This is a genomic window from Pseudomonas sp. ASL7 (assembly GCF_056680375.1).
Map to the genome: position 1 here is coordinate 5,635,515 of NZ_CM155279.1, position 454,943 is coordinate 6,090,457.

418 protein-coding genes, 3 tRNA genes and 6 pseudogenes (2 of these 427 cut by a window edge) are annotated in these 454,943 nt (G+C 59.0%); 235 read left to right on the plus strand and 192 right to left on the minus strand.

Annotated features, from left to right (window positions below; all coding sequences use genetic code 11):
- The 3 genes from AC1MDT_RS25965 to AC1MDT_RS25975 form a co-directional block, all read left to right on the plus strand.
- On the plus strand, positions 1-544 hold the 3' portion of the coding sequence (locus tag AC1MDT_RS25965; protein WP_480419569.1) for an MFS transporter. Its footprint begins 830 nt before the window's first position; 544 of the gene's 1,374 nt are visible here — the last part of the coding sequence; its start codon lies off the left edge, out of view; the stop codon is at positions 542-544.
- Positions 545-555: 11 nt separating this feature from the next.
- Complete coding sequence (gene garD / locus AC1MDT_RS25970; RefSeq protein WP_480419570.1) at positions 556-2,109, plus strand: galactarate dehydratase; 1,554 nt, start codon at positions 556-558, stop codon at positions 2,107-2,109.
- A gap of 187 nt (positions 2,110-2,296) precedes the next feature.
- Positions 2,297-3,238 (plus strand): AEC family transporter, encoded by a 942-nt coding sequence (locus AC1MDT_RS25975; RefSeq protein ID WP_480419571.1) that lies wholly within the window; start codon positions 2,297-2,299, stop codon positions 3,236-3,238.
- A gap of 129 nt (positions 3,239-3,367) precedes the next feature.
- Here AC1MDT_RS25975 and AC1MDT_RS25980 read toward each other — a convergent pair whose 3' ends face one another.
- The 6 genes from AC1MDT_RS25980 to gatC all read right to left on the minus strand — a co-directional run bounded on the left by AC1MDT_RS25980 (position 3,368) and on the right by gatC (position 8,585).
- The gene (locus tag AC1MDT_RS25980) at positions 3,368-3,748 is read right to left on the minus strand and encodes a carboxymuconolactone decarboxylase family protein (RefSeq protein ID WP_095129461.1); all 381 of its coding nucleotides are present in this window, start codon (positions 3,746-3,748) and stop codon (positions 3,368-3,370) included.
- Positions 3,745-4,806: a calcium/sodium antiporter gene (locus tag AC1MDT_RS25985; RefSeq protein ID WP_480419572.1), complete on the minus strand. Its 1,062-nt coding sequence runs from the start codon at positions 4,804-4,806 to the stop codon at positions 3,745-3,747. The genes AC1MDT_RS25980 and AC1MDT_RS25985 overlap by 4 nt, the downstream gene beginning before the upstream one ends.
- Positions 4,807-4,856: 50 nt before the next feature.
- Complete coding sequence (locus AC1MDT_RS25990) at positions 4,857-5,231, minus strand: septal ring lytic transglycosylase RlpA family protein (RefSeq protein ID WP_480419573.1); 375 nt, start codon at positions 5,229-5,231, stop codon at positions 4,857-4,859.
- A gap of 142 nt (positions 5,232-5,373) precedes the next feature.
- Positions 5,374-6,819, minus strand: coding sequence for an Asp-tRNA(Asn)/Glu-tRNA(Gln) amidotransferase subunit GatB (gene gatB / locus AC1MDT_RS25995; protein ID WP_201114888.1), 1,446 nt, complete (start codon positions 6,817-6,819; stop codon positions 5,374-5,376).
- 10 nt (positions 6,820-6,829) lie between these two features.
- Positions 6,830-8,281, minus strand: coding sequence for an Asp-tRNA(Asn)/Glu-tRNA(Gln) amidotransferase subunit GatA (gene gatA, locus AC1MDT_RS26000; protein WP_480419574.1), 1,452 nt, complete (start codon positions 8,279-8,281; stop codon positions 6,830-6,832).
- 16 nt (positions 8,282-8,297) lie between these two features.
- The gene (gene gatC / locus AC1MDT_RS26005) at positions 8,298-8,585 is read right to left on the minus strand and encodes an Asp-tRNA(Asn)/Glu-tRNA(Gln) amidotransferase subunit GatC (protein WP_480419575.1); all 288 of its coding nucleotides are present in this window, start codon (positions 8,583-8,585) and stop codon (positions 8,298-8,300) included.
- 210 nt (positions 8,586-8,795) lie between these two features.
- Between gatC and mreB the strand changes: the two genes are divergently transcribed.
- From mreB to tldD, 8 genes are all read left to right on the plus strand, one after another.
- Positions 8,796-9,833 carry a rod shape-determining protein MreB gene (mreB, locus tag AC1MDT_RS26010; protein ID WP_002555108.1) on the plus strand — a complete coding sequence of 346 codons (1,038 nt, stop codon included), beginning with the start codon at positions 8,796-8,798 and terminating at the stop codon, positions 9,831-9,833.
- A gap of 191 nt (positions 9,834-10,024) precedes the next feature.
- Positions 10,025-11,128, plus strand: coding sequence for a rod shape-determining protein MreC (mreC, locus tag AC1MDT_RS26015; RefSeq protein WP_480422868.1), 1,104 nt, complete (start codon positions 10,025-10,027; stop codon positions 11,126-11,128).
- Positions 11,128-11,619: a rod shape-determining protein MreD gene (gene mreD, locus AC1MDT_RS26020; RefSeq protein WP_414909289.1), complete on the plus strand. Its 492-nt coding sequence runs from the start codon at positions 11,128-11,130 to the stop codon at positions 11,617-11,619. The genes mreC and mreD overlap by 1 nt, the downstream gene beginning before the upstream one ends.
- A 201-nt stretch (positions 11,620-11,820) precedes the next feature.
- On the plus strand, positions 11,821-12,417 hold the full coding sequence (locus tag AC1MDT_RS26025; RefSeq protein WP_480419576.1) for a Maf family protein: 597 nt from the start codon (positions 11,821-11,823) through the stop codon (positions 12,415-12,417).
- 57 nt (positions 12,418-12,474) lie between these two features.
- Positions 12,475-13,932 carry a ribonuclease G gene (rng, locus tag AC1MDT_RS26030; RefSeq protein WP_480419577.1) on the plus strand — a complete coding sequence of 486 codons (1,458 nt, stop codon included), beginning with the start codon at positions 12,475-12,477 and terminating at the stop codon, positions 13,930-13,932.
- Between the two features lie 75 nt (positions 13,933-14,007).
- Positions 14,008-17,811: a YhdP family protein gene (locus AC1MDT_RS26035; protein ID WP_480419578.1), complete on the plus strand. Its 3,804-nt coding sequence runs from the start codon at positions 14,008-14,010 to the stop codon at positions 17,809-17,811.
- A gap of 231 nt (positions 17,812-18,042) precedes the next feature.
- Positions 18,043-18,891 carry a carbon-nitrogen hydrolase family protein gene (locus AC1MDT_RS26040; RefSeq protein ID WP_414908831.1) on the plus strand — a complete coding sequence of 283 codons (849 nt, stop codon included), beginning with the start codon at positions 18,043-18,045 and terminating at the stop codon, positions 18,889-18,891.
- Between the two features lie 18 nt (positions 18,892-18,909).
- Complete coding sequence (gene tldD / locus AC1MDT_RS26045; protein ID WP_480419579.1) at positions 18,910-20,352, plus strand: metalloprotease TldD; 1,443 nt, start codon at positions 18,910-18,912, stop codon at positions 20,350-20,352.
- A 48-nt stretch (positions 20,353-20,400) separates the two neighbouring features.
- On the opposite strand, the gene yjgA is transcribed toward tldD, so the two are convergent.
- Positions 20,401-20,925, minus strand: a complete 525-nt coding sequence (gene yjgA, locus AC1MDT_RS26050) for a ribosome biogenesis factor YjgA (protein WP_201114880.1) — start codon at positions 20,923-20,925, stop codon at positions 20,401-20,403.
- 108 nt (positions 20,926-21,033) lie between these two features.
- Here yjgA and pmbA point away from each other — a divergent pair, with 108 nt between their 5' ends.
- Positions 21,034-22,380 (plus strand): metalloprotease PmbA, encoded by a 1,347-nt coding sequence (gene pmbA, locus AC1MDT_RS26055; protein WP_480419580.1) that lies wholly within the window; start codon positions 21,034-21,036, stop codon positions 22,378-22,380.
- Between the two features lie 128 nt (positions 22,381-22,508).
- On the opposite strand, the gene AC1MDT_RS26060 is transcribed toward pmbA, so the two are convergent.
- The 10 genes from AC1MDT_RS26060 to AC1MDT_RS26105 all read right to left on the minus strand — a co-directional run bounded on the left by AC1MDT_RS26060 (position 22,509) and on the right by AC1MDT_RS26105 (position 29,534).
- Positions 22,509-22,781, minus strand: coding sequence for an HPr family phosphocarrier protein (locus tag AC1MDT_RS26060; protein WP_480419581.1), 273 nt, complete (start codon positions 22,779-22,781; stop codon positions 22,509-22,511).
- 15 nt (positions 22,782-22,796) lie between these two features.
- Entirely contained in the window at positions 22,797-23,654 is an 858-nt protein-coding gene (rapZ, locus tag AC1MDT_RS26065; RefSeq protein WP_480419582.1) for an RNase adapter RapZ, read from the minus strand.
- 2 nt (positions 23,655-23,656) lie between these two features.
- Positions 23,657-24,121, minus strand: a complete 465-nt coding sequence (gene ptsN, locus AC1MDT_RS26070; protein WP_480419583.1) for a PTS IIA-like nitrogen regulatory protein PtsN — start codon at positions 24,119-24,121, stop codon at positions 23,657-23,659.
- Positions 24,122-24,133: 12 nt separating this feature from the next.
- Positions 24,134-24,442: a ribosome hibernation-promoting factor, HPF/YfiA family gene (hpf, locus tag AC1MDT_RS26075; RefSeq protein ID WP_480419584.1), complete on the minus strand. Its 309-nt coding sequence runs from the start codon at positions 24,440-24,442 to the stop codon at positions 24,134-24,136.
- 75 nt (positions 24,443-24,517) lie between these two features.
- Positions 24,518-26,011 carry an RNA polymerase factor sigma-54 gene (locus AC1MDT_RS26080; RefSeq protein WP_201114876.1) on the minus strand — a complete coding sequence of 498 codons (1,494 nt, stop codon included), beginning with the start codon at positions 26,009-26,011 and terminating at the stop codon, positions 24,518-24,520.
- Between the two features lie 184 nt (positions 26,012-26,195).
- A complete protein-coding gene (gene lptB, locus AC1MDT_RS26085) occupies positions 26,196-26,921 on the minus strand; it encodes an LPS export ABC transporter ATP-binding protein (protein ID WP_480419585.1) in 726 nt (241 codons plus the stop codon).
- A complete protein-coding gene (gene lptA / locus AC1MDT_RS26090; protein WP_480419586.1) occupies positions 26,921-27,469 on the minus strand; it encodes a lipopolysaccharide transport periplasmic protein LptA in 549 nt (182 codons plus the stop codon). Before lptA ends, lptB begins: the two co-directional genes overlap by 1 nt.
- On the minus strand, positions 27,456-28,028 hold the full coding sequence (gene lptC, locus AC1MDT_RS26095) for an LPS export ABC transporter periplasmic protein LptC (RefSeq protein WP_480419587.1): 573 nt from the start codon (positions 28,026-28,028) through the stop codon (positions 27,456-27,458). The genes lptA and lptC overlap by 14 nt, the downstream gene beginning before the upstream one ends.
- Positions 28,029-28,035: 7 nt before the next feature.
- Positions 28,036-28,560, minus strand: a complete 525-nt coding sequence (locus AC1MDT_RS26100) for a KdsC family phosphatase (protein WP_414908822.1) — start codon at positions 28,558-28,560, stop codon at positions 28,036-28,038.
- Positions 28,560-29,534, minus strand: a complete 975-nt coding sequence (locus tag AC1MDT_RS26105; protein ID WP_480419589.1) for a KpsF/GutQ family sugar-phosphate isomerase — start codon at positions 29,532-29,534, stop codon at positions 28,560-28,562. Before AC1MDT_RS26105 ends, AC1MDT_RS26100 begins: the two co-directional genes overlap by 1 nt.
- Positions 29,535-29,809: 275 nt before the next feature.
- Between AC1MDT_RS26105 and AC1MDT_RS26110 the strand changes: the two genes are divergently transcribed.
- The 10 genes from AC1MDT_RS26110 to hisC all read left to right on the plus strand — a co-directional run bounded on the left by AC1MDT_RS26110 (position 29,810) and on the right by hisC (position 37,772).
- Positions 29,810-30,619, plus strand: a complete 810-nt coding sequence (locus AC1MDT_RS26110) for an ATP-binding cassette domain-containing protein (RefSeq protein WP_480419590.1) — start codon at positions 29,810-29,812, stop codon at positions 30,617-30,619.
- On the plus strand, positions 30,619-31,416 hold the full coding sequence (mlaE, locus tag AC1MDT_RS26115; RefSeq protein WP_480419592.1) for a lipid asymmetry maintenance ABC transporter permease subunit MlaE: 798 nt from the start codon (positions 30,619-30,621) through the stop codon (positions 31,414-31,416). Before AC1MDT_RS26110 ends, mlaE begins: the two co-directional genes overlap by 1 nt.
- Positions 31,416-31,883 (plus strand): outer membrane lipid asymmetry maintenance protein MlaD, encoded by a 468-nt coding sequence (gene mlaD, locus AC1MDT_RS26120; protein ID WP_480419594.1) that lies wholly within the window; start codon positions 31,416-31,418, stop codon positions 31,881-31,883. Before mlaE ends, mlaD begins: the two co-directional genes overlap by 1 nt.
- An 11-nt stretch (positions 31,884-31,894) precedes the next feature.
- Positions 31,895-32,548: an MlaC/ttg2D family ABC transporter substrate-binding protein gene (locus tag AC1MDT_RS26125; RefSeq protein WP_480419596.1), complete on the plus strand. Its 654-nt coding sequence runs from the start codon at positions 31,895-31,897 to the stop codon at positions 32,546-32,548.
- Positions 32,545-32,850: an STAS domain-containing protein gene (locus AC1MDT_RS26130; protein ID WP_480419598.1), complete on the plus strand. Its 306-nt coding sequence runs from the start codon at positions 32,545-32,547 to the stop codon at positions 32,848-32,850. The genes AC1MDT_RS26125 and AC1MDT_RS26130 overlap by 4 nt, the downstream gene beginning before the upstream one ends.
- Before the next feature lie 113 nt (positions 32,851-32,963).
- A complete protein-coding gene (locus AC1MDT_RS26135; protein WP_007901566.1) occupies positions 32,964-33,203 on the plus strand; it encodes a BolA family protein in 240 nt (79 codons plus the stop codon).
- Between the two features lie 22 nt (positions 33,204-33,225).
- Positions 33,226-34,491, plus strand: coding sequence for a UDP-N-acetylglucosamine 1-carboxyvinyltransferase (gene murA / locus AC1MDT_RS26140; protein ID WP_480419600.1), 1,266 nt, complete (start codon positions 33,226-33,228; stop codon positions 34,489-34,491).
- 128 nt (positions 34,492-34,619) lie between these two features.
- Positions 34,620-35,255: an ATP phosphoribosyltransferase gene (hisG, locus tag AC1MDT_RS26145; RefSeq protein WP_007901570.1), complete on the plus strand. Its 636-nt coding sequence runs from the start codon at positions 34,620-34,622 to the stop codon at positions 35,253-35,255.
- 124 nt (positions 35,256-35,379) lie between these two features.
- Positions 35,380-36,717, plus strand: coding sequence for a histidinol dehydrogenase (hisD, locus tag AC1MDT_RS26150; protein WP_480419601.1), 1,338 nt, complete (start codon positions 35,380-35,382; stop codon positions 36,715-36,717).
- 2 nt (positions 36,718-36,719) lie between these two features.
- The gene (gene hisC, locus AC1MDT_RS26155) at positions 36,720-37,772 is read left to right on the plus strand and encodes a histidinol-phosphate transaminase (protein ID WP_480419602.1); all 1,053 of its coding nucleotides are present in this window, start codon (positions 36,720-36,722) and stop codon (positions 37,770-37,772) included.
- A 117-nt stretch (positions 37,773-37,889) separates the two neighbouring features.
- Here the strand turns inward: hisC and algW are convergent, their stop codons facing one another.
- Positions 37,890-39,044 carry a Do family serine endopeptidase AlgW gene (gene algW / locus AC1MDT_RS26160; RefSeq protein WP_480419603.1) on the minus strand — a complete coding sequence of 385 codons (1,155 nt, stop codon included), beginning with the start codon at positions 39,042-39,044 and terminating at the stop codon, positions 37,890-37,892.
- A 102-nt stretch (positions 39,045-39,146) separates the two neighbouring features.
- On the opposite strand from algW, the gene AC1MDT_RS26165 reads away from it, so the two are divergent.
- The 3 genes from AC1MDT_RS26165 to cysN all read left to right on the plus strand — a co-directional run bounded on the left by AC1MDT_RS26165 (position 39,147) and on the right by cysN (position 42,992).
- Positions 39,147-39,905 carry a Nif3-like dinuclear metal center hexameric protein gene (locus AC1MDT_RS26165; RefSeq protein WP_480419604.1) on the plus strand — a complete coding sequence of 253 codons (759 nt, stop codon included), beginning with the start codon at positions 39,147-39,149 and terminating at the stop codon, positions 39,903-39,905.
- A gap of 261 nt (positions 39,906-40,166) precedes the next feature.
- Complete coding sequence (gene cysD, locus AC1MDT_RS26170; RefSeq protein ID WP_201114859.1) at positions 40,167-41,084, plus strand: sulfate adenylyltransferase subunit CysD; 918 nt, start codon at positions 40,167-40,169, stop codon at positions 41,082-41,084.
- A 9-nt stretch (positions 41,085-41,093) separates the two neighbouring features.
- Complete coding sequence (cysN, locus tag AC1MDT_RS26175) at positions 41,094-42,992, plus strand: sulfate adenylyltransferase subunit CysN (RefSeq protein WP_480419605.1); 1,899 nt, start codon at positions 41,094-41,096, stop codon at positions 42,990-42,992.
- Positions 42,993-43,157: 165 nt separating this feature from the next.
- Here cysN and AC1MDT_RS26180 read toward each other — a convergent pair whose 3' ends face one another.
- Genes AC1MDT_RS26180 through AC1MDT_RS26190 form a run of 3 tightly spaced genes read right to left on the minus strand, consistent with a single transcriptional unit; the run spans position 43,158 to position 46,558 of the window.
- Complete coding sequence (locus AC1MDT_RS26180; protein WP_480419606.1) at positions 43,158-44,060, minus strand: acyltransferase; 903 nt, start codon at positions 44,058-44,060, stop codon at positions 43,158-43,160.
- Positions 44,061-46,160 carry a phosphate acetyltransferase gene (gene pta, locus AC1MDT_RS26185; protein WP_480419607.1) on the minus strand — a complete coding sequence of 700 codons (2,100 nt, stop codon included), beginning with the start codon at positions 46,158-46,160 and terminating at the stop codon, positions 44,061-44,063.
- A 59-nt stretch (positions 46,161-46,219) separates the two neighbouring features.
- Entirely contained in the window at positions 46,220-46,558 is a 339-nt protein-coding gene (locus AC1MDT_RS26190) for a DUF3565 domain-containing protein (RefSeq protein WP_480419608.1), read from the minus strand.
- Here AC1MDT_RS26190 and AC1MDT_RS26195 point away from each other — a divergent pair.
- The 3 genes from AC1MDT_RS26195 to AC1MDT_RS26205 all read left to right on the plus strand — a co-directional run bounded on the left by AC1MDT_RS26195 (position 46,527) and on the right by AC1MDT_RS26205 (position 48,937).
- Positions 46,527-47,012 (plus strand): FKBP-type peptidyl-prolyl cis-trans isomerase, encoded by a 486-nt coding sequence (locus AC1MDT_RS26195; protein WP_480419609.1) that lies wholly within the window; start codon positions 46,527-46,529, stop codon positions 47,010-47,012. The genes AC1MDT_RS26190 and AC1MDT_RS26195 overlap by 32 nt on opposite strands.
- 123 nt (positions 47,013-47,135) lie before the next feature.
- A complete protein-coding gene (locus AC1MDT_RS26200) occupies positions 47,136-47,618 on the plus strand; it encodes a glutathione peroxidase (RefSeq protein WP_480419610.1) in 483 nt (160 codons plus the stop codon).
- A gap of 215 nt (positions 47,619-47,833) precedes the next feature.
- Complete coding sequence (locus AC1MDT_RS26205; RefSeq protein WP_480419611.1) at positions 47,834-48,937, plus strand: NADH:flavin oxidoreductase; 1,104 nt, start codon at positions 47,834-47,836, stop codon at positions 48,935-48,937.
- Between the two features lie 127 nt (positions 48,938-49,064).
- Here the strand turns inward: AC1MDT_RS26205 and AC1MDT_RS26210 are convergent, their stop codons facing one another.
- Both AC1MDT_RS26210 and AC1MDT_RS26215 read right to left on the minus strand, forming a co-directional pair.
- Entirely contained in the window at positions 49,065-50,264 is a 1,200-nt protein-coding gene (locus AC1MDT_RS26210; protein WP_480419612.1) for a glycosyltransferase family 4 protein, read from the minus strand.
- 248 nt (positions 50,265-50,512) lie between these two features.
- Positions 50,513-50,734, minus strand: a pseudogene (locus AC1MDT_RS26215) (EI24 domain-containing protein); the annotation flags it as partial.
- A 121-nt stretch (positions 50,735-50,855) separates the two neighbouring features.
- Here AC1MDT_RS26215 and AC1MDT_RS26220 point away from each other — a divergent pair.
- Genes AC1MDT_RS26220 through AC1MDT_RS26255 form a run of 8 tightly spaced genes read left to right on the plus strand, consistent with a single transcriptional unit; the run spans position 50,856 to position 59,790 of the window.
- Positions 50,856-51,725, plus strand: coding sequence for a MurR/RpiR family transcriptional regulator (locus AC1MDT_RS26220; protein ID WP_480419613.1), 870 nt, complete (start codon positions 50,856-50,858; stop codon positions 51,723-51,725).
- Between the two features lie 41 nt (positions 51,726-51,766).
- Positions 51,767-53,356, plus strand: a complete 1,590-nt coding sequence (locus AC1MDT_RS26225; RefSeq protein ID WP_480419614.1) for an ABC transporter substrate-binding protein — start codon at positions 51,767-51,769, stop codon at positions 53,354-53,356.
- Positions 53,357-53,388: 32 nt separating this feature from the next.
- The gene (locus AC1MDT_RS26230; RefSeq protein ID WP_480419615.1) at positions 53,389-54,318 is read left to right on the plus strand and encodes an ABC transporter permease; all 930 of its coding nucleotides are present in this window, start codon (positions 53,389-53,391) and stop codon (positions 54,316-54,318) included.
- A complete protein-coding gene (locus AC1MDT_RS26235; protein ID WP_480419616.1) occupies positions 54,315-55,196 on the plus strand; it encodes an ABC transporter permease in 882 nt (293 codons plus the stop codon). The genes AC1MDT_RS26230 and AC1MDT_RS26235 overlap by 4 nt, the downstream gene beginning before the upstream one ends.
- A 4-nt stretch (positions 55,197-55,200) precedes the next feature.
- Positions 55,201-56,160 carry an ABC transporter ATP-binding protein gene (locus tag AC1MDT_RS26240; protein ID WP_480419617.1) on the plus strand — a complete coding sequence of 320 codons (960 nt, stop codon included), beginning with the start codon at positions 55,201-55,203 and terminating at the stop codon, positions 56,158-56,160.
- Complete coding sequence (locus AC1MDT_RS26245) at positions 56,157-57,134, plus strand: ABC transporter ATP-binding protein (RefSeq protein WP_480419618.1); 978 nt, start codon at positions 56,157-56,159, stop codon at positions 57,132-57,134. Before AC1MDT_RS26240 ends, AC1MDT_RS26245 begins: the two co-directional genes overlap by 4 nt.
- Positions 57,135-58,649, plus strand: a complete 1,515-nt coding sequence (locus AC1MDT_RS26250) for a M81 family metallopeptidase (protein ID WP_480419619.1) — start codon at positions 57,135-57,137, stop codon at positions 58,647-58,649. It abuts the gene before it with no gap.
- Position 58,650: 1 nt separating this feature from the next.
- Complete coding sequence (locus tag AC1MDT_RS26255; RefSeq protein ID WP_480419620.1) at positions 58,651-59,790, plus strand: NAD(P)/FAD-dependent oxidoreductase; 1,140 nt, start codon at positions 58,651-58,653, stop codon at positions 59,788-59,790.
- 816 nt (positions 59,791-60,606) lie between these two features.
- Here the strand turns inward: AC1MDT_RS26255 and AC1MDT_RS26260 are convergent.
- A complete protein-coding gene (locus AC1MDT_RS26260; RefSeq protein ID WP_480419621.1) occupies positions 60,607-60,993 on the minus strand; it encodes a DUF6538 domain-containing protein in 387 nt (128 codons plus the stop codon).
- A gap of 85 nt (positions 60,994-61,078) precedes the next feature.
- Positions 61,079-61,834, minus strand: a complete 756-nt coding sequence (gene cysZ, locus AC1MDT_RS26265) for a sulfate transporter CysZ (protein ID WP_480419622.1) — start codon at positions 61,832-61,834, stop codon at positions 61,079-61,081.
- Positions 61,835-62,148: 314 nt separating this feature from the next.
- Here cysZ and trxB point away from each other — a divergent pair, with 314 nt between their 5' ends.
- On the plus strand, positions 62,149-63,111 hold the full coding sequence (gene trxB / locus AC1MDT_RS26270; protein ID WP_480419623.1) for a thioredoxin-disulfide reductase: 963 nt from the start codon (positions 62,149-62,151) through the stop codon (positions 63,109-63,111).
- 227 nt (positions 63,112-63,338) lie between these two features.
- Here trxB and AC1MDT_RS26275 read toward each other — a convergent pair whose 3' ends face one another.
- From AC1MDT_RS26275 to folM, 10 genes are all read right to left on the minus strand, one after another.
- On the minus strand, positions 63,339-64,622 hold the full coding sequence (locus tag AC1MDT_RS26275) for an NAD(P)/FAD-dependent oxidoreductase (protein ID WP_480419624.1): 1,284 nt from the start codon (positions 64,620-64,622) through the stop codon (positions 63,339-63,341).
- Between the two features lie 163 nt (positions 64,623-64,785).
- Positions 64,786-65,619 carry a transporter substrate-binding domain-containing protein gene (locus tag AC1MDT_RS26280; protein ID WP_480419625.1) on the minus strand — a complete coding sequence of 278 codons (834 nt, stop codon included), beginning with the start codon at positions 65,617-65,619 and terminating at the stop codon, positions 64,786-64,788.
- Positions 65,620-65,665: 46 nt separating this feature from the next.
- A complete protein-coding gene (locus AC1MDT_RS26285) occupies positions 65,666-66,394 on the minus strand; it encodes an amino acid ABC transporter ATP-binding protein (protein WP_414908830.1) in 729 nt (242 codons plus the stop codon).
- A 69-nt stretch (positions 66,395-66,463) separates the two neighbouring features.
- A complete protein-coding gene (locus AC1MDT_RS26290; RefSeq protein ID WP_480419626.1) occupies positions 66,464-67,372 on the minus strand; it encodes an amino acid ABC transporter permease in 909 nt (302 codons plus the stop codon).
- 323 nt (positions 67,373-67,695) lie between these two features.
- Entirely contained in the window at positions 67,696-68,946 is a 1,251-nt protein-coding gene (locus AC1MDT_RS26295) for a 2-aminoadipate transaminase (protein WP_480419627.1), read from the minus strand.
- A gap of 226 nt (positions 68,947-69,172) precedes the next feature.
- Entirely contained in the window at positions 69,173-69,511 is a 339-nt protein-coding gene (locus AC1MDT_RS26300) for a HopJ type III effector protein (RefSeq protein ID WP_480419628.1), read from the minus strand.
- Positions 69,504-69,800: a DUF1244 domain-containing protein gene (locus AC1MDT_RS26305; RefSeq protein WP_480419629.1), complete on the minus strand. Its 297-nt coding sequence runs from the start codon at positions 69,798-69,800 to the stop codon at positions 69,504-69,506. Before AC1MDT_RS26305 ends, AC1MDT_RS26300 begins: the two co-directional genes overlap by 8 nt.
- 68 nt (positions 69,801-69,868) lie before the next feature.
- On the minus strand, positions 69,869-70,240 hold the full coding sequence (gene folX, locus AC1MDT_RS26310; protein ID WP_059403284.1) for a dihydroneopterin triphosphate 2'-epimerase: 372 nt from the start codon (positions 70,238-70,240) through the stop codon (positions 69,869-69,871).
- Between the two features lie 2 nt (positions 70,241-70,242).
- Complete coding sequence (folE, locus tag AC1MDT_RS26315) at positions 70,243-70,818, minus strand: GTP cyclohydrolase I FolE (RefSeq protein ID WP_480419630.1); 576 nt, start codon at positions 70,816-70,818, stop codon at positions 70,243-70,245.
- Between the two features lie 21 nt (positions 70,819-70,839).
- On the minus strand, positions 70,840-71,550 hold the full coding sequence (folM, locus tag AC1MDT_RS26320; RefSeq protein ID WP_480419631.1) for a dihydromonapterin reductase: 711 nt from the start codon (positions 71,548-71,550) through the stop codon (positions 70,840-70,842).
- 198 nt (positions 71,551-71,748) lie between these two features.
- On the opposite strand from folM, the gene AC1MDT_RS26325 reads away from it, so the two are divergent.
- Positions 71,749-72,708: a MerR family transcriptional regulator gene (locus AC1MDT_RS26325; protein ID WP_480419632.1), complete on the plus strand. Its 960-nt coding sequence runs from the start codon at positions 71,749-71,751 to the stop codon at positions 72,706-72,708.
- Between the two features lie 3 nt (positions 72,709-72,711).
- Here AC1MDT_RS26325 and AC1MDT_RS26330 read toward each other — a convergent pair whose 3' ends face one another.
- Positions 72,712-73,317 carry a hypothetical protein gene (locus AC1MDT_RS26330; protein ID WP_480419633.1) on the minus strand — a complete coding sequence of 202 codons (606 nt, stop codon included), beginning with the start codon at positions 73,315-73,317 and terminating at the stop codon, positions 72,712-72,714.
- A 54-nt stretch (positions 73,318-73,371) separates the two neighbouring features.
- The gene (locus tag AC1MDT_RS26335) at positions 73,372-73,848 is read right to left on the minus strand and encodes a PAS domain-containing protein (RefSeq protein ID WP_480419634.1); all 477 of its coding nucleotides are present in this window, start codon (positions 73,846-73,848) and stop codon (positions 73,372-73,374) included.
- 153 nt (positions 73,849-74,001) lie between these two features.
- Between AC1MDT_RS26335 and AC1MDT_RS26340 the strand changes: the two genes are divergently transcribed.
- From AC1MDT_RS26340 to AC1MDT_RS26355, 4 genes are all read left to right on the plus strand, one after another.
- Positions 74,002-74,457 carry a flavodoxin gene (locus tag AC1MDT_RS26340; RefSeq protein WP_480419635.1) on the plus strand — a complete coding sequence of 152 codons (456 nt, stop codon included), beginning with the start codon at positions 74,002-74,004 and terminating at the stop codon, positions 74,455-74,457.
- Between the two features lie 205 nt (positions 74,458-74,662).
- The gene (locus tag AC1MDT_RS26345; RefSeq protein ID WP_480419636.1) at positions 74,663-75,445 is read left to right on the plus strand and encodes a class II aldolase/adducin family protein; all 783 of its coding nucleotides are present in this window, start codon (positions 74,663-74,665) and stop codon (positions 75,443-75,445) included.
- A complete protein-coding gene (locus AC1MDT_RS26350) occupies positions 75,445-76,347 on the plus strand; it encodes an alpha/beta fold hydrolase (RefSeq protein ID WP_480419637.1) in 903 nt (300 codons plus the stop codon). The genes AC1MDT_RS26345 and AC1MDT_RS26350 overlap by 1 nt, the downstream gene beginning before the upstream one ends.
- A gap of 208 nt (positions 76,348-76,555) precedes the next feature.
- The gene (locus AC1MDT_RS26355; protein ID WP_480419638.1) at positions 76,556-77,467 is read left to right on the plus strand and encodes an SDR family oxidoreductase; all 912 of its coding nucleotides are present in this window, start codon (positions 76,556-76,558) and stop codon (positions 77,465-77,467) included.
- 76 nt (positions 77,468-77,543) lie between these two features.
- On the opposite strand, the gene AC1MDT_RS26360 is transcribed toward AC1MDT_RS26355, so the two are convergent.
- Entirely contained in the window at positions 77,544-78,311 is a 768-nt protein-coding gene (locus AC1MDT_RS26360) for an N-acetylmuramoyl-L-alanine amidase (RefSeq protein WP_480419639.1), read from the minus strand.
- A gap of 792 nt (positions 78,312-79,103) precedes the next feature.
- Between AC1MDT_RS26360 and AC1MDT_RS26365 the strand changes: the two genes are divergently transcribed.
- The 5 genes from AC1MDT_RS26365 to AC1MDT_RS26385 all read left to right on the plus strand — a co-directional run bounded on the left by AC1MDT_RS26365 (position 79,104) and on the right by AC1MDT_RS26385 (position 88,013).
- A complete protein-coding gene (locus AC1MDT_RS26365) occupies positions 79,104-80,897 on the plus strand; it encodes a DUF1302 domain-containing protein (protein ID WP_480419640.1) in 1,794 nt (597 codons plus the stop codon).
- 23 nt (positions 80,898-80,920) lie between these two features.
- The gene (locus AC1MDT_RS26370; protein WP_480419641.1) at positions 80,921-82,288 is read left to right on the plus strand and encodes a DUF1329 domain-containing protein; all 1,368 of its coding nucleotides are present in this window, start codon (positions 80,921-80,923) and stop codon (positions 82,286-82,288) included.
- 140 nt (positions 82,289-82,428) lie between these two features.
- Entirely contained in the window at positions 82,429-84,984 is a 2,556-nt protein-coding gene (locus AC1MDT_RS26375; protein ID WP_480419642.1) for a LuxR C-terminal-related transcriptional regulator, read from the plus strand.
- A 151-nt stretch (positions 84,985-85,135) separates the two neighbouring features.
- The gene (locus tag AC1MDT_RS26380) at positions 85,136-85,462 is read left to right on the plus strand and encodes a hypothetical protein (protein ID WP_480419643.1); all 327 of its coding nucleotides are present in this window, start codon (positions 85,136-85,138) and stop codon (positions 85,460-85,462) included.
- 91 nt (positions 85,463-85,553) lie between these two features.
- Complete coding sequence (locus AC1MDT_RS26385) at positions 85,554-88,013, plus strand: dermonecrotic toxin domain-containing protein (protein WP_480419644.1); 2,460 nt, start codon at positions 85,554-85,556, stop codon at positions 88,011-88,013.
- Positions 88,014-88,019: 6 nt separating this feature from the next.
- Here the strand turns inward: AC1MDT_RS26385 and AC1MDT_RS26390 are convergent, their stop codons facing one another.
- Positions 88,020-88,820: an IclR family transcriptional regulator gene (locus AC1MDT_RS26390; RefSeq protein WP_480419645.1), complete on the minus strand. Its 801-nt coding sequence runs from the start codon at positions 88,818-88,820 to the stop codon at positions 88,020-88,022.
- 165 nt (positions 88,821-88,985) lie between these two features.
- Here AC1MDT_RS26390 and hmgA point away from each other — a divergent pair, with 165 nt between their 5' ends.
- The 3 genes from hmgA to maiA are packed head-to-tail and all read left to right on the plus strand — an operon-like array spanning position 88,986 to position 92,246.
- Positions 88,986-90,290, plus strand: a complete 1,305-nt coding sequence (hmgA, locus tag AC1MDT_RS26395) for a homogentisate 1,2-dioxygenase (protein ID WP_480419646.1) — start codon at positions 88,986-88,988, stop codon at positions 90,288-90,290.
- Between the two features lie 3 nt (positions 90,291-90,293).
- Positions 90,294-91,598 carry a fumarylacetoacetase gene (gene fahA / locus AC1MDT_RS26400; protein ID WP_480419647.1) on the plus strand — a complete coding sequence of 435 codons (1,305 nt, stop codon included), beginning with the start codon at positions 90,294-90,296 and terminating at the stop codon, positions 91,596-91,598.
- 12 nt (positions 91,599-91,610) lie between these two features.
- Positions 91,611-92,246, plus strand: coding sequence for a maleylacetoacetate isomerase (gene maiA, locus AC1MDT_RS26405; RefSeq protein WP_480419648.1), 636 nt, complete (start codon positions 91,611-91,613; stop codon positions 92,244-92,246).
- A gap of 112 nt (positions 92,247-92,358) precedes the next feature.
- Here the strand turns inward: maiA and AC1MDT_RS26410 are convergent, their stop codons facing one another.
- The gene (locus AC1MDT_RS26410) at positions 92,359-93,162 is read right to left on the minus strand and encodes a SirB1 family protein (protein ID WP_480419649.1); all 804 of its coding nucleotides are present in this window, start codon (positions 93,160-93,162) and stop codon (positions 92,359-92,361) included.
- A gap of 183 nt (positions 93,163-93,345) precedes the next feature.
- Here AC1MDT_RS26410 and AC1MDT_RS26415 point away from each other — a divergent pair, with 183 nt between their 5' ends.
- The 4 genes from AC1MDT_RS26415 to AC1MDT_RS26430 all read left to right on the plus strand — a co-directional run bounded on the left by AC1MDT_RS26415 (position 93,346) and on the right by AC1MDT_RS26430 (position 97,667).
- Complete coding sequence (locus tag AC1MDT_RS26415; protein ID WP_480419650.1) at positions 93,346-94,365, plus strand: Glu/Leu/Phe/Val dehydrogenase family protein; 1,020 nt, start codon at positions 93,346-93,348, stop codon at positions 94,363-94,365.
- A 101-nt stretch (positions 94,366-94,466) separates the two neighbouring features.
- Positions 94,467-95,561: a pyruvate dehydrogenase (acetyl-transferring) E1 component subunit alpha gene (pdhA, locus tag AC1MDT_RS26420; protein ID WP_480419651.1), complete on the plus strand. Its 1,095-nt coding sequence runs from the start codon at positions 94,467-94,469 to the stop codon at positions 95,559-95,561.
- On the plus strand, positions 95,554-96,540 hold the full coding sequence (locus tag AC1MDT_RS26425; protein ID WP_480419652.1) for an alpha-ketoacid dehydrogenase subunit beta: 987 nt from the start codon (positions 95,554-95,556) through the stop codon (positions 96,538-96,540). Before pdhA ends, AC1MDT_RS26425 begins: the two co-directional genes overlap by 8 nt.
- 17 nt (positions 96,541-96,557) lie before the next feature.
- A complete protein-coding gene (locus tag AC1MDT_RS26430) occupies positions 96,558-97,667 on the plus strand; it encodes a dihydrolipoamide acetyltransferase family protein (RefSeq protein ID WP_480419653.1) in 1,110 nt (369 codons plus the stop codon).
- A gap of 199 nt (positions 97,668-97,866) precedes the next feature.
- On the opposite strand, the pseudogene AC1MDT_RS26435 reads toward AC1MDT_RS26430, so the two are convergent.
- Positions 97,867-98,121: pseudogene (locus AC1MDT_RS26435) on the minus strand (YebG family protein); the annotation flags it as partial.
- Between the two features lie 368 nt (positions 98,122-98,489).
- On the opposite strand from AC1MDT_RS26435, the gene AC1MDT_RS26440 reads away from it, so the two are divergent.
- On the plus strand, positions 98,490-98,990 hold the full coding sequence (locus tag AC1MDT_RS26440; protein WP_480419654.1) for a phosphate-starvation-inducible protein PsiE: 501 nt from the start codon (positions 98,490-98,492) through the stop codon (positions 98,988-98,990).
- Here AC1MDT_RS26440 and AC1MDT_RS26445 read toward each other — a convergent pair.
- Positions 98,987-99,301, minus strand: coding sequence for a DUF3509 domain-containing protein (locus tag AC1MDT_RS26445; RefSeq protein WP_480419655.1), 315 nt, complete (start codon positions 99,299-99,301; stop codon positions 98,987-98,989). The two genes, AC1MDT_RS26440 and AC1MDT_RS26445, sit on opposite strands and share 4 nt — an antisense overlap.
- A gap of 347 nt (positions 99,302-99,648) precedes the next feature.
- On the minus strand, positions 99,649-101,025 hold the full coding sequence (locus AC1MDT_RS26450; protein ID WP_480419656.1) for an L-serine ammonia-lyase: 1,377 nt from the start codon (positions 101,023-101,025) through the stop codon (positions 99,649-99,651).
- Between the two features lie 136 nt (positions 101,026-101,161).
- Between AC1MDT_RS26450 and AC1MDT_RS26455 the strand changes: the two genes are divergently transcribed.
- Together AC1MDT_RS26455 and AC1MDT_RS26460 are read left to right on the plus strand one after the other, a co-directional pair.
- Positions 101,162-102,109 (plus strand): LysR substrate-binding domain-containing protein, encoded by a 948-nt coding sequence (locus AC1MDT_RS26455; RefSeq protein ID WP_480419657.1) that lies wholly within the window; start codon positions 101,162-101,164, stop codon positions 102,107-102,109.
- Between the two features lie 214 nt (positions 102,110-102,323).
- Positions 102,324-102,731 (plus strand): HPF/RaiA family ribosome-associated protein, encoded by a 408-nt coding sequence (locus AC1MDT_RS26460; RefSeq protein WP_480419659.1) that lies wholly within the window; start codon positions 102,324-102,326, stop codon positions 102,729-102,731.
- A 226-nt stretch (positions 102,732-102,957) separates the two neighbouring features.
- Here AC1MDT_RS26460 and AC1MDT_RS26465 read toward each other — a convergent pair whose 3' ends face one another.
- The gene (locus AC1MDT_RS26465) at positions 102,958-103,833 is read right to left on the minus strand and encodes a helix-turn-helix domain-containing protein (RefSeq protein WP_480419660.1); all 876 of its coding nucleotides are present in this window, start codon (positions 103,831-103,833) and stop codon (positions 102,958-102,960) included.
- Between the two features lie 138 nt (positions 103,834-103,971).
- On the opposite strand from AC1MDT_RS26465, the gene AC1MDT_RS26470 reads away from it, so the two are divergent.
- Complete coding sequence (locus AC1MDT_RS26470; RefSeq protein WP_480419661.1) at positions 103,972-104,874, plus strand: DMT family transporter; 903 nt, start codon at positions 103,972-103,974, stop codon at positions 104,872-104,874.
- A gap of 61 nt (positions 104,875-104,935) precedes the next feature.
- Here the strand turns inward: AC1MDT_RS26470 and AC1MDT_RS26475 are convergent, their stop codons facing one another.
- Positions 104,936-105,910: a 2-hydroxyacid dehydrogenase gene (locus AC1MDT_RS26475; RefSeq protein ID WP_480419662.1), complete on the minus strand. Its 975-nt coding sequence runs from the start codon at positions 105,908-105,910 to the stop codon at positions 104,936-104,938.
- Between the two features lie 181 nt (positions 105,911-106,091).
- Here AC1MDT_RS26475 and AC1MDT_RS26480 point away from each other — a divergent pair, with 181 nt between their 5' ends.
- Complete coding sequence (locus AC1MDT_RS26480) at positions 106,092-106,340, plus strand: hypothetical protein (RefSeq protein ID WP_414908439.1); 249 nt, start codon at positions 106,092-106,094, stop codon at positions 106,338-106,340.
- Between the two features lie 170 nt (positions 106,341-106,510).
- On the opposite strand, the gene AC1MDT_RS26485 is transcribed toward AC1MDT_RS26480, so the two are convergent.
- Together AC1MDT_RS26485 and norR are read right to left on the minus strand one after the other, a co-directional pair.
- Positions 106,511-107,260 (minus strand): YkgJ family cysteine cluster protein, encoded by a 750-nt coding sequence (locus tag AC1MDT_RS26485; protein WP_480419663.1) that lies wholly within the window; start codon positions 107,258-107,260, stop codon positions 106,511-106,513.
- Between the two features lie 109 nt (positions 107,261-107,369).
- Entirely contained in the window at positions 107,370-108,926 is a 1,557-nt protein-coding gene (gene norR, locus AC1MDT_RS26490; RefSeq protein ID WP_480419664.1) for a nitric oxide reductase transcriptional regulator NorR, read from the minus strand.
- A 156-nt stretch (positions 108,927-109,082) separates the two neighbouring features.
- On the opposite strand from norR, the gene hmpA reads away from it, so the two are divergent.
- The gene (gene hmpA / locus AC1MDT_RS26495) at positions 109,083-110,264 is read left to right on the plus strand and encodes an NO-inducible flavohemoprotein (RefSeq protein ID WP_480419665.1); all 1,182 of its coding nucleotides are present in this window, start codon (positions 109,083-109,085) and stop codon (positions 110,262-110,264) included.
- 120 nt (positions 110,265-110,384) lie between these two features.
- On the opposite strand, the gene AC1MDT_RS26500 is transcribed toward hmpA, so the two are convergent.
- The 5 genes from AC1MDT_RS26500 to AC1MDT_RS26520 all read right to left on the minus strand — a co-directional run bounded on the left by AC1MDT_RS26500 (position 110,385) and on the right by AC1MDT_RS26520 (position 115,862).
- Positions 110,385-111,041 carry a helix-turn-helix transcriptional regulator gene (locus AC1MDT_RS26500; RefSeq protein WP_480419666.1) on the minus strand — a complete coding sequence of 219 codons (657 nt, stop codon included), beginning with the start codon at positions 111,039-111,041 and terminating at the stop codon, positions 110,385-110,387.
- A gap of 93 nt (positions 111,042-111,134) precedes the next feature.
- A complete protein-coding gene (locus AC1MDT_RS26505; RefSeq protein ID WP_480419667.1) occupies positions 111,135-112,262 on the minus strand; it encodes an NAD(P)/FAD-dependent oxidoreductase in 1,128 nt (375 codons plus the stop codon).
- 137 nt (positions 112,263-112,399) lie between these two features.
- Positions 112,400-113,347, minus strand: a complete 948-nt coding sequence (locus AC1MDT_RS26510) for an ornithine cyclodeaminase family protein (protein WP_480419668.1) — start codon at positions 113,345-113,347, stop codon at positions 112,400-112,402.
- A 272-nt stretch (positions 113,348-113,619) separates the two neighbouring features.
- Positions 113,620-115,107 carry an ATP-dependent RNA helicase RhlB gene (rhlB, locus tag AC1MDT_RS26515; RefSeq protein ID WP_480419669.1) on the minus strand — a complete coding sequence of 496 codons (1,488 nt, stop codon included), beginning with the start codon at positions 115,105-115,107 and terminating at the stop codon, positions 113,620-113,622.
- 98 nt (positions 115,108-115,205) lie between these two features.
- Positions 115,206-115,862 carry an alpha/beta hydrolase gene (locus tag AC1MDT_RS26520; protein ID WP_480419670.1) on the minus strand — a complete coding sequence of 219 codons (657 nt, stop codon included), beginning with the start codon at positions 115,860-115,862 and terminating at the stop codon, positions 115,206-115,208.
- A gap of 466 nt (positions 115,863-116,328) precedes the next feature.
- Here AC1MDT_RS26520 and AC1MDT_RS26525 point away from each other — a divergent pair, with 466 nt between their 5' ends.
- From AC1MDT_RS26525 to AC1MDT_RS26540, 4 genes are all read left to right on the plus strand, one after another.
- Positions 116,329-117,360, plus strand: a complete 1,032-nt coding sequence (locus AC1MDT_RS26525) for an amino acid ABC transporter substrate-binding protein (protein ID WP_201114801.1) — start codon at positions 116,329-116,331, stop codon at positions 117,358-117,360.
- 65 nt (positions 117,361-117,425) lie between these two features.
- Positions 117,426-118,607, plus strand: a complete 1,182-nt coding sequence (locus tag AC1MDT_RS26530; RefSeq protein WP_480419671.1) for an amino acid ABC transporter permease — start codon at positions 117,426-117,428, stop codon at positions 118,605-118,607.
- 10 nt (positions 118,608-118,617) lie between these two features.
- Entirely contained in the window at positions 118,618-119,715 is a 1,098-nt protein-coding gene (locus tag AC1MDT_RS26535; protein WP_480419672.1) for an amino acid ABC transporter permease, read from the plus strand.
- 10 nt (positions 119,716-119,725) lie between these two features.
- Positions 119,726-120,490: an amino acid ABC transporter ATP-binding protein gene (locus AC1MDT_RS26540; protein ID WP_010444394.1), complete on the plus strand. Its 765-nt coding sequence runs from the start codon at positions 119,726-119,728 to the stop codon at positions 120,488-120,490.
- Between the two features lie 695 nt (positions 120,491-121,185).
- Here AC1MDT_RS26540 and AC1MDT_RS26545 read toward each other — a convergent pair.
- Positions 121,186-122,154 (minus strand): LysR family transcriptional regulator, encoded by a 969-nt coding sequence (locus AC1MDT_RS26545; protein ID WP_480419673.1) that lies wholly within the window; start codon positions 122,152-122,154, stop codon positions 121,186-121,188.
- A 325-nt stretch (positions 122,155-122,479) separates the two neighbouring features.
- Between AC1MDT_RS26545 and AC1MDT_RS26550 the strand changes: the two genes are divergently transcribed.
- The 4 genes from AC1MDT_RS26550 (at position 122,480) to AC1MDT_RS26565 (ending at position 127,415) form a co-directional block, all read left to right on the plus strand.
- On the plus strand, positions 122,480-123,991 hold the full coding sequence (locus tag AC1MDT_RS26550) for an efflux transporter outer membrane subunit (protein WP_480419674.1): 1,512 nt from the start codon (positions 122,480-122,482) through the stop codon (positions 123,989-123,991).
- A 155-nt stretch (positions 123,992-124,146) separates the two neighbouring features.
- The gene (locus tag AC1MDT_RS26555) at positions 124,147-126,351 is read left to right on the plus strand and encodes an FUSC family protein (protein ID WP_480419675.1); all 2,205 of its coding nucleotides are present in this window, start codon (positions 124,147-124,149) and stop codon (positions 126,349-126,351) included.
- Positions 126,341-126,541 (plus strand): DUF1656 domain-containing protein, encoded by a 201-nt coding sequence (locus tag AC1MDT_RS26560; protein WP_201114793.1) that lies wholly within the window; start codon positions 126,341-126,343, stop codon positions 126,539-126,541. The genes AC1MDT_RS26555 and AC1MDT_RS26560 overlap by 11 nt, the downstream gene beginning before the upstream one ends.
- A 10-nt stretch (positions 126,542-126,551) precedes the next feature.
- Complete coding sequence (locus AC1MDT_RS26565) at positions 126,552-127,415, plus strand: efflux RND transporter periplasmic adaptor subunit (RefSeq protein ID WP_480419676.1); 864 nt, start codon at positions 126,552-126,554, stop codon at positions 127,413-127,415.
- A 109-nt stretch (positions 127,416-127,524) separates the two neighbouring features.
- Here the strand turns inward: AC1MDT_RS26565 and AC1MDT_RS26570 are convergent, their stop codons facing one another.
- From AC1MDT_RS26570 to yaaA, 15 genes are all read right to left on the minus strand, one after another.
- Entirely contained in the window at positions 127,525-128,349 is an 825-nt protein-coding gene (locus AC1MDT_RS26570; RefSeq protein WP_480419678.1) for an SDR family oxidoreductase, read from the minus strand.
- Positions 128,350-128,381: 32 nt separating this feature from the next.
- Entirely contained in the window at positions 128,382-128,846 is a 465-nt protein-coding gene (locus AC1MDT_RS26575; protein ID WP_414908421.1) for a multidrug transporter, read from the minus strand.
- 257 nt (positions 128,847-129,103) lie between these two features.
- Positions 129,104-130,555, minus strand: a complete 1,452-nt coding sequence (locus AC1MDT_RS26580) for a mannose-1-phosphate guanylyltransferase/mannose-6-phosphate isomerase (RefSeq protein WP_480419680.1) — start codon at positions 130,553-130,555, stop codon at positions 129,104-129,106.
- Between the two features lie 250 nt (positions 130,556-130,805).
- The gene (locus tag AC1MDT_RS26585; protein ID WP_480419682.1) at positions 130,806-131,474 is read right to left on the minus strand and encodes an alginate O-acetyltransferase AlgF; all 669 of its coding nucleotides are present in this window, start codon (positions 131,472-131,474) and stop codon (positions 130,806-130,808) included.
- Between the two features lie 17 nt (positions 131,475-131,491).
- Positions 131,492-132,667, minus strand: coding sequence for an alginate O-acetyltransferase (locus AC1MDT_RS26590; protein ID WP_480419684.1), 1,176 nt, complete (start codon positions 132,665-132,667; stop codon positions 131,492-131,494).
- An 11-nt stretch (positions 132,668-132,678) separates the two neighbouring features.
- Entirely contained in the window at positions 132,679-134,244 is a 1,566-nt protein-coding gene (locus AC1MDT_RS26595) for an MBOAT family O-acyltransferase (protein WP_480419685.1), read from the minus strand.
- A 210-nt stretch (positions 134,245-134,454) separates the two neighbouring features.
- Positions 134,455-135,588: a mannuronate-specific alginate lyase gene (locus tag AC1MDT_RS26600; protein ID WP_480419686.1), complete on the minus strand. Its 1,134-nt coding sequence runs from the start codon at positions 135,586-135,588 to the stop codon at positions 134,455-134,457.
- A gap of 11 nt (positions 135,589-135,599) precedes the next feature.
- The gene (locus AC1MDT_RS26605; RefSeq protein WP_480419687.1) at positions 135,600-137,048 is read right to left on the minus strand and encodes an alginate O-acetyltransferase; all 1,449 of its coding nucleotides are present in this window, start codon (positions 137,046-137,048) and stop codon (positions 135,600-135,602) included.
- Positions 137,049-137,058: 10 nt separating this feature from the next.
- Positions 137,059-138,633 (minus strand): mannuronan 5-epimerase AlgG, encoded by a 1,575-nt coding sequence (gene algG / locus AC1MDT_RS26610; protein ID WP_480419688.1) that lies wholly within the window; start codon positions 138,631-138,633, stop codon positions 137,059-137,061.
- Between the two features lie 26 nt (positions 138,634-138,659).
- Positions 138,660-140,147, minus strand: coding sequence for an alginate export family protein (locus AC1MDT_RS26615; RefSeq protein WP_480419690.1), 1,488 nt, complete (start codon positions 140,145-140,147; stop codon positions 138,660-138,662).
- A complete protein-coding gene (gene algK / locus AC1MDT_RS26620) occupies positions 140,144-141,652 on the minus strand; it encodes an alginate biosynthesis TPR repeat lipoprotein AlgK (RefSeq protein ID WP_480419691.1) in 1,509 nt (502 codons plus the stop codon). The genes AC1MDT_RS26615 and algK overlap by 4 nt, the downstream gene beginning before the upstream one ends.
- 9 nt (positions 141,653-141,661) lie before the next feature.
- Positions 141,662-142,831 (minus strand): PilZ domain-containing protein, encoded by a 1,170-nt coding sequence (locus AC1MDT_RS26625; protein ID WP_480419692.1) that lies wholly within the window; start codon positions 142,829-142,831, stop codon positions 141,662-141,664.
- Positions 142,832-142,866: 35 nt separating this feature from the next.
- A complete protein-coding gene (alg8, locus tag AC1MDT_RS26630; protein WP_480419693.1) occupies positions 142,867-144,348 on the minus strand; it encodes a mannuronan synthase in 1,482 nt (493 codons plus the stop codon).
- Positions 144,349-144,509: 161 nt separating this feature from the next.
- Positions 144,510-145,826, minus strand: coding sequence for a nucleotide sugar dehydrogenase (locus AC1MDT_RS26635; protein WP_480419694.1), 1,317 nt, complete (start codon positions 145,824-145,826; stop codon positions 144,510-144,512).
- Positions 145,827-146,636: 810 nt separating this feature from the next.
- Positions 146,637-147,416 carry a peroxide stress protein YaaA gene (gene yaaA / locus AC1MDT_RS26640; protein ID WP_480419695.1) on the minus strand — a complete coding sequence of 260 codons (780 nt, stop codon included), beginning with the start codon at positions 147,414-147,416 and terminating at the stop codon, positions 146,637-146,639.
- Positions 147,417-147,684: 268 nt separating this feature from the next.
- Here yaaA and AC1MDT_RS26645 point away from each other — a divergent pair, with 268 nt between their 5' ends.
- The 12 genes from AC1MDT_RS26645 to cyoE all read left to right on the plus strand — a co-directional run bounded on the left by AC1MDT_RS26645 (position 147,685) and on the right by cyoE (position 159,437).
- The gene (locus tag AC1MDT_RS26645) at positions 147,685-148,809 is read left to right on the plus strand and encodes a polysaccharide deacetylase family protein (protein ID WP_480419697.1); all 1,125 of its coding nucleotides are present in this window, start codon (positions 147,685-147,687) and stop codon (positions 148,807-148,809) included.
- Between the two features lie 335 nt (positions 148,810-149,144).
- Complete coding sequence (locus tag AC1MDT_RS26650; RefSeq protein ID WP_480419698.1) at positions 149,145-150,539, plus strand: PhoH family protein; 1,395 nt, start codon at positions 149,145-149,147, stop codon at positions 150,537-150,539.
- 235 nt (positions 150,540-150,774) lie between these two features.
- A complete protein-coding gene (gene moaC, locus AC1MDT_RS26655) occupies positions 150,775-151,248 on the plus strand; it encodes a cyclic pyranopterin monophosphate synthase MoaC (protein ID WP_027924850.1) in 474 nt (157 codons plus the stop codon).
- Positions 151,245-151,487 (plus strand): MoaD/ThiS family protein, encoded by a 243-nt coding sequence (locus tag AC1MDT_RS26660; protein ID WP_480419700.1) that lies wholly within the window; start codon positions 151,245-151,247, stop codon positions 151,485-151,487. Before moaC ends, AC1MDT_RS26660 begins: the two co-directional genes overlap by 4 nt.
- Before the next feature lie 3 nt (positions 151,488-151,490).
- Complete coding sequence (gene moaE, locus AC1MDT_RS26665) at positions 151,491-151,943, plus strand: molybdopterin synthase catalytic subunit MoaE (protein ID WP_480419701.1); 453 nt, start codon at positions 151,491-151,493, stop codon at positions 151,941-151,943.
- A gap of 277 nt (positions 151,944-152,220) precedes the next feature.
- The gene (locus AC1MDT_RS26670) at positions 152,221-152,997 is read left to right on the plus strand and encodes an ABC transporter substrate-binding protein (protein ID WP_480419703.1); all 777 of its coding nucleotides are present in this window, start codon (positions 152,221-152,223) and stop codon (positions 152,995-152,997) included.
- A gap of 246 nt (positions 152,998-153,243) precedes the next feature.
- The gene (locus tag AC1MDT_RS26675; protein WP_480419704.1) at positions 153,244-153,753 is read left to right on the plus strand and encodes a disulfide bond formation protein B; all 510 of its coding nucleotides are present in this window, start codon (positions 153,244-153,246) and stop codon (positions 153,751-153,753) included.
- Between the two features lie 829 nt (positions 153,754-154,582).
- A complete protein-coding gene (gene cyoA / locus AC1MDT_RS26680; protein ID WP_480419705.1) occupies positions 154,583-155,527 on the plus strand; it encodes a ubiquinol oxidase subunit II in 945 nt (314 codons plus the stop codon).
- A 3-nt stretch (positions 155,528-155,530) separates the two neighbouring features.
- Complete coding sequence (gene cyoB / locus AC1MDT_RS26685) at positions 155,531-157,561, plus strand: cytochrome o ubiquinol oxidase subunit I (protein WP_480419706.1); 2,031 nt, start codon at positions 155,531-155,533, stop codon at positions 157,559-157,561.
- A 3-nt stretch (positions 157,562-157,564) separates the two neighbouring features.
- The gene (locus tag AC1MDT_RS26690) at positions 157,565-158,191 is read left to right on the plus strand and encodes a cytochrome o ubiquinol oxidase subunit III (RefSeq protein WP_480419707.1); all 627 of its coding nucleotides are present in this window, start codon (positions 157,565-157,567) and stop codon (positions 158,189-158,191) included.
- Complete coding sequence (gene cyoD, locus AC1MDT_RS26695) at positions 158,191-158,538, plus strand: cytochrome o ubiquinol oxidase subunit IV (protein ID WP_480419709.1); 348 nt, start codon at positions 158,191-158,193, stop codon at positions 158,536-158,538. The genes AC1MDT_RS26690 and cyoD overlap by 1 nt, the downstream gene beginning before the upstream one ends.
- Before the next feature lie 11 nt (positions 158,539-158,549).
- Positions 158,550-159,437 carry a heme o synthase gene (gene cyoE / locus AC1MDT_RS26700; RefSeq protein WP_480419710.1) on the plus strand — a complete coding sequence of 296 codons (888 nt, stop codon included), beginning with the start codon at positions 158,550-158,552 and terminating at the stop codon, positions 159,435-159,437.
- Positions 159,438-159,732: 295 nt separating this feature from the next.
- Here cyoE and AC1MDT_RS26705 read toward each other — a convergent pair whose 3' ends face one another.
- A complete protein-coding gene (locus tag AC1MDT_RS26705) occupies positions 159,733-161,142 on the minus strand; it encodes an aminotransferase-like domain-containing protein (RefSeq protein ID WP_480419711.1) in 1,410 nt (469 codons plus the stop codon).
- A gap of 149 nt (positions 161,143-161,291) precedes the next feature.
- On the opposite strand from AC1MDT_RS26705, the gene AC1MDT_RS26710 reads away from it, so the two are divergent.
- From AC1MDT_RS26710 to AC1MDT_RS26755, 10 genes are all read left to right on the plus strand, one after another.
- Positions 161,292-162,392, plus strand: a complete 1,101-nt coding sequence (locus tag AC1MDT_RS26710; protein WP_480419712.1) for a hypothetical protein — start codon at positions 161,292-161,294, stop codon at positions 162,390-162,392.
- Between the two features lie 42 nt (positions 162,393-162,434).
- Positions 162,435-163,715 carry a biotin carboxylase gene (locus AC1MDT_RS26715; RefSeq protein ID WP_480419714.1) on the plus strand — a complete coding sequence of 427 codons (1,281 nt, stop codon included), beginning with the start codon at positions 162,435-162,437 and terminating at the stop codon, positions 163,713-163,715.
- Positions 163,716-163,764: 49 nt separating this feature from the next.
- The gene (locus AC1MDT_RS26720) at positions 163,765-164,259 is read left to right on the plus strand and encodes a RidA family protein (protein WP_480419715.1); all 495 of its coding nucleotides are present in this window, start codon (positions 163,765-163,767) and stop codon (positions 164,257-164,259) included.
- Between the two features lie 82 nt (positions 164,260-164,341).
- Positions 164,342-164,824 (plus strand): cupin domain-containing protein, encoded by a 483-nt coding sequence (locus tag AC1MDT_RS26725; protein WP_480419716.1) that lies wholly within the window; start codon positions 164,342-164,344, stop codon positions 164,822-164,824.
- A 211-nt stretch (positions 164,825-165,035) separates the two neighbouring features.
- Positions 165,036-165,680 carry a glutathione transferase gene (yfcF, locus tag AC1MDT_RS26730; protein WP_480419717.1) on the plus strand — a complete coding sequence of 215 codons (645 nt, stop codon included), beginning with the start codon at positions 165,036-165,038 and terminating at the stop codon, positions 165,678-165,680.
- 30 nt (positions 165,681-165,710) lie between these two features.
- On the plus strand, positions 165,711-167,051 hold the full coding sequence (locus tag AC1MDT_RS26735; RefSeq protein ID WP_480419718.1) for a KamA family radical SAM protein: 1,341 nt from the start codon (positions 165,711-165,713) through the stop codon (positions 167,049-167,051).
- Between the two features lie 24 nt (positions 167,052-167,075).
- Positions 167,076-167,948, plus strand: coding sequence for a branched-chain amino acid aminotransferase (locus AC1MDT_RS26740; protein WP_480419719.1), 873 nt, complete (start codon positions 167,076-167,078; stop codon positions 167,946-167,948).
- A gap of 21 nt (positions 167,949-167,969) precedes the next feature.
- Positions 167,970-168,728, plus strand: coding sequence for a TauD/TfdA family dioxygenase (locus AC1MDT_RS26745; protein ID WP_480419720.1), 759 nt, complete (start codon positions 167,970-167,972; stop codon positions 168,726-168,728).
- 66 nt (positions 168,729-168,794) lie between these two features.
- Positions 168,795-169,754 (plus strand): diiron oxygenase, encoded by a 960-nt coding sequence (locus AC1MDT_RS26750; protein ID WP_480419721.1) that lies wholly within the window; start codon positions 168,795-168,797, stop codon positions 169,752-169,754.
- Between the two features lie 13 nt (positions 169,755-169,767).
- Entirely contained in the window at positions 169,768-170,568 is an 801-nt protein-coding gene (locus AC1MDT_RS26755; RefSeq protein ID WP_480419722.1) for an N-acyl homoserine lactonase family protein, read from the plus strand.
- 126 nt (positions 170,569-170,694) lie between these two features.
- Here the strand turns inward: AC1MDT_RS26755 and AC1MDT_RS26760 are convergent, their stop codons facing one another.
- The 8 genes from AC1MDT_RS26760 to AC1MDT_RS26795 form a co-directional block, all read right to left on the minus strand.
- Positions 170,695-172,125, minus strand: coding sequence for an aminotransferase-like domain-containing protein (locus AC1MDT_RS26760; RefSeq protein WP_480419723.1), 1,431 nt, complete (start codon positions 172,123-172,125; stop codon positions 170,695-170,697).
- A gap of 984 nt (positions 172,126-173,109) precedes the next feature.
- Positions 173,110-173,814 carry a hypothetical protein gene (locus AC1MDT_RS26765; protein ID WP_480419724.1) on the minus strand — a complete coding sequence of 235 codons (705 nt, stop codon included), beginning with the start codon at positions 173,812-173,814 and terminating at the stop codon, positions 173,110-173,112.
- Between the two features lie 246 nt (positions 173,815-174,060).
- A complete protein-coding gene (locus tag AC1MDT_RS26770; protein ID WP_480419725.1) occupies positions 174,061-174,561 on the minus strand; it encodes a hypothetical protein in 501 nt (166 codons plus the stop codon).
- Positions 174,562-174,641: 80 nt separating this feature from the next.
- Entirely contained in the window at positions 174,642-175,469 is an 828-nt protein-coding gene (locus AC1MDT_RS26775; RefSeq protein ID WP_480419726.1) for an ABC transporter permease, read from the minus strand.
- Positions 175,470-175,477: 8 nt separating this feature from the next.
- Positions 175,478-176,350: an ABC transporter permease gene (locus tag AC1MDT_RS26780; RefSeq protein WP_480419727.1), complete on the minus strand. Its 873-nt coding sequence runs from the start codon at positions 176,348-176,350 to the stop codon at positions 175,478-175,480.
- 10 nt (positions 176,351-176,360) lie between these two features.
- Positions 176,361-177,473: an ABC transporter substrate-binding protein gene (locus tag AC1MDT_RS26785; RefSeq protein WP_480419728.1), complete on the minus strand. Its 1,113-nt coding sequence runs from the start codon at positions 177,471-177,473 to the stop codon at positions 176,361-176,363.
- Between the two features lie 90 nt (positions 177,474-177,563).
- Complete coding sequence (locus tag AC1MDT_RS26790) at positions 177,564-178,655, minus strand: ABC transporter ATP-binding protein (RefSeq protein WP_480419729.1); 1,092 nt, start codon at positions 178,653-178,655, stop codon at positions 177,564-177,566.
- A gap of 269 nt (positions 178,656-178,924) precedes the next feature.
- Entirely contained in the window at positions 178,925-179,830 is a 906-nt protein-coding gene (locus AC1MDT_RS26795; protein ID WP_480419730.1) for a LysR substrate-binding domain-containing protein, read from the minus strand.
- Positions 179,831-180,168: 338 nt separating this feature from the next.
- On the opposite strand from AC1MDT_RS26795, the gene AC1MDT_RS26800 reads away from it, so the two are divergent.
- The 4 genes from AC1MDT_RS26800 (at position 180,169) to AC1MDT_RS26815 (ending at position 185,321) form a co-directional block, all read left to right on the plus strand.
- The gene (locus AC1MDT_RS26800) at positions 180,169-181,773 is read left to right on the plus strand and encodes a 5-guanidino-2-oxopentanoate decarboxylase (RefSeq protein WP_480419731.1); all 1,605 of its coding nucleotides are present in this window, start codon (positions 180,169-180,171) and stop codon (positions 181,771-181,773) included.
- Between the two features lie 100 nt (positions 181,774-181,873).
- Positions 181,874-183,622 carry an amidohydrolase gene (locus tag AC1MDT_RS26805; protein WP_480419732.1) on the plus strand — a complete coding sequence of 583 codons (1,749 nt, stop codon included), beginning with the start codon at positions 181,874-181,876 and terminating at the stop codon, positions 183,620-183,622.
- The gene (locus tag AC1MDT_RS26810; protein WP_480419733.1) at positions 183,619-184,569 is read left to right on the plus strand and encodes a CobW family GTP-binding protein; all 951 of its coding nucleotides are present in this window, start codon (positions 183,619-183,621) and stop codon (positions 184,567-184,569) included. The genes AC1MDT_RS26805 and AC1MDT_RS26810 overlap by 4 nt, the downstream gene beginning before the upstream one ends.
- Positions 184,566-185,321, plus strand: a complete 756-nt coding sequence (locus AC1MDT_RS26815; protein WP_480419734.1) for a class II aldolase/adducin family protein — start codon at positions 184,566-184,568, stop codon at positions 185,319-185,321. The genes AC1MDT_RS26810 and AC1MDT_RS26815 overlap by 4 nt, the downstream gene beginning before the upstream one ends.
- A gap of 139 nt (positions 185,322-185,460) precedes the next feature.
- Here AC1MDT_RS26815 and AC1MDT_RS26820 read toward each other — a convergent pair whose 3' ends face one another.
- Together AC1MDT_RS26820 and AC1MDT_RS26825 are read right to left on the minus strand one after the other, a co-directional pair.
- Complete coding sequence (locus AC1MDT_RS26820; RefSeq protein WP_480419735.1) at positions 185,461-186,981, minus strand: sensor histidine kinase; 1,521 nt, start codon at positions 186,979-186,981, stop codon at positions 185,461-185,463.
- The gene (locus AC1MDT_RS26825) at positions 186,978-187,694 is read right to left on the minus strand and encodes a response regulator transcription factor (protein WP_201114723.1); all 717 of its coding nucleotides are present in this window, start codon (positions 187,692-187,694) and stop codon (positions 186,978-186,980) included. Before AC1MDT_RS26825 ends, AC1MDT_RS26820 begins: the two co-directional genes overlap by 4 nt.
- A 151-nt stretch (positions 187,695-187,845) precedes the next feature.
- Here AC1MDT_RS26825 and msrB point away from each other — a divergent pair, with 151 nt between their 5' ends.
- From msrB to msrA, 3 genes are read left to right on the plus strand one after another with little or no spacing between them, the layout of a single operon-like run.
- Positions 187,846-188,364 carry a peptide-methionine (R)-S-oxide reductase MsrB gene (gene msrB, locus AC1MDT_RS26830; protein ID WP_480419736.1) on the plus strand — a complete coding sequence of 173 codons (519 nt, stop codon included), beginning with the start codon at positions 187,846-187,848 and terminating at the stop codon, positions 188,362-188,364.
- Between the two features lie 32 nt (positions 188,365-188,396).
- Positions 188,397-190,172 (plus strand): cytochrome c biogenesis protein DipZ, encoded by a 1,776-nt coding sequence (locus tag AC1MDT_RS26835; protein WP_480419737.1) that lies wholly within the window; start codon positions 188,397-188,399, stop codon positions 190,170-190,172.
- Between the two features lie 31 nt (positions 190,173-190,203).
- Positions 190,204-190,914 (plus strand): peptide-methionine (S)-S-oxide reductase MsrA, encoded by a 711-nt coding sequence (msrA, locus tag AC1MDT_RS26840; RefSeq protein WP_480419738.1) that lies wholly within the window; start codon positions 190,204-190,206, stop codon positions 190,912-190,914.
- Positions 190,915-190,936: 22 nt separating this feature from the next.
- On the opposite strand, the gene AC1MDT_RS26845 is transcribed toward msrA, so the two are convergent.
- Positions 190,937-191,950, minus strand: a complete 1,014-nt coding sequence (locus tag AC1MDT_RS26845; RefSeq protein WP_480419739.1) for a sensor domain-containing diguanylate cyclase — start codon at positions 191,948-191,950, stop codon at positions 190,937-190,939.
- A 74-nt stretch (positions 191,951-192,024) separates the two neighbouring features.
- Positions 192,025-192,930, minus strand: coding sequence for a LysR family transcriptional regulator (locus tag AC1MDT_RS26850; RefSeq protein WP_480419740.1), 906 nt, complete (start codon positions 192,928-192,930; stop codon positions 192,025-192,027).
- A gap of 102 nt (positions 192,931-193,032) precedes the next feature.
- Here AC1MDT_RS26850 and AC1MDT_RS26855 point away from each other — a divergent pair, with 102 nt between their 5' ends.
- Complete coding sequence (locus AC1MDT_RS26855; RefSeq protein WP_480419741.1) at positions 193,033-194,208, plus strand: acetylornithine/succinylornithine family transaminase; 1,176 nt, start codon at positions 193,033-193,035, stop codon at positions 194,206-194,208.
- An 8-nt stretch (positions 194,209-194,216) separates the two neighbouring features.
- Here AC1MDT_RS26855 and AC1MDT_RS26860 read toward each other — a convergent pair whose 3' ends face one another.
- The 10 genes from AC1MDT_RS26860 to AC1MDT_RS26905 form a co-directional block, all read right to left on the minus strand.
- Entirely contained in the window at positions 194,217-194,471 is a 255-nt protein-coding gene (locus tag AC1MDT_RS26860; protein ID WP_480419742.1) for a Txe/YoeB family addiction module toxin, read from the minus strand.
- Entirely contained in the window at positions 194,468-194,722 is a 255-nt protein-coding gene (locus tag AC1MDT_RS26865) for a type II toxin-antitoxin system prevent-host-death family antitoxin (protein WP_157710487.1), read from the minus strand. Before AC1MDT_RS26865 ends, AC1MDT_RS26860 begins: the two co-directional genes overlap by 4 nt.
- Before the next feature lie 293 nt (positions 194,723-195,015).
- Entirely contained in the window at positions 195,016-195,597 is a 582-nt protein-coding gene (locus tag AC1MDT_RS26870; RefSeq protein ID WP_480419744.1) for a DedA family protein, read from the minus strand.
- Between the two features lie 234 nt (positions 195,598-195,831).
- Positions 195,832-195,975, minus strand: coding sequence for a hypothetical protein (locus AC1MDT_RS26875; protein ID WP_480419745.1), 144 nt, complete (start codon positions 195,973-195,975; stop codon positions 195,832-195,834).
- Between the two features lie 19 nt (positions 195,976-195,994).
- Positions 195,995-196,495, minus strand: coding sequence for a P-loop NTPase family protein (locus AC1MDT_RS26880; protein ID WP_480419746.1), 501 nt, complete (start codon positions 196,493-196,495; stop codon positions 195,995-195,997).
- Between the two features lie 427 nt (positions 196,496-196,922).
- Complete coding sequence (locus AC1MDT_RS26885; RefSeq protein ID WP_480419747.1) at positions 196,923-197,141, minus strand: formate dehydrogenase subunit delta; 219 nt, start codon at positions 197,139-197,141, stop codon at positions 196,923-196,925.
- Positions 197,138-200,020, minus strand: a complete 2,883-nt coding sequence (gene fdhF / locus AC1MDT_RS26890) for a formate dehydrogenase subunit alpha (RefSeq protein ID WP_480419748.1) — start codon at positions 200,018-200,020, stop codon at positions 197,138-197,140. The genes AC1MDT_RS26885 and fdhF overlap by 4 nt, the downstream gene beginning before the upstream one ends.
- Positions 200,017-201,573 (minus strand): formate dehydrogenase beta subunit, encoded by a 1,557-nt coding sequence (locus AC1MDT_RS26895; RefSeq protein WP_480419749.1) that lies wholly within the window; start codon positions 201,571-201,573, stop codon positions 200,017-200,019. The genes fdhF and AC1MDT_RS26895 overlap by 4 nt, the downstream gene beginning before the upstream one ends.
- Positions 201,570-202,046, minus strand: coding sequence for a formate dehydrogenase subunit gamma (locus AC1MDT_RS26900; protein WP_480419750.1), 477 nt, complete (start codon positions 202,044-202,046; stop codon positions 201,570-201,572). Before AC1MDT_RS26900 ends, AC1MDT_RS26895 begins: the two co-directional genes overlap by 4 nt.
- A 328-nt stretch (positions 202,047-202,374) precedes the next feature.
- Positions 202,375-202,599 (minus strand): DUF7683 domain-containing protein, encoded by a 225-nt coding sequence (locus AC1MDT_RS26905; RefSeq protein WP_480419751.1) that lies wholly within the window; start codon positions 202,597-202,599, stop codon positions 202,375-202,377.
- A 257-nt stretch (positions 202,600-202,856) separates the two neighbouring features.
- On the opposite strand from AC1MDT_RS26905, the gene AC1MDT_RS26910 reads away from it, so the two are divergent.
- The gene (locus AC1MDT_RS26910; RefSeq protein ID WP_480419752.1) at positions 202,857-204,071 is read left to right on the plus strand and encodes an aldose 1-epimerase family protein; all 1,215 of its coding nucleotides are present in this window, start codon (positions 202,857-202,859) and stop codon (positions 204,069-204,071) included.
- 6 nt (positions 204,072-204,077) lie between these two features.
- On the opposite strand, the pseudogene AC1MDT_RS26915 reads toward AC1MDT_RS26910, so the two are convergent.
- The 3 genes and pseudogenes from AC1MDT_RS26915 to AC1MDT_RS26925 all read right to left on the minus strand — a co-directional run.
- Positions 204,078-204,263: pseudogene (locus tag AC1MDT_RS26915) on the minus strand (magnesium chelatase subunit ChlI family protein); the annotation flags it as partial.
- A 118-nt stretch (positions 204,264-204,381) separates the two neighbouring features.
- A complete protein-coding gene (locus AC1MDT_RS26920) occupies positions 204,382-204,711 on the minus strand; it encodes a hypothetical protein (RefSeq protein ID WP_480419753.1) in 330 nt (109 codons plus the stop codon).
- A 150-nt stretch (positions 204,712-204,861) separates the two neighbouring features.
- A tRNA-Leu gene (locus AC1MDT_RS26925) sits at positions 204,862-204,946 on the minus strand.
- Between the two features lie 105 nt (positions 204,947-205,051).
- Here AC1MDT_RS26925 and queA point away from each other — a divergent pair.
- The 6 genes from queA (at position 205,052) to AC1MDT_RS26955 (ending at position 211,137) form a co-directional block, all read left to right on the plus strand.
- A complete protein-coding gene (gene queA, locus AC1MDT_RS26930) occupies positions 205,052-206,101 on the plus strand; it encodes a tRNA preQ1(34) S-adenosylmethionine ribosyltransferase-isomerase QueA (protein ID WP_027922739.1) in 1,050 nt (349 codons plus the stop codon).
- A 14-nt stretch (positions 206,102-206,115) separates the two neighbouring features.
- A complete protein-coding gene (gene tgt / locus AC1MDT_RS26935) occupies positions 206,116-207,231 on the plus strand; it encodes a tRNA guanosine(34) transglycosylase Tgt (protein ID WP_128870527.1) in 1,116 nt (371 codons plus the stop codon).
- A 43-nt stretch (positions 207,232-207,274) separates the two neighbouring features.
- The gene (gene yajC, locus AC1MDT_RS26940) at positions 207,275-207,610 is read left to right on the plus strand and encodes a preprotein translocase subunit YajC (protein ID WP_053214538.1); all 336 of its coding nucleotides are present in this window, start codon (positions 207,275-207,277) and stop codon (positions 207,608-207,610) included.
- 63 nt (positions 207,611-207,673) lie between these two features.
- On the plus strand, positions 207,674-209,542 hold the full coding sequence (gene secD / locus AC1MDT_RS26945) for a protein translocase subunit SecD (protein WP_480419754.1): 1,869 nt from the start codon (positions 207,674-207,676) through the stop codon (positions 209,540-209,542).
- 9 nt (positions 209,543-209,551) lie between these two features.
- A complete protein-coding gene (gene secF, locus AC1MDT_RS26950) occupies positions 209,552-210,466 on the plus strand; it encodes a protein translocase subunit SecF (protein WP_480419755.1) in 915 nt (304 codons plus the stop codon).
- A gap of 119 nt (positions 210,467-210,585) precedes the next feature.
- A complete protein-coding gene (locus tag AC1MDT_RS26955; RefSeq protein ID WP_480419756.1) occupies positions 210,586-211,137 on the plus strand; it encodes a glycine zipper 2TM domain-containing protein in 552 nt (183 codons plus the stop codon).
- 248 nt (positions 211,138-211,385) lie between these two features.
- On the opposite strand, the gene suhB is transcribed toward AC1MDT_RS26955, so the two are convergent.
- The gene (gene suhB / locus AC1MDT_RS26960; RefSeq protein WP_137218382.1) at positions 211,386-212,204 is read right to left on the minus strand and encodes a type III secretion system regulator SuhB; all 819 of its coding nucleotides are present in this window, start codon (positions 212,202-212,204) and stop codon (positions 211,386-211,388) included.
- Positions 212,205-212,350: 146 nt separating this feature from the next.
- Here suhB and trmJ point away from each other — a divergent pair, with 146 nt between their 5' ends.
- The 21 genes from trmJ (at position 212,351) to AC1MDT_RS27065 (ending at position 231,279) form a co-directional block, all read left to right on the plus strand.
- Positions 212,351-213,121 (plus strand): tRNA (cytosine(32)/uridine(32)-2'-O)-methyltransferase TrmJ, encoded by a 771-nt coding sequence (gene trmJ, locus AC1MDT_RS26965; RefSeq protein WP_056743185.1) that lies wholly within the window; start codon positions 212,351-212,353, stop codon positions 213,119-213,121.
- Between the two features lie 2 nt (positions 213,122-213,123).
- Positions 213,124-213,900, plus strand: a complete 777-nt coding sequence (gene cysE / locus AC1MDT_RS26970; protein WP_259156655.1) for a serine O-acetyltransferase — start codon at positions 213,124-213,126, stop codon at positions 213,898-213,900.
- Between the two features lie 248 nt (positions 213,901-214,148).
- A complete protein-coding gene (gene iscR / locus AC1MDT_RS26975) occupies positions 214,149-214,640 on the plus strand; it encodes a Fe-S cluster assembly transcriptional regulator IscR (RefSeq protein WP_003227911.1) in 492 nt (163 codons plus the stop codon).
- A gap of 50 nt (positions 214,641-214,690) precedes the next feature.
- The gene (locus AC1MDT_RS26980; protein ID WP_414908614.1) at positions 214,691-215,905 is read left to right on the plus strand and encodes an IscS subfamily cysteine desulfurase; all 1,215 of its coding nucleotides are present in this window, start codon (positions 214,691-214,693) and stop codon (positions 215,903-215,905) included.
- 85 nt (positions 215,906-215,990) lie between these two features.
- Positions 215,991-216,377 (plus strand): Fe-S cluster assembly scaffold IscU, encoded by a 387-nt coding sequence (iscU, locus tag AC1MDT_RS26985; protein ID WP_003443374.1) that lies wholly within the window; start codon positions 215,991-215,993, stop codon positions 216,375-216,377.
- Between the two features lie 34 nt (positions 216,378-216,411).
- Entirely contained in the window at positions 216,412-216,735 is a 324-nt protein-coding gene (gene iscA / locus AC1MDT_RS26990) for an iron-sulfur cluster assembly protein IscA (RefSeq protein ID WP_007903589.1), read from the plus strand.
- 8 nt (positions 216,736-216,743) lie between these two features.
- On the plus strand, positions 216,744-217,265 hold the full coding sequence (hscB, locus tag AC1MDT_RS26995) for a co-chaperone HscB (protein WP_480422869.1): 522 nt from the start codon (positions 216,744-216,746) through the stop codon (positions 217,263-217,265).
- A 51-nt stretch (positions 217,266-217,316) separates the two neighbouring features.
- A complete protein-coding gene (gene hscA / locus AC1MDT_RS27000) occupies positions 217,317-219,182 on the plus strand; it encodes a Fe-S protein assembly chaperone HscA (protein WP_480419757.1) in 1,866 nt (621 codons plus the stop codon).
- A complete protein-coding gene (fdx, locus tag AC1MDT_RS27005; RefSeq protein WP_008014719.1) occupies positions 219,182-219,523 on the plus strand; it encodes an ISC system 2Fe-2S type ferredoxin in 342 nt (113 codons plus the stop codon). The genes hscA and fdx overlap by 1 nt, the downstream gene beginning before the upstream one ends.
- A gap of 14 nt (positions 219,524-219,537) precedes the next feature.
- On the plus strand, positions 219,538-219,738 hold the full coding sequence (iscX, locus tag AC1MDT_RS27010) for a Fe-S cluster assembly protein IscX (RefSeq protein ID WP_480419758.1): 201 nt from the start codon (positions 219,538-219,540) through the stop codon (positions 219,736-219,738).
- 88 nt (positions 219,739-219,826) lie between these two features.
- Positions 219,827-220,252, plus strand: a complete 426-nt coding sequence (gene ndk, locus AC1MDT_RS27015) for a nucleoside-diphosphate kinase (RefSeq protein ID WP_007903599.1) — start codon at positions 219,827-219,829, stop codon at positions 220,250-220,252.
- A 28-nt stretch (positions 220,253-220,280) separates the two neighbouring features.
- On the plus strand, positions 220,281-221,429 hold the full coding sequence (gene rlmN / locus AC1MDT_RS27020; protein ID WP_033061468.1) for a dual-specificity RNA methyltransferase RlmN: 1,149 nt from the start codon (positions 220,281-220,283) through the stop codon (positions 221,427-221,429).
- A 12-nt stretch (positions 221,430-221,441) separates the two neighbouring features.
- A complete protein-coding gene (pilW, locus tag AC1MDT_RS27025; protein ID WP_480419759.1) occupies positions 221,442-222,200 on the plus strand; it encodes a type IV pilus biogenesis/stability protein PilW in 759 nt (252 codons plus the stop codon).
- On the plus strand, positions 222,200-223,237 hold the full coding sequence (locus tag AC1MDT_RS27030) for a RodZ domain-containing protein (RefSeq protein ID WP_480419760.1): 1,038 nt from the start codon (positions 222,200-222,202) through the stop codon (positions 223,235-223,237). The genes pilW and AC1MDT_RS27030 overlap by 1 nt, the downstream gene beginning before the upstream one ends.
- A 3-nt stretch (positions 223,238-223,240) precedes the next feature.
- Positions 223,241-224,350 carry a flavodoxin-dependent (E)-4-hydroxy-3-methylbut-2-enyl-diphosphate synthase gene (gene ispG, locus AC1MDT_RS27035; protein WP_007944259.1) on the plus strand — a complete coding sequence of 370 codons (1,110 nt, stop codon included), beginning with the start codon at positions 223,241-223,243 and terminating at the stop codon, positions 224,348-224,350.
- Positions 224,351-224,373: 23 nt separating this feature from the next.
- Positions 224,374-225,663 carry a histidine--tRNA ligase gene (hisS, locus tag AC1MDT_RS27040; RefSeq protein ID WP_480419761.1) on the plus strand — a complete coding sequence of 430 codons (1,290 nt, stop codon included), beginning with the start codon at positions 224,374-224,376 and terminating at the stop codon, positions 225,661-225,663.
- A 41-nt stretch (positions 225,664-225,704) separates the two neighbouring features.
- A complete protein-coding gene (locus AC1MDT_RS27045; RefSeq protein ID WP_480419762.1) occupies positions 225,705-226,346 on the plus strand; it encodes a tetratricopeptide repeat protein in 642 nt (213 codons plus the stop codon).
- Positions 226,339-227,490 carry an outer membrane protein assembly factor BamB gene (gene bamB / locus AC1MDT_RS27050; protein ID WP_480419763.1) on the plus strand — a complete coding sequence of 384 codons (1,152 nt, stop codon included), beginning with the start codon at positions 226,339-226,341 and terminating at the stop codon, positions 227,488-227,490. The genes AC1MDT_RS27045 and bamB overlap by 8 nt, the downstream gene beginning before the upstream one ends.
- A gap of 250 nt (positions 227,491-227,740) precedes the next feature.
- Positions 227,741-229,210, plus strand: coding sequence for a ribosome biogenesis GTPase Der (der, locus tag AC1MDT_RS27055; protein WP_480419764.1), 1,470 nt, complete (start codon positions 227,741-227,743; stop codon positions 229,208-229,210).
- Between the two features lie 141 nt (positions 229,211-229,351).
- Entirely contained in the window at positions 229,352-230,500 is a 1,149-nt protein-coding gene (locus AC1MDT_RS27060; RefSeq protein WP_480419765.1) for a pyridoxal phosphate-dependent aminotransferase, read from the plus strand.
- On the plus strand, positions 230,488-231,279 hold the full coding sequence (locus tag AC1MDT_RS27065; protein ID WP_480419766.1) for an amidohydrolase: 792 nt from the start codon (positions 230,488-230,490) through the stop codon (positions 231,277-231,279). The genes AC1MDT_RS27060 and AC1MDT_RS27065 overlap by 13 nt, the downstream gene beginning before the upstream one ends.
- Positions 231,280-231,484: 205 nt before the next feature.
- Here the strand turns inward: AC1MDT_RS27065 and leuA are convergent, their stop codons facing one another.
- Positions 231,485-233,164 (minus strand): 2-isopropylmalate synthase, encoded by a 1,680-nt coding sequence (gene leuA, locus AC1MDT_RS27070; protein WP_480419767.1) that lies wholly within the window; start codon positions 233,162-233,164, stop codon positions 231,485-231,487.
- A gap of 397 nt (positions 233,165-233,561) precedes the next feature.
- Here leuA and AC1MDT_RS27075 point away from each other — a divergent pair, with 397 nt between their 5' ends.
- Positions 233,562-233,918, plus strand: coding sequence for a hypothetical protein (locus tag AC1MDT_RS27075; RefSeq protein ID WP_480419768.1), 357 nt, complete (start codon positions 233,562-233,564; stop codon positions 233,916-233,918).
- Positions 233,919-234,027: 109 nt separating this feature from the next.
- Here the strand turns inward: AC1MDT_RS27075 and AC1MDT_RS27080 are convergent, their stop codons facing one another.
- Together AC1MDT_RS27080 and xseA are read right to left on the minus strand one after the other, a co-directional pair.
- Positions 234,028-234,849, minus strand: coding sequence for a peptidoglycan DD-metalloendopeptidase family protein (locus AC1MDT_RS27080; RefSeq protein ID WP_480419769.1), 822 nt, complete (start codon positions 234,847-234,849; stop codon positions 234,028-234,030).
- A 3-nt stretch (positions 234,850-234,852) separates the two neighbouring features.
- Positions 234,853-236,232 carry an exodeoxyribonuclease VII large subunit gene (gene xseA, locus AC1MDT_RS27085; protein ID WP_480419770.1) on the minus strand — a complete coding sequence of 460 codons (1,380 nt, stop codon included), beginning with the start codon at positions 236,230-236,232 and terminating at the stop codon, positions 234,853-234,855.
- 199 nt (positions 236,233-236,431) lie between these two features.
- Here xseA and AC1MDT_RS27090 point away from each other — a divergent pair, with 199 nt between their 5' ends.
- The 4 genes from AC1MDT_RS27090 to guaA all read left to right on the plus strand — a co-directional run bounded on the left by AC1MDT_RS27090 (position 236,432) and on the right by guaA (position 241,288).
- The gene (locus AC1MDT_RS27090) at positions 236,432-237,199 is read left to right on the plus strand and encodes a sulfite exporter TauE/SafE family protein (RefSeq protein ID WP_480419771.1); all 768 of its coding nucleotides are present in this window, start codon (positions 236,432-236,434) and stop codon (positions 237,197-237,199) included.
- 164 nt (positions 237,200-237,363) lie between these two features.
- A complete protein-coding gene (locus tag AC1MDT_RS27095) occupies positions 237,364-237,912 on the plus strand; it encodes a sugar ABC transporter ATPase (protein WP_480419772.1) in 549 nt (182 codons plus the stop codon).
- Between the two features lie 245 nt (positions 237,913-238,157).
- Positions 238,158-239,627, plus strand: a complete 1,470-nt coding sequence (guaB, locus tag AC1MDT_RS27100) for an IMP dehydrogenase (RefSeq protein WP_480419773.1) — start codon at positions 238,158-238,160, stop codon at positions 239,625-239,627.
- Positions 239,628-239,710: 83 nt separating this feature from the next.
- Complete coding sequence (gene guaA, locus AC1MDT_RS27105) at positions 239,711-241,288, plus strand: glutamine-hydrolyzing GMP synthase (protein ID WP_480419774.1); 1,578 nt, start codon at positions 239,711-239,713, stop codon at positions 241,286-241,288.
- A 71-nt stretch (positions 241,289-241,359) separates the two neighbouring features.
- On the opposite strand, the gene AC1MDT_RS27110 is transcribed toward guaA, so the two are convergent.
- Positions 241,360-244,332, minus strand: a complete 2,973-nt coding sequence (locus AC1MDT_RS27110) for a membrane-targeted effector domain-containing toxin (RefSeq protein ID WP_480419775.1) — start codon at positions 244,330-244,332, stop codon at positions 241,360-241,362.
- Between the two features lie 234 nt (positions 244,333-244,566).
- Here AC1MDT_RS27110 and AC1MDT_RS27115 point away from each other — a divergent pair, with 234 nt between their 5' ends.
- Together AC1MDT_RS27115 and tadA are read left to right on the plus strand one after the other, a co-directional pair.
- A complete protein-coding gene (locus tag AC1MDT_RS27115) occupies positions 244,567-245,943 on the plus strand; it encodes a multicopper oxidase family protein (RefSeq protein ID WP_480419776.1) in 1,377 nt (458 codons plus the stop codon).
- Positions 245,943-246,440, plus strand: a complete 498-nt coding sequence (gene tadA, locus AC1MDT_RS27120; RefSeq protein WP_480422870.1) for a tRNA adenosine(34) deaminase TadA — start codon at positions 245,943-245,945, stop codon at positions 246,438-246,440. The genes AC1MDT_RS27115 and tadA overlap by 1 nt, the downstream gene beginning before the upstream one ends.
- Positions 246,441-246,565: 125 nt before the next feature.
- Here the strand turns inward: tadA and cmoB are convergent, their stop codons facing one another.
- The 7 genes from cmoB to AC1MDT_RS27155 all read right to left on the minus strand — a co-directional run bounded on the left by cmoB (position 246,566) and on the right by AC1MDT_RS27155 (position 253,593).
- On the minus strand, positions 246,566-247,522 hold the full coding sequence (gene cmoB, locus AC1MDT_RS27125) for a tRNA 5-methoxyuridine(34)/uridine 5-oxyacetic acid(34) synthase CmoB (RefSeq protein WP_480419777.1): 957 nt from the start codon (positions 247,520-247,522) through the stop codon (positions 246,566-246,568).
- Entirely contained in the window at positions 247,519-248,298 is a 780-nt protein-coding gene (cmoA, locus tag AC1MDT_RS27130) for a carboxy-S-adenosyl-L-methionine synthase CmoA (RefSeq protein WP_480419778.1), read from the minus strand. Before cmoA ends, cmoB begins: the two co-directional genes overlap by 4 nt.
- Before the next feature lie 154 nt (positions 248,299-248,452).
- On the minus strand, positions 248,453-249,088 hold the full coding sequence (locus AC1MDT_RS27135; protein ID WP_480419779.1) for a lysoplasmalogenase: 636 nt from the start codon (positions 249,086-249,088) through the stop codon (positions 248,453-248,455).
- A 2-nt stretch (positions 249,089-249,090) separates the two neighbouring features.
- Entirely contained in the window at positions 249,091-249,483 is a 393-nt protein-coding gene (locus tag AC1MDT_RS27140) for a protease inhibitor I42 family protein (RefSeq protein ID WP_480419780.1), read from the minus strand.
- 251 nt (positions 249,484-249,734) lie between these two features.
- Complete coding sequence (lon, locus tag AC1MDT_RS27145) at positions 249,735-252,152, minus strand: endopeptidase La (RefSeq protein WP_480419781.1); 2,418 nt, start codon at positions 252,150-252,152, stop codon at positions 249,735-249,737.
- Positions 252,153-252,430: 278 nt separating this feature from the next.
- A complete protein-coding gene (locus tag AC1MDT_RS27150; protein WP_480419782.1) occupies positions 252,431-252,934 on the minus strand; it encodes a L,D-transpeptidase family protein in 504 nt (167 codons plus the stop codon).
- A gap of 107 nt (positions 252,935-253,041) precedes the next feature.
- Positions 253,042-253,593 (minus strand): NUDIX hydrolase, encoded by a 552-nt coding sequence (locus tag AC1MDT_RS27155; RefSeq protein ID WP_480419783.1) that lies wholly within the window; start codon positions 253,591-253,593, stop codon positions 253,042-253,044.
- Positions 253,594-253,739: 146 nt separating this feature from the next.
- On the opposite strand from AC1MDT_RS27155, the gene AC1MDT_RS27160 reads away from it, so the two are divergent.
- From AC1MDT_RS27160 to purT, 4 genes are all read left to right on the plus strand, one after another.
- Entirely contained in the window at positions 253,740-254,339 is a 600-nt protein-coding gene (locus tag AC1MDT_RS27160) for a CoA pyrophosphatase (RefSeq protein ID WP_414908586.1), read from the plus strand.
- A 67-nt stretch (positions 254,340-254,406) separates the two neighbouring features.
- Positions 254,407-254,931 (plus strand): gamma carbonic anhydrase family protein, encoded by a 525-nt coding sequence (locus tag AC1MDT_RS27165; RefSeq protein ID WP_480419784.1) that lies wholly within the window; start codon positions 254,407-254,409, stop codon positions 254,929-254,931.
- Positions 254,928-255,143 carry a DUF1289 domain-containing protein gene (locus tag AC1MDT_RS27170; RefSeq protein WP_480419785.1) on the plus strand — a complete coding sequence of 72 codons (216 nt, stop codon included), beginning with the start codon at positions 254,928-254,930 and terminating at the stop codon, positions 255,141-255,143. The genes AC1MDT_RS27165 and AC1MDT_RS27170 overlap by 4 nt, the downstream gene beginning before the upstream one ends.
- 334 nt (positions 255,144-255,477) lie before the next feature.
- Entirely contained in the window at positions 255,478-256,659 is a 1,182-nt protein-coding gene (gene purT / locus AC1MDT_RS27175; protein ID WP_414908583.1) for a formate-dependent phosphoribosylglycinamide formyltransferase, read from the plus strand.
- Positions 256,660-256,746: 87 nt separating this feature from the next.
- On the opposite strand, the gene AC1MDT_RS27180 is transcribed toward purT, so the two are convergent.
- The 3 genes from AC1MDT_RS27180 to AC1MDT_RS27190 all read right to left on the minus strand — a co-directional run bounded on the left by AC1MDT_RS27180 (position 256,747) and on the right by AC1MDT_RS27190 (position 260,315).
- Positions 256,747-258,063, minus strand: a complete 1,317-nt coding sequence (locus tag AC1MDT_RS27180; RefSeq protein WP_480419786.1) for an MFS transporter — start codon at positions 258,061-258,063, stop codon at positions 256,747-256,749.
- Positions 258,064-258,254: 191 nt separating this feature from the next.
- The gene (locus AC1MDT_RS27185) at positions 258,255-259,490 is read right to left on the minus strand and encodes a transporter associated domain-containing protein (protein ID WP_480419787.1); all 1,236 of its coding nucleotides are present in this window, start codon (positions 259,488-259,490) and stop codon (positions 258,255-258,257) included.
- A 12-nt stretch (positions 259,491-259,502) separates the two neighbouring features.
- The gene (locus AC1MDT_RS27190; protein WP_414906338.1) at positions 259,503-260,315 is read right to left on the minus strand and encodes a cytochrome C assembly family protein; all 813 of its coding nucleotides are present in this window, start codon (positions 260,313-260,315) and stop codon (positions 259,503-259,505) included.
- A 195-nt stretch (positions 260,316-260,510) separates the two neighbouring features.
- Here AC1MDT_RS27190 and ffh point away from each other — a divergent pair, with 195 nt between their 5' ends.
- From ffh to AC1MDT_RS27240, 10 genes are all read left to right on the plus strand, one after another.
- Complete coding sequence (ffh, locus tag AC1MDT_RS27195) at positions 260,511-261,887, plus strand: signal recognition particle protein (protein ID WP_003209589.1); 1,377 nt, start codon at positions 260,511-260,513, stop codon at positions 261,885-261,887.
- Positions 261,888-262,137: 250 nt separating this feature from the next.
- Positions 262,138-262,389, plus strand: coding sequence for a 30S ribosomal protein S16 (rpsP, locus tag AC1MDT_RS27200; protein WP_007944872.1), 252 nt, complete (start codon positions 262,138-262,140; stop codon positions 262,387-262,389).
- Between the two features lie 5 nt (positions 262,390-262,394).
- Positions 262,395-262,931: a ribosome maturation factor RimM gene (gene rimM / locus AC1MDT_RS27205; RefSeq protein WP_007944873.1), complete on the plus strand. Its 537-nt coding sequence runs from the start codon at positions 262,395-262,397 to the stop codon at positions 262,929-262,931.
- Between the two features lie 2 nt (positions 262,932-262,933).
- Entirely contained in the window at positions 262,934-263,686 is a 753-nt protein-coding gene (gene trmD, locus AC1MDT_RS27210; RefSeq protein WP_010463006.1) for a tRNA (guanosine(37)-N1)-methyltransferase TrmD, read from the plus strand.
- 45 nt (positions 263,687-263,731) lie between these two features.
- Positions 263,732-264,082, plus strand: coding sequence for a 50S ribosomal protein L19 (gene rplS / locus AC1MDT_RS27215; RefSeq protein ID WP_003175895.1), 351 nt, complete (start codon positions 263,732-263,734; stop codon positions 264,080-264,082).
- A gap of 418 nt (positions 264,083-264,500) precedes the next feature.
- Positions 264,501-265,397, plus strand: coding sequence for a site-specific tyrosine recombinase XerD (xerD, locus tag AC1MDT_RS27220; protein ID WP_480419788.1), 897 nt, complete (start codon positions 264,501-264,503; stop codon positions 265,395-265,397).
- A gap of 237 nt (positions 265,398-265,634) precedes the next feature.
- On the plus strand, positions 265,635-266,366 hold the full coding sequence (gene dsbC / locus AC1MDT_RS27225; protein WP_480419789.1) for a bifunctional protein-disulfide isomerase/oxidoreductase DsbC: 732 nt from the start codon (positions 265,635-265,637) through the stop codon (positions 266,364-266,366).
- Positions 266,367-266,500: 134 nt separating this feature from the next.
- A complete protein-coding gene (locus AC1MDT_RS27230) occupies positions 266,501-267,805 on the plus strand; it encodes a homoserine dehydrogenase (protein ID WP_092281511.1) in 1,305 nt (434 codons plus the stop codon).
- A 66-nt stretch (positions 267,806-267,871) separates the two neighbouring features.
- Positions 267,872-269,281: a threonine synthase gene (gene thrC / locus AC1MDT_RS27235; protein WP_480419790.1), complete on the plus strand. Its 1,410-nt coding sequence runs from the start codon at positions 267,872-267,874 to the stop codon at positions 269,279-269,281.
- A gap of 390 nt (positions 269,282-269,671) precedes the next feature.
- Complete coding sequence (locus AC1MDT_RS27240; protein ID WP_480419791.1) at positions 269,672-269,959, plus strand: DUF3509 domain-containing protein; 288 nt, start codon at positions 269,672-269,674, stop codon at positions 269,957-269,959.
- Between the two features lie 169 nt (positions 269,960-270,128).
- Here AC1MDT_RS27240 and AC1MDT_RS27245 read toward each other — a convergent pair whose 3' ends face one another.
- Positions 270,129-271,055, minus strand: a complete 927-nt coding sequence (locus tag AC1MDT_RS27245; RefSeq protein ID WP_480419792.1) for a TIGR02285 family protein — start codon at positions 271,053-271,055, stop codon at positions 270,129-270,131.
- Positions 271,036-272,235, minus strand: a complete 1,200-nt coding sequence (locus AC1MDT_RS27250) for a CaiB/BaiF CoA transferase family protein (protein ID WP_480419793.1) — start codon at positions 272,233-272,235, stop codon at positions 271,036-271,038. The genes AC1MDT_RS27245 and AC1MDT_RS27250 overlap by 20 nt, the downstream gene beginning before the upstream one ends.
- A gap of 147 nt (positions 272,236-272,382) precedes the next feature.
- Here AC1MDT_RS27250 and AC1MDT_RS27255 point away from each other — a divergent pair, with 147 nt between their 5' ends.
- From AC1MDT_RS27255 to AC1MDT_RS27265, 3 genes are all read left to right on the plus strand, one after another.
- A complete protein-coding gene (locus AC1MDT_RS27255) occupies positions 272,383-272,925 on the plus strand; it encodes a YaeQ family protein (RefSeq protein ID WP_007897614.1) in 543 nt (180 codons plus the stop codon).
- Between the two features lie 66 nt (positions 272,926-272,991).
- Positions 272,992-274,701, plus strand: a complete 1,710-nt coding sequence (recJ, locus tag AC1MDT_RS27260; RefSeq protein ID WP_480419794.1) for a single-stranded-DNA-specific exonuclease RecJ — start codon at positions 272,992-272,994, stop codon at positions 274,699-274,701.
- Between the two features lie 268 nt (positions 274,702-274,969).
- Positions 274,970-276,076: an NADH:flavin oxidoreductase/NADH oxidase gene (locus AC1MDT_RS27265; protein ID WP_480419795.1), complete on the plus strand. Its 1,107-nt coding sequence runs from the start codon at positions 274,970-274,972 to the stop codon at positions 276,074-276,076.
- Positions 276,077-276,265: 189 nt separating this feature from the next.
- On the opposite strand, the gene AC1MDT_RS27270 is transcribed toward AC1MDT_RS27265, so the two are convergent.
- Positions 276,266-277,891: a glucan biosynthesis protein D gene (locus AC1MDT_RS27270; protein ID WP_480419796.1), complete on the minus strand. Its 1,626-nt coding sequence runs from the start codon at positions 277,889-277,891 to the stop codon at positions 276,266-276,268.
- Positions 277,892-278,283: 392 nt separating this feature from the next.
- Here AC1MDT_RS27270 and AC1MDT_RS27275 point away from each other — a divergent pair, with 392 nt between their 5' ends.
- A complete protein-coding gene (locus tag AC1MDT_RS27275; RefSeq protein ID WP_480419797.1) occupies positions 278,284-278,469 on the plus strand; it encodes a hypothetical protein in 186 nt (61 codons plus the stop codon).
- A 51-nt stretch (positions 278,470-278,520) separates the two neighbouring features.
- Here the strand turns inward: AC1MDT_RS27275 and AC1MDT_RS27280 are convergent, their stop codons facing one another.
- The 10 genes from AC1MDT_RS27280 to AC1MDT_RS27325 all read right to left on the minus strand — a co-directional run bounded on the left by AC1MDT_RS27280 (position 278,521) and on the right by AC1MDT_RS27325 (position 289,395).
- Positions 278,521-278,811, minus strand: coding sequence for a type II toxin-antitoxin system RelE/ParE family toxin (locus AC1MDT_RS27280; protein WP_201114526.1), 291 nt, complete (start codon positions 278,809-278,811; stop codon positions 278,521-278,523).
- Complete coding sequence (locus tag AC1MDT_RS27285) at positions 278,789-279,037, minus strand: CopG family ribbon-helix-helix protein (RefSeq protein ID WP_480419798.1); 249 nt, start codon at positions 279,035-279,037, stop codon at positions 278,789-278,791. Before AC1MDT_RS27285 ends, AC1MDT_RS27280 begins: the two co-directional genes overlap by 23 nt.
- 192 nt (positions 279,038-279,229) lie before the next feature.
- Positions 279,230-280,714: an APC family permease gene (locus tag AC1MDT_RS27290; protein WP_480419799.1), complete on the minus strand. Its 1,485-nt coding sequence runs from the start codon at positions 280,712-280,714 to the stop codon at positions 279,230-279,232.
- 225 nt (positions 280,715-280,939) lie between these two features.
- Positions 280,940-282,364 carry a gamma-aminobutyraldehyde dehydrogenase gene (locus AC1MDT_RS27295; protein WP_480419800.1) on the minus strand — a complete coding sequence of 475 codons (1,425 nt, stop codon included), beginning with the start codon at positions 282,362-282,364 and terminating at the stop codon, positions 280,940-280,942.
- Positions 282,365-282,538: 174 nt separating this feature from the next.
- Positions 282,539-283,348, minus strand: a complete 810-nt coding sequence (locus AC1MDT_RS27300; RefSeq protein WP_480419801.1) for an ABC transporter permease — start codon at positions 283,346-283,348, stop codon at positions 282,539-282,541.
- Positions 283,338-284,285 (minus strand): ABC transporter permease, encoded by a 948-nt coding sequence (locus AC1MDT_RS27305; RefSeq protein WP_480419802.1) that lies wholly within the window; start codon positions 284,283-284,285, stop codon positions 283,338-283,340. The genes AC1MDT_RS27300 and AC1MDT_RS27305 overlap by 11 nt, the downstream gene beginning before the upstream one ends.
- A 1-nt stretch (position 284,286) precedes the next feature.
- Positions 284,287-285,324, minus strand: coding sequence for an ABC transporter ATP-binding protein (locus AC1MDT_RS27310; RefSeq protein ID WP_480419803.1), 1,038 nt, complete (start codon positions 285,322-285,324; stop codon positions 284,287-284,289).
- A gap of 197 nt (positions 285,325-285,521) precedes the next feature.
- Positions 285,522-286,673 (minus strand): putative ABC transporter substrate-binding protein YdcS, encoded by a 1,152-nt coding sequence (gene ydcS / locus AC1MDT_RS27315; RefSeq protein ID WP_480419804.1) that lies wholly within the window; start codon positions 286,671-286,673, stop codon positions 285,522-285,524.
- A 217-nt stretch (positions 286,674-286,890) separates the two neighbouring features.
- Positions 286,891-288,348, minus strand: coding sequence for a gamma-aminobutyraldehyde dehydrogenase (locus AC1MDT_RS27320; RefSeq protein ID WP_480422872.1), 1,458 nt, complete (start codon positions 288,346-288,348; stop codon positions 286,891-286,893).
- Positions 288,349-288,480: 132 nt separating this feature from the next.
- A complete protein-coding gene (locus AC1MDT_RS27325; protein ID WP_480419805.1) occupies positions 288,481-289,395 on the minus strand; it encodes a LysR family transcriptional regulator in 915 nt (304 codons plus the stop codon).
- Between the two features lie 320 nt (positions 289,396-289,715).
- On the opposite strand from AC1MDT_RS27325, the gene AC1MDT_RS27330 reads away from it, so the two are divergent.
- The 14 genes from AC1MDT_RS27330 (at position 289,716) to AC1MDT_RS27395 (ending at position 305,356) form a co-directional block, all read left to right on the plus strand.
- Positions 289,716-291,338, plus strand: coding sequence for a methyl-accepting chemotaxis protein (locus AC1MDT_RS27330; RefSeq protein ID WP_480419806.1), 1,623 nt, complete (start codon positions 289,716-289,718; stop codon positions 291,336-291,338).
- Positions 291,338-291,874, plus strand: coding sequence for a chemotaxis protein CheW (locus AC1MDT_RS27335; RefSeq protein WP_480419807.1), 537 nt, complete (start codon positions 291,338-291,340; stop codon positions 291,872-291,874). The genes AC1MDT_RS27330 and AC1MDT_RS27335 overlap by 1 nt, the downstream gene beginning before the upstream one ends.
- Complete coding sequence (locus tag AC1MDT_RS27340; protein WP_480419808.1) at positions 291,871-293,136, plus strand: CheR family methyltransferase; 1,266 nt, start codon at positions 291,871-291,873, stop codon at positions 293,134-293,136. Before AC1MDT_RS27335 ends, AC1MDT_RS27340 begins: the two co-directional genes overlap by 4 nt.
- A complete protein-coding gene (locus AC1MDT_RS27345; RefSeq protein ID WP_480419809.1) occupies positions 293,133-293,816 on the plus strand; it encodes a chemotaxis protein CheW in 684 nt (227 codons plus the stop codon). Before AC1MDT_RS27340 ends, AC1MDT_RS27345 begins: the two co-directional genes overlap by 4 nt.
- Positions 293,813-296,104, plus strand: coding sequence for a response regulator (locus AC1MDT_RS27350; RefSeq protein ID WP_480419810.1), 2,292 nt, complete (start codon positions 293,813-293,815; stop codon positions 296,102-296,104). The genes AC1MDT_RS27345 and AC1MDT_RS27350 overlap by 4 nt, the downstream gene beginning before the upstream one ends.
- Positions 296,101-297,111 carry a chemotaxis-specific protein-glutamate methyltransferase CheB gene (cheB, locus tag AC1MDT_RS27355; RefSeq protein WP_480419811.1) on the plus strand — a complete coding sequence of 337 codons (1,011 nt, stop codon included), beginning with the start codon at positions 296,101-296,103 and terminating at the stop codon, positions 297,109-297,111. Before AC1MDT_RS27350 ends, cheB begins: the two co-directional genes overlap by 4 nt.
- 48 nt (positions 297,112-297,159) lie before the next feature.
- On the plus strand, positions 297,160-298,161 hold the full coding sequence (locus tag AC1MDT_RS27360) for a diguanylate cyclase domain-containing protein (protein ID WP_480419812.1): 1,002 nt from the start codon (positions 297,160-297,162) through the stop codon (positions 298,159-298,161).
- Between the two features lie 271 nt (positions 298,162-298,432).
- Positions 298,433-299,528 (plus strand): peptide chain release factor 2 gene (gene prfB, locus AC1MDT_RS27365; protein ID WP_095920368.1). Its coding sequence is split into 2 segments (ribosomal slippage): positions 298,433-298,504 and positions 298,506-299,528, totalling 1,095 coding nucleotides; the frame shifts between segments, so codons are not numbered across the junction.
- A 109-nt stretch (positions 299,529-299,637) separates the two neighbouring features.
- Positions 299,638-301,140, plus strand: coding sequence for a lysine--tRNA ligase (gene lysS, locus AC1MDT_RS27370; protein ID WP_480419813.1), 1,503 nt, complete (start codon positions 299,638-299,640; stop codon positions 301,138-301,140).
- A 99-nt stretch (positions 301,141-301,239) separates the two neighbouring features.
- The gene (locus AC1MDT_RS27375) at positions 301,240-301,956 is read left to right on the plus strand and encodes a TetR/AcrR family transcriptional regulator (protein WP_480419814.1); all 717 of its coding nucleotides are present in this window, start codon (positions 301,240-301,242) and stop codon (positions 301,954-301,956) included.
- Between the two features lie 146 nt (positions 301,957-302,102).
- A complete protein-coding gene (locus tag AC1MDT_RS27380; protein ID WP_480419815.1) occupies positions 302,103-302,654 on the plus strand; it encodes a hypothetical protein in 552 nt (183 codons plus the stop codon).
- A 35-nt stretch (positions 302,655-302,689) separates the two neighbouring features.
- Positions 302,690-303,967 carry a flavohemoglobin expression-modulating QEGLA motif protein gene (locus AC1MDT_RS27385; protein WP_480419816.1) on the plus strand — a complete coding sequence of 426 codons (1,278 nt, stop codon included), beginning with the start codon at positions 302,690-302,692 and terminating at the stop codon, positions 303,965-303,967.
- Positions 303,968-304,115: 148 nt separating this feature from the next.
- Positions 304,116-305,030, plus strand: coding sequence for an alpha/beta hydrolase (locus tag AC1MDT_RS27390; RefSeq protein WP_480419817.1), 915 nt, complete (start codon positions 304,116-304,118; stop codon positions 305,028-305,030).
- Positions 305,027-305,356 (plus strand): PA3694 family proteiin, encoded by a 330-nt coding sequence (locus AC1MDT_RS27395; protein ID WP_414906301.1) that lies wholly within the window; start codon positions 305,027-305,029, stop codon positions 305,354-305,356. The genes AC1MDT_RS27390 and AC1MDT_RS27395 overlap by 4 nt, the downstream gene beginning before the upstream one ends.
- Before the next feature lie 103 nt (positions 305,357-305,459).
- Here the strand turns inward: AC1MDT_RS27395 and lptF are convergent, their stop codons facing one another.
- The 3 genes from lptF to AC1MDT_RS27410 all read right to left on the minus strand — a co-directional run bounded on the left by lptF (position 305,460) and on the right by AC1MDT_RS27410 (position 307,443).
- The gene (gene lptF / locus AC1MDT_RS27400; RefSeq protein WP_480419818.1) at positions 305,460-306,248 is read right to left on the minus strand and encodes a lipotoxin F family OmpA-related lipoprotein LptF; all 789 of its coding nucleotides are present in this window, start codon (positions 306,246-306,248) and stop codon (positions 305,460-305,462) included.
- A 49-nt stretch (positions 306,249-306,297) separates the two neighbouring features.
- Entirely contained in the window at positions 306,298-306,711 is a 414-nt protein-coding gene (locus AC1MDT_RS27405) for a DUF4398 domain-containing protein (protein WP_480419819.1), read from the minus strand.
- A gap of 387 nt (positions 306,712-307,098) precedes the next feature.
- Positions 307,099-307,443, minus strand: coding sequence for a pilin assembly protein (locus AC1MDT_RS27410; protein WP_480419820.1), 345 nt, complete (start codon positions 307,441-307,443; stop codon positions 307,099-307,101).
- A 1,174-nt stretch (positions 307,444-308,617) separates the two neighbouring features.
- Here AC1MDT_RS27410 and ppc point away from each other — a divergent pair.
- The 6 genes from ppc (at position 308,618) to AC1MDT_RS27440 (ending at position 315,245) form a co-directional block, all read left to right on the plus strand.
- Positions 308,618-311,248: a phosphoenolpyruvate carboxylase gene (gene ppc, locus AC1MDT_RS27415; RefSeq protein WP_480419821.1), complete on the plus strand. Its 2,631-nt coding sequence runs from the start codon at positions 308,618-308,620 to the stop codon at positions 311,246-311,248.
- 289 nt (positions 311,249-311,537) lie between these two features.
- Complete coding sequence (gene adk / locus AC1MDT_RS27420; protein WP_480419822.1) at positions 311,538-312,185, plus strand: adenylate kinase; 648 nt, start codon at positions 311,538-311,540, stop codon at positions 312,183-312,185.
- Positions 312,186-312,271: 86 nt separating this feature from the next.
- Entirely contained in the window at positions 312,272-312,946 is a 675-nt protein-coding gene (gene tsaB / locus AC1MDT_RS27425) for a tRNA (adenosine(37)-N6)-threonylcarbamoyltransferase complex dimerization subunit type 1 TsaB (RefSeq protein WP_480419823.1), read from the plus strand.
- Between the two features lie 279 nt (positions 312,947-313,225).
- Positions 313,226-313,531 (plus strand): hypothetical protein, encoded by a 306-nt coding sequence (locus tag AC1MDT_RS27430; RefSeq protein ID WP_480419824.1) that lies wholly within the window; start codon positions 313,226-313,228, stop codon positions 313,529-313,531.
- On the plus strand, positions 313,531-314,391 hold the full coding sequence (locus AC1MDT_RS27435) for a DUF72 domain-containing protein (RefSeq protein WP_480419825.1): 861 nt from the start codon (positions 313,531-313,533) through the stop codon (positions 314,389-314,391). The genes AC1MDT_RS27430 and AC1MDT_RS27435 overlap by 1 nt, the downstream gene beginning before the upstream one ends.
- 32 nt (positions 314,392-314,423) lie before the next feature.
- Complete coding sequence (locus AC1MDT_RS27440; protein WP_480419826.1) at positions 314,424-315,245, plus strand: isocitrate lyase/PEP mutase family protein; 822 nt, start codon at positions 314,424-314,426, stop codon at positions 315,243-315,245.
- A gap of 35 nt (positions 315,246-315,280) precedes the next feature.
- Here the strand turns inward: AC1MDT_RS27440 and AC1MDT_RS27445 are convergent, their stop codons facing one another.
- Positions 315,281-315,901, minus strand: coding sequence for an energy transducer TonB (locus AC1MDT_RS27445; RefSeq protein ID WP_480419827.1), 621 nt, complete (start codon positions 315,899-315,901; stop codon positions 315,281-315,283).
- Positions 315,902-315,995: 94 nt separating this feature from the next.
- Between AC1MDT_RS27445 and AC1MDT_RS27450 the strand changes: the two genes are divergently transcribed.
- Entirely contained in the window at positions 315,996-316,778 is a 783-nt protein-coding gene (locus AC1MDT_RS27450; protein ID WP_480419828.1) for a class I SAM-dependent methyltransferase, read from the plus strand.
- Between the two features lie 288 nt (positions 316,779-317,066).
- Here AC1MDT_RS27450 and AC1MDT_RS27455 read toward each other — a convergent pair whose 3' ends face one another.
- The 3 genes and pseudogenes from AC1MDT_RS27455 to plsB all read right to left on the minus strand — a co-directional run bounded on the left by AC1MDT_RS27455 (position 317,067) and on the right by plsB (position 320,527).
- On the minus strand, positions 317,067-317,756 hold the full coding sequence (locus AC1MDT_RS27455) for a DUF4197 domain-containing protein (protein ID WP_480419829.1): 690 nt from the start codon (positions 317,754-317,756) through the stop codon (positions 317,067-317,069).
- 59 nt (positions 317,757-317,815) lie between these two features.
- Positions 317,816-317,983, minus strand: a pseudogene (locus AC1MDT_RS27460) (YbaY family lipoprotein); the annotation flags it as partial.
- Positions 317,984-318,025: 42 nt separating this feature from the next.
- Entirely contained in the window at positions 318,026-320,527 is a 2,502-nt protein-coding gene (plsB, locus tag AC1MDT_RS27465; RefSeq protein ID WP_480419830.1) for a glycerol-3-phosphate 1-O-acyltransferase PlsB, read from the minus strand.
- Positions 320,528-320,692: 165 nt separating this feature from the next.
- On the opposite strand from plsB, the gene AC1MDT_RS27470 reads away from it, so the two are divergent.
- A complete protein-coding gene (locus AC1MDT_RS27470) occupies positions 320,693-320,902 on the plus strand; it encodes a cold-shock protein (protein ID WP_480419831.1) in 210 nt (69 codons plus the stop codon).
- Between the two features lie 130 nt (positions 320,903-321,032).
- Here the strand turns inward: AC1MDT_RS27470 and AC1MDT_RS27475 are convergent, their stop codons facing one another.
- From AC1MDT_RS27475 to AC1MDT_RS27490, 4 genes are all read right to left on the minus strand, one after another.
- The gene (locus tag AC1MDT_RS27475; RefSeq protein WP_480419832.1) at positions 321,033-321,410 is read right to left on the minus strand and encodes a hypothetical protein; all 378 of its coding nucleotides are present in this window, start codon (positions 321,408-321,410) and stop codon (positions 321,033-321,035) included.
- Positions 321,411-321,485: 75 nt separating this feature from the next.
- Positions 321,486-322,295 (minus strand): putative RNA methyltransferase, encoded by an 810-nt coding sequence (locus AC1MDT_RS27480; protein WP_480419833.1) that lies wholly within the window; start codon positions 322,293-322,295, stop codon positions 321,486-321,488.
- Complete coding sequence (gene dapE / locus AC1MDT_RS27485; RefSeq protein ID WP_480419834.1) at positions 322,295-323,446, minus strand: succinyl-diaminopimelate desuccinylase; 1,152 nt, start codon at positions 323,444-323,446, stop codon at positions 322,295-322,297. The genes AC1MDT_RS27480 and dapE overlap by 1 nt, the downstream gene beginning before the upstream one ends.
- A 221-nt stretch (positions 323,447-323,667) precedes the next feature.
- A complete protein-coding gene (locus AC1MDT_RS27490; protein ID WP_480419835.1) occupies positions 323,668-326,259 on the minus strand; it encodes a glycosyltransferase in 2,592 nt (863 codons plus the stop codon).
- Positions 326,260-326,486: 227 nt separating this feature from the next.
- Here AC1MDT_RS27490 and tcdA point away from each other — a divergent pair, with 227 nt between their 5' ends.
- Positions 326,487-327,299, plus strand: coding sequence for a tRNA cyclic N6-threonylcarbamoyladenosine(37) synthase TcdA (gene tcdA / locus AC1MDT_RS27495; RefSeq protein WP_480419836.1), 813 nt, complete (start codon positions 326,487-326,489; stop codon positions 327,297-327,299).
- Positions 327,300-327,388: 89 nt separating this feature from the next.
- Here the strand turns inward: tcdA and AC1MDT_RS27500 are convergent, their stop codons facing one another.
- From AC1MDT_RS27500 to AC1MDT_RS27515, 4 genes are all read right to left on the minus strand, one after another.
- A complete protein-coding gene (locus AC1MDT_RS27500; RefSeq protein ID WP_480419837.1) occupies positions 327,389-327,793 on the minus strand; it encodes a SufE family protein in 405 nt (134 codons plus the stop codon).
- Complete coding sequence (locus AC1MDT_RS27505; RefSeq protein ID WP_480419838.1) at positions 327,790-328,995, minus strand: aminotransferase class V-fold PLP-dependent enzyme; 1,206 nt, start codon at positions 328,993-328,995, stop codon at positions 327,790-327,792. Before AC1MDT_RS27505 ends, AC1MDT_RS27500 begins: the two co-directional genes overlap by 4 nt.
- A gap of 163 nt (positions 328,996-329,158) precedes the next feature.
- On the minus strand, positions 329,159-330,193 hold the full coding sequence (dapD, locus tag AC1MDT_RS27510; RefSeq protein WP_480419839.1) for a 2,3,4,5-tetrahydropyridine-2,6-dicarboxylate N-succinyltransferase: 1,035 nt from the start codon (positions 330,191-330,193) through the stop codon (positions 329,159-329,161).
- Positions 330,194-330,226: 33 nt separating this feature from the next.
- Positions 330,227-330,589 (minus strand): ArsC family reductase, encoded by a 363-nt coding sequence (locus AC1MDT_RS27515; protein ID WP_480419840.1) that lies wholly within the window; start codon positions 330,587-330,589, stop codon positions 330,227-330,229.
- A gap of 279 nt (positions 330,590-330,868) precedes the next feature.
- On the opposite strand from AC1MDT_RS27515, the gene AC1MDT_RS27520 reads away from it, so the two are divergent.
- The gene (locus AC1MDT_RS27520) at positions 330,869-332,500 is read left to right on the plus strand and encodes a Na+/H+ antiporter (protein ID WP_480419841.1); all 1,632 of its coding nucleotides are present in this window, start codon (positions 330,869-330,871) and stop codon (positions 332,498-332,500) included.
- Positions 332,501-332,545: 45 nt separating this feature from the next.
- On the opposite strand, the gene AC1MDT_RS27525 is transcribed toward AC1MDT_RS27520, so the two are convergent.
- The 6 genes and pseudogenes from AC1MDT_RS27525 to map form a co-directional block, all read right to left on the minus strand.
- Positions 332,546-333,292: a zinc metalloprotease gene (locus AC1MDT_RS27525; RefSeq protein ID WP_480419842.1), complete on the minus strand. Its 747-nt coding sequence runs from the start codon at positions 333,290-333,292 to the stop codon at positions 332,546-332,548.
- A 169-nt stretch (positions 333,293-333,461) separates the two neighbouring features.
- Positions 333,462-333,776 (minus strand): annotated as a pseudogene (locus AC1MDT_RS27530) (aminotransferase class I/II-fold pyridoxal phosphate-dependent enzyme); the annotation flags it as partial.
- A 28-nt stretch (positions 333,777-333,804) separates the two neighbouring features.
- Complete coding sequence (locus AC1MDT_RS27535; protein ID WP_480419843.1) at positions 333,805-334,533, minus strand: M12 family metallopeptidase; 729 nt, start codon at positions 334,531-334,533, stop codon at positions 333,805-333,807.
- Between the two features lie 402 nt (positions 334,534-334,935).
- Positions 334,936-336,138 (minus strand): succinyldiaminopimelate transaminase, encoded by a 1,203-nt coding sequence (gene dapC, locus AC1MDT_RS27540; RefSeq protein WP_480419844.1) that lies wholly within the window; start codon positions 336,136-336,138, stop codon positions 334,936-334,938.
- A 158-nt stretch (positions 336,139-336,296) separates the two neighbouring features.
- Positions 336,297-338,999 (minus strand): [protein-PII] uridylyltransferase, encoded by a 2,703-nt coding sequence (locus AC1MDT_RS27545; protein WP_480419845.1) that lies wholly within the window; start codon positions 338,997-338,999, stop codon positions 336,297-336,299.
- A 45-nt stretch (positions 339,000-339,044) separates the two neighbouring features.
- Positions 339,045-339,827: a type I methionyl aminopeptidase gene (map, locus tag AC1MDT_RS27550; protein WP_480419846.1), complete on the minus strand. Its 783-nt coding sequence runs from the start codon at positions 339,825-339,827 to the stop codon at positions 339,045-339,047.
- Between the two features lie 372 nt (positions 339,828-340,199).
- Between map and rpsB the strand changes: the two genes are divergently transcribed.
- The 23 genes from rpsB to ispD all read left to right on the plus strand — a co-directional run bounded on the left by rpsB (position 340,200) and on the right by ispD (position 366,400).
- Complete coding sequence (gene rpsB / locus AC1MDT_RS27555; protein ID WP_007907989.1) at positions 340,200-340,937, plus strand: 30S ribosomal protein S2; 738 nt, start codon at positions 340,200-340,202, stop codon at positions 340,935-340,937.
- Positions 340,938-341,129: 192 nt separating this feature from the next.
- Positions 341,130-341,993 (plus strand): translation elongation factor Ts, encoded by an 864-nt coding sequence (gene tsf, locus AC1MDT_RS27560; protein WP_162440140.1) that lies wholly within the window; start codon positions 341,130-341,132, stop codon positions 341,991-341,993.
- A gap of 210 nt (positions 341,994-342,203) precedes the next feature.
- Positions 342,204-342,947, plus strand: a complete 744-nt coding sequence (pyrH, locus tag AC1MDT_RS27565; RefSeq protein ID WP_003172271.1) for a UMP kinase — start codon at positions 342,204-342,206, stop codon at positions 342,945-342,947.
- Positions 342,944-343,501 (plus strand): ribosome recycling factor, encoded by a 558-nt coding sequence (gene frr / locus AC1MDT_RS27570; RefSeq protein ID WP_008028968.1) that lies wholly within the window; start codon positions 342,944-342,946, stop codon positions 343,499-343,501. The genes pyrH and frr overlap by 4 nt, the downstream gene beginning before the upstream one ends.
- Before the next feature lie 13 nt (positions 343,502-343,514).
- Positions 343,515-344,270 carry a polyprenyl diphosphate synthase gene (uppS, locus tag AC1MDT_RS27575; RefSeq protein WP_480419847.1) on the plus strand — a complete coding sequence of 252 codons (756 nt, stop codon included), beginning with the start codon at positions 343,515-343,517 and terminating at the stop codon, positions 344,268-344,270.
- Positions 344,270-345,076, plus strand: coding sequence for a phosphatidate cytidylyltransferase (locus AC1MDT_RS27580; RefSeq protein ID WP_480419848.1), 807 nt, complete (start codon positions 344,270-344,272; stop codon positions 345,074-345,076). The genes uppS and AC1MDT_RS27580 overlap by 1 nt, the downstream gene beginning before the upstream one ends.
- The gene (gene ispC, locus AC1MDT_RS27585) at positions 345,073-346,263 is read left to right on the plus strand and encodes a 1-deoxy-D-xylulose-5-phosphate reductoisomerase (protein ID WP_480419849.1); all 1,191 of its coding nucleotides are present in this window, start codon (positions 345,073-345,075) and stop codon (positions 346,261-346,263) included. The genes AC1MDT_RS27580 and ispC overlap by 4 nt, the downstream gene beginning before the upstream one ends.
- A 33-nt stretch (positions 346,264-346,296) precedes the next feature.
- Positions 346,297-347,649: a sigma E protease regulator RseP gene (gene rseP, locus AC1MDT_RS27590; RefSeq protein ID WP_480419850.1), complete on the plus strand. Its 1,353-nt coding sequence runs from the start codon at positions 346,297-346,299 to the stop codon at positions 347,647-347,649.
- 76 nt (positions 347,650-347,725) lie between these two features.
- Complete coding sequence (gene bamA, locus AC1MDT_RS27595) at positions 347,726-350,113, plus strand: outer membrane protein assembly factor BamA (protein WP_480419851.1); 2,388 nt, start codon at positions 347,726-347,728, stop codon at positions 350,111-350,113.
- Between the two features lie 45 nt (positions 350,114-350,158).
- The gene (locus tag AC1MDT_RS27600) at positions 350,159-350,662 is read left to right on the plus strand and encodes an OmpH/Skp family outer membrane protein (protein WP_008028980.1); all 504 of its coding nucleotides are present in this window, start codon (positions 350,159-350,161) and stop codon (positions 350,660-350,662) included.
- Between the two features lie 3 nt (positions 350,663-350,665).
- A complete protein-coding gene (gene lpxD, locus AC1MDT_RS27605; protein ID WP_480419852.1) occupies positions 350,666-351,721 on the plus strand; it encodes a UDP-3-O-(3-hydroxymyristoyl)glucosamine N-acyltransferase in 1,056 nt (351 codons plus the stop codon).
- Between the two features lie 108 nt (positions 351,722-351,829).
- Positions 351,830-352,270 carry a 3-hydroxyacyl-ACP dehydratase FabZ gene (gene fabZ / locus AC1MDT_RS27610; RefSeq protein WP_007907157.1) on the plus strand — a complete coding sequence of 147 codons (441 nt, stop codon included), beginning with the start codon at positions 351,830-351,832 and terminating at the stop codon, positions 352,268-352,270.
- Positions 352,267-353,043: an acyl-ACP--UDP-N-acetylglucosamine O-acyltransferase gene (gene lpxA / locus AC1MDT_RS27615; RefSeq protein WP_401357413.1), complete on the plus strand. Its 777-nt coding sequence runs from the start codon at positions 352,267-352,269 to the stop codon at positions 353,041-353,043. The genes fabZ and lpxA overlap by 4 nt, the downstream gene beginning before the upstream one ends.
- 2 nt (positions 353,044-353,045) lie before the next feature.
- Positions 353,046-354,176, plus strand: a complete 1,131-nt coding sequence (gene lpxB / locus AC1MDT_RS27620) for a lipid-A-disaccharide synthase (RefSeq protein ID WP_480419853.1) — start codon at positions 353,046-353,048, stop codon at positions 354,174-354,176.
- Positions 354,177-354,187: 11 nt separating this feature from the next.
- Positions 354,188-354,814, plus strand: coding sequence for a ribonuclease HII (rnhB, locus tag AC1MDT_RS27625; RefSeq protein ID WP_480422873.1), 627 nt, complete (start codon positions 354,188-354,190; stop codon positions 354,812-354,814).
- 76 nt (positions 354,815-354,890) lie between these two features.
- Positions 354,891-358,412 carry a DNA polymerase III subunit alpha gene (gene dnaE, locus AC1MDT_RS27630; protein ID WP_480419854.1) on the plus strand — a complete coding sequence of 1,174 codons (3,522 nt, stop codon included), beginning with the start codon at positions 354,891-354,893 and terminating at the stop codon, positions 358,410-358,412.
- Between the two features lie 141 nt (positions 358,413-358,553).
- A complete protein-coding gene (locus AC1MDT_RS27635) occupies positions 358,554-359,501 on the plus strand; it encodes an acetyl-CoA carboxylase carboxyltransferase subunit alpha (RefSeq protein ID WP_480419855.1) in 948 nt (315 codons plus the stop codon).
- Between the two features lie 152 nt (positions 359,502-359,653).
- Positions 359,654-360,982 (plus strand): tRNA lysidine(34) synthetase TilS, encoded by a 1,329-nt coding sequence (gene tilS, locus AC1MDT_RS27640; RefSeq protein WP_480419856.1) that lies wholly within the window; start codon positions 359,654-359,656, stop codon positions 360,980-360,982.
- A 274-nt stretch (positions 360,983-361,256) separates the two neighbouring features.
- Positions 361,257-362,888, plus strand: a complete 1,632-nt coding sequence (locus tag AC1MDT_RS27645) for a CTP synthase (protein ID WP_480419857.1) — start codon at positions 361,257-361,259, stop codon at positions 362,886-362,888.
- Positions 362,889-362,893: 5 nt separating this feature from the next.
- A complete protein-coding gene (gene kdsA, locus AC1MDT_RS27650) occupies positions 362,894-363,739 on the plus strand; it encodes a 3-deoxy-8-phosphooctulonate synthase (protein WP_480419858.1) in 846 nt (281 codons plus the stop codon).
- A 149-nt stretch (positions 363,740-363,888) separates the two neighbouring features.
- Positions 363,889-365,178: a phosphopyruvate hydratase gene (eno, locus tag AC1MDT_RS27655; RefSeq protein ID WP_414906255.1), complete on the plus strand. Its 1,290-nt coding sequence runs from the start codon at positions 363,889-363,891 to the stop codon at positions 365,176-365,178.
- A gap of 239 nt (positions 365,179-365,417) precedes the next feature.
- Complete coding sequence (gene ftsB / locus AC1MDT_RS27660) at positions 365,418-365,696, plus strand: cell division protein FtsB (RefSeq protein ID WP_047526337.1); 279 nt, start codon at positions 365,418-365,420, stop codon at positions 365,694-365,696.
- Entirely contained in the window at positions 365,693-366,400 is a 708-nt protein-coding gene (gene ispD, locus AC1MDT_RS27665; protein WP_480419859.1) for a 2-C-methyl-D-erythritol 4-phosphate cytidylyltransferase, read from the plus strand. Before ftsB ends, ispD begins: the two co-directional genes overlap by 4 nt.
- A gap of 169 nt (positions 366,401-366,569) precedes the next feature.
- On the opposite strand, the gene AC1MDT_RS27670 is transcribed toward ispD, so the two are convergent.
- On the minus strand, positions 366,570-367,466 hold the full coding sequence (locus AC1MDT_RS27670; protein ID WP_480419860.1) for a LysR family transcriptional regulator: 897 nt from the start codon (positions 367,464-367,466) through the stop codon (positions 366,570-366,572).
- Between the two features lie 107 nt (positions 367,467-367,573).
- Here AC1MDT_RS27670 and AC1MDT_RS27675 point away from each other — a divergent pair, with 107 nt between their 5' ends.
- From AC1MDT_RS27675 to rpoS, 8 genes are all read left to right on the plus strand, one after another.
- Positions 367,574-368,686: an S-(hydroxymethyl)glutathione dehydrogenase/class III alcohol dehydrogenase gene (locus AC1MDT_RS27675; RefSeq protein ID WP_480419862.1), complete on the plus strand. Its 1,113-nt coding sequence runs from the start codon at positions 367,574-367,576 to the stop codon at positions 368,684-368,686.
- A gap of 8 nt (positions 368,687-368,694) precedes the next feature.
- Positions 368,695-369,540 (plus strand): S-formylglutathione hydrolase, encoded by an 846-nt coding sequence (fghA, locus tag AC1MDT_RS27680; RefSeq protein WP_480419863.1) that lies wholly within the window; start codon positions 368,695-368,697, stop codon positions 369,538-369,540.
- Between the two features lie 212 nt (positions 369,541-369,752).
- Entirely contained in the window at positions 369,753-370,226 is a 474-nt protein-coding gene (gene ispF / locus AC1MDT_RS27685) for a 2-C-methyl-D-erythritol 2,4-cyclodiphosphate synthase (RefSeq protein ID WP_059407834.1), read from the plus strand.
- Positions 370,223-371,281: a tRNA pseudouridine(13) synthase TruD gene (gene truD / locus AC1MDT_RS27690; RefSeq protein WP_480419864.1), complete on the plus strand. Its 1,059-nt coding sequence runs from the start codon at positions 370,223-370,225 to the stop codon at positions 371,279-371,281. The genes ispF and truD overlap by 4 nt, the downstream gene beginning before the upstream one ends.
- Positions 371,269-372,018, plus strand: a complete 750-nt coding sequence (gene surE / locus AC1MDT_RS27695) for a 5'/3'-nucleotidase SurE (RefSeq protein WP_480419865.1) — start codon at positions 371,269-371,271, stop codon at positions 372,016-372,018. The genes truD and surE overlap by 13 nt, the downstream gene beginning before the upstream one ends.
- Positions 372,019-372,059: 41 nt before the next feature.
- Positions 372,060-372,695 (plus strand): protein-L-isoaspartate(D-aspartate) O-methyltransferase, encoded by a 636-nt coding sequence (locus tag AC1MDT_RS27700; RefSeq protein WP_201116431.1) that lies wholly within the window; start codon positions 372,060-372,062, stop codon positions 372,693-372,695.
- Positions 372,696-372,897: 202 nt separating this feature from the next.
- On the plus strand, positions 372,898-373,764 hold the full coding sequence (locus AC1MDT_RS27705; protein WP_480422874.1) for a peptidoglycan DD-metalloendopeptidase family protein: 867 nt from the start codon (positions 372,898-372,900) through the stop codon (positions 373,762-373,764).
- Between the two features lie 105 nt (positions 373,765-373,869).
- The gene (gene rpoS, locus AC1MDT_RS27710) at positions 373,870-374,877 is read left to right on the plus strand and encodes an RNA polymerase sigma factor RpoS (RefSeq protein WP_480419866.1); all 1,008 of its coding nucleotides are present in this window, start codon (positions 373,870-373,872) and stop codon (positions 374,875-374,877) included.
- 469 nt (positions 374,878-375,346) lie between these two features.
- Here the strand turns inward: rpoS and fdxA are convergent, their stop codons facing one another.
- Both fdxA and mutS read right to left on the minus strand, forming a co-directional pair.
- Complete coding sequence (gene fdxA / locus AC1MDT_RS27715) at positions 375,347-375,670, minus strand: ferredoxin FdxA (protein ID WP_100938647.1); 324 nt, start codon at positions 375,668-375,670, stop codon at positions 375,347-375,349.
- A gap of 142 nt (positions 375,671-375,812) precedes the next feature.
- Positions 375,813-378,392, minus strand: a complete 2,580-nt coding sequence (gene mutS / locus AC1MDT_RS27720) for a DNA mismatch repair protein MutS (RefSeq protein ID WP_480419867.1) — start codon at positions 378,390-378,392, stop codon at positions 375,813-375,815.
- A 263-nt stretch (positions 378,393-378,655) separates the two neighbouring features.
- On the opposite strand from mutS, the gene AC1MDT_RS27725 reads away from it, so the two are divergent.
- The 3 genes from AC1MDT_RS27725 to recX all read left to right on the plus strand — a co-directional run bounded on the left by AC1MDT_RS27725 (position 378,656) and on the right by recX (position 380,768).
- Complete coding sequence (locus AC1MDT_RS27725) at positions 378,656-379,156, plus strand: CinA family protein (RefSeq protein ID WP_480419868.1); 501 nt, start codon at positions 378,656-378,658, stop codon at positions 379,154-379,156.
- An 83-nt stretch (positions 379,157-379,239) separates the two neighbouring features.
- Complete coding sequence (gene recA / locus AC1MDT_RS27730) at positions 379,240-380,292, plus strand: recombinase RecA (RefSeq protein ID WP_480419869.1); 1,053 nt, start codon at positions 379,240-379,242, stop codon at positions 380,290-380,292.
- 8 nt (positions 380,293-380,300) lie between these two features.
- Positions 380,301-380,768: a recombination regulator RecX gene (recX, locus tag AC1MDT_RS27735; RefSeq protein ID WP_480419870.1), complete on the plus strand. Its 468-nt coding sequence runs from the start codon at positions 380,301-380,303 to the stop codon at positions 380,766-380,768.
- A gap of 43 nt (positions 380,769-380,811) precedes the next feature.
- Here recX and AC1MDT_RS27740 read toward each other — a convergent pair whose 3' ends face one another.
- Positions 380,812-381,930 carry an LOG family protein gene (locus AC1MDT_RS27740; protein WP_480419871.1) on the minus strand — a complete coding sequence of 373 codons (1,119 nt, stop codon included), beginning with the start codon at positions 381,928-381,930 and terminating at the stop codon, positions 380,812-380,814.
- A gap of 373 nt (positions 381,931-382,303) precedes the next feature.
- Between AC1MDT_RS27740 and AC1MDT_RS27745 the strand changes: the two genes are divergently transcribed.
- A complete protein-coding gene (locus AC1MDT_RS27745) occupies positions 382,304-382,498 on the plus strand; it encodes a hypothetical protein (RefSeq protein WP_480419872.1) in 195 nt (64 codons plus the stop codon).
- Here AC1MDT_RS27745 and AC1MDT_RS27750 read toward each other — a convergent pair whose 3' ends face one another.
- On the minus strand, positions 382,499-382,924 hold the full coding sequence (locus AC1MDT_RS27750; RefSeq protein WP_480419873.1) for a quorum-sensing-regulated virulence factor family protein: 426 nt from the start codon (positions 382,922-382,924) through the stop codon (positions 382,499-382,501). It lies immediately after the preceding gene.
- Between the two features lie 189 nt (positions 382,925-383,113).
- On the opposite strand from AC1MDT_RS27750, the gene AC1MDT_RS27755 reads away from it, so the two are divergent.
- The 3 genes from AC1MDT_RS27755 to AC1MDT_RS27765 all read left to right on the plus strand — a co-directional run bounded on the left by AC1MDT_RS27755 (position 383,114) and on the right by AC1MDT_RS27765 (position 385,212).
- Complete coding sequence (locus AC1MDT_RS27755) at positions 383,114-383,872, plus strand: tRNA-uridine aminocarboxypropyltransferase (RefSeq protein WP_480419874.1); 759 nt, start codon at positions 383,114-383,116, stop codon at positions 383,870-383,872.
- A gap of 254 nt (positions 383,873-384,126) precedes the next feature.
- Positions 384,127-384,777, plus strand: coding sequence for a response regulator transcription factor ErdR (gene erdR / locus AC1MDT_RS27760; protein WP_030127959.1), 651 nt, complete (start codon positions 384,127-384,129; stop codon positions 384,775-384,777).
- 72 nt (positions 384,778-384,849) lie between these two features.
- Entirely contained in the window at positions 384,850-385,212 is a 363-nt protein-coding gene (locus AC1MDT_RS27765) for a diacylglycerol kinase (protein WP_480419875.1), read from the plus strand.
- On the opposite strand, the gene AC1MDT_RS27770 is transcribed toward AC1MDT_RS27765, so the two are convergent.
- Positions 385,209-386,135 carry a LysR family transcriptional regulator gene (locus tag AC1MDT_RS27770; protein WP_480419876.1) on the minus strand — a complete coding sequence of 309 codons (927 nt, stop codon included), beginning with the start codon at positions 386,133-386,135 and terminating at the stop codon, positions 385,209-385,211. The two genes, AC1MDT_RS27765 and AC1MDT_RS27770, sit on opposite strands and share 4 nt — an antisense overlap.
- Before the next feature lie 119 nt (positions 386,136-386,254).
- Between AC1MDT_RS27770 and fpr the strand changes: the two genes are divergently transcribed.
- Entirely contained in the window at positions 386,255-387,034 is a 780-nt protein-coding gene (fpr, locus tag AC1MDT_RS27775) for a ferredoxin-NADP reductase (RefSeq protein ID WP_003443014.1), read from the plus strand.
- A gap of 184 nt (positions 387,035-387,218) precedes the next feature.
- Here the strand turns inward: fpr and tsaA are convergent, their stop codons facing one another.
- The 6 genes from tsaA to rimO all read right to left on the minus strand — a co-directional run bounded on the left by tsaA (position 387,219) and on the right by rimO (position 392,386).
- Positions 387,219-387,917, minus strand: coding sequence for a tRNA (N6-threonylcarbamoyladenosine(37)-N6)-methyltransferase TrmO (tsaA, locus tag AC1MDT_RS27780; RefSeq protein ID WP_480419877.1), 699 nt, complete (start codon positions 387,915-387,917; stop codon positions 387,219-387,221).
- 185 nt (positions 387,918-388,102) lie between these two features.
- Positions 388,103-388,873 (minus strand): SDR family oxidoreductase, encoded by a 771-nt coding sequence (locus AC1MDT_RS27785; protein ID WP_480419878.1) that lies wholly within the window; start codon positions 388,871-388,873, stop codon positions 388,103-388,105.
- Positions 388,874-389,008: 135 nt separating this feature from the next.
- Positions 389,009-389,479, minus strand: a complete 471-nt coding sequence (locus tag AC1MDT_RS27790; protein WP_480419879.1) for a YehS family protein — start codon at positions 389,477-389,479, stop codon at positions 389,009-389,011.
- Between the two features lie 75 nt (positions 389,480-389,554).
- On the minus strand, positions 389,555-390,265 hold the full coding sequence (locus AC1MDT_RS27795) for an rRNA pseudouridine synthase (RefSeq protein ID WP_480419880.1): 711 nt from the start codon (positions 390,263-390,265) through the stop codon (positions 389,555-389,557).
- Positions 390,266-390,462: 197 nt separating this feature from the next.
- On the minus strand, positions 390,463-390,936 hold the full coding sequence (locus AC1MDT_RS27800; RefSeq protein ID WP_480419881.1) for a GNAT family N-acetyltransferase: 474 nt from the start codon (positions 390,934-390,936) through the stop codon (positions 390,463-390,465).
- A 112-nt stretch (positions 390,937-391,048) separates the two neighbouring features.
- Entirely contained in the window at positions 391,049-392,386 is a 1,338-nt protein-coding gene (gene rimO, locus AC1MDT_RS27805) for a 30S ribosomal protein S12 methylthiotransferase RimO (protein WP_223433013.1), read from the minus strand.
- Positions 392,387-392,675: 289 nt separating this feature from the next.
- On the opposite strand from rimO, the gene AC1MDT_RS27810 reads away from it, so the two are divergent.
- Positions 392,676-394,577, plus strand: coding sequence for a potassium transporter Kup (locus AC1MDT_RS27810; RefSeq protein ID WP_480419882.1), 1,902 nt, complete (start codon positions 392,676-392,678; stop codon positions 394,575-394,577).
- Positions 394,578-394,786: 209 nt separating this feature from the next.
- Here AC1MDT_RS27810 and AC1MDT_RS27815 read toward each other — a convergent pair whose 3' ends face one another.
- The 5 genes from AC1MDT_RS27815 to AC1MDT_RS27835 form a co-directional block, all read right to left on the minus strand.
- Complete coding sequence (locus tag AC1MDT_RS27815) at positions 394,787-395,092, minus strand: DUF3077 domain-containing protein (RefSeq protein WP_480419883.1); 306 nt, start codon at positions 395,090-395,092, stop codon at positions 394,787-394,789.
- 484 nt (positions 395,093-395,576) lie between these two features.
- Positions 395,577-396,869, minus strand: a complete 1,293-nt coding sequence (locus tag AC1MDT_RS27820) for a virulence factor family protein (protein WP_480419884.1) — start codon at positions 396,867-396,869, stop codon at positions 395,577-395,579.
- Entirely contained in the window at positions 396,869-399,511 is a 2,643-nt protein-coding gene (gene mprF, locus AC1MDT_RS27825; protein ID WP_480419885.1) for a bifunctional lysylphosphatidylglycerol flippase/synthetase MprF, read from the minus strand. The genes AC1MDT_RS27820 and mprF overlap by 1 nt, the downstream gene beginning before the upstream one ends.
- Before the next feature lie 277 nt (positions 399,512-399,788).
- Positions 399,789-399,865, minus strand: a tRNA-Met gene (locus AC1MDT_RS27830).
- 219 nt (positions 399,866-400,084) lie between these two features.
- Positions 400,085-400,161, minus strand: a tRNA-Met gene (locus AC1MDT_RS27835).
- A 301-nt stretch (positions 400,162-400,462) separates the two neighbouring features.
- On the opposite strand from AC1MDT_RS27835, the gene dinB reads away from it, so the two are divergent.
- Positions 400,463-401,524, plus strand: a complete 1,062-nt coding sequence (gene dinB / locus AC1MDT_RS27840) for a DNA polymerase IV (RefSeq protein WP_480419886.1) — start codon at positions 400,463-400,465, stop codon at positions 401,522-401,524.
- 116 nt (positions 401,525-401,640) lie between these two features.
- Here dinB and AC1MDT_RS27845 read toward each other — a convergent pair whose 3' ends face one another.
- From AC1MDT_RS27845 to AC1MDT_RS27860, 4 genes are all read right to left on the minus strand, one after another.
- Positions 401,641-402,594: a hypothetical protein gene (locus AC1MDT_RS27845; RefSeq protein WP_480419887.1), complete on the minus strand. Its 954-nt coding sequence runs from the start codon at positions 402,592-402,594 to the stop codon at positions 401,641-401,643.
- A 17-nt stretch (positions 402,595-402,611) separates the two neighbouring features.
- Positions 402,612-404,330 (minus strand): proline--tRNA ligase, encoded by a 1,719-nt coding sequence (locus AC1MDT_RS27850; RefSeq protein WP_480419888.1) that lies wholly within the window; start codon positions 404,328-404,330, stop codon positions 402,612-402,614.
- A 129-nt stretch (positions 404,331-404,459) separates the two neighbouring features.
- The gene (locus AC1MDT_RS27855) at positions 404,460-406,019 is read right to left on the minus strand and encodes an AmpG family muropeptide MFS transporter (protein WP_480419889.1); all 1,560 of its coding nucleotides are present in this window, start codon (positions 406,017-406,019) and stop codon (positions 404,460-404,462) included.
- A gap of 44 nt (positions 406,020-406,063) precedes the next feature.
- Positions 406,064-406,447 carry an MGMT family protein gene (locus AC1MDT_RS27860; RefSeq protein WP_480422875.1) on the minus strand — a complete coding sequence of 128 codons (384 nt, stop codon included), beginning with the start codon at positions 406,445-406,447 and terminating at the stop codon, positions 406,064-406,066.
- A 103-nt stretch (positions 406,448-406,550) separates the two neighbouring features.
- Here AC1MDT_RS27860 and AC1MDT_RS27865 point away from each other — a divergent pair.
- Positions 406,551-406,956: pseudogene (locus AC1MDT_RS27865) on the plus strand (DUF481 domain-containing protein); the annotation flags it as partial.
- Positions 406,957-407,146: 190 nt separating this feature from the next.
- Here AC1MDT_RS27865 and AC1MDT_RS27870 read toward each other — a convergent pair.
- Positions 407,147-407,356: a cold-shock protein gene (locus AC1MDT_RS27870; RefSeq protein ID WP_002554837.1), complete on the minus strand. Its 210-nt coding sequence runs from the start codon at positions 407,354-407,356 to the stop codon at positions 407,147-407,149.
- Between the two features lie 354 nt (positions 407,357-407,710).
- Here AC1MDT_RS27870 and dcd point away from each other — a divergent pair, with 354 nt between their 5' ends.
- Together dcd and AC1MDT_RS27880 are read left to right on the plus strand one after the other, a co-directional pair.
- Entirely contained in the window at positions 407,711-408,277 is a 567-nt protein-coding gene (gene dcd / locus AC1MDT_RS27875; RefSeq protein ID WP_414906368.1) for a dCTP deaminase, read from the plus strand.
- A gap of 106 nt (positions 408,278-408,383) precedes the next feature.
- Entirely contained in the window at positions 408,384-408,593 is a 210-nt protein-coding gene (locus AC1MDT_RS27880) for a hypothetical protein (protein WP_150718635.1), read from the plus strand.
- Positions 408,594-408,743: 150 nt separating this feature from the next.
- Here AC1MDT_RS27880 and AC1MDT_RS27885 read toward each other — a convergent pair whose 3' ends face one another.
- The 6 genes from AC1MDT_RS27885 to AC1MDT_RS27910 form a co-directional block, all read right to left on the minus strand.
- Entirely contained in the window at positions 408,744-409,508 is a 765-nt protein-coding gene (locus AC1MDT_RS27885; RefSeq protein ID WP_480419890.1) for an ABC transporter ATP-binding protein, read from the minus strand.
- A 13-nt stretch (positions 409,509-409,521) separates the two neighbouring features.
- A complete protein-coding gene (locus AC1MDT_RS27890) occupies positions 409,522-410,640 on the minus strand; it encodes a succinylglutamate desuccinylase/aspartoacylase family protein (protein WP_480419891.1) in 1,119 nt (372 codons plus the stop codon).
- A 24-nt stretch (positions 410,641-410,664) separates the two neighbouring features.
- Positions 410,665-411,375 carry an ABC transporter permease gene (locus AC1MDT_RS27895; protein ID WP_480419892.1) on the minus strand — a complete coding sequence of 237 codons (711 nt, stop codon included), beginning with the start codon at positions 411,373-411,375 and terminating at the stop codon, positions 410,665-410,667.
- Positions 411,372-412,100, minus strand: a complete 729-nt coding sequence (locus tag AC1MDT_RS27900; protein WP_480419893.1) for an ABC transporter permease — start codon at positions 412,098-412,100, stop codon at positions 411,372-411,374. Before AC1MDT_RS27900 ends, AC1MDT_RS27895 begins: the two co-directional genes overlap by 4 nt.
- Before the next feature lie 56 nt (positions 412,101-412,156).
- The gene (locus tag AC1MDT_RS27905; RefSeq protein ID WP_414906373.1) at positions 412,157-412,939 is read right to left on the minus strand and encodes a transporter substrate-binding domain-containing protein; all 783 of its coding nucleotides are present in this window, start codon (positions 412,937-412,939) and stop codon (positions 412,157-412,159) included.
- Positions 412,940-413,250: 311 nt separating this feature from the next.
- Entirely contained in the window at positions 413,251-415,701 is a 2,451-nt protein-coding gene (locus AC1MDT_RS27910; protein ID WP_480419894.1) for a penicillin acylase family protein, read from the minus strand.
- A 263-nt stretch (positions 415,702-415,964) separates the two neighbouring features.
- On the opposite strand from AC1MDT_RS27910, the gene AC1MDT_RS27915 reads away from it, so the two are divergent.
- Complete coding sequence (locus AC1MDT_RS27915) at positions 415,965-416,525, plus strand: cysteine hydrolase family protein (protein ID WP_480419895.1); 561 nt, start codon at positions 415,965-415,967, stop codon at positions 416,523-416,525.
- Positions 416,526-416,632: 107 nt separating this feature from the next.
- Here AC1MDT_RS27915 and AC1MDT_RS27920 read toward each other — a convergent pair whose 3' ends face one another.
- From AC1MDT_RS27920 to AC1MDT_RS27935, 4 genes are all read right to left on the minus strand, one after another.
- Positions 416,633-416,842, minus strand: a complete 210-nt coding sequence (locus AC1MDT_RS27920; protein WP_480419896.1) for an SEC-C metal-binding domain-containing protein — start codon at positions 416,840-416,842, stop codon at positions 416,633-416,635.
- A gap of 5 nt (positions 416,843-416,847) precedes the next feature.
- Positions 416,848-417,333, minus strand: a complete 486-nt coding sequence (locus tag AC1MDT_RS27925) for an LEA/WHy family protein (protein WP_480419897.1) — start codon at positions 417,331-417,333, stop codon at positions 416,848-416,850.
- A gap of 157 nt (positions 417,334-417,490) precedes the next feature.
- Positions 417,491-417,967 (minus strand): YchJ family protein, encoded by a 477-nt coding sequence (locus tag AC1MDT_RS27930; RefSeq protein WP_480419898.1) that lies wholly within the window; start codon positions 417,965-417,967, stop codon positions 417,491-417,493.
- Positions 417,968-417,971: 4 nt separating this feature from the next.
- Complete coding sequence (locus AC1MDT_RS27935; RefSeq protein ID WP_480419899.1) at positions 417,972-418,469, minus strand: DUF6231 family protein; 498 nt, start codon at positions 418,467-418,469, stop codon at positions 417,972-417,974.
- A gap of 190 nt (positions 418,470-418,659) precedes the next feature.
- Between AC1MDT_RS27935 and AC1MDT_RS27940 the strand changes: the two genes are divergently transcribed.
- The 4 genes from AC1MDT_RS27940 (at position 418,660) to AC1MDT_RS27955 (ending at position 421,335) form a co-directional block, all read left to right on the plus strand.
- A complete protein-coding gene (locus AC1MDT_RS27940) occupies positions 418,660-419,355 on the plus strand; it encodes a PA1041 family peptidoglycan-binding anchor lipoprotein (protein WP_480419900.1) in 696 nt (231 codons plus the stop codon).
- A gap of 88 nt (positions 419,356-419,443) precedes the next feature.
- Entirely contained in the window at positions 419,444-420,157 is a 714-nt protein-coding gene (locus AC1MDT_RS27945; protein ID WP_480419901.1) for a PA1041 family peptidoglycan-binding anchor lipoprotein, read from the plus strand.
- A gap of 148 nt (positions 420,158-420,305) precedes the next feature.
- Positions 420,306-420,584 carry a DUF1145 domain-containing protein gene (locus tag AC1MDT_RS27950; RefSeq protein WP_480419902.1) on the plus strand — a complete coding sequence of 93 codons (279 nt, stop codon included), beginning with the start codon at positions 420,306-420,308 and terminating at the stop codon, positions 420,582-420,584.
- Positions 420,577-421,335 carry a collagen-like protein gene (locus AC1MDT_RS27955; protein ID WP_480419903.1) on the plus strand — a complete coding sequence of 253 codons (759 nt, stop codon included), beginning with the start codon at positions 420,577-420,579 and terminating at the stop codon, positions 421,333-421,335. The genes AC1MDT_RS27950 and AC1MDT_RS27955 overlap by 8 nt, the downstream gene beginning before the upstream one ends.
- Before the next feature lie 104 nt (positions 421,336-421,439).
- Here AC1MDT_RS27955 and AC1MDT_RS27960 read toward each other — a convergent pair whose 3' ends face one another.
- A complete protein-coding gene (locus AC1MDT_RS27960; protein ID WP_480419904.1) occupies positions 421,440-421,904 on the minus strand; it encodes a CopD family protein in 465 nt (154 codons plus the stop codon).
- A 99-nt stretch (positions 421,905-422,003) separates the two neighbouring features.
- On the opposite strand from AC1MDT_RS27960, the gene dinG reads away from it, so the two are divergent.
- The 5 genes from dinG (at position 422,004) to pdxH (ending at position 430,023) form a co-directional block, all read left to right on the plus strand.
- Positions 422,004-424,148 (plus strand): ATP-dependent DNA helicase DinG, encoded by a 2,145-nt coding sequence (gene dinG, locus AC1MDT_RS27965; protein ID WP_480419905.1) that lies wholly within the window; start codon positions 422,004-422,006, stop codon positions 424,146-424,148.
- Positions 424,149-424,243: 95 nt separating this feature from the next.
- A complete protein-coding gene (locus AC1MDT_RS27970; RefSeq protein WP_480419906.1) occupies positions 424,244-426,754 on the plus strand; it encodes a beta-galactosidase in 2,511 nt (836 codons plus the stop codon).
- 236 nt (positions 426,755-426,990) lie between these two features.
- The gene (locus AC1MDT_RS27975; RefSeq protein ID WP_480419907.1) at positions 426,991-428,136 is read left to right on the plus strand and encodes a serine hydrolase domain-containing protein; all 1,146 of its coding nucleotides are present in this window, start codon (positions 426,991-426,993) and stop codon (positions 428,134-428,136) included.
- Between the two features lie 118 nt (positions 428,137-428,254).
- Entirely contained in the window at positions 428,255-429,349 is a 1,095-nt protein-coding gene (locus tag AC1MDT_RS27980) for an OmpA family protein (protein WP_480419908.1), read from the plus strand.
- A gap of 26 nt (positions 429,350-429,375) precedes the next feature.
- Positions 429,376-430,023, plus strand: a complete 648-nt coding sequence (gene pdxH / locus AC1MDT_RS27985) for a pyridoxamine 5'-phosphate oxidase (protein ID WP_480419909.1) — start codon at positions 429,376-429,378, stop codon at positions 430,021-430,023.
- A gap of 5 nt (positions 430,024-430,028) precedes the next feature.
- Here pdxH and AC1MDT_RS27990 read toward each other — a convergent pair whose 3' ends face one another.
- Positions 430,029-430,265: a hypothetical protein gene (locus tag AC1MDT_RS27990; RefSeq protein ID WP_480419910.1), complete on the minus strand. Its 237-nt coding sequence runs from the start codon at positions 430,263-430,265 to the stop codon at positions 430,029-430,031.
- A 167-nt stretch (positions 430,266-430,432) separates the two neighbouring features.
- Here AC1MDT_RS27990 and AC1MDT_RS27995 point away from each other — a divergent pair, with 167 nt between their 5' ends.
- Positions 430,433-430,897 (plus strand): outer membrane lipoprotein, encoded by a 465-nt coding sequence (locus AC1MDT_RS27995; RefSeq protein WP_480419911.1) that lies wholly within the window; start codon positions 430,433-430,435, stop codon positions 430,895-430,897.
- A gap of 87 nt (positions 430,898-430,984) precedes the next feature.
- On the opposite strand, the gene AC1MDT_RS28000 is transcribed toward AC1MDT_RS27995, so the two are convergent.
- From AC1MDT_RS28000 to nhaA, 3 genes are all read right to left on the minus strand, one after another.
- Complete coding sequence (locus tag AC1MDT_RS28000) at positions 430,985-431,233, minus strand: pyocin S6 family toxin immunity protein (protein ID WP_480419912.1); 249 nt, start codon at positions 431,231-431,233, stop codon at positions 430,985-430,987.
- 15 nt (positions 431,234-431,248) lie between these two features.
- Entirely contained in the window at positions 431,249-432,421 is a 1,173-nt protein-coding gene (locus AC1MDT_RS28005; protein ID WP_480419913.1) for an S-type pyocin domain-containing protein, read from the minus strand.
- A 122-nt stretch (positions 432,422-432,543) separates the two neighbouring features.
- Entirely contained in the window at positions 432,544-433,731 is a 1,188-nt protein-coding gene (gene nhaA / locus AC1MDT_RS28010; protein ID WP_480419914.1) for a Na+/H+ antiporter NhaA, read from the minus strand.
- A gap of 247 nt (positions 433,732-433,978) precedes the next feature.
- On the opposite strand from nhaA, the gene AC1MDT_RS28015 reads away from it, so the two are divergent.
- Positions 433,979-435,073, plus strand: coding sequence for a PLP-dependent cysteine synthase family protein (locus AC1MDT_RS28015; RefSeq protein WP_480419915.1), 1,095 nt, complete (start codon positions 433,979-433,981; stop codon positions 435,071-435,073).
- Positions 435,074-435,211: 138 nt separating this feature from the next.
- Here AC1MDT_RS28015 and AC1MDT_RS28020 read toward each other — a convergent pair whose 3' ends face one another.
- The 3 genes from AC1MDT_RS28020 to AC1MDT_RS28030 form a co-directional block, all read right to left on the minus strand.
- Positions 435,212-436,825: an NAD(P)/FAD-dependent oxidoreductase gene (locus AC1MDT_RS28020; RefSeq protein WP_480419916.1), complete on the minus strand. Its 1,614-nt coding sequence runs from the start codon at positions 436,823-436,825 to the stop codon at positions 435,212-435,214.
- A gap of 95 nt (positions 436,826-436,920) precedes the next feature.
- Positions 436,921-437,574, minus strand: a complete 654-nt coding sequence (locus AC1MDT_RS28025) for a COG3650 family protein (RefSeq protein ID WP_480419917.1) — start codon at positions 437,572-437,574, stop codon at positions 436,921-436,923.
- Between the two features lie 216 nt (positions 437,575-437,790).
- Positions 437,791-438,390 (minus strand): short chain dehydrogenase, encoded by a 600-nt coding sequence (locus AC1MDT_RS28030; RefSeq protein WP_480419918.1) that lies wholly within the window; start codon positions 438,388-438,390, stop codon positions 437,791-437,793.
- Between the two features lie 104 nt (positions 438,391-438,494).
- Here AC1MDT_RS28030 and AC1MDT_RS28035 point away from each other — a divergent pair, with 104 nt between their 5' ends.
- Positions 438,495-439,403 (plus strand): LysR family transcriptional regulator, encoded by a 909-nt coding sequence (locus AC1MDT_RS28035; RefSeq protein ID WP_480419919.1) that lies wholly within the window; start codon positions 438,495-438,497, stop codon positions 439,401-439,403.
- A gap of 197 nt (positions 439,404-439,600) precedes the next feature.
- On the opposite strand, the gene AC1MDT_RS28040 is transcribed toward AC1MDT_RS28035, so the two are convergent.
- From AC1MDT_RS28040 to AC1MDT_RS28060, 5 genes are all read right to left on the minus strand, one after another.
- On the minus strand, positions 439,601-440,302 hold the full coding sequence (locus AC1MDT_RS28040; RefSeq protein ID WP_201114164.1) for an ABC transporter ATP-binding protein: 702 nt from the start codon (positions 440,300-440,302) through the stop codon (positions 439,601-439,603).
- A complete protein-coding gene (livG, locus tag AC1MDT_RS28045) occupies positions 440,303-441,070 on the minus strand; it encodes a high-affinity branched-chain amino acid ABC transporter ATP-binding protein LivG (RefSeq protein WP_480419920.1) in 768 nt (255 codons plus the stop codon).
- Complete coding sequence (locus AC1MDT_RS28050; protein ID WP_480419921.1) at positions 441,067-442,323, minus strand: high-affinity branched-chain amino acid ABC transporter permease LivM; 1,257 nt, start codon at positions 442,321-442,323, stop codon at positions 441,067-441,069. Before AC1MDT_RS28050 ends, livG begins: the two co-directional genes overlap by 4 nt.
- A complete protein-coding gene (livH, locus tag AC1MDT_RS28055) occupies positions 442,320-443,243 on the minus strand; it encodes a high-affinity branched-chain amino acid ABC transporter permease LivH (RefSeq protein ID WP_201114158.1) in 924 nt (307 codons plus the stop codon). Before livH ends, AC1MDT_RS28050 begins: the two co-directional genes overlap by 4 nt.
- A 232-nt stretch (positions 443,244-443,475) precedes the next feature.
- Entirely contained in the window at positions 443,476-444,603 is a 1,128-nt protein-coding gene (locus tag AC1MDT_RS28060) for a branched-chain amino acid ABC transporter substrate-binding protein (RefSeq protein WP_480419922.1), read from the minus strand.
- 339 nt (positions 444,604-444,942) lie between these two features.
- On the opposite strand from AC1MDT_RS28060, the gene AC1MDT_RS28065 reads away from it, so the two are divergent.
- The gene (locus tag AC1MDT_RS28065; protein WP_480419923.1) at positions 444,943-445,248 is read left to right on the plus strand and encodes a DUF2288 domain-containing protein; all 306 of its coding nucleotides are present in this window, start codon (positions 444,943-444,945) and stop codon (positions 445,246-445,248) included.
- 280 nt (positions 445,249-445,528) lie between these two features.
- Here AC1MDT_RS28065 and AC1MDT_RS28070 read toward each other — a convergent pair whose 3' ends face one another.
- Positions 445,529-447,724 (minus strand): hypothetical protein, encoded by a 2,196-nt coding sequence (locus tag AC1MDT_RS28070; RefSeq protein ID WP_480419924.1) that lies wholly within the window; start codon positions 447,722-447,724, stop codon positions 445,529-445,531.
- A gap of 198 nt (positions 447,725-447,922) precedes the next feature.
- Between AC1MDT_RS28070 and AC1MDT_RS28075 the strand changes: the two genes are divergently transcribed.
- Positions 447,923-448,819 carry an NAD(P)-dependent oxidoreductase gene (locus AC1MDT_RS28075; RefSeq protein ID WP_480422876.1) on the plus strand — a complete coding sequence of 299 codons (897 nt, stop codon included), beginning with the start codon at positions 447,923-447,925 and terminating at the stop codon, positions 448,817-448,819.
- Here AC1MDT_RS28075 and AC1MDT_RS28080 read toward each other — a convergent pair.
- Both AC1MDT_RS28080 and AC1MDT_RS28085 read right to left on the minus strand, forming a co-directional pair.
- Positions 448,710-450,992, minus strand: a complete 2,283-nt coding sequence (locus tag AC1MDT_RS28080) for a putative bifunctional diguanylate cyclase/phosphodiesterase (RefSeq protein WP_480419925.1) — start codon at positions 450,990-450,992, stop codon at positions 448,710-448,712. The two genes, AC1MDT_RS28075 and AC1MDT_RS28080, sit on opposite strands and share 110 nt — an antisense overlap.
- Before the next feature lie 146 nt (positions 450,993-451,138).
- The gene (locus AC1MDT_RS28085; RefSeq protein ID WP_480419926.1) at positions 451,139-451,504 is read right to left on the minus strand and encodes a YkgJ family cysteine cluster protein; all 366 of its coding nucleotides are present in this window, start codon (positions 451,502-451,504) and stop codon (positions 451,139-451,141) included.
- A 325-nt stretch (positions 451,505-451,829) separates the two neighbouring features.
- On the opposite strand from AC1MDT_RS28085, the gene AC1MDT_RS28090 reads away from it, so the two are divergent.
- Entirely contained in the window at positions 451,830-453,179 is a 1,350-nt protein-coding gene (locus AC1MDT_RS28090; RefSeq protein WP_480419927.1) for a spinster family MFS transporter, read from the plus strand.
- A 155-nt stretch (positions 453,180-453,334) separates the two neighbouring features.
- On the opposite strand, the gene rapA is transcribed toward AC1MDT_RS28090, so the two are convergent.
- On the minus strand, positions 453,335-454,943 hold the 3' portion of the coding sequence (rapA, locus tag AC1MDT_RS28095; protein WP_480419928.1) for an RNA polymerase-associated protein RapA. The gene runs 1,238 nt beyond the window's last position; 1,609 of the gene's 2,847 nt are visible here — the last part of the coding sequence; its start codon lies beyond the right edge, outside the window; the stop codon is at positions 453,335-453,337.

Sequence of the window (454,943 nt, forward strand, 5' to 3'; positions counted from 1 at the left end):
CGGCATGACGATCCTCAAGGCGGGTTTCATCGCCTCGTTGCCGGCGATCTGCGGGTTCATCGGCGGGGTGCTCGGCGGCATCATTTCCGACTATTTACTGCGCAAGGGCCGCTCCCTGACGTTCGCCCGCAAAGCGCCAATCATCGGCGGTTTGTTACTGTCGACCACCATCGTTGCCTGCAACTACGTTGACGTTGAATGGGTGGTTGTCGGCTTCATGGCCCTGGCGTTCTTCGGTAAAGGCGTGGGCGCACTGGGCTGGGCGGTTGTCTCGGACACTTCACCGAAGCAGATTGCCGGTTTGAGTGGTGGCCTGTTCAACATGTTCGGCAATATCGCTTCGATCACCACCCCGATCGTCATCGGCTACATCATCAGCTCTACCGGCTCGTTCAAATGGGCGCTGGTGTTTGTCGGTTGCAACGCACTGGTCGCGGTGTTCAGCTACCTGGTGATCGTCGGCCCGATTAAACGTGTGGTACTCCAGGAACCGCCCATCAACGGTCCTGAAACAAATAACAAGTTATCTCAAGCGCATTCCTGAGGAGCGGCGTCATGCAATTGATTGAACATTCCGACTCGCCGCGCTACATCCGCCTGCACGAGCGGGACAACGTAGTGATCGTGGTCAATGACCAAGGCGTGCCGGCCGGCACCGAGTTTCCAGACGGGCTGGTCACCGTGGACTTCGTGCCGCAGAGCCACAAGGTCACCCTGGAAGACATTCCCGAGGGTGGCCAGGTGATTCGTTACGGCCAGACCATTGGCTACGCGCTGCAGCCGATTCCGCGCGGCAGCTGGGTCAAGGAAGATCAACTGCGCATGCCCACCGCGCCACCGCTGGACAGCCTGCCGCTGTCCACCGAAGTGCCGGCCGCGCAAGCACCGCTGGAAGGCTTTACGTTCGAGGGGTATCGCAACGCCGACGGCACCGTCGGCACGCGCAACATTCTTGGCATCACCACGACGGTTCAGTGCGTGACCGGTGTGCTTGCTCATGCGGTCAAGCGTATCAAGGATGAATTGCTGCCCAAGTACCCGAACGTCGATGACGTGGTCGCACTGACCCACAGTTACGGCTGTGGCGTGGCCATCACCGCCACCGACGCCTACATCCCGATCCGTACCGTGCGCAACCTGGCGCGCAACCCGAACCTGGGGGGCGAAGCGTTGGTGATCAGCCTGGGCTGCGAGAAATTGCAGGCCGGGCAAGTGATGCACGAAAACGACAGTTCAGTGGACTTGAGCGATCCATGGCTGTATCGCTTGCAGGATTCGAGTCATGGTTTCACCGAGATGATCGAGCAGATCATGGCGCTGGCCGAGACCCGTTTGAAGAAACTCGATCAGCGTCGTCGGGAAACCGTGCCGGCCTCCGAGCTGATCCTCGGCATGCAGTGCGGTGGCAGCGATGCGTTCTCCGGCATCACCGCCAACCCGGCGCTGGGTTTTGCTTCCGACCTGCTGCTACGGGCTGGCGCAACCGTGCTGTTTTCCGAAGTCACCGAAGTGCGTGACGCGATTTATCTGCTGACTTCCCGGGCGCAAACCAAAGAAGTCGCCCAGGAACTGGTGCGGGAAATGGACTGGTACGACCGTTACCTGGCCAAAGGCGAAGCGGATCGCAGCGCCAACACCACGCCGGGGAACAAGAAGGGCGGGTTGTCGAACATTGTCGAGAAGTCTCTCGGGTCGATCGTTAAATCCGGCAGCAGCGCCATCAACGGCGTGCTGGGCCCTGGCGAACGTTTCAAGCGCAAAGGGCTGATTTTCTGTGCGACCCCGGCCAGTGACTTTGTCTGCGGGACGTTGCAGTTGGCGGCAGGAATGAACCTGCATGTATTTACCACTGGGCGCGGCACGCCTTACGGTTTGGCGATGGCGCCGGTGGTGAAGGTATCGACCCGGACCGAGTTGGCGCAACGCTGGCCGGATTTGATCGACATTGATGCCGGGCGGATTGCGACCGGGCGGGCGTCTATTGAGGATCTCGGCTGGGAGTTGTTCCACTACTACCTGGACGTGGCCAGCGGCAAGAAGCAGACGTGGGCGGAGCAGCATAAGCTGCATAACGACATCACGCTGTTCAACCCGGCGCCGATCACGTAAGACCGAGTCGCCTGCATCGCGAGCAAGCTCGCTCCCACAGGGGAGCTTCTTTGTTGCACAAATTGTGTGAGCACCGAAGATCACTGTGGGAGCGAGCCTGCTCGCGAAGGCGGTCTACCAGACGCCAACGCCTCGGGTGGCTTATCATTAGCCCCCTAACGACGCTCACCCAAGGTTCCCCCCCTGCATGCTGGCTATCTTCCTCGAAACCCTGAACATCACCGCGCCGGTGTTTGCCATGCTGTTTCTGGGGGTGCTGCTCAAGCGCATCGATTGGATCAACGACAACTTCATCCACACAGCGTCGGCCCTGGTGTTCAACGTCACCATGCCGGCGTTGCTGTTTCTGGGCATCCTGCATGCCGACCTGCACGCCGCGTTGCAACCCGCGCTACTGATCTACTTCTCGGTCGCGACCCTGGTGTGTTTCGCCATTGCCTGGTGCTGGGCGATCTGGAAGTGCCCGCGAGAAGACCGGGGGATTTACACCCAGGGCGCCTTTCGCGGTAACAACGGCGTCATCGGTCTCGCGCTGGCCGCGAGCATGTACGGCGATTACGGGATTTCCCTCGGGGCGATTCTCGCTGCGCTGGTGATCCTGTTGTACAACACGCTGTCGACCATTGTGCTGGCGGTGTACAGCCCGGTGATCAAGTCCGACCCGTGGAGCATTTTCAAAAGTGTGATGATCAACCCGTTGATCATCAGCGTGATTGCGGCGGCGCCGTTTGCGTATTTCCAGATCGGCTTGCCGGGTTGGCTGGAAACGTCCGGCCAGTATCTGGCGCAAACCACGTTGCCGTTGGCGCTGATCTGCATCGGCGGCACGTTGTCGCTGGCGGCGTTGCGCGAAAGCGGCAACATGGCGCTGAGCTCAAGCCTGGTGAAGATGATCGGCCTGCCGGTGCTGGCAACCCTGGGGGCATGGCTGTGGGGCTTTCGTGGGGCGGAACTGGGGATTCTGTTTCTGTACTTCGGCAGCCCGACCGCCGCCGCCAGTTTTGTCATGGCCCGTCAGGCCAATGGCAATCATGAGCTGGCGGCAGCGATCATCGTGATCACCACATTGATGGCGGCGGTCACCACCAACATGGGGATCTTTTTGTTGCAGTGGGGCGGGTGGATCTGACTTCAGGATTTGCAGTGTTTTATCGGGCCTCTTCGCGAGCAGGCTCGCTCCCACATTTGGAATGCATTCCCCTGTGGGAGCGAGCCTGCTCGCGAAAGCAATCTTACAATCACTGCAATTGTCAGGTTGTTACTCCGGCTTCTGGTAGGTATCAATCACTTCCTGAGCCGCCCGAAATGCATCGATCGCTGCCGGTACGCCGGCGTACACCGCGCAATGCAGCAGCGCTTCGCGAATCTCTTCCACGGTGCAGCCATTGTTCAGCGCACCCCGCACGTGACCTTTCAATTCTTGCGGGCACTTCAGCGCAGTCAGTGCGGCGAGGGTGATCAGGCTGCGGGTTTTGAGTGGCAAGCCTTCGCGATTCCACACGCCGCCCCAGGCGTGTTCATTGACGAAGTCCTGCAATGGCTGGGTGAACTCGGTGGCATTGCCCAGTGCGCGGTCGACGAAGGCGTCACCCATCACTTGGCGGCGCACTTCAACGCCGGGCTTTTTATTGTCGGTCATGGCAATTCCTTCTTGTGGTGTTGGCGACGCCAGGCGCGCAGCGACGTGAACAGCAAAAACGCCACCAGCGCCGGCAGGACGAAAAACAGCATCAGGTGTTCAAGCTTGCCGGCCAGTGGCATGCCGGTGGTGAACGACACCACGTGCAGACCGTAAGCCAGGTACAACCCCAAAAACAGCAGGCCTTCGGCGCGAGTCACCCGGTACCCGGAATAGAACACCGGCAGGCACAGCGTCGCGACACCGAGCATCACCGGCAGGTCGAAATCCAGGGCGTTGGGCGATACCGATAGCGGCGACGGTGCGATCAGCGCGGTCACGCCGAGCACGCCCAAGAGATTGAACAGGTTGCTGCCGATCACGTTGCCCACGGCGATTTCCCGTTGACCGCGCAATGCCGCGATCAACGAAGTGGCCAACTCTGGCAGTGAGGTGCTGATGGCGACGATGGTCAAGCCGATGATCCGCTCCGATAGCCCCAGGTCGGTGGCGACCGAAACCGCCGCGCCCAGCAACAAGTGCCCGGCGTAGATCAGCATCGCCAATCCGCCGATGATCATCAGCAGGCTGCTGACCCAGGGCACTTGGTGGCCTTCCTGAGCACTGGATTGCGGGCGGGCCGAGTGCCGCGACTGGCGCAGCAACAAGCCCAGACACAGCGCCAGGGCGGCCAGCAGGATTATCCCGTCTGTCCGGGACAATTCTTCATTCCACGCCAGGACGAACACCAGCAGGCTGGCGCCGATCATCAGTGGAATATCCAGGCGCACCAATTGCCGTGAAACCCGTAGCGGAATGATCAGCGCCGAGAGCCCAAGGGTGACGAGGATGTTGAAAATGCTGCTGCCGATCACGCTGCCGACGGCGATGTCGGCGTTTTGCGCCAGGGTGGCTTGCAGGCTGACTGCCATTTGCGGCGCGCTGCTGCCGAGGGCGACAATCGTCAGGCCGATGATCAGCGGCCGCACATGCAGGCGCGCGGCGAGGCGCACGGCGGCGCGCACCATCAGCTCGGCGCCGGCGATCAATAGAAACAAGCCGCTGAGCAATTCAATCACGCTGAGCAGCGGTATATCGGCAAGTCCGAAAATAGTCGGGGCTCCGGCGTTCAGTTGTCGAGGGCTTGTACACGAACCCGTGCGGTGCCACTGCCCAGCATGCCCAACTTCTCGGCTGCCTCATGAGACAGGTCGATCAGCCGTCCACGAGTGTGAGGCCCGCGATCGTTGATACGGACGACGCAGGACTTGTCGTTGTTCAGATTGGTGACCTTCACCCGCGTACCGAATGGCAACTGGCGATGGGCGGCGGTCAGAGAATTCTTGTCGAAACGCTCGCCGCTGGCGGTGCGTTTACCTTGGTGTTTGGCCCCGTAATAGGACGCCATACCGGTCTTGTCATAGCCGTGCGGATCGACGGTTTCGTTACTCGCACAACCGGCCAGCAGCGAGAGCAGGGCGCAGGCGCCAAGTAGACGCTTCATAGTAGGCTTCCCCGAAACAACTGTAGGAGCAAGCTTGCTTGCGATGGTGTGTCAGCTAAGTTGATGTCGGCTGATACTCCATCGCGAGCAAGCTCGCTCCTACAAGGATTTGAGCCAGGCATTAAATCTGGCTCCATGCTCATCAGCCTTCGAGCTTGCTTTTCAGCAGTTCGTTAACCTGTTGCGGGTTCGCCTTGCCTTTTGAAGCTTTCATGGCCTGGCCGACGAAGAAGCCGAACATCTTGCCGCGTTTGGCTTCGTCTGCCGCGCGGTACTGTTCAACCTGTTCCGCGTTGGCCGCGAGCATTTCATCCAGCACCGCCGAGATCGCGCCCGTGTCGGTGACTTGCTTCAGGCCGCGCTTGTCGATGATCTCGTCCGCACTGCCTTCGCCGTTGGCCATGGCTTCAAACACCACTTTGGCGATTTTGCCGGAGATGGTGTTGTCGGTGATGCGCAGCAGCATGCCGCCCAGTTGCTCGGCCGAGACCGGTGACTGGTCGATGTCCAGGCCCTGTTTGTTCAACAGGCTGCCCAGCTCAACCATTACCCAGTTGGCCGCCAGTTTGGCATCACCGCCGATGCTCACGACTTTCTCGAAGTAATCGGCTTGCTCGCGACTGGTGGCCAGGACGCTGGCGTCGTAGACCGACAGGCCGAACTGCGCCTGGAAGCGCTCGCGTTTCTGCGGTGGCAGTTCCGGCAGGGTGGCGCGCACGTCGTTGAGGAACGAGTCTTCGATGACCACTGGCAGCAGGTCCGGATCCGGGAAGTAACGGTAGTCGTTGGCTTCCTCTTTGCTGCGCATCGGACGGGTTTCGTCCTTGTTCGGATCGTACAGGCGAGTCTGCTGGATCACTTTGCCGCCGTCTTCGATCAGTTCGATCTGACGCTGCACTTCGGTGTTGATCGCCTTCTCGATGAAACGGAACGAGTTGACGTTCTTGATCTCGCAGCGTGTGCCGAATTCGGCCTGGCCCTTTGGACGGATCGACACGTTGCAGTCGCAACGCAGCGAGCCTTCGGCCATGTTGCCATCGCAGATGCCGAGGTAGCGCACCAGCGCATGGACCGCCTTGACGTAAGCCACGGCTTCCTTGGCGCTGCGCATGTCCGGCTCGGAAACGATTTCCAGCAGCGGTGTGCCGGCACGGTTCAGGTCGATACCGGTGGCACCGGTGAATTCTTCGTGCAGGCTTTTACCGGCGTCTTCTTCCAGGTGCGCGCGGGTGATGCCGACGCGTTTGACCGTGCCGTCTTCCAAGGCGATGTCCAGGTGGCCCTTGCCGACGATCGGCAATTCCATCTGGCTGATCTGGTAGCCCTTCGGCAGGTCGGGGTAGAAATAGTTTTTACGGGCGAACACGTTGTGCTGGCCGATCTCGGCATCGATGGCGAGACCGAACATCACAGCCATGCGCACCGCTTCCTGGTTCAGCACCGGCAGTACGCCGGGCATGCCCAGGTCTACCAGGCTGGCCTGGGTGTTCGGCTCGGAACCGAACGTGGTGGAGCTACCGGAAAAGATTTTCGACCGGGTGGTGAGCTGGGTATGAATCTCCAGCCCGATCACGACTTCCCATTGCATGTGTTTCTCCTCAGAAGCCGGTTGGGGTGCGGGTGTGCCAGTCAGTGTTGAGCTGATACTGATGGGCAACGTTCAACAGGCGACCTTCCTGGAAATACGGGGCAAGCAGCTGCACGCCGACCGGCAGGCCGTCGACGAAACCGGCAGGCATGGATAAGCCCGGCAGACCCGCGAGGTTGGCGGTGATGGTGTAGACGTCTTCCAGGTACGCAGCGACCGGGTCGCTGTTTTTGGCACCGAGCTTCCAGGCCGGGTTCGGCGTGGTTGGGCCGAGGATGATATCGACCTCGTTAAACGCAGCCATGAAGTCGTTCTTGATCAGGCGGCGGATCTTCTGCGCCTTCAGGTAGTAGGCGTCGTAGTAACCGGCCGACAGCGCGTAGGCACCGACCATGATCCGGCGCTGTACTTCCGGGCCGAAACCTTCGCCACGGGAGCGTTTATACAGGTCGATCAGGTTTTTCGGGTCTTCGCAGCGGTAGCCGAAACGCACACCGTCGAAACGCGACAGGTTGGACGAGGCTTCCGCCGGGGCAATCACGTAGTACGCAGGAATGGCGTGCTGCATGTTCGGCAGGCTGATTTCCTTGGCCACGGCACCGAGCTTTTCCAGTTCCTTGACGCTGTTGTGGATCAGCTCGGCGATGCGCGGGTCAAGACCGGCGCTGAAATATTCCTTCGGTACGCCGATGCGCAGGCCTTGCAGCGAACCGTTGAGGCTGGCGCTGTAATCAGGCACTGGCTCGTCGATGCTGGTGGAGTCCTGTGGGTCGAAACCGGCCATGCCTTGCAGCAGGATGGCGCAGTCTTCGGCGGTGCGCGCCAATGGGCCGCCCTGATCGAGGCTGGAGGCGTAAGCGATCATGCCCCAGCGCGAAACGCGACCGTACGTCGGTTTCAGGCCCGTGAGGTTGGTCAGTGCGGCGGGCTGACGGATTGAACCGCCCGTGTCGGTGCCGGTCGCCGCCGGCAACAGACGAGCGGCAACGGCAGCCGCGGAGCCACCGGACGAACCGCCCGGAACGTGTTCGAGGTTCCACGGGTTTTTCACGGCGCCGTAGTAGCTCGACTCGTTGGCCGAACCCATGGCGAATTCGTCCATGTTGGTCTTGCCGAGCGTTACCGCGCCAGCAGCGGCCAGCTTGGCAACCACGGTGGCGTCGTACGGGGCTTTAAAGTTGTCGAGCATCTTCGAGCCACAGCTGGTGCGGATGCCTTGGGTGCAGAACAGGTCTTTGTGGGCGATCGGCGCGCCGAGCAGGGCACCGCTCTCACCCTTGGCCCGGCGTGCGTCAGCGGCTTTCGCCTGCTGGAGCGCCAGGTCTTCGGTGAGGCTGATGAAGCTGTTGAGCTGCGGATCGAGCTGGGCGATACGCGCCAGCAGGACCTTGGTCAGCTCTTCGGAAGAAAACTTTTTATCGGCGAGTCCGCGAGCGATCTCGGCCAGAGTCAATTGATGCATTGCAGGCTCTTTCCCTTTAGTCGATGACTTTCGGAACCAGGTACAGGCCGTTTTCGACCGATGGCGCGATGGATTGATAGGCCTCGCGATGATTGGTCTCGGTCACGACGTCTGCACGCAGGCGCTGGTTGGCTTCCAGTGGGTGGGCGAGCGGCTCGATACCGTCGGTATTGACCGCCTGCATTTCGTCGACTAGCCCGAGGATGCTGTTCAGGGCCGAAGTGATGTGTGGAAGATCGGCATCATTGAGGCCAAGGCAGGCCAGATGAGCGATTTTTTCCACGTCGGAGCGTTCAAGCGCCATGGGAATCTCCAGTGGAAAACAGAACGGACGGCGTCCGTGTGTTAGATTGTCGGAACACTACCGCATTTCTACGGTCATAAGGCCGCGATTGTGGGGGTTGGTGCACAGAAAAGCGGCCAATTTAACATATTGGCGCCTTGCCCAAAATCCCTGTCGTTGTTAGAGTTTGCCGCACTTTTTTACCCACGCGTTGCCTAGGGTCCCTTTCCCATGTTCAAGAAACTGCGTGGCATGTTTTCCAGCGATCTTTCCATTGACCTGGGCACTGCCAACACCCTTATTTACGTGCGCGAGCGCGGTATCGTCCTGAATGAGCCCTCCGTTGTGGCTATTCGGACACACGGTAACCAGAAAAGTGTCGTTGCTGTCGGCACCGAAGCCAAGCGCATGCTCGGCCGAACGCCAGGCAACATCGCTGCCATTCGTCCGATGAAAGACGGCGTGATCGCCGACTTCAGCGTCTGCGAAAAGATGCTGCAATATTTCATCAACAAGGTTCACGAAAACAGCTTCCTGCAGCCTAGCCCTCGCGTGCTGATCTGCGTTCCGTGCAAATCCACCCAGGTTGAGCGTCGTGCCATCCGTGAATCGGCCCTCGGTGCCGGTGCCCGCGAAGTATTCCTGATCGAAGAGCCGATGGCCGCTGCGATCGGTGCCGGCCTGCCGGTTGAAGAAGCGCGCGGTTCGATGGTTGTCGATATCGGTGGCGGTACCACTGAAATCGCACTGATCTCCCTGAACGGTGTGGTCTACGCCGAATCCGTACGGGTTGGCGGCGACCGTTTCGACGAAGCGATCATCACTTACGTGCGTCGCAACTACGGCAGCCTGATCGGCGAATCCACCGCCGAGCGCATCAAGCAGGAAATCGGTACGGCCTACCCGGGCGGCGAAGTTCGTGAAGTCGACGTGCGCGGCCGTAACCTGGCCGAAGGCGTTCCACGCGCATTCACCCTGAACTCCAATGAAGTGCTGGAAGCTCTGCAAGAGTCGCTGGCCACCATCGTTCAGGCTGTGAAAAGTGCCCTGGAGCAATCGCCTCCGGAACTGGCTTCCGATATCGCCGAGCGTGGTTTGGTACTGACCGGTGGTGGCGCCTTGCTGCGCGACCTCGACAAGCTGCTGGCCCAGGAAACCGGACTGCCGGTCATCGTTGCCGAAGACCCGCTGACCTGCGTCGCTCGCGGCGGTGGTCGTGCCTTGGAAATGATGGATAAGCACACCATGGACCTGCTATCGAGCGAGTGATCTCGCCCGATGCACCTATGCTGTTGAGCGCGCAGGCAGCACTTTGCAGTGCTGCCTGTTGGCGTTTATCTTCTGTCAGTCTGCATCCAGGCCGGTTTGATGCCGTATGAATAAAGAACACATTTGCCTGGGAGGAGCGGCTTATTAAACCGCTTTTCACCAAAGGCCCCTCATTGGGCGTGCGCGTATTAGTGCTGGTCGTGCTATCGGTCGCGCTGATGGTGGTCGATGCCCGCTTCACACTGCTCAAGCCAGTGCGTAGCCAGATGTCGCTGGTACTGATGCAGTCTTACTGGATCACCGACCTACCGCAGCGGCTGTGGCAAGGTGTGGCCAGCCAATTTGGCAGCCGTACCGAGCTCGTTGCCGAAAACGAAAAACTCAAAACCGAAAACCTGCTATTGCAGGGGCGCATGCAAAAGCTGGCCGCCCTCACCGAGCAGAACGTACGGCTGCGCGAGTTGCTCAACTCCTCCGCGCTGGTCAACGAGAAGGTCGAAGTGGCCGAATTGATCGGCATGGACCCCAATCCCTTTACCCACCGCATCATCATCAATAAAGGTGAGCGCGACGGTGTGGTCCTCGGCCAGCCGGTGCTCGATGCCCGTGGCCTGATGGGGCAGGTGGTCGAGTTGATGCCCTACACCTCCCGCGTACTGCTGCTGACCGACACCACTCACAGCATTCCGGTGCAGGTGAACCGCAACGGCCTGCGGGCGATTGCCAGCGGCACCGGGAACCCGGAACGTCTCGAACTGCGCCACGTGGCCGACACTGCCGATATCAAGGAAGGCGATCTGCTGGTCAGCTCTGGCTTGGGTCAGCGTTTCCCGGCGGGTTACCCGGTGGCAACGGTCAAGGAGGTGATCCACGATTCCGGTCAGCCGTTTGCCATTGTCCGCGCCGTGCCGACTGCAGCCCTTAACCGCAGCCGTTACCTGCTGCTGGTGTTCAGCGATGGTCGCACCGCCGAAGAGCGTGCCAACGACGCTGCCCAGGCCCAGGAAGCGCTGGACCAGCACGGCGGTGGGCCGATGATCCCGGCGACCGTGCCGAAACCGGCCCTCGTCCCGGCTGCCGTTGCGCCTGCAGCTCCTGCAGCAGGCGCACCTGCTGCACCTGCTGCACCTGCCGTTACCACTCCGGCCAAGCCGGCGGCCACTCATGGCGCTGCGAAACCTGCCGCGACCAAGCCACCTGCGTCGGCCAAGCCGCCAGCAGCTCAACCCGCTGCCGCCAAGCCCGCTGCCAAACCGCCTGTCACCGTGCCGGCGACCACTGGGGGACGAGAATAATGCCGGGTGCTACTTCATCCCGAAACGGCTGGATAGTCTGGCTGACGTTTGCCGTCGGTCTGCTACTCAGCGTTTCACCGCTGCCGCAATTCATGGAAATCCTCCGTCCGCTATGGCTGGCCTTGCTGCTGGCATTCTGGGCGTTGGCCTTGCCGCAGAAAGTCGGCATGGTCACCGCGTGGTGCCTGGGCCTGGCTGAAGACGTGCTCTACGGCACCCTACTGGGTCAGAACGCGTTGATCCTGACACTCATTACGTTTCTGGTGCTGTCGTTGCAGCAGCGCCTGCGCATGTTCCCGATGTGGCAACAGTGCCTGGTGATTCTGGTGATTTTCGGCCTCGCGCAGCTGGTTCAACTTTGGCTCAGCGCCTTGACCGGCAATCGTCAGCCGACGCTGGCACTGGTGCTTCCAGCATTGGTCAGTGCGCTGCTCTGGCCATGGATCAGCTTTGGTTTGCGTGGATTGCGCCGACGCTACAAAATTAATTAATTCGGTCAGGCATTTGCCCGCACCGGTGCCCTGTCTCGCAAATACGTTTCTTTTTGGCGAGCGGCTGTTGTTGCCAGACAAGGCGCCGCGACGAGTCATAGCTCGCTATGGCGAGGAGCGGCAACGCAGTATGGCAACAACAGACGTCGCCAAAAAGGAACAGTATTTGTGAGACAGGGCACTAGACAAGGAGATGTCTTGATGAAACAGCTGTACCTCGCCTCAGGCTCGCCGCGTCGGCGTGAACTGCTCACGCAGATCGGCGTGCCATTCTCCGTCATCAGCGCGGACATCGATGAAACCCCTTTGACTCAAGAATCCCCTGCGGCCTATGTCGAGCGCCTGGCGCGCGGCAAGGCCGAGGCCGGACGCGGCTCGGTCGTGTCCGATACAGACTTTTGCGTAATGGGCGCCGACACTGCAGTAGTACTGAATGGAAAAATTCTCGGCAAGCCGGTTGATGAAGCCGACGCATGCGCCATGCTGATGATGCTGTCCGGTCATGAACACGAAGTCCTGACGGCCATTGCAGTGCTCGACGGTGAGCGTTGCGAATCGCGGGTGGTGCGCAGTCTGGTGCGTTTTCGCCAGATCAGCGCCCAGCAAGCAGCGGCCTACTGGGCCAGCGGCGAACCACGAGACAAGGCCGGCGGCTATGGCATTCAAGGACTGGGCGCGGTGTTTGTCGCCGGGCTCAATGGCAGCTATTCGGCGGTGGTCGGATTGCCGCTGTGCGAAACCTTCGAGCTGCTCGGTCGTTTCGGCATACCCTGTTGGCAAACCCTTAACGCGCGCTAAGCGTCGTACTGACCAGATGCGGCCATTATCGTGAATATGCTTGAGCGAGACCCTGCCATGAGTGAAGAGATCCTGATCAACATCACGCCGATGGAATCGCGCGTGGCGGTGGTCGAAAACGGTGTCCTGCAAGAGGTCCATGTCGAGCGCACGCAAAAGCGCGGGATCGTTGGCAACATTTACAAAGGAAAGGTTGTACGGGTATTGCCGGGCATGCAGGCGGCGTTCGTCGACATCGGCCTGGACCGAGCTGCGTTCATTCATGCCTCGGAAATTTCCATGCGCGAAGGCCCTGCGGTAGAGAGCATCAGCGCGCTCGTTCACGAAGGCCAAAGCCTGGTGGTGCAAGTCACCAAGGACCCGATCGGCTCCAAAGGCGCGCGCCTGACGACTCAGCTGTCGATTCCGTCGCGTTATCTGGTGTACATGCCGCGCACCGCACATGTCGGCATTTCGCTGAAGATCGAAGACGAAGCCGAGCGTGAACGCCTCAAGCAAGTGGTCACTGACTGCGTGGCCAAAGAGGGCATCAAGGAAGCCGGTGGTTTCATCCTGCGTACCGCCGCCGAGGGTGCGGGAGCCGATGAGATCCTGATGGACATCCGCTACCTGCGCCGTCTGTGGGATCAGATCAATGCCCAGATCCTGACCATCAGTGCACCGAGTGTGATCTACGAGGATCTCGGCCTGGCACTGCGTACCTTGCGTGACCTGGTGAGCCCGAAAATCGAGAAGATACGGATCGACTCCCGGGAAACCTTTCAGAAAACCACGCAGTTCGTCGCCGAACTCATGCCGGAAATCGCCGATCGTCTTGAGCACTACCCGGGCGAGCGCCCGATTTTTGATTTGTACGGCGTCGAGGATGAAATCCAGAAAGCGCTGGAACGCAAAGTCCCGCTGAAGTCCGGCGGGTATCTGGTGGTCGATCCGGCAGAAGCCATGAGCACCATTGATGTCAACACCGGCGCGTTCGTCGGTCATCGCAACCTCGAAGAAACCATCTTCAAGACCAACCTCGAAGCCGCGACCGCCATCGCTCGGCAATTGCGCCTGCGTAACCTGGGCGGGATCATCATCATCGACTTCATCGACATGGAAGATGAAGAGCATCAACGCCAAGTGCTACGTACGCTCGAAAAGCAGCTGGAGCGCGATCACGCCAAGACCAACATCATCGGCATTACCGAGTTGGGCCTGGTGCAGATGACCCGCAAGCGCACCCGCGAAAGCCTTGAACAAGTGCTGTGCGAGCCCTGCAGCAGTTGCCAGGGGCGCGGAAAATTGAAGACGCCAGAAACCGTTTGCTACGAGATTTTCCGCGAAATCCTCCGCGAGGCTCGCGCCTATCAGGCGGAAGGCTATCGTGTATTGGCGAACCAGAAAGTTGTCGACCGTTTGCTCGATGAAGAATCAGGTAACGTCGCTGAGCTCGAAGGCTTTATCGGACGCACCATTCGGTTCCAGGTGGAAACCATGTATTCCCAGGAACAATACGACGTGGTGCTGCTCTGAATCGCTTGGTTTTAATCCGACTGAAACGGCTGGCTTCAGCTTTTTGCAGCATTTTTGCCATGGGGGCCACCTGACATGGACCGTCTGACACGCATTTTGGCCGCACTGACCCGCTGGGGTCTGGGCCTCTGCGCGTTGGCACTGGTGTTGATGGCGGTGTACGTCAGCCTTGGCAGGGAGCTGACGCCGCTGGTGGCCGAGTACCGTGCCGAAGTCGAAACAAAGGCCGCCTCAGCCCTGGGTATGCCGTTGCAAATCGGCAGGCTGGAAGGCAGCTGGAGCGGTTTTGCGCCGATTTTGCTGGCTCACGACGTAACGCTCGGCGAGGGGGCCAATGCGCTGCATCTGGATCAGGTGCGTGCGGTGCCCGATCTCTTGGCCAGCCTGCTGGCACGCGAAGTGCGCATTGCTCACCTGGAGCTCAACGGCCTGAAGATCAGCCTCAAGCAAGGCGAGGGTGGTCAGTGGGCGCTGGAAGGGTTGCCGGTGCAGCAGGATCAGCCGCTAGACCCGGAACAACTGCTCAATCAACTGCAAATGGTCCAGCAGCTGTCGGTGCTCGACAGCCAGGTCACCTTGCAGTCGTTGGGTCAGCCACCGTTGACGCTGACATACGTTGGCCTCAACCTGAAAATCGGCGCCACCCGTCAGCGTCTCGATGTTCGGTTGACGCTGCCCGACGGCCAACCGGTGGCGGCGAGCCTGCGGACCCGCATTAGCGCCAGCGAGTGGAAGGACGGTGAGGTCGATGCGTACCTGAGCCTGCCACAAAGCGACTGGGCGAAATGGTTGCCCGAGCGGCTCACTCAGCAATGGAATTTTTCCGAGATCAAGGCCGGCGGCGAGTTCTGGGTGAACTGGAGCAAGGGTGCCCTGCAAAGCGCCGCGATCCGCTTGAATGCGCCGCAACTCAAGGGTGCCTACGCCGAGCGCAAGCCGATCCAGATCGACAACCTGGCGCTCAACGGTTATTTCCAGCGCAGTTCCGAAGGGGTTCTGGTGACGCTGGATTCGTTGGCCATGAATTTCGGCGATACCCGTTGGGAATCGCATCTGCAATTCAAACAGAGCCTGGCCACCGACAAGGCAGACGAGCGTTGGCATCTGCAAGCCGATCGCCTCGATCTCACGCCGCTCACGCCTCTTTTGAATGCCTTGGGGCCGCTGCCCGCGGGTGTTGCCACCGCAGTCGAGCACTTGAAAGTGACGGGTGGTCTGCGCAATGTCCTGATCGACATCCGGCCCAATGCCAACGATGACAGCCAGTTCAGCTTTGCCGCCAATCTGGATCGGGTCGGTTTCGATGCCTATTACGGTGCACCGGCGGCCCGGAATGTCAGCGGCAGCATCAGCGGTGACCTTGGCAAGGGCGAGCTGCGCATGGACAGCAAAGACTTTGTCCTCCATCTGGAGCCGATCTTCGCCAAGCCATGGCAATACATTCAGGCCAATGCCCGATTGACCTGGAAGCTCGATAAAGAAGGCTTCACCCTGATCGCGCCGTACCTGAAGGTGCTGGGCGAGGAGGGCAAGATTGCCGGCGACTTCCTGATCCGTCTGCACTTCGATCACACCCGGGAAGACTACATGGACCTGCGGGTCGGTATGGTCGACGGCGATGGCCGTTACACCGCCAAGTACCTTCCGGCCGTTCTCAGCCCGGCATTGGATGAATGGTTGCGCACAGCGATCCTCAAAGGTGCGGTAGACGAAGGGTTCTTCCAGTACCAGGGTTCGCTGAACCATGGCGCTGCCGATACGGCCCGCAGCATCAGCCTGTTCTTCAAGGTTCACGATGCCGAACTGGCGTTTCAACCGGGCTGGCCGCATGTCAGCAAGGTCACGGGGGACGTGTTTGTCGAAGACAGTGGAGTGCGGATTCTGGCCAGCAAGGGCCAGTTGCTCGGCACCCAGGTTCGCGACATTTACGTCAACATTCCCCATGTTCCGGACGGGCAGAGCAGCCATCTGTTCCTCGACGGAACATTCGCTGGCGGCTTGGGGGATGGCCTGAAAATTCTGCAGGAAGCGCCGATCGGTACTGCCGATACGTTTGCCCGTTGGGAAGGCGACGGCGATCTGCAAGGCAAGCTGAAACTCGATATTCCATTGGCCAAAGGCGAGCAGCCGAAGATTCTCGTCGACTTCAAGACTGCCAAGGCGCGTTTGAAACTGGCCGAGCCACCGCTGGAGCTGACGCAACTCAAGGGCGATTTCCGTTTCGACAGCGCCAAGGGCTTGAGCGGGCAGAACATCAGCGCGCGCGCCTTTGACAAACCCGTCACTGCACAGATTTTCGCCGATGGCCGTGCGGGCAACATCAAGACCCGTGTCACGGCCTCCGGTCAGGTGGAGGTGAAGAAACTCACTGACTGGTTGAACGTCACTCAACCGTTGCCGGTTTCCGGTCTGATCCCGTATCAACTCCAGCTCAATCTGGATGGCGCCGACAGCCAGTTGATGGTCGCCTCCGACCTCAAAGGGGTGGTGGTCGATTTGCCAGCGCCCTTTGGCATGTCGGCCAATGCAGGGCGCAACACTACGTTTCGCATGACACTGCAAGGGCCGGAGCGGCGCTACTGGCTCAATTACGGCCAACTGGCGGACTTCACGTTTGCCGCCCCGACGAACAACTTCGCCGACGGTCGCGGCGAGTTGATCCTGGGGGGCGCAAGTGCCGTGCTGCCCGGGAGCAAAGGCTTGCGGGTGCGCGGCGTGCTGTCGGAGCTGGATGTCGGGCCGTGGAGCGACCTGGCGGACAAATACGCCGGTCAGGATGCTGGCGGCAGCGCCAGGCAGTTGCTCAGTGGTGCGGACTTCAAGGTCGGCAAGCTCACCGCTTTGGGCACTACGCTTGATCAGGCATCGGTTCTGTTGACCCGTAAACCGACCGCGTGGACGTTGCAGCTCGACAGCCAGCAAGCCAAGGGCAGTGTCGGCCTCCCCGATGCGAAGGGCGTGCCGATTACGATCAATCTGCAATACGTGCGCTTGCCTGCACCGGATCCAAAGGTCCTGGCCGATGAAAACTCGCCGGATCCACTGGCGTCAGTGGATCCGAGGAAGATCCCGGCGATGGACATCATCATCAATCAACTGTTTCAGGGGCAGGATCTCGTCGGCGCCTGGTCGCTCAAGGTTCGTCCGACCGGCAAGGGTATCGCCCTCAATACGCTGGACATGGGCCTCAAGGGTGTTCTCTTGCAGGGTAATGGCGGCTGGGAAGGCGTGCCTGGCAGTTCCAGCAGTTGGTACAAGGGCCGGATCAGCGGCAAGAACCTCGCTGATGTGCTGAAGGGCTGGGGATTTGCGCCGAGTGTTACCAGTGAAAGCTTTCGTATGGATGTCGACGGTCGCTGGCCCGGTTCGCCGGCCTGGTTGGCCAGCAAGCGTTTCTCCGGGACGCTCGATGCTTCTATGAATAAAGGCCAGTTTGTCGAAGTCGAAGGCAGCGCTCAGGCGTTGCGGGTGTTTGGCCTGCTTAACTTCAACTCCATCGGTCGTCGCCTGCGCCTGGATTTCTCCGACTTGTTTGGCAAAGGCCTGAGTTATGACCGCGTTAAAGGGCTGCTGGTCGGGACCAACGGGGTTTATGTGACCCGTGAGCCTATTCAGATGACGGGGCCTTCGAGCAATGTCGAACTCAACGGCACCCTGAACCTGGTCGGCGATCAGATCGATGCCAAGTTGGTGGTGACCTTGCCGGTCACCAATAACCTGCCGATTGCCGCGCTGATCGTTGGTGCGCCGGCTATCGGCGGGGCGCTGTTCCTGATGGACAAGCTGATTGGTGATCGCGTGGCGCGTTTCGCCAGCGTGAAGTACACCGTCAAAGGTCCGTGGAAAGAGCCGAAAATCACCTACGACAAGCCTTTTTGAAGAGCCACGTCTTTGGCCAATGGAGTAGCATGGCCAAAGACTTTTATTTGGCGACGCAGTCCCTTGTAGCAGCTGGCGAAGCCTGCGTCCGGCTGCGAAGCAGTCGTAAAATCAGACACCTCGACCTGTCAGGTAAACCGAGCATTCCGGATTTGCGACTGCTTCGCAGCCGGACGCAGGCTTCGCCAGCTGCTACAGGTTGTCGTACAGCTCAAAAATAAGGAAAAGGCCATGTCTGTAGCGGTGATTCAAATGGTCAGCCAGAGCGACGTGCTCGCCAATCTGGCCCAGGCCCGTCGGCTCCTTGAGCAAGCCGCGGCCAGTGGTGCTGTGCTTGCCGTGTTGCCGGAAAACTTCGCCGCCATGGGCCGTCGCGACATTGCCGACATCGGCCGCGCCGAGGCATTGGGCGAAGGTCCGATCCTGCCGTGGTTGAAACAGACCGCCCGCGACCTCAAGTTATGGATAGTGGCCGGCACATTGCCGCTGCCGCCGGTGGATCAACCGACGGCCAAAGTACATGCCTGCTCGTTGTTGGTGAACGATCAGGGCGAGACAGTGGCGCGCTACGACAAGCTGCACTTGTTTGATGTAGACGTGGCGGACAATCGTGGACGTTATCGCGAGTCCGATGACTATGCTTATGGCAGTGGCGTGGTGGTGGCAGACACACCTGTTGGGCGAGTCGGCCTGACGGTGTGTTACGACCTGCGCTTCCCGGAGTTGTACAGCGAATTACGGGCTGCCGGTGCGGAGTTGATTACCGCGCCCTCGGCCTTTACCGCGGTGACCGGCGCGGCGCATTGGGATGTGCTGATTCGCGCGCGAGCCATAGAGACTCAATGTTATGTGCTCGCGGCCGCCCAGGGCGGAACGCATCCCGGGCCACGAGAAACCTATGGTCATGCCGCGATCATTGACCCGTGGGGGCGTGTGCTGGCACAACAGGATCAAGGCGAGGCCGTGCTGCTGGCCGAACGCGATAGCAGCGAACAGGCGTCGATCAGGGCGCGGATGCCGGTGTCCAGTCACCGGCGCTTTTTCTCGCAGGGCGCACAGCGACCTGCCTCAGAACGATGAATTTAAGGCGTAAAGCATATGAGCGAGTTGTTGTCCTCAGTCAGTGAACACCTCCTGGCGCCCGGCGGCGTAACGATCGAGAGCCTGCAAGGTGTGCTCGGTGATCTGGCCGGCCCGGGCATCGATGCCGCCGATCTGTATTTCCAGGGGCAGATTTCTGAATCCTGGGCGCTGGAAGACGGCATCGTCAAGGAAGGCAGTTTCAACCTCGACCAAGGTGTCGGCGTGCGGGCGCAATCGGGTGAAAAAACCGGTTTTGCCTACAGCAATGCGATCACGCTCGAAGCCCTGGGTGCAGCGGCTCGCGCGGCGCGTTCGATCTCGCGGGCCGGTCAAAACGGCACCGTGCAGGCGTTCACCACGCAGGATGTTGCGCAGTTGTATGGGCCGGATAATCCGTTGGAGGTTATGACGCGCGCCGAGAAAGTCGAGCTGCTCAAGCGTATCGACGTGGCGACGCGGGCCCTTGACCCGCGAATCCAGCAAGTCACCGTGAGCATGGCTGGCGTCTGGGAACGCATCCTTGTTGCGTCTACCGATGGCGGCCTGGCAGCCGATGTGCGGCCGCTGGTACGTTTCAATGTCAGCGTGATCGTTGAGCAGAACGGTCGCCGTGAACGCGGTGGTCATGGCGGCGGCGGTCGTACCGATTATCGTTATTTCCTCAGCGACGACCGTGCCATGGGTTACGCCCGTGAAGCGTTGCGTCAGGCGCTGGTCAACCTCGAAGCCATTCCTGCGCCAGCCGGTACGCTGCCGGTGGTGTTAGGGTCCGGCTGGTCGGGCGTGCTGTTGCACGAAGCGGTTGGCCACGGTCTGGAAGGCGATTTCAACCGCAAGGGCAGTTCGGCCTACAGCGGACGGATGGGCGAGATGGTTGCGTCCAGGCTCTGCACCATCGTCGATGACGGCACCCTCGCCGGACGCCGTGGCTCGCTGAGCGTCGATGACGAAGGTACTCCGACCGAGTGCACTACGCTGATCGAAAACGGCGTGCTCAAAGGCTACATGCAGGACAAGCTCAATGCACGCCTGATGGGCGTGGCCCGCACCGGTAACGGTCGTCGCGAGTCCTACGCGCACCTGCCAATGCCGCGCATGACCAACACCTACATGCTCGCGGGCGAAAGTGATCCGGCGGAAATCATCGCCTCGGTAAAACGCGGCATCTACTGCGCCAACCTCGGCGGCGGTCAGGTGGACATTACCAGCGGCAAGTTCGTGTTCTCCACCAGCGAGGCGTATTTGATCGAAGACGGCAAGATTACAGCCCCGGTCAAAGGCGCGACGTTGATCGGCAACGGGCCGGAAGCCATGAGCAAGGTGTCGATGGTCGGTAACGATCTGGCGCTGGACAGTGGTGTGGGGACGTGTGGCAAGGATGGGCAATCGGTGCCGGTCGGTGTCGGCCAGCCAACCCTGAAAATTGATGCGATCACCGTGGGTGGTACGGGATCATAAGGAATGGAGCTTCGGGTGAACCGCTTGGCGGCTCACCCGACTCGAGATTTAACGCAGACCGCGTTGAGTCTCGTCCAGCTCACGGATGTACTTGAAGATTTTACGGCTCGATGCCGGTGGCTTGTTGGTCGCCAGTTCGTGCTGGGCCTGACGAATCAGGGAGCGCAATTGCTGACGATCGGCCTCCGGGTAGTCGACAACGAATTTTTCCAGGACGGCATCGTCGCCTGCGATCAAGCGATCGCGCCAGCGTTCCAGGCCGTGGAAACGTTCGTTGTACTGCCGAGTGGAAGCATCGAGTTGATCGAGCAGCGTGAGAATGGCGTCAGTGTCCTGATCGCGCATCAGTTTGCCGATGAACATGAGGTGCCGTTTACGCGCGATATTCGCGGTGTGCTTGGAAGCATCGGCCAGAGCCCGGCGCAAAGCGTCGGTCAATGGCAGTTTTGCCAGCAAGTCAGGCTTGAGTGTTGTCAGGCGCTCGCCGAGGTCAACCAGAGCATGTAGCTCGCGTTTAACCTGGGATTTGCTTTTTTCTCCCGTATCGAGGGAGTCGTCGTAAGAATCAACCATGGTGGCCGTCCGCAAAGAAACGCCGCCATGATAACCAGTCGGGGGCCGCTTGTCCGGCCCGGTCGCTCGATGACCTTTACCGAAAGCAGAATTTGAGTGGAGAACAGCATGAGTGCAGTTGAAAGCGTCGGCCCACAAGCGTTGCCGGCACTGCAAGAACAAGTCGAGCAAATCATCGCTGAAGCCAAACGCCAGGGTGCCAGCGCCTGCGAAGTGGCGGTGTCTCTGGAGCAGGGCCTGTCGACCTCGGTGCGTCAGCGTGAAGTCGAAACCGTCGAATTCAACCGTGATCAGGGCTTTGGCATCACCTTGTATGTCGGTCAGCGCAAAGGGTCGGCCAGCACGTCGGCCAGCGGCCCGGAGGCGATTCGCGAAACCGTCGCCGCCGCGCTGGCCATCGCCAGGCACACGTCTGAAGATGAAGCGTCGGGCCTGGCAGACTCCGCACTGATGGCCAAGGATCTACAGGATTTCGACCTGTTTCACCAATGGGACATCACTCCGGAACAAGCCATCGAGCAGGCTCTGGCGTGTGAAGCGGCGGCGTTCGCCACCGACAGCCGGATCAAAAATGCTGACGGCACCACGCTCAGCACCCATCAGGGCTGTCGCGTTTACGGTAACAGTCACGGTTTTATCGGCGGTTACGCGTCGACCCGTCACAGCCTCAGCTGCGTGATGATTGCTGAAGCCGACGGGCAGATGCAACGCGATTACTGGTATGACGTAAACCGTCAGGGCAACTTGTTGGCCGATCCGGTGAGCATCGGCCAGCGTGCCGCGCAACGGGCGGCGAGCCGTCTGGGCGCACGTCCGGTGCCCACCTGTGAAGTGCCGGTGCTGTTTTCGGCGGAGCTGGCCGGCGGTTTGTTTGGCAGTTTCCTCTCGGCGATCTCTGGCGGCAGTCTGTATCGAAAATCGTCGTTCCTTGAGGGCACTCTGGGGCAGAAGCTGTTTCCGGAATGGCTGACCATCGATGAGCGTCCGCACTTGATGCGCGCCATGGGCAGTTCGGCGTTCGATGGCGATGGTCTGGCGACGTACGCCAAACCGTTCGTCGAAAAGGGTGAGTTGGTGTCCTATATCCTTGGTACCTATTCCGGTCGCAAGCTTGGCATGCCGAGCACTGCAAACGCTGGTGGCGTACACAACCTGTTTGTTACCCATGGCGATGAAGACCAAGCCGCCTTGCTGCGTCGCATGGGGCGCGGTTTGCTGGTTACCGAACTGATGGGCCAGGGCCTGAACATGGTCACCGGCGATTATTCCCGTGGCGCGGCGGGTTACTGGGTCGAGAACGGCGAAATCCAGTTCGCGGTCCAGGAAGTGACCATTGCCGGCAACATGCGCGACATGTTCAAGCAGATCATTGCGGTGGGTAATGACCTGGAATTGCGCAGCAACATCCGCACCGGCTCGGTGTTGATCGAGCGCATGACAGTGGCGGGTAGCTGACGCTTACCGCAATATAAAAAGGCGCGTCATCCAATGGGGTGACGCGCCTTTTTTATGCACATTACATAGACCCCTTGCAGGCACGGGCTTGCTTGCGAAGGCGGCCTTTCAGTCAGCGCAGAGGGTACTTACTCGCCTTCGTCGAAGAAGTTGTTGATCAACGCCACCAGCGCTTTGAGTGCTTCCTCTTCCTGCTCACCTTCCGTGCTCAGATGGATTTTGGTGCCTTTGCCGGCGGCCAGCATCATCATGGCCATGATGCTTTTCCCATCGACCATGGATTCAGGCGTACGTCCGGCTCTGATCTGGCATGGGAACTGGCCCGCCACACCAACGAATTTTGCGGAAGCGCGGGCATGCAAGCCCAGTTTGTTGATGATTTCAATTTCCAGAGCAGGCATCGCGGTGTGAATCCTTTAGCTGAGGTCGCGGTGGCGGACCTGGACGTTCTTCAGGTTTTTTTGTAGCAGCTGGCCAAGGCGCTCGGTCAGGTAGACGGACCGGTGATGCCCGCCGGTACAGCCGATGGCAATGGTGACATACGCGCGGTTGCTGGCGGCAAAACGTGGCAGCCACTTGAGCAGATAAGTGGAAATGTCCTGGAACATCTCTTCGACATCCGGCTGTGCTGCCAGGTACTCGGCAACCGATTGATCAAGCCCGGACTGATCGCGCAGCTCCGGCTTCCAGTAGGGATTGGGCAGGCAACGCACGTCGAACACGAGGTCGGCATCCACTGGCATCCCACGCTTGAACCCGAATGACTCCACCAAAAACGCAGTACCGGGTTCTGGTTGGTTCAGCAGGCGCAGCTTGATGGTATCGCGCAGCTGATACAGGTTCAGGTTGGTGGTGTTTACCTTGAGGTCGGCAAGGTCGGCGATCGGCCCGAGCAAGTTGGTTTCGTCGTTGATCGCTTCGGCCAACGAGCGATTGGCGCTGCTCAGTGGGTGACGACGGCGGGTTTCCGAGAACCGTTTGAGCAAGGTTTCATCGTCGGCATCCAGGTACAAGACATCACACTGGATATGCCGGCTGCGGACTTCTTCCAGCAGTTCGGGAAACCGCGACAGATGGCTTGGCAAGTTACGCGCATCGATGGATACGGCAACCAGTGGTTGTACCAGTTCTGTGTGAATCAGTGCACGTTCAGCCAACTCCGGCAGCAGGCCGGCGGGCAGATTGTCGATGCAGTAGTAGCCGCTGTCCTCGAGAACATCGAGTGCGGTACTTTTACCTGAGCCGGAACGGCCGCTGACGATGATCAAGCGCATGATTACTGACCGTTTTGCTCGTTCAGGACAACCTGATACAAGGCTTCATTGCTCGAGGCGCCGCGCAGTTTTTCGCGCACTTCCTTGCGATCGAGCATGCTGGCGATCTGGCGCAGTAGCTCCAGGTGCGCATCGGTGGCGGCTTCCGGGACCAACAAAACGAACAGCAGGTCAACCGGGGCGCCGTCGATGGCGTCGAAATCGATAGGGGCATCCAGGTGCATCAAGGCACTGATGGGTGCGCCGCAACCCTTGAGGCGGCAGTGGGGAATAGCGATGCCGTTGCCAAAACCGGTAGAGCCGAGTTTTTCACGGGCGACCAGACTGTCGAAGACATCCTGCATCGCCAGATCCGGCACTTCGCGGTGGATAAGGTTGGCAATTTGCTCGAGGGCTTTCTTTTTGCTGCCGCCCGGCACGTTCACGAGGGAACGGCCGGGGGTCAGGATGCTTTCAAGTCGGATCATGGGTTGGGAGTGTTAACGACCGGTAGCGCCTTGGAGCTGGCTCTGGGTCTTTTCCTTATGCTTTTTGAGTTGGCGATCCAGCTTGTCGGTGAGTGAGTCGATCGCCGCATACATGTCGTCATGCTCGGCGTTGGCGACTACTTCACTGCCGGGAATATGCAGCGTGGCTTCAATTTTCTGCTTCAGCTTTTCGACCGTCATCGTGACCTGCACGTTGGTGATCTTGTCGAAATGTCGCTCCAGTCGTTCAAGTTTTTCGCTGATGTAGGTGCGAAGAGGTTCGGTCACTTCCAGTTGGTGTCCACTGATATTGACTTGCATACAGCTTCTCCTTCGTTGCCAGTGCATAAAGCGGCAGGCAGAAATGCCTGCCACTGGAACGCTGTGGCGTGGCCCTTACATCAACCGCTTGCGTTCGCTCGAAGGCGCGATCCCAAGGGATTCGCGGTACTTGGCGACGGTGCGGCGGGCCACCTGAATGCCTTGTGCCTCCAGTAAACCAGCGATCTTGCTGTCACTCAACGGCTTTTTCTGATTTTCCGCGGCAACCAGTTTTTTGATGATCGCGCGGATCGCTGTGGACGAGCATTCACCGCCTTCGGAAGTGCTGACGTGGCTGGAGAAAAAGTATTTCAGTTCATAGATGCCCCGTGGGGTATGCATGAACTTTTGCGTGGTCACCCGTGAAATCGTCGATTCGTGCATGCCCACTGCTTCGGCGATGTCATGCAGGACCAGCGGTTTCATGGCTTCGTCGCCGTACTCCAGAAAGCCGCGCTGATGCTCGACGATCTGGGTGGCAACTTTCATCAGCGTTTCGTTGCGGCTCTGCAGGCTCTTGATAAACCAGCGGGCCTCTTGCAACTGATTGCGCATGAAGGTGTTGTCGGCGCTGGTGTCGGCGCGGCGCACGAAACCGGCGTATTGGGCGTTGACCCGCAAGCGTGGCACGGACTCCTGATTCAGTTCCACCAGCCAGCGCTCGTTGTCCTTGCGCACGATCACGTCGGGAACGACGTATTCGGCTTCACTGGACTCGATCTGAGAGCCTGGGCGCGGGTTGAGGCTCTGAACCAGTTCGATGACCTGGCGCAGTTCATCTTCCTTGAGCTTCATGCGACGCATCAGCTGGCTGTAGTCGCGGCTGCCGAGCAGGTCGATGTAGTCGGTGACCAGGCGCTTGGCCTCGGCCAGCCAAGGCGTCTTCGCCGGCAACTGGCGCAGTTGCAGCAGCAGGCATTCACCCAGGTTGCGGGCGCCGATGCCAGCAGGTTCGAATTGCTGGATGCGGTGCAGGACGGCTTCGATTTCGTCCAGTTCGATGTCCAGCTCCGGATCGAAGGCTTCGAGGATTTCCTCGAGCGTTTCGTCCAGGTAGCCCTGATTATTGATGCAGTCGATCAGGGTGACGCCAATCAGGCGATCGGTGTCGGACATCGGTGCCAGATTCAATTGCCACAGCAAGTGGCTCTGCAGGCTTTCGCCGGCTGATGTGCGGGTGGTGAAATCCCACTCGTCGTCATCGTTGCTTGGCAGGCTGCTGGCGCTGGTCTGGTAAACGTCTTCCCATGCGGTATCGACGGGCAGTTCGTTGGGGATGCGCTCGTTCCAGTCACCTTCCTCGAGGTTGTCCACCGTCGGGGCAGTTTCCTGGTAGGAGGGTTCCGAAACATCGGCGTTGGGTTGCTGTTCGGCTTTATCGGCCAAAGGGTCGGCATTATCGAAGTCGTCGCCTTCTTCCTGGCGTTCGAGCATCGGATTGGACTCCAGGGCCTCCTGGATTTCCTGTTGCAGGTCCAGGGTCGACAATTGGAGCAGGCGGATGGCCTGTTGCAGCTGCGGTGTCATCGTCAGCTGCTGGCCCATTCTCAAGACTAGCGATGGTTTCATGGCAGGGGCTTAACACCTTATTCGCCGGCGCACATGCGCCATCCACTACAGGGCGCCGGAGCGCCAAACATAAGCAAATTATATGCCCGAAACTGCAGCCTTTGCCTAGAGCGCTGTAACAATAAAAAAATATTGATTTTTTATCGAGACAAGCGCTCTGCCGACTAGCCAGACACCTCAGTGCTTACAGGCGGAACTCATGGCCCAGATACACTTCCTTGACCAGGTCGTTGGCCAGGATGGTGGCGGAGTCACCTTCGGCGATCAGCTGGCCATCGTTGACGATGTAGGCGGTTTCGCAGATATCAAGGGTTTCGCGCACGTTGTGATCGGTGATCAGCACGCCAATGCCTTTGGCCTTGAGGTGGTAGATGATCTGCTTGATATCGCCCACCGAAATCGGATCCACGCCGGCGAAGGGTTCGTCGAGAAGGATGAATTTCGGGCTGGTGGCCAGTGCCCGGGCGATTTCCACGCGGCGGCGTTCGCCGCCCGACAGGCTCATGCCGAGGCTATCGCGGATGTGGCTGATGTGGAATTCCTGCAGCAGGCTTTCCAGTTCCTTGCGGCGCCCGGCCTTGTCGAGTTCCTTGCGGGTCTCGAGGATGGCCATGATGTTGTCGGCAACCGAGAGTTTGCGGAAGATCGACGCTTCTTGCGGAAGATAGCCGATACCCGCCTTGGCACGACCGTGCATGGGCTGGTGGCTGACGTCCAGATCGTCGATCAGTACGCGCCCCTGATCGGCCTGTACCAAGCCAACGATCATGTAGAAACAGGTGGTCTTGCCGGCGCCGTTGGGGCCCAGCAGGCCGACGATCTGACCGCTGTCGATGGACAGGCTGACGTCACGCACGACCTGGCGGCTCTTGTAACTCTTGGCCAGATGCTGAGCTTTCAGAGTTGCCATTATGGGGCCTTTTTCTCGTCGGTTTTCGGCTTCGGCTGGATCACCATGTCGATGCGCGGACGCACCTCGGTGACCTTGCTACCTGTGGCGCGACCGGCGCTGGCAAGCTTCTTGACTGTGTCGTAGACGATTTTCTCGCCTTGGGTGACGTTGTTGTCCTTGTCGATAACTTTTGCCTTATCGATCAGCACGACACGGTTTTGCGAGGCGTGGTACTGGATGGTCACACCCCAACCCTGAACGGGCTTGGGGTCGCCCTGGGTTTGCAGTTGCTCGAAGTAGGCGAGGTTGCCCACTGACGTCACCACGTCGATGTCGCCAGTGGGCGTGCGGGTGATGGTCACGGTGTTGCCGGTAACCTTCATCGAGCCCTGGGTAATGATCACGTCACCTTTATAGGTGGCAACGCCATTCTTGTCATCCAGTTGGGCATCGTCGGCCTGAACGCGGATAGGCTGCTCTTGGTCGTTCGGCAGGGCCCAGGCGCTCACGCTTCCCAGTGCTGCGCTCAGACAGAGCAAAATAGGGAGAGTTTTAACGAGCCTCATACTGTCCTCTTACGTTCGATAGCAGGTGTATCCTGCTTTCTTTCAAATAGGCTTTCATTCCCTTGCCAGTCGATACACCGTCAAAGCCGTCGATTCTAACGGGTTGCTCGGTCTGCGCATATTGCTGTTGCGGGAACACTGTCATGCGGGTGCTGGTAATCAGGGTCTTGCGGTTTTTCTCGTCGAAACGCGTGATGCGCACCGAATCAATCAGTTCGACCTGAGTGCCGTCGGGATTGACTTCGCCGCGCTCGCTCTGGACGTGCCACGGGAACTCGGTGCCACGGAACATGTTCAAGTCGGGGTTGGTCAGCAACGTCACCTCGGTTGCTTTCAGGTGTTCGACCTTGTCGGACGTCATTTCGTATTGCAGCTTGCCGTCCGGCAGGTACTGCAAGCTGTGGGCATTGGTCGCGTAGTAGTCGATCGCGCTTTCATCGACCTTTTCCACCGGCTTGTCGAGGAAACGTTCCGGACTGATGTTCCAGTAGCCGGCCGCCGCAAAGATCGCTGCGATGCAACTGAACACCAGGGTGTTGCGAAATTTCTTGCTCAGCATAGTTGGCTCACAGGTACGCAGCGTTGGCCGCATCGAGGCGGCCCTGGGCGCGCAGGATCAATTCGCAGAATTCGCGAGCGGCACCCTCACCGCCACGGGCCTGGGTGATGCCGTGGGCGTGTTCGCGTACAAAGGTGGCGGCATTGGCCACCGCCATGCCCAGGCCGACGCGGCGAATGACCGGCAGGTCTGGCAGGTCATCGCCGAGGTAGGCGACTTGTTCGTAGCTCAGGTTGAGTTGGGCCAGCAGTTCGTCGAGCACCACCAGTTTGTCTTCGCGGCCCTGATACAGGTGGGGAATGCCGAGGTTCTTCGCTCGCCGCTCGACTACCGGGGTCTTGCGACCGCTAATGATAGCGGTCTGCACGCCAGCAGCCATCAACATCTTGATGCCTTGGCCATCGAGGGTGTTGAACGTCTTGAATTCGCTGCCGTCTTCAAGGAAGTACAGGCGCCCGTCAGTCAGTACGCCGTCGACGTCGAACACCGCCAGTTTGATGTGTTTGCCGCGTTGTAGCAGATCCTGGCTCATTACATTACTCCTGCGCGCAGCAAATCGTGCATGTTCAAGGCGCCGACCGGGCGATCTTCGTTGTCGACCACGACCAGTGCGTTGATTTTGTGGTCTTCCATGATTTTCAGTGCCTCGGCGGCAAGCATCTCTGCACGAGCAGTCTTGCCGTGGGCGGTCATGACCTGGTCAATCGTTGCGCTGTGGATGTCGATGCTGCGGTCCAGCGTGCGACGCAAATCGCCGTCCGTGAAGATCCCGGCGAGTTTGCCGTCGGCTTCCAGGATGACAGTCATGCCCAGGCCCTTGCGGGTCATTTCCATCAGCGCGTCCTTGAGCAGGGTGCCACGCTGTACTTGCGGCAGCTCTTGCCCGGCGTGCATGACGTTTTCCACTTTCAGCAACAGGCGTCGGCCAAGTGCACCACCAGGGTGGGAGAAAGCGAAATCTTCTGCGGTAAAGCCGCGGGCTTCCAGCAGCGCCACGGCCAGGGCGTCGCCCATAACCAGTGCGGCGGTGGTCGACGAGGTCGGTGCGAGGTTCAGCGGACAAGCTTCGTGCTCGACGTGAACGTTCAGGTTGACCTCGGCAGCCTTGGCCAGCGCAGAGTCAGGATTGCCGGTCACGCTGATCAATTGAATGCCCAGGCGCTTGATCAGTGGTAGCAGGGTGATGATTTCATTGGTGGACCCGGAGTTCGACAGCGCGAGGATGATGTCGTCGCGGGTAATCATGCCCATGTCGCCGTGGCTGGCTTCGGCTGGATGCACGAAGAACGCCGTGGTGCCGGTGCTGGCCAGGGTCGCGGCGATCTTGTTGCCGATGTGCCCCGATTTGCCCATGCCAACCACAACCACTCGGCCTTTGCTGGCCAGAATCATCTCGCAAGCGCGTACGAAATCTGCGTCGATATGGCGTAGCAAGCCTTGCACGGCTTCCAGTTCGAGGCGGATGGTGCGTTGGGCGGATTGAATCAGGTCGCTGGATTGGCTCATGTCAGAAATCGTATAGCCTGATGAAAAGGCGGCGATTATAGCGGTAATGATGGAAACCCTCACGCAAGTTCGTCGCGCATTGTCATTCCCGGTTACCGAAACCCTCTAAATGAAGCGTTTTGTCTGTCGCGTTGCTGAATATGCCCCGGCTTGGGCCTTTGGCGCTTGGCCTGTGCAGTGATATAGTTCGCCGCCAGTTCGGCCCGCCCAGGAGGTATGTGCTTTCGCCAGAGAGTCAGGCGTCCGAGTGAGAGGCTGCATCGCAAGGAGTTTAGATGAGTGCCGATAACGCCTACGCGGTCGAGCTGAAGGGACTGACCTTCAAGCGCGGCGCGCGCAGCATTTTCAATAACGTCGATATCCGTATTCCGCGCGGCAAGGTCACCGGCATCATGGGGCCTTCCGGGTGTGGCAAGACCACGCTGTTGCGTTTGATGGGCGCACAGTTGCGTCCGACCAAGGGCGAAGTCTGGGTCAACGGTCAAAACCTTCCGAAACTGTCGCGCAGCGATTTGTTCGACGCGCGCAAGCACATGGGTGTGCTGTTTCAGAGTGGCGCACTATTTACCGATCTTGATGTGTTCGAGAACGTCGCCTTTCCACTGCGCGTTCATACCGAGCTTCCGGAAGAAATGATCCGGGATATTGTCCTGCTCAAATTACAGGCCGTGGGCCTGCGTGGTGCCATCGACTTGATGCCCGACGAACTGTCCGGCGGCATGAAGCGTCGCGTCGCGCTGGCGCGGGCGATTGCCCTCGATCCGCAGATTCTCATGTATGACGAGCCCTTTGTGGGCCAGGACCCCATCGCCATGGGCGTGTTGGTGCGCCTGATCCGCCTGCTCAACGATGCGTTGGGCATCACCAGCATCGTGGTCTCCCACGACCTGGCCGAAACCGCGAGCATTGCCGATTACATTTACGTGGTGGGGGACGGACAGGTGTTGGGGCAGGGCACGCCTGACCAACTGATGAACTCGGATGAGCCGCGTATCCGTCAATTCATGACAGGCGACCCCGATGGTCCGGTCCCCTATCACTTTCCAGCGACGGATTACCGCGCAGATCTTCTGGGGAAGCGCTGATGCGCAAGATTTCACTAATAGAACGAGTGCGCCGGCTCGGCCACACTGGCATCGAAACGATGGCGGTGTTCGGGCGTTCGGCGATTTTCCTGTTTCATGCCTTGTTCGGCCGGGGAGGCATCGGCGGCGGTTTTGGCCTGTTGATCAAACAGCTGCATTCGGTCGGCGTGATGTCGCTGGTGATCATCGTGGTCTCCGGGGTATTCATCGGGATGGTGCTGGCGCTGCAAGGGTTCAACATCCTGTCCAGCTACGGTTCCGAGCAGGCGGTCGGGCAGATGGTTGCGCTGACACTGCTGCGAGAATTGGGCCCCGTGGTCACCGCGTTGTTGTTTGCCGGGCGCGCGGGTTCCGCGCTGACCGCCGAAATCGGCAACATGAAGTCCACCGAGCAGTTGTCCAGTCTCGAAATGATTGGTGTCGACCCGCTCAAGTACATCATTGCCCCGCGCCTGTGGGCGGGCTTCATTTCCCTGCCAGTGCTGGCGATGATTTTCAGCGTGGTGGGTATCTGGGGCGGTTCCTGGGTGGCTGTCGACTGGCTGGGTGTCTATGAAGGTTCGTACTGGTCGAACATGCAAAACAGCGTGACGTTTTCTGACGATGTGCTCAACGGCATCATCAAAAGCATCGTTTTCGCCTTCGTCGTGACCTGGATTGCCGTATTCCAAGGCTATGACTGCGAACCCACTTCCGAGGGGATCAGTCGTGCCACTACCAAGACCGTGGTGTATGCCTCTTTGGCTGTACTCGGCCTGGACTTTATTTTGACCGCCTTGATGTTTGGAGATTTCTGATGCAAAACCGCACCCTGGAAATCGGTGTCGGCCTTTTCTTGCTGGCTGGCATCCTGGCTTTGCTGTTGCTGGCGTTGCGGGTAAGTGGCCTGTCCCCGAGCCCTACCACCGACACCTATAAACTTTATGCATACTTCGACAATATCGCCGGTTTGACGGTCAGAGCTAAAGTGACCATGGCCGGTGTGACCATCGGCAAGGTGACGGCGATCGATCTGGACCGCGACAGTTTCACTGGTCGAGTGACCATGCAGCTGGAAAAACGCGTCGATAATCTGCCGACGGACTCCACTGCATCTATCCTGACCGCAGGCCTGTTGGGCGAGAAGTACATCGGTCTCAGTGTGGGCGGGGAACAAGCCTTGCTCAAGGATGGCGGGACCATCCACGACACCCAGTCGTCGCTGGTGCTCGAAGACCTGATCGGTAAATTCTTGCTCAATACCGTTAGTAAAGACGCCAAATGAGGAGCTTTTGAATGATCTCTACCTTGCGACGTGGCCTGTTGGTGTTGCTCGCGGTCCTGCCGGTGATGGCTAACGCCGTGGCGGCGCCTTCCGCGCACGAAATCGTGCAGGACACCACCAATCGGATGCTGGCCGATCTGTCGGCCAATAAAGAGAAGTACAAGCAGGACCCACAAGACTTTTATACGGCGCTGAACACCATCGTCGGACCTGTGGTCGATGCCGAGGGCATTTCCAAAAGCATCATGACGGTCAAATACTCGCGCAAAGCCACCCCCGCGCAAATGAAGACCTTTGAAGAAAACTTCAAAAAAGGCCTGTTCCAGTTCTATGGCAATGCCTTGCTCGAGTACAACAACCAGGGCATCACTGTTGACCCTGCCAAGGATGAGTCCGGCGACCGTACCAGCGTTGGCATGACGGTCAAAGGCACCAACGGTGCGATCTATCCTGTTTCCTACACGCTCGAAAAGATCAATGGCGAGTGGAAGCTGCGCAACGTAATCATCAATGGCATCAACATTGGCAAGCTGTTCCGCGATCAGTTCGCTGATGCAATGCAACGCAATGGCAACGACCTGGACAAGACCATCAATGGTTGGGCCGGGGAAGTCGCCAAGGCCAAGGAAAAAGCCCCGGATGCCGCTGGGAAAGAAACACAATGAGTGTGTCAGCCATTCGCATGAGCGAATCCGGCGAACTGCGTCTTAGCGGCATGCTGGATTATCGCACCGGCCCAGGCCTGCGCAAGCAAGGGCAGGCGCTGATCAAGTCGAGCAAGGCTGGCGAAGTGGTCGTCGATTGTTCGGCGGTGTTGAAGTCCAGCAGCGTCGGCTTGTCGCTGCTGCTGTGCTTCATGCGAGATGCGCAAGAGGCCGGCAAGGCATTGAGTATCCGTGGGATGCCAGAAGACATGCGTGAAATTGCTCAGGTCAGCGAATTGACCGAGCTGTTGGCGCATCCCTAACCGCATCTATAAGGAAGCCCCCCGTCAGAGTCCTGCTTCGCGGGGTTCGCAGGCGCGGGGCTTTTTTGTATGATGTCCGACCCGCGCGCACAAGGCGCCGATTGAGGTTGAGCATGCAGGCCGTAGAAGTGAAGAGCTTCCTTGAAGGAAAGCTGCCAAATACAAAGGTGGAAGTTGAAGGCGAAGGCTGCAACTTCCAGCTGAACGTGATTAGCGATGAACTGGCGGCGTTGAGCCCGGTGAAGCGTCAGCAGCAGGTCTATGCCCATTTGAACCCATGGATCACCGATGGCAGCATCCATGCGGTCACTATGAAATTTTTCAGCAGCGCGGCCTGGGCCGAGCGCACCTGAGCCCAAGGGCGTCGAGATTCTTATGGATAAATTGATTATTACCGGTGGCGCTCGCCTTGATGGCGAGATCCGCATCTCCGGGGCAAAGAACTCTGCCCTGCCGATCCTGGCTGCCACCTTGCTGTGCGATGGCCCGGTTACGGTTGCCAACCTGCCGCACCTGCACGACATCACCACCATGATCGAGCTGTTCGGTCGCATGGGCATCGAGCCGGTGATCGACGAGAAACTCAGCGTCGAAATCGATCCGCGTACCATCAAGACCCTGATCGCTCCGTACGAACTGGTTAAAACCATGCGTGCGTCGATTCTGGTACTGGGCCCGATGGTCGCCCGTTTCGGCGAAGCCGAAGTCGCATTGCCTGGCGGTTGCGCCATCGGTTCGCGTCCTGTTGACCTGCACATCCGTGGCCTCGAAGCCATGGGCGCGGTCATCGACGTCGAGGGCGGCTACATCAAGGCCAAGGCGCCGGAAGGCGGCTTGCGCGGTGCGCATTTCTTCTTCGACACCGTCAGCGTGACCGGTACCGAAAACATCATGATGGCGGCCGCTCTGGCCAAGGGCCGCAGCGTGCTGCAAAACGCCGCTCGCGAACCTGAAGTCATCGACCTGGCGAACTTCCTGATCGCCATGGGCGCCAAGATTACCGGCGCCGGTACCGACACCATCACCATCGATGGCGTCGAGCGCCTGCACCCGACCACTTACAAAGTGATGCCTGACCGTATCGAAACCGGCACCTACCTGGTGGCGGCAGCCGTTACCGGCGGTCGTGTAAAGGTCAAGGACACCGATCCGACCATCCTCGAAGCCGTTCTGGAAAAACTCAAGGAAGCCGGTGCCGAAATCACCTGCGGTGACGACTGGATCGAGCTGAACATGCACGGCAAACGGCCAAAAGCCGTCAATATCCGTACCGCTCCGTACCCGGCGTTCCCGACCGACATGCAGGCGCAGTTCATCTCCCTCAACGCCATTGCCGAAGGCACCGGTGCCGTGATCGAGACGATCTTTGAAAACCGCTTCATGCACGTTTACGAACTGCACCGCATGGGCGCCAAGATCCAGGTCGAAGGCAACACCGCCATTGTGACCGGTACCGAAAAGCTCAAAGGCGCGCCAGTCATGGCCACCGACCTGCGTGCTTCGGCCAGCCTGGTCATCTCGGCCCTGATTGCTGAAGGCGACACGCTGATCGACCGCATCTACCACATCGACCGTGGTTACGAGTGCATCGAAGAGAAACTGCAGATGCTCGGCGCCAAGATTCGCCGCGTACCGGGCTAGTTTCTGCTTCATGGGCGCAGGGACGCGCCTGTTGAATTCGTTTCAAGTCGAGCCGGCCGCCGGCTCGATGTGTGTCCGGCGCCATTTGCGACCGGGCATCAGTAGCCTGATAAGGACTGAAGTTTCCCATGTTGACCATCGCACTGTCCAAGGGCCGCATCCTTGACGACACCCTGCCGCTTCTGGCTGAAGCGGGTATCGTGCCGACCGAGAATCCGGACAAGAGCCGCAAGCTGATCATCCCCACGACTCAGGCCGATGTGCGCCTGCTGATCGTGCGCGCTACCGATGTGCCGACTTACGTCGAGCATGGTGCCGCCGACCTGGGCGTCGCCGGTAAAGATGTGTTGATGGAATACGGTGGCCAGGGCTTGTACGAGCCTCTGGACCTGCGAATTGCGCTCTGCAAGCTGATGACCGCAGGTCGTGTCGGCGATGTCGAGCCCAAGGGCCGCCTGCGGGTGGCGACCAAGTTCGTCAACGTTGCCAAGCGCTACTACGCCGAGCAGGGCCGCCAGGTCGACATCATCAAGCTTTACGGCTCGATGGAACTGGCGCCGTTGATCGGTCTGGCCGACAAGATCATCGACGTGGTCGACACCGGCAATACCTTGCGCGCCAATGGCCTGGAGCCCCAGGATTTCATTGCAGACATCAGCTCCCGGCTGATCGTGAACAAAGCTTCGATGAAAATGCAGCACGCCCGTATCCAGGCGTTGATCGACACCCTGCGCAAGGCAGTGGAGTCTCGACACCGCGGCTGATTCACCTGCGCGACGTTAAGTCGCGCCCGTCTATCCGCCTCATAGCCAGAATTCTCGGGTGCCCAAGCGGATCGAACTGTAGCTTCGGGTACCTGAGTTTTTGCCAACCTATGAGGCTTTCGCTATGACCGCACTGACTGCAATTCGCCGACTCAACGCTGCTGACCCGGATTTCGCGCATCATCTGGATCATCTGCTGAGCTGGGAAAGTGTGTCTGACGAATCGGTCAATCAGCGGGTGCTGGACATCATCAAAGCCGTGCGCGAACGTGGCGATGCGGCGCTGGTGGAATTCACCCAGAAGTTCGACGGCCTGCAGGTCGCCTCGATGGCTGACCTGATTCTGCCGCGCGAACGCCTGGAACTGGCCTTGACGCGGATCACTGTGCCCCAGCGTGAAGCGCTGGAAAAAGCCGCCGCCCGCGTGCGCAGCTATCACGAGAAACAGAAGCAGGACTCCTGGAGCTACACCGAAGCCGACGGCACGGTGCTGGGCCAGAAGGTCACGCCACTGGATCGCGCCGGCCTTTACGTGCCGGGCGGCAAAGCGTCGTACCCGTCCTCGGTATTGATGAACGCGATTCCAGCGAAAGTGGCTGGCGTGACGGAAGTGGTCATGGTCGTGCCGACGCCACGCGGTGAAATCAACGAACTGGTGCTGGCAGCGGCCTGCATCGCCGGCGTTGATCGCGTATTCACCATTGGTGGCGCGCAGGCCGTTGCTGCATTGGCTTACGGTACCGAAAGCGTGCCGAAAGTCGACAAAGTGGTGGGGCCGGGCAACATCTATGTCGCCACCGCCAAGCGTCATGTATTTGGCCAGGTCGGCATCGACATGATTGCCGGCCCGTCGGAAATCCTCGTGGTGTGCGACGGCAAGACCGATCCGGACTGGATCGCCATGGACCTGTTCTCCCAGGCCGAGCACGACGAAGATGCCCAGGCGATTCTGGTGAGCCCCGACGCCGAATTCCTCGATAAGGTTGCGGCCAGCATCGCCAAACTGCTACCGACCATGGAGCGCGCCGACATCATCGAAACCTCGATTAATGGCCGTGGTGCGCTGATTCAAGTCCGCGACATGGAGCAAGCCATCGAAGTCGCCAACCGAATCGCCCCGGAACACCTGGAATTGTCGGTCGCCGATCCGCAAGCCTGGCTGCCGCAGATCCGCCACGCTGGCGCGATCTTCATGGGCCGCCACACGTCCGAAGCGCTGGGCGACTACTGCGCCGGCCCGAACCACGTGTTGCCGACGTCCGGCACCGCACGGTTCTCCTCGCCGCTGGGCGTGTACGACTTCCAAAAACGTTCGTCGATCATTTTCTGTTCTGAGCAGGGGGCGTCCGAACTGGGCAAGACCGCTTCCGTGCTGGCCCGTGGCGAGTCGCTGACTGCCCACGCCCGCAGCGCCGAATACCGCATCGTTGACGAAGACTTTCTACAAGGGCAGGGGAACTGAGCATGAGTAAATTCTGGAGCCCGTTCGTCAAGGATCTGGTGCCTTACGTGCCGGGTGAGCAGCCGAAGCTGACCAAGCTGGTGAAGCTTAACACCAACGAAAACCCCTACGGTCCCTCGCCAAAAGCCTTGGCGGCGATGCAGACCGAACTGAACGATAACCTGCGCCTGTACCCGGACCCGAACAGCGACCTGCTCAAGCAAGCGGTCGCCAAGTACTACAGCGTGCAGAGCAATCAGGTGTTTCTCGGCAACGGTTCCGATGAAGTCCTGGCGCACATCTTTCACGGTTTGCTGCAACACGATAAACCGCTGCTGTTCCCGGACATCAGCTACAGCTTCTACCCGGTGTACTGCGGGTTGTACGGCATCACCTTTGACGCGGTGCCGCTGGACGAACAGTTCCAGATCAACCCGGCGGACTACGCCAAGCCGAACGGCGGGATCATCTTCCCTAACCCGAACGCACCGACCGGTTGCCTGTTGGCGCTGGACGCCGTTGAGCAAATCCTCAAGGCCAGCCCGGACTCGGTGGTCGTGGTCGATGAGGCTTATATCGACTTCGGCGGTGAGACCGCGATCAGCCTGGTGGACCGTTATCCGAACCTGCTGGTGACCCAGACCCTGTCCAAGTCCCGTTCACTGGCCGGCCTGCGGGTTGGTTTGGCGGTGGGGCATCCGGACCTGATCGAGGCGCTGGAGCGGATCAAGAACAGCTTCAACTCTTATCCACTGGATCGCCTGGCGATTGTCGGTGCGGCGGCAGCGTTCGAGGATCGCGAGTACTTCGACAAGACCTGCCGGTTGGTCATCGAAAGTCGTGACAAGGTAGTCGGTCAGCTTGAGGCGAAGGGTTTTGAGGTGCTGCCGTCGGCGGCAAACTTCATCTTCGCCCGTCATCCCAAACACGATGCGGCAGGGCTGGCGGCGAAGTTACGCGAGCAGGGTGTTATCGTTCGGCACTTCAAGCAGGAGCGGATTGCCCAGTTCCTGCGAATTTCGATGGGTACACCAGAGCAGAATCAGGCGTTGATCGACGCCCTCGGCGACCTATAAACCCAGCACTGATCCTGTAGGAGCGAGCTTGCTCGCGATGGAGTGTCAGTCGACATCAATGTAGCTGAGACACCATCGCGAGCAAGCTCGCTCCTACAGTGGTTATGTGTGAGGCGCTTACTCTTCTTCTTTAACCGGCGCCGGTGGTGGGCGCAAACCGATTTCGGCGGTGAGCTTGAGCTCCTTGCCGTTGCGCATCACCTGGACCGTGACGTTGTCAGTTGGTTTGATCCGCGCGACCTGGTTCATCGAACGCCGACCATCACTGGCCGGTTCGCCATCAATGCTGAGGATCACGTCGCCCAGTTGCAGGCCGGCCTTCTGCGCCGGACCATCGCGGAAAATTCCCGCCACCACAATCCCCGGGCGCCCTGACAGACCGTAGGACTCCGCCAGTTCCTGAGTCAGCGGTTGCACTTCGATACCGAGCCAGCCGCGAATCACCTGGCCGTGCTCAATGATCGATTTCATGACTTCCATGGCCAGCTTGATCGGGATCGCGAAACCGATACCCTGTGAGCCACCGGATTTGGAGAAGATTGCGGTGTTGATACCGGTCAGGTTGCCATTGGCGTCCACCAGTGCGCCACCGGAGTTGCCGGGGTTGATCGCAGCGTCGGTCTGGATGAAGTCTTCGTAGTTGTTCAGGCCCAGCTGATTGCGCCCGGTCGCGCTGATAATGCCCATGGTGACGGTCTGGCCGACACCGAACGGGTTGCCGATGGCCAGCGCCACGTCGCCGATGCGGATGTTGTCGGAGCGGCCAACGGTGATCGATGGCAGGTTTTTCAGATCAATCTTCAGGACCGCCAGATCGGTCTCCGGATCGCTGCCGATCACTCGGGCCAGGGTTTCACGGCCGTCCTTGAGTGCGACCACGATCTGATCGGCGCCACTGGTGACGTGGTTGTTGGTCAGCAAGTAACCTTCCGGGCTCATGATCACACCGGAACCCAGGCTCGACTCCATGCGCTTCTGCTTGGGCGAGTTGTCGCCGAAGAAACGGCGGAACTGCGGATCTTCGAACAGCGGATGGTTCGGTTTGTTGATGACTTTGGTGGTGTACAGGTTGACCACCGCCGGCGCGGCGATGGTGACGGCATCGGCGTAGGACACGGGCCCCTGCTGCACGCTGGTGGTTTGCGGGGCTTGCTGCAGATTGACGTCGAGGTTCGGGAGCCCGACCCATTGCGGGTAACGCTGGATGATCAACAGAGCGATAAGCACGCCAGCCAACAGCGGCCAGCCGGAAAAACGCAGCGCTTTGAGCATTAAGCACGTCCTGAGAGGTTGCAGGCGGTATGAGACCGCCCATAATGTTGCGCATTATACGAGGCCGCGCGTGCCTCTGAACGGGATATTTAGGAGTCTTTTATGGCCGTCGCCCTGAGCACCCTGGTCGAAGAAGCCGACCGATACCTGAGTAGTGCAAAGATTGCCGATTATTGCCCCAACGGATTGCAGGTCGAAGGCGGGCCCCAGGTCATGCGCATCGTCAGCGGCGTAACCGCCAGCCAGGCCTTGCTCGACGCGGCGGTGGAAGCCAAGGCCGACCTGGTGCTGGTGCATCACGGCTACTTCTGGAAAGGCGAGAACCCATGCATCACCGGCATGAAGCAGCGTCGACTGAAAACCCTGCTCAAGCATGACATCAGCCTGCTGTCTTACCATTTACCACTGGATCTGCACCCGGAAGTCGGCAATAACGTGCAGCTGGCGCGTCAGCTGGACATCACCGTCGAAGGCCCGCTTGATCCGGACAATCTGAAGGTCGTTGGCCTGGTCGGCTCGCTGAGTGAACCGATGACGGCTCGGGATTTCGCCCGCCGCGTGCAGGAAGTCATGGGCCGCGAGCCCTTGCTGATCGAAGGCAGCAAGATGATTCGCCGGGTCGGCTGGTGCACCGGTGGCGGCCAGGGTTACATCGATCAGGCTGTGCTGGCCGGCGTCGACCTGTACCTCAGCGGTGAAGCTTCCGAGCAAACCTTCCACAGCGCCCGGGAAAACGACATCAGCTTCATCGCCGCCGGCCACCATGCCACCGAGCGCTACGGGGTCCAGGCCTTGGGCGATTACCTGGCGCGACGTTTCGCCCTGGAGCACATATTCATCGATTGCCCGAATCCTATCTGAATCAACCCATACCCACTGTGGGAGCGAGCCTGCTCGCGATGGTCGTCAACGATAACGCTGCAAATCTGACGCCCCGCGGTGTTCTCGGGTTTATCGCGAGCAAGCTCGCTCCTACAGAGGTCTTCGGTGCCCAAACGAGGCGGTATATTCATATGCCCTTTCGATCTAGCTGGTGGCCTGATTAGAAGAGGTCGCTGTGCTAGGATTCCTCGCTCGAACACGGCCCGCTGGCCGTCCATAAGATCGTTTTCGTGAGTAGCCATGGTCGACAAACTGACGCATCTGAAACAGCTGGAGGCCGAAAGCATCCACATCATCCGCGAGGTCGCCGCCGAGTTCGATAACCCGGTGATGCTGTACTCCGTCGGTAAAGACTCCGCCGTGATGCTGCACCTCGCGCGCAAGGCGTTCTTCCCGGGCAAACTGCCGTTCCCGGTAATGCACGTCGACACCCAGTGGAAGTTCAAGGAGATGTACACGTTCCGCGACCGCATGGTCGAAGAACTCGGCCTGGACCTGCTGGTACACGTCAACCCTGATGGCGTCGCGCAGGGTATCAACCCGCTGACCCACGGTAGCGCCAAGCACACCGATATCATGAAAACCGAAGGCCTCAAGCAGGCCCTCGACAAGTACGGCTTCGATGCCGCTTTCGGTGGTGCCCGTCGCGACGAAGAGAAATCCCGTGCCAAAGAGCGCGTGTATTCCTTCCGCGACACCAAGCACCGCTGGGACCCGAAGAACCAGCGTCCAGAGCTGTGGAACGTCTACAACGGCAACGTCAACAAGGGCGAATCGATCCGCGTATTCCCTTTGTCGAACTGGACCGAACTGGACATCTGGCAGTACATCTACCTCGAAGGCATCCCGATTGTGCCGCTGTACTTCGCCGCCGAGCGCGACGTCATCGAGATGAATGGCACCTGGATCATGATCGACGACGAACGCCTGCTCAATCACTTGAGCGATGAAGACAAGGCACGCATCGTCAAGAAAAAGGTCCGTTTCCGTACGCTCGGCGACTACCCGCTGACTGGTGCGGTCGAGTCCGAGGCCACCAGCCTGACCGACATCATTCAGGAAATGCTCCTGACGCGAACTTCCGAACGCCAGGGCCGGGTCATCGACCACGATGGCGCAGGCTCGATGGAAGAAAAGAAACGTCAGGGTTATTTCTAAGGGGTTGTCATGTCGCACGTATCTGATTTGATCAGCGAGGACATCCTCGCCTACCTGGGCCAGCACGAACGCAAGGAAATGCTGCGCTTTCTGACCTGTGGCAACGTCGATGACGGCAAGAGCACCCTGATCGGGCGCCTGCTGCACGACTCCAAAATGATCTACGAAGATCACCTGGAAGCCATTACCCGCGACTCGAAAAAAGTCGGCACCACCGGCGAAGACATCGATCTGGCGTTGCTGGTCGACGGCCTGCAGGCCGAGCGCGAGCAAGGCATCACCATCGATGTCGCGTACCGCTATTTCTCCACCGCCAAGCGTAAATTCATCATTGCCGACACCCCTGGCCATGAGCAGTACACCCGCAACATGGCCACCGGTGCGTCCACCTGTGACCTGGCGATCATCCTGGTCGACGCCCGCTATGGCGTGCAGACCCAGACCCGTCGCCACAGCTTCATCGCCTCGTTGCTGGGCATCAAACACATCGTGGTCGCCATCAACAAGATGGACCTCAACGGCTTCGACGAAACAGTGTTCGAGTCGATCAAGGCCGATTACCTGAAGTTCGCCGAAGGCATCGCGTTCAAGCCGACCACCATGGCTTTCGTGCCAATGTCGGCGCTGAAGGGCGACAACGTGGTGAACAAGTCCGAGCGCTCGCCGTGGTACACCGGCCAGTCGCTGATGGAAATTCTCGAGACCGTCGAGATCGCCAACGACCGCAACTACACCGACCTGCGGTTCCCGGTGCAGTACGTCAACCGTCCGAACCTGAACTTCCGTGGCTTCGCCGGTACGCTGGCCAGCGGCATCGTGCACAAAGGCGACGAAGTCGTTGTGCTGCCGTCGGGTAAAAGCAGCCGCGTGAAATCCATCGTCACCTTCGAGGGTGAGCTGGAGCACGCCGGTCCAGGTCAAGCGGTGACGCTGACCATGGAAGACGAGATCGACATCTCCCGCGGCGACTTGCTGGTGCACGCCGACAATCAGCCGCAGGTGACTGACGCCTTCGACGCCATGCTGGTGTGGATGGCCGAGGAACCGATGCTGCCGGGCAAAAAATACGACATCAAGCGCGCTACGACTTATGTGCCGGGTTCGATTACCAGCATCGTCAACCGCGTTGACGTGAACACCCTGGAAGAAGGTCCGGCCAGCTCCCTGCAGCTGAACGAGATCGGTCGGGTCAAGGTCAGCCTCGACGCGGCCATCGCTCTGGACGGTTACGACAGCAACCGCACCACTGGCTCGTTTATCGTCATCGACCGCTTGACCAACGGCACTGTCGCCGCCGGCATGATCATCGCCCAGCCATTAGCGCATGGCAGCAGCACGCACCACGGCAAACTGGCGCACGTTGCCACCGAAGAGCGCGCACAGCGCTTCGGCCAACAGCCGGCCACCGTGTTGTTCAGCGGCTTGTCGGGCGCGGGCAAAAGTACGCTGGCCTATGCCGTTGAACGCAAGCTGTTCGACATGGGCCGTGCGGTGTTCGTACTCGATGGCCAGAACCTGCGTCACGACCTGAACAAAGGTTTGCCACAGGATCGCGCCGGGCGTACCGAGAACTGGTCTCGTGCCGCGCACGTGGCGCGTCAGTTCAACGAAGCCGGTCTGCTGACGCTGGCAGCCTTCGTTGCGCCGAGTGCTGCAGGTCGTGAGCAGGCCAGGGAACTGATCGGCAAGGAGCGTCTGCTGACGGTCTACGTCCAGGCCTCGCCGACGGTCTGTGCCGAGCGTGATCCGCAAGGCTTGTACGCGGCAGCCGGGGATAACATCCCAGGCGAATCCTTCGCGTACGACGTGCCTCTGGATGCCGACCTCGTGGTCGACACCCAGTCGCTGTCGCTGGAAGAAAGCGTGAAGCAAGTGCTGGATCTGCTGCGTAGTCGCGGCGCGATCTAAGCGTTAGCCGCTAATGAAAAACCCGCCGATGAGTGATCATCGGCGGGTTTTTTTGTGTCCGTAAGATCGCCTTCGCGAGCAGGCTCGCCCCCACAGGTGATCTTCGGTGAACACTCAACTTGTGGGAGCGAGCCTGCTCGCGAAGAGGTCGGTACATTCACCGAACTACTTCGCGGGATACTCCCGATGCATCTGCCCCAGCAACGCATCCTTTTCTTCCCACAGCTGATTGATCCACCCCTGAAACTGCAATCGATACTCCCCATCCTGGTCGTAATTCTTGCCGATGAACTGCGATGGAATCTTCAGCTCTTGAAAATCCACCACAACGTCCTTCACGTTTCCACAGAGCAAATCCCAATACCCCGGACGCCAGCCGGGATAGTGAATGGTCACGTTAACGATGGATTCCAACTGCTCACCCATCGCATCCAGTACAAACGCAATGCCGCCAGCCTTGGGTTTCAGCAGATACCGGAACGGTGATTTCTGTTGCGCATGCTTGCCCTCGGTAAAACGCGTGCCCTCGACAAAGTTGAAAATTCCGACCGGGTTGTTGCGGAACTTGTCGCAGGTCTTGCGGGTGGTTTCCAGGTCCTTGCCTTTCTTCTCCGGGTGTCTTTCCAGGTAGGCCTTGGAGTAGCGCTTCATGAAGGGAAAGCCCAACGTCCACCAGGCCAGACCAATCACCGGCACCCAGATCAGCTCTTGCTTGAGAAAGAACTTCAGCGGCTGGATGCGACGGTTAAGCACGTATTGCAGCACCATGATGTCGACCCAGCTCTGGTGGTTGCTGGTAATCAGGTACGAGTGCTGATAGTCCAGCCCTTCAAGGCCGCTGAGGTGCCAGCGGGTGCGACAGACCAGGTTCATCCAGGCTTTGTTGTTGCTGATCCAGGCTTCATGGGTATGGCTCATCAGCCAGCGCGTGAAACGTTGGGCGAGGGCGAAGGGCAACACTTTGAAAATCGCCACACAGAACAGAAACGAGCAAAGCAAAATCGTATTCAATGCCAGCAACAACGATGCAATCACGCCACGCACGGCGGCGGGTAGAAAATCCAGCATTTAAAGATCCAATGGTCGGTTTGCAGCTTGAATCGCGGTCAATGCGATGGTGTACACGATGTCATCGACTTGCGCGCCGCGCGGCAGGTCGTTCACTGGTTTGCGCAGGCCTTGCAGCATCGGCCCAAGGCTCACGCAGTCGGCGCTGCGTTGCACGGCTTTGTGCGTGGTGTTGCCGGTGTTCAGGTCGGGGAACACGAACACCGTGGCGCGACCGGCGACCTGGCTGTTCGGCGCCAGTTGCCGGGCGACGGTTTCGTTGGCGGCGGCGTCGTACTGCAATGGGCCGTCGATCAGCAACGAATTTTGCTGTTCGTGGGCGAGCAACGTCGCTTCGCGCACTTTCTCGACTTCCTCGCCGCTGGCCGATTCGCCGCTCGAATAGCTGATCATTGCCACGCGTGGCGTGATGCCGAAGGCCGCTGCCGAATCAGCGCTTTGCAGGGCGATCTCGGCCAGTTCGCTGGCGCTCGGGTGCGGGTTCATCACGCAGTCGCCGTAGACCAGGACTTCTTCGGGAAACAGCATGAAGAACACCGACGACACCAATGTGCAGCCCGGCGCCGTTTTAATCAGCTGCAGGGCCGGGCGGATGGTGTTGGCGGTAGAGTGAATGACCCCGGACACCAGGCCGTCGACTTCATCCAGCGCGAGCATCATGGTGCCGATCACCACGGTGTCTTCCAGTTGCTGCTCGGCCATCGGTGCGTTGAGGCTTTTGCTTTTGCGCAGGGCGACCATCGGCTCGACGTAGCGTTCGCGGATCAGGTCCGGGTCGAGAATCTCCAGCCCCGGCGGCAACTCGATGCCTTGAGCGCGGGCGACCGCTTCAACGTCCGCAGGCTTTGCCAGCAACACGCAACGGGCAATGCCACGCGCTTGACAGATCGCCGCCGCTTGCACGGTCAGGGGCTCGCTGCCTTCGGGCAACACGATGCGCTTGTTGGCGGCCTGGGCGCGCTGGATCAATTGGTAGCGGAACACCGCGGGTGACAGGCGCATTTCCCGTGGCGTGCCGCAGCGCTGATGCAGCCAGTTGGCGTCCAGATGGCTGGCGACGAAGTCGGTGATGATCTCCGCGCGCTCGCGGTCATCGATCGGGATTTCCTTGTTCAGGCCGTTCAACTGGTTGGCGGTGTCGTAGGAGCCGGTGCTCACCGACAACACCGGCAAGCCAGCCTGCAAGGCGCCACGGCACAGGTCCATGATGCGCGGATCGGGCAGGGTGTCGCTGGTTAGCAGCAGGCCGGCCAATGGCACGCCATTCATGGCTGCAAGACTGACGGCGAGGATGATGTCGTCACGGTCGCCAGGGGTCACCACCAACACGCCGGGCTTGAGCAGCTCCACGGTGTTGCGCACGGTACGGGCGCAGATGATGATGCTGGTCATGCGCCGGGTTTCGTAATCCCCGGCATTGAGGATTTGCGCGCCCATCAGGTCGGCCACATCGCGGGTGCGCGGCGCGTTCAGTTCCGGCTGGAACGGGATGCAGCCCAACAGACGGAAATCGCCGCTGCGCAACAGCGGTGAGTGTTCCTTCAGGCGTGAAGCGAAGGCCGCCATGCTTTCGTCGGTCTTGACCTTGTTGAGGATCACACCGAGGACTTTCGGGTCTTTCGGACCGCCGAACAATTGCGCCTGCAACTCCACGCGGCCGGAGAGTTCGCTCAGCACTTCATTTTCCGGTGCCGAGACCAGTATCACGTCGGCGTCGAGACTCTTGGCCAAATGCAGATTGACCCGCGCGGCATAACTGGCGCTGCGGGTCGGGACCATGCCTTCGACGATCAGCACGTCCTTGCCGATGGCGGCTTGCTGATAAAGGGTGATGATTTCTTCGAGCAGTTCGTCGAGCTGGCCGTCACCGAGCATGCGCTCGACGTGGGCCAGTCCCAATGGCTTTGGCGGTTTCAAACCGTGGGTGCGGGCCACCAGTTCGGTGGAGCGTTCCGGCCCGGTATCACCCGGATGTGGCTGGGCAATCGGTTTGAAAAAGCCGACTTTAAGGCCGGCCCGCTCAAGGGTGCGCACCAGCCCGAGGCTGATGGAGGTCAGACCCACACCAAAATCGGTGGGGGCGATAAAAAAAGTTTGCATGCGGATTCTCTGGAGGTGCATGGCAATGGCGATCGTCTATATCTGACGATCTACCCAAATCAGTCGTTAAGGTTATCGCTAACCGAGCCCTGTGCGCACCAACCGCAATCAAAGGGCTGGCCTATTTTTTTAATACGTTGCGCGGGGTCCAGGACCCAGGCGCGTGATTGCCAGGGTGGCTGGTGACGCAGGTGCTGGGTGTGGCCGCAGGATAGCTCGGCCACCCAATGCCCATCCTCGTCCTGGTGAAAGCCTGTGACCGTCGCCCCTTTCGCTGCGATCCGTCTGTCCGGGTTGTGTTCGCTTTCGGGCGATGGCTTCGCTAAACTTGGTCTTTCTTCATTCTTATGCAAAAGGTCTCGCCCCATGCTGATCGCCGCCAATAAGGCTGTCTCCATCGACTATACCCTGACCAACGACGCTGGTGAGGTCATCGACAGCTCAGCCGGCGGCGCGCCGCTGGTCTACCTGCAAGGCGCAGGCAACATCATTCCGGGCCTGGAAAAGGCTCTGGAAGGCAAAACAGTCGGTGACGAACTGACGGTTGCCGTAGAACCTGAAGATGCTTACGGCGAATACGCTGCCGAACTGGTCAGCACTCTGAGCCGTAGCATGTTCGAAGGCGTCGACGAACTGGAAGTGGGCATGCAGTTCCACGCTTCCGCTCCGGACGGCCAGATGCAGATCGTCACCATCCGCGATCTGGACGGCGACGAAGTCACCGTCGACGGCAACCACCCGTTGGCCGGTCAGCGCCTGAATTTCCAGGTCAAGATCATCGACATCCGTGAAGCCAGCCAGGAAGAAGTCGCTCATGGTCACGTCCATGGCGAAGGTGGCCATCACCACTGATTTTCTGCGCTAAGCTTTCGAGAACTGGAGAGGCGCCCGAGGGCGCCTTTTTAGTCCGCGGCTGTCCCTGGCGGCACCGCCAAGAGGCTGTTTCGAGAAGAACACGGGAATTTGGAGTTCGTCATGAGTGCTTTTCACGACCTTAAATTGACAGGCCTGGATGGTCAGGAGCTACCTCTGGCGCCCTTCAAGGGGCACGTCGTGCTGGTGGTCAACGTCGCCTCCAAATGTGGCTTGACCCCACAGTACGCGGCGCTGGAAAACCTCTACCAGCAATACAAAGGCCAGGGCTTCAGCGTGCTGGGCTTGCCGTGCAACCAGTTTGCCGGGCAGGAACCAGGCACCGAGCAAGAGATTCAGGAATTCTGCAGCCTCAACTATGGCGTGACCTTTCCGTTGTCCAGCAAGCTGGAAGTCAACGGTCATGATCGTCATCAGTTGTACCGTCTGCTGGCGGGCGAGGGGGCTGAATTTCCGGGGGACATTACCTGGAACTTCGAAAAATTCCTGCTGGGTAAGGACGGGCGTGTGCTGGCCCGATTCTCCCCGCGCACGGCGCCGGACGATCCGACGGTGATTCACGCGATCGAAAAAGCGTTGAGCTGACCTCTCCCCCTGTAGGAGCGAGCTTGCTCGCGATGGACTTGAGAACGCCGCGGGGTATCAGGCTGGCAGCGTTATCGTTGACGACCATCGCGAGCAAGCTCGCTCCTACAGTACCCCTTATCTTTTAGATCTTAATCACTGCTATCAATAGTAGTGTTCAAAGCTTTCCGATCTCCATATTATGTTCGTCATAAAGTCATTTCGTGGAGCGTCCCATGCCCGTTAAAGCCCTATTCAAACCGTTCCATCTCGGCACCCTCGAATTGCCGACCCGCGTCGTCATGGCGCCGATGACCCGCTCCTTTTCGCCGGGTGGCGTACCCAATTCCAAAGTGATCGAGTACTACCGTCGTCGCGCAGCCGCTGGGGTTGGCTTGATCATCACCGAAGGCACCACCGTCGGGCACAAGGCTGCTAACGGTTACCCTGACGTGCCGCATTTCTACGGTGAGGCGGCGCTGGCCGGCTGGAAAAAAGTCGTCGATGCGGTGCACGCCGAAGGCGGCAAGATCGTTCCGCAACTGTGGCATGTCGGCAGCGTGCGTCGTATCGGCACCGAGCCGGATGCCAGTGTGCCGGGTTACGGACCGTCGGAAAAACTGAAGGACGGTCAGGTCGTGGTTCACGGCATGACCCGGCAAGATATTCAGGACGTCATCGCCGCGTTCGCCCAGGCCGCGAAAGATGCCCAGAGCATTGGCATGGACGGTGTGGAAATTCACGGTGCCCATGGCTATCTGGTCGATCAGTTCTTCTGGGAAGGTAGCAACCAGCGCACCGACGAATACGGCGGCAGCCTCGCCAACCGTTCGCGCTTCGCCATCGAATTGATTCAGGCCGTGCGTGCTGCGGTCGGCGAAGGCTTCCCGATCATCTTCCGTTTCTCCCAGTGGAAGCAACAGGACTACACCGCGCGCCTGGTGCAAACCCCGCAAGCCTTGGGCGAGTTCCTCAAGCCATTGTCCGACGCAGGCGTGGACATTTTCCACTGCTCGACTCGCCGTTTCTGGGAGCCGGAGTTCGACGGTTCCGAACTGAACCTGGCGGGTTGGACGCGCAAACTGACGGGCAAGCCGACCATCACCGTGGGGAGCGTTGGCCTCGATGGCGAGTTCCTGCAATTCATGGTCAACACCGACAAAATCGCACAGCCGGCCAGTCTGGAAAAACTGCTGGAGCGTTTGAACAACGATGAGTTCGATCTGGTAGCGGTGGGGCGTGCGCTGCTGGTAGACCCGGACTGGGCGCAGAAAGTGCGCGACGGTCGTGAGGAGGACATCCTGCCGTTTAGCCGTGAGGCGTTGATGACACTGGTTTAAGCGGCGCCTGAGCTGACCCTATCGCGAGCAAGCTCGCTCCCACAGGTGACCGAGTTCCTTCAAGGGAATGAGATCAAAATGTGGGAGCGAGCTTGCTCGCGATGGCTGACTTAAAGTCGACAAAAATTCAAGGCACGGTCGGTGCATTCGGCACCACCTGTTCCCCCACACAAGCCCCTCGCAACTGCCCTTCAAACTGGTCGATAATTGCCGCCCAACCCTGACGGCTCGCATGCTGTCGAGCATTGAGCCTGACGCAACGCAAGGTTTCGCGCTGCTCCAGCAGCCATGCAGCGGCATCACAGAACGCCTCTTCATCCCCCGGCATCGCCAGCACGCCATTGTAGCCATGGCGAATATGCTGAGCCGCCGCTGCCTGATCGTACGCCACCACGCCCAATCCCGACGCCAGCGCCTCAAGCACCACGTTGCCAAAGGTTTCGGTCATGCTTGGAAAAAAAAATACATCCCCCGACGCATAGTGGCTGGCCAAGGCTTCACCACGTTGTGATCCGCAAAAAATCGCCTCGGGCAGTTCCTTCTCCAGTGCCGCACGTTGCGGACCGTCGCCGACGATGATCAGTTTTAGATTTCGCTGTGGATAAGTCGCTTTCAGCGTGTCGAAACAGCGCTTGAGCAAACCAAGATTCTTCTCCGGCGCGAGGCGTCCTACGTGGATGACGGCAATGTCCTTCTCGGCCAGGCCCCATTGTTCGCGCAGTGATTGCAGGCGTTTGGCCGGATGAAACAATTGGCTGTCGACCCCGCGGGACAGCAACGCCAGACGCTCGAAATGCCGTCGCTCCAGTTCCATTCTTTGGCTCACGCTCGGCACCAAGGTCAGCGTCGAGTGATTGTGAAACCAACGCAGGTAATGAGTCAGCATGCGAGTCAGCAGTCCCAGCCCATACTGACGGGAGTACTGCTGAAAATTGGTGTGAAAACCGCTCACCACCGAAATCCCCAATCGCCGTGCCGCGCGCAACGCGGACAGTCCCAGCGGTCCTTCGGTGGCAATGTAGAGCACGTCCGGGCGATGACGCTTCCAGCGCCGCAGCAGCTTGTGCATCGACGACTGGCCCCATTGCAAACCGGGGTACCCCGGCAATGGCCAGCCCCGGCACAGCAGCAACGCGTCGTCGCTGCCCATTTGCTGGTCGCCCCCCTGACGTGGCCGCACTAACTCGACCTGATGTCCGCGCGCGCGCAAACCGTCACACAAGCGGCCGAGGGTATTGGCTACGCCGTTAATTTCCGGTGGGAAGGTTTCGGTGATCAGGGTGATATGCAGAGCTGTCGTCATGACCTCAGTGTCGGCTGAGGCCATGTCGCCGTTGTGACGGGGGGATGATGGATTTGTGACGATGTTTTTTTCGCCACGCTCTCAATTTTGCGAGGCTCAGGTCGTTGACCTTGGCTGAACACACTCCACAAGGAAGCGATCATGTTCGAAAATGTTTATGTGGGACTTTGAGCAGTGGCCGACCGTTTTCGTGGCGCTGCTTTGGGCAATGACTCTTTTCGGGATGTGGATTATCCACCATTGAAATAACCCACGATGGTGGAGGTCGCCTTTCAGCGCCTCTGCACCACGATGGCTTCTGCGCCACGCTCGCGCACCCAAAACAACGTTGCCCCCGCCACCGCCGCCGCCGGCATCATCAGAATGTTGACCACCGGGATCAGCAGCACCAGGTAAACGATGCCGCCGAAACTCATGCTCTGCCAACGCTTCTGGCGCAGCCAGGCGAGCATCTCGTTCCAGCCGAGTTTGTGATTGTTTGCCGGGTAATCGATGGGTAATCCCCCCTCCCGCAAATAGATTGCGAAAATAATTGGCAGCTGCAGAATGAGGTATGTTATAAAAATATTATTTGGTGAAGCTATGATACAAACATAACATTTTTTGGGTGTTTCAATGAATACCGTGAAGCAACGCTTGCTCGATAGCCTCGAAAAATCAACCGCCTCAGGGCGAGCTATCGCCAGTTATATGCTGGCCAATTTGAACGAGTTGCCATTCGAGACAGCCGCCAGCATCGCCACCAAAATCGGTGTCGGTGAGATGTCTGTGGGGCGGTTCTGTCGCTCTATCGGCTATATCCACTTCAAAGAACTGAAAGCTGATTTGAAAGGCAATATCGGTGACAGTCCCTGGTTGGTTGGTGATCGGTTGCGGGAGTTCGCAGCACGCGCCCAGTCGGGAAACGACCAGCTTGCCTCTAGTTTGGAGTGTGAAATCAGCACAATGGTGCGAGTTTACGAAATTGCTCAAAGCCCCGAGTTCGAGCGTTTCGTCAAGCGTCTGGCGACTTGGGAAAAGGTTTACTGCGTTGGATTTCAAACGGAACGGGGGGTCGCGGCAATCCTTGCGCATCAGTTGCAATATCTACGCGATGGCGTGCATTTGGTCGATCAGGCCGCCGGTAATTTCGTCGACGTACTGATCTCCGATCCCTCCAAAGCCATGTTGGTCATCATCGACACTCGCCGATATTCGCGCCAAAGCCTGTTATTGGCGACCTCGGCGCGAAATCTTGGCATACCGGTGACCATCATCACTGACACCTTTTGTGATTGGGGTCCGTCAGTTGCCAGCGAAGTTTTCGCCGTACCGACCGAACTCAATCACTTCTTGGATTCTCTGGGTCCGCTCGTATCTCTGGTGCAGTTGGCGATCAACGGTGTGTTCGGGCAATTAGGCGCGTCCGTCGAGGATCGCTTGAGCCAGATTTTTGCTTGCTACAACAAGTTCACCGGATACATAGGAATACCGCAGGACAACTGACAAAAAGCTCAAACAACAAAAACAAATAGAGGAGCTCCATCGTGAATGTAATCAAAGGCAAGTATTACGGGCCGCTGTTTGCTCTCAGTTTCATCTGCGCAGGAGGACTACTTTCAAATAGTGTTTTGGCGGCTACTGAAGCCACCTTTGTTTTGCCCTCTTCGCAAGCGGGCGCGCCCTCTCTGGACCCAATCCGTAGCACATTGGTGACGCTGGTTGATGGCGTGATCTACGACCGTCTGGTGGACCAGGGCGCGGATCAGAAATTTCATCCACACCTAGCGACAAGCTGGGAAACCACGGCAGATGGCATGAGTTGGACCTTCCACCTGCGCAAGGGTGTCTCGTTCCACGACGGCGAGCCCTTCAACGCTCAGACCATTGCCTGGTGGATACCGAAATTTGCTGGAACCGAAAACGCCTTTTTGGTCAGCGCCATCGACAAGGTCGAGGTTGTCGATGACTACACTGTGCATTTCGTGATGAAGCATCCCGACACCAACCTGCTCTACAACCTTTCAAGTGGATTCATGGGCATTCCAAGTCCCAAGGCCTATGACTCGGCGGGTGAAAAATACGGCGTGACGGTCGCCGTCGGCACGGGGCCGTACATGCTTGAAAGTTTTACTATCGGCTCAGAGGCTGTGCTGGCTCGTAATCCAAACTACAACTGGGGCGGTCCTCTATCTGCTAACAAAGGGCCGGCAAAGATAGACAAATTGACCATGCGCGAGATTGCTGATTCCTCTACGGCCTTTCTCGAATTCAAGACCGGCGGTGTTGATCTGGTGATTGATGTCCCGAGTGACATCCTGGCGCAATACAAGACACTGAACAACGCGACAATTGAAAGCAACTCAGGCTTCGGCATTTTCTACATGCCGATCAACACCACCATCGAACCTTTTACCGATTTAAAAGTGCGTAAGGCCACGGCCTTAGCCATTAACCAACAAGAAATTGTCGATAGTTTGTTCGCTGGCAAGGGACGTGCTGCGCACAACTTTCTGATTGCTTCACTGCCGGAATCCAAGGTCGATCCAAAACTCAACATTTCCTATGACCCTGCACAAGCCAAGGCCCTGCTCGAAGAGGCAGGCTGGAAGGTTGGATCTGACGGAGTCCGCATAAAAAATGGCAAGCCATTGAGCGTGACATTGGTGGCGCAAAGCGACACCGAGTTCAAACGCATGACAGAAGTCATCCAGGCACAGCTGAAAGCTGTGGGTATAAACGCAAAAATCTCGATTCTCGATAGCAGTTCAATTAAAGCCGAATACAAGAAGGGAACGCAGCAACTGGCGGTGCGCAGCTATGGCTGGAACAACGCAGACATCCTCGATTGGTTCTTCAGTGCTGAACGCCTCGGCTACCCCAACGTTTCGATGTGGAAGGATGCAAAGGCTGAGGAATTGCGGACCAAGGCTCTGACAGGTTCGCGGACACCGGAAGAGCGATCCGCCAATTTCCTTGCCTATCACGAATATGTGCTCAGCCAATACCCCTTTGCTCCGATCTATGAGCCGGAACAGAGCATGGTCTTCGACAAGAAACATCTGGAATTGCCCAGCAAAATCGACGGACCGCAATTTTCGGCCCAGAGCGTGCTTGACATTTCAATGAAGGAATAAGGGGCAGAATATGACGACCGGAGACGACTGACATGATGAGTTATTTTATTCGGAGGCTGCTGGCGATGATTCCAGTCTTTTTCGTCGTCTCTGGCGTTGTTTTTCTGATAGTCCATATGGTGCCAGGAGACCCGGTTGATAACATGATGAGCGTGGGCGCTTCGGTAACCCAGCGAGCGGAAATTGTGGCCCGCTATGGTCTGGACCGTAGTCTGATTGAACAGTATTTCGTTTGGCTAAACAGTATTGTTCACGGCGACTTAGGGACAGCAATTGTGATGCGCCGGCCGGTGGCCGATCTCATCATGAGCAATCTAGGCTATAGCCTGGCCCTCGGTGGCTGGGCATTAATGTTCTCGGCGGTCACCGGCCTGCTGGCCGGAGCGATTGCCGCGTCTTTTCAAAATCGCTTGATCGATCACAGCCTGATGGGGATGTCGTTGCTCGGCTCGACGGTCCCCACCTTCTGGCTTGGCCTTTTGCTGATCATGTTGTTTGCTGTCGAACTTGGTTGGGTACCGGTGTCCGGTGCACGTCACTGGACCTCGTTGATCCTGCCCGTAATTACCGTTGGATTGGGCGGTATGGCGCTGGTTGCCAAGGTGACACGCATCTCCATGATTGAAATTGCCCGCGAAGACTTCGTGATGCTGCTGCATGCCAAGGGGCTGTCTCGCTGGACGATCCAGCTACGCCACATCCTGCGTCACGCCCTCATTCCTGTGGTGACGATTCTAAGTTTGCGTATCGGTCTGATCGTCGGCGGCTCGGTGACAGTGGAGTATGTATTTGCCCGGCCGGGGCTGGGTTCGCTTTTAATCCGCGCCTTAGCGCAGCGCGACTATCCGCTGATACAGAGCTGCCTGCTGTTTCTGGCCATTGCAGTCATGCTCGGTACGCTGCTGGGGGATTTGCTGCAAGCCGCTATGGACCCGCGTCAACGTGAGGACTCTGCACAATGACCTCTCTTCCTTCTTCCATGACCTCTCTTCCTTCTTCCGTCTGCAGGAACATATCTGTGTTGATGCCGACGTTCAGTTCAGCTATCTCCGGCGTCGCTCTGCTGACTCTGATCTTCATTGCCTGCGCCGCACCCTGGCTGGCGCCTTACCCATACGACCTGCAAAATCTCTCCATCGCCGCCCAGTCTCCGTCTGTCGCGCATTGGTTCGGCACCGACGAGTTCGGTCGAGACGTGCTCTCGCGAGTCATTTTCGGCGCCCGAACTTCGCTCAGTGTCTCACTGGTAGCCATTAGTCTTTCAGTGACTACTGGCATTCTGATCGGCGCCATTTGCGGCTATGTCGGTGGTCGTTTGGACCGGATTGTGATGTCTATCGTCGACCTGACCTGGAGCTTCCCTGAAATTGTGCTGGCACTTTTGATCGTGGCAATCATTGGTCCCAGCTCGTCCAGTACGATTCTCGCGATCAGCATCGCCTACCTGGCGCAATTTACGCGTCTTACCCGCACCCAGATCAGAAGCTTGAAGCGTCAGACATTCGTGGAGGCAAGCCTGAGCCTGGGAGCAGGGCCAACACATATCGTCATGCGTCGACTGCTGCCGAATGTGGTGGCCCCGGTCATCGTCATCGCCATGATGAACACCGGCAACGCGATCCTCCTTGAGGCGACTCTTGGATTTTTCGGTATGGGTGTACAACCGCCGGTACCAAGCTGGGGAGCCATGATGAGCACCGGGTCAGCACAATTATTCAGTGCACCCTGGGTCATCCTGTTGCCAGGCGCACTCATTGCTCTTTCCGTCATTTTCATCAATCTTTTTGGAGAGGGTGTCCTGTATGCCTTGGATATCAAGGCTCAAGCGAGGAGTCGTTGAATCCATGTTATTGACCATTGAAAATTTGAAAGTCGGATTCGGACCGTTCGAGCCTTTGTCCGGGGTCGACTTGAGTCTCGACAAAGGTGAGATCCTTGGGCTTGTCGGTGAGTCCGGCTCTGGAAAATCGATGACTGCGATGAGCATCATGGGACTCTTGCCGCTAATGGGGGGACGGGTTAAGTCCGGCAGTATCCGGTTAGATGGCACGGACCTTACTACTCTGGACGAACGTAATTATCGCGCGTTACGCGGTGGGCGGATCGCACTCATCACGCAAAACCCCATGACGTCGCTCGACCCCGTGGTTCGCGTCGGCAGGCAAATAGATCAAGTGTCACAACTGCATTTACATCTGGATCGTCACGAAGCGAAAGCGCGCTCGGTCGAGTTGATGGAACGCATGCGCATTCCCGATCCGGCTCTTGCCTATGATCTGTTTCCACACCAACTGTCTGGCGGTATGCGCCAGAGAATCGTAATCGCCATGGCGTTAGCCGGTGATCCCGATCTGCTGATTGCCGATGAGCCGACCACAGCGCTGGATGTAACCGTCCAGGCCCAGATCATTCAGCTTCTAGTTCAGTTCGTTCGTGAACGCGGCCTTGGACTGGTGTTGATTACACATGATATGGGGGTCGTGGCCCAAACCTGTGATCGCGTCGCCGTAATGTATTGCGGGCAAGTGGTCGAATACGGCTCGGTGACGACGATTTTCGATAACCCACGACACCCTTATACCAGTGCGTTAATCGATTGTATCCCACGACCAGACATGCCCCCGGGAAGCCTGGCGGGAATCCCCGGAGTGGTGCCATCAGCCGGCAACATGCCTGATGGTTGTCGCTTCAATCCCCGCTGCAGCAGGGCGATAGATATATGCCGCCATTCGATGCCCCAGCCTAAGAGCGAGGCCGGACGCAGCGTTTCTTGTTTCCTGCAAACTGCCGGACAATTGCCATGAAGTCGATTTTATCAGTACGCGGCCTCGGACGAACTTTTACCAGTGGCGGCATCCTCAAGACTCGACGTCACTTTCGCGCCGTCAGCGATGTCTCCTTCGACGTGCAACGTGGCGAAGTGCTGGGCGTTGTCGGCGAGTCGGGCTGTGGAAAATCAACGCTTGCTCGACTCATCATGCGGCTTTTGACGCCCACGTCCGGCGAAGTGCTGTTTGACGGTACGGATATCGCCAGTCTTACGGCACGAGACTTGCGGCCACTTCGGCGTCATTTTCAGATGGTTTTCCAGGACCCTTACTCCTCAATCGACCCACGACAGAAGGTGCGCGATACGCTCCTTGAACCCTTTCAAGTGCAGGGCATCCATCTGTCGTCGACACAAGCTAGCGCCAAGGTCGATGCACTCTTGACGATGGTAGCCCTGCCGCTTCACCTGGCTGACAGCTACCAACATCAAATGTCAGGTGGACAGAAACAGCGGGTAGGCATCGCCCGGGCACTGGCGCTGGACCCTTCGCTAATCGTGCTTGACGAATCAACGGCCTCTCTCGACGTGTCAATCCAGGCGCAAGTCATTCGTCTGCTGCAGGACTTGCGTGATCGGCTCGACCTCACCTACATATTCATTTCCCACGATCTGGCGTTGGTGCAGTATTTCTGCGATCGAACGTTGGTGATGTACCTCGGTCGTGTGGTTGAAGTCCTCCCTCGAGGCGCCACGCCGATCCACCCCTATACCAAGGCGCTGATGGCCAGCGTTCTTGCTCCCGATCCGCACCAGCGACATGAGATTGTGCGGATCACCGGCGAAATTCCGAGTGGCTACGATGCGCCACTCGGTTGTGCCTTTGCCGGGCGCTGTCCAAAAGTACAACCACATTGTCGTGAAAGCCTGCCCATCCTCCTACCCCGTTCTGGCCAACATGCCGTGGCGTGCCACGTTCATGAATCGACGGTCCTTGCCCCGGAGTTCTAAATGTCATTCAAAGTCCTTACCGCCGAATTTTTGCACGAGTCGAACACCTTCAGTACCCGTAAGACCGGTCTACCAGAGTTCCGGAGCCAGACCCTGATGCTAGGCGAGGAAGCGGTGAAACAACGCAACGAATCCAATACCGGCCTGGCGGGTGCGCTTAGTTGCGCGACCGAATTCAATTGGGATATGCACCATGTCGTTAGCGCCTGGAGCGGGCCTTCGGGGCCGGTAACCGTCGAGGCCTACGAATACCTGACCGGTTTGATTGTCGAGGCAGCCAAAGCGCAAAACTTCGACGGCATTCTGCTGTGCGTGCATGGCGCCATGGTCGCCGAGCATACCGATGATGGCGAAGGTGAACTTCTGACGCGATTGCGTGCCGTAGTCGGCCCCAATCTGCCTATTGCTCTGACAATGGATTTACATGCCAATGTGACCGAACGCATGTGTGCGCTTGCACAGATCCTGGTTTCCTATAAGACCTACCCGCATATTGACCTGAAGGAGACCGCCTGCCACGCGGGTACCTTACTGCAGCGAACCATGAAAGGTGAAATCGAGCCGCGCACGTTGCGCATTCATCTGCCAATGCTCGAGGAAGCCAACGGTGGGCGTACCGATGTCGGGCCGATGATCGAGCGCATCGCAAAGGCTCGTGCCTGGGAGGCTGAACAGCCAGGCGCACTCGCCGTCAGCATCAATGGCGCATTCCCGGAAGCCGATATTGCCGAAGTCGGGCCTACAGTTCTCGTCACTTATGACGGTTGTGACCGCCTGCATCGCACCTTTGCCCAAAGTCTGGCAGATGACATCTGGAACCGCCGCGCCGAAGTGATGAATACCTATCATACAGTGGACGAAGTCGCGCAAATCGCCCGCACCTATCCCCTTAAAAACGGCCCTTTGATTATCGCTGATTACGCCGACAACCCTGGCGCTGGCGCTTATGGTGACGGCACTGAACTGTTACGGGCCCTGCTGGCTGCCGGAGTAGAGGATGCGTGCTTTGGCCCATTGGTCGACCCTGAGGTCGCTGCGATTCTGTGTCAAAAAGGTGTCGATACCACGGTGACAGTAGCCATCGGTGGCAAGAGCGATCCCCGCTTCGGCGGTGAACCGCTGACTGTAACCGGGCGTATTTTACTGGTTAGCAACGGTGATTTTATCGGTGATGGCCCCATGATTGGAGGCTTGAAACAGAGCTTCGGACCGACCGCAGTGCTGGTTGTCGATGGCATCGAAATCTTGGTGACCAGCGCTGCATTGCAAATGCTGGATCTCCAGCAATTTCGCGCCTTTGGCATCGACCCGGCCAAAAAACGTGTTGTTGCTCTGAAGTCGATGCAACATTTCCGTGCGGCCTTTGAACCGATTGCCAGCAGCGTATTGATCTGCGACAGCGGTGCACTTTGCACATTGGATTATGGACGTCTGCCCTTCAGCAAAATACCACGTCCGATCTACCCACTAGACCGCGAAATGATCCGCGCTACACCACCGAACTCTGGAGTTTAGTATGTCTCAGATTTTTGACGTCGCCGTCATTGGTGGCGGTATTGCAGGGGCTTCTTTTGCTTATAGAATCGCGGGACAACGCTCGCTAATTTTGCTCGAACGAGAAAGCCAAGTCGGTTATCACTCCACAGGCCGCTCGGCTGCAGAGTTTTCCAGCCAGTATCAAAGCCCATGGGTCGGCATCCTTGCCGAAGGCTCCTACGATTTTCTCGTTAATCCCCCTGCAGGGTTCACAGATGTCGATCTTCTAATTCCGCGTGGCAATCTGATCATTGCGTCGCGCGAGCGTGCACATTTGATCGAGTCGGCATTTAACCATGCACGGTCCACTTCGCCCGAGTCGCACATGCTGCATCCCCACGACGCCTTGGCGATGGTGCCGTTCCTGAAGGAGGACTATGTTGCCGCCGCTTTCTACGACCCGCTGAGTTGGGATATGGAGGTCGACAGCCTATTGCAGGGCTACCTTCGATTAGCTCGTCGAGCCGGAGCGCAGGTGCAGCTCGCAAGCCCAGTCACCTCGATCCATCGTGAATGCGGTGTTTATCATCTGCGAACCCCGGCAGGTGAGGTACGTTGCCGAAAAATAGTCAATGCCGCTGGTGCCTGGGCGGATGATTTCGCCGCGCTGGCCGGTCTCGAACGGCTCGGTATCGTGCCCTACCGCCGCACGGCAATCACGGTCGATGGCCCTGAAGGCATGGATATCTCCACCGTACCAGGCGTAAACGAAGTCGAAGAAGCGTTTTACTTCAAACCCGAATCTGGACGGATCATGGTCTCACCCGCCGATGCAACCCCGAGCGTGGCTTGCGACGCGCAGCCTGATGAACTGGACATCGCCTATGCAGCACACTTTCTGTCGGAATCGACGACGCTACCAATCGACCGAATCACTCACAAATGGGCGGGGCTGCGAAGCTTTGCCCCAGACAAACGGCAGGTGGTGGGTTTCAGTCCACAAGACGTGAATTTCTTTTGGCTGGCGGGGCAAGGTGGCAGTGGCATTCTAACCTCGCCAGCCCTTTCCGCGTGGGCTGCCGGTTTGTTTCTGGACGGTGCACCACCAATCAACTTGTGCAAAGCAGGGCTGCAACCAGATTTCTTTTCCCCCGCTCGCCTGCCAAGGCTCAAGCAATAGAAATATTAGGCTCAGACAGCGGGATATCTTCATTCCGCTATCATCCTCGCCTGATGATGTTCAGTTCAAGAAAATACCAGGCGCAGTCGCGCACGGCGGTAAAACTTCGCGGCCTCCCTTTTTATTGGTTCTTCCCGGGATTCCGTGAAGAACCTTTTTATTTGCCGGGGATTAGTCCAGCAGCCTTTGCAATGCCCGGAAGCTTCTGTATTTCCTCTGCCATTCTGGACAAAGGGTTCACCCCATACCGATCATCCTCATTCGAGCACGCATGACCGGTGATCCAATCGCTTACTTCTTCGGGAATTCCAACCTGTCAGGCTGTGGTCTTGAAGGTATGTCGGAAGCCGTGAAGGGGGTGACGTCCCTTTCGATATACGCTCCAACGAATAACCAATGGACGCCATACTTTGGAAACTTTGCCCGCAAAGCCATCGGATACCTTGATCAACGGTGGAAATAGACGAGATTCTTGGTCTTTCCCGTTCACCAGCTCCAAAATGCCGAGCTTCAGCAGGGCGTCATGCAATGGCACATCGCGTCGGCTTCCTTCGGTTTGGACGACCCTAAACGTTTGTGGATACGCGACGCACTCAGCGGGCTGAGTTCGATCAAACCCGCATCGACACCAAAAGAAAATACGGATGAAAGACGGGCGATGATCAGTCGAATCGGAGACGTTGCCAAGGGCGTATTGCCGTGTTTCACAACGGACTTAGTTAGCTTTTCGGCAAAATCCTGGATGTGCTTCTGTCCAATTTCCGTTATGCGGGGTCGCCCCTTAGGGTGGCGAATCGATCAACGGACCTCTTGTAGTCAACTGTATGGCGACGGACTACGTGTGCAGGTCACCAATGATTCCACGTACGGAAGAAACGTTTCTGAGAACCTGAGAGGGCTTTGGCTGGTTGAACTGGTGGTTTCACATGTGGGGGGTGCGTGCGTACAGCTCGCGATTGAGAAGGAATTAGAACGCGGTGCAGGGGTTAGGCCCGAATTGTCGCTGCGCACCTGTTGGAAAAAGCGCTCTGACTTCGCATAGGCGATGGCAAATGCGGCCTTGGCTTGGTGGTGGTTTCGTGTGTTCAGCGAACGGCGAATTTCAGTTTTGCCGATCACCTGTCGGATGTCATCCGGCACCCTGCGTCGTAGGTAATAGATACCCGAATCAGGGTGCCGGAACGGTTGTGCTATCAGTGCCATGTGTACCAGCCTTGTGTATCAGTTGGCTGGGAAAGGGCAGCTCAAGCTTGATTAGCGAGCGGGACTTCCTGTCAGTTCATGATGATCAGCGCCGCTCCACCACGAGGGCTTCTGCGCCGCGCTCACGCACCCAAAACAGCGTCGCCCCCGCCACAGCCGCTGGCATCATCAGAATGTTGACCACCGGAATCAGCAGCACCAAATAAACACTCCCGCCGAAACTCATGCTCTGCCAGCGCTTCTGCCGCAGCCAGGCGAGCATCTCGTTCCAGCCCAGTTTGTGGTTATCCGCCGGGTAGTCGATGTACTGGATCGCCATCATCCACACCCCGAACAGCAGCCACAGCGGCGCGGCAACGATGTTCACCACCGGAATGAACGAGAGGATGAACAGGCCGATGGCGCGAGGCAGGAAATAGCCGAGTTTGCGCATCTCCCGGCCCAGGGTGCGGGGAATCATGGCGATCAGCTCGCCCCAGCTGAAGGTCGGGAAGTCGTCGGTACCACGCACCACCACTTCGACTTTCTCCGCGAGGAAACCATTGAACGGCGCAGCAATGACGTTGGCGAGCATCGTGAAGGTGAAGAACACCATCAACACCACCAGCGCCACGAACAGCGGCCAAAGGACATAACTGAGGAAACTCAGCCACTGAGGCAGAGACGGCATCAGCGCATCGACCCACAAACTGAATTGGTGGCTGGCCAGATAGATCAATCCGACGAACAGCACCAGATTGATTGCCAGCGGTAACAGCACGAACAAACGCAGACCAGGACTCAGGACCAGTTTGAGGCCTTCGCGAAGGTATTGCGGGCCGGACAGAACGGGGGCGGGCATAACGTGCTCCGAGCAAAGGGAAAACGCGCCGACCTTACCGGCTTTGCCCGAGGTGCGAAAGCGCGGCAGCGGCATCGACATTAACTGTAACAAAGGCGTCTTTATATTCACTGTGTTGGGATAGAGACCACCTATGAGCTGGATTGTTAAACCGTATTTCCTTAATCTTCGCCCCCTCGATACGCTGCACCCATTCTTTTTACAGGACTGTCGGCTTCAAGCCTTCCTCAAGTGCTTTCAACGGTCCTTTTTATTCCCGCCGGCAACCCGGCGTTCCGCGCCCGGTGTTCAGGGCCGGTCAACAGGAGCAGGTCATGTCTGAAGTTCGTCATTCGCGAGTGATTATTCTCGGTTCCGGCCCTGCCGGTTACAGCGCTGCGGTCTATGCAGCCCGTGCCAACCTCAAGCCACTGCTGATCACCGGCATGCAGGCCGGCGGTCAACTGACCACCACCACCGAAGTCGACAACTGGCCGGGCGACGTCCATGGCCTGACCGGGCCGGCGTTGATGGAACGCATGAAAGAGCACGCCGAGCGCTTTGAAACCGAGATCGTTTTCGATCACATCAATGCCGTGGACTTCGCTGCCAAGCCATACACCCTGACCGGTGACAGCGCGACTTACACCTGCGACGCCTTGATCATCGCCACCGGCGCCAGCGCTCGTTACCTGGGCCTGCCATCGGAAGAAGCGTTCATGGGCAAAGGCGTGTCGGCCTGTGCGACCTGCGACGGTTTCTTCTATCGCAACAAGCCAGTGGCCGTGGTGGGTGGCGGTAACACCGCTGTCGAAGAAGCGCTGTACCTGGCCAACATCGCCAGCACCGTGACCCTGATTCACCGTCGCGAAACCTTCCGCGCCGAGAAAATCCTGATCGACAAGCTCAATGCCCGGGTTGCCGAAGGCAAGATCATCCTGAAGCTGAACTCGACGCTGGACGAAGTCCTGGGCGATAACATGGGCGTGACCGGTGCGCGTCTGAAAAACAACGACGGCAGCTTTGACGAGCTGACAGTCGACGGCGTATTCATTGCCATTGGCCACACCCCGAACACCTCGTTGTTCGAAGGTCAGCTGACATTGAAAGACGGCTACCTGGTGGTGCAGGGCGGTCGTGACGGCAACGCCACTGCGACCAACCTCGAAGGCATCTTCGCGGCCGGTGACGTGGCTGACCACGTTTACCGTCAGGCGATCACCTCGGCCGGCGCTGGCTGCATGGCCGCACTGGACGCCGAGCGTTACCTCGACGACTTGCAGAACGCCAAGTTCTGAGATCGCTGAAATAAGAAAACCGGCCTCGGCCGGTTTTTTTGTGCCCAAAGCAGAACTCTGTAGCAGCTGGCGAAGCCTGCGTTCGGCTGCGCAGCAGTCGTAAAATCAGAACTCGCGGTGCGTCAGGAAGACCATGCAAGCCGTATTTACGACTGCTGCGCAGCCGAACGCAGGCTTCGCCAGCTGCTACAGAGTTCGCCTTGCGGCTTAACCTTGGGTTGAACGGATTAACCGCGCAACCGCTCCTGGACGAAGTCCATCACCTTCAACGATTGATAAATGGCATTGGCGGCAACCCGTCCGAACGGTCCACCGTTCCAGTCCAGCAAGTACGGTTTGAACAGTTGATAACGCGCACTTTCCCCGCACACGGCTTCGGCGATCACCCGGCCGCCGATTGAACCGGTATTCAACCCGTGACCGCCAAATGAAGTGCAGGCCCATACACCGGGTTCCAGCAATCCCAGGTTGGGCATTTTGTTGGTGGAATAGCCCATCAGGCCGGACCAGGCCAGCTCGATTTTTACCGGCGCCAGTTGCGGGTAGACCGACACCATGTCGGCCTTGAGCATCGCCGCCAGGGCTTTTTCGTTCTGCTCGTTGCGGGTGGTGATGCGTCCGCCCCAGAGCAGACGGTCGCCCTCGACGATGCGGTAGTAGTCCGAAGCGCGGCGATCGTCGGAGAACGCCGCACTGGAATCGAGGACGCTTTTGATTGAGTCGCCCAGGTGTTCGGTCAACACCACATACGTGGCGATGGGCAGGTAGGCGCGGCTGAGTTTTTTCAGTTCCGGGCCGCCGTAACCTCCGGCGCAGAACACCAGGTCCTGACAGCGCACACTGCCATGAGCAGTCTTGACGATTTTGTCCGCGCCTTCGCGATGCCAGGCGAGCATTTTTGAGTGTTCAAAAATTCTTTCCCCAGCCGCTTCAATGGCCAGGGCCAGGCCCAGACAATAATTGAGTGGATGAAAATGCATGGCGTTCGGGTCTTCGACACCCTGGAAATAACGCTGGGTGTGCGCCCGCTCGCGGACCTGGGCGGTATCGAGAAAATTGAGCTCATAGCCGAAGTCGCGGCGCAGGGTGTCGATGTGGTTTTTCACGCCGACGCCGTCGTCGTAGCGTTTGACACGAATCGTGCCGGCAGTCGGTGCGCAACCGGACAGGGCCAGTTCGGTGATGTTGCGACGGACAATTTCCACACCCTCCACCGACATCTGGAATAACGCCTTGGCCTGTGTCAGCCCCAGTTTTTTGCGGATCGCCCCGGACCCTTCGGCCCAGCCGGGCGAGACCACGCCGCCATTGCGGCCGGACGCGCCCCAGGCCACCTGATTGGCCTCAAGGAGGATCACGCGTTTGCCGCGGCGGGTCAGTTCCAGCGCGGCAGTGAGGCCAGCGATGCCGGCACCGATGATGCAGACATCGCAGGTTTCGTCGGTGTTCAATTCGGACCTCGCCGCTCGGGGCAGCGAGGTTTGGGAATACCAGGTGGTGGGAAAGGACATGGTCAATCCTTGAGCAAATGGCCAATAAATTGACCGTACGCTAACCATTGTGGGAGCGAGCCTGCTCGCGAAAAATCGTAAGGACAATGGTGTGTATTCAGGCTGCACACGTCATCGTTAAAGTCCTTCGCGAGCAGGCTCGCTCCCACAGGTGGGGCGGTGGTTATTTGATGGTCGAGTAGTCGACGCCGTACCACTTGTCCGACAGTTTGGTCAGCGTCCCATCCTTGTGCATGGCCGCGATGATTTCACTGAGCTTGGCCTTGAGTTCCGGGTCACCCTTGTCGGTGGCCACGGCCAGCGGTTCGTAGAACACCACAGCGTTATCGACGGCCCGCAGCGGGTAACCCTTCTTGACGGCCGCGTCCAGTGTGCTGCGTTGAGTGAGGATGGCATCCATACGGGTACCGTCGCCCAGGCGCAGATCGTCCAGCGGTCCGACGGAACCGGAGTAAGTCTTCATTTTTGCGGTCTTTACGTCATACACGACCGGCGGAACGTCAGTCGTTTCAATCGCCAACGCCTGGCTGAAATAGTCCTCGGACGTGGTGCCGCCTTCGACGCCAATGGTTTTGCCATTAAGCGCTTTGTGGTCCGTGACCGAAGATTTGTTGTGTACGGCAAAAACGTAGGGAACGTAGTAATAGGTCCCTGGGAAATCGAGGATTCGCGCGCGGCTCTTGGTCGCGGTCATCGAGCCTACGGACACGTCCCAGGGGCCGTTCCACTTGCCGGCGGTAATCACATCCCAGTCGGGCGTAATGAACTTGGCCTCGACGCCAAGACGCTTGGCGATCTCTTTGGACACGTCGATATCGAAACCGTCGATTTCATTCTTGTCATTGATAAAACCCTGGGGTGGCCAGGTCGCCGAAGTGGCGACGGTCATCGTCTTGCTGCTCTGGATCTTGTCCAGCACTGCACCGGCATTGGCAGCACCGACGAACAACAGTGACAGTGCGGCGGCGAGGGTAATTGCGCTTTTTCTTCTGACCATGTCCATCTCCATGTCTCGTTATTGTTTTATGGGGGCAAAGCGGTCTTCAGTGACCGATGATTTGCGACAGGAATTTCTGCGCACGTTCGGTCTGTGGGTTGTTGAAAAACTCGGCTGGGGAGGCTTGTTCGATGACCTGGCCCTGGTCCATGAACAGCACGCGGTCAGCAACCTTGCTGGCAAAACCCATCTCGTGGGTCACGCAAATCATGGTCATGCCGTCGGTGGCCAATTCGCCCATTACGTCCAGCACTTCGTGGACCATTTCCGGGTCCAGCGCCGAGGTCGGCTCGTCGAACAGCATCACTTTTGGATTCATGCACAACGCCCGGGCTATCGCGACACGCTGCTGCTGGCCGCCGGACAATTGCGACGGGTACTTGTGCGCGTGCTCGGCGATTCGCACGCGTTCGAGGTAAACCTGGGCGCGTTTTTTGGCCTCGGCGGCCGACACGCCTTGCACCAGTTGTGGTGCCAGGGTCAGGTTGTCCATCACACTCAGATGCGGAAACAGGTTGAAGCTCTGGAACACCATGCCGATTTCGCTGCGCACGGCGCTGACACTTTCCGCTGCGCTGGTCAGCGTGATGCCGTTGACCTGGATGTGGCCTTTCTGAAAACTTTCCAGGTGGTTGATGCAGCGAATCATCGTCGATTTTCCCGAACCCGACGGTCCGCACACCACCAGGATTTCACCGCTGGCGACGTTCAGGTCGACATCGCGCAAGGCGTGAAAATTGCCGTACCACTTGTTCAGGCCGGTGATCGAAATCATCGAAGGGCTGACCTGCGCAGCAGGGGCCAGGTCGAGTCGTTCAGCTGTATTGGTCCGAGTCATCACGCATCAACCCCTTGCAGTGGGTCGGTTGACCCGTTTTTCGATTCGCGCCTGCCCCCGTTCGAGGATGAACGACAGGGCCCAGTAAATCATCGCGGCAGTGATCAGCATTTCCAGGTGGCGAAAGTCCGCGCGGCCCTGGGTCTTGGCCAGGTACATCAGTTCCCACACGCCGATCACCGACACCAATGAACTGTCCTTGAGCATGGCAATGAACTGATTGCCGGTGGGCGGGATGATCACCCGCAAGGCTTGGGGCATGATCACCCGGCTCAGGGTTTTGAACGGGCTGATATTCAGGGCCCGCGAAGCTTCCCACTGGCCGACCGGAATGCTCTGGATACCGGCACGGAAAATCTCGGTCATGTAGGCGCCGTAGCACAGTGACAGCGCGAGAATGCCGGCCGGCACTGCGTCGACCACATAGCCCAGTTGCGGCAGTCCCAGGTAAATCAGGTAGATCTGAATCAACAGCGGCACACCGCGAAAGAACGAGGTGTAGAACGAGGCGAGGGCATTGGCCAGACCGTTGTTCGACAACTTGGCCACTGCACCGATCAACGCCAGCACGAAGGCAAACACAATCACGACGGCGGAGATGTAGAGCGTGGTTGCAGCACCCTGGATGATGAGGAAGCCGATCTTGTCGAGAATGAAACTGTAGGAGAGGTCGAAGGTGTCGAAGAACGCCATAAACAGGATCAGCAGTTCGATCCACACCACCGTGGTCTGCACCTTGAACTTCAAGCGTCCGAGGATGTGAAAATTCAGCGTGCCCAGTACGGCGATTAACAGGCCAATGGCAATGTTGCGGGCGGTCAGGCTGTCCGGGGCATCGCCCAACAGTGGATGCAGGAAGTGACTGAGGGCGCTGTTACCCAGGTTCATCAGGTAGGCGCCGAGGAACAACACCACGGCTACGCCAAGCAGGAATTGAGGATCATTGGACTTTTTTTTATAAATTATATGTCGTGATACATGAAGGCCTCGGCTTGTAGGTGGTTACGATCTCGCTAAATGAAGTGGGTAATTGGCAGAATCTGTAGGAGCGAGCTTGCTCGCGATGGACTTCAGGGCAACGCATTTATCCAGAAAAGACGCGTTATCGTTAACGTCCATCGCGAGCAAGCTCGCTCCTACAAGGGGGCAGAGGGGTTTCGGTCAGTATTGCGGGGCAAAAACCGGGGCGACAAGCGAACATAATTCGCTATGTCAGTCCCGGATCGCGGTTTGCTTGTTCAGGAAAGCCTGGCCAGGCACGCCTCGAGAATATCCAGCCCTTCCTCCAACACTGCCGCTTCGGTGGTCAACGGTGCCAGGAGCCGAATGATGTGGCGCGATTTGCCGCTGGGCATCAGCAGCAAGCCCGCGTCTCGTGCCAGGGCCAACAGCTGTGTCAGCTGCGCCGAGGCCGGTGTGCCATCGGCGTTGATCAGTTCGATGCCGCGCATTGCACCGACGCCGGTCAGGCGCCCGAGACAGGGTGAAATCTTGCTGGCGCGCCAGGCTTCATAACGACTGACAATCGCTTCTTCCTGTTGCGCGCCCCAGGCTTGCAGGTTCGCGTCAGTCATTTCGTCCAGGGTCGCCAACGCTGCGGCGCAAGCGATGGGGTTGCCTGAATAAGTGCCGCCCAGGCCGCCCTTGGGCAGCGTGTCGAGCAGGGATTTGCGTCCTACAACCGCGCCCAGCGGCACGCCGCCGGCGATGCTTTTGCCCAGCAGGATCAGGTCCGGCTCGATGCCAAGTTGCGAAAAGGCAAAACGCTGCCCGGTGCGGCCAAAGCCGGACTGGATTTCATCGGCGATCAGCAGAATGTTTTTTTCATCGCAGAACTTACGCAGCGCCTGGGCGAACTCTACGTCCATCGCCAGGAAACCGGCTTCGCCCTGAACCGGTTCGACGATAAAACAGGCAACGTCATCGACGTCGATCTCGACGTTGAACAGTCGGTCCATGGCCTTTAGCGCCTCGGCGCAGGTTACGCCGTTGTCTTTACTGGGGAAGGGCAGGTGGTACACCGGTCCTGGCAGCACGCCGACTTTTTGTTTGTAGGGCGCGACTTTGCCGTTGAGGTTAAGGGTGGCGAGCGTGCGGCCGTGGAAGGCACCGTCAAAGGCGATGACAGCGGTGCGGCCGGTCGCGCCACGGACGATCTTCAACGCATTTTCCGCCGCTTCCGCGCCGCTGTTGGTGAGCATGCCGCTGACCGGGTAATCCACCGGAATGAACGCGCAGAGACGATCCATCAGTTCGATGTAGGGGGCATGCGGAGCGGCGTTGAACGCGTAGTGGGTCAGCCGGGTGGCTTGTTCGCGAATGGCGTCGACGATGCGCGGGTGGCAATGGCCGAGGTTCAACACCCCGATGCCGCCGACAAAGTCGATGTAGCGTTTGCCATCGGTGTCCCAGACCTCGGCATTTTTGCCGTGGCTGAGCGTAACGGGGTGCACGATGTTGATCGACCGACTGATGTTTTCGCTGCTCATAATGGCCTGACTCGGAAGAAGGGATGCTTCTTTTTATCTAAGCCGTGAGCAGAGGTGCCCGGCAAACGAAATAAAGTCGCCGGGTCAATCTTAAAAGTCGGGATGTGCGATTTCGGGTCTGTAGGAGCGAGCTTGCTCGCGAAAGACTTGAGCGCAAGGCGTTTATTTAGGACGAACGCGTTATCGTTAACGTCCATCGCGAGCAAGCTCGCTCCTACAGTTTTGACTAACGGCGGGTGAGAGGGAGCTGCGAGAACTTCACGCCGGCCAATCCATGGGCGATCAGCGCCCGGATGTTGCCGTGATCGCTGCCCTCTGGCGTGGCCACCACTGAGCGATAGTGCTCGCCGAACGCCAACAGCGCTTCTTCATTGCTCAGGCCTTCCAGCAGTGCCAGCCCCAACGTCTTGCACGAACCTTCGTTCTGCCCGGCGGCGTTTTCCACGCCGCCGTTGTTGAACGCCTGCGGCTGGTAGTCGTAACCGGCGGCGATGAAGGCCAGGGTGTCGGCGAAAGCGTGTTCGCCGCTGTTGAGGCTGGCGCGCAGGGTGTTCAAATCACTCATGGGGTTTTCCTTTGGCGAACGCCGCTTGTTGTTCGGCGCTGGCTTCTTGCTGATATTGGGCTTTCCACTCGGCGTACGGCATGCCGTAGACGACTTCGCGGGCGTCATCGAGGCTGACGTCGATATGGCGCTCGTCGGCGGCGGCCTTGTACCACTTGGACAGGCAGTTGCGGCAGAAACCCGAAAGGTTCATCAGGTCGATATTCTGCACATCCTTGCGGCTGTCCAGATGGGCGACCAGCCGGCGAAAAGCGGCGGCTTCGAGTTCCAGGCGTTGTTGATCGTTCATGGCGGGCTCTGTGCTTTTAAATCGTTGGCGGGATGATAAAAGCCTGGCGAACAATGCGCCAGACGCGGTCAGCGACTCGCGGCCAGGGTGATCGACACCGACTCGGCAAAGCGCAGGGCGTGGGGCTTGTCGACTTCGACTTCGGCGTACAACACCGACTCGTTGGCCATGACCAGATCGAGAATTTCCTGGGTCAGGCGTTCGAGCAGCGCGAAACGATTACCCTCCACGTGGGCGATGATCGCCTTGGTGATGGTTCGGTAATTCAGCGCGTGATCGATGTCGTTGTCACGCACCGCGTCCTGAGCCGCATACAGGATGGTCAGATTGATCAGCACATCCTGCTTGTTGAGAATTTCATCCTCGTTGATCCCGATGAAAGTGCGCAGGCACAGGTCCTTGACCCGGATGCGTGCCATTCCTGGTTGAAGTTGTGGCATTGCTACTTGCTCCGTCCAATCAATTGCAGGAACTCCTGGCGGGTGTTGCTCGACTCGCGGAAGGCGCCGAGCATCACCGAGGTGTTCATCGTTGAATTCTGTTTCTCGACGCCGCGCATCATCATGCACATGTGCCTGGCTTCGATGACGACCGCTACGCCAGCTGCGTCGGTCACCTGTTGCACCGCCTCGGCGATTTGCCGGGTGAGATTTTCCTGGATTTGCAGGCGGCGGGCGAACATGTCCACCAGTCGCGCAATCTTCGACAGGCCCAGCACCTTGCCCGTCGGAATATAAGCCACGTGGGCCTTGCCGATGAAGGGCAGCATGTGATGTTCGCAGAGCGAGTACAGCTCGATGTTGTCGACGATGATCATTTCATCGTTGTCGGAAGCGAACAGCGCACCGTTGACGATCTCTTCGACACTTTGTTCGTAACCATGACATAGATACTGCATGGCCTTGGCCGCGCGTGCGGGGGTGTCTTGCAGGCCTTCGCGGTCCGGGTTTTCACCGAGGCCGATGAGGATTTCGCGATAGCTCTGGGACAGTGAGTTCTGGGGCAGGAATAGCGTCATGAAACATCCTCGCGGGGCAACTTATTTAACGTGCCGTCCGCCGTTGACCGTCAGGGTCGTGCCGGTGACATAAGGGTTGTCGAGCAAATAACGCAGGCTTTGGTAGATCACTTCGCTGCCGGGCTCGATCCCCAGCGCGGACTTCGCCAGCGCCTTGGCGCGATACGCGGCGTTGTCGTCAGGCTTGAACAGTAGCAGGGCTGGCGCGATACCGTTGACCTTGATCGTCGGCGCATATTTTGCGGCAAAGGACAGGGTCAGGCTGTCGAGCCCGGCTTTGCTGGCGCAGTAGCCGATGTGCTGGCTGCTACCCTTGCGGGTCACGTCATCGCTGATGTGCACGATGTCGGCCGGGTTCGAGCGTTGCAGCAAGTCGGCGCAGTGCAAGTTGATCAGGTAAGGCGCCAGCATGTGCACATTGAACATGCGGATGAAGGCTGCGGCGTCGGTGTCCGGCGTTTCAGCCAGCCATTCGGAAGCGTTGTGAATGATCGCCCGCAGGTGATCGGTGTGGTTTTTCAGCTCGCTGATGAACGCGAAGATCCCTGCTTCGGTAGCGAAGTCCGCGAATATCGCAGTCGCCCCGAGGTCGCGCAGGGTCTGTACGCCGGGGCGTTCGCTGCGGTAACTGAAAATCACCGGATGGCCGTCTTCCAGCAATCGCTGCGCGCAGTGCAGGCCGACACGCTGGCCGGCACCGGTGATGAGAATCGGAGCGGAAGATGGGGTCATGAACGGCTCGCGTCACGGTAAGAGCAAAACTATACCAGCGCGTGACGGCATTCACCTATCGTGGGGCATCCTCTGTAGGAGCGAGCTTGCTCGCGATGGCGGTGTGTCAGTCAACAAACGTTGATCAATGGCTTGAATGGTCAGGGGACATGAGAGGTAGAATGGGATCCAATTGATCCCTGGACGTAGACAACCCTAATGCCTGTCCTGACTGACGTTGTCTCTGGTTTGTTGCCCGATCTTCCCCTCGAGCGGGAAGAGTTGTTTCCGATCCGAGAGGTGGCACGCCTGACCGGAGTCAACCCGGTCACACTCCGGGCGTGGGAGCGCCGCTATGGCCTGATCCAGCCCACGCGCACCGACAGTGGGCATCGTCTGTATTCGATGGCCGATATCGAGAAGGTCCGCAGCATCCTTGGCTGGATAGATCGCGGCGTTGCAGTGAGCAAAATTGGCAAGATATTGGCCAAAACCGAACCGCTCAAGGCGCTGGCGCCAATGATTCCCACTGAACTCGTACTCGCTGACTATGCCCAATGGCAACAGCAGGTTCAGGCGGCGGTGAGTGCGTTTGACGAGGTCAAGCTGGAGCAGGTCTATGGACAGATCTTTTCCAGTTACCCGCTGACCGTGGTATTTCAGGACATTCTGATTCCGCTCTGGAAGCAATTGATGCTGCGCCAGGAAGCGTTCGGTCAGACCAGCGAGTGGCTTTTCCTGGATGCTTTTCTGCGTTCTCGTGTGTTGCAACGCCTGCTGCTCGTGCGTGTCATGCAACCTCGGCGAGTGATTGTCTGCGCGTTGGCAGGTCAGTGTCATGAATTCGAGGTGCTGGTAACGGCGCTGTTTCTGAGCAGTGTCGATTCGGCGATTCAGGTGTTGGCGCTCAGTCAGCCATTCGACGAATTGACCCTCGTCTGCGAGCGGATAAAGCCCCAGGCGCTGGTGCTGTTATCCAATCATGCGCCTGCTACTGAACTGCCACGGCGTTTGAATCGCTTGGCGATGGGCCTTGATTGCCAGTTGTTTCTGGCAGGCGATGCGTCCGATCTGGCGCAGGCGAGCCTGGCCGGATCGTCGATTGGATGCTTGGGTAACGAAGCCGTGATGATGCGCCAGCGTCTGAAACAGTTCCTGGCAGGTAACCTGGATACTTGAGACTCAGAGATGCAGTGCGGGATGAGTCAACCGATGTTGCTGCAGGATGTACTGGCGCAGCCGCTCGGTTTCGTCGGTGTCACTCTGACTCAACTGGTAGGCGTAGAAACCATTCTCGGTTTCTTTCTCGAAAGTGCCGCGCAACGCGATCCGCTCATACCCTGATGGGCTGAACCACAAGGCGAAATGTTTTGGCGGTTTGGTCTTGTTGCGAACTTCCAGCAAAACCCCTTTGAACGACACTTCATGCACCCACATCGTGCCGGGATGGCCGCTGGCATTTTCCAGGGCTACCGGCTCTTCGAGTACCAGTCGCCATGGCCGGACCAACGGACCGTCTTCATAAATGCTGGGTACGCCGAGGCGTAAATGCAGGGCATGAAACTCGTCTTCCACCAGGTGCAGCGGAAAAGTCATTTGCTGGTTTTCGAAGTTGGCCTGGATGGTCACTTGCTCATGAGCCGCCAGGCGCGTGAGCAAATCACGGATCTGCGATCCACCGTTAACGAGCAGGCTCGACGTCGCATCCCGCACATTGAGCTGCGGGTTGTGCTGCATGGTCTGGATAAAATCCAGCTCATCCTGGGTCAGGAGTGCGTCGCGTTGCATGGCTTGCTCGAAAGGTTTAGTAACAAAGTCTTCGGTGATTGTAGTTAATGACCACTAATTCGAGGTTTTGTTTTTACCGTTCGTCGCTTTTATTGCGCAAAGTTCAGCCTGAAGGTCTGCCAATTGCGCTTCCAGTTGCGCCATTCGCTGCTGTGCCTTGACCTGAGCGGTGACGTCTTTCTGCACACCGACAAAATACGTCTGCCCATCGCTTGGGTTTTTCACTGTTGAAAGGGACAGTTCGTTCCAGAACGGCGTACCGTCCTTGCGATAATTTCTGAGGATTTCCCGGCAGGTGCCACCGTTGCTCAACGCCTCGCGAATCAATGCGAGCGCCTCTTGGTCCCGGTCTCCCGCCTGAAGAAAACGGCAATCCTGATAGAGGACTTCATCGCGGGTGTAACCGGTCAGGCGTTCGAACGCCGGGTTGACGTAAATCAGGATGTTGTCGTGTTCGCCTTCCTTTTCAGCAATCACGAAGCCGTCGTTGGAGGCGTTGATCACCATTTGCAGCAATTGGGCGTTGATCATGGGAGAGTCCTTTCCACATTGATTAAGGTCTGCAGTCTAGAAGAACACTGGGCAGTGTCTACTGGCCAGTGGCGCCAAATGAGAGCGGATCGCAGCTTTTTGGCTCTGGCTGTTAATATCCCCGTCCTTTAATGCAGCTTCAGGAACAGATTGATGAAAGTCGCCATCCTTTCCGGCTCGGTGTACGGCACCGCCGAAGAAGTCGCCCGCCACGCCGCGAACATTTTGAAAGCCGCTGGCTTTGAAACCTGGCACAACCCGCGTGCGAGTCTCGCCGATATTCAGGCTTTTGGCCCCGAAGCCTTGCTGGCGGTGACGTCGACCACCGGCATGGGCGAGTTGCCGGACAACTTGCAACCGCTGTATTCGATGATCCGCGATCAGTTGCCTGCTGCCTGGCGTGGCTTGCCGGGTGCAGTGATTGGCTTGGGCGACGCCAGTTATGGCGACACGTTCTGTGGTGGGGGCGAGATGATGCGTGAATTGTTCGGCGAGTTGGGCATTCGTGAGGTTCTGCCGATGCTGTGCCTGGACGCCAGCGAAAGCGTGACGCCTGAAACCGACGCCGAACCTTGGCTGGCAGAGCTGGTGACCGCGCTGCAGGGCTGACCGGCAGGGCGGCGCAGGTTTGTGACGGGGCGCCGGAAATGGCTCATGGAGGTATGTCTGGCGGCATAACTTTGACAGGGGGCACTCCCGTCCGCCCGCTGACTCGCACGGCCATCAAGCTGGCTGCCAATGCAACTACAACAACCTCGGGGGCTGACTAGACTGCTGTTACGTTAAAAACAATAAGAATCAGGAGGTCCTTGTCGTGAGCGTAACCCCCCTCCAATCCACCGACAATGTCAAAGACCGGGTCAGTGCCGCCGAGTGGCAGACCCGCGTCGATCTGGCGGCCTGCTATCGGCTGGTCGCCCTGCATGGCTGGGATGATCTGATTTTCACGCACATCTCGGCCAAGGTGCCGGGCACCGAAGACTTTCTGATCAACCCGTTCGGGCTGATGTTCCACGAGATGACTGCGTCGAGTCTGGTCAAGGTCGATCAGGCCGGCAACAAACTGATGGACAGCCCCTACGAGATCAATCCGGCGGGGTACACCATTCACAGCGCGGTGCACGAGGTTCGTCACGATGTCGCCTGTGTGGTGCACACGCATACGGCGGCCGGGGTCGCGGTGTCGGCGCAGAAGCAAGGCGTTTTGCCGATTAGCCAGCAGTCGTTGTTTGTTCTGTCCAGCCTGGCTTATCACGCTTACGAAGGCGTAGCGCTGAACCATGAAGAGAAGGCGCGCCTGCAAGCCGACCTTGGTGAAAACAATTTCCTGATGCTGCACAACCACGGTCTGCTGACCTGTGGCGCAACCATCGCGGATACGTTCCTGATGATGTTCACCTTTCAGCGCGCCTGCGATATCCAGGTGCTGGCGCAAAACGGTGGCGCCGAGCTGATCGCTATCGACCCGCAGATTCTGGCGGGCGCCAGGGCGATGATTGCCGGCGTCACCAAAAGTGCTCAAGGGATGGGTGGGGCACTGGCCTGGCCAGCGCTACTGCGCAAACTCGATAAACAAGACCCTGGGTATAAACTCTAATGCCACTCGCCGAGATCCCGCTGTGTGTCTGGCGCAAACGCGGCCAGACGTTCGTATTTCGTGGCCTGGCCATCCGTTACTGGACGGCGGGGCAGGGTGAGCCGCTATTGCTCATTCATGGTTTTCCGACGGCCAGTTGGGACTGGCATTACCTATGGCAGCCGCTGACGCAGCGCTATCGAGTCATCGCTTGTGACATGCTCGGCTTCGGTGATTCTGCCAAACCGATGAATCACGAGTACCGGCTGCTGGAGCAAGCCGATCTGCAACAGGCGCTGCTGGAACACTTGAAGGTCGAGCAACCGGTGCACGTGCTGGCCCATGATTATGGCGACAGCGTGGCGCAGGAGCTGTTGGCCCGGCATTACGAAGCGCGTATTCATATCGCCAGTTGCGTGTTCCTCAATGGCGGCCTGTTTCCCGAAACTCATCGCCCGATATTGATGCAAAAACTCTTGCTCAGCCCCTTGGGCTGGATGATCGGGCGAGCCTTTTCCCGTGACGCCCTGGTGAAGAGCTTTCAGCAGATTTTTGGTCCGGACAGCCGCCCCTCGGAAAGCGAGATGGACGATTTCTGGAGCCTGGTCGACAGCAATCACGGGCCCCGGATCTTGCACAAACTGATCGCCTACATCCCCGAGCGACGTGCCCAACGTGATCGCTGGGTCGCCGCCATGCAGCGCGGTGAGGTGGCGCTGCGGGTGATCGATGGCGAGGTTGATCCGATTTCCGGCGCACACATGGTCGAGCGCTATCGGCAGCTGATCCCGAACCCCGACACGGTGCTGTTACCCGGCATTGGCCATTACCCGCAGAGTGAGGCGCCGGGGCAGGTGCTCCAGCATTACCTGGAGTTTCGCGACCGGTTGATTTCAACGCCGCTCAAGATGGCCTGTTCTTGAGGCCTGAAAGATCGCAGACCTCGTTTCACTCTGTAGCAGCTGTCGAGTGAAACGAGGCTGCGATCTTTCCCCCATAACCTCAATCTAAAACGCCATCATCCCCTAGCCTTATCAAACACCATTCAGCCTCCGCCGTGTTCATTGTGACCCGCAGCGCCGTGCCTGACACTCGGACTCATTGTCCCCTTGGCCTGCTGGAGTCCCCCCAATGAACGAGTCTGTGCGCTTCGAAGATAAAGTCGTGATCATCACGGGTGCCGGTGGAGGACTTGGGCGGGCCCATGCCCTGCTGTTCGCCAGGCAGGGCGCCAAAGTCATCGTCAACGATCTCGGCGGTTCGGCGCAGGGTGAAGGCGCCAATGCTTCGGCGGCAGATCGCGTGGTGGCTGACATTCGCGAGGCGGGCGGCATCGCCGAAGCCAACCACGACTCCGTCACCGACGGCGAAAAAATCGTTCAACACGCCCTCGACGTCTTCGGCCGTGTTGACGTCGTGGTCAACAATGCCGGGATCCTGCGGGACAAGACCTTCCACAAAATGGAGGACGAGGACTGGGATCTGGTTTACCGCATTCATGTCGAAGGCGCCTACAAAGTGACACGCGCTGCCTGGCCGCACCTGCGTGAGCAAAACTATGGCCGCGTGATCTTCACCGCCTCGACCTCAGGCATCTACGGTAACTTTGGCCAGTCCAACTACGGCATGGCCAAGCTCGGCCTCTACGGCCTGACCCGCACCCTCGCCATCGAAGGGCGCAAGAACAACATCCTGGTCAACGCCATCGCCCCCACCGGCGGCACCCGCATGACCGAAGGCCTTATCCCGCCGCAAGTCTTCGAACAGCTCAAACCGGAGCTCGTCAGCCCATTGGTGGTGTACCTCGCCAGCGAGAACTGCCAGGAAACGTCAGGACTGTTCGAAGTCGGTGGCGGCTGGATGGGTAAAGTGCGCTGGGAACGCAGCCTGGGCGCCGGGTTTGATCCACGGGTCGGTTTCTCGCCGGAAGATGTCGCGGCGCATTGGCAGCAGATTTGCGATTTCGAGGGGGCGGCGCATCCAAAGGACAACATAGAGGCGCTCAAGGAAATGATGGGGAACTTGAAGAAATATTCGCTTTAAAAAAACCAGCAAGGTCAGTGTTCTCGACCTTGCTGCGCTTTGAAATCAGGACCTGAAGTCTGGTGTGCAACGGTCATCAAGGAAAATACTTGTGAACCAATGCCGCCAGACGCGCGGCCGTTTGCGTATCCATGATCCCGTCGTAAGTTTCCGGGCGAAAGTGCAATTGAAATGCTCGAACAAGTTGTGTGAAGCCTTGTTCGGTTGATGCGTCGGAAACGTCGTAACCGTAAGTCTTGAACAACGTCAGTAATTGGGTTCGGGTGGGAATACCGGTTTCATTGTATTGCTGCAGATAGGTATCCCGGGTGGCCTCGTCGAACCAGGCGCCGATACCTTTCATATGAAGTGCATGCCAGGGAAATTTCGGACCAGGGTCACTTTTCCGGCCTGCCGCAATATCGGAGTGCCCCAGAACACGGGTCGGGCTGATATCCGGGTAGCGTTCAAGGATGTTCAGCGCCAATTCTTCAATCGCGCAAATTTGCTCTGGCTGATAGGGCGGAAAGTTGAAAACCCCTTGGTTAAACGTTGCAAGGTTGACGATTTCAATGCCGATGGACGTGTCGTTCAGATTGCTGCGATTGCCCCACTGGCTGATGCCCGCATGCCATGCGCGATGGGTTTCGTCGACGAGATTGAAGACTTCCTGCCCGGTATAGCCTGCTTTGATATAGCTCGGGTCAGTGATGTCGGGAACCAGATAATGGGCGCTGACATTCGGCCCGGTCAGTGCATTGACCGAACTGGAGAAGTTACCGGCCGTGTAGTGAAAAATTAGAAAACGTATTCGATTGTTGAAACTTTTAGTGGCACGATGGTTGTTGTAATTAATAGGTTTCATGAGGGATTACTCACAATGAATTAGGTTGAAGTCCGCGTGCTAATACCAATAATGGCTGGCTTGCAATTAACCTTATTCGATGTGGCGCTTCGCGTGCTTACATAACCCTGTAGGCACTCTCTGCAGTGTGTGTAGGCAGTAGCTGGAGCAACTCCCTACAAAAACCATCGCCCATAAAAAAGGCCGCTGCAAACGCAGCGGCCAAAGTAAGACGTTAAATCAAGGAGCTACAAATCAACGTCTGTGTACACCGGGTGATGAGCTGAAAATCTTCAACGCATCTGAAATCTGTCGCTAACGGCGCGGGCGGATCACGCGCCATTGCTCCGTGCTTTCAGGCCGTTTGCCGTGAAAGCCCGGCAAGAATAAGCGTTTGAGTCAAAAGGAAAAATAGCGATTCCTGACATGCAGTGTTGCAATCTGGGCAACAGTCACGATGCGCACCTGTAGCAGCTGCCGCAGGCTGCGTTCGATGTAGGAGCGAGCTTGCTCGCGAAGGACGTTAACGATAACGCGTTCTTCCTGAATAAACGCGTTGCTCTCAAGTCCATCGCGAGCAAGCTCGCTCCTACATCGAACGCAGCCTGCGGCAGCTGCTACAAGTGCGTGTTTAGTGAGTTCATGCGCTGCACTGATGTTCCTCCATCCAGCCCATCCATACCCCGCGTTATCCTCCAATCCTGATGGCCATTCATCCTTTAGAGCGACACCACGAATACCTCCTTGGTGCGCTTATCGACCCCAACGGGCGGCAGTAGGGTGGGGCCTTCTGTCACTCACCGGGGAAGACGCATGACAAAAACAACAATGCGCGCCATCTTCACACCGCAAGCGTTGGCCGCTGCGGTTGCCTTGGGTTGCTGTGCCCAGGCACAGGCCGTTTCATTCAACATTGGGGAAATCGAGGGGACGTTTGATTCTTCGCTGTCCGTTGGCGCGAGCTGGGGCATGCGCGATGCCGACAAATCCCTGGTAGGGATCGTCAACGGCGGCACCGGCCAGGCGTCGACCGGTGACGACGGGCGATTGAACTTCAAGAAGGGCGAAACCTTCTCGAAGATCTTCAAGGGCATTCACGATCTCGAATTGAAGTACGGCGACACCGGCGTGTTCGTCCGTGGCAAGTACTGGTACGACTTCGAGTTGCAGGACGAAGACCGCCCTTTCAAACAGATCAGTGACCATGGCCGCCAGGAAGGCGCCAAGTCCTCCGGTGCGCAGATCCTCGACGCCTTCGTCTATCACAACTATTCCATCGCCGATCTGCCGGGCACGGTACGCGCCGGCAAGCAGGTGGTCAGCTGGGGCGAAAGTACCTTCATCGGCAACTCGATCAACAGCATCAACCCAGTCGACGTTTCAGCGTTCCGCCGTCCTGGCGCGGAGATCAAGGAAGGCCTGATTCCGGTGAACATGCTGTTCGCCTCCCAGGGGCTGACCGACAAGCTCACGGTGGAAGGGTTCTATCAACTGGAATGGGACCAGACCGTTCTCGACAACTGCGGCACGTTCTTTGGCAGCGACGTGGCGGCGGACGGTTGCAATAAGGGTTACACCGTTGGGAGCCCGGCCATTGCGCCGCTGCAACCGATCGCTGCGGCGTTTGGCCAGGGTTTTGAGGTCGGCAAGGAGGGCGTGATTGTCCCCCGTGGCGGGGACCGCGATGCCCGTGACTCCGGGCAATGGGGGACGGCGTTGCGCTGGCTCGGTGACGACACCGAGTACGGCCTGTATTTCATGAACTACCACAGCCGTACGCCAACGGTCGGCACCACCACTGCCGGACCGGGCACGCTGGCGAGTATTCCAGGGATCGTCGGCACCGCCAACGGTGTTGCACCCGGCACCGGCTCGGCCCTTGCGCAGAGTGTGATGCTCGGTCGCGGCCAGTATTACCTCGAATACCCGGAAGACATTCGCCTGTACGGCGCGAGCTTCTCCACTACGTTGCCGACCGGCACCGCGTGGACCGGTGAGATCAGCTATCGGCCCAATGCGCCGGTACAGATCAACAGCACCGACCTGACCCTGGCGATGCTCAACCCGATCGCGGGCGGTGCGGCGTCACCTATCGCGACGACCCCCGGTGCCGACAACAAAGGCTACCGGCGCAAGGAAATCACGCAGGTCCAGAGCACCCTGACGCACTTCATCGATCAGGTGGCGGGCGCCGACCGCCTGACACTCGTGGGCGAAGCAGCGGTTGTCCGGGTCGGTGGGCTGGAGTCGCGCAGCAAGCTGCGCTACGGCCGGGATTCGGTGTACGGCCAATACGGTTTTGGCGGTGACACCGACGGTTTCGTCACGTCGACCTCCTGGGGTTACCGCGCCCGCGCCATCCTCGACTACAACAACGTCATCGCCGGAATCAACTTCAAACCCAACCTGTCCTGGTCGCACGACGTGTCCGGTTACGGCCCCAACGGGTTGTTCAACGAAGGCGCCAAGGCCATCAGCGTCGGCGTCGATGCCGACTACCGCAACACCTATACCGCGAGTTTGAGTTACACCGATTTCTTCGGCGGTGACTACAACACCCTGGTAGATCGCGACTTCCTGGCGCTGAGTTTTGGCGTGAACTTCTGATCTGGCTGAGAAGGATGATTTCAATGCGCAAGATGATTCTGCAATGCGGCGTTGTGGCCCTGAGTCTGTTGGCCGCCGACGTGATGGCGGCGGTGTCGCCGGAAGAAGCAAACACGCTCGGCACCAGCCTGACGCCGTTGGGCGCCGAGAAGGCCGGCAACGCCGACGGCTCGATCCCGGCCTGGACCGGCGGCCTCCCGAAAAACGCGGGCGCGGTGGACAGCAAAGGTTTCCTGGCCGACCCGTTTGCCAATGAAAAGCCGCTGTTTATCATCACGGCAGCGACGGTCGATAAGTACAAGGACAAGCTCTCCGACGGGCAAATAGCGATGTTCAAACGCTACCCCGAGACCTACAGGATCCCGGTCTATCCGACCCATCGTACCGTGGCCGTACCACCGGAAATCAATGAATCGGCCAAGCGCAGCGCCCTGAATGTGACGCCGATCAACGACGGCAATGGCCTGGCCAATTTCACCGGCAATCGCTATTACGCCTTCCCGATTCCGAAGAATGGCGTCGAGGTGATCTGGAACCACATCACCCGCTACCACGGCGGTAATCTGCGTCGCACCATTACCCAGGCAACGCCGCAGTCCAATGGTGATTACACGGTTATCCGGTTCAAGGACGAAGTCGCTGTGCCCTCGTTGCTCGGTGATTTGAAACCGGGCAGTGATGAAAACGTCCTCAGCTATTTCAAGCAGGAAGTGACTGCGCCGGCGCGGCTCGCGGGTAACGTGTTGCTGGTGCATGAGACCCTCGATCAGGTCAAGGAACCGCGCAAGGCCTGGATTTACAACGCTGGTCAGCGCCGCGTGCGGCGAGCGCCGCAAGTGGCCTATGACGGGGTGGGCTCTTCGTCCGACGGGCTACGCACCACCGACAACTTCGACATGTTTTCCGGCGCACCGGATCGCTATGACTGGAAACTGATCGGCAAGAAAGAAATGTACATCCCGTACAACAGCTACAAACTCGACTCACCCAGCCTCACTTACAACGATGTCATCAAGGCCGGGCACATCAATCAGGACTTGACCCGCTATGAGTTGCATCGGGTCTGGGAGGTCGTCGCCACGGTCAAGCCCAACGAACGGCACGTGTATGCCAAGCGTCACATGTATCTCGACGAAGACAGTTGGCAAGTGGCGCTGGCCGATCACTACGACGGTCGCGGTCAACTCTGGCGTGTCGCCGAAGGGCACGCGCAGTTCTACTACGATCACCAGGTTCCGGCCTACACCGTTGAAGCGTTGTATGACCTGATCGCCGGTCGCTACATTGCCCTGGGGATGAAGAACGAGGAGAAGCACAGCTTCGAGTTTGGTATCGATGCCAAAGCAGGGGATTACACGCCGGCAGCCTTGCGGAGTACAGGTGTGAGGTAACCATTCCTACAGGCCCTACAGAAAAAGGTGACTTTACGGTCACCTTTTTTATAGGTGTCGATCAGTCTGTTGAATACTTCTTCAACAAGCTGTGTAGAGAGGGCTAGGGTGGCGCCACAATTATAAAAAGGCGCACCACTATGACTGCCAAGACACCCTGTCTGGACCGTCCTGGACTCCTGCCTCGTTTGTCTTTCCATCACCTGACTCGCGACCGGTTGATCGAGCCGTTGCTGGCATCGACCGCGCGAGTGAAATTGCTCTGCGCACCGCCCGGCAGCGGCAAGAGTGCACTGCTCACCGAATGCCTGTTGCAGGCGCCCGAACAGTGTCGGGTCTGTTGGCTGCCGTTGAACGGGGAGCCGCTGAGTGCGGCCGACTTTCGACAGCTGCTCGCGCAAGCACTGGGCCTTGGCGCGTTGGACGAAGCTGCTTTGCTTGAGTCCCTCGCTCGGTTGCAGACGCCGACCTGGTTGGCGCTTGATGACTACTGCCGTCTTCCCAACCCGGAACTGGATCTGTTGCTTGACCGACTGTTGTCCGTCAACAGTCCGATGGTCACCTGGTGGCTGAGTGGTCGCCGTCGGCCGCAATGTAATTGGCCACGATTGTTACTCGATGACGAACTGTATGACTGCGAGCGCTCCACGCTGGCGTTCAATCAAGACGAGATTGAACGCCTGTTGCATCACCTGGAACCGGCGCAGGCGCGCAAAGGGGCCAGCAGGATTTTCGAACGCAGTGGTGGCTGGTGCGCCGGCGTGCGGATGGCGCTACTGCAAAAATGCGACTGGTCACGCAATGACAAATCCGGCGGTCGAGCGGACACGCTGCACGATTACCTTGAGCATGAGTTGTTCGCCAGCCTGACCCCGGAACTTGCGGAAGCCTGGCGGGTACTGGCGCACTTGCCACGCTTCAATGCCCGCCTGTGCGATCACTTGTTCGGCGCGGGCGAGGGCGCCCAATGCCTGAGTGCCTTGCAGGCGTTGGGTTGTTTCATTGACCCCTGGCAAGACTCGACAGACTGGCAGCAGGTTTTCGCCCCACTCTCGCAGTTGATGCGCGAAGAAAAATGGCCCGCCGGACGCTCCTGGCACCGCCGCGCCTGCCAGTGGTTCGCGGCCGAACTGGACTGGAAAGCCGCGTTTGAGCAGGCCTTGCTGGCCGAAGAGTTCGAGGTTGCGGTCAGTCTGCTGCAGCATTTCAGTTTCGAGCAGCTGTTCGAGGAACAGACCGTGGTGCTCCTGTTGCGTTTACATGAGCAGCAAGGCGCCGACCTGATGCTCGGCTCGCCGCAACTGGTCGGGTTGATCACCGCAACCCTGTTGTTTGCCGGGCGATTCGAGCAGGCAGGCGAATGCATCGAACATTTGTCGCATTTCACCCCTCAGCCGTCGGCGCTCCTTCAACGGCAATTGATCGCGCGCTGGCAGGCACACCAGGGGTGGTTGCTGCATTTGCAGGGGCGGATGGACGGCTCGCGCGCGCACTTACTGGAGGCGCTCAGCGAACTCGGCCCCGAGCTCTGGACGGCCCGGCTGATGTGCCTGTCCGGTCTGACCCAACAAGCGTTGCTCAGAGGCGAACTCGACGTTGCGCAGGCGATTAACCGTGAAGCGTTGTGCCTGGCCCGTGCAAAAGGATCATTGGTGTTTGAGTGTCTGCTGGAGCTTGATCACGCGCAATTGCTTGAGCAGCGGGGGGCCGCCGGCCGGGCCGAGAGTTTGCTGGCCAACCTGCACGACTTGCTCGCGCAGCAACAACCTCTGGCCGAACCGCTGATGGGACGTATTGCCTTGCATCGGGGGCGTTTGAGCCTGTGTCAGGGCCAGGATACGCAGGCTGCCGCGTATTTCGAAAGCGGATTGCAGGCCTGCCTGCGCAACCATGACAAACGAGCGCTGTATGGGTTTCTCGGTCTGGCGCAACTCGCTGCCAATCGCCTGGATTACGCGCAAGCGTTCGTCCTTCTGCGTGATGCCGAACGGGTCATGCAGCAACGGCAAATTCCGGACACGGTGTATCGCAGTGTCCTGTTGCACCTGAGTTGCCATTTCTGGTTGCAACAGGGGCGGCCGGAGTTGGCACACGAAGCCCTGACCCGCGTCTTGCGCCACTATCACGGCCCTCATGCACGACAGGCGCCACCGGCGACGCTGGAGCTGATTCCTGGCCTGGAATATCTGCAGGTGCTGGCCGAGGTGAATCTGGGGCAGGCGCAAACGCCTTTGGCCCGGCTCGAAACCCGGTTGCAGTGGGCACGGCAGCGAGGGATGTTAAGGCTGCAAGCGCAATTGCACTTGGTATCAGCAGAAGTCGCCTGGCTGACGGGCGACGCTGTCACCGCCCGGCAGTCGTTGCAGGAAGGATTGGTCCTGGTCGAGCGCTGCAACCTTCAACAAACCTTGCGCGATCTTCAGTTGCGCCAGCCACGGTTGCCGGAGGCCATTGGAGGTAGCGAATCGGCCAGCTTTCCAGAGTCGATGGCCTCGGTCCAAAGCCGGCTAAGCCAGAGGGAAATAGAAGTCCTTAAATTAGTGGCTGAGGGAAACTCGAATCAACAAATAGCTGATCAGTTGTTTATATCGTTACATACAGTAAAAACCCATGCGCGACGGATCAATGGGAAGTTAGGGGTGGCGCGTAGAACTCAGGCCGTGGCTCAGGCGAAAATATTAGGGATAGTTGTTTGAAGTGCTGATAGGTTGTTTACGAATGCATACAAGTAGTGGGGTGTACTTCAGGTATTGAGGTGTTTATAAGTTGTGCGTCGGCCCGGTTAAAGGGTATTTGTCTTTTGAGTGTATGTTGGTCGACTCATAATTTATTGAAAGGATGCTATTTATGAAAACGGGTTTGCTCGAAGAAGTGAGTGCGAAACTCAACAAGATTTTTCAAAGTACGGGCTACACGATTAATGCGGATGATACCTACCTCAACTCGATGGTGATCAATGATCAGGGTGAGCAGGTCGTTGATTACTCGGAAAGTTTGAGTTGGGCAATCATGGAGAAAGTGCAGGCAGATGAATGGCCTGCCTTCGACGAAAATTATGCCGGTGTGTTTTCCGAGCAGTGGACATTTGACCCCGTTTATCGAGTTGTCGGTTTGGACGTGGAGCAAGTTAATTTGTTTGGCCGTGCGGTGGTCGAGTCTTACCGGAGCCTGTAACCGCCGATACATTTATCGGTCCGGCAATGCCGCCATGGTTGGCAGCGTTGCCAGGCTTTTTTTGTGGACAAGTGTGCATAAGGATTAGTGCATGAGTATTAAAGTTTCAAACCATACGATGGGCGACACGGTTCAGGAAGAACATCTACGGCCATCGAAACGACTCATGGCTGTACAACCGCAACAGATACCCGATTGGCTCCAGCGGGCCAGTGAAGAAGATCGCCAGTATTACTTCGACACGGAACAGGCATTGGCAAAAAATGAGCAAGCGGTGGATGAATTGCTTCAGGACGTCAGGTCGCTCAGAGAGTTTGCCCGTGTGTATGCCAGGGAGTTTGTCAAAATTCTCAGCGGCGAAGTCATCGATCCACAGCAGGTCTTCGTCAGTGCCCGGCATACGTTTTATGTCGGCAAGCAGAAAGTCGTCCAATGCAATCGCCTGACGCTTCCCGAGTTCATGTTGAACGGTCGGTATGACCCGGCGAGTGCTCCGCTGGAAATTGCCCTTGAAGGTGAAACGCTGCCATCCGGCGTGACCGGGCAAGACCTTCTGGACGTACTGGGCGACACCAGCCTGCGTTCGTTGTACTCAGTAAAATTTGAAGAGAAGTACAGCAGCGAAGAGGTTCTTCGCGCCTTGCAGGATCGTTTGGACAGTCGCACAGACTTGAGTTCGTTCAGCGCGAAACTGCAGGAACACATTGATGATAAAAGTCTGAAAATAGTTGATCTGGCCTCGCAGCAAGCCGAAGGCTATTCAGTGGCAGCAGTCTCGTTCGACGGCTGGGAAAAACCTTTCCATGACCTGATTGTTTACTGCGGACCGGACGGCGAAGCCGGCCGTTGTGTGCTGTATGTACCGCATGGGCCTGAAGGCAGGTCATGGCACGAATTTCCGTCCTTCAGGCAATTGAACCAGCGTGTGGCCGAATGGGTGGGATCGCCGGCAGGGCGCAGCTACCTGAGCCGACAGTGTCACGCCACTGAGCGAGAATTCATCGAATCGTACATGCGGCTTGTATTGGAGTTGCCAAGCCAGTGGCGCGATATCAAGCGCCGTGTCTGGTCTGCATCGGGAGGCAGTGTGCTCCAACAAGGGGTGTCGCTTAATATCGACTGGCTGCGGGGTGAGCTGGAAACGGTCACGCCCGCCGGTTATCGCTCCGCATCGTCCTATCACCGAAAATATTTCGCCCGGTTGAACACCGAACTCAAAGCGCTGACCCGGCTGGCCGGCCACGAAGCGGGACTGATCAGTTACGAAAAGTTTGCCTTCAATCTGGTGAAAAAGATGGCGGACGACCTGATGGCGGACAACGGGGAGGCGGTGTCGGTCAATCCTGATCTGATCATGGTGGAATTGGACGACTCACAATCGATGACGCTGACTCAGCTCATCATTAAAGAGCATCACATCACCGAAGAAAGCGGTCCGGTGCATAACCCCGGAATCTATCCGCGAATTCGTCTGTTACCGGGTCATCCGCCCATGTCGAACCTGCTGGATGACTACATCGCCAACTGGTCGAAAGCGCTTCGTCCGGGTGAAAAATACATCGATATGCTGCGTTCGGACTATCTGGATAAAGACGCGCCTGGGTATGAACTGAAACGCGATGTTTATGTAAACGTTCAACTGCATGAAATGCGCCGGGCCGCGTTGGCCGAGTGGTTCAGCGGTGCACTCCAGCGCGACCAGTACGATCGAATCGAACAAGCCATCGACCGGTTGTGCGAGCCGGAACCCACAGATCCCATCACAGTAGACTATCCCGACTCACCCAAGCGCGACGGTGTTTACCAGTTTCATGTTGAGCACCGCAGGATTCAGGGTGTTTATGTTTTCCGCATAATGGACAACGGCGACGCTCAGGATCTGTTGTATACCCCGCATGCGCCGGATGGCCGATGGTTCCGACCCTTGGCTGATTTTTCGAAGTCGATTAGACGATGCGGCTTGGGCGGTTATTACTGCAAGCGTGCCCGGTTCACTGACCAGCGAGTGATCAATACTTACGTTGAAGACGTCATGCGCAGCAGCGGCGATGTCGAACCGCCAGTGCTGCAGGTCAATAGCCGGGTTTTCGACTTCTCACTGTGTTATCGGGAAATGATCGGTCAGATCATTAACGGGGTGGATGCCCAGACCAGCAGTCTTGTCGAAATTGTTGCCATGTTGTCCTATGACGCTGCGGTGGCGGCAGTCGCCGTCATAGGATGCGTCTTCCCTCCCATCGGTCTCGGGTTGAGCGCCGTAGTGATGGCGAAATCGGTCTTTGAGGGGGCGCTGGCGTATCACGAAGGTGACAACGAAAAAGCGTTTTCCAGCTTTCTGGATTGCATGCTGGAACTGGCCACCTTGCGCATCGGTAAGCTGGGGTTTTCCCAGGCGCAGAAGTTGATCGCCAAGCGGTTGGGCGATGTGAATACCTGCATGAGTGTTGTCTCGGCATGCAGTGGGAAAACCGTAGATTTGGCGGTGATCACCGAACTCATGAAGGAGGCGCTGGCCGAGCCTGACTCCAGCGAGCTGACGCTGCTGGAATAAACCCGACTAACCGGATACGGCAGCCGGCTCATAGCCCATCCGCCAACTCACGGCCTGTGTCGTCGCCAGCAAGCGCTGCGCCGCCGGGCCGTTTTCGTCGGCGTGGAACAGCGACGCCGGGCCGACAATGGTCATGACCGCCGCCACGTTCCCGACGGCGTTGAACACCGGGGCCGACAACGCGTCGACTCCAGGCATCAACAAGCCATGCACATGATGCAGGCCGCGATCGCGGATCTGTTCGCACAACGTCGCATAGTGTTGATCGTCTGCCAGGGCATGGACACCGCCGGCTTGCAATTCCTGTTCACGCAGGCCGACGGTTTCGCGCTTGGGTAGAAACGCGCCGAACACCAGGCCTGTCGATGAACTGAGCAACGGCAACACCGACCCCAATTGCGTCACCACTGTCACGGCGCGCACCGCCGGTTCGATATGCACCACGGTTGCCCCCTGGTTGCCCCACACCGCGAGGAAGCAGGTCTCGTTCAACTCGTCGCGCAGTTCGGCCAGGGGCAGGGCGGCGACTTTCAACACGTCCATACTGTTGAGTGCGGCCAGCCCCACGCGCAGGGCTTCGCGGCCCAGACCGTAATGGTTGGTGGCGGCGTTTTGTTCAGCAAAGCCGCTGGCAATCAACGCCTGCAAATAGCGGTGAACCTTGCTCGCCGGCATCTGCACGTGCTCGGCCAGCCGCGACAACGAAGTCGATGGCGACAACTCGGCCAACGCCTTGAGGATGTCGGTGCCCACTTCGGCCGAGCGCACCTTCTGTTTGCCGTTGCTGTCGCTGGTAGGTTTTTCCATGGAGGCGGTGTGATCCCGGGATGAATGGGCGTCTTTATAGCTTGACGGTCAATACCAATCAAATTACGTTAAGCGTAATTGAATTACGATAAAAATAACCCGGGCATGCAAAGTCCTCTGCAACAGAGCGACGGGCCATTGCCTATCCCCTGTTCAGGAGGCTCCATGACCCTCGACTCAACGGCGCCCGCGCTGCTTTATCAGTCAGGCTTCGGTAACGAATTCAGCAGCGAAGCGTTGCCTGGTGCACTGCCCGTCGGCCAGAACTCCCCGCAAAAAGCCCCCTACGGCCTCTACACCGAATTGTTCTCCGGCACCGCATTCACCATGCCTCGCAGCGAAGCGCGGCGCACCTGGCTGTATCGGATTCAGCCGTCGGCCAATCACCCGGCGTTCGTTAAACTGGATCGGCAATTGGCCGGTGGGCCATTGGGTGAAGTCACCCCCAATCGGCTGCGTTGGAATCCGTTGGACATCCCGAGCGAGCCGACCGATTTCATCGACGGACTGGTGAGCATGGCCGCCAATTCAGGTGCGGAAAAACCCGCCGGGATCAGCATCTATAGCTACCGCGCCAACCGCTCCATGGAGCGCGTGTTCTTCAACGCCGACGGTGAACTGCTGCTGGTTCCTGAACTGGGACGGCTGCGCATCGTCACCGAGCTGGGCGTGCTGGAGCTTGAGCCGCTGGAAATCGCCGTACTGCCTCGCGGCCTGAAATTCCGTGTCGAATTGCTCGACCCACAAGCCCGCGGCTACATCGCCGAAAACCACGGCGCGCCGCTACGCCTGCCGGACCTCGGGCCTATCGGCAGCAATGGCCTGGCCAATGCGCGGGATTTCCTGACCCCGGTCGCGCACTACGAACATCTCAAGCAACCGACCACGCTGGTGCAGAAATTCCTCGGCCAGTTGTGGGGCTGCGAGCTCGATCATTCGCCGCTGAACGTGGTGGCCTGGCACGGCAATAACGTGCCGTACAAATACGACCTGCGCCGTTTCAACACCATCGGCACGGTCAGTTTCGATCACCCGGATCCGTCGATCTTCACCGTCCTGACTTCGCCGACCAGCGTTCACGGTCTGGCCAACCTCGACTTCGTGATCTTCCCGCCGCGCTGGATGGTGGCCGAGAAAACCTTCCGGCCACCGTGGTTCCACCGCAACCTGATGAACGAGTTCATGGGTCTGATCCAGGGCGCCTATGACGCCAAGGCCGAAGGTTTCGTGCCCGGTGGCGCGTCCTTGCACAGTTGCATGAGCGCGCACGGCCCCGACGGCGAAACCTGCACCAAGGCGATCAACGTCGAGCTGGCGCCGGCTAAAATCGACAACACGATGGCGTTCATGTTCGAGACCAGCCAAGTGCTGCGTCCGAGCCGTTTCGCCCTCGAATGCCCGCAACTGCAAAACAACTACGATGCTTGCTGGGCCTCACTGCCCGCCACTTTCGACCCGACCCGGAGATAACCCATGACTCAGACTTCCATCACTCGTAGCTGGGTTGCCTCCGCCAACGGCCACAGCGATTTCCCGCTGCAAAACCTGCCATTGGGGGTGTTCAGCATCGAGGGGGGCGCACCGCGCAGCGGCGTGGCGATCGGTGATCACATTTTTGATCTGCAAGCAGCGCTCGACGCCGGTCTGTTCGACGGCACCGCCCGCGCAGCCGTCGAAGCCACCCGTGGCGGTCAGCTGAATGCGTTCTTCGAACTGGGCCGTGAGGCTCGCGTCGCTCTGCGCGAACGCCTGCTGGAACTGTTTGCCGAAGGCAGCACCCTGCACGGCAAGATCGAAGCCCAAGGCGCGAAACTGCTGCCACTGGCGGCGAATTGCGAGATGCACCTGCCGGCGAAAATCAACGATTACACCGACTTCTATGTCGGCATCGAGCATGCGCAGAACGTCGGTAAATTGTTCCGTCCCGACAACCCGCTGCTACCGAACTACAAGTATGTGCCGATCGGTTATCACGGCCGCGCTTCGACCATTCGCCCGTCCGGCACCGACGTTCGCCGTCCGAAAGGCCAGACCTTGCCGGCCGGTCAGACCGAGCCGACGTTTGGTCCCTGTGCTCGTCTGGATTACGAGCTGGAACTGGGCATCTGGATCGGTCAGGGCAACGAGATGGGCGACTCCATCGCCATCGGGGACGCCGCCGATCATATCGCCGGTTTCTGCCTGCTCAACGACTGGTCAGCACGCGACATCCAGGCCTGGGAATACCAGCCACTGGGCCCGTTCCTGTCCAAGAGCTTTATTACCAGCATCTCGCCGTGGGTCGTGACCGCCGAAGCGCTGGAGCCGTTCCGTCGTGCCCAGCCGGCCCGTCCGGAAGGTGACCCGCAGCCGCTGTCGTACCTGTTCGACAAGCGCGATCAAGCCGCTGGCGCGTTCGATATCGAACTCGAAGTGTTGCTGCTCACCGAAGCCATGCGCGAGAAAAACCTGCCGGCCCACCGCCTGACCCTGAGCAACACACAACACATGTACTGGACCGTGGCGCAAATGGTCGCGCACCACAGCGTCAACGGCTGCCAGTTGCAGGCCGGTGACTTGTTCGGTTCGGGCACTTTGTCGGGCCCGCAAAGCGGTCAGTTCGGCAGCCTGCTGGAAATCACCGAGGGCGGTAAAAAGCCAATCGAGTTGGCGTCGGGCGAGGTGCGCAAGTTCCTTGAGGACGGCGACGAAATCATCCTGCGCGCCCGTTGCAGTCGCGATGGTTTTGCCTCCATCGGGTTTGGCGAGTGCCGCGGCAAAGTGCTGCCGGCACGCTAAGAGGAGCGGGTCATGGAACTCTATACCTACTACCGTTCGACTTCGTCCTATCGGGTGCGTATCGCGCTGGCGCTCAAGGGGCTGGATTACCAGGCGCTGCCGATCAACCTGATCGCGCCGCCAGGTGGCGAGCATCGCCAGCCACCGTACCTCGCCATTAACCCGCAAGGTCGAGTACCGGCACTGCGCACTGATGAAGGCGAGCTGCTGATCCAGTCACCGGCGATCATCGAGTACCTGGAGGAACGTTTTCCACAGGTGCCGCTGCTGTCCAAAGACCTTGCCGCTCGCGCCCATGAACGCGGGGTGGCGGCGGTGATTGGTTGCGACGTGCATCCGCTGCACAACGTCAGCGTGCTCAACAAACTTCGGCAGTTGGGCCACGATGAGACGCAGGTGATGGAGTGGATCGGGCACTGGATCAGTCAGGGCTTGGCGACCGTGGAGCAGCTGATCGGTGATCAGGGTTTTTGCTTTGGAGACGAACCCGGATTGGCGGATGTCTACCTGATCCCGCAGCTATATGCCGCTGAGCGCTTTAACATTGCCCTTGAGGCGTATCCACGGATTCGTCGGGTGGCGGCGCTGGCAGCCACACATCCGGCGTTCATCAAGGCCCATCCGGCGAATCAGCCTGATACCCCATAATGTAGGAGCGAGCTTGCTCGCGATGGACGTGAACGATCACGCGTACTGTCTGGAAAAGTGCGTCGCCTTCGAGTTCATCGCGAGCAGGCTCGCTCCCACAGAGTCTCTGTGATCAGTGAACGATGGAATTGGGCGGCAAATGCCCCAGCCGCTCCGTCAGCCGAATCCGCTGTATCGGATCATCGCTGAGCAGCAACGCATGTTCCAGGTCGAAACGCTCGGCGTTCGGGCAATCGAGCCGCTGATAGAGGCTGGCCCGCGCCAGGTAGTCGGACGCGCTGGCGTTACCCAGTTCCAGCACGCGTTCGGCGTCGATCAGGGCGCCGATGTAATCATCATTGGAAAGGTGCAACTGACGCAGGTTGCGCGACAGCCTTTGCAGCATCTGCACCGGTTCGGCGGTGACCAAGTGTTCGGCGCTGAGCTGGATGTTCGGGCCGTACTGGCGGTGTAGCAGTTCCCGGCAATCGTTGGGGTACAACCGGCGTCCGCCGCAAGGGTCGAGCAGGTGATCGGCACCCGGTACGCGCAGCAGGAAATGCCCGGGGAAGTTGACCCCGACCATGGGGATTTCCAGACCTTTGGCCAGCTCCAGCGCAATCAACCCCAGGGCCAGGGGCTGGCCACGCCGGCGTTGCAACACTTTATCGAGCAAGGCCACTTGCGGGCGCAGCGGGGTGAAATCGTCCTGGGCGAACCCCAGGTCATTCATGCGTCGCAACAAAGGCTGGGCCAGTTCACTCACCGGCAGCATCGGCAAGCCATGACTGACTCGCTGTTGCAGGTCCCTGAAGTTTTTCAGCACCACCTCGGGACTCACCTCGCTATCGTGTTCGGCCGCAATCCACAGCGCAGCCTCGAACAGCGCGGGCGGTGTTCGTTGCAGGCAGTCGAAAAAACGTTGGCGGGGAGTCATCAAAATCTCCGGGGAATGCCTCGTTTTAGCCCCGTCCCCGCCATTCGTCCAGTGCCGCGCACCGGTCGCAGCAGGTTATTTCCGAAAGCCAGCATTGCGACGTTGCTTATTCCGGTGCGCTTCTGCAATTTTTGGGCGCAAGCCTATACTGGCGACTACAAGAAGTGATTCGGGAGCCTTACGATGTTCGCTCTCATGCAAAGCACTCGCCTTGAATCGCTGCATCTGAGCGTCGACCCGGTTACCGGGTTGAAGGCGGTCATTGCCATTCATAACAGCCGTCTGGGGCCTGCCCTGGGCGGGTGTCGTTACCTTGCCTATCCCAGCGACGAGTCTGCCATCGAGGATGCCGTGCGCCTTGCCCAAGGCATGAGTTACAAGGCTGCGTTGGCCGGCCTGGCACAGGGCGGTGGCGTCGCGGTGATTGTTCGTCCGGTTCATGTGGAAAACCGCGCGGCGCTATTCGAAGCCTTCGGCCGCTGCATCAACCAGCTTGATGGCCGTTATATCACCGCGATCGACAGCGGCACCTCGGTGGCGGACATGGATTGCATCGCCCAACAAACTCAATACGTCACCAGCACCACTTCGGCGGGCGACCCTGCGCCTCACGCGGCGATGGGAGTGTTCACCGGCATTCGTGCCACCGCCATGGCCCGCCTGGGCAGCGACAATCTCGAAGGCTTGCGAGTGGCGATCCAAGGGTTGGGCAATGTCGGTTATGCCCTGGCCGAGCAACTGCACGCGGCGGGGGCCGAACTGCTGGTCAGTGACATCGACCACGGCAAGGTGCAACTGGCCATGGAACAACTCGGCGCACACCCGATTGCCAACGATGCATTGCTGAGCACCCCGTGTGACATTCTCGCGCCTTGCGGTCTCGGCGGTGTGCTCAACAGCCACAGCGTGACGCAACTGCGCTGTTCGGCAGTGGCCGGTTCGGCGAACAATCAACTGACTCATCTGGACGTCGCCGATCAACTGGAGCGGCGGGGCATTCTGTATGCGCCGGATTACGTGATCAATTCCGGCGGGCTGATCTATGTGTCGCTCAAACACCGCGGCGAAGCGCTCACGACCATCACCGCGCACCTGTCGAAAATCAGCTCACGGCTGACCGAGGTCTTTGCCCATGCCCAGGCGGAAAAACGCTCGCCGGCCCGGGTCGCGGACGAGTTGGCTGAGAAAGTGCTGTACCGATGAAGGAGTGAGGGCCTTATCCGGCCAGCTTGCTCCCAAGGCCTGGCGCCATAAGCGTCGGGCTTGACCACTGCATGCACACCCCGCGTGCCAGGAGCCCTGTAATGCCGCACAAGGTTGAGCTGCCTTACACCCGATTTTTATCCCCCGAAGGTCAATTACTCTGCGATCTTCCCCTCTGGGCCGACGACTTTAATTTGCTGGCGCGCCTTTACCGGCAAATGGTCTTGACGCGCCTCTTCGATCAGAAAGCCGTCGCCCTGCAACGCACCGGGCGCATCGGCACTTACGCGCCGACATTGGGCCAGGAAGCGATCGGCGTCGCCGTCGGCAGCGTGATGCATGCCGAAGACGTATTGGTGCCGTATTACCGCGACACCGCCGTGCAGTTGATGCGCGGTGTGCGTATGGAAGAAATCCTTCTGTATTGGGGCGGTGACGAGCGCGGCAGTGACTTTGCCGAACCAGCGGTGGCCGAGGACTTTCCGATCTGTGTTCCGATCGCCACCCAGGCCCTGCATGCATGCGGCGTCGCCAGCGCATTCAAGATTCGTGGCGAGCATCGGGTCGTGGTCACCACGTGCGGCGACGGCGCCACCAGCAAGGGCGACTTCCTTGAAGCCCTTAACGTCGCGGGTGCCTGGCAGTTGCCGGTGGTGTTTGTGGTCAACAACAACCAATGGGCAATCTCGGTGCCCCGGCGAATTCAGTGCGCAGCCCCGACGTTGGCGCAGAAAGCGATCGGCGCCGGATTTCACGGCGAACAGGTGGACGGCAATGACATGCTCGCCGTATACGACCGAGTGCACGTCGCACTGGAGCGGGCCCGCCACGGCAAAGGCCCGGTGCTGCTGGAGTGCCTGAGCTATCGCCTCGGCGATCACACCACCGCCGACGATGCCACGCGCTATCGGCCGGCGGACGAGGTCAAGCAGGCCTGGCTCGAAGAACCGGTCAAGCGCTTGCAACGCTTCATGGTCGGGCAGGGCGTGTGGAACGAAGGCCGCGAACAGGCGCTGATCAGTGAATGCCAGGGGTTGGTGCAGCGTGCTGTGGATAACTTCGAGGCGGCGGGCACTCAAGCGCCCGAGTCGGTGATCGATTGCGTTTACGCGAAGTGGCCGGCAGCCCTGGCCGAACAACGCGAATGGTTACTTGAGCGGGCCGCGCGCCGGGCGGGAGGTTCGGGCCATGAGTAACGGTAAAGTCACGTTGCTGGAGGCGGTGAACCTGGCGTTGCATCGGGCCATGAGCGAAGACGAAAACGTGATCGTCCTCGGTGAGGACGTCGGCGTGAACGGCGGCGTGTTCCGTGCCACCCAAGGGTTGCGTGACAGCTTCGGTTTCAAGCGGGTCATCGACTCGCCGCTGGCCGAAACCATGCTCGGCGGACTGGTAGTCGGCATGGCCGCCCAAGGCCTGAAACCGGTAGTGGAAATCCAGTTCATGGGCTTCATCTACGCGGCCATGGAACACCTGGTGTCCCACGCCAGCCGCCTGCGTAATCGCACTCGCGGGCGCATGACGTGCCCGATGGTCATGCGCACACCGATGGGCGCCGGCATTCGAGCGCCGGAGCATCACAGCGAAAGCACCGAAGCCCTGTTCGCGCACATTCCGGGGTTGCGAGTGGTCATTGCATCATCACCGGCCCGGGCCTATGGCTTGTTGCTGGCGGCCATCGACGACCCGGATCCGGTGGTGTTTCTCGAACCGACCCGACTCTATCGAATGAACCCGCAACCGCTGGTGGACGACGGCAAACGCCTGCCGCTGGACAGCTGTTTCACCCTGCGCGAGGGCAGCGACATCACGTTGATCAGCTGGGGTGCCAGCGTGATGGAAACCCTGCAAGCCGCGACGGCGCTGGCTGATCGAGGCGTCTCGGCGGAAGTGATCGACGTTGCGAGTATCAAGCCACTGGACCTCGACACCCTGGAAGCCTCGGTACGCAAGACTGGCCGCTGCGTGATCATCCACGAAGCGCCACGTTCCTGTGGTGTCGGCGCGGAGATCGCTGCCAGCCTGTACGAGCGAGTGTTTCTGATGTTGCAGGCGCCGATCCAACGAGTGACGGCGCCGGATATTCCGCCGCCGCTGTATCGACTGGAATCACTGTACATGCCCAACGTCGACGACATTCTTCAGGCCTGTGATTGCGCGTTGAACTACGCCTGAAACCCAAGGAGGCCGCCATGAAATATTTCAAACTGCCGGATCTGGGCGAAGGTTTGCAGGAAGCGGAAATCGTCCGCTGGCACGTCAAGTCTGGCGATACCGTCAAGGCCGATCAGCTATTGGTGTCGGTGGAAACCGCCAAAGCGTTAGTGGATATCCCGGCGCCCTACGACGGCGTAGTGGCGAAACTTTACGGTGGCGAGGGTGACATCATTCACGTCGGTGAACCGTTGCTCGGTTACGAAGGCGAAGCGGACGCGGGTACCGTGGTCGGACGCCTCGAAGGGGGCGGCAGCCATCAGGAAGATGCGTTTTTTATCGGCGCCGCACCCTCGACCCGCGAACACCTGGCGAACCGCGCCACCCCGGCCGTGCGTCAATTGGCCCGGCAACTCGGCGTCGAATTGAGCGGGCTGACCGGTTCCGGCCACGAAGGCCTGATCACTCGCAACGATGTGGAAAACGCCTCCCAGGCCGAACGTGAGCGCTTCGGTGGCGAGCGGTTGCGCGGTGTGCGGCGCAGCATGGCGTTGAACATGGCCAGGTCCCATGCCGAAGTGGTGCCGGTGACGATTTTTGGCGACGCCGATCTGCATCGCTGGGGCCAGGCACGGGAACCGCTGATTCGTTTGGCGAAGGCGATAGCGGTGGCGTGCGCCATAGAGCCGGTGCTCAACAGCGCTTTCGATGGCAAAACCCTCTCGCTTAAACAACACCAACGGCTCGACCTGGGCATTGCCGTGGACACCCCGGACGGTTTGTTTGTGCCGGTGCTGCGCGATGTCGGCCAGCGCACGGCGGCGGACCTGAAGGACGGTGTCATGCGCTTGCGCGCCGATGTGCAGGCGCGCTCGATTCCACCCACGGAAATGATGGGCGCGACCCTGACCCTGTCGAATTTCGGCACACTGTTCGGACGCTACGCCAACCCGGTGGTGGTGCCGCCGCAAGTGGCAATCCTCGCGGCCGGCGCGATTCGCGAAGAACCGGTGGCGGTCGATGGCACGGTGGTGGTGCATTCGATCTTGCCGCTGTCCCTGACCTTCGATCACCGGGTGGTGACGGGCGGTGAAGCAGCGCGATTCTTCAAGGCGCTAGTCGACGCATTGGAGCAACCCGAGGCCTAGGGGGCGTTCTCAATTAGTTTCCGCGCCGCGCCGGGTCTGCGGCCATGAAAAAGGCCCTGAGCCATATGACTCAGGGCCTATTCAATTCGGGCGTTGCTTACTTGGGTGTCTTGGCGGCTTTGGCGGGCTTGGTCGGCTCAGCGCTTTGCACCTCAACAGGAGCAACCACTTCTACAGGCTCAGGTTCTTCAGCGACTTCAGCAGGGGCATTGAGCAGTTCGGACAAAGCATCCGGCTGGCTCTTGAATGCCTTGGCGAACACATCGCGGTTCTTCGCCATGTAGATCCCGGCTTCTTCCACTTGCTGTTCGGTCAGGGACGGAACGGCTTTTTGCAACACTTCGGCCAGCAATTCGGCCAGTTCGAGCATTTTGTCATGACGGTCAGCTTCGGCTTTATCCATGAACAAGCGCTCCAGATCTCGGCTGCTGCGGTATACCACTTCGACGGCCATTCACCACCTCACATGCCTTCACATTAGTTGTCTGTTTCGACTACTGTATTTATATACAGCGAAAAGGATAAGCGAATCTCTGTGCTTTGGGTAGTGGCTTTTTAATGTAGACCGAAATCAGTGGTTGTCAGGTGAACCGAGTTGCACCCTTCGCGAGCAGGCTCGCTCCCACACTGGTTTGGTGAACGCCGCAGACCCCCCTGTGGGAGCGAGCCTGCTCGCGATTGGGGCCGCCAAATTCCACAAAAGTGTCCAGCAGCAACCCATGGCCATCTCACCCAACAGCCGCTGGCCTTTTTTCTGCATGCAGAACAATCGTCACGTCAAATCCGCATCATCCGGACGAACCGACCTAAGGAAGCATCATCGTGAAAATCAACTGGGCTGAAAACCTGCGGCAGAACGTGCATGAACTGGCCGAGTCTCTGGGCAACCTGTTCGTCGAGACCTTCCATTACATGGCACTGTTCGCCATCGGGGCGGTGACCGCATGGGCCGCGGTGATGGAATTTTTACAGATGATCGAGGCCGGTCATATCAAGATCGATGACATCTTGCTGCTGTTCATCTACCTGGAACTGGGCGCGATGGTCGGGATTTACTTCAAGACCAACCACATGCCGGTGCGTTTTTTGATCTACGTGGCGATCACCGCGCTGACGCGACTGCTGATTTCCAACGTGTCGCACCACAATCCGCCAGACATCGGGATTATCTACTTGTGCGGCGGGATTCTGCTGTTGGCGTTTTCGATCCTGGTGGTGCGTTACGCCTCGTCGCAGTTTCCCTCGTTGAAGATCGAACACCCGCAGCGCAAGATCGGCGCGGGTTCCGGTGAGCATCCCGAGGTTGAAAAAGGCGAGCTTTAAAGCCTGACGGCCGGCCGGGAATGGCCTTTGACGTGGGGGTGCCGCAGGGTGCGATTGTCGTCGGTCATGGCTTCGAGGATCGTCACGGCACTGTGGCCTTGCTCAATGGCGATGCCGAACTGAATGCTTTGCACCAGGCGTTTGAGTCGGGTGGGGTCATTGCGTTGTTCGGCGCTGATCATCCGTTTGGCGACCACGTGGCCACCGTTGGAGAGGGTCAGCATGATGCTGCCGTCCAGACCTTGAATGCTCAGGTTGATCTGATAGTCCGCTGCAAAGGCATCGGTAATGAGCTGGAAGGGATTGTCCATGATGCGTCACCGCTTGATTGAACGTGCAGTAGTTGACTGGCCGTGATCAGGATTAGTTCGCAACACCGGACCACCGGCCATTCCCTGGTCACATCGCCCTCATCGTTTACAAGAGGGTAGCAAGGGGCGTGCCGGAACGATTACGCACATACTTTGTAGCAGCTGGCGAAGCCTGCGTTCGGCTGCGCAGCAGTCGTAAAACCTGACGCACGAGATGGGCCTGATGCACAGCATTGTCTGATTTCACGACTGCTGCGCAGCCGAACGCAGGCTTTGCCAGCTGCTACAAGGCGTGGCGTTTCAGGGCATGTACGCGTCGATGATCGCAGGCGGTGCAAGCCGGCCGATCAGCACTCCACCCAGCTCACGGCCAGGCCACCCCGTGAGGTCTCTTTGTATTTGTCATGCATGTCGGCGCCGGTATCGCGCATGGTGCGGATCACCCGATCCAGGGAAATGAAGTGTTTGCCGTCCCCGCGCAGGGCCATTTGCGTGGCGTTGATCGCCTTTACGGCAGCAATCGCATTGCGCTCGATGCACGGCACCTGAACCAGGCCGCCGACGGGGTCGCAGGTCAGGCCAAGGTTGTGTTCCAGCCCGATTTCAGCCGCGTTTTCCAGTTGTTCCGGGGTGGCGCCGAGTACGTCTGCCAGGCCAGCGGCAGCCATGGCGCAGGCCGAACCGACTTCGCCCTGACAGCCGACTTCGGCGCCGGAGATCGAGGCGTTTTTCTTGCACAAAATGCCGACGGCCGCCGCGCCGAGGAAGAACGCGACCACGTCATCGTCCGACGCGTCCGGGTTGAATTTCATGTAGTAGTGCAGGACCGCGGGGATGATCCCGGCCGCGCCATTGGTCGGTGCCGTCACCATGCGTCCGCCGGCAGCGTTTTCCTCGTTCACGGCAAGGGCGAACAGGTTCACCCACTCCATGGCCGACAGCGTGGAGGTGATGACATTGGGTTTGCCGATTTCCAACAGGCTGCGGTGCAATTTCGCCGCACGGCGTGGAACATTCAGACCGCCCGGCAGAATGCCCTCGTGGCGCAGGCCTTGCTCGACGCACTCGCGCATCACCGACCAGATGTGCAGCAGCCTCTGACGGATTTCCGCTTCGCTGCGCCAGGCCAATTCATTGGCCATCATCAACTCGGAAACTCGCAGGCCGTGCTGGTTGCAGAGCTTGAGCAATTCGCCAGCGCTGGAGAAATCGTACGGCAGCACGACGTCGCAGGCTGGCGCGACACCGGATTCGGCTTCCGCCGCTTCGATGATGAAACCACCGCCGATTGAGTAGTACGTCTGCTCCGACAGCTCGCCGGTTTCACCGAAGGCTGTCAGGGACATGGCATTGGGGTGGTAGGGCAAACTCTCGTCGAGCAGCAGGAGGTCGCGCTGCCAGTTGAAAGCAATAGTCGTTTTGCCTGCCAGCGACAATTCACCGGTTTCGCGCAGCGTCTGGATGCGCCTGTCGATGCTGGTCGGATCGATGCTATCCGGCCATTCGCCCATCAAGCCCATGACGCAGGCGCGGTCGGTGGCATGGCCGACGCCGGTAGCTGAAAGCGAACCATAAAGGCGGATTTCTACCCGTCTTACGTCGTCCAGCAAACCCTGATCGGTGAGTGCCTGGGCGAAGGTCGCCGCGGCGCGCATCGGGCCGACGGTGTGGGAACTGGAGGGACCGATGCCGACTTTGAAAAGATCGAAAACACTGATAGCCATGCTAAAGCCTATACAAGCAATGGAGGAGGAATCGCTGCCATGTTTTGTAGGACAAGCGCAATGTCGGCGATACTGGCCCTCTCGGTCCACCGTGACCAACGAAACTTCCTAAGAAAGCCTTTAGCAGGACTAAACGATGAGTCGTCAATTGCATGCCCAGACTTACGTCTGGCTGCACGTGTTTTCCTGTGCCGCGCGGCACTTGTCGTTCACCCGATGCGCGGAAGAACTGCACATCACGCCGGGGGCGGTCAGCCAGCAAATCCGACAACTGGAAGAGCGACTGGGTTTTCGCTTATTCCACCGTCGTGCTCGCGGCGTGGAACTGAGCGCTGAAGGCCAGCGACTGGCCATTACGGTCAATGAGGCCTACGGCAGTATCGACGCGGAATTACGACGGCTGGACGCGGGCATCATCAGCGGCATATTGCGGGTGCGCTCGATTCCATCCTTCCTCAGCAAATGGCTGACCCCACGATTGCCGCGTTTGCAGCAGCGTTTTCCGGACATTCAATTACGCCTGGTGGCCGAGGACAGCAGCGTGCCGTTGCACGAGGGTGATTTCGACCTGGCGATCGATTTGAACGATGGCAGTTATCCGGGATTGTTATCCACAGCCTTGCTCGACGAGCAGATTTTCCCGGTCTGCGCCCCGAGCCTGTTGCGTGGCCGTCCGCCGCTGCATGGGCCGGCGGACCTGGTGCACTTTCCGTTGTTGCACGACATCACTGCCTGGCGCGGCAGCTATGAATATGCGGAATGGGAGTTCTATCTCAATGCCATCGGCTTCGAGGGCGCCGACGTGCGGCGCGGGCACACGTTCAATCGCAATCACCTGACCATCGAAGCGGCGATAGCCGGCATGGGCGTGGCGATTGCGCGGCGAACGTTGTTGAACGATGAGCTGGAGCGGGGGGCGTTGATCGTGCCGTTTGGCTTGGCGGTGCCCAATCACAAACGTTACATGCTGCTTTATGCGCCGGGTGCGCTGAGCCACCCGGGCGTGCGTGCGGTGCATGACTGGCTCGTAGAAGAAGCGGGGGTTTTTCGTAGCCTGCACCCGCTGGCGGAACAACGGATGTGAGCAGGTAGGGGCGTCAGGCCGACGCGAGCCGACTCCCGACCTTAACAGCGCTTTTGTTCGTTGTCCGGCTTTTTTTGCGAATAGAAATTTATCTTTTTTTAGGGGTTGAATTGTTCCTCGCACAGACCGATTGTGTAAGTAAGAGGTCACGGTGATGACGCCCAAGGGCTAGCCGGAGGGCCTCTAGCGAGCTAGCTGAAATAAGGGATGAACTATGCAAATCCAAGTCAACAGCGATAACCATATTCAAAGCAGCATCCGACTGGAGGAGTGGGTACGTACTACCATAGAGAGCACGCTCGAACGTTACGAAGAGGACCTGACCCGAGTTGAGGTTCACCTGCGGGACGAGAACGGCGACAAGCCGGGTCCCCACGATTTGCGCTGCCAACTGGAAGCGCGGCCAAAAGGCCATCAACCGATTTCTGTCACCCATAAAGCCGAAAACCTGGAACTGGCGATCGACGGGGCAGCCGAAAAACTCGAACATGCGCTGGATCATCTGTTCGGCAGACTGCGGGGCAAACCGCGAGCTTCTGTGGTGCCGTTCGAGAGACGCACTGCCGATGCGCTGCTGGAAGACGAGTTTCTCGAGAATGAACAGGCCGCACAAAACGGTTGAAGCCTGATTTACTATTTACCTTCCCACTGAAGACGGGCCTGCTGATGCAGGCCCGTTTTAGTTTGTGCATTCAATGATCTTCGCCGCGACGCCGCTCTTTTGTAGCAGCTGGCGCAGGCTAGGGCCGCTTTCGCGAGCAGGCTCGCTCCCACAGGGAAATGCATCCCCAAATGTGGGAGCGAGCCTGCTCGCGAAGGCGCCCTGAAAAGCACCGAAAATCCTGGGTCTAGCGCAAAAACGCCTGCCGATACTCCCCAGGCGTCCCACCCAGCGCCTGGCGAAACCGATTGGTGAAATGACTCGCGCTGGCAAATCCGCACGCCAAGGCAATTTCTCCTAATGGCCGTGACGTTGAGCGCAGCAAATCCCGCGCCCGGCTCAATCGCCGCGCCAACACGTACTGATGCGGCGGCAAACCGAAGCTCTCCCTGAACATCCGCGCAAAGTGATATTCCGACAGCGTACACAATCGCGCCAGTTGCCCAAGACTGATGGCTTCGGCCAACTGACTGTCGATGTACTCCACCAACTGCCGTCGCTGGTGCGCCGCCAGCCCACCCTTGAGCCGCAACCCTTCGCGCATCCCGACCTGGCAGAGCAACGCGTGGCTCAGCATTTCGTGGGCCAGACTGCTGGTGAGCAGGCGCTCGCCCGGTTCATCCCAATTGAGTGTGATCATCTGCCGAAAGCGCCGCGCTTGCTGCGGATCGTCGAGAAAGGTGCTTTCGCGCAATTGCAGTTCGCGAGGTTCGCGATCCAGCAGCGTGACGCAGCCGAGGGCAAATTGTTCGGGGCTGAAATACAGGTGGGCCAGGCGAATGTCGCCATTGATCACCCAGCCAGACTGATGCTCGGCCGGCAGAATGCACAGCTTGTCGGGACCGCCCTTGGTGCCGGGCTGGTCGCGGCGAAAGGTGCCGGTGCCGCCGGCGATGTAGCAAGAGAGGGTGTGGTGGCTCGGCGCTTCGTAATCCTGGGCGTCGTGATGGTTGCTCCACAAGGCTGCAGCCATGCCGTCACCGAGCTCGGCGCTGTGCTCGAGACGAGCATTGGGCGAGCGGTTGAGGGCTTGAAAGACTTGCAAGGTTTCCAGTGCGGCCATGATCGGTTCTCTCCAACGCCTTGCATCCTACTCCGTAGGCGTTCGCCTGCCAGCCCGCCGCCTGACAAAAGCGCAAGTTTATGCAAGTGCGTCAGGCGCTGGCGCAGGACACTGGGCCCCTATTGAGGAGCCTTTGCCATGAACCTGTCTTTGTACCTGTTGACCGTGCTGATCTGGGGCACCACCTGGATTGCCCTGAAATGGCAATTGGGCGTGGTGGCCATTCCGGTGTCGATCGTTTATCGCTTCGGCCTCGCCGCGCTGGTGCTGTTCGTGATGTTGCTGCTCAGCCGGCGCCTGCAAGTGATGAACCGCCGCGGACACTTGATCTGCCTGGCACAGGGGTTGTGCCTGTTCTGCGTCAACTTCATGTGCTTCCTCACCGCCAGCCAGTGGATCCCCAGCGGTCTGGTGGCCGTGGTGTTTTCCACCGCGACACTGTGGAACGCCCTCAATGCGCGGGTGTTCTTCGGCCAGAAAATCGCCCGTAACGTGCTGATGGGCGGCGCGCTGGGCTTGCTCGGGCTTGGCCTGTTGTTTTGGCCTGAGTTGGCCGGCCACGCTGCCAGCCCGCAAACATTGCTCGGTCTGGGCCTGGCGCTGTGCGGAACCCTCTGTTTCTCGGCGGGCAACATGCTTTCAAGCCTGCAACAGAAGGCCGGCCTCAAGCCGCTGACGACGAATGCCTGGGGCATGGCGTATGGCGCGGCGATGCTCTCGGTGTGGTGCCTGGTCAAGGGTATTCCATTCGATATCGAGTGGAATGCACGCTACCTCGGCTCGCTGCTGTACCTGGTGATTCCGGGTTCGGTGATCGGGTTCACCGCGTACCTGACGCTGGTCGGGCGCATGGGCCCGGAGCGCGCGGCCTACTGCACCGTGTTGTTCCCAGTGGTGGCGCTCAACGTGTCGGCGTTTGCCGAAGGTTACCAGTGGACCACGCCGGCGCTGGCGGGGCTGGTGATGGTGATGCTGGGGAACGTACTGGTGTTTCGCAAACCCAAGGCGTCGATGAACCTGGGGAATGGCAAGCTGGCGTGAGGGGTCGGCAAGATCAAAAGATCGTCCGAACGGGGCCCGATCTTTTGATTTGTTGTGGGGGTTAAGCTTTCCAGACCTGCGGGTTCACCAGGTCCTGTGGCCGCTCACCCAGCAAGGCGCTGCGCAAGTTGGCCAAGGCCCGGTTAGCCATGGCTTCGCGGGTTTCGTGAGTGGCCGAGCCGATGTGTGGCAAGGTCACGGCATTTTTCAGTTGGAACAGCGGCGATTCGGCCATTGGTTCTTTCTCGTAGACGTCCAGCCCGGCGCCGCGAATCCGGTTGTTTTGCAGTGCTTCGATCAATGCCGGTTCGTCGACCACCGGGCCCCGGGCGATGTTCACCAGGATGGCGCTCGGCTTCATCAATGCCAGTTCGCGGTGGCTGATCAGGTGTCGGGTCTTTTCGCTGAGCGGCACCACCAGGCAGACGAAATCGGCTTCGGCCAGCAGTTGATCGAGGCTGCGAAACTGTGCGCCGAGTTGTTGTTCCAGCGCGGTCTTGCGGCTGTTGCCGCTGTAGAGGATCGGCATGTTGAAGCCGAGCCGACCGCGACGGGCAATGGCTGCGCCGATGTTGCCCATGCCGACGATGCCCAATGTCTTACCGTGCACATCGCAACCGAACAACGGCGCGCCGACGGTGGCTTGCCATTGACCGGCCTTGGTCCAGGCGTCCAGCTCGGCCACGCGGCGGGCGCTGCTCATCAGCAGGGCGAAGGCCAGGTCGGCGGTGCTTTCGGTCAGCACGTCGGGGGTGTTGGTGAGCATGATCCCGCGTTCATTGAAATAGGCGACGTCATAGTTGTCGTAACCCACCGAGACGCTGGACACCACTTGCAGTTTCGCGGCGTTTTCCAGTTGGGCGCGACCGAGCTTGCGGCCGACACCAATCAAACCATGGGCGTGGGGCAGGGCTTCATTGAACTGGGCGTTGATGTCGCCGTTTTTCGGGTTCGGCACGATGACGTCGAAGTCTTGTTGCAGGCGTTCAACCATTTCAGGCGTGACGCGGCTGAAGGCGAGGACGGTCTTTTTCATGGGCGGGGGCTCGTCGGGCGGAGGTGAATGCTGAGCACGCTAACATTCTTCCCGTGATTTGTGCGAGTGGCCTGCATACCGCTCAACGGCAGTTGAGAGCTTTGAGCGTCATTTAGTTATACTGCCGCCTTTCGCGGCTCGCTGACCGGGCCCGACACTTTGCGCATTACCCGGAGCTTTCATGACTTCCCCGAAACAACCGCCGGTAGCGGACGCCTTGGGCGACGAGCTGCCAGACGGCGTCGACGCCGGCACCCAGAGCGAAATCAACGCTGCGATCCCGGCGTTCAAGTTCCCGTTCAAACCGGGTGAACTGCAGGCCGCCAAGGGCGCCAGCCAGCCCTGGTACAAGAATGGCGCCAAGAACGGCCACACCAAGACCCCTGGCGCAGCGCCTCCGGGGACTCGTCGTTCGATGGGCAAGCGTTAGGATTCGGAGATTTGCATTGCCGGGTCTGCCGTCTTCGTCGGAACGCCGCCCGGAGCCGGCTCGCTCCCACAGTGGACCGTCGTCGTACACAAATTCTGTGTTCACTGAAGATCCCTTGTGGGAGCGAGCCTGCTCGCGAAGAGGCCCTGACAGGCGCCAATCCCTTCGGATCAAGCCGCCCGCAACGAAATAAACGAATAATTTCCCGGCTCATCCGTCGCCAGTTGCGCGCCGGCCGCCAGTACTTGCCCGGCGATATCCTCACCCGACACATGGAACAGCCATTCGCTGTCCCACTGCGGCAATACCTGGTCGGTCAATTCGTCGATGATCGTGGCGAACGCGTTCATGTCCGGCAGATAAGCGGTAAATCCATCGCCCTTCAGCGCGGTCGTGCGGATTCCCAGCAACGCACAGATGGCATCCTTCATCTGAATGTCATCGCGATCCGCCTGGCGGGAGCGTTGAATCAGCGCTGACAATTCCCGGTCCATCAACTCACCGCCGACAATCAACTGCGGCCCTTTTTCCCACGACTCGGGCGGGCATTCCTTCACGGCGGTGTTCAGGGGGATGTGCGGATTGATTTCCATCGGGTAGATGCGGCACACCAACGGTCGGCGTTCGTAGATGCGACAGCGATTGTCTTCGTCAAGATGACGGCAGGCACCGACATTATAAGCGGCGAAGGTGATCGCGACATTGGCCTCTGCGTCGGCGCTGCGAACCACCGCTGAACGGCGTTCGGCGTGTTCGCGTTGCTGCGGCGGCAGGCCCAGGCCATTGCTCAGGAAGGCTTCCACCAGCACGATCACCTGACCGCCATCGGCGGCCCAGACCCGGGCTTCGGGCAGGGTCAGGGGCACATGGTGATCATTGCAGCATTTGCCGCAGCCTACGCAGGAAAACGTCGTATTCATTGAGCGGTCGGTCGCATCCGAGGGCAAAAAACAGCGACAGAATGCCGCCGCAGTGGCCGCTCTCGAAGCAAGTTATGCGCCACTCACCGCCGATTGAGGGGTTGATGACTCACTTCATGCCCAATCGCTTGGCCATTCGCCCTAGATTCGCCCGATCCAGGCCCAGTTCACGGGCGGCGCTTGCCCAGTTGTTGTGGTGGCGTTCCAGGCATGCACTGATCAATTGGCGCTGATAGTTTTCGGTAGCCTCGCGCAAATCGCCCGTCATCAATGCCACTGCGGCTTCGGCGGCGGCTGGTTGCTCGGCGCTGACTTTGACGCTGCCATTGAGCAGGTCCAGGTCGGCAGCGCTCAAACTGAGAATTTTCGGTCGTTCCTTACAGTTACCCAAGGCCTTCAAGGCACTGCGGCCGATCAAGTGTTCCAACTCCCGCACGTTACCGGGCCAACTGTAGGCCAGCAACGCAGCCTGGGCATCCGCGTTCAGGCGCAGGCTGTTGAGGCCCATGCGCGAGCGGTTCTGTTCCAGGAAGTAGCCGCTGAGCAGCAGCACGTCGCGTCCGCGATCCCGCAAGGCCGGCACCAGCAACGGGTAAACACTGAGTCGATGATAGAAGTCGGCGCGGTAACGGCCACTGCGTACTTCCTCCGCCAGGTCGCGGTTGGTCGCCGCGATCAGTCGCACGTCGACCTGATGTTCTTTATCCGAACCCAGCCGCTGCAATTGGCCGCTTTGCAGCACGCGCAGCAATTTGGCCTGCACCGTCAGCGACAACTCACCGACTTCATCGAGAAACAGCGTGCCGCCGTTGGCCAGTTCGAACTTGCCGCGCCGGTCATTCATGGCCCCGGTGAACGCGCCGCGCACGTGGCCGAACAGTTCGCTTTCCACCAGGGTGTCCGGCAATGCGGCGCAGTTGAGGCTGATGATCGGCTTGTCGGCTCGGGGTGATGCGGCGTGAATCGCCTGGGCCACCAGCTCTTTGCCGACCCCGGTTTCCCCGGTGATCAGCACGGTCAGATCGCTGCCGCCCACCAGATTGATTTCTTCCAACAGCCGTTTGTGGGTCTTGCTCTGGCCAATCATCTCGCGGTTCTGCTGGCCGCTGGCTTGACGGTAAACCTCGGCGCGCTGGTGTTCGTCTTCGACGCGATTGGCCAGGCGTTCGATGCGCTCGGCGGCGTTGACCGTGGCGGCGGCGAGGCTGGCGAACGCTTGCAGGGCGTCCAGTTCGATCGGTTCGAAGCGCTCCGGGTCGAGGGCGTCGAGCGTCAAAAGGCCCCACGGACGCTCGTCGATGAACAGCGGGCAACCCATGCAGTCGTGGACTTCCAGGTGATCGTCGAGGCCATCGACCAGCCCGTCGTAAGGGTCAGGCAAGTTGCTGTCGGCGGCGAAGCGGGTCGGGCCGGGACTGCTGAGCAACGCTTCGAAGCGCGGGTGCTCGCTGACTTTGAAGCGCCGGCCAAGGGTGTCGGTGCTCAACCCGTCAACGGCCAGGGGCACCAGCCATTCGCCGTCGAGGCGCAACAGGGCGGCGGCATCGCAGGGGAGCAGGGCGCGCATGGCTTCGAGCAGGCGTCGATAACGCTCGCCTTCGGGGAGTTCGCGGGAAAGGTCAGAGACCAGAGGTAGCAGCGTGGTCAGCAAGGCTTTTGCAGTCATAGTGACTCCGTGTAGTCGGTATGACTATAAATCAGCTGCTGTCGATATGACTATCTTGTTATTAACATATTGATTTATAAGGATTTAAATATTGGCATGGAAACTGATAAGCCTAGAGTCATCCGTTAGCAACCCATGTCACCCAGGAGTCGCCTTATGCTTAGCGTTCAAGACCGTGCCATCGTCAAATCTACTGTGCCATTGCTGGAAAGCGGTGGCGAAGCCTTGATCACTTACTTCTACCGCATGATGCTCTCCGAGTACCCGCAAGTTCGCCCGCTGTTCAACCAGGCGCATCAGGCCAGTGGTGATCAGCCGCGTGCGTTGGCCAATGGGGTGTTGATGTATGCGCGGCACATTGACCAGCTCGACCAACTGGGCGATCTGGTGGCCAAGATCATCAACAAACACGTTGCCCTGCAAATCCTCCCGGAACACTACCCGATTGTCGGCACCTGCCTGCTGCGGGCGATCTCTGAAGTATTGGGCGAAGAAATTGCCACGCCTGAAGTGATGAGCGCCTGGGGCGCGGCCTACGGTCAATTGGCCGAGATCCTGATCGGTGCCGAAACCAGTATCTACGACCAGAAAGAACAGGCACCCGGTGGCTGGCGCGGGGCGCGGGAATTCATCGTGGCGGCCAAGGTAGAAGAAAGCGCGGAAATTATCTCGTTCTACTTCGAACCGGCCGACAAAGGCCCGATTCTGGCGGCAGAGCCTGGCCAGTACATCGGCATGAAGCTGATCCTTGATGGCGAAGAGATTCGTCGTAACTACTCGCTGTCGGCCTTGCCCAACAAAGGCCTGTATCGCATCAGCGTCAAACGTGAAACCGGTGGCCGCGCCTCGAACCACTTGCACGATCAACTGCATGTGGGTTCGACCATTGAGCTGTTCCCGCCATCGGGCGAGTTCACCCTGAGCGACAGCGACAAACCGCTGGTGTTGATCAGCGGTGGCGTTGGCATCACGCCGACCCTGGCGATGCTTGAAGCGGCGTTGGCGACCGAGCGGCCGGTGCACTTTATCCACTGCGCACGTAATGGCAGCGTTCATGCCTTCCGCGACTGGATCGACGGCTTGGCCGAACGTCACCCACAGCTCAAGCGCTTCTATTGCTACGACGAAGATGACGGCGTCAGCCCGGCAGCGCACAAGGTGGGTTTGTTGACTCAGGAGCAGCTCGGCGAGTGGTTGCCGCAGCAGCGCGATCTGGACGCTTACTTCCTCGGGCCTAAAGGCTTTATGGTGGCGATCAAGCGCCACCTCAAAGCCCTGGGTGTTCCGGAGAAGCAGAGCCGTTACGAGTTCTTCGGGCCGGCTGCGGTATTGGAATAAGCACCGGATACCTGTAGGAGCGAGCTTGCTCGCGATGGACCTGAGAACACCTCGGGGTGTCAGGCAAATAGCGTTATCGTTGACGTTTTTCGCGAGCAGGCTCGCTCCCACAGGTGCGTGTTAGCCCTTCAATTCCTTCAAATGCTTGTACACCGTTGCCCGTCCCATGTTCAGCACATTGGCGACATAGTTGGAGGCGCTTTTGCCTTTGAAAGCGCCTTCGGCATGCAACGCCAGCACCAGCTCGCGTTTGTGGTCGCGGGTCAGCAGGTTCAGGCTCAGCTGGCGTTCGCGCAGCCAGGCATGGAGGAAGGTGTTGATCCGCTCCTGCCAGTCATCGCGAAACAGCGCGTCCGGTTGTGGAATCAGCTTGGTCGGCGACAGGAACAGATCCAGTGCCGCTTTCGCGTTTTCGAACAACGAAATATTCAGGTTAATGCACAGCACCGCCAGCGGATGACCTTCGTTGTCGCGCAGCACGCTGCTCAGGCTGCGAATCTTCTGACCATCCCAATTGAGTTTTTCGTACGGCCCGATGTTGCGTTCGCTGACATCGTCGCTGAGCATGTCCTCCAGTGCCGAATCATCACCAATTTCCCGTTTGGACAGGTTGTTGGCGATGTAGTCGACCTTCTGTGTGCGCAGATCGTGCAGCACCACCTCGGCGTGAGGAAAGAACAACGTGGCGATGGCGTCGGCGATCGCTCGATAGTTATCCAGGGGCGAGCGCTCCAATGGAGAGGCATCGAGGGCCGGATCGTGTTCTTGGGCGTTCATAAAGTGGAGCTCCAGGCAGCATCAACGCCCCATTAAAAGCGGGCGCTGGAAGTGTGCCGTAATCGTGTCAGGACGTCACCTGAGGACGAAAAATCAGTTCAGCCGAGTGGGGGAGAGCATCTGCGCGTCCAGGCCGAAGCGCGTCAGTTGTTCGGGCAGGGTTTCACCGCGTACCAGTGCGGCGCTGGCCTGGCCCATGGCCGGCGATGTTTGAATGCCATAGCCGCCTTGCGCCGCCACCCAAAACAACCCCGGCACCTGTGGATCGAAACCGGACAACAAGTCGCCATCGCTGACGAAGCTGCGCAGGCCGGCCCAGGTTCGGGTCGGACGGCGGATGGTCAGGGTCGTGGCTTCTTCGATCTGGTAAATGCCCATGGCGATGTCCAGTTCTTCCGGCTGCACATCATGCGGTTCCACCGGGTCGGCATTGGCCGGTGAGCCGAGGAACATCCCGGCGTCAGGTTTCATGTAGAAGGATTCGTCGAGGCTGACCAGCATCGGCCAGTGGTGGATGTCCACGCCCTCGGGCCCGGCGAAGATGAACGCCGCCCGGCGTTTCGGTTGCAGGCCCAGCGGCCTGGCGCCGGCCAGTTCGCCGATCTTGTCGGCCCAGGCGCCGGCCGCGTTGATGATGACCGGGGCGGTAAAGGTCTGGCCGTAGGTTTCTACGTGCCACATGCCCTCGGCATCGCGGGTCAGGCTCAGGACTTCACGGTCGGTATGGACCTCGCCGTTGTTGCGGCGGATACCGCGCAGGTAACCCTGGTGCAGGGCATCGGTGTCGATATCACTGGCCGTCGGGTCGTAGATCGCGCCATGGACTTTTTCCCGGCGCAGAATCGGCAGGCGCGCACAGGCCTCGTCGGGGCTGAGCAGTTGCATCTCCGGCACGGTGGCTTTGGCGCTCAGGTATTGATTGTTCAACTCGACCGGATCGCCAGTGAAGTCCACGGTCATCTCGCCGCGTGGGGTCAGCAGTGGGTGCTCGCAGAAGCCGGTCGGCGGGGTGTCGAAGAAATCGCGACTGGCCTGGGTCAATGCCCGAACCTGCGGAGTCCCGTAAGCGGCGGTGTACAACGCAGCGGAACGTCCGGTCGAGTGATAGGCCGGATGGGATTCGCGTTCGACCACGATCACGCGGGCCTGTTGCGACAGCCAGAAACCGGTGGAAGCGCCGGCTATCCCGCCGCCGATGATGATGAAATCTGCCTGGCTCATGAACGTCTCCTGTGGGGCGCAAATAAGGCTCCCTGTAGGAGCGAGCTTGCTCGCGATGGTGTGTCAGCTGCATTGATGTCGACTGACACTCCATCGCGAGCAAGCTCGCTCCTACAGGGATTGTGGTGTTTGTGGTGTTAGCGTTGTAGTTGGTAAATGGCATTGGCCACTGCGATGTCTTCCAGGCCCAGGCCAATCGAGCGGAAGAACACATGACGATCGTAGTCGGGGCGTTGCACTTTTTCGCTGAGCAGATCCGGCAGGTCGCCGACAATCGCGTTTTTGTCCCAACCATGTTGTTCGCCGGCAATCAGCATTTCACCGGCCGAGCCCGGGGTGGTCAGGCGATAGTCGCAGAACACCTGCATGTGATTGAGGCTCTGCGGCGGCACTTCGTGGGCACGCGGCGCGTTGGTGCTGATGGAGGTGATCAGCGCCGGTTTGCTTAAGCTCGAGGGGTCGATCACCGGGCCGGCGGAGGAGGTGCAGAGCATGATCACGTCAGCGTCTTGAATCGCCGTTTCCCGGCTGTCGACGAGGGTCAGGCGTGGATCGAGGCTTTTGAGCTGTGCCAGTGCTTCTGGACTCAGATCGTCCAGGCCAGGGGAGTAGAGGCTGATGGTCTGCCAGTCCCGCAGGTTTCTGACGTAATGCAGGTGCGCCTGGGCGACCTTGCCGCTGCCGATGATCGCCAGGCGCCGGGCCTGCAATGGGGCGAGGGCATCAACCGCCACGGCCGTGGTCGCGGCGGTGCGTGCGGTGGTCAACTCGCCGGCATCACAGAGCAGCAACGGCTGGCCGGTCTGCATCGACATCAGCAACGTCCACGCCGTCACCAGCGGACCTTGCTCGCGCACGATGTACGGCGAGGTCTTGACCCCGTAGACGCCCTCTTCTGCCAGTACCCCCAGGTAGTTGATGAAGTCGCCGGCGCCTTGTGGAAACTCCACCAGTTGCTGCGCCGGTTGCACCGCTTGCCCGGCGGCCAGGTCGCGGAACAGTTTGCGCAGGATTTTCGGCACGTCGACCTGTGCCAGCAGCTCGCGGGCCTGAAGGTGGTTGATCACATAAGGCGTACTGGACATGGTCGGCTCCGGGCACTGAAAGTAAACTAATTTGTCCATTATGGACTTTTAGTTATCGCTCGCAATATCCAAGCGAAAAAAAAGCTGCTTCTCGCCGTTAACGCAATACCAGTAGGAGCGAGCTTGCTCGCGATGATCCCAAGTGCGCCGCGTTGTTTCAGAAAATAAGCGTCATCGTTAACGACCATCGCGAGCAAGCTCGCTCCTACAAAGGCTGCACAAAAAAAAAGCGCAGTCCGTTTCCGGCTGCGCCTCTTTTAATGCGTCCCGTGTTACGGGCGCTTGCGCTCAACCGCCCGCAACAGATGCGTCGGTGGCGTTTCACAGCTGATCTTGCGTCCCAGCAGCGCCTCGATGGACGGTAGCTGGTAGGAGTCGTCTTCACCGGCAAAACTGATGGACACCCCATCGGCGCCAGCACGACCGGTACGGCCGATACGGTGTACGTAGTCGTCCGGGACTTCCGGCAGGGTGAAGTTGATCACGTGGCTGATGCCGTCGATGTGGATGCCGCGACCGGCGACATCGGTGGCCACCAGCACGCGAATCTTGCCTTCGCGGAAACCTTCCAGGGTCTTGATGCGTTTGTGCTGCGGTACGTCACCCGACAGCTGCGCGGCGTTGACGCCGTCGCGGACCAGGCGTTCTTCGATGCGCCGCACTTCATCCTTGCGGTTGGCGAACACCATCACCCGCTCCCAGCCGTTGTCGTTGACCAGGTTGTAGAGCAGTTTGTATTTGTCGGCACCGGCCACCGCGTAGATGTGCTGCTCGACGTTTTCGCTGGCCACGTTCTGCGACTCGATCTCAACGATCGACGGATCGGTGGTCCACTGCTTGGCGAGGTTCATCACGTCTTCGGTGAAGGTCGCGGAGAACAGCAGTGTCTGACGTTCGTTTTTCGGCGGGGTCTGGCGAATGATCTGACGCACTTGTGGGATGAAACCCATGTCGAGCATTCGGTCGGCTTCGTCCAGGACCATGACTTCGACCATGTCCAGGTGCACGTCGCCGCGCTGGTTGAAGTCCAGCAGACGACCCGGCGTGGCCACGAGGATGTCGCAGTGACGGGCTTCGAGGTGCTTGAGCTGCTTGTCGAAGTCCATGCCACCGACAAACGTCATGACGTTGAGGCCGGTGTACTTGGTCAGGTCGGCCGCGTCCTTGGCGATTTGCACCACCAGTTCACGGGTCGGCGCGATGATCAGCGCCCGCGGCTCGCCCATATAACGCTCTTTCGGCGGCGGGGTTTGCAGCAACTGGGTGATGATCGAAATCAGGAAGGCAGCGGTTTTGCCGGTGCCGGTCTGGGCGCGACCGATGGCGTCTTTGCCCGCCAGGGTGAAACCAAGCACTTGGGCCTGGATCGGCGTGCAATACGGAAAGCCCAGGTCCTGGATGGCATGCATCAGTTCGGGGGCGAGTTTGAAATCGTGGAAACGGGTTTTGCCTTCCTGGGGTTCGACGGCGAAGTCTTCGAGTTTCCAGGGAATGACCGGCGCCTTTGGCTTCGGTTCGCGACGCGGTTTTGCGGGTTTCGGGGCTTCGCTGCGCGGTGGCTCGGCGTCAGCGACTTCAACAGGCTGGACGGCCGGTGCGGTCACTGGCTCGTGCTTCGGTACCGCGGCGGTGGCGGTCTGGCCAGACTGATTACCGTCGGTGCGGTGGCCGGGATTGTGAGACGGAGCACTGGTGACTGGCGCGAGCTGCTCAGTCTCGCTTTTACCGAACATTTTTTTGAGTGCTTTGAGCACGGTCATCTCATCAATTGGTTAAGGAATATACGCCGGCCAGTGTAATGCAAGAATCGGGCGCGGCGTAGTGGGATGATCAAAGGGCGTGCTTTTCGCCTGAAGCGTTAACGCAAGCGCTCGGCGAGCCACACGCCGATGTCGCGAATCTCCTCGGGTAACACTTCGTGGCCCATTGGGTATTCCTGCCATGTCACGGTGACACCACGCAGCTTTAAATGCTCATAAGCGCTGCGACCCATGGCGTTTTGAACCACGTCATCGTACTGGCCGTGCAAAGACAGCACGGGAATGCGCTGCTGGCTGGCCGAAAGCTCCAGTTCATCGCTGAAAGTCGGTGCATAAGTGGAGAGGGCAATTACGCCGCCCAAGGCTCCCTGCCATTTCAGGAATGCGGTGTGTAGTACCACGGCGCCACCCTGGGAAAAACCGGCCAGGAAAATCCGCGAGGCGTCTATTCCGCCGGCGCGCTGCTCTTCGATCAGATTAATGACTACTTGTGCCGACTCTTGCAGCTGCTCGCGGTTGATCGCACGCGCCGGGTTCATGGCCAATATGTCGTACCAGCTTGGCATCTCATAGCCACCGTTGATGGTGACCGCGCGTGTCGGTGCCTGAGGGAGAACGAAGCGGGTGGTCAACAGCGTTTCCTGCAAGGCTTCGGCTACCGGCAGGAAGTCGTAACGGTCGGCGCCCAAGCCGTGCAGCCAGATTACGCAGGCGTCTGCGGGCTTGACGGGTTGAAGAATCAAGGGCTGGGTCATGGGTGCTCCAAAGGTGTGCGCGCGCGCTCATTCAGTGCGAGTTCCGAGTGCGTGCCTGGTTGCTCAGTTAAGAAGATGTCGCAAGGCTACAAGTTTTGCTATTGACCTGGCGCTGAATCGCTTTAGCGGGCGGTCTGGTACGGGCTTTGCTATGGGAAAACGGTACAACCCATCTCGCGCCTTGCGGTAACACTATCAGTGTACCGCTGGTTGCGGGATAGCAAAGAATCCGGTGATGGATGTTCGCCAGTGGCCGTTACGGGCTTCGCGAACGTGAAAGGGCTACAGCCCGTTCGGCCGATTGGTGAGAAGTGAGTTATCCATGAATGGATTTTCTCCTACTAGACTCATAGCGCAGGTCTTACGTCGGTTGACCCCAAAAAAAGCCAACACGGGTCAACAACGCCTCATAAGGGTGCGACTGGACTCAAGCTCCGACACAACAAGAGCAAAACTGGAGGTTTGAATGAAGATGTTGAAATCCACCCTGGCCATCGTGACTGCAGCCGCAGTACTCGGTGTCAGTGGGTTCGCCCAGGCGGGTGCAACCCTGGATGCAGTGCAGAAGAAAGGTTTCGTACAGTGCGGCGTGAGCGACGGTCTGCCCGGCTTCTCTGTACCGGACTCCACTGGCAAGATCGTGGGTATCGATGCTGACTACTGCCGCGCTGTCGCTGCTGCAGTCTTCGGTGACGCGAACAAGGTCAAGTTCAGCCAGTTGAATGCGAAGGAGCGTTTCACTGCTCTGCAATCCGGCGAAATCGACATGCTGTCGCGTAACTCCACCATGACCAGTTCCCGTGACGCGGGCATGGGCTTGAAGTTTCCTGGCTTCATTACTTATTACGACGGCGTAGGCTTCCTGGCCAACAGCAAGCTGGGCGTAAAAAGTGCCAAGGAACTGGACGGCGCGACCATCTGTATTCAAGCCGGTACCACCACCGAGCTGAACGTGTCCGACTACTTCCGTGCCAACAACCTGAAATACACCCCGATCACTTTCGACACCTCCGATGAAAGCGCCAAGTCGCTGGAATCCGGTCGTTGCGACGTGCTGACCTCCGACAAGTCCCAGCTGTACGCACAACGCAGCAAGCTGGCTTCGCCGAAAGACTACGTGGTGCTGCCGGAAACCATTTCCAAAGAACCTCTGGGTCCTGTCGTGCGTAACGGCGACGACGAGTGGCTGGCCATCGTTCGTTGGGTTGGCTACGCCATGCTCAACGCTGAAGAAGCGGGCGTGACCTCCAAAAACGTGGTTGAACAAGCCAAATCGACCAAGAACCCCGACGTTGCCCGTCTGCTGGGCGCTGATGGCGAATACGGCAAGGATCTGAAGCTGCCGAAGGACTGGGTCGTCAAGATCGTCAGCCAGGTCGGTAACTACGGTGAAGTGTTCGAGAAAAACCTCGGCAAGAGCACCCCGCTGGAAATCGACCGTGGCTTGAACGCCCTGTGGACCAACGGCGGCATTCAATACGCACCACCAGTGCGCTGATGGTTCTATCACCCGGTGGGCCAACCACCGGGTGATGTTCTGTTCCATTACATCCGGGGCACTTCATGCAAAATTCAATCGGCGCACCAAAGCAGAGGCTCAGCCTCAACGATCCCAAAGTGCGTGCGTGGCTATTCCAGATCATCACCCTTGTGGCGGTGGTCTCGATGGGCTGGTACCTGTTCGATAACGTGCAGACCAACCTTCAACACCGGGGTATCACCTCCGGTTTCAGCTTTCTGGAGCGCAGTGCCGGTTTCGGCATCGCTCAACACCTGATCCCCTACACCGAATCGGACACGTATGCCCGGGTGTTTGCCATCGGCCTGCTCAATACGCTGCTGGTGACCATCATCGGCGTGGTCCTGGCGACGATCCTCGGGTTCATTGTTGGTGTGTCACGGCTGTCGAAGAACTGGATCATCAGCAAGCTGGCGACTGTCTATGTGGAAGTCTTCCGCAACATTCCGCCGCTGCTGCAAATCCTGTTCTGGTACTTCGCGGTGTTCCTCACCATGCCGGGGCCCCGCAACAGCCATAACTTCGCCGACACCTTCTTTGTCAGCAGCCGCGGCCTGAACATGCCAGCCGCGCAAATGGCGGATGGGTTCTGGGCCTTCGCGGTCAGCGTGGTCGTGGCCATTGTCGCCATCGTGCTGATGAACCGCTGGGCCACCAAGCGCTTCGAAGCGACCGGCGTACCCTTCCACAAATTCTGGGTGGGCCTGGCGCTGTTCCTGGTGATACCGGCGCTGTGTGCGTTGATCTTCGGCGCGCCGCTGCACTGGGAGCTGCCGAAGCTGCAGGGCTTCAACTTCGTCGGTGGCTGGGTGTTGATCCCGGAACTGCTGGCATTGACCCTGGCCCTGACGGTGTACACCGCAGCATTTATTGCCGAAATCGTGCGTTCGGGCATCAAGTCGGTCAGCCATGGCCAGACCGAGGCAGCGCACTCCCTGGGGTTGCGCAACGGTCCGACCCTGCGCCAGGTGATCATCCCGCAAGCCCTGCGCGTGATCATTCCGCCGCTGACCAGCCAGTACCTGAACCTGGCAAAAAACTCCTCGCTGGCGGCCGGTATCGGTTATCCGGAAATGGTGTCGTTGTTCGCCGGTACGGTGCTGAACCAGACCGGGCAAGCGATCGAAGTCATTGCCATCACCATGAGCGTGTACCTGGCGATCAGTATCAGCATTTCCCTGCTGATGAACTGGTACAACAAGCGCATTGCGCTGATCGAGCGGTAAGGAAAAGCGCATGAGTACTCATACTTTCAAACCTGACATGCCTCCACCGAACAGCAGCATTGGTGTGATCGCCTGGATGCGCGCGAACATGTTCTCCAGCTGGCTCAACACCCTGCTGACCCTGTTCGCGTTCTATCTGATTTACCTGGTGGTGCCGCCGATCCTGCATTGGGCAATCCTTGACGCCAATTGGGTGGGCACGACCCGCGCCGACTGCACCAAGGAAGGCGCGTGCTGGGTGTTCATCCAGCAACGCTTTGGCCAGTTCATGTACGGCTACTATCCGCCGGAACTGCGCTGGCGGGTGGACCTGACCGTGTGGCTGGCCGTCATCGGCATCGCACCGTTGTTCATCTCGCGCTTTCACCACAAAGCGGTGTATGGCCTGAGTTTCCTGGTGCTGTACCCGATCATTGCCTACTTCCTGTTGCACGGCGACCTGTTTGGCCTGGCCACCGTGGCGACCAGCCAATGGGGCGGCTTGATGCTGACCCTGGTGATCGCCACCGTGGGTATTGCCGGTGCGCTGCCGCTGGGTATCGTCCTGGCCCTGGGCCGTCGTTCGAACATGCCGGCGATTCGGGTGGTCTGCGTGACCTTCATCGAATTCTGGCGCGGCGTACCGTTGATCACGGTGCTGTTCATGTCCTCGGTGATGCTGCCGCTGTTCCTGCCTGAAGGCATGAACTTCGACAAATTGCTGCGGGCGCTGATCGGCGTGATCCTGTTCCAGTCGGCGTATGTGGCCGAAGTGGTGCGTGGTGGTCTGCAAGCGATTCCCAAAGGTCAGTACGAAGCGGCTGCAGCGATGGGGCTCGGTTATTGGCGCAGCATGGGCCTGGTGATTCTGCCGCAAGCCCTGAAGCTGGTCATTCCCGGCATCGTCAACACCTTCATTGCGCTGTTCAAGGACACAAGCCTGGTGATCATCATCGGCCTGTTCGACCTGCTCAACAGCGTCAAGCAAGCCGCCGCCGACCCGAAATGGTTGGGCATGGCCACTGAAGGCTATGTGTTCGCGGCCCTGGTGTTCTGGATTTTCTGTTTTGGTATGTCCCGCTACTCCATGCATTTGGAACGTAAGCTGGACACTGGCCACAAGCGTTAGGAGTTTTGTCATGAGTGAAGCGATCAAACAGCCTGTGAGCCCTGAAGGCATTATTCAGATGCAGGGCGTGAACAAGTGGTATGGCCAGTTCCATGTGTTGAAAGACATCAACCTGAACGTCAAGCAGGGCGAGCGTATTGTCCTGTGTGGCCCGTCGGGTTCGGGGAAATCCACCACCATTCGTTGCCTCAACCGTCTGGAAGAACACCAGCAGGGCCGCATCGTGGTCGATGGCGTGGAACTGACCAACGACCTCAAGCAGATCGAAGCGATCCGCCGTGAAGTCGGCATGGTGTTCCAGCACTTCAACCTGTTCCCGCACCTGACCATCCTGCAAAACTGCACGCTGGCGCCGATGTGGGTACGCAAGATGCCCAAGCGCAAGGCTGAAGAAATTGCCATGCATTACCTGGAGCGTGTGCGTATTCCGGAGCAGGCACATAAATTCCCGGGGCAGTTGTCCGGCGGGCAGCAACAACGTGTGGCGATTGCTCGTGCCCTGTGCATGAAACCGAAAATCATGTTGTTCGACGAACCGACGTCGGCGCTTGATCCGGAGATGGTGAAAGAGGTGCTCGACACCATGATCGGTCTGGCTGAAGACGGTATGACCATGCTCTGTGTTACTCACGAAATGGGCTTTGCCCGGACTGTGGCTAACCGGGTGATCTTTATGGACAAGGGGGAAATCGTTGAACAGGCTGCGCCGAATGATTTCTTCGATAATCCGCAGAATGAGCGTACCAAGCTGTTCTTGAGCCAGATCCTGCATTGATTGGCGCTTGGCGGGGGCTGGGCGAGGGATAGGGTGTATATCCGTTTTATGGGTAACGGCGACTATTGGTTCCGCCCTTACGGCGGGTCACTTTGAAAAGCGCAAAGTAACCAAACGCTCTTGCCCCTTTCGTTCGGTGCCTCGCTTAGGCTCGGCATGCCCTCGCTCCGGTCCTGCTCCGTGGGCCCGCCGCGATCGGCCATCCATGGCCGTGCGCGGCTAACCCGGCATCCATGCCGGGTTGCCCACTGCGCAGAACCTCCACTCGGCCTCTCGATGGGGCGTGCACCTCAAGATCAAAAGCGGTAGGCGAGCTAACGCTCGGCCTGATGAGTGGTGAAGAGCAAAAGCTGTACACCGATCTGCTTTGTTTTTCTGTAGGAGCGAGCTCGCTCGCGAAGGACTCAAGGGCGCCGCGTTTAGCCAGTAAACACGAGTTATCGTTAACGACCATCGCGAGCAGGCTCGCTCCCACAGTTGGATTTTTGTCGGGCACGGGATTGGCGGGCACCGCCGCCCCATTGTGAGAGCGAGGGAACCGAGGGAACCCTGAGCCTCAGCGAAGGGCCGTACGCCAGGGGCAAGAGCCCTTGGTTACTTGGGGCTCTTCCAAGTGACTCGCTGTAAAAGCGAAACCATAAGCAGCCGTTACCGCAGAAACGGATATGTACCCAATCCCAATCCCAAGAGACGTATCAGTTCGCCACTCGAGCCCCAGCCATACTCCCGCTCAACTCATAAGCCGCCAGTTCCGCCTGATGCGCCGCCAAGATATCCGGCAACGACCCACGCAGGTACTCGACCCAGGTCTTGATCTTCGCGTCCAGGTACTGCCGCGACGGGTAGATCGCATACAGATTCAATTCCTGCGACCGGTAGTTCGGCATCACCCGAACCAACGTGCCGTTGCGCAAGCCTTCGATGGCGGCGTACACCGGCAGCACACCCACGCCCATGCCGCTGGTGATCGCGGTTTTCATTGCGTCGGCGGAGTTCACCAAAAACGGTGAGCTATTGATGGTGACCATTTCCTGGCCTTCCGGCCCGTCGAAGGTCCATTTCTCCAGCGGGATCACCGGGCTGACCAGGCGCAAACAGGCGTGGTTGAGCAAATCGCTGGGCTTTTGCGCGCAGCCGTTGGCTTTTACATACGCCGGCGAGGCGCAAACGATGCTGTAGGTGATGCCCAAACGCTGGGAGACGAAGCCCGAGTCCGGCAGTTCGCTGGCCAGCACGATGGACACATCGTAGCCCTCGTCGAGCAGGTCCGGCACGCGGTTGGCCATGGTCAGGTCGAAGGTCACGTCCGGGTGGCTTTTGCGATAGCGGGCAATGGCGTCGATCACGAAGTGCTGACCGATGCCGGTCATGGTGTGCACCTTGAGTTGCCCGGCCGGGCGCGCGTGGGCGTCGCTGGCCTCGGCTTCGGCTTCTTCGACGTAGGCCAGGATCTGCTCGCAGCGCAGCAAATAGCGTTTGCCGGCCTCGGTCAGGGCGATGCGTCGGGTCGTGCGATTGAGCAGGCGGGTTTGCAGGTGGGCTTCCAGGTTGGAGACCGCGCGCGAGACGTTAGCCGTCGTGGTGTCGAGTTGCACGGCGGCGGCGGTGAAGCTGCCGGCCTCGGCCACGTAACTGAAGGCGCGCATGTTTTGCAAAGTGTCCATGGGATGCTCTCGGGTGCGATGGCAAATTGTGACACAAGGTTTCAGGGTCTGAGACCCCGACCAAGGGATTATCGCGTGAACGGTAATAAAGATTCACAGGAATCCCGGCTTATCGCCAACAAGGCCCACCCCTAGAATTGCGCCACTGTACGAACCAGGGCCGGAATAAACCCTGTGGGAGCGAGCTTGCTCGCGATGAGGCCGTCACTGCCGGCATTGATGTTGGCGGACCCTCCGCCATCGCGAGCAAGCTCGCTCCCACAGGGATTGTGGTACCCGGTTCCACAACAATTTTGTACCTCCCCCTTCTCAGGAATTTGCAGCAGTGCCGCGTCGCATCAGCAGAGCGTTTCAGTCGCTCAGTGTTTTGGCTTTAACCCTGGCAATCAGCGGCTGCATCGGAACCGGAGGTATTGCCCCACAGGGCAAGGCGCTGGAGGCCAATTCACTGGCCACCGACGCAGCTATCCAGAATGCCGCGCAGGACGCTCACTGGCCCACCGCCCAATGGTGGCAGGCGTATGGCGACCCACAATTGAACCGTTGGATCGACCGCGCCGTACAAGGCAGCCCGACCATGGCAATGGCGACAGCGCGAGTGCGTCAGGCCAAATCCATGGCTGGCGTCGCCGAATCCGCCGAGTCGCTGCAGATCAACGGCGAATCCACCCTCAAACGCCATAACTGGCCCACCGATCAGTTCTACGGGCCGGGCGAGCTGGCCAACACGACGACGTGGGACAACAACGCCGGGCTGGGTTTCAGCTATGCGCTCGACTTGTGGGGCCGCGAAAGCAATGCCACCGAACGTGCGGTGGACATGGCCCATATGACCGCTGCCGAAGCGCGGTTGGCCCAGCTCGAATTGCAGAGCAACATCGTGCGCGCCTACATCGAATTCTCGTTGCACTACGCGCAGCGCGACATCGTCGAGGCAACGTTGAAGCAACAACAGCAGATTCTCGATCTTGCACAGAAACGCCTGAGTGGCGGCATCGGCACCCATTTCGAAGTCAGTCAGGCCGAAGCGCCGCTGCCGGAAACCCATCGTCAGATCGACGCGCTGGATGAAGAAATCGCCCTCAGCCGCAATCAACTCGCAGCCCTCGCAGGCTTTGGGCCGGGAGAGGGCGCGCAGTTGCAGCGGCCGACGCTGTCGTTGGGTACAGCGCTGAAACTGCCATCGTCGCTGCCTGCGCAATTGCTCGGTCAACGCCCCGATGTAGTCGCCAGTCGCTGGCAAGTGGCGGCCCAGGCTCGGGGCATCGATGTTGCGCATGCCGGTTTCTACCCCAACGTTGATCTGGTCGGCAGCCTCGGCTACATGGCCACTGGTGGCGGAGCACTGGAGTTCTTGACCGGCAAGAAGCTCAGCTACAGCGTCGGTCCGGCGATCTCGTTGCCGATTTTCGATGGCGGCCGTTTACGCTCCGAGCTGGGCAAAGCCTCGGCCAGTTACGACATCGCCGTGGCCAAGTACAACCAGACGCTGGTCAACGCCCTGAAAAACATCTCTGACCAGTTGATCCGCCGTGAGTCCATGAACAAGCAGCAGACGTTCGCCGCTGAATCCGTGGCCTCCGCGCAGAAGACCTACGACATCGCGATGATCGCCTATCAACGGGGGCTCACTGACTACCTCAACGTGCTCAACGCCCAGACGTTGTTGTTCAAGCAGCAGCAGGTCCAGCAGCAGGTTCAGGCCGCGCGCCTCAGCGCCCACGCCGAACTGGTGACGGCGTTGGGTGGCGGACTCGGTGCGGGTAACGACGTGCCGAAAGACAGGCAGACCGCAGCACCGAAAACCCCGGCCCTGCTTGAGAGTCTCTCGAATTGAACACAAAACCTGTGGGAGCGAGCTTGCTCGCGATGACTGAGTGCCAGTCGACATCATTGTTGAATGTCAGACCGCAATCGCGAGCAAGCTCGCTCCCACAGGGATTGCGTCTTGACTGAATCGCAGCTCAACCATCGACCAATGAGCCGTACTTCATGACTTCCTTGCCCGCACCTTTGCGCTGGCTGTATTCCCTGGAATGGCGTCGGGGGTTTTTCGACTGGGCACGCAGCGATGGCGTGACCTGGGTCTACATTTTCAAGGTGTTGTTCGCGGCGTTCCTGACGTTGTGGCTGGCGATGCGCCTGGAGTTGCCGCAACCGCGTACGGCGATGATCACCGTGTTCATCGTCATGCAGCCGCAAAGCGGCCAGGTGTTCGCCAAGAGTTTCTATCGCTTCCTTGGCACGTTGGCCGGGTCGGCGGTGATGGTGGCGCTGATTGCCTTGTTCGCGCAGAACACCGAACTGTTCCTTGGTTCGCTGGCGATCTGGGTCGGCATCTGCACTGCTGGCGCGGCGCGCTACCGTAACTTCCGTGCCTACGGTTTCGTGCTCGCCGGGTACACCGCCGCGATGGTCGGTTTGCCGGCACTGGCCCACCCCGACGGCGCGTTCATGGCGGCGGTCTGGCGGGTGCTGGAAATCTCTCTGGGGATTCTCTGTTCAACGCTGGTCAGTGCGGCGATCCTGCCGCAAACCGCCAGCGCTGCGATGCGCAACGCCTTGTATCAGCGCTTCGGTGTGTTCGCGCTGTTTGTCACCGACGGCTTGCGCGGCCGCAGTCAGCGGGAGGCCTTTGAAGCGAGCAACGTGCGGTTCATTGCCGAAGCGGTCGGGCTGGAAGGCCTGCGCAGCGTTACCGTTTTCGAAGATCCGCACATGCGCCGCCGCAACGGTCGACTCAGTCGTTTGAACAGCGAGTTCATGGGCATCACCACGCGCTTCAACGCCTTGCACCAGCTGCTCGAACGCTTGCACGGCAGCAGCGCTGAACACGTTGTCGCGGCGATCAAGCCGGGCTTGCAGGACCTTGCCGAATTACTCGACGGTTTCAGTGGTCGTGCCTTGACCCATGCCGATGCGTCGCGCCTGGTGCTCGCGTTGACGGCTTATAAGGAAGGGTTGCCGGCGCGGGTTCGCAGCCTGCGGGCGACGTTTCAGCAGAGCGCGCCGAGCGACGCCGAGCAACTGGATTTTCATACCGCGTATGAACTGCTCTATCGCTTCGTCGACGACCTGCACAGTTATGCACAGACCCACGCCTCCCTGGCCGATCACAGTCACGAACGAGAGCGTTGGGACGAGCCCTTCACGCCTCAAACCAACTGGCTGGCGTCGGCCGCTTCGGGCATTCGGGCCGCGTTCATTCTGGTGGTACTCGGCAGTTACTGGGTCGCCACCGCCTGGCCGAGCGGTGCAACCATGACCCTGATCGCCGCTGCCACCGTGGGCCTGTCTGCCGCCACGCCGAACCCCAAACGCATGGCCTTCCAAATGGCCTGCGGGACGTTCCTCGGGGCGTTGATCGGCTTCGTCGAGATGTTTTTCATCTTCCCCTGGATCGATGGTTTTCCGTTGCTCTGCGTGATGCTCGCACCGGTGATCGTGCTCGGTTCTTTCCTCACCTCGCGGCCGCAATACGCCGGTGTCGGCCTCGGTTTGCTGATCTTCTTCAGCACCGGTTCGGTGCCGGACAACCTCACCGTTTACAACCCGTACACCTTCATCAACGACTACATCGCCATGGTGCTCGGCATGCTGGTGTGCGCGGCGGCCGGGGCGATCATTCTGCCGCCCAACAGCCGCTGGTTATGGCGCCGACTGGAGCAGGATCTGCGCGAGCAAGTGGTGTACGCCATCAGCGGCAAACTCAAAGGGTTGGCGTCGAGCTTCGAAAGCCGCACGCGGGACTTGCTGCATCAGGCGTACGGCCTTGCGGCAGGGCAGCCGCAGGTGCAACGGGACTTGCTGCGCTGGATGTTCGTGGTGCTGGAAGTCGGGCACGCGATTATCGAGTTGCGCAAGGAACAGGCGATCCTGCCGGTGCATCCTGCCTATGCCGAATCCCAGCCATGGCGCCAGGCGATCCGGGTGATGGGCCGCTCGCTGGTACGGCTGTTTCTGCAACCGAGCCAGAGCAATCTGGAGCGCGCACTGATCGCCGTCGATCACGCCATCAGCCGTGTGCAGGCCACCGACGAGCCCTTCGCCCCGCACTTCGACACCTCGGCGTTGCGCCGGGTGAAAAGCTATCTGCACTTCATCCGCACCTCGTTGCTGGACCCGCAATCACCCCTGGCGAACTACATAAACGCCGGGCCCACCGCCAAGCCCCAAGGACTTGAACATGCCTCGTGAGATCGCCTTCCATGGCGTGTACATGCCGACCATGACGCTGATGTTTTTCATCGCCGCGGCGCTGGCCTGGGCGCTGGACCGGTTGTTGTCCGGGTTCGATGTGTACCGTTTCTTCTGGCACCCGGCGTTGCTGCGCCTGAGTCTGTTTACCTGTCTGTTCGGCGCCCTGGCGCTGACTGTTTACCGTTGAGAACACCCTGATGAAAAAGCTTTTCAGCCTGCTCGCGACCCTGTTGGTGCTGGCCCTTGCGATGTGGATCGGCCGCACCCTATGGGTGCATTACATGGACACCCCGTGGACCCGCGACGGCCGGGTACGCGCCGACATCATCAACGTTGCGGCCGACGTCACCGGTGAAGTAGTGGACGTGCCCGTGCGCGACAACCAACTGGTGAAGAAGGGCGATCTGTTGATGCAAATCGACCCCGAGCACTACCGCATCGCGGTCAAGCAGGCACAGTCGCTGGTGGCTTCACGCAAGTCGACGTGGGAGATGCGCAAGGTCAACGCCCATCGCCGCGCTGATATGGACGCCTTGGTGATCTCCAGGGAAAACCGCGACGACGCCAGCAACATCGCCGACTCGGCCCTGGCCGATTACCAACACGCGCAAGCGCAACTTGAAGCTGCCGAACTCAACCTGAAACGCACCGAAGTGCGGGCGGCGGTGGACGGTTACGTGACCAATCTCAACGTTCATCGCGGCGACTACGCGCGCATCGGCGAAGCGAAAATGGCCGTGGTCGACATGAATTCGTTCTGGGTCTACGGCTTCTTCGAAGAAACCAAACTGCCTCATGTGCGAGTGGGTGATAAGGCCGACATGCAACTGATGAGCGGCGAAGTGCTCAAGGGGCATGTGGAGAGTATTTCTCGCGGCATCTACGACCGTGACAACCCGGAAAGCCGTGAACTGATCGCTGACGTGAACCCGACGTTCAACTGGGTGCGGTTGGCACAGCGAGTGCCGGTGCGGATTCACATTGATGAAGTGCCGGAGGGGGTGCTGTTGGCGGCGGGGATTACGTGCACCGTTGTTGTGAAGCAGGATGGCGTGGAGTAGCTGGTAGACCGCGTTGCCCCCTTCGCGAGCAGGCTCGCTCCCACAGGGGATTTGTGGGCGCCGCAAAACCTGTGGGAGCGAGCCTGCTCGCGAAGGGGCCGACTCGGGCTCAGAGTCGCACACTCAACCCGAACCGCTTCATCAACCCCGCCTCCAGCAGCCCCTTGGGCAACAACCCCGCCAGCAACGGCAGCGCCCGGCTGCCATTGCCCAGGCGAATCAGGCGCGGTGGTTTGCTCTGCTGCACAGCCTTGAGCAAGCCTTGTGCAAATTCCCTGGCCGGCGTCGGCTTGTCCTGCGACGCTTTGGCCCGCGCGCGAATACCTTCACGCAACGGAAACCACGGCGATTGTTCGGTGATCAACTGTTCCGCCTCATGACCGGCATTCTTGGCGAAACTGGATTCGATCGCACCTGGCTGCACTTCCATCACCCGCACACCAAACGGCGCCAGCTCCATGCGCAACGCATCGCTCAAGGCATGCACCGCCGCTTTTGAGGCGCAATAGGCGCCGGCAAACGGCGTGACCAGAATGCCGGAGACGCTACCGATGTTCACCACCAGTCCTTTGGCGCGGCGCAGTACCGGAAACATTGCGCGGGTGACGCCGACGATGGCGAACACATTGGTTTCGAACTGGCGCTGCATGGCTGGCACACCACCATCGAGCAACGGCCCCATGGCGCCGTAACCAGCGTTGTTGATCAAAACATCGAGGCCGCCACGTTGCTGGTTGATTCTCTCGCTCAACTGTTCAAGCGCCGCGCCGTCATTGACGTCCAGTTGCACGGCGGTGAAGCCGGCGGCAGTCAACGCCGCGACATCTTCAGCTTTGCGAGCGCTGGCCCAGACCTCATATCCGGCCTGTTTGAACACATCGGCCAGGGCGCGGCCAATGCCGCTGGAACAACCAGTAATCAACGCAACGGGCATGGCGCGGTCCTTGTGCAAAAGGAAGAAGGGGATCAGTCAGAGAAACTACCCTGCAATCGCTCGGCGCGAAACTCCAGGGTTTGCGGGCGATAACCGGGACGCAGCGGCGGCAACGGTAAACAGTCTTCCCAATTGGCGCCGGCCTGCAATTCACCGGGGCCGCGGTAGCGCGGGGCGGCGTATTGATTGTCGGCCAGATTGACCGTATCGCCCGGCGCGTAGGCGGCGATGCGCCAACGCAACTCGGTCAGCGGTACGTCATTGCCGTTGTTCATTTTCAGTTGCAACGGCCGGTCCGCGGGGCAGTGTTCCGGCGCGTAAGTGATGCGCAACTCAAGGCGTGCCAGTTGCTTGATCTCGCGATTGTCCAGCCAGACCACCCAGGTCGCCACCAACGCCAACCCCACGGCGGCCGCCAGAGAGACGGGCAAGGCTTTTGCCGGATAGCGCAGTAACAGAATGAGCCAGGTGATGACCAGCAGGACGCCGATGAACATGACGCGAAACCTCGGGGGGAGAGAAGGTCATCCTACCTAAGCGTAGATGAGGTGGCGATGGGCTGTCAGGCCCCATCGCGAGCAAGCTCGCTCCCACAGGGGTTTTGTGTGCTCCTCAGATCCACTGTGGGAGCGAGCTTGCTCGCGATGAGGCCGGCCCAGACGCCAAAAATTCCAGACAAAAAAAGCCCCCGCCCAACCTGCTGCAGATAGGGTACGCAGCGGGCAGGGCAGGGGCTTGCGGTGTTACCAATCAATCACTGCGCGATGGTTTTCACCGACACGCCGCGCTCGATCGGGGTGGAACGACCGTAGATGTCTTCAAACCGCTCGATATCGTCTTCACCCAGGTAGCTGCCCGATTGCACTTCGATGATCTCGAGTGGAATCTTGCCCGGGTTGCGCAGGCGGTGAACCGAAGCGATCGGGATGTAGGTCGACTGGTTTTCAGTGAGCAGGAACACGTTTTCGTCGCAGGTCACTTCAGCGGTACCGCTGACCACGATCCAGTGTTCGGCGCGGTGGTGGTGCATCTGCAGCGACAGGCATGCGCCCGGCTTCACCGAGATGTGCTTGACCTGGAAGCGGCCGCCCATGTCCACCGAGTCGTAGGAGCCCCACGGACGATAGACTTCACAGTGAGTCTGGGTTTCGCTACGGCCCTGTTCGTTGAGGGTGTTGACCATCTGCTTCACGCCTTGGACCTTGTCCTTGTGCGCGATCATCATGGCGTCCTTGGTTTCGACGACCACAATGTTTTCCAGGCCGATCACCGACACCAATTTGCCGTTGCCGTGAATCATGCAGTTTTTGCTGTCCTGAATCACCACGTCGCCTTTGGTGACATTGCCATTGGCGTCTTTTTCATTCACCTCCCACAGCGACGACCAGCAGCCGACATCGCTCCAGCCCGCGGTCAACGGTACGACGCAGGCGCGCTGGGTTTTTTCCATCACGGCATAGTCGATGGAGTTGTCCGGGCAGCAGGCGAAGGTCGCGGAATCGATTTCGATGGTGTCGGCATCCTGCTCGCTGCGTTCCAGGGTCAGTACGCAGGTGTCGTAGATGTCCGGATCGTGTTTTTTCAGTTCTTCGAGGAAGCGGCTCGCGCGGAACAGGAACATGCCGCTGTTCCAGAAGTAACCGCCGGACTGGACAAACTCGGTGGCGCGTTTCACGTCCGGTTTTTCGACGAAGTGCGAAACACGGCTGACGCCTTCAGGCAATAGCGAGTCGTTGGTCGACTTGATGTAGCCGTAGCCGGTTTCCGGTTTGGTGGCCGGCACGCCGAACAGCACCATTTCGCCGTTTTCTGCGGCGACGGTGGCCAGCGCCAGGGCGCGTTGCAGAGCTTTCTGGTCTTCCAGCACGTGGTCAGCCGGTAACACCAGCATCAACTCATCGCGACCTTCGTTGACCAGCATCATCGCGGTCAGGGCCACGGCCGGCGCGGTGTTGCGGCCGAACGGTTCCATCAGGATGCGCTGGGTTTCCAGCTTGCGGGCGCTCAGTTGTTCGTTGACGATGAAGCGGTGGTCTTTGTTGCAGACCACGATCGGGGTGTCCATGCCGTCGAACACCAGGCGTTCCAGGGTTTGCTGGAACAGCGTGTGTTCGCCGGTCAGGGCGAGGAATTGTTTTGGGAACTGCTTACGCGAAAGCGGCCAAAGACGTGAGCCGCTACCACCTGACAAGATCACCGGAATCATGTTGTTACTCCTTTAAAATCGATTGGTTAGAGCTACTGCGTTTTGTCGTTTCACTCTTTTTCTTATTCCGTACTCAGCTCGGTTCACCTGTAGCAGCTGCCGAGCCTGCGAGGCTGCGTTCGGCGGCGCAGCCGTCGTAAATCCGGTCAACGCGGTCATTCAGAGGACCGCGTTGCCGGGATTGCGACGGCTGCGCCGCCGAACGCAGGCTTCGCCAGCTGCTACAAGGATCACCGTCCTGACAAATGTATTAGCGCGTCGAAACCGGGCGCTTTACCCAGACTGGCGACAGGCTGCTGCCGTTACCGGTGACGTACAGCACTGCGGCCTCACCGCGCTCCAGGGCAACCGGTTTTACGTCGCCGACTTTCTTGTCACCATCGTATAGCGCCAGGCTGACTTTGACCGGGTTGATTTCACGTTCGCCACGGCTCTTGGCGGCCACGTTCGGCACCACTTCGGTCTTGCCGTCGGCGGTTTTCAGGGTCAGGGCCTTGTCGCTGAGGTTCTGCACGCGAACCAGGGATTTCTGCTTATTCTTGAACGGCGGCTCTTCGATCAGTTGCGGCGCGCCGCTGGCGTTGTTGACCAGGGTGTAATAGTGATCCCCGGCCAGTTTCACCGGCAAGGTCTGGCTGCCGACCTTGGCGCTGTAGTCGCCGCCCGGCATGAAGCTGAAATCACTGCTGGACAGCGGCGCGACATCGTTCAGGCTGGTGGTGCCGACGGTGGCGCTGACTTCAGCGTTACCGGCGTTGTAGATACGCACGAAGCTTGAACCTTTCGGTGCAGTCGGGCCGTAGAGCGCGGAGTCGCCACCGGCGAAGGCGTGCATCGACAGAACGCTCATGCCCGCAACGAGTGCAACTGCCTTTAAGGAGCGAGCGGCGAGACGGCGAGGAGTAGTAGTGAAAGTCATGGTAGTACCTCTCTCTTTCAGTTTTGCGCCCGGTCGGGCGTCTCGGATTTAGTGTTTGCGGCTACGTTTTGTTGGCGAACGCCGGCTTGTTTAAGCTCTGCGACCCACTGCGGGTCGGCGTCACCGATTTCGTTGTTCACAGGCAGATAACGTTCAGGAAACTCCCAGATCAGCACTTGCGGCGGGCTGTTCTTGAAAGCATCACTTTTCAGGTAGCTGAGCATCGGCAGAATCGGGCCGTGGCCGTCTTCGGCGTAATTGACCACGTCGCTGTGCAGCGCTTGTTTCAGCGCACCGACGAAGTTCCAGTTGGGGTTGGCGCTGTAGCTGGTGCCGATCAGGGCCACCGGTACTTCGGTGTTGGCAAACAGGGCGTCATCGCCCGCAGGCTGGTCTTCAGCCGCCACGGTGTTGCGCTTCTGCAGCGGTTCTGGCGCCGGCATCAGGTTTTCGAACAGCGGGTCCAGCGGCAGGAACAGACGCAGGTCGCCCTTATGGGTGACTTTCTCCGCAGGCTCGGTGACGAAGCGCTGCGGCACGCCGCTGAGCGGGGTCTTGTCGGCGATGGTTTTGGCCAGGGTCTCGGCAGCGATTTGCGCGCCTTCCGGGGTCCAGTGGGTGTCGGTGCGCAGGAACACTTGCTGACCGTTTTTCTTGCCCTGTTGCAGCGGGCCGAGCAGGTCGGGCGCGAGGATCTTGTCCGCCGCCACACGGGCGTGGAAGTCCTGGTAGAGGTTGGCGTGAATGCTCGAAGGCTTCACTTCACCCAAGTGTTCCGGGTACAGGCGCGTCTTGGCCGGCACGATCGCCATCACCAGTTTCACGCCTTTCTCTTTCAGGGTCTGGCGCACGCCTTCAACCAGCGCGTAGTTGCCTTGCAGGTTCAGCTCTTCGTTGACGATCGGGTTGAATTCTTCATCGCTGTACAACCACTGGTCGCGACCGAGCACGACGCCCGGACGACCTTCGTTGAACAGTTTGAAATCCAGCGCGGCCCAAAGGTTGGTGCCCAGGCGCTTGATCGGGAACTCGTCGTCATAGTGAGTCTCCACGGCTTTGGTCCATCGACCGTTGAGCACCGTCGCGTCGGCGTTGGTGCTGAAACCGAGGAAGCTGCGCGTCGACCACAGACCCAGGACCAACAGGGTCACCAGGAACAGGGCGATGTAGAAGATACGTAATGAGCGGGTCATGGTCAGAGCCCTCAGAACTGGAAGTAAAGGAACGGCGAGAAGCTTTGCGCCGAGAGTTTGAAAATCGAGGCGATGAACAGCACCAGCACCAGCGTGCGCATCACGTAACGTGGCCAGTCTGCGGTCCAGTAGGCCGGTTGCACGGTCGCTTCAACGCCGACGGTGTAACCCGGTTGGTGGATGTTGGCCGGGTTGTCGCCCGGTACGGCTTTGATCATTCCCGGCGTGGCGGTCGCCGGGCCATCGGCCTCGACATTCACGGCAGGCCTGGTCGTGAGTGGCGGACGGTTGGTGTAGAAATCACGAATGCCGAAGAACGCCAGGGTCATGTAAGCCACCACCAGGGTTGCGACTTGCAGGCCGGTGAGGCTGGCCTGGTTGAGTTCCGACAACGACCATTCGCCGAAGCTGAACATTGCGCCGTACATGCGACCGGCAACGTGCAGGTTTTCCGAGCGGAAGATCACCCAGCCCATCACCACCAGCAGGAACGTCAGGGCCCAGCGGATCGGGTTGATGCTGCGCGGCGAGGTGTTCAGGCCCAGCGCTTTTTCAATCGCCAGCCACATGCCGTGCCACGCACCCCAGACGATGTAGGTGATGTTCGCGCCGTGCCACAGACCGCCGAGCAGCATGGTCAGGAACAGGTTGCGATACGTCATCAGCGTGCCTTTACGGTTACCGCCCAGCGTGATGTACAGGTAGTCACGCAACCAGGTGGACAGGCTGATGTGCCAGCGACGCCAGAACTCGGTGATCGACTGGCTGATGTACGGCTGTTTGAAGTTTTCCATGAAGCGGAAACCCATCATCAAGCCCAGGCCGATGGCCATGTCGCTGTAGCCGGAGAAGTCGAAATACAACTGCGCGGTGTAGGCGAGGGCGCCGAGCCAGGCGTCGCCCGTGGTCGGGTGCTGCAAGGCAAAGCAATGGTCGGCCACCACCGCGAGGGTGTCGGCGATGAACACCTTCTTGATGAAACCCTGCATGAACCGCGTGGCACCTTCGGAGAACTTGTCGAGGGTGTGGGTGCGGTTGTTGAACTGGTCGGCAAGGTCGCGGAAACGCAACACCGGACCTGCGATCAAGTGCGGGAAGATCGCCACGAAGGCGGCAAAGTCGATCAGGTTGCGGGTCGCCGGGGTGTCGCCCCGGTAGACGTCGATGATGTAGCTGATGGACTCGAAAATGTAGAACGAGATCCCGATCGGCAACAGCACGTGGGTCAGGATGAAGGGTGACAGACCGACCGAGGTCATCATCGCGTTGATGCTGTCGACGCCGAAGTTGGCGTACTTGAAGTAGCCAAGAATGCACAGGTCGACGGCCACGCCCAGGAGCAACCAGCGCTGGGCCGGTTTAGTCCGCACGCCGGCGGCGCCGACTTTGAGGCCGATCCAGTAGTTCCACAGCGTGACGGCAGCGAACAGCGCAAGGAAGTCCACGCGCCACCAGGCATAGAACACATAACTGGCGATCAGCAGCAGCAGATTGCGATAGCGAATCCCGCTCAGGTAATACAAGCCGAGAAAGACCGGCAAGAATAAAAACAGGAACACATTGGACGAAAATACCATCCCGATCTCTCCATGTTTAACCAACAGTCAAGGGCCAACGGCCCCCCCAAACCCCCCACCGAAAACCGGGGGGAATATCACTCAACTCAAATCTTGCACTGACCCCTGTGGGAGCGAGCTTGCTCGCGAATGCGATCGGCATTCAGCAATATGTTTTCTGACACACCGCCTTCGCGAGCAGGCTCGCTCCCACAGGGTTAAGCGTTTGTCCTACGAACCTTTGTTGCCTTTTTCATTGGCCGGGTCGAAGACCTTGGTCAAATCGCCACCGAGGCGGAACGTCTTGAACGGCTGCATCGAGTGCTTTTTCTCCAGCACATCGGCCGGGCAGGTGTAGAGCGAGCAGTACGGTTCAAGCCAGGCAAATTTCGAGTCGATTTTGAGGTCGGTCATGTCCTGCTCTTTACCGTTCTTCTTCTCGAATTCGCCCGGGTCTTTAATCCCGGCCAACACTCGATCACCCAGGCGTTTCAGGGCACCGTTGTTTTCCTGACGCAAATCCACACCGTTGACCTGGGCGAAACTGGCGATCATTGCCAGCGGCGGCAGGGCGTAGTTGTGATAGGCGAGGGCGCGTTGCTGGCGCTTGAGTTCGTTCGGCAAGTAGCCGTCGGCGTCGACTTGATGGGCGCCGACCTTGTATTCCTTCACGGCCCAGTCGAACAGGTCGCGGCGGTTGGTGGCGATTGACGTCGCCATCACCGACCAGGCAGCCCAGTACGAGTGGTTGTTGGTCTGCTCGAGCGGCAGGTTGTCCCAGTCGCTGACGACCTGATCGGCCATTCTGTTGAACCAGGCTTCAATCAGTTGCGACTCTTGCTGATGGTTCGCCAATGGATGCGAGTCGGAGAATTTCAGGCGGATATAGGACGATGCCATGCTGCCCAATGCCCATTTGCGCATGGACTTGCCAGTGTGGTTGAAGTCCTTGGACATCAACGCATCGGCCTTGGCCCACGCGGTCAACCAGTTCAGTGTGCATTCGAGCTGTTCCGGACGACCGTCACGCATGAACTGCATCACGCGCTTGCTGGTACCGCGCTCGAGTTTGGTGATGTCGGCGGTGCTGTCGCGGAAGGCTTTTTCCGATTGCACGTTCAGGGTCGAACGCGCCTTGTCGGAGCCTTCGTACTTGCTGCGAAATTGCAGCGAGCCGGTGTACGGCGTCGGCATCGCATCACAGCCTTCGCTCTTGTCGCCGGCTTTGACTTTTTCAATCGGCGCGAAATAGCCCTGGGGCGGGCGCAATGGCGCGGCGGCCTGGGTCGCACCGGCAAACAAGGCCAGGCTCATCAGGGACGGCACGAGTAGCTTTTTCAAAGTTCGGGTTTGCAGGCATGTCATAGGAGGTAACCTCATTGCCCGGCCTGAGCGGTACGCTGCCCAGCGCCAGGGAATACGTTGCGTTTGCAGATTTTCGCTTCGACTTTTTGTGGCGCGGCACCGGCTTCAGGGCCCTGGATTTCGACGGCCAGCAGGTTCTGCGAGGCCCAGTCTTCGTCCGTGCGCAACTCAAAGGCGAAACGCCCGTCAGTGTCGGAAGTTTGTGGTTTATCGATCTTGATGTCCTCGTGGCGACCGTTCATGTACCAGAGGGTGGCTTGCAGCGTTTTCACCGACGGATCGGCGAAGCGGATGTCGACCTGATGACTGCTGTTTTGCAGGTTCAGGTTTTTGCTGTTGACCATCAATTCGTTTTTGCCCGGTTTCAATGTGGTGCTGCCGGTCATCTGTGCCTCCTTGCCTTCGCAACCGTTGTCCAGCAGCGCCATCATCTGGCGGTAGATGGTTTGCTGGTCGAGACGATAGAGTGGCGAGAATTCCCAGATCAGTATCTTCGGCGGCTTGGTCTGGAATTCTTCGCTGCCCAAGTACTGCAGCATTGAACCTTCCAGGCCACCGCCGGGAAACGCCACGTTGAGGATGTCGGCGCCGATGGCCTCTTCGAGGAAACCGGCGAAGTTGTAGTTCTTGCCACTGTGGCTGGTGCCGACCAGGGTGATCTGCGGATTACCGGAGTCACTGAACAGATCGCCATCGGCTGCTTCGCCTTTGGGTTCGGTGGTGAACTGATCCATGTACTGGATCGCGTAGCTGGTGCCACAGAGTTGACCGGCCATGTTGTGTAACGTTCCGGTCTTGCCCATGCGACCCGACCTATGGGTCTCGAATTCGCGTTTCGGGATGTCAGCAAACTCAGGCATTTGCTTGATTTTTTCGCCGACGATTTTCGCTGTGCGCTGGGCGCCATACGGCGTCCAGTGCTGGTCGCCGCGGAAGTAGAAGTCGTGTGCGGGCAGGGTGTCGGGCAGCGACTCGTTGGTCAGCGGCGACAGGTCCGGTACCACGTAGCCCATGGCGGCAAAACGGCCGAGCATGGTCTTGTAGTTCTTCAGCGCCTTGTCGAAATCGAATTTGGCCTTCTCTTGCGGGTTGAGCTTGTTGCGGTTCACCAGGCCACGGGTCGGCTGGTAAACGACGACCAGTTCCACGCCTTTGCTCTTGAACGCATCGTGCAGTTCTTTCATGCGTTTGTAGCCGGCGGGCGTGGTGTCGAATTCGGTGCGCAAGTCTTCCTGAGTCCGGAACAACCAGTCGCCCTGAGCCTGCACCAACGTAGTGAAATTCTGCTGGTAGCGCGTGGTGTAGTTCTTCGCGTCGTGCGCTTCGGGGCACAGATTGCAGCACGGTTCGGCGCTGAATTTCGGTGCCGCAGCTTCATCGGCGCGAACACCCGCGCTGGCCGCAAGAATGCCGGCTGTCAGGGCCGACAGGCTGAGTAATTTGATCAAGTGTGGGGGCATAAAATTATCCTCAGTCCCGCAGTTCGGTCTGGCGTTCGACAGGGTCGATCAGCACGGCTTTCTGCTGGCGTACCAGCAGGTCGAGAATTTCATCCTGACGATCGCCAAGAATCCCGTTGAAGCTGATGCCGCTGGATTTGGTCGGGGCGAGCATGGACACGCGATACAGCTCGACGCTCAGCGGCGAGTCGATGGACAGCGGCCCGCTGCCGTTGCCGGCCAGTTCACCACCGACCACGATCAGCGAGACCTCGGCGTCGAACGGGTCGAGCTTGATGTCGCGGTCGGAATCGCTCAGGTCTTTGATGTGGCCGTAGACGCCGGTCAGGCCGTTGGCCAATGACAGGTTTTCGTAGAGACGGATGTTCACGCTGTTACGAATGCGGATGCCGTGGCGACGGTTGCTGATCACCTTGTTGGCATACAGCAGGTTGTCGGCACTCTCGTAGAGGGTGATGCCGTCCGTGTGGTTCTGGTAGATCTCGTTGTAGGCGATCAGGTTGTTCACGCTGTTACGATCGATCACCAGGCCCGAAAGGTGGTTGTCGTAGCTGCGGTTGTTGAAGATGAAGCTGTCGTTGACCTCGCGGGAAATAATGATCCCGTGCTTCTTCTTTGTGCCGTGCACCGTGTTGTCGGCGATGATCAGGCCGTGGGAGCGGTCATGCGGGTCGATGCCGTAGACGATGTTGTCTTTGTAGGTGTTTCCCTTGACCACGAAGTCGCGGGTTTCGTAGCAGTAGAAGCCATACCACATGTCCGAGAACTCGGAGCCGACGATCCAGCCGGTCGGTTCAGGACGCTTGAGGACCTTGGCCATGTTCGGCGTGTATTGGGAAATACTCACGCCGTAGGACTTACTGTTGGCGTAGCCGAAACTGGCGATCTTGCTGTTGGCGATGTAGGTTTCGGTGCCGCCCCAGGACAGCAGGAACGGACGGAATTCCTTGGGCGAGGTGAACGTCGCCGGGCCGTTGTCTTTCTCGCGCCAGCCAGTGATTTTGGTGTCACGCACGAACAGCTGACCGTCGTTGACCAGGAACGAACCGGCTTCCTGGGACAGGCGCAGTTCCTGGGTCTGCTTGTCGATTTCGAGGATGCCGTGGCGACCGACCACGATCGGCAGCTTCGCCAGGAACACGCCCGGCGAGGTTTCGCTAAAGTACTGCTTGGGCAGTTTCTTGGCCAGGTCCTTGAGGTTCATGTAGCCGTCGTCGACAAAAATAGCCTGCGGGATGCCGTGCTGGCGCACCACCCATTCGGCCATCTTGTTGTCGCCGCCAATGAAGTCCTTCAGCGCGTCTTCCTGCATCATCCGGCGCACGCTGATTTTGCCGGCCTTGGTGCGCACGATTTTCGCGGCGATGGCGTCGGCGGTGTAGCCGGAGGTGTCCGGCAATGTCGGCTTTGCAATCTCCAGCGGCGCGATTGGCGCGCTGCTGACGGTGTAGGTTTTGGCCTTTTGCAGTTCCTTGGCCATGGTCACCGGTTTGGCGACAGGCTCCACCGTGGCGAAGGCGGCCGAGCTTGCCAGCAGCATCGCGCCGGCCAACAGGGTCAGTGAGCCTCTTTTCGGACTGTTCATGTCGGGCACTCCCTTCGCGGTTCGCATCAGAAGCGCCAGATCACGTCGATAAACGCGCGGTGCATGTACGAATCGACGCCTTTGCCATAGGCATCGCCGGGCTTGAACACACCGCCACGCAAACGCACCAGGGCCGAAGGCTCATCGATCGATTGGCTCATGGCAGCAGGCAGCAGGCCTTGCTTGAAGTACTTGGTGACGACCACGTCCATTTCCTGGCCGAGGTCCTTGGTGCCATCATTCAACGGCAGGGAGGTGCTGGAGAGAATCGCACCGGTTGGGTCATCGGTATTGTTCTCAACGGCATTGATGCCGTTGCTGCCGATAGGCTTATTGCCGTCGACACGCCAGAATTTGTGGTAGATCAGGCTGGCGTCGTATTCGTCGTTGAGCATCCAGGAGCCGAACAGCGTGGCGCTTTGCATGTTTTGCATTTCGCCCCGGAAGGCTTCGCCGAAACGGTGCGCCCGCGAACGAGTACCGGTGTAGTTCGAGCGGTTGCTTTCCAGGCCGTTCTGTTCGTAATCGGGACTGGCACGGGCATACGCTGCACCGACCTGCCATTGCGGATCGAGGCGCAGGCGCACGCCCAGGTCGGTGGCCCAGCCATCAATGCTGCCACTGGTTGTGGGTTGGGCCGGTGCGGTGCCGTTGGCGTTCAGCGGGTTGACCTTGTCGATGTCGCCGCTCATGCCGGTGACGCTGCCCCAGTAATTGACGGTGTTGGTGTTGCGCCAGTTATAGGCATCGCTGTCGGCGGTGAGGCCGATCCAACTGACGTTGCCATTCTGTTTCTTGTCCAGGGTATCGGCGGGCACGCCCGGCTCTGCGTAGTCCAGCTTGCCGTTATCGTGGGTGTGATGACCGCGAATGCCGACCCAGTTGCCCGGTGTCCATTGATACGCCGCATCCGCATAGAAGTGCTGGCGATCTTTATCTTTGGGGGACAGTGCTGTCAGGTCGGTGCGGTATTCGCTGAAGCGTTCGGCGACACCGGCATTGGCGCGCAACAGGGTGGTGTCGAAGGTCCAGTTCAGGGCTTCGATGTTGGTGTCGCGCCATTCGCCGTCATCGTTGTGCAGGTGTTGGCGACCGAGCTTGAGCATCTCGCCGGGGTACGGCGTGAAGCCGCTGTAGCCGACCCAGAACTCGCGCATCGCCAAGTAGTTTTTCTTGGTCTGGCGATCACCGCTGTCGGTGGTCTGGGTGCCGTCGCCGGCGGTCCCTTGCAGGGTGTCCGTCTCAATGATGTCAGTGGCGGTCACGGCCTGGCCCATGGCGTAGGCGCTCCACGCGCCGCTTTCGCCATAGATCCAGGGACGCAGGTCGAGGCCAATGCCGTTGACGTCGCCACCACTTTGCGTACCCAGGTCTGTGTCGCCTTCGGACTCGGCGGTGACTTTCGCGTCAAGGCCGTAGTTCTTGCTTTCGGTCAGTGCCGCCAGGGTCGGGCACGACCACAGCAGGGCGCATGTCAGGCCGATGCCGGCCTTAACGAATGGATTCAACTTCATAGGGATTCCTCGCCGTCTTCTTGCAGGGCATGCAGTTCCAGCGTGTTCTTGCTCAAGGTGGCGCGAACGGCCTGTTCTTGTTTCAACAGGCGTTGGGCCTCTTTGATCTGGGCAGGCGGCAGTTGGGTTTCGATTGTTTGCGCAAGCTCAGTGGCTTGCGGGGTGTCCTGAGCCTTGGCCAGCTGACTGAAGACATAAGCATTGAGCGGGTCGGGCTTGGTGCCCTTGCCTTGGGAAAACAGTTGGGCGATGGCGAAGTCGGCGCTGTTCTGGCCGTTACGCGCAGCCTTGAGCAGGTGATCCAGGGCTTTCTGCGAGTAGACCTTGCCCAGGTAGCCCCGGCGATAGATCTGACCGAGGTAATAATCGGCGGCGACTTCCTTGCCGACGGCTTTCTGGAAGTGTTCTTCGGCGACTTTCGCGTCGGCCGGCACCCATTTGCCTTCGTAGTAGAGCTTGCCCAGCAACAGTTCGGCGCGGGGTTGGTCGGCGGCGCGGCCGTTGTCCAGGTACTTCATCATCGTGTCGACGTCACCGAGTTCCGGGAAGTCGTAGAGCAATTGCGCCAGGCTGACCCAGGAAGCGGGGTAGCCGGGGGCGATGTCTTCGAGCAACGACTGGGCGGTTTTTTCGTCGGTCTTGCCCAGGGTTGCATCGCTGAGTACACGAGCAACACTGTCCACCCGTCGAGCGGAAACGCTGCCACGGGTGTGAGCGGCTTGCATCTGCTTGATCAGCCCGGCCTGTTTTTCTGGCTGGGCCTTTTTCTGATAGACCGTGGCCAGTTCGACGTAGCAGATGTCGGTGGTGTTCAGCGCGGCTTTACAAATCTTTTCCACTTCGTCCAGGTGCTGGTCGTAAGTGCCTTGGGTGCGATACAGCAGCACTTGGGCCAGGCCCGCTTCCGGTTTGCCTTCGGCGCGCCATTGGCTGATCTGCTGCTGGGCGTTGATGTTCGGGAAACTGTGGGGGTATTGCAGGTACAGCATCGCCAGCGGGATCAGGGTGTTGCCTTCACCCGCGACGGCGGCTTTCTTCAACAGGCCTTCGGCTTCGTGTTGCTCGGCTTCGGTGGAGCCGGGTTTGGCCACCAACAGACGACCCAGGCGCGCTTGAGCCCGTGGCGAGACATCGGCCGCAGCGCGGTAAGTCGCCTCGGCCTGCTTGATCTGCTCCGGGTCATGGCTGTCGACCTGGATATCGGCGAGGCCCACTTGCGCTTCGCTGTAGCCCAGGTCGGCCAGTTGTTTGTAGTTCTGCTGCGCCAGCGCGGTGTCGCCGCGCTTGAGGGCTTCGTTGGCCAGACGCTGGTCAGGCAGACCGGCGCAGCCACTGAGGCTGACGGCCAACGCTAGCGTGCACAACGCAAACCCCCTGTGGGAGCGAGCTTGCTCGCGATGCGGGCGGCTCGGTGTTTCAGACAGACCGCAGCGATCCCATCGCGAGCAAGCTCGCTCCCACAGGGTTTGCGGTGTTGTGAGGATAGGTGGAGTCGTCACAGGCATGTCCTCTGCTTAAAGACCGGAAGCCATGGCTTTGTCGATCAGCCAGTTCAGGTTCGGGCCACGGTCGCTGTTCACTTCAACCGGGCGACCGGCGAGCTTGCTGTCCAGTGGCTCGTCCGGCTGGATCAGCACGCGGATGTCGGAGGACAGGTCGGCGCTTTTCAGGCTGGTGCTGCTGACGATCTTGCCGGTGCGGGATTTGTCTTCACCGGCGATCTGGAAGCGGACCGGACTGCCTGGACGCACGTCGCCGAACTGGCGATAGGAGAAGCGTGCTTCAACATTGGCTTGGGTGTTGCGCGGCACCAGTTGGAAGATCACGTCGCCTTTGCTGGCGTACTGACCGTCGGCGACCAGTTGTTGCGCCACGGTGCAATCGCACGGCGAGGTCAGGGTGCCGGTCATTTGCTTGCCGAACAGTTCTTCAACCTTGGCGGGTTGCAGTTGCTCTTCGTCCAGATGGCCCTTGAGCACGTCGAGCATGCTGGTGCTGAACGTCGCCAGCGGTGCGCCTTTGGCGGCAACGCCGTCGGCTTTGATCAGGCTCTGCACGGTGCCGTCACGCGGCATGGTGATGTTCATCCCCGGCACAGTGACCAGGCCAGCCTGTGCGTGGCTGACGAAGTACATGCCGTACACCGATTTGAAAATGAAACCAAACGCCGCCAGGCCGACGAGGAAAATCGCCAGGCTGAACGTCACTGCACGCAAACGACCGAACGGAGTCATGCCGTGGCCGCCATCCTTGACCTTGCGCGCCTTGGTGAAGTTGTCGCGCTGCAGCGTGGCCAGCACTTCACCCATGCTGACGATGTCGCCGGCCAGGTGAGAGGTGATCAGGTGGCGCAGGGTCGAGATGTCTTGTGGTTCCAGGTTCTGGAACTGGCACCCGGCACGACCGGTCGGGCGATCGAAGGAGCGCACCTGCAACTCCACGTCCATGGCCAGGCCGAGGTTATCGATGACGAACTGCAGGCGAGCCTTGTACACATCGCCGATCTTGAGTGGCAACTGACCGGCATTGAAGGCCAGTCCGCCAGCGGACAGGTCGATCACTCGAGCTTCAACCGGGGTCCGGTCAGGACCGAAGAAGCGCAGTTTGGCCGGGATCTTCACGCGGGCGTGTTGGCGCTGGGCTTCTGATTCATGCACTACGTTGGCGTTGACGGCGGTATTCATATGGGCGATTTCCTAGTTAATTCAGGCGAGTTCGGTCAGACCATCAGCAACAGCACGGCAACAAAAATGCTGCCGGCGGAGAAGGTCATGGTCCGAGACGACCAGGTGTTGAACCAACGTTGAAAGCTGGCGAGATCACGGGTCAATTTGGTGTCCTGGCGAGTCCAGGATTGTTGGTCGAGGCGGAAGAACACGTAGATCTTCACCAGCGCGCCGACGATCTGGTTGTAATAGAGAATCGCCGGGTAGGCCGGGCCGATCCGGTGGCCGGAGCAAGACAGCAGCAGGGTCAGGATCAGGCGGGTGATGCCAATCCACAGCAGATAAACCAGGATGAACGCGATGCCGTACTTGAAGCTGGCGATGAGCGCGACGGTCAGGCCAAGCAGCGATGTCCACATCGACACGCGCTGGTCGAACAGCACCACCGAGGTGAACAGGCCGAGGCGTTTCACCCCCAGGCCCAAGGCGCGGGAGTTCTGGCGCAGGTTGTTGCCGTACCAGCGGAACATCAGTTTGCGACTGGCCTTGATAAAGCTTTTTTCCGGCGGGTGCTCCACGGTGTGGATCGCGGCATCCGGCACGTAGAACGTGTCGTAGCCCAGGCGCATCAGGCTGAACCAGCTCGATTTGTCATCACCGGTAAGGAACTTGAAGCGGCCCAGGCGCCAGTGTTGCAGCGAGTCGCTTTCCACGTCGGCGATAAAGTCCGGGTCGGTCACGACCGTCGCACGGAACACCGACATCCGGCCGGTCATGGTCAGCACGCGCTTGGACAAGGCCATGGAGCACATGTTGATGTGGCGCTGGGCGAATCGCAGTTTGTGCCACTCGCTCATGATGTAACCGCCGCGTACTTCGCAGAACTCGTTCGTGGTCAGGCCGCCAACGTTGCCGAACAGCTGGAACCACGGCACGGTCTTGAGCACGACGCCAGGGGCGAGCACGGTATCGCCATCGATCACGGCAACCACGGCGCGGTCGTCCGGCAGGTGGCGGGAGATGGCGCGGAAACCATAGGCCAGGCCATCGCGTTTACCGGTGCCGGGAATGCGCACGAAGTCGAGTTTGACGCGGTCCGGTGGATTCATCCGGGCCCAAAGGCTTTTCACCAGCAGCTCGTCGGACATTTCCACGATCGAGCACACCAGGGTGGCAGGCAGGCCGCAGTCGATCGCTTCGCGAATCACCGAGCTGTACACCTGCGCGGTGGTGAGCGCGTCAATGCGGAAACTCGTCACCATCAAATAGACATGGGACGGGTTTGCCGCTGTGCCCAACTTGCGCACTTTGCGCCGCAGGTGCGGGTAGACCACGTACAGAAACAGCATGCCGCGCAGAAAGTGCGTGGCACCCATCGAGTAACGCCAGATCCCGATAAAACCGATCAGGAAGATGAAGTCCTTCGACTCGGAGTCGAACGTGGACGCAGGCAACGCCATGGCGATGCCCATCAATAAACTTAGGTAAAACAGCCAACCGGCGGCCTGAAGTAGGCCGTGCTTTAGCCTGTGCATAATCTGCATCCGTCTCGATCTCGGGCGAGCCTGTGGGGTGGCCCGATGGGGTTAAGGCAGGCAAAAAAGCTGTAGGAGCGAGGCTTGCCCGCGAAGGGTGTGCCTGAAACATCGCGTCGCCTGGTTCGCCGGCAAGCCTGGCTCCTACAGAGGGCGGTGTGTTACCAGCAGATGCCTTCGGTGCGACCGGTAGCGCTGGTGGCTTTGGACATGAAGCCGACCAGGTCGATCACTTGCTTGCCGTGCGGTGCTTCCAGCGCCAGGGCGCGGAATTTCTCGTCACGGTTGCCGAGGATGATCACGTCGCAGTTGTTGATCACGTCGTCGAAGTCAGCGTTGAGCAAGGACGAGACGTGAGGAATCTTCGACTCGATGTAATCCTTGTTCGCACCGTGAACGCGGGCGTATTCGACGTTGCTGTCGTAGATACTCAGGTCGTAACCCTTGCCGATCAGCATTTCCGCCAGATCAACCAGCGGACTTTCGCGCAGGTCGTCGGTGCCGGCCTTGAAGCTAAGGCCCAGCAGGGCAACTTTGCGTTTGTCGTAGCTGGAAACGATGTCGAAGGCGTTCTGCACTTGCGATTCGTTACTGCGCATCAGCGAGTTCAGCAGCGGTGCATCGACGTCCAGCGAACCGGCACGGAAAGTCAGGGCGCGCACATCTTTGGGCAGGCATGAACCGCCGAAGGCGAAGCCAGGGCGCATGTAGTACTGCGACAGGTTCAGGGTCTTGTCCTGGCAAACCACTTCCATCACTTCGCGACCATCGACGCCGACGGCCTTGGCGATGTTGCCGATCTCGTTGGCGAAGGTCACCTTGGTGGCGTGCCACACGTTGCAGGTGTACTTGATCATCTCGGCGACAGCGATGTCCTTGCGGATGATCGGTGCGTCGAGCTCTTCGTACAGCGATTGCAGAACGTCGCCGCTCGCCTTGTCGAACTCGCCGATAACGGTCATCGGTGGCAGGTCGTAATCGGCGATCGCAGTGCTTTCACGCAGGAACTCCGGGTTGACCGCCACGCCGAAGTCGACGCCTGCTTTCTTGCCGGAGCAATCTTCGAGGATCGGGATCACCACGTTGGCGACAGTGCCCGGCAATACGGTGCTGCGAACCACGATGGTGTGGCGGGAGGTCTTGTCACGCAGGACAAAACCGATCTCGCGGCACACGGCTTCGATGTAGTTCAGTTCCAGGTCGCCGTTCTTCTTGCTCGGCGTACCGACGCAGATCATCGACAGGTCGGTGTCGCGAATCGCCTCGGCGAAATTGGTCGTGCCGCGCAGACGGCCGGTCTCAATACCCTTCTGCAGAAGTTCACCCAGACCCGGTTCAACGATCGGCGATTTGCCGGCATTGATCATATCGATCTTGTCTTTGGCAACATCGACGCCAACGACGTCGTGGCCCCGTGCAGACAGGCAACCGGCACATACTGCGCCGACGTAACCCAAACCAAATATGCTGATACGCATCGCATTTACCTCTGTGATTATCAAGCCATTAGATGGCCGGAGTTAATAGTGTTCAGCGGTCATAGTGCACTAGGAAGTGCGGCATGACAGACGCCACAATGCCGTGTGCAGGCATACAAAGTTCCGAGTGTCGAAATAAGCGCACTCAAGGTATGCGTAACTAGGCTTTATTCTTATGGCTTGCCCTGTTATGCAGCGCATCCTCTAGTCAGAGGACGTTCGTGCAAAGGTCTTGCGCGCTCAATGCCAGGCCGTAAGCCCGTAGATCAAGCGGTTGGGTGCTCAGATGAGCACGTTTATAGGGGCGCAGCCTTGGCCTTGTAGGGGATAGTGTTAATGCGTTATCTCCTGTCCTTCATGTGTTGCCCAAATCAGGGATTAATCAGCGGAAGTTAATGTGACAACTTCGCTGCGTGAATCTCTTATCTGCGTAAGTTATCTCGTACAAGCACTGTGAGAATAGTTACCGATGGTATGAGCGACGCATTTGGACATAGTTCCTGCTAGCCCATCACGAATGATGAAATTTCTTGAGATATCGAGAAAGATGGCACTGCTTTCATATTGATAGCACTTACCGTTTGGCCCTTTATATATAGGCTAATTATCGAATTAGATGGGTTTGTGCCACTACCGATAAAAATTTTCAGTGCCACTACTGAAAAAAATCACAAAAGTCGAGTGAAACAAAAGTTAAGAAACAGAATGCTTGAAATTTGGCGCCATGAAAATGGCGAATTGGGCGGGGATTGGGTCGACCATCAGCGATGGCGCACGACGAATTCTTCAGGTCGTGCGCCGAGGATGGTGTTACTCGGGGGCGTGATCGCGCAGGAAAACCAAAGTGTCCGATTTAGACTGTTCGGCGCTGTAGCGATAGCCTTGTACATCGAATTGCTTGAGGGTTGCCGGGTCGTTGATGCGCTCTTCGATGACGAAGCGGCTCATCATGCCGCGTGCTTTTTTCGCGTAGAAGCTGATGATTTTGTACTGGCCGTTCTTCAGATCCTTGAACTCGGTATTAATGATGCGAGCGTTCAAGGCGTTGCGTTTGACTGCGGAGAAATACTCGTTGGACGCCAGGTTCAGCAGCACGTCATCCCCTTGATCAACCAGGGCTTCGTTCAGCCATTCGCTGATCCGCGTGCCCCAGAAGGCATACAGGTCCTTGCCGCGGGCATTCGCCAGTTTGGTGCCCATCTCCAGCCGATACGGCTGCATCAGGTCCAGTGGACGCAACAGGCCGTACAGGCCGGACAGCATGCGCAGGTGCTGCTGGGCATAGTCGAAATCGGCCTCGCTGAACGTCTGAGCGTTCAACCCGGTGTACACGTCACCCTTGAACGCCAACAGTGCCTGCTTGGCGTTTTCCGGGGTGAATGCTGGCGTCCAGCTACCGAAACGCGCGGCATTGAGGCCGCCGATCTTGTCGGAGACGTGCATCAATTCACTGATTTGCGCAGGTGTCAGATCGCGCAATTGCATGATCAGCTCTTGGGAGTGATCGAGGTATTGCGGTTGGGTAAAGCGCTGGGTCGCCGGCGGTGTTTCGTAATCGAGGGTCTTGGCGGGGGAAATCACCATCAGCATGAAGTCGTCTCCTTTTTTCGTGGGGGCGATTCTAGGGGGTTGTCCGTGTTGACTCCAGCTATCAAGTCCATAGGTGATGATCGGTGGCAATCCGCAAAACCCTGTGGGAGCGAGCTTGCTCGCGAATGCGATCTATCAGTTGGCATTGTTGGTGACTGACACTCCGCTTTCGCGAGCAAGCTCGCTCCCACAGGAGATCGGTGCTGCTGCGGGAATGAAGGCTGGATCAGCTATAGTGCCGCGCGGGTTTTGTTATGGAGGCATCCCTTTGCGTATCGTTTTTCTATTGTCGGCCTGGCTGTTGAGCTTCGGTGCCCTGGCGGCGCCTGGCGATGTGGCGACGTTTGATCGCTCTGCCTGGCCTGAACAGCTCAATAGCCCGACCCTGTTTGACGTTGCATCACGGGCCGAAATACTCATGTTCGCCCGTGTCCTGCTTGCCAGTGAATCCCTGGATGAGGCGAGCCTGGCCCAGCGGTTAGGCTTGCGCACGATCAATCTGGAGTCGATCAACCACCTGCGCCAGCGCATGTGGCAGCGCCTGTTGGTCAATTACAACTTCGCGCAGCAGAGCTGCGATCAGGATGCTTCTTTCTGTTTCCTGGTCGAAGACATGGAGACCCTGCGTGGGCAGGCCGCCAAGTTTAAGGTCAGCGACGATAGCTACTACATAAAGTGGGCCGAGCCGAGTCGGCTGTTCCATGCCCAGTACCTGGACGAGCAATTGCGCAAAGCGGCGCTGTTTCCGCAAACCAGCAGCGAAGTCGATCGTTTTGGCGACTACGAGCGCAACGGCGACGGGATGAATGACCGGCTGTTTTTGCTGAGCTTCGACAGTGCGGCGAATGCCTCGCCGGACAACACGGCCTGGATTGCGGAGTACCTGCGCAAGTCGAACATGAACGGCACGTTCTTCGTCCTGGGCAAGGACATCCAGGCCCGTCTGGCAGAGCACTCGGTGGCCAGCCTGCAGGCGACTTACTCACAACAGTGCATCGGCGTGCAGGGTTGGGAGTTCCGCTCCCACAGCCACTGGCAGGACTGGCAGGATTCGGTGCGACGCAGCGTTGAGCTGGTTAAAAGCAAACTCCCGGAAAACTACGTCCCGCTGTTTCGTCCGCCCGATGGCCAACGTCGTTCGGACGCCGAAGGCTTCTTCAAGTCCCAGGGATTGCAAGTGGCGCTGTGGGATATCGATGCACAGGACGGTGCAGGCAAGCTCAAAGGCAATCAGAGTGGGCAACGGGTGCTGACCCTGATGTTGCTGTGGCGCCATGGGGTGATCAACTTCAATGCGAAGCAGGATGCGGTGAAAACGGCGATGCCCTGGCTTATCACGCAAACGGCGCCAAGCGGGATCGGATGGGAAGACTGTCAGGACGCGTTTCGCTGAAACGGGGAAAGCCAACAAACGTTGGGGATGGGGCGATTTCAGGCGGGATTTCGATGCAGGCGGACTTCCGACTTTAACGGGGTGATGGCAATCCGCCTAGTGCTATTGGTCACTCTGAAAAATAAACTTCAAAAAAACGTCAAAGTACTTTTTTCTGTCATGGGTTTTAGAGTATTACGAAGACAGACCGCCGAAACCTGCAACACAGGTGGCGTCTCCCAAGACCCAGTTTGTGTGCAGTTCACTTGACTCCTTGCAGGTGAATTCGGTGGCCACTTCGAGGCGCAGCACTGTCACGGTATTGCGTCGACTGGCTCCCACAAAGGTGACCGAGTATGGATGATCACGGACGTAGTTCTTCCTCCAACCAGCCAATCCTTTATGTACTCGATACCAACGTATTGATTCACGATCCAAACGCCCTGCTTAACTTCGAAGAACACCACGTCGCGATCCCGATGACCGTGCTTGAGGAGCTGGACAAGCTCAAGAGCGGGCATCACAGCGTGGCTGCGGAATGCCGTCAGGCGATTCGCCTGATCGACAAGACACTGGGCGATGCCAGCCCCGAAGACGTTGAACTGGGGGTGCCGATCCAGCGTGGCAAAAGTGGGCCCAAGGGTTTGCTGTCAATTCTGATGAGCAAGCGTGCCGAGCCAAACATCATTCTTCCCGAACACCTGAACGACAACATCATCATCAATCAGTTGATTGACTTGCACGCGCGCGAACCGAAGCTGCCCGTCGTACTGGTCACCAAAGACATCAACATGCGCCTCAAGGCCCGGGCGTGCGGGATCGCGGCCGAGGACTACAGCACCGACCAACTGGTCGATGACGTTTCGCTGCTGCCCAACGGTTATCACAACATGACCGGCTCCTTCTGGGACCGGGTAAGGAATGTCGAAACCCGTCAGGACCACGGCCGCACCTGGCACCAGGTGCAGTTGATCGACAATCTGCCGGCGGTGCACATCAACGAGTTCATCATCGACGAGCAGGGTTTTGTCGGCTGGATCAAGGAGATCGAGGAAGACCGGCTGCTGATTCTCGACCTGCATCAGGAACCCCTGTTGCACCAGGAAGCCTGGGGCCTGAAGCCGCGTGACATCTATCAGAGCCTGGCGCTGTACGCCTTGCTGGACCCGGACATCCACCTGGTCAACCTGTCTGGCGCGGCGGGTTCGGGTAAAACCATCCTGGCGCTGGCGGCGGCGATCGAGCAGACCATGGTCAGCAAGCGTTATCGCCGTATTATTGCTACCCGTAGCGTACAGGGGCTGGACCAGGAAATCGGTTTCCTGCCGGGCACCGAGGCCGAAAAAATGGAGCCTTGGCTGGGCGCCATCACCGACAACCTCGAAGCCTTGCACATGGATGACGAAAACACCCATGGCAGCGTCGACTACATCCTCAGCAAAGTGCCGTTGCAGTTCAAATCCCTCAACTACATCAGGGGCCGCAGCTTCCAGCAGAGTCTGATCCTGATCGATGAATGCCAGAACCTCACACCGCACCAGATGAAAACCATCATTACCCGTGCCGGTGCCGGTTCCAAAGTGGTGTGCCTGGGCAACCTGGCACAGATCGACACCCCTTACCTGTCCGCGACCAGCTCCGGGCTGACATACCTGACCGAACGCTTCAAAGACTTCCCGAACGGTGTCCACATCACATTACAAGGGGTGCCACGTTCGATTCTGGCCGAATACGCCGAATCGCACTTGTAACAACCTCACCCAAACCGGGCGGCCTGAAAGCCGCCCGGTTTTTTATGCCCGACACAAACCCCCTTAATGTAGGAGCGAGCTTGCTCGCGATGGTGTATCAGGCAAAGTTGTGTCTACAGACACACCATCGCGAGCGAGCTCGCTCCTACAAGGGGATTGGTGTGATCCGATAATCTTGCGTGCGAAAAATTGACCCGCAGGTTTACAATCGGGACTCCTGATCAGGAGTAACCCTGTGCTGACTCATCTCGATTCCCAAGGTCGCGCCAACATGGTCGACGTCACCGAAAAAGCCGTGACGTTCCGTGAGGCGACGGCCCAAGCGTTAGTGCGCATGCTGCCCGAAACCCTGCAGATGATCGTCAGCGGCGGCCACCCCAAGGGTGATGTGTTCGCCGTGGCGCGGATCGCCGGCATCCAGGCGGCGAAGAAAACCAGTGACCTGATTCCGCTGTGCCATCCGCTGATGCTCACTGGGGTCAAAGTCGAGCTGAGTGCCGAAGGCGACGACACCGTGCGCATCGTCGCGCGTTGCAAGTTGTCCGGACAGACCGGCGTCGAGATGGAAGCGTTGACCGCCGCCAGTGTCGCCGCGCTGACTATCTATGACATGTGCAAGGCCGTTGATCGCGGCATGACCATCGAAAGCGTGCGCCTGCTGGAGAAGGTCGGCGGCAAGAGCGGCCATTTCCAGGCAGATCAGCCATGAACGTCACCGTGAAATTTTTTGCCCGTTACCGCGAAGCGCTGGGCGTGGACTCGGTGAAGGTCGAAGGCGACTTTGCCACCATCGACGACGTGCGTGCGCTGCTGGCACAGCGCGACGGCACCGAGGTGCTGCGTGAGCAGAACCTGATGTGTGCGCGCAACGAAGACCTCTGCCAGCTCGACGAGCCAGTGGTCGACGGCGATGAAGTGGCGTTTTTTCCGACCGTGACCGGGGGCTGAGCCATGGCAATTCGCGTGCAGTCGATGGCGTTCGATCCGGGTGCTGAAGTCAACGCCATGCACGCTGCCAATGTGGGCGTCGGCGCGGTGGTGAGTTTTGTTGGTTACGTGCGCGACTTCAATGACGGTCTCGACGTTGCCGGGATGTTCCTGGAGCATTATCCGGGCATGACTGAAAAAGCCCTTGGCAAGATTGCCACCGAGGCCGAGCAGCGCTGGCCGCTGCTCAAGCTTGAAGTGCTGCATCGTATTGGCGCCCTCGAACCGGGCGAGCCGATCGTCTTCGTCGGTGCCGCCAGCGCCCATCGCCAGGCAGCGTTCGACGCCTGTGCCTTTGTCATGGATTACCTGAAAACCCGTGCGCCGTTCTGGAAGAAAGAAAACACCAGTGATGGACCGCGTTGGGTTGAAGGGCGTGACAGCGATCATGCGGCGGCGGATCGCTGGGAGCAGTAAGTTCTTTAGCGCTCTCAGGTACGCCTTCGCGAGCAGGCTCGCTCCCACATGGACGGTGTAAATCCCTGTGGGAGCGAGCCTGCTCGCGATGGGTCATCCGCAACACCAAAATCCTCCTGATTCACCTCCCGACCATCGGCCGGCATAACTTCGTTTGCCCCAATTGACGATCAATACATAAAAGTCCAGTATGGAATTATAAGTACAAAAAAGTCTTCTCCGATTCAGCTTCTTCTTCTGTCTTGCCAAACCAACAACAAACCGCGAGAAAACGAACATGAAGAAATTCCCCCTCATCACCGGTCTGGCCCTGAGCCTGTTGGCGTGCAGCAGCCTGTTCGCCGCCGAAAAACCCCTGCGCATCGGGATCGAAGCGGCTTATCCGCCGTTCGCGTCCAAAACCGATCAAGGCGAGATTGTTGGTTTCGACTACGACATCGGCAATGCCCTGTGCGCGCAGATGAAGGTCAAGTGCGTCTGGGTCGAAGGTGAGTTCGACGGTCTGATTCCTTCCCTGAAAGTGAAGAAAATCGACATGGCGCTGTCGTCCATGACCATCAACGAAGACCGCAAGAAGTCGGTGGACTTCACCCACAAGTACTACTTCACCTCATCGCGCCTGGTGATGAAGGACGGCGCAGTCGTGGATGACCAGTACGCCAGCCTCAAGGGCAAGACTGTCGGCGTGCAGCGCGCAACCACCACTGACCGCTACGCCACTGAGGTTTTTGAACCCAAGGGCATTAACGTCAAGCGTTATGGCAACAACGAAGAGATCTACATGGACCTGGCGGCCGGTCGCCTGGATGCCATTTTTGCCGATACCATCCCGCTGAACGACTTCTTGTCGATGCCTCGTGGCAAGGGCTACGCGTTTGTCGGCCCAGAGCTCAAGGATCCGAAGTACGTGGGCGAGGGCGCCGGGATTGCAGTGCGCAAGGGCAACGCCGAGTTGGTCACCGAGCTGAATACTGCCATCGACGGCATTCGCGCCAATGGCGAATACCAGAAGATCTCAGACAAGTACTTCAAGTCTGATATCTACGGCGATTGATCTATCGCCTTCGCGAGCGGGCTCGCTCCCACATGTGAAATACATTCAAATGTGGGAGATGTGGGAGCGAGCCTGCTCGCGAAGAGGCCTCCGGCTTCTTCCAAATTCTGGAGCGTGTTGGAATTTAATCCCTTCTTAACCGCTTTATCGTTTATTCCCCGACATCTATTCTGCGCGTCCCGGGCTCTCCAAGGTCCAGGCCAGCGTGTAGACTTCGGGACAATCGATATCTGGAAGGGAAACGCGATGAGCGAGGAAACAATGCGGTTGGGACGTGAGCGACGCTACCTGGTGTTGCTGGGTATCATTTGCCTGACGCTGATCGGCGGCGCGCTGTACATGCAAGTGGTACTGGATGAAGCGCCATGCCCGCTGTGCATCCTGCAACGTTATGCGTTGCTGCTGATCGCGCTCTTTGCCTTCATCGGTGCGGCCATGCATACCCGTCGCAGCATCACGGTCTTTGAAACCCTGGTGGTGATCAGCGCCCTGGCCGGCGTTGCGGTGGCCGGGCATCACGTCTATACGCAGTTCTACCCTGAGGTTAGCTGCGGCATTGATGTGCTGCAGCCGATTGTCGATGGTTTGCCTTTGGCGAAGATCTTCCCGCTGGGTTTCCAGGTGGACGGTTTCTGCTCCACACCGTATCCGCCGATTCTCGGTCTGTCCCTTGCCCAGTGGGCACTCGTCGCCTTTGTGCTGGTCGTGGTACTGGTGCCGCTGCTCACTTCGCGTAATCGTAAAGCACTGCGCTGAGGCTATCCGCCACACCGTTGCGTTACCCAAAAAAACGCCCCGGCCCTCGATGAGAGGGCCGGGGCGTTTTTGCATTTCAGAGGCCAGGTCAATAGGCCGTGATGTGCGACAACCAGGGGTGTGGCACATGTGCGACACGTTGTCACAGCAGGAGTGTCGCAAGGCATTTCGATACGCTGCATTGGTACCCGATTACGCAATGAAATTGGTCTTTTCAAGCGACTGGGACCTTCAGCCCTGGAAAACTGGAACAGGCAGTTTTAACAGGCCCTGGCGAATTGCCAGAACCCTTGTCATATGGGGGCTTGGCCAGGGTCGAGGGAGGCCGAAGCGCCGTCGATACTGTCTGAACTGGGTGTGGTAGCCCTACTTATTTTGGTGTTTTTGTTGCGAATCAATTTCGATAAGATGCCGGACTTTTGCGAAACCCGTTAATGATTGTTGCTGGAATGGATAAAAATTATTTCGGGATGAGACATGGTTTATGAATCGCTACATATCTACAATCGCCCGCACTGAATACCCGGCACTGCTCACCCTGACTCAGGTGGATGAGCAGCAGTAGGGTGTCGAGAGGCCGGTTGGCTTCATGCGATGCCCTGGTGTCGGAGCCTTCCGACTATCCGCACCAAATGGAATTGGTCTGTAACAAGGCCTTTGACCACGAATTCGAATAAGTACTTAACGCTGGCCCAGGATTTGTCGTACAGCGTCTGACGCGCGACGGGCAGCCCTTATTCAATCCAAGAAAAATGCCAACCCTTGGCAGGGTGAAGTGTTGGCGATCAAAACCCAACTGCATTGCGCAAGCTGCTTTAGAGGTCGTGAGATGAGTAAAAACAGGTACCCCAGATTACTAGGCTTATTGCCGCTGCTCGGCACACTGTTGCTGGGAGGCTGCAACATGACCTTGCTTGATCCCACGGGCCAGGTGGGCCTGGATGAACGAAACCTGATCATCACCGCAACGCTGCTGATGCTGTTGGTCGTCGTGCCTGTCATCGTCATGACCTTCCTGTTTGCGTGGAAATATCGCGCGTCCAACACGAGCGCCACCTACACGCCGAAGTGGTCCCACTCCACCAAGATCGAAGTCGCGGTGTGGGCTGTTCCAGTTCTGATCATCATTGCCCTGGGTTATGTCACCTACAAGTCGACCCACGCTTTGGATCCTTACAAACCGCTGGAATCCGACGTCAAGCCGATCACCATTGAAGTGGTCGCGATGGACTGGAAGTGGCTGTTCATCTATCCGGAACAAGGCATCGCCACGGTCAACAAGATCGTGTTCCCGGCCAACACGCCAATCAACTTCAAAATTACTTCCGACACCGTGATGAACTCGTTCTTCATTCCGGGGCTGGGCGGCCAGATCTACGCAATGGCCGGCATGGAAACCAAGCTGCACCTGATTGCCAACAAGAACGCTGAAATGGACGGTATCTCCGCCAACTACAGCGGCGCAGGTTTCACCGGCATGAAGTTCAAAGCTATCTCCACTTCTCAGGCGGATTTCGATGCCTGGGTCAGTGATGTCAAGAAGGCACCTAAACAGCTTGAAAAAGCTGAATACGAAGCCCTTTCCAAACCAAGCCAGAACAATCCAGTAGAGCTCTACTCCTCGTTCACGCCAAACCTGTTCCAGACCATCGTCGACAAGTACGAAGGCATGAAACCGGGCAAGCCGATGCACCACGAAGAGAAAGGGCACGAAATGGCCGCCATGGAAGGGATGGACATGAGTTCGCATTCAGCTGCCGGGGCAGAGGAGTAAACGATGTTTGGTAAATTAAGTTGGGAAGCGATTCCGTTCCACGAGCCGATTGTGATGATTACCATCGCCATGATCGCGCTCGGTGGTCTGGCGGTGTTCGCTGCAATCACCTATTTCAAGAAGTGGACCTACTTGTGGACCGAGTGGCTGACGTCGGTCGACCACAAGAAAATCGGCGTGATGTACATCATCGTTGCCATGGTCATGCTGCTGCGTGGTTTTGCCGACGCCATCATGATGCGTTCCCAGTTGGCCCTGGCCACCGAGGGTTCGCCTGGCTACCTGCCACCTGAACACTATGACCAGATCTTCACCGCTCACGGTGTGATCATGATCATCTTCATGGCGATGCCATTCTTCACCGGCCTGATGAACCTTGCAGTGCCGCTGCAGATCGGCGCCCGTGACGTTGCCTACCCGTTCCTGAACTCCCTGAGTTTCTGGCTGCTGGTGTCCGGCGTTGTGTTGGTCAACGTGTCCCTGGGTGTCGGCGAATTCGCCCGTACCGGTTGGGTTGCGTATCCACCGCTGTCGGAACTGGGCTACAGCCCGGGCGTGGGTGTGGACTACTACATCTGGGCGCTACAGCTATCAGGTCTAGGGACAACGCTGACGGGGGTCAACTTCCTGGCCACCGTGCTGAAAATGCGTACCCCGGGCATGAAACTGATGGACATGCCAATCTTCACCTGGACCTGCACCTGGGCCAACGTTCTGATCGTCGCTTCCTTCCCGATCCTGACCGCTACCCTGGCGTTGCTGACCCTTGACCGTTACATGGATTTCCACATTTTCACCAATGAACTTGGTGGCAATCCGATGATGTATGTCAACATGTTCTGGGCCTGGGGTCACCCCGAGGTTTACATCCTGATTCTGCCGGCGTTCGGGATCTTCTCCGAAGTCATCTCGACCTTCTCCGGCAAGCGTCTGTTCGGCCACCACTCGATGGTCTACGCCAGCGGCGCGATCTCGATCCTGGGCTTCATGGTCTGGCTGCACCACTTCTTCACCATGGGGTCGGGTGCCAACGTCAACGCCTTCTTCGGCCTGGCGACGATGCTGATCTCGATTCCGACGGGGGTGAAGCTATTCAACTGGCTGTTCACCATCTACCAGGGCCGTCTGCGCATGACCAGCCAGGTTCTGTGGACCCTGGGTTTCATGGTGACCTTCGCTATCGGCGGCATGACCGGCGTATTGCTGGCCATTCCGGGTGCGGACTTCGTTCTGCACAACAGCCTGTTCGTGATCGCTCACTTCCACAACGTGATCATTGGCGGCGCGGTCTTCGGCTACATCGCAGGCTTCAGCTTCTACTTCCCTAAAGCGTTCGGCTTCAAGCTGCACGAAGGTTGGGGCAAGGCAGCGTTCTGGTTCTGGATCACCGGCTTCTTCGTCGCGTTCATGCCGCTCTATGTCCTGGGCTTCATGGGCATGACCCGTCGTCTGAACAGCACCACCAACCCTGAGTGGACCCCGTACCTGCACGTTGCAATGTTCGGCGCGATCCTGATCGCGGTCGGTATTGCCTGCCAGTTGATCCAGCTGTACGTCAGTGTGCGTGACCGCAAAAAGCCAGAGAACATGTGCGAAGCCGGCGACCCGTGGAATGCCCACACGCTGGAATGGTCGACCTCCTCGCCACCACCGTTCTACAACTTTGCCGTACTGCCGAAAGCCGAAGGTATCGACCCGTTCACCGAAGCCAAGGAAAACGGTACTGCGTACCGGGCTCCAGCCAAGTACGAGCCGATCCACATGCCAAACAACACCGCGACCGGTCTGGTCATGGGTGCTCTGTTGACCGTGTTCGGTTTCGCGATGATCTGGCACATCTGGTGGATGGCCATCTTCGGCCTCGCCGGTACCGTGATCTACTTCGTTATCCATGCTGCCCGTGATGACCAGGGCTATATGGTGCCGGTCGACGTGATCGAGCGCATCGAAGCCGAGCAGCACAAGCGTCTGGTAGCGGCCAAAGCAATTCCGGCCACCGCCACCCGTGTTGAAACCTCGTTGGAACAGGCTTAAACCATGTCGAACTTAGTGACCAATGCTGGACACACCCATGTCGATGGACATGGGCATGATGACCATCACCACGACTCGGGCGAGATGACCGTATTCGGTTTCTGGCTCTACCTGATGACCGACTGCATTTTGTTTGCGTCGATCTTCGCGGTGTACGCGGTACTGGTTAACAACGTAGCGGGTGGCCCGTCGGGCCACGACATCTTCGAACTGCCTTACGTGTTGGGCGAAACCGCCTGCCTGTTGCTCAGCTCGATTACCTACGGCTTCGCCATGCTGGCGTTGTTCAAAGGCAACAAGAAGGCTGTATTGGGCTGGCTGGCGATTACCTTCCTGTTCGGCCTGGGCTTCATCGGCATGGAAATCAACGAGTTCCACTCATTGATTTCCGAAGGCTTCGGTCCTAACCGCAGCGGCTTCCTGTCCGGGTTCTTCACCCTGGTCGGTACCCACGGTGTGCACGTAACCAGCGGTCTGATCTGGATGGCGATCATGATGTATCAGGTCAATAAGCATGGCCTGACGTCGACCAACAAGACCCGCCTGAGCTGCCTGAGCCTGTTCTGGCACTTCCTGGACGTGGTGTGGATCTGCGTATTCACCGTTGTTTACCTGATGGGGACCCTGTAATGGCTAATGCAGCTCACTCACACCATGGCCACGACAGTCACGACGCCGGCCACGGCAGCGTCAAGTCCTATGCCATCGGTTTCATCCTGTCGGTGATCCTGACGATCATTCCTTTCGGCCTGGTGATGTACCCGTCGCTGCCGAAAGTCTGGACGCTGTGGATCGTATTGGCCTTCGCAGTCATCCAGGTGCTTGTTCACCTGGTGTACTTCCTCCACCTGGACCGTTCCGCTGCCCAGCGTAACAACGTGATCGCGTTTATCTTCGCGGCAATGGTAATCGTCCTGTTGGTTGGCTTGTCGCTGTGGATCATGTTCAGCATCCACACCGTCATGATGGCGCACTGAGGAAAGTCCGGATGTCCTTTAAGCACTTTATCCAAATCACCAAACCGGGGATCATTTTCGGTAACGTGCTTTCTGTGGCAGGCGGATTTTTCCTGGCCTCGAAAGGGCATGTCGATCTGGCCATTTTCCTGGCTGCGATGATCGGCACGTCCCTGGTCGTGGCCTCTGGTTGCGTGTTCAACAACTGCATCGACCGCGACATCGACCTGAAGATGGAACGCACAAAAAACCGGGTGCTGGTCCAGGGCTTGATCTCCCTGAAACTGGCGCTGGTTTTCGCGACCGTCCTGGGTGTTGCCGGCGTTGCCTTGTTGTACAAGGTGGCCAACCCGCTGGCCGCACTGTTCGCGGTGATCGGTTTTGTCATCTACGTCGGCTTCTACAGCCTGTACCTCAAGCGCAAGTCGGTTCACGGCACGCTGGTGGGCAGTCTGTCGGGCGCGATGCCGCCGGTGATCGGTTACGTGGCGGTCACCAACAGCTTCGACATGGCCGCGCTGACGTTGCTGGTGATGTTCAGCCTGTGGCAGATGCCGCATTCCTACGCCATCGCGATTTTCCGCTTCAACGATTACCTGGCCGCATCGATCCCGGTGTTGCCCGTGAAGCGCGGAATCGAAGTGGCCAAGAAGCACATCCTGCTCTACATCCTGGCGTTCCTCGTGGCGACCTTGATGCTGACCTTCAGCGGCTACGCCGGCATGAGCTACCTCGCCGTCGCCGCGGCCATGGGCATGTACTGGTTGTACATGGCCTGGACCGGCTACAAGGCAGTGGATGACACGGTCTGGGCACGCAAGCTGTTCGTGTTCTCGATCTTCACCATTACCGCGTTGAGCGTGATGATGTCCCTGGACTTCAAAGTGCCAAGTGAATTGTTGCTGACGTACGCGCCTTAAGCGTCCGATGCTGTGAAGAAAAGCCCCGCCTTCGAGAGAAGCGCGGGGTTTTTTGTTGGGGCTTGTCCGGGGATCGGGTTGCCGCGTTCGCGAGCAGGCTCCCACACTAGATGAGTGTTATCGCCCGGTTTGCACTCGACGCAGGCCCTCCCTGTGGGAGTGAGCCTGCTCGCGAAGGCCACGATGCGGTGTAGCGACGGTTCGAGGTTAGCGCGCTGCCGTGGGGCCAGCAAACGAATGGCCAAACGCATTTCATGTAGCAGCCTTCGGCAGCTGCTACAGGGGATCGGTGTGCTTAGTTGTCGAGCAAGCGGAAGAACCGTTCGCGCACCTGCAGGCTGTCGCTGTGAGCCACATTGAAACGCAGGAAGTGACTGGCATCGGGCGCTTTGCTGAGTAGGGTGCCGGGGGCCAGCACCAGGTTATTGTCCAGGCCTTTTCTGGCCAGGGTTTCGGCGTGCAATCCCTCGGGCAAACGGGTCCAGATAAATAGCCCTTCACCCGGCAGGGAAGACATCGAGCAACCTGCCTCGACCAGCCAACGCGCCACCCGACTGCTCGACTCATACAGCCTATCCACCGTGCGCCGCGCATGTTTGGTGTAGCTGCCGTCACTGAGCATGGTGCAAGTAATTTGCTCCGCCAATTCCGAGGTTACTCCGCCGCAGGCCATTTTCAGGGCGACCAGTCGTGCCGCCAGTTGCGGTGACAGCACCGCATAACTGACGCGACTGTTGGCAGTCAGTGTCTTGGAGAAGCCGGAGATGTAGCTGACGTTGTCCAACCCGCTCGCCGCCAGACGCGGGGTGCGGCGTTGTTGAATGTCGCAGTACAAATCGTCTTCGAGGATATGGAAACCGTACCGGTGGCTCAGCTCCAGCAAGCGATAAACCTGAGCCGGGGAGAACGAGTGCCCGGTCGGGTTATGCAGGGTGCTGTTGGTCATGTACAGCACGGGCTTGTGAGCAATCAACAACTGCTCGAAGGCCTCCAGATCCATGCCGTCGCAGTCCCGGGCGATGGTAATGACCTTCGCGCCGTGTAGCGCCAGGTTGGCGTGCATGTTGAAGTAGCACGGATCATCAAGCAGCACCGTGTCCCCGGGCTTGATCAACAGTCGCATCAGCAGGTCGATGGCCTGCATGGTGTTGGCGGTGGTGATGATCTGGTCCACCGGGACTTCAATACCGAAGGTCGACAGCTTGACCCGCAACGCCTGGCGCAGCGGCAGGTAACCGCCGGCAACGCCGTATTCGCCCATCCGCAGGCTGGTGGCACGCAAGGTGCCGCGCACCGCTTTGAGCAATTCGTCAGCCGGCAGCCACGAGGTCGGCAGGAATCCGCAGCCGGGACGCAGCGCGCCGTTGTCCAGCAACAGGGCGCGCCGGACCACGCTGAGGGTGTCTTGAGGCTGCAGGTCCGGAGCCGCGTTAGACGGGCTCGTGGTGCTGGCGCGGTGCACGTAATGCCCCGAACCCTGGCGTGAAACCACCAGGCCCTTGGCCCGCAAGCGGTCCAGGGCGTCAACCACCGTCGACTTGCCCACGTTCATCAAGTCGGAGAGTTCGCGAATCGGTGGCAACTTGGCCCCGTGAGGCAAGCCGCCCTGGCTGATCGCTACAGACAACTGATCGACGATCTGCTGGACCAGCGGCACTCCAGGCTGGAACTCGATGGCGGCGATTACTGCTCGCTGAACCTGCATTTTACTGGTCTCTCCAGCAGTAAAGTTCGTTTGATTCTATACGAACTTGCTCTGATCAGAACAAGCCTCTCTCTCTACCATCGCTTTAAGGACTTTCCTGATTGCCGGTGCCTGTGGCCCTGACAATTATTCGGTTGTAGAGGTGTTGCATGAGTGTTCAAACAACGGTCGCCATCGCCAAGCCGGTAATCAACATCCGCTTGTTCACGATCCGGATCATTACCGCCGTGTCGCTGTTCGCGGTACTGGGCAAGGCCAACGTCTGGCTCGATACCGCCACCAACAGCATCCTCGCCCTCGGCTATCGGGCCTTGTTGTTGCTGTTGCCGCTGACCTTGTTGGTGCTGGGCCGGCGGTCCCTGAGCGTCACGCTGCTGTGCGCGGCACTCGGGTTGGTATTGCTCGCGGTCACCAGCAACCAGGGCATGGTGATGTTCGCCGCCGCGTTGTTCGCCTACGGCATTGCGATTGCCGGCTACCTGATCAAGAGCGAAGCGGCCCAGACCAAAGAGGGCGCGGCCTACAACCGCGTGGCGATGAACATGGGCAGCCTGGTGGCCGGTTTGATCCTGCTATCGCCGCTGCTGACCCCAACGATGTTCTTCCTCGGTGCCGCCAGTTTCGTCCTCCTGTGCCTGCCCATCGCCATGGGCGCGACATTCACCACACAACCGGTGGTAGCCAGCCCGGCAACCCGGGACGGCAGTGGCTGGCGCAACAAACTGCCGTGGGTGATCGCGGGCATCATCATGGGCATCAAGTTGTTTGGCGTGTTCTCGATCCTGCCGCAAGCCATCCTCCTCCAAACCGGTGAACTGCCGGCCTGGTATGGCTTGATGCTGATCCTCAACAGCGCCGTGGTGGTGTTCGCCCAGGTGCCGGTGATGAAACTGATCGAGTGCACCGGGCGCTTCAAGGTGGTCGCCGTGATCGGGATCATCATCGGCGGTTTTGCGGTGCTCTCGTCCCCGGCTGCCTTCCATGTCGAAACCCTCGCCGGCGCGCTGATCTGGGTGGCGCTGCTGTCCCTCGCCGAGTGTGCGTTCAGCTACCTCGATTACTTCTCGGTCAAACAAAACAACATGTTCGTCAAGGAAGTCTCCCTCGGCGTCGGCGCCGGGCTGACAGTGCTGATCATGCGGGTCGCGCCGCCACCCTACAACGCTCTGGTGCTGGCTGCCATTGGCGCGGGCGGGATTCTGGCCTGGTACTGGCTCAACCGTAAATCCAACGCCTCGCTGCACGAATGAACCATCGCTTTTAGGTTTTTATCTACATAGGTCGGGTGCTTTATGAATACGACATCTTGCGTAGTAGTGGTCGGGTACAACGGCAATCGGGTACACGATATCCATAAATTGCGCGATCTCTGCAAGGAGCTCTACAACGCCCGCCTGATCCTGCTGGTCGAGAAGATTCAGCCCGGTGACGATCAGGTAGCGGACCACGTCTGCAGCACCTCGCTGGCAGCGCAAGACGTTGCGGCCTCCCTGGAACTGGTGGCGGGTTGCCTGAATGCCGACAGCTGGAAGCTGATCGGAGTGCTGCCGTTTTCCGACCGTGGCGTGCTGCTCGGCGCGGCGCTCGCCACGCATTACGGCTTGCCGGGCATTACACCGGGCGAGGCACGGGCGGGGTTGGACAAACAGATTTTTCGCCGGCTGGAGGCGACTGCCGGCACGTCGCCGGATGACTATCGTCCGGTCTTTTCCACACGCATCGAGAGCCTGTGCGAACTGCGCCAGCGAGTCGTCGAACTGGGTGGAAGAGCCTTCATCAAACCGGCATGCGAAGGCGCGAGCAGAGGCTGCCGGGTGATCCATCATCCGTCGGAATGCGATGAAGCCTGGCAGGCGCTCAAGCCGTATCGCGATGGCGGCATCGTCCTTGAAGAGCTGATCCAGAACGCACGGGAATACAGTTGGGATTACGTCGCCGGCAGCACATGGGTCACGGAGAAAACCACCACTGAAGGCGCCTATCGCGCGGAAATCCAGCAAGTGGTGCCCGCGCCATTGGCCGCGGACGTCCAGGCTCGATTGTCGGCTGCCGGTCGGCACATGTCCGGGTTGGTCTCGCTGGATAACGGCGCCTATCACAACGAAATTTTCCTGCGCCGCGACCGCCTGACCTCGGCGGTGGAAACCAATATGCGCCCTGGGGGCATGCACATCTGGGATCTGGCCCGTCTGGCATTTGTCGATTTCGACCCATGGGAGCGCTGGGTCAGGTGGGCGGTGGAAGGCAAGACCGAGCATCTCGATCCTGTCGCCCGGGGCTATTGCGGTATCCGTCTGCTCAGAGCCCCGGCGGGCGGCCTGTTGCGCGGCGCACCGGACATCGAGTCGCTGGCCCGGGAACTGAACATCGAACTGGTGGAAGCGGTGTACGCCAAGCGCGTCGGTGATTCGGTCACGGCGCTGGTGCAAGACAACACCTCGTTCATCGGCCACATCGTGCTGTTCTGCGAGGACTACGGGCAGCTCAGCGACAACCTGCTGCGCCTGGCCGAGGCGATCGAGTCTCGCGTCGAAGTGGCCTGCCTGGCCGCCCCGGCGAGAGCCGTGGGTTGAGTCACCGGGATCAATGTTTTTTGCAGTATTGATTAAGAGGGCTGGATAAATGATTGAGCAAATGAGCTGTGATGAACGCTTCATCATGCTGGCAAAAGAACTCGGCTACGACATCTACGGTGAGAACACGGCAGGCGGGCAATACGCGCCGCTGATTCGGCACCACGATGAGCTATACGTCAGTGGGCTGGTGCCGCGCATGGGCGGCAAAATCCAGTACCCCGGTCGAGTGGGGCAGGAGCTCAGCCTGTCCGATGGGCAAGCGGCAGCCAGTATCAGCGCCATGCGCGGGCTGGCATTGATCGTGGATGCCATCGGCTCACTGGATAAAATAAAGTCGTTGATACGGGTCACTGTTTATGTGAAATCAACGGCAGATTTTGTTGATCTCAGTGAAGTCGCGAATGGGGCTTCGGATGTATTCAGTCATGTGCTGGGCGATGCCGGTAAACATACGCGAACAACGGTGGGGGTTTATCAATTGCCAAAAAACGCTGCGATAGAAGTGGACATGATCGTGGCCTTGCGGCCTTCAGCGTTATAAATAAATTCGCGCAGCTTTACAGTGCCGAATGGTTAACCTAAGGTTCGGCGCTTAAGTGGGAAGAATAACGCGGAGCGTGCGAATGGATAACTTTCAAGGTGCGTTTTTTTCATATGATGAATTTCGTAAAAGTTTGCACCATCAAACCGTCAGTCCTCGGGTGTGGAAAGGTGCTGAACTAGCGGATATGCGTCAAACCCTCGAGGCCAGTGAGGTGGATATCGTCGCCCTGGCCCACGACAAAAGCATCAAGGGGTGCGAAGTGACACCGGGAATGGCCATGGCCATGCAATGGTTGAAACCGGGCGCCGTGCTGAACGGGCACGCGCATTCCTGGTGGCACCTGTTCGTCATTCAGTCCGGCCGCGGTGCACTGACCCTGGGCGATGCTGATGAAGTGACCGTCAGCCTTGGCGACGTGCTGTTGGTGCCGGCCTGGACGAAACACGGGTTCGTCAACACCAGCACCGTCGAGCCGCTGGCAATGTTGAACATGAGCAACATGCCGCAAATGGCGCTGCTTTCGAACTTTGCCGACAGCCACGGGCTCATCACTCAAGCGTAAATGTCCTGCGTTTTGCCCAAGGGAGTCGGCGTCCGCGGACTCCCTTTTTTCATTTCTGTGGGCCGCTCCCGACCTGGCTGTCGGTTTGCCTGTGGGTACTTTCTGTATCGATAGAAACAGGCAATTTCTGTATCTATCCAGCGTCCAGTCAACTAATTACGATCACTTCCAATACCTGTTAACCAGTGCAGTTAATGAAATGGAGTGGTCTATGGAAAGCACGAAACTTAAACTCTATGTCGGTGCGGATTTTGTCAGTGCATTTGCGATGTCGGCGTTTGTCGCATTGAAGGAGAAGCAACTTTCGTTTGATCTGGTTGCTGTGAATTTGAAAGGTCGTGATAACTATCTAGCGCCTTATCGCGATGTGTCGTTAACGTGCAAGATTCCAACGTTAGTTCATGAAAGTTTTACATTGTCGGAATCCTCGGCCATCGCTGAGTATCTCGATGAACTCACGCCGGGTCATAAAAGACTATTACCGCTGGACATCCAACAGCGCGCCCGCGCCCGTCAACTGCAAGCCTGGTTGCGCAGCGATCTGTTGGTCATTCGCAAAGAGCGTCCGGCGGATCTTATTTACTTCGGTAAAAAAGATAACCCACTGTCCGAGGAAGCCCTGGCGGCCGTAGACAGGCTGTTCTTTGTCGCCGATCGGTTGTTGGAGGGGGGCGCGGAGCATCTGTTCGGTGACTGGAGCATTGCCGACACGGACCTGGCAATCATGCTCAACCGCCTCGTCGCCAATGGCGATCAAGTTCCCGCGCGACTGGCCGCTTATGTGCGCCGGCAGTGGGACCGCGACAGCGTTCGGGCATGGATGGACATAGAGCGCGCAGCGCCTGCCATCCAGTAACCCCGCCAGGACATCACCAGGAGCGCTGCCATGCAGGGAATGTCGGAGCAGGAAAGATACAAACCCTATAACTCACGCACCATTCGCGACACGCCGTACTGGCACAAACTCACGCCGGCGTTGCAGGAGGCCATGACCGTCGTTGCTCGGGTCATGCCGTTTCGCACCAATGAATATGTCCTGGGGACGCTGATCGACTGGAACAACATCCCGGACGATCCGATTTTCCGCATGACCTTTCCCCACAAGGACATGTTGCTGCCGGACGAGTACGCCTCGCTCAAGCACCTGATCGAACGGGACGACGCCGGCGCTATCAAGCGTCAGATCGAGGCGATCTGGCTGCGCATGAACCCGCATCCGGCCGGCCAGCTGACGCATAACGGCGTGACGCTCGACGGAAAAGTCCTTTCGGGCATACAGCACAAGTACCGCGAAACCGTACTGTTTTTCCCCGGTGCCGGCCAGACCTGTCACGCCTACTGCACGTTCTGTTTCCGCTGGGCGCAGTTCATCGGTGAGGAAGAACTCAAGTTCAACGCGCGCGAATCCCAGGAACTGGTGAGTTACCTGGGGGTACACACCGAAGTGACTGATGTGCTGATCACCGGGGGCGACCCGATGATCATGAACACCCGCTCACTGGCCGGATACATTGAGCCGCTGCTGGAGCTGCCCCACCTGAAAAGCATCCGTATCGGCACCAAATCCGTGGCGTATTGGCCGCAACGGTTTGTCAGCGACAAAGACGCGCCCGAGCTGCTGGAACTGTTTAAGCGGATCGTTGCGGCGGGGAAAAACCTCTCGATCATGGGCCACTACAACCACCCGGTGGAGATCTGTCAGGACATCGCTCGCCAGGCCGTCGAACGCATCCGGTCCACCGGTGCGACCTTGCGCATGCAGGCCCCGCTGATTCGGCACATCAACGAAAACCCCGCCGATTGGGCTGCGCTCTGGACCGAAGGCGTTCGACTCGGCGCAGTGCCCTATTACCTGTTCGTCGAACGCGATACCGGCCCCAGCCATTACTTCGCGATGCCGCTGGCTCGCACGTTCGAGATCTTTCAGGCGGCCTATCGAACCGTGTCGGGGCTGGCGCGCACGGTTCGCGGGCCTTCGATGAGCACCTTCTACGGCAAGGTGTTGATCAACGGTATCGAGACCGTCGCAGGGGAAAAAGTCTTCGTGCTGCAGTTTCTCCAGGCCCGCGATCCGCAATGGGTCTTGCGAACGTTTTTTGCGCGATTCGATCCGCAGGCGACCTGGTTCGATGAGTTACGGCCGGCGTTTGGTGAGCGCTCGTTCTTCTTTCAGACCGAGCCGGTGGCAGTCCCCGAATTAATACCGGTCCTGCTGGAAACGGCGTAGGACGATTCATCAGGAGATAAGGACATGAGCAGTATTCCATTTGATCAGCGAGAAGGCGTTATCTGGCTCGACGGTAAGTTCGTCGAGTGGTCCCAGGCGCAACTGCATGTGCTGACCCATGGCCTGCATTACGCAAGCACGGTGTACGAAGGGGAGCGCGTCTACAACGGCAAGATCTTCAAACTGCGCGAACACAGCGAGCGTCTGTATCGCTCGGCGACGTTGATGGATTTCATCATTCCCTATGAGCTTGCCGAACTGGAAGCCGCCAGTCATGAACTGCTGCGTCGCAACAACGTGGTCGACGGTTACCTGCGGCCGGTGGCCTGGCGCGGCAGTGAAATGATATCCACCTCGGCCCGCTTCAACAGCGTGCATATGGCGATCGCCTGCTGGCAATGGCCGAGCTATTTCGACCCGGCGGCGCGCATGGCCGGGATCCGTTTGAAAACTGCCCAGTGGCGTCGCCCGCCGCCGAGCAGCAGCCCGTTCGAAGCCAAGGCGTCTGGCCATTATCAGATCGCCACACTCAGCAAGCACGATGCTGAAAACACCGGCTATCACGATGCGTTGATGCTCGACTGGCGCGGCAACGTCGCCGAAGCCACCAGCGCCAACGTGTTCTTCGTCAAAGGCCGGACGTTGCACACCCCGGTGCCGGACTGCTTTCTCAATGGTATTACCCGTCAGACCGTCATCGAATTGGCCAAGGCACTGGATTACCAGGTGGTTGAAAGAACCATTGTTCCTACAGAACTTGGCGACTTCGATGAGTGTTTTCTGACCGGCACCGCCGCCGAAATCACGCCCGTGCAGAGCATCGATGAACAACGCTATCAACCGGGCACGGCCTGCAGCGAACTCATTGCCGCTTACACCTCAACCGTCAACGCCTGATAAACAGCCAGGAACCTCACCATGTCAGATCAAGGGATTGTTGCGTCTAAACCTTACGTAGCGCTGGGCCATCGCCATGAAGAATTGTCGGCGCGCGGCTGGACAGTGCTGACACCGGACGAATTCGCCAATGACGTTGTCGGCACGTTGCATGAGTTCGGCCCGATCATTCCGCAGTTCAACGGGCAAATGGCCTTTGCCATCACCCGCAAGCCGGGTTACGAAGATTTGCCTTACTCCCAGAGCATGAACGGCATCGGCCCACACACCGAAGCACCGGTTTACGGACCGCCACCACGCTATCTGGCGTTACATTGTCATCAACAGGCGACGTGCGGCGGCGGGCATACAGGACTGGTGGACGGTTACGAATTCCTGGCGTTTCTGGAGCGCACCGAGCCCAAGTTGCGCACGTGGATCGACGAAAATCCCGTGGAATTCGTGGCCACCGCCAAACCTGGAGAAGCTGCGCAGCGCCGGGTCAAGGAATACATCCTGACACCTACAGAAGCGGGGGATATTTTCCGCTTCAGCTACAACCAGTTTCACTACGGCGATGTGAATCCATCCAAGGAAGATCTGCAGCAATCGCTGGTCGCCAACAGCTCGTCACCGCTGGCCCGGTTTGCGGTGCTGGGTGAGGAGTACTTCGTGCGGCACAACACGCCGGTGCTGATTTCCGACGACTGCATGCTTATTTGGGATAACTGGCGGATGATTCACGCCCGCAGCCGATACACTGATCCTGCGCGAAACCTGACCCGCTATTGGCTGGCCTGATTTATCCGTCGCCCATTCTTCCATCGGCGTACCCGTAGCGGGTATGCGTCTCACAGGTATCGCGTCATGCAAACAGCAATCGAGATCGCCAAGGTCGATCATCAACTGGTGATACGTCTGAATCAGGCGTGGATTAAACGAGCCACGGTCTGTGCGCCGGACAAGGCTGACATCAGCGAAGCGTTTGACCCGGCACGCCCGGATTATCCCGAGTGCATGGTGCCGTTTTTCCATCACCCGAAATTCCAGGCCCTGAGCGATGAACTCAAAAGCACCGTGGTGACCTGGGGCTGGATCGGCTACAACCTGCGCACGGTAACCGCTGAAGAACACGTGGTGAACCCGGCGCTGAGCGTCATTGCCAATCAGTACCTGGGCAAGGACGACTGGCATTTCCGCGAGGCGATGCAGCAAACCTTGATCGACGAGCACTACCACACGCTCATGCACCTGCGGGCTATCGAACGGACCAAAGTTGAGCGGGCGCTGGATCAGGATCTGGATTTGCCGCCATCGGTCACGTATCTGCGACTGGCGGCGCTGCGCGAAGAACTGCCTGAGCAGTGGCAGCGAGACCTGGCGGCGATCACCTTTGCGGTGGTGGCGGAGATCAGCGTCAACGCCTATCTGGATTTGCTGGCTGACGATCAGACGATTCAACCGCAAAACCGTCGCGTGGCCGAGCTGCATAACCGCGACGAATATGCCCACAGCAAGGTGCTCGCCGAAGTGGCGAAGGTCATGTACGCGAACATGCAGCCGACTCAGCGAGCGTTTTTCGCACGCACGTTGTCGGTGGCGCTGAGTGCATTTGTCGCCCAGGACTACTCGATGTGGGAGGCGATTCTGACGCAGCTGGGGGTCGAGGACGCGGCCCTGATCATCGCCGACACTCAGGAGCGCAACAAGAACGCGACCATCATGCGCGATTACAGCGGCCTGCATCGTCTGGCGCAGGACCTGGGCATTTCCGACGAGATCGATTTCGACTTCCGCCCGACTCTCAAAGCCGCCGCCGTGGTCTGATCAGGAGGTGAATATGTCCGTTCCTGTGTACGAAGTATTCGCCATCCGTGTCGGCGCCAATGCCCAGCGCACCGCCCGGGAGAACTTTCTTTATGACGCCTGCTGTGGTGATCCGAATGCGTCGATGCCGTTGGACTACTACTTCTGGGTCATCCGCAATGAACAGCAGGTGATCGTGGTCGACACCTGCTTTCAACCGGCCACGGCGGATCGACGCAACCGTCAGATGTATCGCTTGCCCGAAGAATCCCTGCGCCAACTGGATATTGATCCGGCGCACGTCGAGCACCTGATCCTCACGCATTTGCACTGGGATCATGCCGGCAACCTGGGGCTGTTTCCGAAGGCCACGGTGCATTTGCAAGAAGCGGAACTGCGCTTCTGCACCGGGCCGAAAATGGCCCATCGCACGGTGAACAAAACCTACGAGGTCGATGACGTGATGTCGGCGCTACCGCCGCTGTTCGAAGGTCGGATGCGTTTGCACACCGGCACTGTCGAAGTGATTCCCGGCGTGACCCTGCACCCGGTGGGGGGGCATACGCCGGGCAGCCAGGTGGTTCGGGTGGCGACCGCGCGCGGGTGGATTGTGCTGGCCTCGGATGCGGCGCATTTGTGGGCGAACATTCGGCAGCGCAGTCCGTTTCCGATTCTGGATGACCTGGCGCAGACGCTTGAGGCGTTCAGCTTGATCGATAACCTGGCCGACGGCGAAGACCATGTGATCCCCGGCCATGACCCGCTGATCGCCGAACGATTTCCCCATTGGAACGACGATCCGCACATCATCTGCCTGCACCAAAACCCTCTCTAACCCCCCCCCTGGCCCCTGTAGGAGCGAGCTTGCTCGCGAAGGACTTGAGGACAACGTATTCATTCAGGAAGAACGCGTTATCGTTGACGTTCTTCGCGAGCAAGCTCGCTCCTACAAGGGTTGTGTTTAGGCTTGGTGTTTGAGGAGTTGGCCGAGGGTTGCCAGCGCTTCATCGATCCGTGGTGAGTACGGCGCACCGCAGCCAATGCGCACAAAGTGATTGAAACGCTTGGCGTTTGAAAAGATATCCCCAGGCGATATCTGGATGCCGACCTTCAACGCCTCATGGAAAAACACCATGGACGAATGGTGGTGCGGCAGTTCAACCCATAACAACGTACCGCCCTGTGGGTTGGTCACGCGGGTGCCCTCGGGAAAGTAGCGCGTAATCGCCGCGCTCATTTGCTGGCGTTGTTGCGTAAGGATTTTTCTCAAACGGCGCAGGTAGCGTTCGTAGGAAGGTGTCTTCATGAACGCACTGACCGCCAGTTGCGACAACGCTTCGCAGCCACGGGACTGCGTGTGTTTGAGCATCTCCACGCGGTCGTGCCATTTCCCCGCGCTGATCCAGCCCAGGCGCATGCCCGGTGCCAGGGTTTTGTTCAGCGAGGCGCAATAGATCAGGTTATCGGCGCGGTCCCAGTGTTTGAGCGTGGACAACGGCTGTTCCGTGTCGACCAGATCGCCGTAGGTGTCGTCCTCGATCAGCACCGTGTCGTGTTCGGCGCACAGTTGCACCAGTCGTGCCTTGTTGGCGTCGGGCATGATGCTGCCCAGCGGATTTTGCAGGTTGGGGATGACGATCAGCGCCTGAATCCGCTCGGGACCCCGCAATAGCTGTTCGAGCGCGAACAGATTGATCCCCGAATGGGCCGTCGCCGGGACTTCGAGTACGCGCAGGTTCAGGCTTTCGAGCGTTTGCAGCAGACCGTAAAAGGTAGGCGACTCCACGGCCACGGTGTCGCCGGGTTGAGTGACGGCGCGCAAGGCAAGGTTGATCGCTTCAGTTGCGCCGTTGGTGATCACAATTCGCTCGGCTGCCAGATTGGTTTTGGCCGTCAGTGCTCGGCGGGCAAGGATATTGCGCAATGCCAGGTTGCCGCAGGTGGAGCCTGGCGCACCCAGTAAATGGTGATTCTGGCGCAACGCCTTGATCATATGATCCTGCAGGATTTTCAGCGGATAGAGTTCCGGCGCGCAGTAGGCGCTGGCGAAGTTGACCTTGATCGTTGCGCGCTGACTGGCCTTGAGTACCGATGAAACCTGTTCGTGGATGCCGACATAGACGCCAGTATCCAACGGTGTGGGCGGCGTGATCGGGGTGGGTTTGGGCAATGTGTCGGGCTGGCGTATGTAGTTGCCGGAGCGCGGACGGGCCTCCAGCACGCCGTAGTCCTCCAGCTCCCGGCAGACCTGCACCGCGGTCGACAGGCTGACGGCATGCTTTTCCATCATCAGCCGAATGGAGGGAAACCGTTCACCGGTTTTCAGGGTGCCGCTGCGGATCGCGTCGAGGTAGTGGTTGGCTAACTGACGGTAAAGGGGCGTCGTGTGCATGATGACCTCAGCAATCGCACCACTGAGGTCTTGGGCTGGAAAGTGAGTTGACGATCCCTGCAGACGGACCCGTGGTGCTCAAGGGTAAAGGGATGTGTTTGTTCTGGTGTCGATACAGAGAGAGTAATCGCGCTTTTGCTGGAGCTAAGGGCAATAAAAAGCCCTGGTCCGGGGTGTGATGCGGTTCACGGAAGGGAAATGTTTGAGGGGGCTGTAATTTTTGGTAAGGGGGCGTGTTTTTTGCGAGGGCGTTTTGTTGGGATGTGGGGGCATATCCGTTGCTGCGGTAACGGCAGCTTAGGGTTCCGCCCTTACGGCGGGACACTTTGAAAAGCGCAAAGTAACCAAACGCTTTTGCCCCGCCATTCGGTGCCTCGCTTGGGCTCGGCATGCCCTCACTCCGGCATTGCTCCGGGGGCGGCTACCGCGGCATCCTTGCCGCGGTGCCCCCTGCGCAACGCCTGCGTTCGGCCTCTGGGAAAGGGGCGGCAGATCTGAAGCCAAAGCCGAAGCCAAAGCAACGGCAACGGCAACGGCAAGATCAAGAGCTTCGCGAGCAGGCTCGCTCCCACAATGGATCGGCGTACAGCAATTGTTTTTCACCACCCACAATGGCGCGGCGTACCGCTTTTGATTCTCACCACTCATCAGGTCGAGCGTTAGCTCGCCTTCAGCTTTTGATCTTGATGCACCGCCCCCTCGAGAGGCCGAGTGGAGGTTCTGCGCAGTGGGCAACCCGGCATGGATGCCGGGTTAGCCGCCCTCGGCCATGGATGGCCGATGGCGGCGGGCCCACGGAGCAGGACCGGAGCGAGGGCATGCCGAGCCACAGCGAGGCACCGAACGAAAGGGGCAGAAGCGCTTTGGTTACTTTGGCGCTTTTCCAAAGTGACTCGCTGTAAAAGCGAAACCGTCAGCGGAAGCTACCAAAAAAACGGATATGCACCCAGTCATCGCCACAGCGAGCCCTACAGGAAGGCCGCGTTACTGAGCCGAAATGCTATAACCATCAAACGCAGTCTGCTGCTGAAGCGCAGTAATAATGTTCTTACGATTAATCGCCTGCTCAACCCCGGCATTGTCCAGGAACGTCTCACCGTCCAGCTCCGCTTCCTCGCCTTCACCAACAAAGCTAAAGCCCAGAAACTCCAGCGCATCACGGTCAACATTCAGGCGCGAACGCGGAGTACGCAGCGGCAGCGTGACACTCACGCCATCCTTGCTAATGGTGAACACTTCAACGTCTTTCTTGACCCGTGCAGCCTTGCTCTTGCCACTGCTTGGGTTGCTGATGGCCTGATGCGTCTGGTTCAACACCTTCAACGCCAACCCATAAACCAATTCCTGAAACGCCGGATCGTCCTTGAAACTGGAGAGAATGCGGCTAATCGGGAATTTGCTGCTCAGGTCCTCGAGGGCCGCAATATCAGCAGTCTCGGCGTCCTTGAGTTGCTTGAGTTCGCCCATCAGTTCATAGGCTTTATCGTCATCGAAACTGTCGTGAGCCTGGCGAATCGCGGCGCGCAGCTCGCGAATCTGGTCACTTTCCCGGGTGGATTGAAAAGCGTCCAGGACCATCTCGCTAATGGTCTTGGCCTGTGGCACGTGTTGTGAAAGATTGATGGAGTTTTCGTATTCCGCTTTGGACGACAAGGTGACTACGGATTCAGCGGTATTGGAATCGGACATTGAAATTTCACTACTTCTTTTAACTTGAATTGAGGCGAGAAAGCACAGGGCTTTTTTCAGGCCGCCTAATCTATTGGACCGAGGCAGCGTTGTCACGGCCCAACAGGCCAACGGGCGAAAGATCTACCTTGATTCCTTGTGGGAGCGAGCTTGCTCGCGAAGGACGTTAACGATAACGCGTTCGTCCTGAATGAACGCGTTGCTTTCAAGGCCATCGTCGGAACGCCGCCCGGAGCAAGCTCTCTCCTACAGGGGGGCGGTCTTCAGGGAGCGGAACATTTGATAAAACCTGAGCGAACGTCCGCAAAACAAACCACAGGCAAAGCCTGATGCCCACGCTTTGAGCAAGACCATCGGCAACCCCGCCGAGTGCTCCGGAGCAACCTCGGCCTGATAGCCAAAGTAGTAATTAATGGCAAAAAACAGCAAATAGAGCGCCAACGTCTTAATCGTCCCCGGCACGATCAGCCCGGTTCCTGCCTCATCCCATTCCACACCCTTGCGCGAAAAAGTCATCAGCGCGACGACGCCGCCGAACATCACGGCCGCCAGCCAGCAACTCATGGACAGCAGTGGATTGAGCGTCAGGGTCAGCGAATACAGCGACCAGCCCAGCAAGATGGGCGGTGTGATCAGCAACGAGGTTTTGCTTTCGCGGGTAGGGGAGAGGGCTCTGACGCCGAAGTAGCAGAGCAGCAGAAAGACCGCGTAAACCCACAGCGGGGTGTTTTGCAGAATGTTGAGCATCGCGCAGCGTCCGTGCCGAAAAGGGTGCGGGGATAATAGCCGCACTGCTTTAACAGCAGTCGACTATTTCCCCGAACTGTTTACGGGTGCAGCAGTTTCTGTGCGCGTTTATCGGCCAGATGCTGGAGCACCAGGCGTCCAATCAACACCAGCAAGGTCAGCGAGATCAACAGCACGGAAATGGCGGCCACACTCGGGTCGACGTTGTCGCGTAAACCGCTCCAGATCCGTTTCGGCAGGGTATCGACGTTGACGCTGGTGATGAACAGCGTCACCGCGACTTCTTCCCAGGACAGGGCAAACGCCAGCAGGGCGGTGGAAGCGATGCCCAGTTTCAGGTTTGGCAGGATCACCATGAACGTGGTTTGCATCAGGCTGGCGCCGAGGTTGCGTGACGCCAGTTCGATACGCCGATCAATCTGGCTGAGGGCAACCAGCATGGTGACGACACCATACGGCACCACCATGATCACGTGAGCTATCACCACGCCGGTCAACGTGTCGTAGCCGATCCCCGGTGCGTAGCGCCCGAGTTTGGTTTCCATGAAGTACAGCACCAGCGCTGAAATCACCGGTGGAATGGCCATCGGCAGCAGCACCAGACCGATCAGCGCCGTGGCCAGTTTCGAGCGCATGTACCAGATGCCGAGGCTGAAACTGGCGGCCAGCAAAGTGGCGATCACGCTGGTGGCGAACGCGATGGTCAGGCTTTGGCTAATGGCGTGGAACCAGTCAGGATTGCTGACCAGGGCTTGGTAATGACGCAACGACCAGTTACCTTCGGGCATCGACAGGAAGCGTTTGCTGGTGAAGGACACTGGAATGACCGTCAGCAACGGGAACAGCATAAAGGCCATGGCAATCACGGCCAGCAACCGGGTACTCAGGCTTGTGCGATGGGTGTTCATAAGTAACCTCAGCCGACCAGTCGATTCACACGGGTGATTTTCAGCAGCACCCAGATCAATGCGCTGACCAGAGCCAGCAATACAACGCTGAGCGCAGCCCCCAGGCCCCAGTTGCTGGTCTGGAACATCTGCAGGAACACGTACTCGGCGATCATCACGGTTTGCCCACCACCCAACAGTACCGGGGTGATAAAGAAGCCGAGGCAGAACACGAAGACCATGATGAACGCGCCCAACATGCCCGGCAGCGTTTGTGGCAGCAGCACTTGCCAAAAGGTGCGCAACGCACCGGCACCCAGTCCGCGCGATGCCATGAGAATGCGTTGATCCAGTTGGCGCATGCTCGACAGCAATGGGAACACGGCGTACGGAATCATCACGTGGAGCATGCCGATGACCACGCCGATTTCATTGCGGCTCAATTGCAGCGGTTGATCAATCAGTCCCATGCCCAGCAAGCTTTCATTGAGCACACCATTGCTGCGCAGCGCGATCAGCCAGCCGAAAGCCCGAACCAGCACCGAAATCCAGAACGGAATGAAGATGCAGATCTCGACCACGCGTTGCCAGAACGGTGGGCTGAACACCCAGCAGTAGGCCAGCAGATACCCGATGAGCAATGCCAGGCAACTGACGGTCATGCACAGGCGCAAGGTGCGCCAGAGCATGTCGTGGATCGCCGGGTCTGTAGCAATCCGCTGGTATTGCTCGATGCCGGGGGTCGGTAACGAGAAGCTCCAACCCACCACGCCGAGAAACGGCAGCACGTAGAACACCAGCAGCAACACCGGCAGCGGAAACAGCAGCAAACCGCGCTCCAGGCCCGGCGAACTGAACCGGGGCTTGGGGCTGGTCAGGGTTGAGGTCAAGCTGATAGTCATGGTCGATGGCTCACTTGGACAGCCGGGTCAGGTACGTTTCCAAGGCCTTCGAGTAATTATCGGCGTACCACTGGGCGTTCAGGGCGATCTGTTTTTTCAGGTTCGCTTCTGACCCGCAGTTGGCTTCGAGCTGCTGTGCCGACATCAGTTTTTCGGTGGCACTGTTGGAAGGACCGTTACCCAGCAGTTCGAAGAGCTTTAGCTGGCCTTGGGGTTGCAACGCTTGCTGAATGAACTGCATCGCCGGTTGAGTGCCCGCCGGGTTGCCTGAAAGCACGGCCCAACTGCTGGAGTTGATGAAGCCATTGTCGAAGCTCCAACGCACACGGTTGTCGGTGTCCTCGCTCAGCAACTTGGCGCGGGTATGCCAGATGGCACCGACCGACACTTCGCCGTCGACCATCAGTTGCTGGCTTTCGGCACCCGAACTCCAGAACGACAGCACATGGGGCTTGATCTCGTCGATCTTGGCCATCGCCCGGGCGACGTCCAGCGGGTACAGCTGGTCAGCCGGTACACCGTCGGCCAGCAACGCGGCTTCGAGCATCCCGTTCATCCATTTGTACAACGTGCGCTTGCCGGGGAATTTCTTGACGTCCCAGAAATCGGCCCAGGTCTTGGGTCCGTTGTCGCCGAATTTTGCGCTGTCCCAAGCCATGACATAGCTGAACTGATAGCTGGCGATGCCGAAGTTGGAGGCCAGTGCCGGGGCCACGTCGTCGCGCTGAATCACGTTGTAATCCAGCGGTTGCAGGATCTTTTCGCGGCCCAGCACGATGGCGCTGTAGCTCTCGACGTCGACCACGTCCCAGCTCGGCTGACCGCTGGCCAGTTGCGAGCGCACAGCGCCTTCGGTCGGGCCGGCACCGTCGATACGCACCTGAATACCGGTGCTCTTGGTGAAGGTGTCGGTCCACGCCGAGCGGAACGCGTTCAGTGCGTCGCCACCCCAGTTGACCACCACCAGCGGCTTGTCGGCCGACCAGCTTATGCCACTGCGAAGGGCCAGCGGCACCGCCGCCAGCAGCCCCATGGCCTGCATGAAGTTACGGCGGTTGATCTGCCCGCCACGGGCTTTTTCGATCAGCACTTCAATACAGTCGCGTTGATGATCCTGGCTCATTGCAAGTCCTCAGTCGGCAGGTGTCCCTAAGGACAGTGGCCTTTTTGTTGTCGTTAGGAGAGAGCTTTTTGACGCATGTTTTTTGCGGCTTCAGGCCTGTAGCAGGAAGCTGTGTTGCACCGGCCAGCTCAGCCACACCGGCGCACCACCGGGCATCAGTGCGCCTGGGTGGTTGCCGGGTACCGACAGGTTGACGGGCAACGCATCACCACCGACCTTGAGGGCCAGGTGGGTGCTGGCGCCTTGGTAGACCTTGTCGGTGAGTTGCGCGGGCACCACGTTGTAACCGTCCCGGGTCGGGCAGTCCCTGTGCAGTTCCATGTGTTCGGGGCGCACGGCCAACACCGTCGGTTGACCGCTTAATGCCTTGGGGGCGAGGGCGTGCAGCACGCTAGTGCCGCAGCGACCACTGGCGGTCGCTCCGTTGCGAGTCATGTCCACCAGCGGGAACAGGTTCATCTTGCCGAGGAATTCGGCGACAAAGCGGCTCTCGGGCCGGTTATAGATATTTTCCGGGGTATCGACTTGCGTCAGTCGGCCGTGGTTGAAAATCGCGATGCGCGACGACAGTGCCAGGGCCTCGTTCTGGTCGTGGGTCACAAAGACAAAGCTCGTGCCGACCTGGCGATGGATGCGCTGCAGTTCGGTTTGCAGCTGTTCGCGAAGGTTTTTATCCAGTGCCGACAGCGGCTCATCGAGCAGCAGCAATTCCGGTTCGAACACCAGGGCCCGGGCGATCGCTACACGCTGTTGCTGGCCACCCGACAGTTCGGCCGGTTTCTTGTGCATGTGCGCGCCAAGCCCAACCACTTCCAGGATGTGTTTGACCCGACGCTGACGTTCTTCAGCCGCGACTTTGCGGATGCGCAACGGATACGCCACGTTATCGGCGACGCTCATGTGCGGGAACAGCGCATAGCCCTGGAACACCATGCCGTAATTTCGCTTCTCGGCAGAGCGCTTGATGATATCGACGCCCTGTTCCATCAACTTGCCCGAGGTCGGGCTGAGGAAGCCGGCCAGGATCATCAGCAAGGTGGTCTTGCCCGAACCGGAAGGGCCCAGCAGGGTCAGGAATTCGCCCTGGCGAACGTCAAGATCGACATTATCCAGCGCCGCAAAACGACCGTAATACTGGCTGATACCTTGTGCGCTGAGCTGAATCGCTGAACCGCTGGACACGATGGACATTCCTCTTTTTATTGCCCCAAGGCGTGCGAGGACGGATGCAAATCCGGCCGGGGCTTTCGGCTCATTATTGTTAAAAATATCGCTACATCAATGGAATTATTTTGCTGGTATTGGTTAGTTTTATTACTCAATAAAAACCTGTGGGAGCGAGCCTGCTCGCGATGGTCGCCAACGATAAACCCTGATAACTGGCACCCAACATATACGACGGCGCTCTCCGGTTTTTCGCGAGCAGGCTCGCTCCCACAGGTAATGGAGGGTCAGAGAGGGTCTTGCCAGGTTTGATGGGACGACTGGAGTTGGGTCTTGACCCAGTTGCTGAAGGCCTGGACCACCGCGCGTTCGGCTTTTTGCGGGTCGGCAGCCAGGTAATACCCGCGATGCAGGTCGATGGTGATGTCGAACGGGCGCACCAATAAGCCTTTGGACAAGGCATCGCCGCTGATCAGGTTGTCGCCGATGGCGATGCCCTGTCCGGCAATGCACGCCGACTGCGCGCAATGCGCATCGGAGAACAGAATGCCGCTCGCTGCATTGACGCCCGACGCACCGGCGGTGGTCAGCCAGACGCGCCAGTCCGAGTAATCAGTCATGTGCAGCAACGGATAGCCAGCAAGTTCCTGCGGGCTTTTCAGACCGCCCAACGCGTTGATCAGGCGCGGGCTGCACACCGGAAAAAAGCGCAGCGCCACGATCTCTTCGACCACCATCTCCGGCCAGTCGCCAATGCCGTAGGCGATGGACAGGTCGACGCTCGGGTTATTGACGTCGTCCGGTGTCCTGGGGGAAATCAGCTGCAATTGCACTTGCGGGTACTGACGCAAGAACGCCCCAATGTGGTGGCACAACCAATACGTAGCAAACCCCGGGGCGCAACTGACGCACAGCCGGCCGGAGATCTCTTGGTCGTCGACCAACTGACCCGCGTCCAGCAAGTTCAACAGAATCCCGTGCACTTCACGCGCATAGCGTTCGCCTTGATACGTCAGGCCGATGCCCCGACCAATTCGCTCGGTGAGTGCGAAGCCGACACATTCCTCCAGCTTGCTGATCTGGTGGCTGATGGCGCTACGGGTCAGGTTCAGTTCACGGGCGGCAACCGACACGCTGCCCAGGCGGGCGACGGCATCGAGGGCACGAAGGGCGGTCATCGATGGAAAACGCATAAATCATCCCGCTGAAAAGTTGGAAGAACAGGACTGCGTGCAGTCTTTGATCGAACGCTAATCCTGTGGCGAGGGAGCTTGTCGGAACGCCGCACTGTCCCGCTCGGCTGCATAGCAGTCGCATGCAGTCTGCGAGGTGTACCTTTATTGTTTCGGGGCCGCTGCGCGACCCCGCGGGAGCAAGCTCCCTCGCCACACACGTGTGCATGACTGACTACTTATGGTGACGTAAATTGAACAGTCAGGCCAAAAAAAATCGATTGTTGTATCGGTTGGTTCAACAATACTAGGGTAACTCGTCATCGGGCCATGCTGGCCCCCTATCAAAGAGGTGCTGCATGACCCGTTGTGCCCAGGCGCTCGTTCAGTTGCTGGAAGGCTATGGCGTTGAAACCGTCTTTGGCATTCCCGGCGTGCACACCGTTGAGCTTTATCGGGGCTTGCATGGCAGTCGCCTGAAGCACGTCAGCCCGCGTCATGAGCAGGGGGCCGGGTTCATGGCCGACGGTTATGCCCGCGCCAGCGGCAAGCCCGGCGTCTGTTTCATCATTTCCGGCCCCGGCATGACCAATATTCTCACCGCGATGGGCCAAGCCTATGCGGACTCAGTGCCGATGCTGGTGATCTCCACCTGCAACCGCCGCGAACACCTGCGCCTGGGCCATGGCCATCTGCATGAACTGCCCGACCAGCGCGCCATGGTCGCCGGCGTCTGTGCGTTCAGTCATACCGTGCAGCACCCGGATCAATTGCCGGAAGTGCTGGCGCGCGCCTTTGCCGTGTTTGGCTGTACGCGGCCGCGGCCGGTGCACATCGAGATCCCGCTGGATGTGCTGGAAATGTCAGCGGCCGGTCTCGACCTGCGCCCACGCGCCTTGCCAGTGGCACCTGCACCAGCGAGCGTTGCAATAGACGCCGCCGTCAGGTTGATCAATAACGCGCAGCGCCCATTGATCCTGGCCGGTGGCGGCGCGCGTCGAGCCAGTGAGGCCCTGACCTTGCTCGTTGAACGTTTGCAGGCACCGGTCGCACTGACCACCAATGCCCGAGGCTTACTCCCGCCCGAACATCCGCTGTTGCTCGATGGCGTGCAGTCGTCGGCTCACGGTCGTGAGCTGTTTGCCGAGGCCGATGTGGTGCTGGCCATCGGCACCGAGTTGGGCGAAACCGACTACGACTTTTTCGGTTTGGGGCCTTTGGCGTTCACCGCGCCGTTGATTCGTCTGGACATCGATCCAATGCAGGTGCTGGGCGCTCAACCGGCCGCAGTCGGTTTGCTCGGTGACGCCGAGCAGGGGATGCGTGCGCTGTTGGCGCAACTGCCGCAACGCCAGGCCGATCAAACCTGGGCGAGTGTCCGGGTGATGCAGGTCAATGCACTCGAACACGCCGGCTGGACCCCGAAACAATGTTGCTTGCAGGCGTTGCTCGATACGGTTCGTGACGCCTTGCCGCAACCGCTGATCGTCGGTGATTCGACCCAACCGGTGTACCAGGGCGCCTTGGGTTATCGGGCACCTACACCCAACAGTTGGTTCAACGCCGGCACCGGATACGGAACCCTCGGCTACGCATTGCCGGCGGCCATCGGCGCCAAACTCGCACAGCCGCTACGACCCGTGGTGGCGTTGGTGGGGGACGGTGGCCTGCAGTTTTCCAGCGCCGAACTGATCGCCGCCAAAGAGGCCGGTGCCGGGGTTATTCTGCTGCTCTGGAACAACTCAAGCTACGCCGAAATTCGCGACTACATGAATGCCAAAGCGGTGCCGTTGCTGGGTGTCGACATCCTCACGCCGGACTTCGCCGCGTTGGCGAAAAGCTGCCACGTGCCTCATCACCGGGTGAGCAATCTACACAACTTGCGCGAGCTGCTGGGCCAACTCGGCAGCACGGATACACCGGTGATGCTCGAACTGGACGCCGGGGCTTTTCTAGCGGTGTAAGCACCGGGTCGCGGGTTACAACAATAAAAATTTCCAGGTCGCCGAAGCGCAAGACGCGCGGTGGACCTTTCTATCGAACTGAACTCAAAAGGTGGCTTACATGGCTGAGTCCGACAACTTTTCCTCGACCCATTCCGCGCAAGGAACATACGCCGATCTGATCCTCGCTAACGGTCGCATCTATACCCAGGATCCTTTGAACCCGTGGGCCGAGGCCGTGGCGATCCGCGGCGGCAAGTTGATCGGTGTCGCCAGCCTGAGCGAGCTTCAGGCGTTCAAGGGCCCGAATACCGTGTTGCATGATCTGCAAGGCGCGTTCTGCATGCCGGGCCTGCACGATATGCATACGCACCCCGACCTGGCGCTGGCGCCACGCTACAGTGATGACCTGGATGTCGGCATCGAAGACCCGACGCCCGAGCAGCTGCGCGAAAGCATCCTCGCCTATGCCGAGTCTCACCCGGGCGACGGCTGGATTTATGGGCAGTATTGGGTGCGTTACACCTTCCGCGAGGCCGGATTGACGCCGGGTCGGGCGTGGCTGGACAGCGTCATGCCGGACCGCCCCGTGGCGTTGCTCGACCGGATGTGGGGCACGATGATGGTCAACTCCAAGGCCTTGGAACTGGCCGGCATCGATCGTCACACCGCAGACCCGCGCAACGGCTATCTGGAGCGTGACGAACTGACGGGCGAACCCAACGGCCTGATGATCGACGGCGCCTACGCGATGATCCATGCCGCCATGCCACCCACCCCGGTCAGCGTGCTTCGTCGCGCCTACCGCGATGGCGTGCATTTTCAAAGTTCCCGTGGCGTAACCGCGAGCAAATACGTGCATGTCTGCGAACAACGCTTGCAGGCGTTGAAAGAACTCGACGACAGCGGTGAACTGACCGTTCGAATCGAAGCTGCCATCAGTTGGCAGGACGATATTTTCCCGGTACGCCGTCGTTGGGAATTGCTCAGTGGTGAACGTCACTACTACCGCAGCGCACGCCTGAGTGCCAACGCGGTGAAGTTTCACTTTGACGGCACGGTCGAACCCAAGTCTTCGTACTTGTTGACGCCATGGCCGCAAGAGTCGAGCTGGCGCGGCAAGCTCAACCTGACGCCCGAGCACATCACCGACATGGTGGTGGACATGGACAGCAAAGGTATCCGGGTGATCGCTCATTGCACCGGTGACGGCGCGTCCGACGTGTTCCTCGATGCCGTGGCCGAAGCCCGTCGTCGTAACGGTTTCAGCGGTGTACGCCACCAGTGTGCCCACAGCACGTTGCTGCATCCGGGCAACCTGCCGCGCTTCAAGGAACTGAACGTCATCGCCGAATTTTCCCCGGCTGCCTGGTACCCGACGCCGTTCGCCAGTGGCGCACGTTCGGGCTACGGTCAGGAGCGGCTCAAGCGCATCTATGATTTCAAGGGCGTGCTCGAAGCCGGTGGCACCGCGGTCATGGGCACTGACTGGCCGGTAGCATCGATTGACCCGTGGCTGGCGCTGGAAACCATGGTCACCCGCCAGAACCCATGGAACGAGGACCCGGCCTGCTTCGGCGATCCGATCAGCCTCGAACAGGCGCTGAACGTGGTCACGCGCAACGGTGCCGTGGCCATGGGCCTGGAACAGAGCACCGGCAGTCTGGAGGTCGGCAAGTCGGCGGACTTGATCGTCATCGACCGCGACCTGTTTGCCGAACCTGCACGCAACTACATCCATCGCACCAACGTGCTGCTGACCTTTGTCGAAGGGCAGTTGGTCTACGACCGCCATTCAACGCTGGCGGCGGCCGGCTTGAAAGCAGTTTGGCAGGGTGAACCACCGGTGCTTGAGGGTAAGGCGAAATGACCACACCACGGATCGCAGTGACCGTTGTTTCGGGGTTTCTCGGTGCCGGTAAAACCACCTTGCTTAACCGTATGGTGCGCCGTGCGGAAGGCCGGCGACTCGCGGTGATCGTCAACGATTTCGGCGAGCTGAACATCGATGCGGCCATCGTTTCCGAAGTCACGGACGCGGTGGTCAGCCTGCAAAACGGTTGCATTTGCTGCACGGTGCAAGAAGACCTGTTGGCGCAACTGACCAGCATGGCGCAGCTGCAACCCAGGCTTGAACGCATCGTCATTGAATGCAGTGGCGTGTCCGATCCGCAGCGTATCGTACAAACCCTGGCTTACCCGCAACTGCGCGACCAGATGCAATTGGACATGGTGATCACCGTGGTCGACGCCACCCGGCATCTGCAACTCGAGGGTGAATACGCTCGACTGGCAAGGGCCCAGGTGGCTGCGGCTGATTTACTGCTGTTGAACAAAACCGATCTGGTCGACGACCCGCAGTTGCAGACGCTGCGCGAGGCGCTGGGCGCCAGGACTCGAATTCACGCCAGTGTGCAGGCGCAGCTGCCGGATGCCCTTTGGCTGGATTCGGAGCTGGACCTTGAGCCGCGTGCGCTGAAACCACTGACTCGGGTGTCGACCGACGATCACAGCGAAATGTTCAGCAGCTGGCTGTGGCAGGCCACTGCCGCGCTTGACGTCGAACGTTTGCGTGGCTGGCTACAGGCACTGCCCAGCGAGGTATTCCGGGTCAAGGGCTTGGTGGTGCTGGCGCAGAGCGGCAAGGCGCACTGGCTGCAACACGTCGGCACCCGCAGTCAGTTCCTGCCCGCCACCGATGAAGCACAGGCTAACGCGACACGGCTGGTGTTCATTGCGGGTCGTGGCTTCGACGGCTGGGAAGCATTGGGGCGAGGGTTGGACGCCTGCAAGGTGAACGAGGACGCCCGGACATGAACCTGACCGAACAAGGTTTACGTGAAGAGCTGGCGGCCTGTTATCGATTGATCGCGCACTTTCGCATGACCGATCTGATCTTCACCCACATCTCGGTGCGCTTGCCGGGGCCCGAGCATCACTTCCTGATCAATCCGTACGGGCTGATGTTTGAAGAAATCACTGCGTCCAATCTGGTGAAGATCGGCCTCGACGGTCGGGCCGTGGAGCCATCGCCGTACCCAGTGAATCCGGCAGGATTTGTGATTCACAGCGCCATTCACGGGGCTCGCGACGACGCGCAATGCGTGCTGCACACCCACACCAAAGCCGGTTGTGCGGTGGCGGCGTTGAAAGGCGGGTTGTTGCCGGTGAACCAGATTTCCATGGAGTTCTATGGTCGGGTTGCCTACCACGACTATGAAGGCGTGGCGCTGGACATGAGCGAACAGCAGCGCCTGGTGCAGGACCTCGGCGACAAGTCGGTGCTGATGCTGCGCAACCACGGTTTGCTGACCGTCGGTGAGTCCGTGAGCCAGGCGTTTTTGCGCATGTATTACCTGGAGAAGGCCTGCGAAATCCAGTTGGCCGCGCAAGCGGCTGGTGAGCTGGTGTTGCCGCCGGTCGAGGTGTGCGAACACACCGAGCGTCAGTTCAACGACCCCGGCCGACCGCTGGAGGAGGGCCAGTTGAGCGACCCGGACGGTATGCAACTGGCATGGGCCGCGTTGTTGCGATTGCTTGACCGTGTTGCTCCGGGTTATCGGGATTGATCTGAATCTTTCTGTGAGTGGGCTGATGTCATCGCAGGCAAGCCAGCTCCCACAGTTGATGTGTGTCGTACACAAATGCTGCGTACGCTGGAGCTTCCTGTGGGAGCTGGCTTGCCTGCGATGCAGGCGCCGCGGTCTGTCAGGCGTGGCCCGGGGTGTTCAGGTTCATCGATCGCTCAGCCAAGGCCGTCGCCGTGCCTTCATCCACAGGCAGCGAAAAGCTGAACGTTGCGCCTTGCCCCGGCACATCCACCAGACGAATTTCGCGGCCATGCAGCTGCAGGATTCGATGCACGATGCGCAGCCCCAGTCCGCCGTCGCGCCGTGCACCGCCAATGTTGAACGGACGCAGGAACAAGCCTTCACGCAGTTCGGCGGCGATGCCCGGGCCGCTGTCACTGACGATGATCTCGACGAACCGGCCTTGGGGCACCAGGCTGATATCGATGGCTCCGCCCTGTGGGGTGTGACGCAAGGCGTTGTCAAAGAGGTTGGTCAGCACGCGCTCGATCAGGCCAAGGTCGGCGTACACACCCGATACGGTTGGCGCGAAGTGGGCCCTCAGTTGTACTTGCCGTGCCTCGGCCGTCAGTTCGAATTTCTGGAAGATGTCCTGCACCAGATCGGTCAGGGAAAAGCGCTCCAGCACCGGTTGCACGAAGCCGTGTTCCAGCCGCACCAGTTCCAGTAGCGATTGCGCCAGACCGCCGACCTTGCGGCTTTGATCCAGCGCGATGCCCAGGTAGCGGCGACGGTCGGCGGGGGACAGCGTAGCGTCCTTGAGCGACAGGGTTTCCAGATAGCCGTGCAGCGAAGCCAGCGGGGTGCGCAGGTCGTGGGAAATATTGGCCACCAGCTCACGGCGTTCCTGATCCTGGCGGGTCAACGAGCGCCACTGTTCACCGAGGCGCGCCTGCATCTGCCGGAAGGTGGCGTCGAGTACGGCGATTTCATCGTGGCTGGTGATTTTTTCTGCCGGCGCCGGTGTCGGCGGCGTGACCGGGACGCCGTCAATGTCGAACTGGCTGACGGTATCGGTCAAGCGGCGCAACGGGCGGGTGATCAGGGCAAACGCCGTGAGACCGGCAATCAGGCACAGCAGCGCGACCAGACCGATGGACCACAGGGCGGTATTGAGCGCGGCGCTGGTGGCACCGCGTTCGGCGAAGCGGTCGTGGTCTTCACCGAGCAAGACCACATAGAGATAGCCGGCCGGTTTGCCGTCGACCTTCAACGGCGCGGCACTGAAGACTTTGCGGGCATCGACGCTGCGTGGGTCGTCGCCGAGAATCGGCAACGCATCGCCCTTGAGCAGGCGCTGGATCGGCGCCAGGTCAACCCGTTCCCGGTGAATCCGGCCCTCAGGCGCAGCGCTCCCGACAATCTTGCCCTCGACGTCCAGCAGGTAGACCTCGACGCTGGGGTTTACCAGCATCAGTTGGCTGAACAGATCGCGCACCGCATTGGGCATCAGGCCTTTGCTGTCCATCAGCACCGTGTCGTGGGCGATGTGTTGCGCCAGATCCCGCGACAACCCTTGCACCACTTCCTGTTCATGCATCTGGTTGGAGCGCACCTGCAGCCATGCCGAGGTGCCGCAGCACACCAGCAGCAACACGGCGAACACCAGAGACAGGCGCTGGGTCAGGGTCAACCTCATGGCTGCTCCTCCTTGGCCGCGAATTTGTAGCCTCGACCCCACACCGTGAGGATGCGCACCGGTTGTGCCGGGTCGGTCTCGATCTTCGCCCGCAGACGGTTGATGTGGGTGTTGACCGTGTGTTCATAGCCTTCGTGGCTGTAACCCCACACGGCGTTCAGGAGGTCCATGCGCGAGAACACTTTGCCCGGCTGGCGGGCGAAGAAATACAACAGGTCGAATTCCCGTGGCGTGAGGTCCAGGCGGCGACCGTCGAGGGACACATCGCGGGTGATCGGGTCGATGGAGAGGCCGTCCGAGAGCAGGCTGCCAGCGTCCATTTTCAGGTTGCGGGCCATGGCGTCGACCCGGCGCAGCAGCGCTTTGACCCGGGCCACGAGTTCGAGCATGGAAAACGGTTTGGCCAGGTAATCGTCCGCGCCGAGTTCGAGCCCGACAATCCGGTGCATCTCGCTGGAGCGCGCACTGGTGATAATGATCGGTGTATAGCGAGCCATGGCTCGGGCGCGACGGCAGATCTCCAGGCCGTCGACGCCCGGCAGCATCAGGTCGAGGATCAGTGCGTCCCAGGTGCCTTGCTGCAGCAGTCGCATGCCTTCATCGCCATCGGCGCAATGCACCACCTCGAACTGCTCGTCGCGCAGATGCAGGCAGATGAGGTCGGCGATATGCAGGTCGTCCTCGACCACGAGGACGCGTTTGGTCTGTTCCATCAAGCTCAATCCTTCAGCGCAATGAGCGCATTGTGCGGGTTTTCCGGGGGCTGAGTTATCACGAATTGTTTAACTCTCCGTGAGGATTTGGCGATCAACCCAAGCCTAGGCTGTGTTCCATGAAAGGCACCCTGAATTTTTGGAGACGGCCATGTTTTCACGGCGACAATTTCTTTTCGCAAGCGGTGGGCTGGGGGCTGCAGCCCTGGTGATCGGTGTATTGCCAAAATTTTCGACGAGTGCGGCACTGGTCAGTGAGGCCAGCGCGGCGGAGGTGTTCGAGGTGACTCACAGCGACAGCGAATGGCATGCCCTGCTCAGCGACGAGCAGTACGACATCCTCCGTAAGGAGGGCACCGAACGGGCCTACAGCAGCGCGCTGAACGACGAGCACCGCGACGGCACGTTCGCCTGTGCCGGTTGCGCACTGCCGCTGTTTTCGTCCGCCACCAAGTTCGACAGTCATACCGGTTGGCCGAGCTTCTGGGCACCGCTGGATAAGGCGGTGGCCACGCGTCAGGACCGGTCTTTCGGGGTGGTGCGCGAAGAAGTTCATTGTCGACGCTGTGGTGGTCATTTGGGCCATGTGTTCGACGATGGGCCCAAACCCACCGGTCTGCGCTACTGCATGAATGGTCTGGCCATGACCTTCAAGCCGCTGGCGACCTGATCCCTTTCACTCACTTTTTGCAGGTCGACGTTATGTGGCTTCTGGTTCTCGCTTATCTCGGTGGTGTGCTGACGATTGTCAGCCCGTGCATCCTGCCGGTACTGCCCTTTGTCTTCGCCCGCACCGGCCAGCCGTTCATGAAAAGCGGCTTTCCGCTGCTGGTGGGCATGGCCATGACCTTCGCGCTCGTCGCCACGCTGGCGGCCGTCGGTGGCGGTTGGGTGGTGCAACTCAATCAGTACGGTCGCTGGCTCGCGTTGGTGTTTGTCGCACTGTTCGGGTTGACGCTGTTGTTGCCGCGATTGGCCGAGCGTCTGACCCGGCCGCTGGTGGCGGCTGGCAGTCGGTTGTCGGAAGTGGCGGGTGCCGATGCCCGGCCGCGTCCCGGCGCTTCCTTTCTGATCGGTGTCGCCACGGGCCTGCTCTGGGCGCCTTGCGCCGGGCCCATTTTGGGGCTGTTACTGACCGGCGCGGCGCTGCAAGGGGCGAGTATCGCCACCACGTTGTTGCTGTTGGCCTACGCGGCGGGTGCCGCGACGTCGCTCGCCGTGGCGTTGCTGCTGGGTGGAAAAGTCTTTGCGGCGATGAAGCGTTCCATCGGTGCTGGCGAGTGGGTCCGTCGCGGCCTGGGTGCGGCGATGCTGGCCGGTGTAGCCGCGATTGCCCTGGGGCTGGACACCGGGATTCTGGCGCGGTTTTCGACGGCGTCTACCGGCGGCATCGAGCAGGCCCTGGTCGGGCGACTGGCGGGTAAAACACCGAGCGGTAGCGGGGCGATGATGGCGCAGAACCCTGCCTCCGACAGTGCGCTGAAGGTCGCTGACAAACCATCGGGCACGTTGCCGGTCGAGGGCAACCTTCCCGCGCTGGACGGCGCCGTGCAATGGCTGAACTCGCCACCACTCGATGCCCAGGCGTTGAAAGGCAAAGTCGTGCTAGTGGATTTCTGGACCTACTCCTGCATCAACTGCCTGCGCACGCTGCCGTATGTAAAAGCCTGGGCCGAGAAGTATCGCGAGCAGGGATTGGTGGTGATCGGTGTCCACGCGCCCGAGTTTGCCTTCGAACGGAACGTGGGCAATGTCACCCAAGCCATGAAAGACCTGGGCATCAATTACCCGGTGGCCATCGATAACGACTTCAAGATCTGGCGTGCCTTCAACAACGAATATTGGCCGGCCCACTATTTTGCCGACGCGCAGGGGCGGATTCGCTATCACCACTTTGGCGAGGGTGAGTACGCCGAATCGGAACGGGTGATTCAGCAACTGCTGCGTGAAGCGGGTGCCGCGAAGGTGGCGGACGGTCTGATCAATGCCAGCGCCGAGGGCGTTCAACTCGCACCGGACATGAACGAAGTGCAATCGCCGGAAACCTACGTCGGCTACCAGCGCGCGGAGCATTTCGTCCCTGAAACCGGCCTGGTGCCGGACAAGGTGTCGGCCTACCGCTCACCGGCGCACTTGGCACTCAATGACTGGAGCCTCGGCGGGCAGTGGAATGTCGGCTCGGAGCGGGCGACGGCAAGTGCTCCCGCCAGTCGTATCGTCTACCGCTTTCACGCCCGCGATCTGCATCTGGTCCTGGGACCGGGGGCTGATGGCAAACCGGTGCGTTTCAAAGTGCTGATTGACGGAAAAGCCCCCGGCGATAACCACGGTACCGACGTGGCCCCGGACGGCAGTGGCCGCGTGACCGAACAACGCTTGTATCAGTTGGTGCGCCAGTCCGGCGATGTCACGGACCGCACGTTCAGCATCGAGTTTCTCGATCCGGGCGTGTCGGCGTATGCCTTTACCTTTGGTTGAAAGCGATCTCATTTCCCTAGGAGTCAGCCCCATGAAAACCCCATTCACCTGGCGCCGTACCCTGCTGGGCCTGGCTGCCGCCAGCGTCATAGGCCACTGTTCGGCGTTCTCTTTCGGCGCCGAAGAGGCAGTTGCGGTCGCGATCGCCCCGCCTGTCCTCGACGAAACCACCCAGGCCCACAGCGAAACCGCAGTCTTTGCCGGTGGTTGTTTCTGGGGCGTACAAGGGGTGTTCCAACATGTGAAAGGCGTGAAGAAAGCGGTGTCCGGTTATGCCGGCGGCGCGGCCAACACCGCTCAATATGAGCGGGTCAGCGAGGGCGATACCGGTCATGCCGAGTCTGTCGAAGTCACGTTCGATCCCACTCAAGTCAGCTACGGCACGTTGCTGCAAATTTACTTCTCGGTGGCCCATAACCCCACTGAACTCAACCGCCAGGGCCCTGACAGCGGCACCCAGTATCGCTCGGCGATTTTTCCGGAAAACAGCGAACAGAAACGTGTCGCTCAGGCCTACATTGCCCAGCTCGACGCTGCGCATTCGTTCAAAAAACCGATTGTGACCAAGCTGGAAACCTACAACGGCTTCTACCCGGCGGAGGAGGAGCATCAGGACTTTCTGACCGAGCATCCGACGTATCCGTACATCGTGATCAACGATCTACCGAAAGTCGCGCAGCTGAAACAGCTGTATCCGGATCGGTATCAAGAGAAACCGGTATTGGTGAAGGCAGGGGCGTGAGCCGGCGGGGAGGGCATGGCCCTCATCCCGAAATCACGTTCTTGCCCGCGATCTTCGACCGATACAGCGCTTGGTCGGCCCTGGCCAGCAGTCCGGTCTGCTGTTCTTCGTCGAAGCGCTGAACCACGCCAAAACTCATGGTCACTTGAAAGTCCCCTACCGGCAGCAGGCGTGAGAGGCCGGCGCGGATATTTCCGGCGAGGGTTCGGGCGTCATCCAGTGGGGTATCGGGCAGAATCATGATGAACTCGTCACCGCCCCAACGCGCCAGTAGATCACCGTCACGCACGCAGTGCTTCAGGCTCTCGACCACCTGCACCAAAGCCGCGTCCCCCAAGGCATGGCCATAGTGATCGTTGATGTTCTTGAAGTCGTCGATGTCCATGGCAATCAGCGATAGCGGCTGACGAAAGCGCTGGGCTCGCTCGCAGGCCAGGGGCAGGGCTTTTTCCAGGCGGTAGCGATTGGCGACCGATGTCAGTACGTCGGTTTCCGCCAGTTTGCGGTTCTCTTCAAGTTGAGTTTGCAACTGCTGATTGACCCGGGACAGCTCGCGGGTGCGCTCCTCGACAATGGCTTCGAGGGAGTGATTGCGTCGTTCCAGCGCTTCGAGCAGGCGCTTCTTGTCTTCGATGCTGCGGTGCGCGCCGACCATCCGCGCCACCGAGCCGTCGGCGTTACGCGCCAGCACATAACCGCGGTCTTCGATCCAGGTGTAACGGCCATCCTGCATGCGGCAGCGGAACTCGGCCTTATAGCCGGGAGCCCGGTAATTCAGGTAGTCATCAAACTGCGCCATGACATGCAGGTAGTCGTCCGGGTGGATCACGCTTTCCCACGTCAGCACACTGTTGTCCAGGGAATGAGGTGCGTAACCGAGCATTTCGTACCACCCACGGTTGCGGTAGACGAACCCGGTGTTGGCGTTCCAGTCCCAGATACCGTCGCTGACCAACTCCAGAATGGTGTGCAGCATGTCTTCGTTCAAATCCGACAGATTGAACTTCAACGCCTCGATTTTCGATGCTTCCCCCATCGTCGCTCTCCCTGTCGCCCTGAATCAAAGTGACCTGCTCGTCACGCAGATTAGTCGATGGCGTATTGGGCCGCCTAGTGTTTGCCCCACATCTGCAGGGCGAAGTCGACGAAGCTGCGTAATTTCGGCAAGCGGTAGCGATCTTGAGCGTACATCAGGTTCATTGGCCGGCTCGCCGGTAGGTAGTCGGGCATCAAGGCCATCAGTTTTCCGTCCTTGAGGTCTTGGTCCACCAACGCATCGGGCAACAAAACGATGCCCATGCCGGTTCGTGCCGCTTGATGCAACGCCGCAGAGCTGTTGATTAACATCGGTCCACTGACCGCCACAGCCACTTCGCCCTCGGGCCCGGTCAGGCGCCATTCCTTTTCCACCGACTGCCAGTCATCTCCGGCCGGATAGGCGAAAGACAGGCAGTCGTGGTGCTGCAGATCAGCCGGTATTAGCGGGGTGCCCCGGCGCAGCAAATACTCACGCGATGCGCACATGGTCAGGGTGTAGGCAACGAGGGGGCGGGCGATCAGGTTGGGCTCCTCGGTATTGCCCAAGCGAAACGCCACGTCGAAACCGTTTTCCAGCAGGTCCGGGCGTCGATTGGTGAGCACCACGTCCAGTTTGACTCGCGGACACAGCAGGGCAAATTCACTCAGCGCTGGCGCCAGTTTTTCCGTGCCGAACGTCAGCGGTGCAGTGATGCGCAAGGTGCCGCTCGGCTCGTCGAGCGCCTGCTCGGCCAAGCGCTCGGAATCGGCCACCAACCCCAGGACTTCGAGACAGCGTTGATAGTACGCGGTGCCGAATTCCGTCAGTCGCTGGCGCCGCGTCGTCCGGTTGAGCAAGCGCACACCCAGCCGTTGCTCCAGCGCCCGCAGGTGATTACCCACCATGGTGGTGGACATTTCGCATTGAAGAGCCGCCGCGGTCATGCTGCCGGCCTCCACCACTTTGACGTACACAGTCATTGCCTGGAACAAGTCCATTATCAAGCTCAGCTTTAAAATGATTGAAGTGTGGCCGTGTTTATCCAGCTCAGATGGCTAACCATACTGCAAAAACACCGACAATTGATGGAGCTTGATGTCATGACCGCCGCCTGCCTGATGAGCACTTACCAACCACTGGCCCTGAGTTTCAGCAAAGGCCTGGGCACGCGTCTGTGGGATCAGGACGGTCGTGAATACCTGGACGCGGTGGCCGGCGTGGCCGTGACCAACGTCGGTCACTCCCATCCTAAAATCGTCTCGGCCATCAGCGAGCAGGCCGGATTGCTGTTGCACACCTCAAACCTTTACAGCATCGACTGGCAACAAAGGCTGGCGCAGAAACTGACGCAGTTGGCGGGCATGGAACGGGCGTTTTTCAACAACTCCGGCGCCGAGGCCAATGAGACTGCACTGAAACTGGCGCGGCTTTACGGCTGGCACAAAGGCATTGAGCAACCGTTGGTGGTGGTCATGGAGGGCGCTTTTCATGGCCGGACGCTAGGGACGTTGTCCGCCAGCGATGGCCCGGCGGTGCGACTGGGTTTCAATGAGCTGCCAGGGGATTTCGTCAAAGTACCGTTCGGCGACCTCAAGGCCCTGGACAAAGTCCAGCAGGCCCACGGCCCACGGATCGTGGCAATCCTGATGGAGCCGATTCAGGGCGAAAGCGGCGTACAGCTGGCGCCACCCGGTTACCTCAAAGCCATCCGCGAACTGTGCAACCGGCGTTCATGGTTGCTGATGCTCGACGAAATCCAGACCGGCATCGGCCGCACCGGACATTGGTTTGCGTTCCAGCACGAAGGCATCGTCCCGGACGTCATGACCCTGGCCAAAGGCCTGGGCAACGGCATCCCCATCAGCGCCTGCCTGGCGCGGGGCAAAGCAGCAGGCCTGTTCACCCCCGGCAGTCACGGCAGCACCTTCGGCGGTAATCCATTGGCCTGCCGGGTCGGTTGCACCGTGCTGGAGATCATCGAAGAACAAGGCCTGCTGGACAACGCCCGGCTCCAGGGCGAACGCCTGCTCGCCAGATTGCGCATGGAATTGGCGGACCATCCGAACGTATTGGCGATCCGCGAGCAGGGGTTAATGATCGGCATCGAACTCAAGCAAGCGATTCGCGACCTGACCCTGATCGCTGCAAGGGATCACGGCTTGCTGATCAACGTGACCCGGGGCAAAACCATCCGGTTGCTGCCACCGCTGACCATCGATGAGCGGGAAGTGGAGATGATTGTCAGAGGGGTTTGTCGGGCGGTGAGTGCAGCCTGAGTGTTTACTCAGTAATGATATCTACACATCACGACGCGTATCTCATCGTCCTCGACTGTGTAGACCAACCGGTGTTCGCCAGTAATTCGACGTGACCAGAAGCCGCTCAAATTGTGTTTGAGCGGTTCTGGCTTTCCGAGTCCGCCGAACGGCTCTCGCTGGACGGATTTAATAAGCAGATTGATTCGTTTGAGCCCGGCCTTATCGTTTTGTTGGAACCACAAATAGTCTTCCCAACCTTCAGGAGTGAACTCGATATTCATTCTTCGATGAGTTGCCTGGATTTGGTTTTCCCTGCCCGCAAATGGCTGATCGATTTGATCAGACGTTCAGCGTTGGCCGGTGAGCGGAGCAGGTAGGCAGTCTCTTCGAGGGCGTTGTATTCCGCCAGCGACATCATCACCACAGGTTCGCCTTTCTGGCGAGTGACCAACAATGGAGCGCGGTCTTCATTGACCCGATCCATGGTTTCGGCAAGGTGTGCGCGGGCGGTGGTGTAGTTGATGGTTTGCATGTTGTAGTCCTCGCTCGATGCAAAGAACGTACAGAAATGAGTACAGGATGACAAGGCGATACCTACGAGTGGTCGTTACGCAGACGGTGTATCTGCGTTTGTACTGAGTATCGCTGAAGGTTCGCTGAGACGTTTCCGTGACTGATGTCATCCCAATCCGATATTCATGCCATCTCTGCGCACCCAAGTTTTTCTATCCCACCCCCACAGATCGTGTGCGTTGTGACCCCAACGGCGTATCGCGACAGTGAATGCACGGCCCAGGCATCAGTCTCGTTGTGACAGAAATCTACTCACCCTCGACGAGCTTTGGCTTTGGCTCGCAAATGCCGGATTAACGCGATCGTCACGCCTAACGCTAAAACCGTTAGCGCAATGGGCAAACGATAAGGTTTCAGGTTCCCCAACCAACTTTCAAGCGCTTGGCCGACCCAATAGCCGGCGCTGGCAAACAGTGTCGCCCAAACCACTGCGCCCAAGGCATTCAATAACGTAAACCGTATTGGCGACAGGCCGCTGGCGCCAATTACCACCGGTCCCACCAGGCGCATGCCATACAGAAAACGCACTGCAAAAATCGCGGTCGACGGGTAGCGCGCTATCAGCCCCGTCACGCGGTCTATGGCGGCTTTTTGTTTACTCAGACGCGGCAAAAGTCGTCCACCGAAATACCGTCCGCTCCAGAACAATAACTGATCGCCCAACATCCCTCCCAAACTGGCCCAGGCAATCACCGGCCATAAACGTAACAGGTGCTGGTGAGCGGCCATGCCGCCCAGGATCAGTATGGTTTCACCTTCCAGCAAGCAGCCGAAGAACACCGCCCAATAGCCATAAGTCGCCAGCAGATAATTGATGTTTATGTGTGCGAACAAGGGCGCTCCCCCAAACTTTCCACCAGCCGAATCAAATACCCGTCAGGGTCCTGAAGCAGACTCGTAAGCAATCTGGAACTCGATTAATGAGGTCCAGCAGTGAATAATGCCGATCAGTTAAGCAAATTCATCAGCAACACATACCCTGTAGCAGCTGGCGAAGCCTGCGTCCGGCTGCGCAGCAGTCGTAAATCCTGAGGGCGCGGTGAGTCTGACGCACCGCATTGTCTGACTTTACGACTGCTGCGCAGCCGGACGCAGGCTTCGCCAGCTGCTACGGATCGCGTTTTGGCTTAACTGATAGGCACTCCAGAAATGAAGACTTTTCTTGATGTCGGTGACCATCAGTTCGGGCACCATTTTGCTCCGTGCAAACATACGTATCCTTGGCGTGAGATTAGTCGGCTGCTAGCGCGGTGTTCGCAAATGCCGTGATTTCGGTTTGATCCATGAGTTTGATTTTTGAACCGCGGAATCCTTCGAACAATTGTTGATGCGCGGAAAATCCGCTGGAGTCTTCACGGTATCGGTAACTGCCGGCCCATTCCAGCAACGCTGTCAGCAACTCGTCATCGACCGGTCTGTTTTCTCGCTGGCCAATATTGGCGACGCAGTTTTCGTCGTCAACACACAGCCAGATCAACGCCGTAGTGCTGTGGATAAGTTCGCGGACTATCCAGCCGTAGACCCCCTCGATCACCCAGCGCTCTTCACTGGCCGCGATTCGTGCCATTGCCAAGGCCTCGCCTCGAGGACGGGCGATGCTGTGTTCGTCGGACAACCAGTGGATCGAATCGAGATCGATCCATTGCACTTGCAGCTGTTCGGCCAAGCGTTTAGCCAGCCAACTTTTACCAGAACCGGAATTACCAATAATCAGCGTTCGGGTGAGGTTCATAAGGCGACACCGATCTAGTGTAGGAGCGAGCTTGCTCGCGATGCGGGCGACTCGGTAGCTCCTTCCGTCTTCGTGCTCAGGCGCTTCCCTCCGAGTTGTGTTGAAAAATCTCCTGCGGCTGCCCTTTCTCATTAAAGAACACCTGCCCGATCCCCGCCGAGCCAGATGCGCAAAGTTTGAATTCACAGGGAGGACTTCGATGGTGGAGAATTCGACGCTGATTTCTCAGCATTTGCTTTGAACCGAAAATTGAAAGCCCCGAAAAGCTCGGGGCTCATCCCAAATGCCAGTCACCACACACAACCCATGTGGGAGCGAGCCTGCTCGCGAAAGCGGTGTGTCAGTCGCTGTAATTTCGCCAGACACTCCGCATTCGCGAGCAGGCTCGCTCCCACAGGTTTTCAGCCAATCTTGAGTTCGTTTAAACCTAAGCCTCCCAGCCCGCCCCACTGACCGCCGCTTGCGCCAGTGGGTGCAAGTCCGCCGGATGCTCCGTCTGCCAGGCCAGCAACTCCTTGCGCATGCCGGGCGTCCAGTACAACTTCAGGTGATTACGCACGCCGAGCACGGCTTGTTGCTGGTCCGGCTCGCTGGCGAAGTACTGGGCGATCTGGTTGGCCATCTTGATCAGATTGTCAGTGCTCATCGGCGTACCTCCGCTTTAGCGCCGCGCGCATGACCGCGCTCTTTGAGCAGACGCACCTGTTCGTCACTGAATTCCTGGTAGCGTTTTTGCCACTCGGAAGGGTGATAGACGCGGCTGACCTCCACGGCGGTGACCTTGTACTCCGGACAGTTGGTGGCCCAGTCGGAGTTGTCGGTGGTGATCACGTTGGCCCCCGACTCCGGGAAGTGGAACGTGGTGTACACCACACCCGGGGCAACCCGTTCGGTGACCCGTGCACGCAGTACGGTCTGACCAGCGCGACTGCCGATGCCGACCCAGTCCCCTTCGTTGATGCCACGACTCTCGGCGTCGGTCGGGTGGATTTCCAGACGGTCTTCATCGTGCCAGGCGACGTTTTCGGTGCGCCGGGTTTGCGCGCCGACGTTGTACTGGCTGAGGATGCGCCCGGTGGTCAGCAGAAGCGGGTAGCGATTGTTGACCTTTTCCTCGGTGGGCACATAACCGGTGAGCATGAAACGCCCCTTGCCGCGCACGAATTCGTCGATGTGCATGGTCGGCGTGCCGTCCGGCGCCGCGGCGTTGCACGGCCATTGCAGGCTGCCGTGGCGGTCCAGTTCGGCGTAGCTGACGTTGGTGAAGGTTGGCGTCAGGCGGGCGATTTCATCCATGATTTCTGACGGGTGCTGGTAGTTCATGGTGTAACCCAAGGCGTTGGCCAGGGCCACGGTGCCTTCCCAGTCGGCCTTGCCGCCCAGAGGGTCCATGACTTTGCGCACCCGGGAAATGCGTCGCTCGGCGTTGGTGAAGGTGCCGTCTTTTTCCAGGAACGAGCAGCCCGGCAGGAACACGTGGGCGAACTTGGCGGTTTCGTTGAGGAAAATGTCCTGCACCACGATGCATTCCATGGCCGACAGGGCCGCGGTGACGTGCTGGGTATTGGGGTCGCTCTGGGCGATGTCCTCGCCCTGGCAATACAGGCCTTTGAAACTGCCACTGAGGGCGGCCTCGAACATGTTGGGGATGCGCAGGCCCGGATCGGGTTGCAGGGTGACGTTCCACGCCTGTTCGAACTGCGCCCGAACGACCTCGTTGGAGATGTGGCGGTAGCCGGGCAGCTCGTGGGGGAAGGAGCCCATGTCGCAGGAGCCTTGCACGTTATTCTGCCCGCGCAGTGGGTTCACGCCCACGCCTTCGCGGCCGATGTTGCCAGTGGCCATGGCCAGGTTGGCGATGCCCATGACCGCGGTGCTGCCCTGGCTGTGCTCGGTGACGCCCAAGCCATAGTAGATCGCCGCGTTGCCACCGGTGGCATACAGGCGGGCGGCGGTGCGGATGTCGGCAGGGTCGACGCCGCAGATGTCGGCAAGGACTTCCGGCGAGTTTTCCGCGCGGCTGACGAACTCGCGCCAGTGGGCGAAATCAACGTCCTCGCAACGGGCGTCGATAAAGGCCTGGTTGAGCAAGCCTTCGGTGACGATGACGTGGGCCAAGGCGTTGAGCATGGCGACGTTGGTGCCCGGGCGCAGGGCCAGGTGCACTTCGGCGCGGGCATGCACCGAGTCCACCAGATCAATGCGTCGTGGGTCGATGACGATCAGTCGCGCACCTTCACGCAGGCGGCGTTTGAGCTGGGAGGCGAATACCGGGTGAGCATCGCTGGGGTTGGCGCCCATCACCAGGATCACGTCGGCCTGCATCACCGAGTCGAAACTCTGGGTGCCGGCGGACTCGCCAAGGGTTTGTTTCAAGCCATAGCCGGTCGGCGAGTGGCAGACCCGCGCACAGGTGTCGACGTTGTTGTTGCCGAACGCGGCGCGCACCAGTTTTTGCACCAGGTAGGTTTCTTCGTTGGTGCAGCGGCTGGAGGTGATGCCACCAATGGAGTCGCGGCCGTATTTCTGCTGCAGCCGACGGAATTCGCTGGCAGCGTAGGTCACCGCTTCATCCCAGCTGACTTCCTGCCAAGGGTCGTTAATGTGCTTGCGAATCATCGGTTTTGTGATGCGATCCGGGTGGGTGGCGTAGCCCCACGCGAAGCGCCCTTTGACGCAGGAGTGGCCGTGGTTGGCCTGGCCGTTCTTGTCCGGAACCATGCGCACTAGCTGGTCGCCTTTCATCTCGGCGCGGAACGAGCAGCCCACGCCGCAATAGGCACAGGTGGTGATCACGCTACGTTCGGGCTGACCCAGTTCGACCACGCTTTTTTCCATCAGGGTCGCGGTGGGGCAGGCTTGCACACAGGCACCGCAGGACACGCATTCCGAGTCGAGGAAGTTCTCGCCGCCGGCAGCCGCGACCCGGGATTCGAAACCGCGCCCGGTAATGGTCAGGGCAAAAGTGCCCTGGGTTTCTTCGCAGGCGCGCACGCAGCGGTTGCAGACGATGCACTTGCTCGGGTCGTAGTCGAAGTAGGGGTTGGACGTGTCCTTCACGTCGGCCAGATGGTTGTCGCCTTCATAGCCGTAACGTACTTCCCGCAGGCCGACCTGGCCGGCGACGGTTTGCAGCTCGCAGTTGCCGTTGGCCGAGCAGGTCAGGCAGTCCAGCGGGTGATCCGAGATGTACAGCTCCATGACGTTGCGGCGCAGGGTCGCGAGTTTCGGCGTCTGAGTGTGCACGCTCATGCCTTCGCTGACCGGCGTGGTGCAGGACGCCGGGTAGCCGCGCATGCCGTCGATCTCCACCAGGCACATGCGGCAGGAGCCGAAGGCTTCCAGGCTGTCGGTGGCGCACAGTTTCGGAATGGTGGTGCCCAGCATTGCGGCGGCGCGCATCACCGAGGTGCCTTCGGGCACGCTGATGCTGCGGCCGTCGATGTTCAGGGTGACCTGCACATCGCTGTCGCGGGCCGGGGTGCCCAGGTCGATATCAGTGTTCGGGTCGAAGAGAGTGATCATTGGTCGGCCTCCGAAGATTGCAGACCGAAGTCGGCGGGGAAGTGCTTGAGGGCGCTGGCTACCGGAAACGAGACCATGCCGCCCAACGCGCACAGCGAACCGTATTGCAGGGTGTCGCACAGGTCCTTGAGGATGATCACCTGCTCATCGCGACCGCTCTGGTCCGGCGCGGCCAGCAGACGGTCGATCACCTCCACGCCCCGGGTCGAGCCGATACGGCAGGGGGTGCATTTGCCACAGGATTCCTCGGCACAGAACTGCATGGCGAAGCGCGCCATGTGAGCCATGTCCAGGCTGTCATCCGCCACCACCACACCACCGTGACCGAGCATGGCGCCGATGCCGGCGAACGCTTCGTAATCCAGCGGCGTGTCGAATTGCGAAGGTGGCACCCACGCGCCGAGCGGGCCGCCGACCTGTGCGGCCTTCAATGGCCGGCCACTGGCGGTACCACCGCCGTAGCCTTCCACCAATTCCCGCAGGGTCAAGCCAAAGGCCCGTTCCACCAGGCCGCCGTGACGAATATTGCCCGCCAGCTGGAAGGGCATGGTGCCCAGTGAGCGGCCCATGCCGTAATCGCGATAGAACTGCGCGCCCTTGGCCAGAATCAGCGGCACCGAGGCCAGGGTCAGCACGTTGTGCACCAGCGTCGGCAGGCCGAACAGCCCCTTCAAGGCCGGAATGGGCGGCTTGGCGCGGACGATCCCGCGCTTGCCTTCCAGAGAATCCAGCAGCGCGGTTTCCTCACCGCAGATATAAGCGCCGGCACCGACCCGCACTTCCATATCGAAGGCCAGGCCGCTGCCGCCGACATTGGCGCCGAGGTAGCCGGCGGCCCGGGCGATGTCCAGCGCTGCACGAAGTGTGGCCACGCTTTGTGGATATTCCGAGCGCACATAGATGTAGCCGTAGGTGGCGCCGACGGTGATGCCCGCAATGGCCATGCCTTCGATCAGCAGGAAGGGGTCGCCTTCCATCAGCATGCGGTCGGCGAAAGTGCCGGAGTCGCCTTCGTCGGCGTTGCACACAATGTATTTCTGCGTAGCCTGGGTAGCGCGCACCGTGCGCCATTTGATCCCGGCCGGGAACGCTGCGCCGCCACGGCCACGCAGGCCTGAATCGAACACCGCCGTCGCAGTTTGCTCGCCGCCAATGTCGACGGCCCTTTTTAAACCCTCGAAACCGCCATGGGCTCGGTAATCGTCCAGCGACAGCGGCCGGGTAATGCCGGCGCGGGCAAACAGCAGGCGTTGTTGAGTCTTCAGATAAGGCAACTCCTCCACCAGACCCAAGGCCAGTGGATGAGCGGACGGCTCGCCTTGCAGCGCATCGAGCAAGGACGGCACATCCGCAGCAGTCAGCGGGCCGAAGCCGATACGGCCTTGCGGGGTGTCCATTTCCAGCAGCGGTTCCAGCCAATACAGGCCGCGAGAGCTGGTGCGTTGCAGGTCCAGATTGCTTTCCTGGGACTGATTGGCAAGCGCCATGGCCACCTCATCGGCACCCACGGCACGTGCAAGAGAATCACAGGGCAGATAGAGACGCGGCATCATGCGTCCTCCTGGCAAGCGTCGAGCAAGGCATCAAGGCGTTCGGCACTGAGCCGCGCATGCACCTGACCATCCAGTTCCAGCGCGGGCGAACAGGCGCAGGCGCCGAGGCAATACACCGGGCGCAAACTGATGCTGCCGTCGGCACTGCTGCCGTGGTCGTCGAGTTGCAGACGTTCGCGCAACTGCGCGGCAAGCTGCTCAGCACCGCGACTCTTGCAGGACTCGGCCCTGCACAGACGCAGAATATGCCGGGCCGGTGGCGCGGTGCGGAAGTCATGGTAAAAGCTGATCACCCCGCGAACCTCGGCCTGACTCAGGTTTAGCGCGTGGGCAATCTCGGGGATGGTGGCATCAGGGATGTAACCGATGCCCTCCTGAATATCATGAAGAATGGGCAACAGTGCACCGGGGGAGCCTTTGTGGCGCTCCAGCAGGCTGTTGACCATCGGCAGGTGCAACATCTCATCAGGCATACAGCATTCCTCACGGTCACGGACAAACCAGGCGGTTGTCGGTCGTCCGAAAGTGTCGGCTGCGGCACTCACACCACGTCACGGTATCGTGGCATTTTCAGGCCGTTGGCCAGGGCACCCTGAATGGGCATCTTGTAGGTCCCGGTGCGGTCTTTGCCGCACCTCATAAGGGCATTAAGGCAGCTTGCCACGCTGCTTTTGATTCATCAGCACCAAAGCGACGTGTTCGGTTCTTTCTACGACCACCTATTGAGTCTAGATGAGGGTGGCGCGGGGGCGGGCACTCACCGACCTAATGCCCCGCGGGCCTGTTGATGCCTGACAAAAATCAGGCATTACACGTAAGAAAAAGCTCCAGATCCGTGGGTAGCTCTAGCGAGCAAAGCTGTTCTATTGCGTTAATTTGCTCCGGTGTGAGCCGATAGTCGTATACGCAATCATCGTCCTTTGCCCACCCCATTATCGGCTTAAGATCCTCGACAGAAACCGGGATTTCCTTTTCATAGGAAGCGAAATCCTCGCCTTCAGGAACTCCCATAATCACATGTCTCATGGCTCTACTTTCCTTGTCGGGTCTGCGGGTTTGTTTTGAGTTCCCGTTTCGTGGTTGAACTCGAAAACCCGGGGCTCCAGCCAGCCAAAAGCAAATCAATAATGTGGGAGCTAGCCTGCTCGCGATGGTATCGACTCAATTTTCCGATTTGTCCCAAATCTTTCTTGGCATTTGCCGGCGTTGTGTCGCTTTTTAAGCTTGCTGAAACGTTTCTTCAAGTCTATAAAAATGGCACAACTCCAAGAAAGGCTGCTGCCATGACTCCGCTCAAACTCTTTGTTGCCCTCAGCGCACTGTCCGCTGCCTCACACGCCATGGCCTGGGATTACGTTCTGCTCGACACCGACAATGCCGCCCAGAACTGGCAGATCACCAGCCAGCAACTCGGCGTAAAAACCGACAAACCCTTCAGCGTCACCCTGCGTACCTTGCACGGCGGTCGGCAGGAGGGCGTCAGCATCGTCGACATCGATAACGGCACGATGAAACTCTCGGTAGTGCCGACTCGCGGAATGAACGTCTTGCAGGCCTCGGTCGGCAATGTGCGCATGGGGTGGGATTCGCCGGTCAAGGAAGTGGTCAATCCGTCCTTCATCGAACTCAATGGCCGCGGTGGTCTGGGCTGGCTGGAAGGTTTCAATGAGCTGGTTACCCGCTGCGGATACGAATGGGTCGGCCACCCCGGCGTCGACAACGGCGAACTGCTGACCCTGCACGGTCGGGCCGCCAACACTCCTGCGAACAAAGTCACCCTGCACATCGATGAAAAACCACCGTACGCCATCACCCTGCGCGGCGAACTGAAAGAGCAGGCGTTCAAGAAGGTCGACTTCTCCGTCGCGACCGAACTGGTCACCGAACCCGGCAGCGTAGTGTTCGCCCTCAACGACACCCTGACCAACAACGGTGACTATCCGAAGGAATACCAGGCGCTGTATCACAGTAACTTCAGCACCCCGTTCCTGGAGCAGGGCGCTCGTTTCGCCGCGCCGGTGAAACAGGTGTCGCCGTTCAACGACAAGGCCAAGGGCGATCTGCCCGACTGGCAAACCTACCGCGCACCGACCAAGGACTACGACGAAACGGTTTACAACGTGGTGCCGTATGCCGATGCCAAGGGCGATACGTTGACCGTGTTGCATAACAAGGCCGGCAGCCTGGGTGTTTCGGTCGGTTTCAATACTCAGACACTGCCCGTGTTTTCTCTGTGGAAAAACACCGATACCCAAGGCCAGGGCTATGTCACGGGGCTGGAGCCGGGGACAAGTTTTTCCTACAACCGCCGTTATCAGCGGCCACTGAACCTGGTACCGACAATTGGGCCGAAGGAACACAAGCAGTTCCGCATCAGCTACAGCTTGTTGGCGGATAAGGCGGCTGTGGATAAGGCCTTGAAGCAGGTGAGCGAGATTCAGGGTGGGCGGGAGACTGAGGTGCGGCAGACGCCGTTGGTTGATCTGACCAAGGGGTGACACCGGCTAGAGCATTGTCGGCCGATATTGCAGCGACTCGGCCAAATGTTCGTGTCTGATCCCGTCGGCTTGTTCAAGGTCCGCCAGTGTGCGCGCGACCTTGAGCAGTCGATGGGCTGCTTGCAACGACAGAGTTAAACGCTCGCAGACGGATTCCAGCCTGTTTTCATCGGTCGTGGATAGGCGGTGATGCCTGCATCGTGACAGGCCAGGGCCGAAAAGGGGCCTGATTTATTATCGGTGACGTGACGACCAGCGTAAGTCCGGCTATCGGGTGCTGCCGCTTTTTATGTCGCCTGCTTGCCTTCATTCATTGAATATCTTTCAGATAATCCTTGAGCGCGATAAGCGGTGCATCAAGCTGCTCCATCGTCTGCATAGCGTTGAAATCTACCGCCAACCTATGCAACTCGCGGCCCAGAACTGTATCAACACCGCCGATAGCGTTCAGCGCCAAAGTCAGGCATTCATCCACCTTCCTCTGAATCTCCTCAACATCCCCCCTGCGCACCAGCAACCCAAACACCTCCCGCTCATAATCACTCATCATCAAATCGTCACGCAGAATCGGACTTGAATCCTCCGTCTCATAAGCGAGCTTGAGGCAGAACAGGGCGACGGTTTCCAGCAGCAGTTCCATAGGGTGAATCCTTGAGAAATGTCGTACCGGTCGAGGATACGAAGATCAAGAGCTCGCAGCCTTCGGCAGCTGCTACAGGACAGCGACGGGCGCAGTGGCTTTTTTACAGGCGAAAAAAAAGGCCTTGCTAAGCAAGACCTTTCTTAATTTTGGTGCCCCGAGGGAGACTCGAACTCCCACTCCTTTCGAAAACGGATTTTGAATCCGCCGCGTCTACCAATTCCGCCATCAGGGCAATGGCCGCGGAGTATAGAGATGAGATAACCGTTGGTCAATCAGGTACATGGAGAATTTTTGATATTTCCGCTAGACTTCCCGGCCCTGCTAGACGAACCCCATCATGCGCGTTGCTGACTTTACCTTCGAGCTCCCTGATTCGCTGATCGCCCGCCACCCTTTGGCTGAGCGTCGCAACAGTCGCCTGTTGACCCTTGATGGGGTCAGCGGCGCCCTGGCACACCGTCAATTCACTGATTTGCTTGAGCATTTGCGCCCAGGCGATTTGATGGTGTTCAACAATACCCGGGTGATTCCGGCGCGGCTGTTTGGCCAGAAGGCTTCCGGCGGCAAGCTGGAAATTCTGGTGGAGCGGGTGCTCGACAGTCACCGCGTGCTGGCCCATGTGCGTTCCAGCAAGTCGCCGAAACCGGGTTCGAAGATCCTCATCGATGGCGGTGGCGAAGCTGAAATGCTCGCGCGTCACGATGCGTTGTTCGAGCTGGGGTTCGCTGAAGAGGTGTTGCCGCTGCTGGATCGCGTCGGGCACATGCCGTTGCCACCTTATATAGACCGCCCGGATGAAGGCTCGGACCGCGAGCGTTATCAGACGGTGTACGCCGAGCGCCTGGGCGCGGTGGCGGCGCCGACGGCGGGGCTGCATTTCGATCAGCCGCTGATGGAGGCGATTGCCGCCAAGGGCGTCGAGACTGCGTTCGTGACCTTGCACGTGGGTGCGGGTACGTTCCAGCCGGTGCGCGTCGAGAAGATCGAAGACCACCACATGCACAGCGAATGGCTGGAAGTCGGCCAGGACGTGGTGGATGCCGTTGCGGCCTGCCGCGCTCGCGGTGGTCGGGTGGTGGCCGTGGGGACCACCAGCGTGCGTTCCCTGGAAAGCGCCGCGCGCGATGGCGTGCTCAAGCCGTTCAGTGGCGATACCGACATTTTTATCTACCCGGGCCGCCCGTTTCACGTGGTCGATGCCCTGGTCACCAACTTCCATTTGCCTGAATCCACGCTGTTGATGCTGGTTTCGGCGTTCGCCGGTTATCCCGAAGCCATGGCCGCTTATAAAGCCGCCGTCGAGCATGGATACCGATTTTTCAGCTACGGTGATGCGATGTTTATCACCCGTAACCCTGCACCACGTGGCCCTGAGGAAACAGAATGAGTCGCACCAGTCGCATGTCTTTTGAGCTCCTTGCCACCGACGGCAAGGCTCGTCGCGGTCGTTTGACCTTCCCGCGTGGTACCGTCGAGACCCCGGCGTTCATGCCGGTGGGCACGTACGGCACCGTGAAGGGCATGCTCCCGCGGGACATCACCGCCACCGGCGCGGAAATCATTCTGGGTAACACTTTCCACTTGTGGCTGCGTCCAGGCACCGAAGTGATCAAGAAACACGGCGACCTGCACGATTTCATGCAGTGGAAAGGCCCGATTCTCACTGACTCCGGCGGTTTCCAGGTGTTCAGCCTGGGTGCCATGCGCAAGATCAAGGAAGAGGGCGTGACCTTCGCCTCGCCGGTTGATGGCGCCAAAGTGTTCATGGGGCCGGAAGAATCGATGCAGGTCCAGCGTGACCTGGGCTCGGACATCGTGATGATTTTCGACGAATGCACGCCGTACCCGGCTGACGAAGATGTCGCTCGCGTGTCCATGGAGTTGTCGTTGCGTTGGGCCAAACGTTCGAAAGAAGCCCATGGCGACAACACAGCGGCGCTGTTCGGCATCGTTCAGGGCGGTATGCACCAGGACTTGCGCATGCGCTCCCTGGAAGGCCTCGACCAGATTGGTTTCGACGGCCTGGCCATCGGCGGTCTGTCGGTGGGCGAGCCCAAGCACGAGATGATCAAGGTGCTGGATTACCTGCCAGGCCAGATGCCGGCGGACAAACCTCGTTACCTTATGGGCGTTGGCAAACCGGAAGATCTGGTTGAGGGTGTGCGCCGCGGTGTGGACATGTTCGATTGCGTGATGCCAACCCGCAATGCCCGCAACGGGCATCTGTTCATCGATACCGGCGTGCTCAAGATTCGAAACGCGTTCCATCGCCATGATGATTCGCCGCTTGATCCGACCTGCGATTGCTACACCTGCCAGAACTTCTCCCGTGCTTATCTGCACCATCTGGACAAGTGCGGCGAAATGCTGGGTAGCATGTTGAATACCATCCACAATTTGCGCCATTACCAGGTGCTTATGGCTGGTTTGCGCGAGGCTATTCAACAGGGTACATTGGCCGCCTTTGTCGATGCCTTCTACGCCAAACGCGGGTTACCTGTTCCGCCTTTGGACTGAGTTTTCTGACCCCAAGATTCAACATTTGCAACTGGAGTGCTAAATGAGCTTTTTTATCTCTAATGCCATGGCTGATGCTGCTGCACCTGCGGCAGGCCCTATGGGCGGCGGCTTTGAGTGGATTTTCCTGGTCGGTTTCCTGGTCATTTTCTACCTGATGATCTGGCGTCCACAGGCCAAGCGCGCCAAAGAGCAGAAGAACCTGCTGGGCAGCCTGCAGAAAGGTGACGAAGTTGTGACCACCGGTGGTATCGCCGGCAAGATCACTAAAGTGGCCGACGATTTCGTTGTTCTGGAAGTTTCCGACACCGTCGAAATGAAGTTCCAGAAGGGCGCCATTGCCGCCACGCTGCCAAAAGGCACGCTAAAAGCGATCTAAGTTCCAACTTCTACTCAATCGACGGGGCGCGCAAGGCGCCCCGCGTCATAAGCGGGCGGCGTGATGCTGAACAAATACCCTCTGTGGAAATACATTCTGATCCTGGCGGTGCTGGCGGTCGGTCTGATTTATTCCGCTCCCAATCTATATCCTGATGACCCGGCCATTCAGGTCAGCGGTGCAAGTACTGCGCTGTTGGTCAATCAGGCTGATCTGGATCGTGTGAGCGCAGCGCTCAAGGAATCCGGGATCAACGTCAAGGCTGCCACTTTGGCGGCAAACGGCAAGGGCGGTCTGATTCGTCTGACCAAGGCTGAAGACCAGCTGCCTGCCAAAGACGTCGTGCGCAAGGCATTGGGTGATGACTACGTCGTTGCACTGAACCTGGCACAGACCACCCCGCAATGGCTGCGCAGCCTCGGCGCGCACCCGATGAAGCTGGGTCTGGACTTGTCCGGTGGTGTGCACTTCCTGCTGGAAGTGGACATGGACAAAGCCCTCGACGCACGCTTGAAAGTGTACGAAGGCGATGTGAAGAGCCTGTTGCGTAAAGAGAAACTGCGTTATCGCAGCCTGCCGCAACTCAACGGTGCCATTCAGCTGGGCTTCACTGATGAAGCGACCCGCGAAGAAGCCCGTGCGCTGGTCCGCAAGAGCTTCAACGATTTCGACATTGTTCCGGCCGATCTGAATGGTCAGCCGGTGCTGCGTCTGGCGATGACCCCGGCCAAGCTGGCGGAAATCCGTGAATACTCCATCAAGCAGAACTTGACCACGGTCCGTAACCGCGTCAACGAGCTGGGTGTTGCCGAGCCGATTGTTCAGCGTCAGGGCGCCAACCGCATCGTGGTTGAGCTGCCGGGCGTGCAGGACACCGCAGAAGCCAAGCGTATCCTCGGCAAGACGGCCAACCTTGAGTTCCGTCTGGCTGCTGAGCCGGGTGCTTCGAAGGCCACTTCCGAAACCTTCGAGTTCCGTGAAGGCAAGCGTCCGCCGGCACAGATCGAGCGTGGCCTGATCATCACCGGTGACCAGGTGACTGACGCCAAGGCTGGCTTCGGCGAGCACGGCACGCCAGAAGTGAACATCCGCCTGGATGGTCATGGTGGCGAGCTGATGAGTCGTGCGACTCGCAGCAACGTCGGTCGCAGCATGGCGGTGATCTTCATCGAGCAGCGTCCGGTCACCACTTACGTCAAGCAAGTGGTTGATGGCGTCGAGAAAGACGTGCCGGTTCAAAGCTTTAAAGAAGAGAAGAAGATCATCAGCCTGGCGACCATCCAGTCGCCACTGGGTGCCCAGTTCCGCATCACTGGCCTGAACGGTCAGGGCGAATCGTCCGAACTGGCGCTGCTGCTGCGTGCCGGTGGTCTGGCCGCACCGATGTACTTCGCTGAAGAACGCACCATTGGCCCGAGCCTGGGTGCCGACAACATCACCAAAGGTATCGATGCATCACTCTGGGGCATGCTGTTTGTCTCGCTGTTCATCATGGCCATCTACCGTTTCTTCGGCGTCATCGCCACCGTCGCGCTGGCGGTGAACATGGTGCTGCTGCTGGCCTTGATGTCGCTGTTGGGTGCAACGCTGACCCTGCCGGGTATCGCCGGTATCGTATTGACCATGGGTATGGCGGTCGACGCCAACGTACTGATCTTCTCGCGGATACGTGAAGAGATCGCGGCGGGCATGACCGTACAACGGGCAATCAACGAAGGCTTCGGCCGGGCATTCACCGCGATTCTCGACGCCAACCTGACCACACTGTTGGTCGGCGGGATTCTCTTTGCGATGGGCACCGGCCCGGTCAAAGGCTTCGCAGTGACCATGTCCCTCGGGATCTTTACCTCGATGTTCACGGCCATCATGGTGACCCGCGCGATGGTCAACCTGATCTTCGGCGGTCGTGACTTCAAGAAGTTGTGGATTTAAGGGGCTGCCATGTTACGTACAATCAACTTCATGGGCGTTCGCAACTTTGCGTTCGGCGTCACATTGTTCCTTACTGCACTGGCGTTGTTCAGTTGCTTCCACAAGGGCATGAACTGGGGCCTGGACTTCACCGGCGGTACGCTCATCGAGCTGACCTACGAGCGTCCGGCCGACGTCACCAAGGTGCGTGAGCAACTGGTTACAGCGGGCTATCACGAAGCCATCGTGCAGAGCTTCGGTGCAACCACCGACCTGCTGGTGCGTATGCCAGGTGCAGACCCACAACTGGGTCACCAGGTGGCTGATGCCTTGAAAAAAGTCGGCGGCGATAACCCGGCGGTGGTCAAGCGCGTCGAGTTCGTCGGCCCGCAGGTCGGTGAAGAGCTGCGCGACCAGGGCGGCCTCGGCATGCTGATGGCGCTGGGTGGCATCCTGATCTACCTGGCTTTCCGCTTTCAGTGGAAGTTTGCGGTCGGCGCCATCGTTTCGCTGATTCACGACGTGGTCGTGACCGTCGGTATCCTGTCGTTCTTCCAGATCACTTTCGACCTGACAGTGCTGGCGGCGGTACTGGCGATCATCGGTTACTCGCTCAACGACACCATCGTGGTATTTGACCGGGTTCGTGAGAACTTCCGTGTACTGCGCAAGGCCAACCTGATCGAGAACATCAACATCTCGACCACGCAAACCCTGCTGCGGACCATGGCGACGTCGATCTCCACCTTGCTGGCGATCTCGGCACTGCTGTTCTTTGGTGGCGACAACCTGTTCGGCTTCTCGATCGCCTTGTTCATTGGTGTGCTGGCGGGTACCTACTCGTCGATCTACATCGCGAACGTGGTGTTGATCTGGCTGAACCTGAACAGCGAGGATCTGATTCCTCCTGCGGCTACCGAGAAGGAAATCGACGACCGTCCATAACGGTCATCGGTTTTCAGTTGTCAGCCAAAAAAGGCGCGAGTTGAACTCGCGCCTTTTTTTGTGCTCCAAGGCTGGGAGAAGCGCGGGTAAATCCCGCATGTGATGGTAAGGAGGTTCATGTGAACAAGTCGATGCTGGTTGGTGCGGTATTGGGGGCTGTTGCTGTGACTGCCGGGGGCGCTTTTGCCACCTACAGCCTGGTTAAAAAGAACGGCCCTGAGTATGCGCAAGTTCTGGCCGTTGAACCGGTCAAGACACAAATCAAGACGCCACGTGAAGTTTGCAAGGATGTAGCCGTGACTCGGCAAGCGCCGGTCAAAGATGAACACCAGATCCTCGGTACCGTCGTCGGTGCGGTGGGCGGTGGTTTGCTGGGTAACATGATCGGTGGCGGTAATGGCAAGAAGATTGCCACTGTCGCGGGCGCAGTTGGCGGCGGTTATGCCGGTAACAAGGTCCAGGAAGGCATGCAGAACCGTGATACCACCACCACGATGCAAACTCGCTGTAACACCGTGAATGACATCAGCGACAAGGTTGTTGGCTACGACGTCCGTTACTCGCTGGACGGCAAGGAAGGCAAAGTGCGGATGGATCGCGATCCGGGTAACCAGATTCCGGTCGACAAGGAAGGTAAGCTGATCCTGTCCCAGAACCCGCCAGCTCAGTGATTAGCTGATGCCAGGGCAAAAAAAGCACCCCGCGGGGTGCTTTTTTTGTACCCGGAATATATGCCCCACCACAGATTCCTGTGGGAGCGAGCCTGCTCGCGAAGGCGTCGTCACATCCAGCATTAGTGGTGGCTGATACACCGCATTCGCGAGCAGGCTCGCTCCCACATTGGTTTTGTGATGTTCTTGGGATTAAATTCCAGGCATAAAAAAAGCACCCCGCAGGGTGCTTTTTTGTGGCCGGTCGCTTAGCGTTTCAGCGAGGCTGGCAGGTGCGGCTGGATGGCCGTCAGGACTGCTTTGAAGCACTTGGTGTTGCCGGCAACGATGTGACCTTTCTCAAGGAAGTCGTGACCGCCGGTGAAGTCGCTCACCAAACCGCCGGCTTCCTGGATCAGCAGGGCGCCTGCAGCCATGTCCCACTCGGACAGGCCCGACTCCCAGAAGGCGTCGAAGCGGCCGGCGGCCACGTAGGCCAGGTCCAGGCTCGCCGAGCCAGCACGACGGATGCCGGCAGTCTGGCCAACCAGGGCGCGGAACATGCCCAGGTAGTTGTCGAGGTTGTCCATTTGGTCGTCACGGAACGGGAAGCCGGTACCCAGCAGGGCGCCGTCCAGGCTGGTGCGGCCGCTGACGCGCAGGCGACGACCGTTCAGTTGGGCGCCGCGACCACGGCTGGCGGTGAATTCTTCCTGGCGAACCGGGTCCAGAACGACTGCGTGTTCCAGGCGACCGCGGTATTTGCAGGCGATGCTGACAGCGAAGTGAGGAATGCCGCGCAAGAAGTTGGTGGTGCCGTCCAGCGGATCGATGATCCACAGGTATTCTTCGCCTTCGATACCGGTGCCGGCGTGCATGCCGGTCTCTTCACCCCTGATCGAGTGATTCGGGTAGGCCTTGCGCAGCGCATCGATGATTTTCTGTTCGGCGGCGCGATCCACCTCGGATACATAATCCTTGGCGTCTTTTTCGTCGACCTTGATGGTATCCAGGCGCTCGATGGAGCGGAAAATCAATTCACTGGCGCTGCGGGCGGCGCGCAGCGCGATATTCAGCATGGGCTGCATGGATGTGTCACCTAAGGTTGTTAAAGAAAGCCGGGCATTCTATCAGAAAGTTTCTACAGGTGAAGGTCAGTGTTCGCTTTCATAGCTTAACGGTAGGTTGAGCTGTAAGATTCTGCTCCCCATTAAAGTGTTCGAGAGCGCCTCCCTTGCTGCAAAACATTCGTGTCGTCCTGGTCAATACCAGCCATCCCGGGAATATCGGCGGGGCGGCGCGTGCCATGAAGAACATGGGCCTGTCGCGGCTGGTGCTGGTCGAACCGCGGTTGTTCCCGCACCACGAGGCTGATGCTCGCGCTTCCGGTGCCGGTGACATCCTTGAAAACGCGCAAGTCGTCGCCACCTTGGAAGATGCCTTGGTCGGCTGCAATCTGGTGCTGGGCACCAGCGCCCGTGATCGTCGCATTCCCTGGCCGTTGCTCGATCCCCGCGAATGCGGTGTGAAGGTCGTCGAGGAAGCAGCGCAGGGCGCCGAGATTGCCTTGGTGTTCGGTCGTGAAGATTCCGGCCTGACCAATGAAGAGCTGCAGCGATGTCATTATCACGTGCACATCCCATCAGACCCTGAGTTCAGCTCGCTGAACCTTGGGGCGGCGGTGCAGGTGTTGAGTTATGAAGTGCGCATGTCCTGGCTGGCGGCCCAAGGTCAGCCGAGCAAGGTCGAGAAGGATGAAGTGGCGTCCACCAAAAGCGGTGAGCTGGCGACCATGGATGAGCTGGAGCGATTCTATGAGCACCTGGAGCAAACCCTGGTGGCCATTGAATTCCTCGATCCGGAAAAGCCACGGCATTTGATGGCGCGCCTGCGCCGGTTATACGGACGAAGCTCGGTCAGCCGGGCGGAAATGAATATTTTGCGTGGCATCCTCACGGAAACCCAAAAAGCGGCCCGTGGCGAGCTTCTAAAACGGAAGGATTGATGATGTTCGAGCGTTTGCGTGAAGATATTCAGAGTGTTTTCCATCGTGATCCGGCGGCGCGTAACGCTTTCGAAGTCCTGACGTGCTATCCGGGCATGCATGCCATCTGGATTCATCGCTTGTCGTCTGCCCTGTGGGGCATGGGCTGGAAGTGGTTGGCCCGACTGGTGTCGAACTTCGGTCGGTGGTTGACCGGGATCGAGATTCACCCGGGCGCCAAAGTCGGCCGTCGCTTCTTTATCGACCATGGCATGGGCATCGTCATCGGTGAAACGGCCGAGATCGGCAACGATGTCACCCTTTATCAGGGCGTGACGTTGGGCGGGACCAGCTGGAACAAGGGCAAGCGTCACCCGACACTTGAAGATGGCGTGGTAGTGGGGGCGGGCGCCAAGGTGCTTGGTCCGTTTACCGTGGGGGCGGGCGCCAAGGTCGGTTCTAACGCCGTGGTCACCAAGGCGGTTCCACCGGGTGCGACCGTGGTCGGGATTCCTGGGCGGATCATCGTCAAGTCCGACGACGAGCAGGATGCCAAGCGCAAGGCCATGGCTGAGAAGATCGGTTTCGATGCCTACGGCGTCGGCGAAGACATGCCCGACCCGGTGGCGCGTGCCATTGGTCAGTTGCTGGATCATCTGCAAGCAGTTGATGGCCGTCTGGAGGGGATGTGTGGTGCGTTGAAGGACCTGGGCAGTAACTACTGCGCCAAGGATCTGCCTGAGCTGCGCGAAGAAGACTTTGCCTGTGTAAAGGGTAAGGACGAAAGCAAGGCCGGCTAAACCGCGTTGGCCTTTTCGCGAGCAGGCTCGCTCCCACATTGGATCTGTGGCACACACATAACCAGTGTGGGAGCGAGCCTGCTCGCGAAGAACGATAACGCGCATTTGCTGGTGATACGCCGCCAGCCTTTGCTATGATGCGCGCGCTCTTTTGCGGGTAAACCTGACTAAAGTACTAGGTCTTATAGTTGACTTAAATACTCGGGAATTGCATACTCGCCCCATTCCGAACTCCGTGGTAATTGTCCATGCGACTGACTACAAAAGGCCGATACGCCGTAACTGCCATGCTTGACCTGGCGTTGCACGCGCAGCACGGGCCGGTGTCCCTGGCCGATATCTCCGAGCGCCAAGGCATCTCCCTGTCCTACCTCGAGCAGCTTTTCGCCAAATTGCGTCGCAGCAATCTGGTCTCCAGTGTCCGTGGACCGGGCGGCGGCTACCAATTGTCCCGCGATATGCAGGGCATCCAGGTCGCTCAAGTGATCGATGCGGTAAACGAGTCGGTCGACGCTACCAAATGCCAGGGCCAGGGCGATTGCCACTCCGGCGACACCTGTCTGACTCACCACTTGTGGTGTGATCTGAGCCTGCAGATTCACGAATTTCTGAGCGGTATCAGCTTGGCTGACCTTGTCACTCGCCGTGAGGTGCAAGAAGTAGCCCAGCGTCAGGATCAGCGCCGTTGCAACAGCAAGGCGCCACGCCTGGACAAGATTGAAGCGTCCGCCGTCGAATGACAGCCAAAGAGCTAGCGGCACGCCAGCCAGCCTGATTTAGGAGATAGTCCATGAAATTGCCGATTTACCTTGATTACTCTGCGACCACCCCGGTTGATCCGCGTGTCGCGCAAAAGATGAGTGAATGCCTGCTGGTCGACGGAAACTTCGGTAACCCGGCGTCCCGTTCCCACGTGTTCGGCTGGAAAGCTGAAGAGTCCGTCGAAAACGCTCGTCGTCAGGTCGCTGACCTGGTTAACGCCGATCCGCGTGAAATCGTCTGGACCTCCGGCGCCACCGAATCCGACAACCTGGCAATCAAGGGTGCGGCGCATTTCTATGCCACCAAAGGCAAGCACCTGATCACCACCAAGATTGAGCACAAGGCTGTCCTCGACACCATGCGCCAACTGGAGCGCGAAGGTTTCGAAGTAACCTACCTCGAACCTCGCACTGACGGTCTGATCACGCCAGAGATGATCGAAGCTGCCCTGCGCGACGACACCATCCTGGTTTCGGTCATGCACGTGAACAACGAAATCGGCACCATCAACGACATCGCAGCCATCGGCGAACTGACCCGCTCCAAGGGCATCCTGTTCCACGTCGATGCTGCTCAGTCCACCGGCAAGGTCGACATCGACCTGTCGAAGCTGAAAGTCGACATGATGTCGTTCTCTGCCCACAAAACCTATGGCCCTAAAGGCATCGGCGCGCTGTACGTCAGCCGCAAGCCGCGTGTGCGCATCGAAGCGACCATGCATGGCGGCGGTCACGAACGTGGCATGCGTTCCGGCACCCTGGCGACTCACCAGATCGTCGGCATGGGCGAAGCCTTCCGCGTAGCCAAGGAAGACATGGCTGCCGAGAACGTGCGCATCAAAGCCTTGAGCGACCGTTTCTTCAAGCAGGTCGAAGGCCTGGAAGAGCTGTATGTCAACGGCAGCATGACCGCCCGCGTACCGCACAACCTGAACCTGAGCTTCAACTATGTTGAAGGCGAGTCGCTGATCATGGCACTCAAGGATCTGGCGGTTTCGTCCGGTTCGGCGTGCACCTCGGCTTCGCTTGAGCCTTCGTACGTACTGCGCGCCCTGGGCCGCAACGACGAACTGGCACACAGCTCGATTCGCTTCACCTTCGGTCGTTTCACCACCGAAGAAGAAATCGACTACGCCGCGCAGAAAGTCTGCGAGGCCGTTACCAAGCTGCGCACTCTGTCGCCGCTGTGGGACATGTACAAAGACGGTGTCGACATTTCGAAAATCGAGTGGGCGGCACACTGATTTCAAGTCGCCGCGAACCGGCCCTGTAAAACTGCGGTTTGCAGGGCTTAAAGAGCGACTCTCTGATGAGTGAGGATTAAGAATCATGGCTTACAGCGAAAAGGTCATCGACCACTACGAAAACCCGCGTAACGTCGGCAAGATGGACGCGGAAGACCCAGATGTCGGCACCGGCATGGTCGGCGCCCCGGCGTGCGGCGACGTGATGCGTCTGCAAATCAAGGTCAACGAGCAAGGCATCATCGAAGACGCCAAGTTCAAGACCTACGGTTGCGGTTCGGCTATCGCTTCCAGCTCCCTGGCGACCGAGTGGATGAAAGGCAAGACTCTGGATGAAGCAGAGACCATCAAAAACACTCAGCTGGCCGAAGAACTGGCCCTGCCGCCAGTGAAAATTCACTGCTCCGTACTTGCTGAAGACGCTATCAAAGCGGCCGTTCGCGACTACAAGCAGAAGAAAGGCTTGATCTGAATTTCAAGTTTTGGCGACGAGTAAGGAGTCACCGATGGCTATCAGCATGACAGAAGCGGCTGCTCAACACGTGCGCCGCTCCCTCAACGGGCGCGGCAAAGGTGAAGGGATTCGTCTGGGTGTCCGCACCACAGGCTGTTCCGGCCTTGCCTACGTGCTGGAGTTCGTCGACGAGGTGGTGGCAGAGGATCAGGTGTTCGAAAGTCACGGCGAGAAAGTGATCATCGATCCGAAAAGCCTGGCCTACCTGGACGGCACTGAGCTCGATTTCGTCAAGGAAGGGTTGAACGAAGGCTTCAAGTTCAACAATCCCAACGTACGCGGTGAATGTGGCTGCGGCGAAAGCTTCAACATCTGAGGCTGCTCGTGGGTACTCCTTGTCATTTCGCTTTATTTGAACTGCAGCCGAGTTTCCGTCTGGATCTCGAACAGTTGGCCACGCGCTACCGTGAGTTGGCGCGCGGTGTTCATCCGGACCGCTTTGCAGACGCTTCCGAGCGCGAGCAGCGGCTGGCGCTAGAGCAATCCGCGAGCCTCAACGAGGCCTATCAGACGCTCAAAAGTCCCCCAAAGCGCGCGCGATACCTGCTCGCCCTGGGCGGTCATGAGCTGCCGCTGGAGGTCACGGTGCATGATCCGGAGTTTCTTCTGCAGCAGATGGAGTTGCGTGAAGAGCTCGAAGACCTGCAAGACAGCGCCGACATGGCGGGTATTGCCACGTTCAAGCGCCGCCTGAAGGTCGCTCAGGATGAGCTGAACGAAAGCTTCGCAGCCTGTTGGGATGATGCAGCGCAACGTGAACGGGCCGAACGCCTGATGCGTCGCATGCAGTTCCTCGACAAGCTCACCTACGAAGTGCGCCAGTTAGAAGAGCGCCTCGACGATTAACCCAGTGCCGCTCCGGTCGCACGCTTGATATACAGATAAGTCCTGATAACGATGGCCCTACTGCAGATCGCCGAACCCGGCCAAAGTCCTCAACCGCACCAGCGTCGTCTGGCTGTGGGGATCGACTTGGGCACTACCAATTCGCTGGTCGCTGCATTGCGCAGTGGTCTTTCCGAGCCTCTGGCCGACGCTGACGGGCAGGTCATCCTGCCGTCTGCCGTGCGCTATCACGCCGATCGTGTCGAAGTGGGCGAGTCGGCCAAGCGGGCTGCCGCTACCGATCCTTTGAACACTGTGCTGTCGGTCAAGCGCTTGATGGGTCGTGGTCTGTCCGACGTCAAGCAATTGGGCGATCAACTGCCGTACCGCTTTGTCGGTGGCGAATCGCACATGCCGTTCATCGACACGATCCAGGGGCCGAAAAGCCCGGTCGAAGTCTCCGCCGATATCCTCAAGGTGTTGCGTCAGCGCGCCGAAGCGACGTTGGGTGGCGAACTGGTCGGTGCAGTGATCACTGTCCCGGCGTATTTCGACGATGCTCAGCGCCAAGCCACCAAGGACGCGGCCAAGCTGGCCGGTCTGAACGTGCTGCGGCTGCTCAATGAGCCGACCGCCGCCGCTGTGGCGTACGGTCTGGATCAACACGCTGAAGGCCTGGTCGCCATTTATGACCTGGGCGGCGGCACCTTTGATATTTCGATTCTGCGTCTGACCGGCGGTGTGTTTGAGGTTCTGGCAACCGGTGGCGACAGCGCCCTGGGCGGCGATGACTTTGATCATGCGATTGCCGGCTGGATCATCGAGAGCGCAGGTCTTTCCGCTGATCTTGATCCGGGTGCGCAACGCAATCTGTTGCAGACCGCCTGTGCGGCCAAAGAAGCCCTGACCAATGTCGCGGCTGTCGAGGTTGCTTATGGCGACTGGAAGGCCGAGCTGACCCGTGAAGCCTTCAATGCGCTGATCGAGCCAATGATCGCCCGAAGCCTGAAAGCCTGCCGTCGTGCGGTGCGCGATTCCGGTATCGAGCTGGAAGACGTGCTCGCGGTGGTCATGGTTGGCGGCTCGACCCGCGTACCTCGCGTTCGCGAAGCGGTGGCTGAAGCCTTCGGTCGCGAACCGCTGACCGAAATCGATCCGGATCAAGTGGTGGCCATCGGTGCTGCGATCCAGGCCGATACATTGGCTGGTAACAAGCGTGACGGCGAAGAATTACTGCTGCTCGACGTGATTCCGTTGTCCCTGGGGCTGGAAACCATGGGCGGTCTGATGGAGAAGGTGATTCCACGCAACACCACCATCCCCGTTGCCCGCGCCCAGGACTTCACGACTTACAAAGATGGCCAGTCGGCCATGGCGATCCACGTCCTGCAGGGTGAGCGCGAGCTGATCAGCGACTGCCGTTCCCTGGCGCGCTTTGAATTGCGCGGCATTCCAGCGATGGTGGCCGGCGCGGCGAAGATTCGCGTGACCTTCCAGGTCGATGCCGACGGTCTGCTCAGTGTCTCGGCTCGCGAGTTGGGCTCGGGCGTCGAAGCCAGCATCCAGGTCAAGCCGTCCTATGGTCTGACCGACGGTGAAATCGCCAAGATGCTCAAGGACTCCTTCCAGCACGCCAATGATGACAAGGTCGCCCGTGTACTGCGTGAGCAACAGGTCGATGCCCAGCGCCTGATCGAAGCGGTGCAGGCTGCCCTCGACGTCGACGGCGATCGCCTGCTTGACGCCGAAGAGCGCATGGTCATCGAGCTGCAGATGCAGGAACTGACTGAATTGATGAAAGGCACCGATGGTTACGCCATCGAGCAGCAGACCAAGCGTCTGTCGCAGGTGACCGATGCCTTTGCTGCCCGCCGCCTGGACTCGACGGTGAAAGCCGCTCTGGCGGGGCGCAACCTGAATGAAATCGAGGATAACTGATGCCGCAGGTCATTTTTCTGCCACACGAAAAGTTTTGCCCGGAAGGCATGGTTGTGGAGGCTGAGCCCGGTATATCCATTCTCGAGCTGGCCCATGAGCACCATATCGAGATGGAAAGCGCCTGTGGCGGCGTCTGCGCCTGTACCACGTGTCACTGCATCATTCGTGAAGGTTTTGACTCGCTGGAAGAAGCGGATGAGCTGGAAGAAGACTTTCTTGACCGCGCCTGGGGACTGGAAGCGCAATCGCGTCTAGGCTGTCAGGCGATCGTCGGGACAGAAGACCTGACCGTCGAAATTCCGAAATACTCGCTCAACCACGCAGCCGAAGCGCCGCACTGATTCAAGGAACTGTCATGAGTCTCAAGTGGACTGATGTGCTGGAAATCGCAATCCAGCTGGCTGAAAGCAAGCCCGAAGTGGACCCTATGTCGGTCAACTTCGTCGATCTGCGCAAATGGGTGATGGAATTGCCCGAGTTTGACGACATGCCTGAGCACTGTGGCGAGAAGATCCTGGAGGCCATTCAGGCCCACTGGATCGAAGAACGCGACTGAGCCACGCTGCAGGTTAGGCAATACCCAAGAACCCGCGTATAATTCGCGGGTTTAATTTTTCACAAATTACCGTTTCTGGAGTTACACCATGGCTGTTCAACGTACTTTCTCCATCATCAAGCCTGACGCTGTTGCAAAAAACGTTATCGGCGAGATCACCACTCGTTTCGAAAAAGCTGGCCTGCGCGTTGTGGCTTCGAAACTGAAGCAACTGTCCAAAGCTGAAGCTGAAGGCTTCTACGCTGAGCACAGCGCTCGTGGTTTCTTCAACGACCTGGTTGCTTTCATGATCTCCGGTCCAGTTGTTGTTCAGGTTCTGGAAGGCGAAAACGCCATCGCTCTGAACCGTGAACTGATGGGTGCTACCAACCCTAAAGAAGCTGCTGCCGGTACCATCCGCGCTGACTTCGCTGACTCGATCGACGCCAACGCTGTACACGGTTCGGACTCCGAAGCCGCTGCTGCTCGCGAAATCTCGTACTTCTTCGCAGCTACTGAAGTAACCACTCGCTAAGCATTGGCTTAAGAGTGAAGGTGAATCCATGACTACATCGACTGTAAAAACCAACCTGCTGGGTCTGACTCAGCTGGAAATGGAAAAATTCTTCGACTCAATCGGGGAGAAGCGTTTCCGTGCCGGTCAGGTAATGAAATGGATTCACCACCTTGGCGTCGATGATTTCGACGCCATGACGAACGTCAGCAAGGCCTTGCGCGACAAGCTCAAGGTTATTGCCGAGGTTCGCGGCCCCGAAGTTGTCAGCGAGGACATCTCCACCGACGGCACCCGTAAGTGGGTGGTGCGCGTGGCGTCCGGCAGCTGCGTCGAGACCGTGTACATTCCCCAGGGCAAGCGCGGCACTTTGTGCGTTTCGTCCCAGGCAGGCTGTGCCCTGGATTGCAGTTTCTGCTCCACCGGCAAGCAAGGTTTCAACAGCAACCTCACCGCCGCCGAAGTCATCGGCCAGGTGTGGATTGCCAACAAATCGTTCGGCAGCATCCCGGCGACCGCCGACCGTGCCATCACCAACGTGGTGATGATGGGCATGGGCGAGCCGCTGCTGAACTTCGACAACGTCGTAGCCGCCATGCATCTGATGATGGATGACCTGGGCTACGGGATTTCCAAGCGCCGCGTGACCCTGTCCACTTCGGGCGTGGTGCCGATGATCGATGAGCTGTCCAAGCACATCGACGTCTCCCTGGCGTTGTCGCTGCACGCACCCAATGACGCATTGCGTAACCAATTGGTGCCGATCAACAAGAAATACCCGCTTAAGATGCTGCTCGAGTCATGCCAGCGCTACATGTCGTCCCTGGGCGAGAAGCGCGTGCTGACCATCGAGTACACCTTGCTCAAGGACATTAACGACAAGGTCGAGCACGCGGTCGAAATGATCGAGTTGCTCAAGAACATTCCGTGCAAGATCAACCTGATTCCGTTCAACCCGTTCCCGCATTCCGGTTACGAGCGCCCGAGCAACAATGCGATTCGCCGGTTCCAGGATCAGCTTCACCATGCAGGCTTCAATGTCACTGTCCGCACCACCCGCGGTGAAGACATCGATGCGGCATGTGGTCAATTGGTAGGACAGGTGCTGGATCGCACCCGTCGCAGCGAGCGTTATATCGCCGTGCGTGAGTTAAGCGCCGAAAACGATATCGCACAGAACGCTGCGAATAATAATTAAGAGAGGATCTCAATGTCCCTGCGCTTTGCGCTGCTGTTGCTGTTGGCCAGCCTCTGTGCTGGTTGTGTCCTGTCGGGCGATTTCAACCCGATGAAGACCAGCAAGGGTCGTGATGAAGCGCGTACTGCCTATGTGCAGTTGGGCTTGGGCTACTTGCAGCAAGGCATGACCGAGCGCGCCAAGGTGCCGCTGAAGAAAGCGCTGGACCTGGATGAGTCGGATCCGGACGCCAATGCGGCGCTGGGCCTGGTGTTCCAGGCGGAGATGGAGCCGGAGCTGGCGGACCAGCATTTTCGCAAGGCGCTGTCTTCCCGTCCGGGCGATGCGAGAATCCTGAACAACTACGGTAGTTTTCTTTTCGAAGAAAAACGTTACAAAGAGGCCTACGAGCGCTTTGAACAGGCCGCTGCCGATACGCTGTATCCTGAGCGTTCACGGGTGTTCGAGAACCTTGGCATGACCGCTTCGAAGCTTGGCCAGCGTGATATGGCCCAGCTGCAACTGGAAAAAGCCCTGCGTTTGAATCGTCAACAGCCACGCGCATTACTGGAAATGGCTGAGTTGTCCTTCGAAGACAGGCATTATGTGCCCGCGCGTGACTATTACGACCGTTTTAGCCTGCTCACCGAACAAAATGCACGTAGTCTATTGCTCGGCGTTCGGCTGGCAAAAGTGTTTGAAGATCGCGACAAGGCCGCCAGTTTTGGCCTGCAATTAAAACGACTCTATCCCGGTACGCCGGAATATCAGCAATACCTGTCGGAGCAATGATGAAAGCGGCGCATCCCGAAGTTGTAGCAGCGAATCGCGTTAACCCCGGTGAGACCCTGCGCCAGGCCCGCGAAAGCAATGGCTGGTCGCTGGCCGAAGTGGCCCTCAAGCTCAACCTCACTGTCAATTCCCTGAGCAATCTGGAAGCCGGCGCTTTCGACAAGCTGCCTGGGCATACCTTTGCTCGCGGTTATATTCGCGCATACGCCAAGTTGCTGGGCATGGATCAAACCGTGCTGGTGCAGCAGTTCGATCAATCCACCGGAACCGATTCCAAGGGCAGCAGTGTTCACAGCCTGGGTCGTATCGAAGAGCCTGTTCGGGTGTCCCACACCATTTTGCGAATTGTCAGCCTGCTGTTGCTGATTGCGGTGATTGGCGGTGGTTTTGTCTGGTGGAAGGACCAAACGTCGTCGCGCACCAAGGATTTGACCAGCCTGAGCCCGGAACACGTTGAAGTAGAAGGCGCCGACGGCACCACGCAGATCCATCCGCTGGATGAGCCGGAAGACCAGGCCGTCGCGGCAGGTCAGGCCGAAGGCGCTACTACGCTTGCGTTGCCGCAAGCCGAGACTTCAACAGAGGCGCCGGCCGCCGCTGATGCAACGCCGGCTGCTGCCGCACCGGCTACGCCAGCACCGACTCCTGCACCAACAGCGCCGGTTCACAGCGCTGCTCCGGTAGTCCCGGCGCCAACGAATCCGGCTCCGGCTGCTCCTGCCGTACCGGCCCCGGTCGTGACTGCTCCGGCCGCTTCGAACGCGCCTGTTTCCCCAGCGGCGGCTCCAGTGGCTGGCCAGGGTCAGGTTCAACTGCAATTCACCGCTAATTGCTGGACGCAAGTGACCGACGGCACGGGCAAGGTGCTGTTGAGTGGTCTCAAGCGTAAAGGCGAAAACGTTACCGTCAGCGGCAAGCCACCCTTTGCCGTGCGTCTGGGCTACGCCCGTGGCGCGCAAGTCAGCTACAACGGGCAGGTGGTTGATGTCGCTCCGTTCACCAGTGGCGAGACTGCTCGCCTGAAATTGGGTCAATAAGTCATGCACGGCGAATCTCCAATCAAACGTCGCGAATCCCGCAAGATCTGGGTCGGTAACGTCCCGGTTGGTGGCGATGCGCCCATCGCTGTGCAGAGCATGACCAACAGCGATACCAATGATGTGGCTGCCACCGTGGCCCAGATCAATCGCCTGGAAGCGGCTGGTGTCGATATCGTGCGCATTTCCGTGCCCGACATGGACGCCGCCGAAGCCTTCGGCAAGATCAAGCAACTGGTCAAAGTCCCTCTGGTGGCCGACATTCACTTCGACTACCGGATCGCTTTGCGGGTGGCCGAGCTGGGTGTTGATTGCCTGCGGATCAACCCGGGCAATATCGGTCGTGAAGACCGCGTGCGTGCGGTGGTCGATGCCGCCCGTGATCGCGGGATTCCGATCCGTATCGGCGTCAACGCCGGTTCCCTGGAAAAAGACCTGCAAAAGAAATACGGCGAGCCGACCCCGGCCGCGCTGGTCGAGTCTGCCCTGCGTCACGTCGAGCACCTTGAGCGCCTGAACTTCCAGGACTTCAAGGTCAGCGTGAAAGCTTCCGACGTGTTCATGGCCGTCGAAGCCTATCGTCTGCTGGCCAAGGAAATCGTCCAGCCGCTGCACCTGGGCATCACCGAAGCCGGTGGTTTGCGCTCAGGCACAGTGAAATCCGCCGTGGGCCTCGGTATGCTGCTCGCCGAAGGGATTGGCGATACTATCCGCATCTCGTTGGCGGCCGACCCGGTCGAGGAAGTGAAAGTCGGCTACGACATTCTCAAATCCCTGCACCTGCGTTCCCGTGGTATCAACTTCATCGCCTGCCCGAGCTGCTCGCGGCAGAACTTCGATGTGGTCAAAACCATGAACGAGCTGGAAGGGCGCCTCGAAGACCTGCTGGTGCCGCTGGATGTCGCGGTCATCGGTTGCGTGGTCAACGGGCCGGGCGAGGCCAAGGAAGCCCATATCGGCTTGACCGGCGGTACGCCAAACCTGATTTACATCGACGGCAAGCCGTCGCAGAAACTGACGAATGACAATCTGGTGGATGAGCTTGAACGCTTGATCCGCCAGAAAGCGGCCGAAAAGGTCGAAGCCGACGCAGCAGTAATCGCTCGCGGCTGATCGAACGAATTTAAGGATTTATAGTGAGCAAGTCTCTGCAAGCCATTCGTGGCATGAACGACATCCTGCCTGAACAGACTCCCCTGTGGCGTCATTTCGAGGGCACCGTCTCGCGTCTGCTGGATAACTATGGTTATAAGCAGATCCGCATGCCAATCGTTGAATTCACCGAGCTGTTCAAGCGTTCCATCGGTGAAGTGACCGACATCGTCGAAAAAGAGATGTACACCTTCGACGACCGCAACGGCGATTCGCTGACCCTGCGCCCTGAAGGCACAGCCGCCTGCGTGCGTGCGGTGCTTGAGCATGGGATCACCGGCGGTGGCCAGGTGCAGAAACTCTGGTACATCGGTCCGATGTTCCGCCACGAGCGGCCGCAAAAAGGCCGTTATCGCCAGTTCCACCAGATCGGTTGCGAAGTCTTCAACCTCGACGGTCCGGACATCGACGCCGAACTGATTGTGCTGACCTGGCGCCTGTGGGGCGAGCTGGGTATCCGCGATGCGGTCAAGCTCGAACTCAACAGCCTGGGCACCAGCGAGTCTCGCGGTCGCTATCGCGAGGCCCTGGTCGAGTTCCTGTCTGGCCACCTGGACAAGCTGGACGAAGACAGCCAGCGCCGTCTGAAAACGAACCCTTTGCGGGTTCTGGACACCAAAAACGCCGACACTCAAGCGGTTTTGGTCGACGCGCCGAAAATGGCCGACTACCTCGATGAAGAGTCCCGCGTGCACTTCGAAGGCCTCAAGGCTCGCCTGGACGCCGCCGGTATTCCTTATGTGATCAACCCGAAGCTGGTTCGCGGGCTGGATTACTACAGCAAGACCGTTTTCGAATGGGTCACCGACAAGTTGGGCGCCCAAGGCACAGTGTGTGCCGGTGGTCGTTACGACGGTCTGGTCGAGCAGATGGGCGGCAAGCCGACCCCGGGCGTTGGTTTCGCCATGGGCATCGAGCGCCTGGTGCTGCTGCTTGAAACCCTGGAACAAATCCCCGAAGAGATCTCCCGTCAGGTTGATGTCTACCTCTGCGCCTTCGGTGAAGCTGCAGAGCTTGCCGGCCTGGCCTTGAGTGAACGTGTTCGTGATCAATTGCCCAACCTGCGCCTGCAAGTCAATGCCGGTGCCGGCAGCTTCAAAAGCCAGTTCAAGAAGGCCGACAAGAGCGGTGCGCTGTATGCGCTAATCCTCGGTGACGACGAAATGGCCCAGCAAGTGGTAGGTTTCAAACCCCTGCGTGGCCAGGGCGAGCAACAAAGCATTGCCTGGGATGCGCTTGCTGCACACCTGGCCACCTGCGTCGTGCAGGGTTGAAGCTGTCTAAACAGCCGAATTAGCGATTAAGGAGTATTGGGGTGTCGAGTACCGAAGACGAACAGCTGGCGGATTTGAAGGACTGGTGGACACGCAACGGCAAGCCCCTGGTCACTGGCGGCCTGTTGGCCCTGGTCATCGTGTTCGGCTGGCAGGCCTTTCACAAGTATCAGAGCAATCAGTCGCAAAGCGCCTCGATGCTCTATCAGCAATTGCTCGAGACCACGCTGACGCCTGACGGCAAGCCCGATGCAGCGCGCGTTTCGGACCTGGCCGCCAAGCTCAACAGCGAGTTCGGCGGCACCGCCTATGCGCAATACGGCAGCCTGTTCGTGGCGAAAGTCGCGGTCGACAGCGGCAAGCTGGATGACGCAGCCAGCGAGCTGAAAACTATTGTTGCCAAACCGGCTAACCCGGCGCTGGGCGAAATCGCCCGTCAGCGCCTGGCTCAGGTGTTGGCCGCGCAGAACAAGGCCGACGAGGCGCTGAAACTGCTCGAAGGTGATGCAGACAAGGCGTTCCTGGCCACTCGCGAAGAGCTTAAGGGCGATTTGCTGGTGCAATTGGGTCGTACAGACGAAGCGAACGTGGCGTATCAAAAAGCCAAGGCGGCACTGTCGGATGAAGCGGCAGTCGGTGGCCTACAAATCAAGCTGGATGACCTGGCCAAAGGGGATGCGTGACGTGATTCGTTGGAAACATGCAGCATTGCTGGCTCTGGCCATATTGGCCGCGGGTTGCAGCAGCAACGCAAAAAAAGAATTGCCCCCGGCCGAGTTGACCGACTTCAAAGAAGAAGTGGTTCTGCACAAGGAGTGGAGTCGTTCGATCGGTAATGGCCAGGGCGATATCTACAACATGCTCGTTCCGGCGATCGATGGCGATACCATTTATGCCGCCGACCTCACCGGTATCGTGATGGCGATGGATCGCAGCAATGGCGACGTCAAATGGAAGAAGAGCCTTGACCTGCCTATTTCCGGCGCCGTAGGCGTGGGTTATGGTCTGGTAACGTTCGGTACGCTCAAAGGCGAAGTCATTGCGCTTGACGCGATCAACGGTGAAGTGAAATGGCGCGCTCGCGTGTCCAGCGAAGTACTCGCTCCACCGGCCAACAACGGCGACGTTGTGGTGGTCCAGACTCAGGATGACCGTCTGATCGGTCTGGATGCCGCCACCGGCAACCAGCGCTGGTTGTATGACAGCACACCTGCGGTCCTGACCTTGCGCGGCACCAGCGCGCCGCTCGTGACCAACCACCTCGCGGTGGCTGGCCTGTCGACTGGTAAAGTGGTCGCTCTCGATATTTCCAACGGCGTGCCGGTGTGGGAACAACGTGTAGCGATTCCACAAGGTCGTTCGGAACTGGAACGCGTTGTCGATATCGACGGTGGCTTGCTGCTGTCCGGCGGTACGCTGTATGTCGCCAGCTATCAGGGGCGCGTTGCGGCACTGGATCTGCAAAGCGGCCGTCAGCTCTGGCAGCGTGATGCTTCCAGTTATGCCGGCGTCGCCCAGGGGTTCGGCAACGTTTACGTGAGCCTGTCTTCGGGCACTGTTGAAGGCGTCGATGAGCGTTCCACCACAGCCTTGTGGAGCAACGATTCTCTGGCCCGTCGTCAACTGTCGGCTCCGGAAGTGTTCTCCAGCTATGTTGCAGTCGGTGACATGGAAGGTTACCTGCACCTGCTGAGTCAGGTAGACGGACGTTTCGTCGGCCGCGAGCGCATCGACAGCGACGGCCTGCGTGCCCGTCCGCTGGTGGTGGGTGACACGATTTATGTGTATGGCAACAGTGGCAAGCTGGAAGCCCTGACCATTAAGTAAAGGTTTGACTATGCTTGGGTTGATCCCAAGCGGCTTCACCGTTTGTAGGACTGTAGGAGCGAGCTTGCTCGCGATGGACGTCAACGATTACGTTGGCGACCTGGATAAACGCGGTGTCTTTGCGTTTATCGCGAGCAATCGAGCGTCGACCGGCTGCTCCTACAGACAAACACGCGGTGATTGCCCCGAGCACCAGCCGCTGCCTCGCAGCGGCTTTTGTATTTTCTGAAATAACGAAGTGGAGAGCCGCATGGTTCCCGTAATCGCCCTGGTGGGCCGACCGAACGTCGGCAAATCCACCTTGTTCAACCGCCTGACCAGGACTCGCGACGCCATCGTTGGCGATTTGTCCGGTCTGACCCGTGATCGCCAATACGGTGAGGCCAAGTGGCAAGGGCGTTCCTACATTCTGGTCGACACCGGCGGTATCTCCGGTGACGAGCACGGTATGGACGAAAAAATGGCCGAGCAGTCGCTGCTGGCCATTGAAGAAGCCGATGTCGTTCTGTTCCTGGTAGATGCCAAGGCCGGTTTCACCGCCGCCGACCAGATGATCGCCGAGCATTTGCGCAAACGTAACAAGCGTTCTTACGTGGTTGCCAACAAGGTCGACAACATCGACCCTGAAATGGCCCGCGCTGAATTCGCCCCGTTGGGCATGGGCCACGCGATTCCGATCGCCGGTGCCCACGGTCGTGGCATCACCCAGATGCTCGAAATCGCCCTGAGCACCTTCCCGAAAGACGAAGAAGAGCCAGAAGACGGCGAGGAAGAGATCGTTGCTGAAGGCGAGGAAGCCAAGCGCATTCCTGGCCCAAGCGAAAAAGACGGGATCAAGATCGCCATCATCGGTCGTCCGAACGTCGGCAAGTCGACCCTGGTCAACCGCATGCTCGGTGAAGACCGGGTAATCGTTTATGACGAACCCGGCACCACCCGCGACAGTATCTACATCCCGTTCGAGCGTAACGACGAGAAGTACACGCTGATCGACACCGCCGGTGTGCGCAAGCGCGGCAAGATCCACGAAGAAGTCGAAAAATTCTCCGTGGTTAAAACCCTGCAAGCGATCAAAGACGCCAACGTGGTGATCTTCGTGATGGACGCTCGCGAAGGCGTGGTGGACCATGACCTCAACCTGCTGGGCTTTGCCCTTGAAGCAGGTCGTGCGCTGGTTATCGCGATCAACAAGTGGGATGGCATGACGCCGGGCGAGCGCGACTTCGTGAAGGTCGAGCTGCAACGTCGTCTGTTCTTCGTCGACTTCGCCGACATCCACTTTATCTCGGCCCTGCATGGCACTGGCGTGGGCAACCTCTACGCCTCCGTACAGAACTCGTTCAAGTCTGCGGTCACTCGCTGGCCGACCAACCGCCTGACCACAATTCTGGAAGATGCGGTTGGTGAGCACGCGCCGCCGATGGTCAACAACCGCCGGATCAAGCTGCGTTACGCCCACTTGGGTGGTGCCAACCCGCCGATCATCGTGATTCACGGTAACCAGATCGAGAAGGTGCCGAAGTCGTACGTGCGTTACCTGGAAAACACTTATCGTCGTGTCTTGAAGCTGGTCGGTACGCCGATCCGCATCGAGTTCAAGGGCGGCGAGAACCCGTACGAAGGCAACAAGAACACGCTGACTGACCGCCAGGTTAACAAGAAGCGTCGTTTGATGTCGCACCACAAAAAGGCCGACAAGAAGCGCCGCGACAAGCGCTGATTATCGACTTGCCTGGCTCGCTCCTACAGGACCGGGTTGAAGAAGGGGCGCTTTAGCGCCCTTTTTTTATGGGCGTCGTTTGGGCTATCCTCGGGTTCTCCCGTGCCGCCGTTAGAGCCGGGTGTTGAGCAGGAATTACCGATGATCACCAGTAAGCTGCCGAATGTCGGCATCACTATCTTCACGCAGATGTCTCAGCTGGCGGCGCAAACCGGGGCACTGAATCTGTCCCAGGGTTTTCCCGACTTCGACGGCCCGCAGGCGCTGCGTGATGCTGTCGGCCGCCATATCGCCAGCGGTCATAATCAGTACTCGCCAATGACCGGCCTGCCGGTATTACGTCAGCAGATAGCGGCGAAGATCGCCCGCAGCTACGGCGCGCATGTCGATCCCGACAGCGAAGTGACCGTCACCCCCGGCGCAACCCAGGCGATCTTCTGCGCCATTCAGGCCGTTATCCACAGCGGCGACGAAGTGATGGTGTTCGATCCGGCCTATGACAGTTACGAGCCTTCGGTAGAGCTGGCCGGTGGTCGTTGCGTGCATGTGCCATTGGGCCTGAATGATTTCAGTATCGACTTCGAAAAGCTCAGCGAAGCCCTGAGCCCTCGCACACGAATGATCATTCTCAATAGCCCGCACAACCCCAGTGGTGCACTGATCAGTCGTGCCGAACTGGATCAGTTGGCGGCGTTGATTCGTGATCGCGATATCTATGTGATCAGCGATGAGGTCTACGAACACCTGGTGTTCGATGGCGTGTCTCACGCCAGCGTATTGGCCCATGAAGAGCTGTATCAACGCGCCTTCGTGGTCAGTTCCTTCGGCAAGACCTATCACGTTACTGGCTGGAAAACCGGCTACGTGGTTGCACCACCGGCCCTCACGGCGGAGCTGCGCAAGGTTCATCAATACGTCAGTTTCTGCGGCGTGACACCATTGCAATACGCGCTGGCCGACTACATGGCCGAGCATCCGGAACATGTTGAAGAACTGCCGGCCTTCTATCAGGCCAAGCGCGATTTGTTCTGCGATTTGTTGGCGCCGTCACGCTTTGGTTTTACCCGCGTCACCGGTACTTATTTCCAGCTGGTCGATTACTCGCAGATCCGCCCGGACCTCAATGACGTCGAGATGGCGCTCTGGATGACCCGCGAACACGGCGTTGCGAGTATTCCAATCTCGGTGTTCTACCAGACGCCGCCTGAAGGCCAGCGCCTGGTGCGACTGTGCTTTGCCAAACGTGAGGAGACCCTGCGTGAAGCAGCGGAAAAACTATGCGTGATTTGAGTGCACTGCCCAAGCTGAACGTTGCGCTGATCCAGACCACGCTGGCCTGGCATGATCGACAGGCGAACCTTGAGCATTTCGAACCGTTGCTGGAGCAGGCGCGCGGGGCTGACCTGATTATCCTGCCGGAAATGTTCACCACCGGTTTCTCCATGGAATCCGAGACCCTTGCCGAGCCGGAAAACGGACCGACCAGTAAATGGTTGCGGGTTCAGGCGGCGAAGCTGGAGGCGGTGATCACGGGCAGCGTGATCGTCCAGGCGGCCGACGGTAGCCATCGCAATCGTCTGTTGTGGGCGCGACCGGACGGGGAGGTCTGGCACTACGACAAGCGTCATTTGTTCCGTATGGCTGGCGAGCATAACCATTACACCCCGGGCGAGCGCCAGGTGCAGTTCGAACTCAAGGGCTGGCGAGTACGGCCGCTGATTTGCTACGACCTGCGTTTCCCTGTGTGGAGTCGCGACGCGCAGGACACCGACCTGTTGCTGTACACCGCCAACTGGCCGGGTGCACGGCGTCAGCACTGGAACCGTTTGCTGCCTGCGCGGGCGATCGAGAACCTGTGCTACGTGGCGGCGGTAAACCGCATCGGCACCGACGGCAAAGGCTTCGCCTACACCGGAGACAGTCAGGTGCTGGATTTCCAGGGTGAAACATTGCTCAGCGCCGGCGAAGCCGATGGGGTGTTCCAGGTGGTGCTGGACGCTGCGGAACTGGTGGCTTACCGCGCTCGTTTTCCAGCGAATCTGGATGCCGATACCTTCGAGTTCACCTGAAATCTCGGCTACCTGAACCGGCCCCTTCGCGAGCAGGCTCGCTCCCACATTTGATCGATGTGAACACAGATTTTGTGTACACCAAAAATCCACTGTGGGAGCGAGCCTGCTCGCGAAGGGGCCCTCACTGGCAACACAAAAATGGCAGGCAAACAAAAAGGCCCCGAGGTTATCACCCCGGGGCCTTTTGTATTTCAGCGAACGCTTACGCCGCTTTCGCTTCCGGCTGGCTCAGGGAGCGGTTCAGCGCGCTGAACAGCGCCTTGAAGCTGGCGGTGGTGATGTTTTCATCGATGCCAACGCCGTGCACTGCACGCTCACCATTCACCCGCAGTTCAATGTAGGCCGCGGCCTTGGCATTGGTGCCCGCGCCGATGGCGTGTTCGTTGTAGTCCATGATTTCCACCGGGATTGGCAGACCGGCCACCAGTGCTTCCAGGGCGCCGTTGCCCTTGCCGCGCCAGTGCAGGTTGGTTTCGCCCTGACCTTGGCTGGAGACTTCCACTTCCACGGCGCTGTGACCGTTCTCTTCCTGCAGGCGATGGCTGACCAGCGCGTACGGCGTGTTGGCCTGCAAGTATTCGCTGTGAAGCAGCGCGTGGATCTGCTGGGCGGTCATCTCAAGGCCCAGGCGATCGGTTTCACGCTGCACGACCTGGCTGAATTCGATTTGCATGCGACGTGGCAAGTTGATGCCGTATTCCTGTTCCAGCAGGTAAGCGATACCGCCCTTGCCCGACTGGCTGTTGACGCGGATCACCGCCTCGTAGCTGCGGCCGATGTCGGCCGGGTCGATCGGCAAGTACGGTACTTCCCACAGCGTATCCGGTTTCTGCTGCGCGAAGCCCTTGCGGATGGCGTCCTGGTGGGAGCCGGAGAACGCGGTGTGAACCAGGTCGCCGACGTACGGATGACGTGGGTGCACCGGCAGCTGGTTGCACTCTTCGACGACTTTGCGCACGCCGTCGATGTCGGAGAAGTCCAGCTCAGGGTTCACGCCTTGGGTGTAGAGGTTCAAGGCCACGGTCACCAGATCGACGTTACCGGTGCGTTCGCCGTTGCCGAACAGGCAACCTTCGACGCGGTCGGCGCCGGCCATCAGGCCCAGCTCGGTAGCAGCAACACCAGTGCCACGGTCGTTGTGGGTGTGCAGGCTGATGATCACGCTGTCACGACGGTTGATGTGACGGCCGAACCATTCGATCTGGTCGGCATAGATGTTCGGTGTGGCGCATTCGACGGTCGCTGGCAGATTGAGGATCATCTTGTGCTCAGGCGTCGGGTTCCAGACTTCGATCACCGCGTCGCAGACTTCTTTGGCGAATTCCAGTTCGGTGGCGCTGAAGGTTTCCGGCGAGTATTCGAAGGTCCACTCGGTGTCCGGCTGCTGGGCGGCGTATTTGACGAACAGCTTGGCCGCGCTCACGGCGATTTCCTTGATCCCGTCCTTGTCCTGGTTGAAGACGATGCGGCGGAACGAAGGCGAGGTCGCGTTGTACAGGTGGACGATGGCTTTCTTCGCCCCACGCAGGGATTCGAAGGTACGCTCGATCAGGTCTTCACGGCCCTGGGTGAGCACCTGAATCGTGGTGTCGTCCGGGATGTGGTTGCCTTCGATCAAGCTGCGCACAAAGTCGAAGTCGGTTTGCGACGCGGCCGGGAAGGACGCTTCGATTTCTTTGACGCCCACCGACACCAGGGTTTTCCAGAAACGCAGCTTCTTGACCGCGTCCATTGGCTCGATCAGCGACTGGTTGCCGTCACGAAGGTCCGAGCTGCACCAGATCGGCGCGGTGGTGATGGTCTTCGACGGCCAGGTGCGATCCGGAATATCAATGGTCGGGAAGGCGCGGTATTTCGAAGACGGGTCTTTGAGCATGCTCATCGGGAATTCCTTAATGTAGGGGCCGAAAAGAGGCGGCCTGCCGGTGGATCAAATGTTCTTGGGGAAAAGCGTAGGGCGAGGCATCGCGATTCAGCCCGGCAGTCGTGCGCTGACGAGGCACAGGCTGCGGTGCTGGCGAAGCTGAATGAGGGTGTGAGAGGTTTTCATGCCTTCAACCCTAACCGCGAGGGGGAAGGATGGCAAGCAGTCGAAAAAAATTGAGAGGAATACCCGAAAAGCCGTGTTTATCGAGATTTTATTGCTCTAGTGGCCAGCGATTATCTTGATGTTTGCGCGAGGTTTGAGCGATGCGCAATTGTAGGCTTTGCGCGTCGGGCCGTATCAGCGCGGCTATTCTTAAAGCCTCAGCAAGACGACTGACAGGCAGGAGTCGGCAATGAACGAGTCGGATTGGAAGCGTTACAGCGCGTTGCGTCCGTTGGCCCACGAGCGGATGTGTGTGCGGATCATGGAAGAGGTCGAGCGCACGGTGATGGACAAGAGCCTGACGCCTTATGAGCGGATAGACGCCAGCGAAGAGCTGCTCAAGGCCGGACAAAAGGAACTGTATTGGGCGTTCGGTGTTTTCAGGTTCTCACGACATGAGGCCCGCTCTCACTTGCTCGGGCTGTGTGCCCGGGAGTTGATCACGCCTGAGGAATTGACCGGGTTTTCAGAGGAAACCCAGGCCTGGATCAAACACTGTCTGGCGGACCGGGAAGTTCATGGGATTGAGGATCTTGATGCTGAATAGCGGAGCCTGTGATGACCCCATCGCGAGCAGGCTCGCTCCCACAAGTTGATCGCATTCCAATGTGGGAGCGAGCCTGCTCGCGATGGGGCCAGTAGCCTTACGCAAACAACTAAGGCTGAAACGCACCAATAAAAATCGCCGGATCCACCCGCGCATCATTCAGGCTGACGTTCCAATGCATATGCGGCCCGGTCGCGCGCCCGGTCGAGCCGACTTTCCCGACCACACTGCCGCGAGCCAGTTGCTGGCCCACCTGCACGTCGATTTTCGACATATGGCAAAACATACTAATGAAGCCTTGGCCATGGTCGACAAATACCGTGTTGCCATTGAAAAAGTAGTTACCGATCAGGATCACTTTGCCCGCCGCCGGCGTTTTGATCGGCGTTCCGGCAGGCACGGCGAAGTCCAGGCCGGCGTGAGGATTGCGCTCTTCTCCGTTGAAGAACCGGCGCACGCCAAACTTGCTCGACAGCGGCCCGTTGACCGGTTTGTCCAGCAACAGGTTGCTTGGGGTGATCGGGCTGAAGCTGCGATAGGCCTGGATCTGCTCGGCCAACTCGCCCTCGATGCGCTTGAGATTCGCCGGGTTCGGATTGACCTGCTGCGTATTCTTCAGGGTGATGTGCTGCTCCGGGTACTTCTTGTTGCCGACCGTAAATTGCAGATTGCGACCGCCACTGCTGACCTGCTGGATGCCCGGCTTGACCGTCAAAGGCACGCCGACAATGGCCAGCCAATTGTTCTGTTCCTTCACCACCAGCACGGGTTTGCCCTGATAGCTGGCTTTCGGTGCCTGGACGGAAGTACCCAGGTCCACTACGGCCACGCCGCCCGGCACCGGTTTGTTCAACAGGCGCGTGATGTAGCTGTCGGCGTGGGCGTTGAACGTCAGGCAGAGCAATAACAGCGGAATTAAAAAACGCGGCATGGATCAATCCAGTAAAGAGAGGGTGACAGGCGTCAGGTGATTGTCTTCGACCCGAACGTGCAGCTCGCCGTTGCCGAGTCTGGCCTTGAGGCGTTGGCCAGTGTGGGTCTGTTCGGCACTGCGGATCGCGTTACCGCGCTCGTCCAGCAAAATGCTGTAGCCACGGCCGAGGGTCGCCAAAGGGCTGACCACATGCAGCGTCTGCACCTGGGTTTGCAGTTGCAGGCGACGGGCCTTGAGGCCTTCACGCATTGAACGCGGCAGGCGTTCGGCGAGGCTGTCGAGGCGCTGGCGGAGCAGTGCCAGTTGCCGTCCCGGATGTTGCCCGGCGAGGCGGGTTTCCAGGCGAATCAGCCGCTCGCGACGGGTATTAAGACTGCGTTCGAACGCGCGGCGCATGCGCATGTCCAGATCGTCCAGGCGTTGCGCTTGCTGACGCAGGCGTTCGCCCGGATGACGCAGGCGGCGGGACATGCCTTCCAGGCGCAGTCGATCACGCATTATTCGGTCGCGGATACGCATCACCAGTCGTCGATGCAGACTTTCGAGCCGACGCACCAGATCGCTGGAGTCCGGCGCCAGCAGTTCGGCGGCGGCGGAAGGTGTCGGGGCACGAACGTCGGCCACGAAGTCACTGATCGACACGTCGGTTTCATGGCCGACGGCGCTGACAATCGGCGTCACGCAGGCATCCACGGCGCGGGCCACGGCTTCTTCATTGAAACACCAGAGGTCTTCCAGCGAGCCACCGCCACGGGCCAGGATCAGCGCGTCGAAACCACGGGCATCCGCCAGTTTCAGTGCGCGGACAATCTGCGCAGTGGCTTCGCGTCCCTGCACGGCCGTGGGGATCAACGTCAGTTGGATTTGCGGCGCACGGCGGCGGAACACACTGATGATGTCGCGGATCACCGCGCCGGTGGGCGAACTGATGATGCCGATGCGCTGCGGGTGCGCCGGCAATGGCACCTTACGGTCGGCGCTGAACAGGCCTTCGGTGCTGAGTTTTTCCTTCAGCGCATCGAAGGCCAGGCGCAATGCGCCATCGCCGGCGGGTTCCACGGTGTCGAGAATCAGCTGATAGTCACCACGGCCCTCGAACAGCGAAACCTTGCCGCGAACCTTGACCGCCAACCCATCCTTGAGCGCCTGACGAACCCGCGCGGCGTTCTGCCGAAACAGCGCGCAACGGACCTGGGCGCCACTGTCCTTGAGGGTGAAATACACATGGCCGGACGCTGGGCGGGCGAGGTTGGAGATTTCGCCTTCGACCCAGATGTTGCTGAACACGTCTTCAAGCAACACCCGCGCGCGTCCGTTGAGCTGGCTGACAGTCAGGACTTCACGGTCCAGGCCGAGTCTTGCAAAGGGATCTTTAATCATGGGGCGCAGTTTAAAGGCATTCAGCGCTGAATCTCCATGAGTCCGCACAAATCCATTTGTGGGGGGCTTTTGTGGGAGCGAGCCTGCTCGCGAATTCGGTGTGTCAGCGACATTAATATTGAAAGTTAATCCGTATTCGCGGGCAGGCTCGCTCCCACAGGCGTTAAAGTCGTCCGCGGTATTCAAGGAAGACGTGCAGATGAATGTGTTTGAACTGTTGCATCAATGGCCATTCGGCGCGACGGATTGGCTAGTGATCGGGTTGGGCATCGCCCTGGCCTATATCGTGTTTGGCATCGCCGGGTTCGGCACCGCGCTGGTGGCCGGGCCGATTCTGATTCTGTTTATGCCGCTCTCGAAGATCGTGCCGCTGCTGGTGTTGCTGGATTTTGTCGCGGCGTTCGGCAATCTGTTGCCCTCGCGCAAGGATGTGGCCAAACCTGAATTACTGCGATTGCTGCCGTGCATGGCGGTGGGCTGTACGTTGGGCGTGATTTTTCTGCTGAACCTCAAATCCGATGTGTTGCTGTTATTGATGGGGCTGTTTATCAGTGCCTATGCGATTTACAGCTTGTGGGTCAAAACCCGTCCGACGCAATTGTCGGCCGGTTGGGCGGTGCTAATGGGCACGGTGGGCGGGATGTTCGGTGCGTTGTTTGGCAGCGGCGGCTTTTTATATGCGATTTATTTGAATAGCCGGTTGCCCAAAGAGGCGGCCCGTGCGACCCAGAGCGCGCTGATCAGTTGCAGCACCGTGGTGCGATTGAGTTTGTTCGCCGTTGCAGGTGTGTATGCCGAGCTACCCTTATTGGTACTGGCGGTGTGTTTGCTGCCAGCCATGGCCCTGGGACTGTGGATTGGCCGGCGGTTGACCCTGAAACTGTCCCGGGAGGCTTTTGTACGGCTGGTGACCTGGTTGGTGCTGGCCAGCGGGATTGCCTTGATCGGGCGGTATTTGAGTACTTGACCTGAGTGTCTCAGGGATTAAGCTGCCGCCCGCAAATCCTGTGGGAGCGAGCCTGCTCGCGAAGAGGCCGTTGCAGGCAGCATTAATGTTGCCTGCGCTACCGCTATCGCGAGCAGGCTCGCTCCCACAAGGGTGGATTATTCAGTATTGGTAGGCCTGTACCCATGAATTCCCAAAGCATCATCGTCCCGAAAATCTCCACATTGCCGGTGCACGAACCCCGGGCCCGGGCGGTCGTGCGTTGGCTGGTGCGCAAGAACATCATCAAGGAAGAGCTGACCACCTGCGGCCGCACAGGTAATCGCATGGGTCATGCACTCGCCGACGGTGCCCGTGCCGTGGTCTTGCACCCGGAGGCGCTGCCGTTCGGCGAACCGGTCAATGGCCTGGAAATCGTCACCAAACGCTGCATCTATACCCCGGCCAAGGGCTTTCTGGGCGAGGCGGGCTGCGCCGAATGCCGCAAGGAAATCGGCGAAGCGCTGTTCGAAAGCCTGGAAGAGTGGATGCCGGGGCGCACCGACAACTTCACCTGCCCGGAATGCGGACATGAAGATGACATCAACGGGTTTCTTTTTTTGCAGGAATGCGGTTTTTCCAACCTGGGATTCATCTTCAACAACTGGGCCGAGGCCGGGTTCAAGCAGAGCTTTATCGATGAGTTCGCCGACTGGCTGGATCAGCCCGTGAGTTGGGTAAAAGTCGAAATGTAGGAGCGAGCTTGCTCCGGGCGGCGTTCCGACGATGGACGTGAACGATGACGCGGGCAGTCTGCAAACAAATGCCACCTTTAAAATCATCGCGAGCAAGCTCGCTCCTACAAAAAAACAGTAATCCACCTATAGCTGTAATCCCCGTATATCAGTAATGCTAATAATAGACAGAGTTTTACATTGAACCCGAGGGGGTGTCTGACTATAATGGCGCGCTTCCATTTTCCCGCTCGGGAGCCCCCGCGATGCTGCGTATCAGCCAAGAAGCTCTGACATTCGACGACATTCTCTTAGTGCCTGGTTATTCCGAGGTGCTTCCTAACGAAGTCAGTCTCAAGACCCGCCTAACCCGTGGCATCGAGCTGAATATTCCTCTGGTTTCTGCCGCCATGGACACCGTCACTGAAGCCCGTCTGGCAATTGCCATGGCTCAGGAAGGTGGCATCGGCATTATCCACAAGAACATGACCATCGAGCAGCAAGCTGCCGAAGTTCGCAAGGTCAAGCGTTACGAAGCCGGCGTGGTCAAGGACCCGATCACCATCGAGGCTGACGCCACGGTTCGTGAACTGTTCGAACTGACCCGCCTGCACAACATCTCCGGCGTTCCGGTACTGCACGATGGCGACCTGGTCGGCATCGTCACTTCCCGTGACGTGCGTTTTGAAAATCGTCTGGAAGCCACTGTCCGCGAAGTGATGACGCCTAAAGAGCGTCTGGTCACTGTCAAGGAAGGCGCCGACAAGAACGACGTCCGCGAGTTGTTGCACAAAAACCGCATCGAACGCGTATTGATCGTCGACGACAAGTTTGCCCTCAAAGGCATGATGACCGTCAACGACATCGAAAAAGCCAAGGCGTATCCGCTGGCCAGCAAGGACGATCAAGGTCGTCTGCGCGTCGGCGCTGCGGTCGGTACCGGTAAAGACACGGGCGATCGCGTTGCCGCACTGGTTGCTGCCGGCGTTGACGTGGTGGTGGTCGACACCGCTCACGGTCACTCCAAAGGCGTGATCGACCGCGTTCGCTGGGTCAAACAGAATTTCCCTGAAGTGCAGGTCATCGGCGGCAACATCGCCACCGGCGCTGCTGCCAAGGCCCTGGCCGAAGCGGGCGCGGATGCCGTCAAGGTTGGTATCGGCCCTGGCTCGATCTGCACCACTCGCATCGTCGCCGGTGTCGGCGTCCCGCAAATCAGTGCCATCGCCAACGTCGCCGCTGCCCTTGAAGGCACCGGTGTTCCGTTGATCGCCGACGGCGGCATCCGTTTCTCCGGTGACCTGTCCAAGGCCATCGTGGCCGGTGCTTCCTGCGTGATGATGGGCTCGATGTTCGCCGGTACTGAAGAAGCACCAGGTGAAATCGAACTGTTCCAGGGTCGTTCGTACAAGGCTTACCGTGGCATGGGTTCGCTGGGCGCCATGTCCCAGGCTCAAGGTTCCTCCGATCGTTACTTCCAGGACTCCTCGGCAGGCGCCGAGAAGCTTGTACCTGAAGGGATCGAAGGGCGTGTGCCTTACAAGGGCTCCCTGAGTGCGATCATCCATCAGCTGATGGGCGGCCTGCGTTCCTCGATGGGTTACACCGGCAGTGCCGACATCGAAGAAATGCGCACCAAGCCTGAGTTCGTGCGGATCACCGGCGCTGGCATGGCCGAGTCCCACGTCCACGACGTACAGATCACCAAAGAAGCGCCAAACTACCGCGTAGGTTGAGCCTTCTAGCAATAAGTTAAGTAACCGGGGCTGTTTTATTCAGCCCCGAGTTGTTTCTGAATTACATAGACGAGACTGACTTCATGGCCCTCGACATTCACGCTCACCGCATCCTGATCCTCGACTTCGGTTCCCAGTACACCCAGCTGATTGCCCGCCGCGTGCGTGAAATCGGCGTGTATTGCGAACTGCATCCGTTCGATATGGACGACGAAGCGATTCGCGAATTCGCGCCGAAAGGGATCATCCTCGCCGGCGGCCCCGAGTCCGTACACGTCGCCGACAGCCCGCGCGCACCGCAAGCTGTGTTCGACCTGGGCGTACCGGTTTTCGGTATCTGCTACGGCATGCAGACCATGGCTGAACAGCTGGGCGGCAAGGTTGAAGGTTCCGAGCTGCGTGAGTTCGGCTATGCCCGCGTTGACGTGGTCGGCAAGAGCCGTCTGCTCGACGGCATCGAAGACCACATCGACGCTGACGGCCTGTTCGGCCTCGACGTGTGGATGAGCCACGGTGACAAGGTCACCAAGATGCCGCACGAGTTCCACATCCTGGCCAGCACCCCGAGCTGCCCGATTGCCGGCATGTTCGACGACGCTCGCGGCTACTACGGCGTGCAGTTCCACCCGGAAGTGACCCACACCAAGCAGGGCGGTCGCATCCTCTCGCGCTTCATCCTCGACATCTGCGGCTGTGAAGCCCTGTGGACGCCTTCGAAAATCGCTGAAGACGCCATTGCCAACATTCGCGCCCAGGTCGGCACCGACAATGTACTGCTCGGCCTGTCCGGCGGTGTGGACTCCTCGGTCGTTGCCGCGCTGCTGCACAAAGCCATCGGCGACCAGCTGACCTGCGTCTTCGTCGACAACGGTCTGCTGCGTCTGCACGAAGGCGAGCAAGTGATGGCCATGTTCGCCGAGAACATGGGCGTCAAGGTGATCCGCGCCAATGCTGCCGACCAGTTCCTCGATAATCTGGCCGGCGAGTCCGACCCGGAGAAGAAGCGCAAGATCATCGGCCGTACCTTCATCGACGTATTCGATGCCGAATCCTGCAAGCTCGACAACATCAAGTACCTCGCCCAGGGCACCATCTACCCGGACGTGATCGAGTCGGCTGGCGCCAAAAGCGGCAAGGCTCACGTTATCAAGTCGCACCACAACGTGGGCGGCCTGCCGGAAGAAATGAACCTCAAGCTGGTTGAACCCCTGCGCGAGCTGTTCAAGGACGAAGTCCGTCGTCTGGGCCTGGAACTCGGCCTGCCGTACGACATGGTCTACCGTCACCCGTTCCCGGGCCCGGGCCTGGGTGTGCGGATCCTCGGTGAAGTGAAGAAGGAATACGCCGACCTGCTGCGTCGCGCCGACCACATCTTCATCGAAGAACTGCGCAAGGCCGACTGGTACCACAAGGTCAGCCAGGCATTCGTGGTGTTCCAGCCGGTGAAATCGGTTGGCGTGGTCGGCGATGGCCGTCGTTACGCCTGGGTGGTTGCCCTGCGTGCCGTGGAAACCATCGACTTCATGACCGCGCGTTGGGCACACCTGCCTTACGAGCTGCTGGAAACCGTCAGCGGCCGCATCATCAATGAAATCGAAGGCATCTCCCGCGTTACTTACGACGTGTCGAGCAAGCCGCCAGCGACGATCGAGTGGGAGTGATCCCGGTCTGACTGATCGCCCGTAACACCTGAAAGGCCCCGTGAATGTGAGTTCACGGGGCCTTTTGCATGTCAGGACTCTGGCAACTGGACAGAACGCAGACCAGTAAGCCTCAACGCGGTAGAGAATTCTGTCAGGCTGGCGTAGCGCCGACCGCTGATGGATGGCCAACTGTCTCGCTCGATGTAGTACGACCCGTGGTCGCGCAAGATCGGTGTGCGAACGAGCGTGCCCGTTCTGCTGCGATGAATGAGCGTGGCCTGGTCATCGACATTGATTACCGTGCAGTCGCCAGGGCGCCTGAGGGCTTGTTCCAGGGATTCCGCCAGAACGACATTAGGAGGCGTATCCAGTTGCAGGCGCAAATCGCTTTTGACCATTGCCAACGGACGACCGAAGTTGTCGGTTGGAATACGTCCGGGGTCCACTTCGACGCCGCGCGCCGTGCCCGTCGGAGTGCTTTCGATGCGCAAGCCGATGCCGCCTTCCAACTCGCTGAGGCCGGGCACACCTTCCCAGGTGTTGGCATGACTGTCGCCTACCAGCGCGACCCAGCGATGGGGGCCGCGAATGACTTGATCAGTGCGAATCACCTCATGGGCAAAGAAGCTCATCATCTTCTGGCGAAAATTCTTCTCCACACCCTTCATGCCCGTACTTTGGTAACTGGCCAGACAGTCGATGGCCTGGATCCGGATATGACTCTTGCGTGCAGCCTTGATCACTTCCAGAAACGTGTATTGGCCACTGGGGTCGGTGCTGTTGCCTCGATCAAGATTCTTCAAGTAGTTTTCGAGGCTCTGCGAAAGCTCACCCGTGCGGTTGAAGATATCCAGGTCCGCCTGATGGAAGTCCGTCAGGAGGTGTTCAAAGTAAAGGGTTTTGACCTTTTGCTTGCTCAGCACCCCCATGTTTTCGATCAGGAACTGTTTGCTGCCGACGCTTGAATGGTTCTCGCCGATGACCAGGCCCGAAGCGATGCGAAACAGTTTCTTGATGAGGTCCTTTTTTGGCAAGCCAGCCGGCAGGGCCGGGATCTCGGGCCTGGCTGGCAAGGGCGGCGATTCCAAGAAAGCGGTGGCGTCCCGATACAGGGTTTTTCTCATGGCCTTGAAGTCGCCCAGCGGGTCGCTGCCGTCAGGGCTGAAGTTAGTGTTCGCATAGGCGTCATTGAGCTCGTACTTGGACCCTCCGCCCTGAGCGATCTTGTTGAGGTCCTTACGCAAGGCTTGCGGCATGTCGTATGCGGTGGGCGGGCTTTCAACGTCCGGCAAGGGCTCGCTGGCGCGGCCCCAAGGCCATAACCCGTCGAATTTTCCGCCACCACGGAGACCGGGGCGGTTGATGGGTTGCCAGTCTCCCTCTGCATCAAGGCGAATGGGCAAGTTGCGATAGAACGAGTACGGGTTGGCGGCGTCGATGATGGCCCAGGTCCTCAGCTCTTTGACGTAACGCACGAGGTAATAATTGTCATTGATCAGTACATAGTTTCCGCCGGTTGGCGGTTGGTAGATGCCTTGAAACTTACCGTCCTGGGCGACAGGTGACAGGCCGTCCAGAATTTCATTGGTTTCAAAGTAGGTCAGCAGTTCGGTACCTTCCTGCGCATAAGCAGGCCCGGGGGCGAGTTGGGCGATCGGCGGGATGCCTGCCGGCTCCGCGGGCGGTAACTCGGAAAAGTCGCCCTTGAGCTCGAAGGCTTCGCTGGCTTCCCCCACTTCGGCAAGCTCTGCCGCGCCGCGCAGAAAAGGCAGATTGAACAGGGTTTCGATGGCACTGCCGATGGCGCCCGCGACCCCGGCCTTGCGATCTGCCTTGGTGCTGCCGTTGATCGCCTGGTCAATGTTCAAGCCCATGTCGGCTATGCCGGCACCGACGGCTGCCAGTGCCACGGGCCAACCGAGGGCGGCCATGGAACCGAAGACGTGGACGAAGGCGTTCAGATAACCGATCCACATCTGTTCGCGCAGATCGCCGTTGGAACGCAGGGACAGGTCCGCATCGCTGTGCATGCGAGCCTTCACAGCGTCACGCAACCAGCTAAACGGGTCACCCGTGATCGGCTTGGCTTTTTGATTGATCAGATGATGATCGCTCGTGCCCCAGGTGGAGTAGAGCAAGTCGATCATGGCGTTCAGACCGATGTTGCCGTCATCCTGCTGCTGGGCGGCCAACGGGAAGTGAGCCATGAAGCGTGCTCGATTCTCCGCGCGATTGTTTTGCATCAGCAGCCACCAGTGCAGATCGGATGCCGTGGCAAAGAGGTGAAAGCTGTCGGTTTCACCCGGCGTGTAAAGGATCAGTACGCCGTTGCGGTCGGTGATGCAGAGAATGTCAGTGGCTTGATAGCCGCCAATGTCCAATGGGTAGACGCGCAAGCTGTCGACAGTCGCCGCTTGAGCTTGCAGCATCTGGACGCTGACTGGCCATGTAATGTTGCTTGCGACGGCCTTGATGACGGTCTTGAGGTTTTCGTTACTCAACCGAGCGCCGTCGTGCTCGTCCAGCGCCTTGGCCAGAAAGTTGAGCTTGGCAAGGGTACGGAAATCGTCCGAATGGAGCTTCCAGAACTGCTCCATTTTGTTTCGGTAGCGTTCACTGAAATTGATGGCCCACAGGTCCTTCAGGACCTCGCTGGGGTACATCTTCACTTCGTTGGTTTCGTTGTATATGGAGGCGTGGGGCCCTTCATCGTAGAACCCCCCATCGCCATCCAGCAGGTCGGCGTTGTCCTGGTCATGAGGGCGGAAGCGCTTGACCACCAATTGCGGCAGGGTCAGGGACTCGGACGGCGTGGGGTAATGCTCCCAGAACAGGAACGCCTTGGTGCTGCTGACAGACGTGTTGCCGAAACGGTGCCACCAGACCTTGTCCGGGTCGATGCCTTTGACGCTGTGCTTGTCGAGGATCTCTTGGCCGGCTTCATGGGCCATGGCGTGCAGGTCGGGACAGGCTTCGGTAAAGGGCAGGACCAGATCTTTGAGAAGTTGCTCATCGGCCGGATTCGGGAGGAGGGACGGGGTCATTGATTCAGGTGTGTTCACTTCTCGCTCCTTGAGAAATGGGTTGAATGTTGTGGGGACTATGGCAAGTCAGCCCACTTGAATCTGTAGGATCGGTCGTTATCAGAGTCGGCAGCGATAGACGGGGGTTGTGAGAAAGCATCTTCAGTGCCGGTCATCCGCCGCGCCACCCTTACTGTTTCTCAACCGCAGGTGTATCGTATTCGCCTTTTGCCGGCCCCGTGCCTGCCGCTTATACGTGAGGTAGTTGAGTTCATGTCCTTTACCCGTCGCCAAATCCTCGGTGGCCTGGCCGGTCTTGTTGTCGTTGGCGTGGGCGCCGGTGGTGCATCGCGTTACTGGTTGGGCAAGATGGCTGACGCCGACGCGGGCCACGACTATGAGCTGATCGCCGCGCCGCTGGACGTCGAACTGGTGGCCGGGCATAAGACCGAAGCCTGGGCGTTTGGCCCGTCGGCGCCGGGCACCGAGCTGCGCGTGCGTCAGGGCGAATGGCTGCGGGTGCGCTTCATCAACCACCTGCCGGTCGCGACCACCATTCATTGGCATGGCATCCGCCTGCCACTGGTAATGGATGGCGTGCCCTACGTCTCGCAGCTTCCGGTGTTACCGGGTGAATATTTCGACTACAAATTCCGCGTTCCCGACGCCGGCAGTTACTGGTATCACCCGCATGTGAACAGCAGCGAAGAGCTGGGTCGCGGGCTGGTCGGTCCGCTGATCGTCGAAGAGCGTGAGCCGACCGGTTTCAAGTACGAGAAGACCCTGAGCCTCAAGAGCTGGCACGTCGATGAACAGGGCGATTTCGTCGCCTTCAGCGTTCCTCGCGAAGCGGCCCGTGGCGGTACGGCGGGGCGACTGTCGACCATCAATGGCCTCTCGCAAGCGGTGATCGAGTTGCCGGCCGGGCAGATTACCCGGGTGCGCGTGCTTAACCTCGATAACACGCTGACGTATCGCCTCAATATTCCGGGTGTCGAAGCGCAGATCTATGCGCTGGACGGCAACCCCGTCGAGCCGCGCCCACAGGGCAAGGAATACTGGCTCGGCCCGGGCATGCGTATTTGTCTGGCAATCAAGGCGCCGCCAGCCGGTGAAGAACTGTCCCTGCGCAACGGCCCGGTACGTCTGGGCACGTTCCGCTCTGTGGCCAACAGCGATTCCCCCACCACCTGGCCGCCTGCGTTGCCCGCCAACCCGGTGGCCGAGCCGGACCTGGCCAATGCCGAGAAACTCAACTTCAATTTCGAATGGGTCGGCTCGGTGTCGGTGAACGTCGACAACGGCAAACCGCCCAGCCTGTGGCAGATCAACGGCAAGGCGTGGGACATCACTGACAAGACCTGCGCCGACCGCCCGATTGCCAGGCTTGAGAAGGGCAAGAGCTATATTTTCGAATTGAAGAACATGACTCAGTATCAACACCCGGTTCACCTGCATGGCATGAGTTTCAAGGTCATCGCTTCGAACCGGCACAAGGTCATCCCGTACTTCACCGACACGTACCTGTTGGGTAAGAACGAACGCGCGCAAGTGGCGCTGGTGGCGGATAACCCGGGTGTGTGGATGTTCCATTGCCACGTGATCGATCACATGGAAACCGGCCTGATGGCCGCCATCGAGGTGGCATGATGCGTCAGATACGTCCCGCCGCAATTATCGATCGCAGTCGTGATCGTGACTTCATGCGCGAAGCGCTGGCGCTGGCCGCTCAAGGTGCGGCCCTGGGTGAAGTGCCGGTGGGCGCGGTGCTGGTGCAGGACGGTGAAATCATCGGCCGCGGCTTCAATTGCCCAATCAGCGGTAACGACCCGAGTGCTCATGCCGAGATGGTCGCGATCCGTGCCGCAGCAAAGGCCGCGAGCAATTATCGCCTGCCGGGCAGTACGCTGTACGTGACGCTTGAGCCGTGCAGCATGTGCGCCGGGTTGATCGTGCATTCGCGGATTGCGCGGGTGGTGTATGGCGCCCTCGAACCCAAGGCCGGGATTGTGCAGAGCCAGGGACAGTTCTTTACCCAGGGCTTTCTCAACCATCGAGTGTTGTTTGAAGGTGGGGTGTTGGCGGAGGAGTGCGGGGCCGTGTTGAGCGAGTTCTTCAAGGCCCGCCGGGCAAAACCCGCAGAATAAACACCGACCCCTTGTAGGAGCGAGCTTGCTCGCGATGGAGTGTCAGCTGCATTAATGTCGACTGACACACCATCGCGAGCAAGCTCGCTCCTACAAGGGGATCTCCATTGGTTGGAGATCGGGTTTTACTTGCGGGCGACAATCACGGCGCGCATCGGCGCGGGCAAGCCTTCGATGGTCTTGCTGTGATCCTCGGGATCAAGGAAATCACTCAACGACTGATACTTCATCCATTCCGTCCCGCGCTGCTCCTCAACCGTGGTTACGCTTACATCCACACAGCGAACATCGGTAAACCCGGCACGACGCAGCCACAATTCGAGCGCCGGCACCGACGGCAGGAACCACACGTTGCGCATCTGCGCGTAACGGTCTTCCGGTACCAACACTTGCTGCTGATCGCCTTCGATCACCAGCGTCTCCAGCACCAATTCACCGCCCTTGACCAGGCAATCCTTCAGCGCCAGCAAGTGCTCGATCGGCGAACGACGGTGGTAGAACACACCCATGGAAAACACGGTGTCGAAGCCTTCCAGGTTCGGCGGCAAGTCTTCGAAAGGGAACGGCAGGTGCCAGGCGTTAGGCTCGGACAGGTACCGCTGCACGGCCTGGAACTGGCAAAAGAATAGCCAGTTCGGGTCGACGCCGATCACGCTGTCGGCGCCGGCGCCGAGCATGCGCCACATGTAGTAACCGTTGCCGCAGCCGACATCGAGGATGCGTTTGCCCTTCAGGTCCAGGTGCTTCGCTACCCGCGACCACTTCCAGTCGGAACGCCATTCGGTGTCGACATGCACGCCAAACAGATCGAACGGGCCTTTTCGCCAAGGCGACAAACCCATCAACGCCGTGCGCATTTGCGCACGGGTTTCATCGTCGCATTCAGTGTCCAGCATCAGGCCGTTGAGCAAATCGACGTCGCTCGGCTGGATCTTCGGCAACGCGTCCAGCGCGCTCTGCCAGCGCTCCAGGTCGCCGTGACCTTTCTCCATCTTCTTGTCGAGTTGCGCTTGCAAGGTGTTGGCCCATTCGGCCAGCGGCGTGCCGGCCAAACGGCGGGCGAGGGGAGACAAATCAATCATGGCAAGGCAATCAACGAGGCAAAGTTAAGACACTGGAACCACGGCACGACTTTCGAGAACCCGGCGGCCAGCAGGCGCTCACGGTGTTCTTCGAGACTGTCGGGCTTCATGACGTTTTCAATGGCACTGCGCTTCTGGGCGATTTCCAGTTCGCTGTAGCCGTTGGAGCGTTTGAACGCCACGTGCAGATCGGTGAGCAACGCATGTTCTTCGGGGTCGTTGAAGCGCAGCTTTTCCGAGAGGATCAACGCACCACCGGGCAGCAGCGACTGGCGGATGCGGCTCAATAGCACGGTGCGCTGCTCCGGGGCGATGAACTGCAGGGTGAAGTTCAGCGCCACGACGGAGGCGGGCTGGAAATCGAGCGCGAGGATGTCGCCTTCGATCACCTCGACCGGCAGCAATTCCTGGAACATCGAGTCCTGACCGTTGAGGTACTCGCGGCAACGCTCGACCATCGCGGCGGAGTTATCCACAGCAATGACGCGACAGCCGTCAGTGCGCACATGACGACGCAAGGCCTGGGTCACGGCACCGAGGGAGGAACCCAGGTCGTAGAGCACGCTGTTGGGCTGGGCAAACTGCGCGGCGAGCACGCCGAGGTTTTCAACAATGGTCGGATAACCCGGCACCGAGCGCTTGATCATGTCCGGGAACACCCGCACCACGTCCTCGTTAAAGGCGAAGTCAGGCACCTGGGCCAAAGGCTGGGCGAAAAGGCGATCGGGTTCTTTGCTCACGGCGGTTCCAGCAGCTTCGGTTGAAAAGGACGGCATTTTAGCCAACTTGACGCGTGGATGCGCGGGTTGTCTGATAAACCGCTGGGGCTGGATCCGGAATCTTCGCTGTCAGTGATGATGCTTTCGATAGCAGGCTCGCTCCCACATGGATTGCAGCGGCCCTGTGGGAGCGAGCCTGCTCGCGAAGGATTCAGCGCGGTTTTGGACCGAACGCAGAGGCCGTAATCCCCCACTGCCCCAGCCAGTAGCTAAGGATGATCACGTAAGGTGCTGCTTCGAACGGCATTACAAAGCGGCTAATCCCAATCACGCTATCGGAAAACACAAATGCCAGCGCCCCCGCTGCCGCCAGCAACGCCGAGCGCTTGGGCACCTCGCTACCGAGCCTGGCCAGTGCCCGCCAAAGCATCGCGCTGATCGCCAGGCCGTAAACGATCACCGGGATCAGCAACGGTCCCAGACCGTGAGAGATCAGAATCCCCAGCAGCACCGCGCCAACGCCGAGCGCCAGGATCAGCGGTACCGGCGCCAGTCGCCGGCAATCGCTCACGTACGCTTTCAGGTACGCCAGGTGGGCGACCAGAAACGCCCCGAGGCCGAACACGAACAAATCCCCCGGCCATGCGAGCAACACATCGCCGAGCAGGGAGAAAATCAATCCAAGGCTGATCCAGCGCCGGTACTCGGTGGGCGGCGCATCATGCAGCCATCCGAGCAAGGCCAGCACCGGCAACGGTTTGACCAGCAGGCAGAGCAGCGCGGCATGCATGCTGAGGCCGTAGAGAAAGGTCACCGCGCCCATCAGCGCCAGGAGCAGCCAGCCCAAGATCAGTTAACCGAGATCGCGCAGTCGAAGGTTTCTACTGGCAGCACTTCCGGTGCCCACGGTTGTTGCGAGGTCAGACGCAAACGGCCTGTGCCGGTAGCGAACGCCTGAAAGCGCCAGGTCGAGATCCCGGCCGCACCCACCACACCGGCATCTTCCGGGTTGCTGTAAACCTCTGGGCTGAGCGCGCGCAGCACGCCACCGGCGGAATCCTGGATCGCCCAGCGATACCCCGTGGTCGGGTTGCTTGGCAGTGTCAGGATCAGGTTCTGCCCGTTGTGCAGGGTCGTCGGGCATTCGCTTTGTTTTTCCACGGTCACGTTCTGTTTGGGGGGCGTGGCACACGCGGCCAGCAAGGCGAGGGCGAGGGGGACAAACAGGCGGGTGGGGGACATAAGGTCAGCGGCTCCGGCATTCACGACGAACGGCGAGCATAACTGAAGATGAGACGAAGTGTGACAGCGCCGGGAATTGGCGGTGTGAGTGCCGACGTCTTCGCGAGCAGGCTCGCTCCCACAAGGGACAGTGATAACCCTGGCTACATCACTGTCAAAACAGCACCTTCCCCACATGCCCACAAGGTTTGCGATACCCCTGTGGGAGCGAGCCTGCTCGCGAAAGCGGTCGTGCAGACGCTACATCACCGTCAAAACAGCACCTTAGCCACGTCCGCAAAACGCTTGGCGAAATGCACGGTAATCCCTTCTTTAAGATAGTCCGGCAATTCCTCAAAGCTCCCGCGATTGGGTTCCGGCAGGATCAACTCGAATATCTTCTGCCGCCGCGCCGCAATCACCTTCTCGCGCACCCCACCAATGGGCAGTACATGCCCGGTCAGCGTCAATTCGCCGGTCATGGCGACGCCTTTCTTCGGCGGTTGATTGCGCGCCAGCGAAAGCAGGGCGCTGGCCATGGTCACGCCGGCGCTCGGGCCATCTTTCGGGGTGGCGCCTTCAGGTACGTGCAGGTGCACAAAGGCTTCGTCGAAGAACTTCGGATCACCACCAAACGACTTCAAATTGGAGCTGACGTAGCTGTAGGCGATTTCGGCCGACTCTTTCATCACGTCGCCCAGTTGCCCGGTGAGTTTGAAACCACGGTTCAATGTGTGAATACGCGTGGCCTCGATCGGCAAGGTCGCGCCGCCCATGTTGGTCCAGGCCAGCCCGGTGATGACGCCGGTGCCGGAGAGGACTTGCTCGTTGCGAAACACCGGATGCCCGAGTGACGCTTCGAGGTCTTTGGGGCCGAGTTTGATTACCGCGTTCGGCTCATCGATCAACTTCACGACGGCCTTGCGCACCAGTTTGCCCAGTTGTTTTTCCAGCTGGCGCACGCCGGCTTCGCGGGCGTATCCGTCGATCAACGCCTTCAACGCGCTGTCGCTAATGGACAAGCTGGCTTTGGACACACCGGCCTTTTCCAGTTGCTTTGGCCACAAGTGCCGCTTGGCGATGGCGATTTTTTCTTCGGTGATATAGCCCGACAGACGGATGACTTCCATCCGGTCAAGCAACGGGCCAGGGATCGAGTCCAGGGTGTTGGCGGTGCAAATGAACAGCACTTTCGACAGGTCCAGGCGCAGGTCCAGGTAATGGTCGAGGAATTCGACGTTCTGTTCCGGGTCCAGGGTTTCCAGCAGCGCGGAGGCTGGGTCGCCCTGGTAGCTTTGGCCCATCTTGTCGATTTCGTCGAGCATGATTACCGGGTTCATCACTTCGACGTCTTTCAACGCCTGCACGAGTTTGCCCGGTTGCGCGCCGATGTACGTGCGGCGGTGGCCCTTGATCTCGGCTTCGTCGCGCATGCCGCCGACGCTGAAGCGGTAGAACGGCCGGCCCAGGGATTCGGCGATGGATTTGCCAACGCTGGTTTTACCCACGCCCGGCGGGCCGACCAGCAGCACGATGGAGCCGCTGATCTCGCCTTTATAAGCACCGACCGCAAGGAATTCGAGGATCCGGTCCTTGATGTCGTCGAGGCCGGCGTGATGTTTGTCCAGCACCTTGCGCGCGTGCTTGAGGTCGAGTTTGTCCTCGCCGAACACGCCCCACGGCACCGCGGTCGCCCAGTCGAGGTAGTTGCGGGTTACCGCATACTCCGGCGAGCCGGTCTCGAGGATCGACAGCTTGTTCATTTCCTCTTCGATGCGCTTTTGCGCCTGGGCGGGCAACACCTTGCCTTGCAGGCGCTGCTCGAACTGTTCGATGTCGGCGCTGCGGTCATCTTTGGTCAGGCCCAACTCTTGCTGGATGACCTTGAGTTGTTCCTTGAGGAAGAACTCGCGCTGATGCTCACCGATCTTGCGGTTAACTTCGGCGGAAATTTCTTTTTGCAGGCGCGCGACTTCAACTTCCTTGCGCAGCATCGGCAGGACTTTTTCCATGCGTTTGAGCATGGGGACGCAGTCGAGCACTTCCTGCAGTTCACTTCCGGTGGCCGAGGTCAGGGCGGCGGCAAAGTCGGTCAGTGGCGACGGGTCGTTGGGGCTGAAGCGATTGAGGTAGTTTTTCAACTCTTCGCTGTACAGTGGGTTGAGCGGCAGCAGTTCCTTGATCGCGTTGATCAGCGCCATGCCGTAGGCCTTGACCTCGTCGGTCGGCTCGGTGGGCTGGTGCGGGTATTCGACTTCCACCAGGTACGGCGGGCGATGGTGCTTGAGCCAGGTGCGGATACGCACGCGGGTCAGGCCCTGGGCGACGAATTGCAGTTTGCCGTTTTCGCGGCTGGCGTGATGCACCTTGACCAGTGTGCCGTAGAGCGGCAGGGCCGAGGTGTCGAAATGGCGTGGGTCTTCCTGGGGCTTGTCCATATAGAACAGGGCCAGGGAGTGGTGATTGGATTTGCTGACCAGGTCGAGGGTTTCGGCCCATGGTTCTTCATTGACGATGACCGGCAACACTTGGGCCGGGAAGAACGGGCGGTTGTGGATCGGGATGATGTAGACCTTGTCCGGCAGGTTCTGGCCTGGCAGGGCGAGGCCTTTGCCGGTGGAGTGGTGTTCGGCGTTCTCTGGGTCGGCGTATTCGCTCGGGTCTTCGGGGAATTCTTGCTGGTCGCTCATGGGGCACCTGCGCAAAGGAGTATGGGTCTTAGATGGGGCAGGTTGGCGGTGGTTTCAATGATGACGTGGGGATAACGGATAATTCGAAAGCGTGTTCAGTGCAGAGACAGGTTAGCTGGATCTGGGCGGACATCTTCATTTTTGGAAGGCCCTTTCGCGAGCAGGCTCACTCCCACAATGGCTCTTGCTACAGAGATCCAATGTGGGAGCGACGGTGCGGCGATCCGACCTGCTCGCGAAGAGGTTTGTCAGCATTGTGGATGCTGTTGTGTCGGGGATTACGGGCGGATTTCGATCATCGTGCCATCTGGCACCAGGCCCCAGACTTCACGCATGTCCATGTTGCGCATGGCGATGCAGCCGTCGGTCCAGTCCAGGGTGTGGAACAGGTCTTCGGGGGTGTCTTCAGTGTCCGGGGTGCCGTGGATCATGATCATGCCGCCGGGTTCGACGCCTTCGCGCCGCGCGCGGGCGGAGTCGCTGATGTTCGGGTAGGAAATGTGCATCGCCAGGTTGAAGCGGTCACTGACTTTGCGCCAGTCCACCCAATAGAAACCTTCCGGCGTGCGTTTGTCGCCTTCCATCAGCTTCGGCCCCGTGGGGTGTTTGCCCAGGGAAATGCGATAGGTCTTGAGCGGCTTGCCGTCGTTGATCAATTGCAATTGGTGGGCGGATTTCAGAATCAATACTTTTTCGATGACTTTGCCGTCCAGGGTTTCCGCTACAGAAGCCTGGGAGACAGCGACGAACGACAAGCAAAACAGGGCAAGCAACCAGCGCATTGAAACGATTCCCAAAAAGTGTCGCGACTATATATTTATAGATGTTTGTTGTAAGTGCTGCCGCAGGCTGCGATCTTTTTGTGTCGGTAAGTCTACCGACGTTGAGTTCACGTGATGGCAGGCTGAGCAAGCGGCGGGATCGATTCGGACCGCACGGGGTAGACCTCGGCCCGCCGGTCAGCGAAGAAGCATTCTAAGGTACGGCCCACCGTGCGGAAAGCCAGCTCGGACCAAGGGATGTCGGCTTCTTCGAAAAGCTGCACTTCCAGGCTCTCGGGGCCGGCGGAAAAATCCAGGTCGACCAGCTCGGCACGGAAGAACACATGCACCTGGCTGATGTGCGGCACGTCGATCAAGGTATAGATGCTCAGATTGCGCACCCGGGCGCAGGCTTCTTCGGCCGTCTCGCGAATGGCCGCTTGCTCGATGGTTTCACCGTTTTCCATGAAACCGGCGGGCAGGGTCCAGTAACCGCGTCGTGGCTCAATGGCACGTCGGCACAGCAACACTTTGGAGCCCCAGGTCGGCACGCAACCGGCGACGATATTGGGGTTTTGATAGTGAATCGCGTGACAGCTGTCGCAGACAAAACGCAGGCGCGAATCGCCTTCGGGAATGCGCTGGGTCACCGGGTTGCCGCACTGACTGCAAAATTTCATGCTTGGGTTCCTGAATGCTGCGCCTATCTTGGCGTGCGGGGGTGTCCGTCGGCAAGTTGTCGTTTAGCGACACACGACAGTTCGGGGGTTGGGCGGTCGGTTCGATTGGTGCATGATGCAATGTAAGGCACAGATCGAGAACACTCATGCTGGACGAGCTACTGCATCGGGTAAGCAATCACACACCGCGCACGCTGGAGACCGACCGACGTTTCCCGGAGGCCGCGGTACTGGTGCCCATCACCCGCAGTGAAGAACCGGAACTGGTTCTGACCCTGCGTGCCAGCGGGCTCTCGACCCATGGCGGCGAAGTCGCCTTTCCCGGCGGACGTCGCGACCCCGAAGACCCGGACCTGATTTTCACGGCCCTGCGCGAAGCCGAAGAAGAAATCGGCTTGCCGCCAGGGCTGGTCGAAGTTATCGGCCCGCTAAGCCCGCTGATTTCCCTGCATGGCATCAAAGTCACGCCTTATGTCGGCGTGATCCCGGATTTTGTCGAATACCTGGCCAACGATGCCGAGATCGCTGCGGTGTTTAGCGTGCCGCTGGAGTTCTTTCGCAAGGATCCTCGGGAACACACGCATCGCATCGATTACCAGGGGCGCAGTTGGTACGTGCCGAGTTATCGTTTTGGCGAATACAAGATCTGGGGCCTGACGGCGATCATGATCGTCGAGTTGATCAACCTGTTGTATGACGCCGACATCAGCCTGCACCACCCCCCAAAAAGCTTTATCAATATTTGAAGCCATCGTTGGTATGGCGTGACCCCTGCTATTGCTAGTGAGCCTGCCTGGCCTTGAGGACAATAAGATGAAATACCGTCTGGGCGACGCCCGCGTCGAAACCCATCCACAGAGCTGGGTCGCCCCCAACGCTGTACTGGTGGGCAAGGTCAAACTGGAAGAGGGCGCCAACGTCTGGTTCAACGCCGTGCTGCGTGGCGACAACGAACTGATCCTGATCGGCAAGAATAGCAACGTCCAGGACGGCACCGTCATGCACACCGATATGGGCTACCCACTGACCGTCGGCACCGGCGTGACCATCGGCCACAACGCCATGCTCCACGGCTGCACTGTCGGCGATTACAGCCTGATCGGCATCAACGCGGTCATTCTCAACGGCGCGAAAATCGGCAAGAACTGCATCATTGGTGCCAATTCACTGATCGGCGAAGGCAAGGAAATTCCGGACGGTTCGCTGGTCATGGGATCGCCCGGCAAAGTGGTGCGCGAGCTGACCGAGCCGCAGAAGAAGATGCTGGAAGCCAGCGCTGCCCACTATGTGCATAACGCTCAGCGTTATGCCCGCGATCTGGTCGAGCAGGAAGAATGAGCACGCCGGAACGTCCCGTACGATCGCCGTGCGTGAATGTGTGTGCGCTGGACGATGATGATATTTGCATCGGATGTCAGCGCACGGTGGAAGAAATCACGCGCTGGAGCCGGATGGAAAACGAAGAACGGCGCAAGGTGTTGGGGTTGTGTCACGAGCGGGCCAAGTCGAGTGGCTTGCTCTGGATGCCAGGAAAAGCACCGGACCTGTAGCAGCTGGCGCAGCCTGCGTTCGCCTGTAGGAGCGAGCTTGCTCGCGAAGGAAGTTAACGATAACGCGTTCATGTTGGATAAACGTGTCGCTCTCAGGGCTTTCGCGAGCAAGCTCGCTCCTACAGGCTGCGCCAGCTGCTACAAGGTTTGGCGACGTTGCCTGGCTGAAGTCATCTGCACGCCAAATTGACAGGTTTCCCTCTGCCCATGTTTCTCCTGGCCGTCGTCAGCTGAAGCCAAACCCTGCGGTTCATGTAAAATGCCGCGCTTTCTCCCCATGGGAAGCGCGCGTGGCGCTGCGTCCCTCGATGATCCGCTCCTTTGAGGACCTGAGATGACCCGTATCGGAACTCCATTGTCGCCAACCGCGACCCGCGTATTGCTGTGTGGCTGTGGTGAGTTGGGCAAGGAAGTGGTGATCGAGCTGCAACGCCTGGGCGTTGAAGTCATTGCCGTCGACCGCTATGCCAACGCTCCGGCCATGCAAGTCGCGCATCGCAGCCATGTGATCAACATGCTCGACGGCGCCGCCCTGCGTGCGGTGATCGAAGCCGAGAAGCCGCACTTTATCGTGCCGGAAATCGAAGCCATCGCCACCGCGACCCTGGTCGAACTGGAAGCCGAAGGCTTCACCGTGATTCCGACCGCGCGCGCCACGCAGCTGACCATGAACCGCGAAGGCATCCGTCGCCTGGCCGCCGAAGAGCTGGACCTGCCGACCTCGCCGTACCACTTTGCCGACACCTTCGAGGATTACAGCAAGGCGGTTCAGGACCTGGGCTTCCCGTGCGTGGTCAAGCCAGTGATGAGCTCGTCGGGCAAAGGCCAGAGCCTGCTGCGCAGCGCCGATGACGTGAAGACCGCTTGGGATTACGCCCAGGAAGGCGGCCGTGCTGGCAAAGGTCGCGTGATCATCGAAGGCTTCATCGATTTTGACTACGAAATCACCCTGCTGACCGTGCGTCACATTGGTGGCACCACGTTCTGCGCACCAGTCGGTCACCGTCAGGAGAAGGGCGACTACCAGGAGTCCTGGCAGCCTCAAGCCATGAGCCCGATTGCCCTGGCCGAATCCGAGCGCGTGGCCAAAGCGGTCACCGAAGCCTTGGGCGGTCGTGGTCTGTTTGGCGTCGAGCTGTTTATCAAAGGCGATCAGGTGTGGTTCAGCGAAGTGTCGCCGCGCCCGCACGACACTGGCCTGGTCACCCTGATTTCCCAGGACCTGTCACAGTTTGCGCTGCACGCACGGGCGATTCTGGGCCTGCCGATTCCGTTGATCCGTCAATTCGGGCCGTCGGCTTCGGCGGTGATCCTGGTGGAAGGGCAGTCGACTCAGACCGCTTTCGCTAACCTGGGCGCTGCGTTGAGCGAACCGGACACGGCGTTGCGTCTGTTTGGCAAGCCAGAGGTCAATGGCCAGCGCCGGATGGGTGTGGCGTTGGCGCGTGATGAGTCGATTGAAGCGGCTCGTGCTAAAGCGACCCGTGCTTCTCAGGCTGTTGTGGTAGAGCTTTAAACCGAGGCGCGCCTATCGCGAGCAAGCTCGCTCCCACAGGTTCAGTGTGATCCCTGTGGGAGCGAGCTTGCTCGCGATGGCGGTCTATCAGGCAACCCGATTCAAATCGTTATGACGCGTCTCCTTCAGGCACAGCACCGCAATCAAGCTCAGCACCGCCGCCCCCGACACATACCCGCCGACATAACTCAAACCGCCCATCGCCACCAGCTTCTGTGCGAAGAACGGCGCCGCCGAGGCTCCGACAATACCGCCCAGGTTGTAGGCCGCTGAAGCGCCGGTATAGCGCACGCGCGTCGGAAACAGCTCCGGCAGCAGCGCGCCCATCGGGGCAAATGTCACGCCCATCAGAAACAGTTCGATGCACAGGAACAGCGCCACACCCCAGGTCGAGCCTTGGGTCAGCAGCGGTTCCATCAAGAAACCGGACAAAATCGCCAGCACGCCGCCGATGATCAGCACCGGTTTGCGCCCGTAACGATCACTGGCCCAGGCCGACAGCGGTGTCGCGGCCGCCATGAACAGCACGGCGAAGCACAGCAGCGCGAGGAAGGTTTCGCGGGTATAGCCGAGTGTCGAGACACCATAGCTGAGCGAAAACACCGTCGAGATATAGAACAGTGCGTAGCACACCACCATCGAACCGGCGCCCAACAGCATTGGCGCCCAGTATTGACTGAACAGCTCGACCAGCGGGATCTTCACCCGTTCCTGGCGAGCCATGGCGTTGGCGAACACCGGCGTTTCGTGAAGTTTGAGGCGTACATACAGACCGACCATCACCAGCACGGCGCTGAGCAGGAACGGAATCCGCCAGCCCCACGAGCGGAACTGTTCATCGGTCAGGGTCATGGCCAGGGTCAGGAACAGGCCGTTAGCCGCCAGAAAGCCAATCGAAGGACCGAGTTGCGGGAACATGCCGAACCAGGCGCGCTTGCCTTTGGGCGCATTTTCTGTGGCCAGCAAGGCCGCGCCACCCCATTCGCCGCCCAATCCAAGGCCTTGGCCGAACCGCAGCACGCACAGCAGGATCGGCGCCCAGGCCCCGATGCTGGCGTAACCGGGCAGTACGCCGATGAGGGTGGTGCACACGCCCATCAGCAGTAAAGAAGCGACCAGGGTCGACTTCCGGCCGATGCGGTCACCAAAGTGGCCGAACAACGCCGAACCCAGGGGCCGTGCAAGGAACGCGATACCAAAGGTGAGGAACGCCGAGAGCATCTGGGCTGTGCCGGAAGTCTGCGGAAAGAACACCGGGCCGATCACCAGCGCTGCGGCGGTGGCGTAGACGTAGAAGTCGTAGAACTCGATGGCGGTGCCGATGAAACTCGCCGTGGCCACACGGGTGGCGGAGTTTGTCGGCTGGGCAGGCGTGGTTTCGCTGTACGTTGTGCTCGTCGTCATGCGGTGATCCCTGACAGTCATGCTCCAATGGAGCGAATTATTATGGTCGAACACCCAGGGATGTGGGTTTAACGCAGCGTGCGGGTAGCACTGGGGTAGGGCGGCGCTTGGGTAAGCGGCTCGATTATAGGAAGGCGGCTAACTATCAAACAAGCGCAAATCCTTGTAGCAGCTGGCGTGATCGCAGGAGGTTATTGGATGGCTGGAACTGAGCTCGTATGCCAGATCAAAACCCGGGTGACGCGATTGTCTTCGGTTTCCAGGATTTCCAGGCGATAACGCCCGATCTTCAGGCACACAGCACTGTCCGGAATTGTTTCCAGCGCTTCGGTCACCAGGCCGTTAAGGGTCTTGGGACCGTCACTTGGCAGGTGCCAACCTAGGCTTTTGTTCAATTCGCGAATCGATGCGGCGCCCTCAATGACCAGTCGTCCGTCGGCTTGCGGATGGACATGCGGGTTATGCAGGCTGTGCTGGCTTTCGAATTCGCCGACGATTTCTTCGAGAATGTCTTCCAGGGTGACGATGCCGAGCACTTCGCCGTACTCGTCGACCACCATGCCCAAGCGCCGCTGCTGTTTGTGGAAGTTCAGCAGCTGCAGCTGCAATGGCGTGCTTTCCGGCACGAAGTACGGTTCGTGACTGGCGGCCAGCAGTGCTTCACGGGTCAGGCTGGCATCAGGCAGCAGATGGCGGATCTGCCGGGTGTTGAGCACCGCTTCGACCTGGTTGATGTCGCTGTGGAAGACCGGCAGGCGCGTGCGCTTGTTTTGGCGCAGTTGTTCGATGATGTCCGGGAGGGGGTCGTCGAGATTGATCCCGTCCACGTCACTGCGTGGTACCAGAATGTCGTTGACCGTGATGTTGTCCAGCGCATGGATACCCGACAGCGCGTGCGGACGGCAGACGGCGTGTTCATGGTCGTCGCGCCGCTCCTTCGCAGCTTCGTCTTCGCTGAACTGCACCACTTTGGCTTTGCGGGCGAACGGTCGCATCAATAACAGGCTGATGCTATTCAGCAGCCAGGCGGCCGGGTAGAGGATTTTCAGTGGTGCGCGGAGCAGGGTGTTACCCAGATTAAGGATCGCATCCGGATAGCGGGTGGCGAGGGTGCGCGGCAGATAATCGGCAAACACCAGCAGAATGGCGCCGGCCCCTGCGCAAGCGGCCCATGGACCGTTTCCTGCCCACGTGAAAATCGCCAGCAAGGTGCTGATGACCACGACAAGCGCACGGCACAGGGTGTTGCAGAGGATCAGGCTGTTGAGCGGAAAGCTCAGCTTTGCCACCGGTTTGTCGCTTGAGCGCGAGGCGGTGCGCTGGGCCAGCAAGTGTTGTTGCGCCGCTTCGATGGCAGTAAACAGCCCCGACCATAAAATCAGCAGGGCCACTACTGCGAGCATCGGCCCTATGGGCAAGTCGTCCATTAATGCCGCCCGTCAGATATGCAGGATGTATTCACGAACCAGCTTGCTGCCAAAATACGCCAGCATCAGCAGGCAGAAACCGGCGAGGGTCCAGCGAATGGCCTTGTGTCCGCGCCAACCCAGATGGTTACGGCCCCAGAGCAACACGCTGAAGACGATCCAGGCCAGGCAGGCCAGCAGGGTTTTGTGCACCAGGTGCTGGGCGAAGAGGTTTTCGACGAACAACCAGCCGGAAATCAGCGACAGCGAGAGCAGGGTCCAGCCGGCCCAGAGGAAGCCGAACAGCAGGCTCTCCATGGTTTGCAGTGGCGGGAAGTTCTTGATCAGCCCGGACGGATGCTTGTGCTTGAGCTGATGGTCTTGAACCAGCAACAGCAACGCCTGGAACACGGCGATGGTGAACATGCCATAGGCCAGTATCGACAGGAGGATGTGGGCGAGGATGCCCGGCTCTTCGTCGATGATTTGAACGGTGCCGGCGGGAGCGAATTGCGCGAGCAGCACGGTTGCGAGGCCCAGCGGAAACAGCAGGACAAGCAGGTTTTCCACCGGGATCCGCGAGCAGGCCAGCAGCGTCAAGGCAATGACCGCTGCGGCAATCAGGCTGGCGGCGCTGAAAAAATCCAGGCCCAGGCCCATCGGCGTTAGCAAGTGAGTGAACAGGCTGGCGCTGTGAGCCAGTACCGCCAGCACGCCGAGCGTGACCAGCAGGCGCTTGTTCGCCTTGGCGCCTTTGGCCAGACGAGTGCCCTGGTAGAGAGTCGCAGCGGCATATAAGCAGGCGGCGGCGAGAGTCGTAAGCAAACTGGGTGACAAGGGGAGCATAAATCCTGTTAGGCAAGCCCGAAAGGCGCTGAGTTTGGCATAGAACCCACATCGCACGAAAGTGCGAGGTGTCCGCCAGACGCAGTCTTCGCTATAATCCGCGACCTGCCCACGCCGCAGGCTCGCCGAGCACATGTTTATCACGGTCTGGGCCGCCATTATCCCGGTCTACACAGGGCCTGAAAGGATCGCGCAATGTTTGAAAACTTAACCGACCGTCTCTCGCAGACGCTGCGCCATGTCACCGGCAAGGCCAAGCTGACCGAGGACAACATCAAAGACACCCTGCGTGAAGTGCGCATGGCGTTGCTCGAAGCCGACGTCGCCTTGCCGGTGGTCAAAGACTTCGTCAATTCGGTCAAGGAACGCGCCGTCGGCACCGAGGTGTCGCGCAGCCTGACGCCGGGCCAGGCCTTCGTGAAGATCGTCCAGGCCGAACTCGAAAGCCTGATGGGCGCGGCCAACGAAGACCTGAACCTGAGCGCTGTTCCGCCTGCCGTCGTGCTGATGGCCGGTTTGCAGGGTGCTGGTAAAACCACCACCGCCGGCAAACTCGCGCGCTTCCTTAAAGAGCGCAAGAAGAAGTCGGTCATGGTCGTGTCCGCGGACGTTTATCGTCCGGCCGCGATCAAGCAGCTGGAAATGCTGGCCGGTGAAGTCGGCGTTACCTTCTTCCCGTCTGACCTGAGCCAGAAGCCGGTCGACATCGCGCAAGCGGCTATCAAAGAAGCCAAACTGAAATTCATCGACGTGGTTATCGTCGATACCGCCGGTCGTCTGCACATCGATGAAGAGATGATGGGCGAGATCAAGGCGTTGCACGCCGCGATCAACCCGGTCGAAACCCTGTTCGTGGTCGACGCCATGACCGGCCAGGACGCCGCCAACACGGCCAAGGCCTTTGGCGACGCGCTGCCACTGACCGGTGTGATCCTGACCAAGGTCGACGGCGACGCCCGTGGCGGTGCCGCACTGTCGGTGCGCGCCATCACCGGCAAGCCGATCAAGTTCATCGGTATGGGCGAGAAGAGCGAAGCGCTCGAACCGTTCCACCCTGAGCGTATTGCTTCGCGCATCCTCGGCATGGGCGACGTGCTCAGCCTGATCGAGCAAGCTGAGGCGACCCTCGACAAAGACAAGGCCGACAAACTGGCCAAGAAGCTGAAAAAGGGCAAGGGCTTCGACCTCGAAGACTTCCGCGATCAGCTGCAACAGATGAAAAACATGGGTGGCCTCGGCGGCCTCATGGACAAACTGCCGAATATCGGCGGCGTGAACCTGGCGCAAATGGGCAACGCCCAGGGCGCGGCAGAGAAGCAATTCAAGCAGATGGAGGCCATCATCAACTCCATGACCCCGGCCGAGCGCCGCGACCCCGAGCTGATCAGCGGTTCGCGCAAACGCCGGATCGCCATGGGTTCCGGCACTCAGGTGCAGGACATCGGTCGCTTGATCAAGCAGCACAAGCAGATGCAGAAGATGATGAAGAAGTTCTCCGCCAAAGGCGGAATGGCCAAAATGATGCGCGGCATGGGCGGTATGTTGCCCGGCGGCGGTATGCCAAAGATGTAAAGAATCCGCGCCGGCAGTGATGTCGGCGCAGCCCCACACGGAAGTGGGATCTCCAGCAAACCCGCACTTGGCGGGAGCTGATCGGCCGTTTTCAACGACGGCTCTATAGCAAATCTTGATGGCGGCCGATAGGCAGCCGGAAAAAGACATTTGCAAAAGTCCGGATATTCCTTAGAATATGCGGCCTTTCGGGCACCTATGCCCGCTGTGCCTTTAGATTTGCAGCACCGACTACAGGAACGATGTTCACATGCTAACAATCCGTCTTGCCCTTGGCGGCTCCAAAAAGCGCCCGTTTTACCACTTGACCGTAACCGACAGCCGCAACCCGCGCGACGGTTCGCACAAGGAACAGGTTGGTTTCTTCAACCCTGTTGCTCGTGGTCAAGAAGTCCGTTTGTCCGTGAACCAAGAGCGCGTAGCCTACTGGCTGAGCGTTGGTGCACAACCTTCTGAGCGTGTTGCTCAGTTGTTGAAGGACGCTGCTAAGGCTGCGGCCTGAGCAATATGAACGCGACGCCAGCTGTTGCTGATGATTTGATCGTTATCGGCAAAATTTATTCGGTTCATGGCGTTCGCGGCGAAGTGAAGGTGTATTCCTTTACTGATCCGACTGAAAACCTGTTGCAGTACAAAACCTGGACGCTCAAGCGCGAAGGCAATGTGAAACAGGTCGAGCTGGTCAGCGGACGTGGGAACGACAAGTTCCTGGTCGCAAAGCTCAAGGGTCTTGATGATCGTGAAGAAGCGCGTCTTCTGGCTGGTTATGAGATCTGTGTGCCGCGCAACCTGTTCCCTGAATTGACCGACGGCGAGTACTACTGGTACCAGCTGGAAGGTCTGAAGGTTATTGATCAACTCGGGCAATTGCTCGGGAAAATCGATCATCTTCTGGAAACCGGCGCCAATGATGTAATGGTGGTCAAGCCTTGCGCTGGCAGCCTGGATGATCGCGAACGCCTGTTGCCCTATACGGAGCAATGCGTGTTGGCCGTCGACCTTGCCGCAGGCGAGATGAAGGTGGATTGGGACGCGGACTTCTAAGCGTGGCTAACTTGCGCGTAGAAGTGATCAGTTTGTTTCCCGAGATGTTCTCCGCCATCAGCGAGTACGGCATCACCAGTCGGGCGGTGAAACAGGGGCTGTTGCAGCTCACCTGTTGGAACCCGCGAGACTACACGACGGATCGACATCACACTGTGGATGATCGCCCATTTGGCGGTGGTCCGGGCATGGTGATGAAGATCAAGCCCCTGGAAGATGCTCTGGTTCAGGCCAAGGCAGCAGCCGGGGAGGCGGCGAAGGTGATTTACCTGTCCCCCCAAGGCCGTCAACTGACTCAGTCGGCGGTACGCGAGTTGGCGAATCTGGATGCATTGATCCTGATTGCCGGCCGCTATGAAGGCATTGACGAGCGCTTTATAGAGGCTCATGTCGATGAAGAGTGGTCGATTGGCGACTATGTACTGTCTGGCGGCGAGCTGCCGGCGATGGTCCTGATCGATGCGGTTACACGACTGCTGCCTGGAGCTTTAGGGCATGCGGACTCCGCTGAGGAAGATTCCTTTACGGATGGTTTGCTGGATTGCCCGCACTACACCCGACCGGAGGTGTATGCGGATCAGCGTGTTCCCGACGTATTGCTAAGTGGCAATCACGCGCACATCCGGCGTTGGCGTTTACAGCAGTCCCTTGGTAGGACCTTTGAACGACGCGCCGATCTTCTGGAAAGCCGCTCGCTTTCTGGAGAAGAGAAGAAGCTGCTCGAGGAATACATCCGCGAGCGGGACGATAGTTAACAACGTATCGATGGTAAGTCCGTTGATTTACCTTAGGAGCACAGCATGACTAACAAAATCATCCTTGCACTCGAAGCAGAGCAGATGACCAAAGAGATCCCTACCTTTGCCCCGGGCGACACCATTGTCGTTCAGGTGAAAGTGAAGGAAGGCGACCGTTCGCGTCTGCAAGCGTTCGAAGGTGTTGTTATCGCCAAGCGTAACCGCGGCGTAAACAGTGCTTTCACCGTTCGTAAAATCTCCAACGGTGTTGGCGTAGAGCGTACTTTCCAGACCTACAGCCCGCAAATCGACAGCATGGCCGTTAAACGTCGCGGTGACGTACGTAAAGCCAAGCTGTACTACCTGCGTGACCTGTCCGGTAAAGCAGCTCGCATCAAGGAAAAACTGGCTTAAGTCCAGCTTCCGATGCAAAAAAAAGCAGCCTGCGGGCTGCTTTTTTGTTGCCTGCGATTTATCCACAGGTCGTGACCGAGGTGCGGCCTTCGCGAGCAGGCTCGCTCCCACATTGATCACTGTTGTTCACAGAAGATCCAGTGTGGGAGCGAGCCTGCTCGCGAAGATTTATGAGGCGCAGCTAGATTCCGGTTGTACCAACGCCAGTAACGTCCACCCCGCCGAAGGCTTCAACCCACTATCGGCTGTCACCACAGCCCAATGCCGCTGCATCGATAGCGCCAAAGGCCAACAGAATCTGCGGCTCGTTCATTGACGCTCCTGTTCCTTGAAATAGCGGGCTATGAAAGACTAGCGGCCATTTTTACCGTTCACCTTTTTTCGCGCGCCGCCTAAAGGCTGCCCGTCTTGAGCGCCCATGCCTGCCATCGACCACCCACTGATAGACCAATTCCTCGACGCCCTTTGGCTGGAGAAGGGGCTGTCCGATAACACCCGCGACGCTTATCGCAGCGATCTGGCCCTGTTCAACGGCTGGCTGCAGGAAAAGGGGCTGGAGCTGATCAACGCCGGCCGCGAGTTGATCCTCGATCATTTGGCCTGGCGTCTGGAGCAAAACTACAAACCTCGTTCAACGGCGCGATTTCTCTCGGGCGTGCGTGGCTTTTATCGCTATCTGCTGCGAGAAAAGCTGATCGCCGTCGATCCGACCTTGCGTGTCGACATGCCGCAACTGGGCAGGCCGTTGCCCAAGTCCTTGTCGGAAGCTGACGTGGAAGCCCTGCTGAAGGCTCCGGATCTGAGTGAAGCCATCGGCCAGCGTGATCGCGCCATGCTTGAAGTGCTTTATGCCTGCGGTTTGCGGGTGACAGAGCTGATCAGCCTGACCCTGGAACAGGTCAATCTACGCCAAGGCGTGTTGCGGGTCATGGGCAAGGGCAGCAAGGAGCGGCTGGTGCCGATGGGCGAGGAGGCGATTGTCTGGGTCGAGCGCTACATGCGCGATGCCCGTGGTGAGCTGCTCAGCGGGCGTCCCAGCGATGTGCTGTTCCCCAGTCAGCGTGGCGAGCAAATGACTCGCCAGACCTTCTGGCATCGCATCAAGCACCAGGCCAAGGTCGCCGGGATCGGTAAGTCGTTGTCGCCACACACCTTGCGCCATGCCTTCGCCACACACTTGCTCAACCACGGCGCTGATCTGCGGGTGGTGCAAATGCTGCTCGGCCACAGCGACCTGTCCACGACCCAAATCTATACCCACGTCGCCCGCGCCCGCTTGCAAGACCTGCACGCCAAACATCATCCGCGCGGATGACCGCAGACCCTGTAGGAGCGAGCTTGCTCGCGATGGTGTGTCAGTCGACATTAATGTTGCTGACACACCATCGCGAGCAAGCTCGCTCCTACAGCCTCACAATGTCTTGCGTCAGGCGCATTCGGCCACACGGGCCTTATGTGGTAGGCTTTGTCGGTTTGCACGATGGGCGATTATGACCCGGTGTTTCGGCACGGGCGTTCTGATCATCCCATTTGTCCGCCTTCAGGAGTTCTCATGCGTCTGACCCAGATTTTCGCCGCCGCCGCCATTGCGTTGGTCAGCACCTTTGCCGTCGCCGATGACGCGGCCGACAAAGCCATTCGTAAAAGCCTGGAAAGCCTCGAACTCGAGGTGCCGGTAGAAAGCATCACCGCCAGCCCTTTGCCGGGTATGTATGAAGTCAAACTCAAAGGCAGTCGCGTGCTCTACGCCAGTGCTGATGGCCAGTACATTGTTCAGGGCTACCTGTTTCAGCTCAAGGACGGTAAACCGGTCAACCTGACCGAGAAGGCCGAACGCCTGGGTGTTTCCAAACTGATCAACGACATTCCGGTCGCGGAAACCGTGGTTTATCCGGCGATTGGTGAAACCAAATCGCACATCACAGTGTTCACCGACACCACCTGCCCGTACTGCCACAAACTGCACGCCGAAGTGCCTGAGCTGAACAAGCGCGGTATTGAAGTGCGTTACGTCGCGTTCCCGCGCCAGGGCCTGGGCTCGCCGGGTGACGAACAATTGCAAGCGGTGTGGTGCTCGAAAGACAGGAAAGCGGCCATGGATAAAATGGTCGACGGCAAGGAAATCAAGGCCGCCAAGTGCGATAACCCGGTGTCCAAACAGTTCGCCCTCGGTCAGTCGATTGGCGTGAACGGCACGCCGGCCATCGTTTTGGCCGACGGTCAGGTCATTCCGGGCTACCAGCCTGCGCCACAAGTCGCCAAACTGGCGCTGGGCGCGAAATAAATTCGCATCGTCATCGCCAGCCTTTGACGATCATGGTCCGGCGGCAACGTTCGCCGGGCCATTAATAGAGAACCGCGAGCATGCGGTTGTTTTCACGGCCGGCCTTGAGTCGGCCGTTTTATGGGGAGTTCACAGTGAAACCGGTCAAAGTAGGCATCTGTGGGTTAGGGACCGTCGGTGGCGGTACCTTCAACGTACTTCAGCGCAACGCCGAGGAAATTGCTCGTCGTGCCGGGCGTGGAATCGAAGTGGCACAAATTGCCATGCGCACGCCAAAGCCTCAGTTCCAGACGACCGGTATTGCGATTACCAACGATGTCTTCGAAGTGGCCACGAACCCTGAGATCGACATCGTCATAGAGCTGATGGGCGGCTACACCGTTGCCCGCGAGCTGGTACTCAAAGCGATCGAGAACGGAAAACATGTGGTAACCGCGAACAAGGCGCTGATCGCCGTTCACGGCAACGAAATCTTCGCCAAGGCTCGCGAGAAAGGCGTGATCGTGGCGTTCGAAGCCGCCGTGGCTGGTGGTATTCCGGTGATCAAGGCGATCCGTGAAGGCCTGTCCGCCAACCGCATCAACTGGGTGGCCGGTATCATCAACGGCACGGGCAACTTCATCCTCACCGAAATGCGCGAGAAGGGTCGCACCTTCGAAGACGTGCTGGCCGAGGCACAAGCCCTGGGTTACGCCGAAGCCGATCCGACCTTCGACGTTGAAGGCATCGACGCCGCCCACAAGCTGACGATTCTGGCGTCCATCGCGTTCGGTATTCCGCTGCAGTTCGACAAGGCCTACACCGAAGGCATCACCAAGCTGACCACCGCTGACGTGAACTACGCCGAAGCGCTGGGCTATCGCATCAAGCACCTCGGTGTTGCTCGCAGCACCGCGGCCGGCATCGAACTGCGTGTGCATCCGACACTGATCCCGGCCGATCGCCTGATCGCCAACGTCAACGGCGTGATGAACGCGGTGATGGTCAACGGTGACGCCGCCGGTTCGACACTGTTCTACGGCGCTGGCGCCGGTATGGAGCCGACCGCTTCGTCGGTGATCGCCGACCTGGTGGACGTGGTTCGCGCCATGACCTCCGACCCGGAAAACCGTGTGCCGCACCTGGCCTTCCAGCCGGATTCGCTGTCGGCTCACCCGATCCTGCCGATCGAAGCCTGTGAAAGCGCCTACTACCTGCGCATTCAGGCCAAGGACCATCCGGGCGTATTGGCCCAGGTCGCGAGCATCCTGTCGGAGCGCGGCATCAACATCGAATCGATCATGCAGAAAGAAGTCGAAGAGCATGACGGTCTGGTACCGATGATCCTGCTGACCCACCGCGTGCTGGAACAGCACATGAACGATGCGATCGCCGCCCTGGAAGCCTTGGCGGGCGTAGTCGGTCCGGTTGTGCGGATCCGCGTCGAGCACCTGAACTAAGCCGTTATCGTTCACCGGGCCCGCGTGCGGGCCCGGGTTTGCGAACACTGTCTATTGGAGCCAGTCATGCGTTATATCAGTACCCGCGGCCAGGCACCGGCCCTGAATTTCGAAGACGTCCTGCTGGCCGGTCTGGCCACTGACGGCGGTTTGTACGTCCCGGAAAACCTGCCACGTTTCACCCAGGAAGAAATCGCTTCCTGGGCCGGCCTGCCGTATCACGAACTGGCCTTCCGGGTCATGCGCCCGTTTGTCACCGGCAGCATCCCGGATGCCGATTTCAAAAAGATTCTTGAAGAAACCTACGGTGTGTTCTCACACAATGCCGTAGCGCCATTGCGCCAGTTGAATGGCAATGAATGGGTGCTGGAGCTGTTCCACGGCCCGACCCTGGCATTCAAGGACTTCGCCCTGCAACTGCTCGGTCGTCTGCTCGATTACGTGCTGGAAAAACGCGGTGAACGCGTAGTGATCGTCGGTGCCACCTCCGGCGACACCGGTTCGGCCGCCATCGAAGGCTGCAAGCACTGTGAAAACGTCGACATCTTCATCCTGCACCCGCACAACCGTGTGTCCGAGGTGCAGCGTCGCCAGATGACCACGATCTTCGGCGAGAACATCCACAACATCGCCATCGAAGGCAACTTCGATGACTGCCAGGAAATGGTCAAGGCGAGCTTCGCCGACCAGAGCTTCCTCAAAGGCACGCGTCTGGTCGCGGTGAACTCGATCAACTGGGCGCGGATCATGGCCCAGATCGTTTACTACTTCCACGCAGCGCTGCAGTTGGGCGGCCCGGCACGTTCGGTATCGTTCTCGGTGCCAACCGGCAACTTCGGCGATATCTTCGCCGGTTACCTGGCCCGCAATATGGGCTTGCCGATCAACCAGTTGATCGTCGCCACCAACCGCAACGACATCCTGCACCGCTTCATGAGCGGCAATCAGTACGTCAAGGAAACCCTGCACGCGACCCTGTCGCCGTCGATGGACATCATGGTCTCGTCGAACTTCGAACGACTGCTGTTCGACCTGCACGGTCGCAACGGCGCGGCGATTGCCGGTTTGATGGACAGCTTCAAGCAGGGCGGTGGTTTCAGCGTCGAACAAGAGCGCTGGACCGAAGCCCGCAAGCTGTTCGATTCCCTGGCCTTGGATGACGCACAAACCTGCGAAACCATCGCCGAAGTCTACGAGCAAACCGGTGAGTTGCTGGACCCGCATACCGCCATCGGTGTGAAGGCCGCGCGCGAATGCCGTCGCAGCCTGGATATTCCAATGGTGATCCTGGGCACGGCGCACCCGGTGAAATTCCCGGATGCCGTGGAAAAAGCCGGTGTGGGCAAAGCGCTGGAATTGCCTGTGCACCTTGCTGATTTGTTTGAGCGTGATGAGCGTTGCACTGTGTTGCCGAATGATCTGAAGGCTGTACAGGCGTTCGTCAGTCAGCATGGCAATCGCGGTAAGCCTTTGTAATCGGCGAAAAGTTGTCGTTCGTCTAAAGCCCGTCTCCTGACGGGCTTTTTCGTTTGTGCAGGACACAGCTAATGCCGATCACTTAAGCGAATGTGGTCCATTGTAGGAGCGAGCTTGCTCGCGATGGACTCAAGCGTGCCGTGTTTAGCCAGTAAACACGCGCGTTCGTTAACGAACATCGCGAGCAAGCTCGCTCCTACAATTTCCTTAACTGAGCGGCATTAAGGACACGTCTGTTTTTTCCCTGTCATCTTTACCGTGCATGCTCCATCAACCAGAGACGCCGGTTCACCTGCACTCGGTTATCAGAACTTTCTTCTCGGGCTAGCGGTCATTTAAGGTAGACATGCCCCAGGCACTTTGTTTTCGGACTATTGAGTGGTGATCGAGATGGAAAGTATCAGTCTATTGCTCGGTGAGGCTCTGAGCCCGTATCAGGTGACGTTGACGCCGTCGGGAACCCATGGCGAATGCCTGGTGACACTGAAGAATGCGGCCGGCGCTATCGTCGTCGAGCATGGGTTCAATCAAGCCCAGTTGGCGGATAAACGTCTGCTGACGGATGTGGTCGACGGTTTGCACCGTGACGTGCTGATCGCCGAAGGACGTCTGGAACCCTGCGTTATCGCAGCGTTGCGCAATGCCGCCCAGGACAAAATCCTGGCCAGCCGAAATTGAATTGTTTTCTGTGGGAACCTTCCTGCGCCAAGGTCAGTCAGAACATGTAACAGCAGGATCAAGCATTGTGCTCCGATGCTTGTAGCTTGTTGCTACTGGTCTTTATTTAGGCCACGTTTGACCCCGAGTCGTCTCCCCACTTCTCGGGGTTTCTTTTGTCCGCGATTTGTCACTGCTCGGCCTGATGCTCAAAAAAAGCCTTGGCGGCTTCCAGGTAGTCGCTGCGCCTTGGTGGATCGAGCCAGTCGGCATACAGTCGATCCAGTCGCTCATGGGGCATGGTGCGCAACAGCTGGTTGATCTCGCTGATCGCCTGCCGACCCTGGGCGGTATTGGAACAACCGATATGCCCGGACAGGTAAGGGCCCGTGCCTTTGACCGGATAGAACACCAGTTGCTCATCGCTGATGTTTTTCTGTTGGGCCTGATAGCGGATCTCTGGCCAGTAACCCAACACCACCTGCAAACGACCCAGGCGTTGCATCTGCAAAAGGCTGCCGAGGGCGTCGTTGCCATGGTGGTGTGTCAAGGCGCCGGGCGGTGCCTGTCGCAACAGGGCGTCTAGAAGCTGCCCGTAACTGCGCTCGGCGACCACCCCGACTTTCTTCCCGCCGCTGGCCAGCAGCGCTGCCAGATCGACTTCACCGTCGATCAGGAAAGGTTCCAGAAGCGATCGTTTGTCATGCCGGATCACCAGGCCATTACTCACGGCACGAAAGGCTGGAATCGAGAACGCAATCCATTGTTCCCGCTCCTTGGTCCAGACCAGCGAGGGGTCGCACGTAAACGACTCTTCGTGGAGCATTTGCATGCCACGGGCGCGATTGACCCGCATCAGGGTGTGGTTGTATTGCGGCATACCGGCGATCAGCAGCGGCAACATTTGATCGATGACACCCTGACCTTTTTTCGGCCCTTCGAAAATCATCGTGGGCGGCAGGTCGCGCAGTAACCAGATCAAGGTGTCTTTGGGTTGCGCCGAAACGGCTGTGGTCAAACCGGCCAATAGCGCGAACGCGGCCACTGCACGCCAGTTACGGGTGTGATGGAGCGCTGATGACAGCAGCCGTTTCAGCTTAGATGGCCCCGTCTTCACGCAGCTTTGCGATCTGTCCCTTGTCATAGCCAAGATCGTGAAGTACCTGCGCATTGTGTTCGCCCAGTTGTGGCCCGACCCATTCCGATGTGCCCGGTGTCTCTGATAATTTCGGCACGATCCCCGGCATCTTGAAGTCTTTGCCGTCCGGCAATTTGGCTTTCAGGAACATTTCCCGAGCCAGATACTGTGGATCGTTGAACATGTCTTGCGCGCTGAAGATCCGGCTGGCCGGTACGTCGGCCTGATTCAATTGCTCAATGATCGTGTCCAGTGGTAGCGAGTTGGCCCAGCGATCGATGACGCCGTAAATTTCGTCGCGACGGGTATCGCGGCCATCGTTGCTGGCCAGTACAGGATCGTTGGCCAGGTCTTCGCGCCCGATGATCAGCATGAAGCGCTTGAAGATTGCATCGCCATTGGCGCCGATCTGCACATGTTTGCCGTCGGCGCTGGTGTGGATCGAAGAGGGTGTGATGCCCGGCATGATGTTGCCGGTCCGTTCGCGGATGAAACCGAAGACGTCGAACTCCGGAACCATGCTTTCCATCATGGCGAAGATCGCTTCATACAACGCCACGTCCACCACTTGTCCCTGGCCACCGTTGACCTCGCGATGACGCAGGGCCATCAATGCACCGATCACACCCCAGAGCGCGGCAATCGAGTCGCCGATGGAAATCCCGGTGCGTACCGGCGGTCGGTCTTCGAACCCGGTGATGTAACGCAAGCCGCCCATGGACTCCCCGACCGCGCCAAACCCGGGTTGGTCTTTCATTGGCCCGGTCTGGCCGAAGCCCGAGAGTCGCACCATCACCAGTTTCGGGTTCAGCGCGTGCAAGACGTCCCAGCCAAGCCCGAGCTTTTCCAGCACGCCGGGGCGAAAATTCTCGATCAGGATGTCCGCTTCGCCGAGCAGCTTTTTCAGGATTGCCAGGCCGTCCGGGTGTTTGAGGTTCAGGGTCAGGGACTTCTTGTTGCGCGCCTGGACGAACCACCACAGCGAGGTGCCTTCATACAGCTTGCGCCATTTGCGCAACGGGTCGCCGCCATCCGGGGATTCGATCTTGATCACTTCGGCGCCGAATTCGCCGCAAATGCGTGAGGCAAACGGGCCGGCAATCAGCGTACCCAATTCAATGACTTTCAGACCTGAGAGCGGTTTTCCGGTGAGCGGCATACTGGATCCTGTAGGACGAAGGCTGAGCTGATAGAGCGTTTTAACATAGCCGAACGTCAGTCGACCAAGGTTGATCGCCTTCAATTCGTTGATTGCCTATCGCATCGGTTAGACTTGCCGCCTTTCCTCGTATCAAGAAGCCCGTTCATGGCCCAGCCGTCCACGACCTACAAGTTTGAACTGAACCTCACCGACCTCGATCGCAGCGTTTATGAGTCTGTGAAGCAGACCATTGCCCGTCACCCTTCGGAAACCGAAGAGCGCATGACCGTGCGGCTGCTGGCCTACGCGTTCTGGTACAACGAGCAGCTGTCGTTTGGTCGCGGTCTGTCAGACGTGGATGAGCCGGCTCTGTGGGAAAAGAGCCTGGATGACCGTGTTCTGCACTGGATTGAAGTCGGTCAGCCAGACGCTGATCGCCTGACCTGGTGCTCACGCCGCACCGAACGCACCAGTTTGCTGGCCTACGGCAGCCTGCGCGTCTGGGAAACCAAGGTGATTCCGGCGATCAAAAACCTGAAAAACGTGCACATCGCTGCCGTGCCCCAGGAAGTCCTGGAAACCCTGGCCAAGGACATGCCCCGCGTTATCAAGTGGGACGTGATGATCAGCGAAGGGACCATCTTCGTCACCGACGACCGTGGTCAACACGAAGTCCAGTTGCAGTGGCTGAGCGGCGAACGCGGCTGATTTTTTGCCGATTGTTCGCGTTTTCCGGTTTTATCCTACGTATTCAAGAGAAGCACCTGTCACCCCATGCGCATCGAACCTCGCCTGTTGCCCGACACCCTGCCATTCCTCGGTGATCTGCCGCCACTGCTGACCCGTCTGTATGCGGCGCGGGGCGTGCTGTCCGAGGCTGAACTGGACAAGAGCCTGAAGCGACTGATCCCGTTCGAACAACTCAAAGGCATCGACTCCGCCGTGGATTTGCTGGTGACGGCGCTCGAACAACGGCAGCGGATTCTGATCGTCGGCGACTTCGATGCCGATGGCGCGACCGCCAGTACCGTGGGCGTGTTGGGCTTGCGTCTGCTGGGCGCGGCGCACGTCGACTATCTGGTGCCGAACCGATTCGAGTATGGCTACGGCCTGACACCAGAGATCGTTGCGGTGGCGCTGGAACGTCAGCCCCAGCTGCTGATAACCGTGGACAACGGTATTTCCAGTGTCGAAGGCGTGGCAGCGGCGAAAAAGGCCGGGCTCCAGGTGTTGGTCACCGACCACCACTTGCCCGGCGATGAACTGCCGTTGGCCGATGCCATCGTCAATCCGAACCAGCCGGGGTGCGACTTCCCGAGCAAGGCGTTGGCCGGCGTCGGGGTGATTTTCTATGTGCTGATGGCCCTGCGTGCGCGCTTGCGCGCTCTGGGCTGGTACGAGAGCCAGCCTCAGCCGAACATCGGCGAGTTGCTGGACCTTGTGGCCCTGGGCAGCGTCGCCGACGTGGTGCCGCTGGATGCCAACAACCGGATTCTGGTGCACCAGGGACTTGAGCGGATTCGTGCCGGACGTGCGCGGCCGGGGATCAAGGCGATCCTCGAAGTGGCCAAACGTGAGTCTGCGCGCATCACCTCCACCGATCTGGGATTTATCGTCGGCCCACGCCTTAACGCGGCAGGAAGGCTGGATGACATGAGCCTGGGCATCGAATGCCTGCTCACCGACGACGCCGGTATGGCGCGGGAAATGGCGGTCCAGCTCGACGGCATGAACCAGGACCGCAAATCCATCGAGCAGGGCATGCAGCGTGAGGCGCTGGCTCAGCTCAAGGACTTGCCGGTCGAATCGATGCCGTTCGGTCTGTGCCTGTTTGATCCAGAGTGGCACCAGGGTGTCATCGGCATCCTCGCCTCGCGTATGAAAGAGCGCTATTTCCGTCCGACGATTGCCTTTGCCGATGCGGGCGATGGCATGCTCAAGGGCTCGGGACGTTCGGTTCAGGGCTTCCACATTCGCGACGCCTTGAGCGTCGTGGCGGCACAGCATCCCAACCTGATCAGCAAGTACGGCGGTCATGCCATGGCGGCCGGCTTGACGTTGCCCGAAGCGAATTTTCCGTTGTTCGCCGAAGCCTTTGACGCTGAGGTGCGTAGGCAATTGCGCGAAGAGGACCTGACCGGGCGCTTGCTGTCGGACGGCACCCTGGCGGTCGAGGAATTTCACCTGGAACTGGCCCGCGCGTTGCGCCATGCCGGGCCTTGGGGGCAGCACTTCCCGGAGCCGTTGTTCCATGGCGTGTTTCAATTGGTCGAGCAGCGCGTCGTCGGTGAGCGGCACCTTAAAGTGGTGCTCAGAAGTGAATGTGGCTCGGTCAAACTCGACGGCATTGCCTTTGGCATCGACCGTGATATCTGGCCGAATCCGACCATCAAGTGGGTGGAATTGGCTTACAAACTGGACCTTAACGAGTTTCGCGGGAATGAGACCGTTCAATTGATGATTGCCCACATCGAACCGCGTTAGGCCCTTCGCGAGCAGGCTCGCTCCCACAGGATTTGCGCGAGCCTTGTGGGAGCGAGCCTGCTCGCGAAAGCGATCTTTCTGACACCCGATCTATCTGAACCCTCCCTCTTCCTCCGTTGTCGACTAGGCTCTAAGCACTGCTTGATAATCCTTGTGACGTCTTGTCCTGTTTTTTGCCCGCGGGGGCGGGTGCTGCACCTTTTTCCTGTCACTCGTCGACTTTTCAAACAGAACCCTGGAGCCTGCCCACTGATTCGAGAGGTGCCCCATGAGTCTGCTGCTTGAACCCTATACCCTTCGCCAATTGACCCTGCTCAACCGCATCGCCGTGTCACCGATGTGCCAGTATTCCAGCGTCGATGGGCTGGCCAATGACTGGCACCTGGTGCACCTCGGCAGCCGCGCTGTCGGCGGCGCGGGTCTGGTGTTTACCGAAGCCACGGCAGTCACCGCCGAGGGACGTATCACCGCCCAGGACCTCGGCTTGTGGAACGATGAACAGATCGAACCCCTGCAGCGCATTACCCGTTTCATCGCCGCTCAAGGCGCCGTCGCCGGCATTCAATTGGCTCACGCCGGACGCAAGGCCAGTACCCATCGGCCGTGGCTCGGCAAACACGGCAGTCTTAAGCCGCAAGACGGTGGATGGACCCCGGTCGGTCCTTCGCCGATTGCGTTCGACCCCCAGCACACCGCACCGAAGCAGCTTGATGACAGCCAGATCGCCGAGATCATTCAGGCCTTTGTCGACTCGGCAAAACGAGCCTTGGTTGCCGGTTTCAAAGTGGTTGAAATCCACGCTGCCCACGGTTACCTGTTGCATCAGTTTTTGTCGCCCCTGAGTAATCAGCGGCGCGATCAATATGGGGGCTCGTTCGAAAATCGAATTCGGCTGGTGCTGCAAGTCACCGAAGCCGTGCGCGCAGTGTGGCCTGAAGAGTTGCCGTTGTTCGTGCGAGTGTCGGCCACCGACTGGGTCGAAGATGGCTGGAACCCCGATGAAACCGTCGAGCTGGCACGACGCCTCAAAGATTTGGGCGTGGACCTGATTGACGTCTCGTCGGGCGGTACAGCGGCCAACGCTGAGATTCCTACAGGCCCGGGTTACCAGACCCGCTTCGCCGAACGTGTGCGCAAGGAGTCAGGCATTGCCACCGGTACGGTAGGAATGATCACCGAACCGGCCCAGGCCGAACACATTTTGCGTACCTGTCAGGCGGACATCATCTTCCTCGCCCGAGAGCTGCTGCGCGATCCCTATTGGCCGCTGCATGCCGATGATGATCTGGGCGGGAACAAGGCGATCTGGCCGGCGCAGTATCAGCGGGCGACCCATCGTGATCAGCCGATTCATGAGTCGGATTTGCGCGACTGAGTGAGGCGGTAAAAACAAAAAGCCCCGATCGAGTTGATCGGGGCTTTTGCGTGTTTGGGCGGGATATTTGTTGCCCGTCAGGCCGTCTTCGCGAGCAGGCTCGCTCCCACATTGATTTTGTGCACGACGGAGATCACCTGTGGGAGCGAGCCTGCTCGCGAAGGGGCCAAATCAAACACCCTCCTTTCCTCAGGTGTACTTACGCTTCTCTGGCGCCGGCGGGAAGTACTGGTACAACCAGGTCTCACTCAACGTCCGGTCATGGGTGCGAATGAACAACCGAAATTCCACCGGCTCCACGCTGTCGTTGGTCGGGTACCAGTCAAACGTGATGCGGTAACCCTTGATGTCATCGAGCACCAGCACATTGAAATCTTTCACCTGCCCGTTCGAGCAAGTGACCACCGGCTCGATCCCCGCACCTTCCGGCAAGCGGTCCAGCCCGCCACCGGTGAAGTCCACGGCGAAGCGACGAGCCCAGACTTGCGGGTAATGCTCGCCCGGCGCCCAACCTTCGACGAAACCGCCCATGCCCGAACGGGTCGCATTGACCCGCGCCAACGGTGTACCGACCGGTGGCAGGGCGCTCCAGTAGAGCTTGTAGCCGTAGTTCAGGGAATCACCGGGCGCGACCGGCTTTTTCGGCGTCCAGAACGCGACAATGTTGTCGAGAGTTTCGCCGGTTGTAGGAATTTCCAACAAATCGACAGAGCCTTCACCCCACGCGGTCGTCGGTTCTACCCACAGGCTGGGGCGCCTGCTGTACCAGTCGACGGTGTCCTGATAACTGTCGAATTCGTGATCGGTCTGCACCAGGCCGAAACCTTTCGGGTCGGTGTCGGCGAAGGCGTTGAATTGCAAGGTGGCCGGGTTGTTCAGTGGTCGGCAGATCCATTCGCCGTTGCCGCGCCACATGGCCAGACGATCCGAGTCGTGGATTTGCGGGTGAATGGTGTCGCACATGCGCCGCTCATGTGTGCCGCAACTGAACATGCTGGTCATCGGCGCGATACCCAGTTGTTCGATGGCCGTGCGCGCATTGATGTGGGCATCGACGCCCATGACGACCTGACTGGCCTGGCAGTCAATATCGAAACGGTACGCGCCAGTGGCGCTCGGCGAATCCAGCAGGGCGTAGACCACGAAGCGGGTGCTGTCCTTGTCCGGTGTCTCGAACCAGAATTTGGTGAAGTCGGGAAACTCCTCACGCTTCTTGGCGTAGGTGTCGATCGCCAGGCCACGCGCCGACAGTCCGTACTGGCCTGTGGCGTCCACGGCACGGAAATAGCTGGCGCCGAGAAAGGACAATACGTCGTGTTTATCCAGCTCCGGTGCCTTGAACAGCTTGAACCCGGAAAACCCCAGGTCGCCCGTGAGCTGTTTGGTGTCGACCGTGGTTTTTTCATAGTTGAACAGAGACGGGCGGAAATGCACCTCGCGAGCCTGGCGCGTCTTCGGATCGACGCTATACATGCGCACCGGCTGCTTGAAACCCATACCGACGTGGAAGAACTGCACATCCAGCTGACCGTTCAGCTCATTCCACAGCGAGTGATTGCCGTCGTACTGGATCGCGTTGAAGTTCTGCGGCGTCATGGTCGCGAGCGTCGGCGGCAGCACCTGCTTGGTGTCCTGATAGCGATTGCCGGCAAGCTGCTTGGCCTGGATCTTCAGCGCTTCGAAGTCGAACGTCTGAGCCTCGCCATCCGCCGCGCCATTCCCCGCCCAAGCGCGTGCGGCCAGCAGGCCAGTGGCAGACAAACCGGTATAAGCCGCAATGGCCATCGATGCTTTGAGCAAATTCCTGCGATGCATAAGTACAACCTGTCGTGAACAATCCCGCGCCGTTCCTGGCACGTGCTGGATCTGAAAAATCGGTTCGGACATGCCTTCGGCCAAACGCAACGGACATTAAACAGATGCCAAATAGCTTAAACCGTTCGGTTGCAGAGGAAAAATGATTGATGGCACAGCGACAGCGCAGCAATGAAACAAGAAGTGTCGGTAAAGTTTTCCGACAGAGCTTTCTGATTTATAGGGCATTTCTGCTTTTTTTGACTAATTACTCTAAAAATCGCTTTTCAGCGCCCGGATAGTTTCTATTCTGTGGTCATGACCGGTTTTTGCCCTTCAGGCCGGCGACTGACAAAAAGGAGAGGGCGATGCGGTTTTTGAAGTTTTCTCGGGCTTATAAAAGGACATCGTCCATGACGAAAGTACGAAGCATCACCGAAATGTTGGGGATTTTTCCGTGCCTGGCGACCGGGCGGCGAAGGCGTCGACTCAGCTCAGATGAGATGACGTTGGTGGAGCGTTATCGGGACTTGTCTGAGGACGACCGGATTGCGATGCGGTATCTGGTGGATGCGATGCGGAGTGTTTCGCGGTTTTGACGAGGTACGACGTTCAGCCGTGGCGATAGTGTCACGGTTGAATGTCGCCAATTACCAATTCTGCGATCGCTCTGCCCGTTGGTGCAAAACACGCAGTATCTGTATCTGACCATGCATCAGTCGATAGGGAGCAATGAATGGATAACGGCCGAATACCAATTCGCGTACATCTGGTACTACAGAGGGCCTTCCTGAACCTGGAAACCGCTCCAGCTGATGGAAGGATTGCAGAAAAATCGCTATTACCTCGAAAGCGGCATCAGCGCCAAGGGCGCCTTGGTAATACTCATGAATAGAGTCGAGGTCACTTTCTGCTTTTTCAGTCAGTACTACGCTCGGCACGTTTTGCCCACTTAGCCTTTACGGCATCCAGATCGGAAAGTTTTCCTGCGTCGGCGTCTGCTATGCCATCGCTTATGGCTTGCAGATGCCATGACTCGGCTTCTACATATCGAATCAATGCACGTTTCAGATGGTACTGACGGTCGCGATCGGTAGCTGCGGCCAGATTGTCCAGCTGCTGGGCCAGCGTTTCTTCAACTCGAAAAGACAAAACGGGCGAAGCCATGGTGGCTCTCCTGAGTAGGTGTATACGTTGTAAACGACGTAAACACCCTAGGTCTTACCGCCGTGTTCGTCAACCAGCTGCCGTGCATTGATTTGAATAAACCTTAGCGTGGGAAAGCAAAATGGGAGGTAGGGATATATTTCGACATGCAACGAGTGCCCCGGCACCGCTGATGGCGCCGGGGCGATGCCGTTACCTGCTGACTTTCCAGGCATCCCCCGCAGGCGCGGTGCCGTGGTCATACGGTTTGCCGAGCCACATATAGAGCAAGCCAAGACCAATCACGATCGCCGTGCTCAGCACCATGGCGTAGTTGATGTACCACGCCGCATCCGGGGTGCGCGGCCAGGCCATGTTGATAATCGCGCTTACGCCATAAACCAGTGCACCGATGTTCACGGCCCAGCCCCATGCGCCGAGTGTGAACTTGCCACTTGGTTTCCAGCCTTTCATACGCGCATAGAGTGCTCCGAGCACGATCATCTGGAACGCCAGGTAGATACCGATGGCCGCGAAGCTGACGATGGTTGCCACCGCATCTTGCAGGAAGAAGCCCAGCACGATGATCAGTGCTGGCAGGACGCCGGACACGAACAGCGCCGCCACCGGAACCTGAGTGACAGAGGAGATTTTCTTCAGCAGTGAGCTGCCAATGATCATTTCATCCCGAGCGTAGGAGTACAGCAGACGACTCGCCGCTGCTTGCAGGCTGATGACGCAGGAGATGAAGGAAATCATCACCACGCCCATCACCACTTTCGAACCGACCGGGCCGAAGGCGTTGTTGAGGATGGTGGTGACCGGGTCCTTGTCGGTACCGTTGATCACGGCTTGCATGTCCGGCACGGCGAGGATCAGCGCCAGGCAGGCGAACATTGCTGCGATGCCGCCGATGTAGATGGTCATGCGCATGGCCACCGGGATCTGCTTGCTCGGGTTCGGGGTTTCTTCGGCCACATCGCCGCAGGCCTCGAAGCCGTAGTACAGGAACATCCCCGCCAGCGATGCGGTCAGGAATGCCGGCAAATAAGAGCCATCGACACGGATATCGAAGGTGTTGAACAACACGCTGATCGATTGATGACGCTCGAAGACCAGCAGGTAAACGCCGACGACCACCGCGCCAACCAGTTCGCACAGGAAGCCGAACATGGCAATGCGCGCCAGCACTTTGGTGCCGCTGAGGTTGACCAGCGTAGCGAACAGCGTCAGGAACAAGGCGATGACGATGTTGGTGTTGTTGCTCGGTTCGAAGCCCATCATGGCCGCCAGGTACGGACCGGCACCCACGGCAACTGCAGCGATGGTCACGCACAGGGCGATGGAGTAGATCCAGCCGACCATCCACGCCCAGCGTTTGCCCACCAAGCGACGAGCCCACGGGTAAACGCCGCCGGAAATGGGGAACTGCGAGACCACTTCACCGAAGATCAGGCACACCAGCAACTGGCCGCATCCGACCAGCAAATAAGCCCAGAACATCGGTGGCCCGCCAGCGGCCAGGCACAAGCCGAACAGGGTATAAACCCCTACGACCGGAGAGAGGTAAGTGAAGCCCAGGGCGAAGTTTTCCCACAGGCTCATGCTGCGATTGAAGTTCGAGGTGTAACCCAGTTTACGTAGTTGCTCGGTATCGCTGTCGGCAGCGGATGCAGAGAGTTCGGGTAGTGCACTCATGGTGTGTAAGCTCCGGAAAATCGGCAGATTTCGGATGTCCGAAACCGTGGCAGGGCCATGACGGCGCTGCCCGGATCGGTGGTTATTGTTTTGTTTGTCTGCGTTGAAACCTGGTGGTACGTAATGCCGGTTTCGACCTTGAAACCGAGGTGACGCCTTCGCGAACAGGCTCGCTCCCACAGGTTCATCGCAATCCATGTGGGAGCGAGCCTGCTCGCGATGTTTTTAATGCTTGAACATCACATGCCGCACAACGGTGTAGTCCTCCAGCCCGTACATCGACATGTCCTTGCCATACCCGGACAGTTTCTGACCGCCATGGGGCATTTCGCTGACCAGCATGAAGTGCGTATTCACCCAGGTGCAGCCGTACTGCAAGCGTGCCGACAAGCGATGCGCGCGACCGACGTCCGAGGTCCAGACCGACGACGCCAGGCCATAGTCCGAATCGTTGGCCCAGCCCAGCACCTGCGCTTCATCGGTGAATTTGGTCACCGACACCACCGGCCCGAACACTTCGCGACGCACGATCTCGTCGTCCTGTTGCGCATCGGCCAACACCGTCGGTTCGAAGAAGAAGCCATTGCCGTCCACCGCCTTGCCCCCGGTGATCAACCGGATGTGCGGCTGCGCCACGGCCCGCTCGACAAACCCGGCCACGCGGTCGCGATGTTGCGCGGTGATCAGCGGACCGAGTTCGGTCGACGGATCATCCTGCAAGCCGTACTTGATGCTGCTGACGGCGGCGCCAAGCTTCTCGACGAACCGGTCGTAGATGCCTTCCTGCGCATAGATGCGGCAGGCGGCGGTGCAATCCTGGCCAGCGTTGTAGAAGCCGAAGGTGCGGATGCCTTCCACGGCCGCATCGATGTCGGCGTCGTCGAAGATGATCACCGGGGCTTTGCCGCCCAGTTCCATGTGCATGCGTTTGACGCTGTCGGCGGTGCTGGAAATGATGTTCGCGCCCGTGGCGATCGAACCGGTCAACGACACCATGCGCACTTTCGGGTGCGTGACCAGCGGGCTGCCCACTGTAGGGCCCCGGCCAAATACCAGGTTGAGCACGCCGGCCGGGAAAATCTCCGACGCCAGCTCAGCCAGACGCAGGGCGGTCAGCGGGGTTTGTTCCGACGGCTTGAGCACCACGGTATTACCGGCGGCGAGGGCCGGGGCGATTTTCCAGGCGACCATCATCAATGGGTAGTTCCACGGCGCGATGGAGGCGATCACGCCCACTGGATCGCGGCGGATCATCGAGGTATGGCCCGGCAGGTATTCACCGCCCGCCGAACCGCTCATGCAACGGCTGGCGCCGGCGAAGAAGCGGAACACGTCGGCAATCGCCGGGATTTCGTCGTTCAGCGCGGCGCTGTAAGGCTTGCCGCAGTTGTCCGATTCCAGTTTGGCCAGTTCCTCGCCGTGGGCTTCGATGGCGTCGGCCAGTTTGAGCAGCAGCAACGAACGCTCTTTCGGCGGGGTGTGCGACCAGCTGTCGAAGGCGGCATCGGCGGCGCGCACGGCGGCATCGACCTGGGCTTCGCTGGCTTCGTTGATTTCCACCAGCACCCGACCGAGGGCCGGGTTGAACACGGGTTGGGCGGGGCCTTCGCCGTCGAGCAGTTGGCCGTTGATCAAAAGTTTGGTTTGCATGACGTTGTCCTCATTGCCGCTTTTATTTTTCTGTCGAAACCGGGGCCCCTGTGGGAGCGAGCTTGCTCGCGATAGCGGTCTTTCTGTCGACATCTCTGTTGAATGTCAGTCCGTCATCGCGAGCAAGCTCGCTCCCACAGAAAGCCCGTTTCCACAGTGAGAAAGGGTTGTCAGTTATTTCCCGCCACTGCCCGCGACGCTTTCGCCGCCACGGGTCAGGTAATAGGCGCCGAGAATCGGCAGCATGGTCACCATCATCACGAGCATCGCGACGACGTTGGTCACCGGCACATCCCGTGGGCGGCTGAGCTGGTTGAGCAGCCACAGCGGCAGAGTGCGTTCATGGCCGGCGGTGAAAGTGGTGACGATGATTTCGTCGAACGACAGGGCAAACGCGAGCATGCCGCCGGCCAGCAACGCCGAGCCAAGGTTCGGCAGGACGATGTAGCGGAAGGTCTGCCAACCGTCGGCGCCGAGGTCCATCGAGGCTTCGATCAAGCTGTGCGAGGTGCGGCGCAATCGGGCGATGACGTTGTTGTAGACAATCACGACGCAGAAGGTCGCGTGGCCGACGATGATGGTGAACATCCCCGGTTCGATACCCAAGGTCTTGAAGGTCGCCAGCAGCGCGATACCCGTGATGATCCCTGGCAAGGCAATCGGCAGGATCAACATCAGCGAAATGCCTTGTTTGCCGAAGAAATCCCGCCGGTATAACGCCGCCGACGCGAGGGTGCCAAGCACCATGGCGATCAACGTCGCAATGGCGGCGATCTGCGCCGACAGCTTGATCGCTTCCAGCACGTCGGGGCGCGAAAACGCCACGCTGAACCAGTGCAGGGTGAAGCCCTTGGGTGGAAAGCTGAAGGCCGCGTCTTCGGTGTTGAAGGCGTACATGAAGATGATCAGGATCGGGAAGTGCAGAAACACCAACCCGCCCCAGGCTGCGATTTTTAAGCCTAAAGAAGCTTTCTCAGAGTGCATCGAAGGCCCCCAGTCGTTTAACGATGGTCAGGTAGACGGCGATCAACACAATCGGCACCAGCGTGAACGCGGCGGCCATCGGCATGTTGCCGATCGCGCCTTGCTGCGCATAAACCATGCTGCCGACGAAGTAGCCCGGCGGACCCACCAGTTGCGGCACGATGAAGTCGCCCAGGGTCAGCGAAAAGGTGAAGATCGAGCCGGCGGCTATGCCCGGAATGGACAGTGGCAGAATCACCTGCGTGAAGGTCTGGCGCGGCTTGGCGCCAAGGTCGGCCGAGGCTTGCAGCAAGGAGGGTGGCAAGCGTTCCAGCGACGCCTGGATCGGCAGGATCATGAAGGGCAGCCAGATGTAGACGAACACCATGAACCGCCCCAGGTGCGAGGTCGACAACGTGCTGCCGCCCAGCCCCGAAATACCCAGCACGAACTGCAAAACCGGCTCTAGCCCCAGGTGTTGAACGAACCACTGTGCGACGCCTCCCTTGGCCAGCAGCAACGTCCAGGCGTAAGCCTTGACGATGTAGCTGGCCCACATCGGCATCATCACCGCGATGTAGAAAAACGCTTTGGTTTTGCCGGTGGTGTAACGCGCCATGTAGTAGGCAATCGGGAACGCGACGATGGCGCTGGCGATCGACACGACAATCGCCATGCTCAGCGTGCGCAGGATGATGTCGAAATTCGATGGCTGAAACAGTGCCGCGAAGTTCGCCAGGGTCAGGTCGGGGGTGACCGCCATGGTGAAGTCATCGAAGGTGTAGAAACCTTGCCACAGTAAAACCAGCAGCGAACCGAGATAGATCGCGCCGAACCATAGCAGCGGCGGCAGCAGCAGCAGCGACAGGTAAAAATTCGGTCGGCGATACAGCAGGTTGGAGAACCTGCGCAACGGCGAGCCGCCGGATGGGTGTTGAGAGATGGCCAAGGTGTTCATTTCACACCCCGCCAACAACGGTGTCGTGCAGCAGGATCATCGCTTCCCGCGCCCAGCGTGCGCTGATGCGTTGCCCGGTCTGGTGCTGGGCACTGACGTCCAGCCACTGCACGTTGGCCTGGCTGATGTTCAGGGTCTGGCCGTTTTCCAGCTTCATTTCATAGCGGGTGGCGCTGCCCTGGTATTGAATGTCATGCAGCAAGCCGCTGACTTCGATCTCGTGGCTGGCCAACGGGCCTTCGGCGAAACGCACGTGCTCCGGACGAATCGAAAATGGCTGTGGATTGCCGCTCAACTGCTTCGCCAGATCACCGCGAATCACGTTCGAGGTGCCGACGAATTCAGCGACGAAGGTGGTCACTGGCTTCATATAGAGGTTGCGCGGCGTGTCGACCTGCTCGATGCGACCCTTATTGAATACGGCCACGCGGTCGGACATCGACAAGGCTTCAGTCTGGTCGTGGGTGACGAAGATGAAGGTGATGCCGAGTTGGCGTTGCAGCTTTTTCAGCTCGCTCTGCATTTGCTCGCGCAGCTTCAAGTCCAGCGCCCCGAGGGGTTCGTCGAGCAGCAACACGCGAGGGCGATTGACCAAGGCTCGAGCCAGGGCCACACGCTGGCGCTGGCCGCCGGACAATTGCACGGGCTTGCGCTCGCCGTAGCCACCGAGGGCGACCATGTCGAGGGCTTCTTCGGCACGCTTCTGGCGTTCGGCCTTGCCGACGCCTTTGACTTTCAAACCGTAGGCGACGTTGTCGAGTACGTTCATGTGCGGGAACAGTGCGTAATCCTGGAAGACCGTGTTGACGTCACGCTGATAGGGCGGCAGGCCGGCGGCCTCTTGGCCATGAATCCGGATGGAGCCTGCGCTCGGTTGTTCGAAACCGGCGATCAGGCGCAAACAAGTGGTTTTGCCCGAGCCGGAAGGGCCCAGCATGGAGAAAAACTCGCCGTCCTGGATATCGATGGAAACCCGGTCTACGGCTTTCACTTCGCCGAACAGACGGGAAACGTTGGTGAACTGGACTGCAAGCGTCATGGTGCGGAACTCCGAGAATCTGAAACTTTAAAAGCATCGCGAGCAGGCTCGCTCCCGCAGGTTTTGCGGTGAACTTGAGGGAGCAAGCGTGTAGCAGCTGCCGAGGTACGAGGCTGCGTTGGGCTGCGAAGCAGCCCCTGGGGCGGTCCTGCAGACATGCAATGCAGCCTCGTGCCTCGGCAGCTGCTACGGAGGGCTTAACGGCCGCCCATAATCGCGATGTAGTCCTGGGTCCAGCGGCTGTACGGCACGAACTTGCCGCCTTCAGCTTGCGGGGTTTTCCAGAAGGCGATCTTCTCGAACTGATCGAAGCCGTTGGTTTTGCAGCCCTCGGCGCCGAGCAACTCGCTCTCCTTGCACGCTGCGGGCACCGCTGGCAGTGAGCCGAACCACGCCGCTACGTCGCCCTGGACCTTCGGTTGCAGCGACCAGTCCATCCACTTGTAAGCGCAGTTCGGGTGTTTGGCTTCGGCATGCAACATGGTGGTGTCGGCCCAGCCGGTGGCGCCTTCTTTGGGGATGGTCGACGCGATCGGCTGCTTCTCGTTCATCAGGCCGTTGACCTGATACGGCCAGGAGCTGGACGCGACCACGCCTTCGTTCTTGAAGTCACTCATCTGCACGGTGGTGTCGTGCCAGTAGCGGTGGATCAACGGCTGCTGGGCGCGCAACAGATCGAGCACGGCTTTGTACTGGGCTTCCGTCAGTTCATACGGGCTCTGGATACCCAGTTCCGGCTTGGTGGTTTTCAAGTACAGCGCCGCGTCGGCAATGTAGATCGGACCATCGTAGGCCTGGACGCGGCCTTTGTTCGGCTTGCCGTCCGGCAGGTTTTGCGCGTCGAACACCACGCCCCAGCTGGTCGGCGCGGTTTTAAACACGTTGGTGTTGTACATCAGCACGTTCGGTCCCCACTGATACGGGGTGCCGTAAGTTTGCTTGTTGACCACGTACCACGGCGCATCTTTCAGACGCGGGTCTAGGCCTTTCCAGTTCGGAATCAACGCCGTGTTGATCGGCTGAACGCGCTTGCCGCCGATCAAACGCAAGGACGCATCGCCCGACGCGGTGACCAGGTCATAACCGCCCTTGGCCATCAGGCTGACCATTTCGTCGGAGGTCGCGGCGGTTTTCACATTGACCTTGCAGCCGGTTTCCTTCTCGAAACCGGTCACCCAGTCGTAGGCCTTGTCGCTTTCGCCACGTTCGATGTAGCCGGGCCAGGCGACGATATCCAGCTGTCCTTCACCGGCGCCGACAGCTTTCAGCGGCTCGGCGGCCTGGATACTGGCGCTGGCCAGCAGCGCCGTGGTGATTGCACTGAGCAGTGCGGTCTTGTGCGCGAACATGGGATTTCCCTCTACTTTAATTATGGTCGGGGCAGTTATGAACGTGGTGAAGCATGCTGTAGGAGCGAGCTTGCTCGCGATGGTCGTGAACGATAACGAGCGTTTCCTGAATTAACGCGCCGCTCTTAAGTTCATCGCGAGCAAGCTCGCTCCTACATAGGAGCAGCTTTCGCTTAACTGACAGGCATTGGCCGTTAACGGCTTGTTGTTAGCGTAGTCAGAGATGCTCTCCGTGGCGTGCCATGATGTGCCGCACCACGCTGTAGTCCTGAAGCGAGTCACTGGACAGGTCTTTGCCGTAGCCCGAACGTTTCAGGCCGCCGTGGGGCATTTCGCTGACCAGCATGAAGTGGCTGTTGATCCAGGTGCAGCCGTACTGCAAACGCGCCGCGACTTGCATCGCCTTGTCCAGGTTCTGGGTCCAGACCGAGGAGGCGAGGCCGTATTCCGAGTCGTTGGCCCAGTCCACCGCCTGTTCGAGCGCATCGAAACGGGTCACGGTGACCACCGGTCCAAACACTTCGCGCTGGACGATTTCATCGCTCTGTTTGCACCCGGCCAGCAAGGTCGGCTGGTAATAGAAACCGGCACCGGAGTGCACTGCTGCGCCAGTCACGCGCTCGATGTGTGGCTGGCCGAGGGCGCGTTCGACAAAACTGGCCACGCGGTCGCGCTGGCGGGTGCTGATCAGCGGGCCGATCTCATTGTCGGCATCGCGTTTACCGGCGAAGCGCAGGCTGCTGACGGCCGCGCCGAGTTCGGCCACCAAACGGTCATGAATCCCGGCTTGTGCATAAATGCGGCACGCGGCGGTGCAATCCTGGCCGGCGTTGTAATAGCCGTAAGTGCGCACGCCTTCGACAACGGCTTGAATGTCGGCGTCATTACAGACAATCACCGGGGCCTTGCCGCCGAGTTCGAGGTGCGTGCGCTTGAGGGTTTTCGCGGCGGCCTGGAGGATTTTTTGTCCGGTGACGATATCGCCGGTCAACGACACCATGCGCACTTTAGGGTGACTGACCAAATGGCTGCCAACGCTTTCACCGCCGCCACAAATGATGTTGATCACACCACGCGGCAGTATTTCCGCCAGCGCTGGCGCCAGGGCCAGAATCGACAAGGGCGTGTGTTCGGACGGTTTGAACACCAGCGTGTTGCCTGCGGCCAGGGCGGGGGCGATTTTCCACGCGGCCATCATGATCGGGTAGTTCCACGGCGCAATCGACGCCACCACGCCAATCGGATCGCGGCGGACCATGCTGGTGTAGCCCGGCAGGTATTCGCCGCTGAGCTGGCCGGTCTGGCAGCGCACGGCGCCGGCGAAGAAGCGAAACACATCGACGGTGGCGCTCAAGTCGTCCTGACGGGCCAGGTGTAACGGCTTGCCGCAGTTCAGCGATTCGAGGCGGGCGAGGAGGTCGGCGTTTTTTTCGATGGCGTTAGCGATGTCCAGCAACAGGTTCGAGCGTTGCTGCGGCGTGGTGCGTGACCACCCGGCGAACGCCTTGTGGGCCGCGAGGATCGCCGCTTCGACTTGCTCGGTGCTGGCCTCGGCAATCTGCGTCAGCACTTCACCGGTGGCCGGATTGAGGATTGGCTCGACAACGCCTTGGCCGGCGACTAATTCACCATCGATCAATAGAGCGGTGAACAACGGGGTCTGCGCGCCAGCCATTTTTCGGGTTCTCTTTTCTTGTGTGGCCATGCTGCTCCCTGTGACTGGGGCCCGGCCGTCTTATATTGATGGAGCAAGACTAGTGCGCAGGCCCGAGGTCGACAAATACTAAATACTGAAGGTGGCATTCGATTAAATAGATGGCTTGCGTCCGCCGTGGGGTTGCTCGCGGGCGACGGTCAGGAACGGGTCCACCAGAGCAGGCCGCGCGGTGCCGCGACGCCAGGCCAGGCCGACGTCGAGGGTCTGGCTGAGGTCGGCGATGGGGCGTGCTTCGATGATGTCGCCTTCCAGCGACCAGGGGCGGTAGGTCATGTCTGGCTGGATCGACACACCCAAGCCCGCCGCGACGAGGCTTCGCACGGCCTCGGTCGAGGCGGTTTTCAGGGTGATGCGCGGTTGCAGGCCTGCGCGGCTCCACAGGCGGTGAGCGTTGCGGTCCATTTCGTCGACATTCAGCTCAATCAGTGGCTCGCGGGCCACATCGGCGAGGTTGATGCTGTCGTGTTCCAGCAAGGGATGCTGGGCCGGCAGCCACAGACGATGGGGCGAGTGCGTCAAGACTTCAGTCTGCAGGGCGTGGCGGTCCTCAAGGTTGGACAGGATCAACACGCCGACATCGATCTCGCCGCTGACCAGCAGATGTTCGATGTATGGCCGTTCGTCCTCCATCACGCGGATTTCGACGTTGGGGTAGGCACGTTGAAAACGGGTGAGTAAATCCGCCAGGTAATAACCGGCCACCAGGCTGGTCACGCCGATAATCAACTGGCCGGCCACTTGGTCAGTGCTTTGTTGGAGGCTGCGCTTGGCGTTGTCCACGGTGGCCAGAATCAGGTGGGCCTGGCGCAGGAATTGGTGGCCCTGGTGGGTCAGCGTCATCCCCTTGGCATGGCGGTTGAACAGGCCCACACCGATTTCCTGCTCCAGTTGCTGGATCGCCAGGGTCAGGGTGGACTGGGAAATGAACGCGGTTTGCGCGGCCGCGGAGATCGAGCCGGTCTCGGCCACGGCGATGAAGTGACGAATCTGACGCAAGGTCATCATGGGGAAGTACCCGGTGGGCGGTTTTTATCGATTTGCCTGAGTGTATATCTTTTTAATCGATGGCTCGGCCAGAAGCCTTCGCCGGGCGCAATAGCCAGGAAACATCTGGAAGTACACTGGCTCGAAGCCGCTCGTGAAAATCCGGGGGCGCCGCGGTGTCAGGCTGCCAGCGTTTTCGTTGACGATCATCGTTAAACCGCCTTCGCGAGCAGGCTCGCTCCCACAGGGGGAATGCGCTCAACTGTGGGAGCGAGCCTGCTCGCGAAGGCGTCTTCAGGGCTATACTCCGCAGCATTTGAAACGGCCCCCGAGGACTGACTGTGAAGAACTGGACGTTGCGCCAACGCATCTTGGCGAGCTTTGCGGTAATTATCGCCATCATGTTGCTGATGGTCGTCGTCTCGTATTCCCGCCTGTTGCAGATCGAAACCAGTGAAGCAAGCGTCCGTGATGACGCGCTTCCCGGGGTGTATTACAGCTCGATGATTCGTGGCGCCTGGTCCGAAAGTTTTCTCCAGACCCAGGAGCTCCTGGGCTTGAGGCAAGGGCAGGGCCTCAGCGCTGGGGATGCTGAAGATTACAAAAACTTCGAAGCGAAGCTGCAAGAGGAGATGAACAACTATCGCGGAACCATCACCACGGAAGAAGACAAGGTTGAGTGGGCTGTTTTTGAAAAGCTCCACACGGACTACAACAAGGCACTGACGACCGTGCTCGATTTGCACAAGAGCAATCAGACAGCGGAGGCCATCAAGCAATTCAACGATCAGCTGACTCCAGCCTGGACCGCCGGTCGCATGAAGCTCAATGACATCATTCACGAAAACAAAGTGGTAGCGGACCAGGACATAGTGGCCATCGACCACGCCGTGGTCACTGCGAAAATCAGCATGGGCATTTCGCTGCTGGTCGCGGTATTGGCCGCCGGCCTCTGCGGTTTGCTGTTGATGCGCGCAATCATGGCACCGATGAATCGCATCGTGCAGATCCTCGAAATCATGCGCACCGGCGACCTTAGCAGTCGCCTGAACCTGGAGCGCAAGGACGAGTTCGGTGCTGTCGAAACCGGCTTTAACGACATGATGACCGAGCTGACGTCCCTGGTGTCCCAGGCCCAGCGCTCCTCGGTGCAAGTCACCACGTCGGTCACCGAGATCGCCGCCACTTCCAAGCAACAACAAGCCACTGCCACTGAAACGGCGGCCACCACCACCGAAATCGGTGCGACGTCCCGTGAAATCGCCGCCACCTCGCGAGACCTGGTGCGCACCATGACCGAAGTCTCTACCGCCGCCGATCAGGCGTCAGTGCTGGCCGGCTCCGGGCAGCAAGGCCTGGCACGCATGGAGGAGACCATGCACTCGGTGATGGGCGCGGCCGATCTGGTCAATGCCAAACTGGCGATCCTCAACGAGAAGGCCGGCAACATCAACCAGGTGGTGGTGACCATCGTCAAGGTCGCCGACCAGACCAACCTGCTGTCCCTCAACGCCGCCATTGAAGCCGAAAAGGCTGGTGAATACGGTCGCGGGTTTGCCGTGGTCGCCACCGAAGTACGGCGTCTGGCGGATCAGACTGCCGTCGCCACGTATGACATCGAGCAGATGGTGCGTGAGATCCAGTCGGCGGTGTCGGCCGGGGTGATGGGCATGGACAAGTTCTCCGAAGAGGTTCGCCGCGGCATGTCCGAAGTGCAGCAGGTCGGTGAGCAGCTGTCGCAGATCATCCATCAGGTGCAGGCGCTGGCGCCGCGGGTGTTGATGGTCAACGAAGGCATGCAGGCCCAGGCCACCGGTGCCGAACAGATCAACCATGCGCTGGTGCAATTGGGCGATGCCAGTAGCCAGACCGTCGAGTCCCTGCGCCAGGCCAGTTTCGCCATCGACGAATTGAGTCAGGTCGCCGTGGGGCTGCGTAGCGGCGTCTCGCGATTCAAAGTCTGATGAGCGAACTCACGGCCAAACGCACCGCCGTGAAGCCGGCGTTGCACGCGTTGTTTCTGGTGTTTCGCATCGGCAACGAGCGCTTTGCCTTGCAGGCTATCGAAGTGGCGGAAGTGCTGCCGCGTCTGCCTTTGAAGCCGATCGCCTGCGCGCCGGACTGGGTCGCGGGGGTGTTCGCCTATCGGGGCGCGGTCGTCCCGGTGATCGACCTCAGTGCATTGACGTTTGGCGAGCCGGCCCAGGCTCGCACCAGCACGCGTTTGGTGCTGGTCAATTACCGCCCGGATGAGAGCACCGAGGCTCGATTGCTCGGGCTGATCCTGGAACAGGCCACTGACACCTTGCGCTGCAACCCGGCGGACTTTCAGCCCTATGGCCTGGACAATCGCCAGGCGCCGTACCTCGGGCCGGTGCGCGAAGACGCTCAGGGATTGTTGCAATGGGTGCGCGTCGCCGATTTGCTCGATGATCGGGTTCGCGGCGTGCTGTTTCCGTCCCCCCCTCTGGACGTCGCGCAGTTTGAGGGGCGCTCATGAACACCGATCAGCGATTTTTCGATTTCCTCAAGGCACGCATCGGCCTCGACGTAACCTCTGTCGGCCCGGCCATCATCGAGCGCGCCGTACGCCAGCGCAGCACGGCGTCACAGGCACTGACGGCTGATGATTACTGGTGCACCTTGCAAAGCTCTGAGGATGAACAGCAGGCGCTGATTGAAGCAGTGATCGTTCCCGAAACCTGGTTTTTCCGTTACCCGGAATCCTTTGCTGCCCTGGCGAAGCTGGCAGCCAAGCGGCTGACCGAGATCAACAACATGCGCGCGCTGCGGATTCTCAGCCTGCCGTGTTCCACCGGGGAAGAACCGTACTCCATTGCCATGGCGTTGCTCGATGCGGGTTTCAAGCCGCATCAGTTCAAAGTCGAAGGCATGGACGTCAGCCCGCTGTCGGTGGAAAAAGCCAAGCGCGCGCTATACGGCAAAAATTCGTTTCGCGGTCAGGACATTGCCTTTCGCGACCGTCATTTCAGTGCTGAAGACGACGGCTATCGCCTCAGCGCGAGAGTGCTTGAACAAGTGCGATTGCAGGTCGGCAATCTGCTCGATCCGGCCTTGCTCGCCAGCGAGCCGGCCTATGACTTTGTGTTCTGCCGCAACTTGCTGATCTACTTCGATCAGCCGACCCAGCAGCAGGTTTTCGAAGTGCTCAAGCGTCTGACCCACGTCGACGGCGTGCTGTTTATCGGCCCGGCCGAGGGCAGTTTGCTGGGGCGCTTGGGCATGCGCTCGATTGGCATCGCGCAGTCCTTTGCCTTCAGTCGTCAAAGTGCGCCAGAGCCTGAGCCTGTTGCGACGTTCGTTCCAACGCCGCTGCCCATGCGCCCACCGGTCCGCAGCGTGCCGTCGTCGCCCGTGCGCAAGCGCCCGTTTGCAACCCTCGCGCCGCCAGTCGTCACCTCGAAAGCAGCAGACACCACTCTTTTGCTGGCCAACATCGCGACCCTCGCCGACCAAGGCAAAAGCGCCGAAGCCCGCACCGCCTGCGAAAGCTATTTGCGCAGTCATGAGCCGGTGGCTCAAGTATTTTACTGGCTGGGATTGCTCAGCGATGTCGCTGGCGATGCCCTGCAGGCCCAAGGGTTTTATCGCAAGGCGCTTTACCTCGAACCGCAACATCCCGACGCGTTGATGCACCTGGCGGCGTTGCTGCAATCCCAGGGCGACACGGCAGGCGCCAGACGATTGCAGGAACGCGCCGCCCGCAGTGAGCGCGTCGCTGACAGTGAGCGTAAACGATGATCGCCTCCGACGGCTTTAGCGTCACCCATGACAATGCCCAGGCGATCGACGACTGCTGGAACCGCATCGGTATCCACGGCGACAGGTCCTGCCCACTGCTGAGCGAGCATATTCACTGTCGCAATTGTGCGGTGTATTCAGCCGCCGCGACGCGCTTGCTCGATCGCTATGCGTTGCAACAGGAAGATCGCGGGGAGGTTTCCACGGGGGTGGAGACCGACGTTAAAACCCGCTCACTGTTAATGTTCCGTCTCGGCGAAGAGTGGCTGGGCCTGGCAACGCGCAGTCTGGTGGAAGTGGCGCCGCTGCAAGCGATTCACTCCTTGCCGCACCAGCGTTCCCGTGCCTTGCTCGGCGTGGCCAATGTGAGGGGGGCCTTGGTGGCCTGTTTGTCGCTGGTGGAACTGCTCGGGCTCGACGGTGCGAGCAGCGTGGCGTCTGGCGCGCGAGTCATGCCGCGGATGCTGATCATCGCGGCCCACGGCGGGCCGGTGGTGGTGTCGGTGGACGAAGTGGACGGGATCCACGCCATCGACGAGCGCATTCTCCAGGCGGCGTCTCAGTCCGGTACTCAGGCCAGTGCCAAATACACCCGTGGCGTATTGCAATTCAAAGGTCGCAGCCTGCGTTGGCTGGATGAAGAACAGCTGTTGTCCGCTGTGACCCGGAGCCTCACATGACCCCCGAGCAAATGCGCGACACCTCGTTGCTGGAACTGTTCAGCCTGGAAGCCGAGGCCCAGACCCAAGTGCTGAGCGCAGGACTTCTGGCCCTTGAACGCGATCCGACCCAGGCCGATCATCTCGAATCGTGCATGCGCGCGGCGCATTCGCTCAAGGGGGCGGCACGGATCGTCGGCGTCGATGCCGGAGTCAGCGTCGCGCATGTGATGGAAGATTGCCTGGTCAGTGCCCAGGAAGGGCGTCTCTATCTGCGGCCCGAGCACATTGATGCCTTGCTCCAGGGCACCGATTTATTGATGCGCATCGCGACGCCGAATAACGCCCCCGCGCCAGTGGATATCGAAACCTATGTAGCCCTGATGGCTCGGTTACTGGATCCGCAGGCACCCGCCGCGCCGATCGGCACGCCGATTGCCCCGTTCATGGCCGAGCCTGAATTCGAAGAAGCCAGCGTTGGTCTGCCCGACTCTGTCGTTGAATTACCCGCCGCTGCATCGATCGAGTCACTGCACAAGGCCCGGCGTACCACCGAAAATGGTGAGCGCGTATTGCGGGTCACCGCTGAGCGCTTGAACAGCCTGCTCGATCTGTCGAGCAAATCCCTGGTGGAAACCCTCCGGCTCAAACCGCACCTGGCGACCATGCAGCGCCTCAAGCGTCTGCAGAACAACGGCCTGCGGGCCCTGGAAAACCTCAACGTCCATCTCAAGGATCAGGCGTTGAGCCTGGAGGCACGAGAAGCCCTTGAGGATGCCCGCCGGCTATTGGCGGACTCCCAGCAATTGCTGACAGAAAAAAACGCCGAGCTGGATGAGTTTGCCTGGCAGGCCAGCCAACGGGCGCAGGTGCTCTACGACACGGCACTGGCTTGTCGTATGCGGCCGTTTGCCGATGTGTTGACCGGGCAAGTGCGGATGGTTCGCGACTTGGGGCGCAGCCTCGGCAAACAGGTGCGGCTTGAGATCGAGGGCGAAAAGACCCAGGTTGACCGCGATGTCCTGGAAAAGCTTGAAGCACCGCTGACGCATTTGCTGCGCAATGCGGTGGACCACGGAATCGAATCCCCGGAGCAGCGGCTACTCGCCGGCAAACCGGCTGAAGGCTTGATCCGCTTGCGTGTTTCTCACCAGGCCGGTTTGCTGGCGCTGGAATTGAGCGATGACGGCAACGGTGTGGATCTGGAAAAGGTTCGCCGTGGCATCATCGAACGGCAACTGTCGCCGGCCGACACCGCCGCACAGTTGAGCGAGGAGGAATTGCTGACGTTCTTGTTCCTGCCAGGCTTCAGCCTGCGTGACAAGGTCACCGAAGTCTCCGGGCGTGGTGTCGGTCTGGATGCGGTTCAGCACATGGTCAGGCAGTTACGCGGCGCGGTAGTGCTGGAGCAGACGGCGGGCGGGGGCAGTCGCTTCCATCTCGAAGTACCGCTGACCCTGTCGGTAGTGCGCAGTCTGGTAGTGGAAGTCGGTGATGAGGCGTACGCCTTTCCGCTGGCCCACATCGAACGTATGTGCGACCTGGCGCCGCAAGACATCGTTCAGGTCGAGGGCCGTCAGCATTTCTGGTACGAAGGTCGACATGTCGGGCTGGTCGCGGCCAGTCAGCTATTGCAGCGTCCGGCCAGCCAGGACAGCCAGCAAACCCTGAAAGTCGTGGTGATCCGCGAGCGCGATGCGATTTACGGCGTGGCGGTTGAGCGTTTTATCGGCGAGCGGACGTTGGTCGTATTGCCGCTGGATGAGCGATTGGGCAAGGTTCAGGACATCTCTGCCGGCGCCTTGCTCGACGACGGTTCGGTGGTGCTGATCGTCGACGTCGAAGACATGCTGCGTTCGGTGGATAAATTGCTCAACACCGGGCGGCTGGAGCGCATTGCGCGTCACGGCAACCAGGTGGTCGAAGCCGCGCGCAAGCGGATTCTGGTGGTCGATGACTCACTGACAGTGCGCGAGTTGCAGCGCAAGCTGTTGCTCAATCGTGGCTACGACGTGGCCGTGGCGGTCGACGGAATGGATGGCTGGAACGCACTGCGTTCGGAGGATTTCGATCTGTTGATCACCGACATCGATATGCCGCGCATGGATGGCATTGAACTGGTGTCTTTATTGCGCCAGGACAATCGACTGCAATCCCTGCCGGTTATGGTGGTGTCCTACAAGGATCGTGAAGAAGATCGTCGCCGTGGACTGGACGCTGGCGCCGACTATTATCTAGCCAAAGCCAGTTTTCACGACGACGCCCTGCTTGATGCAGTGGTTGAGCTCATAGGAGGAGCGCGGGCATGAAAATCGCAATCGTCAACGACATGCCCATGGCGGTAGAGGCCCTGCGCCGTGCCTTGGCATTTGAACCGGCGCATCAGGTGATCTGGGTCGCCAGCAATGGGGCAGAGGCCGTACAGCGCTGTGCCGAAAACACCCCGGATCTGATCCTGATGGACCTGATCATGCCGGTGATGGACGGTGTGGAGGCAACGCGACGGATCATGGCCGAGACCCCGTGCGCCATCGTGGTGGTCACCGTCGATCGTCAGCAAAACGTGCACCGGGTGTTCGAGGCGATGGGCCATGGGGCGCTGGATGTGGTTGATACGCCAGCGCTCGGTGCGGGCAATGCGCAGGAAGCGGCGGCTCCGTTGCTACGCAAGATCATGAACATCGGCTGGCTGATCGGTGAGAAGGGCAGTCAGCCGCGCCCGGCGCCCGGCCCGTTGCGCAGTTCGGGCTCGCGTCAGCGCCTGGTGGCCATCGGCTCATCCGCCGGCGGGCCGGCCGCGCTGGAGGTCTTGCTCAAGGGGCTGCCACGGGATTTTTCAGCGGCCATCGTGCTGGTCCAGCATGTGGATCAAGTATTCGCCGCGGGCATGGCCGAATGGCTGAGCAGCGCCAGTGGCTTGAACGTGCGTCTGGCCGAGGCCGGTGAGCCGCCGCAGGCGGGTACCGTGCTGTTGGCTGGCACCAACCATCATATTCGCTTGTTGAAAAACGGAACGCTGGCCTACACCGCCGAACCGGTCAACGAGATCTATCGTCCCTCGATCGATGTGTTTTTTGAAAGCGTAGCCACTTACTGGAACGGCGATGCCGTGGGTGTTTTGCTCACCGGCATGGGGCGCGATGGCGCCCAGGGGCTAAAACTCATGCGCCAACAGGGCTACCTGACCATCGCTCAGGACCAACAAAGCAGTTCGGTATATGGTATGCCTAAGGCAGCAGCCGCCATTGACGCGGCAGTGGAAATTCGCCCACTGGACAAGATAGCGCCACGATTGCTGGAGATTTTCCCCAAGTGAACACTTTTCACCGCAATAGTGGCCCAAGTAGTACTCAGGTGACCGCACATGAATGACTTACAGCTCGACGGCTTCAAGACCGACGAAAACGCTGCCATGGTGTTGTTGGTGGACGATCAGGCAATGATCGGCGAGGCCGTGCGCCGCGGGTTGTCGAACGAAGAAAATATCGATTTCCACTTCTGCGCCGACCCGCACCAGGCCATTGCCCAGGCGATTCGCATCAAGCCTACGGTGATCCTCCAGGACCTGGTCATGCCCGGCCTCGATGGCCTGAGCCTGGTGCGCGAGTACCGCAACCACCCGGCAACCAAGGACATTCCGATCATTGTCCTGTCGACCAAGGAAGACCCGCTGATCAAGAGCGCGGCGTTCGCGGCCGGCGCCAACGATTACCTGGTCAAGCTGCCGGACAACATCGAACTGGTGGCACGCATTCGCTATCACTCACGCTCCTATATGACGTTGTTGCAGCGTGATGCGGCCTACCGTGCGTTGCGAGTCAGTCAGCAGCAGTTGCTCGACACCAATCTGGTGCTACAGCGGTTGATGAACTCCGACGGCCTGACCGGGCTGTCGAATCGTCGCCACTTCGACGAATACCTGGAGCTGGAGTGGCGACGCTCGTTGCGTGACCAGAGCCAATTGTCGCTGCTGATGATTGATGTGGATTATTTCAAGACCTTCAACGACAGCTTTGGCCACCTGGAAGGCGACGAAGCCCTGCGCAAAGTCGCCACAGCCATCCGTGACGCCAGCGCCCGGCCTTCGGACCTGCCAGCCCGTTATGGCGGCGAAGAATTCGCGCTGGTGTTGCCCAATACCTCGCCGGGCGGCGCACGGCTGGTGGCGGAAAAACTTCGGCAGACCGTGGAGGCATTGAAAATCCCGCATATTTCGCCGACCGAAGGTTCGAGCCTGACCATCAGCATCGGCCTGTCGACCCTCACCCCCCAACCCGGTAGCGATTGCCGGCAGTTGATTCTTGCGGCGGACAAGGGGCTGTACCTGGCGAAGAAGAATGGGCGTAATCAGGTGGGGATCGACTAACGTGCCCCTGTAGCAGCTGCCGAGCCCGCGAGGCTGCGTCCGAGGACGAAGTCCTCGCCAATCCTGTGCACACGGATTACCTGAAAGACCACGTTGTCTGGTTTTACGACGGCTGCGCCGCCGAACGCAGCCTCGCAGGCTCGGCAGCTGCTACAAGACTCATCGCGCCCCCAAATCAATCGTCCCTAAAGCCGCCAGGCGGGCTGCCGTGAGAGCCTGATTACGTTATACTCGCCGGCTTTCAAAAGTTCGCCAACGAGTGCTGCCCGCCATGGAAATCAACCCGATCCTTAACAGTATCAAGGACCTGTCCGAGCGCTCCGAAACTATTCGGGGGTATCTTTGACTACGATCAAAAGCATGAGCGTCTGACTGAAGTCAATCGCGAGCTTGAAGATCCGTCTGTCTGGAACAACCCGTCGTACGCTCAGGAACTGGGCCGCGAGCGGTCCCTGCTGGCGCAGATCGTCGAAACCCTCGACGAAATGCACTCCGGCCTGGCCGACGCCAAAGACCTGCTGCTGATGTCCGCCGAAGAAGAAGACCAGGCCGCCGTCGATGACGTCGCCGCCGAAGTCGAACGTCTGCGCGAGTCCCTCGAGAAGCTCGAATTCCGTCGCATGTTCAGCGGTGAAATGGACGCCAACAACGCCTACCTGGACATCCAGGCCGGCTCCGGCGGTACCGAGGCTCAGGACTGGGCCAACATCCTGCTGCGCATGTACCTGCGCTGGGCTGACAAACGCGGTTTCGACGCGACCATCATGGAACTGTCTGCCGGTGAAGTGGCCGGGATCAAGGGCGCTACCGTGCACATCAAGGGCGAATACGCCTTTGGCTGGTTGCGTACCGAGATCGGCGTGCACCGTCTGGTGCGCAAGAGCCCGTTCGACTCCGGTAACCGTCGTCACACTTCGTTCTCGGCCGTGTTCGTGTCGCCGGAAATCGATGACAACATCGAAATCGACATCAACCCGTCGGACCTGCGCATCGACACCTACCGCTCCTCCGGTGCCGGTGGTCAGCACGTAAACACCACCGACTCGGCCGTCCGTATTACGCACGTACCGACCAACACCGTGGTCAGCTGCCAGAACGAACGCTCCCAGCACGCCAACAAAGACACCGCGATGAAAATGTTGCGGGCGCGCTTGTACGAGCAGGAAGTGCAGAAACGCAACGCCGCCTCCCAGGCCCTGGAAGACACCAAGTCCGACATCGGCTGGGGTCACCAGATCCGCTCGTATGTACTCGATGCGTCGCGAATCAAGGATTTGCGCACTAACATCGAACGCAGCGACTGCGACAAGGTGCTCGACGGCGACATCGACGAATACCTGGTAGCAAGCCTGAAACAAGGGCTCTAAGGCACGCGCTACAGGATCGGCGGACTCCGCGATCCTGTAGGAGCGAGGCTTGCCCGCGAACCCCGGCGCATGCCGGGGGCAACGAACCTGTGATGGAATTTTTAAAGACATGAGCGACCTAGAACTCGACCCGCAAGCCCTGCAACAGGAAGAAAACTCCCTGATCGCCCTGCGCAAGGAAAAGCTTGCTGCCGAGCGCGCCAAGGGCAATGCCTTCCCGAACGACTTCCGCCGCGAAAACTACTGCGAAGACTTGCAGAAGCAGTACGCGGACAAGACCAAGGAAGAGCTGGCAGAGGCTGCAATCCCGGTCAAGGTTGCCGGTCGCATCATGCTCAACCGTGGCTCGTTCATGGTGATCCAGGACATGACCGGTCGCATCCAGGTTTACGTCAACCGTAAAACCCTGTCCGAAGACACCCTGGCCTCGGTCAAAACCTGGGACATGGGCGACATCATCGCCGCTGAAGGCACCCTGGCCCGTTCCGGCAAGGGCGACCTGTACGTCGAAATGACCAGCGTGCGCCTGCTGACCAAGTCCCTGCGTCCGCTGCCAGACAAACACCACGGCCTGACCGACACCGAGCAGCGCTACCGCCAGCGTTACGTTGACCTGATCGTCAACGAAGACGTGCGCCAGACGTTCCGCGTGCGTTCGCAAGTCATCGCCCACATCCGTAGCTTCCTGATGCAGCGTGACTTCCTGGAAGTGGAGACGCCGATGCTGCAAACCATTCCGGGTGGCGCGGCGGCCAAGCCGTTCGAAACGCATCACAACGCGCTGGACATGGGTATGTTCCTGCGTATCGCGCCTGAGTTGTACCTCAAGCGCCTCGTGGTTGGCGGCTTCGAGAAAGTGTTCGAGATCAACCGCAACTTCCGTAACGAAGGTGTTTCGACTCGTCATAACCCTGAATTCACCATGTTGGAGTTCTACCAGGCTTACGCCGACTACGAAGACAACATGGACCTGACCGAAGAACTGTTCCGTGAACTGGCGCAGCTGGTTCTGGGCAGCACCGACGTTCCGTACGGCGACAAGGTGTTCCACTTCGGCGAACCGTTCGTGCGTCTGTCGGTGTTCGACTCGATCCTCAAGTACAACCCTGAGCTGACCGCGGCGGACCTGAACGACATCGACAAGGCTCGCACCATCGCCAAGAAGGCCGGTGCCAAGGTGCTGGGCTTCGAAGGTCTGGGCAAGTTGCAGGTGATGATTTTCGAAGAGCTGGTCGAGCACAAGCTGGAACAGCCGCACTTCATTACCCAGTACCCGTTCGAAGTGTCGCCGCTGGCCCGTCGTAACGACGAGAACCCGAACGTCACCGACCGTTTCGAGCTGTTCATCGGCGGCCGCGAAATCGCCAACGCCTATTCCGAGTTGAACGACGCGGAAGATCAGGCCGAACGCTTCATGGCTCAGGTGGCCGACAAGGACGCCGGTGACGATGAAGCCATGCACTACGACGCCGACTTCGTTCGTGCGCTGGAGTACGGCATGCCGCCAACGGCCGGCGAAGGTATCGGCATTGACCGTCTGGTGATGTTGTTGACCAACTCACCGTCGATCCGCGATGTGATTCTGTTCCCGCACATGCGGCCGCAAGCGTAAGTGTTCCAATTAAAAAGCCGCCTGCCCAGGCGGCTTTTTATTGCCTGTCTGGTACAAACGTATCAATTTGTTGCTTAAAGCAGAGAGGAATGACCTGTCGTGAATCGTGCAATTGCTCAAGTAGGTGCAGCGGGCGTCGCCACTGCGGTCGCTGAAAGTGTTCAGTACCAGGGCCGCAAGGCCAGCCGACAGGGCAGCGAACAGCGTCGACAGGATATTCTCGATGCAGCGATGCGCATTGTCGTGCGCGATGGGGTACGGGCGGTGCGTCATCGAGCAGTCGCCGCCGAGGCCGGTGTGCCGTTGTCGGCCACCACCTACTATTTCAAGGATATCGATGACTTGCTCACCGATACCTTCGCTCAATATGTGGAGCGCAGCGCGGCCTTCATGGCCAAGCTATGGGTGAACACCGAAGGCCTGTTGCGCGAGATGGTGGACGGCGGCGACGGCAGCCCCGAGTCGCGCTCGCAACTGGCGGATGATATTGCGCGGTTGATGGCGGACTATGTTCACCGCCAGTTGACCAACCGGCGTGAACACTTGATGGCAGAACAGGCGTTCCGCCAGGAAGCGCTGCTTAACCCGCGTCTTGCCATGTTGGTGCGTTCGCATCAGCAAATTCTCCTACAGGGTACGTGCCAGCTTTTACAGGTATTGGGTTCCCGCGAGCCACAACAGGATGCCAAAGTGTTGACGGCGATTATCGGACGGATGGAATATCAGGGCCTGCTCAACAACGCCGAGCCTGTGGCCGAAGCGGAAATGCTCGGTATCCTCAATCGCTACATGCACCTGGTATTGGCGTCGGTGTGATCCTTCTGTATGTAGGAGCGAGCTTGCTCGCGATGGTCTGACATTCAACAGCTTTGTTGCCTGACACACCACCATCGCGAGCAAGCTCGCTCCTACAAGGGGCCGGGGGCGGTTTGAGATCGCGGTGTATCGATAGGGAGTGCTGAATGAAAGCCTGGCGTGTCGTTGTGATCGCCTTGTCGTGCCTGCTGCTCGGTGGCTGTCTGGTGGCCTTCAAGGAGCCTCTGCCCGGCGGCGAGCCCGCGCCAAAAGGCTTGCTCGGCAAGTGGACCAGCACCAACGCCTGGGGCGAGCCGATGAGCCTTGAGCTGACCCGCCTTGACGACAATCACTATCAGGCCGTCAGTTACTTCAAGGCCAAGCCCAAGGAGCGAGAGAGTTACCCGTTCACGGTGTCGCACCATGGTGATCGCTGGTATTTGTCGGCGAAAGTGCCGCAGTTCGGCGGGCATTTCACGATGGCCGGTTTCGAGCTCAACGAAAAGCATGAATTGGTGGTCTACAACCTCGACCTTGAGCAGATTAATCAGGCCCTGGGACAGAAAGTCCTCAGCGGCGAACGCTTCCAGACCGATGACGGTGACGGCGTGCTGATCAACAGCAACATGGAACAGGTGTTCGCCTACCTCGACGATCCGGCCAATTCCGACGTGTTCGTCGAGGCGGTGCGTTATCAGCGCCTGGCCAAAGCCAAATAACCCAGCATGTAACGGTTTTTCTACAGGAGTTTCGGGTGGACGATTACCAGCAGACGATACGCATTTTGTCCGATCGCATTGTGCTGGCGCAGACGCCGATTCGCGTCCTCGACGCGGTTAAATGGGACGACAACATCCGCAAGGGTTTCCTCAAGGCCAAGGGCAAGGAAATGCCGGCCGTGGACCGTGATTACTACCTGAACCGGCCGTTGTCCTTCGACTCCAACAAAGTGAAACTGGAATTCCAGAACATCGAGCGCGACATCACCCGTCAGCTTGGTCAGTTCAATCCGGTTGGCCAGATCATGCGCCGCATGTGCAAGGAGTACCGGATGGTGGTACGCATGCTCGAAGCGCGCGGCACCGAGGATTTCGGGCTGATTTCCCAGGAACTTTACGGTGCAGCGTCTGATGCCTTCCATGCGGGCGACCCGACGTTGGCCGATCTGGGGCTGATGTTGTCGGATTACTTGAACAACATTGATGGCCGTGGCGACCTGAAGGATGAGCCCAAGACGCTCTCCGCCAAAGAGGCCGTGCATCTCTTGCAAACCCGCTTGAACAAGGTCTTTGGCGAAGCCGAAGAGACGATTCGGGTGTTCGAATCCGACGGCATCGTCGCCGATGCGGCGGCCGGTGCCGACTACATCAAGATCCGCGCTGACGCGATGTTCAACGACCGCGACGTGCGTGCCCTGGAAGTTCACGAAGGGTTGGTGCATGTGGGCACCACGCTCAATGGTCTGAACCAGCCGATCTGCACCTTCCTGTCCAAAGGACCGCCGTCGTCGACAGTGACTCAGGAAGGTCTGGCGATCCTGATGGAAATCATCACCTTCGCCTCCTACCCCAGTCGCCTGCGCAAACTGACCAACCGCACGCGCGCCATTCACATGGTGGAAGAGGGCGCCGACTTCCTGCAGGTCTTCGAGTTCTTCCGCGAGCAGGGTTTTGAGATGGCGGAAAGCTATGGCAACGCCAGTCGGGTTTTCCGCGGGTCGGTGCCGACGGGTCTGCCATTTACCAAAGACTTGTCCTACCTCAAGGGCTTTATCATGGTTTACAACTATATTCAGTTGGCCGTGCGTAAAGGCAAGCTTGAGCAAATACCCTTGCTGTTTTGCGGCAAGACCACGCTGGAAGACATGCGGACCTTGCGGCAATTGGTGGATGAAGGGTTGGTGGTGCCGCCCAAATATTTACCAGAGCAGTTCCGCGACATGAACGCATTGTCGGCGTGGATGTGCTTCTCCAACTTCCTCAACCACCTGAGCCTGGACCGGATCGAAGCGGATTACTCCAACATCCTCTAACGGTGACGAGATCTTTTGTGGGAGCGAGCCTGCTCGCGAAAACGGCCTAACATTCAACATTGATGTTGACTGACACACCGCTATCGCGAGCAGGCTCGCTCCCACAGACTGTTGTGTTCCAATTCCATTTTTCGCGAGGTTTCAACGGATGAGAATCCTCGGCATCGTCTGCCTTCTCCTGACCTTGAGCGGCTGCAGTTCACTGCTGTTCTACCCCGACCCTGGTCAGCTGTTTACTCCGGAAAAAGCCAAACTCGAATACCGCGACGTCACCCTGGTCACCGCCGATGGCCTCAAGCTGCACGGCTGGTGGCTGCCGGCCAAAAAAGGCGTCGAGGTCAAAGGCACCGTGCTGCACTTGCACGGCAACGGCGGCAATATGCCCCTGCACCTGGGCGCAAGTTGGTGGTTGCCGCAGGCGGGCTATCAAGTGCTGCTGGTGGACTATCGCGGTTATGGCCTGTCCGAGGGCGAGCCGAGTTTGCCGGCGATCTACCAGGACATCGACGCTGCGTTCAAATGGCTCGATCGGGCCCCTGAGGTCAAAGGCAAACCGCTGATTCTGTTGGGCCAGAGCCTCGGGGGTTCGATGGCCGTGCATTACCTGGCCCAGCATCCCGAGCGCCAGCGACAGCTCAAGGCTTTAGTGCTCGACGGCGTGCCCGCCAGTTACCGCAGTGTCGGCCAGTATGCCCTGAGCAATTCGTGGCTGACCTGGGCGTTCCAGGTGCCGCTGTCCTGGCTGGTACCGGACGGCGACAGTGCGATCAACTCGATGGCGCAACTCAACGGCGTGCCGAAACTGATCTACCACAGCATCGACGATCCGCTCGTGCCTCTTTCCAACGGCATCCGTCTGTATCAAGCTGCGCCGCCGCCGCGGGTGCTGCAACTGACCCGAGGGGGGCATGTGCAGACGTTCGCCGACCCGGTCTGGCGCAAAGTCATGCTGCGCTATCTCGATGACCCGCAGCATTTCAACGGCCTGCGCCGACTGGCCGAAATCCCGAATTACCCGGCGCCCCCGAATTCAGAAAATGAACCACCAGAGAGCCCGCAATGAGTGAAGAACGTAACGCCATCCCGCTGATCATCACGGGTATCTGCAGCATCCTCGGTACCGTCGGTGCCCTGTGGTTCTACGGCTACCTGCACTTCGCCAAGCCTGAGGATGCGTTGTTGCTCAGCGACTTCACCATGCTCAAGACCGTGCCGGGGGAAGACTACAAAGTCTCCCTGGAACCCGCGGCGCAAGTAGCCCAGTGCGTCGATGGTGTGCTGGTGCTGTTCGACACCGAGCAGAAAGGCCTGACCGGTGTGCTGGTCGACAACAAGAAAAAAGCCGTGCGTTGCATGGGCCAGGAAACGCCGCAGAAGCTGGAGCAGTAACGAATTCTGCGGTTGCCAACAACCCACAGGATTTGTGATGGTCAAACACAAAAGCCCCGTCTGATCAGATCAGGCGGGGCTTTTTTGTTACAACGGGTGTTACTTAGTTAGAGCTAACCGCGGAGCGCGGGATCACCGGCTGGTTGTCGTTGGAAATGGTCACTTCCACCCGACGGTTCATCGCCCGACCTGACACGCTGGAGTTTTCTGCGACCGGGTATTCCTTGCCATAACCCTGAGCAACGACGCGGGCTGGATCAACCCCCATTTTCACCAGTGCCATACGCACGGAATCAGCACGACGCTCGGACAGCGACTGGTTGTGACTCACGGTACCGGTGCTGTCGGTGTAACCCTCTGCGATCACTTTACGATCAGGGTTTTCCGAGAGGAATTGCGCCAGTTTGTTGATGTTCACCAGGCCGCTGGATTTCAGGTCAGCCCTGTCGGTGGCGAACAGCACATCACCGAATGTCACCAGCGTGCCACGATCGGTCTGCTTGGCGTTCAGGCTGTCCTGCAACTGTTTGATCTGAGCATCACGCGCATCCAGTCGGGCTTGGGCACGTTGCGCTGAAGCGTTTTTCAGGTTGGCTTCAGCGGTGCGCAGGGCGATGGTTTGCTTTGCCACTTCAACACGCTGATCGGTCAAGTAAGCCAGTTGATCGACCTTGGCCGGGTCTTCTTTGTCCAGGTAAGCCTTGTCGGCCTTGTCCAGGTAATCGCTGGCGTCTTTGGTTTCCAGGGCCGCGACTTTGCTGGCTTGTGGATTGGCTTGCAGCCCGCTGTAGTTGGTGCGGGCCTGTTCCAGGTTCGCATTGGGCGGCGTCGAGCAGGCAGCCAGTGCAACGCTCGCGGCCAGCAGGGCAGGGATCATCAATTGTTTACGCATGGTGGTTTCGTCCTTTTAGTCGAGTAAGAATTGCGTCGAGTCGCACCGTTTACTGCACGGTGCGCTGGCTTTCCTGACGCAGTTCCTGAACCCCTTTCTGAGAGTCCTTCACAGCCTGTTCGGCTTTCATCGCCTGAGCTTTGCGCTCTGCCACACGAGCGTCCCACTCAGCCTGTTCGGCCAAGGTCTTGGCTTGGTCATAGTGTTTATCGTGCAGGGCTATTTCGGCTTGTTTGAGCTTGTCCTGGGCGGACTTCATTTCCACCGCAGCGAATTCGGTGCCGCCGGCGCTGACGGCGCTGTTGACAGCCGATTCAGTCACGGCGAACTGCTCGGTCGGCGGGTTGCCTGCGCAACCGGCCAGAACGACGCTGCTGCCGATCGCCAGGACAGCCAGTTTCAGGCTGCGCAGCTGATTGAACGAGGATGTGCCAGTTCGGGTCTTCATGGTTTTCAACTCCATTGGGCTAACTCCTGAAAAACTAAAAATCCATCCTGGGCAAGGAGCCGCAACCTTCAATTTCCGGGGTGTATTGAATCGGCCGTCCCAGGCATGGTTACTGGGTGTGACCCGAGGCATTTTTCAAAAGTTCAGAGAAGATGGCCTTTGGGTGAAAGAATGTTGACCGGCCAGACAAGGCTCTAAGTCGATGATTTTGGCCATGGGCAAGGGTATTCCCGACCTTTTGCAGGCGCGGGGTTACGCAATTATTGAAGGGAACTGCTACTCGTGTAGGAGCGAGCCTGCTCGCGAAAGCGGTCGTTCAGCCAACCTGATTGTTGGCTGTGCTGAAGTCTTCGTCGGAACGCCGCCCGGAGCCGGCTCGCTCCCACAGGTATCTTGGCTGGATCAGTGTTTCTGCTTGTCATCGCCCGCCGACAAATCGTGCAAATGGCGCCGGGATAATGCGAGAAAACGCGGAGTCGGACCGACGTCTTCGTACAGCGGATCGCCTTCTTCGTCGGTGGCCACGACGGTCGATCCTTTGACATACGGGAAGCTTTTTTCGAGCTCTTCCAGCGCGGCGCCGATCAGCTCGCCAAGCAGTTCTTCAGGCTGGCGTTTCGGGTACATCTCGGTAATCGCCGCCAGCCGGGCGGCGGCTTCCACGTCCAGATGAATCGTGTAACCCGTCTCGGTCAGGCGACCCTTGGCGTTTTCTTCCCAATGTTGGGCAAGTTCGCGAATTTTCATAAAGACCTCAATTGCGCTCCTGCTCGTGGCAGGCGGTGAGTGTCCGGCGGTGGCCGGCGGCAGCCGTTATGCGGCTTACTCTTCAGACTAGCTTTAACGCCCAAGGTTTAAAGTCCCTTCGTCGTCTGATGCTGTTCCCTTTGCCTCGGTGCTTTGGGCGCGCGTATTTGTAGGGCGGGTTCACGTGAGGGCTTTTTTGGGTGTATATCCGTTTTTTTGGTGATGGCTGCTAATGGTTCCGCCCTTACGGCGGGTCACTTTGAGAAGCGCAAAGTAACCAAACGCTCTTGCCCCTTTCGTTCGGTGCCTCGCTGTGGCTCGGCATGCCCTCGCTCCGGTCCTGCTCCGTGGGCCCGCCGCCATCGGCCATCCATGGCCGGGGGCGGCTAACCCGGCATCCATGCCGGGTTGCCCACTACGCAGAACCTCCACTCGGCCTCTCGAGGGGGCGGTGCATCAAGATCAAAAGCTGAAGGCGAGCTAACGCTCGGCCTGATGAGTGGTGAGAATCAAAAGCGGTACGCCGCGCCATTGTGGGTGGTGAAAAACAATTGCGGTACGCCGATCCATTGTGGGAGCGAGCTTGCTCGCGATGGACGTGAACGATAACGCGTGCTGTCTGGAAAAATGCGTTGCCTTCGAATTCATCGCGAGCAAGCTCGCTCCTACACATACAGGGAGCGAGCCTGCCCGCAAAGCTCTTGATCTTGCCGTTGCCGTTGCCGTTGCCGTTGCCGTTGCCGTTGCCGTTGCTTTGGCTTTGGCTTCAGATCTGCCGCCCCTTTCCCAGAGGCCGAACGCAGGCGTTGCGCAGGGGGCACCGCGGCAAGGATGCCGCGGTAGCCGCCCCCGGCCATGGATGGCCGATGGCGGCGGGCCCCCGGAGCAATGCCGGAGTGAGGGCATGCCGAGCCACAGCGAGGCACCGAATGGAGGGGCAAAGCCTTTTGGTTCCTTTTTGGCGTTTGAAAAAGGGACTCGCCGTAAGGGCGAAACCGCCAGCAGCCGCTACCAAAGAAATGGATATGTACTCCGACCCAACCCCAACCCCAACCCCAACCCAATATTTTCTTAAGCGAACACCATTCCCATCGCAGCCCGCTTGTAAGAACCGCCTTACAGCGGCACTCTCTAACGACAAAGCACACCCGGATTTTTCGCTGGAGAACGGCAGATGACCGATATTGATGCACGCTTGCGCGAGGACGTTCACCTGTTGGGTGAGCTGTTGGGCAACACCATTCGTGAGCAGTACGGTGACGATTTTCTCGACAAGATCGAGCAGATCCGCAAGGGCGCCAAGGCCGACCGTCGTGGCTCGATGGACGCCGAACTGAGCGCCAGTCTCAATCAATTGACTGAAGACGAGTTGCTGCCGGTCGCACGAGCGTTCAACCAGTTTCTCAACCTGGCCAATATCGCCGAGCAGTATCAGCTGATTCACCGCCGCGAAGAGTCGCAGCCCGCGCCGTTCGAGGCGCGGGTGCTGCCGGAGTTGCTCGCTCGCCTGCGTGCTGAAGGCCATGGTGCCGACTCCCTGGCCCGACAATTGGGGCGCCTGGAAATCGAGCTGGTGTTGACGGCTCACCCCACTGAAGTCGCTCGGCGCACGCTGATCCAGAAATACGACGCCATCGCCGCGCAACTCGCCGCGCAGGATCATCGCGACCTGACCAGCGCCGAGCGCGAGCAGATTCAGTCGAAATTGCAGCGATTGATCGCCGAAGCCTGGCACACCGAAGAAATCCGCCGTACTCGCCCGACGCCGGTGGACGAAGCCAAATGGGGCTTCGCGGTGATCGAGCATTCGTTGTGGCAGGCGATCCCCAATTATTTGCGCAAGGCCGATAAAGCCCTGCATGACGCCACCGGCCTGCATCTGCCGCTTGCGTCCGCGCCGATTCGCTTTGCTTCATGGATGGGCGGCGACCGTGATGGTAACCCCAACGTCACCGCCGCCGTGACCCGCGAGGTTTTGCTGCTGGCGCGCTGGATGGCGGCCGATTTGTTCGTGCGTGACGTCGATCACCTCGCCGCCGAGTTGTCGATGCAACAGGCCAACGATGCGCTTAAAGCCAAGGCCGGGGACAGCGCAGAGCCCTATCGCGCGGTGCTTAAGCAGTTGCGTGAACGCCTGCGCGCCACCCGGAGCTGGGCTCACGCCTCTCTGACGAGCGCCACGCCGGCGACCGCCGAGGTGCTGCAAAACAACCGCGACCTGCTTGATCCGCTGGAGTTGTGTTACCAGTCGCTGCATGAGTGCGGCATGGGTGTGATCGCGGACGGTCCGTTGCTCGATTGCCTGCGCCGGGCGGTGACGTTCGGCTTGTTCCTGGTGCGCCTCGATGTGCGTCAGGACTCGTCGCGGCATACCGCGGCCATGACTGAAATCACCGATTACCTGGGCCTCGGTCGCTATGAGGACTGGAGCGAGGAAGAGCGAATCGCCTTCCTGATGCGTGAACTGAATAACCGTCGGCCATTGCTTCCGGCATACTTCAAGCCCTGCGCCGACACCGCCGAAGTGCTCGCCACGTGCCGGGAAATCGCGGCCGCACCGGGGGCTTCGCTCGGTTCGTATGTGATTTCCATGGCCGGCGCCGCTTCCGATGTGCTCGCTGTGCAGTTGTTGCTCAAAGAGTCTGGCGTCCTGCGGCCGATGCGCGTGGTGCCGCTGTTCGAAACCCTCGCCGACCTCGACAACGCCGGCCCGGTGATTGAAAAACTGTTACTGCTGCCGGGTTATCGCGCGCGCCTGCAAGGGCCGCAGGAAGTGATGATCGGTTACTCCGACTCGGCCAAGGACGCCGGCACCACCGCGGCCGCCTGGGCGCAGTATCGGGCGCAGGAGCGGCTGGTCGATATCTGTCGCGAGCAACAAGTGGAGCTGCTGTTGTTCCACGGTCGCGGTGGCACCGTGGGCCGTGGCGGCGGTCCGGCCCACGCGGCGATTCTGTCGCAGCCACCGGGTTCGGTGGCGGGGCGGTTCCGCACCACTGAGCAGGGGGAAATGATTCGCTTCAAGTTCGGCCTGCCGGACATCGCCGAACAGAACCTCAATCTGTACCTGGCGGCGGTGTTGGAAGCGACCTTGCTGCCACCCCCCCCCCCGGAGCCTGCGTGGCGCCATTTGATGGACGAATTGGCGGCAGACGGTGTCAGCGCTTACCGTGCGGTGGTGCGGGAAAATCCGCAGTTCGTCGAGTATTTCCGTCAGTCCACGCCGGAACAGGAACTGGGGCGACTGCCGCTGGGCAGCCGCCCGGCCAAACGCCGCGCCGGCGGGATCGAAAGCCTGCGGGCGATCCCGTGGATCTTCGGCTGGACTCAGACCCGCTTGATGTTGCCAGCGTGGCTCGGCTGGGAAGCGGCGCTGAGCAAGGCGCTGGAGCGCGGTGAGGGCGAGTTGCTGGGGCAGATGCGCGAGCAGTGGCCGTTCTTCCGGACCCGTATCGATATGCTGGAAATGGTACTGGCCAAGGCCGATGCCGATATTGCCCAGTCCTACGATGAACGCTTGGTTGAGCCAGATTTGTTGCCTTTGGGTGCGCATTTACGCGACCTATTGTCGCAGGCGTGTTCAGTGGTCCTGGGGTTGACTGGTCAGTCGCAGCTGCTGGCACATAGCCCTGACACCCTTGAATTCATCCGCCTGCGCAACACCTATCTCGACCCGCTACATCTATTGCAAGCCGAACTGTTGGCCCGTTCACGGCAACAGGAAGTAGCACAAGGCAGCCCGGTAGAACAGGCGTTGCTGGTGTCTGTAGCGGGGATTGCCGCCGGTTTGCGCAATACCGGCTAAGGTTTTCGTCGTGGGGGGAAGGCACCCGGCGCGCGCGTCGAGTGCCTGGGAGCGAGGGGCTAAAAAGTGCTGTCAGGCGACAGTTAATGATGGGGTTGCGACTTGGGGTACCCCATTGCAAGGTCACATAAGGCGTAGGTTTCTCCGACTTTCGGCGGCTTGTGTGCTCAGGGCCTGCTGTGTATCTTGATCAGCCTCTGGCCGTTTGGGCGGCCACGACCCTATTTTTGAGATTGGCCCCACGAGGCGAATCTGACGTTATCTATATAAAAAATTGAGGAGCACATCGATGCGCGTCATTCTGCTGGGAGCTCCGGGGGCCGGTAAAGGTACTCAGGCTAAGTTCATCACCGAGAAATTCGGCATTCCGCAAATCTCCACTGGCGACATGCTGCGCGCCGCGGTCAAGGCCGGCACCGAACTGGGCCTGATCGCCAAGAGCGTCATGGACAGCGGCGGTCTGGTCTCCGATGACTTGATCATCAACCTGGTCAAGGAACGCATCAGCCAGGCCGATTGCGCCAAGGGTTTCCTGTTCGACGGTTTCCCACGCACCATTCCTCAGGCCGAAGCCCTGGTGAAAGCCGGTGTCGAACTGGACCACGTGGTCGAAATCGCCGTCGATGACGAAGAAATCGTTCAGCGTATTGCCGGTCGCCGTGTTCACGAGGCCAGCGGCCGCGTGTACCACACCGTCTACAACCCGCCGAAAGTTGCCGGCAAGGACGACATCACCGGTGAAGACCTGGTACAGCGCAAGGACGACACCGAAGAAACCGTGCGTCATCGCCTGGCGGTCTATCACTCCCAGACCAAGCCACTGGTAGACTTCTACCAGAACCTGGCCGCTGCTCAGGGCAAGCCGAAGTACAGCCACATTGCTGGCGTTGGCTCGGTTGAAGCGATCACCGGCAAGGTGCTTGAAGCGCTGAGCTGAAAACCGCTTGATCTTCTACGGCCCGCTTGCGGGCCGTAGTTGTTTATACTGGCGCACTTTTTCTGACATCTCTTACGGATACATCGATGAGCACCTTGCTGGCCCTGGACACCGCGACTGAAGCTTGCTCCGTTGCCTTGCTGCATGATGGCAAAGTCACGAGTCATTACGAGGTGATCCCGCGCCTGCACGCGCAGAAGCTACTGCCGATGATTCAGCAATTGCTCGCCGATGCCGGTACCACCCTGCAAGCGGTCGACGCCATTGCTTTCGGCCGTGGGCCGGGGGCTTTCACCGGCGTGCGAATTGCGATTGGTGTGGTGCAGGGCCTGGCGTTTGCGCTGGATCGCCCGGTACTGCCGGTGTCGAACCTGGCAGTACTGGCGCAGCGCGCGTACCGCGAGCATGGCGTGAGCCAGGTGGCGGCCGCCATCGATGCGCGGATGGACGAAGTGTATTGGGGTTGCTACCGCGAAACGGCAGGGGAGATGCGACTGGTCGGCAATGAGGCCGTGCTGGCGCCGGAAGCGGCGGCATTGCCGGCGGATGCCAGCGGCGAATGGTTTGGCGCGGGCACCGGTTGGGGTTATGCCGAGCGCATCGCCGTCAAGCTGACTGGGCAAGAGGCAGGCATGTTGCCCCACGCCGAAGACTTGTTGACCCTGGCGCGGTTTGCCTGGGCGCGCGGTGAGGCGATAGTGGCGGATGACGCGCAACCGGTTTATCTGCGCGATAAAGTGGCGACCCCTAAAGCACGGTAAATTCCAATACCGGGTTGGTCCCTTCGCGAGCAGGCTCGCTCCCACAGGCTCTACGGCTAACCTTTGTGGGGACCCTTTGTGTTTCTCCCACAGAATCTGCGCCAACCCTTGTGGGAGCGAGCCTGCTCGCGAAGGCGATGTAAGCAACACCGCCAATCGTCGTTTTATACCCCCGGTCTTTAAACCTTTTTGCATTTCTGTGTTCTAGTTATCACCAAGCGGTTTGCGAAGTTGGCAATGCGCCACTAAACTGCCATCACTGATACCGGACATGTACTCATGCGTATAGACGGCGTTTCCTCTCAGTCCTACCCCATCAAGCGCAAGCCTCGCAAAGGCGCTGTGGCGGAAGACGATTACGTCGATATCGACGGTGAGCTGGAAATACCTTCGGAAGCGCAAATGGCCGCCCGCGCTGCCAAGGCTTCCGCGCAGCGCCTGGCTAATCTGCCGGCTCGTCAACAAGACCTGATCTACCACCGCGCCATGAGCAAAAGCGTGGCCACGGCACTCGCCAGCTACCTGAGCACCGCCAGGTTTGTCGATTGGGATTCGGATGTGCTGGGCCTCGACCTGTACATCTGATGTGGCTGCCTTATTACCTGGGCTGCCCATCCTGGAGTGAAAACGCCTGGCGCGAATACCTCTATCCCCCCGATGCCAAGTCCTGCGAATTTCTAACGCTCTATTCTCAAGTATTCAACGCCGTGGAAGGCAATACGACCTTCTACGCGAGCCCTGCTGCCAGCACCGTGCAGCGCTGGGCCGCGACCATGCCCGAGCACTTTCGCTTCACTGCCAAATTCCCCGGCGGCATCAGCCACAGCGGTGACTTGCGCGAACAATTGACTGCAGTCGAAACGTTCCTGCAATTGCTCAGCCCCTTGGGCGATCGCGTGTCACCCCTCTGGCTGCAATTGTCGAAAAGCTTCACGCCTCAACGATTGCACGAGCTGGCGGGGTTTATCGACGCAGTGGACAGGCCTCTGGCCATCGAAGTGCGGCACGACGATTTCTTTGCCAAGGGCGATGCCGAGCGCGGGCTCAATCGTCTGCTGCGGGATCGCGGAGTCGAGCGCATTTGTCTCGACCCACGCGCGCTGTTCAGCTGCGTGTCGACGGATCCTTCGGTGCTTCACGCCCAATCAAAAAAGCCCAAGGTACCGCCGCGTCCGGCAGCCTTCACCCAGTTCCCGCAAGTCCGTTTCATCGGTCATCCCCAGTTGGAGGCTAACGATCCCTTCCTCGTGCCGTGGGTCGAGAAAATCGCCCAGTGGATCGAAGAGGGCCGCACGCCCTATATCTTCCTGCATACCGCCGATAACCTGCTGGCCGCCAGACTCGCGCAACGTTTTCACGCAAAACTGATGCTGCGTTTGCCTGGCCTGCCGCCGTTGCCTGAGCTATACAGAGAGCCCGCCATCGAGCAGCTTGGCCTGCTCTGAGACGGATTCCCTGCTTTTTCAGGAGCCTGCCAATGGATGCGCAAACCCTTCGAGCCCAGGCGTTCAAAGCACTGCATGAACGCGACGGCGCTTTTGTCATTCCCAACCCTTGGGACGCTGGTTCGGCGAAAATGCTCGCCAGCCTGGGTTTCGAGGCGCTGGCGACCACCAGCGCCGGTTATGCCTTTTCCAAAGCCCGTCCCGATGGTGGACTGACCCTGGACGATACCCTGGCAAACGTACAGGCGATTGTCGCGGCCACCGATCTGCCGGTAGCAGTCGACCTGGAAAACGGTTTCGCCGACAACCCGGCGGACTGCGCAAAAAGTATTTTGCGCGCGGCAGAAGTCGGTGCCGTCGGCGGCTCGATCGAAGATGCCACGGGCCGTGAGGACGCGCCGATCTACTGCTTCGAACATGCCGTGGCCCGCATCGAAGCGTCCGTCGCTGCAGCCCGCAGTTTGCCGTTCCCTTTCATGCTGACGGCGCGGGCCGAGAACTTTCTGCATGGTAACCCTGATCTGGCCGATACCATTCGCCGCTTGCAGGCCTTTGCCGAAGCGGGGGCCGACGTGCTGTACGCGCCCGGTCTGCGCAACGCCGACGACGTCCTGGCGGTGGTGCGCGCGGTGGCGCCGAAACCGGTCAATGTCTTGATGTCTGGCGGGCTGAAACTGACGGTCGAGCAACTGAGCGAAATGGGCGTTAAACGGATCAGCGTGGGTTCAGCGCTGGCGTTGGCGGCCTATGGCGAGTTCTACCGCGCTGCTGAAGAGATCCAGAAATCAGGCACGTTCGGGTTCACCTCGCGGTCGATGCCGTATCAGCAGGCCAATCAATTGTTCAAACGCTGACAACGCGGTTTCGATAGCGGCTTTGTCGCTGAGGTTTATGCGGCGATGCGCAGGTTTTGCAGGACGATTGGGCGTGCCCAGCCGTTATCGAAATCGAGCTGTTTCTGTTGTTCCACCAGCTCTTGCGGCGAGAACGGCGGGAATGGCTTGTCCAGCAGATGGAGTTCGAACTCGGCGATCGGCAGGTGCAATGGACGCGGTTGGGGGGCCGGACCGGCTTCTGGCACAGGTTGACCGGCGGCCAGCACGATCGGGCGAACCCAGCCGCTTTCGAAATTCTGTTGTTGCTGTTGCGCGACGATTTCTTCTGTCGGGAAGGGAGGGAACGGTTTGTCGGCCAGGTCCATGTCGAACTCGGCAATCGGCAGGAACAGTGGCTCAGGAGGGCGAACGGCGGTTTCCTTCACGTCACATTCACGCTGGGAAACGATGTGTGCCAGCAGTTCGCTGCCCACCGTTGGTTCGACCGGGCTGTCGAGATCGACCGGTGGAAAGTTGAGAGAAGCCGGCAACCCATCGCTCGACTGATCGGCCAATGCCTGGGCAAAAAAATCTTGCCAGTGCTGGCTGACACCGCTCAGTGCTTGGCTATTTCGCAGGCGGTAATCGCCGTAGGGCGAGATAAAACCTGTGATTGTGGGTTGAATGTCTGACATTTCTCTCGGTCGACGCTGAGGTCTGGCAAAATGCTCGATAGTTTTGTTATCGGCCGTTTTTGCCGATCATTAATTTTTTTGAGCGTGCTTTCCCATGATTGAGCAACCTGCCGCCTGCCGCATCCATGTCGAGGCCTCGGCTCCGGCGTTTCAGCCACAAGCCGAGCAATGGGCCGAGCGCCTGGGCTTGCCTATGCATGTGGCTGACGGCGAGTTTGCCTTGCAAGTGGGCGAGCAGGGCTTGCAGCTGCAACAGCTGGGTGCTGATGCGCCAGGGCCGGTGCGGGTGGACTTCGTCGAAGGCGGCGCGGCCCATCGCCGGTTGTTCGGTGGCGGTACGGGGCAAATGATCGCCAAGGCCGTTGGCATCGCGCAGGGCGTGCGTCCGCGTGTGCTGGATGCCACGGCAGGGCTGGGCAAGGATGCGTTCGTGCTGGCCAGCCTGGGCTGCGAGATGAGCCTGATCGAACGCCAGCCGTTGATCGGTGCGTTGCTTGAAGATGGCCTGGCCCGTGGCGCGGAAGACTTCGACGTGGCGCCGATCGTGGCGCGCATGCATTTGCTCAAGGGCAACTCAATCGAGGTGATGCGCAACTGGGAAGGCGAGCCTCCGCAGGTGATCTACCTGGACCCCATGTTTCCCCACCGTGAGAAAACGGCACTGGTGAAGAAAGAAATGCGCCTGTTCCGGCCGTTGGTGGGTGATGACCCGGACGCTCCGGCACTGCTTGAAGCGGCCTTGGCACTGGCCAGCCACCGGGTGGTGGTCAAGCGGCCGCGCAAGGCGCCGTGCATTGAGGGGCCGAAGCCGAGCCATGCGCTGGATGGGAAATCCAGTCGGTATGATATTTACCCGAAGAAAGCGCTCAAACCTTAGACTGCATCGCGCCCTTCGCGAGCAGGCTCGCTCCCACACTGGATCGATGCAACTCCGAAGATCCCCTGTGGGAGCGAGCCTGCTCGCGAAAGCGCCCTCACAGTCGACGATGTTTGCACTGGTCAACTAATTCCGGACACCTCGATAGGTGTTTTTTCTACGGCCTACATCGATCTGATCCATTGTGGGAGCGAGCTTGCTCGCGATTGCGGTGTGTCAGCCTCAGTTAATGTCGCCTGACATGACCTCTCGCGACCAAGCTCGCTCCCGCAGGTTCGGCGTTGAAGCTTAGAGCGTACCAAACACCTTCTTCGCCAAACTGGTCGCCGCAGCCGCCGGGTTCTGGCGGATGGTTTCTTCCTGTTTGGCGATCATTTCGAACAAACCGTTCAACGCCTGTTCGGTCACGTAGTTTTCGATGTTGGCGTTCTTCGCATCTACCACGCCGAGCGTTGCCGCCTGGCCTGCGAACGAGTTGTACTGTTTGGCCAGGCCGACCTGGTCGGTGGATTGTTTGACGATCGGCAGGAACTTGACGCGGATCTGTTCGCGGCTGGTTTTGTTCAGGTACTGGGTGGCCGAGTCGTTGCCGCCGCTGAGGATGCCTTTGGCGTCTTCCACGGTCATTTTCTTCACGGCGTCCACGAGGATCGGCTGGGCCTGGGTCACGGCGCTTTCGGCTGCTTTGTTCATGCTGGTTTCGAGTTGATCGACCTGATCACCCATGCCGAATTGCTTCATTTTGCTGGCGACCTTGCCCAGTTTGCCCGGCAGTTCGATTTTAACGTCCGGGTTATTGCTGAAGCCGCCCGGTGTGCCGAGTTGTTTCACGGCCAGTTGCGCACCTTGGGTCAGGGCATCCTTGAGGCCGCCAGTGGCGTCCTTTTGTGACAAGTCACTGAGCGACAGGGCCAGGGCGCTGGCGGAGATCATCAAGCCTGCACACAGGCCGGCGAAGCGAAGGGTAGGGCGGAACATGTCGGCTTCCTTGTACAAAAGTGGAATTAGCGGGTGGCGTCGACGCGGACTTTCAGCGGCTACGCGTCGCTGCCATCCAGTTGTACGGTGTGATGTTCGGTGGTGATGAACATCAATTTGCTATTGACGTCGATGCGCGCGCTGATGGAATAGCGATGGCCGGGTTTGACCTGTGCCGGATCGTAGCTCAGATGAAAGGGAAGTGGCACTTGGCTTTTGATGGGGCCTATGTGGGAGCGAGCAGGCTCGCTCCCACAGGTTTTTTTGCATCAGGTTTCGGGTTTTGTTGCGACCTGATCCGCCGCATCTTCACTGCGATGCAACGCGACCTGACGGATCGACAAACGAATCTCCGCCGGCAACACGCGCTTGGCCGCGCCTTCGGCCAGTTCGCCGAGCAGTTCGTGGTAGCTCAACTTGCCGGCTTCATCGCGCTTGAGCACGTCGAGGTTGAGCATTGTCTGGATGAAATGGCGGAACAGGCTCTTGTCGAAAAACTCCGGAGCGTTCAGGCCATGCAGGATCGACAGGCGCTGGGCCATGACCGTGCACAGGTCTTCCAGTTCTTCGGCGCTGATGCTGTTTTGGCCGCTGTTGAGCAGCAGGGAAACGGTCATGTAGAAGCGCTGCAGGGTTTGCGCGATGCTTTTCGACAGCAGTGTCAGCAGCACAAAATGCCGTGAGCTTGGCGCCGGGCGCAGGTAGACATTATTCTCGAATCGCAGCAAGCCTTGCTCGACGAACGCTTCGAGCCATTGGTCGATCACCGTATCGAGTTCGTCCAGCGACCAGCGTATGAACAGCTCGGATTGCAGGTACGGATAGAGCGCGCGGGTGTAGCGCAGGATCTGCTCGCGACTCATGCGCGACGCGCTCTGGAAGAAGCTCGCCAACAACGCCGGCAGGGCGAAAATGTGCAAAACGTTGTTGCGGTAGTAAGTCATCAGGACGGCGTTTTGCTCATCCAGGTACAGGATTTTGCCCAGGGCATCGCTCTGCTCGGACAGCAAATTCATGTCCTTCACATGCTCGATCAGCGCCCGGCCGTCACCTTCCGGCAACGTGGTGTGCGGCGAATACGGTACTTTGCGCAACAGCGCCAGATACAGGTCCAGCACCCGCGCCATGGCGCGATCGTCCAGCGCCAAACGGCTGGTGGACAGCAACGCCAGCGCCACCAGGTTGACCGGATTGATAGCCGCTGCTTCGTTCAGATGTTGCGCGACTTTCTTGCCGAGACGGTTGGTGGTTTCGTTCAGCCACGCCGGTTTGAATTGCGGGCCGAGTTCCTGTTGGCGCCAGTCTGGCTGTTCGCTGTCGAGGAACTCGGCCAGTTTGATCGGCTCACCGAAATTCACCGCCACTTGGCCGAAACGCTGTTTGAGGGCGCCGATGACCTTGAAGATGTCGAAGATCGACTCTTTCTTCTTGCTCGCGCCACGCAGTTCGCCGAGGTAGGTGCGGCCTTCGAGTACGCGTTCATAACCGATGTACACCGGCACGAACACGATGGGCATGCGCGACGAGCGCAGGAAACTGCGCAGGGTGATCGCCAGCATCCCGGTTTTGGGTTGCAGCATGCGCCCCGTGCGGGAACGGCCGCCCTCGACGAAGTACTCCACCGGGAAGCCTTTGGTGAACAGGGTGTGCAGGTATTCGTTGAATACCGAGGTGTAGAGCGGGTTGCCTTTGAAGGTGCGACGCATGAAGAACGCACCGCCGCGTCGCAGCAGGCTGCCGATCACCGGCATGTTCAGGTTGATGCCGGCGGCAACGTGCGGTGGAGTCAGGCCGTTGCGAAACAGCAGGTACGAGAGCAGCAGGTAATCGATGTGACTGCGGTGGCACGGCACATAGATCACTTCGTGACCCTGGGCGACGTTCTGCACACCTTCGATGTGGTTGACCTTGATCCCGTCATAGATCTTGTTCCAGAACCAGCTCAGCACCACTTCCAGAAAACGGATCGCGGTATAGGTGTAGTCCGACGCGATCTCGTTGCCGTAGCGCAGGGCCTGGGCCTTGGCTTTCTCCGGGGACATGTTCTCGCGCTCGGCTTCATCGAGGATCGCCTGCTTGACCAGCGGCTGATTGAGCAGGCCTTTGACCAGGTTGCGACGGTGGGAAATGTCCGGGCCGATGACGGCGGCTTTCAGATTGCGAAAGTGCACCCGCAGAATTCGCTGGGCCATGCGCACGGTGCGCTCGTGGCCTTTGTTGTGGTCGATCAGTTCCCGCAGATGAATCGGCGCGGAGAACTGCACGCGGGTTTTTCGGCCCAGCACGATGATGCTCAGCAACCGGCGCAGACGTCCGGTGACCGCCCAGCTATCGGCGAAGAGCAATTTCCATGGGCTCGATTCGCTGTCGGGCGACTGGCCCCAGAACACACTCACCGGAATGATCTGCGCGTCTTCGGCGGCGTTCTGGCTCAGGGCGCTGACCAGGCGAGTCAGGGTCGGCGGCGCGCCACGCTTGTCCTGGCGACCGAGCCAGTCGGGCTCCGGTGTCAGGTAGAAGAAGGCGGCGGGCTCCAGCAGATTGCCGACCGACACTGGCAACACCGGGCGGGGCAGGCCGGCTTTGTTGCATTCGGTGTCGACTACGGCGAGGTCAGTCAGTGAAGGGTTTTGCAGGACGTAGAACACCGGACGACTGCGGTCGAGGTTGAGGGTGAACGACGACTGGTTGATCGTCTCTGAGCGAACCCAGAGATAGAGCAGTCGGCGCAGGGTACCAAACACCAGACGGCGGAACGGGGAACGGGTCATACGGCTTCTGCGCAAGTGGATAAAACCGAGCGTTTGCTCGGGCGGTCGATAGTGTGCCGTATTCGCTGAAAATCGGCAAAAAGGCGGCTAAGTAAAGTGAGTTGAGAGTTTTGACGGCTGTCATATACTCGGCCGTTCAAAATAAAAATAAGGGGGTACTGATTCATGGCTACGCGCGAAACCGGCAACGTGAAGTGGTTCAACGACGCCAAGGGCTACGGCTTCATTCAACGCGAGGACGGGGTAGACGTGTTCGTGCACTACCGCGCAATCCGCGGCGAAGGGCATCGTTCGCTGGAAGAGGGTCAGCAGGTTGAATATGCCGTGGTGACCGGCGAGAAAGGCTTGCAGGCTGAGGATGTGGTGGGGGTGTAAACCCACTCTTCACATCACACAAAAACAATGTGGGAGTGAGCCTGCTCGCGAATGCGGTGTGTCAGCCAATGTTTATCTCGACTGATACACCGCATTCGCGAGCAGGCTCGCTCCCACATGTGATCGATGGTTAAGCGGTTTTCCAGGTGATTTCTTCTTCGCCATCAGCGCTGATCCGCATCCAGCGATCCGCTGTCTCTTCACCTTCTTCCTCGACCCAACTGCCCGGCGCGCAACGCACTTCGACATTCAGCGCGGCAAACGCGGCGCGGGCGCAAGCGATGTCGTCTTCCCATGGGGTCTGGTCGCTTTCCAGGTACAGGCTGTTCCATTTGCCGACTGCTTTTGGCAGCCAGGTCACCGGCACGCTGCCGGCCTTGCACTTGTAGGTCTGACCTTTCTGAACCCAGTCGGTGCATGGGCCCAAAGCCGCGCCGAGCCAGGTGGCAATGGCCTTGTAGTCGACGTCGGCGTCTTTCAGGTAAATCTCGATATCGGGTTGGCGCATGGATGTCCTCACTGCGGGTCTGAAAAATCCATTCGCGGATTTAGCCGGTCTCAAGCCGTTGCTCAAGACCAAAAATTATTGAAGTACGAAATAATCGTAGCGCATTGAAACAGTGACCTCGAACGGCTCAGTCTGTTCGATGACTGCCGTCCGGCGTTCGGCACTGGCACGCCAGCCGTGGGGCGTCATGGCCAGCAGGTTCGCACGGTCCTGACCGTTTTCCAGCGTCAGTTTGAATTCCAGGGTTTCGCTGTGTTGCAGTGCCATGCCTTCCGGCACCAGTGCCAGATGCTTGTCGTCGGTGTATTCACGGACTTCGTCGTACAGTCGCTCGCGAAGTTCCATCAGATGGCCGCTGGTCGGCCCGACCTTCATCAAGCCGCCACCGGGGCTTAGCAGGCGCTTGGCTTCTTCCCAATCCAGCGGGCTGAAGACACTGGCGAGAAACTGGCAGCTGCCCGACGCCAACGGCACCCGGGCCATGCTGGCGATCAACCAGGTCAGCTGCGGGTTGCGTTTGCAGGCGCGTTTGACCGCTTCCCGGGAGATGTCCAGCGCATAACCGTCGGCGTTGGGCAAAGCCTCGGCGATTTGCGCGGTGTAGTAACCCTCGCCACACCCGATGTCGAGCCAGTGCTGCGGCGCGTAGTGCGCGGCGAGTTCGGCCAGGCGCTTGGCTACCGGCGCGTAATGGCCGGCATTCAAGAAGTCGCGACGGGCTTCGACCATCGCCAGGTTATCCCCAGGGTCGCGGCTGTTTTTGTGCTGCACCGGCAGCAGGTTCAGGTAACCCTGGCGCGCGCGGTCGAAACGGTGCCCGGCGGGGCACGCCACGCCGTTGTCCACCGCGTTCAGCGGTTCGCTGCAGATCGGGCAGGCCAGCATCAGGCGAGCAACTTGATCAGGGTCTGGTAGTAGATTTCGGTCAACACGTCGAGGTCGGCCGCCAGCACACGTTCGTTGACCTGGTGGATTGTCGCGTTGACCGGGCCCAGTTCAACCACTTGGGTGCCCATGGTCGCGATGAAACGACCGTCGGAGGTGCCGCCGCTGGTGGACGCTTTGGTATCGCGACCGGTGATGTCCTTGATGCTCGCCGATACCGCATCGAGCAGCGCGCCCGGTTCGGTGAGGAACGGCAGGCCCGACAGCGCCCAATCCACGTGCCAGTCCAGACCATGCTTGTCGAGGATGTCGGCGACACGCTTTTGCAGGCCTTCGACGGTGGATTCGGTGGAGAAGCGGAAGTTGAACACGGCCACCAGATCACCCGGGATGACGTTGGTCGCGCCGGTGCCGGAATTGACGTTGGAGATCTGGAAGCTGGTCGGCGGGAAGAAATCGTTGCCGTGGTCCCAGTGCTCGGCGGCCAGTTCGGCCAGCGCCGGAGCGGCGAGGTGGATCGGGTTCTTCGCCAGGTGTGGATAAGCCACATGGCCCTGCACACCGCGCACGGTCAGCTTGGCGCCGAGGGAACCACGACGGCCGTTCTTGACCACGTCACCCACCAGCGTGGTGCTCGACGGTTCGCCGACGATGCACCAGTCCAGACGTTCCTTGCGCGCGGCGAGGCGTTCGACCACCGCCTTGGTGCCGTGATGCGCCGGGCCTTCTTCGTCGCTGGTGATCAGGAACGCTACCTTGCCCTTGTGATCCGGGTAGTCGGCCACGAAGCGCTCGGCGGCCACGGTCATGGAGGCGAGACTGCCTTTCATGTCGGCCGCACCACGGCCACAGAGCATGCCGTGTTCGTCGATCACCGCGTTGAACGGGTCGATCTGCCAGGCCGTCACCGGACCGGTCGGCACCACGTCGGTGTGACCGGCGAAGCACAGCACCGGGCCGTCGTGTTTGCCGTGGGTGGCCCAGAAGTTATCCACATCTTCGATGCGCATCGGTTCCAGGGTGAAACCGGCATCGCCCAGGCGCTGCATCATCTGCTTCTGGCAATCGGCGTCGACCGGCGTCACGGATGGACGGCGGATCAGGTCGATGGCGAGTTGAAGGGTCGGCGAAAGGTCGGCGTGGGCCGTCATGGAAAACTCCGGAAACTGTCAATGTGTAGGAGCGAGCTTGCTCGCGATGGACGTTAACGATAACGCGTGCGATCTGGATAACCACGTGCCCTTGCGTTTCTCGCGAGCAAGCTCGCTCCTACATGTATTGGGCTTGGCCCTTGAGCCAGGCTCTGCAAAATGGCGGTTATCTTAAAGCAAAACGGCGGCCATTGGCCGCCGTTTAGTGCATCTGTGCTGATTTAGACGGCAGGTAGAGGCTCAGCCTCGGCTACCGGTTTGGGCAGCGAAGACAGGAACGCCATGATCAGCGCCGCCAGGTACGGCAACGACTGCACCAGCAACATGGTCACCCAGAAGCGCATGTCGTTGCTCGGCAAACCGTTCACCAGGAAGATCCCCAGCGCCGCGCCCCACAACAGCAGCATGATGAACATTTCTTCGCGAGCCTCCGAAATCGCCACCCAGAAGCCGTGGTTATCGGCGTTTTTCGGCGTGCGGAAGAACGGAATGCTGCTGGTGAAGAAGCCGTACAGCACCGCTTTGGCGATGGTGTGCGACAACGCCAGCCCGGCCAGCGCCGCGCAGAATGCATCCTTGAGGTTGACCCCGACCGCACGACGGTAGAGGAAGATGATCTTGCCGACCTTGAACACAAACAGCGCCAACGGCGGGATCGCGAAAATCAGCAAGGGCGGATCGACCCGCTGCGGCACGATGATCATCGCTGCCGACCACAACAAGGCGCCGACGGTGAAGAAGATGTTCATGCCATCCGCGACCCACGGCAACCAGCCCGCGAGGAAGTGGTAACGCTGGCCACGGGTCAGCTCGGTGTCCTTGCCGCGCAGCAAGCTGGCGGTGTGACGCTTGATGATCTGAATCGCCCCATAGGCCCAGCGGAAACGCTGTTTCTTGAAGTCGATAAAGGTATCGGGCATCAGGCCTTTGCCGTAGCTGGTGTGGTAATACGCCGCCGACAGGCCTTTTTCGAACACCCGCAGACCCAACTCGGCGTCTTCACAGATGCACCAATCGGCCCAGCCCAGCTCTTCGAGCACCGAGCGCCGGGTCATGGTCATGGTGCCGTGCTGGATGATCGCATCACGATCGTTACGGGTGACCATGCCAATGTGGAAGAAGCCTTTGTATTCCGCGTAGCAGAGCTTCTTGAAGGTGCTTTCGTTCTGATCGCGATAATCCTGTGGCGACTGCACCACGGCAATTTTCGGGTCGGCGAAATGCGGCACCATGTGCTTGAGCCAGTTCCGATCGACGCAGTAGTCCGAGTCGATCACGGCAATGACTTCGGCGTCCTTGGCGGTGTGCGGAATCAGGTAATTCAGCGCGCCACCCTTGAAACCGGCCAACGGTGCAACGTGGAAGAACTTGAAGCGCGGGCCGAGGGTTTCGCAATAATCGCGCACCGGTTCCCAGACCGCCGGGTCTTTGGTGTTGTTATCGATGATCAGGACTTCGAAGTCCGGATAGTCGAGGTTGGCCAGTGCGTTGAGGGTCTGTTTGACCATCTCCGGCGGCTCGTTGTAGCACGGTACGTGAATCGACACTTTCGGTCGGTAGTCCGACTCGCCTTCCACCGGCAGGAATTCACGCCGGCGTTTGTGGGTCCAGACCGCTTCGGCCAGTTCGTGGGCCTCGGCCAGCAGGACGATAAATACCCCGAGTGCGCCAAGCGCCAGCAGGAAACCGACCGTCAGGCTGAACCATGTGCTGTATTGCTGGCTGTAGTCGTAACCGATCCAGACCAATACCGAACCGCACAAGAAGGCGATAAAGGTCAGGAAGGTGCGGCCACGTTGGCGCAGGGCGGAGCCGTCGATCATCAGCAAGGTCAGGGACAGCAAGGCCAGCACTGCCGAACCGATGGCCAGCACGCGCCATTGCGGGATCGCCACCACCGGGCCTTCGAAGTTGAATTTCTGCTGGCGTGCGGCGTTGAACACGCCCCAGTAAGCCCCCACCGAACCTTCGTCACTGGCCTTCCACGGCTGGTCGAACGCTTCGATCACGAAGTAGTTGAAGCCTTGGCGGTTGAGTTTGTTAACCAATGTGCGCAGGTAAATCGCCTGATCCGCCGGGCTCGCATCGGTGCCGCCACGCATGCGGCCGTTGCTCGGCCAGCCAACCTCCGAGAGCAGCAGTGGCTTTTTCGGGAACATCTTCTTCAGGTCGCGGGCGCGGTCGAGAACGAACTGGCCGGCCTTGTCCACCGGGATGAACTCCCAGTAAGGCAAAACGTGCGCGGCAATCAGATCGACGTGCTTGGCCAGTTCCGGGTGTTCTTCCCAGACGTGCCACTGCTCGGACGTGGTCACCGGCACTTTCACGGCGGCGCGGACGCGATCGAGGATCACGCTCAGTTGCGCGGCGGTAATTTCCTTGCGGAAGATCGCCTCGTTACCGACCACCACACGAACCACACTGCGGGTAGTGTTGGCCAGTTCGATGGCGCGCAGAATTTCGCGCTCGTTGCGTTCCTGGTCCGGGCTGATCCAGATCCCCAGGGTCACCCGCAGGCCGAATTCCTCCGCCAGTTTGGGAATGTCTTCCAGCGTACCGTCGACTGAGTAAGTACGGATGTTGTCCGTCAACTTGCTCATGATCTCCAGATCGCGACGCATTTCATCGTCGGTCGGGTACTGCTCTTTCTGTGGGTACTGGCCTTGCTGGAACGGCGAGTACGAAAAGCCGGAGATCTGTTCTGGCCAGTTAGGGGCGGCGACGGGGCGATTGATCAGCGCCCAGAAGCCGGTAAACAAGGCAGCGATGGCGAGCACCACGACCAGGTTGAGTCCAAATTTACGCGATGACATAGCTATTTCAGGTTCCAAAGGCTGTGGAACGAAGGAACGGTTGGCGGCTGGCTGCCTAGGGGCAGGGCGCGCATCCTACACTGGAGGTTCTCTGACCGTACAGCGAACAGGGAAACGCCCGACATTGGGCACTGCGGTTTCACATAAGTTCTTACACTTGTCGCAGGAAGGTTAAAAGTTCTCCCGCAGTGGCCCTATAATGCGCGCCGGTTTTTGGGGTAATGGTCATGAGTACAGAAGATCCACGGTTTGCCGGCATCGCCCGTTTGTATGGCATCGAAGGCCTCGAACGCTTGCGCGCGGCGCATGTGGCGATCGTCGGCGTCGGTGGCGTCGGTTCCTGGGCGGCGGAAGCTGTCGCCCGTTGTGGCGTGGGCGAGATTTCGCTGTTCGACCTGGACGACGTCTGCGTCAGCAACGCCAACCGTCAGCTGCACGCGCTGGACAGTACCGTCGGTAAACCCAAGGTCGACGTGATGGCCGAGCGCCTGCGCGGGATCAACCCCGATTGCACGGTGCACGCGGTGGCGGATTTCGTCACCCGCGAGACCATGGCCGAGTACATCACGCCGAACATCGACTGCGTGATCGACTGCATCGACAGCGTCAATGCCAAGGCGGCGTTGATCGCCTGGTGTAAGCGTCGCAAGATCCAGATCATCACGACCGGTGGTGCGGGCGGGCAGATTGACCCGACGTTGATTCAGGTGTGCGACCTGAACCGTACGTTCAATGATCCATTGGCCTCGAAAGTGCGTTCCACGTTGCGCCGCGATTACAATTTCTCCCGCACCGTGACCCGCCATTACAGCGTGCCGTGCGTGTTTTCCACCGAACAACTGCGCTACCCGAAACCGGATGGCAGCATTTGTTTGCAGAAGAGTTTTGTCGGCGACGGCGTGAAGCTGGACTGCGCTGGCGGGTTTGGCGCAGTGATGATGGTGACGGCGACGTTCGGCATGGTCGCGGCGACCAAGGCTGTGGATAAGATTGTGGCGGGGGTGCGGCGCCCTGCGGATCGGGTTAAGCCTGAGGTTTGAGGGGTGTGGCTGATGGCCCCTTCGCGAGCAGGCTCGCTCCCACATTGGAATGCGTTTCCCTGTGGGAGCGAGCCTGCTCGCGAAAGCGATTAACCAGCCAACTCCTTCATTCGCTGTAACACGGCATTCAGACCATTACTGCGCGACGGCGATAGCTGCCGCGAAAGCCCCAGCTGATTGAACCAATCCGGCAAATCCACCTGCTGCAACTCACCCGCCGACAACCCGTTGACCCGCGCCAGCAGCAAAGCCACCAACCCGCGAATCAACCGTGCATCGCTGCTCGCGGCAAACTGCCAGTGGCCGTCATTCAACGAACCCACCAACCACACCTGACTTTCACAGCCGTGCACCCGGTTGGCATCGACTTTATCCACATCGCTCAACGCGGGCAGGCGATCGCCCCACTGCATCAGCAGTCGCGCCCGTTGTTCCCAACCCGCGGCCTTCTGAAAAGCCTCCAGTGCATGTGCAGCCTCAGCAGGCAAACTCATCGCAACAACTCCAGCGCTTGATCCAGCGCTTCGAAGAACCGTTCCAGGTCTTCGGAATCGTTGTACAGCGCCAACGAAACCCGAATCGCCCCGGCCAGTTCAAAGTGCTTGAGCAGCGGCATAGCGCAATGATGCCCGGCGCGTACCGCAATCCCTTGTTCCGTCAGCAGATGCGCCAGATCAGAGTTATGCACACCCTCCACGACAAAACTCGCCAACGCCAGTTGAGGTTTGCCCAGCAGTCGAATGCCGTTGCGCGCCTCAAGACCTTTGAGCAAATAGTCATGCAATGCGGCTTCGTGAGCCGCGACCGCCTCCTGATCGAGAGCGGCGAGGTAATCCAGCGTCGCCCCCAGACCAATCACACTGGCAATCGGCGGCGTGCCTGCCTCAAACCCCAGTGGGGCAGGGCGAAACCGCGCGTCGTGGTAATTGGCGTCCAGCACCATTTCGCCGCCGAACTGCCAATGATGCAGTTGTTCCAGCGCTTCATTGCGCCCGAACAGCACGCCCAGGCCATCGGGGCCATAGAGTTTGTGGCTGGAAAACACATAAAAGTCGCAACCCAGCGCCTGCATGTCATGCCGACCATGCACCACGCCTTGAGCGCCATCGACCACGGTCAGTGCGTCGTGCGCCTTGGCCATCGCCAGCAGCGCGGGCAACGGCTGCCAGGCGCCGAGCACGTTGGACAGCTGACTGACCGCCAACAGGCGCGTGCGCGGATTGATCAACGACGCCGCAGCCTCCAGGTCGATCAAACCGTCGGCATCCAGTGGCAGGATCACCAGTTTCAGCGCGCGACGGTGGGCCAGTTGCTGCCACGGCAGCAGGTTGGCGTGATGTTCCAGAGCGCTGATGACAATCTCATCGCCCGGATCGAATAAGTGTTCCAGGCCATAGGCCAGGAGGTTCAGTGCGCTAGTGGCGCCGTGGGTAAAAATGATCTGCCCGCTATTGCCGGCATTCAGCCAATGGGCGACTTTGCTGCGGCTGTCCTCGAACGCCTGGGTGGCATGAGCGCCGGGCAAGTGTTGCGCCCGATGCACATTGGCCGCGCCATTGGCGTAGTAATGCGCCAGGGCATCCAGCAAGGCTTGAGGTTTTTGCGTGGTGGCGGCGTTGTCCAGATACGTCTGGTCTTGCCGTTGCAATGCGACGATAGCCGGAAAGTCGGCGCGCCAGGGGGAGGGAATCATCATGTTGTTCGGCCCTGGTGACATGGGCGGATATACGGCTGACCTTGTAGGAGCGAGCTTGCTCGCGATGGACGTTAACGATAACGCGCGGTACCAGACAGCACGTGTTGTCCATGTGTTCTTCGCGAGCAAGCTCGCTCCTACAGGTGATCGTTTGGCGTTCTGCTTAGTTGTGAGCGTGCAGCGCTTCGTTCAGTTCGATCGCCGATTTGTGGGTTTTGCATTCCACGGCACCGGTTTCCGAATTGCGGCGGAACAGCAGGTCAGGCTGACCGGCCAGCTCACGGGCCTTAACGACTTTGACCAGTTTGTTGTTTTCGTCCAGCAGCGCCACTTTGGTACCAGCGGTCACGTACAGGCCCGATTCAACGGTGTTGCGGTCGCCCAGCGGGATACCGATACCGGCGTTCGCGCCGATCAGGCAGCCTTCGCCAACCTTGATCACGATGTTGCCACCACCGGACAGGGTGCCCATGGTCGAGCAACCGCCGCCCAGGTCCGAACCTTTGCCGACGAACACGCCAGCCGAGACACGACCTTCGATCATGCCCGGGCCTTCAGTGCCCGCGTTGAAGTTGACGAAACCTTCATGCATCACGGTGGTGCCTTCGCCCACGTAAGCGCCCAGACGAATACGTGCCGCGTCAGCGATACGCACGCCGGCCGGAACCACGTAGTCGGTCATTTTCGGGAACTTGTCCACCGAGAACACTTCCAGCAACTCGCCACGCAGGCGGGCTTCGAGTTGATGCTCGGCCAGTTCAGCCAGGTCGATCGCGCCCTGACTGGTCCAGGCGACGTTCGGCAGCAGCGGGAACACGCCCGCCAGGTTCAGGCCGTGCGGCTTGACCAGACGGTGGGACAGCAAATGCAGCTTGAGGTAAGCCTCAGGCGTGGAGGTCAGTTGGGCATCTTCGGCCAGCAGGGTCGCGACCAGCGGCTTGTGGCTCTCGGCCAGACGAGTCAGCAATGCGGCTTGGCCGGCATCGACGCTTTTCAGCGCTTCAGCCAGTTGCGAGGCCTGGGCGGTGCTGAACGCGATGGCCTGATTGCCTTCGGTGTAGCCCAGAACCGGGGCAATGGCAGCGACCAGTTCGGCCGACGGGTTGAGCAGTGGCTGCGCGTAAAACACTTCCAGCCATGCGCCTTGACGGTTTTGAGTGCCGACACCAAAGGCCAGGCTGAACAGGGTAGTGGACATGTTGATACCTCTTACAAAATGGTACGGGCTGCCTTACTTGAGCGCTGCCGCGTAGATATCTGGCTTGAAGCCAATCAGGGTTCGGTCACCGAGATCAAGCACCGGGCGCTTGATCATCGAGGGTTGTGCGAGCATCAATTCGATGGCTTTGCGCTGGTCGAGATCGGCTTTGCGTTCGTCGTCGAGCTTGCGAAAGGTCGTGCCTGCACGGTTCAACACCACTTGCCAGCCGTGCTCATCGCACCATTGGGTCAGGTGGTCACGGTCGATTCCGGCCGTTTTGTAATCGTGAAAGTCATAGCTGACAGCGTGTTCATCGAGCCAGGTGCGCGCCTTTTTCATGGTGTCGCAGGCTTTGATTCCGAAAAGGTGCAACGTTTTGCTTGAAACGGTCAAGGAATTGCCCCCTTTGCAGGTGCTGGAAAAAAAAGGTGACGGATTATGCCATGACCGTTCAGTTAAAACGCAAAACCCTGTGGGAGCGAGCCTGCTCGCGAAGGCGGTGGGTCAGGCAACATTTAGGGTGGATGTTACATCGCATTCGCGAGCAGGCTCGCTCCCACCGGGTAATCAGGCTGTCCGTGACCACGTGCGACATTGGTACAACGGTCAGCCGGCAGTCTAAGCGGCTAATATGGCACTTCAATGCTGTCGATTGCCGGGAACCGCGCTTTTATGCAAACCGCCTACACCGTCCTGATTATGCTGATGCTGGTCGGCGTTTCACGCCTGATCGGACGAGTGATTCCCTTGCCTTTGCCGCTGGTGCAAATTGCCGCCGGCGCGTTGCTGGCGTGGCCGACCCTCGGGTTGCATGTGGCGCTGGACCCCGAGTTGTTTCTTTTCCTGTTCCTGCCGCCGCTATTGTTCTCCGATGGCTGGCGCATGCCCAAGCGTGAGTTGTGGCGGCTGCGCGGGCCGATTCTGACGTTGGCGGTCGGCCTGGTGCTGTTCACCGTTGTCGGCGCGGGCTATTTCATTCATTGGCTGTTGCCGAGTATTCCCCTGCCGGTGGCGTTCGCCCTGGCGGCGGTGTTGTCGCCGACGGATGCCGTGGCGGTCTCGGCGATCTCCCAGAACCGCTTGCCGACACCTCTGATGCACATGCTGCAGGGCGAGGCGTTGATGAACGACGCTTCGGGCCTGGTGACGTTCAAGTTCGCGCTGGTTGCGGCGGTGACCGGGGTGTTCTCGCTGGCCAATGCCAGCCTGACGTTTGTGCTGGTGGCCGTTGGCGGACTGGCGGTCGGTGTGGCGTTGAGTTGGCTGGTCGGGCGCTTGAGGGCGTGGATGATTGATCGCGGCTGGGATGATCCGGCGACTCACGTCGTCTTCATGTTGCTGCTGCCGTTTGCCGCGTATGTTTTGGCAGAGCGCGTGGGCGCCTCGGGCATTCTGTCAGCGGTGGCGGCGGGAATGATGCAGAGCTGGCTCGATCTGCTGCCGCGCCAGACCAATACCCGCTTGCTCAATCGCAGCGTCTGGTCGTTGCTGGAATTCGCCTTCAACGGCTTGATCTTCCTGCTGTTGGGCTTGCAGCTGCCGGACATCATCAAGGCTGTCGCCAGTCATGAAACCTCGCTGTGGCCGACGCTGCTTTATCGTTGCCTGGATGTGGTGGCGATTTTCTGCGTGTTGCTGCTGTTGCGGTTTATTTGGGTACAGAGCACTTGGCGCCTGTCGGGTCTGCTGCGCCGGCTGCGCGGGCAAGGTGAGATGACGCACGTGCCTACAGCGCGCTCATGCTGGTTGCTGACGGTCGGCGGCGTACGTGGGGCAGTGACGTTGGCGGGTGTCTTGTCGGTGCCGATACTGATGGGCGGCGATGCGTTTCCTGAGCGGGATTTGCTGATCTTCATCGCGGCCGGGGTGATTCTGTTGTCGCTGATTGCCGCGTGTATTGCTTTGCCACTGCTGCTGCGCGGTATCGAGAAAAGCCCGGACGACAGGCGTCGCAATGAAGTGCGTGACGCCTGGCGCAAGACCGCCGAAGCGGCGATTCACTCCTTGGAAATCAACGAGGCCAAGCCTGTGGATGCGGCTGAGGCAGCATTGTCCGCCGAACTCAAGGCGCGGATCATGTCTGAGTATCGGCATCAGTTGGAGGTGTTCAACGATTCGGCAGAGGCCCAGGCGCTGGCGTTTCAGATGAACTTGCTGGAGCGACGTCTGCGCGTGAAGGCGTTGCGAGCGCAACGCCTGGAGTTGTACAAGCTCAGTCGTCATCACCAGATTGGTGATGACGTTTTGCGCGAGGTACTGGCTGAGCTGGATTTGAGTGAAGCCAACCTGGGCGTCGTCCCGTAGCCGATTGTTAAAATGCCGGTGGGTTGGATGGCGCTAAAGTTGCGCTCAGTCTTTGGGATAAGCGTTGCGCATCATGGCGATGTCGCCGTTGCTGATTGCCCATGATTCCGATTGTCCCCAGTTGCCAACAGTCCACTCGTTGGGAATTTCATAATGCATGACCGAGTCTCCGTCATAAGGCTGGTAAGTGAACTGGTCGCTCAGGGGCAGGGGCAGGATATTGGCATCAACGACGCTCTTGTCCCAGCCGAAAGTTTGTGCACAGTGCCTATAGGTGTTTGGTACATCCCACGGTATATCCGAGTTGGGGTGTTGGTGAGCATGTAGGGCCCCCAGAGCATGTCCAAACTCATGTAGAACGACAAATCTGAACCGATGGCTGCCAGGCGTCCAGTTCAGGTACATGCTGGGCCCGCGTCTTTGCTCGTCGGTGCCGCCTATATCATCAATGAGTGCATCGGTACCAATTTGCGAGGCCTCAATCCCGTCTGGCCGATTGAGGAAAATGCGTATATCGCCAATATCACCTTTTACAAAGTCAAATGTCAGGTTTACGTAAGGCAGCCATTCACTGGCGGCAGCTCGGACCTCTTCAATGGCTTCGTCGCTGGCGTTGTACATTGCGATTTTTAGTGTTTTTCCAGGTTTCCAGAATTTGGTATGGGAGCCAACGTTTCTTTTACGGCGACTGCCGGTGTTGTTGGTATTGATCGGATGTTCATTGGTGGCGGCTGAATAAGATGCGGTGTCACTAACGGGTTGAAGTATTCGGCATGAACTAAATGCAGTCATGGTTATTACATCCTTGTAAGTATTGTTTTTGGTTTGGTGTATTACGATAGTTGCCAGCTGTTTGAGAGCGAATATGAAGTTAATTTCAAATAGGCGGTTTGTATATGCGTGTCTTGTAACTGAAGATAAAACCCGCACTGCATTGCACAGTGCGGGTTTACTAAAGTTATTACTTGTGGGAATTAATGAAGCTGCGAATTCGCTCGGCCGCTTCAACACATTCCGCCAGTGGAGCAACCAGCGCCATGCGCACACGACCTGCGCCTGGATTGAGGCCATCTACTTCACGGGACAGGTAAGAGCCCGGCACGACCGTCACATGTTCTTCAACGAACAGATCGCGGCAGAACGCTTCGTCATCACCTTCAACATTCGGCCACAAGTAGAATCCACCGTCCGGACGCTGAACGTCCATCACCGGGCTGAGGATTTCCAGCACCGCATCATACTTCTCGCGATACAACGCACGGTTGGCGCGTACATGCTTGTTGGGTGTTGATTCTCATGATTGATTAGTAGGGGTAAAGTAATTTCATGATTTGTTTGTCTTTTTTGCTGATCTTGCGATTGATCGGAAGCTCCCAGTTACCCAATGTTAATGTGTTGGGTACTGGATAGTGCATGATGGACGTCTTGTCGTAGGGCAGGTAGAAAGCATCGGAAGTGTTGAATGGCGTAAATATGTGCCTGTCAATTTGTTCTCGAGAAAGTGGATTCATCTCGCGATTCTGATAGAACTCATAAACTTTAGGCTTGTCCCAAGGGATGTTCGCGTTTGGATGCTGGTGTTCATGCATCGCGCCCAGTGCATGGCCGAATTCGTGGATCACAATTACCTCGAAATCCTCGTGCTCAGGATTGACGCCGAGGTTCATGGTTGGCTTGTCCGGATGAACCAACAGCGAGTTGGTACCTAGTACTGCGCTATTTTTGTTGTTTTCGGTGGCGATGCGAATGTCACCCTGATTGCCATCGACAAAATTAAAGCAGAGGTTAACAAATGGCAACCAATGTCTGGCTGCGTCTATGATCTTCTGTTTATGGTCGACGTCCAGGTTGTTCATAAAGGCAATTTTTAAGGCTCGACCGTTTTCCCACAATTTCGGATAGTTGACCAGCGAGCGTTTGAGGCGATTGCCGCGGGGCAGTCCTGCATCGGCAGGATTTTCGGTGATGGCAGCTTCATCAGATGCAGGGTCGTGTTTACACTGTGTTGGCTGGTAATCCAGGATGCTGTTCATTTTTTACTTCCTCCTTGAAGTCTAGAGTAAAAATTATTTACCTTTGATGTCCGTAACTTTTGTGTTTATTTGGCGTGCGGTACTGCATCATCAGGTGAAATGATGGATGTTGAAGAGTTGCTTGCCACTTCCTTGATAGCGTCCTTCCGGTGGTTGCAACTTCGTGGGGTGAGAGAATATAGAGCGATATATTAATGTGATGTGATCTGGTGTTCATAATAAACATCCATGTTTGTATTTTTCTGGATTGGTTTTTTGTTATCTTGTATGAGAATTTGTTGGTTGGTTTTTCAGTGGGCAGTAATCTTATGGTAGTCGAAAAGTTAAGTTTTGAGTAAGTTGGTTATATTGCTTTATGTTTGTGTAAGCCCGCACGGCATTGCACCGTGCGGGTAATGAACTTTAAGGGCGATGGCGAATGATAAACGCCCGGATGCGTTCAGCAGCCTCCACACATTCCGCCAGCGGCGCAACCAGTGCCATGCGTACGCGACCGGCACCCGGATTGGCTCCGTCAACCTCGCGGGACAGATAGGAACCTGGCACGACCGTCACATGTTCTTCAACGAACAGATCGCGGCAGAACGCTTCGTCATCACCTTCAACATTCGGCCACAAGTAGAATCCACCGTCCGGACGCTGAACGTCCATCACCGGGCTGAGGATTTCCAGCACCGCATCATACTTCTCGCGATACAACGCACGGTTGGCGCGTACATGCACTTCATCGTTCCACGCGGCAACGCTGGCCAGTTGAGTCTGTACCGGCATCGCGCAGCCGTGGTAAGTGCGGTACAGCAGGAAGCCTTTAAGAATGTCGGCATCACCGGCCACGAAGCCAGAACGCAAGCCTGGCAGGTTGGAGCGCTTGGACAGGCTATGGAACACCACGCAGCGCTTGAAGTCCTTGCGGCCCAGTTCGACGCAGGCGCTGAGCAGGCCGGCCGGCGGGGTTTGTTCGTCGAAGTACAACTCGCTGTAGCATTCGTCGGCGGCGATCACGAAGTCGTATTCGTCGGCCAGGGCGATCAGTTTTTTCAGCGTCTCTACCGGAATCAATGCACCGGTCGGGTTACCCGGCGAGCACAGGAACAGGATCTGGCAGCGTTTCCAGATGTCCGGCGACACGGCATCGAAATCCGGGTTGAAACCGTTTTCATCCAGGCACGGTAGGTAATGCGGTTTGGCCCCGGCGAGGAACGCCGCGCCTTCGTAGATTTGATAGAACGGGTTCGGGCTGACCACCAACGCGTCATCGCCACGGTTGACCACGGTCTGGGTGAAGGCGAACAGCGCTTCGCGGGTGCCGTTGACCGGCAGCACGTTGCGCGCCGGGTCGAGCCAGCCGTTCGGCACATTGAAACGACGCTCGCACCACGCGGCGATGGCTTCGCGCAGGGCCGGGATGCCGAGGGTGGTCGGGTACACGGCCATCTGATCCAGATTGCTCGCCAGGGCCTCGGCGACAAAGCTTGGCGAACGGTGCTTCGGCTCACCGATGGACAGCGCGATGGCGCGTTTTTCCGGGTTTGGCGTGACGCTGCCGAGCAGGGCGCGGAGCTTCTCGAACGGGTAGGGCTGCAACTGATTCAGAGCGTTGTTCATCGGTAAATCTCGTTCGGTGTGGGGGCGGCGCTGGTCCCTGTAGGAGCGAGCTTGCTCGCGATGGTCGTCAACGATAACGCGTGCTGCCAGGACAACGCGGCGTATTTGAGTCCATCGCGAGCAAGCTCGCTCCTACAGAAGGGCGGGCCGTTGTTAGTTCAAATGCTGATGCGTGCCAGTTTGATATCCGGTTCGTGGCTGACGCTCAACTGTTCGACGATCGCATCCTGCAAGCGGCTGCACAGCAAGGGGTCGGACAACGGCTGGTTGTTCGCGTCGGTGATGAAGAAAACGTCTTCGACGCGTTCGCCGAGCGTAGCAATCTTGGCATTTTGCAGCGACAGATCGAACTCGAGGAAGATCGTGCCAATCCGCGCCAGCAATCCCGGGCGGTCAGGGGCGCTGAGTTCCAACACCGTCACTGGACGTTGAGCGTCGTTGTGGATCGTCACCTGCGGGGCAAACGCGAAATGCTTGAGCTGGCGCGGCACCCGACGCTGAATAATGGTCGGGTAGTTGTCCGGGTTGCGCAAGGCTTCGGTCAAACCCTCGCGGATCTGTTTGACCCGCGCCGGGTTGTCACCGATCGAGTCGCCATCCGTGTCGAGCACGATGTAGGTGTCGAGGGTGAACTGGCTGCTGGAGGTGATGACGCGAGCGTCGTGGATGTTCAGGTTGAGCTGGTCCATCGCGGCCACGGTCACGGCGAAGAAGTCGTGTTGGTCCGGTGCGTAGATGAAGATCTGCGTGCCGCCTTCGAATTCGCGCTGGGTGGTTTCCTTGATCAGCACCAGCGGCCCGCCATCGGCCGGTTGCTGGAGGATCGCGTCACTGTGCCAGGCCACGTCGCCGGCGGTGTGGCGCAGGAAATAGTCATCGCCCAGTTGCGACCACAGCTGCTCGACGTCGTCCGGGTCGGTCCCACCGCGTACCAGAATGTCCAGGGCGGCGCTCTGCGTCTGACGGATCTGCATTTCGCGGTCCACCGGGTTTTCCAGGCCGCGGCGCAAGGCGCGCTTGGTCTCGGTGTATAGCTGGCGCAGCAGGCTGGCGCGCCAGGAATTCCACAGTGTCGGGTTGGTGGCGTTGATGTCGGCCACCGTCAGCACGTACAGGTAATCGAGGCGGGTTTCGTCACCCACCGCCTGTGCGAAGTCATGGATCACCTGTGGGTCGGACAAGTCCTTGCGCTGGGCCGTGGTCGACATCACCAGATGGTTCTGCACCAGCCAGACGATCAGGCGGCTGTCCCACACCGGCAATTGGTGGCGCTGGCAAAAGGCTTCGGCGTCCACCGCGCCAATTTCCGAGTGATCGCCATGCCGGCCTTTGCCAATGTCGTGGTACAGGCCTGCCAGATAAATCAGCTCGGGTTTGGGGAGTTTGCCCATGAGCTTGCTGGCCAGCGGGAATTTCTCCGACACCTGGGTGTACTGCAATTTACGCAGGTGTTTGATCAGGTTCAGGGTGTGCGCATCGACCGTATAGATGTGAAACAGGTCGTGCTGCATCTGCCCGACGATGAAGCCGAACTCCGGCAGATAACGCCCGAGGATGCCGTAGCGGTTCATCCGGCGCAGGTTGCGGTGGATGCCGATCTTGCACTTGAACAGCTCGATGAACAGGCTGGTATTGCGAATGTCGTTGCGGAAATCGTCGTCGATCAGATGCCGGTGTTCGCGCAGCAGGCGGATGGTGTCGGCGCGCACACCTTTGATTTCCGGCTGCTGGGCCATCAACACGAAGATTTCGAGCATGGCGAACGGGGTGCGACGGAACACATTGTCGTTGCGTGCCTCGATGTAACCATCGTGCAACTGGAATCGTGGGTTGATCGGTTGTGGCGGCACTACGTCTACCGGCGCGAGGATGAGTTCCTCGAAGTGCTGGATGATCAGGTCGCTGAGCTGGGCAATGCTCATGACCACCCGGTAATACTGCTGCATGAAGTTTTCGATGGCTTGCTTGGCATCATCGCCTTCGAAACCCAGTAGCCCGGCAATCGAGCGCTGGTGGTCGAACAGCAAGCGGTCTTCGGAACGGCCGGCGAGCATGTGCAACGCGTAGCGAACCTTCCACAGGAATTCCTGGGACGAAGCCAGCAGGGCGTTTTCGCTCTCGACCAGGAAACCTTCGCCGGCCAGTGCCCGCAGGTTCAGGGTGCCGTACTCGCGCCGGGCGACCCAAAGAATCGTCTGGATATCCCGTAGTCCGCCAGGTGAGCCTTTGACGTTGGGTTCCAGGTTGTATTCGGTGTCGTTGTATTTGTGGTGGCGAGCCTTCTGTTCGGCGCGCTTGGCCAGGAAAAAGTCCTTGCTTGGCCACATGTGCGCTGTGCTGGTGACGTCCAGCATGCGTTGGCGCAAGTGTTCGGGGCCTGCGATGGTGCGACTTTCCATCAGGTTGGTGATTACCGTCAGGTCGGCGCGTGCCTCAACGGCGCATTCGTCGACCGAGCGAACGCTCTGGCCGACTTCCAGGCCGATGTCCCACAGCAGCGTCAGAAAACGCTCAATGGAATCACGGAAAATTTCATGGTCGGCGCTGTCCAGCAGGATCAGCAGGTCAATGTCGGAATACGGGTGCAACTCACCGCGACCGTAGCCACCGACCGCGACCAGCGCGATATCGGCGTCTTCGCTCCAGTTAAACTGCTCCCAGGCCTTTTGCAGGATGTTATCGACGAACCAGGCGCGATCCTCGATCAACCGGCGAATGTCCCGTCCGTTGCGAAAGCGCCCGTCGAGCACTTCACGAGCCTGACGGATCGCCTTCTTGAAGGCCGCGATCGGGCTGGCCTTCAGGGCCAGTTCAGCCTGGAACTGGCCACGGTCGAAGAGTTCGGGATCCACCTGCGGCATTGATTGGCTTTCCTATCTAAAAGGCTGGGAGCTGCCGGGTCCGGATCAGGCCGAAACGCGCGGGATGGTGTCATCGGCGCGCAAGGTGAAGATTTCGTAACCGGTTTCGGTGACTGCCAGCGTGTGTTCCCACTGGGCCGACAACTTGCGGTCCTTGGTGATGGCGGTCCAGCCGTCGCCCAAGACCTTGGTGTCGGCCTTGCCCTGGTTGATCATCGGCTCGATGGTGAAGGTCATGCCGGCCTTCAGTTCCATACCGGTACCGGCGCGGCCGTAATGCAGAATCTGCGGCTCTTCATGGAACACCTTGCCGATGCCGTGGCCGCAGAACTCGCGAACCACCGAGAAACCGTTCTTTTCAGCGTGCTTCTGAATCACCTCGCCGATGTCGCCCAGGCGGCAGCCGGGTTTGACGATTTCGATGGCCTTGTACATGCATTCCTGAGTCACTTGCGACAGTCGCTCGGCCCAGACCGGCACGGTGCCGACGTGGAACATGCGGCTGGTGTCGCCGTGGAAACCGTCCTTGATGACGGTGACGTCGATGTTCAGGGTGTCGCCATCCTTCAGCGGCTTCTCATTCGGAATGCCGTGGCAGACCACATGGTTGATCGAGGTGCAGATCGACTTCGGGTAGCCCTTGTAGTTGAGCGGGGCGGGAATCGCATGCTGCACATTGACGATGTAGTCGTGGCAGATGCGGTCGAGCTCGTCGGTCGTGATCCCTGGCTTGACATGTTCGGCAATCATTTCAAGCACATCGGCGGCCAGTTTGCCGGCGACACGCATTTTTGCGATGTCCTCTGGCGTTTTGAGTGTGACGGTCATACAGGCTCTCTCTGCGCTCGATGGCGCTTTCTAAAACGGAATGGGCGTTGCGCGATCGTTCTTCACGGCCCCGAAAAAGGCGATTCTAACAGACGAACAGCGCAAATCTGACCCTCTGTGCATCGCTTCTCTCTATAGATTGGCGCATTCTTGAGCGATTCCAAGGGCTATCAGTAGACGTGCATCAGGATTTGAGAATCCGGGTTCCGTTTTTTGCAGCCTTGTGATATAAAATGCGCCGCTTTCCGGGGATACCCCGAGAGGCTTAAATCCACACACGTGTCGACACGATGACCTGGGTGCCTTCAGCTGATGCTGCTGGTTGGTCATTGGGATACGTGGAGGCCAAACCCGACTTATTAAGGAACTATCATGTCCCAAGTCAACATGCGCGATATGCTGAAGGCCGGTGTGCACTTCGGTCACCAGACCCGTTACTGGAACCCGAAAATGGGTAAATACATTTTCGGCGCGCGTAACAAGATCCACATCATCAACCTTGAAAAAACCCTGCCAATGTTCAACGAAGCTCTGACTTTCGTAGAGCGTCTGGCCCAGGGCAAAAACAAGATCCTGTTCGTCGGCACCAAGCGTTCCGCTGGCAAGATCGTTGCTGAAGAAGCAGCACGTTGCGGTTCGCCGTACGTCGATCACCGCTGGTTGGGCGGCATGCTGACCAACTTCAAAACCATCCGTGCTTCCATCAAGCGTCTGCGTGACCTTGAAGTACAAGCCGAAGACGGTACTTTCGCGAAACTGACCAAGAAAGAAGCGCTGATGCGCACTCGCGATCTTGAGAAGCTCGATCGTTCCCTGGGTGGTATCAAGGACATGGGCGGTCTGCCAGACGCTCTGTTCGTTATCGACGTTGATCACGAGCGTATCGCGATCACCGAAGCCAACAAGCTGGGCATCCCGGTTATCGGCGTAGTCGATACCAACAGCAGCCCGGAAGGCGTTGACTACATCATCCCAGGCAACGATGACGCAATCCGCGCTATCCAGCTGTACATGGGTTCGATGGCTGACGCTGTTATCCGCGGTCGCAACCACGTTGCTGGCGGCACCGAGCAGTTCGTTGAAGAAGCTCCGGCAGCTGCAGCTGAGTAATTGACGCCTTGGCGTTGACTCAGTAAGCAAAAAGGGGGCTTGGCCCCCTTTTTGCCACCTCGAAAACCATTTGTCCGGTGGCGCATTTACAGCCTTTGTAACTTGCAGCTGCTAACAAAGGTAGTTCGGGAAGAATTGAACGCCCGTTCGATCGGGTGGAATGGTTGAAAACCTATCCAAGAGGATTTTGAAATGGCAGAGATTACTGCAGCGTTGGTCAAAGAACTGCGCGAGCGTACCGGCGAAGGCATGATGGACTGCAAAAAGGCCTTGACCAAGGCCGGCGGCGACATCGAAAAAGCCATTGATGACATGCGTGCTTCGGGCGCCATCAAGGCCGCCAAGAAAGCAGGCAACGTAGCTGCTGAAGGCGCGATCGCTCTTAAAGAAGACGGTAAATCCGCCGTTCTGCTGGAAGTGAACTCGCAGACCGACTTCCTGGCTTTGCAGGACGACTTCAAGGCATTCGTTGCTTCCAGCGTTGAAAAAGCATTCGCTGACAAACTGACTGACGTTGCTCCGCTGATCGCCGCTCAAGAAGCCGATCGCCTGGTTCTGGTCGGCAAGGTTGGCGAAAACGTCAACATCCGTCGCCTGGCTCGCGTTGAAGGCGATGTTGTTGGTGGTTACCTGCACGGTAACAAGATCGGTGTTGTGGTTGCCCTTAAAGGCGGTAGCGTTGAGCTGGCCAAGGACATCGCCATGCACGTAGCGGCGACCAACCCTGAATTCCTGCTGCCATCGGAAGTTTCCGCTGAAGCGGTTGAGCGTGAGAAGGGCGTGTTCCTGACCCTCAACGCTGACAAGATCGCTGGCAAGCCAGAAAACATCGTTGAAAACATGGTCAAAGGTCGTATCAGCAAGTTCCTGGCTGAAGCGAGCCTGGTTGAGCAGGCGTTCGTCAAGAACCCTGAAATCAAGGTTGGCGAACTGGCCAAGAAAGCCGGTGCTGAAATCGTTTCCTTCACCTACTTCAAAGTAGGCGAAGGCATCGAGAAGCCGGTCGACAACTTCGCTGAAGAAGTTGCTGCCCAGCTGGCTGCCGCCAAGCAATAAGACGGTTTTTTAACTGTCGCCCTGAAGAGGCTGCCCGCTTACGCGCGCAGCCTCTTTTCAGATGGGGCACCAATTTTTAATTGGTTTCCCTTTGGAACTGGCTTACAAAGCCATGTTCCGATGGTGCTGAAGCAGCGCCAAGCTAGAGTAAACGCCAGCTGAAAACAGCTCGCAAAGAATTTTTAAAATACGCCGCAGGAGAGATTCGCAATGGCTCAGCAGGGCAGTGGTTATCAGGCTCGCTATAAACGCATTCTACTCAAGCTTAGCGGCGAGGCCCTGATGGGCTCGGAAGAGTTCGGGATCGATCCGAAAGTTCTGGATCGCATGGCGCTGGAAGTTGGCCAACTGGTCGGCATCGGCGTTCAGGTCGGTTTGGTGATCGGTGGCGGTAACCTGTTCCGCGGTGCAGCGCTGAGCGCGGCCGGGATGGATCGGGTAACGGGCGACCACATGGGCATGCTGGCCACTGTGATGAACGCCCTGGCCATGCGCGATGCGCTGGAACGTGCCAATATCTCGGCCATCGTGATGTCGGCCATTTCCATGGTGGGCGTGACTGATCACTATGATCGCCGCAAAGCCATGCGCCACTTGAACGCCAAGGAAGTCGTGATCTTCGCGGCCGGCACCGGCAATCCGTTCTTCACCACGGATTCGGCGGCTTGCCTGCGAGCGATCGAAATCGATGCCGACGTCGTGCTCAAGGCGACCAAGGTCGATGGCGTCTACACCGCTGACCCATTCAAAGACCCGCATGCCGAGAAGTTCGATCATCTGACTTACGATGAAGTACTGGATCGCAAGCTGGGCGTGATGGATCTGACCGCCATTTGCCTGTGCCGCGACCACAAGATGCCGTTGCGTGTATTTAACATGAACAAGCCCGGCGCCCTGCTGAATATCGTGCATGGCGGCGCTGAAGGGACCCTGATCGAGGAAGGCCAACAATGATCAACGAAATCAAGAAAGACGCTAAAGAGCGTATGCAGAAATCCGTCGAGTCGCTGATGCACAACTTCGGCCGAATTCGTACCGGCCAGGCGCATCCAAGCATTCTGGAAGGTGTGATGGTGCCGTACTACGGCTCCGACACGCCGATCAAACAGGTGGCTAACATCACCGTTAAAGATGCTCGTACCCTGCAAGTCGTTGCCTTTGAGCGCAACATGCTGGGCGCCGTCGACAAAGCGATCGGCAGTGCTGGCCTGAACCTCAACCCGACCAACCTGGGTGAGTTGCTGCTGATCTCCATGCCGGCCCTGACCGAAGAAACCCGTAAGGGCTTCACCAAGCAGGCTCGTGATGTCGCTGAAGACGCCCGTGTTGCTGTGCGCAACATCCGTCGTGACGCGAACAGCCAGCTCAAGGATCTGGTCAAGGAAAAAGAAATCAGCGAAGACGAAGAGCGACGCGCCACCGGCGAAATTGATGATCTGACCAAAAAATACGTGGCTGAAATCGACGCGAATTTGGCACAGAAAGAAAAAGACCTGATGGCCGTATAAGGGTCGCGTTTCCATGGAAAAGACCAAGCAGACTGTACCGTCCGCGGTGCCGCGCCATGTCGCGATCATCATGGATGGTAATAATCGCTGGGCGAAAAAACGCTTTATGCCGGGTGTTGCCGGGCATAAAGCGGGCGTAGATGCGGTTCGTGCGGTGATCGAGGTGTGTGCCGAGGCCAAGGTCGAGGTATTGACCCTGTTTGCTTTCTCCAGCGAGAACTGGCAACGCCCGGCCGATGAGGTCAGTGCCTTGATGGACCTGTTCTTCAAGGCATTGCGTCGTGAGGCCAAGCGCCTGAACGAAAACAAGATCAGTTTGCGCATCATTGGCGACCGTTCGCGTTTTCATCCAGAGCTTCAAGCCGCCATGCGTGAGGCCGAAGCCATGACGGCGGGTGCCAATCGTTTCATCCTGCAGATCGCCGCCAACTACGGCGGTCAGTGGGATATCGCGCAAGCTGCGCAGCGTCTGGCGCGGGAGGTTCAGGCCGGGCATCTGCGTCCGGAAGACATCACCCCCGAACTGCTGCAAACCTGTCTGATGACCGGGGATCTGCCGTTGCCGGACTTGTGCATCCGCACGGGTGGAGAACATCGCATCAGCAACTTCCTGCTGTGGCAGCTGGCGTACACCGAGCTGTACTTCTCCGACCTGTTCTGGCCGGACTTCAAACACGACGCCATGCGCACCGCGCTGGCGGATTTCGCTTCTCGCCAGCGCCGCTTCGGTAAAACGAGCGAGCAGGTCGAGGCTGGAGCCCGGGTTTAATGCTTAAACAACGAATCATCACCGCACTGATCCTGCTTCCGATCGCCCTGTGCGGGTTTTTCCTGCTCGAAGGGTCGGGTTTTGCACTGTTCATCGGGCTGATCGTGACCCTTGGTGCCTGGGAGTGGGCTCGTCTGGCGGGCTTCAACACCCAGCCAATCCGCGTTGCCTATGCCGCTGTCGTCGCGTTGATGCTGTTCGTTATGTACATCTTGCCGGGGCTCGCGCCCTGGGTCTTGGGTGCCTCGGTGCTTTGGTGGGGCGTTGCGACTTATCTGGTGCTGACTTATCCGCGCTCCAGCGAACACTGGGCCAGCGCTGCCTGCAAGCTGGTGATCGGCCTGCTGATCCTGCTGCCGGCCTGGCAAGGTCTGGTTCAGATCAAGCAGGAGCCTTTGGGTAACTGGTTGATCATGGCGGTGATGGTGCTCGTCTGGGGTGCCGATATTGGCGCGTATTTTTCCGGTCGGGCCTTCGGCAAGCGCAAGCTGGCACCGCAGGTCAGTCCCGGCAAGAGCTGGGAGGGCGTGTATGGCGGCTTGCTGTTGAGTCTGGTGATCGCGGCGGTCGTCGGTTTTGTGCGTCACTGGAGCTTCGCCCAGGTGCTGATGGGGCTGATGGGTGCCGCCTTGATCGTGTTCATTTCGGTAGTGGGTGACCTCACTGAAAGCATGTTCAAGCGCCAGTCCGGGATCAAGGACAGCAGCAATTTGCTGCCGGGTCACGGCGGGGTGCTGGATCGCATCGACAGTCTGACGGCAGCGATTCCCGTGTTTGCGGTGTTGCTGTGGATGGCTGCACCATGAGCCGCCCACAACAGATTACCGTCCTGGGGGCGACCGGCTCGATCGGGCTGAGCACGCTCGATGTCATCGCTCGCCATCCCGAGCGCTATCAGGTCTTCGCATTGAGTGGTTTCACTCGTCTGAGTGAGCTGTTGGCGCTGTGTGTGCGGCATAAGCCGCGGTTCGCCGTGGTGCCTGAAGCGGGCGCTGCCCGAGCTTTGCAGGACGATCTGCGTGCCGCCGGCCTGTCGACCCGCGTGTTGGTGGGGGAGGCGGGTCTGTGTCAGATCGCTTCCGATCCTGAAGTCGATGCGGTCATGGCCGCCATCGTCGGGGCGGCGGGCTTGCGTCCGACGCTGGCGGCGGTCGAGGCCGGCAAGAAGATTCTCCTGGCTAACAAAGAAGCGCTGGTGATGTCCGGTGCCTTGTTCATGCAGGCTGTGCGCAATAGCGGCTCGGTGCTGCTGCCGATCGACAGTGAACACAACGCGATTTTCCAGTGCATGCCGCAGGATTTTGCGCGTGGTCTCGGGGCGGTTGGTGTTCGTCGGATTTTACTCACGGCTTCTGGCGGTCCGTTCCGACAGACACCCATGGCTGAACTGGCGCATGTTACTCCTGAGCAGGCGTGTGCCCATCCGAATTGGTCCATGGGGCGCAAGATTTCGGTCGATTCAGCCAGCATGATGAACAAAGGCCTCGAGTTGATCGAGGCCTGCTGGCTGTTCGACGCCAAACCGTCGCAGGTCGAAGTGGTGATTCACCCACAGAGCGTGATTCATTCGCTGGTCGACTACATCGATGGCTCCGTCTTGGCCCAGCTGGGCAATCCGGACATGCGCACGCCGATCGCCAACGCCCTGGCCTGGCCGGAGCGGATAGATTCGGGTGTTGCGCCGCTGGACCTGTTTGCCATTGCGCGTCTCGACTTCCAGGCGCCCGATGAAGAGCGTTTCCCTTGTCTGCGCCTGGCACGTCAGGCCGCCGAGGCTGGCAATAGTGCACCGGCCATGCTTAACGCGGCGAATGAAGTGGCTGTCGCGGCCTTTCTCGACGGGCGGGTTCGTTACCTGGAAATCGCGAGTATCATCGAGGAAGTCTTGAATCTCGAGCCGGTGGTTATGGTGGATGATCTCGATGCGGTGTTCACGGCTGACTCGAAAGCGCGAGTACTGGCCGGGCAATGGCTGAGTCGTCATGGGCGATAAGTGCAGCACTGAATAGGTTTGCGGAGAAAGTAGATGAGCGCGCTCTATATGATTGTCGGCACCCTGGTGGCATTGGGTGTGCTGGTCACCTTCCACGAATTCGGCCATTTCTGGGTCGCACGTCGCTGTGGGGTCAAAGTGCTGCGTTTCTCCGTGGGCTTTGGTATGCCGTTGCTGCGCTGGCACGACAAGAAAGGCACTGAATTCGTTATCGCCGCGATTCCGCTGGGTGGCTACGTCAAAATGCTCGACGAGCGTGAAGGCGAAGTGCCGGCTGATCAGCTCGATCAGACCTTCAATCGCAAATCTGTCCGTCAGCGCATTGCTATCGTGGCTGCCGGTCCGATTGCCAACTTTTTGCTGGCGATGATTTTTTTCTGGGTGCTGGCAATGCTCGGCAGCGAGCAGGTGCGGCCAGTCATTGGAGCTGTCGAGACTGGAAGTATCGCGGCCAAGGCGGGTTTGAGTCCGGGGCAGGAAATTGTTGCCATCGATGGCGAACCGACTACCGGATGGGCTGCGGTCAATCTGCAGTTGGTCCGGCGCCTTGGGGAGAGCGGAACCGTTCAATTGCTGGTTCGTGAGCAGGGCTCGTCGGCGGATTCGCCCCGTGAGCTGGCGTTGGATAAATGGCTCAAGGGGGCCGATGAGCCGGATCCGATTCGCTCGCTGGGTATTCGCCCTTGGCGTCCTGCGCTGCCACCAGTCCTGGCCGAGCTCGATCCGAAAGGCCCAGCGCAGGCGGCGGGCCTGAAAACCGGTGACCGATTACTGGCGCTTGATGGCAAGCCGCTGGATGACTGGCAGCAGGTGGTCGATTCGGTTCGTATGCATCCCGATACCAAAATCATGCTGCGCATTGAACGCGATGGTGCTCAAATCGACGTCCCTGTGACCTTGGCTGCTCGCGGCGAGAGCAAGGCACCCAACGGTTATCTGGGGGCAGGGGTGAAAGCTGTCGATTGGCCGCCAGAGATGATTCGCGAGGTCAGTTACGGTCCGATGGCCGCGATTGGGGAGGGGGCTCGACGCACCTGGACCATGAGCGTGCTGACCCTCGATTCGCTCAAGAAAATGTTGTTCGGTGAGCTCTCGGTAAAAAACTTGAGTGGACCGATAACCATTGCTAAAGTGGCGGGCGCTTCTGCCCAGTCGGGTGTCGTTGATTTCCTGAATTTCCTTGCTTATCTGAGTATTAGCTTGGGGGTTCTGAATTTGTTGCCCATTCCTGTACTGGATGGGGGGCATTTGTTGTTTTATCTGATCGAGTGGGCGCGTGGTCGTCCCTTGTCGGAGCGGGTGCAGGGTTGGGGGATACAGATCGGTATCAGTTTGGTGGTCGGGGTGATGTTGCTTGCTCTGGTCAATGATTTGGGCCGTCTGTAACACAATTCGCTGAATTGCGAATCTGCCGCATTTTGCGGCAGTTTGTTTATTGCCAGTTGGAATAAGAAAGGACTTCATGAAACGTCTGCTGCTAACTGCGGTTCTCACCGTATTGATGATCGCCGAAGTTCACGCCGAGTCCTTCACTATCTCTGATATTCGCGTCAATGGCCTCCAGCGGGTCTCCGCGGGTAGCGTCTTTGGTGCTTTACCGTTGAACGTCGGTGAACAGGCGGATGATCGTCGCCTGGTGGAATCCACTCGTGCCCTGTTCAAAACCGGGTTCTTTCAAGATATCCAACTGGGCCGCGAAGGCAACGTCCTTGTCATCACGGTAGTCGAACGTCCGTCAGTTGCCAGTATCGATATCGAGGGTAACAAGGCGATCTCCACTGAAGACTTGATGAAAGGCCTCAAACAGTCAGGTCTGGCCGAAGGCGAAATCTTCCAGCGCGCCACCCTCGAAGGTGTGCGTAACGAACTGCAGCGTCAATACGTCGCTCAGGGTCGCTACTCGGCTACCGTCGACACCGAAGTGGTGCCGCAACCGCGTAACCGCGTTGCGCTGAAGGTCAACATCAACGAAGGCACCGTCGCGGCTATCCAGCACATCAACGTGGTGGGTAATACCGTTTTCCCTGATGAAGACCTGATCGACCTGTTCGAGCTCAAGACCACTAACTGGCTGTCGTTCTTCAAGAACGACGACAAGTACGCTCGTGAAAAACTTTCCGGTGACCTGGAGCGTCTGCGTTCCTACTACCTGGATCGTGGCTATATCAACATGGATATCGCTTCGACCCAGGTGTCCATCACCCCGGACAAGAAACACGTCTATATCACTGTCAACGTCAACGAAGGCGAGAAGTACACCGTTCGTGACGTCAAGCTGAGCGGCGACCTGAAAGTTCCTGAAGACCAGGTCAAGTCCCTGCTTCTGGTGCAGAAAGGCCAGGTGTTCTCGCGCAAGTTGATGACCACCACCTCCGATCTGATCACCCGTCGTCTGGGTAACGAAGGCTATACCTTCGCCAACGTCAACGGCGTGCCACAGCCGCACGATGAAGATCACACCGTAGACATTACTTTCGCTGTCGATCCGGGCAAGCGTGCTTACGTCAACCGCATCAACTACCGTGGCAACACCAAGACCGAAGACGAAGTGCTGCGTCGTGAAATGCGTCAAATGGAAGGTGGTTGGGCTTCGACCTACCTCATCGACCAGTCCAAGACCCGTCTTGATCGTCTGGGCTTCTTCAAGACAGTCAACGTCGAAACTCCGGCCGTACCGGGTGTCGATGACCAGGTGGATGTCAACTATAGCGTTGAAGAACAGGCTTCCGGTTCGATCACCGCCAGCATCGGTTTCGCCCAGAGCGCTGGTCTGATCCTTGGTGGTTCGATCACGCAGAACAACTTCCTGGGTACCGGTAACAAGGTCAGTATCGGCTTGACCAAAAGCCAATACCAAAGCCGCTATAACTTCGGTTATGTCGACCCGTACTGGACTGCGGATGGCGTAAGCCTGGGTTACAACGCGTTCTATCGCACCACCGACTACAAAGACCTCGATGTCAACGTAGCCAGCTACGCAGTAGACAGTCTGGGTGCCGGTGTCAGCGTCGGTTACCCGATCAGCGAGACTTCGCGTCTGACGTTTGGCTTGACGGCGCAGCAAGACAAGATTCAGACCGGTCAGTACACCGTTGACGAAATTTTCAACTTTGTTAACACGCAAGGCGACCAGTACCTGAACTTCAAGGCTTCGGCCGGTTGGTCTGAGTCGACCCTGAACAAGGGGGTGCTGGCAACTCGTGGTCATTCTCAAAGCCTGACGGCGGAAGCCACTATACCTGGCAGCGATTTGTCATTCTTCAAGCTCGACTACCGTGGTCAGCTGTTTCAGCCATTGACTGATACCTACACCATGCGCCTGCATACCGAACTGGGCTACGGCGATGGTTATGGTTCTACCGGCGGGTTGCCGTTCTACGAGAACTATTTCGCCGGTGGTTTCAACTCGGTTCGCGGCTTCAAGGACAGTACGCTTGGCCCACTTAGTACCCCAAGTCGCGGCCAGCCAGTGACGGGCAACGTTGGCACTATTGCTGACCCGGATCAGAATGCGCTGCCATTCGGTGGTAACGTGCTAATTCAGGGTGGCGCAGAAATTCTGTTTCCGATGCCTTTCGTCAAGGATCAAAAATCCCTGCGTACCTCTGTGTTCTGGGACGTCGGTAACGTGTTCGACTCCAAGTGCCAGCAGGTCCAGAATACCAATGGCACTTTATCCAATACGCAGTGCAACGACGTCAGTCTGAGCAATATGGCCAGTTCCGTGGGTGTTGGTGTGACGTGGGTTACCGCTCTGGGGCCATTGAGCTTCGCCTTGGCAATGCCGGTCAAGGAACCGAGCAACGCGCAGACCCAGATTTTCCAATTCTCCCTCGGTCAGACTTTCTAATAGTCTGATCCAAGACAATGACAATGAATTTTGTAGGAGTGCATCGTGCGTAAGTTGACTCAATTGGTTCTCCTGGCAACCGTTCTGGTCGCAGGTCCGGCTTTCGCCGACATGAAAATCGCCGTTCTGAACTATCAGATGGCTCTGTTGGAGTCCGACGCGGCCAAAAAATACGCCGTGGATGCCGAGAAAAAATTCGGTCCTCAGCTGACCAAACTCAAGACGCTGGAAAGCAGCGCCAAGGGCATTCAGGACCGTCTGATGGCCGGTGGCGACAAAATGCAACAAGGCGAGCGTGAACGTCTTGAGCTGGAATTCAAGCAAAAGGCCCGTGACTTCCAGTTCCAGTCCAAGGAATTGAACGAAGCCAAAGCCGTTGCCGACCGTGAAATGCTGAAGCAGCTCAAGCCGAAACTGGACAGCGCTGTGGAAGAAGTCATCAAGAAAGGTGCTTTTGACCTGGTCTTCGAGCGTGGCGCAGTGATTGATGTCAAACCTCAGTACGACATTACTCGCCAGGTTATCGAGCGCATGAATCAGCTGAAGTAATCCATGACAGCGACTATTAAGCTCGGCCAGTTGGCCGAGTTCCTCGGCGCCACGCTACGTGGCGACCCGGAGAAAGAAATTACTGGGCTAGCCACTTTACAAGAGGCTGGCCCAGCTCAGTTGAGCTTTCTGGCAAACCCTCAATACCGTAAGTACCTGGCTGACAGCCGGGCCGCAGCCCTGTTGCTGAAGGCTGGTGACGCTGAAGGATTTACCGGTAATGCCCTGCTGGTACCCGATCCCTATCTGGCCTATGCGCGGGTCTCCCATCTGTTCGATCCCAAGCCCAAGGCCGCTGCCGGTATTCATCCGACAGCCGTAGTGGCGGCGGATGCAGTGGTTGATCCAACAGCAAGTATTGGTGCCTTTGCGGTGATCGAAAGCGCAGCGCGTATTGCTGGGGGCGTGACTGTTGGCGCGCACTGCTTTATCGGTGCCCGTTGCGAAATTGGCGAGGGCGGCTGGCTCGCTCCGCGAGTCACGCTTTATCACGATGTTCGCATCGGCAAACGGGTGGTGATTCAGTCAGGTGCGGTACTGGGCGGCGAAGGTTTCGGTTTTGCCAACGAGAAAGGTGTCTGGCAGAAAATCGCTCAGATCGGTGGTGTCCAAGTCGGCGACGACGTCGAAATTGGCGTTAATACTGCTATCGATCGTGGTGCCCTGGCCGATACCGTTCTTGGTAATGGCGTGAAGCTCGACAATCAGATTCAGATTGCCCATAACGTCCAGATCGGTGATCACACCGCCATGGCGGCGTGCGTGGGGATTTCCGGCAGCACCAAAATCGGCAAGCATTGCATGCTCGCGGGTGGCGTAGGGCTGGTGGGGCATATCGAAATTTGCGACAACGTTTTTATAACCGGGATGACCATGGTCACTCACTCGATTACCGAGTCGGGTTCATATTCTTCCGGTACGGCGATGCAACCGGCTGCCGAGTGGCGCAAAAGCGCGGCACGCATCCGTCAGCTCGATGATATCGCGCGGCGTCTGCGACAGCTGGAAAAGCGTGTAGGGGAAGTGACCCCTGACGGTAATGCTTCATCAGATGGCTGAAACCATTTCCATATCAAGTGTGCACAGCCACTAGACTGCCTCCTTGATTTGCTAGAGGGGTGCGCGTCAGTCGCGCGCTCCCAATCTTTACATAGGCTTCCCCCCGAAATGATGGACATCAACGAGATTCGCGAATACCTGCCTCACCGTTACCCGTTCCTGCTGGTGGATCGGGTCGTGGATCTGGATGTGGAAGGCAAGCGCATTCGCGCCTACAAGAATGTCAGCATCAACGAACCGTTCTTCAATGGTCACTTCCCTGCGCATCCAATCATGCCGGGCGTATTGATCATCGAGGCGATGGCTCAGGCTGCCGGGATCCTTGGTTTCAAAATGCTCGATGTGAAACCGGCCGACGGTACCCTTTACTATTTCGTGGGCTCCGACAAACTGCGTTTCCGTCAGCCGGTGCTGCCGGGTGACCAATTGATCCTTGAAGCCAAGTTTCTGAGCTGCAAGCGCCAGATCTGGAAGTTCGAATGCCAGGCTTCGGTCGATGGCAAACCAGTTTGCTCCGCTGAAATCATCTGCGCGGAACGCAAACTATGAGTTTGATTGACCCTCGCGCAATCATCGATCCGACGGCCATCCTGGCCGACGACGTCGAGGTCGGCCCTTGGTCGATCGTCGGCGCAGGTGTGGAAATCGGCGAGGGGACAGTGATCGGGCCGCATGTGATTCTCAAAGGCCCGACTCGAATCGGTAAGCACAACCGCATCTACCAGTTTTCTTCGGTAGGCGAGGACACCCCCGATCTGAAATACAAGGGTGAAGAAACCCGTCTGGTCATCGGTGACCACAACGTCATTCGCGAAGGCGTGACGATCCACCGTGGCACCGTTCAGGACCGTTCGGAAACGACCTTGGGTGATCACAACCTGATCATGGCCTATGCCCACATTGGCCACGACAGCGTTATTGGCAATCACTGCATCCTGGTTAACAACACTGCATTGGCCGGCCACGTGCACGTTGAAGATTGGGCGATCCTGTCCGGTTTTACCCTGGTTCACCAGTATTGCCACATTGGCGCCCACAGCTTTTCCGGTATGGGCACCGCCATTGGCAAGGATGTTCCTGCGTATGTCACGGTATTCGGCAACCCGGCCGAAGCTCGCAGCATGAACTTCGAAGGCATGCGCCGACGCGGTTTTAGCGAAGATGCGATTCACGCGCTGCGTCGTGCCTACAAGGTGGTTTACCGCCAGGGCCTGACGGTCGAACAGGCGCTTGCCGAATTGGCCGAACCCTCGGCTCAGTTTCCGGAAGTCGCAGTGTTCCGTGACTCCATCCAGTCTTCGACTCGCGGCATCACGCGTTAACCATGGCCAATCTGCGTATTGCGCTGGTAGCGGGTGAGGCTTCCGGTGACATTCTGGGTGCGGGACTCATGCGCGCGCTCAAGGCTCAGCACCCGGCGGTCGAATTCATGGGGGTCGGCGGCCCTCTGATGCAGGCTGAAGGCCTGGTCTCGTATTTCCCGATGGAACGTCTCTCTGTCATGGGGCTGGTGGAAGTACTGGGCCGGTTGCGCGAGCTGCTGGCTCGGCGCAAGAAACTGGTCGCAGACGTGATCGCCGAAAAGCCGGACGTGTTCATCGGTATCGATGCCCCGGACTTCAACCTTAATATCGAACTCAAGCTGCGTCAGGCCGGGATCAAGACCGTGCATTACGTGAGCCCGTCGGTATGGGCCTGGCGGCAGAAACGCGTGCTAAAGATTCGCGAAGGCTGCGATCTGATGCTGACGCTATTCCCGTTCGAAGCAAAATTCTACGAAGAGAAGGGCGTCCCGGTGCGGTTTGTCGGGCACTCCCTGGCCGATGCAATCCCGCTGGAAGCGGATCGTGCGGCGGCGCGAGCCGAACTGGGCTTGCCTGACGGGCCGTTGGTCGCGCTGATGCCTGGCAGTCGTGGGGGCGAAGTCGGTCGACTGGGCGCGTTGTTCCTCGATACTGCCCAGCGCTTGCGAGCCATGCGCCCTGGCGTGCGGTTCGTGATGCCTTGCGCCAGCCCCGAGCGCCGCGTGCAGCTTGAAGCGTTGCTGGCTGGCCGCGATCTGCCACTGACCTTGCTCGATGGCAAATCCCACCTGGCCCTGGCGGCCTGCGACGCGGTGTTGATCGCCTCCGGAACTGCCACGCTGGAAGCCCTGTTGTACAAACGACCGATGGTGGTCGCTTACCGTCTGGCGCCGCTCACGTTCTGGATTCTCAAACGCATGGTGAAGAGTCCATACGTTTCGCTGCCGAACTTGCTCGCCCAACGCCTGTTGGTGCCGGAGTTGCTGCAGGACGATGCGACCGTTGAAGCGTTGGCTCAGACGCTGTCGCCATTGATCGAAGGCGGCGAAGAACAGACTCGTGGCTTCGACGAAATTCACCGCACCTTGCGTCTCGACGCCTCCAATCAGGCTGCGGATGCAGTACTGAGGCTGATCGGCCAAGTACAATGAGTAAAACAAGTATGCAAATGGGGCTGGATTTCACCTTGGTCGCTGAAGTTGAAGAGTTGGTTGCGGGTGTTGACGAAGTCGGTCGCGGCCCGCTTTGCGGCGCCGTCGTGACAGCCGCGGTGATCCTTGATCCGAACCGTCCGATCCTCGGCCTGAACGATTCGAAGAAGCTGACTGAAGCCCGCCGCGAAAAGCTCTACGACGAAATCTGCGAAAAAGCCCTGAGCTGGTGCATCGCCCGCGCCGAAGTCGAAGAAATCGACGAGCTGAATATTCTGCATGCCACCATGTTGGCCATGCAGCGTGCGATCGAAGGGCTACACATTCAGCCGAAACTGGCAATGATCGACGGTAACCGCTGCCCGAAACTGTCCATGCGCGCCGAAGCGGTGGTAAAGGGCGACGGAAAGGTGCCTGCCATTGCCGCCGCATCGATTCTGGCCAAGGTCAGTCGTGACCGTGAAATGGCTGCTTTCGAATTGATCTATCCGGGTTACGGCATCGGTGGCCACAAAGGCTATCCGACCCCCGTTCATCTGGAAGCCCTGGCCCGCTTGGGGCCGACCCCGATTCACCGGCGCTCGTTCGCTCCTGTGCGTTTGGCGTATGAGGCCCGGGAAGGCCTGATCGAGAGTTAGTCGCAAGGCTGATGTTTTTGCCAAGGCCCGGTACAATCCGGGCCTTGTTGTCTTCACGTTTACAGACAGGATCACTATGCCGGCTTCATTCGTACATCTACGCCTGCACACTGAATATTCCCTCGTCGACGGTCTGGTGCGGATCAAGCCGCTGGTCAAGACCCTGGTCGGCATGAACATGCCTGCCGTTGCGGTTACCGATCAGAACAACATGTGTTCCCTGGTCAAATTCTATAAAGCCTCAATGGGCGCGGGCATCAAGCCAATCTGCGGTGCAGACCTGTGGCTGTCCAACAAGGATCCGGACAACGCCCTGAGCCGCATCAGCCTGCTGGCAATGAACGCCGTCGGCTACCGCAACCTGACCGAACTGATCTCGCGCGGCTTCATTGACGGCCAGCGTAATGGCTCGGTCATCATCGAGCGCGAGTGGGTGGCCGAGGCCAGCGAAGGCTTGATCATGCTGTCGGCGGCGAAAGAGGGTGAGATCGGCCTGGCCATGCTCAGTGGCAATCCAGCCGAAGCGGAAAAACTGGCTCGCGAGTGGATGGCAGTGTTCCCGGATCGCTTCTACCTGGAAATCCAGCGCACCAACCGCCCCAACGATGAAGAACAATTGCACGGCGCCGTGGCCCTGGCCGAGAAAATCGGTGCGCCGTTGGTCGCGACCAACGATGTGCGCTTCATCAAGCAGGAAGACTTTGCTGCTCACGAAACCCGCGTTTGCATCGGTGAAGGCCGCGCCCTCGACGATCCGCGGCGCTCGAAGAATTACAGTGATCAGCAGTACCTCAAAAGCGCCGAGGAAATGGCCGAGTTGTTCAGCGACATTCCAGAAGCGCTGGAAAACACCGTTGAAATCGCCAAGCGCTGCAACATCGAAGTGAAGCTGGGCACTCACTTCCTGCCCAATTTCCCGATTCCCGATGGCATGACCATCGATGAGTATTTCCGCAAGGTGTCATTCGATGGCCTGGAAGAACGACTTAGCGTTCTGCTGCCCAAGGACACCACCGAAGACTACGAAGCCAAGCGACAGGTCTACGTCGACCGGCTGAATTTCGAGCTGGATATCATCATCCAGATGGGGTTCCCCGGTTACTTCCTGATCGTTATGGACTTCATCCAGTGGGCCAAGAGCAACGGCGTGCCGGTAGGTCCTGGCCGTGGGTCGGGTGCCGGTTCGCTGGTGGCCTATGTGCAGAAGATCACCGACCTTGACCCGCTGGAATATGACCTGCTGTTCGAACGTTTCCTTAACCCGGAACGGGTATCGATGCCCGACTTCGACGTCGACTTCTGCATGGATGGCCGTGACCGCGTGATCGATTACGTGGCCGAGAAATACGGCCGCAACGCGGTGAGCCAGATCATCACCTTCGGTTCCATGGCCGCCAAGGCTGTGGTCCGGGACGTGGCGCGGGTGCAGGGCAAGTCCTACGGTTTGGCCGATCGTCTGTCGAAGATGATTCCGTTCGAAGTCGGCATGACCCTGGAAAAAGCCTACGAGCAAGAAGAAATCCTCCGCGACTTCATCAAGGTCGATGAGGAAGCCGCCGAAATCTGGGAAATGGCCCGCAAGCTTGAAGGCGTTGTGCGTAACGTCGGCAAGCACGCCGGTGGTGTGGTGATTGCACCGACCAAGCTGACGGACTTCTCGCCGATCTATTGCGACGAAGCCGGCGATGGTCTGGTAACCCAGTTCGACAAAGATGACGTTGAAGCGGCCGGTCTGGTGAAGTTCGACTTCCTGGGCCTGCGAACCCTGACGGTCATCGATTGGGCACTGAAAACCATCAACCGCGACCGCGCCAAGGTAGATGAGCCGCCGCTGGACATCGCATTCATCCCGCTGGATGACAAGCCGACTTACCAGTTGCTGCAAAAAGCTGAAACCACTGCGGTGTTCCAGCTCGAGTCGCGCGGCATGAAAGAGCTGATCAAAAAGCTCAAGCCCGACTGCCTGGAAGACTTGATTGCTCTGGTGGCCCTGTTCCGTCCGGGCCCATTGCAATCGGGCATGGTTGACGACTTTATCAACCGTAAGCATGGTCGTGCCGAGCTCGCGTACCCGCACTCGGACTACCAGTACGAAGGCCTGAAACCGGTTCTGGCTCCGACTTACGGCATCATCCTGTATCAGGAACAGGTGATGCAGATTGCCCAGGTCATGGCCGGTTACACGCTCGGCGGTGCGGACATGCTGCGTCGGGCCATGGGTAAGAAAAAACCCGAAGAAATGGCCAAGCAGCGCGGTGGTTTTATTGAAGGTTGCAAGACCAACAATATCGAGGCCGATCTTGCCGGTAACATTTTCGACCTGGTAGAAAAATTCGCCGGCTACGGCTTCAACAAATCCCACTCCGCCGCTTACGGCCTGGTGTCGTACCAGACGGCATGGCTGAAAACACACTACCCGGCGCCGTTCATGGCCGCGGTACTGTCGGCGGATATGCACAACACCGACAAGGTCGTGACCTTGATCGAAGAAATTCGCACCATGAAGCTGCGTCTCGACGCGCCGGATGTGAATACTTCGGAGTTCAAGTTCACGGTGAATGACGAAGGCCGCATCATTTACGGCCTCGGCGCAATCAAGGGTGTGGGTGAAGGACCGGTCGAAGCGATTACCGAGGCGCGTCAAGAGGGTCCGTTCAAGGACCTGTTCGATTTCTGCGCCCGTGTCGACCTCAAGCGTATCAACAAACGCACCCTGGACGGCTTGATCCGTAGTGGTGCGCTCGATCGTCTGGGCCCGTATTTCCATGACGAACCGAAAGCCTATCAAGCGAGCATCGACCAGAATCGCGCGGTCTTGCTCAATGCGATGGAAGGGGCGATCAAGGCCGCTGAACAAACCGCTCGCACCCATGACAGTGGCCACGCCGACCTGTTTGGCGGGTTGTTCGTCGAGGCAGACGCTGATGTCTACGCCAATCACCGCAAGGCGAAAGAACTGACCCTCAAGGAGCGTCTCAAAGGCGAGAAAGACACCTTGGGTCTGTACCTTACCGGTCACCCGATCGACGAGTACGAAGGTGAAATCCGCCGCTTTGCTCGTCAGCGCATCATCGACCTGAAACCGGCTCGGGATACTCAGACCGTTGCGGGCATGATCATCGCGCTGCGGGTGATGAAGAACAAAAAGGGCGACAAGATGGGGTTCATCACCCTTGATGACCGCTCTGGGCGGATAGAAGCTTCGCTGTTCGCCGACGCGTTCCATTCGGCGCAATCGCTGTTGCAGACCGACGCGATGGTGGTGGTCGAAGGCGAAGTCAGCAACGACGACTTCTCTGGCGGCCTGCGGTTGCGGGTCAAACGGGTGATGAGCATGGAAGATGCACGCACGAACCTGGCCGAAAGCCTGCGTTTGAAGTTGCAGACCCAGGATTTGAAAGGCGATCAGCTACGCTGGTTGGGCGAGTTGTTCAAGCGTCACCGTGGTGCGTGCCCCATCACCATGGAGTACACAAGTCCCGATGCGAAAGCCTTGCTGCAGTTCGGCGAGACCTGGCGAATCGATCCGGCGGATGCCTTGATTCAAGCGCTGCGTGACCAGTTCGGGCGAGACAACGTCTTCCTCCAATACCGTTGACGGTCAGGTGCCATTGTTGTGGCCCGATCGTGACCAGAATTTTTTAATCTCGACCTGAACGCGCCTCTCCCTTAAGGTAGGGCGCGAATAGACAATCGGCCGACCCAAGCTCACTTGGACGTCGACCCAAGACGGACGCCTATGAACCCGAATTTTCTAGATTTCGAACAGCCGATCGCCGACCTGCAAGCCAAGATCGAAGAGTTGCGCTTGGTCGGTAATGACAATTCGCTGAATATCGGCGATGAGATCTCCCGCCTGCAGGACAAAAGCAGCACGTTGACCGAAGACATTTTCGGCAAGCTGACCAGCTGGCAGATCGCGCGTCTGGCGCGTCACCCGCGTCGCCCGTACACCCTGGACTACATCGAACACATCTTCACCGAGTTCGATGAACTGCACGGTGACCGTCACTTCTCCGACGACGCCGCCATCGTTGGCGGTATTGCTCGTCTGGACGACCAGCCGGTGATGATCATCGGTCACCAGAAAGGCCGTGAAGTGCGTGAGAAAGTCCGCCGTAACTTCGGCATGCCGCGGCCGGAAGGTTACCGAAAGGCGTGCCGCCTGATGGAAATGGCCGAGCGTTTCAAAATGCCGATTCTGACCTTCATCGACACCCCGGGCGCCTACCCTGGTATCGACGCTGAAGAGCGCAACCAGAGTGAAGCGATTGCCTGGAACCTGCGTGTCATGGCCCGCCTGAAAACCCCAATCATCGCCACCGTGATCGGTGAGGGTGGTTCTGGTGGTGCGTTGGCGATCGGTGTTTGCGACCAGCTGAACATGCTGCAGTATTCGACTTATGCGGTGATTTCGCCGGAAGGCTGTGCCTCGATCCTGTGGAAAACCGCCGAAAAAGCACCGGATGCCGCTGAAGCCATGGGCATCACCGCCGAGCGCCTGAAAGGCCTGGGCATCGTGGATAAAGTGATCAGCGAGCCTTTGGGCGGCGCACACCGTAATCCGGCCGCTGCGGCTGCATCGATCCGTGCCGAGCTGAGCTCGCAACTGGCGATGCTGAAGAAGTTCGACAACGACGCGCTGCTGGCCCGTCGTTACGAGCGACTGATGAGCTACGGTCTCTGATCTGACCTCGCTTCGACAGGCGACGCAAAACCATTGTGGGAGCGAGCCTGCTCGCGAAAGCGCTATAACAGTCAACAAGTGTGTTGAATGTTAAGCAGCCTTCGCGAGCAGGCTCGCTTCCACATTGGGTCTATGTGAAGCGACCGATACCTATGAATCCTTCAACGATTGATCTGTCTGCCAGGCTTCTGCTGAATCTGGCCCGTTGGCGCAACGCCAAAGCCTGGCGCATAGCGTTCTCTGGTGGTCTCGACTCCACCGTCCTGCTGCACTTGCTCACCCATCTCGCAAAAACCGAATCCTTGCCGTCGCTCAACGCTATCCATATCCATCATGGCCTTCAGGCTGCGGCTGATGCATGGCCGGAACAGTGTCAGTCGGTCTGTGATGCGCTGGGTGTGCCTCTACAGGTAGTTCGCGTTCAGGTTCAGCGCGGCGCCAGCCTTGAGCGTGCCGCCCGGGATGCGCGCTATGGTGCATTCGTTGACGCGACTCAAGTCGATGATGTGCTGCTGACGGCGCAACACCAGGATGATCAGGCGGAAACCCTGTTGTTTCGCCTGTTGCGTGGGGCAGGGGTGAGAGGCTTGTCGGGGATGCCGAGCCACCGTCCGTTGGGGCGGGGTTTTTTGGTGCGGCCGTTGCTGGCTGTTTCTCGGGCGGAGCTTGAAGACTACGCAACAGAGCATCACTTGAACTGGATCGAGGACCCTTCGAACCAGGACCGACAGTTCTCACGCAATTATCTGCGACATCAGGTGTTTCCGGTATTGACCGAGCGTTGGCCCCAGGCGATGGCGACGATGGCCCGTAGCGCCTCGCATTTGAGCGAAGCGCAGGCGTTGCTTAATGAACTGGCACACATCGATCTCGCCGACGCCAATACGGTCAGTGATTTCGCCTGGCTGGGCGTGCCCTCTCTGGCGCTGGCGTCACTTGCAAAACTTTCCGCCGCTCGCCAGCGCAATGCGTTGAGTCACTGGCTCACAGGGCTGACGCGGCTGCCGGACAGCGACCATTGGTCGGGTTGGGATAATGTGCGCGATGCCGCTGGCGATGCACGCCCGATCTGGAGGCTGGCGGATGGCGAACTTCACCGCGCTGGCGGGCGTATCTGGTGGTTGTCGGGCTGCTGGCTACGCCATCCGTTGCCTGCCTTTCACTGGCCAGACCCCTCGATATCGTTGAAGTTGCCGGATAATGGAGTACTCAGGCTCACGGGCCAAATCCCCGACGGTCCGCTGCATATCCGCTATCGTGAGGGGGGTGAGGTCATGCATCTGCCTGATCGCGGCCACCGGGATCTTAAGCGTTTGCTCAACGAATGCGGGGTTCCGGGCTTCGCCCGCGGCAGATTGCCGCTGCTCTATCGTGGCGAGCAATTACTGGCCGTGGCGAACCTGCCGGGGTTGAACGGCAGCGTGCAGCACGGCTGGAATTTGCATTGGCAACCAGCGAACGAAGATCAAGGTTTGAGCTGAAAGGGGCTTTCCGGTAGACTACGCTCCCTTCTTGATACAACTTCTGTGGATTCGCCTGAATTGCAGGAGTTGCCGATTACCAAGCAGTCTTTGCTGGGCGATTCCAAAAAATGTGTAGCGAGCAACGAACCGGTGTTTCATCTTCCGGTCTGTCCCAACGCGGCGGTTTTTTTGAAAGGTGCACTGTGATTAATGCAGGTGATCGGGGGCTTCGGCCTTCCTTCGCTTTCCCCGGCGGCTCGGACCGCTTTAACGCAGACTTCTAGGGTTTTTCATGACGCGCTACATATTCGTCACGGGCGGTGTTGTTTCTTCTTTGGGGAAAGGCATTGCATCGGCTTCATTGGCGGCCATCCTGGAGGCGCGGGGACTTAAGGTCACCATGCTGAAGCTGGACCCGTACATCAACGTCGACCCGGGCACCATGAGCCCGTTCCAGCACGGTGAAGTGTTCGTCACCCACGACGGCGCCGAGACCGACCTGGACCTGGGTCACTACGAGCGGTTCATCCGCACGACCATGACCCAGAACAACAACTTCACCACTGGCCGTGTCTACGAACACGTTCTGCGCAAAGAGCGCCGTGGTGATTACCTGGGCGCCACCATTCAGGTGATCCCGCACATCACCGACGAAATCAAGCGCCGGATCATCAAGGGCGCCGGCGATGCCGACGTGGCCATGGTCGAGATCGGTGGCACCGTGGGTGACATCGAATCGCAACCGTTCCTCGAAGCGATCCGTCAATTGCGTTTCGAAGTCGGCGCCAAGCGCGCGATGCTGATGCACCTGACACTGGTGCCCTACATTGCCACTGCCGGCGAAACCAAAACCAAGCCAACCCAGCACTCGGTCAAGGAACTGCGTTCCATCGGCCTGCAGCCAGACGTGCTGGTCTGCCGTTCCGATCACCCGATCGACATCTCCTCGCGTCGCAAGATCGCGCAGTTCACCAACGTTGAAGAACGTGCGGTCATCGCGCTGGAAGACGCCGACACCATCTACAAGATCCCGGGCATTCTGCATTCTCAGGGCCTGGATGATTTCGTTGTCGAGCGTTTCGGCCTGCAATGCGGCGGTGCCGATCTGTCCGAGTGGGAAGCCGTGGTTGACGCCAAGCTCAACCCTGAGCACGAAGTCACCATCGCCATGGTCGGCAAGTACATGGAACTGCTGGACGCCTACAAGTCGCTGATCGAAGCGATGAGTCACGCCGGCATCAGCAACCGCACCAAGGTCAACCTGCGCTACATCGACTCCGAAGACATCGAAAACCAGGGCACCGCGCTACTGGAAGGCGTCGACGCGATTCTGGTTCCAGGTGGCTTCGGTCTGCGCGGCGTGGAAGGCAAGATCACCGCCGTACAATACGCTCGCGAAAACAAGGTTCCATACCTGGGTATCTGCCTGGGCATGCAAGTGGCCGTGATCGAGTTTGCGCGTAACGTAATGGGCTGGAAAGACGCCAACTCCACCGAGTTCGATCGTGCAAGCGGTCACCCGGTCGTGGGTCTGATTACCGAGTGGGAAGATGCCACCGGCGCGGTTGAAACCCGTACCGAAACGTCCGACCTGGGCGGCACCATGCGCCTTGGCGCACAGGATTGCCTGCTGGAGCAGGGTTCCCTGGTGCACGATTGCTATGCCAAGGACGTGATCGTCGAGCGTCACCGTCACCGCTACGAAGTGAACAACAACCTGCTGCCAAAAATCATCGAAGCCGGCCTGAAAATCACCGGTCGCTCCGGTGATGGCGCGCTGGTCGAAGTGGTCGAAGCCCCGGATCATCCATGGTTCGTCGCTTGCCAGTTCCACCCTGAGTTCACCTCCACGCCACGCGACGGTCACCCGTTGTTCAGCGGTTTCGTCAAAGCAGCGTTGATTCAACACCAGAAGAAGGCATAAATCCGATGGCGCAGAAGATCATCCGTGTAGGCGATATCGAGATTGCCAACGACAAGCCAATGGTGCTGTTCGGTGGCATGAACGTGCTGGAAAGCCGCGACATGGCGATGCAGGTCTGCGAAGAGTACGTAAAGGTGACCGAGAAACTCGGTATCCCTTACGTGTTCAAGGCCAGTTTCGACAAGGCCAACCGTTCCTCCGTGACCTCTTACCGTGGCCCTGGCCTGGAAGAGGGCATGCGGATTTTCCAGGACATCAAGCAAGCCTTCGGCGTGCCGATCATCACCGACGTCCACGAGCCTGATCAGGCTGCGGTCGTTGCTGAAGTCTGCGAGATCATCCAACTACCGGCCTTTCTGTCGCGCCAGACCGACCTCGTGGTCGCGATGGCCAAGACCGGTGCAGTGATCAACATCAAGAAAGCTCAATTCCTCGCCCCTCAGGAAATGAAACACATCCTGAGCAAATGCGTGGAAGCGGGTAATGATCAGTTGATCCTCTGCGAGCGCGGTTCGAGCTTCGGCTACAACAACCTGGTCGTCGACATGCTTGGCTTCGGCATCATGAAGCAGTTCGAATACCCGGTGTTTTTCGACGTGACCCACGCGCTGCAAATGCCCGGCGGTCGCTCCGATTCCGCCGGTGGTCGTCGTGCCCAGGTCACCGACCTGGCCAAGGCCGGCATGAGCCAGTCGCTGGCGGGTCTGTTCCTTGAAGCACATCCGGACCCGGACAACGCAAAATGCGATGGCCCTTGCGCCTTGCGCCTGGACAAACTGGAGCCATTCCTGGCCCAGCTCAAAGCATTGGACGAACTGGTGAAGAGTTTTCCGACGGTAGAAACCGCGTAATCCTCATTTCTCCGTGCAGGAGCCGAGCTTGCTCGCGATGGGGCCCGAGAGAGCGCCATGAGCAAGCCGGTCTTATGCAACAATGTGACCCACAAGTTATAAATCGAGCGGTACGAAGCGTTTTCGTCAACTTTGGAGTGTTTACAACAATGGCAAAAATCGTCGACATCAAAGGTCGTGAAGTTCTCGACTCCCGTGGCAACCCCACCGTGGAAGCGGACGTGCTTCTCGATAACGGCATCATCGGTAGCGCGTGCGCGCCGTCCGGTGCTTCCACTGGCTCGCGTGAAGCGCTCGAGCTGCGTGATGGCGACAAGAGCCGTTACCTGGGCAAAGGCGTTCTGAAGGCCGTCGCCAACATCAACGGTCCGATCCGTGACCTGTTGAAAGGTACTGACCCAAGCGACCAGAAAGCGCTGGATCACGCGATGATCAAGCTCGACGGTACCGAAAACAAAGGTTCCCTGGGCGCTAACGCGATCCTCGCCGTTTCCCTGGCTGCGGCCAAGGCAGCAGCTCAAGACCAGGACCTGCCGCTGTACGCTCATATTGCCAACCTGAACGGTACCCCGGGTGTTTACTCGATGCCGGTTCCGATGATGAACATCATCAACGGTGGCGAGCACGCCGATAACAACGTCGACATCCAGGAATTCATGGTTCAGCCAGTCGGCGCCAAGTCTTTCTCGGAAGGTCTGCGCATGGGCACCGAGATTTTCCATCACCTCAAAGCTGTTCTGAAGGCCCGTGGCCTCAGCACTGCTGTCGGTGACGAAGGTGGTTTCGCACCTAACCTGGCTTCCAACGAAGACGCGTTGAAAGTGATTTCCGAAGCCGTGGCCAACGCCGGTTACAAGCTGGGCACCGACGTGACCCTGGCCCTGGACTGCGCCGCGAGCGAATTCTACGAAGACGGTAAGTACAACCTGTCCGGCGAAGGCCAGGTGTTCACCGCTGAAGGTTTTGCCGATTACCTCAAAGGCCTGACCGAGCGTTACCCGATCATCTCCATCGAAGATGGCCTGGACGAGTCCGACTGGGCTGGCTGGAAAATCCTTACCGACAAAATCGGCGAGAAGATTCAGCTGGTAGGCGACGACCTGTTCGTGACTAATACCAAGATCCTGAAAGAAGGCATCGATAAAAAGATCGCTAACTCTATCCTGATCAAGTTCAACCAGATCGGCACCCTGACCGAAACCCTGGAAGCCATCCAGATGGCCAAGGCCGCTGGTTACACCGCCGTCATCTCGCACCGCTCCGGCGAAACCGAAGATTCGACCATTGCCGACCTGGCTGTGGGCACTTCGGCTGGTCAGATCAAGACCGGCTCCCTGTGCCGTTCCGACCGCGTTTCCAAGTACAACCAACTGCTGCGTATCGAAGAGCAGTTGAATGGCAAAGCCAAGTACAACGGTCGCAGCGAGTTCCGCGGCTGATAAAGTGCTCTGCCTCACCATCGCGCGCGACTTTTGGCAATGTCAAAGGAAGCGTATTGGTGAGGCAGGCACGAAATGGTAAAAAGACAGCGGATTGTGTCGGAAAAATCGCTACGGCGATGAATTTGCCACTAATCTGATGCCTTATAAGCGCAAGCCTGGATTTTCCAGGCTTCGTGCTATCAGAAGCTTCAAAGTTTTTGCATGGCTGTCTTTTTTCACTGGATACCTGATATTCGATGCGCAGTCCCAATTGGTTGTTCCTCGTTTTGCTCTTGCTGCTGGCTGGCCTGCAGTACCGCCTGTGGGTGGGTAATGGCAGTCTGGCGCAAGTCGCAGAGCTGACTCAGCAGATCGCGGATCAACATGCTGAGAACGAGTCGTTGCTGGAGCGCAATCGAGTCATGGACGCCGAAGTCAGTGAGTTGAAAAAAGGCATGGAGACCGTTGAAGAGCGGGCCCGCCATGAGTTGGGCATGGTCAAGGACGGTGAAACCCTTTACCAGTTGGCCCAATGACCCCGTCGTTACCGGCCTTCTGGGCCGTGATTCCTGCCGCGGGCGTCGGTGCCCGTATGGCTGCGGACCGTCCCAAGCAATACTTGCAATTGGGCGGACGCACAATTCTCGAACACAGCCTCGGCTGTTTCCTTGATCACCCTGCCCTGAAGGGGGTGGTGGTCAGTCTTGCTGTTGATGATCCTTATTGGCCGAATCTGGCGTGTGCTGGCGATTCGCGTATTCAGCGTGTTGACGGTGGCGATGAGCGCTCCGGGTCGGTGCTCAATGCGCTGCTGCATTTGCACGCGCAAGGCGCTGACGATGAGGATTGGGTGTTGGTTCACGATGCCGCGCGACCGAATCTGAGCCGTGATGATCTGGACAAGTTGCTGGGTGAACTGGCTGAAGATCCAGTCGGCGGACTGCTGGCGGTTCCTGCTCGCGATACTCTCAAACGGGTCGACAAGCAGGGGCGCGTGGTTGAAACCGTGGATCGCAGCGTGATCTGGCAAGCGTATACGCCGCAGATGTTTCGCCTGGGTGCGTTGCATCGGGCGTTGGCCGATAGCCTGGTGGCGGATGTTGTGATCACCGATGAAGCTTCGGCCATGGAGTGGGCAGGGATGGCGCCTCGTCTTATTGAGGGGCGGTCTGATAACCTCAAAGTCACTCGCCCTGAAGATCTGGAGTGGTTGAGGCAGCGTTGGGCTAACCGCCGCTGATTTCTCGCTGGCCCTTCAATCGCTATCGCGAGCAAGCTCGCTCCCACACTTGTTTTGTGTCGGCCATCTATTTTTCGTTCGCCAATAATCCCTGTGGGAGCGAGCTTGCTCCGGGCGGCGTTCCGACGATAGCGGTAGTCCAGCCAACATATCTGGCACTGAAACATACTTAGCTCCGATACTCCGGCCGTCCAGCCAACCCTTCTTTCAAATAATCCACCAACTTGCGCACCTTCGGCGACAGGTGCCGTTGCTGTGGATAAAGCGCCCACACCGCAGTGTTTGGCGGTTGATGGGCTTCCAGCAGCGAAATCAAGGCACCACTGTTTAAATGCTCCAGCACGTAATAGTCCGGCAACTGACACAGCCCAACCCCCTGTAGTGCCGCGTCCAGCACCGCCTGCCCACTATTACAACGCCAGTTTCCCTGCACCCGTTGGGAAAATTCCCGCCCGTTCTGTTCCAGTTGCCAAACGTCCGAGCTGCCAATGAGACAGTTGTGCCGGCTCAATTCCGACAGGCTGTGTGGTCGACCGTATCGTTCCAGGTAGGAAGGCGATGCGCACAGGTACATGCGTCGAGGTGCCAAGCGTGTCGCCACTAGACGCGAGTCTTGCAGACGACCCAGGCGGATCGCCAGGTCCAGGCCCTCATGAACCAGGTCGAGCTGGCGGTTGCTCAGTTCAATGTCGATTCGAAGTTGTGGATAGAGCCCCATGAAGCGGGTTACCAGCGGCACGATAAATCGCTCGCCGTACGCCACCGCGCAGGTCATGCGCAGCATGCCCTTGGGTTCGCTGGTCAGGTCGCCGACCGCGCGCAATGCTTCTTCGCGTCCGTCTTGCAAACGCTGGCAATGCTGCAAGAACGTTTGCCCGGCTTCGGTCAGGGTAACCCGACGTGTGCTGCGGTAAAGCAGCCGCGTCTGAAGGCGCTCTTCCAGACGTACGATTTGTCGACTGACATGGGAGGAGGACACCCCAAGGCGTTCCGCCGCCGCGGTGAATTGACTGCACTCGGCGACTGCGACGAACTCGTCGATCCCTTCCCAACGGTTTTCGGACATCAAGGATTATCCCTGTGCAGCAATAATATTTTGCGTTTGTCTCGATTATTCATCGTATGGCGGTGTATTACACTCCTTGTCTCGTTTTTATTCACTGGAGAGTCAGCATGATCAAGTCGCGCGCCGCTGTTGCCTTCGAGGCCAAGAAACCCCTCGAGATCGTTGAAGTCGATGTCGCCATGCCGAAGGCCGGTGAAGTCCTGCTGCGCGTCGTGGCTTCCGGTGTTTGCCACACGGACGCCTACACCCTGTCCGGTGCCGACCCGGAAGGCATCTTCCCGTCGATCCTCGGTCACGAAGGTGGGGCGATTGTCGAAGCGATCGGTGAGGGTGTGACCTCTGTCGCCATCGGCGATCATGTGATCCCGCTGTACACCCCGGAATGCCGTCAGTGCAAATTCTGTCTGTCGGGTAAAACCAACCTCTGCCAGGCCATTCGCGCGACTCAGGGCAAAGGCCTGATGCCGGATGGCACTTCGCGTTTTTCCTACAAGGGACAGCCGATTTTCCACTACATGGGAACCTCGACATTCTCCGAGTACACCGTGCTGCCGGAAATCTCCGTGGCCAAAATCCCTAAAGAAGCGCCACTGGAAAAAGTCTGCCTGCTGGGTTGCGGTGTCACCACCGGTATCGGCGCCGTGCTCAATACAGCCAAGGTAAAACCGGGTGATACCGTCGCCATTTTCGGCCTCGGCGGCATCGGGCTGTCGGCGGTTATCGGTGCCGTAAAAGCCAAGGCTGCGCGGATCATCGCCATCGACATCAACCCGGCCAAATTCGAGATTGCCAAGCAGCTGGGGGCAACCGATTGCGTGAATCCGAAAGATTTCGATCGTCCGATCCAGGAAGTCATCGTCGACATGACCGACGGTGGCGTCGACTTTTCCTTCGAGTGCATCGGCAACGTCCAGTTGATGCGCGCTGCACTTGAGTGCTGCCACAAGGGATGGGGCGAATCGGTGATCATCGGTGTGGCGGGTGCAGGCCAGGAAATCTCTACCCGTCCATTCCAGTTGGTGACTGGTCGCGTCTGGCGCGGTTCGGCGTTTGGCGGTGTGCGTGGTCGTACCGAATTGCCGAGCTATGTCGAAATGACCGAAACCGGCGAGATCCCGCTGGATACGTTCATCACCCACACTATGGGCCTGGAAGATATCAACAAGGCTTTCGACCTGATGCATGAAGGCAAAAGCATCCGTAGCGTCATCCACTTCTGAGGTCGGTCATGAGCCTGGAAAATATCTCCTGCCAGAAAAGCTTCGGCGGCTGGCACAAACGATACCGGCACCGCTCCGAAGTGCTCGGTTGCGACATGGTGTTTGCCGTCTACCTGCCGCCGCAAGCGGAGCAGGGTGGCAAACTGCCGGTGCTGTATTGGTTGTCCGGCTTGACCTGTACCGATGAAAACTTCATGCAAAAGGCTGGCGCCCTGCGCATGGCGGCCGAGCTCGGGCTGATCATTGTCGCGCCGGACACCAGCCCGCGCGGTCCGGATGTGCCGGGCGATCCGGATGGCGCTTGGGACTTCGGTCTCGGTGCCGGGTTCTATCTGAATGCCACGCAGGAACCGTGGTCTCGGCACTATCGGATGCATGACTATGTCGTGCAGGAATTGCCGGCATTGGTCGAGGCGCATTTCCCTGCGTCCGACAAGCGTGGCATCAGCGGCCACTCCATGGGGGGGCACGGTGCGCTGGTTTGTGCGTTGCGTAATCCGGGGCGATATCAATCGGTGTCGGCGTTCTCGCCGATCAACAATCCGATGGATTGCCCGTGGGGTCAGAAAGCCTTTACCCGTTACTTGGGCGAAGACCGTTCGAAATGGCGTGAATGGGATGCTTGTGCGCTGATGGCCGAGGCAAACGAAAAGCTGCCGTTGCTGGTCGACCAAGGTGATCGAGACGATTTCCTGGCCACCCAGCTTAAGCCTGAAGCCTTGCAGCAGGCTGCCAAATTGGCCGGTCATCCGCTGACGTTGCGCCTGCAACCAGGCTACGACCACGGCTATTTTTTCATCGCCAGCTTCATCGACGAGCACTTGCAGCATCATGGGCGTGCGCTAAGCGCGTAGGGTCTGTTGACGTTCGGTGACGGCCGCGTTGCGCGCCAAGTTGCGCGATGCTGCGTTGCGGGATTTGCCAAGGGAACAACCATTGGCGGCATCCCCCGCCTTGCCTCGCACAACTTGGCACTGCAACGCGGCTCGCCACCAAACGTCAACAGACCCTAATGTCCGCCAAAGCAGGTAGAATCACGCCCTGACAACAATCGGGGCGTTTTTTTATGCGTATTGGCCACGGCTATGATGTGCACCGTTTCGCTGAAGGCGACTTCATTACTCTGGGTGGTGTGCGCATTGCACACAGCTTCGGGCTGCTCGCTCACTCCGACGGTGACGTCCTGCTGCACGCCTTGAGCGATGCCTTGCTCGGCGCCGCTGCGTTGGGTGATATCGGTAAGCATTTTCCGGACACCGACCCGACATTCAAGGGCGCTGACAGTCGTGTGCTGTTGCGTCATGTCGTCGCACTGATCCACGCCAAAGGCTGGAAGGTCGGCAACGTCGATAACACCATCGTCGCCCAGGCGCCGAAAATGGCCCCGCATATCGAATCGATGCGCGCGCTGATTGCCGCGGATCTTCAAGTTGAGTTGGATCAAGTGAACGTGAAAGCTACCACCACCGAAAAGCTCGGCTTTGTCGGTCGCGAAGAAGGCATCGCCGTGCATTCCGTTGCCTTGTTGTTGCGCGCATGAACGAACTGCAATTGCTCGGCCCGCGGGCCTATGGCGAAGCCCTCGGCACTGCCGTATTGAAAGCCACGGCGGAAGACTTTCAGGTCGATGAAGTCCTCAATATTCCCCTCAGTGGCGATGGCGAGCACCTGTGGATCTGGGTGGAAAAGCGCGGTCTGAATACCGAAGAAGCAGCGCGGCGGATTGCCAAGGCGGCGGGCGTGCCGTTGCGGACTGTCAGTTATGCGGGCCTCAAGGACCGTCAGGCACTGACTCGCCAGTGGTTCAGTGTGCAACTGCCGGGCAAGGCAGATCCTGATTTGTCGGCGGCCGAAAATGACACGCTGAAAATCCTCAAGACCGGCCGGCACAAACGCAAGCTGCAACGCGGCGCACACTCGGCCAATGGCTTCACGTTGCGCCTGACCCAATTGGCGGGCGACAAAGCCGCGATTGAAGAACGTCTGCAACGGATCGCCAAGCAAGGTATACCCAATTATTTCGGTGCCCAGCGTTTTGGGTTTGACGGCGGTAACGTGGTCGATGCCCGTGCCTGGGCCGCGCGCAAGGCCCTGCCGGAGCAGCGCAATGTGCGCTCGCGATTGCTCTCTACCGCCCGCAGTTTTCTGTTTAACCAGGTGCTGGCGGCGCGTGTCGCCGATGGCACCTGGCAGCGTGCCGTGGTCGGTGACCTGCTGGCCTTCACCGACAGCCGCAGTTTTTTTCCGGCAGGTGAAGCCGAATGCAGCGACCCGCGTCTGGCGATTCTAGACCTGCACCCGACCGGTCCGCAGTGGGGCGAAGGTGACTCGCCGGCAACTGGCGTTGTCCATGAACTGGAGCAGGCAATCGCTGCTCGCGAAGCCGATCTTCGCGATTGGTTGATTAACGCCGGAATGAGCCACGAACGTCGCATCCTGCGGCTGCCCATTGGTGGGTTGACGTGGCATTATCCCGAGCCTGACATTCTGCAACTGGAATTCGTCCTGCCGGCCGGATGCTTCGCCACCGTATTGGTGCGTGAACTCGTCGATCTGGTGCCGGTGGGGCAGACGGACAGCCCATGCGTATTCTGATTTCTAACGACGATGGGGTAACCGCACCCGGACTCGCCGCGCTTTATGCTGCGCTGGCGGATTACACCGAATGCGTGGTTATCGCCCCGGACCAGGACAAAAGCGGCGCCAGCAGTTCGTTGACGCTCGACCGTCCTTTGCACCCGCAAACATTGGCCAACGGCTTTATCAGCCTCAATGGGACACCCACCGATTGCGTGCACCTGGGCCTTAACGGCCTGCTGGAGCGCGAACCGGACATGGTGGTTTCCGGTATCAACCTGGGCGCCAATCTGGGAGACGACGTGCTGTATTCCGGCACCGTGGCGGCAGCGCTTGAAGGGCGTTTCCTTGAGCGACCTTCGTTTGCTTTTTCGTTGGTCTCACGGCAAGTGGAGCACCTTTGCACCGCCGCTTACTTTGCGCGCAAACTGGTGGAAGCCCACGCTGACCTGGCCCTGCCACCGCGCACGGTGCTGAACGTGAACATTCCCAACTTGCCGCTGGACCACATCCGCGGAATTCAGTTAACCCGACTCGGCCATCGCGCTCGTGCCGCGGCGCCGACGAAAGTGGTCGACCCGCGCGGGAAATCCGGCTACTGGATCGCCGCAGCGGGAGATGCTGAAGACGGCGGCCCGGGCACCGATTTTCATGCAGTGATGCAGGGCTATGTTTCCATCACCCCGCTGCAACTGGATCGCACCTTCAATGATGCGTTCAGAAGTCTCGATGGCTGGCTGGAGGGGCTGCGCTGATGGCTCGTGAACAAGACCCGATGCTGCACCGCGGCATAGGGATGACCTCCCAGCGGACCCGTGAACGCCTGATTCAGCGCCTGTATGAAGAGGGCGTGTCCAACGCCAAGGTGCTGGAAGTCATCCGTCGTACACCGCGTCACCTGTTCGTCGACGAAGCACTGGCTCACCGCGCTTATGAAGATACGGCGCTGCCGATCGGGCATAACCAGACCATCTCCCAGCCTTATATGGTGGCTCGCATGAGCGAGTTGTTACTGGAGGCCGGTCCTCTCGACAAGGTGATGGAAATCGGCACCGGTTCGGGCTACCAGACAGCGGTGCTGTCGCAACTGGTCGAGCGCGTGTTTTCCGTAGAACGCATCAAGGTTCTGCAGGACCGGGCCAAGGAACGCCTGGTCGAGTTGAACCTGCGCAATGTGGTATTCCGTTGGGGCGATGGCTGGGAAGGCTGGCCGGCCCTCGCACCGTACAACGGCATCATCGTGACCGCAGTGGCGACCGATGTCCCTCAGGCTTTGCTCGATCAGCTAGCGCCGGGAGGGCGGCTGGTGATTCCGGTCGGGGCTGGCGAGGTGCAACAATTGATGCTGATAATTCGCGAAGAACAGGGCTTTTCAAGACGTGTTTTAGGGGCTGTACGCTTTGTGCCATTGCTCAATGGGCCGCTGGCCTGAACATTTGTTTTAGCGTGCTGAATTCTCTTCGATTGCCCCTGTCTTACAGCGGCATCGATCAGTTAAACGGGATTCATCGTCAGGTAGCAAACGTGTGCGTAGCATCATCACGGGTAAAGCCTGCACGGCCCGTTATACTGGTGACATTTCGCGCCGTAACACGGCAATCCACATTTTTCAGCCACCACAAAGGGAGCGGCGGGTGAGTCTCACAGTCATTGCGCAGCGTATGGGTATAACCGGCTTTCAGCGCCTGGTGACTGGCCTTGTCTTGAGCACCTTGCTGGTTGGTTGTTCCAGCACCAAATCGAGCGACGTGCGCGTCGTCGATCGCAATAAAGCCGTGCCCCAGCGTCCGGTAACGACCACGGGCCAGTACGTCGTTCGGCCTAAAGACACGCTGTTCTCCATCGCGTTTCGCTACGGCTGGGACTACAAGGCCCTCGCGGCACGAAACAACATTCCCGAGCCGTACACCATCCACCCGGGTCAGACGATTCGCTTTGACGGTCGTACCGGTTCAACGTCGATTGCGCCGACAGAGGTGGTCAGTTCGTCGAATTCAACGCCTTCGTCATCGAGTAAAACCACGGTTATCCGGCGCCAGGCAAACGGCACAACCACCAGTACAACGGTGGTTGCACCGTCCGTCGCCAACAAGCCGGCACCTGAACCATTGCCTCCGGCAGGGCCGGCCCCGACCGGCTGGGGATGGCCATCTAATGGCATTCTGATTGGAAAGTTCTCCTCAAACGGCAGTTTGAATAAAGGAATTGATATCGCCGGAGATTTGGGACAGCCTGTTTTAGCTGCGTCTGATGGGACGGTGGTATACGCCGGGAGTGGCTTAAGGGGCTACGGCGAATTAGTCATCATCAAACACAGCGAAACCTACGTAAGTGCCTACGGACATAACCGTAGACTGTTGGTTCGGGAGGGGCAGCAGGTCAAGGTCGGACAGACAATTGCCGAAATGGGGTCAACGGGAACAGACCGGGTGAAGCTGCATTTTGAGATTCGCCGCCAGGGTAAACCTGTAGATCCGCTGCAATTCCTGCCACGTCGTTGATCGCTTGCCAGCTTGTTCCGTCACGTAGAGGGAACAAGCTCCAGCGTTGCCAAGGATAAAGGCGCCGCTTGAGCTTGAGGTCGAACTCACCAAAGGACTATAACAATGGCTCTCAGTAAAGAAGTGCCGGAGTTTGACATCGACGATGAGGTTCTCCTGATGGAGACCGGCATCGGTACGGATTCGATGTCGAATGATGAAGGGTCTGCTCCACCTTCCGTTCGTGCCAAATCCAAACACTCCGCTTCGTTAAAGCAACACAAGTACATTGATTACACGCGTGCGCTCGACGCTACGCAGCTGTACCTCAATGAGATCGGCTTTTCCCCTCTGTTGTCCCCGGAAGAAGAAGTTCATTTTGCGCGCCTGTCGCAAAGTGGCGATCCGGCCGGGCGCAAACGCATGATTGAAAGCAACCTGCGGCTGGTGGTGAAAATCGCCCGGCGCTACGTCAATCGTGGGTTGTCGCTGCTCGACCTGATCGAAGAGGGCAACCTCGGGTTGATCCGTGCGGTGGAGAAGTTCGACCCTGAGCGTGGCTTCCGCTTTTCGACCTACGCTACCTGGTGGATCCGTCAGACCATCGAGCGCGCGATCATGAATCAGACCCGGACTATCCGGTTGCCGATCCATGTGGTCAAAGAGCTCAACGTGTACCTGCGGGCGGCACGGGAACTGACGCAAAAACTCGATCATGAACCCTCACCCGAAGAAATTGCCAACCTGCTGGAAAAACCGGTGGGGGAGGTTAAACGCATGCTCGGCTTGAATGAGCGGGTTTCTTCGGTCGACGTCTCGCTGGGTCCGGATTCGGATAAAACCCTGCTGGACACCCTTACCGATGATCGTCCCACCGATCCATGTGAACTGCTGCAGGATGACGACCTGTCCCAGAGCATCGATCAATGGCTCTCGGAACTGACCGACAAGCAACGTGAAGTGGTGATACGCCGCTTTGGCCTGCGAGGTCATGAGAGCAGCACGCTTGAAGACGTAGGCCTGGAAATTGGCCTGACCCGTGAACGGGTCAGACAGATTCAGGTTGAAGGATTGAAGCGTCTTCGGGAGATCCTCGAGAAAAATGGCCTGTCGAGCGAGTCGCTGTTCCAATAAGCAATTTGCTAAATCGCCATTAAAAACCCCGACTGGTCGGGGTTTTTTTATGGCTGGGGAATGAGGGAGGCGTCATCGCGGGTTTTTAGGCTCGTGCTGTAAGTCTTTGCTTACTCTTTCGTAAGTGTTCGTTATTTTTACAGGGTGGCAGTCGTCCATTCTCGGACTCCGATTTACTTATCTATTTGATTTATAAGATTATTAATTAAAATTAATAGCATATGACAGACAGTTTTATTGATCTGAGTCGATTGCTCTTGATAGGGAACGCTCTAATATCTGAACTGTGTCGACGGACAGACACGCCCTTCAAGGACGAGGGGAAGGACATCGCAGGAAGCGATTCATCAGGACGATGAAAAGGAACGCAGGGAATAGGGAAAAAATGTGGGCGGGTCAAACCGCCCCTTTTTTTGCCTGCAGAAAAGCAAAAAGGCCCGCAAGGGGCCTTTTCGGGAATGCGGGGAAATCAGCGTTCGAGGTCTTTGATCTTGCCTTTCTTGCCATCCCACTCTTCAGCGTCAGGCAGCGATTCTTTCTTCTCGGTGATGTTAGGCCAGATTTCGGCCAACTCAACGTTCAGCTGAATGAACTCTTGCATGTCTTCCGGGACTTCATCTTCAGAGAAAATGGCCACGGCAGGGCATTCAGGTTCGCACAGTGCGCAGTCGATGCACTCATCCGGGTGAATCACCAGGAAATTCGGGCCTTCGTAAAAGCAGTCCACCGGACAGACTTCTACGCAGTCGGTGTACTTGCACTTGATGCAGTTGTCGGTGACGACGAAGGTCATTTCTAATTTTCTCCTCAGGCGGCGGCAGCGGAGCCCCTTCACGTTGGGGTCGCCGGGTTCGGGAGCGATAGTCTGCTGGCCAGGCTATTAGCCAGCAGCATCCCAAACCGCGCGAGATTCTAACAGCTTGCAGGCAAGTGCGTTAGATCCGTGTCTTTAGTGTATAGAGCATTTCGAGTGCACGACGCGGACTCATATCGTCCAGATCAAGTTTGGCCAGTTCATCCAGTACCGGATGTGGCAGGCTGGCGAACATATCGCTCTGTTGTGGCGCGGCGGGTTTACCTTTGACCGGCTTCGCAACTTCATGGGGCAGGGCGGTGGCTTCCAGTCGGCCCAGGTGCTCGCGAGCGCGTACGATCACTTCGCTCGGTACGCCGGCCAGTTGCGCAACGGCCAGACCGTAGCTCTGACTGGCAGGCCCTGGCAGCACGTGGTGCAGGAATACGATGCGCTCGTTGTGCTCGGTCGCATTGAGGTGAACGTTGGCCACTAATGGCTGGGCTTCCGGCAGAACCGTCAGCTCGAAGTAGTGGGTGGCAAACAGCGTGTAAGCCCGCAGATGCGCCAGGCGCTCGGCCGCAGCCCACGCCAGGGACAGACCATCGAAAGTGCTGGTACCACGCCCGACTTCGTCCATCAGCACCAGGCTGCGCTCGGTGGCGTTATGCAAAATGTTGGCGGTCTCGCTCATCTCCACCATGAAGGTCGAGCGCCCGCCTGCCAGGTCATCGCTGGAACCGATCCGGGTGAAAATCCGGTCCACCAGCGACAGTTCGCAACGGGCTGCCGGCACGAAGCTGCCGATATGGGCCAGCAGCACGATCAAGGCCGTTTGGCGCATGTAGGTGGATTTACCGCCCATGTTCGGACCGGTGATCACCAGCATGCGCGTGTTGTCGTCGAGGCTCAGGTCATTGGCCACGAACGGCGTGGTCAGCACCTGCTCCACCACCGGGTGACGACCCTGGGTGATGCGCATGCACGGCTCGTCGACGAAGCGCGGGCAGTTCAGGTCGAGATTCAGCGCGCGTTCGGCGAGGTTGCTCAGCACATCCAGCTCAGCCAGTGCGGCGGCAGTGTCCTGCAATGGAGGCAGTTGCGCGATCAAGTCTTCGAGCAGCGCTTCGTAGAGCATCTTTTCACGGGCGAGGGCGCGGCTCTTGGCTGACAGCGCTTTGTCTTCGAACGCCTTCAGCTCCGGCGTGATGAAGCGTTCGGCGCCTTTTAGCGTCTGGCGACGGATGTAGTCGGCTGGCGCGGACTCGGCCTGCTTGCTCGGCAACTCGATGAAGTAGCCGTGAATGCGGTTGTAACCGACTTTCAGGTGGGACAGGCCGGTACGTGCCTTTTCGCGTGCTTCCAGGTCGATCAGGAACTGCCCGGCGTTTTCGCTGAGCGATTGCAAGTCGTCCAGTTCGGCGTCGTAACCGGTTTTCAACACGCCGCCGTCACGGATGACGGCGGGCGGGTTGTCGATGATGGCTTTCTCCAGCAATGCCGCCAGTTCCGGGTAGGTGCTGGTGGTGTTTGCCAGTTGGATGATGTGAGGAGCTTCGAGCTCGGTCATTGCCACTTGCAGCTCGGGCAGTGCGCCGAGGGCGTCGCGCAGGCGAGCGAGGTCACGAGGGCGCGCATTACGCAGGCCGATCCGCGCCAGAATCCGCTCGATGTCACCGATTTCCTTGAGCTGCGGTTGCAGCTTTTCGAAACGGTAACCGTCGAGCAGGCAGGTAATCGAGGTCTGGCGCGCCAGCAATACAGTCAGGTCACGCAACGGGCGATTCAGCCAGCGGGTTAGCAGACGGCTGCCCATGGCGGTCTGGCAACGATCGACCACCGATTGCAGTGTGTTGTCGCGACCGCCGGCCAGGTTGGTGTCCAGTTCCAGGTTGCGACGGCTCGCGCCGTCCAGCACCACAGTGTCGTCCAGGCGTTCATGGCGCAGGCTGCGCAAATGCGGCAGGGCGGTGCGCTGGGTTTCCTTGGCATAACTGAGCAGGCAACCGGCGGCGCCGATGGCAAGGGTCAGGTTCTCGCAGCCGAAACCTTTGAGGTCCTGGGTAGAAAACTGCTGGCATAGACTTTTCAGCGCCGAGTCGCGCTCGAAATCCCACGGCGCGCGACGACGAACCCCACGACGTTTTTCCGCTGGCAGGTCTTTTGGCCAGTCATCCGGGATCATCAGCTCTACCGGATTGACCCGTTCCAGTTCCGCCAGCAGGTTTTCCCAGCCTTTGATTTCCAGCACTGTGAAATTGCCACTGGTGATGTCCAGCACCGCCAGACCGAACAAGCGTTCGTCACCCAGCACCGCGGCAATCAGATTGTCTCGACGCTCATCCAGCAGCGCCTCGTCACTCACCGTCCCTGGCGTGATGATCCGCACCACCTGACGATCCACTGGCCCTTTGCTGGTGGCCGGGTCGCCAACTTGCTCACAGATCACCACCGACTCGCCCAGCTTGACCAGTTTCGCCAGGTAACCTTCCGCCGCGTGGTAAGGAATCCCACACATCGGAATCGCCTGGCCGGCCGATTGCCCCCGGGCGGTCAGGGTGATGTCCAGCAACTTGGCGGCCTTCTTCGCGTCTTCATAGAAGATCTCGTAGAAGTCGCCCATGCGGTAGAACATCAGCTGGTCAGGGTGCTGGTTCTTCAGGCGCCAGTATTGCTGCATCATCGGCGTGTGGGAGGACAGATCGGAGAGTGCTTTATTCATCGGATAATCAGGCAAATTCGTTGAAAGGTGTAGGGCAAAGGAGGGGCATCGACCCGGCTTTTCCGCGATGGGCGCAAGGTTACCATGGGCAGTCCGCCCGACGCAGGCATGAAAGCCCAAGGGCATATTTCTGGCGTCATGACCTGTTCAACAGCGTCACCCGTCAGAGCACTCACTCGCTAACACTTTGATCGATCCAGCGCCTTGCAAGCGCGATACGCTCGTGTACGGTAGTTCTCATTCCGCTCAATCAGGAGATGACCGTGAAAGAAATCACCCAACTGGCCGCTGAACTTGGCAGACGCCTGCAGGTTCTGAATGCCCACGTCACTGCGGCCGAGTCTTGTACCGGTGGAGGGATCAGCGAGGCGATTACCCGGATTCCGGGCAGTTCGGCGTGGTTCGAGGCCGGTTATGTCACCTACTCCAACCGTCAGAAAACCCAGCAATTGAATGTGCCGGTCGAGTTGTTTTCAACGGTGGGGGCGGTCAGTCGCGAGGTGGTCGAGGCCATGGTTCGTGGCGCGCAGGAAAAAAGCCGGGCGCATTTTGCCGTGGCGGTCAGCGGTGTGGCGGGGCCGGATGGCGGTTCGCCGGGCAAGCCGGTGGGCACGGTATGGCTGGCCTGGGGCGTTGGCGAGCAGGTGTTCAGCGAGGTGCAGCACTTCCCCGGTAACCGCGAGGAGGTCCGCCGACAAACGGTGAAGGCCGCGCTAGAGGGGCTGCTGCGCCATGCTGCTGGAGAAATCTCAAATCAGGGGTAGGCGATCCCGAAACGCTGTGGAATAATACTGGCTACTTATACAGGTGTTGGCCGTCAGGCCTTATTGATTACGTGAGGACTTTAATGGACGACAACAAGAAGAAAGCCTTGGCTGCGGCCCTGGGTCAGATCGAACGTCAATTCGGCAAGGGTGCCGTAATGCGTATGGGCGATCAGGACCGTCAGGCGATCCCGGCTATTTCCACTGGCTCTCTGGGGCTGGACATCGCGCTCGGCATTGGCGGTCTGCCCAAAGGCCGTATCGTTGAAATCTACGGTCCTGAATCCTCCGGTAAAACCACACTGACACTGTCGGTGATCGCCCAGGCTCAAAAAGCCGGCGCGACCTGCGCATTCGTCGATGCCGAGCACGCCCTCGACCCTGAGTACGCCGGCAAACTGGGTGTCAACGTCGACGACCTGCTGGTTTCCCAGCCGGACACCGGCGAACAAGCTCTGGAAATCACCGACATGCTGGTGCGTTCCAACGCGGTTGACGTGATCATCGTCGACTCCGTGGCAGCTCTGGTGCCCAAGGCTGAAATCGAAGGCGAAATGGGTGACATGCACGTGGGCCTGCAAGCCCGTCTGATGTCCCAGGCGCTGCGTAAAATCACCGGTAACATCAAGAACGCCAACTGCCTGGTGATCTTCATCAACCAGATCCGCATGAAAATCGGCGTGATGTTCGGCAGCCCGGAAACCACCACCGGTGGTAATGCGCTGAAGTTCTACGCCTCGGTTCGTCTGGACATCCGTCGTACTGGCGCGGTGAAAGAAGGTGATGAAGTCGTTGGTAGCGAAACCCGCGTCAAGGTTGTGAAGAACAAGGTAGCTTCGCCATTCCGTCAGGCCGAATTCCAGATTCTTTACGGCAAGGGCATTTACCTCAATGGCGAGATGATCGACCTGGGTGTTTTGCACGGCTTCGTTGAAAAGTCCGGTGCCTGGTATGCCTACAACGGTACCAAGATCGGTCAGGGCAAAGCCAACTCGGCCAAGTTCCTGGCGGACAATCCGGACATCGCCGCGACGCTTGAAAAGCAGCTGCGCGACAAGCTGCTGACTCCAGCGCCGGACGTCAAAGCATCGCCAGTCAAAGAGACTGCCGATGACCTGGCTGACGCTGATATCTGATTGATCCGATGACCGCCGTACTCGATACACTCGTCGCGGTGCGGCGAACCGCAATGGACCTGCTCGCTCGACGCGAGCACGGTCGAGTCGAGCTGACGCGTAAACTGCGTCAGCGCGGCGCCCTCCCTGAAATGATCGACACCGCGCTTGATCGCTTGACGGAAGAAGGGCTCCTGTCCGAATCCCGTTACCTCGAAAGTTTTGTTTCCTATCGCGCTCGTTCCGGTTATGGCCCTTTGCGTATTCGTGAAGAGCTTGGTCAGCGCGGCCTGCAACGTATCGACATCGAGCTCGCCTTGCGCGAGAGCGGTATCAACTGGCAGGAACAACTGGAAGACACCTGGCGACGCAAGTTTTCCGGGCATTTACCGATAGACGCCCGTGAACGCGCCAAACAAGGCCGGTTCCTGAGTTATCGGGGTTATTCCATGGAAATGATCAGCCGCTTGTTCAGCGGCCGAGGGATGGACGATTGAATGAAACGGCTCGCTAGTTAGATAGCGGGCCGTTTTTTTTGCCTCACGTAACCTTTGACGGTTCCCGCGTGCGATGTTGCGCCTGGGGTTTGGGCTGTGCCCAGTTTTCCGGCAGATTGATGTAGTCCACCAGTTCGCGCAGGCGCCCGTGATCACGAGCGTTGAAAGTGAAGGCCAGTCGCGCCAGGTGGCTGAATTGCGCCTCGTCGTGCTCTTCTCCGCTGTAGGCATGCTGATGGAAATGATCGCTCAGGCACAGATCGGCAAATGCTCCCTGCATGTGTTCGAGCGCTTGCTCGCTGAGCGGGTGATTCATGCGAATGATGAGCTGATGTTTAAGCCAGCGGCTGGAGTGAAAGTTGCTGTAGAACTGATTGATCTGTTCCACCGCTTCTTCGGCGCTGTACACCAGGCTTACGAGTTTCATGTCCGTTGGCAGGATGTAGCGATTTTCCTCCAGTTGGTGGTGTATGAAGTCCAGTGCGCCTTGCCAGAACGTTCCGCCCGGGGCGTCCAGCAGCACCACGGGCACCAGCGGGCTTTTGCCGGTCTGGATCAGGGTCAGCACCTCGAGCGCTTCGTCCAGGGTGCCGAAACCGCCAGGGCACAGGACCAGTGCATCGGCTTCCTTGACGAAGAACAGCTTGCGGGTGAAGAAGAAATGGAAGGACAGCAGGTTGGCGGTGCCCTGGACGGTGGTATTGGCGTGTTGCTCGAACGGCAGGGTGATATTGAATCCCAGGCTGTGGGCCAGGCCGGCACCTTCGTGGGCAGCAGCCATGATGCCCCCACCGGCACCGGTGATGACCATCAGGTCCGAGCGTGCCAGCGCGGCGCCGAGTTCTCGGGCCAAGCCGTACAGCGGATGTTCTATCGGGGTACGGGCTGAACCGAACACGGTGACTTTACGCCGCCCTTTGAACTGCTCCAACACACGAAAAGCATGCTCCAGTTCACGAAGGGCTTGCAGGGTGATCTTGGCATTCCAGCGGTTGTGATCTTCCTGGGCCATGCGTAGCACAGTCAGGATCATGTCGCGGTAGATCGGGATGTTCGGGCTGTTGGGTGAAACCAGGTTGAGTTGCTCTTCGACCTTGCTGGTGAGGTCGTGGCCGCTTTCTTCAAAATGACGGCTCAGGAGGTCATTCGGTTGGTAAGGCATCAACTTCTCCTTCCATACAGGCCATATAGGTTCTGTTTTTTCCTTGGATGAAGGAAACATTCACACAGTAATACGGGTAGCGGGCAGCCCCTTTCCTGCCCCGAAAAATAAACGAGAACACTATGAATCTAGACCCTCGCAGAGATTTACGCTGACTTGATCATTGCGCCGCAATGCCTTTCCTGGCAACCGCTTATTGACGATTTGCAAGGTGGTTTCACCGCTCGTCTGAACGCAAGCCAGGTGTCCGTCAGTCTGATTTACTAAATGACAGGCGTCACACGACAACTTTGCGTCAAGGGCAAGACGCGCCGTACCAGCAGTTCAAAGGAATTATCGCCAATCAAAGGCGAAGGGCAGGGAGGCGGGAGCCATGACCAGAGTTATTCTGGAGATCGATACGCAACTGTATCGATTGCTGAAGTCATCCGCCGAGACCAATCATTTGAGCCTCGAGGAAGAGTGCTGCCGACGTCTGGAAGGTGCTGGCCGACGGTCACGTTACATACAGGCGCTGGTGGCGGAACTGCGCGCCGAGGATGAACAACGGCGCGCCAATTCTCAATGATTACTTTTTCTTCGCAGGTGCGGCTTTCGGGCAATCCGATTCCTTGAAGCGCTCGCTGGCCACCGGACGGTTGGTTTTAATCTCGGTGAACTCGTAACGCATGGTTGCGCCCTTGGCCATCAGCTTGCGAAAGCCCGGGTTGTTGCACACGGTAGAACCCAGCTGGAAATAAACCGCTTTCGGGTCTGCGCGCATCTTGTCCGCGTGGCTGCTCTGGACGCTGAGGTGGTTGATCAGCTCTGTGCCTTCGACGGTGTAGCCCTGATCGAGAATGTCTTCGTTGATCGCCCGTGGAGTGCCGACGTTGCTTTGAATGGCAACGTTTTGCAGCATTTTGTTCAGCTCCATGTCTTTCAAGGAAGCAGCCTGAGCGCTGAAGGAAGACGCCAGCAAAATGGCAGCGGTGGGAACGATAAGGCGCAGCATGAAACTCTCCTGGTTCAGTGACTGGTGATTCGACCCGTCACGTGACTATGCGTTCAGTGGCGGCGAATTATAGGGGAGGCGGCCTGGACGGTACAGGCTTGCGCCGGCCGGTCTGGTAAACTGCCGACACTTTTTGCGCTGCCGAGTGTTTTTCGTGTCGATTTTCCTTTCTTGCTGGTGTTGCCTCCGATGAGCCATGCCCCTGCGCACTTTGCGGCGAACGCCGTTGCCCGTTTGCGCGATGACCGCGAAGAAGAAGGCATCAAGCCGATCCAGGCTCGTGGCTGGAGGGCGCCGCGTTGCCGTGCGTGCCGTGTGATCGAGAGCCATTGCCTGTGCGCCTGGCGCCCGCAAGTCGAGTCCCGCTCCGGCGTGTGCCTGATCATGACCAACAAAGAAGTGTTCAAGCCGAGTAACACGGGGTGGCTGATCGCCGATGTGGTGCGCGACAATCATGCGTTCATTTGGTCGCGAACCGAAGTCGATCAGCAACTGCTGGCGCTGTTGTCCGATCCGCAGTGGCAACCTTACCTGGTGTTTCCGGGTGAATACGTTGAACCCGAGCGGGTGACAAACAGTGTCTACGTCGACAGCACCAAACGGCCTCTATTTATTCTGCTGGACGCGACCTGGACCGAAGCCAGAAAGATTTTCCGCAAGAGCCCGTATTTTGATCGTTTGCCGATTTTGAGTTTGTTGCCCGAGAAACTCTCGCGCTACCGGTTGCGCCGTTCGACTCGCAGCGAGCACTTATGCACAGCTGAAGTGGCGGCGCTGTGTCTCGATCTGGCGGGCGATGTTGAGGCAGCATCGGCACTGGACGCTTACTTCGACGTGTTCAGCCAGCATTATCTGGATGCCAAGCATCAACTTGAAATGAACGTTTCAACACCCGCACACGTCGAGTTGATGCCCTTCATTCAGAGCGCAACTCCCGCCCTCTGCTAATAGTCGCCCATACTGCAAAGAGTTCGCCGGGCCATGTAACTTGACCACCCCGACTTCGCTGGGCATGCTTGGCGCCGATTAGGGCGCGGCCAAAGTTTGATACGCCGTATTCTTTACGTGAATAAGCTACGTGAGTAGCCACGTGATTGGCGTTGAACGTGCCCTGTTGGTGCAGCTCCGTGGCTGTACCTCGAGTTGTTTTGGCGAGGCCTGAATGCATCAGACGTCCCATGAAAAACAGGATCATTTGAAAGATGGCCACATACGAAATCCTGATTGCCGATGACCACCCCCTTTTTCGTAGCGCCCTGCATCAAGCCTTGACCCTGGGCCTCGGGCCAGATGTCCGTCTGGTAGAAGTGGCCAGTATTGCCGAACTGGAAACCCGTCTGGACGAAAAGGCCGATTGGGATCTGGTGCTGCTGGACCTGAATATGCCGGGGGCGTACGGTTTTTCCGGGCTGGTGTTGTTGCGCGGTCAGTACCCGCAGATTCCGGTGGTCATGGTGTCGGCCCAGGAAGAAGCTTCGATTATGGTGAAGTCCCGTGAATTCGGTGCCAGCGGCTTTATTCCCAAGTCCAGCGACCTGAGTGTCATTCAAAAAGCCGTGCGTGCGGTGTTGGATGGCGACGTTTTCTGGCCGCCTCAGGCTTTCGAAGCGGTCAGCGTTTCTGATGAAGCCAAGGCCGCCAGTGAAGGTCTTGCGAGCCTGACACCGCAGCAGTTCCGTGTGTTGACCATGGTCTGTGAAGGATTGCTGAACAAGCAAATTGCCTACGAGCTGAGTGTTTCCGAAGCGACGATCAAGGCTCATGTGACGGCGATCTTCCGCAAGCTGAATGTGCGTACCCGAACCCAGGCCGCGCTGCTCCTGCAACAACTTGAGTCAATTTCAAGCCACTAAAGCGACGTTTGTTCACGCTTTTTTGATCTTTTTTACTCTAGCTTTTTCACTCCATTTTGGTTGCTTACTTCTATGTCACCTTTCAAAGGCCAGACCGGCCTAAAACGCATCCTCAACGCCTCTGGTTATTCACTGGACGGCCTGCGCGCCGCCTTCACCGGTGAAGCAGCCTTCCGGCAGCTGGTGTTGCTTAATGCCATCCTGATCCCGGTTTCGTTCTTTCTGCACGTCAGCCGGGTCGAACAGGCGCTGCTTATTGCAGTGTGTTTGTTGGCGTTGATAGTTGAGTTGCTTAATTCGGCAGTGGAAGCGGCCATCGACCGCATTTCTCTTGAGCGGCACCCGTTGTCCAAGAACGCCAAGGACATGGGCAGTGCCGCTCAGCTCGTGGCGTTGAGCATGATCGCGCTGGTCTGGGCGGTGATTCTGCTTTAAGCGATGGTGGGCAGCACGATCTCGTCGCTGCGCTGAACCCCTGCGGTGAATGCGCGGCACAGATCGAGGAATTCGCGCATTGCCGACGTCTGATATTTCTGTTTGTGCCAGATGAAATAGAACTGCCGCGCCAGGTCCAGGTCCGGAGTCTCCACCGGCACCAGGCTGCCTCGGCGGAAAGCGTCCCGCAGCGCCAGACGCGAAATACAGCCAATCCCCAACCCGGACTCTACCGCGCGCTTGATCGCTTCAGTGTGTTCCAGTTCAAGGCGGATGTTCAGCGCACTGCGGTGGTGGCGCATGGCCTGGTCAAAGGTCAGTCGCGTGCCAGAGCCTTGCTCACGCAGAATCCACGCCTCGTGGCTCAGCTCCTCCATGGTTGCCACGCCGCGCTTGGCCAGTGGATGCTGCGGCGCGCAAAATACCACCAGCTCATCTTCGACCCAACTCTGCACTTCGATGTCCGGGTGGTTGCAGTCGCCTTCGATTAGACCCAGATCAATTTCGTAGTGCGCCACCTGTTGCACGATGTTGGCAGTGTTCTGCACATGCAGCTTCACCTGGCTTTCCGGATGGTGCTGCATGAAGCTGCCAATCAGCAAAGTGGCCAGGTAATTGCCAATGGTCAGGGTCGCACCGACGGCCAAAGAGCCGAATCCGGACTTCCCGTTGAGCAGGTCTTCGATTTCCTTGGCCTGATCAAGCAGCGCCACTGCTTGAGGCAGCAGCTGTTTGCCGAGGGCATTGAGGCTCAGCCGTTTGCCCGCACGGTCGAACAACTGACAGCTGCACTGGCGCTCTAGCTCGGTGATCGAGGTGCTCGCCGCCGATTGTGAGAGGTTGAGCAGACCCGCAGCACGGGATACGCTTTCCTGCTGGGCGACGGCGACGAATACTTGGAGTTGACGGAGAGTAAATCGCATATCGATATAACCGATAACCCTTATCTTAATAATCCATTTAACAGATATTGTCGCTGCCATTAGAATGCAATGCAATTGCGCACAGCGGCGCAGGCAAAATCTCCAGGAGTCCCACGTACATGAGCAACATGAACCACGAGCGTGTCCTCAGTGTTCATCACTGGAACGACACTCTGTTCAGCTTCAAGTGCACCCGCGATCCGGGCCTGCGCTTCGAGAACGGTCAGTTCGTGATGATCGGCCTGCAACAGCCCAACGGCCGCCCGCTTATGCGCGCTTACTCGATTGCCAGCCCGAACTGGGAAGAGCATCTCGAGTTCTTCAGCATCAAGGTGCCTGATGGCCCGCTGACTTCCCAGTTGCAGCATCTGAAGGAAGGCGACGAGATCATCATCAGCAAAAAGCCTACCGGCACGTTGGTGCTGGATGACTTGAAGCCTGGCAAACATTTGTACCTGCTCAGCACCGGTACCGGTCTGGCGCCATTCATGAGCGTCATTCAGGATCCGGAAACCTACGAGCGTTTCGAAAAAGTGATCCTGTGCCACGGCGTACGTTACGTCAATGAAGTCGCTTACCGTGAGTTCATCACCGAGCACCTGCCGCAGAACGAGTTCTTCGGCGAGGCCCTGCGTGACAAGTTGATCTACTACCCGACCGTGACCCGCGAGCCGTTCGAGAACGAAGGTCGCCTGACCGACCTGATGCGCAGTGGCAAGTTGTTCAGCGACATCGGTCTGCCACCGATCAACCCGCAGGACGACCGCGCGATGCTGTGCGGCAGCCCAAGCATGCTCGACGAGACCAGCGAAGTGTTGAACAGCTTTGGCCTGAAAGTTTCGCCGCGGATGCGCGAGCCGGGTGATTACCTGATCGAGCGTGCGTTCGTCGAGAAGTAACCGAAGGTTACTTGTAGGAGCGAGCTTGCTCGCGATGGTCTCAAGCACGCCGCGTTTAATCTATTAAGCGCGCGTTATCGTTAACGACCTTCGTCGGAACGCCGCCCGGAGCAAGGTCGCTCCTACAGAGATCAAAAGCCCGCGTTGCCATACATGGCAGCGCGGGCTCTTTCATTTCCGGCGTTCAGGCCTTTGCGGGAATGACTTCCAGAACTCGGATCAAACCTGATTCGGGATAATGCCAGCGCACATCCAGGTCCCAGAACTGTGCACCGTATTCCCGTTCAGGCGTAGGCGTCTGGTAAGCCGGACGCGGGTCTTGTGCCAGGCATTGCTCAATCAGCTCCACCAACGGCTCTTCAAGACGCTGAGCGTGCCCGTGAGCCTGTTGCAGCGCCGAGTCCGTCCACTGCACGGGAATCAGCTGCGGCGCGGCGCTGGCGATGCTGTTGGAGGCGGTATCGATAATGTCGGCGTAAGGCACGTAAGGCTTGATGTCGAGAATCGGCGTGCCATCCAGCAGGTCGATGCCGGATATCCACAGGCGATTGGCTTCGACCTTGTCCAGCTTCACCACGGATTGACCGATGCCATTGGGCCGATGCGTCGCGCGAGTGGCGAACACGCCCATGGATTTGTTGCCGCCGAGGCGCGGAGGGCGGACTTTCAGGCGTGGCTTTTCTTCCAGGGCCTGATGGAACAGGAACAGTAGCCAGACATGGCTGACCTGTTCGAGCCCTTGCACCGCGTCACCCTGATCGAACGGCGCTACCAGTTCCAGGACGCCGCGAGCGGCCGGGGCCAGTTGCGGTTGGCGCGGGATGGCGAACTTCTCCTTGAAACAGGAGCGCACGAAGCCGATGGGGGAAACGCTGTAGGTCATGGTGTGGGGTCGAGGCGGGGGGAAGGTGGGCATGATAACCTGATCGGCCCTTGCATCGGTGGCACCTGTAGTCCGTCATCGCGAGCAAGCTCGCTCCCACATTTGATTGATGGTGGTCACAAAATTTGTGAACACAGCAGATCTCCTGTGGGAGCGAGCTTGCTCGCGATGGCTGCACCGCCGATCTAGAGACTGAAACCACCATCCAGCGGAATAATATTCCCTGTCATATAAGCCCCAGCCGTACTCGCCAGGCTAATCGCCAGCGCCGCCATCTCTTCTTCCCGACCCCAGCGTTTCATCGGAATCAGCGCCGTGTCCTCGGCCAGCGCCTGCTCATCATTGCCAATATGCGCCGTCATCTTGCTCGGAAAGCGCCCAGGGGCAATTACGTTGACGTTGATGTGTTGGCTCACCAGTTCACGCGCCAGAATTCGCGACAGTTGATGCAGGGCTGCCTTGCTCGGCCCGTAGGCATAAGCCTGTTCGCCAAAGGAAGATATCCCGGCCACCGAGCCGATGTTAATAATCCGGGCGGGATTGGCTGGCGAGCCTGCTTTGCGCAGCAGCGGCAAAAATTGCTGAATGCAGTTGAATACCGAGGTCACGTTGAGCTGCATGACCTTTTCCCAGCCCTTGATCGGGTAGCTTTCCAACGGTGCGCCCCACGTGGTGCCGGCGTTGTTCACCAGAATATCCAGATGGGTGATCTGTTCGCCCAACCGTGTGGCTAATTGCAGGACACCTTCTTCCGTTGCCAGATTCGCGGCCACCGCGTGGCAACGACCCAATGCGCTCAACTCGTCGGCAGTTTGCTGGCAGGCCTCGGCATCACGGGCGCAGACGTACACGGTAGCTCCGGCCTCGACATAAGCCTTGGCGATCATTTTGCCGATACCACGGGTGCCGCCGGTCACCAGGGCGGTGCGGCCTTGCAGGGAAAAGTAGGGGTGCATGGCGAGTCCTGAGGGCTAAGGTTCAATACACCCTAGTCGTCAGTCGCCGGAAGCGGAGCCACTATTTTTGCGAGGAATGAGGGTCTATACAGCCCGCCGTGAGCCGCAGGTTTGCAGCTCAAGGCGGGCGGCCGATTACTGCGGGCGAACGCGCAGGGTCAAGCCCTTGAGGAAGTTGCGCAGCAACTGGTCGCCGCAAGTGCGGTAATTGGTGTGGCCGAACTTGCGGAACAGCGCGCTCAGCTCAGGCTTGGACACCGGGAACTCGGCGGCCTTGAGGATGGCGTGCATATCGTCTTCTTTCAGTTCGAAAGCCACGCGCAGCTTCTTCAGGATGATGTTGTTGGTGACGGGTGTTTCGATCGGCTGCGGCGGACGGCTTTCGTCCTTGCCGCGCTTGAAAATCACCAGGCCATCGAGGAAGTGCGCCATGACTTCATCCGGGCAGCGTACGAAGCCTTCCTCGTCTTCCTCTTTCTTGTCGAGGTAGGTCAGCAGGTCTTCCAGGGTCACGTTCATGCCGCCGAGCTTGATGAGTTCGATGACTTTCTTGTCGCTGATGTCGAGCATGTAGCGCACGCTGCGCAGTACGTCGTTATGAATCATGGTGTGCAATCCTGATATTCAGCAGTGGGCGTCGCATAATCAGCGGCGCCGAAATGTAGGGCGGCGTAAGAAGTCTTAGAACTTCTCTTTGCCGGACAGGTAGCGCCATTGCCCCAACGGCACCTTGCCAATGGACACACCGCCAATGCGGATGCGGCGGATGGCGACGACCTTCAGGCCGACGGCCTGGCAGAACAGGGCAATCACGCCCGGCTGTGGGTTCTTCATCGCAAAGCGCAGACGGTTTTCGTTCTGCCAGCTGGCTTTGACCGGCGGCAGTTCCTTGCCCTTGTAGGTCAGGCCATGGTTCAGGCGATTAAGGCCGTGAGCGACCATCTCGCCTTCAACTTCGACCACATACTCTTGCTCGATCTTGGCGGAGTCGGCGGTGAGTTTGCGCAGGATCTTCCAGTCCTGCGTAAACACCAGCAAACCGCTGGCGTTGGCCTGCAGGTCAGTGCTGGCGGTCAGCCGCAGGAAGTGCCCCTTGAGCGGGCGTTTGCTGAAGCGGTGTTCTTCGCTCAGGGTCTCGGCGCTGAGGGTCGCCATCGCCGTTTCCGCGTCCATGCCCACCGGCACGTTCAGCAGGATGGTCACGGGCTCTGGCGCGGTGGCCTTGGCTTCAGGATCGAGCTCGACTTTCTGGGTGTCGACCTTGAACTGTGGCTCGTCGATGACTTCACCGTCCACGGTGACCCAGCCGCCCTCGATGAACAGCTCAGCCTCCCGACGGGAACAGCCGACGAGTTCGATGAGGCGTTTGGAGAGACGAATCGGGTCAGTCATGACAGGGCCGTAACAAAAAAGGGGTGGGCATTGTACCTGCCTGGCGCCGGTTAATCCCGGCTCCATTTGCGCGTAGAGCTTTTTTGTAGGAGCTGGCTTGCCTGCGATGGATTCAAGAGCGCCGCGTTTATCCTGAAAGGACGCGTTATCGTTAACCACCATCGCTGGCAAGCCAGCTCCTACATTTCCATGGCGTGTCAGCCATTGCGCGTCAATTGTTGCGTCTGGCGCAAACGCATGTGCAACAGCGGATAAGGCTGGCCCATGCCGTCATGCTCGGAGCGACCGATCACCTCAAAGCCCTGTTTGAAGTAGAACCCCAAGGCTTGGGGATTTTGTTCGTTGACGTCCAGTTCATCAGCGTTCAAGTGTTCCAGGGCATAGCGCAGTAACTGTTTGCCCAGGCCCTGGCCACGGTGGGCCGGATCGATGAAGAGCATTTCGATCTTGCCCGACGCGACACCGGCAAACCCGGTAATGCGCTGGCGCGAGTCTTTGGTACAGATCAACATTACCGCATCAAGGTAGCGGGTCAGCACCAGGTTCTTCAGCAGTTCGATGTAGCTCTCGGGCAGGAAGTCATGGGTGGCGCGCACCGATGCTTCCCAGACCCGGGTGAGTTCTTCGTAGTCGCTGTGTTTCGGTGTATGGATGACCGAATGTCGGCGCATGCCCGCCTGCCTCTTTAGCCTGGTTGATAAGCGTCCTTTCGTACCCAAAACGATAGACGTAAAAAAGCCCCGCATCTCGTCAAGAGAGCGGGGCTTTTGGTATTTTTTGCGTTTAGATCTGTTCAGCCCACAGGTCGTATTCGTCGGCGTCGGTCACTTTGCACCAGACTTTGTCGCCCGGCTTCAAGTTGCTGCCGTTGTCGATGAACACGTTGCCGTCGATTTCCGGGGCATCGAAGAAGCAACGGCCGACCGCGCCTTGTTCGTCGACTTCATCGACCAATACTTCGATTTCACGACCGACGCGCAGTTGCAGGCGCGCCGAGCTGATGGCCTGCTGGTGCGCCATGAAGCGATCCCAGCGGTCTTGCTTGACGTCGTCCGGAACAATGGCCGCGTCCAACAGGTTGGCCGGGGCGCCTTCGACTGGCGAGTACTGGAAGCAGCCAACTCGGTCGAGCTGGGCTTCGGTCAGCCAGTTCAGCAGGTACTGGAAGTCTTCTTCGGTTTCGCCGGGGAAGCCGACGATGAAGGTCGAACGGATGATCAAGTCCGGGCAGATCTCGCGCCAGTTCTTGATGCGGGCCAGGGTCTTGTCTTCGAAGGCCGGGCGTTTCATGGCCTTCAGCACTTTAGGGCTGGCGTGCTGGAACGGGATGTCGAGGTACGGCAGGATTTTCCCGGCAGCCATCAGCGGGATCAGTTCGTCGACGTGCGGGTACGGGTAAACGTAGTGCAAGCGAACCCAGACGCCGAGGGTGCTCAGGGCTTCGCAGAGTTCGGTCATGCGGGTTTTCACCGGCGCGCCGTTCCAGAACCCGGTGCGGTATTTCACGTCGACGCCGTAGGCGCTGGTGTCTTGCGAGATCACCAACAGCTCTTTGACGCCGGCCTTGACCAGGCGCTGAGCCTCGTCCAGTACATCACCGACCGGGCGGCTGACCAGTTTGCCGCGCATCGACGGGATGATGCAGAAGCTGCAGCTGTGGTTACAGCCTTCGGAAATCTTCAGGTAGGCGTAGTGGCGCGGAGTCAGCTTGATGCCTTGCGGTGGCACCAGGTCGATCAGTGGGTTGTGATCCTGGCGCGGAGGGACGGCGTCGTGCACAGCGTTGACCACTTGCTCGTACTGCTGCGGACCGGTTACGGCCAGCACGCTTGGGTGCACCTTGCGAATGTTGCCTTCTTCGACGCCCATGCAGCCGGTCACGATGACCTTGCCGTTTTCCTTGATGGCTTCGCCGATCACTTCCAGCGATTCAGCCTTGGCCGAGTCGATGAAACCGCAGGTGTTGACCACCACGACGTCGGCGTCCTCGTAAGTGGACACAACGTCATAGCCTTCCATGCGCAGCTGGGTAAGGATGCGCTCGGAGTCGACCAGTGCTTTGGGGCAACCCAGGGATACGAAGCCAACCTTTGGATTGGCCGGCGCAGGAGTGGTGGACATGTATAACCTCGGTATTTGTGACGCCTCCAGCCGAAGACGGCAAGGCGACAAACGGGCGCTTTGTTGCGCCTCTGATCAAAAAGTGCGCAATTCTAGCGATGAGAAGCTCACTTGACCAGCTTTATGCAGGGAAATACGACGAGTGCTGCGCTATGCTTCGCGCCGTTACGCTTTACCGAGTTTTTACAGTCAACAAATCGTCTGTAACCTTAAGTAAAACAGCGCATGCTGCACGGCAAAGCATAGTGCTTCTTATAAGAAGTCCGGGTCTGAGTAGTAGGAGTTTTGGATGGGGCAGGCAAGTAGTCAGGCGGCGGGCGCTGGGCATTCGGCGGCAAAACCGATCGGCATGCTGGTCGCGGCAGTCGGGGTGGTTTATGGCGATATCGGTACGAGCCCGTTGTACACCCTCAAAGAGGTTTTCTCCGGACACTATGGGGTACCGGTCAACCATGACGGCGTATTCGGGATTCTGGCACTGATCTTCTGGTCGCTGATCTGGGTCGTTTCGATCAAGTACGTGCTGTTCATTCTTCGCGCTGACAACCAGGGCGAAGGCGGGATCATGGCACTGACCGCACTGGCTCGTCGTGCCTCTTCGCCTTATCCGAGACTGCGGGCGGTGCTGGTGATTCTGGGACTGATCGGCGCCGCGCTGTTTTATGGCGACAGCATGATCACCCCGGCGATTTCCGTATTGTCGGCGGTGGAAGGTCTGGAGCTGGCGTTCGATGGTCTGGAGCGCTGGGTCGTGCCGCTCTCGCTGGTGGTGCTGGTGGGCCTGTTTCTGATCCAGAAACACGGCACAGACCGCATCGGCAAGATGTTCGGTCCGATCATGGTGATGTGGTTTTTGGTGCTGGGCGGGCTCGGTATCAGCGGCATCATTAAACAGCCTGAAGTCCTCAATGCACTGAACCCAGTCTGGGGCGTGAGGTTCTTCACGGTGCATCCAGGCATGGGTTTGGCGATTCTGGGTGCTGTCGTGCTGGCGTTGACCGGTGCCGAGGCCCTTTACGCGGACATGGGCCACTTCGGTCGCAAACCGATTGCTCGTGCCTGGTTCGCCCTGGTGCTGCCGGCGCTGGTGCTGAACTACTTCGGTCAAGGCGCGTTGCTGCTGGGTGATCCGGAAGCGGCGCGTAACCCGTTCTACCTGTTGGCCCCCAACTGGGCGCTGATTCCTCTGGTCGTGCTGTCCACCCTGGCGACCGTCATCGCGTCGCAAGCGGTGATTTCCGGCGCCTTCTCCCTGACCCGTCAGGCGATTCAGCTGGGTTACATCCCGCGTATGCACATTCAGCACACGTCGAGTGCCGAACAGGGCCAGATTTACATTGGTGCCGTGAACTGGGCGCTGATGGTCGGGGTGATCCTGCTGGTCATTGGCTTTGAATCTTCAAGCGCCCTGGCTTCGGCCTACGGCGTGGCGGTGACCGGGACCATGCTGATCACCAGTATTCTGGTATCGGCGGTGATGTTACTGCTGTGGAAATGGCCACCAGTGCTGGCAGTGCCGATTCTGATTGGTTTTGTGCTGGTAGACGCGCTGTACTTCGCCGCCAACGTGCCGAAAATCATTCAGGGCGGCGCCTTCCCGGTTCTGGCGGGGATTGTGCTGTTTATCCTGATGACCACCTGGAAGCGCGGCAAGGAGCTGCTCGTCGATCGACTGGACGAGGGCGGCCTGCCACTGCCGATCTTCATCAGCAGTATCCGCGTGCAGCCGCCGCATCGGGTTCAGGGCACCGCCGTGTTCCTGACGGCTCGCCCGGACGCGGTGCCCCACGCACTGTTGCACAACCTGTTGCATAACCAGGTGTTGCACGAGCAAGTGGTGCTGCTGACGGTGGTGTACGAAGACATCCCGCGGGTGCCACCGACCCGGCGTTTTGAGGTCGACTCCTACGGCGAAGGTTTCTTCCGGGTGATTCTGCACTTTGGCTTCATCGACGAGCCGGACGTGCCGCAAGCGTTGAAGTTGTGTCCTCTGGATGACCTGGACTTCAGCCCGATGCGCACCACCTACTTCCTCAGCCGTGAAACGGTCATTGCCTCCAAACTCGAAGGCATGGCCCGTTGGCGTGAGGGGCTGTTCGCCTTCATGCTGAAGAATGCCAACGGCAACCTGCGTTTCTTCAATCTACCGGTGAATCGGGTGATTGAGTTGGGTACTCAGGTAGAGATGTAAGCTGCATCAAAAAGCCCCCGCTGCCATGAAGGCGGCGGGGGCTTTTTTGTGTCTGATGCTCCGAACTGACGAGAATATTGTAGGAGCGAGCTTGCTCGCGAAGGTCGTGAACGATAACGCGTAAAACCAGGCAACCCGCGGCGCCTTTGGGTTTCTCGCGAGCAAGCTCGCTCCTACAAGGAAGTGCGGTGCTTGCTGCGCTCAGGCGGTTAGTTTTTAGATTCAGTCGTAGTCCGAGCAAGTCGCTCCAGTACCTTCACCACATCATCAACCACGGCCTTGCTCATGGCCGTCAGATAATGCGCGGCCCAGATATGTCGGTCGGTATCACGGTTAAAGGCAGCATCTCTGGTCAGCTCCTTGGCAAGGAACAGAAAATCAGGCGCCATGGCTAGCGCATCACCGAGGGGAACGTCTCGAGTGACATGGAATAGCGGCTGGTTTGAACAGTAGATGAAGGGGGTGAGACCGATGGTTCTTAGTTCTGAAGGGTCGTGCGGGTTGGTTTTGCTCATGGTGTAACTCCTTAATCCAGGGAGCCGCCACGTTCGTTTCCAAGCGAATGGGTGGCAGCTGTACGCAGGTTGGAAAACCGGGGATCAAGGAAACCGGCACGCCCGAAAGCGTCCCACGCACAGCTGCCATAACACTTATTTCGCAGTCGTAAAAAACGTCTGGAATCGTGGTAGAGGTGCTGTTGCGCTGTGATCCAACGGGTTTCCAAGCCCGATCGCTGAATGGTCAGCGACGTCCGGAGACTATCCCGTCGAAGTAAAGCGCAACAAGGCATCAAAGTGCCAAAACGAGCGATTCGGAGTTTGCCTACAAGGTCTGCGGGCGTCATCCGATATTTCGACACCTTGAGTAAACGAAACTAAACGCGGGCCCAACGATCGTTGGGCCCTGTAGGAGCGAGCTTGCTCGCGATGAACGTGAACGATAACGCATTCATCCTGGATGAGCGTGTCGCTCTCGAGTCCTTCGCGAGCAAGCTCGCTCCTACTCGGCCGCCTCATCCTTGGCTTGTCGCTTGACGATAATGTCTACCAGGCGCTGGGCCAGCGCCGGGTAATTTTCGTCGAAGTGATGGCCGCCAGGCAGTTTTATCGCTTCGCCCACCGCAGTCTTGTCGGTGCAGCCGCTTTCGTCGACTTCTTCTTCACCGTAGATACACACCACTTTCTCGGGCGGCAGCTTGGCCATTTCCGGGCCGGTGGCGGCTTCTTTGCCGGCGTTGCCGAGCCAGCCTTCGACTTCGATTTCGAAGCTGCCGGTGCGAGCGAAGGCCAACAGGATGATTGCGTCGACACGCTGTTGTTCCGCTGGCTCCAGGCGGTTGTAGATGGCCGGCAGGACGTCGGCACCGAAGGAGTAGCCGGTCAGAATGAAGCGTTTGGTGCCCCATTTCTGCCGGTAGTGCTGCATCAGTTCGGCGAGGTCCAGGGCGCTTTGCTCCGGGCTCTTGTGCTGCCAGTAGTAACGCAGGGTGTCGATCCCGACGACCGGGTAGCCGATCTTCGCCATCTCGCCTGCGACGTCGCGGTCCAGGTCGCGCCAGCCGCCATCACCGGACAGGAACAGGGTGACGGTGTCCTTGGCCTGGCCGGCCGGGACTTCGACCACCGGAATCTGCAGGCCGCCAGCGGTTTTGTCGCCACCGACGAGGATCTTGCGAAGTTCGTTGTTCAGCACCTGCGGCAAGTTGATGTCGTAGTCGCTGATGCTGGTTTCGGCGTTGGGTTGGTCTCGCACGAAGCCAGCGCTGGTGTCGTCCGGGTTGTCGTTCCAGGCCACCAGCCAATGGCCGTGAGCGGCGCTTTTGGGTAGCAGGTGAGTGCAACCGGGTTTTTCCAGTGCCAGATCGACGGAAACGGCCTGGGCCTTGTCATCGTTCTGCTCGGACAACCAACGCCACGCCAGCACGGCGCCTGGGCCAATGCCGCTGACCAGGGTGGCCGGGCCTTTGAGCTCTCTCAAGGCGGATTGCAGGGCACGACGTTGCAGCAGGCATTCCTTGGGCAGAATCACCTGAACGATTTGCGCCGAGCCGGTGCGGCTCAGGGTCATCAGTTGTTGGTCGCTGAGTTTCTGATCTTCGTTGACCGCCACCAGCACCTGGGCGCGTGGCGTATTGCCCGGGATGACGCGGGTCATCGCGGCGCCATCGACTGGCGTCAACAGTTCGAGGGTCGGTTCCGGTGCCGGGCGTTTCAGGTACCAGTAACCGCCACCGAGAATCAGGGCCAGCACTACCAGTGTGGCCATAACGTACCGCAAGGAGCGTTGAATCATCAGCGTTTCACCAATCCAGTCAAGCCGCCCGCAATCAGGGCAGCAGTATCAGCCAGGGCTACCAGCGGATCGAGTCCGGCGGGCACGGCCATATAACGGGGTTCCCAGTCAGGCTGGAATTTGTCTTTGAAGCGGCGCAAGCCTTGGAAGTTGTAGAGCTGCTCACCACGGCGGAAAACCATCGAACCCAGACGTTGAGTCAGTGGCGCGCCCCGGCGGGGTTGAAGTCCCGACAATGGCACCATGCCCAGGCTGAACCGTGCATATCCATGATTTTTATAATGCTGTATCAGGCCGATCATCATGAATTCCATGGTCAGCTTTGGGGCGTCCGGGTGCGCGCGCATCAGGTCGAGGCTGGCCAAATCATGGCCGTAGGTCTCAAGCAGGTTGGCGAATGCTACTGGGCGCCCTTCGAAGCGAATCACCGCGATGCGGAAATGTTTGAGGTAGTCATCGCTGAAACGACCGAGGGAGAAGCCTTTCTCACGCACATTTTTGCCGGTCAGCCAGGCATCGGAAATCACCTTGAGCTCATCCATCGGTGCTTGCCCGGGCTCATGGATCTCCAGCGACAAGCCGTCGCGGGTGCCACGATTCCAGGTGTAGCGCAGGTCCTTCATCTCTTTGCCTTTGGCCTCGAGATCAAAACTCTGCAGATTGACCCGGGCTTCTTCACCGAGCTTGATCGCGGTCAGGCCGATGTCCATGTAGTACGGCAGATTTTCGGCGCGCACTTGATAGAACACAGGGCGGGCGTGATGGAGGTCGCACAGGTCGCGGAACTGCCAGATCATTTCCGCTCGTTGCTGGGTCGGGCCGATCGGGTCATACAGCGCCACCAGACTTCGGCCGCGGCGGGCGTACATCAGGAACGCCTCGTCGTTAGGGTGAAACAACAGCGCCTTGTCACCGGTCAGCGCAAGGCCGCCATCCGGTTGGGCGGAGGCCATGAGGATCTTCACTGCGCGGTCCAGTTCCTCCGGTGTCGGCAGATGGATCACCGGGCGCGCGGTGCGCAACAGCCAGGTCAGGGACACCACCAGCAACAGCACGGCGGCACCGAGCAGTGAGCGCAAACCGCGAGGGGCGTCGGCATCGAGGGTGAACTGCCACCAGAGTTGATGGCTGTACGGAACGTCCTGATAGGCAAACAACAGCAGCCACATCGATGCGCCGAGTACGCAGAGACTGGACACCAGGTACAGCGGCGAGAACGGCACTTCGGTCAGACGGCTGGCGCGATAGAACGAGCGCCGGAAAACCCCCAGCAGGCTCGCGGTCAGGGTCATCAGGCAGGCTTCTTCCCAATCGAAACCTTTGAGCAAAGAGAGCAGGGCGCCGACCAGCAACAGAATGGTGGTCAGCATCCACGCGGCCGACAGGCGCCGACGCAGGCCCTGGGCCAGTAGCAGGCAAAGAACACCGATCAGGCTGGCGCCGAAGTGCGAGGCGTCGACCAATCGATGCGGGATCAGGAAGCCGATGTGCTCCAGGCGGGTGTCGATTTCCGGCGTCGCACCGGAGAACAGCAGAACCACACCGGACAGGAACACCAGTACCGCGAGAATCGGTGCCGCGAGGCCCGATGCAACCCTCAGGGACTGGCGCGACTGAAACAGGCGCTGACCTTCGTTGATCAGCAGGAACACGCAGGCCACCAGCAACGGCAGCACCACATAGATCAGGCGATAGAGCAGCAGGGCCGCCGCCAGCGGCGCGGCGCCAAGTGTGTCGGAGAAGGCGGCCAGCAGGATCGCTTCGAACACCCCGACGCCGCCGGGCACATGGCTGAGTACGCCGGCGGCCAACGCCAGCAGGTACACCAGCAGGAATGCGCCAAAGGGCGGTGCTTCAGGCAGCAACAGGTAAAGCACGGTCGCGGCAGCAGCCACGTCCAGGGCCGTGATGATCAGTTGCAGAAAGGTCAGTCGACGGCCGGGCAGTCGCAAGGTGCGGCGGCCGACCTTGACCAGCAGGTTATCCGGGTAAGGCTGGTCCGGCAGGCGACGGCGGTAGATGCCGATGGCCAGGACCGAGAACAGCAGCAGTAACGCCACGGCAATCGAGCCCAGCAATATCGCGGGCAGGCCCAGCGCCACGGAGGCCGCAGGCAGGTCGCTGAGGGTCGCCAGGGCGGCGAGCGGGGGCAGGGCGCAGCCGAGTGAGAGGCTGGCGAACAGCGTCATGTGGGCGACTTCAGTGGCGCCCAGGCCATGTCGTGCATATAAACGGTAGCGAACCGAGCCGCCCGACAGCATCGACAAGCCGATGGCGTTGCCAATGGCGAACGCAGTGAAACCGCCCAGTGCCAGTGTTCGCGGTGCCAGCGTCACGCCGGCATAACGACTGGCCGACCACTCGTAGCCCAGCAGAATTATAAAACCGACCACGGTCGCGCCCAGCGCACCGAGCAACGCCGGTTTAGGGACATCAAGAATCGAGTCGTGCAGAGCGTACAGGTCCAGCTCGCTCAACAGATGGCGACAGGCAATCAACGCGATAGCGAACAACAGCAACGTGACGGCCAGGCCGATGGGCTGACGGTATTTGCTGATTCGATCAAGCAGGCGCAGACGCTCGGCTTTGACCGGTTGTGTCGCTGTGACGGTGTCTTGTAAATCAGACGAGTTGGCGCGCATCAATCACCTCTTGGATTGTGCGCGACAGGATGGGGGTATCCAGCCAAGTTACCAATCCCTGTAGAAAAAAATAATCACAAATATTAACGCCTCTCACCGGTATTAGGCGACGGCACGTCATTGGTCGTCGAAGGGCCTGTCTGCGATTCAGCATAGTCTGAACTCAGAGTCTGGTAGTCCCGAACGGTTCACTACACAGTGACAGATCATTGTTGCGAAAGGACTTTTTCAACAGATACAAAAAAGGCCACTCTTTCGAGCAGCCTTTTTTGATGTTTGGTTGCGGGAGCCGGATTTGAACCGACGACCTTCGGGTTATGAGCCCGACGAGCTACCAGACTGCTCCATCCCGCGTCTGTGTGGCGGCATTCTATAGAGATACGCCGGGGTGTCAACCGTTAATCCTGAATAGGGTCAAATAAGTGTAAAAGAACGTCGAACGGTCGTGGAGGTGTCTTAAGTTTCGGAATCAGAACGATTTCTCATCTCTGCGCAAGAACGGTATGTGCGTCGTTTTTACAAAACTGACACGCACAAAAAAGGCCACTCTTTCGAGTAGCCTTTTTTGATGTTTGGTTGCGGGAGCCGGATTTGAACCGACGACCTTCGGGTTATGAGCCCGACGAGCTACCAGACTGCTCCATCCCGCGTCTGTGTGTCGGCATTCTACAGAGGATTGCCGGGCTGTCAACCTTCAATCTGGATAAAACTCTTCTGGTTCAATCGTTTAGCAAAAAAAAGAGGGGGTATTATCGGCTGTAAGGTAGGCGTGGCAAGGCTTTCAGCTCTATTGGGATGCGCTTGTCGATTGATAAATTAAATTCACCCGGTGCTTTTCCTACGGGTGGAAAAGAACATTCAGACTACTGGTGCTATATACAGGTGTCAGTGAGATACTGCTTTTCCGGCACTGCTATGACGCCCTTTCATCACCATGAACCCCGCTTTTATATGACGCAGCGAAAAATCATCCACGTCGACTGTGATTGCTTCTACGCCGCCATCGAGATGCGTGACGACCCGCGCCTGGCCGGTAAACCTTTGGCGGTGGGCGGTTCGGCGGATCGGCGCGGGGTGATCGCCACCTGCAACTATGAGGCGCGGGCGTATGGTGTTCGCTCGGCCATGTCTTCCGGGCATGCCCTGAAGCTGTGCCCGGACCTGACCATCGTCAAACCGCGCATGGACGCCTATAGAGAAGCGTCGAAGGAAATTCATACGATCTTTCGCGATTACACCGACTTGATCGAACCGCTTTCTCTCGATGAGGCTTATCTCGACGTGTCGGATAGCGCACATTTCGGCGGCAGCGCCACGCGAATTGCCCAGGACATCCGCCGGCGAGTCTCCAATCAGTTGCACATCACCGTTTCTGCTGGTGTGGCGCCGAACAAATTTCTCGCCAAGATCGCCAGTGACTGGAAAAAGCCCAACGGTTTGTTCGTGATCACACCGGATCAGGTCGAGGACTTTGTCAGTGGTTTGCCTGTCAGCAAGTTGCACGGTGTTGGCAAAGTCACCGCCGATAAGCTGGGCAGGCTCGGCATCGTCGATTGCTCGCATTTGCGCGAGTGGGACAAGTTGGCACTGGTGCGAGAATTTGGCAGTTTTGGCGAGCGACTCTGGAGCCTGGCACGTGGGATCGATGATCGGCTGGTGCACAACGACAGTCGTCGGCAGTCGATCAGTGTCGAAAACACCTATGACGTGGACTTGCCGGATCTGGTCAGTTGCCTGGATAAGTTGCCCGAGTTGCTGGAAACCCTGGGCAGTCGCATGGCGCGGATCGACAGTAGCTATCGGCCGGGCAAACCGTTCGTCAAAGTGAAATTCCATGACTTTACCCAGACCACGCTGGAGCAGGCCGGGGCAGGGCGGGATTTGGGGAGCTATCAGTTGTTGCTGACCCAAGCCTTCAATCGGGGCGGGAAACCGGTGCGTTTGTTGGGGGTAGGGGTGCGGCTGGAGGATTTGCGGGGCGGATTTGAGCAGATGGAGTTGTTTGACCGGTAGTTTTGCAGTGAATGTCGGGGGCTTTTCGCGAGCAGGCTCGCTCCCACATTAGACCGCGTTCGACTGAACAACTCGGTCAACTGTGGGAGCGAGCCTGCTCGCGAAGCTTCTAGCCTTTAATTCGGCCCAGGATCCGCCACCAATCGACCGGCATCCTTCGTCAGCGACTTGAGGAACTCGGTTTGCAGTTCGGGATCGTTGCGTGTCAGCTCGATCAGGCTTTGTTCCAGCTCACTGGCTTCTTCTTCCAGGCCCAGCTCCGACAGACGTTTGACCCGGTGCACCCACTGGCTCACTTCATCGTCTTCGAGGTCATCGTAAATCAAGCCGTGCGCTTCCAGCAGCTTGCCACGCAATGAGCTGCTGATCGCCAGGGACGAATCGGTGTGCACATCGTCCTGGCTGTCTGCGACTCTGATCAGCAGTCGGGTCAAATGATTGATGTCATGTTCGGCGAACGGGCTGTCCAACAGGTTCAGGCGCAATACGCCGTTTTTGTCGGTGGTCAGTTCGAAGGTTTCCTTGCCGGCCTTGACCTCAACCGGACGCTCGCTCCAGGGCAAGCTCGAGTACTCGGTGCGCTTGTCCCGCTGAACTTCGTCGATGCCCGCGAGGTTCTGTTGCGCACGACCATAGGACGGCATGTTCATGAACGGGTTGAGCCCGTCGATACCGTGGCTCAGCCAGTCCTTCGTCATGCTGTCCGGCAGATGACCAAGGGCGAACACGTTGACCACGTTCGCCCCGACACCGGCCACCAAGGCCACCGCGCCCAGCGGAATCTCGTAGATCTTCCGCCAGGGTTGGTAGGGTGTGTAGCGATCATAGTGACGCGTGACGTCGAACTCGGTGATCTCGAACGTCTTCTGCTCGTGAATTTTCACCCGGCGTTGCGGAAGCTCAAGCATCTTGGGCTCGCCGACATCGATCTGCAGGCTGTGATCAAGCAGTTTTCGCTCGACGCGTTCCTCGTGCTCACTGCGTTGTGACATGTGATTGGCACAGCCGCTGACCAGCAGGGTGCCGCACAGGGCGGCACCACCGAGGCCTAAGGTGTTTCGCTTGAACATGACTTCTCTATCTGGTGTCAGCGGCGGATGCGGGCCTGGAGGAAAGACAGCACGTCAGCGACTGGCAGTGCTTGCGCCTCAGGCTCAGTGCGGCTCTTGTATTCCAGATTGCCTTCGCCAAGGCCGCGGTCGCTGACCACGATCCGGTGAGGAATGCCGATCAGCTCCATGTCCGCGAACTTGATGCCCGGGCTGGTCTTTTTGTCACGATCATCCAGCAGCACTTCGAACCCGGCCGCAGTCAGTTCTGCGTACAGCTTGTCGGTGGCTTCGCGGACCTGCTCGGTCTCGTAGCGCAGCGGGACCAGTGCAATCTGGAACGGCGCCAATGTGTCGCTCCAGATGATGCCGTTGGCGTCGTTGTTCTGCTCGATGGCAGCAGCCACCACGCGGGAAACGCCAATGCCGTAGCAGCCCATTTCCAGTGTGACCGGCTTGCCGTTCTCGCCCAGTACTTCGCACTTCATCGCTTTGCTGTACTTGTTGCCCAGCTGGAAGATGTGCCCGACTTCGATGCCGCGCTTGATTTCCAGCGTGCCTTTGCCGTCAGGGCTAGGGTCGCCGGCTACCACGTTACGCAGGTCGGCAACGGTTGGCACCGGCAGATCGCGCTCCCAGTTCACGCCGAAGTAGTGCTTGTCGTCGATGTTGGCACCAATACCGAAGTCGCTCATCAGCTCGACGGAACGGTCGATGATGATCGGCAGCGGCAGGTTCAATGGGCCAAGGGAGCCGGCGCCGGCGCCAATGGCGTCACGCAGTTCGGACTCGGACGCCATGACCAGCGGGCTGGCTACGCCAGGCTGGTTGGCGGCCTTGATTTCGTTCAGCTCATGGTCGCCACGGATGATCAGGGCGATCAGCTTGCCCTTCTCTTCTTCAGCGTGAACCACCAAGGTCTTGATGGTCTTCTCGATCGGCAGGTTGAAGCCTTCAACCAGTTGCGCGATGGTCTTGGCGTTCGGGGTGTCGACCAGACGCAGTTCTTCGGCAGGCAGCGCACGGGAGGTTTCGCGCGGCACAGCTTCGGCTTTCTCGATGTTCGCGGCGTAGTCGGAACCGTTACTGAAGACGATATCGTCTTCGCCGGATTCGGCCAGAACGTGGAATTCGTGGGAGCCGGCGCCGCCAATCGAGCCGTTATCGGCTTCAACAGGACGGAACTTCAGGCCCAGACGGGTGAACACGTTGCAGTACGCCTGGTGCATGCGGTCATAGGTGACCTGCAGCGATGGCTGGTCAGCATGAAAGGAGTAAGCGTCCTTCATGATGAATTCGCGGCCGCGCATCAAACCGAAGCGTGGACGGATTTCGTCACGGAATTTGGTCTGGATCTGATACAGGTTGATTGGCAGCTGTTTGTAGCTGCTCAACTCGTTGCGCATCAGGTCGGTGATGACTTCTTCGTGGGTCGGGCCGGCGCAGAAGTCGCGACCGTGGCGATCCTTGAAGCGCAGCAATTCAGGGCCGTATTCTTCCCAGCGACCGGATTCTTGCCACAGCTCAGCCGGTTGAGTGCTCGGCATCAACACTTCGAGAGAGCCGGCGGCGTTCATTTCTTCACGAACGACGGCTTCGACCTTGCGCATCACTCGCAAGCCCATCGGCAGCCAGGTGTACAGGCCCGAGGCGAGTTTGCGGATCATGCCGGCGCGCAGCATCAGCTGATGGCTGATCACGACCGCGTCGGAAGGCGTTTCTTTCTGTGTGGCGAGCAAAAATTGACTGGTGCGCATGGTTGGCCGTTGTCGGTTGCTGATGACGAGAAATGACGGAGCATTGTACGGGCGAGATCCGCTGGCGTACAGAAGTGCGGCCGGCGGCTCGACCGGATGGCGGGAAACCTCCCGCCATTTGGACGTTTCCTACGACTCTTCCGCAACCTGCGTCGGCACCGGCTCGGGTGATGGCGTCGGGCCGGCTCGACGGTTTTCCTGAAACCAGTGCAGGGCAATCAGCAGCAGCGTCGGAACACCGAGCAGGGCGGTGATGATGAAGAAATTATGGTAGCCGAACTTTTCGACCATGACCCCCGAGTAGCCGCCAATCAGGCGTGGCAGCAAGAGCATGATCGAGCTGAGCAGGGCGTACTGGGTGGCGGAGAACTTGAGGTTGGTCAGGCTCGACAGGTAGGCGACGAACGCCGAGGTCGCCAGACCCGAGCTGAAGTTGTCCAGGGAAATGGTGAGAATCAGCATGTTCAGATTGGCGCCCATGTCGGCGAGCATCACGAACAGCAGGTTGGTGGCGGCCGAGGCTGCGCCGCCGACGAACAGGATCGGCAGGATGCCGAAACGTACGATCAGTAAACCGCCCATGCCTGCGCCGAGCAGGGTCATGATCAGGCCGAATATCTTGCTGACGCCGGCGATCTGATCCTTGGTAAAGCCCAGGTCGATGTAAAACACGTTGGCCATCACGCCCATGACCGTGTCGGACATTCGATAGGTGGCAATCAGCCCAAGCAGCAGGAAGGCTTGCCAGCGGTAGCGCAGGATAAAGTCGTTGACTGGCGTAAGCACTGGCGCCAGGCCGCGGCGACCCATGGTCGAAAGGCACAGGGCGGTGAGGAGGGTGTAGAGGATCGCACGCAGAAAGGCGCGGTCTTCGAGTAGCAGGTCGAGCGGGCTCACGCCGCCGAACAGCACGCTGGCGAAGTCCGTGTTGTAGAGTTGGGTGAACATGGCCGGTACGGACACCAGCAACACAATGAGGACAAACACCGACGCCAGCTGATGAACAAAGCTATAGCGCCCGGCCTGAAGCTGAGTGCGCAGGGGCACCGGCGGCTCGCGCATGAACAGGGTGGTGAGCAGGGCAGGGATCATCAAGGCGCCGAACAGCACGTAGGTGCCGGTCCAGGCTGAATGCTTGTAGTTGAAGCCGGTGGAGCCGAAGCCTTCCGCGATGAACAGCGCGCCAGCGGTGGCCAGCAACGCCGCGATCCGATAGCCGGACATGTAACTGGCGGCCAGTGCAGCCTGGCGACTGTCTTCAGCGATTTCCAGGCGATAGGCATCTACGGCGATGTCTTGCGTCGCCGAAGCGAATGCAACGACCACGGCAATGGCGATCAGCCAGGACAAGTGTTTTTGCGGGTCGCAGAAACCCATGCCGATCAGACCAAGGATCACCAGCGATTGGGCCAGCACCAGCCACGAGCGGCGGCGGCCAAGCTTGCCGAGCAGGGGCAGGCGCCATTGGTCGAGCAGGGGGGACCACACCCATTTAAAGGCGTAGGCCAAGCCGATCAGGCTTGCATAGCCAATGGTTTCGCGAGCCACACCGGCTTCACGCAGCCATACCGAAAGTGTCGAAAACACCAACATGTAGGGCAGGCCAGCGGCGAAGCCGAGAAGCAACAGCACGAGCGTTGAAGGGCTGGCATAGGCGGCGAGCGCGGCGCGCCAGGTTTTACGGGGCATGGGCTGGAGTCTGCCTCAAGAGTTACGGAAACAAAGCGCGCACTCTAACCGCTGTGGTCTACCGGACGCCAGCCATGGCGCTGAATATCAACACGATTATTCAGGATACTGACTCCCTCCATGCGCAAACGCGCACGTTGTTCATCCCCCGAAGGGCTGCCAACAGGCAGGCTGATACGCCCCCCGGCGCCGAGTACACGGTGCCAGGGCAGTTTGCTGTCACCCGGCAATTGGCTCAGTGTGCGCCCGACCCAGCGGGCAGCGCGACCCAGGCCCGCCAGTTCGGCGAGTTGGCCATAACTGACGACTTTGCCCTCGGGGACTTGGGCCAATGTCAGGTAGAGCGCCGTGCGTCGGATTTGCGCCGCGCTTTCGGGTTCAATGTCGGACACGTCCGGATTTCCTGTAAGGGTGAGCTTGCTCGCGATGGGCGTAAACGATGGCGCGAACTGCCCGGAGCAAAACGCCGCGTTCAAATTTATCGCGAGCTAGCTCGCTCCTACAATCGATCGCCGTTCGTAGAGTAGCAAGATCACCCTTTTTGATGGCGGCAAGCTGTTGATCCAGACCGAATACGCCGGAGCGATTCCGATCGACTGGAAGCAGGTCAAGACGCTGGAAAGCGATCAGGAGTTGCTGGTCAGGCAAGATGCCTACAAGGGCGAGAAAGCCAAGTCGCTGCAGGCGGCAGGCGACGGCAAGGTGACCCTGGCCAACGGCGAGGCCCCCAAGACCGTTGAACTCGCGAGTATCCAGCAGATACTCAAGCCTAAGCCTGTGGTCGAGGATCTGGTGTGAAAGGGCAATATCGATGCCGCGCTGGATTATCAAAGGGCGGAAAACGACACCGATGACTATGGCGTCAATTTCAAGATGGCGACATACCGCGGAAGGCGAGTACAACCGTGAATTCCAGGATGACGTGGTTACCACGAACAAAGAACAAGACTCGGTATACGGCAGGGTTTGGCGTGACCTGGTAGGCGTCGAAAAAATCAAAAGATCGTCCGAACGCGGCCCGAACCTTCGGGCCGCGTTCGGACGATCTTTTTTTTCATGGCAAAAACACTCGCCCACAAAAAAGCCCCGCTTTTGAGGGCGGGGCCTTTTACTAAAGCAAGTACAAGTTAGATAACTTGAACTTCTTCAGCTTGCATGCCTTTCTGACCGCGGGTAGCGATGAAAGAAACCTGTTGGCCTTCTTTCAGGCTTTTGAAGCCGTCGGATTGGATAGCTTTGAAGTGAACGAACAGGTCGTCACCGGATTGTGGAGTGATGAAGCCGAAGCCTTTTTCATCGTTGAACCACTTAACGGTACCGGTTTGGCGATTAGACATGGTGTAACTCCTTGAACAAAGATAACTGCGACTCAGGAAGAACCCTGGCCGAGACTGAGTGCAAAGAGCAGGAAAAATTCTTGTAGATGGTTGGATCGAAATTCAACATATCGTGTAGAGATTCTCAGTGACACAAGCAGCACAGTGGCGCCACCTTAACCCTTTTTCCGGAACGTGCCAATGCTTCTTGCGAAGGTTTCTCTGTTTTCATGACTGACGGTCCATCAGTTTGTCCGCAAACCCCGCAAATTACGGGGGATCGGCAAGATTTGCACCCTGGACTTTGAACCCGGCGGCGTGCCCCGGTAAGATGCCGGACAGAATTTTTCCACCTCGCTATTCAGGACACCCGCCATGAGCATCAAATCGGACAAGTGGATTCGCCGCATGGCGCAAGAGCACGGCATGATCGAGCCCTTTGTAGAGCGCCAGATGCGCGGCGAAGGTGCCGACCGAGTGATTTCCTACGGTGTGTCGAGCTACGGCTACGACGTGCGTTGCGCCGATGAATTCAAAGTGTTCACCAATATCAATTCGGCGACCGTCGATCCGAAGAATTTCGACGAAAAGAGCTTCGTCGACGTCAAGAGTGACGTCTGCATCATTCCGCCGAACTCCTTCGCCCTGGCGCGCACCGTGGAATTTTTCCGCATTCCGCGCAACGTGCTGACCATCTGCCTCGGTAAAAGCACCTACGCGCGCTGCGGTATTATCGTCAACGTGACGCCGCTTGAGCCGGAGTGGGAAGGCCACGTGACCCTGGAATTCTCCAACACCACGACCCTGCCGGCGAAAATCTATGCCAATGAAGGCGTGGCGCAGATGTTGTTCTTCGAATCCGACGAAGAGTGCGAAGTCTCCTACAAGGACCGTGGCGGCAAGTATCAGGGCCAGCTCGGCGTCACCCTGCCACGTACTTGATCCGTTCATCTGGTAGCTAGCGGGAATTCTTGAGTGGGTAGACACTCTATTGGGGGTACTGCCCGATTCGCGTACAGCGGAGCGGGCCATTGCTCAGGAGTGCTGTATGAAGATCGATCCACGAATAAGTGCCGAACTGGCAAGGCTTGAGCCCAATCAGGTTGGCGTTTTGGCCTGGTCCTTGTTGGCACATCCGCCCGTCAGCATGGCGGGGGGTATCCCCGGTCAGCCTGATCCCGATACGCCAAACGAACAACCTATGGAGCCCGGAGAGCCCACCCTGCCGGATGAGCCGCCTCCCGCGCCTGTTGCTTGAAGCCCTACCGCTGACGACCTGTGACCTGTAGGAGCGAGCTTGCTCCGGGCGGCGTTCCGACGAAGGACTTGAGAGCAACGCGTTTATTCAGGGAGAACGCGTTATCGTTAACGTCTTTCGCGAGCGAGCTCGCTCCTACAGGGATGCGATTTACTTCAGGTTGCCGCTGAGGAATTGCTTCAGCCGTTCACTCCTCGGATTGCCCAGCACGTCTTCCGGCGCGCCTTCTTCCTCCACCAACCCCTGGTGCAGAAACAGCACCTGGCTCGATACCTTTCGGGCAAAGCTCATTTCGTGGGTGACCATGATCATGGTCCGGCCTTCTTCGGCCAGGCCCTGGATCACTTTCAGCACTTCACCCACCAGCTCCGGGTCGAGCGCCGAGGTCGGTTCGTCGAACAGCATGACTTCCGGCTCCATGGCCAGCGCGCGGGCAATCGCTACGCGCTGTTGCTGGCCGCCCGAGAGAAACGCCGGGTATTGGTCCGCCACGCGGGGTGCCAGACCGACCTTGTCGAGGTAGCGTCGGGCACGGTCTTCGGCCTCTTTCTTGTCGCAACCCAGCACCCGGCGCGGGGCCATGGTGATGTTTTCCAGCACTGTCAGGTGGCTCCACAGGTTGAAGTGCTGGAACACCATGGCCAGACGGGTGCGGATCCGTTGCAGTTCATCGGCATCGGCCACGTGCATGCCATGGCGATCCTTGATCATGCGGATGTTCTGGCCGTCGAGGCTCATGGCGCCGTCGTTGGGTTGTTCGAGAAAGTTGATGCAGCGCAGGAAGGTACTTTTGCCCGAGCCGCTGGCGCCGATCAGGCTGATGACATCGCCGGTGTTGGCCTTGAGCGACACACCTTTGAGTACTTCATGATCGCCATAGCTTTTATGCAGGCCTTCGATGGTCAGTTTGTACATGGGGCATGCATCCTCAAGGCGAAAGAAGGTAGCCGCTGCGATAGGCTTCGGTGCCCGCGACATGGGCGATCACCATGCCGGCAGTGGCCATGCGGCGCAGCGAACGGGCGTACATCAACCCGGCGGCGGTGCAATGGACAGGGGTGACACGATCAAGGATCGGGTCAATGATTTCGGCGATCAGTTGCCCGGCTTCAAGGTATTCCCCCGGCAGCGCGGCAAATACCAGCAGCCCGCCCACAGGCGTGGCCACCGGTTCGACACCGGCCAGCGGCGTGGCCGGGTAGGGCAGTTCGGGCAGTGGCGCCGGTTCGCCGGCGATTGCGCCGTAATGAATCAGGTAATCGATCAATGCCTGGCTATCGAGGCTGGCCAGAGGGTGATTGACGTCACCTTGGCCGCGCAATTCGACGGTGACCGAGAGACTGCCGAGCGGTATGTCGAAATGCTCACCGAAGCGTTCTTTCAACTGCCACCAGAGCAGGGTGAAACACTCATCGAACGACTGACCGCCGGAGTCGGTGGCCAGCAGACTGGCTTCAGCTCCGATGTAACGGGCCAGCGGCTCGACCAGAGGCCAGGCCTCGGGCGTGGTGTAGAGGTGCGCGACGGCTTCGAAATCGCAGTGCAAGTCCAGCACCATATCGGCATCGCAGGCCAGGCGTTGCAGGATCAGGCGCTGGGATTGCAGTTGAGTGCCGGCGGTCTGCCGGGCGAGGGCGCCCCGCAGGCTGTCGCGGATCAGTTCGAGGTTGTACCGGGGATCGTCGCCGAGCCGGCCTTCGATTTCATTGCCGACCTCTTCACTCAAGTCCACGAACCAGCGATTGAAGTTCTGCCCGCTTTCCAGCTCATAGCGGCCCAGTGGCACATCCATCACCACTTGTTCCAGGCCGACCGGGTTGGCCACCGGGACCAGCACGATTTCGCTGCGCAGGCGGCCGGCGGCTTCCAGCTCCGCCAGACGCTGCTTGAGGTGCCAGGCGACCAGCATGCCCGGCATTTCATCGGCGTGCAGGGATGACTGAATGTAGATCTTGCCTTTGGCCGACTCCGGGCCGAAGTGGAAACTGTGTATCTGTCTTGCGGTCCCTGGCAGCGGGGCCAGCAGGTCATGAATCGTGTGGCGCATGTCTCTTTATTCCTAAAGCGGGTCCTAGTGGGTCGGCCCAAGAAACGCCAGCCATCGGCGTTCGGCGAGACGGAACAGGCCGACCAGCGCAAAGGTCACGGTCAGGTAGATCAGCGCAGCGATGCCGAACGACTGAAAGGTCAGGAACGTCGCCGAGTTGGCGTCCCGAGCGACTTTCAGGATGTCCGGGATCGTTGCAGTGAACGCCACAGTGGTCGAGTGCAGCATCAAAATCACTTCGTTGCTGTAATAGGGCAACGAGCGACGCAGGGCTGACGGCATGATCACGTAGGCATACAGCTTCCAGCCTGTCAGACCGTAGGCTTTCGCGGCTTCGACTTCACCATGGTTCATGCTGCGAATGGCCCCGGAGAAGATCTCCGTGGTGTACGCGCACGTGTTCAGGGCGAAGGCCAGGATGGTGCAGTTCATCGCATCGCGGAAAAACGCATCCAGCACGGGCTGGGCACGCACGGCGGCCAGGCTGTAAATGCCGGTGTAGCAAATCAGTAGCTGGATATACAGCGGCGTACCCCGGAACAGGTAGGTGTAGAACTGCACCGGCCAACGGACGTAGAGGCGCGGCGAAACCCGGGCGATGGACAGCGGGATCGACACCAGAAAACCGACGAAGATCGAGGCGCTGAGTAGCCACATGGTCATGGCCAGGCCAGTGATGTGGTAGCCGTCGGTATAGAGGAAGGGTTTCCAGTATTCCTGCAAGAGTTCGATCATCGTACGGCCTCCCGGGAACCGGCGGCGTAGCGGCGTTCGAGCCAACGCAGGACGACATTGGACGCGCTGGTGATCATCAGGTAAATCATGGCGGCCAGTACCAGGAAGTAAAACAGTTGGTAGGTGCTTTTACCGGCATCCTGGGCAGCCTTGACCAGATCGGCGAGGCCGATGATCGACACCAGCGCGGTCGCCTTGAGCATCACCATCCAGTTGTTGCCGATACCTGGCAGAGCAAAACGCATCATCTGCGGGAACACCACGAAACGAAAACGCTGACCGCGTTTGAGGCCATAAGCGGTGGCGGCTTCGACCTGGCCACGAGGTACCGCGAGGATCGCGCCCCGGAAGGTTTCGGTGAAATACGCGCCATAAATGAAGCCCAGGGTGATGACCCCGGCGCTGAACGGGTTGATCTCGATGTATTCCCATTCCATGAAGTCAGTCAACGACGTCAGCCAGGTTTGCAGGCTGTAGAAAATCAGCAGCATCAACACCAGGTCCGGCACGCCGCGAATCAGTGTGGTGTACATCTGGGCAGGGACCCGCACCAGTTTGACTTTTGACAGCTTGGCACTGGCGCCCAGCAGGCCGAGCAACACGGCCACCAAAAGCGACAACACCGATAATTTGATGGTCATCCAAGTGCCTTCCAACAGCAACGGGCCGAAGCCCTTGAGGCTGAAGGTGGAGAGCCCCAGGTTTTGTAAAAGGTTTTCGAACATAAATCAGCAACCTGATCGGATGAAAAAAGCGCCCATCGCGAGATGGGCGCCGGGCATTATTTGCCGCTGTACAGATTCAGATCGCCAAAGTGTTTCTTCTGAATGGTGGCGTAGGTGCCATCGTCGTGTAACGCTTTGATACCTTTATCCAGAAGTGCCTTGAGGTCTTTGTTACCTTTCGAGATACCGACAGCTGTTTTGGCTGGCAGCAGTGGATCATTTACTGGCTTGCTGACTTCGTATTCGGCGCCTTGTGGCGACTTCAAAAAGCCCAGTTCGGCTTGCAGCATGTCCTGAATCGACGCGTCCAGACGACCGGAAGTCAGGTCAGCATAGACCTGGTCCTGGTTGGCGTAGGCCTGAGTGGTCACACCAGCCTTGTCCAGCACGGCTTTGGCGTAGGCTTCCTGGATGGTGCCCTGCTCGTAGCCGACCTTTTTACCTTTCAGCGAAGCGATATCCGGGCTAATGCCGGAGCCCTTCTTGGACACGAAAGACGTCGGGCCGGAGAACAGCTCACTGGAGAAGTCGATGACTTTTTCGCGGGCCTCAGTAACGGTCATCGAAGAGATCACACCGTCGAATTTGTTGGCCTTCAGGCCCGGAATCATGCCGTCGAAATCGCTTTCGACCCATTTGCACTTGACCTTCAGCTCGGCGCAGATCGCGTTCCCCAGATCGATGTCGAAGCCCACCAGGCTACCGTCGGCCGCTTTCGACTCGAACGGAGCGTAAGAAGGATCAACGCCAAAACGCAATTCTTTGTATTCCTTTGCCATGGCGGAGCCGGCAGCCATGCACAACGCCAGTGCAGAAAGGGTCAGCAATGCTTTTTTCATTATTCAAATCCCTAAGAACCAATATGAGCGCTTGTGGCGCAGAATTATTGTTACTGGAAAGCGTAAGACCCATAGAAAGTAGCAATTTCCGAACCAGAGTCCCAAACAAGCGTTTTAAAAGGTGATACGAGACGTGGCAGAGCGTGAATTGTGCACGAAAATGGGCGCTGGAAAATAGCTGCACCAACTCGGTTCGTGGTGCCGTAAATCATTGTGGGAGCGAGCCTGCTCGCGAAAAGGGCGAGTCGGTCGATATCAATGCTTCTGATCTACCGCTTTCGCGAGCAGGCTCGCTCCTACAGGTTCTGGGTTTATTTACCCGGTGTCAGGGTCAACCGCTTGCTCCCGTAAACCTTGTCAAAGTTTTGCGGCTGCATTGGCAAGCTCATGTACTGACCCTTGAGCCATGGATCGATGCTGTCGAGGTAGTTCGGGCTGGCCGGGTTGCCGGATTGGCCGGTGCCGTTCTGCCCCATCAACGGTTCGGCCTGACCGAAGTCGACGATAAAGCGCATGCCCGGTGCCAACGTGGTGTTGAAGTCCTGGCCCCAGGCGAACGCCGCGGTGTTCAGGGTGGTGTGATCGCCGCCCGCCGCCAATGGACCGCGCACCGTCTTGCCACTGGTATTCTTCCATTCGTAGCGGTGCAGTTTGCCCCACTGCCAGGCTTTGTGATCGCTGCCTAACTGGCTGTCGCCCGCGGTGATGGCCGCCGCGAGGCTGCGCGCAAGGATCGTCGGTTTGTCTTCCTTCTGCGGCGTGCGTGTGTCATCCCAGAACGGACTGTCCTCGCGCCCTAGCAGGTGATCGGCCTGCGCTGCGTAGGACAAATTGCCGTTGGCGACAAACGCTTTCCACGCCTGACTGCTTTCCGGACCCAGTTCGTCGAGGAAGATCTGCTTGGTGCTTTCCTGCAAGAACAGCTCATAGATCGCTGCGTCGGCGGAGGTGGCGCTGAGCGTGCCATCAAACGCCATCAAGCGTGCCAATGCCTCGTGAGCCTTGCCACGATCAGCGACGGGCAACGCTTCGATGGCCTGTTTGAGCGGTTGGGACATGCCCGGAGCTTCAAACATTTTTTTCAATTTTGCGGCGAAGGTCGTGGTCTGGTCGTATTGCATGTTGATCAGGCTGCGCGTGTCGTGTTTGCCCATGCCAGCCAGTTCGGCCAAGCGTTCGCCACGCTCCGGCGCCGACCATGAATTGGACAGTTGCATACCATAGCCATGGGGAATGACCCGTTGGTTGGCGGTACCGAGCCAGCCTTGTGCCGGGTCCTGATCGTAGGGATGGAGCATCGGGTCGGCGTAACCGTCCCAATCGTAACGACCTTCCCAGCCTGGCGATGGCAGCAGGCCTACACCTTCGCGACGGTTCGGGTAACGACCGGTGACCTGCCAGCCGATATGGTTGGCATCGGCAAACACCATATTCAGCGCGATGGCGCGGATTTCACGGGTGGCATCCGACGCTTTCTCGACGTTCTGCGCCCGGGACAGGTCGAAAAACGCGTCCAGAGTCTTGTCGTCGGTGAAGCTCGGCGTCTGCAGCGCCAGGCCAAGGCCATTGTCCAGCGCGGTGCCTTGGGCGCTATTGAGCAGTGGCCCGTGGCGAGTTTCGTACACCGCTTCGCGAATCGGCCGCTGGCCTTTGACGAAGTAGGTTTCGTTGCGAACGACAGCCGGCTGCCATTTGCCGTTGACCTCGTAGGAAAGCCCGTTGCCCTGGCGTTTGATTTTTTCCAGGAACACGTCCTGGTTGTCGCCCATGACCGAAGTCATGCTCCACGCCACTTTGCCGTTGAATCCACCGAGCACCATTGGCAATCCGGCGATGGTCACGCCAGAGGCCTGGTACTTCGGTGCACGAATCTGCACAAAACTGAACAACGATGGCACGCCCAGGGGACCATGGCTATCGCTGGCCAACAGGCTTTTGCCGCTGCGACTGCGTTGCGGGGCGATGGCCCAGTTATTCGATGACGTGGCGCCCAGCAGATTCAGATCGGACAGTTGACGGGTGGCTTGGCTGAGCTCGGCCAGCCCCGGGATTTGCCCATTGAGCTTGATGCCCTGAAGTTTTTCGCTTTCAGCCAGTGGCAGTTTTTCGTCAGGAGCGGACGGCGTCAGCCACGCCAGTTTGTCAGTGGTGACGGTCTGGGCCAGCACCAGCGAAGAGATTTCCTCCGGCAGGTTGGCCGATTGGCTGAAGTTCAGCAGGCAGAAAATCAGCGCCGAATCTTCTGGCTGCCAATATTCAGGCTTGTAGCCGGTGGCTGCGAGATCCGCTGGTAACTTGTCGCGGTAGCGGAACAGGTAGGCGTTGACCCCGCGTGCATAGACTTCGAAGAAACGCTTGAGGCGCGGTGAAGACGCCTTATACAGCTCGCTGGCGCTTTTCTTCAGGTTAACTGCACGCATGTAGCGGTCGGCATCGAGCACGTCCGAACCGGACATCTCCGCCAACCGGCCTTGGGCCAACAGACGCAAGGTGACCATTTGCGTGATGCGGTCGCTGGCGTGGACGTAGCCGAGGGTGAACAACGCGTCATGGAAGCTGTTGCTTTCGATCAACGGCATGCCGAAGGCATTACGGCGCACCGAAACGTTCTGCGCCAGGCCTTTGAGCGGTTGCACGCCGGTGGTCGGCGGGAGGGTGTCCTGAGGGTTCCAGGTCTGACAACCCGTCAGGCTCAAAACACCGGCCACTGCTGCGGCAACGCCGAACCGGGGAAGAAAATGTGTAAGGGCTGGCGAGGCCATGGCAAAGCTCCTGCGGGGGTAGCGTCAGTAAAGGCGCTACGTTAGTGAGCAGGAGGGGGGCGCGCAAGCGGGGCATGGATCTTATTTCAGTATTTGCTCGTCAAACTGCACACCCGCGGATAACGCTCTACCTGTGGCGAGGGACGGGACGGTGTGCTCAGGATTTTGGCAGGCAGCCCTGTTTGCATTGGATGGCTTGCCTGTATAGAAGAGGCGATGTTGAAGTACGGAAAATTCAATGACCTTGCAGGGGGAAAGTGGGCATGGAGCTTAAGACAAGCGCAGCGCTGATCATCATCGACCAACAGAAAGGCATCTTGCACCCCAAACTCGGTCGGCGAAATAACCCCCAGGCCGAGGAGCGAATCCTCGAATTGCTTGGGCATTGGCGATTAACCGGGCGGCCAGTGATTCATGTGCAGCATTTGTCCCGGTCACCGGACTCGGTGTTCTGGCCGCAGCAATCGGGCGTGGAGTTTCAGGACCGATTCCAGCCATTGGCCGGTGAGCAGCTGATCCAGAAACAGGTGCCGGATGCGTTTTGTGCAACGGGACTGGAAGCGAGGTTGCGAGAAGCAGGGATCGATCAGTTGATCATCGTCGGTGTGGCGACCCACAACTCGGTGGAGTCCACGGCGCGAACGGCCGGTAACCTGGGGTTTGAGGCGTGGGTGGCGGAGGATGCGTGCTTTACGTTCGACAAGGCCGATTATTTCGGTAATCAGCATTGTGCCGAGGAAGTGCATGCGATGTCGTTGGGGAATTTGCAGGGGGAATATGCAACCGTTGTCAGCAGCGGGCGGGTATTGGAGGGGATTTCTTGACGCCATCGCGAGCAGGCTCGCTCCCACACTGGAATGCGTTTCAACTGTGGGAGCGAGCCTGCTCGCGAAGGCAATTCAACAGGCGAAGAACAAATGCTTCTTAAGCCTCAAGCGCCGTGGCACTTCTTGAATTTCTTGCCGTTGCCGCATGGGCAAGGGTCGTTGCGGCCCACGTCTTTCAGGGCGTTGCGCACCGGTTCCTGGTGGGCGTGACCGCAGTTCGGGCCGTGGACATGGCCATGGTCGTGATCATGGTGGTCTTGATGGTCATGATCGTGGTTGCAGTCAGGGCCATGGACATGGGGTTGCTGAGTCATTGCTGTTACTCCGGAATTAAATCGGCGGGGATTATCACGCCATTACGCGCAAGGTGCACGTAGTGCGCGATGAATAAACCGGTTTCCAATTCGCCTTCCAGACGATAGGGAATGGGCTGGTCGGGTTTTTTCAGCAGTTTCACCAAGTCCCGGATCTTCGGCCACAAGTTGGTGCGGATCGGCACCTTGAAATAGGCGCTGTGCTTGGGCCCCACCGTAAACCAATGTTCGTGTTCGCCTTCGGTCAATAGCATGTCGCCCAAGTGAATACGATACTCCAGGCTTCGCACGGTCAGATCGCTGTCGTTGGGATTGTCGACGCGAAAGTGCAGCAGGAATTTCTGCTCCAGCAGTTTGGCCCGGACCACTTCGACCTTGACCAGGTGCACTTGGGGTTCCAGCTCATCCTCGCCGAACCATGACGCACAACCTGCGAGCCCCAAAAACAGGAGCAGGGTGAGGGCCTGTAAGGCGTGCCGCTGACTGAGCATGGAGTGACTCCCTTCCTTGTAGCAGCTGGCGAAGCCTGCGTTCGGCTGCGTAGCAGTCGCAAATCCTGCTGACCTGGGCTACCTGAAACACCGCGCTACCTGATTTTACGACTGCTTCGCAGCCGAACGCAGGCTTCGCCAGCTGCTACAAGGGGACCTAACGGTCAAAATAACCTGCACAACACTTCTTGAACTTCTGCCCGCTGGCGCAGGGGCACGCATCGTTACGCCCGGCCTTGAGGGGGACAGTGGGGTCAATGAAGTACCAATGGCCGGCGTTCTGCACGAACGACGAGCGCTCGCGATGGCTGTGTTCACCACTGCCGTCATGCCAGCGCGCAGTGAAGGTGACGAAAGCGTGTTCCGGCTGCCCGCCAAAGACCTCGGAGCTTTCCACTTCAAGGCCCAGCCAGGTGCTTTGCGCGCTCCAGTCGCTGATGGATTGACGATCGAGGCCGGCCTGTTGCGCGGGCAACGTGGTCGCCACCAAATAGTCGATCAGGCCCAACACGTAAGCGCTGTAGCGCGAACGCATCAAGGCTTCGGCGCAGGGAGCCGGATGGCCGTCATGGTAATGACCGCAGCAGGCGTCGAGCAGGGTGCCGCTGCCGCAAGGGCAAATGGATGTACTCATTGCGTTACCACCAATATTTCCCGAAGTTTTCCGGATTGGCCCAAAACCGGGAGTTGAGCCAGTCGGGTACTTGTTTGTAGTCAAGCAGATCGTAGGTGAACAGCGTCAGCACTTGATCATCGCGCTGGAAGCGTTCACTGGCTTGCAGTGCCAGCGAGAAAAAATCGGTCTCCTGCCAGCCGCTCGCCGGCAGGTCCGCCAGCACCGCAATGCGACTGGCATTGAGGTTGCGGATCCCTCCGAGCAAATTCAGGCCATCGCGTTTGGGTAAGTGTTCGAGGCAATCGACAACCAGCGCCAGGTCAAACCGGCGTGCGGCCAAATCGGCAGGCAAGGGGCCCGGCGTCGCGTGCGCAACGCAGCAGTCCGGGTGCGCGAGCTTGAACGCTTCCAGTGCCGGGAACTCGCTGGCGCCAATCAGCAATAGACGCGCGGGGGCGTAACGATCCAGCAACGCGGCCAACGCCTGCTGCGGGGTGCGCGAAGAAATACCTGCAATCATCGAAGATCCTCAATCAGAGGTGCCAAGACTAGCGTGCTCAAAGGCTCGGGCCTAGAGCGTCTTTCCTCAAAAAGAACCGAACACTGTTGAACACACGAAAAAACAGCAATGGCCTATTGCTGGCGGAGATTAAAAGTCGGGTCTTTACTACCAGAATCGGTTCTAAGCCGATCCCTCAGGAGAAAACTAGATGAGCATAGTTCGGACAGCATTACCCTTGGTTCTGCTAACCAGTGTGTTGACTGGTTGCGCAGGTTTGCAGAAAACCGACTGGCCGACCTGTGCGGCGGTCGGTGGTGTCGTGGGTGCAGGGCTCGGCGCGACCGAAAGCTCGTCATGGGCTGGGTATGGTGCGCTGCTTGTCGGCGGCACCGCAGCGGCCTATTGCTGGGTTCACGGTGATGGCGACGAAGACGGTGATGGCGTGCCGGACAGTCGCGACAAGTGCCCGCACACGCCTAGAGGCGTGAAAGTCGATGCTGACGGTTGCCCTTTCCCCGCACCAGCACCCGTGGTTGAACAGGCCGTGGTGGTCAAGGAAGAAGTCATTGTCATCCGCGATGTTCACTTCCAGTTCGACAAGGCCACACTCACCGCTTCGGATAAAGAGGCACTCGACAAGATCGCTACTCGCCTGAAACAGGAAGCCCCCACTGCTCGACTGACCGTCACCGGACATACTGACAGCGTCGGTAGCAGCAAATATAACCAAAAACTGTCGGATCGTCGTGCGCACTCGGTGGTCGAGTACCTGATTTCCCAAGGTGTACCTCGCAGCGAATTCGTGTCTGTTTCCGGTGCCGGTGAAAGCCAGCCGGTTGCCGATAACAAAACCGCTGACGGCCGCGCCATGAACCGTCGTACTGAAATCAAAATCGATCGCTAGCCCCCTCGCATCCCGGCTTGTGCAGTCGTGGATGCGGGTCTTTACTCCTGTGTAACCGGCAACGGCCGGTAACACAGGAGCTTTGACCATGAGTGTTCTCACACGGGCCGTCATGCCGGTTCTGCTGCTTGGCAGCCTGTTGACCGGTTGCGCTACACACAGCGATGGCACTGCCCCCCTCAATCAACGTAACTGGCCAATTTGCAGCGTCATCGGCGGGCTGGTCGGTGGAGGTCTGGGTGCGATCGAAAGTGGCGGTTGGGCGGCCGGCGGAGCAGCACTCGGGATTTTGACCGGCGGCTTGATCTGTTATGCACAGGATGGCGATGAAGATGGCGATGGCGTCTTCGACCGACGTGATCGCTGCCCCCATACTCCCGCCAATACGCCTGTCGATCATCACGGTTGCCCGCTGCCGCAATACCCGGCCAGCGTGAAGCCGGCCGAACCTGTGCAATCGGAAGTCATCACCCTGGACGACGCCGTTCTGTTTGCCTTCAACAAGTCTGACCTGACCCTTGCGGGACAGAGTCAGCTTGATTCGCTGATGGACAAACTGCAAAGCGCGGATGTGGTGAGCATCAAGGTGATTGGCTATACCGACAACGTGGGTTCGCAAGCCTACAACCAGGCACTTTCGGAACGCCGCGCGAGCAGCGTGGCGGCCTACTTGCTCAATCGGGGCCTGGCACCGGACAAACTCACCAGCGAAGGCAAAGGCGAAAGTCAGCCAGTGGCCGATAACGAAACCGAAGAGGGGCGCGCGAAAAATCGTCGCGTAGAGTTGCGCATTAATCGCTGAGCCCCGTGATAGAGCCGTCGGACCACAAATGCTATTGATCCGACGGCCATTCGGCGGTCTGCCTGAAGAATTTTCCCTCGCCCTCTGGCTTATCCCGCATGGAAGCCGTTACTGTGCGTGCAAATAATAATTCTCAGCGGGGGCGCGTATGAAGGTGTTTTGGGGGCTGGGGAAGCTGTTGACCCTGCTGTTTTGGCTGGTGGTGCTGGCCAATCTGCTCATCCCGTTTGTCCATCCGTTGCACTTGATGCTCAATGTGGCCGGCAGCCTGTCAGGGGGCCTTCATCTTCTTGAGGTGATGTTCTGCAACCGCAGCCTCAAAGGTCGCGCTCACCCTTGGCTGGATCGCCTGCAGATTCTTCTTTTCGGCGTATTCCACCTGCAAACCATCCCCGCTCCGACTGCACCTAAGGCTTCCCATGCATAAACTCTGTCTGCTCGCCGCGCTTATCAGCCCGTTCGCCTGCGCCCAAGTGGTGAGTGTCGAAACCAATTCCCTGATGCGTTTGCCCAACACTGCCAGCACCTTGCAGCTGGAACGTCTGGAAGTCGCCGATTACGGCACGTTGCTGATCCCGTCTAACGTGACCGAAGTCACCGTGGGCCAATTGCACCTGGGTCGTGAAGCGCGGATCGCCATCGTGCCGAGTGAGCAGCCACTGGCACTGAACGTCAGCCATGCCGAATTGTCGGAAGGCAGCCAAATCACCGCTCGCGGTGCGCCGGGGACTTACCTCAAGGCCGCCCGATCCGGGCGCAATCTGAATCTGCAAATCAAAACTCTGAAGGCGCCACAATTGTTGGTCGACGCTCGTGGTGGCGCGGGTGCTCCGGGTTTTGTCGGTCTCGATGGGGCCAATGGTCAGGCGCCGGGTTGCACCTGGGGCCAGGCCGGTGGCGGTGCCGACGGCAGTGATGGCAGTAACGGCCAGCCCGGTGCAGCCGGTGCGCTGGTACGGTTGCAAGTGCCGCGAGATTTCCCGGCCGAGCAAATCAAGGTTCAGGTCGCTGGCGGCGCCGGTGGCGTGGCCGGTCCTGGCGGCAAGCCGGGATCAGGCGGTAAAGCCAAGGGCTGTTTCGTCTACCAGACCGATGGCGGCAAGAATGGCAAACCAGGCGCTGACGGCCAGCCAGGGCCTGCGGGGGCGGCAGGTTCGGTGACGGTTCAGCGGTTGTAAGCTGTTTCTGAAATGTGTGTCGTCTGATCGATGGTCTTCGCGAGCAGGCTCGCTCCCACAGTTGATCGAGTTCCACTGTGGGAGCGAGCCTGCTCGCGATGCTTTTAGAACATCGGCCGGGCCGCAGCGATCGCCACCAGCACCAATCCGACGATCAGATTAATCCCCACCAACCGCCGGATTTTCCCCAGCACCGCTGCCCCTGTCGGCCAATCCTGCGCGGCCACCGCCGTACGCAATTCGGGCAACATCAACGCCTGAATCCGGATAAACAGCGCGGTCATCACCACGTACAACCCCATCATGACCTGTACATAACGCGGTGCGGTTTCAAAACCGGCATATTGCAGATGAATCATGCCCACACCACTGATCGGCAACAGCACCACCGCCACCCAGACCCAGCGGAAAAAACCTTGAAACACTTCTACCCAAAGCTTCAACCGGGGTGGACCTTCCAGGGCTTTCATCGCGGCGGGGCGCAGGACCATCCAGGCGAAAAACATTCCGCCCACCCATACCAGGGCGGACAGGACATGCAGGGTGTAAACGATGCCAAAAGGTGTCATTGAGGTACTCCGTTCTGCGCGGGATTAATTAGCGGGGTATGATAGCGGCCGATCCGAATCACTGAAAATTTATCCAGCGTTTTTTGCGCCCGACAATCCATGATCAGCACCGAACTCAAAACCACGATCCAGGGCGCCTACTCGCGTTTTCTCGAAGCCAAGAGCCTCAAACCGCGCTACGGTCAACGTCTGATGATCGCCGAAATTGCCAAAGTCCTCGGTGACATCGACACCGATGACGAAGGCCGGCGCAGTGGCGACCCCGCGATTGTCGCGGTGGAAGCCGGCACCGGTACCGGTAAAACCGTGGCCTACAGCCTGGCGGCAATCCCGACCGCCAAGGCTGCCGGCAAACGGCTGGTGATCGCCACGGCCACCGTGGCCCTGCAAGAACAGATCGTCTACAAGGACTTGCCTGACCTGATGCGCAACAGCGGGCTGAATTTCAGCTTCGCCCTGGCCAAGGGGCGTGGGCGCTACATGTGCCTGTCCAAGCTCGACATGTTGCTTCAGGAAGGCCACGCACAAACCGCCACCGCGCAGTTGTTCGAAGAAGAAGGCTTCAAGATCGAAGTCGATGAGGCCAGCCAGAAGCTGTTCACCAGCATGATCGAGAAGCTCGCCGGCAATAAGTGGGACGGCGACCGCGACAGCTGGTCCACGGCGCTGGAAGACGCCGATTGGGCGCGCCTGACCACCGATCACAGCCAATGCACCAACCGTCATTGTCCGAACTTCGGCCAGTGCGCCTTCTACAAGGCCCGCGAGGGCATGGGCAAGGTCGACGTGATCGTCACCAACCACGACATGGTGCTGGCTGACCTGGCCTTGGGCGGCGGTGCTGTATTGCCAGACCCGCGCGACACCATTTACGTCTTCGACGAAGGCCATCACCTGCCGGACAAGGCCATCGGTCACTTCGCCCACTACACGCGCCTGCGCTCTACGGCCGACTGGCTGGAAACCACCGCCAAGAACCTTACCAAATTGCTCGCCCAGCACCCGCTGCCGGGCGATCTGGGCAAGTTGATCGAGCAGGTGCCAGAACTGGCCCGTGAGATCAAAACCCAGCAGCAGTTCATGTTCACCGCGTGCGAGCAGGTGGCCGACTTCAAACCCGGCGAAGACGTCGAAGGTCGTGAGCGACCGCGTCATCGCTTCGTTGGCGGGGTCGTTCCCGAGCACATGCGCGAAATGGGCATTGAGCTGAAGAAAGGCTTCGCCCGCCTGACCGATGTGTTTACCCGTCTCACTGAATTGCTCAAGGAAGGCATGGATGGCGAGGTCAACATCGGCATCGCCAGCAACCAGGCTGAAGAGTGGTATCCGCTGTTCGGCAGCCTGTTGTCCCGTTCTTCGGGCAACTGGGAATTGTGGACTGCGTTCACCGCTGAAGACCCGGAAGACAACCCGCCGATGGCGCGCTGGCTGACCCTGGCCGAAAGCGGTTCGCTGTTCGATATCGAGGTCAATGCCAGCCCGATCCTCGCGGCGGAAATGCTCCGGCGCAATTTGTGGAACGTGGCTTACGGTGCGCTGGTGACGTCGGCGACCCTGACGGCACTGGGCACTTTCGACCGCTTCCGCATGCGCGCCGGGCTGCCAAAAAAAGCCGTTACGGCGGTGGTCCCCAGCCCGTTCCATCACGCCGATGCCGGTGTGCTGCGGGTACCAGACCTGAAAGCCGACCCTCGGGATGCGCCGGCCCATACCGCGGCAATCATTCGCGATCTGCCGGCTCTGGTGGAGGGCTCTCGCGGCACGCTGGTGCTGTTCTCCTCGCGCAAACAGATGCAGGACGTGTTCGACGGCCTAGACCGCGACTGGCGCAAGCAAGTGTTCATTCAAGGCAACCTGTCGAAACAGGAAACCCTGAACAAGCACAAGGCGCGCGTCGATGGCGGCGATTCCAGCGTGCTGTTCGGCCTGGCAAGTTTCGCCGAGGGTGTCGATTTGCCCGGCGCGTATTGTGAGCACGTGGTGATCGCCAAGATTCCGTTCTCGGTGCCCGATGACCCGGTCGAAGCGGCACTGGCTGAATGGATCGAAGCCCGGGGCGGTAATCCGTTCATGGAAATCTCCGTGCCGGATGCTTCTCTGAAACTGGTCCAGGCCTGCGGTCGCTTGCTGCGCACCGAAGAGGACCGAGGCACCATCACCTTGCTCGACCGGCGCCTGGTGACCCAGCGCTATGGCAAAGCGATCCTCAATGCGTTGCCGCCATTCCGTCGCGAAATTTCCTGATACACCGGTGGGCAAATGTGCCCACCGCGTTGTCTATCTCTCTACCATCGCTTTTCCACTGGCCATTGTTGGTCGTTAGGGAGAATTTCGTTCTCATGATTCGCCGTTCGTTGCCCGCTATTTTTGCCCTGATGTTCGCAGCCCCTTTGCTGGCGGCCCCTGCCGGCCAACAGACGCTGTTCAACTTTGTACGTCCGGCCGATGTGGTCCAGGTGACAACTCAGGATGCCAGCTTGCCGCAATCCAATGCGGAGCAAACAGCCGAAGGCGAAGTGTTGCGCCGGGTGACATTCAACCCGGTGGCGCAACCGACCCTGCGCCTGACCCCGCAAACCGGCGCCTGGGACTGGTCACAGTCGAGCGTCATGAGCCTGCGGATCCAGAGCGCGATGAACTGGGCCGTGACCCTGTACGTGAAAATCCAGAGCAATGATGGCAAAACGCTGTTCAGCCGTGTCGACTTGCCCGCAGGCCCTGCGCAGACCCTGTTGGTGCCGCTGGTGGCGAGTTCGCCGCTGAGTCAGGGCATGAAAGCCGGGCCGCCGATGCCGATGACGGTCGACGGTCAGCGCGTGTTGCTGGCCAGCAGCGCCGGTGAGCTGGACCGCGGTCAGGTGGTGTCGGTGACCTTGTCGATGGACCAACCGAAAGTCGCCCAGAGCATCCTGCTGGAGCGCTTTGGCGTGCAGGACGGCGACGGGGTGACCCCAGCGGTTTATGGCGCTCTGGTGGACGCCTACGGCCAATCCACCCGGACCAAATGGCCAGAGAAGGTCAGTAGCGATGAGCAACTGAAAAGCGCCGCCGCCAAAGAACAGCAACAACTGAAAATATGGCTGGCCGAGCGCAAGAAGTCATCGTTGGACATGTTCGGCGGCTGGAACAAAGGACCGGCGTTCAAGGCCAGCGGCTTTTTCCGCACTGAAAAACGTGACGGTCGCTGGTACCTGGTGACCCCGCAAGGGCACCCGTTCTATTCGCTGGGGGTTAACACCGTCGCCCCCGACGTCAATCAGACTTACATCGCCGGTCGCGAGTGGATGTTCGAATCCCTGCCCAAACCCGACGAGCCACTTGCCAGCCACTATGGCGAAGGCGACAACCGTAGTGGCAACGGCGTCGATCAGGGCCGTGGCTATAACGCCGGTCGCTGGTACGACTTCTATGGCGCCAATTTGCAGCGGCTGTTTGGCAACCCCTGTGCATTGGGCAGCGGTACCAAGGCCGGCGTCGCCGAAGCGGCCAAAGCCGACGCGGCAGAGGCGACAGCGCAGAAGGCTGACGAGCAACCGGTCGCACCTTCAACGGCTGAATCCGGTGTCGCCGAAGCGGCCAAGGTTGGGGCAGCCGACGCTACAGTCGCGAAAGCGGCTGAGCAAGCGCCCGCCGAACCCTGCAAAGCGGTGGTGGATGAACAACGCTGGGCCAGCCACACCCTGGATCGCCTGCAGGCCTGGGGTTTCAACACCTTGGGCAACTGGAGCGCGCCAGTGCTGGCCAGCGCTGATCGCGTGCCATACACCTTGCCGCTGTCGATCGTCGGCGATTACGCCAGCATCAGTACCGGTACCGACTGGTGGGGCGGCATGCCCGACCCGTTCGATCCGCGTTTCGCCATGGCCACCGAACGTGCCGTGGCCATCGCTGCCCGCGATCACCGCGACGATCCGTGGCTGATCGGTTATTTCGCCGACAACGAACTGGCCTGGGCCGGTCCCGGTGACGACCCGAAGGCTCGCTATGCGCTAGCCTACGGCACCTTGAAAATGACGACCGACGTGCCGGCAAAACGCGCGTTTCTCAAGCAACTGCGGGACAAATACCGCAATCAGGCGGGCCTGTCCAAAGCCTGGGGCATCGACTTGCCGGCCTGGGAGTTGATGGAAGACCCAGGCTTCGTGCCGCCGCTGCCAAGCGCCGAACACCCGGAAATCGAAGCTGACTTCAAATACTTCCAGAAGGTCTTCGCCGACACTTACTTCAAAACCATCTCCGACTCGCTCAAGTGGCACGCGCCGAACCAGCTGTTGCTGGGCGGTCGCTTTGCCATCAGCACCCAGGAAGCCGTTGAATCCTGCGCCCAATACTGCGATGTAGTGAGCTTCAACATGTACACCCTGCAACCGCAGGACGGTTACGACTTTGCCAAACTGCGCAGTCTCGACAAACCGGTGCTGATCACCGAGTTCAACTTCGGTTCGACTGATCGCGGCCCGTTCTGGGGCGGTGTGACGCAACTGGCCAAGGAAGAAGATCGAGGCCCGGCTTACGCCAACTTCCTGAAACAGGCGATCAGTGAGCCGTCGATTGTCGGTGTGCACTGGTTCCAATATCTCGATCAACCGGTGACCGGACGTCTGCTGGATGGCGAGAATGGTCACTTCGGCCTGGTGGGAATTACTGATCTGCCGTTTCAGGGCTTCGTCGACAGCGTGCGCAAAAGCAACCTGGCGACTGTCGATCAGTTGGGTAAAGAGGCGGAGAAGGCCAAGGCAGAAGCGGATAAAGCCAGCCGCGATGCCGAGGGCGGTAGAAAAGGCGACGCCGGTAAAGGAACGGGGCCCGGCGCTGGCCATGCAGGTGGGCATTCTGGAAATGGTCACTGAGTCCTGATATACCGCGTTATCGTTCTTCGCGAGCAGGCTCGCTCCCACAGGGGATCTTCGGTGCGACTGAGATCAAGTGTGGGAGCGAGCCTGCTCGCGAAGGCGTCCGCAAAGGCAATAAAAATGTCTGATTATTTCCAAGGCGACCGACCGCCGAGCCCAACACTGTTCCCAAAACCCTCAAGGGCTGGAACAATGCGGGCCACTTTGTAGTGCGTTGAGCAGGGGAGTTACGGGTGCAGATTCAGGGTCATTACGAGCTTAAGTTCGAAGCGGTGCGCGAAGCCTTTGCGGCGCTGTTCGACGATCCTCAGGAACGTGGCGCAGCGTTGTGCATCCAGATCGGTGGTGAAACAGTCGTCGATCTCTGGTCCGGCACCGCCGACAAGGACGGCACTGAGGCCTGGCACAGCGACACCATCGCTAACCTGTTCTCCTGCACCAAGACCTTCACCGCCGTCACCGCGCTGCAACTGGTCGCCGAAGGCAAGCTGCAACTGGATGCACCGGTTGCCCGCTACTGGCCCGAATTCGCCGCCGCGGGCAAAGAATCCGTGACGCTACGCCAATTACTCTGCCATCAGGCCGGCTTGCCGGCGCTGCGCGAATTGCTGGCGCCTGAAGCGCTTTACGACTGGCAAACCATGGTGGATGCCCTGGCCGCTGAATCGCCGTGGTGGACGCCGGGCGAAGGTCATGGGTATGCGGCGATCACCTATGGCTGGCTGGTGGGTGAATTGTTGCGCCGTGCCGACGGTCGTGGACCGGGCGAGTCCATCGTGGCTCGGGTCGCGAAGCCGTTGGGGCTGGATTTCCATGTCGGTCTGGCGGATCAAGAGTTCCATCGCGTGGCGCATATCGCCCGGGGCAAGGGCAACGTCGGTGATGCTGCCGCCCAGCGTTTGCTGCAAGTGACCCTGCGCGAGCCGACGGCCATGACCACCCGGGCCTTCACTAACCCGCCCTCGATCATGACCAGCACCAATAAGCCAGAGTGGCGGCGAATGCAGCAACCGGCCGCCAATGGCCATGGCAATGCTCGCAGTCTGGCCGGGTTTTACGCCGGTCTGCTCGATGGCAGCCTGCTGGAAAGCGAGATGCTCGATGAGCTCACGCGCGAACACAGCATTGGCGAGGACAAGACGTTACTGACCCGGACCCGTTTCGGCCTGGGTTGCATGCTCGATCAACCGGACGTACCCAACGCAACCTTCGGCCTTGGCCCAAGGGCGTTCGGCCATCCGGGCGCTGGCGGCTCCATCGGGTTTGCCGACCCGGAATACGATGTCGCCTTCGGTTTTGTGACAAACACATTGGGGCCGTACGTCTTGATGGATCCGCGCGCGCAAAGGCTTGTGCGAGTACTGGCCACTTGTCTGTAAATCTCGCTTAAAAGGTTACACTGCCGGAACCAGAAAACCTTTTCGGATTCAAACCAATAGGTTATGCGGGGCCCACCCGGCCTGATTTTTCATTTATTGATTTTTTTGTGGATATCCAATGTCAACCAAACCAACCCTCGCTTTGGCACTGTGCTTCGCTATCACCGGTTGCGCACAAACTCCAAAAAATGACGCAGACGGCGGCAGTTGGTGGCCGTTCGGATCCTCCGACAAGGTGGCGGTTAAAGACCCTGCACCCGCCCCGGCACCCCTGAAGCCTGCCGTCACTGCGCCAGTGGCCAAGACCGAGAGTACCAGCCCTTGGTACTGGCCGTTCGGCGCCGATGAAGTTCTCGACAAAAAACCAGAGGTAAAACCTGAAGCCAAACCCGTGGAAGTGGCCAAGGCTGACGCAGGTGGCAAATGGTACTGGCCGTTCGGCGATAAAGACCAATCCATTGTCCCAGCGCAAGCGGCGGTGCCGATGCCTGACCCTAAAGTAACCCAGGCCTGGCTCGACGACTACGAGCCGCGCCTGCGCGAAGCGATCAAGGACAGCAAACTGCAACTCGAACGCCGTGACAACGTACTGGTGGTCATTGCGCCGGTAGACGGCTCGTTCAACCCTAAACGTCCAGCCATGTTGCTGCCGGTGACGCTTGGTCCATTCACTCGCGTCGCGAAAATCCTTGAAGCCGATCCGAAAACGGCCGTGCTGGTCCTCGGTCACAGCGACACCTCCGGTGACGCGCCGGCCAACGTGCAATTGAGTCAGGAGCGTGCACAATCCGTGGCTTCGATCTTCCGTCTCAGCGGCCTGCAGCGTGATCGCCTGATGCTGCGTGGCCTGGGCGGTGACGCACCGCGTGCAGCCAACGACAGTGTTGAAGGCCGAGCCTTGAACCGCCGCGTCGAACTGCTGGTGACCCCGCAAAACACCATGGTCGCCTTGCTGAGCAAATACAACATGCCAGCCCCGGCGCCGATTCGCATGGTCGCGGCGCAGGATGTCAAGCCAGCGGTCGCGCCTGTTACGCCTGCGCCAGCCGAGAAAAAAGCGGCTGTACCGGCTGCGAAAAAAGCCCCGGCCAAAAAAACCGCGGCCAAGAAGGCACCTGCTAAAAATGCGACTCCGGCGAAAAAGGTTGCTCCGGCCAAAGCCACTGACGACTCGAAGAAACCCGCCGTCGCTGCTGACACCGACAAGCAGTGATTCGTTAACCCAAAGGAATGCCACACATGACCAAGGCCCTGGCTGATATGCGCCGCGATTACACCCGTGATGGCCTGACCGAGGCGCAAGCCCCGGCCGAGCCATTTGCGCTGTTCCATCGATGGTTTGCCGACGCGGTGAAAACCGAACAGGCGCCGGTGGAGGCGAATGCCATGACCTTGGCCACTGTCGATCAGGACGGTCGGCCGCATTGCCGTATCCTGTTGCTCAAAGGCCTGGACGAGCAGGGCTTCACGTTCTTCACCAACTACGACAGCGCCAAGGGCGAGCATCTGGCAGCGAATCCGTTCGCGGCCATGACCTTTTTCTGGCCGACCCTGGAGCGCCAGGTGCGCATCGAAGGTCGGGTGGTGAAGGTAACGCCCGAGGAGTCCGACGCTTATTACCAGGTCCGGCCTCTGGGCAGCCGTCTCGGTGCCTGGGCTTCGCCTCAAAGCCGGGTGATCGCCGATCGTGGTGAACTTGAAGCGCTGCTCAAGAACACCGAGCAACGTTTCAGCGATACCCAGCCACATTGCCCGGAGCATTGGGGCGGTTATCGTTTGTTACCTGAGCGTGTCGAGTTCTGGCAGGGCCGTCCGAGCCGTCTGCACGACCGTCTCAACTACCGCCTACAGGGCGCCGACTGGACACTTGAACGTCTGGCACCCTAAGCAGTCTACCGACCGGGATAGCCTGTCGCAGCGGCCTTCAGCCACTGTGACAGGTCCCGACGCTTGATTTTCTGCGCTTGAGCGTTCGCCAACTGCTGGAGCATGAACGCTTTTTTGTGTTCGTCTTCACCGGCAAGGGCTAACGCCAGGTCGCGGTCCATCCAGCGTTTGATCCGTACGTACAGCCACCCGTGGAAGTACAGACCGGCGACAGTGGTGACGACAATGATAAAATAATCCATGAGAATCCTTACGCAGTGGCGCAGATTGCGAAATTTGCCGCTACTGTGTGCCGAGTTCGTGGCGGCGCCTGTACCGGGCCTGAATCGAAACACTTTTATCCGGGCGACGCCGTGACAGGCGTCAAGCTGCGGAGTTTAATGAATACCTGTCCTTTGGAGTTGATGCTATGCGTAAGTCTGTTCTGCTGGTTGCTTCCTTTTCCACGATGGCGATGTTGCTCACTGGCTGCCAATCAAGCCTGACCGGTGACTCCTACTCCCGTGACGAAGCGCGTCGCGTTCAGACCGTTCGCATGGGCACCATCGAAGCCTTGCGCCCGGTCAAAATCGAAGGCACCAAAACTCCAATCGGCGCCGCGGCTGGCGCCGTCGTGGGCGGTGTCGGCGGTAGCTCCATCGGTGGCGGTAAAGGCAGCGTCGTGGCTGCAGTCATCGGCGCAGTCGCCGGCGGCCTGGTAGGTTCTGCAGCCGAAGAAGGCCTGACCCGCACCCAGGGCGTGGAAATCACCGTGCGCGAAGACGACGGCAGCATGCGCGCCTACGTGCAACAGGTTCAGCAAAACGAAGTGTTCCGTGTTGGCGAGCGTGTGCGGATTGCCACGGTGAATGGGACTAGCCGCGTTTCGCACTAAGCGGGAAAACGGGTAAAAGAAAACCCCGATCAGGTGACTGGTCGGGGTTTTTTGTGTCTGTGCTTTCGGCAAACTGGTTCAACATCGTTAGTCTTGGCTACAAAGCCCCATGTAGTACACCAGATCCTCTTTTAAGGGATCACCCACCAAGCCCATAATTACCCTGGATTGATCGGGAGAAAGTTGGTGCTCACCCATGGGCACATCCCTCAAGTTTGACCAGCCCATAACCTCCAGCACCGCCGTCTCCAAGGTTAGCGGCACATCCTTTTCATATTGCAATGAATTGTCGGGATTTGGCTCGGGGAAAAATCCAGTGATGGAGATAAATATCATTCTTTGTCCTCATCGTCATTTCGTTGATGTACTTCTTTTAGGTTTTGCTTTTCTGGTCTGTTCGCCAGTGTTTGCATCAAATTCCCCTAAGTGATCACCCGCCCAGTTGTACACTTCGACGGCGCCATGTTGGTAATCCCATTCATAAATGCGCTTCTTACTTTCCCAGCGTTTTCGATTCCCTTTAGTCTGAACAGGGGAAGCATCGGGGAACGCCGGCAGAATTTTTGGCGGAGGATGATAACTGTGGTCACCACTGATAGGTCTTGCCACCACCACGTATAACGGCTGCACACCAGAATTCGCCGGAAACACAAGAATGAAGTCCTTGTACTCAGGCGGGTAGAGCGGGTTCACGATGATGCCGTCAGCCGCTTTCGTCGGTGGGTAAACCCAGATGTGCGGTGCTTGTGGGGCGGCTTCCAGTTTGGGGATGCCGAGGATGTCGGAGCCATCCTCCGCGGGCGTCCAGATCAGTTCAATGCCGTCACCGAGGTCCGCCACCTGTTGGCTGCCGCGCAAGGTGAACTGCACGACATCGACCATTTCCCAATCGCGGTGCTTGCCGGTGTAGAAACCGTAACCCTTGAGACTGCCGTCAGCCTGTTGCTCGACGCTTAGTCGAACTCGCGTACGGGCTTGCTTCAGGGCTCGGAGCTGGTCTTCGGTGTAGAGGGCGCTATCGCCCAGGCTGGGCACCCAGAATATGGCGGCCAGGCCCGCCAGTGCCGTGGTTCCTGCAGCGCCGAGTGTTGCGACCGGTATGGCCTGAGCCGGGAAGCGCAGTGCAAGACGGCCTATGCCGAGCGATACAGTCGTGCCGCTGATTGTTTGCAGATTCAGCAGACCGCTATCGTCTGCTTCGCGAGCGCCGAGCCAGGCAATTTCACCGTAGTCCTTGAGGCGGTCGGTGGGCACCATCCCCGAAGGGCTCGAGTAATCAATGATGGCGTCCGGCAGTTTGCAGGACTTGGCGAAGACACATCCGGCTTGAATGGGCTTTTGCTTTTCTGCCAGGACCTGACGGCCGCGCTCGAAGGCATCTTGCCTGGTGAGCATGGCGTCGTAGGCGTTTTGTCGGGCTTCGCGCTCAGCCAGTTCGGTGGCTGTCATGAAGCGGTGAGTGACGTGATGTCCGTCGCCGGACGGCGGGTTTTTAACCCTGGGGACTTCCTTGTTGCCAGCCACGGATCTTCCTTGCGTTCGTACGTCGACAGCCCTTGGGAAAAAGGGCTGTGCGACGTTAACGAACGTGGCTAATCGTGGCTGTAGGACGAATCCTGAATGTCGCTAAGAGTGTTCTCTATCACTCAGGATTGCAGCGCAGTGCTCTTGCGACTGGCTGCCGCCATGACCGCATATCCAATCAACGCTGCCAGTATCGAACCGGTCAAAATCCCCATTCGATCCATCCCGGCGTAATCACTGACACCGGGCTCGAACGCCAGGGAGCCAACAAACAGGCTCATGGTGAAGCCAATCCCGCAAAGGATCGACACGCCCAGTACGTGGCCCCAATTGGCACTCTGGGGCAGGGCGGCAATGCCGATTTTCACGGCCAGCCAGGTCAGCCCGAACACGCCGAGTGTTTTGCCCAGCAGCAGGCCAACGGCGATGCCCATGGGGACGTGGTGGGTGAAGTTTTCGAGGGTCACGCCGCTCAAGGACAGGCCGGCGTTGGCAAAGGCGAACAATGGCAAAATGCCGAATGCCACCCATGGGTGCAGGGCGTGTTCGAGGCTCAGCAGGGGCGAGGGCTCGGCGTTTTTCGTGCGCAGCGGAATGCAAAAGGCCAGGGTGACACCGGCCAGTGTCGCGTGGACACCGCTTTTGAGCACGCACACCCAGAGGATCAAACCGATGATCATGTACGGGCCGAGCTTGACCACGCCGAGCCGGTTCATCGCGATTAACGCCACGATGCACGCCCCGGCCAAGGCCAGCGAAAGTGTTGAAAGCGTGCCTGAGTAGAAAATGGCGATGACGATGATGGCACCCAGGTCGTCGATGATTGCGAGGGTCATCAAAAACAGCTTCAGCGACACCGGCACGCGCTTGCCCAGCAGGGCGAGGACGCCGAGGGCGAAGGCGATATCAGTGGCCATCGGAATGGCCCAGCCACCGAGGGCGGCGGGGTTATCACGGTTGAAAAACCAGTAAACCAACGCTGGCACGACCATGCCGCCAATCGCCGCTGCGCCAGGCAGGACGACCTGCGAAGGTTTCGACAGCTGACCGTCGAGGACTTCGCGCTTCACTTCCAGACCGATCAGAAGAAAGAACATCGCCATCAGGCCGTCGTTGATCCACAGCAACGCCGGTTTGGCGATTTGCAGCGCACCGATCTGCGCCACCACCGGGGTGTCCAGGAAGCTGCTGTAGAGCCATGACAGCGGGGAATTGTTGATGATCAAAGCCAGGGCCGCGGCGGCAATCAATAACAGACCGCTCGCAGCTTCCAACTGAAAGAAACGTGTGAAAGTGCTACGCAGAGGCAAGGTCGCTCTCCATCGATTAATCAAAAGGTGGCACACCGTAACCCGTACCGTTAGTTGTTAAAACAAAAGTTATATTCTTTTTTGTTATATGTCGTTACAAGACCGATGATCCCACGGGCCTGAGCCTGGCAGATGCCAAGCGTATTGAAGCCTAGCTGTACCTGTGCGCGATGCTGGATTTTTCCTAAGCTGTGGGTTGAGCCTTTCGATAAGGCCGACTCTTGCCTGATTCAACGAGATCACCACCATGAGCGACAACCGACAGTGGGCCCGCGAAGCCATCCGGATTATCGAGGCCGACTTCCAGCGTAGCGCCGATACCCACCTGATCCCCTTGCCGCTGCCAGGCTTTCCCGGCATCGAGTTGTATTTCAAGGATGAATCCAGCCACCCTACCGGCAGCCTGAAACACCGTTTGGCTCGCTCGCTGTTTCTCTATGCGCTGTGTAACGGCTGGCTCAAACCCGGTGCACCGGTCATTGAAGCGTCCAGCGGTTCGACGGCGATTTCCGAGGCGTACTTCGCCCGTTTGCTGGGCTTGCCGTTCATCGCGGTGATGCCGGCCACCACATCCAAAGAAAAAATTGCGCAGATCGCGTTTTACGGCGGCAACAGCCATCTGGTGGATGATCCGACGCAGATCTACGCCGAATCCGAGCGCCTGGCCCGGGAGCACGATGGGCACTTCATTGATCAGTTCACTTACGCCGAACGTGCCACGGACTGGCGGGCGAACAACAACATCGCCGAATCGATCTTCCATCAGATGCGTTTCGAGCAGCACCCTGAGCCGAGCTGGCTGATTTCCAGCCCCGGCACCGGCGGCACCACTGCGACGCTCGGTCGTTACGTGCGTTATCGCCAGCATTGCACCCGTGTGCTGTGCGCCGATGCCGAGCGTTCGGTGTTCTTTGATTACTACCAGACCGGCGATGCCAGCCTGCGTCTGGACCACGGTTCGCGAATTGAAGGCATTGGTCGGCCTCGGGTGGAGGCGTCGTTTCTGCCCAAGGTGATCGACGCGATGATCAAGGTGCCGGACGCGCTGTCGCTGGCGGCCATGCACTACCTGGCGCAGCATTTGGGGCGGCGCGTTGGCGGATCGAGCGGGACCAACCTGATCGGCGCCTTGATGGCGGCTCAGCAAATGGCGGTGGCGGGGGAGGTGGGGTCGATCGTGGCGATTCTGTGCGATGGGGGCGAGCGCTATGAGACCAGTTATTACAATCAGGCTTGGCTCAAGGCTCAGGGGTATGAGTTGAGTGGGTTGATGGATGTTGTTGCAGCGAGTGTAGAGCGCGGCGAGCCGCTCCCAGCCACCGTGTTGCGCGCCAACATCTGATCCCGCAGACGCTGAAGAACCCAGGTGGGAGCGAGCCTGCTCGCGAAAGCGGATAGACATTCAACAAAGATGTCGACTGATCTACCGTTTTCGCGAGCAGGCTCGCTCCCACCGTTGCTTGGCTTCAATGACCGCGTGTCAGGCTTCCAGGCCGAGGATGTCGCGCGCCACGGCTTCCGCAATCCGAATCCCGTCCACACCGGCCGACAGAATCCCGCCTGCATAACCCGCACCTTCACCCGCCGGGAACAAGCCCTTCACGTTCAAACTCTGCATCGATTCGTTGCGGGTAATCCGCAGCGGTGACGACGTTCGGGTCTCGATCCCGGTCAACACCGCATCGTGCAGCGAGTAACCGCGAATCTGCTTCTCAAATGCCGGCAAGGCTTCGCGAATGGCTTCGATCGCGAATGCTGGCAAAGCCAGCGCCAAATCACCCAAAGCAACACCTGGTTTGTAGGACGGTTCAACACTGCCCAGCTCGGTGGATGGCGTGCCTGCAATGAAGTCACCGACCAGTTGCGCCGGGGCTTGGTAGTTGCTGCCGCCCAGCACAAACGCGTGGGACTCCAGACGTTCCTGCAACTCGATACCCGCCAGTGGGCCGCCCGGGTAATCGACTTCCGGGGTAATCCCGACGACGATACCCGAGTTGGCGTTACGCTCATTACGCGAGTACTGGCTCATGCCGTTGGTCACGACCCGGTTCGGCTCGGAAGTCGCCGCCACCACGGTGCCACCGGGGCACATGCAGAAGCTGTAGACCGAACGCCCGTTCTTGGCGTGGTGCACCAGCTTATAGTCGGCAGCGCCGAGTTTCGGGTGGCCGGCGTATTTGCCCAGACGTGCACGGTCGATCAGCGACTGGGGGTGTTCGATGCGGAAACCCACCGAGAATGGCTTGGCTTCCATGAATACGCCACGGCCGTGGAGCATGCGGAAGGTGTCCCGGGCGCTATGGCCGAGGGCCAGAATCACGTGTTTCGAATGAATCTGCTCGCCGCCGTTGAGTTCGACGCCAACCAATTGGCCGTCCTCGATCAGCACATCGGTAACGCGCTGTTGAAAGCGGACTTCGCCACCCAGGGCACGAATCTGCTCCCGCATGTTTTCCACTACGCCGGTCAAACGGAACGTACCGATGTGAGGCTTGCTGACGTAGAGGATTTCTTCCGGCGCGCCGGCTTTGACAAACTCGTGGAGGACTTTGCGGCCGATGAACTTCGGGTCTTTGATCTGGCTGTAAAGTTTGCCGTCAGAGAATGTTCCCGCTCCGCCTTCACCGAACTGCACGTTGGACTCGGGATTGAGCACGCTTTTGCGCCACAGGCCCCAGGTGTCTTTGGTGCGCTGGCGCACTTCAGTGCCGCGCTCGAGAATGATCGGCTTGAAGCCCATTTGCGCCAGCAGCAGCCCGGCGAAAATCCCGCAAGGTCCAAAGCCTACGACGACAGGGCGTTGCTCCAGATCGGCCGGTGCGTGGCCGACCACTTTGTAGCTGACATCCGGCGCCACGTTGACGTTACGGTCATCGGCGAACGTGTGCAGCAACGCCGCCTCATTCTTGGCAGTGAGGTCGATGGTGTAGATGAAGCACAGTTCGGAGGATTTTTTGCGCGCATCGTAGCTGCGCTTGAACAAGGTGAAATCGAGCAGGTCATCACTGGCGATGCCCAGGCGCTGCACAATGGCAGGGCGCAGGTCTTCCTCGGGATGGTCGATCGGCAGCTTGAGTTCGGTGATTCGTAACATGACAGGATCCGGTTCGCGGGGCGCACAACTGCGCCAAGGCGTTTGAAGACCGCGATTATAAGCCTCAACGGATGATTCCAGTGAGGCTAAAACGATCAGTCGTCCCGCGATCCGCCGAAATACCCGCAGCCACGCTGAACCTGGCCATTGATGCGCAGTTCGGCGCTCATGTGCTGAACGCTGCCGGTTTTGCTGTCGACGCAACGTTGCGGCGCGACCCACAGTTCGATGTGCTGATCATTGGCTTCGGTACTGAGATTGAAACGCCCATCACCCAACCGCTCTTCAACGTACGGCACGGCCAACGGCGGTTGGCCGGCGCGGTCGATGACCATGCCTTTGCCACTGACCTTGACGTTCCATTCCGGCGAGTGGCCGGCGGCACGCAGGATCAACAGTTTGAAATTGGGATCGTCGCACGCGGTGCCGGAGCGCTCGACGCGGTACAGCTGCTCAAGGTCCAGACGGCTATCGACAATGCGCCCGCGCACGTCGGCAAAAAGCTTGCCTTGGTGATCGGCCAGGGTGGCGGCCTCTTGCAAGACGCTGGTGCCGCCGGAGTCATTGACGACGTAGCTGCGCTGTTCATGGCAGGGCTGAAACAGCAATTTTCCGTCCGCCGCCGTCAACTGGCCCTGCATGCGGGTCTGACCCACGTGGGACGCATTTTCACGTGGGCCATCCAGTAACTGGCAGGCGGCGAACAGTGGAAACACGGCAACAAGGACTAAGGAACGGGCAACACGCATCTTTGGCTCTCCAGACAAGTGCCGCCACGTTACGCAGCCTGACCGTTCATCACAACCCCGCCGACTTTTGATTTATGTACGTCGATAAACCTGTAGGAGCGAGCTTGCTCGCGAAAAACGTGAAGGCGCCGCGTTCATCCAGACAGCCCAGTCATCGTTAACGTCCTTCGTCGGAACGCCGCCCGGAGCAAGCTCGCTCCTACGGAATGTGTCGGATTAACCGACGTGGAAGGTCTGACCTGTCTGCAGACCTTCTACGCTTTTGGCGTAGGCCAGCGCTACATCCGCTGCGGGAACCGGTTTGTAGCCGCGGAAGTACGGCGCGTAGCTGCCCATGGCTTCTACCAGCACGGTAGGGCTGACCGAGTTGACGCGCAGCCCACGAGGCAATTCGATGGCCGCCGAACGAACGAAGCTGTCCAGTGCACCGTTGACCAGTGCTGCCGAGGCGCCGCTGCGAATCGGGTCGTGACTCAGCACGCCAGTGGTGAAGGTGAACGAGGCACCGTCATTAGCAAATTCACGGCCGATCAGCAGCAGGTTGACCTGCCCCATCAGCTTGTCTTTCAGGCCCAGTGCAAAGCTGTCTTCAGTCATCTCGTTCAACGGCGCGAAGGTCACGTTGCCCGCGGCGCACACCAGCGCATCGAACTTGCCGGTTTGTTCGAACAGTTTGCGAATCGAGGCGCTGTCGCTGATATCCACATGGAAATCGCCGCTGGTGCGGCCGATGCGGATGATCTCGTGACGCTCCGACAACTCTTTGTCGACCGCCGAACCAATGGTGCCGCCTGCGCCTATCAAAAGAATTTTCATTGTGCTGATCCTCGAACGGGTGAGTGAGGCTTCAGTTTAGAGTGGTTTTTTCTGCTGATAAGCGCGCTAATGGGCAACCTTTGGTTTTCAAATGGAAACAATCCATGAGCGAGATGGATGATCTGGCGGCGTTTGCGGTACTGATCGAAGCGGGAAGTTTTACCTTGGCTGCGCAGCAACTGGGCTGTAGCAAAGGACAATTGTCCAAGCGCATCAGCCTGCTGGAAACGCGGTTTTCCGTGGTTTTGTTGCAACGCACCACGCGACGCTTGAGTTTGACGGCGGCGGGTGCGGCGTTGCTGCCGCAAGCCCAGGCGCTGGTCGTCCAGGTAGAACGAGCGCGTCAGGCATTGGCGCGGTTGAAGGACGATATGGCGGGGCCAGTGCGTATGACGGTTCCGGTATCGTTGGGGGAAACCTTCTTCGATGGCTTGTTGCTGGAGTTTTCCCACAAGTACCCCGACGTGCAGATCGAGCTCGACCTCAGCAACAACTATCGTGACTTGTCCCGCGATGGTTTCGATCTGGCAGTTCGCTCCGACGTAGGCAATGACGAGCGTCTAGTGGCCCGGCCCCTATTGGCCTGGCACGAGATGACCTGCGCCAGCCCGGGCTACCTTGAGCAATACGGTGAGCCGTTGACGCCGCAGGCCCTCGCGGAACACCGCTGTCTGCTCAACAGTCATTACAGCGGCCGCGAAGAGTGGCTCTATCACCAGCAACACGAGTTGTTGCGGGTTCGGGTGTCGGGACCGTTCGCCAGCAACCATTACAGTCTGCTGAAAAAAGCAGCACTGGCTGGGGCCGGGATCGCGCGTCTGCCGTCTTACCTGCTGCAAACGGAATTGGCTGACGGGCGTTTACGTTTGCTCTTGCGCGACTATCAGACCCGCCGCATGCCGATGTACCTGGTGCATCCGTATCAGGGGGGATTACCCAAGCGCACGCAGGTGCTGGCGGACTACCTGATTGGCTGGTTCAAGCGCAGTGGCGAGGCGCTGGATCGGCTTTAACTGATCTGCTTAACCCTTGTAGGAGCGAGCTTGCTCGCGATGAAGCTGAGAACACCCGGGGTTGTCAGGCTTGCAGCGTTATCGTTGAAGACCATCGCGAGCAAGCTCGCTCCTACAGGGGAACTGCGTTGTTTTGGGGTGTGTGGCAGGCATAAAAAAAAACGGCCCGAAGGCCGTTTTTTGTTTACCGCAATGGCTTAGCCACCAAGGTACGCTTCACGCACTTTCGGATCGGTCAGCAGGGCTTCACCAGTGCCTGTCATTACTACGCGGCCGTTCTCCAGAACGTACGCGCGGTCGGCAATTTTCAGCGCCTGGTTGGCGTTTTGCTCTACCAGGAACACCGTCACACCGTCCTTGCGCAGTTGTTCGATGATGTCGAAGATCTGCTGGATGATGATCGGTGCCAAGCCCAGTGACGGCTCGTCGAGCAGCAGCAGCTTGGGTTTGCTCATCAGTGCACGGCCGATGGCGAGCATTTGCTGTTCGCCGCCGGACATGGTGCCGCCGCGCTGGGCGAAGCGTTCTTTCAGACGTGGGAAAAGTCCGAGAACCTTGTCCATCTGCTCCTGATAATCGCCCTTGTCGGTGAAGAACCCGCCCATGGCGAGGTTCTCTTCCACGGTCAGACGGGCGAACACCCGACGACCTTCCGGAACCACGGCGATGCTCTTGCGCATGATCTGCGCCGAGGTCTGGCCCACGAGCTCTTCACCCATGTAGCGGATGCTACCGCTGTGGGCTTGCGGCGAACCGCAGAGCGTCATCAGCAAGGTGGATTTGCCCGCGCCGTTGGCACCGATCAGGGTCACGATTTCGCCTTGGCGAATCTCTACGTTGACGCTGTGCAGCGCCTGGATCTTGCCGTAGAAGGTGGAAACGTTTTCGAATTGCAGCATTTACGCTTCCCCCAGATAGGCTTTGATCACTTCAGGATTCTCGCGGATCTGCTCCGGTGTCCCGTTGGCCAGAGGCGTGCCCTGGTTGATCACGACGATATGGTCGGAAATGCTCATGACCAGTTTCATGTCGTGTTCGATCAGCAGCACGGTGACGTTGTGCTCTTCACGCAACATGCTGATCAGCGCCTTCAGGTCTTCGGTTTCCTTCGGGTTCAGACCGGCGGCCGGTTCGTCGAGCATAAGGATCCGCGGACGGGTCATCATGCAGCGAGCGATTTCCAGGCGACGTTGCTGACCGTAGGCCAAGGTGCCAGCCGGGCGGTTGGCGAACGCCTTGAGGTTGACCTTGTCCAGCCAGTACTCGGCGAACTCCATGGCCTCGCGCTCGCTTTTACGGAACGCGGGGGTCTTGAACAGACCCGCCAGGAAGTTAGTGTTCAGGTGACGATGCTGAGCGATCAAGAGGTTCTCGACCGCCGTCATGTCCTTGAACAACCGCACGTTCTGGAAGGTGCGCACCACGCCTTTGAGGGCGATCTTGTGGCCGGGCAGGCCCTCGATGGACTCGCCATCGAGCAGGATGCTGCCGCCGCTCGGCTGGTAGAAACCGGTCAGGCAGTTGAACACGGTCGTCTTGCCCGCGCCGTTTGGCCCGATCAGCGCCACTACCTGTTTTTCTTTCACGGTCAGGGCCACGCCGTTGACCGCCAGCAAACCACCGAAGCGCATGCTCAGATTTTCAACTTTAAGGATCTCGCGGCTCATTTGCGCAGCTCCATGTGAGGACGTTGCATGGGCAGCAGACCCTGAGGACGCCAGATCATCATCAGCACCATCAAGGCGCCGAACATCAACATGCGGTATTCACTGAACTCACGCATCATTTCCGGCAACAGGATCATCACCGTGGCCGCCAGTACGACGCCCAGTTGCGAGCCCATGCCGCCCAGCACCACGATGGCGAGGATGGTCGCCGACTCGATGAAGGTGAACGACTCTGGTGTCACCAGCCCCTGGCGCGCGGCGAAGAAACTGCCGGCGAAACCGGCGAAGCAGGCACCGAGGGTGAAGGCTGAAAGCTTGATGACCGTAGGGTTGAGACCCAGCGCACGGCAGGCGATTTCGTCTTCACGCAGTGCTTCCCAGGCACGACCCAGTGGCATGCGCAGCAAGCGGTTGATGACGAACAGCGCGAACAACGACAACAACACCGCGATCAGGTAAAGGAAGATCACCTTGTTCACCGGGTTGTAGGCCAGACCGAAGTACTCGTGGAAGGTCTGCAGACCTTCTGCGGCAGTTTTATCGAAGCTCAGCCCGAAAAGCGTGGGCTTGGGAATGTTGCTGATGCCGTTCGGACCACCTGTGAGGCCGGTCAGGTTACGCAGGAACAGGCGGATGATTTCACCGAAGCCCAACGTCACGATCGCCAGGTAGTCACCGCGCAAGCGCAGTACCGGGAAGCCGAGCAGGAAGCCGAAGGTGGCCGCCATCATCCCGGCGATTGGCAGGCAGATCCAGAAGCTCAAACCGTAGTAGTGCGACAGCAGCGCATAGCTGTAGGCGCCGACGGCATAGAAGCCGACGTAACCGAGGTCGAGCAAGCCGGCCAGACCGACCACGATGTTCAGGCCCAGGCCGAGCATCACGTAGATCAGTACCAGCGTGGCGATATCCACCGCACCGCGAGAGCCAAAGAACGGCCAGACCAGGGCGCCGACGATCAGCGCAATGATGATCCAGCGCTGGGTGGTCGGCAGGGTCAGGAAATTACTGGCCTTGGCCGGCATGGACGGCATGCTGGGCGAGGATTTCCAGGCCGCGCTGATCTTCTGGTCGAACAGCACCCGCAAGAACATCAGCACCGAGCACACGGCGATGGTGATCAGCGTTGTATTGCTGGTGCCATGGACTTCGAGGTTAATGCCGACAATGGTCAGTTTCAGGCCGAGTACCGGGTAGGCAACCGCCCACACCAGCAAAGCGCTGAACAACGCCTGTTTAAGATTCTTAGTCATACTTTTTCAACCTCCGGACGGCCCAGCAGGCCGGTAGGCCGGAACAACAACACCAGGACCAAGAGGCCGAATGCCACGACGTCCTTGTACTGGTCGCCGAAGATATCGGCACCGAAGGCTTCCGCCACCCCAAGTACAATCCCGCCGAGCATGGCGCCGGGAATACTGCCGATACCGCCCAATACCGCTGCGGTGAAGGCCTTGAGGCCGACCAGGAAACCGGCGTTCGGGTTGATCACGCCGTATTGCATGCTCAGCAGCACGGCCGCGATGGCCGCCAGTGCGGCACCGATGACGAAGGTCAGGGCGATGATGTTGTTGGTGTTGATACCCAGCAGGTTGGCCATCTTGATGTCTTCGGCACAGGCGCGGCAGGCGCGACCCAGGCGAGAGCGGGAGATGAACAGCGTCAGGCCGAGCATGGCGACCAGGGTCACCACGAACACCACGATTTGCATGTAGGAAATCAGCACTTCTTGTGCACCACCTGGCCCAATGGCGAAGTTGCCAGGGATCAGGTTGGGGATGGATTTGTCCTTGGAGTCTTGCGCCAGCAGAACCGTGTTCTGCAGGAAGATCGACATGCCGATGGCGGAAATCAGCGGGATCAGACGGTTGCTGCCGCGCAAGGGGCGGTAGGCGATCCGTTCGATGCTGTAGCCGTAGGCACTGGTGACGACGATAGTTGCGAGGAAAGCGGCGGTCATCAACAGCGGAACGCTGTCGAGTCCCATCATGGACAGGCCCGCGATGGCGATGAACGCCACGTAGGAACCAATCATGTACACCTCGCCGTGGGCGAAGTTGATCATTCCAATGATGCCGTAAACCATCGTATAGCCGATGGCGATCAGGGCATACGTGCTGCCAATGGTCAAACCATTAACCAGCTGCTGGAAGAAGTGATAGATGTCAGGCATTACAGCGCTCCTAAAAACCTGATACGCATTTCACTGGTGGAGTCATTTTCCCGCTCGAGCCCCATGGAACTGTATCCACTTCGAATTCGAGGTTTGCCAGCGAACCGCTGATGACGGTTTTGAGATTTTCAGGTGGGGAGACTGGCGGATCACGCCAGCGCGGCCCTATACGTTCGTAAAACAAAGCCCACGGCACGCCGTGGGCTTTATTGGCAGTCAGTCAGGCTACGCCTTACTGAGGCGAAACTTCAGTTTTAGGTTTGCCGAAGTGCCACTCGTAAACCACGAATTTGAAGTCTTTCAGGTCGCCCTTGGCGTCGAAGCTCAGGTCGCCAGTTGGAGTCTTGAAGGTGCCTGCGTGGATGGCAGCAGCCACTTTTGCAGGGTCTTCGCTCTTGGCGGCAGTGATGCCGTCGGCGATCACTTCCACAGCCGAGTAGGCCGGGAACACGAACGGACCGCTCGGGTCTTCTTTCTTCGCCTTGAACGCGTCAGCCAGGGCAATGTTCGCCGGATCCTGGTCGAAGGATTTCGGCAGGGTTACCAGCAAGCCTTCGGAAGCCTCTTTGGCGATCTGCGAAATGGAGTCGTTACCCACGCCTTCCGGACCCATGAACTTGGCTTTCAAGCCTTTTTCCTGGGATTGACGCAGGATCAGACCCAGCTCTGGGTGGTAGCCGCCGTAGTAGACGAAGTCGACGTTGGCTTGCTTGAGCTTGGAGATCATCGAAGAGAAGTCTTTGTCGCCGGCATTGATGCCTTCGAAAACGGCAACCTTGACGCCTTTGCTTTCCAGGGTTTTCTTCACGGCGGTGGCGATGCCTTCACCGTATTGCTGTTTGTCGTGCAGGACAGCAACGATTTTCGGTTTGACGTGATCGGCGATGTAGTTACCGGCGGCAGGGCCCTGGGCGCTGTCCAGACCGATGGTGCGGAACACCATTTTGTAACCACGGTTGGTGATGTCCGGGCTGGTGGCAGCCGGGGTGATCATGATCACGCCTTCGTCTTCGTAGATGTCCGAAGCCGGTTGGGTGGAGCTGGAGCACAGGTGGCCAACCACGAACTTGACGCCGTCGTTGACGACTTTGTTCGCGACCGCTACCGCTTGTTTTGGATCACAGGCGTCATCGTATTCAACGGCTTCGAGTTTCTTGCCGTCTACGCCGCCTTTGGCGTTGATCTGTTCGATGGCCATTTTGGCGCCACTGAACTGCATGTCGCCGTATTGGGCTACAGGACCGGTTTTAGGGCCGGCGATGCCGATCTTGATGGTGTCAGCTGCGAACGAATGGCTGGCAACCCCGGCCAGAACCATAGCGGCAAACAGTTTGGAAATCTGCTTAGTAGCCTTAGTCATAGTGCTCCACTCTTACTGTTGTAGTTTTTATAGTCCTGGCGCCGTAGCAGCAGAACCGGATCAAATATCTTCGGATATCCTCCGGAAAATGCCCCCGGCAACTGTACCGGTACAGTGTAGAGCGCCGATTGTCAGCCTGGGAAGGCAGCGCCGGGGGGCAAATCCCGAAGGTGTCGCTTTTTTGAAAGAAAAAGACAGAATGGCGGCGGGGGTTAAAGCTGAATTAACAGCAATCCTTGGCTTTCCTGCTCTTTTCAGTCACTAACTCAATTGCATCCGGGTTTTTCTGCCAGACCACCAACGTTATGATGACGTCGATTTCTTTTCCGGACAGGACCCATGACTCAAGAACCTAGCACCCTCTATGCCAAGCTGCTTGGTGAAACCGCATCTATTACGTGGAAAGAGCTGGAGCCCTTCTTCGCCAAGGGTGCCCTATTGTGGGTCGACCCCGGTCTGGATTTGATCGCAGCGGCTGAAGCGGTGGCGACCGATGACGGCGAGAAAGTGGCTGCCTGGCTGGCTGCCGACAACCTCGCCAAGCTGTCTGAAACGCGGGCGCTGGATCTTTTCGAACGTGATCCGCAGCTGTGGGCCGTGGTCGTTTCGCCGTGGATTCTGATCCAGGAAAGGGCGACGAGCTGAGGCTTTGCACCTGTTTGGTGCGCAGCTCTTTTGAGGAAAAGTGTGTAGCCGAGTAGCGTGATGGCATGTTGCCGTAGAGAAAGGCCACAGAAGGGTCTTGGCGAGGGTGACGTGCGCGTAACGGGAACAGTTTATTCAGCAGCCTGATGGCTGCTTAATTGTTTCTGGATGTTGGGATTTGCGGTGGTTCTGATGCCGCCTTCGCGAGCAGGCTCGCTCCCACAGGGTTCGGTGATGAACTTGTGGGAGCGAGCCTGCTCGCGATTGGGGGCGCCGCTGACTAAGCGGTTTTACCGGTGTGGTTGTTAAGCGAAATAACCTTGGTCTTGCCAATCCGGTGACGGTAAATCTCGCGCAGATACTTGATCGCCTTCTTCACGCAGTCCCGCGACAAGCGAATGTCGTTGATCGAGACAAACTTGTCCTTGTCATTGATCAGCTCGCGGTACTTCTTCTCGTACATCGGTTTGATCGCGTACCAGTTGGTGTCGAGGATCTTCGCCGGATTCTCGAATTCGTTCAGCAGGTCGTCGATCCGGTCTTCGTCGAATTCTTCGTTGATGACGAAGTCCAGGATCGAATTGTCCAGGGTTTCATCGAAACGGTACGGGTTTTTCGCAAAGCAACGCTTGATGAACGCCACGATCAGCGTCAGGAAGTCATCCGACAGGCACGGGCTCTTGGCGATCAACGTGGTCAACGACAGGTTGGCCGACGCCCCGATCACCAGTGCATAGCGCTTGAGCGTGGTGTTCGGGAACAGGCTGTTGAGGTGAGTCTTCAACCGGTTCAGGTCCATGTAGGACAGCTTGTAGTCCTTCGGCAGCGAAACGATCGATACAACGGACGAGCAATTCTTGAAGAAATGCAGGTCGTGCAATGCGGCCGCGTCATAGCCGGAGTTCTTGTACTGCTCCAGCGAGGCGCGATAGCGCTTGGACTCGATGGGCAACAAGCTGATGCCTTCGATTGCCTGAGTGACCTTGTTGAAGTGCGGCAGGTCGATGGAGCGGAAGAACAGGTCGTCGATGTTTAAACGCTGCGGTTCTTTGTCGAACACCTTGAATTTGTCGTTGCTCGGCGGCGGGGTTTCCGGCACCACGGACTCGGCGTAGGCAATGGCCACCGGACCGGCCAGACTCATGAACAGGTCGTTGGCGTCCAGGCGGATGGTTTCGCCGATGTCGATGCCGGCGCGACGGAAATAGTTCTGGTCGTAGTCAGTGGTTACCGCCTGCGCCGTCAGAATGTTGAAGATCTGCTGCGAGATGTACTGGTTGGCGTGCTTTTCCATCGCGTTGACGTCGATGTTCTGGATGTTGCCGTCATCACTTTCTTCGGCGTAACGCATGATGTCGTTGGAGATCAGCATCATCGCGTTCCAGGGGCGGATACGGCCCATGACGCTGGCTTCGCTGCTGTCTTCGTTGTCGAAGTTGTAGGAAAAGTCCCACTCTTCCGACAGGTATTTGCACAGCAAGCGACCGGCGTTGATGTGCAGTGCTTCGGACATTTCACTGCGGTGATCGGAAATGTTCGGCAGTACGCAGATACCGCTGGTGAAGATCGGCTCGAAGACAAAGGAATGACCGCTTTTGCTGTCATGTTCGTCCATCGGCTTGGTGTCGAACGTCTTGTTCATGTACGAGTGCTGCTGGGCCAGGCCGAATTCCGAGGCCATGCCCGAACCGGTACCGCCACCGGCACTGAAAATCGAGAAATACAGGCGCGACTGGTTGGCCTTGATGCCGCAGCTGTCGATCAGGTACGAGTGAATCATCTTCCAGTCAGGGCTGGAGAAACGCTGGGTGTCCTTATTCAGGATGATCTTGGCAAGGTACTGACCCAGGATCGGCGCGTTACCGGCGCCACCGGCGTGGACTTCCGACAAGTCCATGATTTTCATTTTGCTGTAGTCGCGCAGAAAGCCGCTCTTTTCGCCTTTGCGCGAGAAGCGGATGCGCCCGGCGATGTCTTTGTCCAGGTCGCCGAGCATCACCAGCGGTTCCACCAGGAACACCGGTTTGGTGCTCTTGTTGGTGCCCAGGCGCAGGTTGTTACGAATCCATTGTGCCGGGCTGTAGCCCTTTTCTGCGTAGCGTTTGTCTGGCGACAGGCGGTCTTCGTTATTGAATTCGTTGAGGTAGAACTTGCGGGCGTTGTACACCAGCTCCGCAACGTCCAGCGCGATGTTCGAACCGCATCGGCCGAGACCGATCAGGCACACCGACGGGAATTCCTGATCACTGTGCTGTTCGCTGTCGCCTTCCAGATGCGGTGGGCGCGGGAACACCATGTCACGCAGGCCGTCGAGGTTATCGAGGATGCGGTCGGTGTTGGTTTCGGTGAAGTACAGATACTGCTGAGTTGCCAACGGACGTGACGGGATCAATGGCTTTGACGATGAGGGGCTGTTCGCCGCTGGGCTCAGTGTCAGATCGGAAACCGCAGTGGCCGGATTATTTTTAGAAGTCATTGGGCGCCATGTACCTGGGCTGATTGGCTCGGCGACAAAGTGTCGTCGAACTTTCACGGAATGGGGTCTCGCGTCTTTTTTCAGCGCGTATTTGGCCCAAGCGTCAGGGCGGTTGCCTGAGCATCGCTAGGGGGAATCCTTTCCTTAGTCATGATGAATCGGCCAATATTCGGCGATCTTTAATCAAAAGGAGGCCAGATAATGGCAACGTTACCTTCGCTCGGCTTTGCCGGGATCGGCCTGATGGGCTTGCCGATGTGCCGGCGTCTGCTGGCAGCGGGTTATCCGCTGACCGTGTGGAACCGCAACCCGGCCAAGTGCACGCCGCTGGTGGAGGCCGGCGCCCGACAAGTGAACACGCCTGCGCAACTGTGCCAGCACGCTGATGTGGTGATGGCGTGCCTGGCGGACACCTCGGTGGTACGTGAGGTGGTTTTTGGCGTGAACGGGGTGGCCGAGGGGGCGAAAAGGGGGCAGTTGCTGGTGGATTTCTCCAGCCTGGAGCCTACGGCCACGCGGGAAATGGCGACGGTGCTTGCCAGTACAACCGGTATGCAATGGCTGGATGCGCCGGTATCCGGCGGCGTGGTCGGTGCGGAAGCTGGCAGCCTGGCCATTATGGTCGGCGGCGACGCGGCAGACCTTGAGCGGGTCAGACCGGTTTTGCTGAGCCTCGGCCAACGAGTGACTCACATGGGAGGCGTCGGAGCAGGGCAGGTGACCAAGGCCTGCAATCAGATGATCGTCGCCTGCAATGCGCTGGTGATCGCCGAAGTCGTGGCATTGGCTGAGCGTTCCGGTGTCGACGCCAGTTTGATCGCCGAAGCCCTGGCCGGCGGTTTTGCCGATTCAAAACCTCTGCAGATCCTCGCCCCGCAAATGGCCGAGAGTCGCTTCGAGCCGGTGAAATGGCATGTCCGCACGTTGCTCAAGGACCTGGACACGGCAGTCAAGTTTTCCCGCGAGCAGGGTTCGGCCACGCCGATCAGTGGACTGGCCGCACAATTGATGCGACTGCATGGGGCCCAGGGATTCCTGGAAAAGGATCCGTCGACGTTAGTGCAGATGTACCGCGAGCCAGGCTCAACGGACTGACCGTGCGCGAATGTTTGCGCTGGTTGATTTCGTTCAGTACCGGTCGCAATTCAGCCAGCGGCACCGGACGACTCAGCAGGTAACCCTGAACGAAGTCGCAGCCGTGGCGTTCGAGAAACTCGTATTGCTCGAACGTTTCGACGCCTTCGGTAACCACCTGTAAATGCAGGGTATGGGCCATGACGATAATGGCCTGGACAATCTCCATGTCCTGGGTGGCCATGGGAATGTCCTGGATGAACGAGCGGTCGATTTTCAGCGTGTTGAGTGGCAGGCGCTTGAGGTAGGCCAGGGACGAATAACCGGTGCCGAAGTCGTCGATCGACAGCGACACGCCGAGCGCACGAATCTGGCGCAGTAACACCAGGGTATTGGTGATGTTGTCCATCAGCGCATTCTCGGTCACTTCCAGTTCCAGCCGCTGCGGCGCCACCCCCGAGATCCGCAGCGCCTGTTCGATTTCATCGGCCAGCTCTTCACGCCCCAGGTTCAAGGGCGAGCAATTCACCGCAATCTTGAGTTCCTCGCAGCCTTGGCGCGACAACTCGCCCAAGTCCTCACACGCCTTGCGCAGCACCCAATTGTCCAGCTCGGCGATCAGCCCGTTGGTCTCGGCGATGGCGAGGAATCGATCCGGAGCAAGTAATCCATGGATCGGGTGATGCCAGCGTATCAGCGCTTCAAGCTTGCTGACCTGACCGGTTTTCAAGTCATAGATTGGTTGGTAATACAGTTCTAGCTCACTGTTTTCGCGCAAGGCGTGGCGTAACTCTTCCTCCAGTTGCAGCTCCAGCGTGGCGCGGGTTTTCAGGGTTGCATTGAAGAAATGCAGGCCGTTGCGGCCACTGTCCTTGGACTGATACAACGCCAGGTCGGCGTTTTTCAACAGCTCTTCACACGTCTTGCCGTCCTCCGGAAACACACTGATACCGATGCTGGTGGTCATGACCACGCGTCGCCCGGCCAACTCGATGGGCTCCTTCATTTTCAATAGGATGCGCTGGGCCATGTGCCGTGCTTCTTCGCGATCTTGAAGACTGATGAGCAGACAAAATTCGTCTCCGCCAAGGCGCGCCACCACATCGTCATGACTGCGCACCGAGCTCTTGATGTGGCTGGCGAGGACTTTGAGCAGGTCATCACCGGCATCGTGGCCGAGGCTGTCGTTGATGCGCTTGAAGTGATCGATGTCCAAAAACAGCACCGCCAGCATGCCGCCCTCGTGGGTCTTCTCGATGAGCCTCTCGGCAAAGAGCTGGTTGAAGCCACGCCGATTGATCAGGTTGGTCAAGGCGTCGTAATGCGCAACCTGTTGCAGTGACATGCGCGCCTGGTCCAGTTGACTGAGCAGCGCGTTGACCCGTTGCAGATCGCGCTCTTTGTGTTGCAGCTTCTTGTCCGCCATGGCGGCGCTGATGCTGCTGCCAATGATCAGTAGCGTCATGGTCGCCACTGTCAGGCCCAGTTGCAGGTGATTGCTTTCGCCGGGTGGCAGCTGAAGGCTGTCGACGGGCAGTACCAGATTGAAGGCCGCCATGCCGATGAAATGCACGCTGATAATGCCTGCCCCAAGCACCAGGCCGGCGCTGTATTTGAGCAGTTGATGGAACAGGCCGCTACCCTCGTGCAAATGGCTGTATATCAACAGGGCTGCAAGGCTGGCGCCTATTGCGATCACGATGGAGAGGGTGAAGAGCGCCGGTTGGTAATAGACCACTGCACTCGAATGCATGGCGCTCATGCCGACGTGATGCGTGGCGGCAATGCCCAGGCCAATCCAGATCGACGCCTTGAGGCACTGCCAAAAGCTCGGGCCAGGATGGCTGAGGGTATGCATTAACAGCCACGAGGCGAGCAGGGCGATCAACAACGAAAGGAGCGAGACGGGCAGTTCGTAATGAGTATCGACAGGCGCTTGAAACGCCAGCATGCCGATGAAATACATGGCCCAGATCCCGCCCGCCAGGCATCCGGCACCGACCCAGCGCCAAAGGAGTTGGGCGGCGGCCTTTTCGGCGTGCCAGACCCGTTCAACCATGTGCAGTGTGGCAAAGCTGCCGGCACAGGCGACCACATAAGCCAGTAGGAGCAACAGCGGATCATGTGAGCAATCGAGTATTACCAGCCCGCTCTTTGGAAGCTCGGTAATGAAATGCAGACCAAGCCACTCCATAGCACGCCCCGTCATTACACCATGGTCGGCGCCAAGAACGCTGGCGAATGCTTTGGAGTATAGAGGCCATGCATGGAGTGCAAGCGGTGGTGGCACATTGGCACTAACCATTTTGGCATTAGCTTAATAGCGTTTAGTGCTAAGCCCTAAGCGCTCTGTCCGTGCAGCGCTTCGAACTCGGGTTGCAGGGCGGGTAGCCCGAACGCTGCCCGTGCGGCATCACAATCCACATTCGCCTCGCCATTGGCCCAAGAAGCGTCGAACTCCCGGCAGGTGCTGGAGCGCTTGTCGTAAATAGAGCACTGCACGGTGCTGCCGACTTCACCCACCAGTGCGACGCAACGAGTGGGTTTGCAGTCGGTGCCGAGCATGGCGACCCGGCTGGGGCTGATAGGCGCGACCAGTTCGTCGGGCACCGTCCCCCCGGCCGAGGTGCATTCACCCCAAAAAAAGGACACGCGAAAATGAGAACAGCAGGCACCGCAATTCAGACACGGACTGGCTTCGGACATGGGCGATTATCAAAGGAGGGATGGGGGCAACGGTGGGTCAGACAAGGCCGCTATTCTAGGCTTCGCCTTGGGCATTGGAAGGGGGGGCGACAGGTTTTTTACCAACACCTGTGGGAGCGAGCCTGCTCGCGAAGCGTCCGGCACATTCAATACAGATGGCGACGCGTCCACCGCCTTCGCGAGCAGGCTCGCTCCCACAGTTTTGCGCAAGGCACGATGAGCTGATATCAGGCTGACGAATGATGACAGACAGGCTGGCCGTGGCTGACTAGATTGCAGATTCCGGGGGCAGTGAAGCCTCATAACAATAAAAAGAGATGGACCCATGCAGAACTCGACCCAAGCGGCGAATGCCTGGCGCATTTTGTTCCTGCTGTTCCTCGCCAACCTGTTCAACTTTTTCGATCGCACCATCCCCGCCATCATCATCGAGCCGATCCGCATGGAATGGCACCTCAGCGACTTTCAGCTGGGGATCATCGGTACGGCATTCACCATTGTCTACGCCATCGCCGGCCTGCCGCTGGGGCGGATGGCCGATACCGGTTCGCGCAGCAAATTGATGGGCTGGGGGCTCGCGGTGTGGAGCGGGCTCACGGCAGTCAACGGGCTGGTGGGCAGCTTCTGGAGTTTCCTGATCGTGCGCATGGGCATCGGCATCGGTGAAGCCAGTTACGCACCGGCCGCCAACTCGCTGATCGGCGACCTGTTCCCGGCCCACCGTCGCGCGCGGGCGATGGGTATCTTCATGCTGGGCCTGCCATTAGGCTTGTTGCTGGCGTTTTTCACCATCGGCTGGATGGTCAAGGCCTTCGATAGCTGGCGTGCGCCGTTTTTCATCGCCGCGGTGCCGGGGCTGATCCTGGCGATCTTCATGTTCTTCATCAAGGAGCCGAAACGCGGCGCGGCGGAAAGCGTGCAGGTTTCCCAGGAACGCGTAGATCGGCCGATCCGTCGCGTGCTGGCCGTGCCGACGTTCCTGTGGCTGGTGATGGCGGGGCTGTGCTTCAACTTCGCCACGTATGCCTGCAACTCGTTTCTGGTGCCGATGCTGCAACGTTACTTCCTGATGCCGTTGCAGGACGCCGCGGTCGCAACGGGAATGATCGTTGGCGTGACCGGGCTGTTCGGCCTGACGCTCGGTGGTTGGGTCGCTGACAAGATTCACCAGCGGGTGGCCAATGGCCGACTGCTGTTTGCGGCGTTCAGCCTGATCATCTCGACCCTGTGCACGGCCTGGGCGTTGCATTCCGGGCGAATCGAGATCGGGGTGTTTGTGGCGTTGTTCAGTGCGGGTTGGTTGTTTGCCTACAACTTCTATACCTGCGTCTACACGGCGATCCAGGACGTGGTCGAGCCGCGGTTGCGGGCGACGGCGATGGCGCTGTTCTTTGCCGGGCTGTATTTGCTGGGCGGCGGCTTGGGGCCGGTGGTGGTGGGTGGACTGTCCGATCACTTTGCGCACATGGCAATGCTGGAGGCCGGTGCCGGGCAAATGACCGAGGCGTTCAAGGCTGTCGGCCTGCATGACGCGATGTACCTGATCCCGGTGGCGCTGTTTCTTACGATGGTGTTTCTGTTTTTGGCATCGCGGTGTTTTGTGCGGGATGCGAAGCGGATGAAGGAAGGGTTGGTGGCGGTGGTTGAGCCTGGGGGTTGTGTGGCGACGGCGTAATCGCCATCGCGAGCAGGCTCGCTCCCACACCGACCAATCCCTGTGGGAGCGAGCCTGCTCGCGAAGGGGGCATCAGCAACACCACAACACTGAAGCAAACAAAAAAGGCCCGCATCGCTGCGGGCCTTTTGTTTTAGCGGGCTGGAGGAGGGCGATTAACCCGCCACCAACACCCGAATCGCTTCCAGTCGCAACGCAGCTTTGTCCAACATGGCCAAGCCTTGCTCGCGCTGTTTGCGCAGGGCAACCAGTTCGCTGTCGCGTACGGTCGGGTTGACCGCTTGCAACGCGGTCAGGCGCGCCAGCTCTTCGTCGGTATCGGCTGCCAGGCGACGCTGTGCCTCTGCCACGCGTTCGGCGTGCCGCGGGAAAATCTTGTCTTCGCCAGCATTGATTCGAGGGGTCAGCTGATCGCGCTGGGCCTGGATGAACTTGTTGGCGCTGGCGCGAGGCACGCTTTCCAGTTGATCGTTCAGCGTCTCGAACGACACCCGGGCCGACAAGTCATTGCCATTGGCATCGAGCAGGCAGCGCAGGGCCGCCGGTGGCAGGTAACGGCCCAGTTGCAGCGAACGCGGGGCAACCACTTCGCTGACGTAGAGCAGTTCCAGCAACACCGTGCCAGGCTTCAGTGCCTTGTTCTTGATCAGCGCCACGGCGGTGTTGCCCATCGAGCCGGACAAGACCAGGTCCATGCCGCCTTGAACCATCGGGTGTTCCCAGGTGATGAACTGCATGTCTTCGCGAGACAGCGCCTGGTTGCGGTCGTAGGTGATGGTCACGCCTTCGTCGTCGCCCAGCGGGAAGCTGGCGTCGAGCATTTTTTCGCTCGGCTTGAGGATCAGCGCGTTTTCCGAATGGTCTTCACTGTCGATACCGAAGGCGTCGAACAGGGTTTCCATGTAAATCGGCAGTGCAAACTGGTCGTCTTGCTCGAGAATGTCCTCGACCAGCGCATCACCTTCGCCAGCGCCGCCGGAGTTGAGCTCCAGCAAACGGTCGCGGCCGGTGTGCAGCTCGGCTTCCAGACGCTCACGCTCGGCGCGGGCTTCGTCGATCAGCGCTTGCCACTCGCCATCGTCAGCGTTTTCCAGCAGCGGCAGCAGGCGCGGGCCGAACTGATGCTGCAGCGCGTTGCCGGTCGGGCAGGTGTTGAGAAATGCGTTCAACGCTTCGTGATACCACTGGAACAGGCGCTGTTGCGGGCTGGTTTCCAGGTACGGCACGTGCAGTTCGATGATGTGTTTTTGGCCGATACGGTCCAGACGACCGATACGCTGTTCCAGCAGGTCCGGGTGCGATGGCAGATCGAACAGCACCAAGTGGTGAGAGAACTGGAAGTTGCGACCTTCACTGCCGATTTCCGAGCAGATCAGTACTTGTGCGCCAAATTCTTCGTCGGCGAAATAAGCGGCGGCGCGGTCGCGCTCGAGGATGTTCATGCCTTCGTGGAACACCGTGGCCGGAATGCCGGAACGCACGCGCAGGGCGTCTTCCAGGTCCATGGCAGTTTCAGCGTGGGCGCAGATCACCAGCACTTTGGTGCGCTTGAGCATCTTCAGCGTGTCGATCAGCCACTCGACGCGTGGATCGAATTTCCACCAGCGCTCTTCTTCGTTGGCGTCCGGCTGGGCCTGGAAGCTGACTTCCGGGTACAGCTCGGCATGATCGCCCAACGGCAGTTCGAGGTATTCGTCCGGGCACGGCAACGGGTACGGGTGCAGTTTGCGCTCCGGGAACCCCTGCACGGCAGCGCGGGTGTTG

Coding starts and splice junctions, on each gene's coding strand:
- truD (WP_480419864.1), top strand. CDS start 370,223: ATGAACGAACTGCAATTGCTCGGCCCGCGGGCCTATGGCGAAGCCCTC.
- AC1MDT_RS26470 (WP_480419661.1), top strand. CDS start 103,972: ATGAACCTGTCTTTGTACCTGTTGACCGTGCTGATCTGGGGCACCACC.
- AC1MDT_RS27885 (WP_480419890.1), bottom strand. CDS start 409,508: ATGTACAAACTGACCATCGAAGGCCTGCATAAAAGCTATGGCGATCAT.
- AC1MDT_RS26350 (WP_480419637.1), top strand. CDS start 75,445: ATGCCACTCGCCGAGATCCCGCTGTGTGTCTGGCGCAAACGCGGCCAG.
- AC1MDT_RS27815 (WP_480419883.1), bottom strand. CDS start 395,092: ATGAGCAAAACCAACCCGCACGACCCTTCAGAACTAAGAACCATCGGT.
- guaB (WP_480419773.1), top strand. CDS start 238,158: ATGCTGCGTATCAGCCAAGAAGCTCTGACATTCGACGACATTCTCTTA.
- plsB (WP_480419830.1), bottom strand. CDS start 320,527: ATGACCCGTTCCCCGTTCCGCCGTCTGGTGTTTGGTACCCTGCGCCGA.
- AC1MDT_RS26275 (WP_480419624.1), bottom strand. CDS start 64,622: ATGTCCTTTCCCACCACCTGGTATTCCCAAACCTCGCTGCCCCGAGCG.
- AC1MDT_RS26235 (WP_480419616.1), top strand. CDS start 54,315: ATGACCTCTCTTCCTTCTTCCATGACCTCTCTTCCTTCTTCCGTCTGC.
- AC1MDT_RS26545 (WP_480419673.1), bottom strand. CDS start 122,154: ATGGACACTTTGCAAAACATGCGCGCCTTCAGTTACGTGGCCGAGGCC.
- mutS (WP_480419867.1), bottom strand. CDS start 378,392: ATGAATAAAGCACTCTCCGATCTGTCCTCCCACACGCCGATGATGCAG.
- AC1MDT_RS27185 (WP_480419787.1), bottom strand. CDS start 259,490: ATGGACGACTTGCCCATAGGGCCGATGCTCGCAGTAGTGGCCCTGCTG.
- AC1MDT_RS26380 (WP_480419643.1), top strand. CDS start 85,136: ATGAAAACGGGTTTGCTCGAAGAAGTGAGTGCGAAACTCAACAAGATT.
- dapC (WP_480419844.1), bottom strand. CDS start 336,138: ATGAACAACGCTCTGAATCAGTTGCAGCCCTACCCGTTCGAGAAGCTC.
- yjgA (WP_201114880.1), bottom strand. CDS start 20,925: ATGGTTGATTCTTACGACGACTCCCTCGATACGGGAGAAAAAAGCAAA.
- AC1MDT_RS26780 (WP_480419727.1), bottom strand. CDS start 176,350: ATGACTATCAGCTTGACCTCAACCCTGACCAGCCCCAAGCCCCGGTTC.
- AC1MDT_RS27845 (WP_480419887.1), bottom strand. CDS start 402,594: ATGTTCAAGCGAAACACCTTAGGCCTCGGTGGTGCCGCCCTGTGCGGC.
- AC1MDT_RS28040 (WP_201114164.1), bottom strand. CDS start 440,302: ATGCTGCAATTCGAAAACGTTTCCACCTTCTACGGCAAGATCCAGGCG.
- AC1MDT_RS27870 (WP_002554837.1), bottom strand. CDS start 407,356: ATGTCTAATCGCCAAACCGGTACCGTTAAGTGGTTCAACGATGAAAAA.
- AC1MDT_RS26750 (WP_480419721.1), top strand. CDS start 168,795: ATGCAAACAGCAATCGAGATCGCCAAGGTCGATCATCAACTGGTGATA.
- fabZ (WP_007907157.1), top strand. CDS start 351,830: ATGATGGACATCAACGAGATTCGCGAATACCTGCCTCACCGTTACCCG.
- AC1MDT_RS26855 (WP_480419741.1), top strand. CDS start 193,033: ATGACCGCCGCCTGCCTGATGAGCACTTACCAACCACTGGCCCTGAGT.
- AC1MDT_RS27090 (WP_480419771.1), top strand. CDS start 236,432: ATGAATGTGTTTGAACTGTTGCATCAATGGCCATTCGGCGCGACGGAT.
- AC1MDT_RS26165 (WP_480419604.1), top strand. CDS start 39,147: ATGGCCGTCGCCCTGAGCACCCTGGTCGAAGAAGCCGACCGATACCTG.
- cmoB (WP_480419777.1), bottom strand. CDS start 247,522: ATGATTGATTTGTCTCCCCTCGCCCGCCGTTTGGCCGGCACGCCGCTG.
- eno (WP_414906255.1), top strand. CDS start 363,889: ATGGCAAAAATCGTCGACATCAAAGGTCGTGAAGTTCTCGACTCCCGT.
- AC1MDT_RS26200 (WP_480419610.1), top strand. CDS start 47,136: ATGAGTGCTTTTCACGACCTTAAATTGACAGGCCTGGATGGTCAGGAG.
- AC1MDT_RS27970 (WP_480419906.1), top strand. CDS start 424,244: ATGATTCGCCGTTCGTTGCCCGCTATTTTTGCCCTGATGTTCGCAGCC.
- AC1MDT_RS26080 (WP_201114876.1), bottom strand. CDS start 26,011: ATGAAACCATCGCTAGTCTTGAGAATGGGCCAGCAGCTGACGATGACA.
- AC1MDT_RS26800 (WP_480419731.1), top strand. CDS start 180,169: ATGACCCGTTGTGCCCAGGCGCTCGTTCAGTTGCTGGAAGGCTATGGC.
- AC1MDT_RS27410 (WP_480419820.1), bottom strand. CDS start 307,443: ATGAAAATTCGCGAACTTGCCCAACATTGGGAAGAAAACGCCAAGGGT.
- AC1MDT_RS28030 (WP_480419918.1), bottom strand. CDS start 438,390: ATGAAAATTCTTTTGATAGGCGCAGGCGGCACCATTGGTTCGGCGGTC.
- AC1MDT_RS26460 (WP_480419659.1), top strand. CDS start 102,324: ATGCAAATCCAAGTCAACAGCGATAACCATATTCAAAGCAGCATCCGA.
- AC1MDT_RS27060 (WP_480419765.1), top strand. CDS start 229,352: ATGATCACCAGTAAGCTGCCGAATGTCGGCATCACTATCTTCACGCAG.
- AC1MDT_RS26745 (WP_480419720.1), top strand. CDS start 167,970: ATGTCAGATCAAGGGATTGTTGCGTCTAAACCTTACGTAGCGCTGGGC.
- lon (WP_480419781.1), bottom strand. CDS start 252,152: ATGAGCGACCAGCAAGAATTCCCCGAAGACCCGAGCGAATACGCCGAC.
- AC1MDT_RS27270 (WP_480419796.1), bottom strand. CDS start 277,891: ATGCATCGCAGGAATTTGCTCAAAGCATCGATGGCCATTGCGGCTTAT.
- AC1MDT_RS26710 (WP_480419712.1), top strand. CDS start 161,292: ATGAGTGTTCAAACAACGGTCGCCATCGCCAAGCCGGTAATCAACATC.
- AC1MDT_RS26525 (WP_201114801.1), top strand. CDS start 116,329: ATGAAGATGTTGAAATCCACCCTGGCCATCGTGACTGCAGCCGCAGTA.
- folM (WP_480419631.1), bottom strand. CDS start 71,550: ATGACCCCATCTTCCGCTCCGATTCTCATCACCGGTGCCGGCCAGCGT.
- AC1MDT_RS27850 (WP_480419888.1), bottom strand. CDS start 404,330: ATGCGCACCAGTCAATTTTTGCTCGCCACACAGAAAGAAACGCCTTCC.
- AC1MDT_RS26785 (WP_480419728.1), bottom strand. CDS start 177,473: ATGAGCCAGGATCATCAACGCGACTGTATTGAAGTGCTGATCGAAAAA.
- AC1MDT_RS26900 (WP_480419750.1), bottom strand. CDS start 202,046: ATGCCTGATGAGATGTTGCACCTGCCGATGGTCAACAGCCTGCTGGAG.
- AC1MDT_RS27360 (WP_480419812.1), top strand. CDS start 297,160: ATGAATGACTTACAGCTCGACGGCTTCAAGACCGACGAAAACGCTGCC.
- AC1MDT_RS28020 (WP_480419916.1), bottom strand. CDS start 436,825: ATGTTACGAATCACCGAACTCAAGCTGCCGATCGACCATCCCGAGGAA.
- AC1MDT_RS27770 (WP_480419876.1), bottom strand. CDS start 386,135: ATGCGATTTACTCTCCGTCAACTCCAAGTATTCGTCGCCGTCGCCCAG.
- yaaA (WP_480419695.1), bottom strand. CDS start 147,416: ATGCTGATGGTGATTTCCCCCGCCAAGACCCTCGATTACGAAACACCG.
- map (WP_480419846.1), bottom strand. CDS start 339,827: ATGACCGTCACACTCAAAACGCCAGAGGACATCGCAAAAATGCGTGTC.
- AC1MDT_RS26765 (WP_480419724.1), bottom strand. CDS start 173,814: ATGTCCGATTCCAATACCGCTGAATCCGTAGTCACCTTGTCGTCCAAA.
- AC1MDT_RS27700 (WP_201116431.1), top strand. CDS start 372,060: ATGACCTCCCAGCGGACCCGTGAACGCCTGATTCAGCGCCTGTATGAA.
- cysE (WP_259156655.1), top strand. CDS start 213,124: ATGTTCGAGCGTTTGCGTGAAGATATTCAGAGTGTTTTCCATCGTGAT.
- AC1MDT_RS25980 (WP_095129461.1), bottom strand. CDS start 3,748: ATGACCGACAATAAAAAGCCCGGCGTTGAAGTGCGCCGCCAAGTGATG.
- xerD (WP_480419788.1), top strand. CDS start 264,501: ATGCCTGCCATCGACCACCCACTGATAGACCAATTCCTCGACGCCCTT.
- AC1MDT_RS26760 (WP_480419723.1), bottom strand. CDS start 172,125: ATGCACACGACGCCCCTTTACCGTCAGTTAGCCAACCACTACCTCGAC.
- ffh (WP_003209589.1), top strand. CDS start 260,511: ATGTTTGAAAACTTAACCGACCGTCTCTCGCAGACGCTGCGCCATGTC.
- mprF (WP_480419885.1), bottom strand. CDS start 399,511: ATGCGCGCCAACTCGTCTGATTTACAAGACACCGTCACAGCGACACAA.
- AC1MDT_RS26240 (WP_480419617.1), top strand. CDS start 55,201: ATGTTATTGACCATTGAAAATTTGAAAGTCGGATTCGGACCGTTCGAG.
- AC1MDT_RS27310 (WP_480419803.1), bottom strand. CDS start 285,324: ATGACGCTTGCAGTCCAGTTCACCAACGTTTCCCGTCTGTTCGGCGAA.
- AC1MDT_RS27075 (WP_480419768.1), top strand. CDS start 233,562: ATGAACGAGTCGGATTGGAAGCGTTACAGCGCGTTGCGTCCGTTGGCC.
- AC1MDT_RS27180 (WP_480419786.1), bottom strand. CDS start 258,063: ATGACGACGAGCACAACGTACAGCGAAACCACGCCTGCCCAGCCGACA.
- AC1MDT_RS26445 (WP_480419655.1), bottom strand. CDS start 99,301: ATGGACAATCCCTTCCAGCTCATTACCGATGCCTTTGCAGCGGACTAT.
- rimO (WP_223433013.1), bottom strand. CDS start 392,386: ATGTCCACCACTCCTGCGCCGGCCAATCCAAAGGTTGGCTTCGTATCC.
- AC1MDT_RS26635 (WP_480419694.1), bottom strand. CDS start 145,826: ATGCGTATCAGCATATTTGGTTTGGGTTACGTCGGCGCAGTATGTGCC.
- yfcF (WP_480419717.1), top strand. CDS start 165,036: ATGGAAAGCACGAAACTTAAACTCTATGTCGGTGCGGATTTTGTCAGT.
- AC1MDT_RS26305 (WP_480419629.1), bottom strand. CDS start 69,800: ATGAACGATCAACAACGCCTGGAACTCGAAGCCGCCGCTTTTCGCCGG.
- AC1MDT_RS27820 (WP_480419884.1), bottom strand. CDS start 396,869: ATGATTCAACGCTCCTTGCGGTACGTTATGGCCACACTGGTAGTGCTG.
- ppc (WP_480419821.1), top strand. CDS start 308,618: ATGACCGATATTGATGCACGCTTGCGCGAGGACGTTCACCTGTTGGGT.
- AC1MDT_RS28070 (WP_480419924.1), bottom strand. CDS start 447,724: ATGACTTCTAAAAATAATCCGGCCACTGCGGTTTCCGATCTGACACTG.
- cyoA (WP_480419705.1), top strand. CDS start 154,583: ATGAGTAAAAACAGGTACCCCAGATTACTAGGCTTATTGCCGCTGCTC.
- livG (WP_480419920.1), bottom strand. CDS start 441,070: ATGAGCCGCGAGATCCTTAAAGTTGAAAATCTGAGCATGCGCTTCGGT.
- AC1MDT_RS28065 (WP_480419923.1), top strand. CDS start 444,943: ATGACTCAAGAACCTAGCACCCTCTATGCCAAGCTGCTTGGTGAAACC.
- AC1MDT_RS26465 (WP_480419660.1), bottom strand. CDS start 103,833: ATGGCCGCACTGGAAACCTTGCAAGTCTTTCAAGCCCTCAACCGCTCG.
- AC1MDT_RS27940 (WP_480419900.1), top strand. CDS start 418,660: ATGAGCATAGTTCGGACAGCATTACCCTTGGTTCTGCTAACCAGTGTG.
- cyoB (WP_480419706.1), top strand. CDS start 155,531: ATGTTTGGTAAATTAAGTTGGGAAGCGATTCCGTTCCACGAGCCGATT.
- AC1MDT_RS26570 (WP_480419678.1), bottom strand. CDS start 128,349: ATGCCCGTTGCGTTGATTACTGGTTGTTCCAGCGGCATTGGCCGCGCC.
- suhB (WP_137218382.1), bottom strand. CDS start 212,204: ATGCAGCCCATGCTGAATATCGCGCTGCGCGCCGCCCGCAGCGCCAGT.
- lptB (WP_480419585.1), bottom strand. CDS start 26,921: ATGGCAACTCTGAAAGCTCAGCATCTGGCCAAGAGTTACAAGAGCCGC.
- AC1MDT_RS26370 (WP_480419641.1), top strand. CDS start 80,921: ATGCGCAAGATGATTCTGCAATGCGGCGTTGTGGCCCTGAGTCTGTTG.
- algG (WP_480419688.1), bottom strand. CDS start 138,633: ATGAACAGTCCGAAAAGAGGCTCACTGACCCTGTTGGCCGGCGCGATG.
- AC1MDT_RS27380 (WP_480419815.1), top strand. CDS start 302,103: ATGAAAGCCTGGCGTGTCGTTGTGATCGCCTTGTCGTGCCTGCTGCTC.
- AC1MDT_RS26580 (WP_480419680.1), bottom strand. CDS start 130,555: ATGATTCCGGTGATCTTGTCAGGTGGTAGCGGCTCACGTCTTTGGCCG.
- fpr (WP_003443014.1), top strand. CDS start 386,255: ATGAGCAACATGAACCACGAGCGTGTCCTCAGTGTTCATCACTGGAAC.
- yajC (WP_053214538.1), top strand. CDS start 207,275: ATGAGCTTTTTTATCTCTAATGCCATGGCTGATGCTGCTGCACCTGCG.
- AC1MDT_RS26450 (WP_480419656.1), bottom strand. CDS start 101,025: ATGGCTATCAGTGTTTTCGATCTTTTCAAAGTCGGCATCGGTCCCTCC.
- AC1MDT_RS26455 (WP_480419657.1), top strand. CDS start 101,162: ATGAGTCGTCAATTGCATGCCCAGACTTACGTCTGGCTGCACGTGTTT.
- rnhB (WP_480422873.1), top strand. CDS start 354,188: ATGCAAATGGGGCTGGATTTCACCTTGGTCGCTGAAGTTGAAGAGTTG.
- lptC (WP_480419587.1), bottom strand. CDS start 28,028: ATGCTGAGCAAGAAATTTCGCAACACCCTGGTGTTCAGTTGCATCGCA.
- AC1MDT_RS27810 (WP_480419882.1), top strand. CDS start 392,676: ATGGGGCAGGCAAGTAGTCAGGCGGCGGGCGCTGGGCATTCGGCGGCA.
- AC1MDT_RS27925 (WP_480419897.1), bottom strand. CDS start 417,333: ATGCTCAGTCAGCGGCACGCCTTACAGGCCCTCACCCTGCTCCTGTTT.
- ispG (WP_007944259.1), top strand. CDS start 223,241: ATGCACGGCGAATCTCCAATCAAACGTCGCGAATCCCGCAAGATCTGG.
- AC1MDT_RS27170 (WP_480419785.1), top strand. CDS start 254,928: ATGAGCACGCCGGAACGTCCCGTACGATCGCCGTGCGTGAATGTGTGT.
- AC1MDT_RS27740 (WP_480419871.1), bottom strand. CDS start 381,930: ATGCCTTACCAACCGAATGACCTCCTGAGCCGTCATTTTGAAGAAAGC.
- AC1MDT_RS26535 (WP_480419672.1), top strand. CDS start 118,618: ATGAGTACTCATACTTTCAAACCTGACATGCCTCCACCGAACAGCAGC.
- AC1MDT_RS26220 (WP_480419613.1), top strand. CDS start 50,856: ATGAATACCGTGAAGCAACGCTTGCTCGATAGCCTCGAAAAATCAACC.
- AC1MDT_RS27670 (WP_480419860.1), bottom strand. CDS start 367,466: ATGTCCGAAAACCGTTGGGAAGGGATCGACGAGTTCGTCGCAGTCGCC.
- AC1MDT_RS27255 (WP_007897614.1), top strand. CDS start 272,383: ATGGCCCAGCCGTCCACGACCTACAAGTTTGAACTGAACCTCACCGAC.
- AC1MDT_RS26325 (WP_480419632.1), top strand. CDS start 71,749: ATGCCTGTCCTGACTGACGTTGTCTCTGGTTTGTTGCCCGATCTTCCC.
- secF (WP_480419755.1), top strand. CDS start 209,552: ATGTTACGTACAATCAACTTCATGGGCGTTCGCAACTTTGCGTTCGGC.
- AC1MDT_RS27395 (WP_414906301.1), top strand. CDS start 305,027: ATGAGTGAAGAACGTAACGCCATCCCGCTGATCATCACGGGTATCTGC.
- AC1MDT_RS26360 (WP_480419639.1), bottom strand. CDS start 78,311: ATGAAACCTATTAATTACAACAACCATCGTGCCACTAAAAGTTTCAAC.
- AC1MDT_RS26625 (WP_480419692.1), bottom strand. CDS start 142,831: ATGAATACCGCCGTCAACGCCAACGTAGTGCATGAATCAGAAGCCCAG.
- AC1MDT_RS27455 (WP_480419829.1), bottom strand. CDS start 317,756: ATGTTCCGCCCTACCCTTCGCTTCGCCGGCCTGTGTGCAGGCTTGATG.
- AC1MDT_RS26425 (WP_480419652.1), top strand. CDS start 95,554: ATGAGTAACGGTAAAGTCACGTTGCTGGAGGCGGTGAACCTGGCGTTG.
- AC1MDT_RS26815 (WP_480419734.1), top strand. CDS start 184,566: ATGAACCTGACCGAACAAGGTTTACGTGAAGAGCTGGCGGCCTGTTAT.
- AC1MDT_RS28035 (WP_480419919.1), top strand. CDS start 438,495: ATGAGCGAGATGGATGATCTGGCGGCGTTTGCGGTACTGATCGAAGCG.
- dapD (WP_480419839.1), bottom strand. CDS start 330,193: ATGTCCACTACCCTGTTCAGCCTGGCCTTTGGTGTCGGCACTCAAAAC.
- AC1MDT_RS26600 (WP_480419686.1), bottom strand. CDS start 135,588: ATGACATGCCTGCAAACCCGAACTTTGAAAAAGCTACTCGTGCCGTCC.
- AC1MDT_RS27300 (WP_480419801.1), bottom strand. CDS start 283,348: ATGCACTCTGAGAAAGCTTCTTTAGGCTTAAAAATCGCAGCCTGGGGC.
- AC1MDT_RS26805 (WP_480419732.1), top strand. CDS start 181,874: ATGGCTGAGTCCGACAACTTTTCCTCGACCCATTCCGCGCAAGGAACA.
- AC1MDT_RS27980 (WP_480419908.1), top strand. CDS start 428,255: ATGTCAACCAAACCAACCCTCGCTTTGGCACTGTGCTTCGCTATCACC.
- AC1MDT_RS26615 (WP_480419690.1), bottom strand. CDS start 140,147: ATGAAGTTGAATCCATTCGTTAAGGCCGGCATCGGCCTGACATGCGCC.
- AC1MDT_RS27765 (WP_480419875.1), top strand. CDS start 384,850: ATGTCACCTTTCAAAGGCCAGACCGGCCTAAAACGCATCCTCAACGCC.
- AC1MDT_RS26385 (WP_480419644.1), top strand. CDS start 85,554: ATGAGTATTAAAGTTTCAAACCATACGATGGGCGACACGGTTCAGGAA.
- AC1MDT_RS27990 (WP_480419910.1), bottom strand. CDS start 430,265: ATGGATTATTTTATCATTGTCGTCACCACTGTCGCCGGTCTGTACTTC.
- rseP (WP_480419850.1), top strand. CDS start 346,297: ATGAGCGCGCTCTATATGATTGTCGGCACCCTGGTGGCATTGGGTGTG.
- AC1MDT_RS26125 (WP_480419596.1), top strand. CDS start 31,895: ATGATCTCTACCTTGCGACGTGGCCTGTTGGTGTTGCTCGCGGTCCTG.
- AC1MDT_RS26100 (WP_414908822.1), bottom strand. CDS start 28,560: ATGAGCCAGGATCTGCTACAACGCGGCAAACACATCAAACTGGCGGTG.
- dcd (WP_414906368.1), top strand. CDS start 407,711: ATGAGCATCAAATCGGACAAGTGGATTCGCCGCATGGCGCAAGAGCAC.
- dinB (WP_480419886.1), top strand. CDS start 400,463: ATGACGCAGCGAAAAATCATCCACGTCGACTGTGATTGCTTCTACGCC.
- AC1MDT_RS27880 (WP_150718635.1), top strand. CDS start 408,384: ATGAAGATCGATCCACGAATAAGTGCCGAACTGGCAAGGCTTGAGCCC.
- AC1MDT_RS26035 (WP_480419578.1), top strand. CDS start 14,008: ATGGACCGTCTGACACGCATTTTGGCCGCACTGACCCGCTGGGGTCTG.
- pmbA (WP_480419580.1), top strand. CDS start 21,034: ATGAGTGCAGTTGAAAGCGTCGGCCCACAAGCGTTGCCGGCACTGCAA.
- AC1MDT_RS27755 (WP_480419874.1), top strand. CDS start 383,114: ATGAGCCATGCCCCTGCGCACTTTGCGGCGAACGCCGTTGCCCGTTTG.
- AC1MDT_RS27305 (WP_480419802.1), bottom strand. CDS start 284,285: ATGAACACCTTGGCCATCTCTCAACACCCATCCGGCGGCTCGCCGTTG.
- AC1MDT_RS28025 (WP_480419917.1), bottom strand. CDS start 437,574: ATGCGTGTTGCCCGTTCCTTAGTCCTTGTTGCCGTGTTTCCACTGTTC.
- AC1MDT_RS26180 (WP_480419606.1), bottom strand. CDS start 44,060: ATGCTGGATTTTCTACCCGCCGCCGTGCGTGGCGTGATTGCATCGTTG.
- rpoS (WP_480419866.1), top strand. CDS start 373,870: ATGGCTCTCAGTAAAGAAGTGCCGGAGTTTGACATCGACGATGAGGTT.
- AC1MDT_RS26810 (WP_480419733.1), top strand. CDS start 183,619: ATGACCACACCACGGATCGCAGTGACCGTTGTTTCGGGGTTTCTCGGT.
- AC1MDT_RS27095 (WP_480419772.1), top strand. CDS start 237,364: ATGAATTCCCAAAGCATCATCGTCCCGAAAATCTCCACATTGCCGGTG.
- AC1MDT_RS26340 (WP_480419635.1), top strand. CDS start 74,002: ATGAAAGTCGCCATCCTTTCCGGCTCGGTGTACGGCACCGCCGAAGAA.
- AC1MDT_RS28090 (WP_480419927.1), top strand. CDS start 451,830: ATGCAGAACTCGACCCAAGCGGCGAATGCCTGGCGCATTTTGTTCCTG.
- pyrH (WP_003172271.1), top strand. CDS start 342,204: ATGGCTCAGCAGGGCAGTGGTTATCAGGCTCGCTATAAACGCATTCTA.
- AC1MDT_RS26980 (WP_414908614.1), top strand. CDS start 214,691: ATGAAATTGCCGATTTACCTTGATTACTCTGCGACCACCCCGGTTGAT.
- fghA (WP_480419863.1), top strand. CDS start 368,695: ATGAGCCTGGAAAATATCTCCTGCCAGAAAAGCTTCGGCGGCTGGCAC.
- AC1MDT_RS26820 (WP_480419735.1), bottom strand. CDS start 186,981: ATGAGGTTGACCCTGACCCAGCGCCTGTCTCTGGTGTTCGCCGTGTTG.
- iscX (WP_480419758.1), top strand. CDS start 219,538: ATGAGTCTCAAGTGGACTGATGTGCTGGAAATCGCAATCCAGCTGGCT.
- AC1MDT_RS27240 (WP_480419791.1), top strand. CDS start 269,672: ATGGAAAGTATCAGTCTATTGCTCGGTGAGGCTCTGAGCCCGTATCAG.
- AC1MDT_RS27905 (WP_414906373.1), bottom strand. CDS start 412,939: ATGAAAAAAGCATTGCTGACCCTTTCTGCACTGGCGTTGTGCATGGCT.
- rhlB (WP_480419669.1), bottom strand. CDS start 115,107: ATGACCGTGCTCAAAGCACTCAAAAAAATGTTCGGTAAAAGCGAGACT.
- AC1MDT_RS27470 (WP_480419831.1), top strand. CDS start 320,693: ATGGCTACGCGCGAAACCGGCAACGTGAAGTGGTTCAACGACGCCAAG.
- AC1MDT_RS26375 (WP_480419642.1), top strand. CDS start 82,429: ATGACTGCCAAGACACCCTGTCTGGACCGTCCTGGACTCCTGCCTCGT.
- AC1MDT_RS26795 (WP_480419730.1), bottom strand. CDS start 179,830: ATGCGTTTTCCATCGATGACCGCCCTTCGTGCCCTCGATGCCGTCGCC.
- fahA (WP_480419647.1), top strand. CDS start 90,294: ATGACTCAGACTTCCATCACTCGTAGCTGGGTTGCCTCCGCCAACGGC.
- lpxD (WP_480419852.1), top strand. CDS start 350,666: ATGACAGCGACTATTAAGCTCGGCCAGTTGGCCGAGTTCCTCGGCGCC.
- ftsB (WP_047526337.1), top strand. CDS start 365,418: ATGCGCAGTCCCAATTGGTTGTTCCTCGTTTTGCTCTTGCTGCTGGCT.
- dapE (WP_480419834.1), bottom strand. CDS start 323,446: ATGACGGCCCACGCCGACCTTTCGCCGACCCTTCAACTCGCCATCGAC.
- AC1MDT_RS27190 (WP_414906338.1), bottom strand. CDS start 260,315: ATGCTCCCCTTGTCACCCAGTTTGCTTACGACTCTCGCCGCCGCCTGC.
- AC1MDT_RS27490 (WP_480419835.1), bottom strand. CDS start 326,259: ATGTCATCGCGTAAATTTGGACTCAACCTGGTCGTGGTGCTCGCCATC.
- iscU (WP_003443374.1), top strand. CDS start 215,991: ATGGCTTACAGCGAAAAGGTCATCGACCACTACGAAAACCCGCGTAAC.
- AC1MDT_RS27030 (WP_480419760.1), top strand. CDS start 222,200: ATGAAAGCGGCGCATCCCGAAGTTGTAGCAGCGAATCGCGTTAACCCC.
- AC1MDT_RS27675 (WP_480419862.1), top strand. CDS start 367,574: ATGATCAAGTCGCGCGCCGCTGTTGCCTTCGAGGCCAAGAAACCCCTC.
- AC1MDT_RS26390 (WP_480419645.1), bottom strand. CDS start 88,820: ATGGAAAAACCTACCAGCGACAGCAACGGCAAACAGAAGGTGCGCTCG.
- AC1MDT_RS26510 (WP_480419668.1), bottom strand. CDS start 113,347: ATGTCCAGTACGCCTTATGTGATCAACCACCTTCAGGCCCGCGAGCTG.
- folX (WP_059403284.1), bottom strand. CDS start 70,240: ATGCCACAACTTCAACCAGGAATGGCACGCATCCGGGTCAAGGACCTG.
- AC1MDT_RS26300 (WP_480419628.1), bottom strand. CDS start 69,511: ATGAGTGATTTGAACACCCTGCGCGCCAGCCTCAACAGCGGCGAACAC.
- AC1MDT_RS28060 (WP_480419922.1), bottom strand. CDS start 444,603: ATGACTAAGGCTACTAAGCAGATTTCCAAACTGTTTGCCGCTATGGTT.
- AC1MDT_RS26330 (WP_480419633.1), bottom strand. CDS start 73,317: ATGCAACGCGACGCACTCCTGACCCAGGATGAGCTGGATTTTATCCAG.
- recA (WP_480419869.1), top strand. CDS start 379,240: ATGGACGACAACAAGAAGAAAGCCTTGGCTGCGGCCCTGGGTCAGATC.
- AC1MDT_RS27250 (WP_480419793.1), bottom strand. CDS start 272,235: ATGCCGCTCACCGGAAAACCGCTCTCAGGTCTGAAAGTCATTGAATTG.
- ndk (WP_007903599.1), top strand. CDS start 219,827: ATGGCTGTTCAACGTACTTTCTCCATCATCAAGCCTGACGCTGTTGCA.
- AC1MDT_RS26575 (WP_414908421.1), bottom strand. CDS start 128,846: ATGTTCATCGGCGTCCTGCTGGTCATCACCTGGCTCATTCTGTTACTG.
- erdR (WP_030127959.1), top strand. CDS start 384,127: ATGGCCACATACGAAATCCTGATTGCCGATGACCACCCCCTTTTTCGT.
- AC1MDT_RS27350 (WP_480419810.1), top strand. CDS start 293,813: ATGACCCCCGAGCAAATGCGCGACACCTCGTTGCTGGAACTGTTCAGC.
- AC1MDT_RS27165 (WP_480419784.1), top strand. CDS start 254,407: ATGAAATACCGTCTGGGCGACGCCCGCGTCGAAACCCATCCACAGAGC.
- bamA (WP_480419851.1), top strand. CDS start 347,726: ATGAAACGTCTGCTGCTAACTGCGGTTCTCACCGTATTGATGATCGCC.
- cyoD (WP_480419709.1), top strand. CDS start 158,191: ATGGCTAATGCAGCTCACTCACACCATGGCCACGACAGTCACGACGCC.
- hmpA (WP_480419665.1), top strand. CDS start 109,083: ATGCTTAGCGTTCAAGACCGTGCCATCGTCAAATCTACTGTGCCATTG.
- AC1MDT_RS26660 (WP_480419700.1), top strand. CDS start 151,245: ATGAACGTCACCGTGAAATTTTTTGCCCGTTACCGCGAAGCGCTGGGC.
- AC1MDT_RS26885 (WP_480419747.1), bottom strand. CDS start 197,141: ATGAGCACTGACAATCTGATCAAGATGGCCAACCAGATCGCCCAGTAC.
- hisG (WP_007901570.1), top strand. CDS start 34,620: ATGTTGACCATCGCACTGTCCAAGGGCCGCATCCTTGACGACACCCTG.
- AC1MDT_RS26415 (WP_480419650.1), top strand. CDS start 93,346: ATGTTCGCTCTCATGCAAAGCACTCGCCTTGAATCGCTGCATCTGAGC.
- rplS (WP_003175895.1), top strand. CDS start 263,732: ATGACTAACAAAATCATCCTTGCACTCGAAGCAGAGCAGATGACCAAA.
- moaE (WP_480419701.1), top strand. CDS start 151,491: ATGGCAATTCGCGTGCAGTCGATGGCGTTCGATCCGGGTGCTGAAGTC.
- algW (WP_480419603.1), bottom strand. CDS start 39,044: ATGCTCAAAGCGCTGCGTTTTTCCGGCTGGCCGCTGTTGGCTGGCGTG.
- norR (WP_480419664.1), bottom strand. CDS start 108,926: ATGACTGCAAAAGCCTTGCTGACCACGCTGCTACCTCTGGTCTCTGAC.
- AC1MDT_RS27440 (WP_480419826.1), top strand. CDS start 314,424: ATGGATGCGCAAACCCTTCGAGCCCAGGCGTTCAAAGCACTGCATGAA.
- AC1MDT_RS27345 (WP_480419809.1), top strand. CDS start 293,133: ATGATCGCCTCCGACGGCTTTAGCGTCACCCATGACAATGCCCAGGCG.
- algK (WP_480419691.1), bottom strand. CDS start 141,652: ATGCCTGTGACGACTCCACCTATCCTCACAACACCGCAAACCCTGTGG.
- AC1MDT_RS27895 (WP_480419892.1), bottom strand. CDS start 411,375: ATGATCGAACTCTTGCAGGAATACTGGAAACCCTTCCTCTATACCGAC.
- AC1MDT_RS27115 (WP_480419776.1), top strand. CDS start 244,567: ATGTCCTTTACCCGTCGCCAAATCCTCGGTGGCCTGGCCGGTCTTGTT.
- AC1MDT_RS27900 (WP_480419893.1), bottom strand. CDS start 412,100: ATGTTCGAAAACCTTTTACAAAACCTGGGGCTCTCCACCTTCAGCCTC.
- AC1MDT_RS26205 (WP_480419611.1), top strand. CDS start 47,834: ATGCCCGTTAAAGCCCTATTCAAACCGTTCCATCTCGGCACCCTCGAA.
- AC1MDT_RS26650 (WP_480419698.1), top strand. CDS start 149,145: ATGGATGATCACGGACGTAGTTCTTCCTCCAACCAGCCAATCCTTTAT.
- AC1MDT_RS26130 (WP_480419598.1), top strand. CDS start 32,545: ATGAGTGTGTCAGCCATTCGCATGAGCGAATCCGGCGAACTGCGTCTT.
- AC1MDT_RS26590 (WP_480419684.1), bottom strand. CDS start 132,667: ATGACCCGCTCATTACGTATCTTCTACATCGCCCTGTTCCTGGTGACC.
- AC1MDT_RS27450 (WP_480419828.1), top strand. CDS start 315,996: ATGATTGAGCAACCTGCCGCCTGCCGCATCCATGTCGAGGCCTCGGCT.
- AC1MDT_RS25975 (WP_480419571.1), top strand. CDS start 2,297: ATGCTGGCTATCTTCCTCGAAACCCTGAACATCACCGCGCCGGTGTTT.
- AC1MDT_RS26690 (WP_480419707.1), top strand. CDS start 157,565: ATGTCGAACTTAGTGACCAATGCTGGACACACCCATGTCGATGGACAT.
- AC1MDT_RS27290 (WP_480419799.1), bottom strand. CDS start 280,714: ATGAGTGCACTACCCGAACTCTCTGCATCCGCTGCCGACAGCGATACC.
- rimM (WP_007944873.1), top strand. CDS start 262,395: ATGAACGCGACGCCAGCTGTTGCTGATGATTTGATCGTTATCGGCAAA.
- msrA (WP_480419738.1), top strand. CDS start 190,204: ATGAAAACCCCATTCACCTGGCGCCGTACCCTGCTGGGCCTGGCTGCC.
- AC1MDT_RS26060 (WP_480419581.1), bottom strand. CDS start 22,781: ATGCCTGCTCTGGAAATTGAAATCATCAACAAACTGGGCTTGCATGCC.
- AC1MDT_RS27745 (WP_480419872.1), top strand. CDS start 382,304: ATGACCAGAGTTATTCTGGAGATCGATACGCAACTGTATCGATTGCTG.
- dinG (WP_480419905.1), top strand. CDS start 422,004: ATGATCAGCACCGAACTCAAAACCACGATCCAGGGCGCCTACTCGCGT.
- queA (WP_027922739.1), top strand. CDS start 205,052: ATGCGCGTTGCTGACTTTACCTTCGAGCTCCCTGATTCGCTGATCGCC.
- AC1MDT_RS26110 (WP_480419590.1), top strand. CDS start 29,810: ATGAGTGCCGATAACGCCTACGCGGTCGAGCTGAAGGGACTGACCTTC.
- folE (WP_480419630.1), bottom strand. CDS start 70,818: ATGACGCTATTCCTGCCCCAGAACTCACTGTCCCAGAGCTATCGCGAA.
- AC1MDT_RS26605 (WP_480419687.1), bottom strand. CDS start 137,048: ATGCCCCCACACTTGATCAAATTACTCAGCCTGTCGGCCCTGACAGCC.
- AC1MDT_RS25990 (WP_480419573.1), bottom strand. CDS start 5,231: ATGAAGCGTCTACTTGGCGCCTGCGCCCTGCTCTCGCTGCTGGCCGGT.
- mreB (WP_002555108.1), top strand. CDS start 8,796: ATGTTCAAGAAACTGCGTGGCATGTTTTCCAGCGATCTTTCCATTGAC.
- AC1MDT_RS26540 (WP_010444394.1), top strand. CDS start 119,726: ATGAGTGAAGCGATCAAACAGCCTGTGAGCCCTGAAGGCATTATTCAG.
- AC1MDT_RS26875 (WP_480419745.1), bottom strand. CDS start 195,975: ATGTTTGCACGGAGCAAAATGGTGCCCGAACTGATGGTCACCGACATC.
- livH (WP_201114158.1), bottom strand. CDS start 443,243: ATGCCTGACATCTATCACTTCTTCCAGCAGCTGGTTAATGGTTTGACC.
- rpsP (WP_007944872.1), top strand. CDS start 262,138: ATGCTAACAATCCGTCTTGCCCTTGGCGGCTCCAAAAAGCGCCCGTTT.
- cysN (WP_480419605.1), top strand. CDS start 41,094: ATGTCGCACGTATCTGATTTGATCAGCGAGGACATCCTCGCCTACCTG.
- tcdA (WP_480419836.1), top strand. CDS start 326,487: ATGAGTACAGAAGATCCACGGTTTGCCGGCATCGCCCGTTTGTATGGC.
- AC1MDT_RS26430 (WP_480419653.1), top strand. CDS start 96,558: ATGAAATATTTCAAACTGCCGGATCTGGGCGAAGGTTTGCAGGAAGCG.
- tsf (WP_162440140.1), top strand. CDS start 341,130: ATGGCAGAGATTACTGCAGCGTTGGTCAAAGAACTGCGCGAGCGTACC.
- AC1MDT_RS28080 (WP_480419925.1), bottom strand. CDS start 450,992: ATGGAGTGGCTTGGTCTGCATTTCATTACCGAGCTTCCAAAGAGCGGG.
- AC1MDT_RS26285 (WP_414908830.1), bottom strand. CDS start 66,394: ATGATTTCGATCACCGGCCTGAACAAGTGGTACGGCAATTTTCACGCC.
- AC1MDT_RS26705 (WP_480419711.1), bottom strand. CDS start 161,142: ATGCAGGTTCAGCGAGCAGTAATCGCCGCCATCGAGTTCCAGCCTGGA.
- AC1MDT_RS27445 (WP_480419827.1), bottom strand. CDS start 315,901: ATGTCAGACATTCAACCCACAATCACAGGTTTTATCTCGCCCTACGGC.
- der (WP_480419764.1), top strand. CDS start 227,741: ATGGTTCCCGTAATCGCCCTGGTGGGCCGACCGAACGTCGGCAAATCC.
- AC1MDT_RS27935 (WP_480419899.1), bottom strand. CDS start 418,469: ATGATTGCAGGTATTTCTTCGCGCACCCCGCAGCAGGCGTTGGCCGCG.
- AC1MDT_RS27480 (WP_480419833.1), bottom strand. CDS start 322,295: ATGCTGGCCTGCCCGATCTGCAGCGAACCGCTGAACGCGGTGGACAAC.
- AC1MDT_RS26025 (WP_480419576.1), top strand. CDS start 11,821: ATGAAACAGCTGTACCTCGCCTCAGGCTCGCCGCGTCGGCGTGAACTG.
- cmoA (WP_480419778.1), bottom strand. CDS start 248,298: ATGCCGTCCTTTTCAACCGAAGCTGCTGGAACCGCCGTGAGCAAAGAA.
- AC1MDT_RS26355 (WP_480419638.1), top strand. CDS start 76,556: ATGAACGAGTCTGTGCGCTTCGAAGATAAAGTCGTGATCATCACGGGT.
- AC1MDT_RS26040 (WP_414908831.1), top strand. CDS start 18,043: ATGTCTGTAGCGGTGATTCAAATGGTCAGCCAGAGCGACGTGCTCGCC.
- lysS (WP_480419813.1), top strand. CDS start 299,638: ATGAGCGACCTAGAACTCGACCCGCAAGCCCTGCAACAGGAAGAAAAC.
- frr (WP_008028968.1), top strand. CDS start 342,944: ATGATCAACGAAATCAAGAAAGACGCTAAAGAGCGTATGCAGAAATCC.
- guaA (WP_480419774.1), top strand. CDS start 239,711: ATGGCCCTCGACATTCACGCTCACCGCATCCTGATCCTCGACTTCGGT.
- iscA (WP_007903589.1), top strand. CDS start 216,412: ATGGCTATCAGCATGACAGAAGCGGCTGCTCAACACGTGCGCCGCTCC.
- alg8 (WP_480419693.1), bottom strand. CDS start 144,348: ATGCACAGGCTAAAGCACGGCCTACTTCAGGCCGCCGGTTGGCTGTTT.
- mlaE (WP_480419592.1), top strand. CDS start 30,619: ATGCGCAAGATTTCACTAATAGAACGAGTGCGCCGGCTCGGCCACACT.
- rng (WP_480419577.1), top strand. CDS start 12,475: ATGAGTGAAGAGATCCTGATCAACATCACGCCGATGGAATCGCGCGTG.
- AC1MDT_RS26255 (WP_480419620.1), top strand. CDS start 58,651: ATGTCTCAGATTTTTGACGTCGCCGTCATTGGTGGCGGTATTGCAGGG.
- AC1MDT_RS26850 (WP_480419740.1), bottom strand. CDS start 192,930: ATGGACTTGTTCCAGGCAATGACTGTGTACGTCAAAGTGGTGGAGGCC.
- murA (WP_480419600.1), top strand. CDS start 33,226: ATGGATAAATTGATTATTACCGGTGGCGCTCGCCTTGATGGCGAGATC.
- AC1MDT_RS26825 (WP_201114723.1), bottom strand. CDS start 187,694: ATGGAACAGACCAAACGCGTCCTCGTGGTCGAGGACGACCTGCATATC.
- AC1MDT_RS26210 (WP_480419612.1), bottom strand. CDS start 50,264: ATGGCCTCAGCCGACACTGAGGTCATGACGACAGCTCTGCATATCACC.
- pdhA (WP_480419651.1), top strand. CDS start 94,467: ATGCCGCACAAGGTTGAGCTGCCTTACACCCGATTTTTATCCCCCGAA.
- AC1MDT_RS26280 (WP_480419625.1), bottom strand. CDS start 65,619: ATGGTCAGAAGAAAAAGCGCAATTACCCTCGCCGCCGCACTGTCACTG.
- iscR (WP_003227911.1), top strand. CDS start 214,149: ATGCGACTGACTACAAAAGGCCGATACGCCGTAACTGCCATGCTTGAC.
- AC1MDT_RS27140 (WP_480419780.1), bottom strand. CDS start 249,483: ATGTCCCCCACCCGCCTGTTTGTCCCCCTCGCCCTCGCCTTGCTGGCC.
- AC1MDT_RS27525 (WP_480419842.1), bottom strand. CDS start 333,292: ATGACTGCATTTAGTTCATGCCGAATACTTCAACCCGTTAGTGACACC.
- AC1MDT_RS26190 (WP_480419608.1), bottom strand. CDS start 46,558: ATGGAGACAGCCTTATTGGCGGCGATCAGCATGGGGCGAGACCTTTTG.
- gatC (WP_480419575.1), bottom strand. CDS start 8,585: ATGGCGCTTGAACGCTCCGACGTGGAAAAAATCGCTCATCTGGCCTGC.
- AC1MDT_RS27795 (WP_480419880.1), bottom strand. CDS start 390,265: ATGACTGACCCGATTCGTCTCTCCAAACGCCTCATCGAACTCGTCGGC.
- ydcS (WP_480419804.1), bottom strand. CDS start 286,673: ATGTTCGCGCACAAGACCGCACTGCTCAGTGCAATCACCACGGCGCTG.
- fdxA (WP_100938647.1), bottom strand. CDS start 375,670: ATGACCTTCGTCGTCACCGACAACTGCATCAAGTGCAAGTACACCGAC.
- AC1MDT_RS27430 (WP_480419824.1), top strand. CDS start 313,226: ATGCGTATAGACGGCGTTTCCTCTCAGTCCTACCCCATCAAGCGCAAG.
- AC1MDT_RS27275 (WP_480419797.1), top strand. CDS start 278,284: ATGACGAAAGTACGAAGCATCACCGAAATGTTGGGGATTTTTCCGTGC.
- AC1MDT_RS26530 (WP_480419671.1), top strand. CDS start 117,426: ATGCAAAATTCAATCGGCGCACCAAAGCAGAGGCTCAGCCTCAACGAT.
- tadA (WP_480422870.1), top strand. CDS start 245,943: ATGCGTCAGATACGTCCCGCCGCAATTATCGATCGCAGTCGTGATCGT.
- ispD (WP_480419859.1), top strand. CDS start 365,693: ATGACCCCGTCGTTACCGGCCTTCTGGGCCGTGATTCCTGCCGCGGGC.
- AC1MDT_RS26770 (WP_480419725.1), bottom strand. CDS start 174,561: ATGCTCAACATTCTGCAAAACACCCCGCTGTGGGTTTACGCGGTCTTT.
- AC1MDT_RS26260 (WP_480419621.1), bottom strand. CDS start 60,993: ATGGCACTGATAGCACAACCGTTCCGGCACCCTGATTCGGGTATCTAT.
- garD (WP_480419570.1), top strand. CDS start 556: ATGCAATTGATTGAACATTCCGACTCGCCGCGCTACATCCGCCTGCAC.
- AC1MDT_RS27545 (WP_480419845.1), bottom strand. CDS start 338,999: ATGCCGCAGGTGGATCCCGAACTCTTCGACCGTGGCCAGTTCCAGGCT.
- AC1MDT_RS27390 (WP_480419817.1), top strand. CDS start 304,116: ATGAGAATCCTCGGCATCGTCTGCCTTCTCCTGACCTTGAGCGGCTGC.
- lptF (WP_480419818.1), bottom strand. CDS start 306,248: ATGCGTAAACAATTGATGATCCCTGCCCTGCTGGCCGCGAGCGTTGCA.
- lpxB (WP_480419853.1), top strand. CDS start 353,046: ATGGCCAATCTGCGTATTGCGCTGGTAGCGGGTGAGGCTTCCGGTGAC.
- AC1MDT_RS26295 (WP_480419627.1), bottom strand. CDS start 68,946: ATGAGCAGCGAAAACATCAGTCGGTCGATCAACATCGTGCACCCCGTT.
- ispF (WP_059407834.1), top strand. CDS start 369,753: ATGCGTATTGGCCACGGCTATGATGTGCACCGTTTCGCTGAAGGCGAC.
- AC1MDT_RS27855 (WP_480419889.1), bottom strand. CDS start 406,019: ATGCCCCGTAAAACCTGGCGCGCCGCGCTCGCCGCCTATGCCAGCCCT.
- AC1MDT_RS26230 (WP_480419615.1), top strand. CDS start 53,389: ATGATGAGTTATTTTATTCGGAGGCTGCTGGCGATGATTCCAGTCTTT.
- AC1MDT_RS27580 (WP_480419848.1), top strand. CDS start 344,270: ATGCTTAAACAACGAATCATCACCGCACTGATCCTGCTTCCGATCGCC.
- cheB (WP_480419811.1), top strand. CDS start 296,101: ATGAAAATCGCAATCGTCAACGACATGCCCATGGCGGTAGAGGCCCTG.
- AC1MDT_RS26195 (WP_480419609.1), top strand. CDS start 46,527: ATGCTGATCGCCGCCAATAAGGCTGTCTCCATCGACTATACCCTGACC.
- AC1MDT_RS27890 (WP_480419891.1), bottom strand. CDS start 410,640: ATGCGCCACACGATTCATGACCTGCTGGCCCCGCTGCCAGGGACCGCA.
- AC1MDT_RS26720 (WP_480419715.1), top strand. CDS start 163,765: ATGATTGAGCAAATGAGCTGTGATGAACGCTTCATCATGCTGGCAAAA.
- cyoE (WP_480419710.1), top strand. CDS start 158,550: ATGTCCTTTAAGCACTTTATCCAAATCACCAAACCGGGGATCATTTTC.
- tilS (WP_480419856.1), top strand. CDS start 359,654: ATGAATCCTTCAACGATTGATCTGTCTGCCAGGCTTCTGCTGAATCTG.
- pdxH (WP_480419909.1), top strand. CDS start 429,376: ATGACCAAGGCCCTGGCTGATATGCGCCGCGATTACACCCGTGATGGC.
- AC1MDT_RS27750 (WP_480419873.1), bottom strand. CDS start 382,924: ATGCTGCGCCTTATCGTTCCCACCGCTGCCATTTTGCTGGCGTCTTCC.
- AC1MDT_RS27285 (WP_480419798.1), bottom strand. CDS start 279,037: ATGGCTTCGCCCGTTTTGTCTTTTCGAGTTGAAGAAACGCTGGCCCAG.
- AC1MDT_RS27320 (WP_480422872.1), bottom strand. CDS start 288,348: ATGGCTGGCGCGCAGACCCCGTTGTTCACCGCTCTATTGATCGATGGT.
- secD (WP_480419754.1), top strand. CDS start 207,674: ATGCTGAACAAATACCCTCTGTGGAAATACATTCTGATCCTGGCGGTG.
- rpsB (WP_007907989.1), top strand. CDS start 340,200: ATGTCCCAAGTCAACATGCGCGATATGCTGAAGGCCGGTGTGCACTTC.
- AC1MDT_RS26725 (WP_480419716.1), top strand. CDS start 164,342: ATGGATAACTTTCAAGGTGCGTTTTTTTCATATGATGAATTTCGTAAA.
- AC1MDT_RS27535 (WP_480419843.1), bottom strand. CDS start 334,533: ATGAACAGCATCCTGGATTACCAGCCAACACAGTGTAAACACGACCCT.
- AC1MDT_RS26135 (WP_007901566.1), top strand. CDS start 32,964: ATGCAGGCCGTAGAAGTGAAGAGCTTCCTTGAAGGAAAGCTGCCAAAT.
- cysZ (WP_480419622.1), bottom strand. CDS start 61,834: ATGCCCGCCCCCGTTCTGTCCGGCCCGCAATACCTTCGCGAAGGCCTC.
- AC1MDT_RS27950 (WP_480419902.1), top strand. CDS start 420,306: ATGAAGGTGTTTTGGGGGCTGGGGAAGCTGTTGACCCTGCTGTTTTGG.
- AC1MDT_RS26595 (WP_480419685.1), bottom strand. CDS start 134,244: ATGGTATTTTCGTCCAATGTGTTCCTGTTTTTATTCTTGCCGGTCTTT.
- AC1MDT_RS27325 (WP_480419805.1), bottom strand. CDS start 289,395: ATGATGACCTTGCGTCAGATTCGTCACTTCATCGCCGTGGCCGAGACC.
- mreD (WP_414909289.1), top strand. CDS start 11,128: ATGCCGGGTGCTACTTCATCCCGAAACGGCTGGATAGTCTGGCTGACG.
- pta (WP_480419607.1), bottom strand. CDS start 46,160: ATGCAAACTTTTTTTATCGCCCCCACCGATTTTGGTGTGGGTCTGACC.
- AC1MDT_RS27335 (WP_480419807.1), top strand. CDS start 291,338: ATGAGCGAACTCACGGCCAAACGCACCGCCGTGAAGCCGGCGTTGCAC.
- AC1MDT_RS27790 (WP_480419879.1), bottom strand. CDS start 389,479: ATGATTCATAACGACGTACTGCGCAGCGTGCGCTACATGCTCGACATC.
- AC1MDT_RS27645 (WP_480419857.1), top strand. CDS start 361,257: ATGACGCGCTACATATTCGTCACGGGCGGTGTTGTTTCTTCTTTGGGG.
- kdsA (WP_480419858.1), top strand. CDS start 362,894: ATGGCGCAGAAGATCATCCGTGTAGGCGATATCGAGATTGCCAACGAC.
- dsbC (WP_480419789.1), top strand. CDS start 265,635: ATGCGTCTGACCCAGATTTTCGCCGCCGCCGCCATTGCGTTGGTCAGC.
- AC1MDT_RS26860 (WP_480419742.1), bottom strand. CDS start 194,471: ATGAATATCGAGTTCACTCCTGAAGGTTGGGAAGACTATTTGTGGTTC.
- AC1MDT_RS26410 (WP_480419649.1), bottom strand. CDS start 93,162: ATGACTCCCCGCCAACGTTTTTTCGACTGCCTGCAACGAACACCGCCC.
- AC1MDT_RS26485 (WP_480419663.1), bottom strand. CDS start 107,260: ATGAATACGACGTTTTCCTGCGTAGGCTGCGGCAAATGCTGCAATGAT.
- tgt (WP_128870527.1), top strand. CDS start 206,116: ATGTCTTTTGAGCTCCTTGCCACCGACGGCAAGGCTCGTCGCGGTCGT.
- surE (WP_480419865.1), top strand. CDS start 371,269: ATGCGTATTCTGATTTCTAACGACGATGGGGTAACCGCACCCGGACTC.
- AC1MDT_RS26735 (WP_480419718.1), top strand. CDS start 165,711: ATGCAGGGAATGTCGGAGCAGGAAAGATACAAACCCTATAACTCACGC.
- AC1MDT_RS27500 (WP_480419837.1), bottom strand. CDS start 327,793: ATGAGTTTGCCTGCTGAGGCTGCACATGCACTGGAGGCTTTTCAGAAG.
- tsaA (WP_480419877.1), bottom strand. CDS start 387,917: ATGACCTACAGCGTTTCCCCCATCGGCTTCGTGCGCTCCTGTTTCAAG.
- AC1MDT_RS27160 (WP_414908586.1), top strand. CDS start 253,740: ATGCTGGACGAGCTACTGCATCGGGTAAGCAATCACACACCGCGCACG.
- AC1MDT_RS26335 (WP_480419634.1), bottom strand. CDS start 73,848: ATGATCAACGCCCAATTGCTGCAAATGGTGATCAACGCCTCCAACGAC.
- tldD (WP_480419579.1), top strand. CDS start 18,910: ATGAGCGAGTTGTTGTCCTCAGTCAGTGAACACCTCCTGGCGCCCGGC.
- AC1MDT_RS27295 (WP_480419800.1), bottom strand. CDS start 282,364: ATGCAAACCAAACTTTTGATCAACGGCCAACTGCTCGACGGCGAAGGC.
- AC1MDT_RS27910 (WP_480419894.1), bottom strand. CDS start 415,701: ATGGCCTCGCCAGCCCTTACACATTTTCTTCCCCGGTTCGGCGTTGCC.
- AC1MDT_RS26775 (WP_480419726.1), bottom strand. CDS start 175,469: ATGAACACCCATCGCACAAGCCTGAGTACCCGGTTGCTGGCCGTGATT.
- AC1MDT_RS26520 (WP_480419670.1), bottom strand. CDS start 115,862: ATGACCCAGCCCTTGATTCTTCAACCCGTCAAGCCCGCAGACGCCTGC.
- AC1MDT_RS27340 (WP_480419808.1), top strand. CDS start 291,871: ATGAACACCGATCAGCGATTTTTCGATTTCCTCAAGGCACGCATCGGC.
- maiA (WP_480419648.1), top strand. CDS start 91,611: ATGGAACTCTATACCTACTACCGTTCGACTTCGTCCTATCGGGTGCGT.
- hisD (WP_480419601.1), top strand. CDS start 35,380: ATGACCGCACTGACTGCAATTCGCCGACTCAACGCTGCTGACCCGGAT.
- xseA (WP_480419770.1), bottom strand. CDS start 236,232: ATGATTAAAGATCCCTTTGCAAGACTCGGCCTGGACCGTGAAGTCCTG.
- AC1MDT_RS28085 (WP_480419926.1), bottom strand. CDS start 451,504: ATGTCCGAAGCCAGTCCGTGTCTGAATTGCGGTGCCTGCTGTTCTCAT.
- AC1MDT_RS27155 (WP_480419783.1), bottom strand. CDS start 253,593: ATGAAATTTTGCAGTCAGTGCGGCAACCCGGTGACCCAGCGCATTCCC.
- AC1MDT_RS26585 (WP_480419682.1), bottom strand. CDS start 131,474: ATGACTTTCACTACTACTCCTCGCCGTCTCGCCGCTCGCTCCTTAAAG.
- AC1MDT_RS26365 (WP_480419640.1), top strand. CDS start 79,104: ATGACAAAAACAACAATGCGCGCCATCTTCACACCGCAAGCGTTGGCC.
- AC1MDT_RS27150 (WP_480419782.1), bottom strand. CDS start 252,934: ATGCGCTGGTTGCTTGCCCTGTTTTGCTTGTCGTTCGTCGCTGTCTCC.
- AC1MDT_RS26670 (WP_480419703.1), top strand. CDS start 152,221: ATGAAGAAATTCCCCCTCATCACCGGTCTGGCCCTGAGCCTGTTGGCG.
- ispC (WP_480419849.1), top strand. CDS start 345,073: ATGAGCCGCCCACAACAGATTACCGTCCTGGGGGCGACCGGCTCGATC.
- AC1MDT_RS26245 (WP_480419618.1), top strand. CDS start 56,157: ATGAAGTCGATTTTATCAGTACGCGGCCTCGGACGAACTTTTACCAGT.
- purT (WP_414908583.1), top strand. CDS start 255,478: ATGACCCGTATCGGAACTCCATTGTCGCCAACCGCGACCCGCGTATTG.
- AC1MDT_RS26560 (WP_201114793.1), top strand. CDS start 126,341: ATGCCTCGTGAGATCGCCTTCCATGGCGTGTACATGCCGACCATGACG.
- AC1MDT_RS26895 (WP_480419749.1), bottom strand. CDS start 201,573: ATGATGCCGCGTCTCTATCTGCCCTGTGATTCTCTTGCACGTGCCGTG.
- AC1MDT_RS26835 (WP_480419737.1), top strand. CDS start 188,397: ATGTGGCTTCTGGTTCTCGCTTATCTCGGTGGTGTGCTGACGATTGTC.
- rlmN (WP_033061468.1), top strand. CDS start 220,281: ATGACTACATCGACTGTAAAAACCAACCTGCTGGGTCTGACTCAGCTG.
- AC1MDT_RS28015 (WP_480419915.1), top strand. CDS start 433,979: ATGAGCGACAACCGACAGTGGGCCCGCGAAGCCATCCGGATTATCGAG.
- AC1MDT_RS27995 (WP_480419911.1), top strand. CDS start 430,433: ATGCGTAAGTCTGTTCTGCTGGTTGCTTCCTTTTCCACGATGGCGATG.
- hisC (WP_480419602.1), top strand. CDS start 36,720: ATGAGTAAATTCTGGAGCCCGTTCGTCAAGGATCTGGTGCCTTACGTG.
- AC1MDT_RS26905 (WP_480419751.1), bottom strand. CDS start 202,599: ATGAGACATGTGATTATGGGAGTTCCTGAAGGCGAGGATTTCGCTTCC.
- pilW (WP_480419759.1), top strand. CDS start 221,442: ATGTCCCTGCGCTTTGCGCTGCTGTTGCTGTTGGCCAGCCTCTGTGCT.
- AC1MDT_RS27915 (WP_480419895.1), top strand. CDS start 415,965: ATGGAGCTTAAGACAAGCGCAGCGCTGATCATCATCGACCAACAGAAA.
- AC1MDT_RS26675 (WP_480419704.1), top strand. CDS start 153,244: ATGAGCGAGGAAACAATGCGGTTGGGACGTGAGCGACGCTACCTGGTG.
- adk (WP_480419822.1), top strand. CDS start 311,538: ATGCGCGTCATTCTGCTGGGAGCTCCGGGGGCCGGTAAAGGTACTCAG.
- AC1MDT_RS26475 (WP_480419662.1), bottom strand. CDS start 105,910: ATGAAAAAGACCGTCCTCGCCTTCAGCCGCGTCACGCCTGAAATGGTT.
- AC1MDT_RS26755 (WP_480419722.1), top strand. CDS start 169,768: ATGTCCGTTCCTGTGTACGAAGTATTCGCCATCCGTGTCGGCGCCAAT.
- tsaB (WP_480419823.1), top strand. CDS start 312,272: ATGAGCACCTTGCTGGCCCTGGACACCGCGACTGAAGCTTGCTCCGTT.
- AC1MDT_RS26500 (WP_480419666.1), bottom strand. CDS start 111,041: ATGAACGCCCAAGAACACGATCCGGCCCTCGATGCCTCTCCATTGGAG.
- uppS (WP_480419847.1), top strand. CDS start 343,515: ATGGAAAAGACCAAGCAGACTGTACCGTCCGCGGTGCCGCGCCATGTC.
- AC1MDT_RS27505 (WP_480419838.1), bottom strand. CDS start 328,995: ATGATGATTCCCTCCCCCTGGCGCGCCGACTTTCCGGCTATCGTCGCA.
- lpxA (WP_401357413.1), top strand. CDS start 352,267: ATGAGTTTGATTGACCCTCGCGCAATCATCGATCCGACGGCCATCCTG.
- AC1MDT_RS27475 (WP_480419832.1), bottom strand. CDS start 321,410: ATGCGCCAACCCGATATCGAGATTTACCTGAAAGACGCCGACGTCGAC.
- leuA (WP_480419767.1), bottom strand. CDS start 233,164: ATGAGCATGCTCAAAGACCCGTCTTCGAAATACCGCGCCTTCCCGACC.
- gatA (WP_480419574.1), bottom strand. CDS start 8,281: ATGCATCAATTGACTCTGGCCGAGATCGCTCGCGGACTCGCCGATAAA.
- AC1MDT_RS26920 (WP_480419753.1), bottom strand. CDS start 204,711: ATGGAACTGCTGCTGGAAACCGTCGCCCTGTTCTGCCTCAAGCTCGCT.
- dnaE (WP_480419854.1), top strand. CDS start 354,891: ATGCCGGCTTCATTCGTACATCTACGCCTGCACACTGAATATTCCCTC.
- mlaD (WP_480419594.1), top strand. CDS start 31,416: ATGCAAAACCGCACCCTGGAAATCGGTGTCGGCCTTTTCTTGCTGGCT.
- hmgA (WP_480419646.1), top strand. CDS start 88,986: ATGACCCTCGACTCAACGGCGCCCGCGCTGCTTTATCAGTCAGGCTTC.
- AC1MDT_RS26740 (WP_480419719.1), top strand. CDS start 167,076: ATGAGCAGTATTCCATTTGATCAGCGAGAAGGCGTTATCTGGCTCGAC.
- trxB (WP_480419623.1), top strand. CDS start 62,149: ATGTCTGAAGTTCGTCATTCGCGAGTGATTATTCTCGGTTCCGGCCCT.
- AC1MDT_RS27955 (WP_480419903.1), top strand. CDS start 420,577: ATGCATAAACTCTGTCTGCTCGCCGCGCTTATCAGCCCGTTCGCCTGC.
- AC1MDT_RS27080 (WP_480419769.1), bottom strand. CDS start 234,849: ATGCCGCGTTTTTTAATTCCGCTGTTATTGCTCTGCCTGACGTTCAAC.
- fdx (WP_008014719.1), top strand. CDS start 219,182: ATGCCGCAGGTCATTTTTCTGCCACACGAAAAGTTTTGCCCGGAAGGC.
- AC1MDT_RS27945 (WP_480419901.1), top strand. CDS start 419,444: ATGAGTGTTCTCACACGGGCCGTCATGCCGGTTCTGCTGCTTGGCAGC.
- AC1MDT_RS27265 (WP_480419795.1), top strand. CDS start 274,970: ATGAGTCTGCTGCTTGAACCCTATACCCTTCGCCAATTGACCCTGCTC.
- AC1MDT_RS26565 (WP_480419676.1), top strand. CDS start 126,552: ATGAAAAAGCTTTTCAGCCTGCTCGCGACCCTGTTGGTGCTGGCCCTT.
- AC1MDT_RS27065 (WP_480419766.1), top strand. CDS start 230,488: ATGCGTGATTTGAGTGCACTGCCCAAGCTGAACGTTGCGCTGATCCAG.
- AC1MDT_RS26910 (WP_480419752.1), top strand. CDS start 202,857: ATGACTCCGCTCAAACTCTTTGTTGCCCTCAGCGCACTGTCCGCTGCC.
- AC1MDT_RS27800 (WP_480419881.1), bottom strand. CDS start 390,936: ATGCGCCGACATTCGGTCATCCATACACCGAAACACAGCGACTACGAA.
- AC1MDT_RS27435 (WP_480419825.1), top strand. CDS start 313,531: ATGTGGCTGCCTTATTACCTGGGCTGCCCATCCTGGAGTGAAAACGCC.
- rapZ (WP_480419582.1), bottom strand. CDS start 23,654: ATGCGCTTGATCATCGTCAGCGGCCGTTCCGGCTCAGGTAAAAGTACC.
- AC1MDT_RS26505 (WP_480419667.1), bottom strand. CDS start 112,262: ATGAGCCAGGCAGATTTCATCATCATCGGCGGCGGGATAGCCGGCGCT.
- recJ (WP_480419794.1), top strand. CDS start 272,992: ATGCGCATCGAACCTCGCCTGTTGCCCGACACCCTGCCATTCCTCGGT.
- thrC (WP_480419790.1), top strand. CDS start 267,872: ATGCGTTATATCAGTACCCGCGGCCAGGCACCGGCCCTGAATTTCGAA.
- AC1MDT_RS26845 (WP_480419739.1), bottom strand. CDS start 191,950: ATGGGGGAAGCATCGAAAATCGAGGCGTTGAAGTTCAATCTGTCGGAT.
- AC1MDT_RS27785 (WP_480419878.1), bottom strand. CDS start 388,873: ATGCACCCCTACTTTTCCCTGCAAGGCCGCACCGCCCTGGTGACCGGC.
- bamB (WP_480419763.1), top strand. CDS start 226,339: ATGCGTGACGTGATTCGTTGGAAACATGCAGCATTGCTGGCTCTGGCC.
- AC1MDT_RS28000 (WP_480419912.1), bottom strand. CDS start 431,233: ATGATATTTATCTCCATCACTGGATTTTTCCCCGAGCCAAATCCCGAC.
- cysD (WP_201114859.1), top strand. CDS start 40,167: ATGGTCGACAAACTGACGCATCTGAAACAGCTGGAGGCCGAAAGCATC.
- lptA (WP_480419586.1), bottom strand. CDS start 27,469: ATGAGGCTCGTTAAAACTCTCCCTATTTTGCTCTGTCTGAGCGCAGCA.
- AC1MDT_RS27520 (WP_480419841.1), top strand. CDS start 330,869: ATGCAAACCGCCTACACCGTCCTGATTATGCTGATGCTGGTCGGCGTT.
- AC1MDT_RS27960 (WP_480419904.1), bottom strand. CDS start 421,904: ATGACACCTTTTGGCATCGTTTACACCCTGCATGTCCTGTCCGCCCTG.
- AC1MDT_RS27930 (WP_480419898.1), bottom strand. CDS start 417,967: ATGAGTACATCCATTTGCCCTTGCGGCAGCGGCACCCTGCTCGACGCC.
- recX (WP_480419870.1), top strand. CDS start 380,301: ATGACCGCCGTACTCGATACACTCGTCGCGGTGCGGCGAACCGCAATG.
- AC1MDT_RS26865 (WP_157710487.1), bottom strand. CDS start 194,722: ATGCAAACCATCAACTACACCACCGCCCGCGCACACCTTGCCGAAACC.
- hscA (WP_480419757.1), top strand. CDS start 217,317: ATGGCCCTACTGCAGATCGCCGAACCCGGCCAAAGTCCTCAACCGCAC.
- fdhF (WP_480419748.1), bottom strand. CDS start 200,020: ATGATCACTCTCTTCGACCCGAACACTGATATCGACCTGGGCACCCCG.
- AC1MDT_RS27635 (WP_480419855.1), top strand. CDS start 358,554: ATGAACCCGAATTTTCTAGATTTCGAACAGCCGATCGCCGACCTGCAA.
- ptsN (WP_480419583.1), bottom strand. CDS start 24,121: ATGATCCGACTTGAAAGCATCCTGACCCCCGGCCGTTCCCTCGTGAAC.
- AC1MDT_RS26555 (WP_480419675.1), top strand. CDS start 124,147: ATGACTTCCTTGCCCGCACCTTTGCGCTGGCTGTATTCCCTGGAATGG.
- AC1MDT_RS27920 (WP_480419896.1), bottom strand. CDS start 416,842: ATGACTCAGCAACCCCATGTCCATGGCCCTGACTGCAACCACGATCAT.
- gatB (WP_201114888.1), bottom strand. CDS start 6,819: ATGCAATGGGAAGTCGTGATCGGGCTGGAGATTCATACCCAGCTCACC.
- msrB (WP_480419736.1), top strand. CDS start 187,846: ATGTTTTCACGGCGACAATTTCTTTTCGCAAGCGGTGGGCTGGGGGCT.
- AC1MDT_RS26250 (WP_480419619.1), top strand. CDS start 57,135: ATGTCATTCAAAGTCCTTACCGCCGAATTTTTGCACGAGTCGAACACC.
- AC1MDT_RS26480 (WP_414908439.1), top strand. CDS start 106,092: ATGACTTCCCCGAAACAACCGCCGGTAGCGGACGCCTTGGGCGACGAG.
- hpf (WP_480419584.1), bottom strand. CDS start 24,442: ATGCAAGTCAATATCAGTGGACACCAACTGGAAGTGACCGAACCTCTT.
- AC1MDT_RS28050 (WP_480419921.1), bottom strand. CDS start 442,323: ATGACTAAGAATCTTAAACAGGCGTTGTTCAGCGCTTTGCTGGTGTGG.
- AC1MDT_RS27405 (WP_480419819.1), bottom strand. CDS start 306,711: ATGGAGTTGAAAACCATGAAGACCCGAACTGGCACATCCTCGTTCAAT.
- AC1MDT_RS26105 (WP_480419589.1), bottom strand. CDS start 29,534: ATGAGCCAATCCAGCGACCTGATTCAATCCGCCCAACGCACCATCCGC.
- AC1MDT_RS26715 (WP_480419714.1), top strand. CDS start 162,435: ATGAATACGACATCTTGCGTAGTAGTGGTCGGGTACAACGGCAATCGG.
- AC1MDT_RS26880 (WP_480419746.1), bottom strand. CDS start 196,495: ATGAACCTCACCCGAACGCTGATTATTGGTAATTCCGGTTCTGGTAAA.